Origin of the sequence: Kribbella ginsengisoli, assembly GCF_039537185.1 — a bacterium.
GTDB classification, from domain to species: Bacteria; Actinomycetota; Actinomycetes; order Propionibacteriales; family Kribbellaceae; genus Kribbella; species Kribbella koreensis.
The window spans coordinates 688648-1150020 of the sequence record NZ_BAABAA010000001.1 but is presented as its reverse complement, the minus strand read 5'-3'; the positions used below and the strand labels follow the sequence as shown (position 1 = coordinate 1150020).

414 protein-coding genes, 1 tRNA gene, 1 pseudogene and 2 riboswitches (2 of these 418 cut by a window edge) are annotated in these 461373 nt (G+C 68.2%); of the genes and pseudogenes, 259 read left to right on the top strand and 157 right to left on the bottom strand.

The features are described from left to right. Both ABD768_RS05040 and pyk read left to right on the top strand, forming a co-directional pair. A protein-coding gene (locus tag ABD768_RS05040) for a metallophosphoesterase family protein (RefSeq protein ID WP_344837796.1) crosses the window boundary here: on the top strand, positions 1 to 1184 show its 3' portion. It extends 367 nt beyond the left edge of the window; only the last 1184 of its 1551 coding nucleotides appear in the window; its start codon lies off the left edge, out of view; its stop codon occupies positions 1182 to 1184. 74 nt (positions 1185 to 1258) lie between these two features. Beyond that, complete coding sequence (pyk, locus tag ABD768_RS05035; protein ID WP_343977770.1) at positions 1259 to 2701, top strand: pyruvate kinase; 1443 nt, start codon at positions 1259 to 1261, stop codon at positions 2699 to 2701. 187 nt (positions 2702 to 2888) lie between these two features. Here pyk and ABD768_RS05030 read toward each other — a convergent pair whose 3' ends face one another. Together ABD768_RS05030 and ABD768_RS05025 are read right to left on the bottom strand one after the other, a co-directional pair. After that, on the bottom strand, positions 2889 to 3638 hold the full coding sequence (locus ABD768_RS05030) for a transposase (protein ID WP_344837793.1): 750 nt from the start codon (positions 3636 to 3638) through the stop codon (positions 2889 to 2891). Between the two features lie 80 nt (positions 3639 to 3718). Then, positions 3719 to 3791: transfer RNA gene (locus ABD768_RS05025), tRNA-Leu, on the bottom strand. A gap of 163 nt (positions 3792 to 3954) precedes the next feature. Between ABD768_RS05025 and ABD768_RS05020 the strand changes: the two genes are divergently transcribed. The 6 genes from ABD768_RS05020 (at position 3955) to ABD768_RS04995 (ending at position 10239) form a co-directional block, all read left to right on the top strand. Beyond that, the gene (locus tag ABD768_RS05020) at positions 3955 to 4536 is read left to right on the top strand and encodes an ANTAR domain-containing response regulator (RefSeq protein WP_425552182.1); all 582 of its coding nucleotides are present in this window, start codon (positions 3955 to 3957) and stop codon (positions 4534 to 4536) included. A gap of 192 nt (positions 4537 to 4728) precedes the next feature. Continuing rightward, positions 4729 to 5970, top strand: coding sequence for a branched-chain amino acid ABC transporter substrate-binding protein (locus ABD768_RS05015; RefSeq protein ID WP_344837789.1), 1242 nt, complete (start codon positions 4729 to 4731; stop codon positions 5968 to 5970). 84 nt (positions 5971 to 6054) lie between these two features. Then, entirely contained in the window at positions 6055 to 6987 is a 933-nt protein-coding gene (locus ABD768_RS05010; protein ID WP_343977781.1) for a branched-chain amino acid ABC transporter permease, read from the top strand. Further along, positions 6984 to 8678 (top strand): branched-chain amino acid ABC transporter permease, encoded by a 1695-nt coding sequence (locus tag ABD768_RS05005; protein WP_344837786.1) that lies wholly within the window; start codon positions 6984 to 6986, stop codon positions 8676 to 8678. The genes ABD768_RS05010 and ABD768_RS05005 overlap by 4 nt, the downstream gene beginning before the upstream one ends. After that, positions 8675 to 9526 carry an ABC transporter ATP-binding protein gene (locus tag ABD768_RS05000; protein ID WP_344837784.1) on the top strand — a complete coding sequence of 284 codons (852 nt, stop codon included), beginning with the start codon at positions 8675 to 8677 and terminating at the stop codon, positions 9524 to 9526. Before ABD768_RS05005 ends, ABD768_RS05000 begins: the two co-directional genes overlap by 4 nt. Continuing rightward, positions 9523 to 10239: an ABC transporter ATP-binding protein gene (locus ABD768_RS04995; protein WP_343977790.1), complete on the top strand. Its 717-nt coding sequence runs from the start codon at positions 9523 to 9525 to the stop codon at positions 10237 to 10239. Before ABD768_RS05000 ends, ABD768_RS04995 begins: the two co-directional genes overlap by 4 nt. 100 nt (positions 10240 to 10339) lie before the next feature. Here ABD768_RS04995 and ABD768_RS04990 read toward each other — a convergent pair whose 3' ends face one another. Continuing rightward, positions 10340 to 11080: a DUF554 domain-containing protein gene (locus ABD768_RS04990; RefSeq protein ID WP_343977793.1), complete on the bottom strand. Its 741-nt coding sequence runs from the start codon at positions 11078 to 11080 to the stop codon at positions 10340 to 10342. 129 nt (positions 11081 to 11209) lie between these two features. On the opposite strand from ABD768_RS04990, the gene ABD768_RS04985 reads away from it, so the two are divergent. Beyond that, positions 11210 to 11857 carry a GNAT family N-acetyltransferase gene (locus tag ABD768_RS04985; protein WP_343977796.1) on the top strand — a complete coding sequence of 216 codons (648 nt, stop codon included), beginning with the start codon at positions 11210 to 11212 and terminating at the stop codon, positions 11855 to 11857. On the opposite strand, the gene ABD768_RS04980 is transcribed toward ABD768_RS04985, so the two are convergent. Further along, positions 11820 to 12245 carry a hotdog fold thioesterase gene (locus tag ABD768_RS04980; RefSeq protein WP_343977799.1) on the bottom strand — a complete coding sequence of 142 codons (426 nt, stop codon included), beginning with the start codon at positions 12243 to 12245 and terminating at the stop codon, positions 11820 to 11822. The two genes, ABD768_RS04985 and ABD768_RS04980, sit on opposite strands and share 38 nt — an antisense overlap. Before the next feature lie 96 nt (positions 12246 to 12341). On the opposite strand from ABD768_RS04980, the gene polA reads away from it, so the two are divergent. Both polA and ABD768_RS04970 read left to right on the top strand, forming a co-directional pair. Further along, positions 12342 to 15053: a DNA polymerase I gene (polA, locus tag ABD768_RS04975; RefSeq protein WP_344838656.1), complete on the top strand. Its 2712-nt coding sequence runs from the start codon at positions 12342 to 12344 to the stop codon at positions 15051 to 15053. A 3-nt stretch (positions 15054 to 15056) separates the two neighbouring features. Then, complete coding sequence (locus ABD768_RS04970) at positions 15057 to 15908, top strand: hypothetical protein (RefSeq protein ID WP_344837781.1); 852 nt, start codon at positions 15057 to 15059, stop codon at positions 15906 to 15908. Here ABD768_RS04970 and ABD768_RS04965 read toward each other — a convergent pair. Continuing rightward, entirely contained in the window at positions 15905 to 16384 is a 480-nt protein-coding gene (locus ABD768_RS04965) for an NUDIX hydrolase (protein ID WP_344837779.1), read from the bottom strand. The two genes, ABD768_RS04970 and ABD768_RS04965, sit on opposite strands and share 4 nt — an antisense overlap. Before the next feature lie 155 nt (positions 16385 to 16539). Between ABD768_RS04965 and ABD768_RS04960 the strand changes: the two genes are divergently transcribed. From ABD768_RS04960 to ABD768_RS04950, 3 genes are read left to right on the top strand one after another with little or no spacing between them, the layout of a single operon-like run. Then, on the top strand, positions 16540 to 18300 hold the full coding sequence (locus tag ABD768_RS04960; protein WP_344837777.1) for an extracellular solute-binding protein: 1761 nt from the start codon (positions 16540 to 16542) through the stop codon (positions 18298 to 18300). A 5-nt stretch (positions 18301 to 18305) separates the two neighbouring features. After that, positions 18306 to 19217 carry a carbohydrate ABC transporter permease gene (locus ABD768_RS04955; RefSeq protein ID WP_344837774.1) on the top strand — a complete coding sequence of 304 codons (912 nt, stop codon included), beginning with the start codon at positions 18306 to 18308 and terminating at the stop codon, positions 19215 to 19217. 5 nt (positions 19218 to 19222) lie between these two features. After that, positions 19223 to 20194 carry an ABC transporter permease gene (locus ABD768_RS04950; RefSeq protein ID WP_344837773.1) on the top strand — a complete coding sequence of 324 codons (972 nt, stop codon included), beginning with the start codon at positions 19223 to 19225 and terminating at the stop codon, positions 20192 to 20194. 3 nt (positions 20195 to 20197) lie between these two features. On the opposite strand, the gene ABD768_RS04945 is transcribed toward ABD768_RS04950, so the two are convergent. Further along, entirely contained in the window at positions 20198 to 21460 is a 1263-nt protein-coding gene (locus ABD768_RS04945) for a lipopolysaccharide biosynthesis protein (RefSeq protein WP_344837772.1), read from the bottom strand. Positions 21461 to 21597: 137 nt separating this feature from the next. Here ABD768_RS04945 and ABD768_RS04940 point away from each other — a divergent pair, with 137 nt between their 5' ends. From ABD768_RS04940 to ABD768_RS04925, 4 genes are all read left to right on the top strand, one after another. Beyond that, entirely contained in the window at positions 21598 to 25980 is a 4383-nt protein-coding gene (locus ABD768_RS04940; protein ID WP_344837771.1) for a fibronectin type III domain-containing protein, read from the top strand. Continuing rightward, on the top strand, positions 25974 to 29360 hold the full coding sequence (locus ABD768_RS04935; protein ID WP_344837770.1) for a GH92 family glycosyl hydrolase: 3387 nt from the start codon (positions 25974 to 25976) through the stop codon (positions 29358 to 29360). Before ABD768_RS04940 ends, ABD768_RS04935 begins: the two co-directional genes overlap by 7 nt. A 144-nt stretch (positions 29361 to 29504) precedes the next feature. After that, positions 29505 to 30110 carry a hypothetical protein gene (locus ABD768_RS04930; RefSeq protein WP_343977823.1) on the top strand — a complete coding sequence of 202 codons (606 nt, stop codon included), beginning with the start codon at positions 29505 to 29507 and terminating at the stop codon, positions 30108 to 30110. After that, positions 30107 to 33271: a hypothetical protein gene (locus ABD768_RS04925; RefSeq protein ID WP_344837769.1), complete on the top strand. Its 3165-nt coding sequence runs from the start codon at positions 30107 to 30109 to the stop codon at positions 33269 to 33271. Before ABD768_RS04930 ends, ABD768_RS04925 begins: the two co-directional genes overlap by 4 nt. Here ABD768_RS04925 and ABD768_RS04920 read toward each other — a convergent pair. The 3 genes from ABD768_RS04920 to ABD768_RS04910 all read right to left on the bottom strand — a co-directional run bounded on the left by ABD768_RS04920 (position 33268) and on the right by ABD768_RS04910 (position 35305). Continuing rightward, positions 33268 to 34065: a class I SAM-dependent methyltransferase gene (locus tag ABD768_RS04920; protein ID WP_344837768.1), complete on the bottom strand. Its 798-nt coding sequence runs from the start codon at positions 34063 to 34065 to the stop codon at positions 33268 to 33270. The genes ABD768_RS04925 and ABD768_RS04920 overlap by 4 nt on opposite strands. A 137-nt stretch (positions 34066 to 34202) precedes the next feature. Beyond that, entirely contained in the window at positions 34203 to 34739 is a 537-nt protein-coding gene (locus ABD768_RS04915; protein WP_344837767.1) for an SRPBCC family protein, read from the bottom strand. Further along, complete coding sequence (locus ABD768_RS04910; protein ID WP_344837766.1) at positions 34736 to 35305, bottom strand: TetR/AcrR family transcriptional regulator; 570 nt, start codon at positions 35303 to 35305, stop codon at positions 34736 to 34738. Before ABD768_RS04910 ends, ABD768_RS04915 begins: the two co-directional genes overlap by 4 nt. A 141-nt stretch (positions 35306 to 35446) precedes the next feature. On the opposite strand from ABD768_RS04910, the gene ABD768_RS04905 reads away from it, so the two are divergent. The 3 genes from ABD768_RS04905 to rpsA all read left to right on the top strand — a co-directional run bounded on the left by ABD768_RS04905 (position 35447) and on the right by rpsA (position 39061). After that, positions 35447 to 36355 (top strand): SGNH/GDSL hydrolase family protein, encoded by a 909-nt coding sequence (locus tag ABD768_RS04905; protein ID WP_344837765.1) that lies wholly within the window; start codon positions 35447 to 35449, stop codon positions 36353 to 36355. A gap of 97 nt (positions 36356 to 36452) precedes the next feature. Next, complete coding sequence (locus ABD768_RS04900) at positions 36453 to 37358, top strand: phosphotransferase family protein (protein ID WP_344837764.1); 906 nt, start codon at positions 36453 to 36455, stop codon at positions 37356 to 37358. Between the two features lie 209 nt (positions 37359 to 37567). After that, on the top strand, positions 37568 to 39061 hold the full coding sequence (gene rpsA, locus ABD768_RS04895) for a 30S ribosomal protein S1 (RefSeq protein ID WP_343977844.1): 1494 nt from the start codon (positions 37568 to 37570) through the stop codon (positions 39059 to 39061). Positions 39062 to 39194: 133 nt separating this feature from the next. Here rpsA and ABD768_RS04890 read toward each other — a convergent pair whose 3' ends face one another. After that, positions 39195 to 45350, bottom strand: coding sequence for an RHS repeat domain-containing protein (locus ABD768_RS04890; RefSeq protein WP_344837763.1), 6156 nt, complete (start codon positions 45348 to 45350; stop codon positions 39195 to 39197). 189 nt (positions 45351 to 45539) lie between these two features. Here ABD768_RS04890 and ABD768_RS04885 point away from each other — a divergent pair, with 189 nt between their 5' ends. The 7 genes from ABD768_RS04885 to uvrB all read left to right on the top strand — a co-directional run bounded on the left by ABD768_RS04885 (position 45540) and on the right by uvrB (position 55763). Then, positions 45540 to 48905, top strand: coding sequence for an RICIN domain-containing protein (locus tag ABD768_RS04885; protein ID WP_344837762.1), 3366 nt, complete (start codon positions 45540 to 45542; stop codon positions 48903 to 48905). 21 nt (positions 48906 to 48926) lie between these two features. After that, positions 48927 to 49541 carry a dephospho-CoA kinase gene (gene coaE, locus ABD768_RS04880; protein ID WP_344837761.1) on the top strand — a complete coding sequence of 205 codons (615 nt, stop codon included), beginning with the start codon at positions 48927 to 48929 and terminating at the stop codon, positions 49539 to 49541. Between the two features lie 81 nt (positions 49542 to 49622). Then, positions 49623 to 50834: a PrsW family glutamic-type intramembrane protease gene (locus ABD768_RS04875; protein WP_344837760.1), complete on the top strand. Its 1212-nt coding sequence runs from the start codon at positions 49623 to 49625 to the stop codon at positions 50832 to 50834. Beyond that, complete coding sequence (locus ABD768_RS04870; RefSeq protein WP_344837759.1) at positions 50831 to 51892, top strand: hypothetical protein; 1062 nt, start codon at positions 50831 to 50833, stop codon at positions 51890 to 51892. The genes ABD768_RS04875 and ABD768_RS04870 overlap by 4 nt, the downstream gene beginning before the upstream one ends. After that, positions 51889 to 52815 (top strand): hypothetical protein, encoded by a 927-nt coding sequence (locus ABD768_RS04865; RefSeq protein WP_344837758.1) that lies wholly within the window; start codon positions 51889 to 51891, stop codon positions 52813 to 52815. Before ABD768_RS04870 ends, ABD768_RS04865 begins: the two co-directional genes overlap by 4 nt. A gap of 11 nt (positions 52816 to 52826) precedes the next feature. Then, positions 52827 to 53591, top strand: a complete 765-nt coding sequence (locus tag ABD768_RS04860; RefSeq protein ID WP_343977866.1) for a hypothetical protein — start codon at positions 52827 to 52829, stop codon at positions 53589 to 53591. Between the two features lie 66 nt (positions 53592 to 53657). Then, on the top strand, positions 53658 to 55763 hold the full coding sequence (gene uvrB / locus ABD768_RS04855) for an excinuclease ABC subunit UvrB (RefSeq protein WP_344837757.1): 2106 nt from the start codon (positions 53658 to 53660) through the stop codon (positions 55761 to 55763). A 1-nt stretch (position 55764) separates the two neighbouring features. Here the strand turns inward: uvrB and ABD768_RS04850 are convergent, their stop codons facing one another. After that, positions 55765 to 56673, bottom strand: a complete 909-nt coding sequence (locus tag ABD768_RS04850; RefSeq protein ID WP_344837756.1) for a nitrilase-related carbon-nitrogen hydrolase — start codon at positions 56671 to 56673, stop codon at positions 55765 to 55767. Positions 56674 to 56737: 64 nt separating this feature from the next. Here ABD768_RS04850 and ABD768_RS04845 point away from each other — a divergent pair, with 64 nt between their 5' ends. The 3 genes from ABD768_RS04845 (at position 56738) to ABD768_RS04835 (ending at position 59152) form a co-directional block, all read left to right on the top strand. Continuing rightward, entirely contained in the window at positions 56738 to 57475 is a 738-nt protein-coding gene (locus tag ABD768_RS04845; RefSeq protein WP_344837755.1) for an SDR family NAD(P)-dependent oxidoreductase, read from the top strand. Positions 57476 to 57485: 10 nt separating this feature from the next. Continuing rightward, a complete protein-coding gene (locus tag ABD768_RS04840; RefSeq protein WP_344837754.1) occupies positions 57486 to 57839 on the top strand; it encodes an MmcQ/YjbR family DNA-binding protein in 354 nt (117 codons plus the stop codon). A gap of 197 nt (positions 57840 to 58036) precedes the next feature. Beyond that, positions 58037 to 59152: a TerC family protein gene (locus ABD768_RS04835; protein ID WP_344837753.1), complete on the top strand. Its 1116-nt coding sequence runs from the start codon at positions 58037 to 58039 to the stop codon at positions 59150 to 59152. A gap of 133 nt (positions 59153 to 59285) precedes the next feature. On the opposite strand, the gene ABD768_RS04830 is transcribed toward ABD768_RS04835, so the two are convergent. The 3 genes from ABD768_RS04830 to ABD768_RS04820 are packed head-to-tail and all read right to left on the bottom strand — an operon-like array spanning position 59286 to position 62025. Next, positions 59286 to 60125 carry a C40 family peptidase gene (locus ABD768_RS04830; RefSeq protein WP_344837752.1) on the bottom strand — a complete coding sequence of 280 codons (840 nt, stop codon included), beginning with the start codon at positions 60123 to 60125 and terminating at the stop codon, positions 59286 to 59288. 23 nt (positions 60126 to 60148) lie between these two features. After that, complete coding sequence (locus ABD768_RS04825) at positions 60149 to 61216, bottom strand: mandelate racemase/muconate lactonizing enzyme family protein (protein ID WP_344837751.1); 1068 nt, start codon at positions 61214 to 61216, stop codon at positions 60149 to 60151. Next, positions 61213 to 62025, bottom strand: a complete 813-nt coding sequence (locus ABD768_RS04820; protein WP_344837750.1) for a serine hydrolase — start codon at positions 62023 to 62025, stop codon at positions 61213 to 61215. Before ABD768_RS04820 ends, ABD768_RS04825 begins: the two co-directional genes overlap by 4 nt. A gap of 217 nt (positions 62026 to 62242) precedes the next feature. On the opposite strand from ABD768_RS04820, the gene ABD768_RS04815 reads away from it, so the two are divergent. From ABD768_RS04815 to ABD768_RS04805, 3 genes are read left to right on the top strand one after another with little or no spacing between them, the layout of a single operon-like run. Further along, positions 62243 to 63223, top strand: coding sequence for a cobalamin biosynthesis protein (locus ABD768_RS04815; protein ID WP_344837749.1), 981 nt, complete (start codon positions 62243 to 62245; stop codon positions 63221 to 63223). After that, complete coding sequence (locus ABD768_RS04810) at positions 63214 to 63894, top strand: phosphoglycerate mutase family protein (RefSeq protein ID WP_343977895.1); 681 nt, start codon at positions 63214 to 63216, stop codon at positions 63892 to 63894. The genes ABD768_RS04815 and ABD768_RS04810 overlap by 10 nt, the downstream gene beginning before the upstream one ends. Continuing rightward, the gene (locus ABD768_RS04805) at positions 63885 to 64841 is read left to right on the top strand and encodes a DUF3500 domain-containing protein (protein ID WP_344837748.1); all 957 of its coding nucleotides are present in this window, start codon (positions 63885 to 63887) and stop codon (positions 64839 to 64841) included. Before ABD768_RS04810 ends, ABD768_RS04805 begins: the two co-directional genes overlap by 10 nt. Here the strand turns inward: ABD768_RS04805 and ABD768_RS04800 are convergent. Continuing rightward, positions 64838 to 65608 (bottom strand): class I SAM-dependent DNA methyltransferase, encoded by a 771-nt coding sequence (locus tag ABD768_RS04800; RefSeq protein ID WP_344837747.1) that lies wholly within the window; start codon positions 65606 to 65608, stop codon positions 64838 to 64840. The two genes, ABD768_RS04805 and ABD768_RS04800, sit on opposite strands and share 4 nt — an antisense overlap. 76 nt (positions 65609 to 65684) lie before the next feature. Between ABD768_RS04800 and ABD768_RS04795 the strand changes: the two genes are divergently transcribed. The 3 genes from ABD768_RS04795 (at position 65685) to ABD768_RS04785 (ending at position 67513) form a co-directional block, all read left to right on the top strand. After that, complete coding sequence (locus tag ABD768_RS04795; RefSeq protein ID WP_344837745.1) at positions 65685 to 66305, top strand: dihydrofolate reductase family protein; 621 nt, start codon at positions 65685 to 65687, stop codon at positions 66303 to 66305. Between the two features lie 66 nt (positions 66306 to 66371). Next, complete coding sequence (locus tag ABD768_RS04790; protein ID WP_344837743.1) at positions 66372 to 66917, top strand: RNA polymerase sigma factor; 546 nt, start codon at positions 66372 to 66374, stop codon at positions 66915 to 66917. Then, positions 66914 to 67513 (top strand): hypothetical protein, encoded by a 600-nt coding sequence (locus ABD768_RS04785; RefSeq protein ID WP_344837741.1) that lies wholly within the window; start codon positions 66914 to 66916, stop codon positions 67511 to 67513. The genes ABD768_RS04790 and ABD768_RS04785 overlap by 4 nt, the downstream gene beginning before the upstream one ends. A gap of 3 nt (positions 67514 to 67516) precedes the next feature. On the opposite strand, the gene ABD768_RS04780 is transcribed toward ABD768_RS04785, so the two are convergent. Continuing rightward, entirely contained in the window at positions 67517 to 69469 is a 1953-nt protein-coding gene (locus ABD768_RS04780; protein WP_344837739.1) for an AAA family ATPase, read from the bottom strand. Between the two features lie 99 nt (positions 69470 to 69568). On the opposite strand from ABD768_RS04780, the gene ABD768_RS04775 reads away from it, so the two are divergent. The 3 genes from ABD768_RS04775 to ABD768_RS04765 all read left to right on the top strand — a co-directional run bounded on the left by ABD768_RS04775 (position 69569) and on the right by ABD768_RS04765 (position 73247). Further along, on the top strand, positions 69569 to 69895 hold the full coding sequence (locus tag ABD768_RS04775) for an ArsR/SmtB family transcription factor (RefSeq protein WP_344837738.1): 327 nt from the start codon (positions 69569 to 69571) through the stop codon (positions 69893 to 69895). Beyond that, positions 69892 to 70710: a VOC family protein gene (locus ABD768_RS04770; RefSeq protein ID WP_344837736.1), complete on the top strand. Its 819-nt coding sequence runs from the start codon at positions 69892 to 69894 to the stop codon at positions 70708 to 70710. Before ABD768_RS04775 ends, ABD768_RS04770 begins: the two co-directional genes overlap by 4 nt. Before the next feature lie 74 nt (positions 70711 to 70784). Then, positions 70785 to 73247: an excinuclease ABC subunit UvrA gene (locus ABD768_RS04765; protein ID WP_344837734.1), complete on the top strand. Its 2463-nt coding sequence runs from the start codon at positions 70785 to 70787 to the stop codon at positions 73245 to 73247. A gap of 53 nt (positions 73248 to 73300) precedes the next feature. On the opposite strand, the gene ABD768_RS04760 is transcribed toward ABD768_RS04765, so the two are convergent. Next, positions 73301 to 73864, bottom strand: coding sequence for a C2 domain-containing protein (locus ABD768_RS04760; protein ID WP_344837732.1), 564 nt, complete (start codon positions 73862 to 73864; stop codon positions 73301 to 73303). Between the two features lie 41 nt (positions 73865 to 73905). Beyond that, positions 73906 to 74562, bottom strand: a complete 657-nt coding sequence (locus ABD768_RS04755; RefSeq protein ID WP_344837730.1) for a maleylpyruvate isomerase N-terminal domain-containing protein — start codon at positions 74560 to 74562, stop codon at positions 73906 to 73908. Between the two features lie 162 nt (positions 74563 to 74724). Further along, a riboswitch (cobalamin riboswitch) is annotated at positions 74725 to 74852 on the top strand. A 37-nt stretch (positions 74853 to 74889) separates the two neighbouring features. Between ABD768_RS04755 and cobN the strand changes: the two genes are divergently transcribed. The 10 genes from cobN to ABD768_RS04705 all read left to right on the top strand — a co-directional run bounded on the left by cobN (position 74890) and on the right by ABD768_RS04705 (position 89034). Further along, entirely contained in the window at positions 74890 to 78609 is a 3720-nt protein-coding gene (gene cobN, locus ABD768_RS04750) for a cobaltochelatase subunit CobN (RefSeq protein WP_344837728.1), read from the top strand. A gap of 12 nt (positions 78610 to 78621) precedes the next feature. Beyond that, positions 78622 to 79374 (top strand): 5'/3'-nucleotidase SurE, encoded by a 753-nt coding sequence (surE, locus tag ABD768_RS04745; protein WP_343977935.1) that lies wholly within the window; start codon positions 78622 to 78624, stop codon positions 79372 to 79374. A 220-nt stretch (positions 79375 to 79594) separates the two neighbouring features. Beyond that, positions 79595 to 81805 carry a magnesium chelatase subunit D family protein gene (locus ABD768_RS04740; protein ID WP_344837726.1) on the top strand — a complete coding sequence of 737 codons (2211 nt, stop codon included), beginning with the start codon at positions 79595 to 79597 and terminating at the stop codon, positions 81803 to 81805. Next, on the top strand, positions 81805 to 82419 hold the full coding sequence (gene cobO / locus ABD768_RS04735) for a cob(I)yrinic acid a,c-diamide adenosyltransferase (RefSeq protein ID WP_344837724.1): 615 nt from the start codon (positions 81805 to 81807) through the stop codon (positions 82417 to 82419). The genes ABD768_RS04740 and cobO overlap by 1 nt, the downstream gene beginning before the upstream one ends. A gap of 106 nt (positions 82420 to 82525) precedes the next feature. After that, complete coding sequence (locus tag ABD768_RS04730; RefSeq protein WP_344837722.1) at positions 82526 to 83881, top strand: cobyrinic acid a,c-diamide synthase CobB; 1356 nt, start codon at positions 82526 to 82528, stop codon at positions 83879 to 83881. Then, positions 83878 to 85401 carry a 5,6-dimethylbenzimidazole synthase gene (bluB, locus tag ABD768_RS04725; RefSeq protein ID WP_344837720.1) on the top strand — a complete coding sequence of 508 codons (1524 nt, stop codon included), beginning with the start codon at positions 83878 to 83880 and terminating at the stop codon, positions 85399 to 85401. The genes ABD768_RS04730 and bluB overlap by 4 nt, the downstream gene beginning before the upstream one ends. Next, the gene (locus ABD768_RS04720) at positions 85398 to 86012 is read left to right on the top strand and encodes an LURP-one-related family protein (protein WP_344837718.1); all 615 of its coding nucleotides are present in this window, start codon (positions 85398 to 85400) and stop codon (positions 86010 to 86012) included. The genes bluB and ABD768_RS04720 overlap by 4 nt, the downstream gene beginning before the upstream one ends. A 127-nt stretch (positions 86013 to 86139) precedes the next feature. Then, positions 86140 to 87246, top strand: a complete 1107-nt coding sequence (locus ABD768_RS04715) for a LolA family protein (RefSeq protein ID WP_344837715.1) — start codon at positions 86140 to 86142, stop codon at positions 87244 to 87246. A gap of 2 nt (positions 87247 to 87248) precedes the next feature. After that, entirely contained in the window at positions 87249 to 88178 is a 930-nt protein-coding gene (locus ABD768_RS04710) for an ABC transporter ATP-binding protein (RefSeq protein ID WP_344837712.1), read from the top strand. Beyond that, positions 88165 to 89034, top strand: coding sequence for an ABC transporter permease (locus ABD768_RS04705; protein WP_344837709.1), 870 nt, complete (start codon positions 88165 to 88167; stop codon positions 89032 to 89034). Before ABD768_RS04710 ends, ABD768_RS04705 begins: the two co-directional genes overlap by 14 nt. Here ABD768_RS04705 and ABD768_RS04700 read toward each other — a convergent pair. Continuing rightward, on the bottom strand, positions 89024 to 89707 hold the full coding sequence (locus ABD768_RS04700) for an alpha/beta fold hydrolase (protein ID WP_344837706.1): 684 nt from the start codon (positions 89705 to 89707) through the stop codon (positions 89024 to 89026). The genes ABD768_RS04705 and ABD768_RS04700 overlap by 11 nt on opposite strands. A gap of 118 nt (positions 89708 to 89825) precedes the next feature. On the opposite strand from ABD768_RS04700, the gene ABD768_RS04695 reads away from it, so the two are divergent. Then, on the top strand, positions 89826 to 90656 hold the full coding sequence (locus tag ABD768_RS04695) for a putative RNA methyltransferase (RefSeq protein ID WP_344837703.1): 831 nt from the start codon (positions 89826 to 89828) through the stop codon (positions 90654 to 90656). A 46-nt stretch (positions 90657 to 90702) separates the two neighbouring features. On the opposite strand, the gene ABD768_RS04690 is transcribed toward ABD768_RS04695, so the two are convergent. Continuing rightward, a complete protein-coding gene (locus ABD768_RS04690; RefSeq protein WP_344837701.1) occupies positions 90703 to 91365 on the bottom strand; it encodes an FMN-dependent NADH-azoreductase in 663 nt (220 codons plus the stop codon). 125 nt (positions 91366 to 91490) lie between these two features. Here ABD768_RS04690 and ABD768_RS04685 point away from each other — a divergent pair, with 125 nt between their 5' ends. Beyond that, positions 91491 to 92018 (top strand): MarR family winged helix-turn-helix transcriptional regulator, encoded by a 528-nt coding sequence (locus tag ABD768_RS04685; RefSeq protein ID WP_343977970.1) that lies wholly within the window; start codon positions 91491 to 91493, stop codon positions 92016 to 92018. Here the strand turns inward: ABD768_RS04685 and ABD768_RS04680 are convergent, their stop codons facing one another. Both ABD768_RS04680 and ABD768_RS04675 read right to left on the bottom strand, forming a co-directional pair. Beyond that, positions 92019 to 92669 carry a response regulator transcription factor gene (locus ABD768_RS04680; RefSeq protein ID WP_344837698.1) on the bottom strand — a complete coding sequence of 217 codons (651 nt, stop codon included), beginning with the start codon at positions 92667 to 92669 and terminating at the stop codon, positions 92019 to 92021. A gap of 3 nt (positions 92670 to 92672) precedes the next feature. Then, on the bottom strand, positions 92673 to 93929 hold the full coding sequence (locus ABD768_RS04675) for a sensor histidine kinase (RefSeq protein ID WP_344837696.1): 1257 nt from the start codon (positions 93927 to 93929) through the stop codon (positions 92673 to 92675). Positions 93930 to 94324: 395 nt separating this feature from the next. On the opposite strand from ABD768_RS04675, the gene ABD768_RS04670 reads away from it, so the two are divergent. From ABD768_RS04670 to ABD768_RS04605, 14 genes are all read left to right on the top strand, one after another. Beyond that, entirely contained in the window at positions 94325 to 95374 is a 1050-nt protein-coding gene (locus ABD768_RS04670; RefSeq protein WP_343977979.1) for an ABC transporter substrate-binding protein, read from the top strand. A gap of 1 nt (position 95375) precedes the next feature. After that, the gene (locus ABD768_RS04665) at positions 95376 to 96173 is read left to right on the top strand and encodes an ABC transporter ATP-binding protein (RefSeq protein ID WP_343977982.1); all 798 of its coding nucleotides are present in this window, start codon (positions 95376 to 95378) and stop codon (positions 96171 to 96173) included. Continuing rightward, positions 96170 to 96949, top strand: coding sequence for an ABC transporter permease (locus ABD768_RS04660; protein ID WP_344837692.1), 780 nt, complete (start codon positions 96170 to 96172; stop codon positions 96947 to 96949). The genes ABD768_RS04665 and ABD768_RS04660 overlap by 4 nt, the downstream gene beginning before the upstream one ends. Next, on the top strand, positions 96946 to 98034 hold the full coding sequence (locus tag ABD768_RS04655; RefSeq protein ID WP_344837689.1) for an Ldh family oxidoreductase: 1089 nt from the start codon (positions 96946 to 96948) through the stop codon (positions 98032 to 98034). The genes ABD768_RS04660 and ABD768_RS04655 overlap by 4 nt, the downstream gene beginning before the upstream one ends. Next, positions 98034 to 98429: a RidA family protein gene (locus ABD768_RS04650; protein ID WP_343977990.1), complete on the top strand. Its 396-nt coding sequence runs from the start codon at positions 98034 to 98036 to the stop codon at positions 98427 to 98429. Before ABD768_RS04655 ends, ABD768_RS04650 begins: the two co-directional genes overlap by 1 nt. A 58-nt stretch (positions 98430 to 98487) precedes the next feature. Next, the gene (locus ABD768_RS04645; RefSeq protein ID WP_344837685.1) at positions 98488 to 99360 is read left to right on the top strand and encodes a fumarylacetoacetate hydrolase family protein; all 873 of its coding nucleotides are present in this window, start codon (positions 98488 to 98490) and stop codon (positions 99358 to 99360) included. Next, complete coding sequence (locus ABD768_RS04640; RefSeq protein ID WP_343977995.1) at positions 99357 to 100064, top strand: GntR family transcriptional regulator; 708 nt, start codon at positions 99357 to 99359, stop codon at positions 100062 to 100064. Before ABD768_RS04645 ends, ABD768_RS04640 begins: the two co-directional genes overlap by 4 nt. Next, positions 100061 to 100792: an SDR family NAD(P)-dependent oxidoreductase gene (locus ABD768_RS04635; protein ID WP_344837682.1), complete on the top strand. Its 732-nt coding sequence runs from the start codon at positions 100061 to 100063 to the stop codon at positions 100790 to 100792. Before ABD768_RS04640 ends, ABD768_RS04635 begins: the two co-directional genes overlap by 4 nt. A 3-nt stretch (positions 100793 to 100795) precedes the next feature. Beyond that, the gene (locus tag ABD768_RS04630) at positions 100796 to 102376 is read left to right on the top strand and encodes an FAD-dependent monooxygenase (protein WP_344837679.1); all 1581 of its coding nucleotides are present in this window, start codon (positions 100796 to 100798) and stop codon (positions 102374 to 102376) included. Continuing rightward, positions 102376 to 102768 (top strand): cupin domain-containing protein, encoded by a 393-nt coding sequence (locus ABD768_RS04625; protein WP_343978003.1) that lies wholly within the window; start codon positions 102376 to 102378, stop codon positions 102766 to 102768. Before ABD768_RS04630 ends, ABD768_RS04625 begins: the two co-directional genes overlap by 1 nt. Before the next feature lies 1 nt (position 102769). Beyond that, positions 102770 to 103678, top strand: a complete 909-nt coding sequence (locus ABD768_RS04620) for an amidohydrolase family protein (RefSeq protein ID WP_344837675.1) — start codon at positions 102770 to 102772, stop codon at positions 103676 to 103678. 79 nt (positions 103679 to 103757) lie between these two features. Beyond that, positions 103758 to 104720, top strand: a complete 963-nt coding sequence (locus ABD768_RS04615) for a quinone oxidoreductase family protein (RefSeq protein ID WP_344837673.1) — start codon at positions 103758 to 103760, stop codon at positions 104718 to 104720. A gap of 67 nt (positions 104721 to 104787) precedes the next feature. Then, complete coding sequence (locus tag ABD768_RS04610) at positions 104788 to 105480, top strand: GntR family transcriptional regulator (protein WP_343978012.1); 693 nt, start codon at positions 104788 to 104790, stop codon at positions 105478 to 105480. Positions 105481 to 105558: 78 nt separating this feature from the next. After that, positions 105559 to 105945, top strand: a complete 387-nt coding sequence (locus ABD768_RS04605) for a DUF1761 domain-containing protein (RefSeq protein WP_344837671.1) — start codon at positions 105559 to 105561, stop codon at positions 105943 to 105945. On the opposite strand, the gene ABD768_RS04600 is transcribed toward ABD768_RS04605, so the two are convergent. Beyond that, complete coding sequence (locus ABD768_RS04600) at positions 105946 to 106407, bottom strand: PPOX class F420-dependent oxidoreductase (RefSeq protein ID WP_343978018.1); 462 nt, start codon at positions 106405 to 106407, stop codon at positions 105946 to 105948. A 44-nt stretch (positions 106408 to 106451) separates the two neighbouring features. Between ABD768_RS04600 and ABD768_RS04595 the strand changes: the two genes are divergently transcribed. Continuing rightward, the gene (locus ABD768_RS04595) at positions 106452 to 107252 is read left to right on the top strand and encodes a hypothetical protein (protein ID WP_344837669.1); all 801 of its coding nucleotides are present in this window, start codon (positions 106452 to 106454) and stop codon (positions 107250 to 107252) included. Further along, positions 107252 to 108832 carry a DNA polymerase Y family protein gene (locus tag ABD768_RS04590; RefSeq protein ID WP_344837666.1) on the top strand — a complete coding sequence of 527 codons (1581 nt, stop codon included), beginning with the start codon at positions 107252 to 107254 and terminating at the stop codon, positions 108830 to 108832. The genes ABD768_RS04595 and ABD768_RS04590 overlap by 1 nt, the downstream gene beginning before the upstream one ends. A gap of 213 nt (positions 108833 to 109045) precedes the next feature. Here the strand turns inward: ABD768_RS04590 and ABD768_RS04585 are convergent, their stop codons facing one another. Continuing rightward, on the bottom strand, positions 109046 to 109636 hold the full coding sequence (locus ABD768_RS04585) for a TetR/AcrR family transcriptional regulator (RefSeq protein WP_344837663.1): 591 nt from the start codon (positions 109634 to 109636) through the stop codon (positions 109046 to 109048). 97 nt (positions 109637 to 109733) lie between these two features. Between ABD768_RS04585 and ABD768_RS04580 the strand changes: the two genes are divergently transcribed. From ABD768_RS04580 to ABD768_RS04535, 10 genes are all read left to right on the top strand, one after another. Beyond that, on the top strand, positions 109734 to 110759 hold the full coding sequence (locus ABD768_RS04580) for an aldo/keto reductase (protein WP_344838653.1): 1026 nt from the start codon (positions 109734 to 109736) through the stop codon (positions 110757 to 110759). Then, positions 110756 to 111619 (top strand): LLM class flavin-dependent oxidoreductase, encoded by an 864-nt coding sequence (locus ABD768_RS04575; RefSeq protein ID WP_344837661.1) that lies wholly within the window; start codon positions 110756 to 110758, stop codon positions 111617 to 111619. Before ABD768_RS04580 ends, ABD768_RS04575 begins: the two co-directional genes overlap by 4 nt. A gap of 62 nt (positions 111620 to 111681) precedes the next feature. Continuing rightward, entirely contained in the window at positions 111682 to 112521 is an 840-nt protein-coding gene (locus ABD768_RS04570) for an SMP-30/gluconolactonase/LRE family protein (protein ID WP_344837659.1), read from the top strand. Positions 112522 to 112578: 57 nt separating this feature from the next. Continuing rightward, positions 112579 to 116013, top strand: coding sequence for an error-prone DNA polymerase (locus ABD768_RS04565; RefSeq protein ID WP_344837657.1), 3435 nt, complete (start codon positions 112579 to 112581; stop codon positions 116011 to 116013). Between the two features lie 53 nt (positions 116014 to 116066). Beyond that, a complete protein-coding gene (locus ABD768_RS04560; RefSeq protein WP_343978039.1) occupies positions 116067 to 116573 on the top strand; it encodes a MarR family winged helix-turn-helix transcriptional regulator in 507 nt (168 codons plus the stop codon). Positions 116574 to 116587: 14 nt separating this feature from the next. Next, entirely contained in the window at positions 116588 to 117433 is an 846-nt protein-coding gene (locus tag ABD768_RS04555; RefSeq protein ID WP_343978042.1) for a helix-turn-helix transcriptional regulator, read from the top strand. Between the two features lie 252 nt (positions 117434 to 117685). Beyond that, positions 117686 to 118627: an NADP-dependent oxidoreductase gene (locus tag ABD768_RS04550; protein WP_343978045.1), complete on the top strand. Its 942-nt coding sequence runs from the start codon at positions 117686 to 117688 to the stop codon at positions 118625 to 118627. A gap of 140 nt (positions 118628 to 118767) precedes the next feature. Next, on the top strand, positions 118768 to 119358 hold the full coding sequence (locus ABD768_RS04545; protein ID WP_344837653.1) for a dihydrofolate reductase family protein: 591 nt from the start codon (positions 118768 to 118770) through the stop codon (positions 119356 to 119358). 10 nt (positions 119359 to 119368) lie between these two features. Next, entirely contained in the window at positions 119369 to 119956 is a 588-nt protein-coding gene (locus ABD768_RS04540; protein WP_344837651.1) for an acyltransferase, read from the top strand. 31 nt (positions 119957 to 119987) lie between these two features. After that, on the top strand, positions 119988 to 120764 hold the full coding sequence (locus tag ABD768_RS04535; RefSeq protein ID WP_344837648.1) for a RibD family protein: 777 nt from the start codon (positions 119988 to 119990) through the stop codon (positions 120762 to 120764). Here the strand turns inward: ABD768_RS04535 and ABD768_RS04530 are convergent. Next, positions 120746 to 121654 carry an alpha/beta hydrolase gene (locus ABD768_RS04530; RefSeq protein WP_344837645.1) on the bottom strand — a complete coding sequence of 303 codons (909 nt, stop codon included), beginning with the start codon at positions 121652 to 121654 and terminating at the stop codon, positions 120746 to 120748. The two genes, ABD768_RS04535 and ABD768_RS04530, sit on opposite strands and share 19 nt — an antisense overlap. 105 nt (positions 121655 to 121759) lie before the next feature. On the opposite strand from ABD768_RS04530, the gene ABD768_RS04525 reads away from it, so the two are divergent. Then, entirely contained in the window at positions 121760 to 122638 is an 879-nt protein-coding gene (locus ABD768_RS04525; RefSeq protein WP_344837642.1) for a helix-turn-helix domain-containing protein, read from the top strand. Here the strand turns inward: ABD768_RS04525 and ABD768_RS04520 are convergent. Next, positions 122616 to 123554: an aminoglycoside phosphotransferase family protein gene (locus ABD768_RS04520; protein WP_344837639.1), complete on the bottom strand. Its 939-nt coding sequence runs from the start codon at positions 123552 to 123554 to the stop codon at positions 122616 to 122618. The two genes, ABD768_RS04525 and ABD768_RS04520, sit on opposite strands and share 23 nt — an antisense overlap. A 57-nt stretch (positions 123555 to 123611) precedes the next feature. Between ABD768_RS04520 and ABD768_RS04515 the strand changes: the two genes are divergently transcribed. After that, a complete protein-coding gene (locus ABD768_RS04515; RefSeq protein WP_344837636.1) occupies positions 123612 to 123977 on the top strand; it encodes a VOC family protein in 366 nt (121 codons plus the stop codon). A 60-nt stretch (positions 123978 to 124037) separates the two neighbouring features. Here ABD768_RS04515 and ABD768_RS04510 read toward each other — a convergent pair whose 3' ends face one another. Together ABD768_RS04510 and ABD768_RS04505 are read right to left on the bottom strand one after the other, a co-directional pair. Beyond that, positions 124038 to 125234 carry an RNA polymerase sigma factor gene (locus ABD768_RS04510; protein WP_344837633.1) on the bottom strand — a complete coding sequence of 399 codons (1197 nt, stop codon included), beginning with the start codon at positions 125232 to 125234 and terminating at the stop codon, positions 124038 to 124040. Beyond that, on the bottom strand, positions 125234 to 125602 hold the full coding sequence (locus tag ABD768_RS04505) for a YciI family protein (RefSeq protein WP_344837630.1): 369 nt from the start codon (positions 125600 to 125602) through the stop codon (positions 125234 to 125236). The genes ABD768_RS04510 and ABD768_RS04505 overlap by 1 nt, the downstream gene beginning before the upstream one ends. Before the next feature lie 228 nt (positions 125603 to 125830). Between ABD768_RS04505 and clsA the strand changes: the two genes are divergently transcribed. The 19 genes from clsA (at position 125831) to ABD768_RS04410 (ending at position 145648) form a co-directional block, all read left to right on the top strand. Further along, positions 125831 to 126427, top strand: coding sequence for a cardiolipin synthase ClsA (gene clsA, locus ABD768_RS04500; protein ID WP_343978074.1), 597 nt, complete (start codon positions 125831 to 125833; stop codon positions 126425 to 126427). Between the two features lie 10 nt (positions 126428 to 126437). After that, positions 126438 to 127286 carry a DUF881 domain-containing protein gene (locus ABD768_RS04495; protein WP_344837627.1) on the top strand — a complete coding sequence of 283 codons (849 nt, stop codon included), beginning with the start codon at positions 126438 to 126440 and terminating at the stop codon, positions 127284 to 127286. After that, positions 127283 to 127615, top strand: coding sequence for a small basic family protein (locus ABD768_RS04490; RefSeq protein ID WP_020389931.1), 333 nt, complete (start codon positions 127283 to 127285; stop codon positions 127613 to 127615). The genes ABD768_RS04495 and ABD768_RS04490 overlap by 4 nt, the downstream gene beginning before the upstream one ends. Before the next feature lies 1 nt (position 127616). Next, positions 127617 to 128432, top strand: coding sequence for a DUF881 domain-containing protein (locus tag ABD768_RS04485; protein WP_343978080.1), 816 nt, complete (start codon positions 127617 to 127619; stop codon positions 128430 to 128432). A gap of 37 nt (positions 128433 to 128469) precedes the next feature. After that, positions 128470 to 128850, top strand: a complete 381-nt coding sequence (gcvH, locus tag ABD768_RS04480) for a glycine cleavage system protein GcvH (protein ID WP_343978083.1) — start codon at positions 128470 to 128472, stop codon at positions 128848 to 128850. 137 nt (positions 128851 to 128987) lie between these two features. Further along, positions 128988 to 129509 carry a zinc-ribbon and FHA domain-containing protein gene (locus ABD768_RS04475; protein ID WP_343978087.1) on the top strand — a complete coding sequence of 174 codons (522 nt, stop codon included), beginning with the start codon at positions 128988 to 128990 and terminating at the stop codon, positions 129507 to 129509. Positions 129510 to 129549: 40 nt separating this feature from the next. Next, positions 129550 to 130191, top strand: a complete 642-nt coding sequence (gene ftsR, locus ABD768_RS04470; protein WP_425552187.1) for a transcriptional regulator FtsR — start codon at positions 129550 to 129552, stop codon at positions 130189 to 130191. Between the two features lie 46 nt (positions 130192 to 130237). Continuing rightward, a complete protein-coding gene (locus ABD768_RS04465; protein ID WP_164596575.1) occupies positions 130238 to 130729 on the top strand; it encodes a bifunctional nuclease domain-containing protein in 492 nt (163 codons plus the stop codon). Positions 130730 to 130907: 178 nt separating this feature from the next. Next, positions 130908 to 131501 (top strand): MerR family transcriptional regulator, encoded by a 594-nt coding sequence (locus ABD768_RS04460; RefSeq protein WP_425552196.1) that lies wholly within the window; start codon positions 130908 to 130910, stop codon positions 131499 to 131501. Positions 131502 to 131522: 21 nt separating this feature from the next. Next, positions 131523 to 131620, top strand: a riboswitch (glycine riboswitch). Between the two features lie 73 nt (positions 131621 to 131693). Continuing rightward, complete coding sequence (gene gcvP / locus ABD768_RS04455) at positions 131694 to 134543, top strand: aminomethyl-transferring glycine dehydrogenase (protein WP_344837623.1); 2850 nt, start codon at positions 131694 to 131696, stop codon at positions 134541 to 134543. A 17-nt stretch (positions 134544 to 134560) separates the two neighbouring features. Continuing rightward, positions 134561 to 135862 (top strand): serine hydrolase domain-containing protein, encoded by a 1302-nt coding sequence (locus ABD768_RS04450; RefSeq protein WP_343978098.1) that lies wholly within the window; start codon positions 134561 to 134563, stop codon positions 135860 to 135862. A 213-nt stretch (positions 135863 to 136075) separates the two neighbouring features. Next, a complete protein-coding gene (locus tag ABD768_RS04445; protein WP_344837620.1) occupies positions 136076 to 137566 on the top strand; it encodes a pyridoxal phosphate-dependent decarboxylase family protein in 1491 nt (496 codons plus the stop codon). After that, on the top strand, positions 137563 to 139221 hold the full coding sequence (locus ABD768_RS04440; RefSeq protein ID WP_344837618.1) for an IucA/IucC family protein: 1659 nt from the start codon (positions 137563 to 137565) through the stop codon (positions 139219 to 139221). Before ABD768_RS04445 ends, ABD768_RS04440 begins: the two co-directional genes overlap by 4 nt. Further along, positions 139211 to 139756, top strand: a complete 546-nt coding sequence (locus tag ABD768_RS04435; protein WP_344837615.1) for a GNAT family N-acetyltransferase — start codon at positions 139211 to 139213, stop codon at positions 139754 to 139756. The genes ABD768_RS04440 and ABD768_RS04435 overlap by 11 nt, the downstream gene beginning before the upstream one ends. 1 nt (position 139757) lies before the next feature. After that, positions 139758 to 141050 carry a lysine N(6)-hydroxylase/L-ornithine N(5)-oxygenase family protein gene (locus ABD768_RS04430; RefSeq protein ID WP_344837612.1) on the top strand — a complete coding sequence of 431 codons (1293 nt, stop codon included), beginning with the start codon at positions 139758 to 139760 and terminating at the stop codon, positions 141048 to 141050. Continuing rightward, positions 141047 to 142765 carry an IucA/IucC family protein gene (locus tag ABD768_RS04425; protein ID WP_344837609.1) on the top strand — a complete coding sequence of 573 codons (1719 nt, stop codon included), beginning with the start codon at positions 141047 to 141049 and terminating at the stop codon, positions 142763 to 142765. The genes ABD768_RS04430 and ABD768_RS04425 overlap by 4 nt, the downstream gene beginning before the upstream one ends. Positions 142766 to 142850: 85 nt before the next feature. After that, positions 142851 to 143396 (top strand): hypothetical protein, encoded by a 546-nt coding sequence (locus ABD768_RS04420; RefSeq protein ID WP_344837606.1) that lies wholly within the window; start codon positions 142851 to 142853, stop codon positions 143394 to 143396. Between the two features lie 506 nt (positions 143397 to 143902). Continuing rightward, a complete protein-coding gene (locus ABD768_RS04415; protein WP_344837603.1) occupies positions 143903 to 144556 on the top strand; it encodes a hypothetical protein in 654 nt (217 codons plus the stop codon). Positions 144557 to 144874: 318 nt separating this feature from the next. Next, complete coding sequence (locus ABD768_RS04410) at positions 144875 to 145648, top strand: Mom family adenine methylcarbamoylation protein (protein ID WP_344837601.1); 774 nt, start codon at positions 144875 to 144877, stop codon at positions 145646 to 145648. Between the two features lie 6 nt (positions 145649 to 145654). Here the strand turns inward: ABD768_RS04410 and ABD768_RS04405 are convergent, their stop codons facing one another. From ABD768_RS04405 to ABD768_RS04390, 4 genes are all read right to left on the bottom strand, one after another. Further along, positions 145655 to 147145 (bottom strand): PfkB family carbohydrate kinase, encoded by a 1491-nt coding sequence (locus ABD768_RS04405; protein WP_344837598.1) that lies wholly within the window; start codon positions 147143 to 147145, stop codon positions 145655 to 145657. A gap of 180 nt (positions 147146 to 147325) precedes the next feature. After that, positions 147326 to 147481 (bottom strand): hypothetical protein, encoded by a 156-nt coding sequence (locus ABD768_RS04400; RefSeq protein WP_344837595.1) that lies wholly within the window; start codon positions 147479 to 147481, stop codon positions 147326 to 147328. 280 nt (positions 147482 to 147761) lie between these two features. Next, positions 147762 to 149258: a PfkB family carbohydrate kinase gene (locus ABD768_RS04395; protein ID WP_344837592.1), complete on the bottom strand. Its 1497-nt coding sequence runs from the start codon at positions 149256 to 149258 to the stop codon at positions 147762 to 147764. A 67-nt stretch (positions 149259 to 149325) separates the two neighbouring features. Beyond that, positions 149326 to 151173, bottom strand: coding sequence for an SCO7613 C-terminal domain-containing membrane protein (locus ABD768_RS04390; protein ID WP_344837589.1), 1848 nt, complete (start codon positions 151171 to 151173; stop codon positions 149326 to 149328). A gap of 398 nt (positions 151174 to 151571) precedes the next feature. Here ABD768_RS04390 and ABD768_RS04385 point away from each other — a divergent pair, with 398 nt between their 5' ends. Beyond that, positions 151572 to 152246 carry a class I SAM-dependent methyltransferase gene (locus ABD768_RS04385; protein ID WP_344837587.1) on the top strand — a complete coding sequence of 225 codons (675 nt, stop codon included), beginning with the start codon at positions 151572 to 151574 and terminating at the stop codon, positions 152244 to 152246. Positions 152247 to 152365: 119 nt separating this feature from the next. Beyond that, the gene (locus ABD768_RS04380; RefSeq protein WP_344837584.1) at positions 152366 to 152800 is read left to right on the top strand and encodes a DUF805 domain-containing protein; all 435 of its coding nucleotides are present in this window, start codon (positions 152366 to 152368) and stop codon (positions 152798 to 152800) included. Positions 152801 to 152854: 54 nt separating this feature from the next. Here the strand turns inward: ABD768_RS04380 and ABD768_RS04375 are convergent, their stop codons facing one another. Beyond that, a complete protein-coding gene (locus tag ABD768_RS04375; protein WP_343978139.1) occupies positions 152855 to 154264 on the bottom strand; it encodes a metallopeptidase TldD-related protein in 1410 nt (469 codons plus the stop codon). Then, on the bottom strand, positions 154261 to 155778 hold the full coding sequence (locus ABD768_RS04370) for a TldD/PmbA family protein (RefSeq protein WP_344837581.1): 1518 nt from the start codon (positions 155776 to 155778) through the stop codon (positions 154261 to 154263). The genes ABD768_RS04375 and ABD768_RS04370 overlap by 4 nt, the downstream gene beginning before the upstream one ends. 72 nt (positions 155779 to 155850) lie before the next feature. Between ABD768_RS04370 and hrpB the strand changes: the two genes are divergently transcribed. The 9 genes from hrpB (at position 155851) to ABD768_RS04325 (ending at position 166221) form a co-directional block, all read left to right on the top strand. Next, positions 155851 to 158436 (top strand): ATP-dependent helicase HrpB, encoded by a 2586-nt coding sequence (gene hrpB, locus ABD768_RS04365; RefSeq protein ID WP_344837578.1) that lies wholly within the window; start codon positions 155851 to 155853, stop codon positions 158434 to 158436. Positions 158437 to 158486: 50 nt separating this feature from the next. Then, the gene (locus tag ABD768_RS04360; protein WP_344837575.1) at positions 158487 to 159044 is read left to right on the top strand and encodes an RNA polymerase sigma factor; all 558 of its coding nucleotides are present in this window, start codon (positions 158487 to 158489) and stop codon (positions 159042 to 159044) included. Beyond that, the gene (locus ABD768_RS04355) at positions 159041 to 159730 is read left to right on the top strand and encodes a hypothetical protein (protein WP_344837572.1); all 690 of its coding nucleotides are present in this window, start codon (positions 159041 to 159043) and stop codon (positions 159728 to 159730) included. The genes ABD768_RS04360 and ABD768_RS04355 overlap by 4 nt, the downstream gene beginning before the upstream one ends. Positions 159731 to 159788: 58 nt before the next feature. Then, positions 159789 to 160454, top strand: coding sequence for a hypothetical protein (locus tag ABD768_RS04350; protein WP_344837570.1), 666 nt, complete (start codon positions 159789 to 159791; stop codon positions 160452 to 160454). Positions 160455 to 160604: 150 nt separating this feature from the next. Continuing rightward, positions 160605 to 161534, top strand: a complete 930-nt coding sequence (locus ABD768_RS04345; protein ID WP_344837568.1) for an ABC transporter permease — start codon at positions 160605 to 160607, stop codon at positions 161532 to 161534. Beyond that, positions 161534 to 162532: an ABC transporter permease gene (locus tag ABD768_RS04340; protein ID WP_344837565.1), complete on the top strand. Its 999-nt coding sequence runs from the start codon at positions 161534 to 161536 to the stop codon at positions 162530 to 162532. Before ABD768_RS04345 ends, ABD768_RS04340 begins: the two co-directional genes overlap by 1 nt. Next, positions 162525 to 163526, top strand: a complete 1002-nt coding sequence (locus ABD768_RS04335) for an ABC transporter ATP-binding protein (RefSeq protein ID WP_344837562.1) — start codon at positions 162525 to 162527, stop codon at positions 163524 to 163526. Before ABD768_RS04340 ends, ABD768_RS04335 begins: the two co-directional genes overlap by 8 nt. Next, a complete protein-coding gene (locus ABD768_RS04330; RefSeq protein WP_343978238.1) occupies positions 163523 to 164548 on the top strand; it encodes an ABC transporter ATP-binding protein in 1026 nt (341 codons plus the stop codon). The genes ABD768_RS04335 and ABD768_RS04330 overlap by 4 nt, the downstream gene beginning before the upstream one ends. Continuing rightward, positions 164545 to 166221, top strand: coding sequence for an ABC transporter substrate-binding protein (locus tag ABD768_RS04325; protein ID WP_343978241.1), 1677 nt, complete (start codon positions 164545 to 164547; stop codon positions 166219 to 166221). The genes ABD768_RS04330 and ABD768_RS04325 overlap by 4 nt, the downstream gene beginning before the upstream one ends. A gap of 4 nt (positions 166222 to 166225) precedes the next feature. Here the strand turns inward: ABD768_RS04325 and ABD768_RS04320 are convergent, their stop codons facing one another. Beyond that, positions 166226 to 166723, bottom strand: a complete 498-nt coding sequence (locus ABD768_RS04320) for a phosphatase domain-containing protein (protein WP_344837558.1) — start codon at positions 166721 to 166723, stop codon at positions 166226 to 166228. Then, a complete protein-coding gene (locus ABD768_RS04315) occupies positions 166716 to 167273 on the bottom strand; it encodes a GNAT family N-acetyltransferase (RefSeq protein WP_343978247.1) in 558 nt (185 codons plus the stop codon). The genes ABD768_RS04320 and ABD768_RS04315 overlap by 8 nt, the downstream gene beginning before the upstream one ends. Before the next feature lie 126 nt (positions 167274 to 167399). Here ABD768_RS04315 and ABD768_RS04310 point away from each other — a divergent pair, with 126 nt between their 5' ends. From ABD768_RS04310 to ABD768_RS04285, 6 genes are read left to right on the top strand one after another with little or no spacing between them, the layout of a single operon-like run. Further along, positions 167400 to 168530, top strand: coding sequence for a metallophosphoesterase family protein (locus ABD768_RS04310; RefSeq protein WP_344837555.1), 1131 nt, complete (start codon positions 167400 to 167402; stop codon positions 168528 to 168530). Then, the gene (locus tag ABD768_RS04305; RefSeq protein WP_344837552.1) at positions 168527 to 171298 is read left to right on the top strand and encodes an AAA family ATPase; all 2772 of its coding nucleotides are present in this window, start codon (positions 168527 to 168529) and stop codon (positions 171296 to 171298) included. The genes ABD768_RS04310 and ABD768_RS04305 overlap by 4 nt, the downstream gene beginning before the upstream one ends. A gap of 29 nt (positions 171299 to 171327) precedes the next feature. Next, positions 171328 to 171651 carry a hypothetical protein gene (locus ABD768_RS04300; RefSeq protein ID WP_344837549.1) on the top strand — a complete coding sequence of 108 codons (324 nt, stop codon included), beginning with the start codon at positions 171328 to 171330 and terminating at the stop codon, positions 171649 to 171651. A gap of 4 nt (positions 171652 to 171655) precedes the next feature. Continuing rightward, positions 171656 to 173482 carry an SMODS domain-containing nucleotidyltransferase gene (locus ABD768_RS04295; protein ID WP_344837546.1) on the top strand — a complete coding sequence of 609 codons (1827 nt, stop codon included), beginning with the start codon at positions 171656 to 171658 and terminating at the stop codon, positions 173480 to 173482. Positions 173483 to 173529: 47 nt separating this feature from the next. Then, complete coding sequence (locus ABD768_RS04290) at positions 173530 to 173937, top strand: MerR family transcriptional regulator (RefSeq protein WP_343978262.1); 408 nt, start codon at positions 173530 to 173532, stop codon at positions 173935 to 173937. 14 nt (positions 173938 to 173951) lie between these two features. Beyond that, positions 173952 to 174950 (top strand): aldo/keto reductase, encoded by a 999-nt coding sequence (locus tag ABD768_RS04285; RefSeq protein ID WP_344837543.1) that lies wholly within the window; start codon positions 173952 to 173954, stop codon positions 174948 to 174950. 7 nt (positions 174951 to 174957) lie between these two features. Here the strand turns inward: ABD768_RS04285 and ABD768_RS04280 are convergent, their stop codons facing one another. The 4 genes from ABD768_RS04280 to ABD768_RS04265 form a co-directional block, all read right to left on the bottom strand. Further along, positions 174958 to 175692 (bottom strand): anti-sigma factor, encoded by a 735-nt coding sequence (locus ABD768_RS04280; RefSeq protein ID WP_344837540.1) that lies wholly within the window; start codon positions 175690 to 175692, stop codon positions 174958 to 174960. A gap of 5 nt (positions 175693 to 175697) precedes the next feature. Further along, positions 175698 to 176294 (bottom strand): sigma-70 family RNA polymerase sigma factor, encoded by a 597-nt coding sequence (locus ABD768_RS04275; protein WP_344837537.1) that lies wholly within the window; start codon positions 176292 to 176294, stop codon positions 175698 to 175700. 67 nt (positions 176295 to 176361) lie between these two features. Further along, positions 176362 to 177189, bottom strand: coding sequence for a formate dehydrogenase accessory sulfurtransferase FdhD (gene fdhD, locus ABD768_RS04270; RefSeq protein ID WP_344837534.1), 828 nt, complete (start codon positions 177187 to 177189; stop codon positions 176362 to 176364). 18 nt (positions 177190 to 177207) lie between these two features. Next, entirely contained in the window at positions 177208 to 178305 is a 1098-nt protein-coding gene (locus ABD768_RS04265; protein ID WP_344837531.1) for a phosphotransferase, read from the bottom strand. Between the two features lie 66 nt (positions 178306 to 178371). On the opposite strand from ABD768_RS04265, the gene ABD768_RS04260 reads away from it, so the two are divergent. After that, a complete protein-coding gene (locus ABD768_RS04260) occupies positions 178372 to 178986 on the top strand; it encodes a trimeric intracellular cation channel family protein (RefSeq protein ID WP_343978283.1) in 615 nt (204 codons plus the stop codon). Here the strand turns inward: ABD768_RS04260 and ABD768_RS04255 are convergent. Then, on the bottom strand, positions 178969 to 179685 hold the full coding sequence (locus ABD768_RS04255) for a MerR family transcriptional regulator (RefSeq protein ID WP_344837527.1): 717 nt from the start codon (positions 179683 to 179685) through the stop codon (positions 178969 to 178971). The two genes, ABD768_RS04260 and ABD768_RS04255, sit on opposite strands and share 18 nt — an antisense overlap. Positions 179686 to 179725: 40 nt before the next feature. Continuing rightward, a complete protein-coding gene (locus ABD768_RS04250) occupies positions 179726 to 180901 on the bottom strand; it encodes an MFS transporter (RefSeq protein ID WP_344837525.1) in 1176 nt (391 codons plus the stop codon). 101 nt (positions 180902 to 181002) lie between these two features. Between ABD768_RS04250 and ABD768_RS04245 the strand changes: the two genes are divergently transcribed. The 4 genes from ABD768_RS04245 to ABD768_RS04230 all read left to right on the top strand — a co-directional run bounded on the left by ABD768_RS04245 (position 181003) and on the right by ABD768_RS04230 (position 184450). After that, entirely contained in the window at positions 181003 to 182127 is a 1125-nt protein-coding gene (locus tag ABD768_RS04245) for a ferrochelatase (RefSeq protein ID WP_344837522.1), read from the top strand. Continuing rightward, positions 182124 to 182924, top strand: a complete 801-nt coding sequence (locus tag ABD768_RS04240; protein WP_343978294.1) for an inositol monophosphatase family protein — start codon at positions 182124 to 182126, stop codon at positions 182922 to 182924. Before ABD768_RS04245 ends, ABD768_RS04240 begins: the two co-directional genes overlap by 4 nt. 278 nt (positions 182925 to 183202) lie before the next feature. Next, on the top strand, positions 183203 to 183502 hold the full coding sequence (locus ABD768_RS04235) for a DUF4193 domain-containing protein (RefSeq protein WP_012921380.1): 300 nt from the start codon (positions 183203 to 183205) through the stop codon (positions 183500 to 183502). A 144-nt stretch (positions 183503 to 183646) separates the two neighbouring features. Further along, a complete protein-coding gene (locus ABD768_RS04230) occupies positions 183647 to 184450 on the top strand; it encodes a DUF427 domain-containing protein (RefSeq protein WP_344837519.1) in 804 nt (267 codons plus the stop codon). Here the strand turns inward: ABD768_RS04230 and ABD768_RS04225 are convergent. Together ABD768_RS04225 and ABD768_RS04220 are read right to left on the bottom strand one after the other, a co-directional pair. After that, positions 184426 to 184707: a DUF4235 domain-containing protein gene (locus tag ABD768_RS04225; RefSeq protein ID WP_343978300.1), complete on the bottom strand. Its 282-nt coding sequence runs from the start codon at positions 184705 to 184707 to the stop codon at positions 184426 to 184428. The two genes, ABD768_RS04230 and ABD768_RS04225, sit on opposite strands and share 25 nt — an antisense overlap. Positions 184708 to 184730: 23 nt before the next feature. Further along, on the bottom strand, positions 184731 to 185186 hold the full coding sequence (locus ABD768_RS04220) for a DUF3093 domain-containing protein (RefSeq protein WP_344837516.1): 456 nt from the start codon (positions 185184 to 185186) through the stop codon (positions 184731 to 184733). Positions 185187 to 185238: 52 nt separating this feature from the next. Between ABD768_RS04220 and dut the strand changes: the two genes are divergently transcribed. The 4 genes from dut (at position 185239) to ABD768_RS04200 (ending at position 187735) form a co-directional block, all read left to right on the top strand. After that, complete coding sequence (gene dut, locus ABD768_RS04215) at positions 185239 to 185691, top strand: dUTP diphosphatase (protein WP_343978306.1); 453 nt, start codon at positions 185239 to 185241, stop codon at positions 185689 to 185691. Between the two features lie 108 nt (positions 185692 to 185799). Continuing rightward, positions 185800 to 186486 (top strand): DUF3710 domain-containing protein, encoded by a 687-nt coding sequence (locus tag ABD768_RS04210; RefSeq protein WP_343978309.1) that lies wholly within the window; start codon positions 185800 to 185802, stop codon positions 186484 to 186486. Between the two features lie 54 nt (positions 186487 to 186540). After that, positions 186541 to 186930: an OB-fold nucleic acid binding domain-containing protein gene (locus ABD768_RS04205; protein ID WP_343978312.1), complete on the top strand. Its 390-nt coding sequence runs from the start codon at positions 186541 to 186543 to the stop codon at positions 186928 to 186930. After that, the gene (locus ABD768_RS04200; RefSeq protein ID WP_344837511.1) at positions 186923 to 187735 is read left to right on the top strand and encodes a DUF3159 domain-containing protein; all 813 of its coding nucleotides are present in this window, start codon (positions 186923 to 186925) and stop codon (positions 187733 to 187735) included. The genes ABD768_RS04205 and ABD768_RS04200 overlap by 8 nt, the downstream gene beginning before the upstream one ends. 42 nt (positions 187736 to 187777) lie before the next feature. Here the strand turns inward: ABD768_RS04200 and dapA are convergent, their stop codons facing one another. Beyond that, the gene (gene dapA / locus ABD768_RS04195) at positions 187778 to 188686 is read right to left on the bottom strand and encodes a 4-hydroxy-tetrahydrodipicolinate synthase (protein WP_344837508.1); all 909 of its coding nucleotides are present in this window, start codon (positions 188684 to 188686) and stop codon (positions 187778 to 187780) included. Between the two features lie 74 nt (positions 188687 to 188760). Here dapA and ABD768_RS04190 point away from each other — a divergent pair, with 74 nt between their 5' ends. From ABD768_RS04190 to ABD768_RS04180, 3 genes are all read left to right on the top strand, one after another. Beyond that, the gene (locus ABD768_RS04190) at positions 188761 to 189723 is read left to right on the top strand and encodes a LysR family transcriptional regulator (protein WP_344837505.1); all 963 of its coding nucleotides are present in this window, start codon (positions 188761 to 188763) and stop codon (positions 189721 to 189723) included. 47 nt (positions 189724 to 189770) lie between these two features. Next, the gene (locus ABD768_RS04185; protein WP_344837502.1) at positions 189771 to 191036 is read left to right on the top strand and encodes a hypothetical protein; all 1266 of its coding nucleotides are present in this window, start codon (positions 189771 to 189773) and stop codon (positions 191034 to 191036) included. A gap of 94 nt (positions 191037 to 191130) precedes the next feature. Beyond that, complete coding sequence (locus tag ABD768_RS04180; protein ID WP_344837499.1) at positions 191131 to 194775, top strand: S8 family peptidase; 3645 nt, start codon at positions 191131 to 191133, stop codon at positions 194773 to 194775. A 43-nt stretch (positions 194776 to 194818) separates the two neighbouring features. On the opposite strand, the gene ABD768_RS04175 is transcribed toward ABD768_RS04180, so the two are convergent. Further along, positions 194819 to 197578, bottom strand: a complete 2760-nt coding sequence (locus ABD768_RS04175) for a family 78 glycoside hydrolase catalytic domain (RefSeq protein ID WP_344837496.1) — start codon at positions 197576 to 197578, stop codon at positions 194819 to 194821. A gap of 245 nt (positions 197579 to 197823) precedes the next feature. Between ABD768_RS04175 and ABD768_RS04170 the strand changes: the two genes are divergently transcribed. Then, positions 197824 to 199173 carry a ferredoxin reductase family protein gene (locus ABD768_RS04170; RefSeq protein ID WP_344837494.1) on the top strand — a complete coding sequence of 450 codons (1350 nt, stop codon included), beginning with the start codon at positions 197824 to 197826 and terminating at the stop codon, positions 199171 to 199173. 3 nt (positions 199174 to 199176) lie between these two features. On the opposite strand, the gene ABD768_RS04165 is transcribed toward ABD768_RS04170, so the two are convergent. Together ABD768_RS04165 and ABD768_RS04160 are read right to left on the bottom strand one after the other, a co-directional pair. Beyond that, on the bottom strand, positions 199177 to 199845 hold the full coding sequence (locus ABD768_RS04165; RefSeq protein WP_328323076.1) for a potassium channel family protein: 669 nt from the start codon (positions 199843 to 199845) through the stop codon (positions 199177 to 199179). Beyond that, a complete protein-coding gene (locus ABD768_RS04160) occupies positions 199845 to 200507 on the bottom strand; it encodes a potassium channel family protein (protein ID WP_343978357.1) in 663 nt (220 codons plus the stop codon). Before ABD768_RS04160 ends, ABD768_RS04165 begins: the two co-directional genes overlap by 1 nt. A gap of 96 nt (positions 200508 to 200603) precedes the next feature. Here ABD768_RS04160 and ABD768_RS04155 point away from each other — a divergent pair, with 96 nt between their 5' ends. The 7 genes from ABD768_RS04155 (at position 200604) to ABD768_RS04125 (ending at position 214308) form a co-directional block, all read left to right on the top strand. Continuing rightward, positions 200604 to 202631 (top strand): APC family permease, encoded by a 2028-nt coding sequence (locus tag ABD768_RS04155; RefSeq protein WP_343978360.1) that lies wholly within the window; start codon positions 200604 to 200606, stop codon positions 202629 to 202631. Further along, on the top strand, positions 202628 to 203797 hold the full coding sequence (locus ABD768_RS04150) for a class I SAM-dependent RNA methyltransferase (RefSeq protein ID WP_343978363.1): 1170 nt from the start codon (positions 202628 to 202630) through the stop codon (positions 203795 to 203797). Before ABD768_RS04155 ends, ABD768_RS04150 begins: the two co-directional genes overlap by 4 nt. Positions 203798 to 203861: 64 nt before the next feature. Next, the gene (locus ABD768_RS04145; protein WP_344837490.1) at positions 203862 to 209081 is read left to right on the top strand and encodes a hypothetical protein; all 5220 of its coding nucleotides are present in this window, start codon (positions 203862 to 203864) and stop codon (positions 209079 to 209081) included. 9 nt (positions 209082 to 209090) lie between these two features. After that, positions 209091 to 210023 carry an LLM class F420-dependent oxidoreductase gene (locus ABD768_RS04140; protein WP_344837488.1) on the top strand — a complete coding sequence of 311 codons (933 nt, stop codon included), beginning with the start codon at positions 209091 to 209093 and terminating at the stop codon, positions 210021 to 210023. 156 nt (positions 210024 to 210179) lie between these two features. Then, positions 210180 to 212966 (top strand): aconitate hydratase AcnA, encoded by a 2787-nt coding sequence (acnA, locus tag ABD768_RS04135; protein ID WP_344837485.1) that lies wholly within the window; start codon positions 210180 to 210182, stop codon positions 212964 to 212966. A gap of 150 nt (positions 212967 to 213116) precedes the next feature. Beyond that, complete coding sequence (locus tag ABD768_RS04130) at positions 213117 to 213707, top strand: DUF3558 domain-containing protein (protein ID WP_344837482.1); 591 nt, start codon at positions 213117 to 213119, stop codon at positions 213705 to 213707. A 46-nt stretch (positions 213708 to 213753) separates the two neighbouring features. Beyond that, positions 213754 to 214308 carry a HEAT repeat domain-containing protein gene (locus tag ABD768_RS04125; protein ID WP_344837478.1) on the top strand — a complete coding sequence of 185 codons (555 nt, stop codon included), beginning with the start codon at positions 213754 to 213756 and terminating at the stop codon, positions 214306 to 214308. Positions 214309 to 214321: 13 nt separating this feature from the next. On the opposite strand, the gene ABD768_RS04120 is transcribed toward ABD768_RS04125, so the two are convergent. Next, a complete protein-coding gene (locus ABD768_RS04120; RefSeq protein WP_344837475.1) occupies positions 214322 to 214732 on the bottom strand; it encodes an HIT family protein in 411 nt (136 codons plus the stop codon). Continuing rightward, complete coding sequence (locus tag ABD768_RS04115; protein WP_344837472.1) at positions 214732 to 216633, bottom strand: Na+/H+ antiporter; 1902 nt, start codon at positions 216631 to 216633, stop codon at positions 214732 to 214734. The genes ABD768_RS04120 and ABD768_RS04115 overlap by 1 nt, the downstream gene beginning before the upstream one ends. 129 nt (positions 216634 to 216762) lie before the next feature. Between ABD768_RS04115 and ABD768_RS04110 the strand changes: the two genes are divergently transcribed. After that, a complete protein-coding gene (locus ABD768_RS04110; RefSeq protein ID WP_344837470.1) occupies positions 216763 to 218274 on the top strand; it encodes a CocE/NonD family hydrolase in 1512 nt (503 codons plus the stop codon). Positions 218275 to 218278: 4 nt separating this feature from the next. Here ABD768_RS04110 and ABD768_RS04105 read toward each other — a convergent pair whose 3' ends face one another. Continuing rightward, positions 218279 to 219805: a hypothetical protein gene (locus ABD768_RS04105; protein WP_344837467.1), complete on the bottom strand. Its 1527-nt coding sequence runs from the start codon at positions 219803 to 219805 to the stop codon at positions 218279 to 218281. Between the two features lie 67 nt (positions 219806 to 219872). Continuing rightward, on the bottom strand, positions 219873 to 220367 hold the full coding sequence (locus tag ABD768_RS04100) for a DUF402 domain-containing protein (RefSeq protein WP_343978388.1): 495 nt from the start codon (positions 220365 to 220367) through the stop codon (positions 219873 to 219875). Positions 220368 to 220434: 67 nt separating this feature from the next. Between ABD768_RS04100 and rfbB the strand changes: the two genes are divergently transcribed. From rfbB to ABD768_RS04085, 3 genes are all read left to right on the top strand, one after another. Beyond that, the gene (rfbB, locus tag ABD768_RS04095) at positions 220435 to 221430 is read left to right on the top strand and encodes a dTDP-glucose 4,6-dehydratase (RefSeq protein WP_344837464.1); all 996 of its coding nucleotides are present in this window, start codon (positions 220435 to 220437) and stop codon (positions 221428 to 221430) included. 141 nt (positions 221431 to 221571) lie between these two features. Then, positions 221572 to 223344: a laminin G domain-containing protein gene (locus tag ABD768_RS04090; protein ID WP_344837461.1), complete on the top strand. Its 1773-nt coding sequence runs from the start codon at positions 221572 to 221574 to the stop codon at positions 223342 to 223344. 43 nt (positions 223345 to 223387) lie between these two features. Beyond that, complete coding sequence (locus ABD768_RS04085) at positions 223388 to 224020, top strand: hypothetical protein (RefSeq protein WP_344837458.1); 633 nt, start codon at positions 223388 to 223390, stop codon at positions 224018 to 224020. Here the strand turns inward: ABD768_RS04085 and ABD768_RS04080 are convergent. Beyond that, the gene (locus tag ABD768_RS04080) at positions 224004 to 224522 is read right to left on the bottom strand and encodes a DUF402 domain-containing protein (RefSeq protein ID WP_344837455.1); all 519 of its coding nucleotides are present in this window, start codon (positions 224520 to 224522) and stop codon (positions 224004 to 224006) included. The two genes, ABD768_RS04085 and ABD768_RS04080, sit on opposite strands and share 17 nt — an antisense overlap. A 157-nt stretch (positions 224523 to 224679) precedes the next feature. Between ABD768_RS04080 and dxs the strand changes: the two genes are divergently transcribed. The 5 genes from dxs (at position 224680) to ABD768_RS04055 (ending at position 232358) form a co-directional block, all read left to right on the top strand. Then, positions 224680 to 226572, top strand: a complete 1893-nt coding sequence (gene dxs, locus ABD768_RS04075) for a 1-deoxy-D-xylulose-5-phosphate synthase (protein WP_344837452.1) — start codon at positions 224680 to 224682, stop codon at positions 226570 to 226572. 58 nt (positions 226573 to 226630) lie between these two features. Then, entirely contained in the window at positions 226631 to 227908 is a 1278-nt protein-coding gene (locus tag ABD768_RS04070) for a hypothetical protein (protein ID WP_344837450.1), read from the top strand. Between the two features lie 100 nt (positions 227909 to 228008). After that, the gene (locus ABD768_RS04065; RefSeq protein WP_344837448.1) at positions 228009 to 229391 is read left to right on the top strand and encodes a hypothetical protein; all 1383 of its coding nucleotides are present in this window, start codon (positions 228009 to 228011) and stop codon (positions 229389 to 229391) included. Positions 229392 to 229464: 73 nt separating this feature from the next. Then, positions 229465 to 230943: an amino acid permease gene (locus ABD768_RS04060; protein ID WP_343978412.1), complete on the top strand. Its 1479-nt coding sequence runs from the start codon at positions 229465 to 229467 to the stop codon at positions 230941 to 230943. A 116-nt stretch (positions 230944 to 231059) separates the two neighbouring features. After that, on the top strand, positions 231060 to 232358 hold the full coding sequence (locus ABD768_RS04055; RefSeq protein WP_343978415.1) for a hypothetical protein: 1299 nt from the start codon (positions 231060 to 231062) through the stop codon (positions 232356 to 232358). Here the strand turns inward: ABD768_RS04055 and ABD768_RS04050 are convergent. From ABD768_RS04050 to ABD768_RS04035, 4 genes are all read right to left on the bottom strand, one after another. Then, positions 232355 to 232822 carry a vitamin K epoxide reductase family protein gene (locus ABD768_RS04050; protein ID WP_343978418.1) on the bottom strand — a complete coding sequence of 156 codons (468 nt, stop codon included), beginning with the start codon at positions 232820 to 232822 and terminating at the stop codon, positions 232355 to 232357. The genes ABD768_RS04055 and ABD768_RS04050 overlap by 4 nt on opposite strands. 4 nt (positions 232823 to 232826) lie before the next feature. Beyond that, positions 232827 to 233720, bottom strand: a complete 894-nt coding sequence (locus tag ABD768_RS04045) for a DUF929 family protein (RefSeq protein ID WP_344837444.1) — start codon at positions 233718 to 233720, stop codon at positions 232827 to 232829. A gap of 178 nt (positions 233721 to 233898) precedes the next feature. Further along, the gene (locus ABD768_RS04040) at positions 233899 to 236013 is read right to left on the bottom strand and encodes a 3-hydroxyacyl-CoA dehydrogenase NAD-binding domain-containing protein (protein WP_344837441.1); all 2115 of its coding nucleotides are present in this window, start codon (positions 236011 to 236013) and stop codon (positions 233899 to 233901) included. Further along, positions 236010 to 237215: a thiolase family protein gene (locus ABD768_RS04035; protein ID WP_343978426.1), complete on the bottom strand. Its 1206-nt coding sequence runs from the start codon at positions 237213 to 237215 to the stop codon at positions 236010 to 236012. Before ABD768_RS04035 ends, ABD768_RS04040 begins: the two co-directional genes overlap by 4 nt. Before the next feature lie 246 nt (positions 237216 to 237461). Here ABD768_RS04035 and ABD768_RS04030 point away from each other — a divergent pair, with 246 nt between their 5' ends. From ABD768_RS04030 to ABD768_RS04015, 4 genes are read left to right on the top strand one after another with little or no spacing between them, the layout of a single operon-like run. After that, entirely contained in the window at positions 237462 to 238052 is a 591-nt protein-coding gene (locus tag ABD768_RS04030) for a hypothetical protein (protein ID WP_344837439.1), read from the top strand. A 10-nt stretch (positions 238053 to 238062) separates the two neighbouring features. Next, complete coding sequence (locus ABD768_RS04025) at positions 238063 to 238743, top strand: dienelactone hydrolase family protein (protein WP_343978432.1); 681 nt, start codon at positions 238063 to 238065, stop codon at positions 238741 to 238743. An 8-nt stretch (positions 238744 to 238751) separates the two neighbouring features. Continuing rightward, positions 238752 to 239240 (top strand): glutathione peroxidase, encoded by a 489-nt coding sequence (locus tag ABD768_RS04020; protein WP_344837437.1) that lies wholly within the window; start codon positions 238752 to 238754, stop codon positions 239238 to 239240. A 52-nt stretch (positions 239241 to 239292) separates the two neighbouring features. After that, positions 239293 to 240039: a DUF5995 family protein gene (locus ABD768_RS04015; RefSeq protein WP_343978437.1), complete on the top strand. Its 747-nt coding sequence runs from the start codon at positions 239293 to 239295 to the stop codon at positions 240037 to 240039. Here the strand turns inward: ABD768_RS04015 and ABD768_RS04010 are convergent. Beyond that, positions 239969 to 240811, bottom strand: a complete 843-nt coding sequence (locus ABD768_RS04010; protein WP_344837433.1) for a hypothetical protein — start codon at positions 240809 to 240811, stop codon at positions 239969 to 239971. The genes ABD768_RS04015 and ABD768_RS04010 overlap by 71 nt on opposite strands. A 100-nt stretch (positions 240812 to 240911) precedes the next feature. Between ABD768_RS04010 and ABD768_RS04005 the strand changes: the two genes are divergently transcribed. Beyond that, entirely contained in the window at positions 240912 to 242330 is a 1419-nt protein-coding gene (locus ABD768_RS04005) for an FAD-dependent monooxygenase (RefSeq protein WP_344837430.1), read from the top strand. Here ABD768_RS04005 and ABD768_RS04000 read toward each other — a convergent pair. Beyond that, positions 242327 to 243730, bottom strand: coding sequence for an MFS transporter (locus ABD768_RS04000; RefSeq protein ID WP_344837427.1), 1404 nt, complete (start codon positions 243728 to 243730; stop codon positions 242327 to 242329). The genes ABD768_RS04005 and ABD768_RS04000 overlap by 4 nt on opposite strands. A gap of 68 nt (positions 243731 to 243798) precedes the next feature. Between ABD768_RS04000 and ABD768_RS03995 the strand changes: the two genes are divergently transcribed. Beyond that, the gene (locus ABD768_RS03995; protein ID WP_344837424.1) at positions 243799 to 244383 is read left to right on the top strand and encodes a helix-turn-helix domain-containing protein; all 585 of its coding nucleotides are present in this window, start codon (positions 243799 to 243801) and stop codon (positions 244381 to 244383) included. Here the strand turns inward: ABD768_RS03995 and ABD768_RS03990 are convergent. Beyond that, entirely contained in the window at positions 244373 to 245653 is a 1281-nt protein-coding gene (locus tag ABD768_RS03990; protein ID WP_344837421.1) for an HRDC domain-containing protein, read from the bottom strand. The genes ABD768_RS03995 and ABD768_RS03990 overlap by 11 nt on opposite strands. Beyond that, complete coding sequence (locus ABD768_RS03985) at positions 245650 to 246252, bottom strand: DUF3000 domain-containing protein (protein WP_328323152.1); 603 nt, start codon at positions 246250 to 246252, stop codon at positions 245650 to 245652. Before ABD768_RS03985 ends, ABD768_RS03990 begins: the two co-directional genes overlap by 4 nt. Before the next feature lie 83 nt (positions 246253 to 246335). Here ABD768_RS03985 and hemE point away from each other — a divergent pair, with 83 nt between their 5' ends. Genes hemE through hemG form a run of 3 tightly spaced genes read left to right on the top strand, consistent with a single transcriptional unit; the run spans position 246336 to position 249414 of the window. After that, positions 246336 to 247421 (top strand): uroporphyrinogen decarboxylase, encoded by a 1086-nt coding sequence (gene hemE / locus ABD768_RS03980; RefSeq protein WP_344837418.1) that lies wholly within the window; start codon positions 246336 to 246338, stop codon positions 247419 to 247421. Continuing rightward, positions 247414 to 247983 carry a GNAT family N-acetyltransferase gene (locus ABD768_RS03975; protein ID WP_344837416.1) on the top strand — a complete coding sequence of 190 codons (570 nt, stop codon included), beginning with the start codon at positions 247414 to 247416 and terminating at the stop codon, positions 247981 to 247983. Before hemE ends, ABD768_RS03975 begins: the two co-directional genes overlap by 8 nt. Positions 247984 to 247995: 12 nt before the next feature. Further along, entirely contained in the window at positions 247996 to 249414 is a 1419-nt protein-coding gene (gene hemG, locus ABD768_RS03970; protein ID WP_344837413.1) for a protoporphyrinogen oxidase, read from the top strand. Here hemG and ABD768_RS03965 read toward each other — a convergent pair. After that, complete coding sequence (locus tag ABD768_RS03965) at positions 249347 to 249985, bottom strand: DUF4328 domain-containing protein (RefSeq protein ID WP_344837411.1); 639 nt, start codon at positions 249983 to 249985, stop codon at positions 249347 to 249349. The two genes, hemG and ABD768_RS03965, sit on opposite strands and share 68 nt — an antisense overlap. Positions 249986 to 250073: 88 nt before the next feature. On the opposite strand from ABD768_RS03965, the gene hemQ reads away from it, so the two are divergent. The 3 genes from hemQ to ABD768_RS03950 are packed head-to-tail and all read left to right on the top strand — an operon-like array spanning position 250074 to position 251919. After that, entirely contained in the window at positions 250074 to 250775 is a 702-nt protein-coding gene (hemQ, locus tag ABD768_RS03960) for a hydrogen peroxide-dependent heme synthase (protein ID WP_343978470.1), read from the top strand. Between the two features lie 2 nt (positions 250776 to 250777). Further along, entirely contained in the window at positions 250778 to 251155 is a 378-nt protein-coding gene (locus ABD768_RS03955) for a VOC family protein (RefSeq protein WP_343979486.1), read from the top strand. Then, positions 251155 to 251919 carry a phosphotransferase enzyme family protein gene (locus tag ABD768_RS03950; protein WP_344837408.1) on the top strand — a complete coding sequence of 255 codons (765 nt, stop codon included), beginning with the start codon at positions 251155 to 251157 and terminating at the stop codon, positions 251917 to 251919. Before ABD768_RS03955 ends, ABD768_RS03950 begins: the two co-directional genes overlap by 1 nt. Here ABD768_RS03950 and msrB read toward each other — a convergent pair whose 3' ends face one another. Beyond that, complete coding sequence (gene msrB, locus ABD768_RS03945; RefSeq protein WP_343978476.1) at positions 251920 to 252339, bottom strand: peptide-methionine (R)-S-oxide reductase MsrB; 420 nt, start codon at positions 252337 to 252339, stop codon at positions 251920 to 251922. Between the two features lie 115 nt (positions 252340 to 252454). Beyond that, positions 252455 to 254047, bottom strand: coding sequence for a M4 family metallopeptidase (locus tag ABD768_RS03940; protein WP_344837405.1), 1593 nt, complete (start codon positions 254045 to 254047; stop codon positions 252455 to 252457). Between the two features lie 160 nt (positions 254048 to 254207). Between ABD768_RS03940 and ligD the strand changes: the two genes are divergently transcribed. Next, entirely contained in the window at positions 254208 to 255275 is a 1068-nt protein-coding gene (ligD, locus tag ABD768_RS03935; protein ID WP_343978481.1) for a non-homologous end-joining DNA ligase, read from the top strand. A 31-nt stretch (positions 255276 to 255306) separates the two neighbouring features. Here the strand turns inward: ligD and ABD768_RS03930 are convergent, their stop codons facing one another. Then, on the bottom strand, positions 255307 to 256062 hold the full coding sequence (locus tag ABD768_RS03930) for an SDR family oxidoreductase (protein ID WP_344837402.1): 756 nt from the start codon (positions 256060 to 256062) through the stop codon (positions 255307 to 255309). 182 nt (positions 256063 to 256244) lie between these two features. After that, positions 256245 to 257063 (bottom strand): SURF1 family cytochrome oxidase biogenesis protein, encoded by an 819-nt coding sequence (locus ABD768_RS03925; protein ID WP_344837399.1) that lies wholly within the window; start codon positions 257061 to 257063, stop codon positions 256245 to 256247. Between the two features lie 69 nt (positions 257064 to 257132). Between ABD768_RS03925 and moaA the strand changes: the two genes are divergently transcribed. Further along, a complete protein-coding gene (gene moaA, locus ABD768_RS03920) occupies positions 257133 to 258149 on the top strand; it encodes a GTP 3',8-cyclase MoaA (RefSeq protein ID WP_344837397.1) in 1017 nt (338 codons plus the stop codon). Positions 258150 to 258197: 48 nt separating this feature from the next. On the opposite strand, the gene ABD768_RS03915 is transcribed toward moaA, so the two are convergent. Both ABD768_RS03915 and ABD768_RS03910 read right to left on the bottom strand, forming a co-directional pair. After that, positions 258198 to 258410, bottom strand: a complete 213-nt coding sequence (locus tag ABD768_RS03915; protein WP_343978492.1) for a hypothetical protein — start codon at positions 258408 to 258410, stop codon at positions 258198 to 258200. A 208-nt stretch (positions 258411 to 258618) separates the two neighbouring features. Beyond that, on the bottom strand, positions 258619 to 258936 hold the full coding sequence (locus ABD768_RS03910; protein WP_343978495.1) for a DUF3099 domain-containing protein: 318 nt from the start codon (positions 258934 to 258936) through the stop codon (positions 258619 to 258621). A 73-nt stretch (positions 258937 to 259009) separates the two neighbouring features. Between ABD768_RS03910 and ABD768_RS03905 the strand changes: the two genes are divergently transcribed. The 6 genes from ABD768_RS03905 (at position 259010) to ABD768_RS03880 (ending at position 263856) form a co-directional block, all read left to right on the top strand. Beyond that, positions 259010 to 259222: a dodecin gene (locus ABD768_RS03905; protein ID WP_343978498.1), complete on the top strand. Its 213-nt coding sequence runs from the start codon at positions 259010 to 259012 to the stop codon at positions 259220 to 259222. A gap of 131 nt (positions 259223 to 259353) precedes the next feature. Beyond that, on the top strand, positions 259354 to 260058 hold the full coding sequence (gene fabG, locus ABD768_RS03900; RefSeq protein ID WP_344837393.1) for a 3-oxoacyl-[acyl-carrier-protein] reductase: 705 nt from the start codon (positions 259354 to 259356) through the stop codon (positions 260056 to 260058). Positions 260059 to 260085: 27 nt separating this feature from the next. Continuing rightward, complete coding sequence (fabI, locus tag ABD768_RS03895; RefSeq protein WP_343978504.1) at positions 260086 to 260862, top strand: enoyl-ACP reductase FabI; 777 nt, start codon at positions 260086 to 260088, stop codon at positions 260860 to 260862. A gap of 2 nt (positions 260863 to 260864) precedes the next feature. After that, a complete protein-coding gene (locus tag ABD768_RS03890) occupies positions 260865 to 262550 on the top strand; it encodes a Mur ligase family protein (protein ID WP_343978507.1) in 1686 nt (561 codons plus the stop codon). Between the two features lie 41 nt (positions 262551 to 262591). Further along, positions 262592 to 263434 carry a hypothetical protein gene (locus tag ABD768_RS03885; RefSeq protein WP_344837390.1) on the top strand — a complete coding sequence of 281 codons (843 nt, stop codon included), beginning with the start codon at positions 262592 to 262594 and terminating at the stop codon, positions 263432 to 263434. Positions 263435 to 263511: 77 nt separating this feature from the next. Then, positions 263512 to 263856 carry a hypothetical protein gene (locus ABD768_RS03880; RefSeq protein WP_343978513.1) on the top strand — a complete coding sequence of 115 codons (345 nt, stop codon included), beginning with the start codon at positions 263512 to 263514 and terminating at the stop codon, positions 263854 to 263856. A gap of 258 nt (positions 263857 to 264114) precedes the next feature. Here the strand turns inward: ABD768_RS03880 and ABD768_RS03875 are convergent, their stop codons facing one another. The 4 genes from ABD768_RS03875 to ABD768_RS03860 all read right to left on the bottom strand — a co-directional run bounded on the left by ABD768_RS03875 (position 264115) and on the right by ABD768_RS03860 (position 269881). Next, positions 264115 to 265314, bottom strand: a complete 1200-nt coding sequence (locus ABD768_RS03875) for a Dyp-type peroxidase (protein WP_344837387.1) — start codon at positions 265312 to 265314, stop codon at positions 264115 to 264117. After that, on the bottom strand, positions 265311 to 265844 hold the full coding sequence (locus tag ABD768_RS03870; RefSeq protein ID WP_344837384.1) for a copper chaperone PCu(A)C: 534 nt from the start codon (positions 265842 to 265844) through the stop codon (positions 265311 to 265313). Before ABD768_RS03870 ends, ABD768_RS03875 begins: the two co-directional genes overlap by 4 nt. A 78-nt stretch (positions 265845 to 265922) precedes the next feature. After that, on the bottom strand, positions 265923 to 268733 hold the full coding sequence (cphA, locus tag ABD768_RS03865) for a cyanophycin synthetase (protein ID WP_344837382.1): 2811 nt from the start codon (positions 268731 to 268733) through the stop codon (positions 265923 to 265925). Next, entirely contained in the window at positions 268730 to 269881 is a 1152-nt protein-coding gene (locus ABD768_RS03860; protein WP_344837379.1) for a cyanophycinase, read from the bottom strand. Before ABD768_RS03860 ends, cphA begins: the two co-directional genes overlap by 4 nt. Before the next feature lie 132 nt (positions 269882 to 270013). Here ABD768_RS03860 and ABD768_RS03855 point away from each other — a divergent pair, with 132 nt between their 5' ends. Next, positions 270014 to 270784 carry a hypothetical protein gene (locus tag ABD768_RS03855; RefSeq protein ID WP_344837376.1) on the top strand — a complete coding sequence of 257 codons (771 nt, stop codon included), beginning with the start codon at positions 270014 to 270016 and terminating at the stop codon, positions 270782 to 270784. A gap of 45 nt (positions 270785 to 270829) precedes the next feature. Here ABD768_RS03855 and ABD768_RS03850 read toward each other — a convergent pair whose 3' ends face one another. The 5 genes from ABD768_RS03850 to ABD768_RS03830 form a co-directional block, all read right to left on the bottom strand. Further along, positions 270830 to 271774, bottom strand: coding sequence for a DUF1996 domain-containing protein (locus tag ABD768_RS03850; protein WP_343978533.1), 945 nt, complete (start codon positions 271772 to 271774; stop codon positions 270830 to 270832). Position 271775: 1 nt separating this feature from the next. Continuing rightward, positions 271776 to 273176, bottom strand: coding sequence for a glycoside hydrolase family 16 protein (locus tag ABD768_RS03845; RefSeq protein WP_344837373.1), 1401 nt, complete (start codon positions 273174 to 273176; stop codon positions 271776 to 271778). A 129-nt stretch (positions 273177 to 273305) separates the two neighbouring features. Beyond that, positions 273306 to 274163, bottom strand: a complete 858-nt coding sequence (locus ABD768_RS03840) for a GNAT family N-acetyltransferase (protein ID WP_343978539.1) — start codon at positions 274161 to 274163, stop codon at positions 273306 to 273308. A gap of 63 nt (positions 274164 to 274226) precedes the next feature. Then, entirely contained in the window at positions 274227 to 275450 is a 1224-nt protein-coding gene (gene serB, locus ABD768_RS03835) for a phosphoserine phosphatase SerB (protein ID WP_344837370.1), read from the bottom strand. Positions 275451 to 275478: 28 nt separating this feature from the next. Continuing rightward, positions 275479 to 276222 (bottom strand): hypothetical protein, encoded by a 744-nt coding sequence (locus tag ABD768_RS03830; protein ID WP_343978545.1) that lies wholly within the window; start codon positions 276220 to 276222, stop codon positions 275479 to 275481. An 80-nt stretch (positions 276223 to 276302) separates the two neighbouring features. Between ABD768_RS03830 and ABD768_RS03825 the strand changes: the two genes are divergently transcribed. The 4 genes from ABD768_RS03825 (at position 276303) to ABD768_RS03810 (ending at position 280568) form a co-directional block, all read left to right on the top strand. Next, positions 276303 to 277085, top strand: coding sequence for an ABC transporter ATP-binding protein (locus tag ABD768_RS03825; RefSeq protein WP_343978548.1), 783 nt, complete (start codon positions 276303 to 276305; stop codon positions 277083 to 277085). Positions 277086 to 277159: 74 nt separating this feature from the next. Next, complete coding sequence (locus ABD768_RS03820) at positions 277160 to 277690, top strand: NfeD family protein (RefSeq protein WP_343978551.1); 531 nt, start codon at positions 277160 to 277162, stop codon at positions 277688 to 277690. Between the two features lie 831 nt (positions 277691 to 278521). After that, on the top strand, positions 278522 to 279685 hold the full coding sequence (locus ABD768_RS03815; RefSeq protein WP_343978553.1) for an SPFH domain-containing protein: 1164 nt from the start codon (positions 278522 to 278524) through the stop codon (positions 279683 to 279685). 136 nt (positions 279686 to 279821) lie between these two features. Next, positions 279822 to 280568, top strand: coding sequence for a sulfite exporter TauE/SafE family protein (locus ABD768_RS03810; protein WP_344837365.1), 747 nt, complete (start codon positions 279822 to 279824; stop codon positions 280566 to 280568). Positions 280569 to 280727: 159 nt separating this feature from the next. Here ABD768_RS03810 and ABD768_RS03805 read toward each other — a convergent pair whose 3' ends face one another. Beyond that, positions 280728 to 281381, bottom strand: coding sequence for a TetR/AcrR family transcriptional regulator (locus ABD768_RS03805; protein ID WP_343978558.1), 654 nt, complete (start codon positions 281379 to 281381; stop codon positions 280728 to 280730). 85 nt (positions 281382 to 281466) lie between these two features. Here ABD768_RS03805 and ABD768_RS03800 point away from each other — a divergent pair, with 85 nt between their 5' ends. Both ABD768_RS03800 and ABD768_RS03795 read left to right on the top strand, forming a co-directional pair. Further along, on the top strand, positions 281467 to 282420 hold the full coding sequence (locus ABD768_RS03800) for a quinone oxidoreductase family protein (RefSeq protein ID WP_343978561.1): 954 nt from the start codon (positions 281467 to 281469) through the stop codon (positions 282418 to 282420). Positions 282421 to 282439: 19 nt separating this feature from the next. Beyond that, positions 282440 to 282871, top strand: coding sequence for an organic hydroperoxide resistance protein (locus ABD768_RS03795; protein WP_344837362.1), 432 nt, complete (start codon positions 282440 to 282442; stop codon positions 282869 to 282871). Positions 282872 to 282906: 35 nt separating this feature from the next. Here the strand turns inward: ABD768_RS03795 and ABD768_RS03790 are convergent, their stop codons facing one another. From ABD768_RS03790 to ABD768_RS03780, 3 genes are all read right to left on the bottom strand, one after another. Next, positions 282907 to 283731: a helix-turn-helix domain-containing protein gene (locus ABD768_RS03790; protein WP_343979492.1), complete on the bottom strand. Its 825-nt coding sequence runs from the start codon at positions 283729 to 283731 to the stop codon at positions 282907 to 282909. Positions 283732 to 283796: 65 nt separating this feature from the next. Then, positions 283797 to 284330: a YbaK/EbsC family protein gene (locus tag ABD768_RS03785; RefSeq protein WP_344837359.1), complete on the bottom strand. Its 534-nt coding sequence runs from the start codon at positions 284328 to 284330 to the stop codon at positions 283797 to 283799. Further along, positions 284327 to 284620 (bottom strand): GNAT family N-acetyltransferase, encoded by a 294-nt coding sequence (locus tag ABD768_RS03780; RefSeq protein ID WP_343978570.1) that lies wholly within the window; start codon positions 284618 to 284620, stop codon positions 284327 to 284329. The genes ABD768_RS03785 and ABD768_RS03780 overlap by 4 nt, the downstream gene beginning before the upstream one ends. Positions 284621 to 284738: 118 nt before the next feature. On the opposite strand from ABD768_RS03780, the gene ABD768_RS03775 reads away from it, so the two are divergent. Genes ABD768_RS03775 through ABD768_RS03765 form a run of 3 tightly spaced genes read left to right on the top strand, consistent with a single transcriptional unit; the run spans position 284739 to position 288415 of the window. Next, a complete protein-coding gene (locus ABD768_RS03775; protein ID WP_343978573.1) occupies positions 284739 to 286331 on the top strand; it encodes an MFS transporter in 1593 nt (530 codons plus the stop codon). Positions 286332 to 286363: 32 nt separating this feature from the next. Beyond that, positions 286364 to 287836 carry a cobyric acid synthase gene (locus ABD768_RS03770; protein ID WP_344837354.1) on the top strand — a complete coding sequence of 491 codons (1473 nt, stop codon included), beginning with the start codon at positions 286364 to 286366 and terminating at the stop codon, positions 287834 to 287836. 15 nt (positions 287837 to 287851) lie between these two features. Further along, a complete protein-coding gene (locus ABD768_RS03765; RefSeq protein WP_344837352.1) occupies positions 287852 to 288415 on the top strand; it encodes a DinB family protein in 564 nt (187 codons plus the stop codon). 7 nt (positions 288416 to 288422) lie between these two features. On the opposite strand, the gene ABD768_RS03760 is transcribed toward ABD768_RS03765, so the two are convergent. Next, the gene (locus tag ABD768_RS03760; protein ID WP_344837349.1) at positions 288423 to 289109 is read right to left on the bottom strand and encodes an SDR family NAD(P)-dependent oxidoreductase; all 687 of its coding nucleotides are present in this window, start codon (positions 289107 to 289109) and stop codon (positions 288423 to 288425) included. A gap of 15 nt (positions 289110 to 289124) precedes the next feature. Further along, the gene (locus ABD768_RS03755) at positions 289125 to 290009 is read right to left on the bottom strand and encodes an NAD(P)H-binding protein (RefSeq protein WP_344837346.1); all 885 of its coding nucleotides are present in this window, start codon (positions 290007 to 290009) and stop codon (positions 289125 to 289127) included. A gap of 69 nt (positions 290010 to 290078) precedes the next feature. Here ABD768_RS03755 and ABD768_RS03750 point away from each other — a divergent pair, with 69 nt between their 5' ends. The 10 genes from ABD768_RS03750 (at position 290079) to ABD768_RS03705 (ending at position 298035) form a co-directional block, all read left to right on the top strand. Next, complete coding sequence (locus tag ABD768_RS03750) at positions 290079 to 290885, top strand: LysR family transcriptional regulator (RefSeq protein WP_343978588.1); 807 nt, start codon at positions 290079 to 290081, stop codon at positions 290883 to 290885. A gap of 22 nt (positions 290886 to 290907) precedes the next feature. Then, entirely contained in the window at positions 290908 to 291816 is a 909-nt protein-coding gene (locus ABD768_RS03745; RefSeq protein ID WP_343978591.1) for an RNA polymerase sigma-70 factor, read from the top strand. A gap of 20 nt (positions 291817 to 291836) precedes the next feature. After that, complete coding sequence (locus tag ABD768_RS03740; protein ID WP_344837343.1) at positions 291837 to 292592, top strand: SDR family oxidoreductase; 756 nt, start codon at positions 291837 to 291839, stop codon at positions 292590 to 292592. Beyond that, positions 292589 to 292990: a hypothetical protein gene (locus tag ABD768_RS03735; RefSeq protein ID WP_344837341.1), complete on the top strand. Its 402-nt coding sequence runs from the start codon at positions 292589 to 292591 to the stop codon at positions 292988 to 292990. The genes ABD768_RS03740 and ABD768_RS03735 overlap by 4 nt, the downstream gene beginning before the upstream one ends. Positions 292991 to 293029: 39 nt before the next feature. After that, positions 293030 to 294154 (top strand): CaiB/BaiF CoA transferase family protein, encoded by a 1125-nt coding sequence (locus ABD768_RS03730; protein WP_344837339.1) that lies wholly within the window; start codon positions 293030 to 293032, stop codon positions 294152 to 294154. 49 nt (positions 294155 to 294203) lie between these two features. Next, a complete protein-coding gene (locus ABD768_RS03725) occupies positions 294204 to 295346 on the top strand; it encodes an acyl-CoA dehydrogenase family protein (RefSeq protein ID WP_344837337.1) in 1143 nt (380 codons plus the stop codon). 531 nt (positions 295347 to 295877) lie between these two features. Continuing rightward, positions 295878 to 296474, top strand: a complete 597-nt coding sequence (locus tag ABD768_RS03720) for a molybdopterin-dependent oxidoreductase (RefSeq protein WP_343978606.1) — start codon at positions 295878 to 295880, stop codon at positions 296472 to 296474. Next, entirely contained in the window at positions 296444 to 297199 is a 756-nt protein-coding gene (locus ABD768_RS03715) for a ferredoxin reductase (protein WP_344837333.1), read from the top strand. Before ABD768_RS03720 ends, ABD768_RS03715 begins: the two co-directional genes overlap by 31 nt. Next, a complete protein-coding gene (locus ABD768_RS03710) occupies positions 297196 to 297471 on the top strand; it encodes a DUF6510 family protein (protein ID WP_344837330.1) in 276 nt (91 codons plus the stop codon). Before ABD768_RS03715 ends, ABD768_RS03710 begins: the two co-directional genes overlap by 4 nt. 96 nt (positions 297472 to 297567) lie before the next feature. Continuing rightward, positions 297568 to 298035: a DUF6985 domain-containing protein gene (locus ABD768_RS03705; RefSeq protein WP_344837327.1), complete on the top strand. Its 468-nt coding sequence runs from the start codon at positions 297568 to 297570 to the stop codon at positions 298033 to 298035. A 56-nt stretch (positions 298036 to 298091) separates the two neighbouring features. On the opposite strand, the gene ABD768_RS03700 is transcribed toward ABD768_RS03705, so the two are convergent. Beyond that, on the bottom strand, positions 298092 to 299225 hold the full coding sequence (locus ABD768_RS03700) for an alpha/beta hydrolase (RefSeq protein ID WP_344837324.1): 1134 nt from the start codon (positions 299223 to 299225) through the stop codon (positions 298092 to 298094). Positions 299226 to 299281: 56 nt separating this feature from the next. Continuing rightward, positions 299282 to 300034 (bottom strand): MerR family transcriptional regulator, encoded by a 753-nt coding sequence (locus ABD768_RS03695; protein ID WP_343978621.1) that lies wholly within the window; start codon positions 300032 to 300034, stop codon positions 299282 to 299284. A gap of 85 nt (positions 300035 to 300119) precedes the next feature. Between ABD768_RS03695 and ABD768_RS03690 the strand changes: the two genes are divergently transcribed. The 5 genes from ABD768_RS03690 (at position 300120) to ABD768_RS03670 (ending at position 306837) form a co-directional block, all read left to right on the top strand. Beyond that, complete coding sequence (locus tag ABD768_RS03690) at positions 300120 to 301340, top strand: acetyl-CoA C-acetyltransferase (RefSeq protein WP_343978624.1); 1221 nt, start codon at positions 300120 to 300122, stop codon at positions 301338 to 301340. Beyond that, a complete protein-coding gene (locus ABD768_RS03685; RefSeq protein WP_344837321.1) occupies positions 301337 to 303481 on the top strand; it encodes a 3-hydroxyacyl-CoA dehydrogenase NAD-binding domain-containing protein in 2145 nt (714 codons plus the stop codon). The genes ABD768_RS03690 and ABD768_RS03685 overlap by 4 nt, the downstream gene beginning before the upstream one ends. Before the next feature lie 289 nt (positions 303482 to 303770). Further along, the gene (locus tag ABD768_RS03680) at positions 303771 to 305054 is read left to right on the top strand and encodes an ABC transporter substrate-binding protein (RefSeq protein WP_343978630.1); all 1284 of its coding nucleotides are present in this window, start codon (positions 303771 to 303773) and stop codon (positions 305052 to 305054) included. Then, a complete protein-coding gene (locus ABD768_RS03675; RefSeq protein ID WP_344837319.1) occupies positions 305051 to 305953 on the top strand; it encodes a carbohydrate ABC transporter permease in 903 nt (300 codons plus the stop codon). Before ABD768_RS03680 ends, ABD768_RS03675 begins: the two co-directional genes overlap by 4 nt. Then, positions 305953 to 306837: a carbohydrate ABC transporter permease gene (locus ABD768_RS03670; protein WP_344837317.1), complete on the top strand. Its 885-nt coding sequence runs from the start codon at positions 305953 to 305955 to the stop codon at positions 306835 to 306837. The genes ABD768_RS03675 and ABD768_RS03670 overlap by 1 nt, the downstream gene beginning before the upstream one ends. 600 nt (positions 306838 to 307437) lie before the next feature. Here the strand turns inward: ABD768_RS03670 and ABD768_RS03665 are convergent. Both ABD768_RS03665 and ABD768_RS03660 read right to left on the bottom strand, forming a co-directional pair. After that, positions 307438 to 308427 (bottom strand): small ribosomal subunit Rsm22 family protein, encoded by a 990-nt coding sequence (locus ABD768_RS03665; RefSeq protein ID WP_344837314.1) that lies wholly within the window; start codon positions 308425 to 308427, stop codon positions 307438 to 307440. After that, positions 308420 to 308953, bottom strand: coding sequence for a YbhB/YbcL family Raf kinase inhibitor-like protein (locus tag ABD768_RS03660; RefSeq protein ID WP_344837311.1), 534 nt, complete (start codon positions 308951 to 308953; stop codon positions 308420 to 308422). The genes ABD768_RS03665 and ABD768_RS03660 overlap by 8 nt, the downstream gene beginning before the upstream one ends. A gap of 123 nt (positions 308954 to 309076) precedes the next feature. Here ABD768_RS03660 and cobT point away from each other — a divergent pair, with 123 nt between their 5' ends. The 4 genes from cobT to ABD768_RS03640 are packed head-to-tail and all read left to right on the top strand — an operon-like array spanning position 309077 to position 312723. Next, entirely contained in the window at positions 309077 to 310174 is a 1098-nt protein-coding gene (gene cobT, locus ABD768_RS03655) for a nicotinate-nucleotide--dimethylbenzimidazole phosphoribosyltransferase (RefSeq protein ID WP_343978645.1), read from the top strand. Continuing rightward, positions 310171 to 311376 carry a uroporphyrinogen-III C-methyltransferase gene (gene cobA / locus ABD768_RS03650; protein WP_344837308.1) on the top strand — a complete coding sequence of 402 codons (1206 nt, stop codon included), beginning with the start codon at positions 310171 to 310173 and terminating at the stop codon, positions 311374 to 311376. The genes cobT and cobA overlap by 4 nt, the downstream gene beginning before the upstream one ends. Next, positions 311373 to 312176, top strand: a complete 804-nt coding sequence (locus ABD768_RS03645; RefSeq protein ID WP_344837306.1) for a TrmH family RNA methyltransferase — start codon at positions 311373 to 311375, stop codon at positions 312174 to 312176. The genes cobA and ABD768_RS03645 overlap by 4 nt, the downstream gene beginning before the upstream one ends. A 16-nt stretch (positions 312177 to 312192) precedes the next feature. Further along, entirely contained in the window at positions 312193 to 312723 is a 531-nt protein-coding gene (locus ABD768_RS03640; RefSeq protein ID WP_343978654.1) for a GNAT family N-acetyltransferase, read from the top strand. Here ABD768_RS03640 and ABD768_RS03635 read toward each other — a convergent pair. Both ABD768_RS03635 and ABD768_RS03630 read right to left on the bottom strand, forming a co-directional pair. Beyond that, complete coding sequence (locus tag ABD768_RS03635; RefSeq protein WP_344837303.1) at positions 312689 to 313825, bottom strand: sensor histidine kinase; 1137 nt, start codon at positions 313823 to 313825, stop codon at positions 312689 to 312691. The genes ABD768_RS03640 and ABD768_RS03635 overlap by 35 nt on opposite strands. Further along, on the bottom strand, positions 313818 to 314504 hold the full coding sequence (locus ABD768_RS03630) for a response regulator transcription factor (RefSeq protein ID WP_343978660.1): 687 nt from the start codon (positions 314502 to 314504) through the stop codon (positions 313818 to 313820). Before ABD768_RS03630 ends, ABD768_RS03635 begins: the two co-directional genes overlap by 8 nt. Before the next feature lie 87 nt (positions 314505 to 314591). Between ABD768_RS03630 and ABD768_RS03625 the strand changes: the two genes are divergently transcribed. The 4 genes from ABD768_RS03625 to vanX are packed head-to-tail and all read left to right on the top strand — an operon-like array spanning position 314592 to position 317806. Beyond that, positions 314592 to 315209 carry a M15 family metallopeptidase gene (locus ABD768_RS03625; protein WP_344837301.1) on the top strand — a complete coding sequence of 206 codons (618 nt, stop codon included), beginning with the start codon at positions 314592 to 314594 and terminating at the stop codon, positions 315207 to 315209. Beyond that, a complete protein-coding gene (locus ABD768_RS03620) occupies positions 315206 to 316171 on the top strand; it encodes a D-isomer specific 2-hydroxyacid dehydrogenase family protein (RefSeq protein WP_344837298.1) in 966 nt (321 codons plus the stop codon). Before ABD768_RS03625 ends, ABD768_RS03620 begins: the two co-directional genes overlap by 4 nt. Continuing rightward, a complete protein-coding gene (gene vanA / locus ABD768_RS03615) occupies positions 316164 to 317201 on the top strand; it encodes a D-alanine--(R)-lactate ligase (protein WP_344837296.1) in 1038 nt (345 codons plus the stop codon). The genes ABD768_RS03620 and vanA overlap by 8 nt, the downstream gene beginning before the upstream one ends. Further along, positions 317198 to 317806: a D-Ala-D-Ala dipeptidase VanX gene (gene vanX / locus ABD768_RS03610; RefSeq protein WP_344837293.1), complete on the top strand. Its 609-nt coding sequence runs from the start codon at positions 317198 to 317200 to the stop codon at positions 317804 to 317806. The genes vanA and vanX overlap by 4 nt, the downstream gene beginning before the upstream one ends. An 8-nt stretch (positions 317807 to 317814) precedes the next feature. Here the strand turns inward: vanX and ABD768_RS03605 are convergent, their stop codons facing one another. Then, complete coding sequence (locus tag ABD768_RS03605) at positions 317815 to 318273, bottom strand: YybH family protein (RefSeq protein WP_344837290.1); 459 nt, start codon at positions 318271 to 318273, stop codon at positions 317815 to 317817. 52 nt (positions 318274 to 318325) lie between these two features. Between ABD768_RS03605 and ABD768_RS03600 the strand changes: the two genes are divergently transcribed. The 5 genes from ABD768_RS03600 to ABD768_RS03580 all read left to right on the top strand — a co-directional run bounded on the left by ABD768_RS03600 (position 318326) and on the right by ABD768_RS03580 (position 323525). After that, positions 318326 to 318880, top strand: coding sequence for a maleylpyruvate isomerase N-terminal domain-containing protein (locus ABD768_RS03600; RefSeq protein ID WP_344837288.1), 555 nt, complete (start codon positions 318326 to 318328; stop codon positions 318878 to 318880). A 122-nt stretch (positions 318881 to 319002) separates the two neighbouring features. Next, complete coding sequence (locus tag ABD768_RS03595; protein ID WP_344837286.1) at positions 319003 to 320436, top strand: aldehyde dehydrogenase family protein; 1434 nt, start codon at positions 319003 to 319005, stop codon at positions 320434 to 320436. An 11-nt stretch (positions 320437 to 320447) separates the two neighbouring features. Further along, on the top strand, positions 320448 to 321767 hold the full coding sequence (locus tag ABD768_RS03590) for an ABC transporter substrate-binding protein (RefSeq protein WP_343978684.1): 1320 nt from the start codon (positions 320448 to 320450) through the stop codon (positions 321765 to 321767). Between the two features lies 1 nt (position 321768). Beyond that, positions 321769 to 322686, top strand: coding sequence for a carbohydrate ABC transporter permease (locus ABD768_RS03585; protein WP_344837282.1), 918 nt, complete (start codon positions 321769 to 321771; stop codon positions 322684 to 322686). Beyond that, a complete protein-coding gene (locus tag ABD768_RS03580; protein ID WP_343978689.1) occupies positions 322683 to 323525 on the top strand; it encodes a carbohydrate ABC transporter permease in 843 nt (280 codons plus the stop codon). Before ABD768_RS03585 ends, ABD768_RS03580 begins: the two co-directional genes overlap by 4 nt. Here ABD768_RS03580 and ABD768_RS03575 read toward each other — a convergent pair. Continuing rightward, positions 323503 to 324267, bottom strand: a complete 765-nt coding sequence (locus ABD768_RS03575; protein WP_344837280.1) for a helix-turn-helix domain-containing protein — start codon at positions 324265 to 324267, stop codon at positions 323503 to 323505. The two genes, ABD768_RS03580 and ABD768_RS03575, sit on opposite strands and share 23 nt — an antisense overlap. Positions 324268 to 324336: 69 nt before the next feature. On the opposite strand from ABD768_RS03575, the gene ABD768_RS03570 reads away from it, so the two are divergent. Then, positions 324337 to 324717: a nuclear transport factor 2 family protein gene (locus tag ABD768_RS03570; protein ID WP_344837278.1), complete on the top strand. Its 381-nt coding sequence runs from the start codon at positions 324337 to 324339 to the stop codon at positions 324715 to 324717. Positions 324718 to 325083: 366 nt separating this feature from the next. Here ABD768_RS03570 and ABD768_RS03565 read toward each other — a convergent pair whose 3' ends face one another. The 5 genes from ABD768_RS03565 to ABD768_RS03545 form a co-directional block, all read right to left on the bottom strand. Next, the gene (locus tag ABD768_RS03565) at positions 325084 to 326130 is read right to left on the bottom strand and encodes a LacI family DNA-binding transcriptional regulator (RefSeq protein WP_344837276.1); all 1047 of its coding nucleotides are present in this window, start codon (positions 326128 to 326130) and stop codon (positions 325084 to 325086) included. A gap of 23 nt (positions 326131 to 326153) precedes the next feature. Then, positions 326154 to 327260, bottom strand: a complete 1107-nt coding sequence (locus tag ABD768_RS03560) for an amidase family protein (RefSeq protein ID WP_344837274.1) — start codon at positions 327258 to 327260, stop codon at positions 326154 to 326156. 50 nt (positions 327261 to 327310) lie between these two features. Continuing rightward, entirely contained in the window at positions 327311 to 327922 is a 612-nt protein-coding gene (gene def / locus ABD768_RS03555; protein WP_343978702.1) for a peptide deformylase, read from the bottom strand. An 86-nt stretch (positions 327923 to 328008) separates the two neighbouring features. Then, positions 328009 to 328818, bottom strand: coding sequence for an LLM class F420-dependent oxidoreductase (locus ABD768_RS03550; RefSeq protein WP_343978706.1), 810 nt, complete (start codon positions 328816 to 328818; stop codon positions 328009 to 328011). A gap of 61 nt (positions 328819 to 328879) precedes the next feature. After that, positions 328880 to 329257 carry a hypothetical protein gene (locus tag ABD768_RS03545; protein ID WP_344837271.1) on the bottom strand — a complete coding sequence of 126 codons (378 nt, stop codon included), beginning with the start codon at positions 329255 to 329257 and terminating at the stop codon, positions 328880 to 328882. 81 nt (positions 329258 to 329338) lie between these two features. Here ABD768_RS03545 and ABD768_RS03540 point away from each other — a divergent pair, with 81 nt between their 5' ends. After that, a complete protein-coding gene (locus ABD768_RS03540; protein ID WP_343978712.1) occupies positions 329339 to 329842 on the top strand; it encodes a DinB family protein in 504 nt (167 codons plus the stop codon). A gap of 40 nt (positions 329843 to 329882) precedes the next feature. Here the strand turns inward: ABD768_RS03540 and ABD768_RS03535 are convergent, their stop codons facing one another. Further along, positions 329883 to 330281: a hypothetical protein gene (locus ABD768_RS03535; RefSeq protein WP_344837268.1), complete on the bottom strand. Its 399-nt coding sequence runs from the start codon at positions 330279 to 330281 to the stop codon at positions 329883 to 329885. 122 nt (positions 330282 to 330403) lie between these two features. Here ABD768_RS03535 and ABD768_RS03530 point away from each other — a divergent pair, with 122 nt between their 5' ends. Further along, positions 330404 to 331399 carry an SMP-30/gluconolactonase/LRE family protein gene (locus tag ABD768_RS03530; RefSeq protein WP_344837265.1) on the top strand — a complete coding sequence of 332 codons (996 nt, stop codon included), beginning with the start codon at positions 330404 to 330406 and terminating at the stop codon, positions 331397 to 331399. 6 nt (positions 331400 to 331405) lie between these two features. On the opposite strand, the gene ABD768_RS03525 is transcribed toward ABD768_RS03530, so the two are convergent. Both ABD768_RS03525 and ABD768_RS03520 read right to left on the bottom strand, forming a co-directional pair. After that, a complete protein-coding gene (locus ABD768_RS03525; RefSeq protein WP_344837262.1) occupies positions 331406 to 332191 on the bottom strand; it encodes a dioxygenase family protein in 786 nt (261 codons plus the stop codon). 70 nt (positions 332192 to 332261) lie between these two features. Beyond that, positions 332262 to 333974: a BCCT family transporter gene (locus tag ABD768_RS03520; protein WP_344837260.1), complete on the bottom strand. Its 1713-nt coding sequence runs from the start codon at positions 333972 to 333974 to the stop codon at positions 332262 to 332264. A gap of 165 nt (positions 333975 to 334139) precedes the next feature. On the opposite strand from ABD768_RS03520, the gene ABD768_RS03515 reads away from it, so the two are divergent. Further along, on the top strand, positions 334140 to 334994 hold the full coding sequence (locus ABD768_RS03515) for an LLM class flavin-dependent oxidoreductase (protein WP_343978726.1): 855 nt from the start codon (positions 334140 to 334142) through the stop codon (positions 334992 to 334994). Here ABD768_RS03515 and ABD768_RS03510 read toward each other — a convergent pair. Further along, a complete protein-coding gene (locus ABD768_RS03510) occupies positions 334975 to 335478 on the bottom strand; it encodes a DUF6328 family protein (RefSeq protein ID WP_344837257.1) in 504 nt (167 codons plus the stop codon). The genes ABD768_RS03515 and ABD768_RS03510 overlap by 20 nt on opposite strands. A gap of 92 nt (positions 335479 to 335570) precedes the next feature. Next, positions 335571 to 335774 carry a cold-shock protein gene (locus ABD768_RS03505; RefSeq protein ID WP_012921273.1) on the bottom strand — a complete coding sequence of 68 codons (204 nt, stop codon included), beginning with the start codon at positions 335772 to 335774 and terminating at the stop codon, positions 335571 to 335573. 448 nt (positions 335775 to 336222) lie between these two features. On the opposite strand from ABD768_RS03505, the gene ABD768_RS03500 reads away from it, so the two are divergent. After that, on the top strand, positions 336223 to 336498 hold the full coding sequence (locus ABD768_RS03500) for a protealysin inhibitor emfourin (protein WP_343978732.1): 276 nt from the start codon (positions 336223 to 336225) through the stop codon (positions 336496 to 336498). A gap of 24 nt (positions 336499 to 336522) precedes the next feature. Here the strand turns inward: ABD768_RS03500 and ABD768_RS03495 are convergent, their stop codons facing one another. Continuing rightward, positions 336523 to 338133 carry a beta-N-acetylhexosaminidase gene (locus tag ABD768_RS03495; RefSeq protein ID WP_344837254.1) on the bottom strand — a complete coding sequence of 537 codons (1611 nt, stop codon included), beginning with the start codon at positions 338131 to 338133 and terminating at the stop codon, positions 336523 to 336525. Between the two features lie 63 nt (positions 338134 to 338196). Continuing rightward, positions 338197 to 338943: a fructosamine kinase family protein gene (locus tag ABD768_RS03490; protein WP_344837252.1), complete on the bottom strand. Its 747-nt coding sequence runs from the start codon at positions 338941 to 338943 to the stop codon at positions 338197 to 338199. Positions 338944 to 339106: 163 nt separating this feature from the next. Between ABD768_RS03490 and ABD768_RS03485 the strand changes: the two genes are divergently transcribed. The 5 genes from ABD768_RS03485 to ABD768_RS03465 all read left to right on the top strand — a co-directional run bounded on the left by ABD768_RS03485 (position 339107) and on the right by ABD768_RS03465 (position 344296). After that, the gene (locus tag ABD768_RS03485) at positions 339107 to 339514 is read left to right on the top strand and encodes a VOC family protein (protein WP_343978740.1); all 408 of its coding nucleotides are present in this window, start codon (positions 339107 to 339109) and stop codon (positions 339512 to 339514) included. 28 nt (positions 339515 to 339542) lie between these two features. After that, positions 339543 to 340421 (top strand): alpha/beta fold hydrolase, encoded by an 879-nt coding sequence (locus ABD768_RS03480; protein WP_344837248.1) that lies wholly within the window; start codon positions 339543 to 339545, stop codon positions 340419 to 340421. 31 nt (positions 340422 to 340452) lie between these two features. Next, positions 340453 to 341076 carry a DJ-1/PfpI family protein gene (locus ABD768_RS03475; protein WP_344837245.1) on the top strand — a complete coding sequence of 208 codons (624 nt, stop codon included), beginning with the start codon at positions 340453 to 340455 and terminating at the stop codon, positions 341074 to 341076. Then, complete coding sequence (locus ABD768_RS03470; RefSeq protein WP_344837243.1) at positions 341076 to 341534, top strand: MarR family winged helix-turn-helix transcriptional regulator; 459 nt, start codon at positions 341076 to 341078, stop codon at positions 341532 to 341534. The genes ABD768_RS03475 and ABD768_RS03470 overlap by 1 nt, the downstream gene beginning before the upstream one ends. A 110-nt stretch (positions 341535 to 341644) precedes the next feature. Next, positions 341645 to 344296, top strand: coding sequence for a discoidin domain-containing protein (locus tag ABD768_RS03465; RefSeq protein WP_344837240.1), 2652 nt, complete (start codon positions 341645 to 341647; stop codon positions 344294 to 344296). 57 nt (positions 344297 to 344353) lie between these two features. Here ABD768_RS03465 and hrpA read toward each other — a convergent pair whose 3' ends face one another. Then, positions 344354 to 348562, bottom strand: a complete 4209-nt coding sequence (gene hrpA / locus ABD768_RS03460) for an ATP-dependent RNA helicase HrpA (RefSeq protein ID WP_344837237.1) — start codon at positions 348560 to 348562, stop codon at positions 344354 to 344356. Between the two features lie 64 nt (positions 348563 to 348626). Next, positions 348627 to 349034 carry a universal stress protein gene (locus ABD768_RS03455; RefSeq protein ID WP_343978758.1) on the bottom strand — a complete coding sequence of 136 codons (408 nt, stop codon included), beginning with the start codon at positions 349032 to 349034 and terminating at the stop codon, positions 348627 to 348629. 145 nt (positions 349035 to 349179) lie between these two features. Between ABD768_RS03455 and ABD768_RS03450 the strand changes: the two genes are divergently transcribed. The 5 genes from ABD768_RS03450 (at position 349180) to ABD768_RS03430 (ending at position 354466) form a co-directional block, all read left to right on the top strand. Beyond that, complete coding sequence (locus ABD768_RS03450) at positions 349180 to 349800, top strand: TetR/AcrR family transcriptional regulator (protein WP_343978761.1); 621 nt, start codon at positions 349180 to 349182, stop codon at positions 349798 to 349800. Positions 349801 to 349923: 123 nt separating this feature from the next. Further along, complete coding sequence (locus ABD768_RS03445; RefSeq protein WP_343978764.1) at positions 349924 to 351138, top strand: cytochrome P450; 1215 nt, start codon at positions 349924 to 349926, stop codon at positions 351136 to 351138. A gap of 13 nt (positions 351139 to 351151) precedes the next feature. Next, positions 351152 to 351346, top strand: a complete 195-nt coding sequence (locus tag ABD768_RS03440) for a ferredoxin (RefSeq protein ID WP_344837235.1) — start codon at positions 351152 to 351154, stop codon at positions 351344 to 351346. A 6-nt stretch (positions 351347 to 351352) separates the two neighbouring features. After that, entirely contained in the window at positions 351353 to 352531 is a 1179-nt protein-coding gene (locus tag ABD768_RS03435) for an NAD(P)/FAD-dependent oxidoreductase (RefSeq protein ID WP_344837233.1), read from the top strand. Between the two features lie 81 nt (positions 352532 to 352612). After that, positions 352613 to 354466 carry an alpha-L-fucosidase gene (locus tag ABD768_RS03430; RefSeq protein WP_344837230.1) on the top strand — a complete coding sequence of 618 codons (1854 nt, stop codon included), beginning with the start codon at positions 352613 to 352615 and terminating at the stop codon, positions 354464 to 354466. Here ABD768_RS03430 and ABD768_RS03425 read toward each other — a convergent pair. From ABD768_RS03425 to ABD768_RS03415, 3 genes are read right to left on the bottom strand one after another with little or no spacing between them, the layout of a single operon-like run. Then, positions 354453 to 356132, bottom strand: coding sequence for an AMP-binding protein (locus ABD768_RS03425; protein WP_344837227.1), 1680 nt, complete (start codon positions 356130 to 356132; stop codon positions 354453 to 354455). The two genes, ABD768_RS03430 and ABD768_RS03425, sit on opposite strands and share 14 nt — an antisense overlap. Before the next feature lie 16 nt (positions 356133 to 356148). Then, a complete protein-coding gene (locus ABD768_RS03420) occupies positions 356149 to 357033 on the bottom strand; it encodes an SDR family NAD(P)-dependent oxidoreductase (RefSeq protein WP_344837225.1) in 885 nt (294 codons plus the stop codon). Positions 357034 to 357042: 9 nt separating this feature from the next. After that, complete coding sequence (locus tag ABD768_RS03415; protein WP_344837223.1) at positions 357043 to 357879, bottom strand: alpha/beta fold hydrolase; 837 nt, start codon at positions 357877 to 357879, stop codon at positions 357043 to 357045. On the opposite strand from ABD768_RS03415, the gene ABD768_RS03410 reads away from it, so the two are divergent. After that, a complete protein-coding gene (locus ABD768_RS03410) occupies positions 357878 to 359005 on the top strand; it encodes a M24 family metallopeptidase (protein WP_344837220.1) in 1128 nt (375 codons plus the stop codon). The two genes, ABD768_RS03415 and ABD768_RS03410, sit on opposite strands and share 2 nt — an antisense overlap. A 1-nt stretch (position 359006) precedes the next feature. Here the strand turns inward: ABD768_RS03410 and ABD768_RS03405 are convergent, their stop codons facing one another. Continuing rightward, positions 359007 to 359984 carry a GlxA family transcriptional regulator gene (locus tag ABD768_RS03405; protein ID WP_344837217.1) on the bottom strand — a complete coding sequence of 326 codons (978 nt, stop codon included), beginning with the start codon at positions 359982 to 359984 and terminating at the stop codon, positions 359007 to 359009. A gap of 70 nt (positions 359985 to 360054) precedes the next feature. On the opposite strand from ABD768_RS03405, the gene ABD768_RS03400 reads away from it, so the two are divergent. From ABD768_RS03400 to ABD768_RS03390, 3 genes are all read left to right on the top strand, one after another. After that, positions 360055 to 361332: an MFS transporter gene (locus tag ABD768_RS03400; protein ID WP_344837214.1), complete on the top strand. Its 1278-nt coding sequence runs from the start codon at positions 360055 to 360057 to the stop codon at positions 361330 to 361332. Positions 361333 to 361383: 51 nt separating this feature from the next. Further along, positions 361384 to 361863 carry a redox-sensitive transcriptional activator SoxR gene (gene soxR / locus ABD768_RS03395; RefSeq protein WP_344837211.1) on the top strand — a complete coding sequence of 160 codons (480 nt, stop codon included), beginning with the start codon at positions 361384 to 361386 and terminating at the stop codon, positions 361861 to 361863. Between the two features lie 289 nt (positions 361864 to 362152). Further along, positions 362153 to 364267, top strand: coding sequence for a RecQ family ATP-dependent DNA helicase (locus ABD768_RS03390; RefSeq protein ID WP_344837209.1), 2115 nt, complete (start codon positions 362153 to 362155; stop codon positions 364265 to 364267). Positions 364268 to 364458: 191 nt separating this feature from the next. Here the strand turns inward: ABD768_RS03390 and ABD768_RS03385 are convergent, their stop codons facing one another. The 8 genes from ABD768_RS03385 to ABD768_RS03350 all read right to left on the bottom strand — a co-directional run bounded on the left by ABD768_RS03385 (position 364459) and on the right by ABD768_RS03350 (position 373936). Then, entirely contained in the window at positions 364459 to 365610 is a 1152-nt protein-coding gene (locus tag ABD768_RS03385; RefSeq protein WP_344837206.1) for a nitric oxide synthase oxygenase, read from the bottom strand. A gap of 100 nt (positions 365611 to 365710) precedes the next feature. Then, positions 365711 to 366229 carry a hypothetical protein gene (locus ABD768_RS03380; RefSeq protein ID WP_343978800.1) on the bottom strand — a complete coding sequence of 173 codons (519 nt, stop codon included), beginning with the start codon at positions 366227 to 366229 and terminating at the stop codon, positions 365711 to 365713. Next, a complete protein-coding gene (locus tag ABD768_RS03375) occupies positions 366177 to 367478 on the bottom strand; it encodes a globin domain-containing protein (protein WP_344837203.1) in 1302 nt (433 codons plus the stop codon). Before ABD768_RS03375 ends, ABD768_RS03380 begins: the two co-directional genes overlap by 53 nt. Before the next feature lie 278 nt (positions 367479 to 367756). Then, positions 367757 to 368932, bottom strand: coding sequence for an MFS transporter (locus ABD768_RS03370; RefSeq protein ID WP_344837200.1), 1176 nt, complete (start codon positions 368930 to 368932; stop codon positions 367757 to 367759). A 41-nt stretch (positions 368933 to 368973) separates the two neighbouring features. Beyond that, positions 368974 to 369435: a class F sortase gene (locus tag ABD768_RS03365; protein WP_344837196.1), complete on the bottom strand. Its 462-nt coding sequence runs from the start codon at positions 369433 to 369435 to the stop codon at positions 368974 to 368976. 232 nt (positions 369436 to 369667) lie between these two features. Next, positions 369668 to 370636 (bottom strand): hypothetical protein, encoded by a 969-nt coding sequence (locus tag ABD768_RS03360; RefSeq protein ID WP_344837193.1) that lies wholly within the window; start codon positions 370634 to 370636, stop codon positions 369668 to 369670. Positions 370637 to 370806: 170 nt separating this feature from the next. Next, a complete protein-coding gene (locus tag ABD768_RS03355; protein ID WP_344837190.1) occupies positions 370807 to 371745 on the bottom strand; it encodes a zinc metalloprotease in 939 nt (312 codons plus the stop codon). Positions 371746 to 371851: 106 nt separating this feature from the next. Then, positions 371852 to 373936 carry a bifunctional polysaccharide deacetylase/glycosyltransferase family 2 protein gene (locus ABD768_RS03350; protein ID WP_344837188.1) on the bottom strand — a complete coding sequence of 695 codons (2085 nt, stop codon included), beginning with the start codon at positions 373934 to 373936 and terminating at the stop codon, positions 371852 to 371854. 111 nt (positions 373937 to 374047) lie between these two features. Here ABD768_RS03350 and ABD768_RS03345 point away from each other — a divergent pair, with 111 nt between their 5' ends. Further along, positions 374048 to 374395 (top strand): hypothetical protein, encoded by a 348-nt coding sequence (locus tag ABD768_RS03345; RefSeq protein ID WP_344837185.1) that lies wholly within the window; start codon positions 374048 to 374050, stop codon positions 374393 to 374395. A gap of 329 nt (positions 374396 to 374724) precedes the next feature. Further along, positions 374725 to 375594 carry a hypothetical protein gene (locus ABD768_RS03340; RefSeq protein ID WP_344837182.1) on the top strand — a complete coding sequence of 290 codons (870 nt, stop codon included), beginning with the start codon at positions 374725 to 374727 and terminating at the stop codon, positions 375592 to 375594. 143 nt (positions 375595 to 375737) lie between these two features. Here the strand turns inward: ABD768_RS03340 and ABD768_RS03335 are convergent, their stop codons facing one another. Next, positions 375738 to 376841, bottom strand: coding sequence for an SMI1/KNR4 family protein (locus tag ABD768_RS03335; protein WP_344837179.1), 1104 nt, complete (start codon positions 376839 to 376841; stop codon positions 375738 to 375740). A 217-nt stretch (positions 376842 to 377058) separates the two neighbouring features. On the opposite strand from ABD768_RS03335, the gene ABD768_RS03330 reads away from it, so the two are divergent. The 9 genes from ABD768_RS03330 (at position 377059) to ABD768_RS03290 (ending at position 392688) form a co-directional block, all read left to right on the top strand. Beyond that, entirely contained in the window at positions 377059 to 377475 is a 417-nt protein-coding gene (locus ABD768_RS03330) for a hypothetical protein (RefSeq protein ID WP_344837176.1), read from the top strand. Continuing rightward, the gene (locus ABD768_RS03325) at positions 377472 to 378131 is read left to right on the top strand and encodes an SMI1/KNR4 family protein (protein ID WP_344837173.1); all 660 of its coding nucleotides are present in this window, start codon (positions 377472 to 377474) and stop codon (positions 378129 to 378131) included. The genes ABD768_RS03330 and ABD768_RS03325 overlap by 4 nt, the downstream gene beginning before the upstream one ends. A 135-nt stretch (positions 378132 to 378266) precedes the next feature. Next, the gene (locus ABD768_RS03320; protein WP_344837170.1) at positions 378267 to 378518 is read left to right on the top strand and encodes a hypothetical protein; all 252 of its coding nucleotides are present in this window, start codon (positions 378267 to 378269) and stop codon (positions 378516 to 378518) included. Between the two features lie 127 nt (positions 378519 to 378645). Then, the gene (locus ABD768_RS03315) at positions 378646 to 378912 is read left to right on the top strand and encodes a hypothetical protein (protein WP_344837167.1); all 267 of its coding nucleotides are present in this window, start codon (positions 378646 to 378648) and stop codon (positions 378910 to 378912) included. A 234-nt stretch (positions 378913 to 379146) separates the two neighbouring features. Further along, the gene (locus tag ABD768_RS03310; protein ID WP_344837164.1) at positions 379147 to 379725 is read left to right on the top strand and encodes a hypothetical protein; all 579 of its coding nucleotides are present in this window, start codon (positions 379147 to 379149) and stop codon (positions 379723 to 379725) included. Positions 379726 to 379847: 122 nt separating this feature from the next. Further along, positions 379848 to 390320, top strand: a complete 10473-nt coding sequence (locus ABD768_RS03305; RefSeq protein WP_344837162.1) for a calcium-binding protein — start codon at positions 379848 to 379850, stop codon at positions 390318 to 390320. Positions 390321 to 390369: 49 nt separating this feature from the next. Next, entirely contained in the window at positions 390370 to 391251 is an 882-nt protein-coding gene (locus ABD768_RS03300; RefSeq protein ID WP_344837159.1) for a GTP-binding protein LepA, read from the top strand. A gap of 45 nt (positions 391252 to 391296) precedes the next feature. Next, entirely contained in the window at positions 391297 to 391734 is a 438-nt protein-coding gene (locus ABD768_RS03295; protein ID WP_344837155.1) for a GNAT family N-acetyltransferase, read from the top strand. 108 nt (positions 391735 to 391842) lie between these two features. Next, entirely contained in the window at positions 391843 to 392688 is an 846-nt protein-coding gene (locus ABD768_RS03290; RefSeq protein ID WP_344837152.1) for an alpha/beta hydrolase, read from the top strand. Here ABD768_RS03290 and ABD768_RS03285 read toward each other — a convergent pair. The 6 genes from ABD768_RS03285 to ABD768_RS03260 form a co-directional block, all read right to left on the bottom strand. Further along, positions 392685 to 395420, bottom strand: a complete 2736-nt coding sequence (locus ABD768_RS03285) for a helix-turn-helix transcriptional regulator (RefSeq protein ID WP_344837149.1) — start codon at positions 395418 to 395420, stop codon at positions 392685 to 392687. The genes ABD768_RS03290 and ABD768_RS03285 overlap by 4 nt on opposite strands. 6 nt (positions 395421 to 395426) lie before the next feature. Further along, a complete protein-coding gene (locus ABD768_RS03280) occupies positions 395427 to 398186 on the bottom strand; it encodes an AAA family ATPase (RefSeq protein WP_344837146.1) in 2760 nt (919 codons plus the stop codon). A 57-nt stretch (positions 398187 to 398243) separates the two neighbouring features. Continuing rightward, entirely contained in the window at positions 398244 to 398870 is a 627-nt protein-coding gene (locus tag ABD768_RS03275; protein ID WP_344837143.1) for a sigma factor, read from the bottom strand. A gap of 140 nt (positions 398871 to 399010) precedes the next feature. Further along, the gene (locus ABD768_RS03270; protein WP_344837140.1) at positions 399011 to 399961 is read right to left on the bottom strand and encodes an alpha/beta hydrolase; all 951 of its coding nucleotides are present in this window, start codon (positions 399959 to 399961) and stop codon (positions 399011 to 399013) included. A gap of 22 nt (positions 399962 to 399983) precedes the next feature. Beyond that, a complete protein-coding gene (locus ABD768_RS03265) occupies positions 399984 to 401714 on the bottom strand; it encodes an L-aspartate oxidase (protein WP_344837137.1) in 1731 nt (576 codons plus the stop codon). Next, positions 401711 to 402274 (bottom strand): GNAT family N-acetyltransferase, encoded by a 564-nt coding sequence (locus ABD768_RS03260; protein WP_344837135.1) that lies wholly within the window; start codon positions 402272 to 402274, stop codon positions 401711 to 401713. Before ABD768_RS03260 ends, ABD768_RS03265 begins: the two co-directional genes overlap by 4 nt. A 187-nt stretch (positions 402275 to 402461) precedes the next feature. On the opposite strand from ABD768_RS03260, the gene ABD768_RS03255 reads away from it, so the two are divergent. Continuing rightward, positions 402462 to 403361, top strand: a complete 900-nt coding sequence (locus ABD768_RS03255) for a universal stress protein (RefSeq protein ID WP_343978874.1) — start codon at positions 402462 to 402464, stop codon at positions 403359 to 403361. 144 nt (positions 403362 to 403505) lie between these two features. Here the strand turns inward: ABD768_RS03255 and ABD768_RS03250 are convergent, their stop codons facing one another. From ABD768_RS03250 to ABD768_RS03240, 3 genes are read right to left on the bottom strand one after another with little or no spacing between them, the layout of a single operon-like run. After that, positions 403506 to 404336, bottom strand: a complete 831-nt coding sequence (locus tag ABD768_RS03250; protein WP_344837131.1) for an FAD/NAD(P)-binding protein — start codon at positions 404334 to 404336, stop codon at positions 403506 to 403508. Then, positions 404320 to 404766 (bottom strand): Crp/Fnr family transcriptional regulator, encoded by a 447-nt coding sequence (locus ABD768_RS03245; protein WP_343978880.1) that lies wholly within the window; start codon positions 404764 to 404766, stop codon positions 404320 to 404322. Before ABD768_RS03245 ends, ABD768_RS03250 begins: the two co-directional genes overlap by 17 nt. Further along, positions 404759 to 405859: a 4Fe-4S dicluster domain-containing protein gene (locus ABD768_RS03240; RefSeq protein WP_344837128.1), complete on the bottom strand. Its 1101-nt coding sequence runs from the start codon at positions 405857 to 405859 to the stop codon at positions 404759 to 404761. The genes ABD768_RS03245 and ABD768_RS03240 overlap by 8 nt, the downstream gene beginning before the upstream one ends. Positions 405860 to 405967: 108 nt before the next feature. Here ABD768_RS03240 and ABD768_RS03235 point away from each other — a divergent pair, with 108 nt between their 5' ends. The 3 genes from ABD768_RS03235 to ABD768_RS03225 are packed head-to-tail and all read left to right on the top strand — an operon-like array spanning position 405968 to position 408476. Next, positions 405968 to 406720 carry an NADH-quinone oxidoreductase subunit B family protein gene (locus ABD768_RS03235; RefSeq protein WP_344837125.1) on the top strand — a complete coding sequence of 251 codons (753 nt, stop codon included), beginning with the start codon at positions 405968 to 405970 and terminating at the stop codon, positions 406718 to 406720. After that, positions 406717 to 408012: a Ni/Fe hydrogenase subunit alpha gene (locus ABD768_RS03230; protein ID WP_344837122.1), complete on the top strand. Its 1296-nt coding sequence runs from the start codon at positions 406717 to 406719 to the stop codon at positions 408010 to 408012. Before ABD768_RS03235 ends, ABD768_RS03230 begins: the two co-directional genes overlap by 4 nt. Next, a complete protein-coding gene (locus tag ABD768_RS03225; RefSeq protein ID WP_344837120.1) occupies positions 408009 to 408476 on the top strand; it encodes a hydrogenase maturation protease in 468 nt (155 codons plus the stop codon). The genes ABD768_RS03230 and ABD768_RS03225 overlap by 4 nt, the downstream gene beginning before the upstream one ends. A gap of 33 nt (positions 408477 to 408509) precedes the next feature. Here ABD768_RS03225 and ABD768_RS03220 read toward each other — a convergent pair whose 3' ends face one another. Together ABD768_RS03220 and ABD768_RS03215 are read right to left on the bottom strand one after the other, a co-directional pair. Next, on the bottom strand, positions 408510 to 408923 hold the full coding sequence (locus ABD768_RS03220; protein WP_344837117.1) for an ester cyclase: 414 nt from the start codon (positions 408921 to 408923) through the stop codon (positions 408510 to 408512). 77 nt (positions 408924 to 409000) lie between these two features. Continuing rightward, entirely contained in the window at positions 409001 to 409357 is a 357-nt protein-coding gene (locus ABD768_RS03215; protein ID WP_343978895.1) for a YciI family protein, read from the bottom strand. Between the two features lie 147 nt (positions 409358 to 409504). Between ABD768_RS03215 and ABD768_RS03210 the strand changes: the two genes are divergently transcribed. Then, positions 409505 to 410599: a DUF3048 domain-containing protein gene (locus ABD768_RS03210; RefSeq protein WP_344837114.1), complete on the top strand. Its 1095-nt coding sequence runs from the start codon at positions 409505 to 409507 to the stop codon at positions 410597 to 410599. Between the two features lie 12 nt (positions 410600 to 410611). Here the strand turns inward: ABD768_RS03210 and ABD768_RS03205 are convergent, their stop codons facing one another. The 5 genes from ABD768_RS03205 to ABD768_RS03185 all read right to left on the bottom strand — a co-directional run bounded on the left by ABD768_RS03205 (position 410612) and on the right by ABD768_RS03185 (position 419044). Then, a complete protein-coding gene (locus tag ABD768_RS03205) occupies positions 410612 to 414541 on the bottom strand; it encodes a bifunctional nitrate reductase/sulfite reductase flavoprotein subunit alpha (protein ID WP_344837110.1) in 3930 nt (1309 codons plus the stop codon). 102 nt (positions 414542 to 414643) lie between these two features. Beyond that, on the bottom strand, positions 414644 to 416773 hold the full coding sequence (locus ABD768_RS03200) for a DEAD/DEAH box helicase (RefSeq protein ID WP_344837107.1): 2130 nt from the start codon (positions 416771 to 416773) through the stop codon (positions 414644 to 414646). A gap of 341 nt (positions 416774 to 417114) precedes the next feature. Continuing rightward, positions 417115 to 417534 carry a VOC family protein gene (locus ABD768_RS03195; protein WP_344837105.1) on the bottom strand — a complete coding sequence of 140 codons (420 nt, stop codon included), beginning with the start codon at positions 417532 to 417534 and terminating at the stop codon, positions 417115 to 417117. A 112-nt stretch (positions 417535 to 417646) separates the two neighbouring features. Then, complete coding sequence (locus ABD768_RS03190) at positions 417647 to 418411, bottom strand: hypothetical protein (protein WP_344837103.1); 765 nt, start codon at positions 418409 to 418411, stop codon at positions 417647 to 417649. 3 nt (positions 418412 to 418414) lie between these two features. Then, complete coding sequence (locus ABD768_RS03185) at positions 418415 to 419044, bottom strand: papain-like cysteine protease family protein (RefSeq protein ID WP_343978912.1); 630 nt, start codon at positions 419042 to 419044, stop codon at positions 418415 to 418417. 194 nt (positions 419045 to 419238) lie between these two features. Between ABD768_RS03185 and ABD768_RS03180 the strand changes: the two genes are divergently transcribed. Both ABD768_RS03180 and ABD768_RS03175 read left to right on the top strand, forming a co-directional pair. Then, positions 419239 to 420132, top strand: coding sequence for a helix-turn-helix transcriptional regulator (locus ABD768_RS03180; RefSeq protein ID WP_344837100.1), 894 nt, complete (start codon positions 419239 to 419241; stop codon positions 420130 to 420132). Positions 420133 to 420217: 85 nt separating this feature from the next. Next, a complete protein-coding gene (locus ABD768_RS03175; protein ID WP_344837096.1) occupies positions 420218 to 420976 on the top strand; it encodes a class I SAM-dependent methyltransferase in 759 nt (252 codons plus the stop codon). Here the strand turns inward: ABD768_RS03175 and ABD768_RS03170 are convergent. From ABD768_RS03170 to ABD768_RS03135, 8 genes are all read right to left on the bottom strand, one after another. Continuing rightward, entirely contained in the window at positions 420939 to 421523 is a 585-nt protein-coding gene (locus ABD768_RS03170; RefSeq protein WP_344837094.1) for a maleylpyruvate isomerase family mycothiol-dependent enzyme, read from the bottom strand. The two genes, ABD768_RS03175 and ABD768_RS03170, sit on opposite strands and share 38 nt — an antisense overlap. A 62-nt stretch (positions 421524 to 421585) precedes the next feature. Then, complete coding sequence (locus tag ABD768_RS03165; RefSeq protein WP_344837092.1) at positions 421586 to 422812, bottom strand: RNA polymerase sigma factor; 1227 nt, start codon at positions 422810 to 422812, stop codon at positions 421586 to 421588. 59 nt (positions 422813 to 422871) lie between these two features. Then, positions 422872 to 423213 carry a YciI family protein gene (locus tag ABD768_RS03160; RefSeq protein ID WP_343978924.1) on the bottom strand — a complete coding sequence of 114 codons (342 nt, stop codon included), beginning with the start codon at positions 423211 to 423213 and terminating at the stop codon, positions 422872 to 422874. Positions 423214 to 423278: 65 nt separating this feature from the next. Beyond that, positions 423279 to 424148 (bottom strand): helix-turn-helix domain-containing protein, encoded by an 870-nt coding sequence (locus tag ABD768_RS03155; RefSeq protein WP_343978927.1) that lies wholly within the window; start codon positions 424146 to 424148, stop codon positions 423279 to 423281. Positions 424149 to 424190: 42 nt separating this feature from the next. Then, a complete protein-coding gene (locus tag ABD768_RS03150; RefSeq protein WP_344837091.1) occupies positions 424191 to 424862 on the bottom strand; it encodes a Type 1 glutamine amidotransferase-like domain-containing protein in 672 nt (223 codons plus the stop codon). A 37-nt stretch (positions 424863 to 424899) separates the two neighbouring features. Then, the gene (locus tag ABD768_RS03145) at positions 424900 to 425646 is read right to left on the bottom strand and encodes a phosphotransferase (RefSeq protein WP_344837089.1); all 747 of its coding nucleotides are present in this window, start codon (positions 425644 to 425646) and stop codon (positions 424900 to 424902) included. Between the two features lie 44 nt (positions 425647 to 425690). Then, a complete protein-coding gene (locus ABD768_RS03140) occupies positions 425691 to 426638 on the bottom strand; it encodes a phosphotransferase enzyme family protein (RefSeq protein WP_344837087.1) in 948 nt (315 codons plus the stop codon). Between the two features lie 19 nt (positions 426639 to 426657). Further along, positions 426658 to 427305, bottom strand: coding sequence for a phosphotransferase (locus ABD768_RS03135; protein WP_344837085.1), 648 nt, complete (start codon positions 427303 to 427305; stop codon positions 426658 to 426660). Between the two features lie 71 nt (positions 427306 to 427376). Here ABD768_RS03135 and ABD768_RS03130 point away from each other — a divergent pair, with 71 nt between their 5' ends. Both ABD768_RS03130 and ABD768_RS03125 read left to right on the top strand, forming a co-directional pair. Then, a complete protein-coding gene (locus ABD768_RS03130) occupies positions 427377 to 427817 on the top strand; it encodes a MarR family transcriptional regulator (RefSeq protein WP_344837082.1) in 441 nt (146 codons plus the stop codon). Further along, a complete protein-coding gene (locus ABD768_RS03125; protein WP_344837080.1) occupies positions 427814 to 429037 on the top strand; it encodes an epoxide hydrolase family protein in 1224 nt (407 codons plus the stop codon). The genes ABD768_RS03130 and ABD768_RS03125 overlap by 4 nt, the downstream gene beginning before the upstream one ends. Positions 429038 to 429489: 452 nt before the next feature. Here the strand turns inward: ABD768_RS03125 and ABD768_RS03120 are convergent, their stop codons facing one another. Further along, positions 429490 to 430173: a class I SAM-dependent methyltransferase gene (locus ABD768_RS03120; RefSeq protein WP_344837077.1), complete on the bottom strand. Its 684-nt coding sequence runs from the start codon at positions 430171 to 430173 to the stop codon at positions 429490 to 429492. Further along, entirely contained in the window at positions 430163 to 431710 is a 1548-nt protein-coding gene (locus ABD768_RS03115) for an ATP-dependent DNA ligase (protein WP_344837074.1), read from the bottom strand. The genes ABD768_RS03120 and ABD768_RS03115 overlap by 11 nt, the downstream gene beginning before the upstream one ends. Before the next feature lie 129 nt (positions 431711 to 431839). Between ABD768_RS03115 and ABD768_RS03110 the strand changes: the two genes are divergently transcribed. Then, the gene (locus tag ABD768_RS03110; RefSeq protein WP_344837072.1) at positions 431840 to 432778 is read left to right on the top strand and encodes a hypothetical protein; all 939 of its coding nucleotides are present in this window, start codon (positions 431840 to 431842) and stop codon (positions 432776 to 432778) included. 6 nt (positions 432779 to 432784) lie between these two features. Continuing rightward, positions 432785 to 433723 carry a hypothetical protein gene (locus tag ABD768_RS03105; protein WP_343978956.1) on the top strand — a complete coding sequence of 313 codons (939 nt, stop codon included), beginning with the start codon at positions 432785 to 432787 and terminating at the stop codon, positions 433721 to 433723. A 3-nt stretch (positions 433724 to 433726) separates the two neighbouring features. On the opposite strand, the gene ABD768_RS03100 is transcribed toward ABD768_RS03105, so the two are convergent. The 3 genes from ABD768_RS03100 to ABD768_RS03090 form a co-directional block, all read right to left on the bottom strand. Next, positions 433727 to 434695: a Dyp-type peroxidase gene (locus ABD768_RS03100; protein ID WP_344837069.1), complete on the bottom strand. Its 969-nt coding sequence runs from the start codon at positions 434693 to 434695 to the stop codon at positions 433727 to 433729. 170 nt (positions 434696 to 434865) lie between these two features. Next, on the bottom strand, positions 434866 to 436272 hold the full coding sequence (locus tag ABD768_RS03095; RefSeq protein ID WP_344837067.1) for a pyridoxal phosphate-dependent decarboxylase family protein: 1407 nt from the start codon (positions 436270 to 436272) through the stop codon (positions 434866 to 434868). After that, positions 436269 to 437588: an MFS transporter gene (locus tag ABD768_RS03090; protein ID WP_344837065.1), complete on the bottom strand. Its 1320-nt coding sequence runs from the start codon at positions 437586 to 437588 to the stop codon at positions 436269 to 436271. Before ABD768_RS03090 ends, ABD768_RS03095 begins: the two co-directional genes overlap by 4 nt. A 56-nt stretch (positions 437589 to 437644) precedes the next feature. On the opposite strand from ABD768_RS03090, the gene ABD768_RS03085 reads away from it, so the two are divergent. Together ABD768_RS03085 and ABD768_RS03080 are read left to right on the top strand one after the other, a co-directional pair. Further along, positions 437645 to 439249: a CPBP family glutamic-type intramembrane protease gene (locus ABD768_RS03085; RefSeq protein ID WP_344837062.1), complete on the top strand. Its 1605-nt coding sequence runs from the start codon at positions 437645 to 437647 to the stop codon at positions 439247 to 439249. 42 nt (positions 439250 to 439291) lie between these two features. Continuing rightward, on the top strand, positions 439292 to 440011 hold the full coding sequence (locus tag ABD768_RS03080) for an HAD family hydrolase (RefSeq protein WP_344837059.1): 720 nt from the start codon (positions 439292 to 439294) through the stop codon (positions 440009 to 440011). Positions 440012 to 440179: 168 nt separating this feature from the next. Here the strand turns inward: ABD768_RS03080 and ABD768_RS03075 are convergent, their stop codons facing one another. The 4 genes from ABD768_RS03075 to ABD768_RS03060 all read right to left on the bottom strand — a co-directional run bounded on the left by ABD768_RS03075 (position 440180) and on the right by ABD768_RS03060 (position 444883). Beyond that, positions 440180 to 441139, bottom strand: coding sequence for a sigma-70 family RNA polymerase sigma factor (locus tag ABD768_RS03075; RefSeq protein ID WP_343978973.1), 960 nt, complete (start codon positions 441137 to 441139; stop codon positions 440180 to 440182). A 365-nt stretch (positions 441140 to 441504) separates the two neighbouring features. After that, entirely contained in the window at positions 441505 to 443577 is a 2073-nt protein-coding gene (locus ABD768_RS03070) for a S9 family peptidase (protein ID WP_344837056.1), read from the bottom strand. Between the two features lie 14 nt (positions 443578 to 443591). Next, positions 443592 to 444395 (bottom strand): exodeoxyribonuclease III, encoded by an 804-nt coding sequence (gene xth, locus ABD768_RS03065; RefSeq protein WP_344837053.1) that lies wholly within the window; start codon positions 444393 to 444395, stop codon positions 443592 to 443594. A gap of 20 nt (positions 444396 to 444415) precedes the next feature. Continuing rightward, positions 444416 to 444883, bottom strand: a complete 468-nt coding sequence (locus ABD768_RS03060; RefSeq protein ID WP_344837050.1) for a DUF2269 family protein — start codon at positions 444881 to 444883, stop codon at positions 444416 to 444418. Between the two features lie 83 nt (positions 444884 to 444966). Between ABD768_RS03060 and ABD768_RS03055 the strand changes: the two genes are divergently transcribed. Next, positions 444967 to 445428 (top strand): MarR family winged helix-turn-helix transcriptional regulator, encoded by a 462-nt coding sequence (locus tag ABD768_RS03055; RefSeq protein WP_344837047.1) that lies wholly within the window; start codon positions 444967 to 444969, stop codon positions 445426 to 445428. A gap of 175 nt (positions 445429 to 445603) precedes the next feature. Here the strand turns inward: ABD768_RS03055 and ABD768_RS03050 are convergent, their stop codons facing one another. Continuing rightward, positions 445604 to 446194 carry a TetR/AcrR family transcriptional regulator gene (locus tag ABD768_RS03050; RefSeq protein WP_344837045.1) on the bottom strand — a complete coding sequence of 197 codons (591 nt, stop codon included), beginning with the start codon at positions 446192 to 446194 and terminating at the stop codon, positions 445604 to 445606. Positions 446195 to 446264: 70 nt separating this feature from the next. Here ABD768_RS03050 and ABD768_RS03045 point away from each other — a divergent pair. The 4 genes and pseudogenes from ABD768_RS03045 to ABD768_RS03030 all read left to right on the top strand — a co-directional run. Then, positions 446265 to 447152: pseudogene (locus ABD768_RS03045) on the top strand (SDR family oxidoreductase); the annotation flags it as partial. After that, entirely contained in the window at positions 447149 to 448303 is a 1155-nt protein-coding gene (locus tag ABD768_RS03040) for a saccharopine dehydrogenase family protein (protein WP_344837042.1), read from the top strand. The pseudogene ABD768_RS03045 and the gene ABD768_RS03040, both read left to right, overlap by 4 nt. 4 nt (positions 448304 to 448307) lie before the next feature. Beyond that, positions 448308 to 449171: an alpha/beta fold hydrolase gene (locus tag ABD768_RS03035; RefSeq protein ID WP_344837039.1), complete on the top strand. Its 864-nt coding sequence runs from the start codon at positions 448308 to 448310 to the stop codon at positions 449169 to 449171. Next, positions 449168 to 449560, top strand: coding sequence for a YccF domain-containing protein (locus ABD768_RS03030; protein ID WP_344837036.1), 393 nt, complete (start codon positions 449168 to 449170; stop codon positions 449558 to 449560). Before ABD768_RS03035 ends, ABD768_RS03030 begins: the two co-directional genes overlap by 4 nt. 3 nt (positions 449561 to 449563) lie before the next feature. On the opposite strand, the gene ABD768_RS03025 is transcribed toward ABD768_RS03030, so the two are convergent. Both ABD768_RS03025 and ABD768_RS03020 read right to left on the bottom strand, forming a co-directional pair. Then, positions 449564 to 450799, bottom strand: coding sequence for an MFS transporter (locus tag ABD768_RS03025; RefSeq protein ID WP_344837033.1), 1236 nt, complete (start codon positions 450797 to 450799; stop codon positions 449564 to 449566). Positions 450800 to 450935: 136 nt separating this feature from the next. Further along, positions 450936 to 451451, bottom strand: a complete 516-nt coding sequence (locus ABD768_RS03020) for a hemerythrin domain-containing protein (RefSeq protein WP_344837030.1) — start codon at positions 451449 to 451451, stop codon at positions 450936 to 450938. Positions 451452 to 451536: 85 nt separating this feature from the next. Between ABD768_RS03020 and ddaH the strand changes: the two genes are divergently transcribed. After that, positions 451537 to 452304: a dimethylargininase gene (ddaH, locus tag ABD768_RS03015; RefSeq protein ID WP_343979006.1), complete on the top strand. Its 768-nt coding sequence runs from the start codon at positions 451537 to 451539 to the stop codon at positions 452302 to 452304. Here ddaH and ABD768_RS03010 read toward each other — a convergent pair. Together ABD768_RS03010 and ABD768_RS03005 are read right to left on the bottom strand one after the other, a co-directional pair. Beyond that, positions 452284 to 453240, bottom strand: coding sequence for a tetratricopeptide repeat protein (locus tag ABD768_RS03010; RefSeq protein WP_343979009.1), 957 nt, complete (start codon positions 453238 to 453240; stop codon positions 452284 to 452286). The two genes, ddaH and ABD768_RS03010, sit on opposite strands and share 21 nt — an antisense overlap. Continuing rightward, on the bottom strand, positions 453233 to 454597 hold the full coding sequence (locus tag ABD768_RS03005; RefSeq protein ID WP_344837026.1) for a DNA polymerase IV: 1365 nt from the start codon (positions 454595 to 454597) through the stop codon (positions 453233 to 453235). The genes ABD768_RS03010 and ABD768_RS03005 overlap by 8 nt, the downstream gene beginning before the upstream one ends. A gap of 60 nt (positions 454598 to 454657) precedes the next feature. Here ABD768_RS03005 and ABD768_RS03000 point away from each other — a divergent pair, with 60 nt between their 5' ends. The 7 genes from ABD768_RS03000 (at position 454658) to ABD768_RS02970 (ending at position 461001) form a co-directional block, all read left to right on the top strand. After that, positions 454658 to 455446: an MBL fold metallo-hydrolase gene (locus ABD768_RS03000; RefSeq protein ID WP_344837024.1), complete on the top strand. Its 789-nt coding sequence runs from the start codon at positions 454658 to 454660 to the stop codon at positions 455444 to 455446. A gap of 106 nt (positions 455447 to 455552) precedes the next feature. Beyond that, positions 455553 to 457031, top strand: coding sequence for a glutamate-cysteine ligase family protein (locus tag ABD768_RS02995; RefSeq protein ID WP_343979018.1), 1479 nt, complete (start codon positions 455553 to 455555; stop codon positions 457029 to 457031). A 401-nt stretch (positions 457032 to 457432) separates the two neighbouring features. Then, entirely contained in the window at positions 457433 to 457846 is a 414-nt protein-coding gene (locus ABD768_RS02990) for a universal stress protein (protein WP_343979021.1), read from the top strand. A 1-nt stretch (position 457847) separates the two neighbouring features. Further along, positions 457848 to 458465 (top strand): HhH-GPD-type base excision DNA repair protein, encoded by a 618-nt coding sequence (locus ABD768_RS02985; RefSeq protein ID WP_343979024.1) that lies wholly within the window; start codon positions 457848 to 457850, stop codon positions 458463 to 458465. 221 nt (positions 458466 to 458686) lie between these two features. Further along, positions 458687 to 459985 carry an RNA polymerase sigma factor gene (locus tag ABD768_RS02980; RefSeq protein ID WP_343979027.1) on the top strand — a complete coding sequence of 433 codons (1299 nt, stop codon included), beginning with the start codon at positions 458687 to 458689 and terminating at the stop codon, positions 459983 to 459985. A gap of 20 nt (positions 459986 to 460005) precedes the next feature. Then, positions 460006 to 460275 (top strand): DUF6412 domain-containing protein, encoded by a 270-nt coding sequence (locus ABD768_RS02975; protein WP_343979030.1) that lies wholly within the window; start codon positions 460006 to 460008, stop codon positions 460273 to 460275. A gap of 48 nt (positions 460276 to 460323) precedes the next feature. Continuing rightward, the gene (locus ABD768_RS02970) at positions 460324 to 461001 is read left to right on the top strand and encodes a YidC/Oxa1 family membrane protein insertase (protein WP_344837020.1); all 678 of its coding nucleotides are present in this window, start codon (positions 460324 to 460326) and stop codon (positions 460999 to 461001) included. A 9-nt stretch (positions 461002 to 461010) separates the two neighbouring features. Here the strand turns inward: ABD768_RS02970 and ABD768_RS02965 are convergent, their stop codons facing one another. Then, positions 461011 to 461373: the end of a YncE family protein gene (locus ABD768_RS02965; RefSeq protein WP_344837018.1), read on the bottom strand. Its footprint extends 873 nt past the window's final position; 363 of the gene's 1236 nt are visible here — the last part of the coding sequence; its start codon lies beyond the right edge, outside the window — the gene reads right to left on this strand; it ends in the stop codon at positions 461011 to 461013.

Here is a 461373-nt window from a genome sequence, read left to right as displayed (position 1 = left end):
TGGCCGTCGACAACGCGGTCGCCGGCGCCGGCTCAGGCCTGCTGGTGGCCGTCGTCGTCGCCACCACCTGGGCGATGGTCGGCCCCCGCCGACGGCGGGAGCTCTGGGCGGCCTTGCACAACTCCGAGCGCCGGGTGCAGCACCGCGCGATCGTCGTACTGGTCGCCATGCTGACCACGATCGCGTCGATCTTCGGCCCGGCCGCGATGCGCACCCCCGAGGCGGCGCCGACCACCTGGCAACCACTCTCCAAGCTGCTCCCCGAGCTGTCCTTCGACGATCGGCTGAAGAACGTGGAGGTCGCCTCGGGCTTCTCCACCACCGGCGGGGTCGGGGTGATCCGTACGGCGGTCGAGACGTACGAGCGGTCGACCGAGTTCTACGGTCAGCTCCGCGATCGCGTCAGCCGGGTCGGCGGCCGGATCCACCAGCCGGCCGAGGGGGAGACGGTCGCGCTACTCGTGTCGGACCGGCACGACAACATCGGGATGGACCCGTTCGCGGCCGAGGTCGCCAAGGTCGCCGGGGCGAAGGTACTGATCGACGCAGGGGACGACTCGTCCTCGGGGCAGGCGTGGGAGGTGTTCAGCATCAACTCGCTCGCTCAGCACTTCAAGGATCTCAAGGTGGTCGCGGTCGCGGGCAACCACGACGCCGGCGGGCACATCGAGGACGCGATGCGGAAGAACAAGTTCACCGTGCTCGACAGCAAGCCGGTCGAGGTCGAGGGGATCCGGTTCCTCGGTGACAGCGACCCGACCAAGACCGGTCTCGGCAGCGCGGACACGCCTGGCGACGAAACGACGGTGGAGCAGTCGAAGCGCCTTGCCGACGTCGCCTGTGAGCAGCCCGAGGACAAGCGGATCTCGACCTTCGTCGTCCACGATCCGGCGTCCTTCCAGGACACGGCCAATCGTGGCTGTGCGTCGCTGCTGCTGTCCGGTCACCTGCATCGCCAGGTGGGGCCGGACACCAAGATCCTCGGCGGCAAAGCGGTCACCACCTTCACCAACGGGACGACCGGCGGAGCGGCGTACGCGTTCGCCCTCGGGTACACCCTGCGGCGTCCGGGCGAGGTCACTCTGATCACTTATGTGAAGGGTCAGCCGACCGGTCTGCAGACCGTCACGGCCGAGCTGACGGGGGAGATCACGGTCGGCACGTACAAGCCGCTGGCCAACTGACACAAGTTGTTAACCGCCCAGTAACGGGGGCGGACCAGCGGCGCAGTGGTCTTGTAGGAGTAGGGTTTTGTGACGTGCGTCGCGCAAAGATCGTTTGTACGCTCGGCCCGGCTACGGCCGCCCCTGAGCGCATCCTGGAACTCGTCCAAGCAGGCATGGACGTCGCAAGGCTGAACCTGAGCCACGGCGCCCACGCCGAGCATGAGCGCATCTATCACCGGATTCGCGCTGCAGCGGAGGAGACCGGCAAAAACGTCGGCATCCTCGTCGACCTGCAGGGCCCGAAGATCCGGCTGGCGGAGTTCGCCGAAGGCAAGGTCACCTTGACCTACGGCGAGCGCTTCACCATCACCACCCGGGAGGTCCCCGGGGACGTGACCATCTGCGGTACGACGTACGACGGGCTGCCCGGTGACGTCAATCCGGGTGATCAGCTGCTCATCGACGACGGCCGCATCGCACTGGTCGCCGAGGAGGTGACCGAGACCGACGTGATCTGCCGGGTGGTCGTGGGCGGACCGGTGTCGAACCACAAGGGCATCAACCTGCCCGGTGTCACGGTGAGCGTGCCGGCCATGTCCGAGAAGGACGCGGAGGACCTGCGCTGGGCCCTGCACCTGCCGGCCGACATGATCGCGCTGTCGTTCGTCCAGCGCGCGGCCGACATCCAGATCGTGCACAAGATCATGGAAGAAGAGGGTCTGCGGATCCCCGTCATCGCCAAGATCGAGAAGCCGCAGGCGGTCGCCAACCTGGACGAGATCATCGAGGCCTTCGACGGCTTCATGGTCGCCCGCGGTGACCTCGGCGTGGAACTCCCGCTGGAGGAGGTCCCGCTGGTCCAGAAGCTGATCATCGACCAGGCCCGGCTGAACGCGAAGCCGGTGATCGTCGCCACCCAGATGCTGGAGTCGATGATCTCGGCCCCGCGCCCGACCCGGGCCGAGGCGTCCGACGTCGCCAACGCGGTGCTCGACGGCGCCGACGCGGTGATGCTGTCCGGCGAGACCAGCGTCGGCCGGTTCCCGATCGAGACGGTCAAGACGATGGCCCGCATCGTCGCGTCGACCGAACAGCACGGCCTCGGCCGCGTCGCCGAGATCGACTGGGAACCCCGCACCAAGGGCGGCGTCATCGCCAAGGCGGCTGCTGACGTCGCCGAGCGGATGGAGGCCAAGTACCTGGTCGCCTTCACCCAAAGCGGCGACACGGCGCTTCGCCTGGCCCGCTACCGCACCGAGATCCCGGTCCTGGCCTTCACGCCGGTTCCGTCGGTCAGCGCCTGGCTCTCCGTCGTCTGGGGCATCGAAACCCACATCGTCCCCACCGTCCAGCACACCGACGACATGGTCCGCCAGGTAGACCAACGCCTCCTCGAACTGGGCAAACTCCAAAAGGGCGACCTGGTCGTCATCGTCGCCGGCTCCCCACCCTCGATCCCCGGCTCCACCAACGCCCTCCGAGTCCACCGCATGGGCGACGCCATAGGCGGCGCCGCCCCCGCCTACCGCGACTGACCTCGAACCAGAGCCGGGCAAGAACAAAGAACAAAGAAATACATGAGTAGTGATTGAGGCGGGCGGTCAAGTGGCCGTCCGCTTCAGTTTGCCTACCTTGGGGTGCGGGCCAGCAGATCTACGGGTTCGGCTGCGAGAGCGACGGGCCCGAGAGTCCGCCTGCGCGGCCAGCGATCCGGTCAAGTGCTCAGGACTTTGGACCGACGTGCTGGTCGAGCGAAGGGACGGCCTGGCGTTTGGCCACTGATAGCGCATTGGGGCGAGGCATTCGCCAAGGAATAGCCAATAGGTCGAGGGCCCATTGGCAGAGCGCCATGATGTCGGAAGATTCATTGGAGAACTGGTAGCGCGGGTATTCGTAGCGTTTGAGTTCGCCGGCTACGCGACGGGTCGCCCAGTTCGCCACGCGGCAGCCGTCGGAGTGGAAGAGGCCTCTGAGGAACCCTCCAGGCTCTTCGGTGACCAGATCACGCTGCCACTCAGCCAGTTTGATTTGGCGGAGGTGCTTGGGTCCAGGCCCGTGCTGGGGGAAGAGGCACGGCCAGTGCTTCCAGTAGGAGACGACCGAGATGTAGCCGACTGCTTGGGTGCGATGGACCGGGCGGGATGGGTGGACGGCTCGGATGGATGCCTCGGCCTCGTGGATCAGGCGAGGGTATTTGTTGTCGCAGGCAACTCTGAGGGCATACACCTGCTTCTTCCCGGCAGACAGGCAGCCGTCGCCGAGGTAGAGGCCCAGGAGATGCGCGTATGGTCCGGCCGGCGGCTTCCCGTTGGTGCAGAGCGGGCAGTCGACCGGGTCACTCTCCGAGCCCACCCGGTCCCGCCAGTCACGGAGAGTAGCGCGACTCACTCCGAGCCGCCTACTCACGGAGCTCAGGCTCTCGCCTGAGGCCACGGCGTCTCGCGCCAGCTCTCTTGTCCACCGGTCGTACATGAGCCCAGCGTGCCAGCGGCCACCGACACATCCGGGACAGACAAAAGCCTCGAACCCAAGGGGATTCGAGGCTGATCCGGTGCCCTGGGTGGGATTCGAACCCACACTGTACGCAGTTTGAGTGCGCTCTCTCTGCCGTTGGAGTACCAGGGCTTTGCGCCCAAGATCCTAACCCACGGAGCAGGTTGCGACACGGCAGGGGCACGCGGTCGAGCAAGACCTATCTTCCTTGTTTTGGTGACCTGCTGGCAAATCGATTCGCCCGAACTGCGGTTGCGCCCGGGCGGCGCGAGAGGGGATCGATAGGGTGGTCCTTGTGAATGCTAAGCGGGTGGTGATTGCGGAGGATGAGGCGCTGATCCGGATGGATCTAGCGGAGATGCTCGAGGAGGAGGGGTATGACGTCGTCGGGCAGGCGGGGGATGGGGAGGAGGCCATTCGGCTGGCGACCGAGCATCGGCCTGATCTGGTGATCTTGGATGTGAAGATGCCCAAGCTCGACGGGCTCAGCGCGGCGGAGAAGATCGCGGGGGAGCGGATCGCTCCGGTGCTGATGCTGACGGCGTTCTCGCAGCGGGAGTTGGTGGAGCGGGCGCGGGACGCCGGCGCAATGGCGTACCTGGTGAAGCCGTTCTCCAAGGCGGATCTGTTGCCGGCCATCGAGATCGCCGCCTCCCGATACGTCGAACTGGCCGAGCTCGAGCGTGAGGTGGCGGATCTGGCCGAGCGGCTGGAGACCCGCAAGCTGGTCGACCGGGCCAAGTCGGTGCTGCAGACCAAGTTCGGGCTGACCGAGCCGGACTCGTTCCGCTGGATCCAGAAAACCGCCATGGATAAAAGAGTTTCGATGCGTCAGGTCGCCGAGTTGGTCGTTGACGAGGCGGGCAGTGACGACTGAGTCACTCTCCGCTCATCGGAAAGCGCCCTGCAGACGGCATTAACAGTCGTCACTGATGCTCATGCTGCTTACCGCTGTAACGACCTCACAACACACGCTCCGTGACGTTCGCTTGTGACGCTTCCGGAGGTCTAACCTGCGGGTGCTCGCGGCAATCGCGGGAGTCCGAGGGTTTGCTCGGACTATCCAGACATGGGAGGAACAGTGCAGCAGCGTTCCGTAGTACGGGTCGGCGCGACGCTGATCGTGGCGTCGTTGGCCCTGACTGCCTGCGGTTCACGCAGCAAGGACGACAACGCCGGGGGCGGCGGCAGTGCGACCAAGACCGCCAAGATCGGCGTCATCGCACCTCTGTCAGGCGACCTGTCGGCGCTGGGTCTGGGTATCCAGCACTCGGTCGAGCTGGCCGTCAAGCAGGCCAACGACTCCAACGCGATCCCGGGCTGGAAGCTCGAGGTCGACGCGAAGGACGACGAGGCCAAGCCGGACCCGGGTAAGAACGCCGCCACGTCGCTGGCCGGCGACAAGGACGTCATCGGCGTCGTCGGCACGCTGAACACCAGCGTCAGCCAGCAGGTCCAGCCGGTCCTGTCGACCGCCAAGATCGTCCAGGTCTCGCCGGCCAACACCGGCCCGGGCCTGACCCAGGGCGTCGACTGGCAGAAGGACCCGAAGCGTCCGTACGCCTCGTACTTCCGCACCTGCACCACGGACGCGGTCCAGGGCCCGTTCGCGGCCCGGTACCTGTACGAGACGGCCAAGATCACCAAGGTCGCCACGGTGCACGACAAGAAGGCGTACGGCCAGGGTCTGGTCGGCACCTTCACCGAGGAGTTCAAGAAGCTGGGCGGTACGGTCGTCGAGGCCGAGACCATCAACCCGGACGACTCGAACTACCAGGCCGTCGTGACCGCGATCAAGCCGAGCGCGCCGCAGGCGATCTACTACGGTGGCGAGTACCCGGCCGCCGGACCACTGTCGCAGCAGATGAAGGCCGCCGGCCTGAACGTCCCGCTGATGGGCGGCGACGGCATCTTCGACCCGAAGTACATCACCCTGGCGGGCAAGACCTCCAACGGTGACCTGGCCACCTCGGTCGGCGCGCCGGTCGAGGCGCTGGACCCGGCGAAGAAGTTCGTCGCCGACTACGCCGAGCAGAAGTACCCGGAGCCCTACGCGGCCTACGGCGGTTACTCCTACGACGCGGCCAACGCGATCATCAACGCGCTGAAGGTCTCGCTGAAGGACGCCAAGGACGTCGAGTCGGCCCGTCAGGCGACCATCGACGCGATGAGCAAGGTCAGCTTCGACGGCGTCACCGGCAAGGTCGCGTTCGACCAGTACGGCGACACCACGTCCAAGGTCCTGACCGTCTACAAGGTGGATGCCGGCAAGTGGGCCACCGTGGAGACCAAGGACTTCGAGAGCAAGTAGTCGACCCATGCCCCGGGGGTGGGACGCCACACGTCGTCCCACCCCCGTGGCATGCCGCAAACTCAAGCCAGTTGGGAGGTCGACGTGGACCTGTTCTTTCAGCAGCTCGTGAACGGGCTGACCCTTGGATCGCTGTACGCCCTGATCGCGGTCGGGTACACCGTCGTCTACGGCATCGTTCAGCTCATCAACTTCGCCCACGGCGAGGTCTTCATGATCGGTGCGTTCGGCGCACTGACGACGTACCTGTTGTTCTTCGACGGTCAGACCGGCGTGTGGATCCTGCCGATCATGATCATCGGCGCCATGATCGCCTCGGTCGGCACCGCGGTGCTGATGGAGCGGATCGCGTACCGTCCCCTGCGGAACGCGCCCCGCCTGGCACCCCTGATCACGGCGATCGGCATCTCGGTCTTCCTGCAGGAGTTCATCCGGCTCTTCTACGAGAAGATCCCGGACTTCCCGAGCGCCAAGCAGCGGATCCCGTTCCCGCAGCTCGACCTGGTCAGCGGTACGGCCGTCGAGGTCGGCAGCGTGACGATCCAGCGGTCGGCGATCTTCACCGTCGCGGCGCTCATCATCTGTTCGGTACTTCTCTGGTACTTCATCACGCGGACCCGCCTGGGCCGCGGCATGCAGGCCGTCTCGCAGGACCCGGACACCGCCCGGCTGATGGGTATCAACGTCGACCGGATCATCGTCGTGGCGTTCGCGCTCGGCGCCGTCCTGGCCGCCGTCGCCGGTGTGTCGCAGGGACTGCAGAACAACAACATCGACTTCCGGATGGGCTTCCTGGCCGGTCTGAAGGCGTTCACCGCCGCGGTGCTGGGCGGTATCGGCAACATCCAGGGCGCCGTGGTCGGTGGCCTGGTGCTCGGCGTGGTCGAGGCGATGGCGACCCAGTTCGGCCTCGGCGGCAGTACCTGGAAGGACGTCTGGGCGTTCGTGATCCTGATCCTGGTGCTGGTCTTCCGGCCGCAGGGCCTGCTCGGAGCGAGGGTGGTGGATCGCGCATGAGAATTCCCAACCTGCCCGAGAGCTTCACGTCCAAGCACGCCGCCAAGGGCTGGCCGCTCGGCCTGGCCGGGGTGGCGCTGATCATCATCGGCTCCTTCCTGTCCTGGAGCTACGACGACCAGATCCTCGGCGACCTGTCGCTGAACTTCTACCCCGGCGGCCTGCAGATCCTGGCCATCATCGGCGCGGTCATCGGCCTGTTGCTGCTGCTCACCGCCAAGGGACCGCTCGAGTCCCGCATCGGGCCGTGGCTCGACGCGGCGCTCGGCCTGCGCGCCCTCGGTCTGTGGATGCTGATCTACATGGTGCTGGTGCTCGTTGCCATCACCACCGATTCCGACGGCCTGATCAACGTCAACCCGGGTGGCTGGGTGTCCTTCGTGGGCGCGCTGCTGCTGTTCCTGGGCGCGCGGGTCGTTCCGTTGCGCGAGCACCGTGACCTGGCCGCGGCCAGGGCGCCGGGCTGGGCCGAGGTACTCGCGATCGCCGTCGTGATGGCGGGTGTCCTGTTCGGCGCGGCCTACGCGCTGGGCCGCGACGACGCCTGGTCGTTCGTGCTGTTCCTGGTCTTCGCCGCCGGCGTCATCGCGATGATGGTGCGGACCGGCATCCTGACCTGGTTCGGCCACGTCGCCCAGCGGCAGAAGAAGATCCTCACCCTGTCGGCCTTCCTGGTCGCGTTCCTGTTCCCGTTCACCCAGAACGGGTCGGACGCGAACATGTCGATCGCCACCCAGGTGCTGGTGTTCGCCGCCACCGCCATGGGTCTGAACATCGTGGTCGGCCTGGCCGGCCTGCTCGACCTCGGGTACATCGCCTTCCTCGGTTCCGGCGCCTACGTCGCGGCGACGATGTCGCAGTCGGCGTTCGCCACCATCGGCTGGAAGCCGCCGTTCCTGGTGGTCGTCCTGCTCGGTGCGAGCGTGGCGGCGGTGCTGGGCCTGATCATCGGTTCGCCGACGCTGCGGGTCTCGGGTGACTACCTGGCGATCGTGACGCTGGGCTTCGGTGAGATCTTCCGGTTCTCGATGTTCAACCTGGACGGCAACAACGGCCCGAACCTGACCAACGGCCCGAACGGTGTCCCCGGCATCCCGGACCTGGAGATCGGCAGCTTCAACTTCGGCGCGACGCACACCATCGCCGGGATCGATCTGGGCAGGTTCTCGAACTACTACTTCCTGCTGCTGATCCTGATCGGCGGCGTCATCCTGGTCTTCGCCCGGCTCAACGACAGCCGGATCGGCCGCGGCTGGGTGGCCATCCGCGAGGACGAGAAGGCCGCCGAGGCGATGGGTGTCAACGTCTTCGGCCTGAAGCTGCTGGCGTTCTCGGTCGGCGCCTTCCTGGCCGGCCTGGCCGGCACCATCAAGGCCCACCAGGACGGTGCGGTCAGCCCGGACCAGTACGTCTTCCTCGAGTCGGCGTTCCTGCTCGCGGCGATCGTCCTGGGCGGTATGGGTACCATCGCCGGTGTGTTGCTGGGAGCAACGATCCTGAAGCTGCTGCCGGAGAAGCTGCGGTTCTTCTCGGAGTACCGGCTGCTGCTGTTCGGTCTGCTGCTGGTGCTGATGATGCGGTTCCGTCCGGAGGGGCTGGTCGCGAGCAGACGGCGGCAGCTGGAGTTCCACGAAGAGGACGAGGAACTCGCGGTGGCGATCGAGCACGAGCTGGTCGAGGAGGCGAAATGACCGTCACGGAGGAAGTGAGCAACGCCGTACCGGCCAGTCCGCAGGTGGTCCTGGAGGCCTCCGGCGTGACCATGCGGTTCGGTGGTCTGCTGGCGGTCAACGACGTCAACCTGACCGTCCGCGAGGGCGAGATCGTCGGTCTGATCGGCCCGAACGGGGCCGGCAAGACGACCTTCTTCAACTGCCTGACCGGGCTCTACAAGCCGACCAGCGGCCAGGTCCGGTTCGCCGGCAAGCCGTTGGCGCCCAAGCCGACCGCGGTGGTCAAGGCCGGGATGGCCCGCACGTTCCAGAACATCCGGCTGTTCGCGAACATGACCGCGCTGGAGAACGTGATGGTCGGGCGCTACTGCCGGACCAGCGCGGGCGCGCTCACCGCGGTACTGCGGGGGCCGAAGTTCCGTCGCGAGGAGCGCGCCACCCGGGCCCGTGCCCAGGAGCTGCTCGAGTTCGTCGGCCTCGGCAAGTCGGCCGAGCACCTGGCCCGCAACATGCCGTACGGCGACCAGCGCCGGCTCGAGATCGCCCGCGCGCTGGCCACCGACCCGAAGCTCATCCTGCTGGACGAGCCGACGGCCGGTATGAACCCGCAGGAGACCCGGCAGGCCAGCGACCTGATCTTCAAGATCCGGGACTCGGGCCTGTCCGTGGTCGTCATCGAGCACGACATGCGCTTCATCTTCAACCTGTGCGACCGGGTGCTGTGTCTGGTCCGCGGCGAGGCGCTGGTCGAGGGAACCCCGGGTGAGGTGCAGTCCGACCCGCGGGTGATCGAGGCCTACATCGGCACCGGTGAGGACGACGACGAGGACGACACGCCCGTGACCGGTGAGGAGGGCAAAGCATGACCGCGATGCTCGAGGTCAAGGACCTGGAAGTCTCCTACGGCAAGATCGTCGCCGTGAAGGGGATCAGCTTCTCGGTCGAGCAGGGCCAGGTCGTCTCGCTGATCGGCACCAACGGCGCCGGCAAGACGACGACGCTGCGGACCATCTCCGGCCTGCTCCGGCCCAGTGGTGGCGAGATCACCTTCATGGGCCAGCGGATCGACAAGGTGCCGGCCCACGACATCGTCACGATGGGGCTGGCGCACTCACCCGAGGGCCGGCGGATCTTCCCCCGGCTGTCGGTGGAGGAGAACCTGCTGCTCGGCGCGTTCGCGCGCAACGACCACGGTGCGATCCGCAAGGACCTGGACGCGGCGTACGAGTTGTTCCCGATCCTGGGGGAGCGGCGCAAGCAGCCGGCCGGTACGTTCTCGGGCGGTGAGCAGCAGATGCTCGCGATGGGCCGCGCGATGATGAGCAAGCCCAAGCTGCTGATGCTGGACGAGCCGTCGATGGGGCTGTCGCCGATCATGATGAAGCGGATCATGTCGACGGTCACCGAGCTGCAGCGGCAGGGTACGACGATCCTGCTGGTCGAGCAGAACGCCCAGGCGGCGCTCAAGCGGGCCGACTACGGCTACGTGCTCGAGGTCGGCCAGATCGTGCTGTCCGGCTCCGGCCGCGAGCTGCTCGTCAACGACGACGTCCGCAAGGCGTACCTCGGCGAGGACTAGCACCCGGCAGTACTGGTTGCCTTGAACACCCAATGGGGACCTTGAACAGGTAATAACTTGTTCAAGGTCCCCGTTTGGTGTCTGAGGCAACAACTGATGGTCAGTTGCGGATGACAACGAGGAGCTGGACCAGCAGCGGCGCGACGATCAACGCCGGCAGCAGGTCCGCGACGGCGATCTGCTTGATCTTGAGCAGCCGTAGAGCCACACCGACCAGCAGCAGGCCGCCAGTGGCGCCCAGAGCGGTCACGTGGGCATCGGGAAGGATGTCGCCCAGTACTGCGCCGACGGCCGTCATCAGCCCCTGGATGACCAGTACGACGACCGCCGACGCCGCCACACCCCACCCCAGCGACGCGGCGAAGGCGATCGAGGCGAAGCCGTCCAGCACCGACTTGAGCAACAGCTGATCGGCGCCTCGCCCCAGCCCGTCGGACAGCGCGCCCAGGAACGTCAACGGCCCGACACAGAACACCATCGACGCCGACACGAAGCCTTCGACGAAAGTGCTTTCGCTGTCACCCCGGCTGAACCGGTGCTGCATCCAGGCGCCGAATCCCTCCAGCCGCTGCTCGATCCGCAGCAGCGAGCCGGTGATGCCGCCGATCAGCATCGCGCCGAGCACGATCAGTACCGGAGCGCTGTCTCCGACGGCATCGCTCAGCACGTCGTCGCCCACGGTCAGTGCCGAACTGATCGCGATCAGCAGCGTGACCAGGCCGAGGGCGTCGGTGACCAGATCGCGGGTCCGGTGCTGCAGCCGGTGACCGATCAGGACGCCGAGGACCGAGCCGACGAGCACTGCCGCGACGTTCACGACAGTACCGATTCCGATGAACAAACCTGGTCTCCCGTTTCGCTTCGCGTCAGCTTTGCATCGGACCCCCGAAGCCCTACTGTTGCGCGGGGGATGAGCGTATCCGCTCATATCTGTTCACCTCGGGGGTGGATCAGAATCTAGGAGGGCCACGTGGCACCAGCCATCGAGGTGCGCGACGCCCGTCCGGACGACGCCGGCGCTTTGGTGACCCTGTGGAGCGAGATGGCGGTCGGAGCCGGGCATCAGGCCCGCTTGCTGACCGCGCCGTCCGTGGAGTCCGCGCAGGCGTCCGTGGCCAAGCACGCCGACGACCCGTCGGGCCGGCTGGTGGTCGGCGAGATCGACGGCGAGCTGGGCGGGATGGCGTACCTGCGCCAGACCCCGATCAGCCCGCTGCACGACGAGGTCACCGTGACGGTCGAGTACTTACACGTCAGCGATCACGCCCGGCGGCACGGCCTGGGCAAGGCGCTGATCGCCGAGGCGGCCGCGTGGGCCGAGCACGAGAACTGCCCGCATCTCGCCGTCGTCGCGCCGCCGGTCGCCCGCGAGGCGAACAGGTTCCTTGCCCGGCTGGGGTTGGGCCAGGCCGGCGTACTGCGGTTCGCGAGCACGCATACCGTACGGCGCCGTCTCGCGGCCGAGCATGCGCCCAACCTGCTGGCCCTGTTGTCGTCGCGACGTTCCGTGATGGCCCGCCGCGCGCAGCTGGCCCGCTCGCCGCTGGCCGAAGACCATGACGACGAGCAGTACGACGAGTTCACGCTCCCGGCGGCGCCTGAATCAGCTGGCACGTGATCCGCGCGGTGCAGACCCGCTTGTCCCGCTCGTCGGTGATGACGACCTCGTACGACGTCGTGGTGCGACCCAGGTAGACCGGCGTGGCCACGCCCGTGACGACACCCTCGCGGACCGCGCGGTGATGCGTCGCGTTGATGTCGACACCGACAGCGACCTTGCCGTACGTCGCGGCGTGCAGCGCGGAGCCGATCGAGCCCAGGCTCTCGGCGAGCACGCAGGACGCGCCGCCGTGCAGCAGTCCGTACGGCTGGACGTTGCCCTTCACCGGCATCGTGGCGACCACCCGCTCAGGCGCCGCCTCGGTGATCTCGATGCCCATCAGTGCGAGCAGCGTGCCCTCGGTGGACATTCCCGGCACCTCGACGGCGGTCTTGTCATCACTCATGACAGAAGGCTACGTGAGCCCCCGCGTGCGCGTGCCAGAACTGTCGGCGGTACCCACTAGAGTCTTTACGTGGCTCCTGAAACAGACTCCTCGACGATGACCAAGGACCCGGGCACGGTGGCGGACGGCTCCACCGGACGACCGCGGATCCTGCTGCTGGACGGGCACTCGCTCGCGTACCGGGCGTTCTACGCGCTGCCGGTGGAGAACTTCTCCACCACCACAGGTCAGCACACCAACGCGGTGTACGGGTTCACCTCGATGCTGATCAACATGCTGCGCGACGAGCAGCCGACGCACATCTGTGTCGCGTTCGACGTGTCCCGCAAGACCTTCCGCTCCGAGCAGTACACGGAGTACAAGGCCGGCCGGTCGAAGTCCCCGGACGAGTTCAAGGGGCAGGTTTCGCTGGTCAAGGAGGTGCTGGAGGCGCTCCGGATCCCGACCACCGAGATCGACGGCTGGGAGGCCGACGACATCATCGCCACCTTGGCGACGCAGGCCGACGAGCAGGGTTTCGAGGTGCTGATCAGCTCCGGCGACCGCGACTCGTTCCAGCTGATCAACGAGAACATCACCGTGCTCTACCCGAAGCGTGGCGTCTCCGAGATCGCCCGGATGGACCCGGCCGCGGTCGAGGCGAAGTACGGGATCCCGCCGCGGATGTATCCGGATCTGGCCGCGCTGGTGGGGGAGAAGAGCGACAACCTGCCCGGTGTGCCCGGGGTCGGCGACAAGACGGCGGCGAAGTGGCTGAACCAGTTCGGCTCGCTGAACGACGTGATCGACCGGGTGAACGAGATCAAGGGCAAGGCCGGTGAGTCGCTGCGCGAGCACCTGTCCGACGTGATCCGCAACCGGCAGATCAACGAGCTGGTCCGCGATCTGACGCTGGACGTGTCCGTCGACGACCTGGTCCGGCACCCGTGGGACCGGGACAAGGTGCACACGCTCTTCGACAGCCTCGAGTTCCGGGTACTGCGTGAGCGGCTGGTCGCCGAGCACGAGCAGGTCGAGGAGACGATCGAGGAGGGCTTCGACCTCGAGGGCACGCAGCTCAAGCCCGGTGAGGTCGGCGCCTGGATCAAGGAGCACGTGTCGACCGGCGCGCGGACCGGTGTCGCGGTGCAAGGCAGCTGGGGGCGCGGTACCGGTGAGATCACCGGCCTGGCGCTGGCGACCTCGACGGGTGCGGCGGCCTGGTTCGACCCGGCCTACCTGACCCCGGACGATGACGCGGCCTGGCAGGCGTGGCTGGCCGACCCGAATCAGCCGAAGGCTTTGCACGATGCGAAGGGCCCCCTGCTGGGGTTCCTTGAGCGAGGTTGGACCCTCGGCGGGCTGACCTCGGACACCCAGCTGAGCGCGTACCTGGTCCGGCCGGACCAACGGTCGTACGACCTGGCCGACCTGACCGTGCGGTACCTCAAGCGTGAGCTGCGCACCGAGGAGGCCGAGAACGGTCAGCTCAGCTTCGACGACGTCGAGGGCGGCCCGGCCGCGGACGCGACGATGCTGCGCGCCCGCGCGATCGCCGACCTGGCCGACACGCTCGACGCCGAGCTGGACAAGCAGGCCGGTACGACGCTGCTCGCCGATGTCGAGTTGCCGCTGATCGACGTCATCGCCGGGATGGAGCGGGACGGCATCGCGGTCGACCGGCCGTATCTGGAGGAGCTCGAGGCGCGGTTCGCCACCGGAGTGCGGGAGGCGGCGACCGCGGCGTACGAGGTGATCGGCAAGGAGATCAATCTCGGGTCGCCGAAGCAGCTGCAGGTGGTGCTGTTCGACGAGCTGCAGATGCCGAAGACCAAGCGGACCAAGACCGGCTACACGACCGACGCGGACTCGCTGCAGTCGCTGTTCGAGAAGACCGAGCACCCGTTCCTGGCCTACCTGCTGGCGCACCGGGACGCGACCCGGCTGCGGCAGACGGTCGAGGGGCTGCTGAAGACGATCAGCCCGGTGGACGCGCGGATCCACACCACGTTCAACCAGACGATCGCGGCGACCGGGCGGCTCAGCTCGACCGACCCGAACCTGCAGAACATCCCGATCCGGACCGAGGAAGGCCGCCGGATCCGTGAGGCGTTCGTGGTCGGCGAGGGCTACGAGGCGTTGATGTCGGCCGACTACAGCCAGATCGAGATGCGGATCATGGCGCACGTGTCGGAGGACCAGGGCCTGATCGACGCGTTCAACTCCGGGATGGACTTCCACTCGGTGACCGCGTCGCGGGTGTTCTCGGTCGAGCCGGCCGCGGTGACGCAGGAGCAGCGGGCCAAGATCAAGGCGATGAACTACGGCCTCGCCTACGGGCTGTCGGCGTACGGGCTGAGCCAGCAGCTGAAGATCGGCGTGGACGAGGCGAAGGGGTTGATGGACGAGTACTTCGAGGGCTTCGGCGGCGTCCGCGACTACCTGCGCAGCATCGTGCTCGAGGCCGGCAAGAGCGGCTACACCGAGACCATCCTCGGCCGTCGCCGCTACCTGCCCGACCTGACCAGCGACAACCGCCAGCGCCGCGAGATGGCCGAGCGGATGGCGCTGAACGCCCCGATCCAGGGCTCGGCCGCCGACGTCATCAAGATGGCGATGCTCAAGGTCGACGCCTCCCTGAAGTCGGCCGGCCTCAAGTCCCGGATGCTCCTCCAGGTCCACGACGAACTCGTCTTCGAGATCGCCCCCGGCGAGCGCGAAACCCTCGAAGAACTGGTCCGCCGAGACATGGGCGCCGCCGTCGAAATGACCGTCCCCCTGGACGTCTCAGTAGGCGTAGGCCGCACCTGGCACGAGGCAGCCCACTAAGTCATGCCCCAAGAGCCGATCCGGCCGTTCCGCTGGGACCTGGTCCGGCCGGACCAGCTCGGCTCGTTGCTCGACGACGTGCCGGAGGTCAACGTCGACTACCTCGACGAGCTGATCGCCTGCACAGCCAAGGTGCTCGCCCGCTGTAGCGACGGCGATCTGTACTTCGTCGGCCGCTCGGTAGACAGCTTGTTCGACCTACTGAGCGGCGCCTTGGCTGGTACTTCCTGGCAGGACCGGCTGCATCCCTTGCCGTTGTCGCTGCCCGGGAGATACGGCGAGGACCTGAGTTCTGCCGAGAAGGCTCAGCTACAAACGAATCTGACCGCAGCGGGCCTTGCTCCGGCGGACCTGATGCGCGGCCGGCCGACGGTGTTCGTCGACCTGGTGAACGACGGGCTCACCTTCGAGAACCTCTACGAGTTGCTGCGTGAGTGGATCGACGATGAGCGCGCGCAGTGGGACGTGATCCGGCGGCAGCTGCGCTTCGTCGGAATCACCCGGCGTGGCAAGACAAGTCCGAACAGGTGGCGCTGGCAGCAAAAGGCCCGCTGGACGGCGGAGCTGCCCGCGTCGTCGATCCGGAACGTGTCGCTGGACAGCGTGGTGTGGAGCTACTTCGGCGACTATCAGGCGAAGACCGCAGCATCGTTTCGGCATACCAGGTGGAGCGATCCCAGCGTCGGCGAACCGCGGCGGGACAAGAAGACGCGGTACGCGCTGGCGGAGGCGGCTCTCCTGGTCGAGCGGGGAAGGTCGGCTGAGGTTCGGCGTCGGCTGGCGGCCGGGTTGAATCGGGAGCCGACTACGGGAGAGCGCTGGTCGCGGGAGCTCCAACTGGAGTTGCGGCGTTAGCCAGGGCGGCCGGTGTAGCGGGGGACGGGGTCTGGGGTGCGGGCGGTGGTGATGTATTTCAGTTCGCGGTCTTGGAGTGGTGGGAGGTCGTCGAGGGGGAACCAGGCGACCTCCAGCGACTCGTCGTCGTTGACTCGCGCCTCGCCGCGGATCAGGCGGCAGTGGAAGCAGAGGTCGAGGAACTGGACCTGGTCGCCGTTGGGGTAGGCGCCTGGCGGCAGGGTGTCGATGCTGATCAGGCGGACGATCTCGGCCTCGACGGCTGTCTCCTCGTGGATCTCGCGTAGCAACGCCGGCGCCGGCTGCTCGCCCGGCTCGAGGATCCCGGCGGGTAGCGACCAGCGGCCGGTGTCGGCGCGGCGTACCAGCAGGACGCGCTCGGCGTCGTCCAGCACCACGCCGGTGATCCCGGTCAGCCAGAGCAGATCATGGCCGACCTTCGCGCGCAGGTCGAGGATGAACTTCGGGGTCGTCATGGCTCATACCCTAGGCGCATCGGCCGATACTTTCTGTGGAAAATTAATCACCTCAGGTGACCATCCTCTTCCCTGGTTAAACGTTACGTGGCACCCTGCCTGATCAAGGATCCGAGATCCTATCGGATATCTCATCATCTGCATCAGGAGGCGGGATGCCAGAAGATCAGACCGGAGACGGAGTACTGCGAAGGGCCTTCGTAGCGGGAGCACTGGGAATCACCGCCGCGCTCGGCAGTAGTGGACTACTGACCGGATGCGGCTCGGGTGATCAGTCGGTGGGTGCCAGTCCCGACAGCCTCGAGGCGCCGCCGACGCCACTGGGCGCCAAGAAGACCGGGATCAACTACCCACCCGGGTACGTCGGACCGGTGGCGCGCGAGCAGCGCGCGATCGTCACCGAGCCGGTTACCTTCACCGTGGTCGTCCCGCAGAACCTGACGGTCGGCGACTGGTCCAAGAACGAGTTCACCCGGTGGATGGAACAGAAGACCGGCATCAGGATCCAGTTCCGTCAGGTGGCCGGCAAGGGTGACGACCCGGAGACGATGACGAAGGTCAACGCGATGATGGCGGCCGGCGACATCCCCGACGCCTTCCTCGGCATCACCTTCACCCGCTCCCAGCTCTACCTGTACGGCGCGCAGAACCTCTTCGTCGATCTCGACCCGTATCTGGCCAAGTACGCGCCCAATCTCCAGCAAGCGATGAAGGACTACCCCGAGGCGCGCAAGCTGATGGTTGCCCCGGACAAGGGCATCTACAGCTTCCCCGACATCAACGACTGCTACCACTGCCGTGCATCCAACGGCCGGACCTTCCTCAACGCCGACTGGATCCGCAAGGTCGGCCTGGCGATCCCGACGACCACCGACGAGTTCCGCGAGGTGCTGACCGCGTTCAAGAAGGCCGATCTCGGCGGTCGCGGCAAGACGGTCCCGTTCGCCGGCTTCAAGGACGCGCCGCTGGACAGCTACTTCATGAACGCCTTCCTCTACAACCCCGGCGACCCCTGGCTGGTGGTCGACGATGGCAAGGTCGCGGCCAACTACGTCAAGGACGAATGGCGCGAGGCGCTCAAGTACCTGCGCGGCCTGTACGCCGACGGCCTGCTGAACAAGGACATCTTCACCGCCGACCAGGATCAGATGAACCGGTACGGCAACAACCCCGGCGGGCCCGTGATCGGTGGAGCCCGCGCGTACTACTGGGGCTCGTTCATGACCATCGACCAGACCGACCCGAACGCGCGCTGGCATCAGTACGAGACCATCCCACCACTGAAGGGCCCGGACGGCACCCGGTACGCCGCCTGGAACTACCTCAAAGTCGGCCTCGAGGTCTCCACTCTCGTCATCACCCGCAAGTGCCGCCGCCCCGACCTCCTGGTCCGCTGGGCCGACTTCCAGATGGATCTCGAGGCCGTACTGCGCTCGTACGCCGGCCCGGACTTCCGCTGGTCGGTCAAGGGCGACAAGGGCATCAACGGCAAGCAGTCGATCTACGGCTTCGACGCGACCTGGAACTCCGACGCGACCAAGGGCAAGACCTGGGACCAGTACGGCGTGATGTACCGCTCTGGCGACTTCCGGCTGGCCGAACGGGTGAATCCGCAGAAGGCGACCTTCGAGTCACCGCTCTACACGCAGACCCGGGACGAGCTGTTCCCATACAAGCAGCCGATGGAGATGCAGTTCCCGCCGGTCACCCTGGAAGCCGACCAGGCCGCGCAGGACGCCGAGATCGGCCTCAATCTCAAGGGCGAGGTGACCACCTCCCTGGCCAAGTTCGTCACGGGCAAGCTCGATCCGCATGACGACGGGCAGTGGCGCGACTACACCGATCGCATCGCAAAGATCGGGCTGCGGCCCTATCTCGAGATCCAGCAGGCCGCCTACGAGACCTACCAGGGGTGACGGCGATGGCTACGGCAACCGAGGCGCCCGCTCCGGTGCAAGAGACCCGGTCCGATCGGATCGTACTGATCTGCAACTACACCGCCCTCGGGCTGTTCACGCTGGCCGTGCTCTATCCGCTGGTCTATGTGGTCAGCGCCTCGCTCAGCGATCCGAAGAACGTCGTCTCCGGCAAGGTCTGGCTGTGGCCGGTCGGTTTCAGCATCGAGTCGTTCAAGGCCGTCTTCGACTACGACTCGATCGTCAGCGGCTTCGGCAACTCCGTCGTCTACGCGGCCGGCGGCGCGCTGCTCGCGACCGTGCTGACCCTTTTCGCGGCGTACCCGCTGTCCCGCAAAGGGCTGCCCGGCAAGGGCATCATCATGGCGCTGTTCGTCTTCACGATGATGTTCAACGGCGGCCTGATCCCGACGTACCTGGTGGTGGACCGGATCGGCCTGCTGAACACCCGCTGGGCGATCATCCTGCCGGCCGCGCTGGCGGTCTGGAACATGATCATCACCCGCACCTATTTCCAGTCGACGATCCCCGAGGAGCTGGTCGAGGCCGCGAAGGTCGACGGCTGCACCGACTTCGGCTTCTTCTGGCGGATCGTGCTGCCGCTGAGCAAACCGATCATCGCGGTGAACCTGCTCTTCTACGCCGTCGCGCAGTGGAACTCCTGGTTCAACGCGCTGATCTACCTGACCAACGAGCATCTGTTCCCGCTCCAGCTGGTGCTGCGCCAGATCCTGATCCAGAACAACTTCGACCCGTCCCAGGTCCGCGACACCGCCGAGCTGATCCGGATGAAGGAGTTGCAGGAGCAGCTGAAGTTCTCGCTGATCGTGATCGCCACCATTCCGCCACTGCTGATCTACCCCTTCGTGCAGAAGCACTTCGTCAAGGGGGCCATGGTCGGCTCGTTGAAGGGCTGACGCCGATGGCCACCGAAACCCTGGTACGACGTACCGCTCCGGCCACGCGCGCCGGCGCCAAGAACGGCCTTGGCCTGGTTGCGCGGATGCGGCGCAACTGGCAGCTCTACGCGATGCTCGCGGTACCGCTGATCTGGCTGGCGATCTTCGCCTACTGGCCGATGTACGGCGCGATCATCGCCTTCAAGGACTACAACGTGGTCGACGGCATCCTCGGCAGCCGCTGGGTCGGCCTCAAGCACTTCGAGCGGTTCGCCGAGTCGTACCAGTTCTGGCGGCTGATCAAGAACACGCTGATCCTGCACCTGTACGAGCTGGTGGCGACGTTCTGGCTGCCGATCCTGCTCGCGCTCGGCCTCAACATGGCGCGGCGCCGGTGGTACCGGCGCTCGGTGCAGCTGATCACCTACGCGCCGCACTTCATCTCGACCGTCGTCGTGGTCGGCCTGATCGTGGTGATCGTCGACCCGAACAGCGGCGTGCTGAATCATGTTCTCGGCCAGTTCGGGATCGGGCCGATCGACGTGCTGAGCAATCCGGACTACTTCAGGCACCTGTACGTCTGGTCCGGCGCCTGGCAGACGATGGGGTTCTCGGCGATCATCTACCTGGCCGCGCTGACCAGCGTCTCGCCGGAGCTGCACGAGGCGGCGATCGTCGACGGCGCGTCCAGGCTGCGCCGGGTCTGGCACATCGACCTGCCGGCGATCCGGCCGGTGGCCGTCATCCTGCTGATCCTGAACATCGGCTCGATCATGTCGGTCGGGTTCGAGAAGGTGCTGCTGTTGCAGAACACGCTGAACCTGCAGACGTCGGAGGTCATCGACACCTACGTCTACAAGCTCGGCTTCGCGTCCCAGGTGCCGCAGTTCAGTTATGCCGCGGCGATCGGGCTGTTCCGGTCGGTGATCGGTCTGGTACTGCTGGTGCTGGCGAACACGCTGGCGCGGAAGTTCGCCAAGTCCAGTCTCTGGTGAGTACTACGCCTTGTCGGCCGTCTGGCGGTGGAGTCCGGTCGCCAGCACGGCCGACAGGGCGATGGCGCAGGCGGCCGTCATCGCGGCCAGGACCTTGATGGCGGTGAAGCCGGTGGCGAGGTCCGTGCCGATGACGATCAGGGCGGCGACCGCCAGCACGGCCAGGCCGATCCAGATCACCAGGGCGGCACGCTTCTCCTGCTGGGCGATCGCGGCGTACACGACCAGCTGCAGGACGGCGTACGCGGAACCGGCGAGTGCGAAGATCCAGGCGAAATCGCCCAGTACCGGGTACTTGTCCTTGCCTCCGGCAACCGTCACCACCAGATCCGGCAGCAGCAACGCACCGAGGACACAGCACACGCCGAGCGCCGCGACCGCCTGGATCGCGCGCCGCAGCCGCAGCGTGTCGCCGGGGGAGCTGGCCAGCGAGGGGAAGACGATCACGATCACGAACTGGGGCAGGAAAAGGCACGCCTTGGCGACGATCACGCCGGCCGCGTAGTACCCGCTGTGCTGGCCGTCCATCAGGCCCCGGGCGAGCAAGGCGTCCGCATTCGCGATGGCGAAGAACGCCAGCAGCGCGTGGGTGCCGTGGATCGTCTCCCGCAACACTTCCTTGACCTGCTCCGGTGTACCACCCTTGGACCCGCGAAGCAGGAAAGACCCCACCAACGGCGGTACCGCCGCACCCACCGCGACACCGATCATCGCCGCGGTCACACTCGGGTGAATCACCAACGCCCCGGCCCCGAAGGCGAACCGCCCAACGCCGACAGCCGTGTACATCGCCGCCAACTCGGTCCACCGCTCGCTGCCCTGCAGCACTCCGAGCTGCGACCCCATCAGCGTCAGCCCGCCAAGCGTCGGCGCCAACAGGATCACCGCAAGCACCGAGTCGATGTGCAGCAGCCAAATCAACAGCGGGCTGGCCAACAGGCACACCACAGTCAACCCAAGCGCCGACCGCCGCCCCGCCCGCAGCAACGAATCTGCCAGCGCCTCCCGCCCCGCCCCCGTATGCGTAGCGATCCGCCGCGCTCCCGACGCCTGCAACCCCAGCGGCACGACGTTCCCGATCAGCAACAACCCCAGCAACGCCACCACAGCACTGAACTGCTCCGGCACGAGCCGATGCACCGCGAACAACGTGAACCCGTAAGCCGCCACATTCATGACAGCCATCCCGACCGCCACCACGGTCGCACTCCGCAAAAACCCCAACTTCGGCTCGACCGGCTGCTCGGGAGTCGTCTCTGAGGTCATACCCCAACGCTAGTGCCACCCCCACCCACCAGCCCACATCGCCCTCACTGTCAAGCCCTCACACGTTGCAGCAACTCCCGCTTGTGGGCGGTTCCCGCCGACTTCTAGCCTTCGAGCACACTTGAAGGGGTGGGGCAATGACGACTGCGATTTTCCCCCGGGGCAGGCGAATTCCGGCCTTGCTGATTTCCATCGCGCTGATCGTTGCGGGGCTGGTGATCGCCCAGCCGTCCGCCCGGGCAGCCACTCCGGTCGGACAGCGGACCGCCGCTCAGCTCAACGCGGCCTTCACCGACTACGGCGACACCTCCGGTCAATGGAGCGGAGCCGACGCGACGGCTTCTGTCCTGCTGCCGGACGGCCGGGTCGCCTGGCTGTTCTCGGACACCTACATCGGCCCGGTCAACGCGGACAAGAGCCGGCCGGCGAACACCCCGATGATCAACAACTCGATGGTGATCCAGTCCGGCGACAGCATGCAGTCGATCTTCCGCGGTACGCCGGCAGCGCCCTCCGCGCTGATGCCCCCGAACGCCGACGGCGACTTCTTCTGGGTCGGCGACGGCGTGGTCTCGGGCGGCAAGCTCCTGGTCGCCTACAACCGCTTCGCCCGCTCCGGCCAGGGCGCACTCGACATGGATCTGCAGGGCACGAGTCTGGCGACCTTCAACGCCTCGACCTTCGCCCTCGAATCGGCCGTCGCGCTCCCCGTCGGCGACAAGGTCGCCTGGGGTGTCGAGATGGTTCAGGACGGTGGCTACACCTACGTCTACGGCTCGGAATACGTGTCGGACACTCTGATGCGCTTCGCCCATGTTGCACGGACGAACTCCGACCTGTCGGCTCCCTGGCAGTACTGGAACGGTTCCGCCTGGGTAGCCGACGAGGCGGCCTCCGCGCGGATCCTCAGCGGGGTGGGGACCACCTTCGGCGTCCAGAAGACGCCGACCGGCTGGGTGCTGCTGACCCAGCAGGCCCACGGGATCTTCCGCGACGACTTCGTGGCCTACCCGGCGACGAGTCCGGTCGGACCGTTCGCAGAGCCGGTCGTCATTCACAAGGCACCCGAGCCGGGACAGGGCAACGACCAGATCGTGTACGACGTCCACGTGCACACCGATCTGACCTCACCGGGACGGCTGCTCTGGTCGTACAACGTCAACAGCCTGTCCGCGACGGGCAACACCACGGACGCCCACATCTACCGACCGAGATTCGTCGACACCAACTGGCCGGTGCCGGTCCCGGACCCGTCGACCGTGCCCGCTCAGGTAACCGGGCAGGCGGTGACCCAGACGATCGCCGGGGAGGCGGAACTGAGCTGGAACGCCGTACCCGGAGCCACGAGGTACTGGGTCTATCAGAAGAACGTGACGGACGGTCAGACCACCTTCGCCCGCGAGCCCGACCCGGTGACCGAGACGACCGCAGACATCTCGTTCGTGAAGCACGCGAAGACGTACCAGTTCGCCGTCACGGCGGCCAACGACAACGGCGAGGGGCCCCGCTCGGCGACGGCCTCCATCACGATGAACATCGTGCCTCCGGTGGCCCCCGTGGGGGTGACCGCCGTACCGGACGGCACTGGTGCCGTCCGCGTCTCCTGGGAGGGCGTCCCCCAGGTCTGGAACTACGAGGTGTTCTACCGCAGCGTCGACCAACCGGACTCGACCTTCGTCTCGGCGACAACGGTCGGCGCCGGCGAGCGATCCCTGGTGGTGAAGAGTCTCCAGATCGGCGAGCAGCACGAGTTCTACGTCATCGCGCGTGGTGCCGGCGGCGACTCGCCGCACTCCACCGTGATCACCGCGACTCCGGTGGGAATCCCGCCGGCCGCACCGGCAGACCTCACCGCCGTCCCAGCCGCTGATGGAACCATCGCGCTGTCCTGGACCGCGTCGACCACGCCAGGCGTCTGGTACTGGGTCTATCAGCGCGACGTCACCGCGGAGGAGACCGATTTCGTCCGGCTGTCGCTGCCGATCTCGTCCGGTACGTCGATGACGGCAGCCTATCTGGCCGACGGGCACAGCTACGAGTTCGCGGTAACGGCCTACAACGACGGTGGGGAGTCGGCCAAGGTCGCCGCTACCGCCGCGCGATCGAGTTACCCCAAGCTGGCCGCACCGGCGAACCTGGCCGCGACCGCCGGCGACGGTGAGGTGAAGCTGGCCTGGCGGAGCCTTGGCGACGACATCTGGTACTGGGTCTACCAGCGTGACGTGACCGACGGCGAGACCACCTTCACCAAGCTGCCGCTGCCGATCGCGGCCGGAACCGGGATGACCGCGGGATACCTGTCGAACGGGCACACCTATGAGTTCAAGGTGTCCGGGATCGGGCCGAACGGAGAAGGCGCACTGTCCGCGGCTGTTCAGGCGACGCCGAAGTTCCCGACACCGGCGCCCGTGACCAGCCTGGTCGCCGCCGCGCAGACGGACGGAACCATCAAGGTCACCTGGGGCGATGTGCCCAGCACCTACTTCTGGGTCTACCAGCGGGACGTGACGGCAGGAGAGTCCTTCGTCAAGCTCGAGTACCCGACGGACAAGGGTGCCTTCACCGCGGCCTACCTCAAGCACGGACATGTCTACGAGTTCAAGGTCCAGCCCAATGCAAACGGCATCGACGGGCCGATCAGTGGTGTCGTGCGGGCGACCTCGCACTACAACCCGCCACCGGCCCCGACGGGTCTGGTGGCCCGGGCGATGGGGGACGCGACCATCCGGCTGGACTGGAACGGAGTCGCGAACGTCAGCTTCTGGGTCTACCAGCGTGACGTGACGGCAGGCCAGACCACCTTCACCAAGCTCGGGCTGCCAAGCCTGGACAAGACTGCTGAGCTCGGGCTGATGAAGGCGGGACACAAGTACGAGTTCAAGGTCGCGGCCGAGAACCAGGGCGGGCTGGGCGCGTTGTCCGCGGTCGCGTCGGCGACGTCGTACGGCGGTCTGCCGGTCGCTCCCAAGAACCTGACAGCAGTCGCTCAGGACGGCCAGGTGAAGCTGTCCTGGACCGGCAGCACGACCAGCGGTGTCCAGTACATCGTCTATCAGCGCAACATGACCTCTGGCGACGCCTGGGAGCGACTGCCGCTGCCAGTCACCGGTACGTCGATGACAGCCGGACTCCTGCAGAACGGGCAGACGTACGCCTTCAGGGTCTCCGCACAGAACGGGATCGGCGAGAGCGGCGGCACCAACATCGTCGAGTCCCGCCCGATGCCTCCGTTCCCGACCGCGCCGACCAGCCTGACGGCGACACCGGGCAATGGTTTCGTCAACCTCAGCTGGTCGGCAGGCACACCGGCGAGCATCTTGTACTGGGTGGAGATGCGCCCGGCCGGTGGGAACTGGAGCCGCCTTCCACTCCCGATCAGCGCCCGCACGTTGAAGGTGACGTTCCTGCGGAACGCGGTCACGTACGAGTTCCGCGTCCGTTCCAACAACCTGTCCGGTACCTCGGCGCCGTCCCCGGTCGACACCGCCCGCCCAATGCCACCGGCCCCGACCGCACCGGCCTCCATCACCGCGTCAGCCGCGGACCGCAAGGTCACCATCGACTGGTCGGACGGCACCCCGACAGGTGTCTACTACTGGATCGAGTACCGCGTCGCAGGCAAGGGCTGGATCCGGCTGCCGCTCCCGGTCGCCGGCCAAACCAAGTGGACGATCCTGCCGCTGGCCAACAACACGCGGTACGAATTCCGGGTCCGCTCGGCCAACGAAGCCGGTGTGTCGGCTCCTTCTCCGGTAGCCGTCGCAACGCCGATCCCGCCGGTTCCGACGGCACCGATCATCTTCACTCCGTCCGAGCACGAGGCCGGTATCACGGTGGGCTGGTTCGACACGACCGTCGACCTGGAGTACTACCAGGTCTGGCAACGCAACCGGTTGACGGGGGCCGTCTATCTCGACGGTGCTCTGAAGGACCCGGTGGCGTCTGTCTACTCGGAGGACATCGCGGCCTTCGAGTTCAAGGTCCGCAGCTCCAACTCGCGGGGCTGGGGCCCTTGGTCGGCGACGGTGACCGGGGTGCCGAAGGTCCGGTGGTACAGCTACGCCACCGGCCGGTCGGGAAACGGTGCCCCGAACCTGGCGGCAAAACTCGCCACCAGGGGCAAGACATGTAAGAACAGCAACGAGATGGTCATCTGCTTCAACATCGATCTGAGCGCGGGTCAGAAGCGTCCGCTGACGCTGGGGGACTATCTGGGCTATCCCGGGAGCGAGAGTGACTTCAACTTCCAGATCAGATGCGAGGCGCTCAGGACCGCGGGCCTGGCGGATGCTCGGGGCACCGCCGTCGCGCAGGCTCAGGGGCGGCGGCTCCTGAAACACGAATACATTCACACCACTCAGTGGGCGAAATACGGAATCGGGTTCGGCGCCCTCTACGAAGCCGCTGGACTGGCGGCCTGGAAACAAGGACTGCCGAACCCGTTCGAGTCGCAAGCGAACTTGTACTGGGGTGGCTATGTGCCGGACGTCCCAGGCCTTCCCGGTACGAACGTATGTTAGGGACTCTGAGCCGGACGATCAGCGGCACCGTCAGTGGGCTTCTGCTGTTGGGGTTGCTGCCGGTCACCACCGCCGTTGCTGCCTCGACCGCGTTGGTGACTGATCCGGCGGCGTTGGTCAATCCGATGGTGGGGACTGCTCAGAAGGCTGGGCAGGAAGGGAATGCGGGGAATACGTTTCCGGGGCCGGCGGTGCCGTTCGGGATGGTGCAGTGGGGGCCGGATACTTCGCCTCGGTGGCCGGGTGGGGATTATGACTATGCGGCTACCGCGTTGGCTGGGTTCGGGGTCACCCGGATGAGTGGGGCTGGGTGTGGGGCCTATGGGGATCTGCCGTTTCTGCCGGTGACGGGGACGGTTCCGGCGGACAAGAACAAAGCCACGGTGGGGTTCAGCCACGCCAAGGAAGTTGCGCGGGCGGGGTATTACGCCAATACGTTGGCCAACAGCGTGAAGGTGGAGTTGACGGCTGGGCTGCGGGCGGGGCTTGGGCGGTTCACGTTTCCGGCGGGGACGGCGGCGACGTTGTTGCTCAAGACCGCAGGCGGAGCGGCGGCGTCCGAGGGTGCGGTGACGGCGGTCAGTACGACCGAGGTGACTGGGTGGACCGGCGCCGGGGCCTTTTGTATCCGGGGCAATCACTACCGGCTGTACTACGCGGTGAAGTTCGACAAGGCCTTCACGGCTTCGGCCAAGTGGGGAGCGCCGCCGCTTTACACCGGTGACGGTGGGATCGCGTTGACGTTCCCGGCGGGGACGGTGGTGAAGGCGAAGGTCGGGATTTCGTTTGTCAGTGTGGCCAACGCGCAGGGAAACCGGGATTCCCTGGCCAGTTGGGATCCGGCGGTGGTCGAGCAGGCCGCCAAGACGTCGTGGAACAGTTTGCTGACCGGGATCCAGATCGGTGGCGGGACGCTGGATTCGCAGAAGACTTTCTACACGGCGCTTTACCACTCGTTGCTGCATCCCAATGTGTTCAGCGATTCGAACGGGCAGTACCTCGGTTTCGACAAGGCGGTCCATACGGTGCCCGCGGGGCAGTCGGCGGTTTATGCCAACTTCTCCGGCTGGGACACCTATCGATCACAGATCCAGTTGAGCGCCTTGGTGGCGCCCGCGCAGACCTCGGACATGATCCGGTCGATGCTGCTGGCCTATGACCAGTCGGGCAGGCTGCCGAAGTGGCCGGTGGCGAACAGCGAGACGTACATGATGGTCGGCGATCCGGCGCTGCCGATCATCGCGTCGGCTTACGCGTTCGGAGCCCGCAACTTCGATGCCGCGAAGGCACAGGCGGCGATGGTCGACGAGGCGACCGGGCGGTCGGACATCCGGCCGGGCAACGGCTACCTCGACACGCACGGCTATCTGCCGACCGACGGCGGGTTCGGCTGTTGCGACCACACGGGCACGGTGTCGACCTCGCTCGAGTACAACATCGCCGACTTCGCGTTGTCCGCGTTCGCCGGGGCGCGCGGCGACACCGCCGTACGGGCGAAGTTTCTCGATCGGGCGCAGGGGTGGCAGTACCTGCTCAACCCGGCGAGTGGGTTCGTGCAGCCGCGCCGGGGGAGCGGGGCGTGGAAGGAGAACTTCAGTCCGACGGACTTCTCGTTCGACGACTGGGCCGAAGGCAACTCGTGGAAGTACACGCCGATGGTGCCGTTCAACGCGGCCGGGCTGATCGCGGCCAAGGGCGGGCCGGGCGCGATGAACCAGTACCTCGACACGCACTTCCAGCAGCTCAACCAGATCGCCGGCGAGTACGCCTGGATGGGGAACGAGCCGAGCTTCGGTACGCCGTGGCTGTACTCCTACACCGGGCGGCCCGACAAGACCCAGGAGGTGGTCCGCCGGGTCCAGACCGAACTGTTCGCCAACAAGCCGGACGGCCTGGCGGGCAACGACGATCTCGGGTCGCTGTCGTCCTGGTACGTCTGGTCCGCGATCGGCCTCTATCCGGCTACTCCAGGCACGGCCGACCTCGTCCTCGGCAGCCCCTTGTTCCCCGAGACGGTCGTCCGTCTGCAGGGCGGCAAAACGCTCACGATCAACGCGCCGGCGGCCTCTGTCGGTACGCCGTACGTCCAGAGCATGACCGTCGACGGCGCAGCCTGGAACAAAGCCTTCCTGCCGGCCGGCACGCTCACCACCGGTGCGACGATGAGCGTCGTCCTCGGCAGCCAGGCTGGAACGGGCTGGGCGACGACGCCGGACGCGGCGCCACCGTCGTACTCGTCGGACGCCGTTTCCGTTGCCGACAACAACGGAACGAGCCACGACAGCGACCCTGGGGAAGCCAATTACGACAACTTCGGCTCGGGTTATGCCGTCGCGGCCCTGCAGACTCTCGGCGTGATTCCCGGCAGCAAATTCGTAGCTGGCGGCATCGACTATGTCTGGCCGAACATCCGGGCCGGCCGGCCGGACAACGTGGTCGCGGCAGGTCAGACGCTGACCGTCTCGAGTCCGCCGGGCGCCAACCGGATCGGCTTCCTCGGCAGCGCGGAGGGCGCGATGGACGGAGCAGCCGGTACTGCGACCGTCCGGTACGCCGACGGCACCAGCGCGGCCGTCCAACTCGGTTTCAGCGACTGGACCCTGGCGGGCGGCACTGTGCAGAAGCGGGCCGACAACGTCGTCGCGGCGGACATGCCGTACCGCAACAACTACTGGGCCGGCGGTCCGGAGCAAGTACGGACCTACCTGTACTCCGCCTCCTTCCCGATCGACGCCGCCAAGACCGTCGTCGGCGTGACGCTGCCGACCGCGCCGGCGTCGGGCCGGTTGCATGTCTTCGACGTCGGCTTCTCCGGTCATCGCGCCAACGCGGGGATCAGCGACGACACCCAACTCGGCTCGGCCGACTTCGACAACGCGGCGGCGAGCTACTCCCGGCAGGCGCTCACCGCGGCCGGGCTGGCGCCTGGTGCTGATGTCGTCAGCGGCGGCATCCACTACCGCTGGCCGTCGACGGCGGCGGGAGATCGGGACAACTTCGTCGCCGAAGGCCAGTCGATTCCGGTCACCGCTCCGGCGGGCGCGACGAAGCTGGGAGTGCTCGGGGCGTCGTCCGGCTGGCCGACGGGTGTTTCCGGGACGGCCACGATCGTCTACACCGATGGGACGCGGCAATCCGTAGTACTGGGCTTCACGGACTGGACCCGGGGTGGTGGCACCGAGGCGGTCGGGCACGGCAACACCGTCGTCGCGCAGATGACGTACCGGAACTGGATGCCTTCAGGGAAACAGCAGATCGCCACCTATGTCTTTGCAAAGACGCTGCCGCTACTGGCCGGAAAAAGCCTTCAAACACTTGAACTTCCGCCTCCCAGCGGTGGTTTCGGACACATTCACGTGTTCTCGGTGGCCGCTGGCTGACTCGGTATCTCCCCGGTATTGAAACTTGCAGTTACCGCCTGGTAGGAACGTCCATCAGCTTCGTACTGAACGGTAGTTCAAGTACGTGAAATTTGGATCTTCCGGATGGGGTCCCCGGAGTCCGACAGTGAGGTGGAGGACTCAATGCAGCGCAGTACCTTGCTCGGCGGAGCCCTGCTGGCAGTGGTCGCGGGTCTGTTGTGCCTGATCGGGGAAGCCCTCGGTCTGGACACGCAGCACGTGGCACTGGTCGGCGGGGCCCTGGGGGGAGTGGTCGGGCTGGTCCAGGAGCGCACGCCGGCGATGCGGGCGGCCGGCTTCCTGATCGGGCTCGTGGTCGCCTGGCTCGGATTCGCCATCCGGGCGCTTTATCTGCCCGACTCGGCGTCGGGCCGGGCCGTGGCAGCGGCTCTGGTCGTCGTCGTGTGTGTCCTGTTCACGGCCGGTTCCGCCAACCGGCTGCCGTTGTGGACGCTGTTGATCGGCGCGGCCGCGATGGTCGCGGTGTACGAGGAGAGCTACACCGCGGACAGCCCGGCGTTCCTGGCTCAGTCGCCGTCGGCCGCGACCGGCGTACTGCTGGCCGCCGGGATCGGGTTCCTGGCGACCTCGATCCAGGGGCCGTTGCGGGCGCCGTCGAACCAGCGGACCGAGGATCCGCCGGCCGGCGACGCTCCCACGGCCGAAGAAGAAGCCCTGGTACCCGCTTCCACTCACGAGTTTTCCGCCACCGAAGGAGATCGCGCGTGAGCGCCCGACGTATCACCCGGGGACTGGCTGTCGCCGTCGCCGTCCCGACCGCCCTCGTCCTGTCGACGTCGCAGGCGCTGGCGACGACGACCGCGCTGACCGCCGACCCGGTCAAGGTCACCAACACCGAGACCGTGCAGGCCCGGCTCGACCCGAGCGGCAAGGTCGAAGGCGCCCGGATCTACGAGCAGCTCGACTTCGCCGGCAAGGGCAAGGTGAAGCTGTCCAACCCGGTCTCGACCGATGGCCTGCGGAACCTGGACGGCTTCGGCGGCCCGTCGGTCAAGGACGGCAAGATGAACGTCGACCTGACCGTCGACGGCGAGCAGCGGATGCGGACGGTCAGCGACTTCGACAAGAAGAAGCTGCCGATCAAGGTCGCCGTCACGTACACGCTGAACGGCAAGAAGCTCAAGAAGCCGGGCGACGCGGTCGGCAAGGACGGCCGGCTCGAGGCGCACTACGTCGTCGAGAACACCTCGGCCGAGCCCCGCGAGGTGACCATCACCGACGGGTACGGCAAGAAGATCACCGAGCAGTCCGACGTGGTCATCCCGATGGTCGGCCAGCTCACGACGGTGCTGCCGCCGGAGTTCACCGACGTCTCGTCGAACGAGGCGAACCGGGCCGGTGACGGCAAGGGCGGTACGAAGCTGAGCTTCACCGTCACGCTGTTCCCGCCGGTGGGCGCCGCGACGGCAGAGTTCGGCTGGGCGGCCGAGGTCAAGGACGCGGTCGTCCCCGAGGCCGAGCTGACCGCGCTGCCGGTCAGCCCGCTGGACAGCCCGACCTTCAAGGCCGCCGTCAGCGGGTACGAGAGCGGCGCCGAGAAGGGCTCCGACCTGGTCGAGGGCGGTACGACACTCGACACGAACCTGATCCGCCTCCGCGACGGAGCCGAGAAGCTCCTCGGCGGCCTGCTGCAGCTGAACGCCGGCGCCAAGACCCTCAACGAGGGCCTGGCCAACGAGGCCGCCCCCGGCGCCAGCAAGCTCTCGGACGGCGCCGCGCAACTGGCCGGCGGCCTCGGTGAGCTCGACACCGGCGCCTCGCTGCTCCGCACCAAGACCGGCGAAGCGGCCGACGGCGCCAGCAAGATCAACGACGGCGCAGGCAAGCTCAACAAGGGCGCCAAGGACCTGAGCGCGGGTGCCAACAAGCTCAAGGCCGGAACGGGTGAGCTGGAAGGCGGCCTCAACAAGCTCAAGGCCGGTACCACCGACCTCAACGCAGGCGCAGGCAAGCTGAAGGCGGGCACCGGTGACCTCAAAGCCGGTGCAGGCAAGCTGAAGGCCGGCACCACCGACCTGAAGGCAGGCGCCGGCAAGCTCAAGGCCGGAACGGGCGACCTGAAGGCGGGCGCTGGCAAGCTCAAGGCCGGTACCGGCGATCTGAAGACAGGTGCTGGCAAGCTCAAGGCCGGTACCGGCGACCTCAAGGCCGGTACGGGCAAGCTCGCAAGCGGCCTCGACGAGGCAACCGGCAAGGCGCCAACGCTCATCGAGGGACTGAACCAGGTCGCCGGTGGATTGCAGGTCGTCGAGGACGGCCTGGTCACCATGTACGGCGGTATCGGACAGCTGCCGGCCCAGGCGCAAGGTCTGCACACGGGAATCCAGCAACTCCGCGCCGGGATCGGCTCCGTCGGCGCCGACGGAACTCTGCTCGGCGGGCTGGAGAACTTGAAGAAGCAGCTTGCTGCTGCCGGCCCGGGCATCGACAGGATGCGCGGTGGTGTGAACTGCGCCACCGAGATTCTCACCGGGGTCAGCAAAGGGAAGAAGGACGCGTACGACGAACTCTGCTACGGCCCCGCCGCCGCGATCCTGAACGGCCCGGCCGGCAAAGACAACGAGGCTCCGGAGTCGAACGCGATCAAGAAACTGATTCTGGATTCGCTGATCGCGCGACTCGGGACGACCGGCCAGGAGCGGCCGGACCTCGGTCAGCCGCTGCCGGACTCGGCTACTTTGCAGCAGGCGCTCGACTATCTGAAGGGCCGGCTGACTGAGAAGGCAGTGCCTGGGATCGAGCAGCTGCAATGCGGGCTGGACAACAGCTTGACCGGTTGCTCTGCCGCGAAGCCTGGCTTGCTACAGGGGCTTCAGGCCGTGGACGCCGGTGTCACGCAACTTGTGTCCACGGTGGTCGCCAACATTCAGGGCGGAATCGGTCAGGCGACTGACACCCCTGCGAACAAGACTCTGCGGGGTGGCGTGAACGGGCTGCAGGCTGGTGTTGGGCAGATTCAGGAGGGTGGCAAGACCCTGCTGGCGGGCCTGAACCTGCTGTCGGATGGCGCTGACCAGCTCGACCTCGGTGCGGGTGTGCTCGATACCGGCGCCGGAACCCTCAAGTCTGGTGCTGAGCAGCTCGATACCGGCGCCGGTGCGCTGAAGTCCGGTGCTGACCAGCTCGATACCGGGGCTGGTGCGTTGAAGAAGGGCGCTGGGGATCTGGATGCGGGTGCCGGTGCGTTGAAGAAGGGCGCTGGTGACCTCGACACCGGTGCGGGCACTCTCAAGGCCGGTGTTGGCAAGCTCGACAGCGGTGCGGGTCAGCTCAAGGTCGGTGCGGGCGCGCTTGACAACGGCGCTTGGAAGCTGGCTGGTGGCGCTGGGCAACTGAAGGCTGGGGTCGGGGTGCTGGTCGACGGGACCGGGCAGCTCGACAGCGGGCTTGGCAAGTTGGCTGATGGCACCGGGAAGTTGGCCGACGGGGTCGGCAAGGCCAAGGACGGGTCCGATCAGGTGGCGCAGGGGTCCAAGGATCTGTCGGCCGGGATCGGGAAGGCCGCTGACGGGTCGGGCAAGCTGGCCGACGGGCTGGAGACCGCGTCGCAGGGCGGGAAGGCGATTCCGGACGGGGCCAGCCGGCTGTCGAAGGAAGGCGCGAAGGAGCTGACCAAGAACGGTGCGGCCACCGCGCTCGACTTCGGGCGGCGGTACGGGGTGCTGTCGGCATCGGCCGACCGGGCGAAGACCGAGTCGATGCCGTATGGCGCACCCGAAGGTGCGGTCGGCGCGACGGCGTACTCGCTGAAGCTCGCCGGCGACAGTGGTGAGGGCGGCCGTAGCTGGGTGCGGTTGCTTCTCGGGCTGGGCGTGTTCGGTGTGGCGATCGGCGCGACCGGGTTGCTGCGGCGGCGGTTCAGCAACTAAAGCTGGGGCTTGTGGGCGGACCAGATCGCGGTACCGGGTACCAACCGGCCGCGGTCTGGTCCCCAGCCGCCCCAGACGTTGTGGTTGCCGGCGGGCCACTCGGGTTCGAGTAGGTCGTCGATGACGAAGCCGGCGGTGGTGAGGGCGCGGATCCAGTCGCCGGTGGTGCGGTGGTGCTCTGCGTAGATGGGGGTGCCGTCGGAGTCGACTTCGACGTACGGGGTGCGATCGAAGTACGACTGGGTGATCCGCAGCCCGGCCGGCGTCGGGTCGTCCGGCATGCTCCACCTGATCGGATGCGTCACCGAAAACACCAGCAAACCACCAGGCTTGAGGATCCGGGCGATCTCACCCAGCGCCGCCTCCGCATCGGCAACGAACGGCAACGCCCCGAAGGCCGAGCAAGCGACGTCAAAACCGTTGTCCTTAAAGGGAATCGCAACAGCATCAGCTGCAACAGTCCGTACTACGCTCCCCGTACGCCGATCCAGCTCCCGCCCGACCCGAAGCTGCTCCACCGAGATGTCAAAGGCAACGACATTCGCGCCCTGCCCCACGAGCCACCGCGAGCACTGCGCAGCGCCACACCCAACCTCGAGCACCCGCTTCCCCTGCACCGGCCCAAGCAGCTGTGCCGCAGCCTCATCCACTCCCTCGGGCGACCAGATGAACCTGTCGTCCCCCAGAAACTCCCCGTGCTCCGCCAGATACTCCTCAGCCGCCGAGTCCCAGTAGGTCCGACTAGCTTTGGACGTCTCCGCCCCACTCAACTCCACCCGCCGCGGTTCGACCACCTGCGCAGCCTATCGGTGGGCCGGAGTGTCCCTACGGACAGGACATAGTGCCCGAACCGCGGCCGTCCGCCGCCTCGGTGAGCGTGGCACCCGGCCGAATAGTCGACTATGTCCTGTCGTTCGGGACAGGTTGCGGGTCAGTTCGTGGCGCGGGCGGCGAGGGCTCGGTTCATGGCTTCGAACTGGGGCTTGATGGTTTTGTTCAGCATGCCGACGGTGAAGGGGACGGCGATGCCGTTGAACTTCTCTTCCTGGATCAGCCGGGAGCGGCCGTCGGGGAGGGCTTCGATGCGGAAGGAGTGTTCGCCGTCGAAGATGCCGCCCGGGGGGATCTTGCCGATCCAGCGGAGTTCTTTGCCGGGGTCGACGGCCAGTAGTTCGGGGGTGAAGGTGGTTTCGTCGCCGTTGGTGTCCTTGAGGATGTTGGTGATCTTCGCGCCGGTCTTCAGGTCGCCGGTCGAGGAGATGATGAAGGGGTTCCAGTCGGGGTAGGCGGCGCGGTCGGCCAGGACCTTCCAGACCTCGTCGGGGGTTGCGTCGATCTCGATCTCGGTGTGAAGCACTGTCGTGTGGGCTATGGCGTAGATGCAGTAGCCGGCCAGCAGGGCGACGACGGCGCCCAAGGCGGTCAGTACGCGACGGCGTAGAGGTGACTTGGTGGTGGCGGTGGTCATTGCGGCTCCTCGGGGCCTAGGACGCTGCGGACGAGCGTCGTTGCGTAGTCGGGGGTCAGTGGCTCGCCGGTGACGAGCAGGCGGTAGTACAGGGGGCCGACCAACTGGTCGACCAGGACTACGGGGGAGACGTGGTCCAGTACGAGGCCGGCTTCCTGAGCCTTGGCGACCACGGCCGTGACGGCTCGGTGGCGCTCGGCCCAGAGGGCGCGGACGCTCTCGCCCACGCGTGGTTCGCGGGCGGCTGCGGCGGCCAGGTCGGCAATCAGGCTCGTCGGGGTTGCGGCGAGGTTGGCGGCGATCGCGGTGACGAGCTCGGTCAGGTCGCCGCGTGGGTCGTTGGTCGGTTCGAACGGGACTTCCTCGCGCAGGTTGGTGATCAGCGCGACCACCAGCTCGGCCTTCGATGCCCAGCGCCGGTACAGCGTCGTCTTCGCGACCCCGGCCCGCTCGGCGACCCGGTCGATCGACAAAGCGTCGTACCCGCCCTGGCGGATCTCCGCCGCCGCGGCTGCGAGCACCCTGCCCTCGACCCCGGTGTCGCGCGGTCTGCCTCGTCCGGCCATCCCGCCTCCTTTTACGATACTGCAGTAGCGTAATTGAAGAACGGAAAGTTGTCAGCCCCCAGCCCTTGCCGAAAAGGTGAGTTTTCTTCAAGCTGACTCGTACTGTTACCGACCAGTCACTTAACGTTGAAGGCGGGCAGCATGCAGAAGAGATCAGTACGTGCTCGGATGGTCGCGGTACTCGCCGCGACCGGGTTGCTGGTGGCGAGCCCGCTCACGGCGGCCACAGCTCAAGCGGTTGAGGCGCCGCCGCTCGTGTACGTCGCGATGGGTGATTCCTACGCCGCCGGCTCCCTGGTGTTGCCGGCGAAGGAGGTCTTCACCTGTGCACGATCGGCGGTCAACTACGCCTCGTTGATCGCCAATCAGGTCCATCCCGCGACATTCCGCGACGTCACCTGTGGCGGTGCTACCACCACGCATTTCGCGCAGCCACAGCCGGGGATCATCACCGGGACCGCAGCGCCGCAGTACGACGCCCTGAGCGCCGACACCACGCTCGTCACGGTCGGGATCGGCGGTAACGACATCGGCCTCGTCGGGCTCGCGGTCTCCTGCGTGAACCTGCTGCCGCAGCCGGTCGGGACGTCCTGCAAGGCGACCAACACCGCTGGTGGGGTCGACAAGCTCGCGCAGAAGATCGACGCGTTCGCACCGACGTACGGGACGGTGATCGAGCAGATCCGGCAGCGGGCGCCGCACGCGAAGATCCTGATGGTCGGCTATCCGACGGGGATCAAGAAGGGCGGCTGCTGGCCGGTCGTCCCGGTCTGGGCGTCGGACGCGGACTACCTGCAGTCGGCCCTGACGCGGCTGAACGTCCGGATGGCGGAGCAGGCGCAGGCGCACGGTGCGACGTACGTCGATCTGGCGACACCGAGCATCGGGCACGACATGTGCAAGGGTCTCGCGACCAGGTGGATCGAGGGACTGATCCCGAACGTGGTGACGAACGGACTCGTCCCGCTGCACCCGAACGCGGCCGGCCTGCGGAATGCGGTGCCGACCGTACTTGCGGCGGCCGGACTTGCAGCACCCACCAAGGCGTAGCAGGCCGCTGGTGCCGCGCTCAGCCCGCCGGTGAGGACGCTCTCGCCGGCGGGTTGGTGTGTGGTGGGTGTCCGTGGCGTGCGGCAGGATGCGCGGCATGGACGACTTCGGGGCGATCGCAGCCAGTGCAGTGCCGCTGACCGGCGGGTACGGCGGGGAGACCTTCGCCGTCAGCGCCGGCGGTGAGGATGCCGTGTTGAAGCTGTACGGCAAGCGTCCGGCGCGGGCGGCGGTCGATGTCTCGCTGATGCGGCTCGTGCGCGGACTGCTACCGGTGCCCCGGGTGCTGGACGCCATGCCTGAGCCCGCGGGTGACGGCGCTCCTCCTTATGTCTTGTACGAGCGGCTGCCCGGCGTGAATCTCGAGACCTATCTCGCGACGGCCGGCGACGCGGAGCGGCGGAAGGTGGGGGAGCAGCTCGGTGAGCTCCTCGTCCGGCTGAGCGGGATGCCGTTCCTGAGCTTCGGCGACTTCGTCGGGCGGGAGCTGGCGATCGAGCCGTTCGGGGTCGGCGACCTGGAGGAGTTCCTCCAGGCACACGCCCAGGCGATCGGGCTGACGCGTGAACAGGTCGACCGCTTCGCCGACGTGATCTACGAGGTGGAGGAGCTGGCCGAAACCGGGGTGGACCGGTTCTGCCTGGTGCACAGCGACTTCAACCCGAAGAACCTGCTGGTCGATCCGGCGACCGCGCGGCTCACGGGGCTGATCGACTGGGAGTTCGCGCATGCGGGGTCCGTGTACGCCGACCTGGGCAACCTGCTGCGGTTCGAGACCGACCCGGTGCTCTCGGGGGCGGTGCTGAGCGTCGTACGGGCTGGTTTCGACCTCGGGGACAGGCTGGTCGACCAGGCCCGGGCGGCGGATCTCTGGGCGCTGATCGACCTCGCGGCCCGGCCGGCGGCGAACCCCGTGGCGGCCGCGGCGAACGCCCTGCTCACCCGGATCTGCGACACGGGCGACCTCGCGGGCGGCCGTCCGGACCCGGACGTCGTACATTGAGACGAGTGGCACGTCGAGAGACCTCGGCGGGCGGCCGGTCGTCACCGGGTGCCCCGGGTTGCCGTGCCCTCCGTCATACACGTATTCTGTGAGATGCGCTATGGGCCCGCGCGACCTCAGACGGAGCAGGCTCGTGCTCGCAGCAAGATGCGATCCAACGGCCATTGCGCACCCGTACGACACCATCAGCCCACGGAGCAACTCACCACATGACGGCCAGCATCGAGGCACCTCTCGACCCCGCAGTACGCACCACCCCGCAGGTAGCGGTCAATGACATCGGGTCGGAGGAAGACTTCCTCGCGGCGATCGATCTGACCATCAAGTACTTCAACGACGGCGACATCGTTGAGGGGACCATCGTCAAGGTCGACCGGGACGAGGTTCTCCTCGACATCGGTTACAAGACCGAGGGCGTCATCCCGTCGCGCGAGCTGTCGATCAAGCACGACGTCGACCCGAACGAGGTCGTCAACGTCGGCGACCACGTCGAGGCCCTGGTTCTCCAGAAGGAGGACAAAGAAGGCCGCCTGATCCTTTCGAAGAAGCGCGCCCAGTACGAGAAGGCCTGGGGCACGATCGAGAAGATCAAGGAAGAGGACGGCGTCGTCACCGGTACCGTCATCGAGGTCGTCAAGGGTGGACTCATCCTGGACATCGGCCTGCGCGGCTTCCTGCCCGCCTCGCTCGTCGAGATGCGTCGAGTCCGCGACCTCCAGCCGTACGTCGGCCAGGAGATCGAGGCCAAGATCATCGAGCTCGACAAGAACCGCAACAACGTGGTTCTGTCGCGTCGCGCCTGGCTGGAGCAGACGCAGTCCGAGGTGCGGATGAACTTCCTCACCCAGCTGCAGAAGGGCCAGATCCGCAAGGGTGTCGTCTCCTCGATCGTCAACTTCGGTGCGTTCGTGGACCTCGGCGGCGTCGACGGTCTGGTGCACGTCTCGGAGCTGTCCTGGAAGCACATCGACCACCCGACCGAGGTGGTCGAGGTCGGCCAGGAGGTCACCGTCGAGGTGCTGGACGTCGACATGGACCGCGAGCGCGTCTCGCTGTCGCTGAAGGCGACCCAGGAAGACCCGTGGCAGCAGTTCGCCCGGACCCACCAGATGGGCCAGATCGTGCCCGGCAAGGTCACCAAGCTGGTTCCGTTCGGTGCGTTCGTCCGCGTGGAGGAGGGCATCGAGGGTCTGGTGCACATCTCCGAGCTGGCCGAGCGTCACGTCGAGATCCCGGAGCAGGTCGTTCAGGTGAACGACGATGTGATGGTCAAGATCATCGACATCGACCTCGAGCGTCGCCGGATCTCGCTGTCGCTGAAGCAGGCCAACGAGGGTGTCGACCCCGTCTCCGACGACTTCGACCCCACGCTGTACGGCATGGCGGCGACGTACGACGACCAGGGCAACTACGTCTACCCCGACGGCTTCGACCCGGAGACGGGCGAATGGCTCGAGGGCTTCGACGCTCAGCGCGAGGAGTGGGAGCGGCAGTACGCCGAGGCCCACACGCGCTGGGAGGCCCACAAGAAGCAGATCGAGGACGCCAAGACCGCGGACGTCGAGGCCGGCGAGGCCTCCACGTACTCCTCGGCCACCGGCGGCGGCAGCGCTGCTCCGAAGGACGACGCACCCGCCGAGGGCGCGCTCGCTTCCGACGAGGCGCTCCAGGCTCTCCGCGAGAAGCTGACCGGCCAGGGCTGACAGTAACCCTGCAACACCCGCAAGACCCGAGACCCCCACACCCCCGTACTGGGTGTGGGGGTCTCGCCCGTTCCGGTCACAAAACTGCGCCCCCGACCAATCGGCCGGGGGCGCAGTACCTCAACTCAGGTCGTCAGCAAGTACCGGCGCCCATGGCATAGGCACAGCCGGGGTCGCGGGTCTTCCTCACGACCGTGTCCCGGTCGTGAGCGGCAGTCGCCTGCCAGACATCGCCGATCGCGGCCGAGGTGCCCGCGACTATGGCCACACAGCCGGGTGCGGCAAGCCCGGCCGTGGAGGTGATGAGCGCCCCGCACCCCAGACCGCCGAGGAAGCCGAGCACACCGGACACGATGGCCTTCCCGATGGAATCCCCGACGGCGTTCCCGTAATTCTCATCAGCCTTCTTCTGCGCCTCGGCGTCGTTCTTGACCTTCTCGGCGACCACCTTGGCCTCTTCCAGGCGTTGGATGTTGGCTTTGATCTTGGCCAGTGTGTCGCCGATGATCTGCCACATCCCGGATACGCCCGTGGCGGCGGTGTCGTAGCCGTTGACCTCGGCCAGGGTGTTGTTGACGGTCTTCTGTTCGGCCGAGTCGTCCGGGACCCAGACGTCGATCGCGCGGATCTCCTCGAGCACCTCCTTGATGGTCCGCTGAATGTTGACGATGATCTTCTCCTGCCGGGTTCGCTCCTCCTCGAACTGGATCTTCAGTTCCTTGAGCTTGGCCACGTCGCCGCGGAGCGTCGCGAGGAAGTAGTCGAAGACGTACTTGATGATCGTGACCAGAACCGTGTAGTGGACCTCACGGAGCTTGGTCACCTGCTCCTCGACGGTCTTCCACTTCTGGACGAAGACCTTCTGCCACTTCTTCACGGTTTTCCGGCCGCCGGAGTCGTTGAAGGTGACCGGGCTGTTGTTCGCGTAGGCGTAACCGTTGAGCTGTTGCGGGTCGGTGAAGTCCGCGACCGGGTCGACCGAGATGAAGCGGCCGGTGCTCTGGTCGTACTCGCGTGCCCCGAGGTGCACCAGACCGGTTGACGCGTCGTCGGTACCGCCGGCGAAGCCGCGATCACCTTGCCAGCCGGTCGGCGCCGCACCGCGCAGTTCGCCGTACGGTGTGCGGCGGCGCTTCTGCACCGCTTGGCTGACCGCGTCGATCTGGATGTTGCTGGTGTTGTGGAGCTCCGAGGCCACCCACGACAACTTGCTGCCGACGCGGACGGCGACGGATCGGCCGCCCTGGCTGTAGTACCGGGTGCCCAGTTTGCTGCCGTCCGGCATCAGCAGCAGCTCGGTCTGGCCGATCGTCAGCGTGGTTCCGGTGGGTGTCCTGCGGATCAGCCGGTCGCCGTTGGCGTCGTAGACATACGACGTCTTGCCGGCCTTCGTGGTCACCGACTCCAGCCGGCCCTCGGCATCCCAGGTGAACGATTCGCCCACCCCGGACACGTCCCGAGTGACCTGGTTGCCTTCGGCGTCATAGCCGTAGGCGGTGGTCTTGCCGTTGGTGGTGACCGCGCTCAGCGCGTGCGGTCGCACCCCGTTGACCGGATAGGTATAGGCGCTGGTCGTGCTCCCGGCCGCTGTCGTCCGGGTCTCGGTCTTGCGGTTGCCGGTCTTGTCGAAGGTCCAGCTGTGCCAGTACGGCGCCGGGCCGCCGAGCGTGTCCTTGGTGGGTGTCGCGGCACAGTCGCCGCTCCCGGGTGTCCAGGCCGACGTCATCCGCTGGAACTGGTCGTACCCGAAGCACTGCGTGTCGGGCGTCTCGCCGGTCGGGGTGTCGGTGATCTTGAGGACGTTGCCCGACGCGTCGTACTTGTAGTTGAGGTCGCCGATCTTGGCGGTCGCCGTCTTCGTGACCGCCCGGGTCAACGCCTGGGTCCGGGGGTCGTACTCGAATCCCTGCTGAACCCAGTTGCCGTCCTTGCTCGAGCTCAGCAACGTGGTGTGACCGACGCTGTTGAACTGCGTGCCGGTGAGGTAGGTGTCCGCGCCGGTCAGCGTGATCGGCAGGTTCTGCTGGTTGTAGCCGACCTTGATGGTCTCGGCGGGCAGGCCGCCGATGGCCGGCAGTTCGGTGCCGTCCACCTGCCCGTCGAGGCGGTACGTCGTCTTGATCGGATAGGTGCCTGCCAGCGCGCCCTCGGAGGCCGGGATCGTCAGTTCGGTCCCGGTCGGCTTGCCGGTCACGTCGTACCCGGTGATCTTGGTTTCGTAGGGCTGCCCGTCGACGTAGCGGATCGCGCTGCTGAGCGCACCTGCCTGAACGGTGTCGTACTTCCACTCCGCCTGCAGCACCGGCGACCCGCCGGGTTTGGTCGCGTACTCCGCGGTCTGCCGGCCGGCGCCGTCATAGCTGAACGAGACCGTGATGCCGTTCGAGCCCTTCTGCGACACGAGCTGGTCGAGATCGTCGTACGTGAAGACGGTGGTGCCCTTGTCCGGATCCACGGTCTTGGTCCTGCGGCCACGGACGTCGTAGTCGAAGGACCAGACGTTGCCGGCCGGGTCGGTCACCTTGGCGAGCTGACCGGCCGGGTGGTACTCGTAGGCGGTCTTGTCGAACGCGCCGGTGGCCTTCGTACCGGCGTACTGGCGCAGCTCGGTCACCTGCCCCTTGGCGTTGGTGATCTTGGTGGTCGCCTGACTGCCGGTGGGTGGTTCGACGGTCTGCCGGCCCGCCGCGCTGCTGTGCGACGTCCGCCACTGCTCGGCCTGCTTGGAGACGAAGATCTCCTCTTTCACCTGGTCGGTGTTGCCGAACTCCGCGACCTGCTGAGTGGACAGCTGGGCCTCGTCCGCGACGAACACCTTGTCGTCGATCGGGTTGCGGTTGAAGTACGGCCCGTTCTCCTTGATCTGGAAGCCACGGGAGTCGTAGACGTACTCCGTGATCACCCGGCCGACACCGTCGGCCGACGGACGCTGGACCTCGCGCTTGCGGTTGAGGCCGTCGCTGAGTTCCACCGTCACGTTCTGCCGGCCGTCACCGTTGAGCGTCTTGGAGGTGACCATGCCGGCGCCGTCGCTGCGGACGGTGTAGTCGTACTCCGCGTTCGGAGTCGCCCGGCCGTCCTGACCGGGCAGCCAGATCTTCTCGGTCCGGCCGAGCGGGTCGAGCTCGGTCTTCGACCGCAGACCGGCCGCGTTCTTGATCGCGGTCTCGGTGCCGAAGGCGGGTTCGAACTCGGTCTCGATGGTCTGCCCGTTCGGCTGCGTCACCGTGGTCTGTTCGACCGGTGCCGCTCCGGCCGGCGAGTAGGCGACGACCGTGTCCTTGTCGGCGGCGTTGGTCGTCTTGGTGACTCGCCCGATCGGGTCGTAGTCGACCTTCTCGACCACCTGGTACGTCGGTTTGCCGGTGCTGTCGAACCCGCTGAGGCGTTCGGACTTGGTGCGATCGCCCAGGTCGCGGACCCCGCCGGGGGTGCTGCTGCCGTCGTAGTACATCCGCTCGTCGGCGAGCACCTGAGCGTTGGTCCAGGCCTTGTTGCAGGCTACGGCCACCACCTGGCGGCGGGAGACGATCTCCGCGATGCCGCTGCCGTCGTTCTTGGTGTACTCGTAGCGGGTGCAGGTGTCGTCGGCGGTCGTGGTGGTGTCGCCGAGGGAACTCGTCTCCTTGACGGAGCCGTCCGCGTTGTAGGTGTTCTCACCGGCGATCGTCCGGCGGCCGGTGTCGGTGGCCTGATCCTGGTGAAGTCCCTTCTCCGCCACCCGGAACGAGCTGGTGGTGCCCCACGGGCGCTCCCGGGTAGCGGTCGGCGCGGAGACCCACGAATCGCGGATCACCCGGTCGACGACCTTGGTTCCGTCGTACTTGGTCTGCTCACGGAGCTGACCGGACAGCGGTTCGAGGTCCTCGGCCTTGGCGCCGGTGGAGTCGGTCACCTTGACGTCCTTGACGGTCCCGTCCTGGTTCTCGTCGCCGTCCATGCCGCGGTAGAAGACCTTCTCGGTGACGCTCTGCGGGCCTCCGGCCAGGCCCTTGGTGACCCGGACCTTCTCGTAGCCGCGCCATTGGGACCAGGTTTTGGCCTCGATCTGGACCAGGCCGTCTTCGTCGTCGTGGTGCCAGGCGGGTGGGCTCAGGTACTCGACCGTGGTGACCTGGGGGTCGAGGCCGGTGGTCAGGTCGGATTCGGTGACCTGGTTGACGACGTATTTGCCGAACCAGTCTTCGCGTTCCTGTTGACCCTGGGGGGTCCATTTCACCGGGTAGCAGCGTTTGGTGTTGTTGTCGCGGGCCGGGAGATTTTCGGGGACGCTGCAGTCGGGGTCGAGGTAGTTGACGGCCAGTTCGCCGCCGTTGCCGTATTTGACGGCTTTGACCCGGGGCCAGTCCAAGGGGGAGAGGCCGGTGCCGGCTACCCGGTTGTTCTTCATGATCGAGGCGAAGGTGACCGACGGGGTGGACAGGGTTCCGTCGACCAGGCCGGTGTTGGTGATGCCGTTCAGCCACAGGCCGGCGCGGTCGTCGGTGCCCTTGAGGTAGGTGTGTTGCAGGGTCCACTTGCTGACCGGCTTGTACTCCGTGCCGTCGGCGACCTCGGTGGTGACCGAGGCGAGTCGTCGCGCGGTCCAGAAGGTCGGGTTGTAGTGGTCCTTGCAGTCGGTGTCGCTGTAGCAGGCGAGGTCGAGCGGGGTGTCGGGGTAGTCGGCCTCCTCGCAGGCGCCGATGCAGCGGTCCTCGGTCTGGAAGGTGACCCGGCCGACGGCCGGCTGGTCGAAGACCTCGCCGTCGCGCTGGCCGTACTCGATCCGGCTGAGGTGGCCGGCCCGGACGTACTCGCTGACCGCGGTGGCCGTCATCGCGCGGGCGTACCGCTCGGTCTCGACGTCGTAGAACAGGCTCATCGTGTTGCCGTGCGCATCGACCACGTAGTCAAGGTTCCAGCGGTACGCCTGGTCGCAGTGCGAGTCGGCGAAGGCGTTCGCCCGGCAGGGCTCGCCGGGGTGGTTGCCGAACACCGGGACGGTCCAGGCCGAGTGGGTGTCCTGCTCGTCACTGGTTGCTCCGGGCAACTTGTTCAGGCCGAAGTAGAACTTCGTCCCGTCCTTGCCGGTGACCACCCAGTATTCGCCGTCGTTCCCGGCGTTCTCACCGGCGCCGCCGGCATCGCCGTTGTCGGCGCCGAACAGCCGCTCGATCACCAGCCCGCTGTCGGCCTTGGAGTGCCACTTGTTCGGTTCGTCGTCGTCCGGGATCAGCTCGCCACCCGAGCCGTTGAGGCTGAAGGTGGCGTTGTCGGTGGCCCAGCACAGGTCGCCGGTGGGCTTGGTGCCGTTGTTGCTGTCCTTCTGCTCGGACTTCGCGCCGCAGGAGGCGTACTTGCGCTCGATCGAGCCGCCGACCGCGAGGTCGAAGCCGGCTCCGACCCAGGACGCCTGGGAGTTCGAGGTGGTGGTCCGGCCGTCGACACCGCCGGAGCTGTAGCCGAGGCCCAGTTCGGGCTTGGGGCCGCCGAGGCTCGGCGGGACCTTCATCGGGTACGACCAGTTGAAGTCACCCGACGACCCGCCGACCTCCCAGGTCGCGGTCGGGCTGAGTGGAGTGGCGCCGGCATCGCCCTTCTCACCGGAACTGCCGGCTGCCACGGCGAACAGGCCCTCGGACTTGCCCGCCGCAGGAACATCAGCGGCGAGTTCGCCGAGGCCGTTGTTCACGGTCGGCACCGGTACGCCGGCGCACTCGGCCTTCTCCGGAGTGGTCAGCGCACACTCGGGCAGCTTGAGCAACCGGAGACGGCTACCCCAATCGCCGCCGAAGGTGTACTTGAAGGCCGAGTAGTCGACCCGGACCGACACCGGGCCGGCTTTGGCCACACCGTCGGCCCGTGAGACCCGCAGCACGAGCGAGTTCTGCTTGCGGCCGATCAGGTCGACCTGGACGCTCTTGGGCGTCGCGGCGGTGGCGGTCGCCTCGTTCTTGGTGCCGACCGCACGGTTGGCCGCAGTGGCCGGGCCGACCCGGATCGGCAGCGTTCCCGCCTTCGCGGCGGTCACGGTCGTCGCCACGGCCTTGGCGGCAGGGAGATCGACCTTGGCGGTACCGGCCGACGGCCACACCGCGGCGGGGGTCTTGGTGAAGGCGAAGTTGTCGTCGAGGTCCGGCGTACCGGGTCTCGGTTTGGCGTTCTGGCCGCCGACCGACACGTCCTTGACCGGATTCCATTTGTCCGGTTTGGGTGGCGGAGCGGTCATTGACGCGGCGGCCTGCTGGCCGCTCACGATCAGGCTGGCGGCGACCAGGACAACGGTGGCTATTCGCCGGCGGTGGGACATGAAACCTCCTGTGGGCAAAGGGGGACAGCGCATCTCAACCTCGCCCGGCCAGGCCGGTCAATGGATTTCGAAATAGTTGGAAACGACGACGGCGGCCATTTCTAGATTCGTCGAAAAGCGCGCTTTCCCAGGATTTCCGTGGCAGCTTGATCCGGCGACCGCCCCGACTCCGGAATGATGGTGAGTGCTGTGCCCCGACCTGGAATCCGCCTGCTGGCGGGAGCATTGCTGCTGGCCCTGACGGTGCCGACGACGGCCTTCGGGTCACCCGCCGTCGAGCCGGCCGTGAAGGCCGTCGAGGCGCCGGCCCCACTCGCCAAGGCGACCAAGAAACGGATCGAGCTCACCGCCCGTTCCGGCCGTGCGAGCAAGGCCGCGGCCGGCTCCTGGGGTGGCAGCCAATACCGCTGGACCCATGTGAACAAGAAGTTCCCCGACGACTCGTACTGGAACCAGGACCGCGACGAGGGCGCCAAGGTCGGCTACGCCTACGACCAGTCCGGCAACGTGTACCGCTCGTTCTTCCAGTTCGACACCGCGCCGATCAACGGCGCCCGGGTGATCTCGTCGTCGTTCAGCATCGTGCTCGACCACAGCCCGACCGGTACACCGACCAACGTCGACCTCTTCGAGACCTACCCGATCGACCCCGACGAGGACCTCACCTGGAACTCGACGACCGACTCCCACTGGCAGGGCGAGCTGGCCACGGCCGCCGGGCACGCCTGGACCGGGCATGAGGAGGACATGGAGATGGCGTTCGGCTCCGACGCGCTGACCCAGGTCGTCCAGTGGTCGGCCGAGAGCCGGACCGGGTTCGTCACCCTGGGCCTGCGGGCGCCGGATGAGACCGGCACCACCAGGGAGTCGAGGGAGCAGTGGAAGAAGTTCCGTCCCGAGACGGCCAAGCTCATCGTCGAGTACAACAACCTGCCGAGGCCGCCGATCAAGCTGAACCTGACCCGGCCCCGGCCCTGCGGCACGGCCGCGGCGCCGACCCTGATCAGCACCGCCCGGCCCACCTTCGCCGCCGTCGCCAGCGACCCGGACGGCGACAACATCAAGACCAGGCTGTTGATCCGCCGGGCCACCGACAACAAGATCCAGTACCAGCAGGAGTCGGCCTTCACCACATCCGGAGCGGCGTTCTCCTGGCCGCAGGTCCCCGACGGGAAGCTGGTCGACGGCGCGACGTACGCCGTGTCCGCACGCAGCGACGACGGCGTGGCCGACGACGGGGCCGACTTCGGCGACGAGAGCCCGAAATGCTTCTTCAAGGTCGACCTGGTGAAGCCGGGTACCCCGACGGTCGCGTCGACCGACTTCCCCGACGGCGCTCCCGGCGTACCGGCCCGGACGGTCGGCCGGATGACCTTGCGGCCGGCCGCGGGTGATACGGATGTCGTCGAGTACCTGTACGGGTTCCAGGCCGACCGGATCGACCAGCGGATCAAGGCCGGTCCGGACGGTACGGCGACGTTGCCGGTGACCGTGTGGCCCGACGACTCCGGGATACCGACCGCCAGGCTGTTCGTGCTGGCCGTCGACAAGGCGGGCAACACGAGCCCCGATCCGACCGGCTGGGACCTCACCGCGCGCCCGAATCCCAGTCCGCAGACGTACGTCCGGGGTGACGTCAACGGCGACGGGCGGGCCGACGTCGACGCCGTCATCGACCAGGGGTTCGGCCGGACGGCGATCTGGAACGTGACTGCCAAGGCCGGCGGGTTCGAGACGGGCGCGATGGCCTTCGACTCCGGCGAGAACGGTGGCTTCCCGTTGTACCGGACCAGGCCGGCCCAGGGCGACTTCGACGGGGACGGCCGGGCCGACACCGCCTTCTTCCGGGAGGAGGCCGGTCGCCGGATGGCGCTCTACAGTCTCAAGTCCGACGGCAACACGTACGCGCCCGGCTCGCTGCCGGATTGGCGTGGACCAGCGAACGGGTGGGTGCTGAGTACGGCCCGGGTGGTCGCAGGCAACGTCAACGGCGACAAGCGGAGCGACATCGTCGTACAGGTCAACAATGGCGACGGGACGTGGCGGGCCGAGGTCTACCAGGGTGGTGACCTTGCTCACCCGGCCTCCTGGCTGGCCGCTGCGAAGGGGCAGTGGGCGCAGAGCACACCGGTCCTGGCTGATGTCGACGGGGACGGGCGGGCCGATCTGGTCGACATGAAGAACGCGGGCGGCTGCCGGACGGTCGTCGAGTACTACCGCTCGACCGGTACCACCTTCGCCCCCACCCCGGTTCCGCTCTTCGACAGCGGCGCCGGCAAGTACTGCTGGGAGCGCAACCACCCGGTCGTCGGTGATGTCGACGGCGACGGCAAGGACGACATCGTGTCGCTGTACGAGAACACGCCGGGGCAGCCCGACACGACGCTGAAGGTGTTCCGCTCGACCGGTACCGCGCTGACCCTGGGCGACTGGTGGCACGATGCTGCGACGTTCGACCCGGCCAAGGTGGTGCTGAGCGTCGGCGACTTCACCGGCGACCATCTGGACGACGTCGGCCTGGTGGCCGCGCTGGCCGACGGCGGCCGCGAGGTGTCCACGCTCACCTCGACCGGTACGTCGTTCAAGGCACCGGTGAGCGGGTGGAAGGAGCCGAGGGTGGGGGCCACGGCCGGTCCTACCTTCGACATCGAGCATCGGACGTACGAGCTGGTCGCCCGGCACAGCGGCCGCTGCCTGGAGGTGGCCGGTGGGACCCAGGACGACGGGGGAGCGATCACGCAGCAGGCCTGCGCGGGCGAGCTGCATCAGCGGTTCCGGCTCGAGCAGGTTGCCGGTACGGAGCAGTTCGAGGCGCACACCGTGCACGCGGAGGGTCACCTCGACAATGTCGTACCGCGCTGCCTGGACGTCGACGAGGCCAGCGACGACGATGACGTCCCGCTCCAGCAATGGGCCTGCGTCGGCACGGCGAACCAGCAGATGACGATCGAGTACGTCGAGGGCAGCGGGTACGACACCGTCGTACGGCTGAAGTTCGCGCAGAGCGGGAAGTGCGCGGCGGTCCGGGGGGCGAAGCTCGGCAACGGGGTGCCGGTCGTGCAGATGCCGTGTGCCGCGGCGGCCAGCCAGCAGTGGATCCTGCGGGCGGCGGTGAACGACGACCAGCTCGACGGGACCTTCCGGGTCAGGGCGGTTCGCGGTGGCAAGGTCTTCGACGTCGAGGACTGCGACCTGTCCGAGGGAGCCGACCTACGGACCTGGGACGAGGAGGACGGCAGTGAGTGCCAGCAGTGGCAGGTCAAGCCGCTGGGCGACGACGTCTACCAGCTCGTCGCGCCGTCCACCGGTCAGCTGGTACAGATCGAAGGCTGCTCGGGGCTGCCCGGGACCAGCATCGAGGTGATGAAGGCCGGCGCCTCCAGTTGCCAGCGCTGGCGGATCGAACCGGCGTACGACGGCAGCTGGAGCATCCAGGAGGCCAGAACCGGGCTGTCCATCGATGTGCTCGGCTGCAGCGAGGACGCCGGGGCGCGGCTGAACATCTCGCCGTACTGGAACGGCCCCTGCCAACGGTTCGACCTGGAGGGCGTCTAGGGCGTCCTCTAGGGTGCAGGTGTGCTGAGGATCGGGTTGACCGGGGGTATCGGGTCCGGGAAGAGCTCCGTGTCGTCGAGGCTGGCGGCACGGGGCGCGGTGGTGATCGACTCGGATGTGCTGGCGCGGGAGGTGGTTGCCCGGGGCACTGATGGGTTGGCCGAAGTGGTTGCGGCGTTCGGGGATGTGCTGACCGCCGAGGGGGAGCTGGATCGGCCGGCGGTGGGGCGGATTGTCTTCGGGGATGAGGTCGCCCGGCGGAAGCTGGAGGCGATCATTCATCCGCGGGTACGGGCGCGGGCGGCCGAGATCGAGAGCGCGGCGCCGGGGGATGCGGTGGTGGTGCACGACATTCCCTTGCTGGTGGAGACGGGGCAGGGTGGCAATTTCGATCTGGTGCTCGTGGTCGACGTACCGCAGGAGGTGCAGGTCGAGCGGCTGACCCGGGATCGCGGGATGACTGACGCGGAAGCGAAGGCGCGGATCGCCAGTCAGGCGACGCGGGAGCAGCGGCTGGCGGTGGCGGATCTGGTCGTCGAAAACTCGGGCAGCCTCGATGAGCTGGACGCACGAATCGAGGAGCTCTGGCCGGGACTGCTGAGCCGAGCAGGACACGGTCCGGCCACGAAAGGGTGACCCTTGGGACGGAAATGATGATTCCGGGCCGAGCTGTTGGAGAATCTTCCCGGTCCGGAAGTCCAAGGTAGGGAGGGTGGCGTGGAGTGTCCGCGCTGTAGCTCTGACGTTCCCGAGGTATCGCATTTCTGTCACCACTGTGGCAACGATCTGCAGACCGGGGACGCCGAGCGCAAGAAGGCCTATGCGGCCAGACCGGACGAGCCGGTGGCTTCGTTCAAGCTGGTCTCGACGATCATGCCGCAGGGCGCGGGCCGCCAGCCGTACACCTATCGGGTCGCGCTGGGCATCGCACTGCTGCTGACCGTGCTGACGGCGGCGCTGGGCGCGCTGCCGGTCGCGATCATGATCGCCGCCTTCGCCATCCCGATCGTCTACATCCTCTACATCTACGACGTGAACCTGTGGGAGGACGAGCCGGTCCCGGTGGTCGCGGCCGCGTTCGTGCTCACCGGCGTACTGGCCGCGGTGTTCACCTGGTTGTGGTCCGACAGGATCGGTCTGTCGACCGACCTGATCGGCGGGAACTCGGCGAGTCCGTCCGGGAGCGACCTGCTGATCCTGGTGCTGCTGGTCCCGGTCGTCTCGGAGCTGATCCGGCAGATCGGCCCGCTGTACCTGGCCTCGCGGCCGCGCTACGACGACCTGATGGACGGCTTCACCTTCGGCGTCGTGGCCGGTGTCGGCTTTGCTTGCTTCGAGACGCTGGTACTCCACTGGGGCTGGATCAGTGGTGGCTTCGCCGGCCCGGGAAGCAGCGCTGGTACCTGGATCTCCGTCGTGCTGCTGCAGGGGTTCGTGAAGCCGCTGATCTATGGGTCGGCGACCGGACTCGCGGTGGCGGAGTTCTCCGGGCTGGGGGAGAAGTACGACGGGTTCACACCGCGCTGGGTGGTCGGTCTGATCCAGGCGATGGTGGTGAACGCGCTGTTCCAGGGTGGTGTCTACCTGCTCGGCTTCGTCGGCGGGCACGGCTCGACGGTCGGCGCCGTGCTCGGCGTGCTGTGGGGGCTGGTACTGCTCGGGGCGCTGATCATTCGGGTCCGTACGGTGCTGCACAAGGGTCTGCTGGAGGCGGCGTTGGAGTCGGCCGCTCGCGGTGGTTCGAACCACGCGTCGGGTGAGCTGGCGTTCTGCTCGCGGTGTGAGATGCCGCTGCTGCCGCACTCGGACTTCTGTTCTGCTTGCGGCAACTCGGTCCGGTCCGTGCCGAAGTCCGAGCGCGGTGTGGCGGTGCAGGGGAGCGCGCCGGCTGTCGGCTTCGACGGGACGACTGGGGAGACGCAGGCATGAGCAACCAGCAACCGCCGTACGGAGGCCAGCCGGGGCAGCAGCCACCACAGGGGCCACCACCGGGGTACGGGCGGCCGCCCCAGGGTCCGCCGCCTGGGTACGGCCAGCCGCCGTACCAGGGTCAGCCGCCGCAGGGCCGCCCGCCGCAAGGTCCGCCTCCGCAAGGTCGCCCGCCGCAAGGGCCGCCGCCGGGGTATGGGCAACCGGCGCAGCCGCCGTACCAGGGCCAGCCCCAGCAGGGGCGGCCGCCGCAGGGGCCGCCGCCTGGCTATGGGCAGCCGCCGTACCAGGGTCAGCCGCCGCAATACCAGGGTCAACAGCCGCAGTACCAGGGGCAGCAGCCGGGTTACTACCCCGGTCAGCAGCAGTACCCGGGGCAGCCGGGTGGGCAGTACAGCGGTGGTGGCGGCAAGGGGCCGAACAAGATCCTGCTGCTCGCCGGTGGAGGTCTGGCCGCGGTAGCCGTCATCGGTGTCGTGCTGGCGTTCGTGTTCGGTGGTAACGACGACAAGAAGATCGACGCGTCGCCGAGCGTCCCCACCGCCACCCAGCCGACCCCTGAACCGAGCACCGAGCCGAGCACCGAGCCCAGTACGCCCGCCGACGACACGGGCATCGACGTGGCCGAGGGCGTCCGGGTGACCCCCGCGCCCGGCTACAAGCGCGAATCGCTCGCGAAGTACACCGGCGTCTACCTGCTCAACAAGGGCGAGGCGTACTTCATGGTGAACGCCTTCAAGCCGAACCCGGGTGAGACCCCGGCGTCGGCGCTGGCGAAGCTGTTCACGGTCGAGACGAAGGACCTGGACCAGGTCAAGAAGAACAAGCCGTTCGAGAGCTCGCCCACCGCCGGCAACGTCAAGTACCTGGCGTCGCAGAGCTACACCGCGGTGTCGACGAGCCAGAGCGGCACGCTGAAGGTGGTCGGCCTGGTCGGCGTCATCCAGCGCCAGGACGGCGTGCTGACGATCATTCAGGTGTACGGCCGCGAGGACAAGAAGGACGCCGTCCAGAAGGCCGTCACCGCGATGCTGGATTCGGTGATCAAGAGCCAGTGAACAACAAGCGCGACAAAGGCCAGCCACCCCGCAACCCGTGGGTGCGGAAGACCGACGCCGAGGAGGACGAGGAGTCCACCACCCCGGAGCCGGACCTACCGCCGTCCCCGTGGTCACTGGAGGTCCCCGCACGCCCACCGTCCCCGTGGGACACGCCAGACGCCGGTACTGCGGGCTCTGCGCCGTCCACGTGGGATGCGGCGAGCACTACTCCGCCGGCGACGGGCGGCACCGGAGTACAGGGTGCTAGTCAGACTGATGCGCCGTGGGGTGACAAGGTTGGCCCGCCGTCGCTGCGTCGGCCTGAGCCGGTGAAGAAGGGGTTCAAGCTGCCGCCGGTGGCGATCCCCATCGCGGCGGGGCTCGCTGTCGTAGTACTGGTCGCCGTTGCGCTTGTCCTGCTGACCGGGGGAGACGACAAGGGCGCTGACCCGGCCCCGGTCCCGACGGTCACGCCGTCGCCGTCGTACACGCCGCCGGCGAACGCGCTGCCGGTGCAGTTCGGCGTCTCGATCGTGCCGGCGCCTGGCTGGAACGTGGTCGCCAAGGAGACGAACGGCAAGCAGGTCGCCATCTACGGGCCGGACGGTGCGCCCCGGGCGTTCCTGTGGGTCCGGCAGAAGCAGAACGTCACCGCCAACGCGTTCGTGGTCGGCATCGTCGAGGGCGAGACCAAGGACAAGATCGCCAAGCTCGACAACGTACGGAACCTGCAGTGCCCCAAGGACGTCTTGGTGGAGTGCGTAGCGCTGTCCTACACCATCACCCCGACGCCGGGGGCGTCGATCAAGGGCGACGTGGAGGTGTACCGGCGCAAGGACGGCGTGGTCACCGCGCTGGACTACCAGGCAGGGGCCGACTTCGTCGCGACCGCCGATCCAGCGGTGAAGGCGATGAAGCAGTCGGTGCTCGACAGTCTTTGAGTGAGGGGAACATGAGCCAGCAGCAGTACCGAACCCCGCCGCCTCCGCCCGTCCAGGGCGGATGGGGTCCGGGCCCGATCCCGCCGCAGTTCCGGCCGGCCAAGTCGTCGAAGACGCAGTGGATCGTGATGGGTTGCGCCGTGTTCGCGGTGTTGCTGATCGCGATCGGCGTGGTGCTGATGGTGACCGGCAAGGACGACTCCGGTACGCCGGTGGCCGGGGTGACTCCGGAGCCGGTGGGCACCCTGTTCACGCCTTCGCCGACGGCGCCGCCGAAGACCAAGGGGCCGTTCGACGTCGGCGTCGAGGTCGGCAAGGGCGTCTGGTTCACGCCGGCCAAGGGGTGGCTGCAGGGGCCGGACAAGACGGTCGGCGGGCAGTACTGGATCCTGCAGGAGAACCGGCAGGGCGGGAAGCGCCGTGGGTTCATCGACGGGTATTTCTGGGTCCGGCAGACACAGTTGTACGACGCCAAGGGGTTCGCCGAGCACCTGGTCGACATCGAGTCAAACGGGTACAAGAACGTCAAGATCGGTAAGGGGACAGCGCTGGAGTGTGCGGTGCCGGCGCTGAAGTCCTGCTACACGATCACGTATACCGCTGATGTGCCGACCAAGAGCGGGAAGTTGCTGCCGTTCAAGGGGTTCATGACGGCGTACGAGGACCAGTTCGGGCAGGTCACGGCGACGGACGTAGGGCTGGAGACCAGCGTCTACGACCGGCGGGCGAAGGACCTGGCGGCGATGAACGAATCGGTGGTCAAGAGCTACAACTAGGCCCTGGGCGGTCCGCTGTCGGCGGAATTTCGGAAACTGTCGGCGGTGGGTCGTACGGTGGGTGGCATGAGACAGGTCACCGATCTCCAGCGTATGGTCGCGCCCCTCAAGGTCGTGTCCGACTTCGAGCCGGCCGGCGACCAGCCGGCCGCGATCGCCGAGCTCGAGCGCCGGATCAACGCGGGCGAGCAGGATGTGGTGCTGCTGGGCGCCACGGGTACGGGTAAGACGGCCACGATGGCGTGGCTGGCGGAGAAGATCCAGCGGCCGATGCTGATCCTGCAGCCGAACAAGACGCTGGCCGCCCAGTTCGCGACCGAGCTGCGGCACTTCTTCCCGGAGAACGCGGTCGAGTACTTCGTCTCGTACTACGACTACTACCAGCCGGAGGCGTACGTCCCGCAGACGGACACCTACATCGAGAAGGACTCCTCGATCAACGAGGAGGTCGAGCGGCTGCGGCACTCGGCGACCTGGTCGCTGCTGACCCGGCGCGACGTGGTCGTGGTGGCGACCGTCTCCTGCATCTACGGTCTGGGCTCGGCCGACGAGTACCTGAACCGGATGATCCACGTGAAGGTCGGCGACGAGATGGACCGTGACGGTCTGCTCCGCAAGCTGGTCGGCGTGCAGTACGCGCGCAACGACCTGGCCGGCACCCGTGGCACCTTCCGGGTCCGCGGCGACACGCTCGAGGTCTTCCCGGTCTACCAGGAGCTGGCGGTCCGGGTGGAGTTCTTCGGCGACGAGATCGAGCGGGTGATGACGCTGCACCCGTTGACCGGCGAGATCCTCAGCGAGGAGAACGAGCTCTACATCGGCGCCGCGACGCACTACGTGACCGCGCCCGAGAAGATGGAGCGCGCGATCACCAGCATCGAGGCCGAGCTCGAGGAGCGGCTGGCCGAGCTGGAGCGGGGCGGGCAACTGCTGGAGGCGCAGCGGCTGCGGATGCGCACGACGTACGACATCGAGATGATGCGCCAGATCGGCACCTGCTCGGGCATCGAGAACTACTCGCGGCACACGGACGGGCGGGAGCCGGGGACGGCGCCGCACTGTCTGCTGGACTACTTCCCCGAGGACTTCCTGCTGGTGATCGACGAGTCGCACGTCACCGTGCCGCAGATCGGCGGGATGTACGAGGGCGACATGTCGCGGAAGCGGACGCTGGTCGAGCACGGCTTCCGGCTGCCGTCGGCGATGGACAACCGGCCGCTGCGCTGGGAGGAGTTCCTGGAGCGGATCGGCCAGACGGTGTACCTGTCGGCGACCCCTGGGCAGTACGAGCAGGACAAGTCGGACGGGCACGTCGAGCAGATCATCCGGCCGACGGGTCTGATCGACCCCGAGGTGATCGTGAAGCCGACCAAGGGCCAGATCGACGACCTGATCCACGAGATCCGGATCCGCACCGAGCGCAACGAGCGCGTCTTGGTCACCACGCTGACCAAGAAGATGTCCGAGGACCTGACCGATTACCTGCTGGAGATGGGGATCCGGACCAGATACCTCCACAGCGAGGTCGACACCCTGCGCCGCGTCGAGCTCCTCCGCGAGCTGCGGATGGGCGAGTACGACGTACTGGTCGGCATCAACCTGCTGCGTGAAGGCCTCGACCTACCGGAGGTCTCGCTGGTCGCCATCCTCGACGCGGACAAGGAAGGCTTCCTGCGCTCGGGCCGGTCGCTGATCCAGACGATCGGCCGTGCGGCGCGAAACGTCTCCGGCGCGGTCTTCATGTACGCCGACAAGATCACCCCGTCGATGGAGCAGGCGATCGACGAGACCAACCGACGGCGCGCGATCCAGGTCGCGTACAACACCGAGCACGGTGTCGACCCGCAACCGCTGCGCAAGAAGATCGCCGACATCACCGACATGCTCGCCCGCGAGGACGCCGACACCGCCGAACTCCTCGGCAACGGCCGCACCCAGTCCCGCGGCAAGGCCCCGGTCCCCGGCGGCGGCAAGCTCAAGGCCGGCGAAAAGGCCCGCGAACTGGCCGGCGGCCTGCCTTCGTCCGACCTGGCCGACCTCATCCAGCAACTCACCGACCAGATGCACAACGCCGCCGCCGAACTCCAGTTCGAGGTAGCCGCGCGCTACCGAGACGAAATCTCCGAGCTGAAGAAGGAACTCCGCCAAATGCTCAACGCCGGCGCCAAGTAGGTCAGCGGGGCGTCTCGTCGACGGTGAGGGTGAAGATGTCGGGGCGGGAGTAGTGGCCGACCGGGTCGAAGTCGAGGAAGGAGCGGTCTCGGTCGGAGAGGTCGAGGGTTGCCAGGAGGACGGTTTCTCCTGAGCGGGCGGGGGCGGCCAGGATCTCGCCGAGCGGCGAGATGATGGTGCTGCCGCCGTTGATGAGGATGGTGTCGGGGGAGTCGCCCTGGATTGGGTGGACGTCCTCGGGGAGGTCGGCGCGGGTCAGGTACTGGTTGGCGCTGATGACGAAGCAGCGGCCTTCCAAGGCGATGTGGCGCATCGTCGACTGCCACTGGTCGCGGTCGTCGACGGTGGGGGCGCACCAGATGTCGATGCCTTTGGCGTACATGGACTGGCGGAACAGCGGCAGGTAGTTCTCCCAGCAGATGGCGGCGCCCAGTACTGCGTACTCCGTCTGGACCGCGGGCATCGTCGAGCCGTCGCCCTGGCCCCAGAGGTAGCGTTCGGCGGCGGTCGGTAGGAGTTTGCGGTGCTTGGCCACCAGGCCGTCGGTGGCGGTGAAGAAGAGCGCGGTGCAGTAGAGGGTGCCGCCGGCGCGTTCGATCACGCCGACGACGACGTCGACGCCCAGTTGGGTGGACAGTTCCGCCAGGCGGGCGGTTTCGGGGCCCGGTACGGCGATCGCGGCCTCGCGGTAGCGGCGGAAGAGGTCGCGTCCCTCGGGAGACCGCGATCCGACCGTCACCCCGAAGTCGACGCCCTTCGGATAGCCGCCGATGAACGCCTCCGGCAGTACCACCAGGCGAGCGCCACCCGAGGCGGCCTCGCGGATGAAGTGCTCGGCTTTCGCCAAGGTGGCAGGGGTATCGAAGAGGACAGATCCGGCCTGAACAGCAGCTACGACGACTGATGCCATGCCCCGGAGCGTACGCCGTCGGCGAGTCGGTACGACGTCCTTGCGGCGGCCCTACGCTCGATCAATGAGCACTCAGGAGCTGGCCGGCCAGCGGGCCCTCGTCACCGGAGCGACGTCGGGAATCGGCCGGGCCATCGCGCGCAGCCTGGCGGCAGAAGGAGCGGAGGTCATCGTCACCGGGCGACGGGCCGAACTCGGCGCCGAGACAGTCTCGTTGATCGAGAGCGAAGGCGGCCGGGCGACCTTCGTACCGGCTGATCTGGGTGAGCTGGCCGACCTCGAGCGGTTGACCGGCGAGGCCGGCGACATCGGGATCCTGATCAACAATGCCGGCTTCTACCCGATGGTTCCGACCGTGGCGCTGACGCCCGCGGAGTACCAGCGGATGTACGACGTGAACCTGCGCAGTGCGTACTTTCTGACCGCCACCCTCGCTCCACGCATGAGCATGGGCAGCGCGATCGTCAACGTCTCGTCGACCGGCGCTCAAGTCGGGATGACGGTCGCCGCGGGCTACAGCGGTACCAAGGCGGCGCTGGAGTCGATGACCAGGTCGTGGGCCGTCGAGTTCGGGCCGGCCGGGGTCCGGGTGAACGCGGTCTGCGCTGGCATGATCCGGACGGACAAGCTGCTGGAGATGCTGCCGGAGGAAGGAATGCAGCAAGCGAGCGCACCCTGGCCGCTCGGCCGACCCGGTACGCCGGAGGAGATCGCCGAGGTCGCGCTGTTCCTCGCCTCACCGCGCGCCAGCTTTGTCACCGGCGCCGTCGTAGTAGCTGACGGCGGCCAGATCATCTCCTAGCCTGCAGGTTATGAGACTGACCGGAGCGGACTTGCTGGAGCACTGCCTGGCGAAACCGGGCGCCTGGCAGGACGAGCCGTGGGAAGGGGACGTCGTCGCCAAGGTCGGGGACAAGATCTTCGCGTTCCTCGGGTCGGGCAGCGCGGTGGGCGTGAAGTGCGGCAACAACCGGGAGGAAGCCGACGAGTTGGTCGACACCTATCCGGAGGACGTCAGCAAGTCGGCGTACATCGGACGCTCGGGGTGGAACACCGTACGGCTTGCCGGGTCGGTGCCCGATGACGAGATCCTCGAGCTGATCGACGCGTCGTACGAGACGATCGTCGGCAAGCTGCCGAAATCCAAGCGGCCGCCTGTTCGATAGGTGGGTTCGATTTGGAAACTTGGACATCGATCGGTCAGAATAGAGGTGTTGAAGGGGAGTATTCCTTTCGCGGCGGTATCGTCATCACGGTCAAGGGTTCGTCCCCACGCCCGGTGCCGCCGGCCAGGCCCGACTGATCGAGCCAGGCGGAAGAGACCTTCGGAGTCCGATTCTCGTCTGAGCTCCGGAGGTTTCCTGTGCACGTTGCCGACTACGTCTGGTACATCACCGTCGGGGTGCTGCTCGCCCTGCTGGCCTTCGATGTCTTCATCATCGGCCGCCGCCCGCACGAACCGAGTACCAAGGAATCGGCGCGGGCGATCGTCTTCTACGTCTCGCTCGCCGTCGTCTTCGGGCTCGGCGTCTGGGTCTTCTCCGGCGGCGAGTACGCCGGGGAGTTCTTCGCCGGCTGGCTCACGGAGTACAGCCTGAGCGTCGACAACCTGTTCATCTTCCTGATCATCATGGCCAGGTTCCAGGTGCCCAGGAAGTACCAGCAGACGGCGCTGCTCGTCGGCATCATCCTGGCGCTGTTCTTCCGCGGCATCTTCATCGCGGTCGGCGCGGCGGCGATCAACGAGTTCTCCTGGGTGTTCTACCTGTTCGGCGCGTTCCTCGTGTACACGGCGATCCACCTGGCCAAGCAGGGTGAGAACGACGACGAGGACTACAAGGAGAACGCGGTCATCCGGTTCGCCAAGAAGCGGCTGAACGCGACCGACGAGTACAACGGCGTCAAGCTGACGGTGAAGCAGAACGGCAAGCGCCTCGTCACCCCGATGGCGATCGTGATCATCGCACTCGGTACGACGGACCTGCTGTTCGCGCTCGACTCGATCCCGGCGATCTACGGGCTGACGCAGGAGCCGTTCCTGGTCTTCACCGCCAACGTGTTCGCGCTGATGGGTCTGCGGCAGCTGTACTTCCTGCTCGGCGATCTGCTGCGGCGGCTGGTGTACCTGTCGCTCGGGCTCTCCGTCGTGCTCGCCTTCATCGGCGTGAAGCTGGTGCTGCACGCGATGCACGAGAACGAGCTGCCGTTCATCAACGGCGGCCACCACATCGAGTGGGCGCCGGAGATCCCGATCTGGGTCTCCCTCGGCTTCATCATCGTCACCCTCGGCATCACCACCCTGCTGAGCCTCCACAAGTCCCGCAACATGGCGCCGGAGCCGGCGGTGGATGCACCGGCGGAGTCCGAGGCGGCGACGTCGGCGGCTGCTCAGGCGGGCGGCGGCGAGCTGGACGAGGCCACCCGCGCTGAGCTCGAGGGTCTGCAAGCGCCCGAACAGTCAGACACCAAGAAGTCCTAGCCAACCACCGGCACCGAGCACCATCTCGGGGGTTATCCCCTGAGATGGTGGGTTGCCTAGCCGGAATCTGACGGGGCAACCCACCATCTGAGGGGTTAACCCCTCAGATGGGCCGGGTGGGGGGCGGGCTGGGTTAGAGGCGGGCGGTGGCTACTAGGGTTTGGCGGCGTTCGGGGAGTAGGGGTTCGTTTTCCAGGCGTTTGCCGGTTTCTGAGGCGTGGAGCATGCCGGCGGGGGAGACGAAACCTACGTGGTGGACCTTTTGGTCGGGGCGGCCGAAGAAGTAGAGGTCGCCAGGGCCGGCCTCGTCGGTGGGGATGTGTTCCAGGGCGTCGCACTGGTCGTGGGCGTCTCGGGGGATTCGCTGGCCCAGGACCCGGCTGACGGCGTGGACCAGGCCGGAGCAGTCGAGGCCGTAGGTGGAGGTGCCGCCCCAGAGGTACTCCAGGCCCAGGAAGAGGGAGCCCAGGCGGATGCGGTCCTCTGGTGATGCGGGGGAGTCCACCGGCCGCAGTGCGGAGTCCGCGAGCCAGCCGGAGCCGCCGTCGGGTAGTGCAACGCGGGTGAAGCCATCCGTGTGGTCTACCGACGCGAGGACCGTCGCAAAGGACAGGTCGGCCAGGTGGCCGTCGCCTGGCTCGGCGAACAGTTGGGCTGTCGGCACTGTGACGGCGACTGGGGCAGTGGCAGCGCCCGGGAGTTCGCCGAGATGGCTCGACGGCACCCAGCCCGGGTATCCGAGGTCGTCGGCCGACGACGGCTGCCACGGCGCGATGATCTCGGACCAGCCGTCGCGCTCGGACCGTACGAGTACCGGCTCGGCGAACAGCAGCTGGGTGAGCGTCCGGCCGTGCAGGCCGAGACGGGTCTCGGTGTCCATGGCCTTCGCCCAGGCGGCGACGTCAGGCTGGGCGGCGATCGCGGGCGCGTCGACGTCCCGTGGTGCGTCCGGTGAAGTCCAAACGGTACTCACCGGAACCTTGGCAGAAACTAACTTCATAGCGTCAAGCCTGTCACGCCCAGTCCAGCCGCCGTCGGCAGGTGGATCACCGAGCCCGCATACCGCACCCCGCCGACCACGGGCGACTCCCTCAACCACCAGGCTGCGTCGAGATCATTGACTGCTGTCGTCGGGTACGCCGCCACCAGCGCGGCAGCCGCCCCGATCCCCACGTGACTCTCCATCATCGACCCCACAATCGCCCCGAGCCCGTGCTCCCGAGCCAGCTCGAGCAGCGTCCGGGCGGTCGCCAGCCCACCACATTTGGCGAGCTTCACATTGACCAGATCAGCCGCGCCGTGCCGGATCACCGCGACCAGATCCCGTACTCCGTACACCGACTCGTCAGCCAGAATCGGCGTACTCACCCGATCCGTGATCCACGCCATCCCCTCCAGATCGGCCGCGACCACCGGCTGCTCGACCAGCTCGATATCGCACCCCGCATCCTCCAGAGCGCGAATCGCGTTCACCGCATCCCGCCGGCTCCACCCCTGATTCGCATCCAGCCGCAGCCGCGGTTCCGGCCCGATCGCCTCCCGCACCCGCCGCACCCGATGGAAGTCAGCCGACGCGTCACCGGTCCCGACCTTCACCTTCAGTACGCCGAACCCGTCAGCGACCCGATCGACCGCCGATGCCGCCAACGACTCCGGATCCCCGACGGACAACGTCACGTCCGTCGAAACCGACGAAACGGTCGACCCGAGGAACCCGTGCAAGGTCTGCCCCCGCCGACGCGCGACGAGATCATGCAACGCGACATCCACCGCCGCCTTGGCCCCGAAGTTGCCCTGCACGGCCGCTTGGATCCGCCGCAACGCCTCGGTGAAATCGTCCGGCTCCAGCCCGTCGAGCGCGGCCGCGATCGGGCCTTCGACGCAGGCCTGCGCGCCGGCCAGCGATTCGCCGGTCACCTTCCAGACCTGAGGCGCCTCGCCCCAGCCGCTCAGCTCGCCGTCCGTCAGCTCGACGAGCAGGGAGTCGGCGCTGGTCGCAGTACGGAGGGCTGTGATGAAAGGGGTATGGAGTGGTGCGGAGACCAGATGCGTGGTGAGCTTCACCGGATCGCCTCCAGATCGTGTCGATGGGTCCAGGCCTCGAAAGCGATCCCGGCGATCAGCTGCTGCGCCTCGGGATCGGGCAACTCGGAGGTCGTACAGACGACCAGGACGAACGGCGGGGCGTCAGCAGGCCGGACGATGCCGCCGTCGTGCCGGATCCGGCGGTCCCAGCCATTCTTGTGCTCCACGCGAGTCCCTGAGGGCAGCAGCGCCGGAATCTCACCGTTCCAGGTATTACCCGCGAGCAAGTCACGCACGTACGAGCCCGCTGTCGTCGTGTCATTGCCCACAGCAACCAGCACCGCGGCGAGATCGGCCGGGCTCATCAGATTGCTGATCCCCGCCGCCTGCGCCCCCGCGTCGTCGATGCCACGCCGGATCACACTGGCACCCGACCCATACTCGGCCAGCACGGCGTTGGCCGCGTCCACACCGGTCTGCTCCAGCACAAGATCGGTCGCGAGGTTGCTCGACCGAGTGATCATCTCCGTCGCCAGCCACCCGAGAGACACCTCCTCGCCGACATGCGTCCAGGTCGCCGGCGCCTCGTCCTCGGCCGGATTGACCCCGAACCGTCCGCCCGCCGCCGACGCGAAATCGTTGTGCACCGTCACCGCCTGATCGAGCGCCAGCTCACCCGCCTCGACGAGCCGCATCATCGCGATCGCGACCGGCAGTTTCATCGTGCTGGCCGCATAGTGCGTGCGCTCCGCGTGATGCCGCAGCACCGCTTTCCCGTCGAGCCGCCCCAGCCAGACACCGAACTCACCCCGTCCGTCGACCCCACGGAGTTGGTCTGCAATTCCCATGTTCGTCACCCTTCCACACCGCGACCGTCCTTGAACTTGCCGGGCCTGGCAGACTTCCGGGAGTGTCCAGAGCGCAAGTGGCCTGTGTCGGTTGTTCATGCACATCTCCGGCGCCCAGGCACGCACCTCGCGGCACTGGCGAAGCATCCACGATGCTCCGCATCGAGGACGCTCCTCCAGCACCGCGATGCACGCACCTGAACACCGGAGCTGAAGCATGAACAACCGACACAGGTCACTGGGTCTCGTCCTCGGCTTCGCCGCCGATCGCTGGCTGGGCGACCCACGCCGCTACCACCCGGTGGCCGGCTTCGGCCAGGTCGCCGGCCGGCTCGAGAGCAGGCTGTACTCCGATTCGAAAGCAGCCGGTACTACGTACGCCGCCCTCCTCATCACCACGGCCGCGACCGTAGGCGTGGCTGCCGAGAAGCTGACAGCCGGCCGCCCGATCACGCGCACCCTGCTCACCGCCGCCGCGACCTGGGCCGTCCTGGGCGGCCGAAGCCTCGAGCGCGAGGCCGAAATCATGGCCGGCTACCTCGACGCCAAGGAGCTCGAAACAGCCCGCGACCGACTCAGCTACCTCTGCAGCCGCGACGCCACCGACCTCGAAGCCGACGAACTCGCCCGCGCCACGGTCGAGTCAGTGGCCGAGAACACCTCCGACGCCACCGTTGCCCCGCTCGTCTGGGGCGGCCTCCTCGGGATCCCCGGCCTGATCGGCTACCGCGCGATCAACACGCTGGACGCCATGGTCGGCTACAAGTCGCCCCGCTACCGCAACTTCGGCTGGGCGTCGGCGCGACTCGATGACGCCGTCAACCTGCTGCCGGCGCGCGTGTGCGCAGTACTGACCGGCGTGGTCTCGGGCCGGCCCGGCAAGGCGTGGCGGATCTGGCGGCGGGACGCACCCGGACATCCGAGTCCGAATGCGGGCCCGGTCGAGGCGTCCTTCGCGGGCGCGCTCGGCGTGAGACTGGGTGGGGTCAACACGTACGGTTCCGCGGTCGAGGATCGGGGCACGCTCGGCGACGGGTTGCCGCCAACGGTCGGCGATATCCGACGTACGGCAACGCTGGCCCGGCGCGTCGCTTACGCGGCGGCGGCGCTGGCGACGATCGTGGCGTTGCGCCCGGATCGCCGTGGCCGGCGATCGGGTACCGATAGCCAACCGGGAGGGGAGCGGGCATGCATCTGACCCAGCGGCCGATGCGGATCGCGCTGATCCGGCACGGCGAGTCCGAGGCGAATCTCGACAAGCAGGTCTACGAGACGGTGCCCGACCACGCGGTCCCGCTCACCGCGCACGGGCACGAGCAGGCGGCCGCGGCAGGCAAGCAGTTGCGCGAACTCTTCGAGGGCGAGCCGGTACGGGTCTACGTCTCGCCGTACCTGCGGACGCTGCAGACGCTCGACTCGCTCGGGCTGGACGATCTGATCGGGCTCGCCCGGGAGGAGCCGCGGCTGCGCGAACAGGACTGGGCGAACTTCCAGGACACCGAGGACATCGTCCGCCAGGAGGCGCTGCGTGACTCGTACGGGCACTTCTTCTACCGGTTCACGCACGGCGAGTCCGGCTCGGACGTGTACGACAGGGTGTCGAGCTTCCTCGAGACCATGCACCGCGATTTCGAGACGCCCGACTCGCCGCGGAACGTGCTGCTGGTGTCGCACGGGCTGACGATGCGGCTGTTCTGCATGCGCTGGTTCCACTGGTCGGTGAAGTTCTTCGAGACTCTGCGCAACCCGGGCAACGCAGAGACCCGAGTGCTGCTGCGGCAGCCGGACTTCCGGTACAAGCTGGACCGGCCGTTCGAACAATGGACCCAGCACACTCCAACAGAACGGGAGCGATCGGCATGGTTGTAGAACAGTCTCGCGACGCGGCCGTCGAGCTGCTGGCCGCCTTGAGCCCGGAGCTGCGGGAGAAGGCGACGGCCCCCTTCGACACGCCTGACCATCGGGTGTGGACGTACCTGCCCGGCGACCGTCCCGGCGTGACGCTCGGGGAGTTGTCGGCCGAGCAGCGCAGACTGACGATGCGCTTGCTGGAGATCGCGTTGAGCGAGCGCGGGCTGGCGGATGCGCGATCGGTGATGCTCACCGAGGCGATCCGGCGCGGGCTGCCGCAGGCCGAGCCGGGCTCGTCGGTGGATGTCGGGTCCGAGCAGCGGTACTTCCTGCGGGTGCTCGGCGATCCTTCGGGTATGGACCCGTGGGCCTGGCGGCTCAACGGGCATCACATCGCGTTGCATGTGACGTTCGTGTCGGGTGCGATCGGGTTCACGCCGCAGTTCTTCGGCTCCGAGCCGGCGACGGTGCTGTCCGGGCCGCACGAGGGGCTGCGGACGCTGGCGGCCGAGCAGGATCTCGGGTTCTCGTTCCTGGATTCGCTGGAGGCCGGGCAGCGGGAGCTGGCGATCGTCTCGGACACGGCGCCGTCCGACATCCTGACGCGGTACGATCCGGTGGCCGACTCTCACGTGCTGCTCAAAGGGCTCCCGTACGGCGAGCTGACGCCGGAGCAGCGGCAGCTCTTCAGCCTGCTACTCGGCCAATACATCGGCCGTGCCGCCGGCCCGATCGGGTTGCAGACCTGGCAGGACATCACCGAGCAGGGGATCGAGAAGCTGACCTTCGCCTGGGCGGGGGCCACGAGGCCGGGCGGCGGCCATTACTACTCGATCGCGGGGCCGACGTTCCTGGCGGAGTACGACAACACCCAGGACGACGCCAACCACATCCACTCGGTATGGCGGGATCTGCGCAACGACTGGGGTACGGATCTACTCGCCGCGCACTACGCGGGGTACTAGACCGGCTTACGCCAGACGGAGACGTGGCTTTCGCTGTCGGCGGTGAACGGGGCTCGGTGCCAGTCGGCGTACCGGGCCTCGGATTCGAGTCCGGCCAGCTGGGCCATCAGGTCGCACTCGGCGGGCCAGATGTAGCGGAAGTTTCCGGCGGAGTACAGGGTCGTACCGTCGGGCTGGGTGAAGTAGTGGTGCGACGAGCACGCCTGGGTCGCGAGGTCGTACGTGTCGAAGGTCAGGTGGCCGTCGGTGAGGCGCATCGGTACGGCGTTCTGGCCGGGCGGCATCCGGCGGATGGGCGGCACCCAGAGCTCGATGACGAAGCGGCCGCCGGGCTTGAGGTGGCGGGCCGCGTTGCGGAAGCACTCGACCTGCTCGGCCTGGGTCCGGACGTTCGAGATGGTGTTGAAGACGAGGTACACCAGGTCGAACTCGCCCTCGACCCTCGTCGTCGCCATGTCGCCGATCACGACGGGGAGCCCGGGATCCTTGGCGCGCAGCTGGGCCGCCATCGGCTCGGACAACTCGATCCCGGTCACGGCGACGCCACGGGCCGCGAGCGGGATGCCAACTCGCCCGGTCCCGATCGCAAACTCCAGAGCCGAGCCTTCATCGGCCAAGGCTGCCAGGAAGTCCAGAGTCGGCCCGATCACCTCCGGCGCGAACATCTCGGCGGACGACGCGTCGTACCGCGTCGCAATGTCCTCGTCCCACACTTCGCTGCTGCTCATCGCTTGGCAGCCTGCCGGGTCGGCGCCGATGCTGTCCATCGAGTTTTCCATGTCAAAGCCGGCCGGCCGGCTCCGACTCCTGCGTGAAAGCAGCCAACTGACCGGGAGACAGCTCATGGCGAAGGTACGTGTTCACAACTTCACGATCACCCAGGACGGCTACGCGGCCGGACCGAACCAGCGGCTGGACGCGCCGTTCGGGGACGGGATGGACGGACTGCACGAGTGGATGGAGGCGGCGATGGAGAACCGCGCGTCCGGCCTCGACACCGAGCGGGCGCGGCGGTGGGAGGAGAACACCGGCGCCACGATCATGGGCCGCAACATGTTCAGCCCGCAGCGCGGCCCGTGGGAGGACGAGTCGTGGAAGGGCTGGTGGGGCCCCAATCCGCCGTACCACCACGCCACCTTCGTGCACACCCATCACCTCCGCCCCGACCTCCCGATGGAGGGCGGCACCACGTTCTACTTCACCGACGAGCCGCCCGCGAAGGTCCTCGCCCGAGCCTTCGAGGCAGCCAACGGTCAGGACGTGATCATCGGAGGTGGCGCCACCACGGTCCAGCAGTACCTCCGGGCCGGCCTGATCGACGAGCTGAACCTGGTCGTCGCCCCCATCCTGGCCGGCGCCGGCATCCGCCTCTTCGACAACCTGGAGGGCGCGCTCACGCAGTACCGGGTAGCAGAACAGATCAGCTCACCCGCCGCCACCCACGTACAACTGGTCCGCCGGTAGAAAGAATCCGGGGCTTGCCGGACAGGGGTGGGTGTGACTTCTACGGTCGGGCGAGAGGATGTGCGGGTGCGCGAGGCTCGCTTTGAGGTGTTGGTAGGTGTGGTGGGCGCGCCTGTGCATCGGTATCTGGTGCGGCGGGCCGCTGCCGACGCCGTCGATGACGTGCTGGCCGAGACGATGTTGGTGCTGTGGCGGCGGCTGGATGACGTACCGGGGCTTGGCGACGGTACTGCGGTCGATCCGGATGAGGTGCTGCCGTGGTGCTACGGCGTCGCGCGTGGGTGTTTGGCCAACGCGCGTCGGGCGGAGGGGCGGCGGCTGCGGTTGGTGGAGCGGTTGGCCCGTACTGCGGAAGTGTTGCCGACGGCAAGCGTCGATCACACCGAATTGCATGAGGCGTTGCGGACTCTGAACGAGTTGGATCGCGAAGTCGTGCAGCTGTGGGCCTGGGAGGGGCTGGCGCCGCGCGGGATCGCCGAGGTGACCGGGCTGACCGCCAACGCCGTCAGCATTCGGTTGCATCGGGCAAAGAAAAAGCTCTCCGTGCTCCTCGGGCGAAAGAACGCGGTCGGCGCCGGACAGGAGAAGGGTAAAGGAGGGAGCGAGCTGTGAACGACGACGAACTGCTGGCCCGGCTGAGGTCTGCCGATCCGGCGAAGCACGCTCCCGAGCCGAACCTAGATCGCCTCCTGGAGACCACCATGTCCACAGACACCGAAACCCGGCCCACCCGTGGCACCTACCGCCGCCGCTGGCTGCCCGCAGTCGCCGCCGGCGTACTGCTCGCCGCCGGGGGAATCGGGTGGGCCGTCGCAGGCAACTCCGGCAACTCGGACGCCCCGCCTGCTGCCGTAGCCCCGGTCAAAGCCCCAGTCAAACTGACGATCGGCGCCGCCCCCAACGCCAAGTGCCGCGCGGTCGAGGTGGCAGACCTTCAAGGAATGCAGACCGCCTTCCAGGGCACCGCGACCGCGATCAAAGGCGAGCAGGTCACCCTGCACGTCGACCACTGGTACAAGGGTGGCGACGCCACCACGGTCGAGGTCCAGTCCGACGCGGACGCCGTCCTCACCCTGCTCGGCGTCGACTTCAAGGTCGGTGGCACCTACCTCGTCACCGCCACCGACGGCCATGTCAGCCTCTGCGGCGAGAGCGGCGAATCGAACCCGGAGCTCCTCAGCCTCTACAAGCAAGCCTTCGGAGGCTGACCGTCAGGTGCCCGGCCGCTGCAACAGATAGTCCTCGGCGCGCATCGAAGTAGCCGGCCTGACGTCCTCGGGAAGCAGTTCCCGTAGGTCGCGCTCGGTCAGCGTCTCGGGATCGCGCAGGGACAGCCGGGTCGCCTGGGTGGAGATTGCTTCCTCGAGCATGTTCCGGATGAACCGGCCGTTGCCGAAGTTGTGCCCACGCGGAGCGGCGGGGATGTACTTGCGAACCACAGCCAGGACCTCCTGGCTGTGGATCATCCCCTTCTGCTTCGCCTGCAGCTCGAAGATGGCGACCAGCTGATCGGTGTCGTACTCCGCGAACGACAGCAGCTTCGGGAACCGCGACGCCAGACCGGGGTTGGAGTCCAGGAAGCGCTGCATCTCGCGGTGGTACCCGGCGACGATCACGACGCACTCGTCGCGGTAGTCCTCCATCATCTTCAGCAGCGTGGCGACGGCCTCCATCCCGAAGTCACCGGGGTTGTTGTCCGGTACCAGGGTGTAGGCCTCGTCGACGAACAACAGCCCACCGAGCGCCTCACGGAACTTCGCCGCTGTCATCGGGGCGGTGGTACCGACCCCGGAGCCGACCAGGTCCGATCGGTCGACCTCGACCACGTGGCCTTTCTCCAGTACGCCGAGCTCTTTGTAGATCTTGGCGAGCAACCGGGCGATCGTCGTCTTGGCCGTACCGGGCTTGCCGACGAACACCATGTGCCGGGCCCGATCCTGCGTCGGCAGCCCGAGCTCCTTGCGTCGCTGGTTGGTCTTGATCTCGGCGACCATCCGCCGCACGGAGTCCTTGATCGACTCCAGCCCGATCAAGGCTTCCAACTCAGCCAGCGCACCAGTCTGCTCGAGCTCCGGTACTTCGAGAGCCACCGGCGCAGCGGCAACCTGCTCCACCGGCGCCGCCTTCACGACCGGCGCGCGCCGACCGTCGAGGTGCTCGAAGAACGCACCGAGGTCGGGCACTTCCGGCTCCGGCCAGGGCCCGTTCTCCAGTACGCCCGACAGGTGGACCGACACCCGCGTAGCCGCCGCCACCCACGACCGTGCCGCCGCCCGCTGGTCCTGCGCGACCGCCCTGCCCAGCCAATCGACATTGCGCCCCAGCCAAGCGTCGGCGTCGAATCCACCCCGCAACTCGGCCAGAGCGCCCTCGACATCCCACCCCTCAGCGCCTAGAACTTGCCCGACCTCCGCAGGCTGCCCGGCGAGCCCGGCCGCCCGGATCAACCGCGCCAGCACCTGCGCGAACTCCGGCGCCTCATCGTCCGCAACGACAGCCGACAACTTCGCATGCGCATCCCGCAACGAGTCCAGCGAGTACCTCAGCGCCGCCTCGGAGCCGCCAAGCTCGGGCAGTACTTCGCGCTCCGCCTCGCTGAGCACCGTCGTCCGCCAGAACTGCGCGATCGTCTCGTAGTCGGCCGCGACATGCATCCGGGTCGCCTCGCGGTCACCCAGCACTCGATCGAACCCAGCAGTCAACGCCTGCGCACGGGCCGCCATCGGCGGGGCATCGACGAACAGGCTCACCACGTCACGCGACAGCTGCAATGCTTGCCGACGGCCCTCTTCGTCGAAGCCCCGCGCGCCCGACAAGACGAGCAGCGGCCAGTCGGTCGCGGCGACCCGGACCAGATGCCCGGCGCCCAACCGGGCCGGCGGGCGGTGGAAGTCCCGGGTCACGGCTGCGCTGACGTCGGCGTATTCGCCGCGGAGTACCGGGATCCAGCCGGTCAGCAGCGGAGCGATCTGATGCGCGAACCAGACTGCCGCGGGCGTTCCCGCCACGAACTCGGGAAAGGCTCCCGGCCGCAGAGCCTTCGGATCCTCGGCCCAGGCGCGAAGCTGCCCTCGAACCCCCGCCAGCCAACCATCCGGTACTTCCCAGGCCTGCTCAGCGGTGAGTACGTCGAGCACGCGCGCTCTCCGGGTGTGCTGCTCCACGAACGTCCTTTCCGAGCCGACCATCGGGCCCGCCCACTTTAGTGCGTCAGGGTGCTTCACGTCTTGCGAATAGTTAACGCCAGCTGTAACTATTAATCCATGGAAGACGAAGTTGACCGCTTCTTCGAGGTGCTCGCCGATCCGACGCGGCGGCAGGTCGTTCGGTTGCTGGGGGAGGGGCCGCGGCGGGCCGGGGAGCTTGCGGTGGCGGCGGGCGCGTCGGCGCCGGCGATGAGCCGGCACCTGCGGATCCTGCTGGCCGCCCGGGTGATCGACGACGAGCGGGTGCCGGATGACGCGCGCCTGCGGGTCTTCCGGCTGCGGCAGGAGCCGATGGTCGCGGTGCAGGCGTGGCTCGATCAGGTCCAGGCGCATTGGCAGGAGCAGTTGGGAGCCTTCAAGAAACACATCGAGGAGAGTTCATGACCAAGCCGTCCGCATCCGCATCCGTCGAGGTCGCCACCGACCCGGCGACCGCCTTCCGGGTCTTCACCGCCGAGATCGATCTGTGGTGGGTCCGCGGCCCGATCAACTTCTTCGACGCCACCCGAGCCATCGGCATGCAGATCGAGCCAGGCCTCGGCGGCCGGATCCTGGAGATCTACCGGTACGCCGACGCCGCCGCCGGCGAGGATGTCCTCGAACTCGGCCAGATCACCGCCTGGGAACCCGGCACCTTCTTCGCCTACCGCAGCTCCGTCGACGACACCGAAACCGAAATCCGCTTCGAGCCGTCCAACGGCGGCACCCGGGTCAGCGTCGAACAATCCCTTGTCCAGGGCGGCGACAAGGCCTTCTACTTCTGGCCGAACGTCATCCCCTGGTTCGCCGATCGGATCGCTTCAGCTGCTGCTACGCAGGGACCGGCTGAGCTCGACCGCCTGGGGATCGCCCTGTACTACGAGGATCCCGCCGCAGCTGCCGATTGGCTGGCGAGGGTCTTCGGGCTGGAGTCCTCGCTGCGACTGTCCGCCGACGGCAACCATCCGTCGTGGAACGAGCTGCGCGTCGGTGGCTCGGCCATCATGCTCCTCGCCTCGAAGGAGCGGGTGGGTCCTCATCCGGTCGACCATGCGGTCTGGGTCTATGTCGATGACCTCGACGCGCACTTCGCCCGGAGTACCGCTGAGGGCGCGGCCATCGTTTCGGCGATCGAGCAGCACGGCTACCGGTCGTACGAGGTTGCGGATCTGGAAGGACATCACTGGCGATTCGCTCAAGCGAGTCCGGCGATGGGGTGAAGGGTCAGGCTTGTCGGGTGTGGGCGGCTCGGGAGATCAGCTGAATCTGACGATCGGCAACCTACGATGACCGTATGCATTGGGGCGAGCAGGTCGCAGTACGAGGTGCCCGTGTCCACAACCTGAAGAGCGTCGACATCGACGTGCCGCTTCGGCAGCTCGTCGCCCTCACTGGCGTGTCCGGGTCCGGCAAGTCGTCGCTCGCGCTGGGCGTGCTCTACGCGGAGGGCTCACGCCGATACCTCGAGGCCTTGTCGTCCTACACGCGCCGGCGTCTCTCGCAGGCTGCGCGCGCGGACGTCGACGCCGTTGACGGAGTACCGGCCGCGATCGCGCTGCATCAGCGTCCCGCAGTACCGGGTGTTCGCAGTACGTTCGGTACGTCGACGGAGCTGCTCAACTCGCTTCGGCTGATGTACTCGCGATTGGGGGTGCACCTGTGTCCCAACGGTCATCGCGTGCAGCCGACGCTCGAGATCGCGTCGACCGCGCATCTCACCTGTCCTGAGTGCGGCGAGCGTTTCGAAGTACCGGGTGCTGAGTCGTTCGCATTCAACAGCGATGGCGCATGCGAGACCTGCGCGGGCACGGGGGAGACGCGGCAGATCGATCAGGAGGCGCTCGTACCGGACGAGTCCCTGTCGATCGCGGACGGAGCCGTGGCGGCTTGGGCTTCGTTCGGGGCCGGGCTGTTGCCTCAGGTGGTCGCGCAGCTCGGCGTACGGGTGGATGTGCCGTTCCGGGAGCTGACTCCGGCCGAACGTGAGCTCGTCCTGAACGGTGAGGAGACCAAGCGGACGGTCGTTGTCACGAGCAAGAAGGGCAACGCCTTCGAGCTCAATGCGGCCTACCGCAACGCCAACCGGGTGATCGAGGACGCGCTCGCCAACGCCCAGAGCGAGAAGTCGCTCACCCGCCTCGACCGCTTCGTCCACATCGCCGAGTGCCCGTCCTGCGGCGGCTCCCGGCTCAACGAGCGCGCGCGATCGGTACCTCTGAACGGCGTCACCCTCGACGAGATCTCCACCTGGAGCCTCGACCGTACGACGACCTTCGTCCGCTCGCTGCCGGCCGCCGCGCCCGCCGAGCTCACCCGGATGGCCGCGCAGATCGTGGACGCGTTCATCCCGACCGCGGAGCACCTACTAGGCCTCGGACTCGGCTACCTGTCCCTCGGCCGCGCCTCGCGCACGCTCTCGACCGGTGAGCTGCAGCGAGTACAGCTCAGCCGCACCCTGCGAAGCAGCGCGACCGGCCTGCTGTACGTCCTCGACGAACCGTCCATCGGGTTGCATCCGAGCAACATCGACGCCCTGATGGCGGTCGCCCGCCGCCTGGTCGAGACCGGCAACTCCGTGGTCCTCGTCGACCACGACGTCCGCGTACTCCGGCACGCCGACTGGCTGATCGAGATCGGCCCCGGAGCCGGCGCGCACGGCGGCGAGATTGTTGCCACCGGCACCGTCGAGGACCTGTCGAAGTCGTCCGCGTCGGTGATCGGCGGCTTCCTCAGCGGTGAAGAGCCGGCCGTCGTCCGTCCACGGGTAGCGGTTGACGACGTCTTCGAACACGGCCGGATCCACCTTGAGACAGCTCCCCGCTTCACCCTGAAGGCGCTCGAAGCGTCGTTCCCCCTGCTCCGGCTCACGGCGGTCACCGGCGTCTCCGGGTCAGGCAAAACCACCCTCGTACTGGACAGCCTCGCCCCGGCGCTGCTCGGCCAGGCACCCAAGCATGTACGTCACCTGGACGCCGGCGGCATCGACCGTACCGTCATCGTCGACGCCGTTCCGATCGGGCGCAACGTGCGCTCCACCGTGGCGACGTACAGCGGCGTCCTCGACGATCTCCGCCGAGCCTTCGCCGGTACTCCGGAAGCGGTGTCGCGCGGACTCAAGGCCGCGGACTTTTCGTACAACACCGGCAGTCTGCGCTGCCCGCAATGCGACGGCACCGGCCAGATCTCGCTGGACGTCCAGTTCCTCCCCGACGTCGACATTCCTTGCCCGGTGTGCGAAGGCCGCCGCTACAACCCCGACTGCGACACCATCACCCTCGACGGCCTGACCATGGCCGGTGCTCTGGCCTTGACGGTCGAACAGGCCCGCTCGAAGTTCACCGGCCTGCGCAAGATGCAAGCGCGCCTCCGCACCCTCGACGAGGTCGGCCTCGGCTACCTCATCCTCGGCGAGGCAACTCCGGCTCTGTCCGGCGGCGAAGCCCAGCGCCTCAAACTCATCGCCGACCTGGAGAAGCCCCAACAAGGCACCCTCTTCATCTTCGACGAACCCAGCGTCGGCCTGCACCCCGCTGACATCCGCGTCCTTCTCACGGTCTTCGACCGCCTGATCACCGCCGGCGCCACGGTCATCGTGATCGAACACGACCTCGACATGATCGCCAACGCCGACCACGTCATCGACCTAGGCCCCGGCGGCGGCACCGACGGCGGCCGCATAGTCGCCGCCACCACCCCCACCCTCCTCACCCAAGTCCCAGAAAGCCTCACCGGCCAGTACCTCCGCGACGTCCTCTAGCCCGCCGGCAGGCCGGGACAATCTTCTCCGGCATCGTGCCCCGGAGCGACAAGCTAGCGGTCGCGACGACCGGTACGTACGCGAATTTTGGGACCGTGCTGTGATGCCTCCGCCTGAAGCGATTCCGGCCAAGGGAAATCGAGCGGGTCGGAGCTCGCCTGCCAGCGGTGGCTCAGTTCGCGGAGGGTCTCGGTGGTGCGGTCGAGGTCGACATCGGCGTACGGGCACGGATCGGCTCGGGTGACGCCCCACATCTCGCGGACCTCAGCGTACGGCGTGGACTGGTCCTTCTCGACCGCCATGTGAAAGACGCTCGAAAGCGCCTCGCTCATGCCGATGCTGTTCGGTGCTTTGAGGATGCGCGCGCTGCGGACCTTCGCGTCGTGACGCTTCTTGCCGGCCGTCTGCTCCATGCTGTCGAAGACCGCACCGGCTGCGATACAGCCGAAGATGCCGTCGGGCATGCGCAGCTCGCGTTCGGTGACCGCATGCGCGAGATCGTGCGGCACGCGGTGCTTGCGCGAGTACGAGAACAGATTGAACTCCGCCCCGTCCGCACGCCGGATCAACGTAAGGCTCTCACCACCACGCGGGTCATGCAGAAAGGTCAGTCGCATTGCCCCAGAGTGTCCGCCCTGTCGGCCCACGCGCCACTGGTTTAACCAAGCACGAGGGGCAACTTCTTGGTGAGCTCACCGAGTTGCGTCTTCTCCAAGTCGGACGGATCACGGCGCCCGGTGCTGATCAACAGCACGTCCTTGTCGGACCAGCTCGCAGGAAACCCAGCGCCGGCGATCTGCTCGATCATGTCCCGGCTCTCGGCGAGGCCTTCGATCGATGGTCCTGGCGCTTGCGGTAGGTGAGCGACCAGATCGAGGTGGTGCAGCGTCCACTCCAGCACGTACGCCGAGAGGTAGTCGCTCACCGTCAGCACCATGTCCTGCGTGCTGACCCGCGTCCTCGGATCAGCCAACTCGGCCGCCCGCCCGGCCGCGGCACCCACATCATCGAGATGAAACTTGAGCAACCCCGGATCCCCGTACGCCGCCGCCAACCGAACGATCAACGCATCCAGCGGATCCTCACCAGCAGCCGCCGCCTCAGCCACCGCCCAATAACTCACCGAGTCATGCGTCGCCTCGGCCTCGCTAGGCGTCACCAGCGTGATCAACACATCCTGCGCATCGATCACCAGATGACAAACCAGATCCCGCACCAACCACCCCGCACACCCTGACGCCTCGCCGAAGTCGGCATCACCCAGCCCAGCAACCGCCGCCCGCAACGCACCCCAAGACTCCGAGAAGAGATCCACCCCAGCAAGCTAATGCGCCACCGGTCCAAGCCGCACACAAGAGCAGGCAGTAGTCCCCACACCGCCGACGTCCTGCGATCGATGCGCAGGCGTGGGTGGGAGTGTCGAGGCGTGTGAGCGACGGTGGAGCAGGCGGAGCTCGACCGTGGGGGAGTAGTTGCCGACGTGGTCGACTAGAGTCGTGCTGTCATCGACGGCTGTGCAGGAACCCGGTGTGAGTCCGGGGCGGTCCCGCCACTGTGACCGGGGGTTTCCCGGGAGTCAGGAACTGCTGCTGTCGTACCTGCCACCTGGGGCGTGGACACCCCGAGGAAGGACCGGTCGCGCGTGCCCGCGAACCTTTTGCTGCTCTCCACTGCCGACACCGACTTGCTGGCCGCTTCGCAGGCTCAGGCCGGATGGAAGGTCGCCAACCCGGCGCGGGTCGAGCTCGATGACGTTGCCACCCTGCTTGACGGCGTCGAGGTCGTCGTGGTCCGCCTGCTGGGCGGTCGCCGCGCCTGGGAGGAGGGTCTCGACGCCGTCATCTCCTCGAACATCCCCACCGTCGTGCTCAGTGGAGAGGCAGCGCCCGACGCCGAGCTGATGTCGATGTCGACCGTCCCCGCGGGCGCGGTCACCGAGGCGCTCGCGTACCTCCGTGAGGGCGGCTCCGAGAACCTCCAGAACCTGGCGGGCTTCCTCAGAGACACCATCCTGCTCACCGGCGACGCATTCGACCCGCCCAAAACCCTCCCGACCTACGGCATCCGCGCCGGCCGCACCTTCACCAAGGACCACCGCCCAGTAGTCGGCATCGTCTACTACCGCGCCCACGAGATCTCCGGCAACACAGCCTTCGTCGACGCCCTCGCGACCGCGATCGAGCAGGCCGGCGCCCAGCCCCTTCCCCTGTACTGCGGAACGCTGCGCGGCCTGGACCCCACCCACGCGGACAACGCCGACCTCTTCGCCCTCCTCAAGCAATGCGATGTCCTCGTCACCACCCTCCTCGCGGCCGGCGGCACCGTTGCCTCCAACGCAACGGCCGGCGGCGACGACTCCTGGGACGCAGGCGCCCTCGCCTCCCTCGACATCCCGCTCCTCCAAGGCCTCGCCCTCACCTCGACCCGCGAGCAGTGGCTCGAGAGCGACGCCGCGATCAGCCCGCTCGACGCTGCCACCCAGGTCGCGATCCCCGAGTTCGACGGACGCCTGATCACCATCCCGTTCTCCTTCAAGGCGTACGACGCCGAGGGCATCGCCAGCTATGCCCCCGACGAGGAGCGCTGCGCCAGGCTTGCCGGCATCGCAGTCGCCCAGGCCAAGCTTCGGCACGTCGAGCCGAAGGACAAGAAGCTGGCGCTCGTACTGTCCTCATACCCGACCAAGCACGCCCGGATCGGCAACGCCGTCGGCCTCGACACCCCGGCCTCGGCGGTCGTCATCCTCGGCCAGCTCAAGGACGCCGGCTACGACCTCGGCCCCGACCTCAATCTCGACGAGCTCCAGGGCGCGGACGGCGCCGACGGACTCATCCACCGGCTCATCGCGGCCGGCGGTCACGACGTCGACTGGCTCACCGACGAGCAGCTGTCCAGTGCGGTCGCGAAGATCCCGCTCTCGACGTACCAGCACTGGTTCGGCAAGACCCCCGAAACGTTGCAGCAAGCAATGATCGAGGCGTGGGGGGAGGCCCCGGGTTCCCTGTACGTCGACCAGTCCGGCCCCGAGCCCGCGATCGCCCTCGCGGCCCTCCAGTTCGGCAACGTCGTGCTGATGATCCAGCCGCCCCGCGGTTTCGGCGAGAACCCGGTCGCGATCTACCACGACCCCGACATGGCCCCGTCGCACCACTACCTGGCGGCCTATCGCTGGCTCGAAGCGCCAACCGAAGAAGGCGGTTTCGGCGCCCACGCGGTGGTCCACCTCGGCAAGCACGGCACGCTCGAATGGCTTCCTGGCAAGGGCATCGGTATGGCGGCCGACTGCGCGCCCGACGCCGTACTGGGCAACCTCCCGCTCGTCTACCCGTTCATCGTCAACGACCCCGGCGAGGGTACGCAGGCCAAGCGTCGCGGGCATGCCGTGATCGTCGACCACCTGGTACCACCGATGGCGCGCGCCGAGACGTACGGCGACATGGCCAAGCTGGAGTACCTGCTCGACGAGTACGCCACGGTGTCGGCCCTCGACCCCGACAAGGTCCCGACCCTGCGCGCGCAGATCTGGACGCTGATCCAGGCCGCTCAGCTGCACCACGATCTGCACACCTCGGAGAAGCCGGAGGACGAGGAGTTCGACGAGTTCGTCCTGCACCTCGACGGCTACCTCTGCGAGATCAAGGACGTCCAGATCCGCGACGGGCTGCACATCCTCGGCGGCGGGCCGGACGGCGAGGCACGGGTCAACCTCGTTCTCGCCGTACTGCGTGCGCAGCAGATGTGGGGTGGCGTCTCGGGCGCCGTACCGGGGTTGCGGGCTGCTCTCGGCCAGACCTTCGGCGTCGACGAGGCAGCGATGCTGGAGAACCCGGGCGTCGCCGTACCGGAGCTGGCGGACCTGGCGACGCTGGCGGATCTTCCTGCCGTGAGCGGTGCCGACGGTGTGGACCTGCTGGAGGCAGTTGCACGCAAGCTGGTTGTCGGCATGGAGACGCTGGCGTGGGATGCGGGCAAGGTGCCGGTCGTCATCGAGGAGGTACTCGGTCGCTCCTCGACTCAGGTCGAGAAGTCGCTGCAGTTCGCCGCGGACGAGGTCGTGCCGAGGTTGGCCCGCACCGGCGACGAGCTGACGAACGTACTCCGCGCGCTGGACGGCCGTTTCGTCGAAGCCGGCCCGTCGGGGTCGCCGACGCGCGGTCTGGTGAACGTCCTGCCGACCGGCCGCAACTTCTACGCCGTCGACCCCAAGGCGATCCCGAGCCGCAACGCCTGGGACGTCGGCGTCGCGCTGGCCGATTCGTTGCTCGCGAGGCACAAGGCCGAGACGGGGGAGTGGCCGCGATCGGTCGGCCTGACCGTCTGGGGCACGTCCGCGATGCGCACCCAGGGTGACGACCTGGCCGAGGTGCTGTGGCTGCTCGGGTGTCGCCCGGTCTGGGACGAGGCCTCGCGCCGGGTCACCGGCTTCGAGGTCGTCTCGCTGGAGGAGCTCGGCCGCCCGCGCGTCGACGTGACGATCCGGATCTCGGGCTTCTTCCGGGACGCGTTCCCGCATGTCGTCTCACTGCTCGACGAGGCCGTCCGCACCGTGGCGGCGCTCGATGAGGATGCCGAGAGCAACTATCTCAGAGCGCACGTCGACGCTGATGTAGCCGCGGGCAATGACATGAGGTCGTCGACGGCGCGCGTCTTCGGGTCCAAGCCGGGCTCGTACGGTGCCGGCTTGCTGCCGCTCGTCGATGCGCGCAACTGGCGTACCGACGCCGAGCTGGCCGAGGTCTACGCGGTCTGGGGTGGGTACGCGTACGGCAAGGATCTCGACGGCGCGGAGGCCCGGCCGTCGATGGAGCGTGCCTATGCGCGGATCCAGGTCGCGGCCAAGAACGCGGACACCCGTGAGCACGACATCATGGATTCGGACGACTACTTCCAGTACCACGGTGGCATGGTCGCGATGGTGCGCCACCTGACCGGGTCGAACCCGAAGGCGTACATCGGCGACTCCGCGGTACCGGCCCAGGTGAAGACCCGGACGCTGGAGGAGGAGACCAAGCGCGTCTTCCGGGCGCGGGTGGTGAACCCGCGCTGGATGGCGGCGATGCAGCGGCACGGGTACAAGGGCGCCTTCGAGATGGCGGCGACGGTGGACTACCTGTTCGGGTACGACGCCACCGCCGGTGTGGTGGACGACTGGATGTACGAGACGCTCACCACGGAGTACGTCGCGAACCCGGAGATCGCCGAGTTCTTCCGCAAGTCCAACCCCTGGGCGCGGCACGGGATCGCGGAGCGGTTGCTCGAGGCGGCTCAGCGCGGGCTGTGGTCCGAGCCGAGCGAGGAAGCACTGGAAACGCTGCGCACGGCGGTTCTTGAGACAGAAGGTGACATCGAGGATCGCGGCTGATTGGGTGGTCGCATGCCCGAACAGCTGAGAGTCCTGGTCACCAACGATGACGGCTATGAGTCCCTGGGCATCCAGGCGCTCGCTGCGGCCATGGAGGGCCTGGGCCACGCGGTCCAGGTGGTGGCGCCGTGGGACGACCAGAGCGGCGTCGGGAGTTCGCGGGCCGGGATGATCGGCAAGGCGATCTCGTCGAAGGTCGGCGAGAACGGGTTCATCGGGATCGACGGGACGCCGGCACTGGCAGTGACGCTGGCTCGGCTCGGCGCCTTCGGGCCGTCGCCGGACGTGGTTGTGTCCGGGATCAACAACGGGCACAACATCGGACCGATTCTGCACTCCGGGACGGTCGCGGCCGCGCTGACCGCCTCCAGTCAGGGGTTGTCGGGGCTCGCGATCAGCATCGACTCGGAGCAGCCGTCGTACGTCGAAACGGCGGCGGCCGTGGCTGCGGAAGCGCTCTCCTGGTTGCTGGAGCAGCCGCAGGGGACGGTCATCAACGTCAACGTTCCCGATGTACCGATCGCGGAGCTCAAGGGTGCTCGCTGGGCGCGCCTGGTCCCGTACGAGCGCTCCCGGCTGGTGCTCGAGAAGGCGCCGACGGGTGAGCCGATCGTCGGTCTGGTACTGCGTGAGCCCCCGACGGAGACCGACACCGACGAGGCGCTCCTGCTCGCCGGCTACATCACCGTCACGCCCATCACCGGGGTCGGCGAGCTCCCCGGCGACTCCGCCGCGACCTATCTCACGGCGGCCTTCGCTCAGTAGCGCTCCGGCCGGTGTGGAATGATCGCCGGGACGGTTGTGGAGGAACACCGGTGACGGCCCTGTCGGGCTGAATTCCGGGGCGGTCCCGCCACTGTGACCGGGCTGCTGCCCGGAAGCCAGAACATCTGCCACCGTCCGTCAGGGAGCGCTCTCCGCGTGCCCCGGCGTACCAGTGCCAAGGCGGGCGTGGACACCCGCAGGACGAAGGGACCTCTCGCCCATGCGCTCAGCTCCGACCGGACCGACCCGATCGAACGGCGGCCATCGGCTGACTGCCGGCTTCCCGTTCACCGCGGTCGTCGGGATGTCCGACCTCCAGCTCGCGCTGATCCTGGCGGCGGTCTCGCCGGCGATCGGCGGCGTGCTGATCCGGGGTGAGAAGGGCACAGCGAAGTCCACCGCAGTCCGCGCTCTCACGGAGATTCTCCCCGCCGTAGACGTCATCGAAGGCTGCCGCTTCTCCTGCGACCCCACCAACCCCGACCCCACCTGCCCCGACGCCCCGCACACGGCACCCGCGGCTATCTCGCGGCCTGCGCGCCTGGTGGAGCTACCGGTGGGCGCGACCGAGGACCGGGTGCTTGGGTCTTTGCACTTGGAGCGGGCGCTCTCCGAGGGCGTGACCGTCTACGAGCCGGGTCTGTTGGCGGCGGCTCATCGTGGGTTGCTGTACGTGGATGAGGTCAACCTGCTGCACGACCACCTGGTCGACGTACTGCTCGATGCGGCCGCGATGGGACGCGCGACGGTCGAGCGTGACGGCGTCTCGATCACCCACCCGGCGCGCTTCGTCCTGGTCGGCACGATGAACCCCGAGGAGGGCGAACTCCGCCCACAACTCCTCGACCGCTTCGGCCTCACGGTCGACGTCGTCGCCAGCCGCGACCCCGCGGTACGGGTCGAGGTGATGCGCGCGCGGCTCGCGTACGAGGCCGACCCGACCGCCTTCATCACCCGGTACTCCGGTGCGCAAGCCGAACTCTCCGAGCGCATAGTCAAAGCCCAGTCCCGCCTGGCCGACGTCATCCTCACCGACGCCGCGCTCCGCCAGATCGCCGAGATCTGTGCCTCCTTCGACGTCGACGGAATGCGCGCCGACCTGGTCACCGCCCGTACTGCGGTAGCCCACGCCGCCTGGTCCGGCCGCACCGTCGTCGAGGTCGAAGACGTCCGCGCCGCCGCCAAGCTGGCCCTCCCACACCGCAAACGCCGCAACCCCTTCGACGCCCCCGGCCTCGACGACGGCCAACTAGAACAAGCCATCCAAAACAGCACCCCACCGGACCCGGACCCCGACGGAGGTCCGGACGGGGGCAACCCCACCGACCCCGACAGCACCCCGCCGACCGACTCGGACGACACCTCGCCGACTGATACCGACCGCGCGCCGAACACCGACACCGAGGTCGACCGCCCCGACGCGACCCGGCCGCCGAAGGACTCCTCCGACCCGGACAACACAGGCGACACCCCGGCGAGCGCTCTCTCCGGCCCCGCCCCGACGGGGCAGGTCGCCGCCAGCTCCGAGCCGTACAAGGCCCGCCTCCTGAGCGTGCAATCAGCAGGCGCAGGCGTAGCCGGCCGCCGCTCCAGAGCCCTCACCGAGGTCGGCCGAGTAGTAGGCGACCGCCCCCGCATCGGCCGCGAATCCGGCCGCCCCCACCTCCTCGCAACAATCCGCGCCGCCGCCCCCCACCAACACACCCGCGGCCGCACCCTCCCCGGCAAGCCGGGCCCAGCCGACGCCGCTCAGGGCAGCCCCGGCACCCCCGTCCCCGGCACCCCTGTCCCGGGTGGCCCAGGTCCGGCACGTGCGCGCCGCGGGCTCGCCGTTCGCGCCTCCGACGTGCGTCTCTCCGTGCGTGAGGGGCGTGAGGGGAATCTGGTGTTGTTCTGTGTCGATGCTTCTGGGTCGATGGGGACGAGGAAGCGGATGGGTGAGGTGAAGACTGCGATCGTCTCGCTTCTGCTTGATGCCTACCAGCGGCGGGACACCGTCGGGCTGGTCACCTTCGCTGGAGCGGAAGCGACAGTTGCCCTCCCGCCGACGGGCAGCGTCGAGACCGCTGTACGGCGGCTTGAGTCCTTGCCGACCGGCGGTCGCACCCCACTGGCCGAGGGCTTGCTGAAGGCTTCGGACGTACTGCGAATCGCCGCGATCCGCGATCCCCGCAGGCGTCCCCTGCTCGTGCTGGTGACCGACGGCCGCGCAACCTCCGGCGACAAGGCGTTCGCCAAGGCGAAGCAAGCGGCCGGGTGGCTGGCGCAGCAGGGGATCGCGGCGGTGGTGGTCGACTGTGAGCCGCGTCGCGGAGTACGGCTCGGGCTGGCGGGGGAGCTGGCCGCCGATCTCGGCGCGGAGTACCTGGATCTGGGAGAAGTCGCCGCGGGCAATCTTGTTCGCGCGGTCACCGATCGGAGCGCCGCCTGATGCCGCAGGGACAGCCGAACGTCGTACCGCAGGACGGCCTGACCACCCGGCAGCGCCGGAACCGGCCGTTGCTGATGGTGCACACCGGTGAGATGAAGGGCAAGTCGACCGCCGCGTTCGGGATGGCGCTGCGCGGCTGGAACCAGGGCTGGAACATCGGCGTCTTCCAGTTCGTCAAGAGCGCGAAGTGGAAGGTCGGCGAAGAGAGCGCGTTCCGGGCCTTGGGAAAGTTGCATGAGGCAACGGGCGAGGGTGGCCCGGTCGAGTGGCACAAGATGGGCGAAGGGTGGAGCTGGTCCCGCAAGGCCGGCACCGAGGAAGACCACGCCGCCGACGCCCTGGAAGGCTGGCGAGAGATCCAGCGCCGGCTGGCCGCCGAGACGCACGACCTGTACGTCCTCGACGAGTTCACCTACCCGATGAAGTGGGGCTGGATCGACGTCGACGAGGTGGTGGACACCCTGACCAACCGGCCCGGCCACCAATACGTCGTCATCACCGGCCGCAACGCCCACCAGAACCTCCTCGACGCAGCCGACCTGGTCACCGAAATGACCAAGGTGAAGCACCCCATGGACGCCGGCCAAAAAGGCCAGAGGGGCATCGAGTGGTGAGCCCCGCAAGAAGGCACGACCCCCACCTGCCCACCCTCGGGCGGCTGCCTCGGCGCGACAACGCAGTTGATTTTGCTGCCGCAAGGCGGCGAACAGGTGTAGGCGGATGATCCCGCGGGTGGTGATCGCGGCGCCGTCGTCCAGCGCCGGCAAGACGACAGTCGCGGTCGGGTTGATGGCTGCGTTGCGGCGTGCGGGACATACCGTGGCTGGGTTCAAGGTGGGGCCGGACTACATCGATCCGGGGTTTCATGCGGTGGCTACCGGGCGGCCGGGGCGGAATCTGGATCCGATGTTGTCGGGGGAGGAGCGGGTCGCGCCGCTCTTCAAGCACGGCGCCAAGGGTGCGGACCTCGCCGTGATCGAAGGCGTGATGGGCCTGTACGACGGTGCGCTCGGCACCGAGGGGTATTCGTCGACCGCGCATGTGTCGAAGCTGCTGCAGGCACCTGTCGTGCTCGTGGTGGATGCCTCGGCGGCGGGACGCAGTGTGGGCGCGGTCGTGCAAGGGTTTGTTGCCTACGACACCGGCGTGCGCATCGTCGGGGTGATCCTCAACAAGGTTGGCTCTGACCGGCATGAGGCCGAAGTACGAGCAGGTGTCGCGCCAACCGGCGTACCGGTCCTCGGGGTACTGCGTCGCGATACGCGCCTGACCGTCCCCAGCCGCCACCTCGGGCTCATTCCCGCCGACGAGCAACGCGAGCAAGCCGCCGCGGCCGTCGACGCCGCTGCCGAATTGGTGAAGCAAGGCGTCGACCTCGAAGCCTTCGTCGCCGCCGCGCGCGCAGCCGCTCCACTCGACGCGACAGCCTGGGACCCTGCGGCAGAGGTGACCCCAGCCGAAGAAGGTCGCCCGGTGATCGCGATGGCCGGCGGCCCGGTCTTCTCCTTCCGCTACACCGAAACCGCCGAGCTCCTCACCGCGGCCGGCGCCGACGTCGTCACCTTCGACCCGCTCCACGAATCGTTGCCGGAAGCAACTTCAGCGCTCTATCTCGGCGGTGGCTTCCCCGAACTCCACGCGGAAGCGCTCTCCGGCAACCTCGTCCTCCGCGACCAGGTCGCCGCGGAGATCGCCGCCGGCCTCCCCGTCGTCGCCGAGTGCGCCGGACTCCTGTACCTGTGCCGCGAACTCGACGGCCACCAACTCACCGGCGTCCTGCCCGCCAAGGGCCAGATGACGAGCCGGCTCACCCTCGGCTACCGCACCGCCATCGCGGCCTCGACGACTGCGATCTTCGACGAAGGTCGTCGCGTCCACGGGCATGAATTCCACCGCACCACCGTGGAGTTCGACGGAGACAACCCGGCCGCGTGGTATCTGCCCGGCGGTCAGCGGGAAGGGTTCGGCCGAGCCCAGATCCACGCGTCCTACCTTCACCTGCACTGGACTGCGACCCCTGATGTCCCAGCCCGGTTCGTAGCGGCTGCCCGAGTCCACGCGGGGCTGGAGAAGTGACCCTCGTCCTAGGGATCGGCTTACGCTCCGGTACGTCGTACCGCGAGCTCCGAGATCTCGTCGACTCAGCGCTGGCCGCTCTACCGCTGGCAACCGTGAGCCAAGTGGTCACTGTCGACGGCAAGGAGACAGAGCCCGGCCTACAGCGACTGGTGGCCTCGCTGGGCGCCACGCTGTTCACCGCGACCAAGCTGGAACTCTCCCAGCAGCCCGTACCGACTCCCAGCGACCAGGTCGCTCGTCTAGCCGGTACTACGAGCGTCGCCGAAGCAGCCGTGGTCATCAGCGGCGCTGAGTTGCTACTGCCGAAGCAGTCGTCGCCGCGAGCAACTGTGGCCGTCGGCAGGCTCCCGGAGACGGCGGGCGGTGCAGCGGGCACGGCCGATGAGGTGACGGCGTCGGAGGTCGCGGACTCGGGGGTGGCGGCTGGGCCGGCGGGTGAGGTGCCGGTGTCGGAGGCTGCGGCTGCGGCGGGGTATGTGGTTGGGGAGCGGGATGTGGTGCATCGGGTGTTGGCGGAGCGGCGGGATGTGCGGCGGGGGTTTTTGGGGCGGGCTATTGATGATGATGTGCTGACCAGGGTGCTGGAGTCGGCGCATCGGGCGCCTAGCGTCGGGCTTAGTCAGCCGTGGGACTTCCTGCTGATCAAGGACATCGCTACCCGGCGGAAGATCCACGACCTCGCCACTGCACAGCGAGACGCCTTCGCGGCTTCACTGCCCGCCGATCGACGCAGCTCCTTCGACGGGCTGAAGATCGAGGCGATCCTGGACACGCCGCTGAACATCGCCGTCACCTGCGACCCAGGGCGAGGCGGTAGACACGTGCTGGGCCGGCATGCCGACCCACGCACCACCTGGTTCTCCGCAGCCATCGCAATCCAGAACCTGTGGCTCGCAGCGCGTGCCGAAGGACTAGGGGTCGGCTGGGTGTCGTTCTTCGAGCCCGGCGAGGTCGCAGCGGTGCTGGACCTGCCTTCACACGTAGAGCTTGTCGGCTACCTCTGCGTCGGCCACGTAGAGGAGTTCGCTGCAGCTCCGGAGCTGGTACGGAGTGGCTGGGCTGCCAGGCGGCCGCTGTCATGGGCCGTGCACCAGGAGTCATGGGGTCAGCGGGGCCTGCCGGGCATAGAGCCCAGTGCGGTGATCGCCGGCGATGCAGCGGCGGCGACTGGCGTAGTACGGGCTGTAGGTGCTCAGGTGGTTCGCCTGATCGTGGCTGACGTCGCGGCTGCTGAGTATCTGGAGCAGGCGGATGCGCTCGTAGTACAGGTAGGTACTGCGAAGCCAGCGGCCGACTACGGAGTGCTGTGGCGTCCTGCGCGGACAGTGGACGAGGCTGTCGAGCTAGGCGTGGAGGTAGCGCGGGATCTCGTGCTGCAAGGGGTTGGAGAGCTCCAGGTGGAGCTGGTGTCGGACTCAGCGGAGGCAGCCGGGCTGGTGCGCGGTGTACGACTCGGGGCGCTGGCCTGTGGAGTGGTCATCGGTGAGCCTGCCGAGGTGAAAGACTCCTCCGCATGACCGTCCCACCTCAAGGCCCTGCGCCTATGTACGTTCCCGCCTTCTCGATGAAGCAGCGGATCACCCTGATGGCGAACAGGTACGAACTGCTCACCACCAACCCCGATGGCACCGACGGGCCGCTGCTGGCGTTCGCGCAGCAGAAGCGGATGGCGTTCAGGGAGCAGGTGACCTTCTACGCCGATGACACGAAAGCCCAGGCGGTCTTCTCCTTCAAGGCCCGCAAGCGCATCGACCTCGGTTCCGGGTACGACGTGTTCGACGCGAACGGGCAGCCGATCGGCTGGTTCAAGAAGGAGTTCGGCAAGAGCCTGCTGCGGTCGAGCTGGCAGCTGACCTGCCCCGGGCTGGAGTCCGACGGCACCGAGCGGAACCCGACGATCGCGATCGTCCGGCGGATCTGGGAGTTCGTGCCGTTCGTCGGCGAGATCCCGCTGCCGTTCATCTTCCACTTCGACTTCTTGGACCGGGCGAGCGGCGAGCCGGTGCTCTCGGTCGAGCGCAAGATCTCGGTCCGCGACCGGTACCGGGTGACTGTCCAGGACTCCCGGCTCGACTTCCGGGTCGCCGCCGCGATGACGGTGGCGTTGGACGCGCTGCAGAGCCGCTGATCTGTACGACGCCGGTAGTACGTTCTGCTCGTGGACGTACTACCGGCGTAGTCACTTGCTCACTCTTTTGGGTGAACGGACCCTGAGCGGCTTGGTTCGGCGGGTGCGCGGTGCGAGTCTTGTAGACATGGGTGCAGCGAAGCGCAGTCGACGGTGGTTGGTGCCGGTCACGGCAGTCGCAGTGGTCGCAGGGGTGGGGGCGTTCGGGCCGATGGTCGCGGACGCGTCTCCGGACCTGCCGGGGATCACCGCGCAGGAGCTGCTCGCCCGCGTCCAGACGGCCAAGGTCGACGGCCTGTCGGGCACGGTGAAGTCGTCGACCGATCTTGGTCTGCCGGCGCTGCCCGGGATGGACGGCCAAGCCACCCAGTTCCTCGACCTGCTGACCGGTGACCACACCGCGCGGGTCGCGTTCGCCGGGCCCGACAAGGCGCGCGTCTCGGTGCTCGACGACATGGCCGAGCGGGTGCTGACCACGGACGGCAAGACCGCGTGGGCCTATGACTCCGCCAAGCGCGAGGCGACCAAGATCGCGCTGCCCGCGCACGCGGCCAAGCCGGAGGTGGCGCCGGAGAAGCAGGCGTACGACCCGCAGGCCGTCGCGCAGAAGTTCCTCGCCGCGATCGACCCGACCACCAAGGTCGAGGTCAGCGGCACGGAGAAGGTGGCCGGCCGCGATGCGTACAAGCTGCGTCTCGTGCCGAAGACCGACCAGACGACGGTCGGCTCGGTGACGCTGGCCGTCGACTCGAAGACCTGGGTACCGCTGCAGGTGACCGTGATGCCGCGGACCGGCAAGGACCCGGCCGTGCAGCTCGGCTTCTCGGCCGTGTCCTTCGACGTACCGGCGGCCAGCACCTTCGCGTTCACGCCGCCGAAGGGTGTGAAGGTGACGGAGGAGAAGGTGCCGTCGAAGGCACCCGGCAAGCAGACCCCGCCGATCCTGCCGAAGCCTGGCACGCCGAAGCAGCCGTCGGTGCCGTCCGCGGACCGGCCGACCGTGATCGGCGAAGGCTGGAACGCCGTCGTCGAGCTCCGCGGCAAGGCGCAGACCGGCAACCCGGCACTCGACCAGCTGCTGGCCAAGGCGCCGACCGTGCAGGGCACGTGGGGCAGCGGCAAGATCCTCACCACCAAGATGGTCAACGCCCTGATCACCACCGACGGCCGGATCTTCACCGGCCTGGTCACCCCAGAAACCCTGCAATCCGCCGCCGCCAAGGCTCCGCGCTAACCGTGGATCCCATTGTCACCGCGGGGCTGACCAAGCGGTTCCGCAGTGGGCAGGTGGCGGTGGACGGGATCGATCTGGTTGTTCCGGCCGGAAGCGTGTTCGGGTTTCTCGGGCCGAACGGGTCGGGCAAGACGACGACCATCCGGATGCTGCTCGGGTTGATCGCGCCGACGTCCGGATCGGTCGAACTGCTTGGGGAGCCGATGCCGAAGGCACAGCTCTCCGTGTTGCCACGGGTAGGAGCGCTGGTTGAGGGGCCGGCCTTCTACCCGTTCTGGACCGGGCTGGCGAACCTGCTCCGGTTCGACGCCGCCGACCGCACCGCCGACCCACGGACGCGCAAGCTCCGCGCGGGTCAGGCGCTGGAGCGCGTTGGCCTGTCGAATGCGGCCGGTAAGAAGGTTCGTGCCTACTCACTCGGGATGCGTCAGCGCCTCGCGATCGCCGTCGCTCTGATGCAGCGTCGCGACCTCCTGGTGCTGGACGAGCCGACCAACGGCCTCGACCCGCAGGGCACCCGCGAGGTTCGCACGCTGATCCGTGAACTGGCCGGCGACGGTACGACGATCTTCACCTCGACCCACCTGCTGGCCGAGGTCGAGCAGGTCTGCACGCACGCGGCCGTGATGAGCCGCGGGCGGATCGTTCGCCAGTCGACGATGGCGGAGCTGCGTTCGGAGCTGCGCCCGCGGCTGGTGGTCCGGACGCCGGACCTCGAGCAGGCGATGAAGACGCTGGCCGGCCTCGGCGTCACCGACGTACGGCGGCTGGAAGAGACCGTCGACGGTGACGCGGGCGAGCTTCCGGTCGACAAGCTCGCTGCCGCGCTGGTGGCTGCTGACGTGCGGATTCATGGGTTCGGTCTGGAGCATCCCAGCCTCGAGGACGCCTTCGTCGCGCTGACCGGGGAGGGTTTCGATGTCGCTGAGTGAGACCGCGGATCGCCGCGACCTGGGGAACGTGCGACGGCCTACCGCTGGGCGGCACACCATCGCGCTCTTCGCCTCTGAGCTGCATCTGGTTTTCGGGCGGGCCCGGACCTGGGTGACGCTGGCGGTGCTCGCCGGCGTACCGGTGCTGGTCGGGGTCGCGATCAAGCTGTCCGGGTCCGACGGCGGCGAGGGATTCATCGGTCAGGTCGCGGGCAACGGGTTCTTCCTGGTGGTCGCGAGTCTCGGGTTGTCGCTGCCGTTCTTCCTGCCTACTGCCGTGACGGTCGTGGCCGGGGAGTCGCTGGCGGGCGAGGCGAGTCTCGGCACGCTGCGCAACATGCTGACGGCGCCGGCCGGGCGGTCGCGACTGCTCGCGGCGAAGCTGGTCGCGCTGGTGGTGTTCTGCCTGGCCGCGACGATGACGATCTTCTTGGCCGGGCTGATCGCGGGTGTGGTGCTGTTCCCGATCGGCGATGTCGTCTTGCTGTCGGGGACGACGGTCTCGCTGGCCGATGGACTCCTGCGGGCGTTCGGGATCGCGATCCTGGTCGCGTTGTCGTTGCTCGGGCTGGCCGGGGTCGGGTTGTTCGTGTCGTCGCTGACGTCGACCCCACTCGCGGCGATGGCGGCGACGTTCGGCGCGTTCATCGTGTTCGGCATCCTCGGGGCGATTCCGCAGATCTCCGAGATCCACCCCTGGCTGTTGATGTACGGCTGGCCGTCGTTCGCCGACCTGCTCCGGGATCCGCCGTACTGGGATGCGATCATCCGCAATCTCCTCCTCCAGGCCGCGTACCTGTTCGTCTTCTACACCGCAGCCTGGGCCCGCCTGACCACCCGGGACATCAACAGCTAGCCAGCCAGGTAGCTGCCTGGGTGGTGATGATCTGGGCTAGTTCGGTGGGGGCTTCGTGGGCGATCAGGTGTCCGGCGGTGGGGACTTGGGTGACTGTGGCCGCGGGGTTGGTGGTGCGGAAGCTGTTTACCTCGGCGTCGGTGAGGGGTGAGGTTGGCCCGGCTCGGACAAGGTGGATGGGGAGCTTGAGCATTGCGGCTGTCGCCAGGAGGTCGGGAGTGTGGTTGAAGATGTCTTCGACCAGGGCGTCGTGGGTGCGGAGGTCGCGGTCGGCCAGCCAGGCGCGGACGCGGGCTGGGTCGGGGTTGGGGACTACGTCGATGAGGATCAGGCCGGCCAGGGCTTGAGCGGTGGGTAGGGCGGCGAGGGCTGCGATAGCTGCCAGTCCGCCGAGTGAGGCTCCGACTGCGACGACCGGGGGTGGCTCGCTGTGGATCATCGCGGCCACGTCCGCAGCGATCGGCGCGAGCTTCGTCGCAGCTCCCGAGCTGTCGCCGTGACCTCGGAGGTCGTAGGCCACGGTTCGTAGCGAGCAGTGGTTCAGGAATGCGGTGACGGGGGTCCATACGGCGCGGGTTTCGCCTCCGGCGTGGAGTAGGAGAACGGTGGGGCCGGTGCCGGTTGCGGTGCCTCGTAGGGCGGCGTCGGGGCGGGTGAGGGTGAGTTCGGTCATGGACGGGCTCCTTGCCTTGAGGTATCAAGGTAGGCTGATTGCCTTGAGGGGTCAAGGTAGGACGCGTCAACTCCGGCTCGCCCTCGGGGTCGGGCCGGCTCCTCGGTAGTCTCCGGGGGTGCGTGCTGAGTTGGTTTCCGTGTTGCGTTGTCCGGTGTGTGGTGACGGGCTGGCGCTGAGTGGGCGCACGGCGAGCTGTCCGCGCAAGCATGCGTTCGACCTGGCCAAGCAGGGCTATCTCAACCTGTTGCCCTCGGCGTCCAGCGGAATCGACGGCGATTCGGCGGAGATGGTCGAGGCTCGGGAGCGATTTCTTGCCGAGGGCTTCTACGCGCCGATCCGGCAGGCGCTGATTGCGGCCGCGGGGGAGGGCGACGGGCTGGTTGTCGAGGTCGGCGCCGGCACCGGCTATTACCTCGCGGGTGTGGTTGCGGCCGGGGCCGAACGGTCAGGGATGGCGCTGGATGTTTCCCGGTACGCCGCCAAGCGCGCGGCGCGGGTGGACTCGGAGCGGATCGGGTCCGTGGTGTGTGATGCGTGGCGGGAATTGCCCGTGCGGGACGGCGCCGCGCAGGTTGTGCTGAATGTGTTTGCGCCGCGGAACGCGACCGAGATGGCGCGGGTGCTGGCGCCGGGTGGACGGCTGCTTGTGGTTACTCCGAATCAAGGGCATCTCAAGGAGCTGATCGAGGTGCTGGGGATGGTTCGGGTCGACGACGAGAAGGAGCGGCGGCTCAGTGACTCGCTGGGCGGCGTGTTCGCACGGACCAGCGGCGAGGTCGTCGAGGCCGCGATGCGGCTCGACCATGAGGCGGTCGAGCAGTTGGTCGCGATGACGCCGAGTGCGCGGCATACGGAGAAGGCCGCGTTGGCGGAGCGGATCGCAGTACTGGCTGATCCGGTCGAGGTGACGCTGTCGGTCACTCTGTCCACCTGGAAGACCGTCTGATCTAGTGCCGGCTCGAGCACGGCACTGGAGGCAGACGGCTTGTGTGCTAGGCCGCGGCGAGTTCCTTGGCGACGGCGGCGGCGTGCTCCTTGGCGGTGATGTGTGCCTCTTCCTCGGCGATCTTCGAGGCCGGGATCAGCTCAGCCATCGCCGGGGTGACCGACGCCAGGGTGAGCTCGGCGACGGCCTTGCGGACGTTCATCCCGAAGACGTCGCCGAAGATGCGCTCCAGGTACGGCGTGGCGTGGTCCCAGCCGTCGCGCGGGGTGCCGGGGCCGTAGCCGCCGCCACGAGCCAGAGTGAAGATGACGGGCTTGCCCCGGAGCGGGCCGTCGCCGGCCGCGAGTTCTTGCTCGGAGACCAGCACGTCGATCCAGGTCTTCACGTGCTGGGAGATCCCATAGTTGTAGAGCGGTACCGCGAGCAGTACCGCGTCGGCGTTCTTGATCTCGGCGATGAGGTCATCGGCCAGTGCCAGCGCCTCGGTGGAGTCCGCGCGGTCGGCGTCGGGGGCCGCGTCGAAGCCCATCTTGGCGCTGATCACAGCCGGCCAGACGTTGGCGGGAATGGGGTGCTGACCGAGGTCACGCCGGACCACGACGCCGTCCGGGTGCTCCGCGCGCCAGGCGGCCTCGGCGCTGTCGGCCAGCGCTCGGCTGACGGATCCGTCGACCCGGATGCTGGCGTCGACGCGAAGGAGGGTGGTCATGTCGTTCCTTTCGACAAACTGCTGGGGGCTGCTCGATGTGAGCTGCCTTCAAGATAGTCTTAGTCACAGAACATATTCAAGTTAGATCGTATTCCTCGTGGCGTAGACCACGTAGGATGGGAGGCATGAGCAGTTCGTCGCCTGAGGTGGGCACCCGGGCAGTCCGCGGGACTCCGGTCGAGGAGGACCTCGGCTGGGCGCTGGGCGTCGTCTTCCGGCGGTACGCCAAGGCGGCCGCGGACGCGCTGACCGACATCCCGGGCGGTCCGCGGGGCTATCAAGTGCTCGCGACCACGATCCGGGAAGAGCCGAAGCGCCAGCTCGATCTGGCCGCCCACCTGGGCGTCGATCGCACGGTGATGACCTATCTCCTGGACGACCTGGAGAAGGCCGGTCTGGTGCAGCGGCAGCCCGACCCGACCGACCGCCGGGCCCGGCTGATCGCGCCGACCGAGCAGGGCAAGGAAGTGCTCTGCGATCTCGAGCGCCGGCTCCAGGCCCGTGAGGACCAGGTCATGAGCGGCCTCGACGACGGCGAGCGGATGGTCTTCCGGATGCTGCTCCAGCGGATCGCGCTCCAGGCCAACCAGATCGACCCGCTGCACAACGCCTGTTCACTGGCCGAAGAGACCGTCGACCCGGCCGACACGTAACTAACGCAGTGGGACGAAGCCCGATTCGTACGCCTGGATGACGGCCTGCGTCCGGTCCCGGGCGCCCAGCTTGGACAGCAGGTTGGCGACGTGCGTCTTGATCGTCTGCACGCCGAGGATGAGCTCGCTCGCGATCTCCGCGTTCGACAGCCCGCGCGCCATCAGCCGCAGTACCTCCTGCTCGCGCTCGGTCAGCTGGAACTCCTCCAGCCCGGTCGACTGCTGCTCGGTCACATGCGCGAGTGCCAGCGCCCGGATCGCCTCGGGGAACAGCAGCGACTCGCTGCCCGCGACCGTACGGATCGCCGCGATGATGTCGTCCGGGGGAGTGCGCTTGAGCAGGAACCCGGACGCGCCGGCCCGCAGTGCGTCGTACACGTAGTCGTCGTTCTCGAAGGTGGTCACGACCAGCACCCGCGGCGCCGGATCGAGGCCGTCCAGCAGCAGCCGGGTCGCCTGGATGCCGTCGACGGCGGGCATCCGGACGTCCATCAGCACGACGTCAGGCCGGGTACGCCGGACTACCGAAAGCACCTCCGCGCCATCACCGGCCTCGCCGACGACCCGCAGATCGGACTCCGCGTCGATGATGGCGCGCAACCCGCTCCGGATCAGCGGCTCGTCGTCCACTACGACCACAGAGATCTCCACCAGTTACCCCTTCGTTGTGACGGCGACGGGCAGGGTCACCGCGAGCCGCCAGCGATCCGCGACCAGACCGGCTTCGACGGTGCCGCGCAGTACGGCGACCCTTTCACGGATACCGGCCAATCCCCGGCCACCGCCCGAGTTGTCAGCAGCACCAGCGGCCACCGGGTTGGTCAGCTCGAGCAACAGCCCCGACTTGTCCAGGTTGATCAACAGGTCGACGCTCACCTCACCCGCCGGATGCCCCGCGTGCCGGATCGCGTTGGTGAGCCCTTCCTGAACGATCCGGTACGCCTCCCGCGAGACCGCCGCCGGCAACTGCTCAAGATCTCCGGTACGCCGTACGCCGACCGTGATCCCGCCCGCCCGAGTCGCTTCGACCAGCCGGGTGAGGTTCCCGAGCGTCGCCTGAGGGGCCGTCGCAGAACCCGGCCGGCGATCGTCGCGGAGCAACCCGAGCACGTGATCGAGATCGGCGAGGGCGGCCCGGGCCGACGTCTCCATCGCGGCCAGCGCCGTCTCGGCGAAGGCAGGATCGGTCGCCAGCACCCTTCGCGCGGCAGCCGCCTGGATGGTGACCAGGCTGAGCGCATGGCCGACGCTGTCGTGCAGCTCGCGGGCCAATCGGTTGCGCTCGGCAAGGGTCGCCGTCCGGCGCTCGAGCAACTCGATCCGCTCGGCAGGCGTCGGCCCGAGCAGCCGGGGTGCGGCGTACGCGAGCAGGGCGCCGATCCCGGCGGACAACAGGATCAGCCCGATCACCGCCACGATCGTTGCCAACGGCATCCAGAGGTCGGTCCACCCGCCGGTGATCCGGTAGTGCACGCCGGGTATCAGCTCGCGCCGGCCGGGGGAGCGGAAGGGGGCCGCGATCAGGACGGCGCCGAGGCCGAAGACGATCGTGGAGAGCACGCCGACGAAACCGCCGGCGGCCAGGTGGAGGCAGAACCAGGTCGTCGTCCGGCGTCGCTGCGGCCAGGTCCGGGACGGGCCGAGCGGCCGTTCCTCGAAGCGGACGCCGAGCAGGGACTCGACCGCGATGCCTTCCACCTCGCGCACGGCGGGCAAGGTGCCCAGCACCAGCGGCGGGAGGGCGGCGATCAGGACGATGAAGATCGCCGACAGCGCTCCGGGCAGCTCCAGGCCGTCGAGCAGTGAGGCGAGGCCGCTGTCGACCAGGATGAAGGCGAGCACCAGGGCGGCGCCGAGCAGCAGGTAGACCCATCGCAGATAGGTCGACCCCCGGACCAGCACGTTCGCCACCCCGTCATCCTCCCAGTCCGGCGGTCCGGCCACCTCCCTCCGCCGAGGGATACGTTTGCAGGTCCGGGTCGGTTCCCGGTGTGCGAGAGCGTTTGCATGATCGACGTCACAGTCCGGCCGGGTTTACACAAATTTGTCCTGCGGCGACCCGGTTGGGACTCGATCGACGTCGCGATCTGCTGTCGGTGCGGGTACGGTCTGTGGTCGGGGCGGGGTGCTGGTCCGGTGACGGAGCGGCATGGGGAATCGGCTCCTGGACGGGCGGCAGTCGGATTCTGAGGGGATCCGGACAGTGTTGGCTAGGCCACGTAAAGACACTGTGAAGTCCCCGAGGGCCGATTGACCACCCTTCCATATTTGATGTTTGATCAAATATCGGAGAGGAGAAGTCCAGCATGAGGTTCAGACGTTCGGCCGTCGCCCTGGTCGCAGTGCTTGCACTGGCTACCGGGATGAGCGCGTGCAACGACGACAGCAAGACCGGCACGAACGGGGAAGCGAAACTGGAGAAGGTCAGCTACCTGACCTCTTTCGGCACCTTTGGCCGCGAGGCCTATGCCTATGTCGCCCTGGAGAAGGGCTACTTCAAGGATGCCGGCTTCGACGTGACGATCACGCCGGGCAAGGGCACCGTCGACGTGATGAAGATCGTGGCCGGCGGCCAGGCCGACTACGGCATCGGCGACTTCACCGCGCTGATGATCACGCTGGCCAAGCAGAAGCTTCCGGTCACCACGGTCGGGATGATCCAGCAGCGCTCGATGGCGGCGATCGTCGGCCTCGAGGGCGGTCAGATCAAGGACCGCGACCCGAAGTCGCTGATGAAGGCCAACGGCGAGAAGACCCGGATCCTGGACCAGCCCGGTTCGACCAACCAGGTCACCTTCCCGCTGTACGCCCAGCAGGCCGGGGTGGACACGTCGAAGGTCGAGTTCGTCCCGTCGCCGCCGCCGGCGCTGGCCGGGCTGCTCGCCGCCAACAAGGGCGACGGCATCGGCCAGTTCGTGGTCGGCGTCCCGCTGGTCGAGGCGGCCGACAAGGAGAAGCACCGCAAGGCCGTCGTACTGCCGTACGGCGACAAGGTGAAGGACCTCTACGGCAACGCCATCATCGCCCGCGACGACCTGGTCAAGGACCACCCGGCGCAGGTGCAGAAGTTCACCGCGGCGCTGCTCAAGGGCATGGACGACGCGCTGGCCGATCCGGCCGCGGCGGCCAAGATCCTCAAGAAGTACGTTCCGGACACCAATGAAGAGGTGGCCACCAAGGAACTCCAGCTGATGAAGCCCTACGTGAAGCCGGACGGCTACACCGGGGTGGCCGGTGGCGTCGAGACCGACCGGGTCGAGCGCGTCATCGCCGACCTGGTGAAGTACAACGTCATCGCCGCGGGATCGATCAAGCCGGCCGACGTGGTCGACACCGACCTGACTCCCAAGGGCTGACATGATCCGGCTGGACGGTGTGGGGCAGGTCTTCGAGGGCCGCGGCGGACAGGTCCGCGCGCTCGAGGAGATCGACCTGCACGTCCAGGAGAACGAGTTCGTCACGGTGATCGGCCGGTCCGGGTGTGGCAAGTCCACCCTGCTCCGGCTGATCGCCGGACTGCTGCCGCCGACGTCCGGCGGGGTCGAGGTGGCCGGTGCGGCCGTCACCGGCCCGCGCCGGGACGTCTCCTTCATGTTCCAGCGACCGGCGCTGCTGCCGTGGCGGTCGGTCGTCTCGAACGTGATGCTGCCGGTGGAGATCTCCGGCGGCGACTCCGAGCGCAGCAAGGCGCAGTACCGCGACCGGGCGCAGGAGTTGCTCGAACTGGTCGGGCTGAAGGGCTTCGAGAACCGGCTCCCGCACGAGCTGTCCGGCGGCATGCAGCAGCGGGTCTCGCTGTGCCGGTCGCTGATCCGCAGCCCCAAGGTGATGCTGATGGACGAGCCGTTCTCGGCGCTCGACGCGCTGACCCGGACCGAGCTGTCGGCGGAGCTGCAGCGGATCCAGATGGAGCTCGCGACCACCATCGTCTTCGTCACCCACTCGATCGAGGAAGCCGTCGTGCTGGCCGACCGGGTGGTCGTGCTGACGCCCCGGCCGGGCCGGCTGCGCGAGATCGTCGAGATCGACATCCCGCGTCCTCGCACGCTGGGGCACAACGCGCACCTGGCCGAGGTGGCCCAGATCAGCGCGCAGCTGCACAGCCTGCTGTCCGAGCAGGAGCGCCCCGTCGACCTGCCCGAGGCACGGCGATGACGAACCGCTCCTGGCTCACACATTCCCGTACCGCCGCAGTCCTGCTGCCCGTCGTCGGGCTGATCCTCGCGCTGGCTCTGTGGTGGGTCGCCACCATCGTCTTCTCGGTCGACTCGTACCTGCTGCCGAACCCGGGCGAGGTGGTGAGCGCCTTCCTGGACCAGCCTGGCTACCTGCTCGGGCACACCTGGACTTCACTGGTGGAGACGGTCGAAGGCTTCCTGCTGTCGATCGTGGTGGGTGTACCGGTCGCGCTGCTGATCGTGCGCTCGGTAGTGGTGGAGCGGCTGCTCTATCCGCTGCTGCTGGCCGTCAACGCGATCCCGAAGATCGCCATCGCGCCACTGCTGGTCGTGTGGTTCGGTTTCGGGCAGTGGCCGAAGGTGCTGCTGGTCCTGCTGGTCTGCTTCTTCCCGATCGTGATCTCGACCGCCACCGGGATGAAGTCGACGCCGGCCGACCTGGTCGAGCTGCTCAAGTCGCTGAACGCCAGCAAGACGCAGGAGTTCTTCAAGCTCCGGCTGCGGTACGCGCTGCCGCAGATCTTCACCGGGCTGAAGGTCGCGATCTCGCTGGCCGTGATCGGGTCGGTGATCGCCGAGTTCGTCGGCGCCACCTCCGGCCTGGGGTACGTGATCACCAGCTCCGGCGCCAACGCCGACACCGCGCTGGCCTTCGCCGCCATGACGATGCTGAGCATCCTGGCCATCATCTTGTTCTACGCACTGGTACTGCTGGAACACCTGCTGCTCCCGTGGGCACGGGAGACCAGGTGACCACCCAGGCCTCTGACGCCGACCGCCGGGTTCTCGTCCGGCCGGCCTGGCTCGAGGCGACCGTCTCCGCCGTCTTCACCGCGCTCGGCTTCGAGCCGACCGACGCGACCCGGATCGCCGTCGCGCTGGTCGAGGCGGACCTGCGCGGCGTCAGCTCGCACGGCGTGATGCTCGTCCCGATGTACGTCGAACGCCTGAACGCCGGTGGGGTGACCCGGGAACACGAGCTCGACATCCTGCACGACGCCGGCGCGGCCCTGGTCGCGGATGCGCGCGGCGGGATGGGGCAACTGTCCAGCCCGCAGGCGATGGGCCACGCGATCGAGCGGGCCGGCCGGTACGGGATCGGGCTGGTCTCGGTCCGCAACGCGCACCACTTCGGCGCGGCCAGCCGGTGGGCGATGCAGGCTGCGCAGGCGGGCTGCCTGGGGATCGCGATGTCGAACACGACGCCGCTGATGCCGGCACCCGGTGGGGCCGAGCGGATCGTCGGGAACAACCCGTTGGCGATCGCGGTACCGACGGAGGCCGGCCCGGAGATCGTGCTGGACATGGCGTTGTCGGCCGTTGCTCTGGGCAAGATTCGGCTGGCTGCTTCGGCAGGGCGGCCGATCCCGGACAGTTGGGCCACGGACCAGTCCGGCGTACCGACGACGGACGCTGAGGACGCGGTGCTGGGGATGCTGCTGCCGGCCGCCGGGCACAAGGGGTTCGGGCTGGCGTTGATGATCGACGTGCTGACCGGAGTGCTGAGCGGTGGCGGTTGGGGTGACCAGGTGCGGCCGCTGTACCGCGAGCCGGACCGGCCCAACGACTGTGCGCATCTGTTCCTCGCGATCGACCCGGAGTTGCTGGGTGGGATCGATGGCTTCCGGCAGCGCTCGTCGGCGCTGGCGGCCAAAGTACGCGGTAGCGCGACGGCTCCCGGGGTGGACCGGCTTTTCCTGCCGGGGGAGATCGAGGCCGATCGGGCCGCGAAGCAGCGGCGCAACGGCGTACTGATCGAGAGGTCGGGACTGGACGGACTGCTGCAGGCCGCGCGTGCGGTCGGCGCCGTCGTCCCGACGGGAGGGGTGCTGAGCTGATGGCGAAGACACAACTGACCAGCGCGGCGCTGCGGAGCCCGAACGGGGTGTTCTCGCAGGCGACCACGATCGAGGCGACCGGCCGGCTGGTGTTCGTCTCCGGGATGACCGCCCGGACGCCGGACGGCACGATCGTCGGTGTCGGCGATGTCCGGGAACAGACCCGGCAGGTCTGCGAGAACGTGCGCGCCGCGGTCGTCGAGGCCGGCGGCACGCTGGACGACGTCTGCCGGGTGGACGTGTACGTCCGCAACATGGAGGACTTCGCGAAGATCCACGAGATCCGCGCGCAGTACTTCCAGGAGCCGCTGCCCGCCTCGACGATGGTCGAGGTCAGCAAGCTGGCCCACCCTGACTACCTGATCGAGATCTCCGCGATCGCGGTGATCCCATGAGTGGCAACACGCAGCCGGGGAGGGGTGATTCAAGTGCGCGGCGTCGAGTGGACCTGAGATGCGGTTCGTGACGATCGAACACGCGGGGCGTGAGTGGCCCGGCGTACTGGACGGCGAGGATGTCGTCCTGCTGCAGGCTTCGGACCTGGTCTCGGTGATCGAGGCCGGGACGGCCGGAGTGGTTGCCGCGCGCAACGAGCTGGCCACCGGCGAACGGTTGCCGTTGGCATCGGTGTCGTTGCGCGCGCCGTTGCGGCGGTTCCGCCGCGACGTGTTGTGCACCGGCTGGAACTACTGGGACCACTTCGAGGAGAGCAAGGGCAAGCGCGACGGCCAGGACGTCGACCGGCCCGAGCACCCGACCTTCTTCACCAAGGGTCCGGACGTGGTGACCGGCCCGTACGACGAGATCGCGTACGACCCGGCGATCTCGGCCAAGTGGGACTACGAGGCGGAGCTGGCGCTGGTGATCGGCAAGGCCGGGCGCAGCATCCCGGTCGCCGACGCGCTGGACCACGTCTGGGGCTACACGCTGGCCAACGACGTGTCGCAGCGCGACCTGCAGCGTCAGCACGGTGGCCAGTGGCTCAAGGGCAAGAGCATCGACCAGACCATGCCGCTCGGCCCGTGGATCGTGACCGCCGACGAGCTCGGCGACCCGCAGGACGTGCACCTGCAGTGCCTGCTCAACGGTGAGGTCATGCAGGACGCCTCGACCAAACAGATGGCGTACGACGTGGCGACGCTGATCAGTGAGCTGTCGTTCGGGATGACCCTGCGTCCGGGCGACCTGCTGCTGACGGGCACTCCCGCCGGTATCGGCAATGCCCGCGAGCCACAGGTGTTCCTGGCCGAGGGCGACGAGGTAGTGACCCGCGCGGACAAGATCGGCGAGCTGCGCAACACACTGGTCTACCGGGAACTCGCATGAGCAGCCGGTTGGAGCTACTGCCCGGTGGCGGCCGCGGTGGTCGCCGTACGTTGGCAGAGACGGCCGCTGCCGAGCTGCACCAGCTCATCCTGTCCGGCGAGCTCCCTAGCGGTACTCCGCTCCGCCTGGTCGAGCTGGCCAACCGTCTGGACATGAGCCAGATGCCTGTCCGCGAAGGCCTTCGCCGGCTGGAGGCGCTCGGCCTGGTCGACATCATCCCGCACAAGGGCGCCTGGGTCCGGGAGCTGTCGCTGGAGGACCTGCACGACACCCATGAGACCAGGCTCGCGCTGGAGAGTCTCGCAGTACGGGCTGCTGCTGAGCACTTCGGCGACGAGGACGCAGAGAAGGCCCGCGTCGCATTGGCCGAACTGCTGCAGCTCTCGCGGTCCGAGGACTCGATCGGCGCTCGGCAGGCCCATGCCGACTTCCACTTCGCTCTGTACCGGGCCGGTGGGTCGCAGTGGCTTGCACGGGCTATCGAGCCGGTGTGGCAGAACAGCGAGCGCTACCGGTTCGGGAGTCGGCAGACGGCGTTCCAGATCGAGCGGAACCGGCAGGAGCACCAGGCGATCCTGGACGCGTGTATCGCCCGGGACGCAGACGCTGCGGAGCAGGCCCTGCGCAACCACCTCGCTGGTGCGGTACAGCGGATCACCGAGACGATGACCTCCAAGCAGTCACAGCGCGAGGGGACGTCATGAAGGTGAGCTTCGACGCGACCGGCTCGGTCGTCATCATCACTGGTGGAGCACAGGGCATCGGTGCGGCTCTGGCTGCTGCGGTGGTTGGCTGCGGCGGTACTGCCGTGGTCTTCGACCTGGTCGCGGGTGGCCTGTCCGGGGTCGAGTACGTCGAGGTGGACGTGGCGGACCGGGGCGCTGTGCTCGAGGCAGTGGATGGGGTGATCGAGCGGCACGGGCGGATCGACGGGCTGGTCGCTGGGGCCGCTGTGCAGCCACGTGCTGCTGTGCTGGACATGGCGTCGGAGCAGTGGACCAGGACGCTCCAGGTGAACCTCGATGGTGTCGTCTGGGTCTGCCAGGCAGTAGTGCCGCACATGGTCTCGGCGCGCAGCGGGTCGGTGGTCGTGTTCACGTCGGGGATGGCAGCGACCGGGTTCCCGGGCGCGGCGGCGTACGCGTCGAGCAAGGCGGCGCTGGGGGCCTTCGCCCGGACGCTGGCGGCCGAGGTGGCCGAGCACCGGGTCCGGGTGAACGTGATCGCCCCGGGGGTGATCGACACCGAGCAGTTCCGCTCTGCCAACATCGGTGCCGACTTGGAGCACTGGCGTGACACGACTGGGATCGGCGATGCCGAGGATGTGGTCGGCCCGTTGCTGTTCCTGTTGTCCGACGCGGCCGCGATGACCGGATCGCAGCTGACCCGTGAACGGGTCTTCGCCCGGCTAGAGACCTTCAAGGAGAGCTAGACAGTGTCCGCAGACCAGCAGCTCCCCGTCGCCGTCGTCGGCGCCGGGCCGATCGGCCTCACGACGGCCCTCGGCCTGGCCCACTACGGCGTGCCGTTCGTGCTGCTCGAGGAGGACGCGGTGCTCTCCTCGGACACCAAGGCCGGTACGACGCTGACCCGGACGCTGGAGATCTGGGATCGGTACGGCGCCGTCGAGGGCATCCTGGCCGCCGCGCTGCGGATCGACGAGATCGGCGACATCGACCGGGCCACCAACACTCCGCGGGCCTCGGTGCAGCTGGCCGAGCTGGTCAACGACACCCAGTTCCCGTTCGTGATCAACCTGCCGCAGCAGACGATGGAGCCGATCCTGGAGGCCGCTCTCACCGGTGGCCCGGTCCTGAAGCAGCATCGGCTGGAGTCTTTCGAGGTGCTCGACGACCGGGTGGTCCTGACGGTCGATACGCCTGATGGTGTGCGGCAGATCGAGGCCTCGCACCTGCTGGCCTGTGACGGCGGCCGGAGCAAGGTGCGCGACGCGCTGGGCGCGACGGTGACGGGGGAGACCCTGCCCGAGCGGTACATGCTGATCGACGTCGTGGTCGACCTGGACGTCTCGAACGCCCGCGACTACCCGTACCTCGCCTACTTCTCGGACCGGTCCGAGTGGATGGTGCTGATCCGGCAGCCCAACTGCTGGCGCTTCCTCTTCCCGCTGGCCGAAGGTGCGGAGCAGCCGGGCGAGGAGGACATGCTGGTCAAGGTGAAGCAGTTCATCGGCGAGGTGGACCGGATCGAGCTGCTCGGCTCGGTCGTCTACAACGTGCACCACCGAGTGGCCGACCACTGGTCCGCGGAGCGCAAGGTGTTCCTGATGGGCGATGCGGCCCACCTGATCACCCCGATGTGGGCGCTGGGACTCAACACCGGAGCACTTGACGCGTCCAACCTCCCCTGGCGGCTTGCCTGGGTACTCCGCGGCTGGGCTTCGCCGGAGTTGCTGGACGGCTATGAGCAGGAGCAGCGGCCGGTGGCAATCAACGGGTCGGGCGAGATGGCCGAGGCGGCTCGCAAGTACATGTCCCACCAACGGGGTGCGGTGACCGCGGCCGGGAGTGACTGGGCGACGGCCTACACCCGCACGCTGCTCGGAGTACGGCTGGATGTGGCTGGGGAAGGCGACTGGTCGATGGTGATGACCAGTGCTGAGCCACCTGCCGTCCGGGCCGGCGACAGGGCGCCCGATCTGGCGCTGCAGGGTCCTGCTGGGCGGCAGACGATCCATGGGTTGTGTCGCGAGTCCTTTGTCGCGCTGTACTTCACCGACGTGCGGCGTCGGCCTTCTGTGCCTTTGAACGACTCTCCGGCTCTGAAGCACTATGCAGTGTCGCGGTGGGATGCGCCGCTGGACTCTGGGCTCCGGGACCGCTCATTGTTCGACCCGGGCAGCATCGCGACCAGCCGCTACGGCGTACCGGCTGAGACGGTCGTGCTGGTGCGGCCGGATGGGCATATCGCTGCAGTGGCTCCCATGGGCGAGGGTGTTGCCGAGGAGCTCTACACCGGGATCACCGGTCGGCCTGTGCCGCGGGAGGGGCTCTGATGAGCTCCTTCGACGAGCAGTTGAGCGAGGTGCTGCTGCAGACGGACGACCTGGAGTGGGTCGAGAAGTCGCTGGCTGGACTGTCGCACAAGATGCTGTGGCGGGATGAGGAGACCGAGGCCTCGATCGCGCTGGTGCGCTTCGAGAAGGGGGCCGGGATCCCGGAGGCGCATCAGCACGCGTCGAACCAGTTCATGTTCTGCCTGTCCGGCCGGTACGTGTACCTGCCGACGGGGACGACGCTGACCAAGGGCAGCTTCTACTGGAACCCGAAGGGCGTAGTACACGGGCCGACGATGGCAGAGGAGACCTCTGTCCTGCTCGAGGTGTACGACGGGCCGCACTACCCGGTGCGGCCATCCTTCTACGACAACGACGAGGATGCGCGCTGACATGACGGGCTGGGACGTCCATACCCACCTGATACCGCCGACTGTGCTGTCGGCGGCTGGTCAGCGTGCTTTCGGGCTGGGGATCGAGGACGGCTTCCTGCTGGTCGACGGTGAGCGGCTGCCGTTGAAGCGGCTCGCAGATCCGGCGGCCCTGCTGCACTGGATCGACGAGCAGGAACTGGACGGCGCTATCGTCTCTGTACCGCCTGCGCTCTTCCGCTACGACCAGGGCGTCGAGTGGGCTGCACTGGTCAACCAGGGGCTCCGCGAGCTGGCTACGCCGCAGTTGCGCGTGCTGGGGCATTTGCCCCTTCATGACGTTGATGCAGGTGACGTTGCTGCTGAGTTGGCCAGTGAGGGGGTCTTCAGCGGCTTCGCCATCGGTACTGCGGGCTACGCCGGGCTGGACCCGGTCTGGGAGGTGCTCCACTCGCTGGAGGCCTTCACCTTGATTCACCCGAGCCATAGCCACGACGAGCGGCTCGGCAGGTACTACCTGTCGAACCTGCTGGGGAACCCTTATGAAACAGGGCTTGCCGCGGCTGAACTGGTGTTCGGGGATGTCGTCGGTCGTTACCCCGGGATCAGGTTCTGCCTGTGCCATGGGGGCGGTGTCACGGCGGCCTTGGCCGGCCGGTGGCAGCGCGGGATCGACACGGAACGACCAGGGATCGAACCACTCTCGCTGCCGGTGGCCGAGGCGCTGCAGCGGTTCTACGTGGACGACTTGGTGCACGACGACGCAGTACGGGCGTTGCTGGGGGCGACCTTCGGGGCAGAGCGGGTGCTGGCCGGCAGTGACTGGCCGTTCCCGATGGGCGATCAGGTGGACCGAGGCCGGGCGGCAGCTCGATCAACGGTGTGCGAACAGCTCACCCGGCCGTTGAAGAAGGGGGCCGTTTCAGCGTGAGAAGGCCTTTTCGGCAGGACCGAGATGTGATCAGATATCAAATCCAGGTGGGGACAATGCGGACGAGTGGGGTGGCGGCATGAGTGCACGGAAGGCCTACGTGCTGCGCTGCTACGGCCCCGGCCAGCAGCTGAAGGTGGAAGAGGTGGAGCTGATCGCCGGGGAGGGCGAGACGCTGGTGGAGATGCAGTACGCGTCTGTCACCCAGCTCGACCGGACAGTGCTCGCGGGCAAGCTGGCACAGCAACAGGAGCCGCCGTTCGTGCCAGGGTCCGAGGGCACCGGGGTAGTGGTCAGTTCGGCCGTCTACCCGCCAGGTACCCCGGTAGTGATCCGTGGTGGGGGAGTTGGCGTTGCCCGGCCGGGCACGTGGGGGCAGCTGGCCGTAGTACCGGATGCATCGGTGCATCTGTTGCCTAGTGGGTTGGACGCGGCTGCAGCTGTGTCGATGCTGGGTGCTGCGTTGACCGCGCATACCGCAGTACGGCGGGTCGGTCAGATCGTGGAGAACGAGACGGTCGTCGTCACCGGGATCACTGGGCTGGTCGGCCGGCTGTGCGCCGCCGTGGCCCGGGCGGCCGGGGCGATGAAGGTGATCGGCCTGGCGCGCAGCGACGAATCGGTCGAGCACCTGAACGGGCTGGTCGACCAGATCGTGCGTGTCGACGAACTGGGCCAGGTCGGCCGTGAACTGCCCTGGTGCAACGCGGCGATCGACACTGTCGGCGGACCGGTCACCAGTGGGGTGATGAGCCACATCACCCCGGGCGGACGGCTGGTAGCGCTCGGGTACACGGCAGGGGAGTTCGCCACTCTCGACCTGCACCAGCTGATCGGCCGGGACCTGCGGGTGCTGCCGGTGAACATGCAGCGGACGACGATCGAGCCCGGCACGGTCACCCAGGTACTGACCGACATCGCGCCCTCGCAGGTCCGGCCGCAGCTCGAGATCGTGGCCGGGCCGCTCGCCGAGGATGCCCTGGATCTACTGGCCAGCGGACCGGCGGATAGGCGCGTACTGCTCGATCTTGGGCGCTTCTGATGCACAGTTCAGCTACGGTTACCTCCCAGATGCGCGTGCAGTGATGGAGAGAGGCAGCCCACACCAGATGACCCGACGACTCGAGCTCACGCCCGGGGGACCGAGCGGCCGGCGCACACTCGCGGAGGAAGCCGCCGCGGAGTTGCACGAGCTGATCCTGTCCGGTGAGCTCCCGAGCGGTACCGCGCTGCGGCTGGAGGAGCTGGCCAAGCGGCTCGACATGAGCCAGATGCCGATCCGCGAGGGGTTGCGCCGGATGCAGGCGCTCGGGCTGGTCGAGATCGTTCCGCACAAGGGCGCCTGGGTCCGTGAGCTGTCCATGGAGGACCTGCGCGACACCCACGAGACCCGGATCTCGCTGGAGACGCTCGCTGTCCGGGCCGCGGCGACGCGGTTCAGTGAAGCGGACGCGGCGATCGCCCGGGCGGCGCTGGCCGAGCACGTGCGGCTGTCGAAGGTCGGCGACATCATCGCTTCGCGGCAGGCGCACACGGAGTTCCACTTCGCGATCTACCGGGCCGGTGGGTCGCGCTGGTTGCCACGGGCGATCGAGCCGGTGTGGCAGAACAGCGAGCGGTACCGGTTCGGCTCGCGGCAGACGAAGGCGCGGATCGAGCAGACCCGGCGGGAGCACCAGGCGATCCTGGACGCCTGCCTCGCGCATGATGAGCCCGGTGCCGAGGCAGCTCTGCGCCAGCACCTGGAAGGCGCCATGCAACGCATCACCGAGACGATGGCTCGCCGCTACAACAAGGCCTGACTGTGCGCGGGGATGTCGAAAGCCGGGCCGTGGTTTCTACCTAGGGGTGTAAGCGCCCTCTGGACAGGAGTCACCGAGATGAAGCTCGTCCTTGCAGTTGCCGTCTCCGCTGTTGCCGTGTTCGTCGTGAGCAGTGTCTGGTACGTCGCCTTCGCCAAGGCCCGGAGCGCCCTGCTGAATGCGCCCTCCGCCGACGAGAAGCCGTCGCCGGGGAAGGTTGTCCTGGAGCTGGGCCGGAGTGCGCTGGTGGCGGCCGTGATCGCCGGGCTGGCCGCGCACCTGGAGCTGACCGGGGTGGGGCCGGCGCTGCTCCTGGGGCTGGTGCTCTTCGCAGGCTTCCCCTTCGTCCTGCTGACCGGCTCGGTCATCTGGGACGGGGTGAATCCGAAGCTGGCAGCCATTCACGGCGGTGACTGGCTGCTCAAGCTCCTGGTGATCAGCCTGATCGTCGGCTTGTTCCGGTGACTAGGCCAGGTGGGCTGGGAAGCCTCCGGTGGCTACTGGGCCCCAGCGCTCAGGGGTGACGCGGATGAGGCACTTGCCCTGTTTGCGCATCGCCTCGCGGTACTCGTCCCAGTCGGGGTGCTCGCCGGAGATGGAGCGGTAGTAGTCGACCAGGGGCTCCACTGCGTCCGGTAGGTCGATCACCTCGCCGGTACCGTCGATCTGCACCCAGGGGCCGTCCCATTCGTCGGACAGCACCAGCACGCTGGTCTGCGCGTCACGCTTCACGTTGTTGCTCTTGGCCCGCCCCGGGTACGACGAGATGACGATCCGCCCTTCCGCGTCGACCCCACCCGACACCGGCGAGGCCTGCGGCGTACCGTCCGCGCGGCGGGTGATCAGCAACATGTGATGACGCGGCCGCACGAACTCCAGCAACGCGTCGGTGTCCACCTGGGTATTGGTAGCAATCGATCTCGGCATACCCCCTACCCTCTCACTTCCTGCAATTGACAGGAGTCGAACAGGTGTTCGAGCATGGGGGTGTGACGGGGACTTCTGCTACTGAGCTGCCTGCGCGGGTGACCGCGCTGGATCAGGCGCGCACGCTGCTGGCCCGGGCCAAGGAGCAGAAGGCTGCGCGGTCGGCTCCGGCCGTGGTGGCGCCGCGGACGACCGAGACCCGTGTCCAGCAGGCGCTGGACACGGCCACCGTCGACCGGGCGCTGCCTACTCTGCCGGCCATCGCCGACCTTTTGCCGGGCGCGGTGCTCCGAGGCGGCTCGGTGTACTCGGTGCGCGGGTCGACGGCGCTCGTGATGGCGATGATGGCCGGGCCGTCCGCCGAGGGCGCCTGGTGTGGAGTGGTCGGGATGCCGTCGTTCGGCGCGGAGGCGGCCCGTGGTCTCGGGGTCGATCTCGATCGGCTGGTACTTGTCCCCGACCCGGAGCGTGACTGGCTGAGCGTGGTGGCGGCGCTGGTCGACGCCCTGACCGTGGTCGTGGTCCGCCCGCCGGGGGAGGTGACCTCGGGGGAGGCGTCCCGGCTGTCGGCACGGCTGCGTACCCGTGGGGCGATGCTCATCGCGGTCGGCTCCTGGCCGGGCAGCGAGGCCCGCCTGGAGGTCCAGGGCAACACGTGGACCGGTCTCGGCGAAGGCGAGGGCTACCTGACCGGCCGTCAGGCGACCATCGCGGTCACCGGGCGAGGCGCCGCCGTCCGTCCACAGCTGCATCACCTCTGGCTGCCGGCCTCGGACGGCAGCATCCGCCGGATCGAATCGGCGCGTCCGTTGGAAGACCCCGCGCGTTGGGAGGCGGTGGGCTGATGACTCGGACGATGGTGGTGTGGGTGCCGGACTGGCCGGTGACGGCGGCTGCTTCGGCTGCTGGGTGTTCGCCGGAGGCGGCGGTCGCGGTGCTCGCGAAGGGGCGGGTGCTGGCCAGTTCGGCGACTGCGCGGGCCGAGGGGGTGCGCCGCGGGTTGCGTGCCCGGGATGCGCAGTCGCGGTGCCCGGAGCTGGTGGTGCTGAAGTACGACCCGGTGATCGACGCCCGCGCTTTCGATCCGGTGATCGGCTGCCTGGAGGCGCTCACCCCGGGCATCCAGGTGATCCGGCCGGGGATGTGCGCGTTGAAGGCGCGTGGGCCGAGCCGGTTCTACGGGAGTGAGTCGGCGGCCGCGGAGAAGCTGCTCGACCGGCTGGAGACGTTCGACGTACCGGGTGGGCGGGTCGGGATCGCCGATGGCGCATTTGCTGCCGAGCAAGCCGCGCGGGGGAGTTCGGCGCGGACGCGGGTGCTGGTGATCCCGGAGGGCGGGTCGGCGGAGTTCCTCGCGCCGCTTACGGTCGACACCCTCGAGCGGCCGGCGCTCACCGACCTGCTCCGGCGGCTCGGGCTCCGGTCACTCGGCGCCTTCGCGCGGTTGCCCGCGACCGAGGTGCTGACCAGGTTCGGACCGGACGGCGCGTTCGCGCATCGGCTCGCCCGTGGCGACGACGACCGCCCGGTGGTCGCCCGGCAGGTGCCGCTCGAGCTGACCCGCAAACTCGACTTCGAGCCGCCGGTGGATCGGGTGGACCAGGTGGCGTTCGCGGTGCGGACGGTCGCCGACGAACTGATCGAGAAGCTGACCAGGCTCGGCCTGGTCTGCACCACCTTGCGGGTCGAGGTCGGGACCGAGTCGGGCCGGGTGCACGAGCGGGAGTGGCTGCATCCTCGCTGGTTCAGTCCTGCCGACCTCGTCGACCGGGTCCGCTGGCAGCTGCAGGGCAGTGGGACGGCGACCAGCGAGCTGACCTCGGCGGTGGTGCGGATCCGGTTGATCCCGGAGCAGGTCGACCCGGTCGGCGCGCATGTCGACGGACTCTGGGGAGGCGGTCCCGACGAGCGGATCCACCGGGCGCTGTCCCGGGTGCAGAGCATGCTCGGCCATGGTGGAGTCGTCTCGGTGGTGGTCGGTGGCGGCCGCGGCTTCCTGGAGCGGCAGACCTTGATTCCATGGGGTGATCGCCCGGTGCCCGCCAACCCACCGGAGCACCCATGGCCCGGCGCGATCACCGGCACCGGGAGTCGTTGGCCGACGCCGGCGCCCAGCTCGATCTACCCGAAGCCGAAGCCGGCCCTGGTGCTCTCGGCGGATGGGCGGCAGGTCTCGGTGAGCGCCCGCGGCGTGCTGTCCGGCGCTCCGGCGGCCTTCCGCTTCGCGCCTGCCCCACAGGTTGCCGATAGCAACAAACTCCATCCGATCACCGCGTGGGCCGGGCCGTGGCCGGTGGATGAGCGCTGGTGGGACTCCGACGGCGAGAACCGGTTGGCCCGCTTCCAGTTGGTGGGCGCTGATGGGCGGGCCTGGCTCTTCGCAGTACGGAACAACCAATGGTGGACAGAAGCGAGCTATGACTGACCAGTGCTGTCGATGCTCCGGCAAGCGGGAGCTGTTCTGCGGGCGACGTCAACTGCTCACCGGTCGGCAGCGACAACGGCTACCTGTGCAACGTCACCTGTGGTGTGCGCGCAGACATCTGCTTGCTGCCGAGCGTCAACGTCAGCACCTGGCTGCCCAGCATCATTTGCAGTGCGCCAGGCGCCATCTGCTGGCGGCTGCCGCGCAGGTGGACTAGCCGGCGCGGAGGCCGGCGACGAGGAGGTCGACCATGCGGCGGGCGTCATAGCGCGCGTCCCCGTAGTCGGCGCCGCTGCAGAGGTTGCCGACGGCAAACATCAGCTCGAAGCCGCCGATGCCGGGGCGGATCTCACCGGCTGCCCCGGCGGCCTCCAGCAGTTGTCCGCAGACGGGGACAAGCCGGTCGATGAAGCTGCCGTGCAGTGACTGGTAGGCGGAGTCGCCGGACTGCATCGCCTTCGCGAGACCGTGCTTGGTGACCAGGAAGTCGACGAAGAGGTCGATCCAGGCGGCCAGCGCGGCGTACGGCGTACTGGAACTTGCCAGGAGTGCCGGGCCGGCCTGGACGCAGGCCTCGACCTGGTGCTGGTAGACGGCGACGATCAGGTCGGCCCGGGTCGGGAAGTGCCGGTAGATCGTCCCGACGCCGACCCCGGCCTTGGCCGCGATGTCGCGCACGGGCACGTCGACGCCGGACGTGACGAAGGCCGCCGCGGCCGCGTCCAGCAGCGTCTTCTCGTTGCGCCGGGCGTCGGCCCGTTTCCGCGGCGCGGGCGACGTCGATCCGTCCTCGAGGTCGGCCACTGAGCCACTCCCACTTGATAAGCGGAACATCGTTCCGTATGTTTGCTATCGGAACCTCGTTCCGCTTCCACTGTGAATGATGCCAGAAGGGACCGTCATGCACTACCGCACCTTGGGCCGTACCGGAGTACAGGTCAGCACGCTCGCGCTCGGCGCGATGAACTTCGGCCAGATCGGCCGCACCACCCAGGACGAGGCGACCGCCATCGTCGACGCGGCTCTCGAAGCCGGGATCAACCTGATCGACACGGCCGACATGTACGGCCAGGGGGAGTCGGAGGAGATGGTCGGCAGGGCGATCGCCGGCCGCCGCGACGACCTGGTCCTGGCCACCAAGGCGACCATGCCGATGGGGGACGAGCGCAACCATCGGGGCAGCTCGCGCCGTTGGCTGGTCACCGAGCTCGACAACAGCCTGCGTCGCCTCGGCGTCGATCACGTCGATCTGTACCAGATCCACCGCTGGGATCCGACGACCAGCGACGAGGAGACTTTGTCGGCGCTGACGGACCTGCAGCGGGCCGGGAAGATCCGGTACTTCGGTAGCTCGACCTTTCCGGCGTACCGGATCGTGCAGGCCGAGTGGGCCGCGCGGGAGAACCACCTGAGCCGCTATGTCACCGAGCAGCCGAGCTACTCGATCCTGCAGCGGGGGATCGAGACGCATGTCCTGCCGGTGACCGAGCAGTACGGGCTCGGTGTGCTCGCGTGGAGCCCGCTGGCGTCGGGCTGGCTGTCGGGTGCGGTCCGTGCGGGCCAGGAGATCACCACGAGCCGGGCGACCGTCGTGCCGGCGCGGTTCGATCTGAGCATCCCGGCCAACCAGGCCCGGCTCGACGCGGTGGAGCGGCTGGCGAAGGTCGCCGACGCTGCCGGGCTGACGATGATCCAGCTCGCGCTCGGGTTCGTGACCGTGCATCCGGCCGTCACCAGCGCGCTGATCGGCCCGCGCACGCTGGCGCACCTGGAGTCGCAGTTGGCCGCCGCGGACACCGTGCTGTCCAGCGATGTGCTCGACGCCATCGACGAGATCGTTGCTCCTGGCACCGACCTTGCGCCGGACGAGAAGTTCGACGCGCCGCCCTCGCTGCTCGACCCGTCGCTGCGGCGGCGAGTCGCATGACCGCCAGTTTCGGGATCCTGACCGCTCCGCAACAGGTCTCGTACGACGATCTGCTGCGGGTCTGGCGGGAGGCCGACGCGATCCCGGCGATCGAGCACGCGTGGCTGTTCGATCACCTGATGCCGATCGGCGGTGACCCGGCCGGACCGATCTTCGAAGGCTGGACGCTGCTCTCGGCGCTGGCCGCGCAGACTCAACGGCTGCGGCTCGGGCTGCTGGTGACGAGCAATCGGTTCCGGCCGCCGGCGATGCTGGCCAAGATCGCTACGACTGTGGACATCGTGTCGGGCGGGCGGCTCGACTTCGGGATCGGCGCTGGGTCTCGGCCCAGTCTGCCGGCGGCTCGGCGGGAGTACGACGCGCATGGGTTGCCGTACCTCGATGCGGCTGAGGCGGTGGAGAGTCTGGGTGAAGCGTGCGCGATCATCCGGCGGCTGTGGACCTCGGCCGAGCCGTTCGACTTCCGGGGCAAGCGGCATGAGTTGGTTGGCGCGTTCAGCAATCCGAAGCCGGTCCAGCGGCCGCATCCGCCGATTCTGATCGGTGGACGGTCGCTGGGGACGTTGCGGGTGGTGGCGGAGCACGCGGACATCTGGAATCACACCGGCGAGGATCTGGACGACGCGGCCAGTCGGAGTGCCCTGCTGGATCGGTACTGCGTCGAGATCGGCCGGGATCCGTCGTCGATCACGCGCTCGATCCATGTGCCGGTCTCCTATGACGATCCGGCCGGCACGCGCGAGGTGATCGCCAGGGCCGGCGCCATCGGCTTCCAGCACTTCATCCTCAGCTTGCCGGCGCCCTATCCCGTCGGGGTCGCCAAGTGGATCGCAGAGGAACTCATCGGCCCGTCGATCTAGGTCCTGTCGATCTGGAGGTCCGCCACTCGTGTAGGGAGTGAAACCGAGTGAGAGGTGGCGTGATGTCCGAACCGAGGATCTTGCTGACCGGGCTGGGGATTCCCGAATCGCCCCGCTGGCACGACGGCCGGTTGTGGTTCTGCAACTGGATCGACCAGCAGGTGGTGGCCGTCGATCCGGACGGTGAGGCGGAGTACTTCGCCGTACCGGTCGAGCAGCTGATGGGATGGTCCATCGACTGGCTGCCCGATGGCAGGTTGTTGATGACCGGCGACAAGTTGCGGCTCCAGGAGCCGGATGGGTCGGTGGTCGTGCTTGCCGAGCAGGGCGGCAACGAGCTGGTCGTGGGTGGGCGGGGCAACGTCTATCTCAATGGCGCGGACTTCGACTTCGCCGGTGGTGAAGCGCCGAAGCCCGGCTATATCAAGCTCCTCACGCCGGACGGCCGGCTCCGCGAGGTCGCTGGTGACATCCAGTTCCCGAACGGGATGGTGATCACTCCGGACGGCAAGACGCTCGTCATCTCGGAGTCGTTCGCGGGGCGGCTCACCGCTTTCGACATCGACGCGGACGGGGGACTGTCGAACCGGCGGGTCTTCGCCGAAGGGCTCGGGCCGGACGGCATCTGCCTCGACGCGGAGGGGGCGATCTGGGTCTCGACCGGTGGCTCGTCGGTCGTCCGGGTGGTCGAGGGTGGTGAGGTGCTGGAGCGGATCGAATTGGCGTCGGAGCGCGCTCCCTTTGCGCTGGCGCTCGGTGGTCCGGACGGGCGGACTTTGTTCGTCATGACTGCCGAGTGGCGCCCGGACGACAGCATCGGGGACAACCTCGGGCGGTTGACCGGCGGGCCTCGTACCGGTGAGGTTCTGGCCTTCCAGGTCGCCGTGCCCGGGGCGATTTGACTCTTTCGAACAAGTGTTCGAACATCGGAGTATGACGTCAGGTAGCGGAGTTCTCTGATGGGGTGGGACAACCCGCCGATTCCGTGGTCGGAGTTGGAGCGGAAGTTGTCCGGCCGGTCGCGGCCGCCCGCGCCCGCGGACGAGCTGCTGGACGCCGACGGGGGAGACGGCCCGGCCTGGTCGCGCCACCGGCCGCCGTACGATCCGGATCCGGCGGACAAACCACGCCGCCCGGAGGGACCGGTGGTGCCGTATGCCGAGCTGCACTGCCACTCGTACTACAGCTTTCTCGACGGCGCGTCCTCGCCGGAGCAACTGGTCGAGGAGTCGGTCCGGCTCGGGCTGAACGCGCTCGCGCTGACCGACCACGACGGCTTCTACGGCGTCGTCCGGATGGCCGAGGCAGCGGAGGAGTACGACGATCTCCAGACGGTGTTCGGCGCCGAGCTGTCCCTCGACCTGACCAAACCGCAGAACGGGATGGCCGATCCCGAGGGCAGTCACCTGCTGGTGCTGGCCGAGCGCCAGGAGGGGTATCACCGGCTGGCCGGCGCGATCACCGAGGCGCAGTTGCGCGGCCAGGAGAAGGGTCGTCCCGTCTACGACCTGGAGGAGCTTGCGGCGATCGGTGAGGATCACTGGCTGATCCCCACCGGTTGCCGCAAGGGCCTGGTCCGCCGGGCGCTCGAGCTGGGTGGCCAGGCCGACGGACCGGCCGCCGCGGCCCGCGAGCTCGACCGGCTGACCGCGTTGTTCGGCAAGGACCGGGTGGTGGTCGAGCTGATCGACCATCAGTTGCCGACCGACAGCACGCGTAACGCAGTACTGGCCCGGCTCGCGGCCGACGCGGGGCTGGCGGTGATCGCCACCAACAACGTGCACTACGCCCAGCCCCGGCGGCACAGGCTCGCCGCTGCGGTCGCCGCCGTCCGGGCCCGGCGCAGCCTCGACGCGATGGACGGCTGGCTGCCACCCGCCGGCACGGCCCACCTGCGCTCGGGCGAGGAGATGCTCGCCCGCTTCCATCGGTACGACGGGGCTGTCGCGCGGACCGTCGAGCTGGCGAACCAGCTGGAGTTCAGCCTGCGGGCGGCCAAGCCGAGCCTGCCGCGCCAGGAGGTGCCTCAGGGGTACGACGAGATGGGCTGGCTGGAGAAGCTCTGCGAGGACGGGGTTCGCAAGCGGTACGCGGACAAGCCGAAGTACCGGGACGAAGCGGTGGCCAGGGTCAAGCGTGAGCTGAAGGTGATCAGGAGTCTCAAGTTCCCGGGGTACTTCCTGATCGTGCGCGACATCGTGATGTTCGCCAAGCGGAAGGGGATCCTCTGCCAGGGCCGGGGATCGGCGGCGAACTCGGTGGTCTGCTACGCGCTGGAGATCACCGCGGTCGACCCGGTGCAGTACGACCTGCCCTTCGAGCGGTTCCTGTCCGCGGCCCGCGACGAGGAGCCCGACATCGACGTCGACTTCGACTCCGACCGGCGCGAGGAGGTGATCCAGTACGTCTACGGCAAGTACGGCCGGCGCAACGCGGCCCAGGTGGCAAACGTGATCACCTACCGGCCGAAGCTCGCGGTGCGGGACATGGCCAAGGCGCTCGGGTTCAGCACCGGGCAGCAGGACGCGTGGTCCAAGCAGGTGGACGCGTGGGGTGCTGTGCGGAGCAGCGTCGACCACGACATCCCGGCACCGGTGGTGGCGCTGGCCGAGGACCTGCTGAAGTTCCCGCGGCACCTCGGCATCCACTCCGGTGGCATGGTGCTGACCGACATCCCGGTCGGGCACGTGGTGCCGGTCGAGCACGCCCGGATGGAGAACCGGACCGTGCTGCAGTGGGACAAGGACGACTGCGCCTGGATGGGGCTGGTGAAGTTCGACCTGCTCGGGCTCGGCATGCTGGCGGCACTGCAGTACGCGATGGACCTGATCCGCAAACATCTCGGCGAAGACTGGAATCTGGACACGATCCCGAAGGAGGAGCGGGGCGTCTACGACCAGCTCTGCAAGGCGGACTCGGTCGGGGTCTTCCAGGTGGAGAGCCGGGCCCAGATGAGCACGCTGCCCCGGTTGCGGCCGCGCAGCTTCTACGACCTGGCGATCGAGGTGGCGCTGATCCGGCCCGGTCCGATCCAGGGTGGCGCGGTGCATCCGTTCATCCGGCGCAAGCTGGGGGAGGAGACGATCACCTATCTGCATCCCGCGCTGGAGCCGGTGCTGAAACGGACCCTGGGCGTGCCGTTGTTCCAGGAGCAGTTGATGCAGATCGCGATGACGGTCGGCGGCTGCAGCGGCGAGGACGCCGACCTGCTCCGCCGCGCGATGGGTTCCAAACGCGGCGTGGAGAAGATCTCGTCGCTGAAGACCAAGCTGTACGACGGGATGGCGGCGAACGGCATCACCGGCGACACCGCCGACGAGATCTACGAGAAGATCGAGGCCTTCGCGAACTTCGGGTTCGCCGAATCCCACTCGATCAGCTTCGCACTGCTCGTCTACGCCAGCACCTGGTTGCGGCTGCACTACCCGGCGGCCTTCCTCGCCGCGCTGCTCCGGGCGCAGCCGATGGGCTTCTACTCGCCGCAGTCCCTGGTGGCTGACGCTCGGCGCCATGGTGTGGAGGTGCTCCGCCCTGACCTGTTCACCTCCGGTGTCCACGCCACCCTCGAGTCGACGGCTGATGAGGTGGTTGCCACCGGCAATGAGTCGTGTCTGCTGAAGGAGCAGCCGCCGATCGGGGAGTTCGATCCGAAGGTGCCGTTCGACTCGGACCTGCACCGGCGCGACGGGCAGCTCGTGGTGCGGCTCGGGCTGGCCGGGGTCAAGTCGGTCGGAGTGCCGTCGGCGACCGTGATCGTGGAGGAGCGTGAGAAGAACGGGCCGTACGCCGACATGGCGGACCTTGTTCGGCGGACTGGGCTCACCGGAGTACAGGTGGAGGCGCTGGCGACGGCGGGGGCGTTCGACTCGTTCGGGTTGTCGCGGCGGCAGGCGTTGTGGAATGCGGGACGTGCTGCCGAGGAGCGGCCCGGGCATCTGTCCGGTGTGAGCAGCTCCGGTCCGCCACCGATGCTGCCCGGGATGACCGGGGTGGAGACGACGATGGCCGACCTGTGGGCCACTGGCATCTCACCCGACGACCACCCGATCCGGCACGTCCGCGCCGCCCTCGACGAGCGCGGCATCCTCCGCGCGAACCAGCTCTCGACAGCCGAGGACGGCAGCCGTGTCTACGTCGGCGGCGTAGTCACCCACCGCCAACGCCCGGCCACCGCCGCCGGCGTCACCTTCCTCAACCTGGAAGACGAAACCGGCATGATCAACATCGTCTGCTCCAACGGCGTCTGGAACCGCTACCGCCGCGTCGCCCGCGAGTCCAGCGCCATGATCATCCGCGGCCGCCTCGAACGCTCCCAAGGCGTCACCAACCTGGTAGCCGACAAACTCGAACGCCTCCCCCTGGCCGCCAAAACCACCTCCCGGGACTTCCGGTGAAGCGAACGCTTTCCTGTGGATAACTTCGAATTCAAAGCATGTACTATCGCGGGATGAGGGACGCGGCGCCAGGCCTGAGCGCGGAGCAGCTTGGTGCGTACTTCGCTCTGGTGGAGGTCAGTAGCCTTCTTCAGTACGCGGTGGACGAGCACCTGCGCATCGACGGTGACCTCAGCTATGTGCAGTTTCAGGTCCTCGCCCGACTCGTCGACGCGCCCGGGGGCAAGCTGCGGATGACCGATCTGGCCGACGGTGTCGTGTACAGCCGTAGCGGGCTGACCTATCAGGCGGGCTTGTTGGACAAGCGTGGCCTGATCACCCGTTCGCCGTCCCCGGACGACGAGCGCAGTGTCATGGTGGCGGTCACGGACGTCGGCCGTGACCTGGTCGCCCAGGTACTCCCGGGGCACGTCGACCGGGTCCGGCACCTGTTGTTCGAACCCTTGACCAGCGACGACGTCACCGCCCTCAACACCGTGCTGGGCCGGGTCCGCGACCATATGCGAGCCGCTCCGCCCCGCTCCGCCAAGCCTCGCGCGCGGCGCAACCAGACCGGCTGAGGCGGGCGAGAGCGATGGACCGCGCGTTGCTGGCGGACTTTCTCCGGGCTCGCCGGGAAGCACTGCAGCCGGAGGAGGTGGGACTGCCGCGGGGCGCCCGGCGTCGTACCGGTGGGCTGCGGCGCGAGGAGGTCGCGGTGCTGGCCGGCATGTCGGCCGACTACTACAGCCGGCTTGAGCAGAAGCGCGGCCCGATGCCGTCCGAGCAGATACTGGCCGCCGTGGCCCAGGCGTTGCGGCTCAGCCCGAGCGAGCGGGAGCACCTGTTCGCCCTCGGCGGGCACGCGGCGCCGCGGCGCACCCTGCCGGACGACCGGGTCAGTCTGGCCATCAGGACCATCGCGGAGCAACTCTCGGACACACCCGCGATCGTGTTCTCCCGGTTCGGTGAGGCATTGCTGCAGACCCCGGGGGCGGTGGCGCTGTTCGGTGACTACACCCGCTTCGAAGGCATGGCGCGCTACCTGGTCTATCGCTGGTTCACCGACCCGGCCCAGCGTGCCATCTATCCACCCGAGGACCATGACGTACGCTCCCGGGTCTTCACCGTGGATTTGCGGGCGGCGTACACGACCGATCCGGCGGGCACCGCCGGAGAGATCGTCGACGCGCTACTGGCGGTCAGCCCCGAGTTCGCCGAGGTCTGGCGGCGGCACGAGGTGGACGTCACCCATCACCACGAGCTCAAACGCTACCGGCACCCGGAACTGGGCGAGTTGGAGTTGTACAGCCGGCGGCTGGTGGATCCCGACGAGGACCAGGATCTGCTGGTCTTCATGGCCGAACCGGGCTCACCGAGTGAGGCCAAGCTCCGGCGGCTGATCACCGTGGCCGGGGGACGAGGCGTGAGCCAAGCCTGAACCCCTTATCCATGCTCTGTCATACCGTGGATAACGAGGACATTCACCCGCCTCCCGTTCTGCGCCACGCTTGAGTGGTCGAACCGGGAAGGCTCCGGCCGCCGCGAGTAACGAGGACAGTTCTGCCGACCGGCAGTGACCCCGGCTGAGCCGGCTGTCCCGCACACCACACTTGCTTCGAATTCGAAGCTTGCTATTGTTCAGAAGTGCTTCGAAATCGAAGCACACCGAATCAGAAAGATGAGGCCCGTCATGAAGGCAGTGCGTTTCCACGAGTACGGCACCCCAGAGGTCTTGCGCTACGAAGACGTGGACCAACCGGCCCCCGGCGCCGGCGAGATCCGGATCCGGGTGGCGGCGACGTCGTTCAACCCGGTCGAGGGCAACATCCGCGCCGGGGTCATGCAGGGCCCCATCCCGATCCGGCTGCCGCACACCCCCGGCCTCGACATCGCGGGCACGGTCGACGCGCTCGGCGAGGACGTGACCGGCTTCGACATCGGTGACCGGGTGATCGGCGCCCTGCCGTTGACCAGCACCGGCGCAGCCGCGGAGTACGCCATCGCCCCGGCCCGGCTTCTGGCGGCGGCCCCCACAAGTGTCCCGCTGGTGGACGCCGCCGGACTACCGCTGGTCGGGCTCACCGCATGGCAGGCGCTGTTCGACCACGCGAAGCTGACCACTGGCCAGCGAGTGCTGATCAACGGCGCGGGCGGCGTCGTCGGCGGCTACGCGGTCCAGCTGGCCAAGAACGCCGGCGCGTACGTGATCGCCACCACCGGCCCGGGCAGCGCCGAGCAGGCCAAGACGGCCGGCGCCGACGAGATCCACGGCTCGGGGATCCCGGAGCTGTCCGAGCCGGTCGACGTCGTGCTCAACTTCGCCCCGATCGCCCCGGAGCAGATGGCCGCCCAGGCCGGCGTGATCCGGGACGGCGGTGTGCTGGTCAACACCACCGTGTGGATGCCCGCTGCGTCCGACGAGGCCCGCGGCGTACGGGGAATCAACCTTTTCTTCCGTCCCGACGCCGAACAGCTCGCCCAGCTGGTGACCCTGCTTGACGCCGGCAAGCTGCACCTGGGTGCAACCCGGCGGGTCCCGCTGGCCGGACTGGCGCAGGTGCACGCCGAAGCCGCCACCGCCCCGATCAACGGGAAGATCGTCTTCGTCGCCCCCAGCGCCACCCTCGACTAGGGGAGGACTCGGTCCCCACGCCGCATGCTCGCCCCAGCTGAACCGGCACGACGCGACCGAGCGCTCCGACCGGTACGGAGTACCGAAGAAGGAGTCGCCGCCCTGTTGCGTGCCGGCGGGCCGGAAGCCAGGTTGGGGTGATGGCGATCATCAGGCTCTACATGACCATCTCCCTGGACGGGTTCGTCACCGGGCCGGACGACGGGGAGGAGGCTCCGATGGGGGTCGGTGGGTTCCGGCTCTTCAACTGGCTCGACCTTCGCGATGCGCCAGGGCCGAGCGGTCAGCAGTTCGCGGAGATGATGGCCACCCGGGCGGTCATCTCCGGACGCCGGACCTTCGAGCTGGCTGGACGCTGGGCCGGCGATCACCATGACGGCGTGCCGATCTTCGTCCTCACCCATCAGGTTCCGGCGGACCCACCGCCGGGATCGGCCCGGTACGTCACCGACGTTCGCGAGTGTGCCGCGCAAGCCCGTCGAGCAGCCGGAAACCATGACGTGATGGTGCATGGAGCCGGGGCGGCGCAAGCGCTCCTGCGAGCGGGGGAGCTCGACGAACTGGAGCTCCATGTCGTGCCGGTCCTGCTCGGCCAGGGGCGGCGGCTGTTCGACAACCTGCCCGCGGAGATCGTCGAGCTCGACCTGCTCCGCACCCTGACCACCCCGGAGACCACGCCGTCACACCAGCAGGTGATGCACCTCCGCTACCGGGTCCGGCACGCGACGTAACCTGCCGGGTGTGGACGAACTTGCTGCGCAGGCGAAGCTTTGGGGGCAGAAGTGGTGGTGGTATCAGCGGAATTCGTTGCCTTGGAATCGGGCGCGGATTCACTGGGAGCTGATGCGGCGTGGGGCGTTCGCGCGGTGGCCGTTGCATGGGGAGGTGCTGGAGGGGTTCCGGGAGGGGCGGCTCGAGGTGGGGGCGCAGACGATGTTCGAGCCGAATGTATGGATCACGATGGGCGAGCAGGGGCGGGTGCGGATCGGGGAGGGAACGTTCCTGAACATCGCGGTGATGGTGGCCGCGTATGAGCTGGTGGAGATCGGGTCGCATTGCATGCTGGCCAACGGGTGTTTCGTGACGGATGCCAATCACCGGTTCGATGATCCCGATCGGCCGGTGCCCTGGCAGGGGTTCGATTCCAAGGGGCCGACGCGGATCGGCGACAACGTCTGGCTCGGCGCGAACGTGGTCGTCACCAGCGGAGTGACGATCGGCGATCGCTGCGTCATCGGCGCCAACAGCGTCGTCACCGAGGACATCCCGGCGTACTCGATCGCGGCCGGGGTCCCGGCGAAGGTGCTGCGCACAATCACCTACGACTGAAATGTCGGTGGCGGGCGGTAGTACTGGGTGAATGGAACAGCTCGATCGCCCTAGGGTCGTGGTCTCGGTGACGATGTCGGTCGACGGGCGGATCACGCTCAGCCGCAGCCGGTTGCTCATGGATGCCGATGCCTCGAAGGTCTGGCAATCACTGGCGCCGGCCAGCGCGCAGGTGCTCGACAAGGCGCGCTCAGTGCAGCTCGACAGTCTGTACCAACCTGAGGCGATCCTGGAGGGTAGCGGGTCGTTGGTGGCGGACTCTGCCGGCCCACTGACCGGGCTGCCGACCGAGTTCGACTACCCAGCCGACCTGCTCTACAGCGACTTCCTGCCTGAGGAGGTGGTCGAGCGGCCGGGGCACGCGAAGTGGTTCACGGTCGTCGACAGTCGCGGGCGGGTTACCTGGGAGGACGAGGACCATGGGGAGTGGGATGTCCTGGTGCTCGTCGCGCGGGCGACGCCGGCGGCGTATCTCGCGCATCTCCGCACGCGGCGGATCTGCTACCTGGTCGCCGGTGACGAGCGTGTTGAGCTTGCGGCGGCGTTGGGTCGCATGCGGGATCTTCTGGGCGTTGGCTGTGTCTTGTCCACGGCTGGTGGTGGGCTCAATGGAGCTCTGCTTCGGGCAGGTTTGGTCGATGAGATCCAGCTGCTGGTGCTTCCGGCGGTGATCGGCGGGCTCGGTACGCCGACGGTGTTCGACGGTCCCGAGCTCGGCGATCATGAGCTGCCGACTCGATTGGAGCTGCTGTCCAGTCATACCGAAGCAGACGGCATGCTCTGGCTCCGCTACAAGGTGGTTCGGTAGAAGTCGGCCAGCTTCGCGACTGCGGGAGTCACGTACTCGTCCTTGTCGTAGAGATCCACGTGGCTGGCGCCGTCGAGCCAGAACAGTTCCTTGGGGTGGCTTGCCTGTTCGAAGGCCTGGGTGGTCATCCAGGAGGTGACGGCCTCCCGCCCGGCGATCATCAGCAGGGGGCGTGGGCCGAGCCGGCTGATGAAGCGGAAAGCGTCGAACTGGGCGATGCGGTCGACGCTGTTCCAGGTCAGGGTCTTGGCCGAGCGCGGGTGCTGCGCCCGGTCGGTGCAGTAGTACTGCCAGCCTTCGAAGACGTGCTGTCCGCCTGCTCGCGCCTGTTCCTCGCTGGCCGGGAAGAGCGCGAACTCCCCGACGCCTTCGCCGCGCGCTTCCGCAGTACGGGCCGTGGCCGCGGCGTCGAGCATGCCCTGGATGATCGCCGGGTCTTGCCGGCCGTCGGCGCCTTCGCGGAACTGGAGGCTGATGTCGGCGGCGCTGACCGTCGCGATCGCCTTCAGCCGATGATCGGTCGCGGCCGCCGGGATGACATAACCGCCCGAGGCGCAGATGCCGAGGGCGCCGATGCGGTCGGGGTCGACCTCGTCGCGGACGCTGAGGAACGAGACGGCGGCCTTGACGTCCTCGACGCGGTGAGCGGGATCCTCCAGGCCGCGGGGGAGTCCTTCGCTCTCGCCCTGGTACGCGGCGTCGAAGGCGAGGGTGATGAAGCCGGCGCGGGCGAGGCGTTCGGCGTACAGGCCGGCGGCTTGTTCCTTCACGCCGGTGCCGGGGTGGCCGACGACGACGGCGGGGAGGCGATCGGTGGTTTCGGAGTCGGGGAGGTAGAGGTGGCCGGCGAGGTTCAGGCCGGCGCTGTCGAAGGTGACGGTTGTTCTCATGGGTCCACCGTGCTGCGGGCTCGAGCCGGGGAGTAGAGACGGGTTTCTGCCTGGGAAGGAACTTGTCCCCCCAGAAAGCTGCTACCAGGTTGGAGAATGGTTGCCATGAGCAGCGAGCACGGTACGCCGGCAGCCGAGCTGGGCGAATTCCTGAAGGCGCGACGGGCTGAGCTGAGCCCGGCCGCTGTTGGGCTGCCCGAGACTGGTTCGGCTCGTCGGGTGCCCGGGTTGCGTCGGGAGGAGGTGGCGCAGCTGGCGGTGATGAGCGTCGACTACTACACGCGGCTCGAGCAAGGACGGCTGCAGGCGTCGGCGTCGATCCTTGCTGTGTTGGCTCGGGCGTTGCGGCTGGACGAGGATCAGCAGGCGTACATGTACCGGCTGGCTGGGAAGAGTCCGGCCAAGCGGCGTCGGCAGCGTGCGCAACGGGTGACGCCATCGATGCGACGGCTGCTCGACCAACTGAGGGAAGCGCCGGCGATGGTGCTCGGCCGTCGGCTGGACATCCTCGCCTGGAACGATGGAGCTACTGCCCTCTATACGGACTTTTCCCGGTATGACGATGCCGAGCGCAACTACGTGCGGCTGCTCTTCGTCGATCCGGTGATGCGGGAACTGCATGCCGATTGGGAGAGCGCGGCCCGTACCGCTGCCGCCACCCTGCGGATGGAGGCGGCCCGGTACCCCGACGACCCGAAGCTCGCGTCCCTAGTCGGCGAACTGTCCGTCCGCGACGCCGACTTCCGTACTTGGTGGGCGACCCACCAGGTGACGAGCACCGGCAACGCCACCAAGCACTACCGCCACGCCCTGGTCGGCGAGCTCTTCCTCGACTGCGATACCTGGGTCAGCCCCGAAGACCCCGACCAACGAATCCTCATCCTCACCGCCGCCCCCAACACCCCCTCCCACGACGCCCTGCAAATCCTCACCTCCTGGACCGCCACCACCCACCCTGCTTCTACGCGGGGCGAGGTGGAGTGAGGTGGTTTACGAGGGTGGTTACCAGGGCTAGGAGGTTGGTGAGGGCGGTACCGGTGCGGCCTCGGCGGTAGCCGTGGTGGTGGCCCCAGAAGGTGGTTTGGACTGCGTGGAGGTGGGCCCAGCGGCCTACTCGTTCTCGGTCCAGGTGGGCTGCTTCGGCGAAGATGTCGAGGCTGCGGTGGAGGCCCTTGGCGGGGTCGGGGGTGGTGAGGATGGTCAGGGCGCGGGTTTTGAGCAGGGTGCCGGCGTCGGAGGCGGGGTCTCCGGCGTAGCCTTTGGGGTCTACGGCCAGCCAGGGTTCGCGGTCGGCGCGGAGGATGTTTCTGCCGTGGAAGTCGCCGTGGATGATCAGGTTCGGTTGCGTGCGGGCGAGTTCGTCGATGGTCGCTCTGGCGGCGTCGAGCGCGCGGGACGAGAGTCCATGCGGCAACGTACGGGCGTCCTTCTCCAGGTCTTCCGCCCAGGAGTCTGCTTGGTCCTGCAACCGGGGTAGGGCGGCGGGTGCGTCGATGGCCAGCAAGTGGTTGAGGCGGCCGGCGACTTCGGCGATCTCGTCTTCGTCGGTCAGTGAGGCGAGGGTCGTCGAGTGGGCTCGCTCGAGGAGCATCGCGAAGTGATCGTCGTCCCGCTCGTGCAGTACGACGGCCCCGCGGCCGGCCCAGGCTGCGAAGGCGTCAGGTTCGTACCGGTTGCCGGGATGAGGGAAGGACACCTTCAGTACTGCGACGCCCGCATCGCGTCGTCGGACGGGAACGATGATCCCCACGCCGCCGAACATCACAGCCCCATCCGGCTCGCAGTTCCAGCGATCCAGCAGCTCAGCCACCAGCGACGGGAGCGCGTCGAGCCACGGAGTACAGGCTTCACCTTCGCGGGCGACTGTGGTGCTGACGAACTCGGCCGGCACGACGATCATCCGGCTCAAGCTACCTCGCTGACGGAGCACTAAGTTCGGAGAATGCACAGGAGCCGAGTGTCTACTTTTCTGATCGACGTACCGAAGGAGCAGGCGGCGGAGGCGTCGACGTTCTGGGCGGCGGCCCTGAACGCCACCCCGGAGAGCGAGCCGGGCGAGCCGCAGTACACGGATCTGAAGGGAGCGTTGCCGGGGTTCGTACTGGCTGTCCAGGCAGTCGATGACGAGCCTCGGTACCACCTCGACATCGAGACCGACGACGTCGCCGCCGAGGTTGCGCGGTTGGCGGGGCTGGGGGCGGTCGAGGTGGCGAGTTGGCAGGGGTGTCACACGATGCGGGTGCCGGGTGGGCAGCTGCTCTGTGTCATTCCGATGCACAGCGCACCGGAGGAGTTCGCGGAGCGTGCGACGACCTGGTCGTAGGTGATCAGTTTTCTGGTCACAGCGGGCTTGTGTTCAGAAAACTGATCACGCGGTGAGGGTTCAGAGCGAGTCGGCGCGGGCGAGTAGGTACTGCTGCTCGGGAGCGCTGAGGGTCTGGCGGGCGGCGAGGCGGTATGCGGCCTGGGCGGCGGTGGTGTCGCCGGAGAGTTCGAGTAGATGGGCCCGGACGGCTTCTACTCGGTGGTGGTCTTTCAGGGCCGGGTCGTCGGCGGTGGCTGCTAGGCGTTCCAGTCCGTACTCCGGGCCGTGCACCATCGCGAGGGCGACGATGCGGTTGAGGCTGACCATGGGGCCGGGGGACAGGGTTTCCAGGAGTTCGTAGAGGACGAGGATCTGGCGCCAGTCGGTGTCTTCGGCCCGGGGTGCTTCGTCGTGGACGGCGGCGATCGCGGCCTGGAGTTGGTAGGGGCCGATGGGGGCGGTGCGTAGCGTGGCCGAGATCAGTTCGGTGCCTTCAGCAACAAAGTCGTCAAGCCACAGGGAGCGGTCCTGGTCGGGCAGCGGGATCAGCGCGCCGTCCGGTGCGGTGCGGGCCGGACGGCGGGCGTCGGTCAGGAGCATGAGAGCCAACAGGCCGGCAACCTCGCCCTCGGAGGGGAGTCGGGCCTGCAGTTGACGGGTCAGCCGGATGGCCTCGGTGCTCAGCTCGACTCGGTGCAGAGATTCGCCGGAGCTTGCGGTGTAGCCCTCGTTGAAGATCAGATACAGCACGGCCAGTACTGCGGTTAGCCGCTCCGGCAACTCGTCGGCAGGAGGTAGCCGGAACTCCGCGCCCTCCTTCTTGATCGTCGCCTTCGCCCGGCTGATCCGCTGGCCGATCGTCGACTCCGGGACGAGGAACGCGCGGGCGATCTCGCCCGTGGTGAGCCCGCCGACCGCCCGCAACGTCAGCGCGATCTGCGACGGGGGAGTGAGCGACGGATGACAGCAGAGGAACAGCAGCGTCAAGGAGTCGTCGACATCAAGCGGCGCGGGTTCGGAGGATTCCAGCCCCGCGACAGTCTCCTCGCGCCGGAGCCGGGCGGCCTCGCTGCGCAGCATCTCGATCCGGCGGCGCGACGCGACGGTGATCAGCCAACTCCGCGGATTCGACGGCACCCCGTCGACCGGCCACTGCTGCGACGCGGCCAGCAGCGCCTCCTGGACGGCGTCCTCGCAGGTGTCGAACCCGCCGTACCGGCGGACCAGCGGACCCACGATCTGTGGGGCGAGCTCGCGGAGCAGCTGGTCGATCATCAGCTGAAGGAGCTCAGGTCCCGGATCGGCCGTACCTCGACGATGCTGAACGGTGCCTCGGGGATCTGCGGCACGATCTCCAGCGCCCGCTCCATCGACGGGCAGTCGAGCAGGTAGAACCCGGCCAGCTGCTCCTTCACCTCCGCGAACGGCCCGTCGGTCGTCATCGGCCGGCCGTTGCGGAAGACCACCTGCTTGGTCGCCTCCGGGTCACCCAGCGAATGCGAGACGACCAGCTCGCCGCTGGCCGCGAGGGCGTCGTTGAGCGCGGTGTACCCGGTCATCGACTCGGCCTTCTGCTCGTCGGACAGCCCGTCCCACACCTGTCGCGACTCGGGATTGCCATAGATCAGTACCAGAAACTTCACCGTCCCAGCCTAGAGCCGGACCGGGCCGAGCTACGGGCTGATCTCGATCAGGTCACCTTCGGGTCACCGCGCCGCGGCCTGCGTAGCCATGCGGTTGTGAATACGTTCACCTAATCAAGGAACACCGGTGTGGCCGGGGCAGAACCCGGTACCGGGCCCAAGTACAGTAACGACCGGGACAGGGGCGCCGTTGGCGGTCGCCCGATTCGCAAGCAGGGGGAGGATCGCGTGCCGGACCTGGAAGTGTCCGATCGGGTGCTGACGATCCCGAACGCACTGAGCTTCATCCGGTTGCTGGGCGTACCACTCTTTCTCTGGCTGATCCTCGGGCCGGAGGAAGACGGCTGGGCCCTGCTGGTGCTGGCGATCTCGGGCTTCACCGACTGGGCCGACGGCCAGATCGCGCGCCGGATGAACCAGACGACGCGGCTCGGCCAGATGCTCGACCCGGTCGCCGACCGGCTCTACATCTTCGCCACCGTGCTCGGTCTCGCGCTGCGCGACATCATCCCGTGGTGGCTGGCGATCGCACTGCCGTTGCGGGACCTGTTGCTCACCTTCGCTCTGCCGGCGCTGCACCGCCGGGGCGTCAACGCACTGCCGGTGCATTTCCTCGGCAAGTCCGCGACCTTCTGTCTGCTGTACGCGTTCCCGTTGCTGCTGCTCGGTGACGGCGACAGCACGCTCAACCTGCTGGCCCGCGTCTTCGGCTGGGCCTTCGCGATCTGGGGCACCGCTCTGTACTACTGGGCCGGCGCCCTGTACTTCGCACAGCTGCGCCATCTGATGCAGACCGTGAAGCCGATCAGCAAGCAGGCGGGCTAAGGGCGATCCCGTGACCCAATCTCCACCCGGCCAGGCTCCACCCGGGCAGCGACGCGTCGACGCGTCCATGTCGTTGCTGAACAACCTGATGGCCCACCCGCTGGACGAGGGCTACGCCGTCGCGGCGAGAGCCCGTCCGTCGCAGGGTGGCAAGGCCAACAAGTCGCGGCACCGGATCATCCTGGTGATCGCACTGCTCTTCCTGGGCTTCCTGCTCGCCGTCGCCGCGTCGCAGAACTACCGCAGCGCGCCCGAGGCGGAGAAGCAGCGCAAGGAGCTGATCACCCGGATCAACACCGCCGACGGCCGGCTGACCGACCTGCGCGGCGAGCAGATCAAGCTCGCCGACGAGGTCCGTGGGCTGCAGGCCGGTGGACTGAGCAACACCAGCGAAGGCGCGGCGCTGCAGCAGAAGCTGAACGACCTCGAGCTGCAGGTCGGGGCCGTCGCGGTGACCGGTCCGGGCCTGAAGGCCGTCGTCGACGACGCCAAGGACTCCGACGACAAGCAGGGCCGGCTGCTCGACGTCGACCTGCAGCAGTTCGTCAACGGGCTGTGGACGGCCGGCGCGGAGGCGATCTCGGTGAACGGTCACCGGCTGACCACGCTGACCGCGATCCGCGGTGCGGGCAGCGCGATCACCGTCGACTACAGTTCGCTGACCCCGCCGTACACGGTGCTGGCGATCGGGGACACCGCGACCATGCCGGCCCGGTTCGCGCAGAGCTCGGGCGGCCAGTGGGTGCAGTACCTGGTCAGCAATTTCCATGTCCGGATGACGATCACGACGGAGGATTCCTTGCTGGTGCCAGCCGATGCCACCATCGCGCTGCGGTACGCGAAGGTGGGTGGGAGATGATCGCCGTCCTCGGCCTGGTGATCGGCGTCGTCGTCGGTCTGCTGGTCGCTCCCGACGTACCCGAGTGGGCCCAGCCCTATCTGCCGATCGCGGTGGTCGCCGCGCTGGACGCGGTCTTCGGCGCCCTGCGGGCGTTCCTGGACGGCATCTTCGACGACAAGGTGTTCGTCGTCTCGTTCGTCTCGAACGTGCTGATCGCGGCCCTGATCGTCTACCTGGGCGACCAGCTCGGGGTCGGCTCGCAGCTGTCCACCGGCGTCGTGGTCGTGCTCGGGATCCGGATCTTCACCAACATGGCCGCGATCCGGCGCCACGTCTTCAGGGCCTGAGATGAGTACCGACGCCCCGTTCCCGCCGCCGGACAAGCCGGAGCCGGCCGAGCCGACGCCGATGCCCAAGCCGAAACCGAAGACGCCGAACCTGGCGCTGCGGCGGCTGCGGACCGGATTCAAGCCGTCCCGCGGGCAGGCGATCGTGGCCGTGGTGCTGGCGCTGGTGGCCTGTATGGCGGTCGTGCAGGTCCGGGTGAACCGGGCCGACGACGGCTACCAGAACGCCCGCCGCGAGGACCTGATCGCGATCCTCGACGGCCTCGGCCAGAACACCCGCCGGCTGGAGACCGAGATCACCGAGCTGGAGGCGCGCAAGAACACGCTGACCTCCAGCGCGGACAAGGCGCAGACCGCCCGCGAGCAGGCCGAGCAGCAGGTGCGCGTGCTCGGCATCCTGGCCGGGACGCTGCCCGCCGTCGGCCCCGGGGTCCGGATCACGCTGAACGACCCGGACGCCAAGATGCAGTCGAGCAACCTGCTGGACGCGATCGAGGAGCTCCGCGACGCGGGCGCCGAGGCGATCCAGATCAACGGGCAGGTCCGGGTGGTGGCCAGCACCGATCTGGTCGACGACCCGCCCGGGGTGAAGATCGACGGCGAGAAGGTGCAGTCGCCGTACGTGATCGAGGCGATCGGCGATGCCCACAACCTGGCCGAGGCGGCCAACTTCCCCGGCGGCCTGGTCAGCGAGGTCGAGGGTCCCCAGGTCGGCGGCACCGCCGAGGTGAGCGAGCTGCCGAGCGTGTCGATCACCGTCTTGCACGCGCCGGACGAGCATCGTTACGCTCGCCCGGCACCGAGCCCGACGAAGTAACTCCCTGCAGTTTCCATTGAAAGAAAGAGGGACCGAGGTGTATCCCGAAGATCTGAAGTACACGGCCGAGCACGAGTGGGTCAAGGCCGGCGACGGCCCGGTGCGGGTCGGTATCACCGACTTCGCCCAGGACGCGCTCGGCGACATCGTGTACGTACAGCTGCCCGAGGTCGGCACCGCCGTCCGGGCCGGCGACTCCTGCGGCGAGCTGGAGTCCACCAAGAGCGTCAGCGACCTGTTCGCGCCCCTCAACGGCACCGTGCGCGCCGTCAACGAGGCGCTGGCCGACCAGCCCGACCTGGTCAACACCGACCCGTACGGCGAGGGCTGGCTGCTCGACATCGAGGTCGACGACGACGAGGAGATCGAGGCGTTGATGGACGCCGACACGTACAAGGGACAGCTCGACCAGAGCTGAACTACGGACGCAGGGCAGTAGCTGGTAAGTTCTGTCGGACCTCAACCGCCGGTCGAGGGTTGGGGTCCTAGTCCACACTGTCATCACGGGGTCAACGAGAACGTCGCCGGACCGCCGGCGATCGGGAGGATCACAGCATGCCGTTCTGCAACCAGTGCGGGCACGAGAACTCCGAGGGCAGCAAGTTCTGCTCGCAGTGCGGAACGATGCTCCCTGGCGCGGACCGTCCGGTGACCGCCCCCGGGGTGACCGACACCGCGATGCTCGCACCGATCAGCGTCGAGCCGGAGACCGAGCGTTTCGATCTCGGCGAGAGCCTGTCCGCCGAGGACGAGGCCGCGGTCGGCGCGCTGCCCCAGGGATCGGCGCTGCTGATCGTCCAGCGCGGCCCGAACGCGGGCAGCCGGTTCCTGCTCGACGTCGACGTGGTCACCGCCGGCCGGCACCCCGACAGCGACATCTTCCTCGACGACGTGACCGTGTCCCGCCGGCACGCGGAGTTCCGGCGCGACCCGCAGGGCGTCAAGGTCCGCGACGTCGGCAGCCTGAACGGCACCTACGTGAACCGCGACCGGATCGACGAGCTGCAGCTGTCGAACGGCGACGAGGTGCAGATCGGCAAGTACCGGCTGGTCTACTACGCCAGTGGCCAAGCCTGAGTCTGGAGACTCCGCACTAGGGGGCAGCAGCATCGGTGAGGTGCTGCAGCTCCTGCAGGCCGAGTTCGCCGACGTCACCATCTCCAAGATCCGCTTCCTCGAGGCGGAGGGGCTGGTGACGCCGGCCAGGACCGCTTCGGGGTACCGCAAGTTCAGTACCGCCGACATCGAGCGGCTTCGCTATGTGCTGACCGCGCAGCGCGACCAGTACCTGCCGCTGAAGGTGATCAAGGACCACCTCGACGCGATGGATCGCGGGCTGCGGCCGCCTGCTCCTGGTGGCCGGCCGGCGGCGCCGCAGACGTTGCCCCAGCCTGCCGGGCTGCCCGATGCCGAGGACTTCTCGACGTACGGGACCGAGCTGAAGCTGACCCGGGACGAGCTGCGCGAGGCGGCCGGGATCACGGCCGAGTTGCTCGAGCAGCTGGAGAGTCACAACCTCGTCGTGGCCCGGGGCAACCACTACGACGGCGACGCGATCCTGATCGCCAAGGCGGCCGCCGAGTTCGCGCAGTACGGGATCGAGCCGCGGCATCTGCGGCCGTTCCGGGCCGCCGCCGACCGTGAGGTCGGGCTGATCGAGCAGGTCGTACAGCCCCGGCGCGACGACAAGACGCTGGAACTGGCCGCCCTCGCGGTGCGGTTGCACGCGGCACTCGTCCGGTCACGGCTCACCCGCTGACCCCGGCGGGGCAGCCCCGGCCTGGCCCGCAGAGTAGGCTGAAGGAGTGCGCGAAGTCGACGTGGTCGGAGTCCGGGTTGAGATGCCCTCGAGTCAGCCGATCGTGCTGCTCCGGGAGGTCGGCGGAGAGCGGTACCTGCCGATCTGGATCGGCGCGGCCGAAGCGAGCGCCATCGCTTTCGCCCAGCAGGGGATGGAGCCTCCCCGGCCGCTGACCCACGACCTGTTCGCGGAGACCATCCGGGTGCTCGGGCACACGCTGAGCCAGGTCCGGATCGTGAACCTGACCGACGGCGTGTTCGAGGCGATCCTGGTCTTCGACGACAAGACCGAGATCTCCGCCCGCCCGTCGGACTCGATCGCGCTCGCGCTGCGGACCGGTACGCCGGTGTTCTGCACCGAGGAGATCCTGGCCGAGGCCGGCATCCCGGTTCCGGACAGTGAGAACGAGGACGACGAGGTGGTCGAGGAGGAGGAGGTCGAGCGCTTCCGTGAGTTCCTCGATCACGTCACACCGGAAGACTTCGACAAGAGCTGACAGGTAACGATTCGTATTGGATCCGCGACACGCATCCGGCTCGGGGCGGTTGTCGTTGACCCGGCCTGAGCGGCGGCTTACCTTGAAGGAGTCGTGGGGTGTTGTAACTCCACGGATGTGATCCGTTCCAGTCGGTACCCAGGGAGGCTCAGGCGTGACACGCACCGGCGACACAGATCTGACGGCGCAGTCGACGTCCGAAGCACACGCCGAGGCGGCCGTCACCGCCGGCGTCCAGGGTCTGCTCTTCGAGGACGACCTGAAGCCGATGCCCGACGACGTCGGTTTCCGCGGCCCGACGGCCTGCGCCGCGGCCGGTATCACCTACCGCCAGCTGGACTACTGGGCCCGCACCGGACTGGTCTCACCGTCCGTCCGCCCGGCCACCGGTTCCGGCACCCAGCGGCTCTACGGCTTCCGCGACGTCTTGTTGCTCAAAGTGATCAAGCGGCTGCTCGACGCGGGCATCTCGCTGCAGCAGATCCGCAGCGCCATCGCCCACCTGAGCAAGCGCGGCATCGACGACCTGACTCAGATCACGCTGATGAGCGACGGCGCCTCGGTCTACATGTGCACCTCGCCCGACGAGGTCATCGACCTGCTGGCCGGCGGCCAGGGCGTCTTCGGGATCGCCCTCGGCGGCGTCTGGCGCGAGGTCGAGGGATCGCTGTCGGAGCTGCCGACCGAGCGGCTCGACGCGCACGGTGAGACCGGCGACGACCACGCCAACGACGAGCTGGCTGCCCGCCGCCGTGCCCGGATGACGGGCTGAGGTACCCTCGTTCTCAGCCGTACACAACACTCGGGAGAGTCTCGACCTGCTGTCTGGTCGGGCGCCGAAGGGGCAATTCCTCCCCGGAACCTCTCAGGCCCATGGACCGAGTGTCTTAGGCGACTCTGAAGCGCGCGCCGCGTGACAGAGGGGGAGGCCACCGGCAATTGTCAGCAACGGAGCCTCCACACAATGACTGAATCCCCTGTTCAGGTGTCAGCGGTGTTCGCCGACCGTCACATCGGCCCGCGGTCCGGCGAGATCGCCAAGATGGTCGAGACCCTCGGGTACGCCGATGTCGACGCGCTCGTCGACGCCGCGGTGCCCGCCTCGATCCGCTCGACCGAGCCGCTCCGGCTGCCCGAGCCGGCCTCCGAGGTCGACGCGCTGACCGAACTGCGCCAGCTCGCCGCCCGCAACAACGTCGCCACCTCGATGATCGGCCAGGGGTACTACGGCACGTTCACCCCGTCGGTGATCGTCCGCCGCCTGGTCGAGAACCCGGCCTGGTACACCGCCTACACGCCGTACCAGCCGGAGATCTCCCAGGGCCGCCTCGAGGCGCTGCTGAACTTCCAGACCGTCGTCTCCGACCTGACCGGCCTGCCGACCGCGAACGCGTCCCTGCTCGACGAGGGCACTGCCGCCGCCGAGGCGATGACGCTGGCGCACCGGTCGAACCGCAAGAGCAAGAGCAACCGGTTCCTGGTCGATGCCGACTGTTTCGCGCAGACGATCGCTGTCGTGCAGACGCGGGCCGAGGCGCTCGACATCGAGGTCGTCGTCGCGGACACGACTGACGGGCTGCCAGAGGGCGACTTCTTCGGCTTCCTGGTGCAGTACCCGGGCTCGGGCGGGGTCGTTCGCGACCTGAAGCCGCTGATCGCGGCGGCACACGAGCGGGAGACGCTCGTCGCGGTCGCATCGGACCTGCTCGCCCTGACGCTGCTCGAGGCGCCGGGTGAGGCGGGGGCTGACATCGTCATCGGGTCGTCGCAGCGCTTCGGGGTGCCGCTGTTCTACGGTGGGCCGCAGGCTGGGTTCATGTCGGTGCGCGCCGGGCTGGAGCGGTCGCTGCCGGGTCGGTTGGTCGGGGTGTCGGTTGATGCGGATGGCGCGCCGGCGTACCGGTTGGCTTTGCAGACGCGGGAGCAGCACATCCGGCGTGAGAAGGCGACCTCGAACATCTGTACCGCGCAGGTGCTGCTCGCTGTCGTCGCGTCGATGTACGCCGTCTATCACGGTCCGGAGGGGCTGAAGGCGATCGCTGAGCGGGTCCACCGCCACGCGGACAGCCTCGCCGCCTCGCTGAAGGCCGGAGGCGTCGAGGTCGTACACGACCAGTTCTTCGACACCGTCCTGGCCCGGGTGCCCGGTCGTGCGGCGGATGTTGTCGACACGGCTCGGCAGAACGGCATCTGGCTGCGTGAGGTCGACGCGGACCACGTCGGCATCTCCTGTGACGAGAAGACCGACGCGACGGCGCTGGTCGGGGTCTGCCGTTCCTTCGGCGTGACGTACGACGCGGCGCTCGGCGGTGACGCCCTGGCCGAGACGGTCACGCGGACCTCGGAGTACCTGACGCACCCGGTCTTCAACACGCACCGGTCGGAGACGGCGATGCTGCGCTACCTGCGCAAGCTGTCGGACTACGACTACGCGCTCGACCGCGGCATGATCCCGCTCGGCTCCTGCACGATGAAGCTGAACGCGACCACCGAGATGGAAGCCGTCACCTGGCCCGAGTTCGCCGACATGCACCCGCTGGCGCCGATCGAGGACGCCGCCGGCTACGTGAAGCTGATCGGCCAGCTGGAGCGCTGGCTGGCCGAGGTGACCGGCTACGCGAAGGTCTCGATCCAGCCGAACGCCGGCTCGCAGGGTGAGCTCGCGGGGCTGCTCGCGATCCGCGGCTACCACCGGGCCCAGGGCAACGAAGATCGCAACGTCTGCCTGATCCCGGCGAGCGCGCACGGTACCAACGCCGCCTCCGCGGTGATGGCCGGGATGAAGGTTGTTGTTGTCAAGGGCAACGATGACGGCACGATCGATCTGGCCGATCTGCGCGCCAAGGCTGACGAGCACGCGGAGAAGCTGGCCGCGATCATGATCACCTACCCGTCCACGCACGGCGTGTACGAGGAGAGCGTGACCGAGGTCTGCCAGATCGTCCACGACCACGGCGGCCAGGTGTACGTCGACGGCGCGAACCTGAACGCGCTGCTCGGGCTGGCCAGGCCGGGCGAGTTCGGGGGCGATGTCAGCCACCTGAACCTGCACAAGACGTTCTGCATCCCGCACGGTGGCGGTGGCCCGGGTGTCGGTCCGGTCGCGGTCGCCGCGCACTTGGCGCCGTACCTGCCGAACCACCCGTTGCTCGACCAGGCCGGCCCGGAGTCGGGTGTCGGTCCGATCAGCGCGGCGCCGTTCGGCTCGGCCGGTGTGCTGGCGATCTCCTGGGCGTACATCCGGATGATGGGCGCCGAGGGGCTGACGTCGGCGACCAAGGCCGCCGTACTGACCGCCAACTACGTCGCCAAGCGGCTCGAGGACGCCTTCCCGGTGCTGTACACGGGGGAGAACGGGCTGGTCGCGCACGAGTGCATCCTGGATCTGCGGCCGATGACCAAGGAGACCGGTATCACCGTCGACGACGTCGCGAAGCGGCTGGTCGACTACGGCTTCCACGCGCCGACGATGTCGTTCCCGGTCGCCGGGACGTTGATGGTGGAGCCGACCGAGTCCGAGGACCTGGGTGAACTGGACCGGTTCTGCGACGCGATGATCGCGATCCGGCACGAGATCGACCGGGTCGCGGCAGGGGAGTGGCCGGCCGGTGACAACCCGCTGGTGAACGCGCCGCACACCGCGTCGTCGGTGATCAACGACAAATGGGAGCACGCCTACACCCGCGAGGAGGCCGCCTTCCCGCAGTCGGTCGACCGCACCACGAAGTACTGGCCCCCGGTTCGCCGGATCGACGGAGCCTACGGCGACCGCAACCTGATCTGCTCCTGCCCGTCACCGGAGGCCTTCGAGTAACAGGCATACTTGGGTGAGTGACTGACGTTCGTGCTGACACCGCGGCGGCCTTGTACGCCGAGATCGCCGCGGCCCAGAGTGAGACCAAGCTGCCGACCATCACAGCCGGTGTGCTGAAGGACGGCGCGTTGGCGTGGACCGGTTCCCGCGGGCAGATCGTGGACGGTGAAGGGCTGGCGCCGGGCCCGGACGTGCAGTACCGGATCGGGTCGATCACCAAGACGATGACCGCGATCCTGGTGCTGCAGTGTCGCGACGACGGGCTGCTGTCGCTGAATGATGCCGTGGGCAAGCATCTGCCCGGAGTGGCGTTCGGCGACCTGACCATCCGGCAGTTGCTCGCCCACTCGGGCGGGATGAACGCCGAGCCCGAAGGCCCTTGGTGGGAACGCAATCCGGGCGTTTCGTTCGAGGCGCTGACGGCGGCGATGGACGAGTCGCAGGCGGCCGGCCGGCCCGATCGGCGGCATCACTACTCCAACCTCGGCTATGCGTTGCTGGGCGAGGTCGTCGCGCGGTTGCGGGGTGCCGCGTGGATGGAGTTGGTGGCGGCGCGGATCCTCGACCCGCTGGAGATGCGGCGTACGACGTACTTCCCGGTCACCCCCGCCGCCAAGGGGTACTCGGTGCATCCGTTCAGCGGGCGGCTCGACCTGGAGCCGGCGTACGACTCCGGTGCGATGGCGCCGGCCGGACAGCTGTGGAGCACGATCGAGGACCTGGCGAAGTACGCCGCGTTCTGGATCGACCCCGGCTACGAGGTGCTCAGCCGCGACACCGTCGACGAGATGGCCGCTCCGACGGCGGCCGATCCACGCGAGGCGCTGACCGCGTCGTACGGGCTGGGCCTGCGGCTGCATGCCGACGACCCGTACCTCTTCGTCGGCCACACCGGCTCGATGCCGGGCTTCATGGCCGGACTGTTCGTCGACCGCGCGCGGCGGATCGGGGCCGTGACGCTGGGCAATTCGACGTACGGGCGGGTTGCTTCGGTGCCGCTCGACCTGATGCGCATCCTCGCGTCGTACGAGCCGCCGCTGCCGATCGAGTGGGTCCCCGAACCCGAACTCGCGCAAGGCTCCGAACTCCTCGGCCACTGGTACTGGGGCAACACCCAGCTGACGATGTCCGTCGCCGGCGGCATCCTCCAGCTCACCACCGGCTACCCGTGCCGTTTCTCACCCATCGGCCCGGATCTCTACCAAGGCCGCGACGGCTACTTCGCCGGCGAACGCCTCCGGGTGATCCGCGACGGCGACCGGATCACTCACCTCGACCTCGCCACCTTCACCCTGACCCGCACGCCGTACGGCAACTGACGGGCGGCCGGCGCGACTTCCGGGCTGACCCGTACCTCATCCGGCCGCTGGCTCGTTCACCATCAGCCGCCTGTGTCTACCACGACACGGGCGGCTGTCGCTGTGTTTCATCACGCAGGTCACCCCGGTTGACACGCACAGCTTCGAGGTTAGTAGGTTAGGGCCACCTAAGTAAGGGCTGCCTTACTCGACAACTTTCCCAGGAGAAGCTGGATGTCGTCCCTCGACGCTCCCCATAGTCCCTTCGATCGCGATCAGCGGGTGGTGGAGCTGCATCGCTGGCCCTTGGCAACGACCGTTCGGGACAGTAAACGGGGGCCGCTGCCGGCCGGTACTCCGGCTGCTGTGCAGCAGCGGACGGCGGACACATTGGGTGCTCCGCGGGTGCCGTCGACAGGGGTCGGCGAGTCCGCCGCGCTGGACCTGATCGCCGGTCTGCTCGATCGGGACGGCATCGATCTCAGTCACCCGCATGCGGCCGCGCATCTGCAGCCGCCGGTGCTGCAGGTCGCCGTCGACGCGGATGCGCTGGCGTCCGCGAGCAATGCATCGATGGACACCTACGACTCCGGTCCGGTGACGCTGGAGATCGAGCGCTGGGTGGTCCGGGCGCTCGCGACGATGGCCGGGTTCGGGCCGTCCGCCGATGGTGTGCTGACGCCTGGTGGGTCGATCTCCAATCTGCTCGCGGTGCTGATCGCCCGGGACAATGCGGCTGCGGCGCGCGGTATCGACGTACGGCGAAACGGCCTGGGTGGCTTGGCGAAGCCGGTCGTGTTCTGCTCGGAGCTCGCTCACTTCTCCGTCCAGCGGGCGTGCGCGGCGCTCGGTCTGGGGGAGGACGCGGCCATCACGATCCCGGCCGACGGTGACTTCCGGATGCGTACGGACATCCTGGCCGACGAGTTGGGCAAGCCCGGTCGCACGCCGATCGCGGTGGTCGCCACGGCCGGTACGACGGACTACGGGTCCATCGACCCGATCGGGGAGATCGCCGCGCTGGCCAGACAGCACGGGGCCTGGGTTCACGTCGACGCGGCGTACGGGTTCGGCGCGCTGTTCTCGGACCGGCTCGCGCCGCTGCTGGCTGAGTTGCCGGCTGCCGACTCGGTGACGCTGGACCTGCACAAGATCGGCTGGCAGCCGGCGGCGACCAGTATGTTGCTCGTCGCCGACCGGGAGCGGTTCGCGTCGCTCGGCCGCTCGGTGGAGTACCTGAACCCGGCCGACGACATCGACTCCGGGCTGGACGGGCTGCTCGGCCGGAGCCTGCAGACCACCCGCCGGCCGGACGCGGTGAAAGTCGCCACCACTCTGACGGCATACGGCCGGACCGGACTGGGCAGAATGCTCGACACCTGTCACGAGCTCGCGCATGCCGCCGCGGCCCGGGTCGTTGCCGACAGCAACCTCGAGTTGCTGGCGCCGGTGACCCTGACCACGGTGCTGTTCCGGGTCGCCGGGCAGGGGCTGGCGGCGGCCGAGCTGGACGCTGTCCAGGGTGAGGTCCGGCGCCGGTTGCTGACGTCGGGACGGGTGCTGATCGGCCGGACCAGGGTCCCGGCCCGTGGCGGCCGCCCGGCGGCGGTCGCGTTGAAGTTGACGCTGCTGAACCCGAATGCCACCGCGACGGACATCGAGGAACTGCTCGACCAGGTCGTGGCCACCGGTCACGACGTCCTGCCTCGCGAAGGAGCAGCGTGATCTCACCCAGCACAGTGGCGGTCGAAGCTCATCTCAACGCGATCCTGCGGTGCTACACGCGGGAGACCTCTGTACCGGTCTCGGTCGGCCCACTGTCGCTGGTGGTCGGCTCTTCGACAGTGACGGCGACAGTGCTGCACGCGTCGAGGACTGGGCTGCACAGCTTTGCCGAGGTACGGGTCGACGGCGCGGTGGTGAGCCCGGAGCAGTTGGTGCGGCTGCTGTCGGTCGATGCCGACCCGGCCGAGGTCGACGACCTCGCGGCCCGTACTGCGGAGTCCGTCCGCAACGTGACGGTCTTCGTGGCCGACAGCGATGAGCGTGGCCCGGGGCGCTTCCTCGAGGCTGAGCAGGCCCTGCTGTTCGGCCACCTGAACCATCCGGCTCCGAAGAGTCGAGACGGGTTGAGCGGTGCCGAGCTGGCGGCGTACTCGCCGGAGCTGGGCGGCCGCTTCGCGGTGCACTGGTTCGCAGTGGACGCCGAGCTGGTGTCCTCGGACCAGGTGGCTGGCGCGCCATCACTGCAGGGACTGGACGCCTTGCAGCTGATGGCCGCGCTGGCCGGCATCACGCCACCGTCTGGCCGGGTGCTGGTTCCTGCCCATCCGTGGCAGGCCGCTGACGTCTTGAAGCGGCCACGGGTCGCTTCGCTGATCGCTGACGGGCGGGTGGAGCCGCTGGGGCCGCTGGGTGCGCAGTGGTACCCGACCTCGAGTCTGCGCACGGTCTACCACCCAGACCTGCCCGTGATGCTCAAGCTGTCGCTCGGACTGCGCATCACCAACTCGCGCCGTGAGTCGACGCCGACGGAGCTCCGCCGAGGTCTGGAGATCAACCGGCTTCTCGACGCTGCTTACAACGCCGGTACTGCGACAGCGCACCCCCGGTTCTCCATAGTCAGGGACCCGGCGTGGGTCGCGCTCGACGAGGGTGGGCCGCTGTTGACGGGGTTGGACGTCGCTGTGCGCGAAGTACCGGCTGGTGTTGACAGCTACGCGTGTCTGGCGGGGCTGGTGGCGCCGCGGCCGGGGCAGCTCAGTCGCCTAGGCGCTGCTGTCGCAGGGCATGGCGATGGTGGAGCAGAGGCGTGGGTGGCGTCGTACGTGGACGAAGTACTGGTCCCGATGCTCCACCTGTACGCCGAGACGGGGATCGGGCTGGAGGCGCATCAGCAGAACACACTGGTCCGGCTGGATGACGCAGGGCGGGTTGCTGGTGGGGCTTATCGCGACAACCAGGGCTACTACCTCGCGTCGTCGTACCTGCGGGGACTGCTGGACGTGACCGGGTTGAGTGACTCCACGCTGGCAGTGGTCGATGACGCGATCGTTGATGACCGGTTGACGTACTACCTGCTGCACAACCAGGCGCTCGCGGTGGTGGGCTCGCTGGCGGTGGATGGGCTCGCTGATGAGGATGCGTTGCTTGAGGTCGTCCGCGACCGGTTGTCCGAGGCACTGCCTTTCCTGAAAGCTGCTGGGCCTGACGGGGCTCGGCTGGCGCAGCGTTGGCTGTCGGCTGAGCAGTTGCCTTGCAAGGCGAACATGATGACCCGGCTGCGCGGTATCGACGAGGTAGTCGCTCCGCTGGACGCGCAGTCGGTCTATCTGGACATACCGAATCCCCTGCGATTGGGTGCGCGCAGTGAGGTGTGACGTCGCGCCGCTGCTCCACCTGGACAGTGGCTTCGACCTGCGGCCCGCCGCGTCTTCGGATGCCCCGACCATCGCCTGGTGGATGGCGCAGCCGCACATCCAGAAGTGGTGGGAGCAGGACTGGTCGGTCGAGCGGTGGGCGCAGGCGATCGAGGAACAGCTCGCCGGCGAGCACTCGATCCCTTGCCTCACTGCTGTCGACGGCGAGGACTTCGCGTACGCCGAGTTGTACCGGGTCCGGCACGACCGGCTGGCGGAGTACTACGCCTGGCAGGAGCACGACTGGGGCATCCATGTGGCGATCGGCGACGCCGAGCGGCTCGGCCGGGGACTTGGGCGCCGGCTGTTGCGGGCGCTGGCCGAGGCCCTGCTCCGGGCCGACCCGCTGAGCCAGCGCGTGGTCGCCGAACCAGATGTCACGAATCTTCCTTCCATCCGCGCATTCGAGGCAGCTGGTTTCGTCATCCACGCGGAGCTGGAGCTACCCGAGAAGAAAGCACTACTGATGGTCCACACCCGGACCGTGGAGGCCTGAGATGAGTACCGAGCCGTACGACGTGATCGCGATCGGGTGTGGCCCGTTCAATCTGGGGCTGGCCGCGCTGGCCAGTGGCGTGGACGAGGTGAGGCTGGCAGTACTGGACAGCCGGCCCGACTTCACCTGGCACCGGGGGCTGATGTTCGGCGATGCGATGCTGCAGGTGTCGTTCATGGCCGACCTGGTCAGCCTGGTGGAGCCGGCGCATCCGCTGTCGTTCCTGTCGTACCTGCGGGACAACGACCGGCTCTACCAGTTCTACGTGCGGGAGAAGTTCCACCCGACGCGGCGGGAGTACGAGGCCTACCTGCGCTGGTGTGCGGCGCAGCTGGACTCGCTGCACTTCGGGCACCATGTGTCGGAGGTGGTGTTCGACGGCGATGCCTTCGTGCTGACAGTGGAGCGCGCTGGGACGGTAGAGGTGTTCAAGGCTCGGCACCTGGTGGTGGGGGTTGGCACTGAGCCCGCAGTACCGGCTGCGCTTGCTGATTTGCCCGCGGAGCGGTTCCTGCACTCGTCCGACTACCTGTTCCGCCGGGACGACCTCCTGCGGGCTGGGCGCGTGACAGTGGTGGGATCCGGCCAGTCGGGTGCCGAGTGTGCGCTGGACTTGCTGCGGGCCAACGCAGAGGGTGGACCGGGTGTGGCCTGGCTGACCCGCACAGCGGCGTACACGCCTCTGGACTACTCCAAGCTGGTCCTGGAGATGACTACGCCGTCGTACGTGGACTACTTCCATGAGCTGGCGGAGTCGACGCGTGATCGGCTGGTCAAGGATCAGTGGCGGCACTACAAGGGCATCTCCTCGGACACCTTGGAGGAGATCCACGACGTGCTCTACCAGCGCGATCTCAATGCTTCGGCGGTAGCGCCTGTGGAGTTGCAGGTGGGCGTGGCCGTGGAGTCGGCGGTTGCTCGCGCCGACGGCATCGAGCTGACCATGCGGCACGCTGACAGCGGGCGTACCTTCCAGCACGTGACGGACGCAGTAGTGGCCGCTACTGGCTACCGCAACCGTCCGCTGCCGTTCTTCACTGCGCTGGACCCGCTAGTGCACAGGGATGCTGCTGGGCGGTGGGTGGTGAACAGGGATCACAGCATCAGCACGGATGACCCGCTGACCGGTCGGCTGTTCGTTGCGAACGCGGACCTGCACAGCCACGGGGTAGCGGCGCCGGACCTGGGCATCGGCGCCATCCGCAACGCCACCATCCTCAACAGTGTCGCCGGAAGGGAGATCTTCCGGCTGCCCAAGTCCACTGCGTTCACGACCTTCGCCATCCCGGGATGACCTGGTCTGGGAGCTCGTCCTCGTTACTGGCCAAGTTGATCTCGCAGCTCTGCACAGAGGATCTGCTGCAGCCTGATGGTGATCGCTTATCGTTCGGTGCGGCTACGTACACGTTTGTTGCGACACGTGGTGGGTTCGGCAGCTACCAGGTGGTCCCCGGGTCGGTACGCCGTACAGCGGCCGGCATCCTCGGCAACGACGAGAGTGAGGAGGCCACTGACCCAGTGCAGTTCCTGGTGGATGCGGCGGAGGCTCTCGGGCTCTCCGGGTCCACAGTGGCTGGGTATGTGGCCGAACTGTCCAGCACGTTGGCTGCCGACGTACGGATGGCCTCTACGGCCGTACCCAACGCATCGCTGGTCGGCCTGTCGCACACAGCTCTCGAGGGACACCTGACCGGCCATCCGCTGCTGGTGGCCAACAAGGGCCGGCTGGGCTTCTCAGCCGCCGACAGCCTCCGCTACACCCCAGAGGCCCGTACTCCGCTCCGCCTGGTCTGGCTGGCCGTCCGGCGTGGCCTGGCCGAATTCCGGGGGACTCCCGAGCTGTGCGAGCATGCAGTGGTCGGCAGGGAATTGAGCCCGGACGCTCTGGAGGCCTTCGGGGGGCGGCTGGTCGACCCGGACTCTTACGTGTGGCTCCCGTGCCATCCGTGGCAACTCGATCACGTAGTGGCGACCCAGTGGGCACGAGAGCTGGCCACCGGGGAGATCGTCGTCCTGGGGGAGGGGCCCGACGACTACCTCCCGACCCAGTCCATCCGGACGATGGCCAACCTCTCCCAACCTGAGCGCTACCAGGTCAAGCTGCCGCTGAAGATCCTCAACACCTCCGTCTACCGGGGCATACCCGCCCACTGCTCACTGGCCGCTCCCATGGTCACCCAGTGGCTCCGCGGGCTCTGGTCTCGCGACGAGGTCTTCAACCGCCTCGGCACCGTACTGCTCGGCGAAGTCGCGTCGGTCACCGTCCACCATCCGCAGCTCTCCACCGGCGTCCCCTACCAGTGGACCGAAACCCTCGGCTGCATCTGGCGTGACCCGCTGACCATCGCCCCCGGCGAGACGGCTTGGCCGCTGGCCGCAGTACTGCACCGGGATGTCAGCGGCGAACCGTTGATAGCAACCCTGATCGGCTCCAGCGATCCCACCGCGTGGCTGGCCGAGCTCATCTCCACCCTCATCCGCCCACTGCTCCACCTGATGCACCACTACGGCATCACCGTGAACCCCCACGGCGAGAACCTCTCCATCATCTGCGGCCCCGACGGTGTCCCGGCCCGCCTGGTCATCAAAGACCTCATCGACGACGTCAACATCTCCACGGAGCCGATCCCCGCCCGCGGCCCCGAACCTGACTCCCACGACCGCGTCCTGCCCCGCAAGCCTTGGCACATCCTCCGCCAGTACCTGGTCGACGCCCTCTTCCTAGGCGTCCTCAACCCTCTGGCAGACATGAACCTCATTGCCTCGGATCAACTTTGGGGCATCCTTCGAGGTGAGATCGAGGAGTATGCCCGGGCGCATCCGCAGTATCAGGACCGCCTCGAAGCCACGGCCCTACTAGGCGAGACCTTCGCCCGGTACCCCTTGAATGGCTACCGGCTGACCCTCGGCTACACCGACCTCGACACCCGCCCCCCGATCCCGGTTACGGGGCGGATGCCGAACCCGATGCACGGACTGGAGGGCATCAAACCGGCGCGAGGGTGGTAACTGGCGATCCAGCGCCTCGTTGGATATTTTGTGGCGTGCGCCACACTCGTGCGCCAGTCCAACACCCCACAGAAGGTCCTGAACAGTGTCGTTCACCGGCAGCCTCAGCCGCCCTGTCACGTCCACCACCCCGTCGCTCCACAGCCGCTCGTACCCCCGCTGGACCGACGACCTCCAAGGCCTCCGAAAACGCCTCCAGGACGCCTGGTCCGACGCCACCATCCACGAGTCCTTCAGAAGTCCCGCCGGCGTCCAGGTCATGCCCTCCCACGGCCAATGCGCAGTAACCTCCGCCTGGCTGATAGAAACCCTCGCCGCCGCCCACGTCCGAAACCTCACCTACTGCACCGGCGACCTCTACTCGATGGACGCCCCCGGCCAACTCGACCTGGAACACCACGCCTGGGTAGAAGTCACCTACGCCGACGACCGCCTGGTAGTAGACCTCACCAGCGACCAATCAACCCTCCTACGCCCCCAGCCAGTCACCTACGCCTGGCACGACGACCTACAAACCCTCCACCGAATCGACTACCGCACCCACCACCGCCTAACCCCCCTCCAACTCCAATACGACCCAATCCACACCCGCCTCGCAGCCCTGAAACAAGCCCTGCAATCCGAGCGCTGACCAGTGCTCGCGCCAGTGCACCAGGACATAGAGGCGAAACCTTGGGCCGCCACCCCTCAACGACAGCCGTCTAGACCTCGGCTACCCAAAATGCAGGGGGTTCTCGGCGCTCGTCTGACTGCTGCCTGGCGAACAGCTCTGGCCGGCCACTATCGCCTCACATCTGGGCTATTCGAATTGCTTATGCGCCCTTGCAGCCTGGCGGTAGGGCCACCAGGATGCGGCAATGCAACTGCTCGTTGCGGGCGGTCTGTGATGGGTCTTCGCCGGTATCGCAGACGCGCACTGCTACTTGGGCCACTCCTCAACGCCGCGACGGTGACGAACCATGACTGCGCACCGAACGTAACCCCCCTGGCGCATAGCGCTACCGCTTGTGCAGTAGATTGGCGCGTCGGCACCGCGCCGACCGGCTGCTGGGGGTCAATCGCGTGACACCTGTCGACACGGCAATAGGGCAGTCGACAATGCCGGCCAAAATACGCGCAGAAGGTAATGATCGGTCCGTGCAGGCAACAGATGCCCCCGATGGCTCATCCATCATTGATGCTTCCACCAATGAAACTCACCCCAGAGCCTGGGGCCTGAATCGGTTCATCCGCGATCTCGACAGGCATCGGCAAGTCCTGGTGCTGGGTTGGTCTGATAAGACGATCTACCCGGCCTACCTAGGCAAGGCTGGAAGTTGGCCCGCGTCTCACGGCCAATGCGGCGTGAGTTCGGTCTGGCTTCTCAAGAGATTGGGCTGGTTCAATCGCACCCGAGCCTGGTACTGCTGCGGCGATGTCCGGCTCAAAGGGAATGCCGTCGTCGATCATTGCTGGATCGAGGTCGGCCGGCCCTCGTCGTCGAGGCGGCTTCTGATCGACATAACGGTTGACCAGTTCGAGCTGATAGACAAGGCGGTGCTATGTCATCGTGTCAGGGACCTGGCAAGTCAAGAGATCGTGTACGAGGCGATGAATCGTAGGCGGCTGAGCGCACTGACCCGAAACGATGAGATCTGGAATCGCCTCGAGGCTCTGAATGAAACGATTGCTTCCCGGTCTCCAGCCAGACCCGACCTGACTGGCGTCTTCGCCAAGATTCGGATCCCGCTGGCAAGGTTTGCTCGGTCTGATTCCGGTGTTGTCCACTCTGCGGATGAACTGGTGGGCTAGCCGCCGGGGATACTGTCCTCCTCCGATCGCACGGTCTGTTGGCCTACGAGGGTAGACTGAAGTTGAGATAATTTGCTCTTCGGTAACTCCGACCAGCGACAGTGTCGATTGCGGTATCGGACGGACAGGCAGGCGCTCTGCGTGATTGGGAATCCCCCCGGGCCGGCGGTCGATTCGCGGCCTGCGGAGCGCAGTGTGCGTCCGCGCCGAGGTGTTGTACTTGACGATTGCCGTGATCACGGTTCTGAGTTCGTCCGGCTGGTGCGAGTTGCTGCCGGTCGGCGAGCGGTCGGGCCGCGGGCGCTGGCTGTCCGGACCTTGTTGCATCTGCCGCGCGTCGCCAGGCTCGATGGTCAGTTGACCTGGGCCCAGGTGCGAGCTGAGATCGCCACCCAGCTGCAAGAGTTGGTGGACGATCAGGCGAAGGTCGAGCGGCTGATGCCGGAGGGTCGCTTCGAGCTGCAGGATCTGCGGTTCGTCGCGGACTACAACCGCGACAACGCGGAGGAGATCTTCACTCACCTCCACTATCTGCGCAGCGCCCGTCCCGGAGCGATCAACTACGCCCTGGTCGATCCCCTCTACGGCCGGCCGGTCAGCCTCTGCAGCGTGTCGCCGCTGGAGTGGCGTCGTGTCGGGCGGCATATCGCCAGTCGGTTCGAGATAGCGATGGATACCGTCTGGGATATCTCCCGGGTCTATTCGTTCGACGTGGCGCCGGCCAATGCGATCTCTTATCTGCTGGCCAGGGTCCGGAGTGATATCCGGCGCAGAAGACCTGACCTGCAACTGCTGACCACTGCGGTCGATCCCAATCTCGGATTCACCGGAGCCAGCTATCTTGCGGCGAACTGGAATCGATGGATGACGATCAGGCCGCGGCCGTATCTGTATTATCGCGGGAGATATGTCAGTCCGCGTCAGTTGCGGACTGAATTCGCCACGACGAACGTGGCTGAATTACGGTCGATGCACGGCGGGGATTTCGGGCTGAGCAGGACCCAGTTGCTCGATTCGATGATCTTCTGTTGCCGGCTCAAAGGCGAGACGGAGGTCGTTCCCGCAGGTCTGCAGCACCGGCTGCACCGCTGACTCGTCTCAGTTGCCCGGTTGTGGCCTGAGAGTGAAGCGGGAGCGGCTGAGGAGGGATTCGACTCGGCGGCGGTCGGGCATCGAGTTGGAGAGGGGGAAGTCGGCGGTGGCGCAGGCCATTGCGGCTGTTGCCCACATGGCTTGCTGTTCGGTGAAGATGCCGTCGTTGTCGATCAGCTGGGCGGCGAGGGCCGCGCAGAAGGCGTCGCGGGCGGCGGACGACTCCTTGTAGATCGAGGGGAAGCTGGGGACGCTGAAGGTCTGGAGGTCGGTGTCCGAGTAGATCGTGCAACCGCCGTTCCCGGGGATGCAGAGGGTTTCGACGCCGTAGGCGAGCAGGTGGCGCGCCACCGGATCCGGGTCGAATCTTTCCTGGCCGGGTGGTGAATAGCGACCGAGTTCCCAGGCGTGGGCCACCATGTAGTCGATATGGGCCAGCGAATGCCGGGAGATGTCGTCCTCCGGATAGGGCTGCCCCGGAGTGACGATGACCAGTGGACGATCGTGGTCGGCGGTGTGGACCAGTTCAAGGGTCCGTTGCACTGTTTCCCGGGGAATCTCGAACGTCACCAGGACCGCGTCGCAGTCGGTCAGCTCCTGGGAGAGCCGCTCCACATCGCGAATCTCGAGTCTGATCTCCGTCGAATTTCGCCAGTTCACCGCGATGCTGTCGCCGAGCTCCATTTCGATGACGCCGGTGAACGGCGTTCGCGCCTGGCGGGCGATCTTCAGCAACGAGGTGTTGACGCCTTCGTCGTGCAGATAATGGATGATCTCCTGGCCGAAACGGTCGTCGGCCACGGCGGCGATCAGGGAGACCTCCAGGCCCAGGCGAGCGGCTGCCACGGCCTGCGACACGCCTTTGCCACCGGGTGAGAGATCGAATCCGTAGGCCTCGCTCGAGGTCTCGCTCTGGGGGAGCGACTTGGTGCGGAAGGTCGCGTCCATGACCGCGCCGCCGACGACGATCACGCGTCCTTTCGGCTCGGGGTTGGCTGCCGCGTCATCGGAGGGCGACACGACGGCATTGCGGGATCCAACCGAGTTTACTTCGCGGCGGATCAACTGCCGTGCCAGTTCCCGGAGTACTTCGCTCTCCGTCGTGCCGCGCAGAGCACGGTCGCTGGGGGCTTCACTGGCGGGCAGGCCCAACGAGTCGTGCAGTCGCGCCCAGTTGGCCAGCAGCGTACTTCTGCGGACGCCTAGCGAGCCGGCGTGAAGAGCCTGAACGATGCGGTCGTCGACACCGTGGGCGAGGTAATGCCCCGAGAACAACCCCAGCGCGAGGATCGCGTCAGCGACGATCCGATGAGTGCCGTCGATGGTCTCGAGAACGCACTGAGAAACCACGCCGTGGGCGGCTTCGGACAGGTCGACCTTGCGGACGTTGGCGTAACGCTGGACGGAGTGCAGATGGAGCAGAGGCGCGAAGGCCTGGCCGCGTTCGTCCTGCAGCCGAGCGGGCGTCAGTCCGTCGCGCCCTCGCAGCTTTTCCAATACGTGGGTCAGAACCAGTGCACTCGGAGGCTGCCAATCGTGACGGTGAATGGCCATCGGATCCGCTTCCAGGCTGGTGGCGCTGACAGGTATTGCGATGAACATTACAACTGGTATCAGGAATTTGCGACACTGGGATCTGCGGGGGTTCGCGCCATATCCGGAACGAACCCCCGTGCGTTAACTCTGCAATACCTCGGCGATGTTGAGGAGCATGTAGCAGGTGCCTGTCATCGCTAGGACAAGGAGGATCTGTAGGACCGTCCGCCAGTGCTGGACCACCAAGGTGGCCGTCAGCATCATCAGTACCAACACCAGTGCGTCTTTGAGAGGCATTATGATCCCTCGTTTCCGTGCGTGGTGGGTCTTGGTGTGGTTGGCGGGATGCGGGGCCCTGAGCATTTCCGTCATCTGTTGCCGCACTACCAGTTGGCCTTATCGCAATTGCGGAATCAATCGTCACTATTGGTGCTGCCGGCGGCTTCGAACCGCCAGTCGGCGCGTTGAAGGCGAGGCAAAACGGGGTTGCCGCCCGCCAAGGCCTGCCAATCGGGGGACCTTGGCTGCCAATTGGCAGATCGGCCATGGTCGTGACCCAACGGATACTTTTGTCGGCCTAGCTGGGCAGGGTGCGCAGACGTTGTTCGATCTCGTTGCGGTTGGGGAGGGAGGTGGGTTTGGCGAAGGCTTCGGCTGCGGTGGCCATGGCGGCGGTGGCCCATCTGGCGATGGTGGGGGTGAGGGTTCGGTTGTGGTCGAGGAGTTGGGCTGTGAGGGCTGCGCAGAAGGCGTCCCGGGCTGCTGAGGACTCCTTGTAGAGCGAGGAGAGGGTGGGGAGGCGGAGGGTGCCTGGCATGGATTCGCTGTGGGAGTAGATGGAGCCGCCGCCGTTGCCCAGGAAGCAGAGGGTTTCGACGCCTCGGGAGAGGAGGATTTTGCCGACTCGGTCGGGGTCGTAGCGGGTCATGTCGGCTGGCTCGTACTTCTCGAGCTCCCAGGCGTGGGCCACCATGTAGTCGATCGAGTGGAGGGCGGGGCGGGAAAGTTCCTCTTCGAGGTAGGGCTGGCCAGGGGTGACGATGGTCAATGGTCTGGAGTCCGGGTCGGCGTGGGCCAAAGCGAGCGCTTGCTGGAGGGTTTCGCGGGGGATCTCGAACGTGAGCAGGAGTGCGTCGCAGTTGGTCAGGTGCTCTTTGAGGTTGTCGATGTCCGGTACGTCGAGGCTGATCTCGGCTTCGTTGCGCCAGATCAGGGCGATGCTGTCACCTTGACCTTGTTCGAAGACGCCGGTGAACGGGGTACGCGCGTTGGTCACTCGCTTGATCAGCGAGACGTCGACCTTTTCGGTCTCGAGGTGGGCGACAATCTGATCGCCGAACTGGTCGTCCGCGATCGCTGCGATCAAGGCGACGTCGAGGCCGAGACGGGCCGCGGCCACTGCCTGGGTGAGACCCTTGCCGCCTGGAGTCAGGGAGAAGTCATGAGCCCGGCCTGACGTTTCGTGTCCGGGGATTCGCCTGGTGCGGAAGATGGCGTCCATCACCGCACCTCCGACCACCAGCACTCGTCGTGACCGCCGTTCCTGGGTAGAGGGACTGTCGGCCGCCTCCTCTGCAGAGGTAGTGAGGTGATAGGCGAGCTGGCTGAGTACTCGTCGTTCGACTGTTTCGCGGAGGGTGCGGTCTGACGGGGGGAGGCCGGCGGGTTCGTTCAAGGCTGTGTGTAATCGTTGCCATTCGCGCAGGAGCGCGGCACGGCGGCGACCTAGGGTGTCGGATTCGAGGTCTCGGATGGCTCGCTCGGGGACGTCGGCTGCGCGGTACACGTCGGAGTACAGGCAGAGAGCAAGTGTGGCGTCTGCAACGATGCGGTGAGTGGCGGTCGGGAGGTTGCCGACATACCGCCTGAAGACTTCGAGGGCGGCTTCTGGTAGCTCCAAGTGGTGGGTGGCGGCGAACTGACCAACGACCGGAAGGTTGAGAACCGGCGCCGAGTTGCGACGGTCTCGTTGGAGCCGTGCAAGAGCCAGCCCGTCATGCATCCTGAGCTTCAGGAGTGTGTGCGTGAGGACCTGGCTCTCGGGCGTTTCCGGCAGGTCAGCTGGGTTCGCCATACGCCTCCTGTGCCCACGACCGTCAGGACTCTCCAGTATGCGCACGTTCTTTGGTCGATGGAACGGTTCAGCGCAGGGCGGATAGCCAGCGGGCGGCTTGTTTGGCGTTTTGTAGGCGGCGTTCGTAGGTGGCGCCGACTGTGAGGAGGATCAGGCCGGCGGTGGCTAGCGTGATCCAGCGGGGGATCAGGGGGGCTACCTGGAGGAATTGCCAGAGGGCGATTTTGAGGAGGACGGTGGCGCCGATGATGAAGGGGGCCTGGAGGGAGTAGCGGGTGCCGATGAGGATGATCGTTACGGCGGCGGCTACTACGAGAGTGGTGCGGAGGTAATCGTTGTTGCTGTTGGCAACTAGGGCTGAGGGGACCAGGCCTAGCAGGAGGCCGGGGCCCAGGTAGATCCAGCTGGGTTGGGTGCGGTAGGCGTAGATGCCGATGGCGAGGAATACCGCGGCTGGGGGGACGGTGAACCATTCGAGGGTGGTGGCGCCGGATCCCAGGATGAAAGCGGTGTTGGCGAAGGTTAGTAGGGCGCCGGCGATTAGTAGGGCCTGGCGGCGGGCTGGGCGGGTGCCGTAGGCAACTAAGGGGGCGGCGGCGATGGTGAGGACGATGCCGGTGATGGTGGGGCTGGTGTCGATCAGGGCGATGAACTCTGCGATGGCGACTGCGCAGGTTGCGGGCCAGAGCAGTGAGCGCTCCAATTGAGAGCTTTGGTGGGGGACGAGGCAGGCGGTGGCGATTGAGATTGCGCCTGTTACGGCTAGGAGGATTGCTCCGGTCCAGAGGGTGAAGAGGCCGTCGTAGGTGGTCAGGACGATCGCTAGTTGGGTGGCGAAGCTGGCGGTGATCGCGGCGGGTGCGGGTTGCAGGCGGTTGCGCCATGTGGCGACGAGAGTCAGTGCTGCGACGGTTGTGGAGATGAGGCCGAGTTGCACGAGGTCGTCGAGGGCGGCGCAGACGAAGAAGTTGACTGCGGCAACAACCGCTGCCGCGGCCCAGAGCATGGTGACCCGTACGCCGGTCCGCGTGGGCATCAGGAGGGCTGCTAGGGCGAGAGCTGCGGCCAGGGCGGTGTCGAGCCAGCGGCCGGTGGTGGGGAGCTGGGGAAGGCACGTGGCTAGGGCGAACGCGGCAGCCGCAGTACAGGCTGATTCGCCGAGGGCTGGTGGAAGGGCTCGAGGGAGCGGGACCTTGCTGAGTAGGACGATGCCCACCAAGGCGGACAGGCAGATGACGGCGGTTGTGGCGAGGACTGGGGAGAGAGCGGTCGCGGAGCCGTCGACGAAGTCGTTGAGGTCTGGGTGGGATTGGAGTGAGTGGTGGGCGACCAGGCTGATGAGGATGCGGACAGAGCCGGTGATCATCAGGCCCCAGAAGACGACGGCGGAGCAGATCGCGCCGGTGACGCGGACGATCTTGGTCCCCTTCGACGTCCAGTACAGAGTGATCGCGACCTGGATGAGCAGGCCGAGCAGGAAGGGTGCCAGTGCGACGCGGTCGGCCAGCAGGAAGGGCAGCGGGAGTTGGCCGATGATGACGGCGGCGACACCGTACGTGATCGCGCTGGGTGCGATGCGTGACATCAAGAGGTTGGTCACGGCAACTACCGCTGCGGCCAGGCCGAAGTAGGTGAGGCCGTCCATGGTGTCGGGGCCGATCAGGCCGAGCGCGCGGGCGCCGTACAGGTCGACGGTGAGCAGGCCGCTGCCGAGGATGGCGAGCGCTTCGGCGGTACCGGCGAGTTTGTGGCGGGCGGCCGGGACGGAAGCTGTCAAGGAGATGGCGGCGAGAGTGGCGATGATCGAGGCCTGGACCGAGACGGCGAGGCTGTCCCAGGTCACGGCGAGGAAGGTGACGCCGGCGGCGAGCAGGAGGAGTACGCCGAGGCTGAGCAGCGTTGCCTGCGGGCTCAATCGCCTGCGCGGGCGAGGTGCCCGGCGCGGCTTCGGCAGTGGTGGCGGCGGGGGTGGCGGGAGCAGAGGGCCTTGCTGACCTGGGAGTTTGTGGACAGGCGCCGGGACTGCCGGCGGTGGCGGAGGTACTGGCCGGGCGGTGGAGATCGGGGGATAGGCGCTTGGCTGTACTACCGGCGGTGGCGTGGCCACCCGGACGTCCAGGCGGAGCTGGGTGTGGCAGACGGGGCACTGGATGTCAGTGGCGTGGGTGTTCATCTGGCGTCCTCCTCGATCGTTCACCTCACTATCGCCAGGGGGAACGCGTGGGCGCTTGAGTACGTCTACTCACTTCGTCGCGTAGGGTGCTGGGGTCTGCTGGTTCGGAAAAGACTGGCGAGGCGAACACGGGGAGCAAGATGAAGACTGGGTATGTGGAGCTCGCGAGGGCTCAGCAAGAGCGATGGCAGGCAGCGTACGAGCAGCATCCGAGCCTTCATGGCGCGGGGGCCTCGGCGGCGGCGCGGTGGACGGCGAAGTTGTTCGGTGCCGCGGGCATCGATGACGTGCTGGAGCTGGGCGCCGGGCAGGGGCGGGACGCGTTCTACCTTGCCAGGCAGGGATTCAGCGTGCATGCCACCGACTTCAGCGAGTCGGCGCTGCACCGGCTGCGGCTGGACGCGCAGCGGGAAGGGCTGGACGACCGGGTCACGGCGGCGTTGCACGACGTCCGCGATCCGCTGCCACCGGCCGACGCGACGGTCGGCGCGGTGTACGCGAATGTCCTGCTGAACATGGCTTTCTCGCGCACCGAACTCCGCACCCTGGTCAACGAGATCCGCCGGGTACTACGCCCTGGCGGGCTTTTCGTTTACACCGTGTGGTCGACCGATGACAGCCGTTTCGGCAAGTGCGCCGAGATCGGCGACGGACTGTATGCAAAAGACGGGTTCGCCGGCCGGTTCTTCGACCTCGACCTGGTGCACGAACTGGCCGACCGCTGGGAGCTCGGCGGCGCCGATCCGTACGAGGAGAACGGCCGCCGGCTGTGGCGGGTCACCCAGGCGAAACCGGCTCCGTTGATCTCAAGTTGACTCGAACTACGGCGTGCCGTGTTGCGATCTGGTCACCGAAGCGAAACCTTGCATTGACGAACCTAGTGGGTACCGACAGGCTCGGTCCGCGTTCACATTCGACCATCGGAGAAACACCCATGCAGTGGTACACAGATGTCATCAAGAAGTACGTCGAGTTCAGCGGCCGGGCACGCCGCAAGGAATACTGGATGTTCGTGCTGTTCAACGTGATCATCTCGATCGTGATCAGCCTCATCGACCGCATCATCGGCACCACCTACGGTTCCGCGAACCAAGGTGTGCTGAGCACCGTCTACTCCTTGGCCGTGCTGCTGCCCTCGCTGGCCGTTGCTGTCCGCCGGTTGCACGACACCGGCCGGAGCGGCTGGTGGATCCTGATCAACCTCGTTCCCTGTGTCGGCTGGATCGTCTTCCTGGTCTTCGCCATCCAGGAGGGCAACGCGGGCGACAACGCGTACGGTCCGGACCCGAAGGCCGCCGAGCGCTTCGGTGGACCGGGTGGCGGCGGCGAGCCGGGTTACCCGGGCTACCCGCCGGCCCCGCAGGCCTGATCAAGACAGAGGCCCGGCATCCCGTAGTACGGGTGCCGGGCCTCTGGCGTTCGGTCAGGACGCCTGGCTGACGCTGGACATGTTGAAGTCGGGGACCAGCAGCGGCGGGGTCGCCGTACGGGAGAAGTCGTCGCCCCACTCGCGGGAGAAGGTCGGTACGGTCGCACCGGCCGCCGTGAAGCGGGCGAGCACGTCGACCGGGCTCTCGTTGAAGCGGAAGTTGTTCACGGCACCGGTCACCTCGCCGTTCTCCACCAGGTAGACGCCGTCGCGGGTCAGGCCGGTGAGCAGCAGCGTCTGCTGGTCGACCGGGCGGATGTACCACAGCGACGTGACCAGCAGGCCGCGTTCGAGTCCGGCAACGAGGTCTTCGGTACTACCGGAGGCGCCGTCGACGGAGAGCACGTAGTTCTCGATCGCCGGGGTGACCGCGGGTGCACCCGTGAGGTCCGCGGTGAAGCGGCTCTGCATCAGGTTCTCGAGCTTGCCGCCGCGGATCCAATCGGTTGGGCCGAGAGCCAGTCCGTTGTCGAAGACGCTCGATGAGCCGCCTGACGCCCGGGCGACTGCGAACGGCAACGTCTCGAGCCCGGCCAGCTGAGGGTCCGAGTGCAGGGCGACGGGCTGCGGGAACAGCGTCTCGCCGAGCCGGGTGCCGCCGGAGGGCTTGGAGAAGACGCTGCGGCCTTCGTAGGCGTCGCGGCCGTCGAGCTCCCAGAAGAGAAAGGTCGTCAGGTCGGCGACCGCTGCGGGCGGAAGGACGGTCGGGTGCCGGCCGGCCTCGACGGAGACGGTACGGGTCGCCCAGCCGAGCCGGCGGGTGAGTTCGACGTCGATCGCGAGCGCGTCGATGTCGCGGAAGTCGCGGGTGGCTGCGCCGGCCCAGGCGGACTGGCTCAGGTCGCCTGACTTGCCTGTGGCCGAGACGAATCCCCGGGGGAGGCTCTGTCGCAACCGGAGTCCGGTGGACGAACCGACGTACAGGGTGACTACCTCGTGGTCGGCGAAGCCGTAGAGCCAGCGGCTCTCCTTGGTGGCCCGGGCGAGGGTCTCGCCGAGTGCTGGTGCGAAGTCGGCGTACACGTTGACGGAGGTCTCGTCGGGCTCCTCGCCCCAGCCCTCGCCGACAGTGCCCTCTACTAGCGGTCTGGCGTCTTCGGCCGGGCTGGACTCGCGTGCAGCGGCGACAGCGGCTGAGACGAGGTCCTGCAGGCTCACGTCGGTAACAGACGAGCGCCCGACTACCCCGGCCGCAGTGCCCTCGCCTGCGCCGACAGTGGCGATCACGGTGACCCGGGAGCCGCGCATGACGCCGTTGGTGGTCAGCGTGTTGTTGGCCCAGCGCAGGTTGGCACTGGAGGTTTCAGAGACCAGTACTACGCAACCCGATGCCCCTGCGGCTGCGGCGAGGTGCAGGCCGCGCTCGATGGTGTCCTGCGGGCTGAGCTGAATCGGGGACGTCACCGGCCGGCCTCCTGCGTGGTGTTGAGAATGCGGACGTCGCGGAACAAGGCGGACGGGCAGCCGTGGGTGACCGCGCCGGACTGCGAGGGCTGGGCCTTGCCGCAGTTGAGGGCGCCGCCGAGCACATACGTCTCGGGGCCGCCCACTGCCTCCATGGAGCCCCAGAACTCGGTCGTGGTGGCCTGGTAGGCGACATCGCGCAGCTGGCCGTCCAGCTTGCCGTCGGTGATCTTGAAGAACCGCTGACCGGTGAACTGGAAGTTGTACCGCTGCATGTCGATCGACCAGGACTTGTCGCCGACGATGTAGATGCCGTTCTTGACCCTGCTGATCAGCTCCTCGGTCGAGGGGCCGTCCACAGCGGGCTGCAGGGACACGTTGGCCATCCGCTGGATGGGGATGTGCCCGGAGGAGTCGGCGTACGCGCAGCCGTTGGAGCGGTCGGTGCCCAGTACGTCCTCGTTGACCTTCGCCATCCGGCGGTCGACCTGGTACCCGACCAGGACCCCGTCCTTGACCAGGTCCCACTGCTGGCCGGCCACGCCCTCGTCGTCGTACCCGACGGTGGACAGGCCGTTCACCTGGGTACGGTCGCCGGTGACCTGCATGACGGGGGAGCCGTACTTCAGGCTGCCCAGCTTGTCGAGGGTGGCGAAGCTCGTACCGGCGTAGTTGGCCTCGTAGCCGAGTGCGCGGTCCAGCTCGGTCGCATGGCCGATCGACTCGTGGATGGTGAGCCACAGGTTGGTCGGGTCGATCACTAGGTCGTAGGTGCCGGCCTCGACGCTCGGGGCGCTCATCTTGTCGGCCAGCCAGCCGGGGAGCTGGGCGAGCTCCTCATCCCAGTTCCAGCCGGTACCGGTCATGTACTCCCAGCCGCGGCCGGCAGGTGGTGCGCAGCTGGCCATGGTGTCGAACCGGCCGGTCTCAGCGTCCACTGCCGTCGCCCGTACCTTCGGGCCGATCCGGACGCGCTGCTGCGTGGTGGAGGTGCCTTCGGAGTTCGCGTAGAACTTGCACTCGTTGACGGAGGAGACGTGCGCGGTCACGTGGGTGACGGCGTCGTGCTGGAGCAGTCGGTTGCTCCAGTCAACGAGCAGGGCGACCTTCTCGGCCCGCGGAAGGCTCAACGGGTCGATCTCGTACGCCGAGGTCCAGGTGACGTCGTCGTAGATCGGCTCGTCGGCCAGCTCGATCGGCTCGGAGTTGATCGGGCGGGAGATCTGCGCCAGGTGAACGGCCTGCTCGGCGACCCGGACGGCCTCGTCGATCGTCAGCGCGACGCCGGCGGCGAAACCCCAGGTCCCGTCGTGGATCACCCGCACGGCGAGGCCGAGATCCTCGTCGTCGCGAGCGCTCTCGAGGACTCCGTCCCGCACGTTGATCGACTCGGACCGGATCCGCTCCAACCGGAACTCGGCAAAGGTGGCCCCCAGATCCTTGGCCCGCTGCAACGCGGCATCGGCCAGTTCGTGTCGGGGGAGGGTCAGGAAGGAAGCATCGACTTCAGGCACGAGTTCGACCTTAACGCCCCGCCGGTGCGCTCGGCCGTCGGTGGGCGCAGGCGGTCGGCTAGCGTCGGCGGTGTGCTGCTGCCTGATCCGTCGGTGCCTGGGGCCGACCTGCCTGTCCGTACGGTGCTGCCTGCGACTGTCGAGGCGGTACGCCGGCATGGTACTGCGGTGTTGGTGGCGCCGCCCGGATCGGGGAAGACGTCGTTGCTGCCGCTGGCGCTCGCCGATGCGCTGGACGGTGTGGTGGTTGTCGCCGAGCCTCGGAGGATGGCGACGCGGGCTGCCGCCAGCCGGTTGGCGATGCTGGTGGGTGAGCCGCTTGGGCGCCGAGTCGGGTATGCGATGCGTGGTGAGCGTAGTGGTGGTCGCGACCTGAGGGTGGAGGTGGTGACGACCGGGCTGCTGGTACGGCGGTTGCAGCAGAATCCGGACCTGCCTGGGGTTGCCGCGATCGTCATCGACGAGTGCCATGAGCGGCATCTTGATGCGGATCTGCTGCTGGCGTTGTGCGTCGATGTCCGGACGAATCTGCGCGAGGAGCTGGCGATCGTCGCGACGTCGGCGACGGCGGAGACGGTGCGGCTGAGCGGCGTACTGGGTGATGGCCTGGGTGGCGCGGCGTCGGTGGTTACTGCTTCGGCGGTGATGTTCGGGGTGGAGGTGGAGTGGGTGCCGCCTCCGGTGGCGGTGCCGGTTCTGCCTGGCGGGCGGGTGGATCCGCGGTTGCTGGATCACGTTGCGGCGGTGGTACGGCGGGCGTTGGGTGAGAACGAGGGGGACATCCTCGTGTTCGTGCCGGGGGAGGCCGAGATCAACGGGGTGGTGCGCCGGTTGGGTGATCAGAACGTGTTGCCGTTGTTCGGGCGGCAGTCTCGGGCTGAGCAGGAGAGGGCGTTGACGCCGGGGGCTGGGCGGCGGGTGGTGGTTACCACGTCGGTGGCGGAGAGTTCGCTGACGGTGCCGGGGATTCGGGTTGTTGTCGATTCGGGGCTGGCTCGGGAGCCGCGGACGGATCAGTCGCGTGGGTTGGGGGCGTTGGTGACTTGCCGGGTCTCGAAGTCGTCGGCGGATCAGCGGGCGGGGCGGGCCGGGCGGGAGGCGCCTGGGCGGGTCTATCGGTGTTGGTCGGCGACCGATCACTCGCATCTCGATGATCATCCCGCGCCGGAGATCGCCACTGCTGATCTGGCCGGGTTTGCTTTGGATCTTGCGGCTTGGGGTGCGCCGGGTGGCGCTGGTCTGAGGTTGCTGGAGGCGCCGCCGGTGGTGGCGATGAATGCGGCGACCGAGCTGTTGCGGCGGCTGGATGCGATCGATGAGAACGGACGGATCACTTCGCGCGGGCGGCAGATGGCGGCGATCGGCGCGCATCCGCGGTTGGCTCGCGCGTTGCTGGACGGTACGTCGCGGGTCGGCGCCGAACGGGCTCGCGAGATCGTCGCGATGCTCTCCGACGATTCCGCCCGCGACTTCACCGACGACCTCCCCGCCCGCTGGCGCTCCCTCCGCCAAGGCACCGACCGAGCTGCCACCTCGCGCTGGCGAGAAGAGGTGAAACGACTGAGCCGCGGCACAGAATCCGCGGGGAGTGCTGCCGAAGTCGGGTCCCGACCGGCTGGTGGCATTGCGGCCGGACCAGCCGGGCGGTCGGCGGCAGGCCGGGCGATCGGCGGGCCTTCGGCGGTACGTGATGACCTGGCGGCCGGGATCGTGGTGGGGCTGGCTTATCCGGATCGGATTGCTCGGGCTCGGGAGGCGGATTCGGCGTCCTACCAGATGTCGGGTGGTACCGGGGCGGCGCTGGATCCTCAATCGCCGTTGCGGAGTACTCGGTGGTTGGCGATCGCCGTGGCGGATCGGGCGCCGGGCAAGGCGGATGCGCGGATTCGGCTGGCGGCGCCTCTTGATGAGGGGACGGCTCGGGAGGTCGCGGGGGAGCTGGTTTCTTCCAGTGAGGTGATTCGGTGGGAGGACGGGCGGGTGGTGACGCGGCGGGTGGAGACGCTGGGGGCGATTGTGCTCAGCGACGTGCCGTTGGCGAAGCCGGATCCGTTGCTGGTGCAGGCGGCTGTTCGCGATGGGCTGAGGAAGAGCGGGCTCGGCGTACTGCGGTGGTCCGAGGCGGCGGTTTCGTTGCGGGAGCGGCTGGCGTTCTGTCATGCGCATCTTGGCGAACCGTGGCCGGCGGTTGATGATGCGGCGTTGCTGGCGAACCTTGACGACTGGCTTGAGCTGTCGTCGGTGCGGGGCGCAAAGGATCTTGCCCAGCTCGATGTGGCGTCGGGGCTCAAGAGGCTGCTGCCCTGGCCGGCTGCGACCCGCTTCGGAGAGCTTGCGCCGGAGCGGATCCAGGTGCCGTCGGGGTCCCAGGTGCGGCTCGCGTACGACGGCGTCGAGCCGCCGGTGCTCGCCGTCAAACTGCAAGAGGTCTTCGGCTGGACGACAACCCCGGTTGTCGCGGACGGCCGCGTCCCCGTAGTTCTGCATCTGCTCTCACCCGCCAGACGCCCGGTCGCGATCACCAGCGACCTCGCGTCCTTCTGGGTCCAGGGCTACCCCCAGGTCCGCGCCGACCTCCGAGCCCGCTACCCCCGCCACCCCTGGCCAGAAGACCCCCTGACGGCACCCCCAACCAAACGAGTCAAACCCCGCCAGTAGGAACTGGAACCAATGGCCCGGCGGAGGTGTAGTGAGGGCGTAGGTAGTTGATGGGAGGCGGGATCAGCGGGTCGGGTGAGGCGGAGATTCTGGCTCGGGTGCGTGGTGGGGAGACTGCCGCGTACGGCGAGTTGGTGGTGATGCATGCGTCGGTGGCGAAGCGGACGGCGGTGTTTCTGGGGGCTGGGTCGGAGGCGGACGATGTCGTGCAGGAGTCGTTCGTCAAGGCGTTCCGGGCGCTGGGGAGCTTTCGGGAGGACGCCGCGTTCCGGCCCTGGTTGCTGAGGATCGTTGCCAACGAGACGCGCAATCTGCAGCGGTCGCGCGGGCGTAGGGCTAGGCGCGAGGAGTTGGCGGTGCTGCCGGACGCGGTGCTCGATCCGGCGGACCAGGCGGCCTCGGCTGAGCGCAGTGCTGAATTGTTGGCGGCAGTACGGGGTCTGCCTGAGCAGTACCGGCTAGTGGTGACGTGCCGGTACCTGCTGGAGCTGGATGAGCAGGAGACGGCCACCGTGCTGGGTTGGCCGCGCGGGACCGTGAAGTCTCGGCTGCATCGGGCTCTGGGGCGACTACGGACGCAACTACCTGACAGGGAGGTGCAGCGATGACGTCATTGGAAGAGGAGCTCCGTGCGCTCGGCCGTAGCGCCGCAGTGCCTCCCGTTGCGGACGGGCTGGCCGCCAAGGTGCTTGAGCGAATCGCAGAGCCACCTGTACGCCGTACCTTCGGCGAGGCCGTCCGGAGTCGCTGGCGTTCCCTGCTGGCTCTACTGGCCGTGTTGCTGGCCGGTGCGCTGGTGACGCCGCCAGTGCGCGCCGCAGTGGCCGAGTGGCTCAACATCGGGGGAGTGGAGGCGGTACAGGTCCCCAGCGGTCCGACGAGTGCCCCTCAACCTCCTGCGGCCACCGGGCAGTTGACGGTGGCTGAGGCTGCCAGGGCTGCTGGATTCGCACCGGTGGTTCCCAAAGCATTGGGGACGCCGGCGTATGTCCAGGCGTCTGCTGGGTTTGTGGCGATGAGCTGGACGACCAGGAGCGGAGTAGTGCGGCTGGAGCAGTTCCTCGCCGAGCCGTCGCCCATGTACCTCAAGAAGTTCTACATGGGGCCGGATTACGTGCAGGAGATCGACGGCTTCTGGTTCAGTACGCCGCACGAACTCGTCCTGCAGAAGAAGACCGGTGTCGAGCAGACAGTGCGGGTGGCTGGGCCGACACTGGTCTGGGTGCGGGACGGCGTGACGTTCCGCCTCGAGGGTGTGCCGGAGAAGGACCGCGCGGTCGAGCTGGCCCGGTGATGTGGGAACCAGCCGACAGGTAGCGGTGTATCAAGGGCAGTCGACTGAGGAGACCGCCATGAAGCACTGGGTACGCCGTACCGTCCTACTGCTCGTCCTGGGTGTCGCAGGTGCGGGCACCCTCCCGGCGCACGCGGGTGGCCCGACCAGCGTGCTGCTGAGCTCACCCGACAACGGCAAAGTCGTTGCCACCGGCTACGAGGACAAGACCTACTCCGAATTGCAGATGCTGCTCGACGCCGAGCCCAAAGGCGCCGACGACGGGGTGGAGCACTCCAGCGGCACCTTCGTCCGCGCGACCTGGCTGATCCACGACATGACGCCCTGGCGGCTCGACATCATCTACCCCGACGCGCCGGGCGGCCCCTGGATCGCCACCACCCAATCGGACCTCAGCACCGGCAAACTCCCCGACAAGCAGGTCTGGCACCGCGCCACCGACGACGTGAAACTCGTCAAGCTCCTGGTCGGCCTGGGCCTCCTCCACGGCAAAGGTCACAACGAGGCAGTCGGCGGCCCGACCCTCCTTCCCGCTGCGCCGCAAACCCCGGCCGAGGTCGCCGCAGTAGACGACACCCCCACCACCACGGTCCTCAAAACAGAACAGAAACCGCTCCTCGGCTGGCGCTGGACCATCCCCGGCTTCCTGGCCGGCGCGGCCGCCATGTACCTCCTCATCCGCCTCCTCCCACGCCGCAACTGGCAACTGATCGACGAGGAGTAGCACCCCCGTAACGCAGCGATCGGCGAGGCTTAACGAAACCCTTGTGCGTGGACTGACATTCTCATCATTCAAGATGTGGTGTGGATGGTGGGAGACTCTGGCCTACCGTCATTCGGCTTGGGGTTAAGTCCATCGTTGTCAGGAGTGCTAGTGAGTTCCTCGGTCGCTGCGGCCGTCTCACCGACCCGTCAGGCATTGCGTCGCGTGCGACGGGATCGGAGTGCACGGTTGGGGGCGTGGCTGGTGCTCGTCCTGGTGCTGGTCGCCGCCGTCGCGCCCTTGCTGGTGAAGCTGGCCGGCCAGGACGCCTACACGTACAACATCGGGCTGCTCGATCCCGCCCGAGGCAACGCCCCACGCGGCGCCGCCGGTGGACTGAGTGCCGACCACTGGTTCGGCGTCGAACCACTGACCGGCCGAGACCTGTTCTCGATCGTCGTCCTCGGTTTGCGGACTTCGCTGTTCATCGCCGTCGTGGTCACCATCGTCACCACGGTGCTCGGCACCCTGGTCGGCATCAGCGCCGCGTACTTCGGTGGCTGGTACGACGCCATCGTGTCGCGGCTGCTCGACTTCCTGTTCGGATTCCCGAGCCTGGTCTTCATGATCGCGCTGGGCATCATCGTGCCCAGCTCCTTTCCCAGGTGGCTGCTGCTGATCCTGGTACTGAGCGTCTTCGGCTGGGCCGGTCTCGCCCGGCTGATCCGCGGCCAGGCCAAGTCACTGGTCACCCGGGAGTTCGTCGAGGCGGCCCGCTCGGTCGGGAGTACCGGCTGGCATGTGATCACCCGCGAACTCCTGCCGAACCTGCTTGGCCCGGTCCTCGTCGTCGCGACGATGGCGGTGCCGGGGGTGATCGGCGGTGAGGCCGCCTTGTCGTTCCTCGGCGTGGGAGTAGCACCACCGACACCGAGCCTCGGCAGATCGATCTCGGACTCGATCGTCTGGGTCTACACCGGTGCCGATCCGTGGTTCCTGGCATTCCCCGGCGCGATGCTCTTCATCGCCGTGCTCGGCTTCACGCTGCTCGGTGACGGTGTCCGCGATGCCTTCGACGTACGGCTGCGGAGGGCGATCTGATGCCCGACATCGTCTGGTTCCTCATCCGCCGGCTGTTCGCGACCCTCCTGGTACTGCTCGCCCTCAGCCTGGCCGTCTACCTCATCTTCTACGCGCTGCCGGCCGACCCGGCCCGGCTCGCTTGTGGCAAGCCTTGTACCCCGGACCTGCTGGCCCGGGCACGGCACTTCATGCAACTGGACCAGAGCGTCGTCCAGCAGTACCTCCACTTCCTGCAAGGCATCGTGACCGGCCGGACCTTTGGTGAAGGCAGCGCTGCCGTGCACTGCGACGCACCCTGCTTCGGCTACTCGTTCCCGCTGGCCCGTCCGGTCACGACCCTGATCCTCGACCGGCTGCCGATCACCGCCTCGATCGCCATCGGCGCAGCGGTCCTCTGGCTCCCGTTCGGGGTGTCGCTGGGGATCGGTGCGGCGCTCAGGCGAGGCAAGCTGTTCGACCGGCTCGCCGTCGGCTTCGCGCTGATCGGCATCGCGTCGCCGTCGTTCCTGGTCGGCCTGCTGGCGATCCTGGTCTTCGGGTTCTGGCTGAACATGGTGCCGGTCAACGGCTACGTGCCCTTCACCGAGAACCCGGTCGACTGGGCCTGGCACCTGGTGACTCCGTGGCTGGTGCTGGCCGGACTCCAGGCCGCGTCGTACATCAGGCTGTCCCGCTCGCAGATGCTCGAAGAGATGAATCTCGACCACGTGACCACCGCCCGGGCCAAGGGCGCGGGCGAACGAAGGGTGGTGTTCGTGCACGGGATCCGTGGGGTGCTGGTGCCGATCGTGACGATCTTCGGGCTGGATCTCGGTGGTCTGCTCGGCGGCGCGATCCTGACCGAGAAGGTGTTCAGCATGCAAGGGCTGGGGGAGTTGCTGATCAGTGGCGTCGGCCAGCTCGATGTCGCGGTGGTGGTCGGCGTGACACTGTTCTCGGCCTTCCTGGTGATCCTGGCCAATCTGGTGGTCGACATCCTGCACGGCGTACTGGACCCGAGGGTGACCCGTGGCTGAGAACCCTGTACTCGAGGTCCACGATCTGCACGTGACATTCCAGACCGAAGGCGGTCCGGTGCCGGCGGTAGCCGGCATCGACTTCGCGGTCGCACCCGGCAAGACGTTGGCAATCGTCGGCGAGTCCGGCTCGGGCAAGAGCGTCTCGTCGGCGGCCGTGATGGGTCTGCTGCCCGGCAATGCCGACCTCAAGGGCGAGGTGCTGCTCGACGGCCGGGAGCTGATCGGGTTGCCCGCCGAGGACCTCCGCCGGATTCGCGGCAACGACATCGCGCTCGTGTTCCAGGACGCGCTCTCCGCGCTCAACCCGTACTACTCCGTCGGCTGGCAGGTCGCCGAGGCGTACCGGCTGCATCACGACACCTCCAAGAAGGAAGCGTTCCAGCGGGCCGTGCGGATGCTGGACCTGGTCGGCATCCCAGCGGCGGCGCAGCGGGCCAAGGACTACCCGCACGAGTTCTCCGGTGGGATGCGGCAGCGCGTCGTGATCGCGATGGCCCTGGTGAACGACCCGAAGGTGCTGATCGCCGACGAGCCGACGACCGCCCTCGACGTCACCGTGCAGGCCCAGATCATGCGGCTGCTCGAGGACGTCCAAGCAGAGTTCGGTACTGCGCTGGTGCTCATCTCGCACGACCTGGGAGTAGTCGCCGAGGTCGCGGACGACGTACTCGTCATGTACGCCGGACGCGCGGCCGAGCGTGGTTCGGTCAAGGACCTCTTCTACCGGGCGGCCCACCCCTACAGTCTTGGCCTGCTGGGTGCGATGCCGCGCGTCGACGTACCGCCGCGCCATCGGCTGACCACCATCCCCGGCAGCCCGCCGTCGCCGGGGTCGATCAAGACCGGCTGCCCGTTCCAGCCGCGCTGCGCGTATGCGGCGCAGGTGGGGGAGCGGTGCATCACCGAGCGTCCCGAGCTCACCCCGAGGCCGGGCGAGGGCTATCACGAGGCCGCCTGCCATCTCGGCCGCCGACCGGAGGTCGCACCATGACCGAGCCCACCCCGCAGGACGAACTTCTGCGCCTCGACAAGGTGAAGAAGTACTTCGCGCTCGGTACCGCGCCCTGGCAGAGGTCGCAGTCGGTGAAGGCCGTCGACGGCGTCGACCTGGTCGTGCGCCGCGGTGAAACCGTCGGCCTGGTGGGCGAATCGGGCTCGGGCAAGTCCACGCTGGCACGGCTGTCGACCCGGCTCCTCGACCCGACGGCGGGCCGGGTGTCGGTCGCCGGTCAGGACGTCACCAGGTTGCGTGGTCGCAGGCTCCGTCCGGTCCGGCGGAAGATCCAGATGGTCTTCCAGGACCCGCAGGCCTCGCTCAATCCGCGACAATCCGTCGGCACTATCCTCACCACTCCGTTCAAGGCCCAGGGCATCCGCCCGACCCGCGCCCAGCTGGTCGAGCTGCTCAGCCAGGTCGGCCTGTCCGAGGAGCATCTCGAGCGCTACCCGCACGAGTTCTCGGGTGGTCAGCGGCAGCGGATCGGGATCGCGAGAGCCCTTGCGGTGAAGCCCGATCTGCTGATCTGCGACGAGCCGGTCTCCGCCCTCGACGTCTCGGTCCAGGCGCAGGTGCTCAACCTGCTGGCCGATCTGCGCGACGAGCTCGGCTTGTCGTACGTCTTGGTCGCACACGACCTGGCAGTCGTCCGCCAGGTGGCCGACCGGCTCGCGGTGATGTATCTGGGAACCATCGTCGAGGAGGGGCCGGCGTCCGAGGTGTACTCGTCGCCGGCTCACCCCTATACGCGGGCGTTGCTGTCCGCAGTACCGGTACCTGACCCCGGCGCCGTCCGGGATCGGATCGTGTTGACCGGTGATGTCCCGACGCCCATCGACCCGCCGTCCGGGTGCCCGTTCCGGACCCGGTGTTACAAGGCCGAGGACGTCTGTGCGACGACCCGGCCGGTGCTGCAACCAGTTGCCGGCGGCGATCACCGGGTCGCCTGCTACTTCCCGGAACCGCCGGCCCCTCTTGAACTCTCGAACCCCCCATTGTCTGAGAGGACACCATGAAACGCACTACCCGAGCGATCGCAGTCGCTGCCGTCCTGGCGTTGGCTGCTACCGCCTGCAACGCAAATGACAAGACTGCCGCTCCGAGTGGTGGCAGCGCCGCTGCCGAGCCAGGTGGCACCATCCACCTGCTCAGCACCAGCAAGGACATCCACCTGGATCCGGCCAAGAGCCAGAACCTCGGGATCAGCACCGTGCACCTGATCGTGCGCGGCCTCACCTCCTGGAAGACCTCTCCGGACAAGGCCACCGAGGTGGTGCCGGACCTGGCCACCGACATCGGCAAGTCCAGCGACGGCGGCAAGACGTGGACGTACAAGCTCAAGTCCGGCCTGAAGTACGAGGACGGATCGCCGATCGTCGCCGCCGACATCAAGTACGGCGTCGAGCGCTCCTTCGCGCCGGAACTGTCCGGCGGTCTCGGGTACCACAAGTCGCTGCTGGTGGGCGGTGACAAGTACACCGGTCCGTACAAGAACCAGGAACTCGCCTCGATCGAGACGCCGGACGACACCACCATCGTCTTCAAGCTGAACAAGCCGTTCGGCGACTGGCCGTGGATCGTCAGCATGCCGGCCTTCGGGCCGGTGCCGAAGAAGGCCGACACGGATCCGTCGCACTACGACGACAAGCCGGTTGCCAGCGGCCCCTACCGGGTCAAGACGAACGACACCGGCTCGAAGCTGGTCCTCGATCGCAACCCGAACTGGGACAAGGCGACCGACGAGGCGCGGACCGGGCTGCCGGACTCGATCGTCTTCGACATGGGCCTGCAGCCCGACGTGGTGAACCAGCGGCTGATCGCGGACGCCGGCGACGACAAGTTCGCGGCCGCCACCGGCACCGTGATCCCGCCCGCGCTGATCCCCAGTGTCACCGGCAACCCGGCGGTCAAGGCCCGGGTGGCGAAGTCTCCGTCCGGAGCGCTGCAGTACCTGGCGATGAACAACAAGCGCCCGGGGCTGTCCAACCCCGAGGTCCGCAAGGCGATCCAGTACGCCGTCGACAAGCAGGCGGTCCAGGTCGCCCAGGGCGGCCCGGACTTCGGTGGCGAGATCGCGACCACGCTGATCACGCCCGGCATCGACGGCTACAGCAAGTACGACCTGTACCCGGCCTCGCCGCAGGGTGACCCGGACAAGGCGAAGTCGATGCTCGCCGCCGCCGGGGTGAGCAACCTCAACCTCGTGCTCGCCGCCACCAACACTCCGGTCGGACTCAGCGTGGCACAGGCGATCCAGCAGGGCCTGAAGAGGGCCGGGATCACCGTCACCATCAAGCCCTACGAGTCGGACCCGCTGTTCGATCTCACCACCGGTCCCAAGGGTGACTACGACCTGACGGTGTCGAGCTGGCTGCCGGACTTCCCGAGTGCGCTCGGCAACATCCAGCCGCTGTTCGGGTCGTCCGAGATCGGCAACGGCGGCTACAACCAGTCGCGCTACTCCAACCCGGCGGTGGACGCCGCGATCCAGGCGGCCACTGCCGAGCAGGACCGGACCAAGGCCGCCGCGGCCTGGGGCGCCCTGGACAAGCAGATCATGGCCGACGCGCCGCTGGTGCCGCTGATCTATGCACGGACCGCCTTCTTGCACGGCTCCAAGGTGCAGAACTTCTACCTGCCCTCGTACCCGCCGTACCCGAACGTCCTGACCCTCGGTCTGAGCAAGTAGTACCTCAGGTGCGTCCTTCGGTTTCCTGAGCTTCGAAGAGGGTCGGCTGGGTCTCGGCATCGAGTCCCCAGTCGGCCCTCATCACCGGGTAGCCGGCCTTCTCGGCGGCGGCGCAGACCTTGACGTCGTCATCGACCAGTACTGCGACCCGCCGTTCCTGCGCGAGCGTCCGGAGCCGGGCCAGCTTCATCATGGAAGACGGGCGGCGGTCGTTGTTGCCGCGCATCAGCAGCTTGCCCTCGGGGAAGCCGTTGTCCTCGAACCACTTGACCGTGTCGCGCCTGAGCCGCTCGGGGCGGCCGGTCAGGTAGACGATCTCGTGGTCCGCGGCCAGCGTGGTCGCGACCGCGAGCCCTTCGTCCAGCACGGCGTCGTCCTTGGCGTGGGCGAAGAACGAGTCCCAGTCCTTCGGCTTCTTCGCCAGGTACTTGATCCGCTGACTGGTGTCGGACAGCGTCGCGTCGATGTCCAGTACGGCGTACGGGCGTTGGTCGTCAGGCACGTCCCCCAGCTTCCCAGGTACTGCGATCGAGCGCGTACTCGACCTCGCCGTACTCCGTCCCCGGCAGCGGCTCGTCGAAGTCGACGTGGAAGACCCGGACGAACCGGAGCCCCGACTTCGCCATCACCCGCCGGGACCTGGTGTTGACCGCCATCGTGTCCGCGACCACCCGGGTCATCCCCAACGCGGTGAACGCCTGGTCGATCAGCGCGCGGGTGCCCTCGGTCGCATACCCCTGACCCCAGGCCGCCCGGTTCAGCCGGTACCCGACGTCCACCGTCCCCGCCTCGCCGGTCGGCTGCAACCCGAACCACCCGACGAACCGCCCACTCGACTTCTCGTGCGCGGCGAAGGTGCCCAGCCCCGGGTGCGTCTCGTATCGCGCGAGGATCTCGGGCAGCACCTTCCGCTCGATCTCGTCCCGCGGCGTCGGCTCGCCGGTCAGGTACCGCATCACCTCGGGGTCGGCGTCCAGTTCGACCAGCAACTCGACGTCCCCGGCCGTGAAACGGCGCAGTACCAGCCGCCCGGTCTCGAGATAGGTGTCCATGGAGTGATCCTCGCGACCCCGATCCGGCGCTTCAACTCGATTTGGTGTTCGAATGGCGGGCACTCGGCCGGTTGTGGGTGTGTTGATTGGGTGCAGGTGAGCACGCCGGGTTAGCGTTCTCGCGCGATGAACGACTCGATCACCTTTCTGCACAGCTCGGACTGGCAGCTGGGCATGATGCGCCGGTTCCTGGGGCCGGACGGTCAGGCTCGGTGGGCCCAGGCGCGGCTGGACGCCGTCATGCGGATCGGGGACGTCGCCAACGACACCGGCGCGGCCTTCGTGGTCGTCACCGGGGACGTGTTCGAGCACAACCAGGTCGAGCGGCAGACGATCTTGCGCGCTTGTGAAGCGCTGAAGCGGATCGAAGTACCGGTGGTGTTGCTGCCGGGCAACCACGATGCGCTGGAGCCGGGGTCGCTCTGGTCGTCGGCGCAGTGGTTGGGGCATGCGCCGGATCATGTGGTCGTCGTGACGGACAGTCGGCCGCTTGAGATCGTGCCTGGGGTCGAGATCGTCGGGGCGCCCTGGCGTTCGCGGCGGCCGGTCTCCGATCCGGCGGCTCCTGGGTACGCCGAGCTGAAGCCTGCGCCGGCCGGTACGACGCGGATTCTGCTCGCGCATGGGCAACTGACCAGCCTGAGCGGCGGCATGTCCGACGTACCGACGATCGATCAGGCTGCCCTCGAGGCCGCTGTCGCCGATGGGCGGCTGCACTATGTCGGGCTGGGTGACCGGCACTCGACGACCGAGGTGACCGAGCGGATCTGGTTCTCCGGGACGCAGGAGGTCACCGCGCCGGAGGAGACCCATCCGGGCAATGTCTTGAAGGTGACGGTCAGCACCGCGGAGATCGAGGTCGAGCCGATTCGCGTCGGGGCCTGGCACATGGTCGAGCACCACGCGGAGCTGTACGACGAGGAGTCGCTGATCGCGCTGGAGGACTTCTTCGCCGAGCTGCCCGAGAAGGAGCGGACCTATGTCCGGCTCGCCGCCGACGGGTCGTTGCCGTTGCCGCTGCTGAGCCGGCTGGACGCGATGGTCGACGCGCAGGGCGAGGTCTTCGCCAGCGTCGAGCGGTGGGCGAAGTTCTGGACCGTTCGTCCGGCACCCGACGCCGCGGATCTGGATGCGTTGCAGCTGAGCGGTCCGGCGCGGGCGGCGATGGAGGAGTTGCGGCAGGCGCTGGCCGGTGGCGACGAGAGTGCCGGCGCGGCGCTCACCTTGATGCACAGACTGGCGCGGGACGCGGGATGAGGCTGCATCGACTGACGCTGCGGAACTTCCGTGGCGTCAGGGACCGTACCGTCGACCTGCCTGGCATCGGTACCACCGTGATCGTCGGCGACAACGAGGTCGGCAAGTCGAGCCTGGTCGAGGCGTTCGCGCTGGTCTTCGACTTCCCCGACGACTCCAAGTCGACCCGGATCCGCGACATCCAGCCGGTCGGCCAGGACGTGGCGCCGGAGGTGACGGTCGAGCTGACGCTGGGCGGGCGCGAACTCACGTACACGAAACGCTGGCTGAAGAACCGCTCCACCGAGCTGTCCGTCGTCGAGCCCGACGGCCGCCGGCAGACCTTCACCGGACGCGAGGCGCACAACGAGGCCGAGCGGCTGTTCGCCGAGAACGTCGATCCGGTGCTGTGGCAGACGTTGATGGTCGGCCAAGGCCAGTCGCTGGTACTTCCGACGCCCGCCGATGCCGAGCCACTGATCACCGCGGTCACCGCAGAATCCGGTACGCCGGTCGACGGCGCCTCGATGCCGTTGGTGACAGCGGTCGAGCACGAGTACCTGCGCTACTGGACCCGCGGCGGTCGCCCGACCGGCGACTTCGCCAAGTCGGCGCAGCACGTCGCGGCGGCCGAGCTCGCCGCCGAGCAGGCGTTGAAGGCGATGGACGAGGTGCTCGCCGACATCCGTCGCGCCGAGCGGCTCGCACTCGACCTGGCCGACCTTTCGGGCCGGCTCGACACGCATCTGGTGTCGGTCGAGGAGCTGCGCGAGAAGAAGAAGGCGACCGACGAGATCCTGCTCCGGCGGGACTCGATCAGGAGTCGCGCCGAGACCGCTCGCGCGCGGCTGGAGAACCACACCCGCACGCGGCTCGAGCGCGAGCGGCTGCTGGCCGATGTCGAGCGATTCACCAAGGCCGACGAGGAGCTGGCCGAGCGGTGGAAGCACGCTGACCAGACTGCTCGCAAGGCAGCCGAGACCGTGCATGCCGCCGAGGCCGCGCTCGCCGAGGTGGTCGAGCTCAAGGACGAGCGGCGGGGCGAGGTCCAGGATGTGGAGCGGCTCGTCTCGTCCTTGATGGACCGGGCCGAGCTTGATCGGTTGCTGGGGCAGCAGGCTGAGCTGGTCGACGTACGGGCCCGGATCGCTGCTGCTGGGGCTGTGCTCGATGCGATCTCGGTCGACGATGCGTTGGTCAACGCGCTGGAGGATGCGCGGGCGAAGGTTGTCGAGGCGCGGGCGGCGCTGGCGGCCGGAGTGCCGGAGGTGTCGGTACGACGGCTTGGTGGCGAGGCCGTTGAGTTGTCGGGGACCGGGCTGGATGCCGGGACGGCGAAGGTGCCTTCGTCTTTGGACGAAGACGGCGTTGTCGAGTTGCTGGTGTCGGGCGAGTTGGTGGTCGGCGTACCGGGTGCTGTCGAGGTCCGGGTTCGCGCGGGTGGTGAGGCGGCGACGCTGCGAGCCGCGGTGGATGAGGCTGTCCGGCGTGAGAAGGATCTGCTGAAGAAGGCACGGGTCAAGGACCTGGCCGCCGCGCGGGAGTTGCTGCGCAAGGGGGATCTGGCGTCGGCGGAGTTGCAGGAGGCACGGCGTACCGAGCGGTCGTTGACGTCGGGCGGGGACCCGGCCGAGCGAATCGCGTTGCTGACCTCGCGGCTCGGATTCGTCGAGGGCGAGCCGGTGGAGGAGCCGGCGCCGAAGCAGGTCGCCGATGTGAGCGTGCCCGGGCAGATGTCGCTGTTCGAGCAGTTCGAGCCGGACGAGAACGCCTTTGATTTCGAGGATCTGGAGATCCCGGAGCCGATGGACGTCGGCGAGCTGGCGGTCGCGCAACGGCGGTTGGAGAACGCGCGGAGCGGGCTGGCCGAGGCGGAGTCGCTGCTGGCGGACGCGGAGTACGCGGCGGCGCAGGCACGGAAGGCGGCCGACGAGGATCGGTCGGAGGCGCAGCAGGCGCGGGCGAGGGCCGAGTTGGCGGGGGAGCGGTTGGCTGCTGCGCTCGAGTCGCTTGAGGCTGCTCGGGGGTTGCTGGCCGACGGTGACGTCGAGGGCGCTGAGGTTGAGGCGACGAGTGAAGTCGAGGCGGTGCTCGAGGAGCTGACCGCAGTACAGGAGCAGGTCGACGCGGCCGGGGCCGATCGGGTCGCTGGTGAGTTGGCCGATGCGCTCGCGGTCGCGACGCGGCTGCAGGGTGAGCGGGACGTACTGCGTGATTCGCTGCGGACCACCGAGGGCCGGCTGGAGCAATCCGGGCGGGACGGCTTGGCGTCCCGGCGCGACATGGCGGAGCTCGATCTGGCCGCTCTGCGGACCGAGCACGAGAGCCTGAAGCGTCGCGCGGATGCGGCCCGCCGGGTCTACGAGACGCTTGGCCGGCATCGCGCGGAGGCGCAGACGAAGTACTCGGAGCCTCTGCAGACCCGGATCGAGGCGCTCGGACGGAGTGTCTACGGACCGTCGTTCCGCGTCTGGCTGGACGATGACCTGGCTGTCGCCGAGCGCGAGCTGGACGGCGCCCGACTGCGAGTCGAGGCGTTGTCGACGGGCGCCCAGGAGCAGCTCGCGATCATCACCCGGCTGGCGATCAGCCACCTGGTCAGCACCGGCGAAGGCAGCGTCCCGATCATCTTCGACGACGCCCTCGGCTGGTCCGACAAGGCACGGTTGCGCGACATGGGCGCGCTGCTCGGGCGGGCCGGCGACCACGGGCAGGTCATCATCCTCACCTGCATGCCGGATCGGTACGAGTACGTCCCGCGCGCGACGTACATCAAACTCGAGTCCTGACGGCCCGCTGACGTTGTAACGTGCCGCGCATGAGTTTGCCGGTCGTGCGTGCTTACACCGCTCGGTTCTCCGGTGCGTTGACCGCTGTGTCGCTTGATCGGTTGCGCGAGGTCGCCGGGCTGCAGGCTCGTGGGCGGCTCGATGACGACCGGTCGGAAGAGTTCGGCGTACGCCGGCTGCGCGACACCCCCGGTACGCCGGTAGTGCTGCGGCTGTACCGAGAGGACGAGCGATGGTCGTTCGTCCTCACGTACCAAGGGGATCCACCGGCAGCCGGTGAGGTGGCGGCGGTGCGCGATCGCGTGCGGGCGGCGGTTGCCGCGGCGGGCGTAGTACTGGATCACGAGATCTGAGCCGGTGTATCCCGTCGATCCGGCCAACGGCTATCAGGTGCGGGCGCGGGACCTCGAGTTCCTCGGCTACTCACGTGAGCAACTCGAGTGGTGGCACGGCCGGACGGCTCCGAACGGGCTGACGCCTTTGCAGTTCCGCGAGTTCAGGTCGAGTCTGCTCGATGCGCTGCGGACGGACGGCGTACCGGTCGAGTCGGTCGAGGTGTATCTCAAGGGGTCGAGCGTCAGCTTCTTCGCCAACAAGCGGAAGGCGTTGCCGACGCCGGCGGAGCTGGCGGATCAGCCGGTGGCCAGGGCGCGGCTGGAGCAGTGGTTGGGTGATGATGCCGATCGGCCGCGGTCGAGGTTGTTCGACGCGATGCACCGGCTCGGGCTGGAGCCGCCGAGCGATGTCGATCTGGTGATCAGTTCCGACGAGATGGTCCGGCGGGCGCGGGAGCGGTACGAGGCCGATCCGGCGCATGGACCTGACGACTACCTGCATCCGAAGTACAGGTTCGTCCACAAGTCGTTGATGAACGAGGCGTTCCCGAGCATCGCCGACTGGACGGATCGGTGGCAGGCGATGCTCGGGCGGGAGGTGACACCGGCCGTCTTCGGGTTGCGCGATGAGCAGCTCGAACCGCCGGACATCGACCAGGCGGTGCGCTGGAAGATCGTAGGTCCGGAGGCTTTGAACACGGTAGGGAGTGGGCCGATGCGTGAGGCCGGCTACGAGGACAGGCTGCGGATCACGCCGCCGGAGCTGCCCGTGCCGGGCGAGAATCCCCGGCTGCGTGGCAATCAGCAGCGGGGGATCGATCGGGCGCTGCTGCGGTTTCTCGACTCCGAGGTCAGTCTGTCGGCGGATGCCTATCGGGTGCTGGGGGAGCGGGTGGCCGACGTACACCGGGCATTTGTTGAGGACTCGCGCTTCGGTGAGAACGAGAACCGGCTGCTCGGGCAGGGGAGTTGTTTCTACGGTACGGCGATCCAGCCGGTCGCCGGGCGCGGACTCGACGTCGACGTACTGCTCGAGCTTCCGTATCGCGCCGACTGGAATCCGCAGCGGTATCTGGTCGAGGCCGAGCGGGCGCTGAACGAGAGCCGGACCTGCGCGGGGTCGGCGCAGCGGCAGAGCCGGAACGTGCGGATCGACTTCCCGGGCGAGGTGCACGTGGACATCGTACCGATGGTGCAGCTGCCGTCGGGGGAGCGGGCGATCGTGAACTTCGACGAGGACGCCTTCCAGCCGGTCGATCCGGTCGGGATCGCGGAGTGGATCGACCAGCAGGACTCACGCGCGGGTGGAAGTCTGCGGCCGGCGGTGCGGCTGCTGAAGTATGCGAACGCTGTCGATGGGGAGTTGCCGCTGGCGCCGATCGCGTTGACCATCCAGTTGGGCGAGCAGATCAAGCGGTCCGGGTTGGCGCAGGCTGGACTGACTGAGGACCTGCGTCAGCTGACCGAGGGGTTGTGCGAGGCGACGGCGGATCCATCGCGCAAGCCGCGGATCGATGACCCGAGCCGGCCGGATGTGAACTTCGATCATCGGTGGAAGCCGGCGGACTATCAGCGGTTCCGGGTCGGGATCCGGGAGTACAACGAGCGACTGGCGAACGCGCTGCGGACGGATCCGGAGGGTACGCGGGCGGACGTGTGGGTGCCTGTGTTCGGGAAGGACTTCGCGAAGTACCTGAACAAGCCTGCTGTGGACAGCGAACTGCAGTTGTCCGCGGCGAGGGCTTTCGGTGGGAGCGCGCCGGCGGCACGGGCCGTGGATCCTGGTGCACAGGCTGCGAGGTGGCGGCCGGCCGGCGCGCCTGGTGCGGGTGAGCGTGGACGGGAATGAACGCCGGGGGTTGACCTGGAGTGCACTCCAGGTAGTTGGGTGGCTGCATGACCTCGATCCAGGTGCCGGAGAGCGGAGTGACCATCGGCGAGGCGGCCCGGCTGACCGGGTTGTCCATCGACACGTTGCGGTACTACGACCGCGAGGGTCTGCTCGGGGAGTTGCCGCGTGACGGTGGTGGGCGGCGACGATTCGATCAGCTCAGCATCGGGTTGCTGGATGTGCTGATCCGGTTGCGACGGACGGGGATGCCGATCGAGCAGGTGCGGCGGTTCACGCGGCACGTGCGCGAGGGCGACCGCGATCGGGCCGGCCGGCTGGCGTTGCTGCGTGAGCACCGGATCAAGGTGTTCGCCGATCTGCGGCAACTGGAGGCCGACCTCGAGGTCATCGACTGGAAGATCGCGGCCTACCAGGCCGCCGAGGACGGCATCGACCCGCCGCCTCGCGACTGAACTCGAGGAAGCTGATGACTGAGTCAATGAGTAGGCAGCTCGGCGGGCGTGGTACGAGCGCGCTGGGAGTTGGATGCTGGGCGATCGGTGGGCCGTGGGTGGCGTCCGGCCGGCCCGCGGGATGGGGGGAAGTGGATGACGAGGTCAGCATCCGGATGATCCACACGGCGATCGAGGCCGGGATCCGGTTGCTGGACACGGCTGATGTGTACGGCGCCGGGCACAGCGAGATGGTGGTCGGCGAGGCGCTGCGACGGTTGCCCGCGAGCGTGCGCGACGAGGTGATCGTGGCAACCAAGTTCGGCAACACCTTCGACGAGACGACTCGGGTGGCCGAGGGCCAGGACGTCACGCCGGCCGCGATCCGCGCCGCCACCGAGGGAAGCCTGCGCCGCCTCGGCGTCGAGGCACTCGACCTGACCCAGATGCACGGTGGTGCCGGCACCGCCGCCGAGGCCGAGGCCGTCGTGGCCAGCCTCGAAGAACTCGTTGCCGAGGGCAAACTAAAAGCCTTCGGCACCAGCGTCGACGAACCCGAGGTGATCGCGACGTTCGGCAAGTCGTCCGCGATCAGCGCCCAGTCCCAACTGAACGTCTTCGGCCACAACCCTGAGGTGCTGGCAACGGCCCACGAGTACGACCTGGCGGTACTGGCCCGAACCCCACTGGCCATGGGCCTGCTGACCGGCAAGTACAACCTCGCCAACCGCCCCGCCGAGACGGATGTCCGCCGAGACACCCCCTGGTGGACCTATTTCGACGACGACGCCATGTCCGACTGGCTCCGCCGCCTGGATTCCGTCCGAGAAATCCTCACCACCGACGGCCGCACCCTCACCCAGGGCGCCCTCGCCTACCTCTGGGCCTTGGACCCGATCATCATCCCCTTGCCCGGCGCCCGAACCCCAGAACAAGTCACCGAACACGCAGCCGCCATCAACTTCGGCCCGCTGCCCGAGTCAGCACGCCAGGAGATCGACGAGCTACTCGCCGATTCCCCGGAGCGCCGCTGAGCTCCGGTCAGGTCATCGGGATGACGCTGGCTGTGGTGAGGGTTGGTTCGGTGGCGCCGGGTTTGTTCTCGATGGTCAGGCCGAAGGCGATTTTGTCGGCTACGCCGCCGCGGATGACCTGGGGGCCGTCGGAGGTGGTTACGCCGACCGAGTGCATCACCTGGGACTTGTCGCTCAGCCAGAGTTGGTAGGTCTTGTTGCTGGGGAGTTTGGGCAGGTTGTTGAGGAGGACGATGGCGGTGTCCTTGCTGGGGGACATCACGACGGCCGCCTGGCCGCCGTCCTTCAGGTTGCCGCGGACGGTCTTGGCGTCGGGCTCGGCCAGCAGGGCGGCCAGTTGCTGGTTCTGCTGGTGTTCGCGGGAGCTGTCGCGGTACTGGTCGACGGCGATGCCGCCGGCGCCGGCGACGAGGAGGCCGGCCGCGGCCAGGCTGAAGAGGGAGCGGCGGTTGAAGGACTTCCGGCGTACCGGCGCGGGGAGCTCGACCTGTACTTCGGGGCGCACCAGCGGCGGTAGTTGCCGGGTGCCCGCGATCTCGGCGAGGACCCGGGCCTTCAGTGCGGGCGGTGGCTGGGTGGCGACCGCCGTACCGAGCTTGTTGGCCGCTTCACGGAGCTCCGCGACCTCCGCGCTGCAGGACTGGCAATCGGCGAGGTGCTCCTCGAAGTTGATCCGCTCGTCCTCGGGCAGTGCGTTCAATACGTAGGGACCGGTCAGCGCGTGCACTTCCGGTGTCGTCATGGCCCTCACCTCCCCGTCACACCCAGGCAGTCGCGCAGCCGGATCAGGCCGTCGCGCATGCGTGCTTTGATCGTCGCTAGCTTGGCGTCGAGCAACTCCGCCACTTCCCGGTACGAGTATCCGCCGTAGTAGGCCAGCGTCACCGATTCCCGCTGCAGCTCGGTCAGTGAGGACAGACAGTGCCGGACCTGCTCGACCTCGAGGTTCGTGGTCACGGCTTCCGCGACCTCGTCGTACTCCGTGGTCGAACTCGCCGCCGCGACCGCCTGCTCCCGGTCGGTCGACGACTGCTCCGAGCGGACCCGGTCGATCGCCCGGCGGTGCGCCATCGTCAGGACCCATGAGGTGAGCGATCCGCGATCGGCGTCGTACCGGGTCGCCGTGCGCCAGATCTCCACCATCACCTCCTGGGTCACCTCCTCGGACTGGGCCGGGTTGCGCAGGACGCGCCGGACCAGGCCGTAGACGCGGGGCGCCATCTGGTCGTACAGCTCGGCGAACGCGTCGGTGTCGCCGCGCGCCACCCGGGCCATCAGGTCGGCCGGGCTACCGGTCGCCGGGTTCACCACCCGCGGCCACGGTAAAGCGGTCTCCTCGCTCACAAGGCGTTTCCTCCGACTCGATCCAGCTGGTCGGGAGTACTTCGGAGCAGAGTGGTCATCGGATGGGTCAGCGCAGGACCCGGTCGGGTGAGCTGTAGATCACACAGCGCTCGCCCCGGGCGAAGCCGACGAGGGTGACGCCGAACCGTCGCGCGAGATCGACGGCGAGGCTGGACGGCGCTCCGACGGCGACCATCATGCCGATGCCCGCGGCGACCGTCTTCTGGACCAACTCGTAGCCCATCCGGCCGCTGACTACGAGGACTAGGTCCTTGCGGCTGCGCTGGTTGAGCACGGTCCAGCCGACCACCTTGTCGACGGCATTGTGGCGGCCGACGTCCTCCCGGACCACTACCTTCTGGCCGTCGGGGGTGAAGAGGCCAGCTGCGTGCAGGCCTCCGGTACGGCCGAAGGTGGGCTGCGCGTCGCGGAGGAGGTCGGGCAGGCGGAGTACTACGTCCAGCGGGACCTCTACCGGGTCGACTGGGTCGTACTGACGCTCGGCGAGCTCGTCGAGGCTCTGCTGGCCACAGACGCCACAGGCGGCCGAGGTGACGCCGTACCGCTGGGGTGGTTCGCGGTCAGGCGGGCCGTCGAAGGCGACGGTGACGGTGTTGAACTGCTGCTCGCGGGTGAGCTTCACGTCGGTGCAGTAGGCGACCGTGCTGATCGCGTCCGGTCGTACGGCGAAGCCCTCGCCGAGGCAGAAGCCGGCGGCGAGCTCGAAGTCGGAGCCGGGGGTGCGCATGGTGATGACGAGCGGCTCGGGCGGGCGACCGGGCCACTCGAGGCGGAGCTCGAGCGGTTCCTCGGTGACCACCACGTCCTCGCGGCGGGACGTCTTGGTGCCGTCCTGCACCTCGACCTTGTACCGGGTCGTGGGTCCTTTGCTCATGTATACAATCTAGGCGCTCTACCCCCAGTTGCGCCTGATGGCGAGCCAATCGAAGTAGGCCCAGGCGTAGAGACGCTGGTGGCGGCGGATCTCCGGGGTGCAGCCGAGTGGGGGCGGAGCGTCGAGCCGGTTGATGAAGTAGACGGCGAGGACGGCGGCGAAACAGTCGAGGTGCTCGGGTGGTACGTCTGCTGTCAGCGGGCTGGTTTTGACGGCGGCGAGGGTGTCGATGCCGTGGCGGTGGGCGAGCGGAAGCAGCCCGACCCAGTCGAACCAGGCGGGGCCGAGCGACAGCCAGTTCCAGTCGACGGTCCAGCAGATGTTGCTTGCGTCGATCAGAAGGTTGTCCGGCCGGATGTCGGTGTGGATCGCTGACGTGGGTGCCAGCGCCGTCGGATAAAGCTCAACCAGCTCCTGAAGCTCTCGGAGCCGATCAGGCAGCCACGGCTGGAACCCTTCAGGCATCGGCTCCTTCCCAGCCAGAATCTCGGCCGGCCGGTACCGCGGAAAGCTGGGCCCCTCGATCTCAGCACTGAAAGGCTCGAGATCGTCGAACGGACTGGGTGTTAGAGCATCCGCCATCTGCTCAAGCGTAGAAGTCACCGTCGCGAAGTCCTCCGGAGTCCAGGGCATGCCTGGCATCCGAGCGTCGACCCGCTCCGACGCAACCGCGAACCATCGGGCTTCGCCTTCGGTCGCGGGGGTGGGGGAGGAAGCGGTCGCGCCGCTGATGGTGGTGCTGGGCTTGCCGCCGGTGGCGGCGCCTGGCGGGCTGCCTGCGGCAGCGGCCGTACGGGGTGCGGTTGCGTGGGCTGTTGCGAGGATGCGGGGGACTCGGATGGATGCCGGTAGGCGGGGGACCAGTTCTGCTTCGCGTTGGTAGGCCTTGTACGGGTGTTGGCTGTCGTCTGCGGCTTTGATGAAGAGTTGGCGGCCGTCTGCGAGGGTGACGGGGGCTGCGAAGCCGCCGGTGAAGCCGGAGCCTACCGAGGGGGCGGCCTCGAGGATTTCGGTGCCTAGGGCAACTTCCAGGGCATCGCGGAGGGACGCCGGGAGAGCGCTCCATGAAGGGCGGGCCGAGGTGGCTGTGTAGTCGACTTCGGGGGGTCCGCTCATGCATGCAGGGTAGGGGGTCGGCGTGGCGGGTGCCGCTGGTTTTCGGGGCGCGGCTACGGTGCGGGGGTGAGTGGATGGGCTTTGCATGTGCTCGATCTGGTGGGGATCTTCGTGTTCGGGATCACCGGAGCGCTGGTCGGAGTACGCAAGAAGCTGGACGTGTTCGGGATCCAGGTGCTGGCGCTGGTGACCGGGCTCGGAGGTGGGTTCATCCGCGATGTGCTGATCGGCGCGACTCCGCCGGCCGCGCTGGTCGACTGGCGGTATCTGGTGGTGCCGGTGGCGGCTGGGCTGATCACCTTCTTCCTGCATCCGGGGATCGGGCGGGTCGAGCGGCTGGTCAACATCTTCGATGCGGCCGGGCTTGCGTTGTTCTGCGTCACGGGCGCTCGCAAGGCGCTGGAGTACGGACTGCCGCCGCTGTCGGCCGCGCTCGTCGGCACGATCTCCGGTATCGGCGGCGGCGTCATCCGCGATCTGCTCTCCGGCCGCGTCCCCGTCGTACTGCGCAGCGAGATCTACGCCACCCCCGCCTTCCTCGGCGCCGGCATCGTGGTCGTCGTCAACGCCCTCCACTACGACGCGCCCTGGACCACCCTCGCAGCGGCCGTCGTCTGCTTCCTGATCCGCTTCATCGCCATCCGCCGAGGCTGGAACGCCCCGCTACCCCGTATGACGTAGAGCAGCCCATCCGTTGACCACGGCAAGCAGTTCCAGGTACCGGTCCCAGCGCGGATCCACAGGTCGCTGCAACTGCGCGAACCGCTCACGCAGCGTCCCCGGCCGCACGACGACGACCGCATAGTCGGCCGCCATCAGCCGGACGCTGGAACGGAAGGACTCCTGCTGGGCGAGCTCGGCAAGCTCGACCCAGGCTTCCAGCTGCTCCGCAGACGGATGGTCCGGTAGCTCAGCGGTGAGCGTCTGCCGGATGCCCGCGAACACCGGGTCCGATCCGAAGACGCTCATCAGGAAGTCGTCGACCAGTTGCGATCGTTCGGTTTCGGAGAGTCGGGCCAGTCGGTGCATGAGATTCAGCTCCTCAGGAGTCGAGCCACGCTCGGCCACCGCCGTGAGGATCGCGCGCCGCAACCGCAGCGTCCGGATCTGGACCGCGAGCGCCTCCGCATGGGCTGCGGCCACGTCGGAGAGCGCGAGCTCCTGATCCAGCACCTGGCGGATCGTGCCGAGATCGAGCCCGAGCTCCCGCAAGGACCGGACCAGTTCGAGTCGGGCGACGGCGGCGAGGTCGTAGCGGCGGTAACCGGCCGGGCTGCGGTCGGTCGGTGGAACGAGCCCGCGGTCGGAGTAGTACCGGACCGCCTTGACCGTGAGTCCGGTCCGCCGGGCCAGTTCACCGATCGGGAAGAGTTCGTCCATACCGGCCACCCTCCTGTCTCCCCTCGGGGGAGAGTCAACCTCAGTTGTGGGCGAAGCGGGTCTTCGGGCGGGCGAAGGTGACCGAGACGCTCGCGATCAGGGCACACGTGATGCCGACGCTGACCGGGACCCAGTACGCCGTCGAGGCGCCCCACACGTCGACCGCGTGTCCGGCGGCCGCGTTGCCCGGGGCGACACCGAGCAGCAGCCCGGTGACGGTCCAGGTGATCGCCTCGGTGAGCCGCTGGGGCGGTACCCACTCCTCGACACACGCGGTGACCGCGACCATCGTCGGCGCGATCGTCAGACCGGCCCCGAACAGCACCACGCCCAGCACGAGGATGTTGCCGACGAAGGGCAGCGGCGCGAGCGTGATGGCCAAAGCGATGGTGCCGAGCAGCAGCCGTCGCTCCACCGGCGCCTTCCAGTGCACCGATCCGTACCAGAGGCCCGCCAGCAGCGACCCGAGCGCCCACACGGCCAGTACGACGCCGGACATGCCCGGCTTGCCCTCGGAGGCGGTGAACGCGACAGTGACGACCTCAGCGCTTCCCAGCGTGGCGCCCAGGCCGAGCCCGATGATGCTGAGCAGGAGGAGGGAGAGCCAGGGGAGCGGTGCCTTCTCGGTACCGTTCGCGCTGCCGCGTCCTGGCGGGTCGGAGGCGCGCAGTGAGGCCAGCCAGATGCCACCACCCAGGCCGAGGAGTCCGGCTGCCGCCAGTCCGGCGTACGGGCTGATCTGGGTGGCGAGGGCCGTGACGAGGACCGGACCGACGATGAAGACGACCTCGTCGCCGACGGCCTCGAGCGCGAACGCGGTCTGCAGGGCGCGCCCCCGGCCGAGCAGATGGGTCCAGCGGGCCCGGACGAACGAGCCGACCTGCGGACGGGTGCCCCCGGCAACGAACGAGATGACGTACAGCACCCAGGACGGCGCGTCGGCACGGACCGCGACGAGCAGACCGCCGAGCGCGATCGTGCACAGCGTCGTACCGACCAGGAGCAGCGACCGCTGGCCCCAGCGGTCGACCAGCCGGCCCTGGATCGGTCCGGTGAGCGCTCCCGCGATCACCCCGGCGGCCGAGACCGCGCCGGCCAGCCCGTAGGAGCCGCTCTCCCGGGCGATCAGGATGACGATGCCGAGGCCGAGCATCGAGATCGGCATCCGGCCGATGATCGCGGCAACGAAGAAGGCACGGGCGCCAGGGCGGCGCATGAGGTGTACGTAGGGCTTCAGCATAGGAAATCGAGTTCACCCTAACTCGCGCCGAGGGGACCACACGCATCCATTTCCGGTGCGCCTGGGATCATCGGGGTATGCCCGTCGAGCCGACGCCAGATCCAGTCTTTGACCCCACCCCGTACGACGCCGTCCTGCTGCTGTCCTTCGGTGGTCCCGAGAAGCCCGCGGACGTGCTGCCCTTCCTGCAGAACGTCACCCGCGGCCGCGGCATCCCGGACGAGCGGCTGGTGGAGGTGGGTGAGCACTACTACTCGTTCGGCGGCCGCAGCCCGATCAACGACCAGAACCGTGAGCTGCTGAGCGCGCTGCGTGAGTCCTTCGACGAGGTGGGCCTTGACCTGCCGCTGTACTGGGGCAACCGCAACTGGGAGCCGTACCTGACCGACACGTTGCGCCAGATGACGGCCGACGGCGTACGCCGGGCTGTGGTGATCGTCACCAGCGCCTACCCCTCGTACTCCGGCTGCCGGCAGTACCGGGAGAACCTGGCCGATGCGACCGCTGCGGTCGAGGGTGCGCCGCGGATCGACAAGCTGCGGCACTATGCCAACCACCCCGGCTTCGTCGGCTCCTTCGTCGAGTCGACCGCCGAGGCGCTGAGCAAGCTGCCCGAGGGCTCCGCGATCGCGTATGTGACGCACTCCATCCCGAACAAGATGAACGAGACCAGTGGCCCCGACGGCAACGGATACGTGAGCTGGCACCAGGACGTGGCCGCCGAGATCACGGCGGAGCTGCAGCGGCGTACAGGGGTCGAGCGCCGGACCGACCTGGTCTACTGCTCGCGCTCTGGGCCGCCGCAGGTGCCGTGGCTGGAGCCGGACGTCAACGACCACCTGGAGGCCCTTGCGGCCGACGGGGTGCCCGGTGTCGCCGTAGTACCGATCGGGTTCGTCAGTGACCACATGGAGGTCATCTACGACCTCGACACCGAGGCACTGGCGACTGCGGAGAAGCTGCGGCTGCCGATGGCTCGCGCCGCGACCCCTGGTACCGACCCGCGGTTCGTGACGATGCTGCGCGACCTGGTCCTCGAGCGGGCCGCCGCCGAGCGTGGCGAGCAGCCTGCCCGCCCCTGCCTCGGCAAGCTCGGCCCCGGCTGGGATGACTGCCGCCCCGACTGCTGTCCCGCCCTCCGCCGCCCCGGAGCGCCCACCTCAAATGAACCCGCCGCACCGGCAGCTAAGGAATCCATATGAGCTCCGAGAACCCCCAGGACCTGTTGAAGCTGGCGGTCGAGGTCGCCGCCGAGGCAGCCCAGCTGATCGTCGAGCGCCGCCGGGGCACGATCACCGTGGCCGACACGAAGAGCACCGCGACGGACATCGTCACGGCTGTCGACCGGGAGTCGGAGGAGCTGATCCGGGCCCGGGTGCTGGCGGCCCGGCCGGACGACTCGTTCCTCGGCGAGGAGGGTGACGACGTCAACGGCTCCAGTGGCGTCCGGTGGGTCGTCGACCCGATCGACGGCACGGTCAACTACCTGTACGACATTCCGACGTACGCGGTGTCGATCGCGGTCGAGGTGGACGGGCAGACGGTGGCCGGCGTGGTCGTGGACGCGCCCAAGGGGGAGATGTTCACCGCGACGCTCGGCGGTGGAGCGTTCCTCGACGGGCAGCCGATCCAGGTCTCGGACTGCCCGGATCTGAGTAAGGCGCTGGTCGGCACCGGCTTCGGGTACGACCCGGACCGCCGCCTGGTGCAGGCCGAAGTTGTGCAATCTCTCATCGCCAAGGTCCGCGACATCCGCCGGATCGGGGTCGGCGCGATCGACCTGTGTTACGTAGCGTGCGGCCGGCTCGACGCTGTGTACGAGCGGGGGCTCAACCCGTGGGACTACGGTGCGGGCGCACTGATCGCGTCGGAGGCCGGGGCGACCGTCGGCGGGATCGGCGGAGCCCCGGTTTCGCCCGAGATGTCGATCGCCGCGACCCCCGCCGTGTTCAGCGCGCTGCACGATGCGCTCGCTGCCGCCAACCCGCTCAGATCGTAAAACTGCTCATTAGTGCGCGCTAGTACGCAATAATGAGCATTCGACTGTTCGGTCCTGTCTCAATCTGCGACACGCGGGCCAGAAGGTGGACCCCGACGCGCGCGAAGGCCCGTTGATAGGGCACAATCCCTGCCTCGGGGGCGGTACTGACACCGCTGCCAGCCTGTCTGTCAAGGGTTTCGGGGGACGAGAGCTTCCATCGCGGAATTTCTCGGCCGCTTTACCCGTTCCAGGGCTCAGCAGGCAACACCACGGGTACGAAGAGGGCAGGGAACACCATGGCGACTGATTACGACGCCCCGCGCAAGACGGACGAGGACTCCAGCGAAGAGTCGATCGAGGAACTGAAGACTCGCCGTCACGACAAGAACTCCGGCAAGGTCGACGAGGACGAGGCGGAAGCTGCGGAAAGCTTCGAGCTGCCCGGCGCGGACCTGAGCCACGAAGAGCTGGCGGTGCGGGTGCTCCCGCGCCAGGCCGACGAGTTCACCTGTTCGAGCTGCTTCCTGGTTCACCACCGCAGCCAGCTCGCGAACAGCAAGAACGGACAGCTGATCTGCCGCGACTGCGCTGCCTGAACCACAGCATCGTCGCCCTGCTCGGCTGAGTCCGTACCGACTCACGGGACCGTCCCCTTCCGGGGGGACGGTCCCGTTGTCATGTCCTGCAATAGGTAGCTCTCACCGATGTGCAGGCGGCCGAGCGGCTCCTAGCCTGGCCGTATGAGCAAGCAGATGCGGGACCTTTGGGCGGAGGGGCTGGGGCAGCTACGCCACGAACCGACCGAGATGCGGGTGCGGATCCGGCACGACGGTCACGAGCTGGTGGACACGGCCAGGGCGCTCCTGGTCTGGGAACCGCGCCGGGTGGTCCCCTCGTACGCCGTACCGGCCACCGAGCTGCACGCCACGCTGAAGCCGTCGGACGCGCCGGTGATGCCGGTACCGGACGGCATCCTCCATCCCGGCATCCCCTTCGCGGCGCACTCGTGCCCGGGGGAGATGATGGACGTCGACGGACTGGCGGGCGCGGGGTTCCGGCCGGCGGACACCGACCTGGCCGAATACGTCGTACTGGACTTCAGGGCCTTCGACGAGTGGTACGAGGAGGACGAGCGGCTGGTGGGGCATCCGCGGGAGCCGTATCACCGGGTGGCGGCCCGGCAGAGCTCGCGGACAGTCCGGGTCGAGCGGGACGGGCAGGTGCTCGCCGAGAGCAGTAGGCCGACACTGGTGTTCGAAACGAGTCTGCCGACGCGGTTCTACCTACCGCGGGAAGACTTCGTCATCGACCTGGTGGAGAGCGACCGGGTGACTACCTGCGCCTACAAGGGCAGGGCTACCTACTACGGCAGTGACAGCCTCCTGTGGAGCTACCTGGAGCCGCTGAAGGAGGCTAGGGAGCTCGCCGGGCTGGTGTCGTTCTACGACGACGTACTGGACGTCTACGTCGACGGGAAGCTTCGCGACCGCCCGCGCGGTCCCGTCGCGGAGTCGCTGCGTCAGGAGTTCGGCTTGTCCTCGTAGCCGGGAGGCAGGCTGCCGGTGGACTTCAGCCAGTACTTGGCCGCGCGGTCTTCGGCGAACCGCTTGGCGGCCGCGGCGGACGCGCCACTGGCCACGGCCCAGGTGATGATCTCGATGTAGCCGGCCTGGTTGCCCTTGGGCGGCTTGCCGCCGGACCCGATCTTCCAGGCCGTCGTCACCGCCTTGTTGGCGACCAGCGACACCACGATGGTGAACGCCATCAGCACAAGCTTCCAGCCGATCTTCGCTCCGACCACGACTACCTCCTAGGTCCCGTTGTTCAGGATCTTGCCACGCTGTCGGCTGTGAGCGCCGCTGCCAGCCGATCAGGGTGTCGCGTGCCGATCAGCCAGTACGGCGCCGGGTCCTGCGGGTCAGTGATCTCGACCCGTACCGCGCCAGGCAGGTAGCTGCGCAGGACGAGGAAGGCAGCGGGGTCGCAGTCGCGGCCGAACGCGTTGCGGGCATCCTCACCGGACAGGGGCTCGACCTTGCCGAGGTACTCCCGCTCGATGGCGGCACGGCCGGCCCGGAGCTTCTCGGAGTCGACGGCGACCACAGCACCGCCGTACCGGGTGAACAGGGTGAGCAGGAGGACAGCGGCGATCCCGCCGACCGCTGCGCCCGCTATGACGCCGGCAGGGACAGCAGTGATGACGTACAGGGTGATCACTGCGGCAGTGGCGATGACCCACCAGCTCACTGGCACGCTCAGCCGTTCCCGGTATTGCTCCACGACACCAGCCTGGCACGCCCGGTGTCCGGTGCCGTCGGTAGGGTCCTCTCCCATGACTGAGGTACTGATCCAGCGGCTAGACGAGGACCTGCCGGTACCGGCGTACGCGCACCCTGGAGACGCGGGTGCCGACCTCGTGGCAGCCAGTGACATCACGTTGAAGCCAGGGGAGCGGGGACTGGTCGGTACCGGGATCGCGATCGCGCTCCAGGACGGGTACGCCGCGTTCGTGCACCCGCGCTCCGGACTGGCCGCGAAACACGGGGTGTCGATCGTCAACGCGCCGGGCACCGTGGACGCGGGTTACCGTGGCGAGATCAAGGTGTGCCTGATCAATCTGGACCCGGCCGCCGAGATCACCCTGAAGCGCGGCGACCGGATCGCGCAGCTGATCATCCAGCGGGTCGAGCGGGCCCGGTTCGTCGAGGTGACGAAGCTGCCCGGGTCGGATCGCGGCGAGGGTGGCCACGGCTCGACGGGTGGCTTCGGTGGTGTGACACGCTGATCAGGTGCACGCGATTGACCTGCGGCATGCGCGAGACTACGGCGGGCCTTGGCTGAGTCATGGCCGCCAGCGGATTTAGATGATGACTATGGAAGTAGGGCTAGAGCAGTGATCTTCCGTCGCAAGGGCAAGAACGACGACGAGCCGGCCACCTCTGGCGGTTTCTTTGGCGACGACGATGAAACAGTCGAGGCCGACGACGCCGAAGAGGCCGCGCCGGTCGGTCGCAGCGCCGGCCCGTTCGACTCGACCGAGGTGGATGCCGAGTCGCTCGAGGCCGAGGACCGGATCGACCTGGGGGCGCTGGTCGTCACCGGGCTGCCGGGCATGGAGCTGCGGCTGCAGGTCGACGAGGCCAGCGGTGATGTCCAGGCGGTGCTGCTGGTGCTGGAGGACTCGGCGCTGGAGCTGCGCGCGTTCGCGGCGCCCAAGACGAGTGGCATCTGGTCCGAAGTGCGGCGTGAGATCGCTTCCGAGGCGACCCGGATGGGTGGCACGGCGTCCGAGACCGAGGGACCGTTCGGGACCGAGCTCGTGCTCGTCGTACCGGTCGAGGACCCCGAAGGGCAGATCTTCAGCCAGACCTCGCGCGTCATCGGTGTGGACGGTCCGCGCTGGCTGCTGCGGGCCACCGTGCTGGGCCGCGCCGCCGTCGAGCCGGACGCCGCGCCGCCGATGGAGCAGTCGCTGCGCAACGTGGTCGTCGTCCGTGGTCCGGAGCCGATGGCGCCGCGTGAGTCGCTGGCTCTGCGGCTGCCCGCGGGTGCCCAGGCAGCGACCGAGGAAGAGGCCTGACCGACATGTCCGGATACCGGCCGAGCACGCTCACGAACGGCTTACACTGGGCTCATGGGTAGTGAGAAACCCGGGGGGCTGTGGAAGCGCGCCTTCAAGGGACTGGCCGGCGACCGGGACGAGCAGGACGCCGAAGTACTGAAGGACTACGCGTCGGGTTGTGGCGCGCGGTCGATCACCGGATGCCATGACCGGGAGATGGTGACGCTGTACGGCACGCTGCGCACGATCACGTTCAGCCCGCGCGGCGGCGTACCGGCGCTCGAGGGTGAGCTGTACGACGGCACCGGCACGGTCAAGCTGGTCTGGCTGGGCCGGCGCAAGATCGCCGGCATCCACCCGGGATCGGAGCTGACCGCGTCCGGGCGGATCGGTGTCGTGGACGGGGACCGGGTGATGTTCAACCCGAAGTACGAGCTCCGTCCCGCGGCCGCGCATGGCTGAGCCGCACGGAACGCAGCGTGACCAGCTCGACGAGGACCTGAACGAGAAGCTCGTCGAGATTCTGAAGCCCGAGTTCGAGGCGGCCGGGGCAGTACCGCCGGCCGAGGAAGTACCGGCCGTGGAAGGGTCACCGGCCAAGCCCGAGGCGACCACCGACAAGGACTTCTTCCAGGCGCTCGGCGGCTGGGGAGCCCTGCTCGACGTCGGTCTGCCGTGGATCGCGTTCATGATCGTGTACGCCGCGTCCGACCACGACCTCAAGCTGGCCCTGATCGTGGCGGTCGCCTGCGGTGGCGCGGTCGCGCTGCTCCGGCTGCTGCGCAAGCAGCCGCTGCGCAACGTCATCGGCGGCTTCATCGGCGTCGCGTTCTCCGCGTGGGTCGCGAACCGCAGTGGCAAGGCCGAGAACGTCTACCTCCCCGGCATGATCCTCAGCGGCGGCTACCTCCTCATCTACGGCCTCTCGATCGTCGTCCGCTGGCCGCTGTTCGGCGCCCTCTACGGCGTGATCACCCAGACCGGCGGCGAGTGGCGCAAAGACCCCGACATGTACCGGGGCTTCAACCGCGCGACGCTGGTCTTCGCGGGTCTGTTCGCCGGCCGTCTGGCCATCCAGATTCCGCTGTATCTGACCCACCAGCTGAACGCCCTGGGGATCGCCAAGATCGGCCTCGGCCTCCCGTGTTACGCACTCGCGCTGTGGCTTGCGTACTCCGTCCTGCGAGGCTCCCTCCCGGCCGACAAGTGGGACGAAACCCGGGACCACGTCACGGGCCTGCTCCGCGGCGGCGGCGCCAAGAAGTAGGACCGTACTGGCCGGGCTGCTCAGACCCGGCCAGTGCGCGGTCTATTGCGGCGTACCGGCGGCGAACAGCGCATTCGCAGTAGCAGCCAGAGTTCTCAGCTCCGAAGCCGACAGCTGACCTTCGATCAGGGGGAGGCGGACTGTCGCGTGCGGGATCACGCCTAGCTCGGCTAGGGCTGCCTTGGTGTTGGGGGCGCCTTGGGAGGTGGCTGTGAGGGCCGTGGTGGTGGGGATTTGGGAGCGGTGGAGGGCTTGGGCGGTGGGGAGGTCGCTGGTGCGGATGGCGTCGAGGAGGGCGGCGTTTGGGCCGGCGGTGAGGTTGGCGGTGACGCTGACCAGGCCGGTGGCGCCGGCGGCCAGGTAGGGGAGGTTGAGGTCGTCGATGCCGCAGTAGTAGGCCAGGGAGGTGGTGGCCATCAGGGTCATTGCTTCGGGGAGGTCGCCCTTGGCGTCCTTGATGGCGTGGATGTGGGGGTGGGTGGCCAGCTCGGCGATGGTGGTGGGGGAGAGCGCCAGGCCGGTGCGGTGGGGGACGTCGTAGAGCATGACCGGGAGGGTGGTGGCGTCGGCTACTGCCCGGCAATGGGCTAGTAGGCCGGCTTGGGTTGGCTTCGAGTAGTACGGGGTGACCAGTAGGAGGCCATCGGCGCCGGCTGCTTCAGCTGCGTGGGCGCGGTGGGTGGTGGTGGCGGTGTCGTAGGTGCCGATGCCGGCGATGACCTTGGCGCGGCCGTTCGCCTGGGTTGCGACGGCTTGGATGAGTTGGGTGGTTTCGGCGTCGGTGAGGGTGGGGGCTTCGCCGGTGGTGCCGGCGACTACGAGGCCGTCGGCGCCGGTGGTGAGGAGGTGGTCGACGAGGCTGGTGAGGCCGGGGAGGCTGATCGAGCCGTCGGGGTTCATCGGGGTCACCATGGCGACGAGGTTGGTGCCGAAGAGGTCTGCTGCGGTCATGGGTTTGATCGTTGTCGACGATGATTGATGCGGTCTAGCGATGCTTTTTCACCGGTATTGCTTACTGTGGCTTCATGATCGAGGTTGGTGCGTTGAGAGCGCTGCGCGCGGTTGCCGGGCTGGGGACGTTGGCTCGGGCGGCGGAGGAGCTGGGGTTCACGGCTTCGGCGGTGTCGCAGCAGCTCAAGCGGTTGGAGCGGCAGGTCGGCGTACCGGTGATCGCTCCGGCCGGGCGTGGAGTGGTGCTCACGCCCGCTGGGCAGGCGATCGTCGACTCGGCGCCCGAGGTGTTCCAGGCGTTGGAGCGGTGCGCGGAGGCGGCTCAGTCGGTGTCGGAGGGGACACCGCGCGGCGTACTGCGGGTGGTCGCGTTCTCGACCGCTATCCGCGGGCTGCTCGCACCAACCTTGCGGGCCCTCGCCACGACCGCTCCGGAGCTCCAGGTCCACCTCACCGAGCAGGACCCAGACCAAGCACTCCGGAGCGTCGAGGCTGGTGCGGCTGACCTAGCCCTCGTCCACGACGCCGACGGCCTCCCGCCGCCACTCCCACCCTCCCTCACCCACCGCCACATCCACACCGACGTCGGCGACCTCGTCATGAGCAGAACCCACCCCCTGGCCCAGTACTCCGGCCACGCGCTGGCGATGCGAGCCGAGTCGTCCTCCGCCATCCCCGCCAGCCAGCTGCGACCGCTGACGGCCGGCGACCTCGCTGGGCAGGCCTGGGTGACCAGTCCGCCCGGGACTGTCTGCCACCAGTGGTTTCGGCGATTGTTCGCTGATGTGCCGGAGGAGCCGGACGTGCGGCATCTGGTCGACGACTTCGCCACCCAGCTCGCATTGGTCGAGGCGGGTGACGTGATCGCACTCATCCCGCGGCTGGCCCGTCCACCCCTGGCCGACGGACTAGTGGCGCGACCACTTCAGCGCCGGCCGACTCGCGAAGTACGGGCTGCTTGGCGGCGGAGTGCCGATGCGAGCCCGGCGATTCAAGCGATGCTGACGGAACTGAGCCGGGGGCGACCCGCGTCATAGGGAACAATTCGAGCCCCGCGGACAAGCCGCGAACCAAGGGGGAGTGCGTGAGCCCGACTATCTGGATCGTCCTGGCAGTAGCCGGTATCGGCGTCGCCATCGGTCTCTACGCGATCATCCGCCGCCAGCGCTACGTGCGATCGCTCCGCGAGCGCGGCTGGACCTTCAACGGCAGCCCGACCTGGGACGCCGTGGCCCAGCTCGCGAATCCGCCGTTCGGACTGGGGTTCGTGCGCAAGCCCGACGACCAGATCACCGGCTCGACGGGCGCCGGCCGGCCGTTCCAGGTGATCGAGTACGGCTCCGAGCACTGGAAGGGCTGGGTCGGGATGGTCACCCTGTCCCGGCGCCTGCCCGAGCTGTGGATCATCGGCGGCCAAACGCAACTCCGGTACGGCGTCACCGCGACGAGCGTCCCGGCACCGCAGCAACTCGGTCCGGGGTGGAAGGTCGGCGCTCTCGACCAGGCGTTCGGCGCAGCCGTGATGACTCCACAGCTCTGCGAGCGGCTGACCGTGATGGCCGCGAAGCAGCCCGGGCTGAACCTCAGCATCGACGGGGACCAACTCGTCGTACTGGATCCGCCGCGCAAGGACCCTGCTGTCCTCGCCGAGTGGCTTGACCAGCTCGCCGCGATCGCCGACGCGGTCGACGCAACGCCGTTGGACCAATGGATCCAGCCGGCCAGGCCGTCGCGGTTGACCTTCTACCAGCACCCCGAGTGGTACTGGGTCGGCGTCGACGACAGCCTGCTCGAGACCACTCGCGTGACCAGGTCCGGCCACAGCCACAGCACGTCCGACGTGATCCGCGGCCGCGACGGCAACGGCCCGCCGTTCGTCGCGTTCACGCACGAGTGGAAGACGACCCGCACCGAGTCCTACACCGACAGCGAAGGCCGCAGCCAGACCCGGCAGGTGACCGAGAACCACAGCGAGGCGGTCCTCGGCTTCCAGCTCCCGGTCCGGATGCCCGCGCTGTCGGTCGGCCGGAAGGGGTTCGGTCGCGGGATCAGCTTCGAGAGCGGCGCCTTCAACGAGAAGTTCAAGGTCACCGCGGACGACACCAAGTTCGCCTACGACGTGATCCACCCGCGCCAGATGGAGTACCTGATAGCCGGCCCGCCGGCGCCGTTCGAGGTCGACGGCGACTGGGTCTGGTTCAGCCCCGGCGAGCACAGCCACGAGGTGATCGAGCACTCGTCGGCGTTCCTGATCGGCTTCCTGACCCGCGTCCCACGCTTCGTCTGGCGCAACCTCGGCCTGCCCGACACCCCGTACCCGGCATTACTTTCCGGGGTGTCGCAAACGTGACACGGCTGATTGTGGCCAGCTGAATCGGTTAACCAGGGCGGAACTCCAGGCCTACGATCTGGCGACTCATTCGTAGACCCCCTGTGAGGCATTCGTGACTCCACGTCCTGGCCGCGGTCGAAGACTCTCGGTCCTGGCGGTGGCGCTGCTGGCAGCCGCCGCATCAGTGACCGGCGGGTACGCCGCTGCTGCACCACCCATCGCTCCATCCGGCTCGTACGCCGCCGAGGCCGGCCACGCTGAACAGTCCGTCACCTTGATCACTGGGGATCTGGTCAAGGTCAGCGTCGGCGCCGACGGCAAGAAGAGCTATCTCGTCACCGGCCCGGACGGCCGGCTCGTCGACAACGACGTCCGGGTCGACGGGAAGGACACCTACGTCTACCCGCGCTCCGCCGCGCGCTTCCTCGCGGCGAAGCTGCTCGACGAGGACCTGTTCAACGTCACCAAACTGCTGGCCGACGGGTACGACGACGGCCTGCCGTTGATCGTCACGTACACCGACGCCGCCGCGAAGGCCCGCACGCAGGCTGTCCCGGCAGGCGCGCGCAAGCAGAGCACGCTCAGCAGCATCCAGGGCGCCGCGCTCACGGTCGACCGCACCGGCGACTTCTGGCGGTCGCTGACTGGCGGCTCTGGCTCGAAGGGCCGGGCGGCGTTCGGGGCCGGCATCAAGAAGGTGTGGCTGGACGGCAAGTTGAAGGCCGACCTGGCCGACAGTACGGCGCAGATCGGCGCGCCCGAGGTCTGGCGCGGCGGCAACATCGGCGAGGGCGTCGATGTCGCAGTACTGGACACCGGCGTCGACCTGCAGCACCCCGACCTCGATGACCGGGTGACCGCGTCGACCAGCTTCGTGCCCGGCCTCGATGTCACCGACCGGCACGGCCACGGCACCCATGTCGCCTCCACGATCGCCGGCACTGGCGATGCGTCGGGCGGGGTCGAGCGCGGCGTCGCGCCGGGGGCCCGGCTGCACATCGGGAAGGTGCTCGACAACGAGGGCAGCGGCCAGGAGTCCTGGATCATCGCCGGGATGGAGTGGGCCGCGCGCGATCAGCACGCCAAGGTCGTCAGCATGAGCCTCGGCGGCGGGCCGACCGACGGTACCGATCCGATCAGCCAGTCGCTCAACGAGTTGTCTGCCGAGACCGGCGCGCTCTTCACTGTTGCCGCAGGCAACGCTGGTCCGGGGTACTACACCGCCAGCGCGCCGGGCATCGCGGAGGCTGCGCTGACCGTCGGCGCCGTCGACGGCGCCGACCAGCTCGCCGACTTCTCGAGCTGGGGTCCGCGCGTCGGTGACGGCGGGCTCAAGCCTGACATCACCGCGCCGGGCGTCGACATCCTCGCCGCGCGGTCGCAGTACTCGCCGGAAGGCAGCGGCTCGTACCAGCTGATGAGCGGTACTTCGATGGCGACGCCGCACGTCGCGGGCGCGGTCGCGCTGCTAGCCGCGCAGCATCCGGACTGGACCGGCCAGCAACTCAAGGCCGCGATCGTCAGTACTGCGAAGCCGACCCCTGCCTACAACCCCTACCAGGGTGGCAACGGGCGGCTGGACATCGCTGCCACGAGCAAGGCGACCGTCTTCGCGACCTCGAGCGCGTACTCCGGCCACTTCGCCTGGCCGGTCGAGCCGGGCAAGGTTGTCGACAACGTGGTGACCTACACCAACACCGGTGACGCACCGGTCACCCTCGACCTCAGCACCAAGGTCGCGGACGCACCGGCCGGCCTGTTCGCGCTGTCGAGCCCGACGGTGACTGTGCCCGCGCATGGGACGGCCACTGTCACGCTGACCGCCAAGGTCGACGTCGCGCCGGTTGACCGGCAACTGTCCGGCCAGCTGATCGCCAAGAAGTCCGACGGCACGCAGCTGGGCACGATGATCGGTATCGGCCGTGAAGGCGAGCGGTACGACCTGACTCTCGACGCCAAGGACCGCAGCGGTCGTCCGCTGGCCGGCGACGCCATCCTGATCGGTGGCACGAGCTATGGGCAGTTCGTCGTCGAGGAGGGCGGTACGACGATCAGCCTGCCGCCTGGCGACTACACCACCTGGCTCACCACCGATGTCGAGGGTACGCACGGGCCGTCGTCGCGCGGACTCGCAGTACTGACTCTGCTCGACATCCACCTCGACAAGGACCGCACGGTGACCTACGACGCCCGCAAGGCGAAGCAGCTCACGGTGGCGGCTCCGCAGGCGACGACGCTCGGCGAAGTACGGGTGAACAACTACCGCGACTTCGGGCGCGACGTCTTCTCGGTGGGATCGTCGCGGTGGCCGGACGGGAGCTACGACAGCGTCTGGGAACTGCCGACGGGCAAGGCGAAGAGCGGGACCTTCACGACCGGCGCGCGGTGGCGGTTGGAGCAGCCTGCGCTGACGATGAGCTCGTCGAAGCAGACGTTCGACGACCTGCGGGTACGCCGGGGTGATACGCCGCTGGCGAAGGGGAAGCACCAGCTCGACGCGGTGCTCGCCGATGCGAAGGACCAGCGTGGCAAGGCAGTCGTCGTACGAAACGACGGATCGCTGGAGGAACAGGCCGCAGCTGCCGCAGCGGCCGGCGCGAAGCTACTCGTCGTGGTCAGCGACGGGGTGGGCAGGCCGGCGCCTTGGACCGACTCGATCTACTGGGTGCAGCCGGTGCCGCTGACAGTCGTGACGCTGACCCATGACGAGGGCGAGGCACTGATCGGCGACGTCGAGAAGGGTCGGGGAAGTCTCACGGTGAACTCCAACCCGATGCAGGAGTACACGTACGACTTGTCGAAGTACTGGGATCACTTGCCCGCCGATCCGTCGTTCCGGGCGCGGACGGGCGATCTGGCCCGGCTCAACGTCTCGTACCGGAACTTCCGCCAGGGCACTGGGATCGAGAACCGGTTCGACATCTGGAACGTCGACTGGGAGTCGGCGATGAACACGACCGGGATGCCGCTCGTCGCCGAGCGCGCGGACTACGTGATGGCCGGCGAGCCCTACCAGGCGCAGGCGCAGATCATCCGCGAGGTGCAGCAGGCCGAGCCGGAGTGGACGTCGTACGCCGCCGGTAGCCGGACCGATGTGCAGTGGTTCGGACCGATCCAGCGGCCGCGGTTGAGCAAGGGGCTGTCGCCGGTCCGGCTGCAGGACGGTCTCGCGATGGTCGCGCCGGGCTGGAGCGACGGCGGCGGAAACCACACCGGTACCGCGTTCGGCAACTTCGACCTCACCCAGAAGCTGAGCCTGTACCAGGGGTCGACCCTGGTTGGTGAGGTCGACCGCGATCAGCTGACGGTGAGTGGCCTCAAGCCGGAGTCGCAGCCGTATCGGATGGTCGTCGACAACACGCGGGGGACCTACCCGAGCCCGTACTCGACGGCGACTCGGACGGAGTGGACGTTCGACTCCGCTTCGACCGCGGATGCTGCGCCGGTGTCGTTGATCCAGCTCGACTATGCGATCGACACGGATGTCGACGGCAAGGCCGGGCGCCATGACGACCTGACCATCTCGCCGAAGTGGTCGGTCAGCTCGACGGCCGCGGGGCTGCGTCAGCCTTCGCTCGACATCTCTTATGACGATGGCAAGACGTGGCAGCCGGCGGCGCTCCGTAGTACTGCTCAGGGCTGGACGACGCGGCTCGATGCGCCGCGGAGTGGCTTTGTCAGCCTGCGGGCGCATGCGGAGGACGGCAAGGGTGCCGCGGTCGATCAGACCATCACCCGGGCCTTCGGCCTGAAGTAGATGAAGCCGCTGCCGGGCGGAGTAGCAGCTCCGCCCGGCAGCATCACTTCTTGGTGCTGAAGGTCCAGTGGCCGGCGCCGACGGTGTTGGTGATGCCGCCGAGAACGACGGTCGCCGTGACGCCGGCCGGGATCGTGACGGCCAACCGGATCCCGTCGGCGGTCTGCGTCCAGCGCGAGGCGATCCTTCCGCTGACCGTCTCGAGCGAGGCCGAGACGGTCCCGAGTTGCGGCGGGATCTGCGGGGCGATGGTGACGGTCCGGTACCCGGGGGAGGAGGGCTTGATGCCGGCGAACTCGGTGTAGAGCGACGCATTGATCCCCGCGAACATCGCGTGGTCGTGCGTCTCCATCCCCGAGCTGTACAGCCATTGCTCCCACGAGGTCGTCGCCCCGTGCGCGATCTCGAAACCGAAGCTCGGATAGGTCCGCTGATTCAGGATCGTCATCGCCACGTCGATGCGCCCGATCTTCGCCAGCGCGTCGACCAGATACCGGGTGCCGAAGATGCCCGTGTCGAGATGACCTTTGTCCTTGCTGAGGATCGTCGCGACCAGTTGCTCCCCGACGGCCTTCACATTCGCAGCCGGTACCATCCCGAACGCCAGCGGCAGCACGCTCGTCGTCTGCCGACCGCTCCCGTACGTCGTACCGTCCGCGCTGAGGAAGTGGTCGTTGAACGCCTGCCGGATGCTGTCGGCCAGCTCGGTGTAGTGGCTGACCTCCGTCGCCGTGCCGACCACCTGTGCGGCCTTCGCCACATCGACGGCCTGCTGGTACGACAAGGCCGTGTTGACCAGCGAGACCTCGCTGAAGCAGTCGCCGGCTGACGGACTGCCCATGCCGTCGTTGGCCTCCGGCCCGTGGTCGGGCGGACACCAGTCGCCGAAGCCCTGATCCGCCGGCCAGATATGGCTGGGAACGTCGGTGGCGTTCCTGTCCACGAACGCCTTCATCTTCGGGTAGGTCTCCGCGAGGGTCGCACGATCGCCGTACTGCTCGTAGAGCGTCCAGGCCAGGCTGATCTGGCCGCCGGCCATGTCCGGGTACTGCGCTTTGGCCGCGTCACTCGGCAATGCCGTGCCTGGCGGCAGATCACGCAGGTACTTGGCGTAGAAGCTGTTCATCCCGAACTCGCGCACCGCCGCGTCGCGATACGCCTGCACGTCCATCGTCGGTGGGGTCCGCTCGTCGCGTACCGGGGTGTCGGTGGGCAGGCTCATCGAGTTGTTGAGGATGCTCCAGCGGTTGTTACGCCAGATCTGGTTGAGCAACTCGTTGTCGGAGTCGAACGAACCCGTCGACTCGACATCGGCGTGGACGACCCGGCCCTGGAGGGTGTCCAGCGTCGGCCGGCCCGGGTAGCCGGTCAGCTCGACGTACCGGAAGCCGTGGTAGGTGAAGCGAGGCTCGTACGTCTCAGGGCCTTGCCCGCTGAGGATGTAGGTGTCGGTCGCGGCCGCATTCCGGTTGGTGAAGGTGTCGAGCAGGCCGTCCTTGCCGAGCTCCTCGGCGGTCCGCAGCTTGATCGTGGTGCCCCTCGGACCTTGCATGGATGACAGCCGCGGCCAGCCGGCGATGTTCTGGCCGAGGTCGTAGATGTAGACGCCGGGCTTCGGCTGGGTGAGCCTGGCCGGCCGCAGTGTCTGCACCACGCGGATGGCCGGCATGGTGTTGGGGGAGAGGTTCGGGCTGGGAGCGGCGACGGCCTTGGTCGGCAGCCAGCGCGAGTCGTCGAAGCCCGGCTTGTCCCAGCCTGGTTGGTTCAGGCGGGCGTCGTACTTCTCGCCGCCGTAGATGTCGTTGCCGACGATCGCGCCGGTCGACCATTTCCAGCTGGGGTCGGAGGTGATCGCCTGATGGGTGCCGTCGGTATAGGTGACGTCGATCAGCACGATCGCCTGCTTCGGCCCGAGCCAACGGAAACCGTACGGGTTGTAGTTCGCGCCATAGCCGTTCCCGAGCCAGACTCCGACCGCGTTGGCGCCACGTCGCAGCGCGGCCGTCACGTCGTACGAGTCGTAGAGGTTTCTCTCGCCGTACTGCGAACTGGCGGGCGTCAGAACGTGGTCGCCGACCTTGTTGCCGTTGAGATGGAGCTCGTAGAAACCGAGCCCGTAGACATCGGCGCGAGCGCTGGCGATCGGCTTGCCGAGCGCGAACTCGCGGCGCAGCATCGGCGCATCCGGCTCGCGCTGGATCAGCGTGGGATCACCGGTCGGCTCCAGTTGCCCGCCGGGCTCCGTGTCGTAGCTGTCCCGGTAGAGCTCGTCGCCGGCCAGGCTGTGGATCGCGAGGTTGTCGTACGCCGCGCGCTCCTGGACCCCGTCACTCGTCGAGGACCGGAAGCCCACCGTGCCTTTGCTGAGCGCGGTGTCGGTGAGTTGGCTGACCTGGGTGCCGTCGATCCAGGTCGTGATGGTGGCCCCCTCGGCCCGGACCCTCAGGTGGTGTCGAGCACTGAGGTCGAACGGACCGAGATCGATCTCGGCGAGCGTGCTGAACCGGCCGTCGACCTTGGCATGCGGCCGCAACAGCACCTTGCCCGGAGTAAGGGCCGCGTTGATCTGCCATAGGTAGAAATTGCCGGTGTCCTTCGCCCGGAAGACAACGCTCGCGGCCGCCGCCTCGATGGTGAAATCGACGTCGAGAACAAAGTCGTCCCAGGTTTTGCTGTCGGCTGTGTCAGGGCTGATCCATTGAGCGCCTTGCCAATCCGCTGCTGCTGCCTCAGCCATCGGCACCGGGCTCGCCGCGACCAGTGCTGCCGCCAGCGCCACTGCGATCCATCGCCGAACCCTCATGGTTCTCCCGCCCCAGCCGAATGAAACGATTCATGGTGGGAAGACCGTAGACCGTCGCGGCCCTGATGTGAAATCGCTCGCGCGTCGATGGCCGGATCAGGCCAGTGGGAGTCGCCGGGGGCGAATCGGCGATCAGGAATCGGATTGTTAAACCCGTCGCAAGACTGCAAGCGGCCGATCTTGCAGCGTCGCCGCCGGGCGTAAGTTCCCTGTCACCGCCCCCACGGAAGCGATGGGAATCAGGAATGATCCATCGAAGAACTGTCACCACGCACGTCCACGGACCGGCCGCGCGAGCCGGCTGGTTCCTGCTCTATCTCGAGGCACTTCTGGTGCCGCTCGTCCTCACCTGGCTGTCGCTCGGCCCGAAGGATCTGCCGGCCGGCGAGGCGGTCGCGCTGAGCCTCGGACTGGTCGCCTTCTCGGCCCTGGTGGTCGCGGTGATCCTGCCGGCCAGGGTCTCACCGCTGATCGCCGCGTTCGGGATCGAGACGATCCTCAGGATCCATCGCTCGATCGCCCGGGCCGCAACGATCCTGGTGCTGCTGCATCTGGTCGCGGTGCTGATCGAGGACCCACGGGGGTTCTCGATCTTCGACCTGGCGCACACGACCTGGGCCGCGCGCGCCGCGACCTGCTCGACGGCGGCCCTGCTGCTGATGGTCGTGCTCGCCCTCACCAGGGCGCGCCGCCAGCCACGGTACGAAGGCTGGCGGCTCGTCCACAACGCGCTGGCGTGGATCGTGCTGGTGACCGCGTGGCTGCATGTCTGGTGGCTGCGGCACCTGATGTCGATGCCGTTGCTGGCCGCCTGGTTCTTCGGGACCGGGCTGCTGGTGCTGGGCCTGACGGTACGCCGCTGGCTGTGGTTGCCCTTGCGTGCAAGGCGGCGCTCATACCTGCTGGAGGAGGTACGGCGGGAGCCCGGCGACGGCGTCACGCTGACGATCCGGGCGGATCGGCATCACGGCGTACCGTTCAACGCGGGCCAGTTCGCCTGGCTGAAGTTCGGCTCGACCGCCTTCGTCTTCGAGGAGCATCCGTTCAGCATCTCCTCGACGGCGGTCCGCCCGTACCGCAAGCAGTTCACGATCAAGGCGCTCGGCGACTTCACCGAGCTGCTCAGCGCGCTGCGCCCCGGCCGGCGGGTGTTCCTGGACGGCCCGTACGGCGGGTTCACGATCGAGGGGTACGACGGTTCGGCCGGCTTCATGATGATCGCGGCCGGTGTCGGCATCACCCCGATGCTGAGCATGTTGCGCACACTGGCCGACCGGCGCGACCGCCGGCGCCATTGGCTGATCGTCGCGGCCCGGACGGCGGAGGAGATGATGCTCCGGCCGGAGATCGAGGACGTCCGGCGGCGGCTCAACCTCAAGGTGGTCGAGGTGCTCAGCAAGCCGGGCCCGGACTGGACCGGCGAGGTCGGCCGGATCGGCGGCGAACTACTGACCCGCCATCTGCCCCGCAACCCAGCCCACCTCAACTACTTCCTCTGCGGCCCGTCCCCGATGGTCCACTCGGTCAGCCACGAGCTGGCCGCCCGTGGCATACCCCTCCGCCGCATCCACACCGAACGCTTCGGTGCGGCCTGACAACTACTTGCGGTGGTGGGGGGAGAGCATGTCCTCGAGCTGTTCCTCGGTCTCGTCGGCCGCGACGAAGAGGAGCTCGTCGTTGAGTTCGAGGGTGCCTTCCGGGTCCGGGCGCAGTACGCGGCCTTCGCGGATGATCGTCACCAGGGCGGTGTCGACCGGCCAGTCGATGTCGCCGACCCGCAGACCGATCATCGGGGAGTCCTCGGGCAGCGTCAGCTCGACCAGGTTCGCGTCGCCCTGACGGAAGGTGAACAGGCGTACCAGGTCACCGACCGAGACCGCTTCCTCGACCAGCGCCGACATGATCCGCGGCGTCGACACCGAGACGTCGACGCCCCAGGCCTCGTTGAACATCCACTCGTTGCGCGGGTGGTTGACCCGGGCAACGGTCCGCGGTACGCCGAACTCGGTCTTGGCCAGCAGCGACACGACCAGATTGGTCTTGTCGTCGCCGGTGCTCGCGATCGCCACCTGGCACCGCTGCAGCGCGGCCTCCTCCAGCGAGGACAGCTCGCAGGCGTCCGCGAGCAGCCACTCGGCCCGCGGCACGGACTCGGCCTTGATCGCCCGCGGGTCCTTGTCGATCAGCAGGACCTCGTGGCCGTTCTCCAGCAGCTCTGCCGCGATCGATCGTCCGACGTTGCCCGCGCCGGCGATGGCTACCCGCATCACAGCTCCTCAGGCTTGGTACCTAGTTGGGACTCGATGGCGGCGGCGTCCTTCTCCAGCATGACCACGTGCACCAGGTCGCCTTCCTGGATCACCGTGTCGGCCTTGGGCATGAAGCCCTCGCCGAGCCGGGTCAGGAACGCGACCTTCGCGCCGGTGGCCTTCTCGATGTCGGACGCGAGCCGGCCGACCCAGCCCGGGCTCACGTAGACCTCGGCCAGCCGGACGGTGCCGGACGGGTCGCGCCACTCGGGCTCCGAACCGCTCGGCAGCAACCGCCGGATCATCTGATCGACGGTCCACTTCACCGTGCCGACGGTGGGGATGCCCAGGCGCTGGTAGACCTCGGCCCGGCCGGGGTCGTAGATCCGGGCGACGACGTTGCCGACGCCGAAGTTCTCCCGGGCGACGCGCGCGGCCAGGATGTTGGAGTTGTCGCCGTTGGAGACCGCCGCGAACGCCTCGGCGTCCTCGATCCCGGCCTCGGTCAGCACCTCCCGGTCGAAGCCCATCCCGGTGACGGTCCGGCCGGAGAAGTTGGGGCTCAGCCGGCGGAAGGCGTCGGCGGACTGGTCGATGATGGCGACCGTATGACCGCGCTTCTCCAGCGTCCGGGCGAGCGTCGACCCGACGCGGCCGCAGCCCATGATGACGACGTGCACTCCGTGATCACTCCTTGCCCCACCTGGGGCCGCTGGCATCGGTCTCGGCAGGGATAGACGCTACACCGGACCGGTGCTGCCTCTAACATCACCGGTGTGACTCCCGCTCTAGGCGACATCGGCAAACGCATCCTCATCGGACGCAAGCTGCGCAGCGCGCAGCTCGGCGAGACGCTGCTCCCGAAGAAGATCGCGCTCCCCGTGTTCGCCAGTGACGCTCTGTCATCGGTCGCGTACGCGCCGGACGAGATCTTCCTGACCCTGTCCGTGGCCGGTCTGGCGGCCTACTCGTTCTCCTGGAAGATCGGCCTGCTGGTCGTCTTCGTGATGCTCGTCGTGGTCGCGTCGTACCGGCAGAACGTGCACGCCTACCCGTCCGGCGGTGGCGACTACGAGGTCGCGACGGTCAACGTCGGGCCGACCGCGGGGCTGACGGTGGCCAGCGCGCTGATGGTCGACTACGTGCTGACGGTGGCGGTGTCGATCTCGTCGGGTGTGCAGAACGCGAAGTCCGCGCTGCCGTTCCTGGCCGGCCACGAAACTCCGCTGGCCGTGACGCTGGTGCTGATCCTGACGGCGCTGAACCTGCGGGGAGTGCGCGAATCGGGCGCGCTGTTCGCGATCCCGACGTACATCTTCATGGCCTCGATCATCGGGATGGCGATCTGGGGCTTCATCCGGCTCAGCGCGGGTGACCTGCCGCTGGCCGACAGCGCCAAGTTCGACATCGCGCCCGAGGCGGGGCACGAGATCTTCGGTGGGCTGGCCGGCGCGTTCCTGCTGGCCCGGGCGTTCTCCTCAGGCTGTGCGGCGCTGACCGGGGTGGAGGCGATCAGCAACGGCGTACCGGCGTTCCGCAAGCCGAAGAGCAAGAACGCGGCGACCACGCTGCTGCTGCTCGGCACGATCGCCGTGACGATGCTGATGAGCATCTTGTTCCTGGCCAGCAAGATCAAGCTCCGCTACGCCGAGGACCCGGCGACCCAGCTGCTCCAGAACGGCCAGCCGGTCGGCGACAGCTACACCCAGAAGACGGTGATCGGCCAGATCGGCGACTCGGTCTTCTCCAACTTCTCGCCCGGTTTCTACCTGGTGATCGGCGCGACCATGCTGATCCTGGTGCTGGCCGCGAACACCGCGTTCAACGGCTTCCCGGTGCTGGCCTCGATCCTGGCCAAGGACGGGTACCTGCCCAAGCAGCTGCACACCCGCGGCGACCGGCTTGCCTACAGCAACGGCATCATCTTGCTGGCGCTGTGCGCGGTCGGCCTGATCATCGCCTTCAACGCCGAGGTGACCAAGCTGATCCAGCTCTACATCGTCGGGGTGTTCGTCTCCTTCACGCTCAGCCAGTTCGGCATGATCCGGCACTGGACCAGGCATCTGAAGACCGAGACGAACGGCGCCAAGCGGGCGCAGATGATGCGCTCGCGGGTGATCAACGCGATCGGCCTGACGATGACCGGGCTGGTCCTGGTGATCGTGCTGCTGACCAAGTTCACCCACGGCGCCTACATCGCGATCATCGCGATGGCCGTGCTGTTCCTGCTGATGAAGGGCATCCGCCGGCACTACGACACGGTCGGCCGCGAGATGGCCGTCGACGCCGACGACTCGCTGATGCTGCCGGCCCGGGTGCACTCGATCGTGCTCGTCTCCAAGCTGCACAAGCCGACCCTGCGGGCACTGGCCTTCGCCAAGGCGGCCCGGCCGTACATGCTCGAGGCAGTGACGGTCGATGTCGACCGGGACGAGTCGGAGCAGTTGCAGGCCGAGTGGGACGCGCGGGACATCCCGGTACCGCTCAAGCGGCTCGCGTCGCCGTACCGGGAGATCACTCGCCCCATCGTGCAGTACGTTCGGGATATCCGGCGGCAGTCGCCGCGGGACGTGGTCATGGTCTACATCCCCGAGTACGTGGTCGGGCACTGGTGGGAGCACATCCTGCACAACCAGAGCGCACTGCGGCTCAAGGGACGGCTCTTGTTCACACCTGGTGTGATGGTTACGTCCGTTCCGTACCAGCTGATCTCGTCCCAGGCGGCTGAGGAGCGGCAGGACCGTGAGGAACGCGTAGCCGGCCAAGTACGGCGCGGCGCGCGCAAGAGTTCAGGAGACCGGTGACGGAAGACCAGATCGTCGGGACGCTGCTGGAGCTGGAAGTGGGGCCAGTAGCTCACGGCGGGCACTGTGTCGCGCGCTACGAGGGCCAGGTGGTCTTCGTGCGGCACGCGCTACCAGGTGAGCTGGTGCACGCCCGTGTGACCGAGCAGACGACCAAATACCTCCGTGCGGACGCAGTACAGGTGCTGACGCCCTCACCGCAGCGGATCGAACCGCCCTGCCCGTACGCCGGGCCCGGCCGGTGCGGCGGCTGCGACTTCCAGCACGCCAACATCGTCGAGCAGCGGCGGCTGAAGGCGACCGTGGTGTCGGACACGCTGCGGCGGATCGGCGGGATCGAGCGCGCGATCGTGATGGAGTCGCCCGGTGACGACGGGCTCGGGTGGCGGACCCGGATGCGGTACGCCGTGGTCGACGGCCGGCCTGGGATGCGTGCGCACCGGTCGCATGACCTGGTGATGATCGACAAGTGTCTGATCGCGCACCCCGGTACGCCCGACGTACTGCATGAGCAGTGGCCGGATGCCTCGTCGGTGAAGGCAGTGGTGTCGTCTGAGGGCAAGACGGCGGTACTGACCGACGACAACTCCGGTGGACGGGTAGTGGAGGTCGTGCGGAACCGCCGCTTCCGGGTGGAGGCCAATGGGTTCTGGCAGGCGCACCCGGCTGCTCCCGAGACATTGGTGGACGCAGTACTGGCTGGGCTGGAGCCGCGGTCGGGTGAGACGGCACTGGATCTGTACTCCGGGGTTGGGCTGTTTGCTGCATTCCTGGCTGAGGCGGGGTGCGCAGTACTGGCTGTGGAGGGCAGCAAGGACGCGGTGAAGAACGCGCGACGGAACCTGCATGACCTGCCGGCGGTGACGCTCGAGGCCGGGGATGTGGCCAAGGTGCTGAACAACGCGGCCGGGCAAGGGCTGGAGGCTGTTGACCTGGTCGTGCTCGACCCACCGCGGACTGGCGCCGGCAAGGACGTCGTACGGCGAATCGCGGCACTGTCGCCACGGCGGATCGCCTACGTAGCGTGTGACCCGGCGGCGCTGGCGCGGGACCTCAAGACGTTCGGGGGACTGGGGTACGGGGTGAGCTCGCTGCGGGCGTTCGACTTGTTCGGGATGACGCATCACATAGAGTGCGTGGCTGTGCTCGAACCGCGACCTGCTTAGGGTGGCTTTCTCGGGTACCGTTCTGGCTTGAATCGCTGGATCTGGCACTTGAGCAGGAGAACCGATGCCGCTCGTCGACCTGGACGACCCGGAGGAGTTGCGCGCCCGCTGGAGCGCCCTCGCCGCGGTCGCCCATGCCACCGGCTACGACCGGCGCTGGTACGCGGACGAGCACGGCTGGTACCACCAGGACGAGACCGGCAGCGACCTGCGGATGGTGCGGCTCGACGGTGGGCGGGCGGTGCTGTTCGGGTTCCACACGCAGCACACGCAGACGGCTGAGGCCGACCTGCTCGCCGGTGCGCCGCCCTGGATCGGGCAGCCCGAGGTCAAGCGCCGGATGGCCGCGGGGGAGCTCGGGTTCGTCTACGGCAGCTTCAACGGGACATGGGCGCGGGCGTCGTACCCGGGCGACCCGTGGCAGCCGCTGGACGACGGCTTCCTGCCGATCGGGGAGTGGATCACCTCGGACGAGGAGGCCGCCCGCGAGATGATCGAGTGGGCGGCTGAGTGGGCCGACTACCTGGGCGGGCTCGACGAGCTGCTGCCGGTCGGCGTCCAGCTGATCCGCACTGCGGCGACCACTGGCATCACCCCCGAGTCCCTCCTCAACCTCTTCGACCGCCTCGGCATCGGCCCGCAATCGCCCCAGCACCCCGACCTGCGTGCTGCCTTGGCCGCTGCAGGGGCGTTCAGCGGTACCGCCGTCAGCTCCCCAGCACCTGCCGACGCCTCGCCGCGCGCCACGCCGGCACCAGGCCAGCCAGCCGGCGTATCCCCGCAGGGCGGGGCCACCCCCCAGGCGACCTATCAGCCCGCCCCTTCCGACCAGTACTCGACGCAGGCCGGGCAGCGCGACGCGTATCCGGCTGTGGAGGCACTGGTTGACGAAGCGGACGACGAGGAGTCGGTCGCGGTTCCGCCGGGCATCAGCCCGTTCACCGGCCAGCCGATCGGCGACGACGCCAACCTGATCATCGGCGGCAACGACCCCTACATCTCCGAGCCACCGGTTGCCTCCGAGCCGCCCTTCACCCCGGAACCGCCGCTCAACCCCGAGCCCCCGTTCCGCCCGGACTCGCCCTTCGCGCCGGACCCACCGCCGTACACCCCCGAGCCCCCGTTCACCCCGGAGCCCGACCCGGACCCGCCGTACCAGCCGGAAGACGCCGCCCACCACGACGACTACGGCGTCGTCGCCAAGAAGCCCCGCCTCTTCCGCCGCCGCAAACACGAAGACCCCGCAACCCCACCGGCCACCACACCCCAGCGCAGCACGCCGCACGCGCCGGCGGCCGGTGAGCCATACCGGTCACCCGTGCCGTACACCTCACCAACCGACGGCCCGCGCACGCCGGCAGCAGGCGACCAGTACGGGCGCTCCACCGGCGACCAGCCCGCGCAGGCCGACGCGGGCACTCCAGCGATGGCCCAACTCCCGTCATCCGAGCCCCGAGTCGGCGGCCCGCTCAATGAGGGCGAGGACTTCTACGCAAGCCTCTTCGCCGACGCGCCGGCCGCCGCTACCTACGTACCGGACGTAATCCGCGACACCCCTGCCGGTGACGAGCCCTGGTCTGCCGACGACGCCACCAACGAGATCGCAGCCATCTCCGACGAAACCGGCGAAGTCCCGCCGGTCCCCGGCATCTCCGCCGCCGACGACACCGGCGTGATCCCCCCGGTCCCCGCCCCCGAAGACGAGCTCCCCACTGCGCAGAGCCCCTTCGCTCCGCCCGCGTCGGTCGGCCACCCGGGCTCACCTGCTGCGCCCTCACCCACCCCCGAAGCCACACCTCCGCCTGCGCAGAGCCCCTTCGCTCCGCCCGCGTCGGTCGGCCACCCGGGCCCATCCACGGCGCCCTCATCCACCGAAGCTGCCCCTCTGGCTGCGCAGAGCCCCTTCGCTCCGCCCGCGTCGGTCGGCCACCCGGGCTCACCTGCTGCGCCCTCACCCACCCCCGAAGCCGCATCTCCGGCCGCCCGGAGCCCGTTCGCCACCTACCCAGACTTCGTCGGCGGGGCCGGGGACACCGACGCTTGGCCTGGCGCGGCAGCTGAGCCGACGGCGGACAATAGGTCGGCGCAGGACGCCCAGCCGACTGCTGGTCCCGGCGCGCTGGAAGCGCGGTCGACCACCGACACCGGACGGCTCACGGACGCCGGGTCGGCTCCGAGCGCGGGCACCGGTCGCGCCGAGAGTGCATCGGACGCCGATCAGGACGGGCTGATTGCCGTCGACGCGGATACCTCAGACGGGCGCTTCGGTGCAGGGCCTGGTGGAGATGCGCAGCTGGGCTCCGGTGGGGGCTCGTCGCTGCATTCGGTCGAGGGCTTTGGCGACGGCGATGCCGCCCGGACGGCAGCCGTCGGCGGGATGACGAATGGCACGCGGTCGGCGGATGGGGTCGGCGTCGGGCTGCCGGGCGAGGGGCCGGAGCGGCTCGATGCGGGTGGCCCGGGGAGCGGGCTGGGTGAGGCTACGGAAGCCCTCGAGGATCGTACGGAACTGCTGGAGGCCAGCCCCGAGCCTGTACCGGAGGCCGCGGCCGGCGACGAGCGCATGGCGTCGGTGGGCGGGTCCGAGGCCGGATCCGTGCCGGAGCACGAACTGGCCCTGGGGCGGGGGCTGGCCGGATCCGCGCCGGAGGACGAGCTAGCGCCAGAGCGGGAGTTGGCGCCGGAGCGCGAGGTAGCCCCGGGGCGGGAGCTGGCCGGATCCGCGCTGGAGCGTGAGCTAGCGCCGGAGCGCGAGCTAGCGCCGGAGCGGCAGCGGGAGCTAGCCCCAGAGCGGGAGCTAGCGCCGGAGCGGGAACTAGCGTCGGAGCGGAAGTTCCCGCCGGAGCGCGAACTAGCGTCGGAGCGACGGCGGGAGTTGGCGTCGGAGCGGGAGTTGGCGCCGGGGCAAGAGGTAGGGCGGGAGCCCGGACCAGCGGTGGAGTCGGAGCTGGTGCCGTCGGCGGAGCTGGAGTCGGAGCCGGAGTCAGGTGGGTCGGCGGAGGCCGAGCCGGAGGCGGAGTATGTGCCGGAGGGCCGGGCTGAGCCGGCGAAACCGGAGTGGATCGGTGGCGCCTGGATCAATGGCGTGTGGGTGGAGGACGTCGCCGCGTACCTCGCGGCTCAGCACGCCGCTGGTCCGGCCAAACCTTCGGTAGAAGAGCTGCCCACGGAGGACTTCAGCCAACTCCCGCCGCTTGACGACTCTCCGACCGAGGAACACGTCCTCGGACCCACACCCCACGAGCAAGCCTCGGACGACCCCCCGACCGAGGAGCAGGCGCTCGGGCTGGATCGTCTCGACCAGGGTCCGGCAGCTTTTGTGCCGGAGGGTCGGCCGGCCGAGGAGCGGGTGGTCGGGGTCGCCGGCCTCGACCGGGGGCCGGCAGGTTCGGCGCTGGACGAGCCGCCGACCGAGGAGCAGGTGCTCGGGCTGGATCGTCTCGACCAGGGTCCGGCAGCTTTCGTGCCGGAGGGTCCGACGGCTGAGGAGCGGGTGGTCGGGGTCTCCGGTCTCGACCAGGGGCCGGCAGATTCCGCGCTTGACGAGCCGCCGACCGAGGAGCGGTTGCTGGATCTCGCGCAGTTCGAGGCCGCCGGGGAGCCGGCGGGGGAGCAGGTCCAAGGGGTCGATCCGTTCGCGCGGGCGGGTGACGAGGCGCCGGGTGACCAGTCGGCGGCTGAGGAGTCGGCGGCTGACGGGGCGGCTGAAGAGGCGTCGGACTACGACGAGCGGTTCGAGCTGGCGGCTGGCGGCGGGTCGGGGGTCGGGCTCTCGGAGCGTGCCGATGAGGTTCGGGGCGTCGAGGAGCCGGTGACCGAGGAACACCTTCAAGCGGTCAACCCGTTCGAGCAGGCCGCCGAGCGAGTCTTCGGAGTCGCGGCCAGGGGGTCTGGCGATGCGGCGGCTGAGGAGGGGCTGGCGGGAGTACAGGCTGAGCCGGAGGAGCCCGGGGACGGACTGACGGGCGGGGATCAGCTGGTCGGGGAACCTCAGGGTGAGGTTGAGGGTGATGCTCCTACGGCCGAGATTCCGGTGGTGGTCGAGCGAGATCCTGAGGATGAGTACTACGCGGACCAGCGGTCACCGTTCGCGCCGGAAGCGCGGGACATCCCGCCGGGCGGGTTCAGCAGTCTCGAGCCGCTCGGCGACTTCGAATACCGGCTGGGCGAGAACTTCCACGACGAGATCCTCGGCGAGGCCGACTGGACCGCCGACCAACTGGGCGAACCGCAGCAGGCAGGCGACAGGGCTCAAGAGCCGCTGCAGCAGGCTGCGCACGAGACAGACGACCCACGCCAGCAGCCGCAAACCCTGGGCGAGCCGCATGAGCTGAGCGAGCCGCATGAACTGAGCGGGGCGCAAACGCCGGGCGAGCAGGATGAGCTGGGCGAGGCGCACCAGCTAGGCGAGGCGCACGAGCTGGGGGAGCTGCAAGGGCTGGGTGAGGCGCATGAACTCAGCGAGGCGCAAAGGCTGGGCGGCGACGCGCCAGGGCAGGACGAGGCAGCGCAGGGCGAGGCAGCGCAGGGCGAGGCGCCGGAGCAGGAGGGCGTGCTCGAGGTTGGTGCGGAGGCCGCGGCGCGGCAGTCGGAAGAGCAGGAGCCGGCGGATGACGATGATGTTACCGCTCAGTTCGAGGCGATCAGGGACGAGTACGAGCCGCAGCCCGAAGACATGGCTGCAGCTGCGGTCGAGGGCGACGCGCAGCCAGAGCGCCCGGAGAAGCTGGTGGTACCGGACGAAGGCCGTCCTGTCGCGATCCCAGGGGTTGGGGTCGTTGGCGGGGAAGGGCCGCGGGTCGAGACACCGGCTGGTTCGATCGAGGAAGCCATGCGGGCCGAGGTCGAGCGTCCTCGGCCGCGACCCAAGGAGTCGGACGCGTTCCGGGCGTTGCGAGAGTGGTGCCGGGCGCGGACGAAGGTTGTACCGTCCGGCTTCACCATCCAGGTGCAGGTGCTCGACCCGGCGGCGCCCAGTTACCGGTTCGATCTGGAGCCGCCGGAGGTGGACGACCCGGAATACGGGGCTCAGAGGCTCACCGAGCTGCTGGGCGACCTGTGGCTCGCGGAGTCGCAAAGTGAGCAGGGTGGCTGGCTGTTCGCGCGGATGGACGCGGCCGGCCGGACGCTACGGATCGACCGTTGGTACGACAGCGTGCCCGACTGGTGGGACAACCCGGTCGAGCCGCGGCTCGACGTGGACGGTCTGGTGCGGCGGCTCAACGGGCGTGGCGCCGACTGGCAACCGTCGTACTTGGAGAAGCTGTACACCAGCGCGAGATAGCGTTGCGGCATGTTGCTCAGGATCTTCACCGAACCCCAGCAAGGTGCCTCGTACGACGACCTGCTGGCGGTCGCCCGCAAGACGGAGGAGTGCGGTTTCGACGCCTTCTTCCGCTCGGACCACTACGTCGCGTTCGGCGACCGCGACGGCCTCCCCGGCTCGACGGATGCCTGGATCACGCTCGCCGGACTCGCCCGCGAGACCAGCCGGATCAAGCTCGGTACGTTGGTCAGCCCGGTCACCTTCCGCCACCCCGGCCCGCTGGCGATCTCCGTCGCCCAGGTCGACCAGATGAGCGGCGGCCGCGTCGAGCTCGGTCTCGGCGCCGGCTGGTTCGAGGAGGAGCACCAGGCCTACGGACTCGACTTCTCTGACACCCTCGGTCGCTTCGACCTGCTGACCGAGCAGCTCGAGATCATCACCGGCCTGTGGGACACACCGGTAGGGGAGAAGTACAACTTCGATGGCGAGCACTACCAGCTCGTCAACTCGCCCGCGCTCCCAAAGCCGGTCCAGCAGCCGCACCCGCCCGTCATCATCGGCGGCGCCGGCAAGAAGCGCACGCCGGCGCTGGCCGCGAAGTACGCCGACGAGTTCAATGCCGGCTTCCGCTCCGTCGACGAGATCAAGACGATCTTCGGCCGGGTCCGGGCAGCCTGCGACGAGGCCGGCCGCGATCCCAAGACCCTCACCCTGTCGACCGCGCACTGCGTCGTCGTCGGCAAGGATGACGCGGACGTGAAGCGCCGCGCCGCCGCCGTGGGCCGCAACCCCGACAACCCGCAGCCGGACTCGATCATGGGCACCCCCGCGCAGGTCATCGACCAGCTCGGCCACCTGGCGGCCGCCGGATCCCAGCGCCAGTACGTCCAGTTCCTGGACCTGACCGACCTCGACCAGCTGGAGCTGATCGCTGCCGAGGTCCTCCCCAAGGTGTCCTGATCCGGAGGCCAGAAGCAGCGGAAGTGGCTCGATGTCGTGTATCTTGATGTCGAGAGAGTTTGTACGGCGAGGTTAGGGGAGCCTGACCTCGCGGCCGGGCCGGTGGCTCGGCAGGATGGGTTCAGCGGATACAGGACCGGATAGAGGAGCAGGTTGATGGCCAGCGTCGACAGCTTCGGTGCCAAGGGTGCACTCGAGGTCAACGGAACGTCGTACGAGATCTTCAGGTTGGCGGGTATCGAGGGCGCTGAGACGCTGCCGTACTCGCTCAAGGTGCTGCTCGAGAACCTGCTGCGCACCGAGGACGGCGCGAACATCACCGCCGAGCACATCACCAAGCTCGGCAACTGGGACGCGAGCGCGGCGCCCGACACCGAGATCCAGTTCACCCCGGCCCGGGTGATCATGCAGGACTTCACCGGCGTGCCGTGTGTCGTCGACCTGGCCACCATGCGCGAGGCGGTCGCCGAGCTCGGTGGCGACCCGACCAAGATCAACCCGCTGGCGCCGGCCGAGCTCGTCATCGACCACTCCGTCATCATCGACGTCTTCGGCCGGCAGGACGCCTTCGAGCGCAACGTCGAGCTGGAGTACGGCCGCAACAAGGAGCGGTACCAGTTCCTGCGCTGGGGCCAGACCGCGTTCGACGAGTTCAAGGTGGTCCCCCCGGGCACCGGCATCGTGCACCAGGTGAACATCGAGCACCTGGCCCGGACCGTGATGGTCCGCAACGGCCAGGCGTACCCGGACAGCTGTGTCGGCACCGACAGCCACACCACGATGGTCAACGGCCTGGGCGTGCTCGGCTGGGGCGTCGGCGGTATCGAGGCCGAGGCCGCGATGCTCGGCCAGCCGGTCAGCATGCTGATCCCGAAGGTGGTCGGCTTCAAGCTCACCGGTTCGGTGCCGGCCGGCGCGACCGCGACCGACGTGGTGCTGACGATCACCCAGATGCTGCGCAAGCACGGTGTGGTCAGCAAGTTCGTCGAGTTCTACGGCGACGGCGTCGCGGCGGTGCCGCTGGCCAACCGCGCCACGATCGGCAACATGAGCCCGGAGTTCGGCTCGACCTGCGCGATCTTCCCGATCGACGACGTCACCCTGGAGTACCTGCGGCTGACCGGCCGCGGCGACGACGAGGTCGCCCTCGTCGAGGCCTACGCCAAGGAGCAGGGCCTGTGGCACAACCCGGCGATCGAGCCCCGCTTCTCGGAGTACCTGGAACTGGATCTGTCGACCGTCGTGCCGTCGATCGCCGGCCCGAAGCGGCCGCAGGACCGGGTCTCGCTGAGCGAGGCCAAGGAAGGCTTCCGCGGCGCGCTGGCCGACTACGCCAGCCACGAGGACGGCGCCGAGGTCGACCCGTCCGAGCTGGGCAGCTTCCCGGCCAGTGACGCGCCGAACGGCCACGGCCACACCGACGACGACCCGCACGTGCCGCACGGTGCGGGCGACGCGGGCCGCCCGGTGAAGAAGACCAAGATCAGCCTGAACGGCCAGGAGGTCGAGCTCGACCACGGCCACGTCGTGATCGCCAGCATCACCTCTTGTACGAACACGTCGAACCCGTCCGTCATGCTGGCCGCCGCGCTGCTGGCCAAGAACGCGGTCGACAAGGGCCTGACCAGCAAGCCGTGGGTCAAGACGTCGCTCGCCCCGGGGTCGAAGGTCGTCACCGACTACTACGACAAGGCCGGCGTCACGCCGTACCTGGAGAAGCTCGGCTTCCACCTGGTCGGCTACGGCTGCACCACCTGCATCGGCAACTCGGGCCCGCTGCCCGAGGAGGTCTCGGCCGGTGTGCAGGAAGCCGACCTCGCGGTCGTGTCGGTACTGTCCGGCAACCGCAACTTCGAGGGCCGGATCAACCCGGACGTGAAGATGAACTACCTGGCCTCGCCGCCGCTGGTGATCGCCTACGCGCTGGCCGGCACGATGGACTTCGACTTCGAGACCGACGCGCTCGGCCAGGACACCGACGGCAACGACGTGTTCCTGAAGGACATCTGGCCGGCGGCCGACGAGGTCGAGAAGGTGATCGCCTCCTCGATCAACAAGGAGATGTTCACCAAGGACTACGCAGACGTGTTCGCCGGTGACGAGCGCTGGCAGTCGCTGCCGACGCCCGAGGGCAAGACCTTCGCCTGGGACGCCGAGTCGACCTACGTGCGCAAGCCTCCGTACTTCGACGGGATGGCCAAGGAGCCGTCGCCGGTCACCGACATCACCGGCGCGCGGGTGCTCGCCAAGCTCGGCGACTCGGTCACCACCGACCACATCTCCCCGGCCGGCTCGATCAAAGCCGACGGCCCGGCCGGCAAGTACCTGGCCGAGCACGGCGTCGACCGCAAGGACTACAACTCGTACGGTTCCCGCCGCGGCAACCACGAGGTGATGATCCGGGGCACGTTCGCCAACATCCGGCTGCGCAACCAGATCGCGCCCGGCACCGAGGGCGGCTTCACCCGCGACTTCACCAAGCCGGACGCGCCCGTCACCTCGATCTACGAGGCGTCGGAGTCGTACCTGGCCGCCGGTACGCCGCTGGTCATCCTGGCCGGCAAGGAGTACGGCTCGGGTTCGTCGCGCGACTGGGCCGCGAAGGGCACGGCACTGCTCGGCGCGAAGGCCGTCATCACCGAGTCCTTCGAGCGCATCCACCGGTCGAACCTGATCGGCATGGGCGTCCTGCCGCTGCAGTACCCCGAGGGTGAGAACGCGGAGACCCTCGGCCTGACCGGCGAGGAGACCTTCGACATCACCGGGGTCACCGCGCTCAACGACGGCGGCATCCCGCGCACGGTGCACGTCAAGGTCACCGGCACGGACGGTTCGGTCAAGGAGTTCGACGCCGTGGTCCGGATCGACACCCCCGGCGAGGCCGACTACTACCGCAACGGCGGCATCCTGCAGTACGTGCTGCGCTCGCTGATCGCGAACTGAGTCAGAAGCCGGTACGGCGTACCGCGGGCTGTCGTCCGTGGTGCGCCGTACCGGTCTGTTCACGGCACAGGTTGCTCTTGGTAACAAAGTCCTGGTTAGCTAACGGTGCCTCGGCCGGGCGGGTCGGGGTTCCAGATCCGGGGGGATACGTTGCGTTACCCAGCGATTCTGCTCGCCGTGGTGCTGCTGGTCGCGGGCTGCGCGGCCGAGGAGCCGACCACCTACGGCCCGACCACCGCCGGACCGACCATCCGGCCGAAGACTTCCGCGCCGGTGGACGAGTCGACGCTGCCTCCGATCGTGGAGGAGTCGACCGCGCCGCCGAAGCCGCTGTGCGAGATCTTCAGTACGGCCGAGATCACCAAGACACTCGGCCTCGCCGTCCGCAAGGCCGTCACCAGCAAGAACGGGCCGTACATCACCTGCACCTGGAACACGGTGAAGCCGGTGGAGGGTCCCGGCGTCGTCACGATCACCCGCGGTGATGGCTCGCTGTACGGCGCCTTCACGCAGAAGATGATCGCCGACGCGAAGGCGAAGAAGGCCCGCGGCAAGAAGCTGCTCGAAGGCGTCGGCGACCAGGGCTTCGCGATCGGCGCGTCGGTCAGCGGCATCCCGATCTGGTACGCCGCGGTCGAACACGCCGGCGTCCTGACCGGGGTGCAGATCTCCGGGGCGGGCAGCAACTCGAGCGTCGGCACGATCAAGGCATTCATGATCGAGGTGCTGGCGCGCGGCTGAGCTGTGGTGCTCAAAACTGTCGGCGGGGTCCGATTTACTGAATGGCATGGAACGGGAGCATCCGCGTGAGGTGATCGCCGCCGCCTGCGCGCAGTACGGCCAGGACGTGGTGATCGACTGGTGCGTCGCGTTCCTCACCGGCGAGATCTCGGGCGAGGACGCCTACGGCCCGGACCTGCCGAAGCTGGTGGCGATCACCGGCTCGGCGAACCCGGGCGGCTGGTCCCAACCGGTCGATCCGGTGAACTACTACTGGATCCGGGTCTGGGCAGCGCGAGCCCTGCTCTACGTCTGGCGCGACGACGCCGTCGAGGCGCTGGCCGCGGTCGCCGACGACCCAGCCTGGCGAGTCCGCGAACACGTCGCCCGGATCACGGCCCAACGCGAGCTCGGCCAGCTCGTCGACGCACTGCTGCCGATGCTCGATCACGAGCTACCGCGCGTCCGGGCGGCCGCAGTACGGGCCGTTGGCGCGGCGGGGGAGTACGAACACGCCAGTGCCGTCGAGGGTTTGCGCGATGATCCGGACAACGCGGTCCGGGTCGCGGTCGAGCGAGCGCTGGAGAGACTGGAGCGCCGGCTCGACCGCGAACTGGGCTGAACTCGGACGGATCCTAGAGTGCGCCGCGCAACTTCTCGGCGTACTGCGCTGCTTCGGCGTCGTCGGTGTACTTGGTGCGGGGCCAGAAGAAGCCGCGGAGGCCGTCGCCCTTGGTGCGGGGGACTACGTGGACGTGGAGGTGGGGGACCGACTGGGACACGACGTTGTTGGCGGCAACGAAGGAGCCCTGGGCGTCGTACGCCGTACGGACCGCAGCCGCGACTGAACGGGCAGCGCTGAAGAGCGGGACCATCAGGTCGTCGGGCAACTCGACCAGGGTGGCGATGTGCTCGCGGGGGACCAGCAGGGTGTGGCCTTTGAAGACCGGCCTGATGTCAAGGAAGCCGAGCACCTCTGGGGTGTCGTAGACGATGTGGGCCGGGGTCGAGCCGGCGATGATCGAGCAGAAGAGACAGTCCGCCATCAGCCCAGCTTCTCGTCTACGAAGCACCAGCGCCAAGTCTCGCCCGGTTCGAAGCTGCGCATCACCGGGTGCGTGGTCTCGTCGAAGTGCTTGCTCGCGTGGCGGGCGGGCGACGAGTCGCAGCAGCCGACGTGACCGCAGCCCAGGCACAGCCGCAGGTGGACCCAGGTGCCGCCGTCGCGCAGGCACTCCTCGCAGCCGTCGGGCGTGTTCGGGGTGAGTACGCAGGGCGCGCTGGCCAGGTGCTCGCACTCGGCGACGGGCGACGGGGGAGCGCTGAGGTTCTCCGACGTACCGCCGACGTCGTCGGCCTCGGCGCGGTCCAGGATCGACTCCTCGATGTCGAGCGCGATCTGCGCGCGCTGCAGCACCTCGTCGGCGACCAGGCCGTCGTCGCGGACCTTGAGGATGTGCGCCCGCTCGGTCTCCAGCATCGCCATCCGCAGCCGTCGATACGCCTCGCTCGGCGTCTCGAGATCGGTCTCCGGCCGGCCGAGCCGTTCCCACGCGGCGAGCGCGCGGGATTCGCCCCGTTGCCTCAGCAGGCTGACGACCTCCGGCGGGTCGCTCGCAGTGACGAGCTGGTCGAGGGTCTCCTCCGCAGCACGGTGAGCGCCCTGCAGTACTGCGGCCTCCTGCAGCGCGTCCTCGGCCGGGTCGGGGCCGGGCAGGCGCAACCGGCGTACGAGCCAGGGGAGCGTCGACCCTTGGAGCAGCAGCGTCCCGGCGGTGACGACGAGGGCCATGAAGACCAGTACTTCGCGATGCGGGGTGTCCTCGGGAAGCACGAAGACGGCCGCCAGCGTCACCACACCGCGCATGCCGGCCCAGGAGACGACCACGAGCGCCTGGACGGAGACCGGCCCGGGCCGGGAGCGGCCGAGGATGCGCCGGGACAGATAGGTGACCGGGAAGAGCCAGATCGGGCGGAGCAGGACGGTCGCCGCGAAGACGCCGAAGGTGGCCGTCGCGATGGTCCAGGCCGAGAGCGGGCTGCGGGAGAGGTCGTCGAGGATCCACCGGGTCTGCAGGCCGATCAGCAGGAACACCGTGTTCTCGAGCAGGAACTGGAAGGTGCGCCAGTTGGTCCGCTCGGAGATCCGCGACGCCGCCGACTGGATGATCGGCGCCTTGTGGCCGAGCAGCAGGCCGGTCACGACGACAGCCAGCACGCCGGACGCATGCACGTAGTGGTTCTCGGCGGCGACATACGCGATGAACGGCGCGGTCAGGCTGAGCGTGGTGTCGAGTACCGGATCGGTGAAGCGCTTGCGGACCTTGGCGAGCACGAAGGCGCACACCAGGCCGATCGCGACGCCGCCACCGGCCGCGCGGAGGAAGTCGAGTCCGACGTGCAGGAAGGTCGGCGTGATCAGGGCAGCGGCGATCGCGGTCCGCAGGCAGACCAGGGCGGTCGCGTCGTTCAGCAGGCTCTCGCCCTCGAGGATCGTGACGACCCGGCGGGGGAGGCCGACCTTCTTCGCGATCGCGGTGGCCGCGACGGCGTCGGGCGGCGCGACGACGGCGCCGATCGCGAAGGCGGCCCACAGCGGCAGCGGGTCGTCGCTGACCATCGACGGGCCGAGCAGCCAGTACGCGACCAGGCCGACACCGAGGGTCGTGAACGCGACGAGTCCGACGGACAGCAGTCCGATCGAGCGACGGTGCTGGGAGAAGTCGACCAGGCTGGTCTTGATCGCCGCGGAGTACAGCAGCGGCGGCAGGAAGCCGACCAGGACGACCTCATGGGACAGCTCGACCCGCGGCACGAACGGCAGGTACGAGGCCGCGATCCCGATGACTACGAGCAAGAGGGGAGCCGAGATCCCGATCCGCCGGGCGAGAGCGGCACCGGCCGCGACCACGGCGACGAGAGCAACGATCTCGATCGCGATATCCACGCGCACAGTGTCGCAGGCCACGCGGACTGCTGTTGCATGGTTCGCCCACAGCGGAGATCACGAACTGTCCGAGCGGCCTGCCATCATCTAGCGTGTGCGCATCGGCACACTCTGATCACTGGGGGTCACATGTCCCGCCGCCTGCTCCGCAGCGTCAGTTTCCGTACGGCCGTCAGCCTCGCGCTTATCGGGTCGGTGGTCATCGCCGCACCGGCCCACGCGGCCGGACCGGTGACGACCAACGGATGCGTCGCGAGCGTGCCTGAGCCTGGTACGACGACGCCGGTGCGGATCTGCTACTCGCTCTTCCAACCTGTCGGGGCGTCGGCGGCGCACACCGTGCCGCTCATCTTCCACAGTCATGGGTGGGGCGGGAGCCGGACCAAGGACGCGGCTGCTTTCAAGTCGTGGCTGGACGCTGGGTACGGCGTACTGAGCTTCGACCAGCGCAGTTTCGGGGAGTCGACCGGGGTCGCGCACGTGATGAACCCGGAGCTCGAGGGGCGTGACGTGGTGAAGCTGGTCGATCTCGTCGCCGGGCTGGACTGGGTGACGAAGCAACGGCCCGGTGATCCGCTGATCGGGGCGATCGGTGGGTCGTACGGGGGCGGCTATCAGTTTGCGGGGGTCTTTGCCGAGGTGCGTGACAAGGGCCGGACTCGCTTCGACGCGCTGGCGCCTGAGATCACTTGGTGGGATCTCAAGGAGAGCCTGGCGCCGTCGGAGGCGGCCCGGACGATGTGGCTGTCCTTGCTCTATGCGGGTGGCGGCACGCATCTGCCGCCGGCGGTGCAGGCCGGGTTCGTCGCGCTGATCACGACGGGGCAATGGCCGGTCGGCCAGGCGGGCCGGGACCTGGATGCGTTCTTCCGGAAGAACGGGCCGTCCTGGCAGGTCGCGCACGGGCGCAAGCTCGACATCCCGGTGATCATCGGGCAAGGGCTGTCGGACAACCTGTTCAACCTCAACCAGGGGCTGAAGAACTTCGACCAGGCGCTGACCCCGCGGGCTCGGTCGAAGTCGATCTTCGTGGGCTACAACGCGGGTCACACGCTGCCGAGCATCGTGCCGCCGGGGTTCGTGACGCCCGGGGATCCTTGCTCGATCGCTTTGGGGAGCCCGACGTTCGCGGCGCTGGAGCAACGGTTCATGGCGTTGCAGTTGAAGCACGAGTCCACTGGGTTGAGCGGCTTCGGTAGCTATCACCTGGCGACCGCGGATGGCCGTTGCCTTACGCAACGACAACTCGGCGTCAATTCGCAGTACCGGTTGGGGGCTGTCAAGGCGTTGACGACTGCTGTGGCTCAAGGGCCGATCACGGTGGCGGGCGTGCCACAGCTGAGGGCCCGGGTGAGCAGTCTGCTGCCGAACGCGGCCGCCTTCTTCGCGCTCAGCGTCGGCACGACTCCGCTGGACGCGAAGATCGTGCAGAACAACACGATGCCGCTGCGCGAGAAGCGTCCCGTCCACGGCGCCCGGCGCACGGTCGACCTACCGGGGATCGCGGTCGACGTACCGGCCGGCAAGACGCTCTTCCTGACCGTCTCGCCGGTGGCTGACATGTTCGCCGGACAGAACGGTCAGGTGCCGAGTTCGCTGAGGCTCGACGACGTGTCGCTGCGCCTGCATCGAGTCCGCTGACCGGCTACTTCAGCTGGTAGGCGCGGATCAGCGTCTGGTCGACGGCGGCTCCCGTGGTCCCGGTGAGCTGTGCCCGCAGGGAGACGTAGGCGCCTTTCGGAGTGCCGAACACGGCGACGAAGGTGCCGTTCTTCCGCCGGATCACGGCCGCCTGACGCCAGGTCTTGCCGTCGTCACCGGAGTACTGCAGCTTGGCTGCCTTGGGCGCCGGTACCCCGTCCCGCGAGTCGGCCTGGAAGGGCAGCACGGTCAGCGGCGTACGTCGTACCAGGTTGGCGGCATCGATCGACGGGCGGAAGCGGACGGTCTGCAGGGGCAGGTCCGTCACTGCGACGACAGACTGTGAGGGGAAGGTCCAAACCGCCGAGCCGCGCACGGACAGCTGCGACCAGCTCGGCCGGGAGTACTCGGCTTCGAGGCGGTAGCTGGTGGATTTGCTGGGCAGACCAGTAGCAGTGAGCCTCAGGTCGGCCGATGACTTCACCAGGCGGCCATCGGCGTACAGCCGCATCGCGTCGGTATCGAGGGGAGAGTAGCCGGGGTGGCCGTCCTGATCGCTGTGGGACATCAGATCGAACATCATCTGGTTGTGCTGCCGCTCAGCCCGGCCGAGGAAGCGCCACGTGGGATAGAAGGGGGCCGCGTTCCAGCGGCGGCCGGCGGCAGGGAGTTCGTCATAGCCGAAGACATCGGTACTGCGTGAGCCGCCGAGTTCGGCGAGCTCCACGTCCCACCGAACCGGATCCAGGTAGTGCGTCACGGTGCCCGAGTGGCGAAAAGGAAACTCCGCGACCGCTCCGGGAATCTCGCCTGCCGAGGCGGACATCAGCTTCACCAACGGCCGGTCGGAGGTTCTCGTGTGCTGTGAGACGACCTTCGTCAGGCCGGACTCGCGGACGACCCGTTGATAGCCAGCCGGAAAGCCCGAGATCCGCTGCGAGAGGTCGTAGCTGAAGGGGGTGTCGGCGAAGTCGCCCTTCGGCCCGGGGACGGCCCAGTGTGAGCTGATATGGGATACGAGGCTCATCCCGGTGGGGATCGGGCCGACCTGTGCGGTGAACAACCGATGCCCGGGCTCGGCGTGCGCCGTGTCTGCCACCCCGGCGTCGCCGAGCCGCGCTATGTAGTCGACGTGGATGGCGTCCATCACCCGCGCCGACTTCCGCGGGACCGTGGTGCTCACCGGCTTCGCCTGCCGGGCATCCACGACGATGACCTTCTGACCGTTCACCTGCAGTCCAGGCTGGAGGATGCGGTAGCTGTCGCCGTTGGCCGCCGGCACACTGCTGTCGAGGAGATAGCCGCCCTGGGGCACCCGGACCCGGGCATGGCCGTTCGTGACCGTGATGGTGCCCGGGTCCTCGCCCGATTCGGTGAGCGGAGACAACAGCAGCTCGGCATTGCGCGCGAGCCGGCCGTCCGGGCCGATCACCGTGAAGGACAGTTGGTACTTCGCCGGCTCCTGCGCCGTCGCCGGCACACCTCCGGTGCTCACCAGTACTACGGCCAGACCGGCCGCAATTCGTCGCATCGCCACTTTGACCCCCAGATCGTTTCCCTGGTTGACGCCGGGGGAGGGCGCATTGTTCGCCGCGCTGCTAGCGCACTTTGTCCAGGTAGGTCTTGAAGACGGTGAGGAAGGGTTCTTCGGAGGCGACCGCCGTGACCAGCCGGTCGGCGGTGGCCTGGGCCTGGGCGATCACGTCCGGCGGGTAGTTGTACTTCACCTGGTGCTCGGCGAACTCGTCCTCGTCGTCGATGTAGATCGAGCCGTCGCGCTTGCGGATGACGTCCAGGTCGAGGTCGATCATCGTGAAGACGTCGTCGCCGAACTCGACCGGTGTCGTCACGTCGCAGTAGATCTCGGTCGAGCGCGGCTCGTCGTTGAAGATGGCGGTGAACCAGAGGTCCCGCGGGAACAGCTGGACGTGCGCTTGGTCGTGGTGCACCTCCGGCTCGTCGCCGCGCTGGGACACCGAGCTCGGCGGGGCGCCGAGCCAGACGCCGTACCGGTCCTCGCCCAGGTACTGCATCCACTGATGCCAGTGAAGTTTCTCGTCGAACTTGCGATAGACCACCCGGACGTTCCGCATGGCGTCACCGTACCGGTGCACGCGGTCACCCCGCCGCCGGATTTCCGCGCTGGCTATCCTGAGCCGCATGCAGCGGATGCTCGTCACGGGTGGGGCAGGATTCATCGGCTCGAACTTCGTCCTCGACACGCTGCGGCGCTTCCCCGACCTCGCGATCACCGTGCTCGATCTGCTGACGTACGCCGGCAGCCAGCGCAACCTCGACCAGGTCTCCGACCGGATCACCTTCGTCCACGGCGACATCTGCGACGCCGACCTGGTCGACGGGCTGGTCCGCGACACCGACGTACTGGTGCATTTCGCCGCCGAGTCCCACGTCGACAACTCGCTGAACGACCCGTCGCCGTTCATCCGGACCAACATCCTCGGCACCTTCACCCTGCTCGAGGCGGTCCGCCGCCACGACAAGCGGCTGCATCACATCTCCACCGACGAGGTGTTCGGCGACCTCCCGCTGGACTCCGTGGAGCAGTTCACCGAGCAGACGGCGTACGACCCCTCGAGCCCGTACTCCGCGAGCAAGGCGAGCTCCGACATGCTCGTCCGCGCCTGGGTCCGCTCGTACGGCGTCGCCGCCACCCTCTCCAACTGCGCGAACAACTACGGCCCGTACCAGCACGTCGAGAAGCTGATCCCGCGCCAGATCACCAACGTCCTGCTCGGCGACCGGCCGAAGCTCTACGGCGCCGGCGACAACGTCCGCGAATGGACCCACGTCGACGACCACAACGAGGCCGTCCACCGCATCATCGCGAACGGCACCATCGGCGAGACCTACCTGATCGGCTCCGGCGACGAGCGCAGCAACAAACAGATCATCGAACAGATCCTCACCCTGATGGACCACCCCGCCGACGCCTACGACCACGTCCCCGACCGCCCCGGCCACGACCTCCGCTACTCCAACGACACCACCAAACTCCGCACCGAACTCGGCTGGCACCCCACCTACGACTTCACCACCGGCCTCACCGCCACCATCACCTGGTACCGCGAAAACCCCACCTGGTGGAAACCCGCCAAATCCCAGACCGAAGCCAAGTACAAACTCCTCGGCCGCTGACCCCGCCGTTGCAGGTTGCTGCAACTTTCCACGGTTCGGTAGACGCTCGCCTCTGTAGCCCTCAGGCTGTTGCGGCCGCCCGGCTGCTGGAGCCCGGTGTGTCATGGGGAGGGCTCAATGGGCTGGTGGGGTGTACGAGGCGTGCGCGGACTGGGTGTGGTCGCGGCGCTGGGTCTCGCGATCGCAGGGTTGACCGGGCTGTCGGCCGCGGCTGAGGATCCGCCTGTCCCGCCGGCCGCACCGCAGATCACCTTGAGCTACAACGGCGTCGAGATCGCCAATTGCTTCAACCAGACGGTCTGCCCGAAGACGGCCGTCGCCGGTGAGCCGGTGACCGTCACGATCACCGCCACCTCGCCGAACGTGGTCAGGCACCGGGTCCGGTTCAACTCCACGGTCGAGGACCTCGACGGCGCGAACCTGACGCTGTCCCTGATCCCGCCCAGTGCGGGCTGGAACACCCTCGACGTGCAGAGCATCAACGAGATCGGCCAGTTCGGTACCTCGGCGAACTTCCTGTTCAACGCCGGACCGCGGCCGGGACCGATCGGCTCGTGGTCCTTCGACGACGGCTCCGGGACGACGGCCGCCGACTCCGCCACTCCGGCGCATCCGCTCACGGTCGTCAACGGCGGAGCCTTCGACGGCAAGGGCCGGATCGCCGGATCGCTCGCGCTGGACGGGACCGACGACTATGCCGAGGCGACCGAGCCGGTGGTCGACACCTCGAAGAGCTTGACGATCTCGGCCTGGGCCAGGCCGACCAAGGCCGGCCAGACCGGCGTGATCGCGGCCGTTGCCGGCACCAACAGCAGCGCCTTCGGCCTGTACTACGACGCGTCCGCCAAGCGATGGGCCTTCGCCCGCAGCTCCGCAGACGTCAAGAACCCGACCTTGTACCGTGCCTTGTCGACGGAAGCACCGGTCAACGGCGCGTGGACCCACCTGATCGGCAGCTACGACGCCGCGACGGGATCGCTCGAGCTGTTGGTCAACGGTCGGCTGCAGCAGACGGCATCCTCACCGACGGCCGTGGCCTGGCACGCCGCCGGCCCGTTGACCGTCGGGCGGGCCAAGTACGCCGGCGCTTTCACCGGCCAGTTCGCGGGCTCCATCGACCAGCTCCAGATCTGGCAGCGCCTGCTCGTCGCCGACGAACTCCCGAATCTGGTGGAGCCCCGGACGGGCCCGAGCGGGAACGACCGGATTGCTGCCGGTACGGCGGCGTACTGGCCGCTCGACAACGCTCTTCAGGGTTCGGGCAACGCCTGGCGGACCCCGGAGCTGGTGCGTGGCGCAGACCTCACCGTCGCGGGCTTCGGTGCCGGCAGCAACCAGTCCGGCGCCTTCGTCAACGATGCCGAACGCGGACGGGTGCTGCAGCTGACCGGCCGGTCCCGCGAAGCCGTCAGCCTGGACCGCCCGGTCGTCGACGCGAGCGGCAGTTTCACCCTCGCGGTCTGGGTCAAGGTCGGCGATCCGGCCAAGCCGATGGTGGTCGCGCGACAGGGAACCACCGGCAAGGACAGCTGGCGGCTGGAGTACCGCCCGGTCGACCAGTTCAGCAGCCAGTGGGTGTTCGCCCGGGGCGACACGGCATCGACCACCGAGACGCTCGCGATCGGGACCGTCGACCGCGAGGAAGTCGGCGGCTGGCATCTGATCAGCGCCACCTATGACGCCCGGGCGGGTGGCTCCTCCGCCAGCATCGGGTTGGCCCTGGACATCCGCACGATCGGGCAGACCTCGTACCAGGCGAGCCCGCCGAGAGCCGGCAGCACGGTGGTCGGCGCGGGCCGTACCAGCGGCAAGTCCTTCGCCGGCAGCGTGGACGATCTCCGGCTGTACGCCGGTGTCGCATCGCAAACGAGGCTCTGCGAAGACTACCCAGGTCTCGACAACTGCGGCTCCTGACCTTTCTATGGTCCGATGAGAGTTCGATTGATGGTGGGGCGCGATGGCAACGTGTGAGCGCGTGCTGTCGCTGGTGGATGCGGCGCAGGGGTGGCAGCGGGAGATCGCCGACCTGCAAACACGCGCGGAGAAGCTGGAGACTGGACTCGTTGCCAGTCTCCGGCTGAGAGTGCACTTTCGTAGCCCGGACCACTGCATCGGCGTACGAGTCAAAGGTCTGGAGGGCTCCACGCTGTCGGTTGAGGTTTCGTTGCCAGCCGGCATCGTGCACGAGCGCGAGAAGTTCCTGCTGAGCCACTTGCAGGACGCCGTGGACGCCGCCGACACCTACGCCCAGGCCCGTGGCCGCGCCGACGATCTGTGGGCCGTCTGGCAGATCTTCATCCGGCTCTGCTCGAACGACACCCCGTACCAACGCTGGATGGACGCCTACAGCCTGGCTCACCACCGGCCGACGTCCCTGCCCACCCTCGGCTGCCCCAACTGCGGCGCCCACAATCTGCGCCTCGAATTCGAGGTCAAGGATCCCTGTGCCGCGTACGGCACCGCCTACTTCTGGTGCAACACCTGCCTGACCGGCCCGATGCCGACCCCGGCCCCCCTCCCACCCCAAGCCTCCACAACCCCCTGGGGAACCCTCAACCCACCGAACTACTCGATCATCCCGGACAGTTGAGCGCGATCGCGCGGAGCTTTTCCAGATAGGTCTGGTAGACCGTCGTGAAGGGCTCGGTGGTGGCGATGTTGGCTACTACCCAGGCGCAGGTTGCCTGGGCGGTGGCGATGATTTGGGGTGGGTAGTTGTAGAGCTTCTGGTGGTGGAGGAACTCGTCTTCGTCCATGACTTTGATGGTGCCGTCGCGGAGGAGGCGGATGTCGAGGTCCAGGTCGACCGTGGTGACCGAGTCGACGCCGAAGACGGGTGGGGTGGTGATGTCGCAGTAGATCCGGGTGGGGTGCGGGGTGTCGTTGAAGAGGGCGCTCCACCATTGGCCTCTTGGGTAGAGGCGGACCCGGTGGTGGTCGATGGTTACCCACGTGCCGTCGGCGCGCTGGCCGCGGGAGCCGGGGAGGGAGCCTACCCAGAGGCCGTGTTCGTCCTCGCCGAGGTTGATGGACTCCAGGAGGCGGTGGGGCGTGCCGTCGTACTTGCAGAAGAGCGTCCTCACCATCTCCATAGGTGTGACTTTAGGTGAGGGTGGCATCACAAGCGAGCAAGCGGGGTCGGTGAGCCTGGGGGAGTGTGAGAAACGCAGCTGACGGCCTGCTGAGTTCGGAATCGTCGCTGTCCGTGCATAGACTCAAGCGTTCGAGGACAACCTGCGGAGGAGCTCGATGCGCGTTCTGGAGACCGTCGATGGCCCGGCGGACCTCAAACGGATGACCGACTCGCAACTGCGTGAGCTGGCCGCGGAGATCCGTGACGTTCTGGTCGAGACGGTGTCCCGGACGGGTGGGCATCTCGGGCCCAACCTGGGCATGGTCGAGATCACCCTGGCGATGCACCGGGTGTTCGAGTCGCCCCGGGACCGGCTGATCTACGACACCGGGCACCAGACGTACGTCCACAAGCTGCTCACCGGCCGGGCGGCCAAGTTCGACACGCTCCGTCAGGAGGGTGGCCTGTCCGGCTACCCGAGCCAGGCCGAGTCCGAGCACGACGTGGTGGAGAACAGCCACGCCTCGACCAGCCTCTCGTACGCCGACGGGCTGGCGAAGGCCTATCGGCTCAGAAAAGAAGACCGCCACGTCGTCGCGCTGATCGGTGACGGCGGGCTGACCGGCGGGATGGCCTGGGAGGCGCTCAACAACATCGCCGCGGCCAAGGACCTCAAACTCGTCATCATCGTCAACGACAACGGCCGTTCCTACAGCCCGACCGTCGGCGGCCTCGCGACGCACCTGACCAGCCTGCGCACCAACCCGCGGTACGAGAAGATCCTCGACCTGGTCAAGAAGAACCTCGGCCGCACGCCGTACGTCGGCCCGCCGATGTACGAGGTGCTGCACGGCGTCAAGAAGGGCCTGAAGGACATGCTCGCCCCGCAGGGCATGTTCGAGGACCTCGGCCTGAAGTACGTCGGCCCGGTCGACGGCCACGACCGGCAGGCGATGGAGGACGCGCTCACCAAGGCCAAGGCGTTCGGCGGCCCGGTGATCGTGCACGCGGTCACCCAGAAGGGCTTCGGGTACGCCGCTGCCGAGCAGGACGAGGAAGACAACTTCCACCAGGTCCGGCCGAAGAGCAAGCCGCGCGGCTGGACCGACGTGTTCGCCGACGAGATCATCGAGATCGGCCACCGCCGCCCGGATGTCGTCGCGATCACCGCCGCGATGCTGCACCCGACCGGCCTGGCGCCGTTCGCCGAGCAGTTCCCCGACCGCATCTTCGACGTCGGTATCGCCGAGCAGCACGCGGTGACGAGTGCGGCCGGCCTCGCGATGGGCGGACTGCACCCGGTCGTCGGCCTCTACGCGACGTTCCTCAACCGCGCCTTCGACCAGCTGCTGCTCGACGTCGCCCTGCACAAGTGCGGTGTCACCTTCGTGCTCGACCGGGCCGGCGTGACCGGTGACGACGGCGCGAGCCACAACGGCATGTGGGACATGTCGATCCTCCAGGTCGTCCCCGGCCTGCGGCTGGCCGCGCCCCGCGACGGTACCCGGCTGCGTGAGCTGCTCAACGAGGCGATCGAGGTCGACGACGCCCCGACGGTACTTCGCTACGCCAAGGGCGAGGTGTTCCCCGACATCGAGGCCATCGACCGCGTCGGCGGCAGCGACGTCCTGGTCCGTACCGGCACCGACGTCCTCATCATCGGCATCGGCTCGATGGCCGCGACGGCCGTGGACGTGTCGACCAGGCTGCAACAGCAGGGCTTCGGCGTCACCGTGGTCGACCCGCGCTGGGTGAAGCCCGTCGACCCCGCGCTGGTCGAGCTGGCCGGCAAGCACAAGTTCGTCGTCGTGATCGAGGACAACGGCCGGGCCGGCGGCTGTGGCGCCGCGATCTCGCAGGCCCTGCGCGACGCGGGTGTGACCACCCCGGTGCGCGACTTCGGCATCCCGCAGGAGTTCCTCGAGCACGCCAAGCGAGACAAGATCCTGCAGGAGATCGGTTTGACCGGCCAGGGGCTGGCCCGGGACGTGATAGAGCTGATCGCCAGGCAAGGGGACGCGATCACCAGTGAGTCAGACACCGCGAGCGGCAGGCCGGGCGGGGCCTGACGGGGGACCGGCGAGGGGGCGCCACTCCGCGGCTCCCCGGCAGCGCCGGCTCTGGCCGTTGCTGCTCTCGCTGGTTCTCGTCGCCGGAGCCGTCGCCGGTGGGCTCGCCCTGCACAAGTCCAGCGCCGACTCCGACCAGGCCATCGCCTCGCCGAAGACGTCCGGACCGCCGGAGATCGACGAGACGGCCCGCGCGGCCGGAGTGAACAAGGTGCTGCTCCGCCGCGCCCAGGCGGTCCAGCGCAACAACGAGCAGGAGTTCCTGCAAGACGTCGACCCGGCCAACAAGACGCTGCGCCAACGGCAGACGCTGCTCTTCGAGAACCTGCGGCAGTTCGGGTTCGCGACCCTGCAGTACGAGCAGCTCCAGGAGCAGTTCGACCAGCGGCTCGTGGACAAGTACGGCCCGTCGACCTACCTGGTCGGTGTCGTGATGAGGTACCAGATCAAGGGCATCGACCCGCAGCCGGTGCGGACGATGCTCGGCTACACCTTCACCCAGAAGTCCGACGGCAGCTGGCTACTGGTGTCCGACAGCGACATGGACCACCTGCTTCCGCGCGGATCGCACCAGGAGGCCTGGGACCTCGGCCAGATCCTGGTGAAGCGCGCGCCGCGGGTGCTGATCGTGGTCGAGCACAACCAGACCAAGCTCGCGAACAACCTCGCGGCGAAAGCGGTCAGCGCGGTACAGGCCGTCAGCAAGGCCTGGCCGGGTGGCTGGACAGGCTCGGGCGTGGTGATCGCGCTGGACGACAAGATCGTCCGCGGCGCCGACTACACCGTGCCGAAGAACGCCGAGGACGCGCTCGCGATGGCGACCTGGGTGTACCGGACGCTGCCCGGCGAGGTGACGGCGATGGGGGAGCGGGCCGACTCGTACGTGGTGATCAACCCGCGCAACCGCGACAAGGTCGACGCCCGGACGCTGGCCCACGAGTTCACGCACGTGGCGACGGCGCCGTACGGGGCGTACGCGCCGCGCTGGCTGGTGGAGGGCGCGGCGACGTACGTCGAGTTCCTGCCGATGGCCGGCGAGGAGAACCTGGCGCTGGACAAGTACCGCAAGGAGGTCCAGACGAAGTACCTGGCCAAGGCGAAGGGGCTGCCCGCGGACAACGTGTTCTTCAAGGACTCGGACAGCTCGTACCCGATGTCGTGGCTCGCGGTCGACTACCTGTTCCGTCATTTCGGCGGCGTCGAGGTGGGCACGCTCTACCAGGAGATGGCCTCGCTCGGCAGCACCCAGGCCGAGCGCAACCGGATCATGCTGGAGCACCTCAACCTCACCGAGGGCCGCCTCTTTCTCGCTCTGAAAAAAGAGGCGGGCATTTAGGGGCAGTCTGTATACCCGGCGTGTCGGTGGTGGAAACTGTAGGAGCGAGTAGGGTAGCCGGGCTGTAGCAGGACGGGCGGACCGGAGGAATCGACCCGACGTGAGTTCGACAACACCTAGCGCCGCACCGTCCGGCGCTCAGGTTCCGCCCCACGGGCCCCGCCGCTGGCTGGGCCTGCTCATTGCCGTGGCCGTGGTCTCCGCCGGCGTCGTCTACGCGGTCGAGGACCGCGAGCAGGATGCCCGGGCCAGGCCCGGCGCGGCCCTCACCAAGCCGCCGACGACCCAGCCGAACAACGGCACCAAGCCGCCGTCCAAGACCGCCGCGGCCGTCGCTGCCCGCCGGCTGGCCGTCGACACGATCCTGCTCCGCCGCGCCAAGGCCGTCCGGACCGTCAACGAGAAGATGTTCCTCCAGGACGTCGACCCGGCGAACAAGAAGCTGCGGCAAGAGCAGAAGGTGCTGTTCGCGAACCTGGTCGAGCTCGGCCTCGACGAGATCGGCTACAGCCAGGCCGAGGAGCGGTTCGACCAGAAGGCGGTCCGCGCGCACGGCGCTTCGACGTACCTGGTCCGGGTGCTGATGAGGTACCAGATCCACGAGGTCGATCTGGTGCCGGTGACGACCGAGCTCGGCTACACGTTCGTGCATCGCGGCGGCCGCTGGATCATGGCCGACGACAACGACCTCGACGACGAGCTCGGCCCGGGCGCGCACCAGGAGGCCTGGGACCTCGGCCGCTTCGAGGTCCATCGCGGCCCGCGTGTGCTCGTGCTGGTCGACAAGGGCGACACCCAGCGCGGCCGCTCGATCGTCACCGAGGCCACCGAGGCGCTCGGCGAGGTCACCGCGTACTGGCCGCGCAAGTGGCATGGCTCCGTGCTGATCGCGGCGCTGGACGACTCCGATGTCCGCGACGCGCGCTTCAACGACGAGGACGTGGAGTCGGCCGCGAGCGCCGGCTCGACCTTCTCGTCGCTGCCCGGCCAGGACACCGCCGACGGTACGGTCGCCGGCGCGTACATCGTGGTCAATCCCAAGGAACGCGACCGCGTCGACGAGATCCTGCTGTCCCACGAGATCACTCACGTCGCGACCGCCGATCTCGGTAGCTACGAACCGTTGTGGCTGGCCGAAGGCGCGGCGGAGTACGTGTCCTGGCGGGGGATCGAGGCGATCAGCGGACCCGGCGAGGTCGGCAAATGGGAGCAGGAGGTCATCGACGACGCCCTGCCGCTGCTCAGCGCGCTGCCGACCGACCAGGGCTTCTACAACAACAACGCCGACGTGTACGGCGTGAGCTGGCTGGCCGTCCGCTTCCTGGTGAAACGCCTCGGACTGGCGGCTGTCGAGGACCTGTACGAGGATCTGGCCAGGCACGGCACCGATCAGGCGGCACGGGACCGGATCCTGCTGACTCGCACCGGATTCACCGAGGCGACACTGTGGATCTACCTTAAGGACTACGAGCCTCAACGCTGAGTGGCGGTTTGACCTCAACCCGTCAGGTTGGCAGGGTTCGGAGGGTTCCGTCCGAGTTTGAGGAGGCGTACAGATGAGTCTGTTGCGAACCAAGACGATCGAGCAGTCGATCGCGGACACCGACGAGCCGGAGTACCAGCTCAAGAAACGCCTCACCGCCCTCGACCTGACCGTCTTCGGCATCGGCGTCATCATCGGCGCCGGCATCTTCACCCTGACCGGCCGCGCCGCCAAGGCCTACGCGGGTCCGGGCATCGCGCTGTCGTTCGTGTTCGCGGCGATCTGCTGCGCGCTGGCGGCGCTGTGTTACGCGGAGTTCTCCTCGACCGTGCCGGTCTCCGGTTCGGCGTACACGTTCTCGTACTTCTCGCTGGGCGAGATCTTTGCCTGGATCATCGGCTGGGACCTGCTGCTCGAGCTGATGCTCGGGGCAAGCGTCGTCTCCCAGGGCTGGTCCACCTACGCGAAGCTCTTCCTCGACGAGATAGGACTGGGCTGGCCCGACTCGATCGGGCCCGATGCCAACGTCAACGTCCTGGCGATGCTGCTGGTGATCGTGCTGACCATCCTGGCCACGGTCGGCATCAAGGAGTCGCTGCGGGTCAACCTCGCGCTGGTCGCGGTCAAGCTGTTCGTCGTGCTGTTCGTGATCATCGCCGGGCTGTTCTACATCAAGAGCTCGAACCTGACCCCGTTCATCCCGCCGAGCGTGCCGGCCGCCAACGACGACGCCTCCATCACCACTCCGCTGATCCAGTGGATCTTCGGGGCGCCGTCGACGTTCGGCGTGATGGGCCTGGTGTCCGGCGCCTCGCTGGTGTTCTTCGCGTTCATCGGCTTCGACGTGGTCGCGACGACCGCGGAAGAGGCGAAGAACCCGCAGCGCGACCTGCCCCGCGGCATCCTCGGGTCGCTCGCGATCTGCACGGTGCTCTACGTGCTGGTCTGCATCGTCATCACCGGCATGGTCAAGTACACCGACATCAGTGGTGAAGCGGCATTGGCTGAGGCCTTCCGGTCGGTCGGCAAGCCCGGCTTCGCGACGCTGATCTCGGCCGGCGCGGTCGCCGGTCTGACCACCGTCGTGCTCACCTTGATGATCGGCGCCGCGCGTGTCGTCTTCGCGATGAGCCGCGACCACCTGGTGCCGGCCACGCTGGGCAAGACGCACCCGAAGTTCGGTACGCCGTACCGCCTCACCATCGGTATCGGCGTGGTGGTCGCGATCGTGGCCGGTGTGACTCCGATCGGCAAGCTCGAGGAAATGGTGAACATCGGCACCTTGGCCGCGTTCACCCTGGTCTCCATCGCGGTGCCGCTGCTGCGCCGGAGCCGGCCCGACATCCCGCGCTCGTTCCGGGTGCCGGGCAACCCGGTGGTGCCGATCCTGGCGGCGCTGATCTGCATCTACCTGATGCTCAACCTGTCGCTGGAGACCTGGATCCGGTTCCTGGTCTGGATGGTGCTGGGCTTCGCCGTCTACGCGGTCTACGGCTATCGCAAGAGCCGTGTCGGCGAGACGGAGCGCACTGGCGAGAGCACCAGGGCGTAGTCGTCCACCTCACGAAGAGGCCGTGTCCGCCAGGGCGCGGCCTCTTCGCAACCCCGGAGTAGGGATTTGGGGAGTAATATCCGTCCGGCCGGATCGGGGCGGGCGAGGAGCGCGAGATGACGATGAAGCGGGGACGCCTCTTCGCGGGCGCCACCGCGCTGGTCCTGGCGAGTGCCGTCGGCGTCGTCGTGGTGACCAAGCCGGACGTCGGCAGGTCTCCTGGCGGTACTGCGGCCGCCGCGGAGGCCACCGCCAAAACCGGCTCGTCGAAGTCCCGGAAGGCCGCTGTGGATGCGGTCCTGGCCAAGCGTGCGACCGCAGTCCTCAAGGACGACGAGAAGGCTTTCATCGCGTCCGTCGATCCCAAGCAGCCGAAGCTCGTCGCCGAGCAGCGGGTGCTGTTCGGCAATCTGCGGCAGTTCGACTTCACCAATCTGCGGTACTTCGTCGCCGACGAGAAACCGGCGCCGAAGATGGTCGCGAAGTACGGCAAGACGGCCTTCACCACCCGCGTGATGATGCGCTACGAGCTGACCGGGCTCGACCCGAAGCCGGTCCAGACCGACCTCGGCTACACCTTCGTACTCCGCTCCGGCCACTGGATCCTGGTCGCGGACGACGCGATCGAGGAGTCGCTGAGCGAGGACGGCCATCGCCAGCCGTGGGACTTCCAGCCGGTCAAGGTGGTCCACCGCGGCACGGTCACCGTCGTGGTGGACAAGAAGGAAATCCCGATGGGCAAGAAGATCGCCGGCATCGCGCAGGACGCCGTCGCCGCCGTCCGCAAGCACTGGCCGCGGCCCTGGAACGGCAAGGTGATGGTGATCGCGATGCCCGAGCCCCGGGTGATGTCGATGCACTGGACGACCGGCAACGGAGCGGGCTGGACGATCGCGGCGAAGGCCGTCACCCTGTACGACGGTGAGCCGCTGAGCGTGAAGGCCGTCGCGCCGGTGGGCAGCAGGATCGTGATCAACCCGGCCGTCCGCAAGGACCTCGAAGAGGACCTGCTCGTGCACGAGATGACGCATGTCGCCACGGTGCCGATCGGCCTCGGTACGCCGACATGGCTGGTCGAGGGCGTCGCGGAGTACGTTCGTTGCCGGTCGATCGAGGACGACCCGCGCTGGACCGTCGATCCGTATCGCTCGATCGTGAAGACGAAGTACCTGCCGTCGATGAAGGTGCTGCCGGGGGAGAAGGAGTTCGACGCCAGCGGCGACCGGTCGTACGGGCAGTCCTGGTGGGCGACGGAGTACCTGGTCTCCACCGAGGGCGTGAAGGGCATGGCGGCGCTCTACACGGACCTCGCCCAGCACGGTGTCAGCCCGGCCGCCGACGCCGCGATCATCAAGAAGCACACGGGCAAGACAACGGCCGAGCTGGTCACCGCAGTGAAGAAGTTCCGGGGTTAGTCCTCGAGAGGTGGCAGAGCCTGACGGATGACGACCAGCCCGAACAGGACGATGGTCAGGCCGTGGACGACCGTGCACCACAGGCAGATGGCGTCGATCTGGAACAGCTCGGCCCAGATCAGGTAGCAGACGAAGACCACTCCGACGACGACCGCCGCCAGCCGGAGCCGGCTCGGCCACGGGGACGCCGTGCGCCACAGTGGTGGCAACGACAGCGCCGTCATCCCGACGAAGAACAGCAGGCCGAGCAGGGCGACCGGGATGCCGAACAGCTTGGAGTACTGGCTGCTGGTCACCTTCAGGCAGTTCACGACGCCGGTGTCAGGGCAGGCGAGCGTCGTACCGGCGGTGTAGTGCTCGTAGGTCAGGTACGCCGCGACCGCGACCCCTGCGACGGACAGCACCAAGGTCGTCCAGGGGAGCCAGCCGATCGACTTTTGCTGCGTCGCGACACCGGAGCTCACCGGATCAGCTCTTCCCGAGCTTGCCGGCCGCTGCCTTGACCGCGTCGGTCGAGCAGACCGCGGCGGGCTGGTTGTCGGTGAGGGCGCAGATGGCCGCGGTGTAGACGTTGGCCGAGCCGTCGATCGCCTTGGCGATCGGGCTGTTCGCGTCCTTCAGCGCGTCGGCGATCTCGGTCTGGGTCTTGCCGGCCAGGATCTCCGGCGAGTACGTCGCGCCGGAGCCGACGAACTTGCCGCCGAGGTCGACGAACGGGATCGAGCCGCCGCTCTTCACGTACGGCGGCTGGTTGAACGTCGCGAACGTCTTCTGGTCCTCGGCGGTCGGCGTGTCCAGCGGCGCGTACTGGCCGTTGACCTGCTCGTTGGTCGTCGTCTCGACGCCGGTGAAGGACAGGTACTGGCTGGTGTAGGTCGAGCCGTGGAAGGACAGCGTCGCCGTGTTCGGGAAGACGTCGGCCGAGGCCGAGTGGGTCGTCCCGAGGTTGCTGAAGGTGCCGAAGCGGGACAGCGCGACCGTGACGGGCCAGCGCTCGGCGGCGCAGTACGGGCAGAACTCGGCGCCGATGTAGAGCACCTTCGGCTTGCCGTTGGCGGTCAGCGGCGGGGCGGTGATGGCCGCGGGGGAGGCGTTCACGGCATCGCTGCCGACCGCGGCGAAGGTCGCGGGCGGGATGTTGGCGAGCGTGGAGATGAGGCTCGAATCCGCCGTACCGGAGGGGCCGGCCGCCTCGTCCTTCTTGCCGCCGCCGGCGAGGCGGACGGCGACGAGTCCGCCGATCACCACGATCACCACCACGACGGCGCTGATCGCGATCAGCAGCTTCCGGCGGCGCTCGGCCCGCGCCTGCTCGGCGGCCAGTGAGGCCGCCCGCTCGCGAGCCTGAGACTTCTGTTCCACGCGCTTGCTCATTTTCTCCCCAGCTCTGGTTCAGTCCATGAAGGACAACTGATGACACTGGGTGGAAGTTCCGCGACGCATGTTGCAAAAAGAAGAAAAAGCAGAAGTCGTGGGGAAAAGATGCTGGGGGCCGGACCGGGCTTCCGGCACCGGACCGACCCCCAGCAGACCGAAGGCGTTACGCGAGGCTCGCGAGCCCCTTGGGCAGGAATCGCTTGCCGTTGGTCTTCTCGGCGATGCCGCTACGGTCCAGGTACGGCGTGATCCCACCGAGGTGGAACGGCCAGCCCGCACCGAGCAGCAGGCACAGGTCGATGTCCTGCGCCTGCGCCACCACGCCCTCGTCGAGCATGATCTGGATCTCCTCGGCCAGCGCGGACAGCACCCGGCTGCGCAGTTCCTCGGCGGTCGACGGCTTGTCGCCGACGGTCACCAGGGCCTCGACCTCGGGGTCGACCGACGGCTTGCCCTCGGCGCTCCAGACGTAGAACGAACTCTTGCCTGCAGCAACTACCTTGGCGAGGTTCGCCGACACCGCGAAGCGATCCGGGTACGCCCGGTTCATCGTCTCGGCGACGTGCAGCGCGACCGGAAGCCCGACCAGCTGCAGCAGCACGAACGGCGGCATCGGCAGACCGAGCGCCGACAGCGCCTTGTCCGCCTCGGGAATCGGCGTACCTTCGTCGACCGCCGCGCTGACCTCGCCGAGGAAGCGGGTCAGCAGCCGGTTGACCACGAAGGCCGGCGCGTCCTTGACCAGCACGCAGGACTTCTTCAGCGTCTTGCCGACGGCGAAGGCAGTCGCCAGCGAGGCGTCGTCGGTCTGGTCCGCGCGGATGATCTCCAGCAGCGGCAGCACCGCGACCGGGTTGAAGAAGTGGAACCCGACGACCCGCTCCGGGTGCTCCAGGTCGGCCGCCATCTCGGTGATGGACAGCGAGCTGGTGTTGGTCGCGAGGATCGCGTCCGGCCGGACGATCTTCTCCAGGTCGGCGAAGATCGTCTTCTTCAGCTGCAGTTCCTCGAAGACGGCCTCGATCACGAAGTCGGCGTCGGCGAAGACCGAGCGGTCGACCGAGCCGGTGACGAGTGCCTTGAGCTGGTTGGCCTTGTCCGGCCGGATCCGGCCCTTGCCGAGCAGCTTGTCGATCTCACCGTGCACATAGCCGACACCGCGGTCGACGCGCTCCTGGTCGAGGTCCGTGAGCACCACCGGCACCTCGAGCCGGCGGACGAACAGCAGTGCCAGCTGGCCGGCCATCAGACCGGCGCCGACGACGCCGACCTTGGTGACCTTGCGGGCCAGCGACTTGTCCGGCGCGCCCGCGGGCCGCTTGGCGCGCTTGTTGACCAGGTCGAAGGCGTAGAGGCCGCTGCGCAGCTCCTCGCTCATGATCAGGTCGGCGAGCGCCTCGTCCTCGGCCGCGAAGCCACGGTCGCGGTCGTTGTCCTTGGCCGCCGCGATCAGGTCCAGCGCCCGGTACGGCGCCGGCGCCGCGCCGCTCACCTTGAGGTCGGCGAACGCCTTACCGCGGGCAACCGCCGCGTCCCAGGCCTCGCCCCGGTCGATCTCGGGCCGCTCGACGACGATCTCGCCGGTCAGCACCTTGCTCGCCCAGATCAGCGACTGCTCGAGGAAGTCGGCCGAGTCCAGCAGCACGTCGCCGATCCCGAACTTGACCGCCTCGGGACCGCTGAGCATCTTGTTCTGGTTCAGGGCGTTCTCGACGACGACCTTGACGGCCTTGTCCGCGCCGATCAGGTTCGGCAGCAAGAAGTTGCCGCCCCAGCCCGGCAGCAGCCCGAGGAAGACCTCGGGCGTCGAGATCATCCCGGCCGCGACCGAGATGGTCCGGTACTGCGCGTGCAGCGCCACCTCGAGGCCGCCACCAAGAGCGACCCCGTTGACGAACGCGAAGGACGGCTTGCCACCGTCGAGCAGCTTGCGCATCACCCCGTGGCCGATCTTGCCCAGGTTGAGCGCCTGCTCGCGCCCGGCCAGCTTCGGTACGCCGCTGAGGTCCGCGCCCGCCGCCAGGATGAACGGCTTGCCGGTGACGGCGATCGCGACGATGTCCTCGCGGGCCAGCGCGGCGTCGATCGCCTTGTTCAGCTCGGCCAGACCCTTGGGGCCGAAGGTGTTCGGCTTGGTGTGGTCCTGGCCGTTGTCGAGGGTGATCAGGGCCAGCGTGCCGGCCTTGTTCGGCAGTTCGACGTCGCGGCTCGGCGCGAGCGTGACCAGCTCGTCGTTCTCGATCGCGACGGCCTCGTCGATGAGGTCCTGCAAGCTCATGCCTTGTTCCCCTCGAAGTTCGGGTTCTCCCAGATGACGGTTCCGCCCATGCCGAGGCCGACGCACATCGTGGTCAGGCCGTACCGGACCTCGGGCCGCAGCTCGAACTGCTTGGCCAGCTGGGTCATCAGCCGGATGCCGGACGAGGCCAGCGGGTGGCCGTAGGCGATCGCGCCGCCGTACGGGTTGACCCGCGGGTCGTCGTCGGCGATGCCGTAGTGCTCGAGGAACGCCAGCGCCTGGACGGCGAACGCCTCGTTCACCTCGAAGGCCTGGATGTCGTCGATGGTCAGGCCGGCCAGCTTGAGCGCCTTGTCGGTGGCCGGGATCGGGCCGAAGCCCATCACCTCGGGCTCGACGCCGACGAAGCCGTACGAGACCAGCTTCATCTTGGGCTTCAGGCCGAGCTCCTCGGCGGCCTCGGCCGAGGTGAGCAGGGCGGCGGTGGCGCCGTCGTTGATACCGGCCGCGTTGCCCGCGGTGACCCGGCCGTGCGGGCGGAACGGGGTCTTGAGCTTGGCCAGGTCCTCCAGCGTGGTGCCCGGGCGCATCGGCTCGTCGGCGGTCGCCAGACCCCAGCCGTGCTCGGCCGAGCGGATCGCGATCGGGACCAGGTCCGGCTGGATCAGGTCGTTCGCGTACGCCTTGGCGGCGCGCTCCTGGGACTGGACGGCGAAGGCGTCGGCCCGGGCCTTGGTGATGCTCGGGTACCGGTCGTGCAGGTTCTCCGCGGTGGAGCCCATCACCAGCGCGCTGGTGTCGACGAGCTTCTCGGAGATGATCCGCGGGTTCGGGTCGACGCCCTCGCCCATCGGGTGCCGGCCCATGTGCTCGACACCGCCGGCGATCACCACGTCCTGGGCACCGAAGGCGATCCCGGACGCGAGCGTGGTCACGGCCGTCATGGCGCCCGCGCACATCCGGTCGATGGCGTAGCCCGGCGTGGTGTTCGGCAGACCCGCCAGCAGGGCCGCGGTCCGGCCGATGGTCAGGCCCTGGTCACCGAGCTGGGTGGTGGCCGCGATGGCGACCTCCTCCACCCGCTCCGGCGGCAGCGACGGGTTGCGCCGGAGAATTTCCCGGATGCACTTGATCACCAGATCGTCGGCGCGCGTCTCGGCGTACAGGCCGGTGGCCTTGCCGTTTCCGAACGGGGTGCGAACGCCGTCGACGAAGACGACATCGCGGATCTCACGGGGCACGAGGCCCTCCTCTGGGTTCCAGGAGTGGGAGCAGGACCAAGGCTACCCGTCGGTAACACTCCACCCCAACCCGCCACGCCTGTGCCGCTGCTCACAAGCCGATGTCGGTAACCCGTGGCATCCACGGGATTTCGGGCGCATTCTGGGACGAGGAGCGTCTCAGGAGCCGCAATGAACAATTCCGAGCTTGCTGTCCCGGTTCTGTCGCGGGGCAAACACCGAAACCCTCGCAAGGGTGCCTGCTTCATGGAGTTCGCCTCGTATCTCGCGGGCGAGCCCTGGTCGGATCATCCGGCCTGTACCCATCCACTGCTGGCCGGAGTGGCCCGCGACGTCAATGACTGCACGACGGACGCAGGACGGGCCCGGTTGGCGCCGATGATCCCCTCGGTGATCGGGCTGGTCCCGGAGGACCCGCACGTCGTACCGATGGTGACGGCGGTCTGCATCGAGCATGCGTTGCCGGTGGTGTCGCAGGAGCGGCAGTACATCCTGGCAGTCGCCCTGCTCGTGGGGGAGCGCCACCTGGCTGGGCTGGACGGCCGTCCGCTGGACAGCTTGCGACCTGAGGCTCAGGAGGCGCTGGACGGCGTACCGGCGGCTACCAAGTGGGCCAAGACCTTCACTGCGCGACCACACCGCGGTACTCCGGACTTCGCGCGCCGGACGGCTCCACGGGCTGTGTCGTGTGCTGTGGAGGGCATCTCGCAGGCCTGTGTCTCCAACCCGGATGAGCGGCTCTACGAGCTCCTGCGGGCGGCTATAGCGGAGTCCCAGCGCTGGATGCCTGCACCAGCCGAGCAGGTGTCGCGACGGGAGTCTGTCGACGCGAAGTAGGCTCCAAGGTGTGACCTTGGAGATTGATACCGGCACGGGGTTGATGCCGGCACACGTGTGGGAACCTGCCAACGGATCCGGGCCCGGCATCCTGCTGCTGCAAGAGATCTTCGGGGTCTCCGACTACATCAGGCAGCGGGCCTTCGATCTGTCCGCCCTCGGGTACTACGTGATCGCACCGGAGATCTACTGGCGCCTGGACGGCGCCGAGCTGGACGAGTCGGCGCCGGACGTCCTGGACCAGGCGGTCGGCCTGATGCAGCGCGTCGACTGGCCGACCGCGGTGTCGGACTCGGTCGCCGCGCTCGACTACCTGCGTAGCCGCGAGCAGGGTGTTGGCATCGTGGGCTTCTGCTTCGGCGGGGGACTGGCCTTCAATGTGGCCGCTGTGTCGTCTCCCGACGTACTGGTGAGCTACTACGGCTCCGCGCTGCCCAACTTGCTGGAGCTGGCTCCCTCCGTCGACGCGGTCAGCCTTCATCACTTCGGGGACGCCGACGACTACCTGAAGAGCGACGTCGTCGACAAGATCATCGCGGCCGTCGACGGTCCCCGCACCGAGATCCATCGCTATCCCGGGGCCGGGCACGCCTTCGACAACCCGATGCCCGCCTTCCACCACGCCGGGGCCTCAGCCCTCGCGTGGAGCCGGACCGAAGAATTCCTTTCCCGCAATCTGCCGACCTCCTAAGGATTTTGATGAGCCTGTACGACATTCCGCTGCAGACCCTTTCCGGCGCCGAGACCTCGCTGGCCGAGTACAAGGGCAAGGCGGTGCTCCTCGTGAACGTCGCCTCCAAGTGCGGTCTCACCCCGCAGTACGAAGGCCTGGAGAACCTGCAGAAGCGCTACGCGAGCCGCGGCTTCACCGTGCTCGGCGTGCCCTGCAACCAGTTCGGCGGCCAGGAGCCCGGCACGGCCGAGGAGATCGAGACGTTCTGCTCGACCACGTACGGCGTGACGTTCCCGATGCTCGACAAGCTCGAGGTCAACGGCGACGGCCGGCACACCCTGTACTCCGAACTGACCCTGACCCCCGACGCGGACGGTGCTGCAGGCGACGTCCAGTGGAACTTCGAGAAGTTCCTCGTCACCCCCGAAGGCACCGTCGCGGCCCGCTTCCGCCCGCAGACCCTGCCGGAGTCGGACGAGGTCGTCACCGCGATCGAGGCCCAGCTCCCGGCGTAGCGCATTCAGTATGTTCTCGCCGGGAAAGCTCGGCGAGAACATACTGAATGTCATGGAGCAATCGGGGGACATCGCGGCGGTTGTCGCCGCTCTGCAGGAGCGGCTCGACAGCCTCACGCCCGCCGAGGAGTCGCGCCGTGAGTTCCTCGCGACCTACCAGCGGACGACGAGCGCGGTGGCCCGCGCTGTCGATCGTGGAGCCTTCGAGGATCCCGCTTGGGTCGAGGTCTGGGACGTCGACTTCGCCGGCCTCTACCTGAAGGCGTTCGACGCCGACCGGGCCGGTGAGAGTGTCCCGCGCCCGTGGCGGTTGGCATTCGACGCACCCGCGACCCTGCCGCCGCTGGCGCACGTACTGCTCGGCGTCAACGCCCACATCAACTACGACCTGCCGCAGTCGCTGCTCGCCGTGATCTCCGCCGAGGAATTCGACGACGCCGCCTTACTCGACCGCCGACGCCGCGACCACGAACGAATCGACGGTGTGCTGGCCGACCGGGTAGCCGCCGAGGACGCCGAACTCGCAACCCGCTCAGCGCGCACCCTCCTCGACCGCGCCCTCCGCCCCCTCAACCAACGAGCCTCCAAACGCTTCCTCCGCGAATCCCGCCGCAAGGTCTGGCACAACACCGTCGAGCTCCACCAAGCTCGGGTGATCTCCGCGGAGGCGTATGCCATCCGGCTCGCAGAACTCGAATTACTGAGCGCGGCCAAGATCGCCGACCTGCTCACACCCGGCCAGGTCCTGCTGCGACTAGCGGTCGCCGGCTTCGGCGTCCTCCTACCACCGCCGAGGTGATGAAAAGGAGGGAGAAGCCGGTCAGCAGGGGCCAGGCGAGTGGCTTGCCGGCATCGAGTTGATCGTGGGCGACGACGGCGGCGAGCAGCATCGGGGTGACCATGACCAGTTCGACTTCGAGCATTCGGTGGAGGGTCGACCAGCGGGGGTCGTGCCAGATACCCAGTCCTGCGCCGCCCAGGCAGAGGACGGCAGCGAGGGTTCGGGCTGAGAGTGGGGTGAGAGGCCAGGGCCAGAGGTCGATGAAGGTCGTTGGTGTGATGAACATGGCGGCGCCTTGGACGAGGGCCAGAGTGCCGATGGCGGCCACGGCCGCGCGCAACGACGGTGGTAGCAGGTCGTCGGGGGTGCGGGCGGGGGCGGCGTACCGGCGGTTGAGGAGCCAGGCGGTCAGGACGAGGACGGGGGCGGCGAAGTACAGGGCGGTCCAGATCCAGAAGGCTGGGTTGTCGTGGGTGAACTTGTTCCAGTGCAGGACGGTCGCCAGCCCGAGGAGGGTGGCGAAGGCGGTGACCGAGAGCATGCCGGGGGCAAGGACATGCCAGTGGCGTTCGAGGGCTGCCCGGACGAAGAAGTAGGCGCCGCCGAGGTACGCCGATGCCAGGACCATCGCGGTCATCGTCGGGCGGAGCGGCCAGGCCCAGAGGTGGGCGGTGTGGTGCGGGAACAGGTACAGGATCACGAATCCCGCGATCAGAAACGGCACGATGGCGAGCGACAGGATGCGGGTGTAGGGCAATACCCGGTCGTCGGGCGCAGGTTTTGTGGTCATCGGAAATCCCCCTCCTTCTGACGATTGACCTGGCGGGCGTGGCAGTCAAGGGAGCGGGCGGTTACGGGGATCTAACCTGAGTACGAGAGGGAGGTGGGCCGTGGCGAGGTCGCGTGAGGGGCGCGTGATTGTTGTCGGAGGCAGCATTGCCGGGCTGCTCGCCGCCCGAGCCCTTGCTGAGCACGCTGCTTCGGTGGTCGTGCTGGAGCGCGAGCGGCTCCCGGGTGCCGTCGCACCTCGTGGCCACGTCCCGCAGGGCCGGCACCTGCATCTGCTGCTCGCGGCCGGCCTGGACCGGCTCTGCGACTGGTTCCCGGACATCGAGGATGAGCTGGTCACCCAAGGCGCGGTACGAGTCGACGGCCGCAATGCTTGGGTGTACCAGGGTGGGGCCTACCGAGCCCGCGGCGACTGGGGTCGGCCAGTCCTCTGCATGACCCGACCCCTGCTGGAGCAGGTGATCCGGGCACGAGTCGCCGCCCTGCCCGGGGTGGCGATCGAAGACGGCGCCCTGGTCGAGCGGCTGACCGTTGTGGACCGCAGGGCGGCTCCGGCTGGAGCGGGCGAGGCAATCCGCGGTGGTGCCGGGGAGTGGCGGGTGAGTGGGGTTGTGGTCGGAGGTGCGGAGCGGGCGGCTGAGCTGGTGGTCGATTGCTCGGGCCGGAATTCGCGGATCGTCCATGACCTGGCGAGCTCCGGGCGGCTTGAGGTGCCGGTTACGCGGGTGGGCATCGATATCGGGTACGCGTCCTTCCTCATGCGTCGTTCGACGGGGGACTTCGAGGGGGACTTCATTGCGTGTGTGGACAATCCGGGGTCGTTTCGGGGTGGATCCGTACTGCCGGTTGAGGGGGAGCGGTGGCAGGTGACGTTGGCGGGGGTGCATGGGGATGTGCCGCCTGGGGACGAGGACGGGGTGCGTGCGTTCGCGGAGTCGTTGCCCAGTCCGGTGGTTGGGCAGCTGATCGGGCGGTGCGAGTGGGTGTCGGAGGTTGCGACGTACCGGTTTCCGTCGAGTCAGCGGCGGCACTTCGAGAAGGCGCAGTTGCTGCACGGGCTGGTCACGCTGGGGGATGCGGCGAGTAGCTTCGATCCGATCTACGGGCAGGGGATGTCGTCGGCGGCGCTCCAGGCTGCTGCGCTGGAGGAGGTGGCGCGGGGTGTTGGGGTGCTCTCGCCGGAGTTGCCGCGACGGTTCCATCGCAAGGCGGCCCGGGTGATCGAAGCACCCTGGCGCATCGCCGTCGGTGGGGACTTCGGCCATCCGGAGACAGTGGGGGACAGGCCGGCCGGTACTGCCCAGCTGAACGGCTACATCGCGCAGGTGGTCCGTGCGGCCCACGTATCGGTGCCGGTGGCACGCGCCTTCAATCGCGTACTCCAGTTGGCCGACCCACCCACCGCACTGCTGCACCCGGCTGTGGTGGCGCGGGTCCTGAGCACCTCGCGTCGCTCCCCAGCGGCCACCGGTGCGGCCGTCCAGCACCCACGCGTAGGTGCCGGGCCCGGCGCCGACTAGCTGACGGCGGCAGATTCGAGTGGCCGGATGGCGCGCGGCCGGGCGATTGCGAGGGTGAGGGCGGCGACTATGAGGGCTGCTGCGACTGCGAAGGTTAAGTGCAGGTTGGTGGCGGCGAAGAGGGCGCCCATCACGGCGGTACCGGTGATCAGGCCGAGGTTGCGGGACAAGTTGAGCAGACCGGACACGACGCCGCGCTGGTCGGGCGGGAGATCGGTCAGTACGGCGGTGTTGTTGGCCGTCTGGAAGGTCGCGTAGCCGCTGGTCATCACGACGATCGGCACCAGATAGCCGACGATCCCCAGCCTCGCCGGCATCGCGGCCAGCGCACCGGCGCCTACTGCGATCGCAACCAATCCCGCGACGGTCATCCGCCGTACGCCGAACCGGTCAGCAACCCGCCCAGCCGGTACGCCGGTGAGCGCCGCAACAAGCGGTCCCACGGACAGCACAAGCCCGACCACGGCCGCCCTGAGCCCCAACGTCCTGGCGAGGTAGAACGGCCCGACGACCAGCGTGGCCATCATCACCGTGGAGACGAGAGCGCTCATGGCCAGACTGGTGCTGAGCGTGCGGTCGTGGAAGGCGGCAGGCCGGACAAGTGGTGAGGCGGCTCGGGTCTCGATCCGGACGAAGGTGGCCAAGCCGGCAACCGCCACGACTAGCAACCCCACGACGCCGGCGCTCCGTCCGAACCCCAGAGCGCCGCCGATGTCGCCTCCGACCGTCATCGCCAACGCATACGCGGCAAGCGTTCCGGCAAGCGCCGCAGTGCCCGCGTTGTCGAACCGCCGCGCCGGCATCGCAGGCCTGCTGTGGTCGGCCGGCAGGTGCTTGATGGTCAGGGTGAAGGTGAGGAGTCCGAGTGGGAGGTTGATCAGGAAGATCGTGCGCCAGCCGAAGGCGCCGATCAGTACGCCGCCGAGGGACGGGCCGAGCGCCGTACCGATCGCGGAGGTTGTGCCCAGCAGGCCCATCGCACTGGCGGTTCGTGCCTTGGGGACGATGTCGCCTACGAAGGCCATCGTGAGCGCCATCATGACGGCGGCGCCGAGGCCCTGGGCAGCTCTGGCGGTGATCAGGAGCCAGAGTGCGGGGGCGAGGCCGGCCACGAGCGAGGCGGCGGTGAAGACGGAGATGCCGAGTAGCAGGAGGCGGCGGCGCCCGGTGAGGTCGCCTAGGCGGCCTACGGTGACGATCAGGGTGGTGCTGGCGAGGAGGAAGGCCAGGACGATCCACTGAACCTGCTGGAACGTGGCCTCGAAGGAGTCGGCCAGGGTCGGCAGGGCGACGTTGGCGATGCTGACGCCGAGGGACGACAGCAACATGGTCAAGGACAGGCCGGTCAGGGCCCATGGGGTCGAGGCGCGGGTTGCCGGCTCGGCGGTGGTCGGGGTCATGTCCGCACAGTGCGGCGCAGGTGGCAGGAGCGGCAATTCTTGTTGCTGTTTCTGGGACACTGCAGCACATGGAAGGACAACCGGCGTACCAGGCGGTGCTCGACGAGGTGGGGGATCGGCTGCGGCGGTTGCGGGCGCAGCGCGGGATCACGCTGGCGGTACTAGCGGAAACGACCGGTATCTCGAAGAGCACGTTGTCGCGGCTGGAGTCCGGGCAACGCCGGCCGAGCCTGGAGTTGCTGTTGCCGCTCGCGACGGCGTACCGGGTGCCGTTGGACGAACTGGTCGGGGCTCCGGAGGTCGGTGATCCGCGAGTGCAGCTGAGGCCGCACAAGTCGGCGAGTGGGGAGACGTTCGTGCCGTTGTCCCGGGCGCCGGGGCCGCTGCAGGCGTACAAGCTGATCGTGCCGGACCGCGGCAATGAGCCGAACCTCCGCAGCCATGAGGGCTATGAGTGGCTCTACGTCCTGCAGGGACGGCTGCGGTTGGTGCTGGGCGAGCATGACGTGGTGCTCGGCGCCGGCGAGGTGGCGGAGTTCGACACGAAGGTCCCGCACTGGTTCGGCAGCGCGGACGGAAGACCGGTCGAGGTGCTCAGCCTGTTCGGTCGGCAGGGTGAGCGCATGCATGTCCGCGCGAAGACTAAGAACTAGGTTCTTCGAGCGTTTCGTTCGGAGTCGCCTCGGTGGCGAGGGCATCGGTGAGGACCTCGGCGGTGAGGCCGATCTGCCAGTCGCGGGCGTTGTGCTCGCGCAGGAACGTCGACACCGCGGTCAGGTCCGCGTCGGCCGGGGGAGTCCAGGCCAGTCGCCGGATCGTGTCCGGGGAGAGCAGGTTCTCGGTCGGGAGCCGGTGGGCTTCGGCGATCTCGCTGACGGCCGAGCGCGCCGCCGACAGCCGAGCAGCCGCATCCGGGTCGCGATCAGCCCAGGCGCGAGCCGGTGGCGGTCCGTCGTACCGGGGGCCCTGCTTGGGAAGTTCACTGTCCGGCAGGCGGCGGGCGTGGTCGATCGCCTCCCACCAGGTGCGCATGTGGCGATGTGCGCCGCGCCCCTTGAAGGCAGTCAGTTTCTGCAACGTGTCGCGGTCGACCGGCATCGCGGCCGCGGCCTCGACGATCGCCGCGTCCGGAAGGATGCGCCCGGGTGAGATGTCAGCAGACTCCGCGATCTGATCGCGTGCCTCCCACAACGCCCGTACCACCGCCAGACTCCGGCGATTGCGCACCCGATGCATCCCCGACGTCCGTCGCCACGGATCCGGCTTCGGCTCACGCGGCGGCGCACTCAGGATCGCGGTGAACTCCTGCTGTGCCCACTCCCACTTGCCCTCGCGGCGCAGCTCGGCCTCAATGGCATCGCGCAACTCGATCAGCATCTCGACGTCGAGCTGGGCGTAGATCAGCCACGGCCCGGGCAGCGGACGCGTCGACCAGTCGGCCGCCGAGTGCTCCTTGCGCATCTTGTAGCCGAGTACTTCGCTGACGAGCGACGCCAGCCCGACCTTGGGATAACCGAGAAGCCGCCCGGCCAGTTCGGTGTCGAAGACCGTCTGCGGAACCATGCCGACCTCGGCCAGGCAGGCCAGGTCCTGGTTCGCGGCGTGGATGATCCACTCGGCGTCGACGATCGCGTCGCCGAGCGAGGACAGGTCGCCGAACGGGATCGGGTCGACCAGCGCCGAGCCGGAACCCTCCCGGCGGAGCTGGACCAGGTATGCGCGGTGCGAGTACCGGTAGCCCGAGGCGCGCTCGGCGTCGACGGCCACCGGGCCGGTGCCGGAGCGGAAGGCTTCGACGACCTCGGCCAGGGCCGGGTCGGTGTCGATGACGTCGGACAGTCCGTCGCGCAGCTCGAGCAGTGGCTGGTCTTCGGCCGGGTCATCCGGGACAGGCGGCTGCTGCTGGGTCTCGGCCGGGCTCATCGGCCCCGCTGACCGCGCCGGGTCGGCATCGCGACCACCCCCGGCGGTACCGGCGGGAGTCCCGCCGCTGTACAGAGCACCTCGCCCCAGGCCTCGGCATGATGACTCACGTCGACCATCCCGTCCGGCCCTGGGACAGGACTCCAGGACGCACGGATCTCGATCTCAGCCGTCGCGTCGTCATCGGCCATCCCGCCGAAACTCTCGGATACCACCCTGGTGACGGTACCGCTCGGGGCCAGGTACTCCGCGCCCCGGTCGGCCAGTGCCTCCATCAGCCAGGTCCAGCCCACGCCACCGAGCAGTGCGTCCGTCACCATCTCCGGTTCGACGGCGGCACGCACATACGCGACACAGCGGAAGGTCGACTGCCAGGCGTCGTTCCCCGCGGGGTCGTAGAGGACGACCAGCCGGCCGGTGGCGACATCGTCACCGTCGACCGTCACGTCGGCACTGACCGCCGCCGCGTGCGGAGCGATCCGCTGCGGGGCGGGCATTTCCTCGACGAACACCTCGGGCCGGAACCGTGCCTCACGCAACTGAGTGAGGGCCTCGGCGAACTCCGCGGGTGGCGCGTCGACCTGCTTGCGGGCACCCATGCTTCGCAGCCTACGACTGATTACTCACCGACGCCGGTGACGACGCGCCGGTGACAGGTTCCGGGCATGGGATCATCGGTCCTGTGCCCGTGACGCAACCTGCTCAATCACCCACCGCTACCGATGCCTTACCGGAGTCCGCCTTCCTGCGAGCGGCCCGGGGCGAACCGGTCCCGCACACGCCTGTCTGGTTCATGCGCCAGGCGGGTCGCTCGCTGCCGGAGTACAAGGCGATCCGCGAAGGCACGACGATGCTCGAGTCGTGTATGCGGCCCGACCTCGTCGTGGAGATAACGCTGCAGCCGGTACGCCGTTACGGCGTCGACGCGGCGATCTTCTACTCCGACATCGTGCTGCCGCTGAAATCGACCGGCTTCGGCGTCGAGATCAAGCCCGGGGTGGGCCCGGTGGTCGCGGACCCGATCCGTGATCTCGCCGGTCTGGACGCGGTACGCCCGGTCACCGAGGCCGACGTTCCGTACATCATCGAGTCGGTGCAGGGGCTGGTGTCGCAGCTCGGCGGGACCCCGTTGATCGGGTTCGCCGGGGCGCCGTTCACGGTCGCGTCGTACCTGGTCGAGGGCGGGCCGAGCAAGGACCACGCGAAGACGAAGGCGCTGATGCACGGCGACCCGTCGCTGTGGCACGCCTTGGCGGACCGGCTGGCGGATGTGGCGATCGCGTATCTGTCGGTGCAGATCGAGGCCGGTGCGTCGGCGATCCAGCTGTTCGACTCGTGGGCCGGTGGGTTGTCGGCGCGTGACTATGCGGAGTTCGTGCAGCCGCATTCGGCGAAGGTGTTCGCGGCGCTGGAGCAGTACGGCGTACCGCGGCTGCACTTCGGGGTGAACACGGGCGAGCTGCTCGGCCTGATGAGCGAGGCCGGCGCGGACGTGGTCGGCGTCGACTGGCGAGTGCCGCTCGACGAGGCCGTACGCCGGATCGTCGCGGCCGGCGGATCGCCGAAGCCGGTCCAGGGCAACCTCGACCCCGCCCTGCTGATCGCCGGCTGGAACGCCATCGAGCCCGAGATCGACCGGATCCTGGCCGAAGGCAAGTCCGCCCCCGGCCACATCTTCAACCTCGGCCACGGCGTCCCCCCGACCACCGACCCCGACGTCCTCCACCGAGTGGTCAAGGCGGTCCACGAAAAGTCGGCTCGTGCCTGACGGCGCGGACCCCGCGACTTCTAGCCGCGGAGCGGCTGCGCCGTGGCAACCGGCGGGCTCCAGGGGGTTGCCGCAGGGCGTCCGCCTTGTTCGGCTGGCCGCGGGGCACGCGGATGCTTTGCGTGCGTTCGAGGTGGAGAACCGCGGGTACTTCTCGGCTCATATCTCTGACCGTGGGGACGCGTTCTTCGCTGAGTTCGACGAGCGGCTGGCTGAGTTGCTGGTCGATCAGGACGCGGGGGAGCTGCATTTCCACGTGCTGGTGGAGGACGACGGGCAGATAGTCGGTCGGGTGAATCTGGTTGATGTCGCCGACGGGTCTGCCGAGCTCGGTTATCGGATCGCCGAGCGGTGGACCGGGCGTGGGCTGGCGACCGCCGCCGTGCGCGAGCTGTGTGAGCTGGCGGCAGGCGAGTACGGCCTGAAGGAACTTCGCGCGGGGACCAATCTGACCAACGTGGGATCGCAGAAGGTGCTGGAACGTACCGGCTTCGTGCGGGTCGGGGAGCGGGAGTACGGAGGCCGGCCGGGGATCGAGTACGTGCTGGCTTTGGGCGTCTGATCTGATGGGGTCGTGGAGCGCTCGGTAGTTGTCGTCGGTGGCGGGATCAGCGGGCTGGCTGCGGCTCATGCTTTGGCCAGCGGGGCCAACCCGCCTCGAATTACCGTCCTCGAGTCCTCACCGCGGCTGGGTGGGAAGTTGGCGGGGGCTTCGCTGGAAGGCATCCCGGTGGATCTAGGTGCCGAGTCCGTACTCGCGCGCCGTCCCGAAGCCGTCGACCTGATCCAGGCCGTCGGGCTCGGTGACGACCTGGTGCATCCGGCAACGACCTCGGCCGGGCTCTGGATCGGCGACCGCATCCGCGCGATCCCGCCGACCGTGATGGGCGTGCCGACGGACCCGAAGTCGACCGTCGACGTCCTGGGCGAGGACGCAGCTGCGGCCGTCGCACACGAGCCCGAGCTCGCAGCGCCCGCGTTGACAGAGGACGTGGCGATCGGCCGGTTTGTCGCCGAGCGCATGGGCTCAGCCGTGACGGACCGCCTCGTCGACCCGCTGCTGGGTGGCGTGTACGCCGGTCGTGCCGAGGAGATCTCGCTGGCGGCCGCGGTACCTGAGCTCTACGCCAAGCTGAAGACGGCCCCGAGCTTGCTGGCGGCAACCTCCGAGCTGCGCGAGATCGGCCAGCGCCGCAACACGGCCGGAGCACCTGTCTTCGCAGGCATCAAGGGCGGCATCAACCGGCTGATCACCGCCCTGGAGACGGACCTGCTAGCCCGTGGCGTCCAGATCCAGCGCAGTACGACCGTACGCCGGATCCGCCAGACCGCCGACGGCTACGAACTCGAGACCGGCCCAGTACCCGCCCCGACCTTCCTCCAGGCCGATGCGATCGTCATCGCCGTCCCTGCAGCCCCAGCGGCCCGAATGCTCGCCGACGCGGTCCCGCAAGCAGCTACTGAGCTCGCGGCCATCCAGTACGCGAGCATGGCGATCGTGACGCTCGCGGTGCGCAAGGCGGACTGGCCGTCGACCGCAACCGGCTCCGGCTTCCTGGTGCCGTCCGTGGAGGGCCGCACGATCAAGGCGTCGACCTACTCGCACGCCAAGTGGCAGTGGTCCGCCGACGCCGGGGGAGACCTCGCAGTACTCCGCTGCTCGGTCGGGCGGCTCGGTGAGGAGTACGTGCTCCAGCGCTCGGATGAGGAGCTCACTGCTCTGGCAGCGGCGGATCTACGAGCCGCTGTGGGCCTGCAGACGCCGGTGGTCGGGTCGCTGGTGACCAGGTGGGGCGGCGGCCTTCCGCAGTACGCCGTCGGCCACCTGGACCGCGTTGACCGGGTTGAGGCGGCCGTTGCCGGTCAACCTGGGTTGGCTGTGTGCGGAGCGGCGTACCGGGGTGTTGGGATCGCTGCCTGCGTCGCTAGTGCTGGTAAGGCGGCAAGCCAGGTGCAAGCTCATCTGCAGGCGTCGACGCCTGCAGGTCGGTGACCAGCCGGATCACCCGGACGGCGTAGACCGCGCAGACGACGTTCAGCACTGCGGTCACAGTCGGGTGCACTGCACCCCAGAGGAAGTCACTGGCAGTCGCATCTTCGTCCGGGCCGACCGGAAACAGATCAACGAGGGTGTAGGCGATCCAGGTGCCCCACCAGACGTTGACGACGTTGCTGCCGGCCGGCAGCTTCTCAGGTACGCCTGGTTCGACCTGCCGCGTGCTGCCGGCGATGACGTCGCTGACGACCTGCAGCGGATACCAGAGGAAGACGATGGGGACGATCCAGCTCGCGATCACCCAGCCTCGATCATGACGATGCGGGAACCACGGGTTGATCGCCTCCGCAGCCGTCCGGGCACGCCACAGCCAGACGACGAAGACGACGGCCGCCGACAGGGCCGGGACCAGGAACAGCACGTCCACCCAGTCGACCGCCGCGGGGTCCCAACTGGCCAGATCGTCCTTGTACACCGCGTAGTCGCGCCACGCCATGGCAGCGACGAACACGTAGGCGAGGGCCGTGATCCAGATCAGGATCGAGGCCGCTCTGGGTAGACCGCGCATGGTGATTCCCCCTGATGGTGACTGTTGTCACGAAGAGTAGGGCCAACCCGGGGCACGGTCGGGCAGATCCATTGGCGACAATGGCTGGGTGACCGAGACGAAGCCGAAGGCGCGCGAGCTGAACAATGTCATCCGCTACACCATGTGGTCGGTGTTCAAGGTGGAGACGCCGCTCGGCGAGGCGGACCGCGAGGAGCTCGTGGTGGAGCTCAACGAACTGCTCGGCAAGCTCGGCGCCGACCAGGACGTGGTGATCCGCGGCTGGTACGACGTGGAGGGCTTCCGTGCCGATGCCGACTTCATGGTCTGGTGGCACGCCCCGACCTCCGACGCGCTGCAGGACGCCTACCACGCGCTGCGTCGCTCGCGGCTCGGCCGGCACCTGGCACCGGTCTGGTCGCAGTTCGCGCTGCACCGGCCGGCGGAGTTCAACAAGAGCCACATCCCGGCGTTCCTGGCCGACGAGGAGGCGCGGGCCTACATCTGCGTCTACCCGTTCGTGCGGTCCTACGAGTGGTACCTGCTGCCCGACGAGGAGCGCCGGTTCATGCTCGCGGAGCACGGCAAGATGGCCCGCGGCTACCCCGACGTACGGGCGAACACGGTCGCGTCCTTCGCACTCGGCGACTACGAGTGGATGCTCGCCTTCGAGGCCGACGAGCTGCACCGGATGGTCGACCTGATGCGCGACCTGCGCGCGTCGACGGCCCGGCGGCACGTGCGCGAGGAGGTCCCCTTCTACACCGGCAAGCGGACCGGGCTGAGTGAACTGATCGCGAACCTGGCGTGACGATGGAACGCAAGGCCTTCCCGGTCCTGTACGTCACCGACGTCCGCCGGTCGCTGGAGTTCTATGCCCTGCTCGGCTACGAGTCCCGCTACCAGTTCCCCCTCGAAGGCGACCCCCACTACGTCGGCCTCGAACGCGGCGACTCCTCGCTGGGAATCGCCGACTCCAACTGGCCCGAAGCCCAACTGGGCATCACCGTCGGCACGGCCCCCCGCTTCGAACTCTTCGTCTACGTGGACGACGTCGCAGCCACCGTCGAATCCTTCCGAGCGGCCGGCTACCCGATCCTCCAGGAGCCGGCCACCATGCCCTGGGGCGAACGCCAGGCCTACGTCTCAGACCCCGACAACAACCCAGTAGCCCTCGCCACCCCGATCTGATGGACGAGGTCCTCCCCGGCGGCCGCTTCTCCAAGCCGGTACGCCGCGCCGACACGATCCACCGCCGCCGCAGCACCGCGAACACCCACGCCCTGCTCCAACACCTCGAGCAGGCCGGTTTCGAGCTGTCGCCACGTTTCCTCGAAGCCGACGAAGACACCGAGACGCTCTCGTACCTGCCCGGCACAGCGGGCCACCCGCCGCTCAGCGACGACCTCCGCTCGGACGAAGCGCTGGTCAACGTAGCCCGCGCAATCCGCCGGCTGCACGACGCGACTGCGGGCTTCGAGCCGGTCGACCCGACGGCCTGGAACGACCTGGAGGTGGCCGCACCACTGGCGATCGACTGCATCGGTCATCACGACCTGGCGCCCTGGAACCTGCTCTTCGAGGGCGGCCAGGTGGTCGGCATCATCGACTGGGACACGATCCGCCCGTCGAACCGGGTCTGGGATCTCTCGTACGCCGCATACCAGTTCGTACCGTTCCATCCGCCGGCCTGGCTGGAGCCGTTCGGGTGGCGCGCCGAACCCGATCGGGCCCGGCGGTTGCGGCTGTTCTGCGACTCCTACGCGCTGGGCGTGGAACCGTCGGCGGTGCTGGATCTGATCGTCATCCGACTGCTGTCGCACGCGGCGAACATCGAGCAGCAGGTCAGAGCCGGGAACCCGGCGTTCGACGTCCACCGGGACGAAGATCACGCCGGGGGCTACCGCGCGGCCGTCTCGTACATCCTGACGAACCGCGCGGCTCTGCTGGGCTGACTACTCCGCGGGGGTCAGGGACAGGCTGACGGAGTTGATGCAGTAGCGGAGGTCGGTGGGGGTGCCGTAGCCCTCGCCTTCGAAGACGTGGCCGAGGTGGGAGCCGCAGTTGGCGCAGCGTACCTCTACCCGCTTCATGCCGAGGTCGTGGTCCTCGATGTACTCGACCCGGTCCTCGGCGAGCGGGGCGAAGAAGGACGGCCAGCCGCAGTGCGAGTCGAACTTGGTCTCGCTGCGGAAGAGCTCGGCGTCGCAGGCACGGCACTTGTAGACGCCGATGGTCTTGGTGTCGGTGTACTCGCCGGTGAACGGGCGCTCGGTACCGGCCTTGCGGAGGACCTGGAACTCCGCCGGGGACAGCTTCGCGCGCCACTCCTCGTCGGACTTCTGTACTGCGTACTGCCTGGTGCTCTCTGTCATGTCCCCATTATCGGCGGCCGGTCAACCAAAACCCCGCGGCGTCCGCCTACGTAAGCGTCCCGCAATCGCCGGGCCCTGTCCGCCCCAGTGGGACAGGGCCCGGCGATCACAAGACTCAGTTGACGCTGACCGCCGACCAGGCGGTCGCCACGGCGGCCCGCTCGGCGCTGGCGGCGCCGTACAGGTCGGTGGCCGCGTTGAGCGTCGCGACCCGCGCCTGGGCGTACGTCGTACCGGTGGTGAAGTACGTCGTCAGCGCCCGGTACCAGATCTTGGCGGCCTTGGCCTGCGTGATCCCGCCGAAGGTCGTCCCGTTGCAGCTGGTCGAGTTGTGCGGCAGACCGCCGATGGTCTTCGCGCCGGTGCCCTCGGACAGCAGGTAGAAGAAGTGGTTGGCGACGCCGGACGAGTAGTGCACGTCGAGGTTGCCGACCCCGGACGACCAGCAGTCGGCCGAGTTGCCGTCCTTGCTCGGCTTGTCCATGAACCGCAGGGCCGGCCGGTCCTTCATGATCTCTTCGCCGATGTAGTAGTCGCCCGGGTCGTTCGCGTTGTTGGAGTAGAACTCCACCGAGGTCCCGAAGATGTCGCTGGTCGCCTCGTTCAGGCCGCCGGACTCACCGGAGTAGGTCAGGTTGGAGGTCGCCGAGGTGACGCCGTGGGACATCTCGTGGCCGGCCACGTCGATCGAGACGAGCGGGCCCGCGACGACGTTGTCGCCGTCGCCGTACGTCATCTTCTTGCCGTCCCAGAAGGCGTTCACGTAGTTCGTGCCGTAGTGGACGCGGCTCGGGACGCCCTTGCCGTCGTTGAAGATGCCGTTCCGATTGTGGATGTTCTTGTAGTAGTCGAACGTGGTCGCCGCGCCGTAGTGCGCGTCCACCGCGGCCGAGGCCCGGTCGGTGTTCAGGCCGGTACCCCAGTGGTTGTCCGCGTCGAGGAACTTGACCGCCGTCGGGCAGCCGAGACCGAACAGCTGGCACAGGATCGAGTCGGTCTTGTTCTGCGCGTCGAGGGTCGTCCCGCCGCCGCGCACCGGGTCGGTCAGGTTGAACCCGCCGCTGACGGCCGTGGTGTCGATCGGCACGGTTCCGGAGTACAGGCTCTTGCCGTCGCCGGTGACCGTCTCGATGTGCTGCTCGCTGACGAGCTTGGCGCCGGTCAGGGCGTCGATCGTCGTGGTCACGTTGCTCGGGGTGCCGTCGGCCTGGGTGCCGCCGCTGGTGACCAGGTAGGCGAGCCGTGGCGCACCCTTGCGGGCTTCGATGACCAGGGACGGCTTGCCCTCGGCCTTGAGACCGCCGGTGACGCCCTTGGCGAGGGCGGTGGCGATGCTGACCTTGGGCGTGCGGCTGACGTCGGCCGACTGGGTGAGGGTCTGGCTGACGCTCTTGAGAGCGCCGTCCTTGGCCTGGTGCATGACCACGTCGCCACCGAGCACCGGCAGACCACCGATCGTCCGGTCCATCCGGACGTGGCTGGTGCCGTCGGCGTCCAGGATGACGTCCTTCACGAGGAAGGCGTCGGCGCCGGTGGCTCTGAGCGTGCCGAGATTCTCTGAGATCGCAGCCTTGGCCCGGGCGACCGCTGCGGCGGGGGTGGTGCCCGGGTCTGCCTTCGGTGCGCCGGTGGCCGTGGTGGCGCCGAGCCCTAGGGCGGTTGCGGTCGCCACTGCGGTAGCAGCGGCGAGCAGGGCGGATTTCTTCATCCTCGTGCTCCTTCAAGAGTGTCCCGGGGGCCTCACGCCCCAGGAACGAGGTGCGGGTACGTTACCGCCCGGTCACCTAGGGTGGCCAGGGGTTGAGAAAACTTCCCTTTTCCGTGGGGGTGACGGCATTTGGTCCCCGGCGGCCGGTAGCGTCACCGGCATGGCGGCGACCAAGGCAATCGAGCTCGAGATCGAGGGACGGACCGTCCGGGTTAGCAATCCGGACAAGCCGTACTTCGCGGACCGCGGGCTCACCAAGCTGGACATCGTGAACTACTTCGTCGCGGTCGGCGACGGCATCCTGGGCGCGCTCCGGGACCGGCCGACCACCCTGGAGCGCTGGCCGGGCGGCTGGTTCGAGGGCGCGAAGCTGTCCACCCGGATGGACAACAAGGGCGACGCGTTCTACCAGAAGCGGGTCGCCAAGGGCGCGCCCGACTGGGTCGAGACGGCGACGATCAAGTTCCCCAGCGGCCGGCCCGCCGACGAGGTCTGCCCGACCGAGCTGGCCGTGGTCGCCTGGGCGGTCAACCTCGGCACCCTGACCTTCCACCCCTGGCCGGTCCGCCGCCCCGAGCTCGACTCGCCGGACCAGCTCCGGATCGACCTCGACCCTCAGCCGGGCACGGACTTCAAGAGCGCGGCAGTGGTAGCTCCGGTACTCCGTGAGCTGCTGGCCGAGCACGGCCTGGAGGGCTACCCGAAGACGTCGGGTGGTCGCGGCCTGCACGTGTACGTCCCGATCGAACCGCGCTGGGACTTCGTCCAGGCCCGCCGTGCCGTCATCGCGGTCGGCCGCGAGCTGTCCCGCCGGATGCCGGACCAGGTCACGGTGAACTGGTGGAAGGAGGAGCGTGGCGAACGCGTCTTCATCGACTACAACCAGATGGCCCGCGACCGCACGATCGCCTCGGCGTACTCCGTCCGTCCCAACGCCCGGGCCCGCGTCTCGGCTCCGCTGCGCTGGGAGGAAGTCTCTGAGGTGGTGCCGGACGACTTCGACGTACTGACGATGCCGGCCCGCTTCGCGGAGGTCGGTGATCTGCATGCGGCGGTCGGCGAGAAGGCGTTCTCGCTGGAGTCGCTGCTGGAGCTGTCCGCCAAGCACGAACGCGACTTCGGCGAGGGCGACATGCCGTACCCGCCCGAGTATCCGAAGATGCCGGGCGAGCCCAAGCGGGTGCAGCCGTCCAAGGACCGCGACCGGCCCAAGGACGTCGAGGAGTAGAGCTCCGAACGAGCGGAAGTGGTCGTAGAGCTCAGATGGCGCGGAGGGCGCCGCCGTCGATCGGGATGATGGCGCCGGTCAGGTAGGACGCGGCGGGGGAGAGCACGAACGCCGCCACCCGGCCGAACTCGTCCGGCTCGCCGTAGCGGCGCAGCGGGATCGCCTTCTCCGCGGCGCGCCGGGCGGCGAGGGGATCGGCGGCCTTGCCGTCCAGCTCCTTCAGCCGGTCGGTCGCGATCCGGCCGGGCATCAGCCCGTTGACCCGGACGCCGTTCGGCCCGAGCTCGTCGGCGAGCGTCTTGGCGATCATCGCGAGGCCCGGGCGCAGTCCGTTGGAGATCGCCAGTCCCGAGATCGGCGACTTCACCGATGAGGAGAGCACGAAGGCGATCGACGTACCGTCCGTGCCGGCCCGGGCAACCGAGCGAGCGATCCGGAGACCGCCCAGGAAGACGCTGTCGAAGGCTGCGCGCCAGTCGTCCTCCTCGGTGTCCATCGCCGTACCAGGCCGAGGCCCGCCGACGCTGATCAGGGCGCCGTGCAGGGCACCCCACTTGGCGACAGCGGTCGCGGCCAGCCGCTCGGCGCTCTCCGGGTCGGCGTTGTCGACCGGGATGCCGACCACGTTCTCGCCGAGCTCGGCCGCCGCGCGGGAGATCGACTCCTCGTTGCGGCTGGAGATGACCAGCCGGGCGCCTTCCGCGGCGAGGGCCTTCGCGGTGGCGAAGCCCAGTCCACCGCTGGCGCCGGTGACGATGTAGATGCGATCTTCGAGTCCTAGGTCCACGGCTCCATCCTGCCTGACGCCGCCTGATCTCGCCGCCGCGCGCGCCGCGCGAGATGGCAACGATCTCAGTCCATGGACTGCCGTCTCACCGCAAGGTCGTTGCCGCCAGCGTCGGAGCCGCGATCACCGTGTGCACAGGGCCCGACACGCCGGTGGTAGCCGCAGGCAACAGGAAGTGGGTACTACGAACCGCCCGCACCTCGCTGCGTCCCGGCGCCCGTCGTTGCAGAAGGCAACGATTCCGCCGGCGCCCCGGACTCACCGTCAGTACTGGCATTGTCACCCGTCACGTCGCGCCGGGAGAAGTAGACCAGCCCGCCGATCGCCAGCAGGGCGAAGAAGAACCACTGCAACGCGTAGAAGAAGTGCGGTCCGTCGTCGATCTCCGGCCCCGGGAATCCGCCGAAAGCCGGGTCCGCGGCCGGCACCTGCTGCTCCACGGTCAGGTACCCGTCGTAAAGGGTCAGTCCGAGGACTGGTGCGAAGTCGGGTCCGTTGATCAGCCGGGCCGTCCCGTTGTCCGGCGTACCGCCGCTGGTGTGCCCGCCGCGCTCACTGCGCCGGAGCCGGCCAGTAACGGTCACCTCGCCCGAGGGCGCCGCCGGGATGCTGCTGGGTGCCAGCTCGCCGCCCTGCTTGGGCAAGAAACCCCGGTCGACCAGTACGGCGCTCCCGTCGCTCAGGAGCAGCGGCGTCACGATCTCGAACCCCGGCCGGTCGTTGATGTTCCGGTACCGCATCACGACCTGCTTGCTGGCGTCGTACCGGCCGGTGACGACCGCTGTACGCCAGTCGTGCTGCTCACCGACCACGCGCTGCGGCCCGACGATCTCGGCCAGCGGCGCCGCCGGTGCGGCCAGATTCGTCCGGGTGACCTCGTTGCGCGCCTTGCGGGCGTCCAACCGGTGCAGCTGCCATCGGCCGAGCTCCACACACACCCCGGACAGGAGGAGGATCACCAGCGCAGTGGCGATCCACCGGACATTCATCAGACGACGCACAGCTCGAACTTAAGCCATCCACCGAAACGCCCGGCCGTCGGCTGCTGGCTGCGACGTAAGCTGGCCCGGATGACAGCGCCCAGCACGACCCAGACAGGCCTCGCCGACAACTTTGGCCGGGTCGCCACAGACTTGCGCGTGTCCCTCACGGACCGCTGCAATCTGCGCTGTACCTACTGCATGCCCGAAGAGGGCCTGGACTGGCTCGCCAAGCCGGAGCTGCTGACCGATGACGAGATCGTCCGGCTGATCGAGATCGCCGTCACCCGCCTCGGCGTCGACGAGATCCGTTTCACCGGCGGCGAACCGCTGCTGCGTCGCGGCGTGGTCGACATCGTCACCCGTACGGCGAAACTGCAGCCCCGCCCACAGCTGTCGATCACCACGAACGGCATCGGCCTGGCCCGCCAGGCGACGGCGTTACGCGAGGCCGGACTGGATCGCGTGAATGTGAGCCTCGACACGGTCCGGCCGGACACCTTCCAGCAGATGACCCGGCGCGACCGGCTGAAGGACGTACTGGCAGGCCTTGCGGCGGCCCACGAGGCCGGCCTGACGCCGGTGAAGGTCAACGCCGTCCTCATGCGCGGCGTGAACGACGACCAGGCGCCGGAGTTGCTGCAGTTCTGCCTCGACCACGGCTACGAGCTGCGGTTCATCGAGCAGATGCCGCTGGACGCCCAGCACGGCTGGAGCCGGGACCAGATGGTGACCGCGGACGAGATCCTCGCACTCCTCGGCGAGCGGTTCGCGTTGTCGCCGACCGACGCGGCGGCGCGGGGGAGTGCTCCGGCCGAGTCCTTCACCGTCGGCGGGTACGAGACCACCGTCGGCATCATCGCGAGCGTCACGCGTCCGTTCTGCGGTGACTGCGACCGGGTCCGGCTGACCGCCGACGGCCAGGTCCGCGACTGCCTCTTCGCCCGGACCGAATCGGATCTCCGGACGGCGCTGCGCGACGGCGCCGACGACGACGAACTGGCCGATCGCTGGCGCCGGGCGATGCGCGGCAAACTGCCCGGTCATGGCATCAACGACCCGAGCTTTCTGCAGCCGGTCCGGCCGATGTCCGCGATCGGCGGCTGACCTTTCTGAACCGGAAATTTACTTTTTCCGGTGTAACGCACTCCGGCGTCAAGCTTTCGGCGCCGGGAAAGCCTCCACCTCGCGCAGGAAAGAACGCGCGCCGAGGAAGTCGGACAGGCTCTGCTTGTGCTCGTCACAGGCCAGCCAGGTCTTGCGCCGGTCGGGGGTGTGGATCTTCGGGTTGTTCCACAACAACGCCCAGGTCGCGGGGTTGCCGCATCCCCTTGCAGAGCAGGTGGACGGTAGAGCTTCGTCGGTCACAGCGGGGTCTCCCAGGGGTCTTTCAGGTCGGTACAGGCAATTGTTCCTGACCACTCAATAATCAATAGCCTGGGCAAAATGAAGCGACGTCGGACAGCCACGGGGGGAGCCGTCCGACGCCGCATCAAGACCCTGAATTCCAACCGTGAACTTCAGAGCACGCAGATTCTGACACGGATCCGTCATGAGAATCCAGTCCCGACGCAGATCACTTTTCGGTGTCGTGATCCTGACCCAGTTGTGGCCGGGCCGGCGGCACGTAGACCTCGGCTCCGGAGACCTCTTTCGTCCGCCGCGCATTGGCCAGTACAACGGCCACCGACGGCAGGAAAACCGCCCCGACGAGCAGGATCCACCGCCACGGCGAGGGGGTGATCACGGCGGCGACGAAACACACCACCCGCAACGACATCATCCAGGCGTACCGGAAGATGCGGCTCTCCAGGTCCTCGGACCGGCCGGGCTGGGCACTCGTCACCGAGATGACGGTCGCGTCGTCGCGACCCCGCTTACTGCGCAATGACATCTATTCTCCTCACCAACACCCAACGGTACGCCGGTGCAGAAGTTCCGGCGTACCCAGGCGAAGGGGAACAGTCATGACCGACCGCACCTACCGCGTGACCGAGCTCGTCGGCACCTCCAAGGAGGGCGTCGACGCGGCGATCACCAACGCGATCACCCGGGCCGGCGAGACGCTGCGGCACCTGGACTGGTTCGAGGTGACCCAGATCCGCGGCCACATCGTCGACAACGCGATCGACCACTACCAGGTCGGGCTGAAGGTCGGCTTCCGGCTCGAGGACAGCTGAGTACTGCGCGGGCGAGAGCGGTACTGCGAACCGCCGGGGCCGCCCGGTTCGCAGTACCGGTGGGGGCGGGAGATACCGTTCGTCCGGCAGCGCCGTACAGCGGCTGAATCACTTCTGTGAGGAGATGGAACGTGGCGAGATCGGTACTGGTCACCGGGGGCAACCGGGGCATCGGCCTGGCCATCGCGACCGCCTTCAAGGAGGCGGGCGACCAGGTCGCCGTCACCTACCGCAGCGGTGAGCCGCCGGAGGGCTTCCTCGGGGTCAAGTGCGACATCACCGACGCCGAGCAGGTCGAGGCGGCGTTCGACACGATCGCGGCCGAGCACGGCCCGGTCGAGGTGCTGATCGCGAACGCCGGCATCACCCGCGACACGCTGCTGCTGCGGATGTCCGAGGACGACTGGGACTCGGTCATCGCGACCAACCTGACCGGCTCGTTCCGGGTCGCCAAGCGCGCGGCCAAGGGCATGCTGCGGCTGCGCCGGGGCCGGATCGTCTTCATCTCCTCGGTGGTCGGCATGCTCGGCTCGGCCGGCCAGGTCAACTACGCCGCCAGCAAGTCCGGCCTGATCGGGATGGCGCGCTCGATGGCGCGCGAGCTCGGCAGCCGCGGCATCACCACGAACGTGGTCGCGCCCGGTTTCGTCGAGACCGACATGACGGCGGTCCTGCCGGAGGAGACCCAGAAGCTGTACCTGAGCCAGATCCCGCTCGGCCGCTTCGGCGACGTGTCGGAGATCGCCAAGGCCGTCCGCTGGATCGCGTCCGAGGAAGCCGGCTACATCACCGGCGCGGTGATCCCGGTCGACGGCGGCATCGGCATGGGCAACTAACTACTTCTTCTTCTTTTGAGAAAGGGCATGCCGGTGGGCATCCTCGACGGCAAGCGGATCCTGGTCGCGGGCGTCACGCTCGACTCCTCGATCGGCTTCGCGACCGCCAAGGTGGCGCAGGAACAAGGCGCCACGGTGCTGATCTCGAACTTCGGCCGGGCGCTGAACATCACCAAACGGATCGCCGGCCGGCTGCCGGTCACGCCGCCGGTGATCGAGCTGGACGTCACCGACGAAGAGCACCTCGCCGCGCTGCCGGACGCGGTCCGCGAGCATGTCGACGGCCTGGACGGCGTCGTGCACTCGATTGCCTACGGCAACCCGGAGACGATCCTCGGCGGCAAGTTCCTCGAGGGGCCGTGGGACGACGTGTCGCGCGCGGTGCACGTCTCGGCGTACAGCCTGAAGTCGCTTGCGGTGACGTGTGCGCCGCTGATGAGCCGGGGGAGCAGCATCGTCGGGCTGACCTTCGACGCGTCCGTTGCTTGGCCGGGCTATGACTGGATGGGTGTCGCCAAGGCGGCGCTGGAGTCGACCTCGCGTTACCTCGCGCGGGACCTCGGCGCGCAGGGGATCCGCTGCAACCTGGTCTCCGCCGGCCCGCTGAAGACGCTGGCCGCGAAGGCGATCCCGGGCTTCGAGAAGTTCGAAGGCCCGTGGCTGGACCAGGCCCCGCTGGGCTGGGACCCGTCCGACCTCGAACCGACCGGCAAGACGATCGTCGCGCTGCTCAGTGACTTCTTCCCCTCCACCACCGGCGAGATCATCCACGTCGACGGCGGCTTTCACGCGATGGGTGCCTAGCTGTGTCCACCTCTTTGGTAGAGCTCCGTGTTCTGGACGGCGCGAACCTGTACTTCAGCCGGGCGGCGATCAAGCTCACGCTCGACCTGACGACCCTGATCGACGCGCCGGCTCCGGCGGCGAAGGCGTATGCGCAGGCCCTCGGGCTCGGCGCGACCCGGCCCGGGCGGATCGGGTCGGGGTTCCGGCAGCGGTTCGCTGTGCGCGTGGTCGGGCACATCGTCCGGCGGATCGCGCGCGAGGCGGGGATCGGGCGGATCGGCGTACGGGTCAGGTCCGAGACCGATGTGCATCGGCTCGTGGTCGCTTTTCCGTGGGCGCACGAGGGTCGTGCCCGGGCGCTCGGGCAGGCGATCGTCGAGGTGGTCGATGCCTTCGGTACGGAGGAGCTGCCCGAGCTGGTCGCGTCCGTCGGCGATCGGGTCCGCAACGAACCGGCCGGCGACGCGCCGCCGACGCTGCGGCCGAAGATCCCCGTCGTCGCTGTCACCGGCACGAACGGCAAGACGACCACGTCGCGGATGATCGCGCACATCGGTCGCGCGGCCGGGCTGCACGTCGGCTGGTCGAGCACTGACGGCGTGTACTTCGACGGCGAGCTGGTCAAGTACGGCGACTTCTCCGGTCCGAGCGGGGCCGGTCAGGTGCTGTCGCAGCCGGGCGTCCAGCTGGCCGTCACCGAGACCGCGCGCGGCGGCATCCTGCGACGCGGTGTCGGCGTGGCGTACAACGACGTCTCCGTCGTCACCAACGTCACCGCCGACCATCTTGGCCTGGGCGGGATCGACACCGTCGACCAGCTCGCCGAGGTGAAGGCCGTGATCACCAAGATCACCCGGCCGCGTGGCTGGTGTGTGGTGAACGGCGACGACCCGCGGACGTTCGCGATGCGGCTCGACTCGCCGGCCAAATGCTGGGTGTTCTCGCGCGATCCCGACTCGCCGTCGATCCGCAGCGTGCTCGACGAGGGCGGCCGGGCGACGACGGTGCTCGACGGGTTCATCACCGTGCTGGACCAGTCCAGCGACGCCGAGCCGCTGCTGAAGGTCGTCGACGTACCGATGACGCTGTCCGGGCTGTCGCACTACAACGTCGAGAACGCATTGGCTGCGGCCTCGGCAGCACTTGGTCTCGGACTGCCCCGCGCCGCGGTGATCGAGGGCCTGAGCACCTTCTCGCCGGCCGAGAACAACCCGGGCCGGATGAACATGTACTCCGTCCGCGACTTCACCGTCGTGATCGACCTCGCCCACAACGAGGCCGGTCTCGAAGCGCTGCTGGAGATCATGAACGGCGTCCGTCAGCCGGGTGGGCGACTGCTGCTCGCCCTCGGCTCACCGGGCGACCGGGCCGACGACATGGTCAGCGCGATGGGCGCGATCGGCGCTCGTGGCGCTGATCGGGTGGTGATCGGGCACAAGGGCGACTACCTGCGTGGCCGACCGCCCGAGGAACTCGATGCGGTCTTCCGGGAAGGGGCCGGTTCGGTCGGTGTCGACGACGTACCGTCCTTCCCGACCGAGCTCGAGGCGGCGCAGGCACTCGTCCGGGAAGCAAAGGCCGGTGACGTGGTCGCGGTGATGTCTCTGCAGGATCGGGCGAGTCTTGACGCCTGGTTGCGGTCCGAGGGAGCTACCGTCGATAACCCGGAGACCTTGAAGGCGAAGGTCGAACGAGCACAGCACTGATCCCCGGGACTCCACCGCCCGGGGCGGATCGGGGTTTCTCCATGCGCTACTTGTGGTCGATACCGGCGGCGGTGGTCGCCTGGTTCGTGGCCGGCTTCGCACCGACGTACCTGAAGGGGCTGCCGGCCGGCTCGACCACGTTCGTCGATCCCCGGGTGGATCTGCTCGTGCTGGGTGGATTCACCGGGGGAGTGCTGGCCGGGCTGATCGTCGCGCGGGTGCGGATCGCGACGCCGCTGGTCCTGGTCGTTGCCGGGGGCGCCTGGTGGCTGAGCGGGTATGACCTGTCCGGCAAGGGATTGCTGGCGCTGTTGCTGGTGGCAAGTGTCGCGGGTGCGTTCTTCGGTGCCCTGGGCATCCGGAGTACGGTGCTGGCGGCCTTTGCGTTGTCGGTGCCGGTCGCCTGGTACGCGTTGCGGCCGGCCGGTGAGCTGCAGGACTGGCGCTGGCTCTGGCAGCTCAACGGACTGCTCGTCGCGATGGGCCTGACGATCGTCTTGTACGTCGCGTGCTGGCGGCGCGGTTGGCGGTCGGCGGTGTACTGGGTGCCGCTGATCGCGTTCTACCTGGCGTCGTTCGCGATCGTCGCGGGGCTCCAGGCGGTCTCGGCGGCAAAGGGCAAGTCGACGGACGAGATCGCCAACGCCGGTACCGACGCGTTCTTCGACGCCTTCGAGCCGGTACTTCGGGAGTACTGGCCGTGGCTGACGCTGGCCGTGCTGCTCGCGATCCCGATGGTCGCCCTCAAGGTCCGGGCCCTGCCACCCCCGCCGCCTCCGCCGGTGGTGGACGACGGCCGCACCAACGACGCGGTCCTGTCCGACGACCTCGACTGGATCGACCGCGAGGAACCGAAGCGCCGCCTGCTCCCGGCACGCCGGTAGAAACCGCTTTGGTGAATCCTCAACTATAGGCTTTCCAGGGTCAGGGAAACCGCCTTCCCAACCCTGGAGGACTCCTCGTGAAACTTCGTCTCGCCCTCGGAGCCACCGCAACCGCGGCCGTCGTCGCGGTCGGTGTGGTGCCGGCTTCGGCGTACCAGGACCAGTCGACGTCGACCGCCTGCACGCCAGGCGTCGCCTGCTTCTACGAAACCACCAGCTTCACCGGCAACAGCGTCCTCTATCCGACCCCGAGCAACTCCTGCACGGTGCTGCCCTTCGTCCCCGGCGCCCTGTTCAACTGGAGCACCAAGGACATCTACCTCTACCGCACCACCAACTGCACGGGCCCGGCTTCCGTCGAGCCCGCGAACAACTTCCACAGCTACCCGAGCACCAAGTTCCTGAGCTTCCGCGCCAGCTGACCCCCAGTCGCCGACCACCTTCGGTTGCTCCCCGCACCGGCCGAACCCCCCGGCTGCCCCCACCCACTGCGCCCGCCCCCCGGCCCCATCTGGGGGGGTAACCCCTCCAATGGTGGGGTGCCCCCCCAGGACCAGGGGTGGCAACCCACCATCTGAGGGGTTAACCCCTCAGATGGGGCCGGGAGGGGCTAGGGGTGCTGGGGTGGCTGGGGGTGCTGGGGTGGTTGGGGCGTGGGTGGAGCTTGGCGGTCGCTGTGGTTAGTTCAGGATGTCTTGGCCGAGCCAGCCGCCTTCGTGGAATCCCGGTGGGATTGCGAAGGCGGCTGAGCCGATGGTGGTGGTCCATTCGTTCAGGGCGTCTGCGGCGTCCAAGCGGGTCAGCAGGGGGATGAACTGGCTGACCAGGTTGGCTTGGTAGCTGAGGAAGATGAGGCCGGTCTCGCGGGTGGCGCCGGTGTCCTGGACGTAGTTGAGGCCTTTGCGGAAGATGCGGCGGCCGTCGTTCTCCGAGTGGTGGGAGAGCCGGGCGTGTGCGTTCTTGGCGATCACCAGGCGGTTGTCGCCGTCGCGGGCTTCGAGGTCGAGCTCGTCGTGTTCGGCGGTGCCGGTCAGGGGTGCGCCGTTCGAGAGTTTGCGGCCGACGGCTCGTTCCTGTTCGGAGCGGGTGAGTTCGTCCCAGGTTTCGAGGTTGAGTTTGATCCGGCGGACGACCAGGGTCGTGCTGCCGTCGTCGTTCCAGACGGTGCTGTTGAAGTCCGGCGTACCGGGTGCTGGGTTGCCGGTGCCGTCGACCTGGTTGAAGAGGTTGCGGCCGGTGATCGGCTTGCCGTCGGGGCCGGTGCTGTTCCAGAAGCCGGTCTGGCGCCAGAGCGGTTTGGCGAAGGGCGCTGCGTCCGCCACCAAACGGCCGATGGCGTGCACGACTGAGACCGCGTCGTCCGCGCCGACCAGCACAAGTAGGTCGCCGCCCGTCCAGGTGGGTTGCAGGCGATCGTGGGACATCGGCGGTACGTCGATGAACCCGCGCGGGGCGCGATCGGTCAGACCGGTCAGGGTGAAGACCCTGGGACCGAAGCCGACCGTCGCGGTGAGGGCCACGCCGGGGATGGCCAGCTCGGGTGCTGTGTCACCAGGAGCAGGTCGCCCGGCGGTGAGAGCGACGATGTCGCTGGTCCAGAGGCGCATCAACCGGCCGAGTGCGGCCTTGTCGGTGCCGCCGAGCAGCTTGAATGCGACCAGCTCCGCATGGCGAGGCGAGGTCGCCGCAATGGCCGGCTGATGATCGCCGTACGGGCCGACGTTGCCGCGGGTGCCGCCGTCAGCGGCGGAGTCCCCGGCGGTCGATGAGCGGGTGGCGGAGTCGTTGCCTAGGGCAATGGCGCCACCTGTGACTGCTGCTCCTGCGGCGGCAGCGCCGGCGTACCCGAAGAGCTGCCGCCGGGACGGGCGTCCGGTCAAGGTGTCGTGCTGGGCGTCGTCGACGGGTGGTAGTGCTCTTCCTCCTCGGTGAACGCCTTCACCGGCACAGTCAGGTCGTGCGTCGTGCCATCGGAGAACTTCAAGGTGATCGGTACTTCGTCACCGGGCTTCAATGCCTGCTTGAGCCCCATCAACATCACGTGGTCCCCGCTCGGCGCGAGGTGCGCATGCGACCCGGCGGGCACCTTGATGCCACCGGCCTTCTCCTGCATCACCATCTTGCCGTCCTGCATCGCCATCTCGTGGATCTGCACCATCCCGGCGACCGGAGACGTTGCCGAGGTCAACGAGACGTCGGTCGTGCCTGGATTCGTCAGCGACATGAACGCCGCCGTCATCGAGGTGTCCTTCGACCCGACCGTCGCCCGCACCCACGCGTCCTCGACCAGTACGCCGGGAGTGGTCACCGCCGCCTTGGTCACCGGAGCATCCTTCGACGAGGACCCGCAGGAGGACAGCAGAAAGGGGAGGGCGACAGCCAGACCGGCCATCAGCAGCTTCGTCTTCACGGACAGGCCAACGATGCTTCCGGCAACCAAGTTCCCAGCAGAGCGGGGACACACCGTGTGTCCCCGCTCACGCTCTGGTCACTCCTCTGACTCGTCAGCTTCCGACTCGTCCGGCTTCACGAAGTCGGGGTCGCCGCCCTCGTCGCCGGAGCGAGCGCCGGCCTGCGCGAGGTGCGACACCGACTCGAGGTGCGACAGCACCTGCTGGTGCTGGTCGACGCAGAGCACGACCAGGTCGCCACGGTTCGACCGGGACAGAGCGTGCTGTACGGCGGTCAGCTCCTCGAGCACCGTCTCGACCTGGCGGCAGCGGGCGCCGTTCTCCATCGCCGTCCGCACGCCCTCGGTGACCAGCTCGGCCGTGCTGCCGGCCTGGCGACCGCGCAGCCGGACGTCCTCGCGGACGATCACCACATCGAAGTGCTGCGCGGCGACCTCACCCAGCTCACGCATGTCGTCGTCGCGCCGGTCGCCGGCGGTCGCGATCACGCCGATCCGCGACGGCCGGCCCAGCTCGGACGAGGCGTTCAGGCTCTCGCCGAGCTTGTCGACGAAGTCGCCGAGCATCCGCATCGCGGGCGCGTTGTGGCAGTAGTCGACGATGACGGTCCGGCCGTCGACGTCGATCTCGTTCAGCCGCCCGGGCGACAGGTAGTACGAGGTGTTGAACGTGCGCAGGCCCTGCCGGATGTCGTGCAGGGGAGCGCCCGCGGCGAAGGCAGCGGCCGCAGCGGCCATCGCGTTCTGCACGTTCATCATCGCCCGGCCGCCGAACGTTGCCGGCAGCAAGTGGGTCCAGGCCAGCTGCATCGAACGCCGGCCGTGCTTCATGATGATCATGTCGCCGAGGTCCGAGCGCTCGAGCACGACCGCGCGGCCACCGCGCCGGCAGTGGCCCTCGATGTACTCGCGCACCTCGCTGCCCGACTCGGCGATGCTGAACCAGACGACCTCGCCCGAGCACTTCCGCCGCATCTTGCGGACCAGCGGATCATCGGCGTTCAGTACTGCGAACCCGTTGCGCGGCACCGCCTCGACCAGCACGGCCTTCACATCGGCCAGCTGCTCCAGCGTGTCCACCCCACGCATGCCGAGATGGTCCGGCTGGATGTTCAGCACCACGGCGACGTCGTTGCGCTGGTAGCCCAGCCCCTCGCGCAGGATCCCGCCGCGTGCGACCTCGAAGACGGCGAAGTCGACGCGCGGGTTCTGCAGCACCATCCGGGCGGACTTCGGCCCGGACGCGTCGGACCGGATCACCAGCCGCTCGTCGATCACGATGCCGTCGGTCGAGGTCATCCCGACCTTGCGGCCCATCCCCTTGAAGACATGGCTGATCATCCGCGAGGTGGTGGTCTTGCCGTTCGTACCGGTCACCGCGACGATCGGGATCCGGCTGGTCGCGCCCGGCGGGAACAGCATGTCGACGACCGGCTTCGCGATGTACTGCGGATCGCCGATCGTCGGGTTGGTGTGCATCCGGAACCCGGGCGCCGCGTTCACCTCGCAGATCGCGCCGCCGGTCTCGCGGACCGGCTGGGTGATGTCCGGGCAGATGAAGTCGATACCGGCGATGTCGAGCCCGATCATCCGGGCCGCTTCTTCGGCGATCTCGACGTTCTCCGGGTGCGCCTCGAAGGTCCGGTCGATGGAGATCCCGCCGGTCGACATGTTGCCGGTGAGCGTCAGCTTCACCATCGTCTCTTCGGGCGGTACGTCGTCCATCTCGAAGCCCTGCGACTTCACCAGCTCACGTGCGGCGGTGTTCACCGTGATCCGGGTCAGGATCTTCTCGTGCCCGACACCGCGACGCGGGTCGGCGTTGGTGATGTCGACCAGCTCGGCGACCGTGTGGACGCCATCGCCGACGACATGCGCGGGTACCCGCTCGGCGATGGCCTCCATCCGCCCGTTGATGATCAGGCAGCGGTAGTCCTTGCCGGTGACGAAGCTCTCGACGATCACCGAGCCGCGTCGCGACTGCTCGGCCGCGATCGGGAAGGCCTCCCGGACCGCGTCCGCGTCCTGCAGGTTCAGGCAGACGCCACGGCCGTGATTGCCGTCGAGCGGCTTGCAGACGACGGGGTAGCCGATCTTGTTCGCGGCCGAGACGGCGTCGTCCACGTCACGGACGGAGACGGAGCGCGGTACCGGCAGGCCGGCCGAGGCGAGCAGCTTGGTGGTGAGGTCCTTGTCGCTGGCCACGTCGACCGCGATCGAGCCGGTCTCGGACGTCATGGTCGCCCGGATGCGCTTCGCGTGCACGCCTTGACCGAGCTGCACGAGGCTGAACTTGTTGAGCCGGATCCACGGGATGTCGCGGGACACAGCCTCGTCCACGATCGCCTGCGTCGAGGGGCCGAACGCGCTGCGCTCGGCGATCCTGATGAACTTCTCCAGCTCGGTGGTGAAGTCGAAGTCCTCGGTCGGCTGCACGAGGTAGTTGACGAAGCGGACCGCGAGTTCGCCCGCGGCCAGTCCGACGCCCTCATCGGCGTACGAGTAGATGATGTTGTACCGGCCGGGCACGCCCTTGACCTGGCGGGTCTTGCCGCGCCGCATGTCGTGGCCGGCCTCCTGCTGCAGCTGCAGCGAGACGTGTTCGGCGATGTGGCCGAGCCAGGTGCCCTCGTGCAGCCGCTCGATGAAACCGCCGCGGCGGCCGCGCGAGCAGTGGTGCTGGTCCAGCCGGGGGAGGTACTCGAGCAGGCGCTCGGTGAAGCCGTCGATCGTGTTCGACGGGAAGTTCTCCAGCGAGCCCAGGTCGACGACGAGATGGATGGCCGGGTCGTAGCTCCAGATGTTCGGGCCGCGGTAGACCCGCGTCTCGATGATCTTCAGGTCCGGGCTCGGCGTCCCTTGGGTCTGGTCAGGGGCGGTGTCGGTCATGCTGTCCCACTGTCTGCTCGCGGGTCGGTGTCTGGTCGGCTGAGTTCGGCGCCCGCGCTCAGAGGCTCGGTCGCCTCCGGTCTGGACTGGGCCGCCGCCGACGACCGGGACTTCTTCGACGCCGCCGCCTTCTGGGAGACCGCTGTCTTCTTGGCGGCGTCTGCCTTCTCGCCGGGGGTGGCCTTCGCGGTACGCCGGCCCGCCCGGCGCTTGCGCTCGGCGTAGTACGCGGGGGAGACGCCCTCGGCGGCGATCTCCTTGGCGAGCTTGCGCAGATCGGCCTCGGCGGCCTCGATCGACGCGATCTCCTCGGCCGGCGGCTGCGGACCGAACGACAGCAGCACGCGCGCCTTGAGGTCGAAGGTCGAGGTCGCGGGCAGCACGTGCAGGACGACGCCCGACGCGAGGATCGCCTCGGACCGGCTCGCGTAGTGCGCGTTGGAGGTGATCCGGCTGCCGTCGAAGATCGTCACGGCACCTCGCCCGACTACCTCCAGGTGAGAGCCCCGTACTACGGCCGCCGTGTCCTCATCGACCCCGATGCCGAGCAACCCGGGGGATTGCGCGACGAGCGAGAGCAGGCGGCCGTACCGGTTCCGTTGGGCGAAGTGCTGGTCGACGATGGCGCCCTGGACGAGGCCCAGCCCGCCGGCCAGCTGGCTCATCCGCTGCCTCGGGGTGGCGCCTGAGCGGCCGAAAGCGATCATGTGCTCGGCGAGGATGCTGGCGCCGGCCGACGTGCCGCCGACTGCTGCTCCGCGCGCGTGGGCCTCGGTGACGGCGTGGCCGAACGCGGTACCAGTGACGACACCGCTCAGCTTGAGCTGGTTGCCCCCGGTCATGAAGATGCCGGTCGCCTGGTTGAGCGGCTCGATGAAGGCGGGGTCGTCGGCGTCCTCGCGGTTCTCCGGCCGGACGCCGACCACGCTGGCAGCACCGAGCGCGGCGAACAGGGCGGAGTACACGTCGATCACGTCCGGACCGAGGGCGGAGGCGGTCGGAACGACCACGATCCGCGCCTTCGGCCCACCGGCCGCCTCGACGAACTCCTGCAGGACCAGCCGCTTCTTCAGCTTGTCCTCGGCCCCACCGATGGCGAACAAGGCCCCAGGCCCGCTCGTCGTCACCCCACCCTGCTGTTCAGACATAGCCGAAGAATAAGCGCTGCACCCCGATCAGCCCGCTTCGGTCGCGGCGCGCGCCGTCTGGGGTGGGAGACGGTGGTTGCAACTAGCTGCAGGTTGGGCACGGAGGGTAGTTGGTTGTGGCATCCTTCGTCGGTGAAGAGAATCCTGCTGCCGCTGGTTGTTGCCGCGGCAATGATGTCGACGGCCGCGTGCGGCGGTTCCGACGACCCGAAGCCGGCCGGCAAGGCCGACAAGCCTGCTGCGGCCCTGAGCCAGGCGGACTTCGCCACCAAGGTCCCCGCGGCCCTGCAGGAGAAGAGCACCTTCCACGCGGTCGCGACGACGACCGACGAGGACGGCCCGGTCGTCACGACGTCAGATCTGAAGGTGACTGCTGCCGGTACGGACCTCGCAGCCACCACCGACCAGGGCCTGACCGTCCTCAGGATCGGCGGCAAGTTCTACGGCAAGGGCGAAGGCTTGTCCGAGAACAACGCCAAGCCGTGGAAGGTCTGGGACCCGGCCGCCGGCGCGAAAGACCCGATGGCCGTGCTCACCGGCGTACAACTCCAGATCCAGTCCGCCGCAGCCCTGACCCACCAGCTCCTGGCCGGCGCCGCCTACGCGACAAAATTCACCTCCACCGAGGCGCCGGCAGCCGACGGCGCCTCGATGACGGAGTACACAATCACCATCGACGCCCCCAAAGCAGCCGCAGCCAAAGCCCTGGGCGACTACTTGACCCCCGCCGTAGTAACCGCCCAAAAGATCAACGAAGTAACAGCCCTCGTCCTGGTCGACCAAAACAACCTCCCCCACAAACTCGACTTCACCTTCGGCACAGCCAAGGAGTCGGTCCAGTTCACCAAGTTCGGCGACCCACTCACCATCACCGCCCCGCCGGCGGCTCAGATCGACGGGTAGTGAGGAGATGGTGCCGGGGTGGGACGGGCCCGGCACCATCTGGTTCTACTGCTGGACGGGGTTGCCGTCGGTGCCGCAGATGTAGCCGGCCTTGATGCAGTTGGTGATGCGGCGTTGGAGTTCGGCCGGGTCCCAGGCGTTCATGAAGTCGCCGTGGAAGGTGTAGCCGGGGGCGGTTGTGACGAGTTGGCCGTTGCGGGTTCCGGCTAGCGTGAGGCCTCCGCCGTTGACGGGGTAGGTGATCAGGAACTCGAGGCGGGGGACCACGACCGGGTGGGTTGCCGGGCAGGTGGGGCCGGTGGGGAAGGCCATGTGGTCCTTGTGGTTGGGGGAGTCGAGGCGGACGCCGTCCCAGCAGGTGGGGAAGTCGAGGTAGTTCTCGAGCTTCGAGCCGGGTGGGCAGATCAGGAAGTCGCGGCTGGACTGGCTCTGGCCGACGCAGGACCAGCGGGCGGCCGGGTTCTGGTCGGGGCTGGTTGCGGCGGCGTTGCCGATCACGTACCGAAGGCCTTGTGGATAAGCGGTTGCGTGCGTCCGGTCGGTGATTCCCTGGTAGTAGATGGTCACCCGTTCGGGTGCGACCGGCACTCCGTTCTGATAGAGGGTGGGCGTCCAGTACGCCGACTTGTCGGCGACCGGATTGCAGTTGGTGCCGCCGAGCCGCAGCGACTGCAGTGTCGAGTCGGCGTTCGTCGACGTGTTGCCGAAGAACTCGTGGATGTGCGATGCGCCGGTCTGGCCGGGGAACACGATCGGGTCGTTGCCGGCCCGATGACTGCTCCGGCATTCGGCCCGGAACTCCGACCCCGGCACCGGTGCCAGCTGCAACTTCTCCATCGCAGCTGCCTCGGCAGCGGTCGGAGCTTCGCCATGATGCATCTTCGAGTGATCGACCGGCTGCGGAGTCGCCTGCGCCTGCTGATGAACCAGTACCGCGGCCGCTGCCGCGATCAGCACGACCCCACCGGCGAGAACCTTCGTCGCCCGCATCTCAGTGCCCGAAGGTGAACCAGTTGACGTTGACGAAGTCGGCCGGCTGGCCGCTCGTGAAGGTCAGATAGACGTTGTGTACGCCGGTGACCGCGCTGATGTTGGCCGGGACACTGCGCCAACTCTGCCAGCCACCCGTGTTGGCCACCGCGAAGCTCCCGATCGGCGCATTGCTCCGGCTGTCGAGTCGAACCTCGACGAGACCGCTCACTCCACCGGCGGCCCCCGACGCCACCCGCCCGACGAACTGACGAGCCGCGGAGCTCCCGAAGTCGACGCTGGGGTAGAGCGCCCAGTCGCCGTTCCCGATCTGCATCAGGTTCTGCCCGCCACCGGAGTCCGTGGTCGTCTCGACGCCCACACCGCCTTGCTGGCTGAACGATTCGGCCTGGATGGTGCTGTACGCGCTACCGCCCCCACCAGGTGGGGTGGTCGGGGGAGTCGTCGGATCGCCACCGCCACCACGGGTGGACACGGCGACGTAGTCGATCACCATCGGCCGATCGGGGACGGTCTCGGCGCGAGGCGTCGGCGCGGCGAGCGCATCCGGGAAGGCGCCGCCGATGGCGACATTGAGCAGGATGAAGTACCCGGCATGTGAGGTCATGTTGGCCCAGGTGTCGGCCGGCAACTGCCCTTGGCTGACGGAGTGGAACTGCTGCCCGTCCACGTACCAGCGGAACTGGTTCGGCGAGATGCTGGTGTCCCACTCGAACCGGTACGTGTGGAAGCCGGCCTGGCAGGTGCTGCCGGGGCAGGCGCGGTTGCTGGCGATGCCGGTCGTCTCGTTGCAGGGGCCGCCGGGGTTCACGCCGCAGTGCAGCACGCCCCAGACAGAGTTGAGCCCGTTGACGTTCTCCATGATGTCGAACTCGCCGATGCCCGGCCAGTTCCAGTAGTTGCCCCGGTACGGCGAACCGAGCGCCCAGAACGCGGGCCAGTACCCGAGCGCCGCGTTGCCCGTGACGTTGGGCATCTGGATCCGCGCCTCCATCGCGACCACGCCACCCGACGGCGGCTTGAAGTTGCTGCGCTGGGTCTCGATCCGGGCCGACGTCCAGTTGCCGGCGCCGTCGCGGCGAGGCGTGATCCGGAGGTTGCCGGCGCCGTCGAGGGAGAGGTTGTTCGTACTGTTCGTGTAGTTCTGGATCTCCCCGGTACCCCAGTTGCCCGGGCCGCCCGGATAGGCGTGACCGGTGTCGATGATCCAGTTGGCACTCGACGGCAAGGTGCCGCTGTTGCCGTTGAAATCGTCACTCCACACCGTCGTCCACCCCGCGGGCGGCGGCGGAACACTGGCCTGCGCCGCGACCGTCAACGCGGTCACGACCAGGACGGGAGCGAGCAGAGCACTGAGGACGGCTCGGAGGCGGGTGGATGGTTTGCTGGGGCGGGAACGCATGGTTGACCTCCACGGTCAGGCGCCGTCACCAGGTGGCGCCAGGGCGGGTGCGTACGCATATGAGAGCGCTCTCATAGCGCCGTGTCAACGCCTCGTCACCGCTATCGCGCGAGGGACCGTTCCCCGCGCTCAGAGCTTGCGGCTGAATACCGTCGTACTGTGCTGGACGGTCATCCCGAGCCGCTCGTACATGGCCAGCGCGCCGGTGCCCGAGTGGGTCCACAGCACCAGGTCGGGCCGGCCATGGCGATAGAAGTCGAGGGAGGCCCGCGCGATCAGGGCTCGGGCGATGCCCTTGCCGCGCTGGTCGGCGCGGACGGCCAGGTGTTCGACGTATCCGGCCCCGGAATCGGGGAGCGCCAGGCAGATCGCGGCACCGACGAGTTCGTTGCCGGCGAAGGCGACGGGGGAGAGCCCGGGCGCGAAGGTCGTCCGCTCGATGGTCATCCGGGCCCACTCGTCGAAGCCCCAGCGACGCGATTGCCAGTCGTCGAAGGCGTCCTGGATCACCTGGTACGCCGCCTGCGCGTCCTCGCCGGAGAAGGGCCGGATGGTGATCCCGGCGGGCAGCTCCGGCTGCGGCGGCTCCTCGTCGACGGGCTTGGTGAGCTTCCAGTTGGTCGCGATCACGTCGTACCCGCGCGCTCGCAAGAGCGTAGTACCGGCGTGGTCCTCGTCGTCGACCGTCTGAGCGACCCGGTCGGTACCCGACTCGACAGCCCGGCGCTCGACCCATTCGACCAGACCGTTCCCCAGACCCAGCCCGCGATACTTCGCTCCGACGTCGACCTGAGACCGGCGACCCCGGACCCATGCCCAGGCTGCGACGTCGCCGGCCGGATCAAGAACCATCAGGCTGTCGACGGAGGCGTCGAGGCCGGGTCGCTCGAGCGACGCCTCCACCTCGTCGACCGCCACGCCGGACATCTCGGCGATCGGCGCGGCATCGGCTGTCGTGGCGGGGCGGCAGGTGAATCCGACTGGCATGACTGGGGGAGTAGGCACGAGAGACGATCCTCGACCCAGCTGCGCCGGGGCGGCAACTGGGTTTCAGGCGTCGGTATCGGCGTCCGCGTCGGCGGCTTCTACTTCTTCGCGGCTGATGCCGAGGAGGTAGAGGATCGTGTCGAGGTAAGGGACGCTCACGTGGGTGTCGGCGGCGGCCCGGACGACCGGCTTGGCGTTGAAGGCGATGCCCAGGCCGGCGGCGGCGAGCATGTCGAGATCGTTGGCGCCGTCGCCGATGGCGACTGTCTGGGACAGCGGGGTGCCGGAGGTTTCGGCGAAGCGGCGCAGCGCGGTGGCCTTGCCGGCCCGGTCGACGATGTCGCCGATCACCTTGCCGGTGAGTTTGCCGTCGACGATCTCCAGCTCGTTCGCGCTGGCGAAGTCGATGCCGAGGTCGGCGGCGAGCTTGTCGGTGATCTGGCTGAAGCCGCCGCTGACGATCGCGAACTGGTACCCGAGCCGCTTCAGCGTCCGGACCAGCGTGCGCGCGCCCGGCGCCAGCACGATCGCCTCGTACACCTCGTCGAGCGCCGACGACGGCAGCCCTTCGAGCGTCGCGACCCGGCTGCGCAGCGAGTCGGCGAAGTCCAGCTCACCGCGCATCGCCTGCTCGGTGACCGCCGCGACCTCTTCGAGCCGGCCGGCGTGCGAGGCGAGCATCTCGATCACCTCGCCCTGGATCAGGGTGGAGTCGACGTCCATCACGATCAGCCGCTTGGCCCGCCGGTACAGCCCACCAGGTTGTACTGCGACGTCCAGTCCCTGCCGTACACCTTCGAGGGCGAGCACCGTCCGCAGCGAGTCCGGATCGGCACCCGAGACGGCGATCTCCATCGCGGTCACCGGATAGCGCGCCATCCGGCTGATCCGGTCGATGTTGGCGCCGGTGTCGGCGATCCGGCCGGCGATCGCGGCGAAGCCCTGCGCGGTCAGCGGGCTGCCGATCACCGTCACCTGGGTCCGGCCCTTGCGCCGCGGCTCGTTGTCGCCGAAGCCCTTCTTCAGGCTGATGTCGACCTCGAGGTTCTCGGCGAGCGCCTTGAGCTCCTTCTTGAGTTCCTTGTGGTCGCGCGGCGCCGACAACAGCACACCGAGCACCAACCGGCCCCGGAGTACCACCTGCTCGGCGTCGATCACGTCGAGCCCGCGCAACGCGAGCATCGACAGTACTGCGGAAGTCAGGCCCGGCCGGTCGGTACCGGTCAAAGTGACCAGCAGCGTGGGGCGGTCTGCTATCGACGTCTCGTGCTCAGCCTGTCCTGTCATCTCAAGGCCCCAGGCTACCGATGAATTGTTAACGGGAGGTTGGCGGTCCACATGCCGCAACAAGCGCCCGCCTGGCAGCGGCGGCCAGATCGGTGAGTGCACGGCGACGAGCATCCGCCTCCGCGCCGGTGATGGCCGCGCCGTCGTCTTCAAGAGCGGCGTCCGCGATGGCGAGACAGCGGCGAGCGGTGGCTGCTGTCTTGACCGCGCGAGCTTCGTAGCCGGGGGCAAGGTCGTCGCCCTTGCCCGACCCGATCCGCCGGATGTCGATCAGCGCGTCGGCGACTTCGGGCTTCCACTTGGCGACGTCGAGCTTGGCGAGCGACTCGGCCGCCTCGATCAGCGCGGCCCGCAACCCACGGTCGGCCTCACCGAAGTCGGCCGGCAGCGGACTGGTCGCCGGCAAGACGGTCCACTGCACCGCTGGGCCGACGTACGAAGGTACGAGCCCGATCTCTGCTCCAGTCAGTACTACGGCCTCGCCCGTCTCCAACGCAGCCTCGTTGAAGGTCGGCGGCCCGGCCAGTCCGATCGGGTCACCCGGGATAGGCAGCGCGAGATGCGCCTGGGTCGCGCCGGCCGCGCGCAACAGGTTGAGGGCCACCGGCAACGTGGCCGGCTCGGGGTGCGCGGCGAGGCCGGACACGTGGTGCCCGACGTCCTCACCGAGGATCTGGTGCGCGGCGGTGTCCGGATCGCAGGCGCCGGTCAGCATGGCGTTGGTCCAGACGGTGAAACGCACCGAGGCGGCAGTGGTCAGCACACCTCCCATTGTCCCATCCGGGCGACCACGGTCTGACTCGGGCAGGCCCGTCGCGAGTCGCGCGGGCCCACCCCGTAAGTTTTGGTCCTATGACTGCAGTAGCGGAGCTGGCCGGTGTCTCGATCGTGCGCGGTGGCGCGGTTCTGTTGGACGCCGTCGACTGGTCCATCGAGGAGACCGATCGGTGGGTCGTGATCGGCCCGAACGGGGCCGGCAAGACGACGATGCTGCAGATCCTCGCGGCTCAGATGCACCCGACGACCGGTGTGGTCGGGCTGCTCGGCGAGGTGCTCGGCGCGGTCGACGTGTTCGAGCTGCGGCCGCGGATCGGGCTGACCAGCGCCGCGCTCGCCGATCGGCTGCCGAAGTCGGAGCGGGTGTCCGACGTGGTGGTCTCGGCGTCGTACGCCGTACTCGGCCGCTGGCGTGAGGAGTACGACGAGCTGGACCACCAGCGGGCCAAGGAGTTGCTGACCGAGCTCGGCATCGGCCACCTGAGCGACCGCACCTTCGGGACGCTGTCCGAGGGGGAGCGCAAGCGGGTCCAGATCGCCCGCGCGCTGATGACCGATCCCGAGCTGATGCTGCTGGACGAGCCGGCGGCCGGGCTGGACCTTACGGGTCGCGAACAGTTGGTACGGTCCCTCAGCTCGATCGCGACCGCCGAAGGCGCTCCGGCGATGGTCCTCGTCACGCACCACGTCGAGGAGATCCCGCCGGGCTTCACGCATGCGTTGTTGCTGAAGCAAGGCCGGGTGATCTCGGCCGGACCGATCGACCAGGCCCTGACGGCCGAGACTTTGAGTGACACCTTCGACCTCGCCCTCAGCCTGGACCACCGCGACGGCCGGTACTTCGCCCGCGCACTCTGAATCCAGAAGCTGTTTCTCCGCGTCACACTGCAGATGGACCTGCCTGAGGTCCCGAACGCGGATAGAGTTGGCAGATGATGGATTGGCTGCGGGACAACGTCTGGGCGGCGTGGCTCGGGATCGCCGTCGTGCTCGGTCTGGCGGAGCTGGCTTCGCTCGACTTCACCTTGCTGATGCTCGCCGCGGGGGCGATCACCGCGGCCGGCGTAGGCGCCTTGTTCCCGCACCTGCTCTGGTTGCAGATCGTCGTCGGCCTGGTGACGGCCGCCGCGATGCTGGGCGCCATCCGCCCGCTCCTGGTCCGCAAGATGCACCACACCGGCGAGCTGAAGACCGGCTCCGCCCACGTGATCGGCCGCAGCGGCGTCGTCGTCAAGGAGATCCACCCCGACGGCGGCGGCTCGATCAAACTCAACGGCGAACTGTGGACCGCCCGCCCCTACGACGACGTCTCCACCATCCAGCCCGGCACCCGCGTCGAGGTGATGTCCATCGACGGCGCCACCGCCGTCGTCTACCCGATCGGCCAGCCCATCGACCACACCCTCCCCGAGCTCCGCGGCCCGGAGAAGACCGAACCCAAGGACTCCGAACCACCCCGCTGAGCGGCGGCCACGCAGGGACGGCTGTGGTTGCGGGGTTCTGTCGGTGAGGGGCTGTGGCCTCGGGGTGCTGTGGCTGAGGGACCGTGGTGCGCGGTCGCCGCTGCGGGAGTGTGCTGGTGAAGGACGCAGCTACACGGATCCCGCGGAGGGGTATGAGCCAGAGGGTCACCTTGACAAAGCCGATCGGGTCGCGGGGTGACGACTGCAAGGCGGGGCGGGTCGCGGGGTGACGACTGCAAGGCGGGGCGGGGCGCGGGTGATGGCAAAGTCGGCCGGTTCGCGTGGTGATGACGGGAAGTTGCCGGGTAGGCGGTTGGGGAGGGAAATCCCTTTGGGACAAGGGGTTTAGGGAGGGTATTGCCCCCGAATCGGCGCAATTTCCTCCCCGGTCTCCAGAAAATCCTCCCCAACCCCCGGCCGGCCTGGCGAGACAGGCGCCTCGGCGGGGACGGTGCTGTTGCGCCGCGACGAACCGCCCAAGTTCAGCCGAAATGGGCCCATCCCGGCGTCGGCCGGCGGGTTGTTCGGCGGCTGGCGCGCTGTGGAGAGTCAGTCGCCGAAGAAACAGTGTTCGCTGGCGGGTTTTCGTGCGGCTGGCCTGATGCTTCACGTCAGCGGCCCGATAAGCTGCTAGGGCCAGGCGAATCGGGGCCCTGGCAGGGTAGCCGCCACATGCCGACCAATGCCGTGGTGTGGCGCGGTTGCGCGGCGCCGGGCTCGAAGTACTGTCGGTTTCATGGGCAGGTCCGATCGTGAGGGAACCGTTGCACACGGTGGCCCGTCGATAGGAAAGACTGTTCGTCCTGAGGGTTCTTCGAGTGGGAGGGTCACGTGACCGCGTTCCTCATAGTGCTGGCATTGGTCGCCTTACTGGTGGTCGTCACACTGATCAAATCTGTCCGGGTCGTGCAGCAGCAGACCGTGGGCATCGTGGAACGGTTCGGGAAGTTCAAGGTCGGCTTGCAGCCGGGCCTGAACCTGCTGACCCCGTTCGTCGACAAGGTCCGCTACACGATCGACATGCGTGAGCAGGTGGTCGCGTTCCCGCCGCAGGGCGTCATCACCGAGGACAACCTGATGGTGTCGATCGACTCCGTCATCTACTTCCAGGTCAACGACCCGGTCCGGGCGACCTACGAGATCTCCAACTACATCCAGGCCATCGAGCAGCTGACGATGACCACGCTGCGAAACATCATCGGTGGAATGGACCTCGAGCAGACGCTGACGTCGCGCGAGGAGATCAACGAGAAGCTCCGGTACGTCCTGGACGAGGCGACCGGCAAGTGGGGCATCCGGGTCAACCGGGTCGAGCTCCGCTCGATCGACCCGCCGCCGTCGATCCAGGACTCGATGGAGAAGCAGATGCGCGCGGACCGCGACAAGCGCGCCGCGATCCTGACCGCCGAAGGTATGCGCCAGTCGGCCGTCCTGTCGGCCGAGGGCCAGAAGCAGTCCGCGATCCTGACCGCGCAGGGCGACCGGGAGTCCCGGATCCTGCGCGCCCAGGCCGAGCGGGAGGCCCGGATCCTGAAGGCGCAGGGTGAGGCGCAGGCCATCACCACCGTCTTCAACGCGATCCACGCCGGCAAGCCCGACCAGGGCCTGCTCGCCTACCAGTACCTGCAGATGCTGCCGTCGATCGCGCAGGGCGACTCGAACAAGCTCTGGATCATCCCGAGCGAGATCGGCAAGGCGATGGAAGGCCTCGGCAGCGCCGTCGGCCAGATCGCCGGCATCACCCAGAAGGCCGAGGGTCCGTTCCCGGAGCCCGACCTGGGCGACTCGCAGGCGGTGTCGGTCGACAGCGGTCTCGGGTCGGCGGCCACGCCGGACGCGGCCGTCGTCGAGGCCGACAACGCGGTCCAGGAAGCCATCGCGGCCGCGCAGAACGCAGCCGTCGGCAACCGCGCGGCCCAGCAGGCACCCCCGGCAGTCACCTCGGCACCCGAGCAGACCTCCCCGGTCCAGGACGGTCCGCCGCTCGAGCGGTAGGACTCAGTACTACGCAACGTCACACGGCCCCGGCTCGCAGGATGAGCCGGGGCCGTGTGACGTTGGCGGCAAAAACCTGTTCAGCGAGCGGACTGATGATCGGAAATCGCTATCAGGTGCGTAGAGTCTTGCGACGATGACATGGTTCGAGGCGCTGTTCGTCCTGGTGGCGGGTATGGGCGCGGGCACGATCAACGCGGTGGTGGGGTCCGGCACGTTGCTGACCTTCCCCACGTTGCTTGCTGTCGGCATCCCCCCGGTCCTGGCGAACGTCAGCAACAACATCGGCCTGTCACCCGGTACGGCGGCCGGCGCGATCGGCTACCGGCGTGAACTCGAAGGCCAGCGCGGCCGGCTCCTCCGCCTGATCCCCGCCTCGCTCCTCGGCGGCATCGTCGGCGCCGTCCTGCTGCTGAAACTCCCCGGCTCGGCCTTCAAAGCCGTCGTTCCCGGCCTGATCCTGCTCGGCTGCGTCCTGGTCGCCCTGCAACCGTGGCTGTCCAAGCGGATCAGCCTCCCCACCCACACCCACCGTGGCGCCTGGTGGGTGATCCCCGCTGTCTTCCTCACCGGCATCTACGGCGGGTACTTCGGCGCGGCCCAGGGCGTCCTCCTGATGGCGATCCTCGGCATCGGCATGGACGCGAACCTGCAACGGATGAACGGCCTGAAGAACGTGCTCGCCACGGTCGTCAACGGCATCGCCGCGATCCTGTTCATCATCGTCGCGGACGTCGACTGGCTCGCGGCCGCGCTGATCGCGGTCGGCTCCACCATCGGTGGTTTCGTCGGCGCCCGCTACGGCCGCAAGCTGCCGCCGACCGGCCTGCGCGTGCTCATCGTCGTGATCGGCATCGTCGCCATCGTCACGATGGTCTTCTGACCTGAGCGTCCTGAGCCGGAAGTTCGCGCACATCTCCGGCGCCCAGGCACGCACCTCGCGGCACTGGCGAAGCATCCACGATGCTCCGCATCGAGGACGCTCCTCCAGCACCGCGATGCACGCACCTGACCACCGGAGCTGTATGCGCGAACTTCCGGCTCAGGACGCTAGCCCGGCCAGCAACAGATCCAGCCCGTAGTCGAACTGCTCGTCGCCACCCGACGTCCGGGCGAGCTCCGGCGCGAGCTCGACGACGGTGGGGAACTCGTGGGCCGACAGCGACTCCATCGACGTCCGCAACCGGCGCCACGCATCCGGGTCGAGGCGCTCGGAGGCCATCTGGATCTCCCAGGTCGTTGCGCCGAGCACATAGGTGAACAGGGTCGTGTGCGTCCGGGCGGCGGCTTCGGGTTCGAGGCCGGCGGCCCGGAGTACGCCGAGCAGGCCTTCGGCCACCCGGGCGGTCTCCTTGCCGCTCAACGGGCGGCTCGCGAGTAGTTGCGCAAGGCAAGGGTGCTGCAGCATCAGGGCGCGCAGGCCGCGGCAGACGAAGCGGACCTGGTCGAGCCAGGGGAGGTCCTGCGGCACATCGGGCACCAGGGCCATCAGGTGGTCGCGGATCGCGTCGTACAGATCGTCCTTGTTACGGAAGTAGGTGTAGAGCGCCATCGGGCCGACACCCAACTCACCGGCCACGCCGCGCAGGCTGAAGGCGTGAAGACCCTTGGCCTCCATCAGGTCGAGCGCGGTCCGCACGATCAGCTCGGGGCTGAGCGTGTTCCGCGGCGTCCTGGCTCTGCTGCTGGCTGGCATCTGGCTGTCTCCCGGATCACAGTGCGGTTCTATAACGTACGGTGTATAGTACAGCGTAGAGGAAGCAACCGGAAGGAGCGCTACAGTGCGAGCGGTACAGATCAGCGAGTTCGGTGGACCAGAGGTTCTCGAGGTCGTGGACATCGCGGAGCCGGTGCCGGGTGACGGTCAGATCCTGATCACCGTGGACCGCGCGGGCGTGAACTACGCCGACACCCACCAGGTGGAGAACAGCTACCTGTCCAAGGCGAAGCTGCCGCTGACGCCGGGTGGCGAGGTCGTCGGTCACACCGAGGACGGCCGCCGGGTCGTCGCGCTGGTCGGCTCCGGCGGTTATGCGGAGAAGGCGGTCGGCTACGCGCAGGCCGCGTTCGACGTACCGGAAGGCGTCAGTGACGCCGATGCACTGGCGCTGATCGTGCAGGGCACGAGCGCTTGGCACCTGTTGAAGACTTCGACCCACATGCAGCCAGGGGAGTCCGTACTGATCCACGCCGGCGCTGGTGGAGTCGGCTCGCTGGCCATCCAGCTCGCCAAGCTGTGGGGCGCCGGACGCGTCATCGCTACCGCCTCCACCGAGGAGAAGCGCAAGCAGATCCTCGAGCTCGGTGCGGACGCCGCGATCGACGGTGAGCCCGAGGGCCTGAAGGACCGGATCATCGAGGCCAACGACGGCAAGCCCGTCGACATCGTGCTGGAGATGGTCGGCGGACCGACTCTCAACGAGTCCTTCGACGCGCTGGCGACCTTCGGCCGGCTCGTCACCTTTGGTGCGGCGTCGCGTCAGATGGCCGAGCCGATCGCGCCGGCCCGCTTGATGAAGGGCTCGAAGACCATCGCCGGCTTCTGGCTGGCCGACTGCTTCAAGACCCCGGCGCTGCTGGGCGACCCGCTCACCGAGCTGTTCGGGCTGGTCCAGGACGGCAAGCTGCGCTCGATCCTCGGCGGCGACTACGCCCTGTCCGAGATCGTCACCGCCCACGAAGACATGCGGGCCCGCCGGACCGTCGGCAAGCTCGTGCTCGACCCCACTCGCTGAAAACCAGGAGCTAGAAACCATGACCATTGCAGTAGAGAAGGTTCTGTACACCGCCCGCGCGACCGCAGAGGGTGGCCGGCAGGGTCACACCGCGAGCGACGACGGCAAGCTGGACGTCACCCTCGCGCCGCCGAAGGAGATGGGCGGCAGCGGTGACGGCACCAACCCGGAGCAGCTCTTCGCGGCCGGTTACGCGTCCTGCTTCCACAGCGCGATGAAGACGGTCGCCCGTAAGACCAAGCAGAACGTCGACGACTCGACCGTCACCGCGGCCGTCGGTATCGGCCCGATCAACGGCGGCGCCGGCTACGGCTTCGAGGTCGAGCTCGTCGTCTCCCTGCCGAACCTGGAGCGCGCCGAGGCCGAGGCGCTCGTCGCCCAGGCCCACCAGGTCTGCCCGTACTCCAACGCGACCCGCGGCAACATCAAGGTCGACCTCAGCGTCGCCTGAACCACCAACCAGTCACCGGCCGGTGCCGCCCAGGTTCAGCTCATCCGCTCGAGGGCTTCCGCGAGCAGGGCAGGGGTGGCACTGACCGGCGCCGCCGCGATCGTGAGTGCCTCCATGATCGCGGCGTACTCGTCCAGGTCCTCGAGCTTGTCGAGGTAGAGCGCGCTGGCCGCGTGCTCGATGTAGACGACGTCCGGCAGATCGCCCTCGGGGAACCGCAGGATGCTGAACGCGCCACCGGCGTCGGGATAGCCGACGCTGCTGAACGGCATGATCTGCAGGGTGATGTTCGGCTTCTGCGAGGCCTCGATCAGGTACTGGATCTGCTCGCGCATCGTGTCCCGCCCACCGACCGGCCGGTGCAGCGCCGCCTCGTCGAGCACGACCCACAAGCGGACCGGATCGGGCCGGGTGAGGATCTGCTGCCGGGTCACCCGCAGCGCCACCCGCTGGTTGATCTCCTCGGACGGCAGGTACGCCTTGCCGAGCTGGACGACGGCCCGGGCGTAGTCCTCGGTCTGCAGCAGCCCAGGTACGAAGAGCAGCTCGTACGTCCGGATCAGCTTGGCCGCGACCTCGAGCCCGACGTAGTTGCCGAACCAGCTCGGCATCACGTCGCCGTACCGCGACCACCAGCCGGGGTTGTTCGCGGCGCGGGCCAGCTCCATCAGCCGCTCGCGTTCCTGCGCGTCCTTCATCTCGTACAGGTCGAGCAGGTCGTTCACGTCGCGTTCTTTGAACCCGACCCGGCCGAGTTCCATCCGGCTGACCTTGGACTCCGAGGCGCGGATCTGCCAGCCCGCGTCGGCGCGGCTGATCCCCGCGGCCTCGCGCATCCGGCGCAGATGACCGCCGAGCATGATGCGGAGCGCGGTCGGCCCACCTTCACCACCCGCCACCGTCACCCCAGCATGCTAGCCGGAGTTCAGGCGGGAGTCGCGAGTTCGAGCACCGTGGCGCTCGGGAGCTTGGCCAGGTCCGCGCCGTCGACGAGCAGCTTCGAGCCACGGATCCCGCTGCCGATCACGACCAGCCCGGCCTGAGCCACTGCCTCGTCAACGAGCACCGGCCAAGCAGCCGGTACGCCGATCGGCGTGATGCCGCCGTACTCCATCCCGGTCGAGCCGACCGCGTCGTCCTGCGCCGCGAACGAGATCTTCCGGACGCCGAGGTGTTTGCGCACGATGCCGTTGACATCGGCCCGGCGGGTGGCCAGCACCATGACCGCGGCATAGGTCGACTCGCCGGCCCGCTTGCCGTGCACGATCACGCAGTTCGCCGACGCGGCCATCGGTACGTCGTACTCCGCGCAGAACGCGGCCGTGTCGGCCAGTGTCGGGTCGATCGCCACCGCCCACGCGGGCAGGTCACCGAGAGCAGCCCGCACGGGCTCGGCCAGCAACTCCGGTACTTCGGAGGCCGCCCGCCACTCCAGCTTGCCGAGAACGGGCGCGCTCACTCGGCGTCCACCAGGTCGGCGTACTCGGTGTGCTTCTTCAGGAAGTCCTGGTAGTACGGGCATGCCGGGCGGACCCGCAGCCCCGCGGCGCGGGCGTCGTCGAGCGACTTGGTCGCGATCTTGCCGGCTACTCCACGGCCCTGGTACTCGGGCAGCGTCTCCGCATGCCGGAAGGCGATCACCGAGCCGAACCGCTTGTAGTCGACGAACCCCATCAGGTTGCCGTCGGCATCGCGCGCCTCGTACCGGCTCGCGTCGGTGGCGTCCGTGATCGCGATCTCGTTCTCCATGCCAGCCACTGTATCCAGCCTCCCGAAGCTTGTGCCGTGCTGGTGGGTTTGGAGGGTGTGACTGCGGGGGTACGGGCTCTGACGGACTGTTCTGTGACGCCGGCCGGGAGGAGTGCGAATGAGCAGCGAGCATGCCTTGGACGAGGGCAAGGCGATACCGAGTCTGGTACCCGCCCGGATGGACCGATTGCCGTGGACCCGGTTCCACTGGATGATCGTCGTCGGTCTCGGCGTCTCCTGGATTCTGGACGGCCTGGAGATCCAGCTGGTCTCCCTGGTCGGCAACACCCTGAAAGAAGGTGCGACCCTCGGGCTCAGCACCAAAGAGGTCGGTCTGCTGGCCTCCATCTACCTCGCTGGTGAAGTGGTAGGTGCGCTCTTCTTCGGGCGGATGACCGACAAGTTCGGCCGCAAGAGCCTGTTCATCATCACCCTGGTGGTCTATCTGGTCGCCTCCGGCGCCGCGGGTCTGACCTGGGACTTCTGGTCGCTCGCGCTGTGCCGGTTCGTGGCCGGGATGGGCATCGGCGGTGAGTACGCCGCGATCAACTCGGCGATCGACGAGCTGATCCCGTCGAAGTACCGGGGCCGCGTCGACATCGGCGTCAACGGAACGTACTGGGCGGGTGCGCTGATCGGCTCCGCGGTCGGCCTGGTCTTCCTGGACAAGGACATCATCCCGGTCGAGTGGGGCTGGCGGCTGTGCTTCCTGGTCGGTCCGGTGATGGGCCTGATGATCATCTACCTGCGACGGCACATTCCGGAGAGCCCGCGCTGGCTGATGACGCACGGCCGGGTCGAGGAGGCCGAGCGGACCGTCGACTCGATCGAGGAGACGGTACGGCGGCAAGGCGGCGAGCTGCGCGCGGTGACCGACGACGAGGCGATCAACGTCGTCGACTACCCGCCGGTGACGTATCGCGAGATCGCCCGGATCATGTTGCGGGACTACCGGAGCAGATCGTTCCTCGGCTTCTCGATGATGGTCACCCAGGCCTTCCTCTACAACGCGATCTTCTTCACCTACGCACTGGTGCTGAAGTCGTACTTCGGGTTGTCCGACTCCGGCGTCGCCCTGTACTTCTTCCCGTTCGCGATCGGGAACCTGGCGGGTCCGTTGCTGCTCGGCCACTGGTTCGACACCATCGGCCGCCGCAAGATGATCCTGGCGACGTACTCGATCTCGGCCATCGTGCTGTTCGTCACCGCGCTGCTGTTCAACGCGGGTTCGCTGAACGCGGCCGGGCTGACCGCGCTGTGGTGCGTGGTGTTCTTCTTCGCCTCGGCGGGCGCGTCGTCGGCGTACCTGACGGTGAGCGAGATCTTCCCGATCGAGCTGCGTGGGCAGGCGATCTCGTTCTTCTTCGCGATCTCGCAGCTGACCGGTGGCGTGATCGCACCGTTCCTGTTCGCGTCGCTGATCGGTGAGGGCGACAACCCGCCGCGCGGGCCGCTGACGGTGGGCTACATCATCGGCGCGGCCGTCATGCTGATCGGTGGCCTGATCGCCTGGTTCTTCGGGGTCAACGCGGAAGGGCAGTCGCTGGAGAACATCGCCAAGCCACTGTCGGCCCGTGAGGCCGCGGGCGCGACGCGGTTCCAGGGGACGGCGCCGCGGTTGCCCAGTACGGATGCGCAGGGGCGGCGGATCACTCCGGTGGTACCGGAGTCCCAGCAACCGCCACCGCCTGACGACGTACAGGATCGTTAGTCGCGTAGTGCCGGCTACTAGGATCGACCCTCGTGGGTTCCCTTCTAGTAGCCGGTACTACGTCCGACGCGGGCAAGACGACCGTGGTGACCGGGCTCTGCCGTTGGTTGGCGCGCCAGGGGGTCCGTGTTGCGCCGTACAAGGCTCAGAACATGTCGAACAACTCCATGGTCTGCGCAGACGGTGCCGAGATCGGCCGTGCCCAGTGGATCCAGGCAGTGGCTGCCGGTGCCGAGCCCGAAGCGGCCATGAACCCAGTGCTGCTCAAGCCCGGCAGTGATCGGCGCAGCCACGTAGTACTGATGGGGGAGCCGTGGGGCGAGTTGACCGCTCGTGGGTTCCTCACGGAGCGGGCTGAGCTGGCAAAGGCAGCATTCGCGGCATATGACGACCTGGCCTCGCGCTACGACGTAGTGATCAGTGAGGGTGCCGGCAGCCCCACCGAGATCAACCTGCGCCAATCCGACTACGTCAACATGGGCCTCGCGCAACACACGAAGGCACCGGTAGTGGTTGTCGGCGACATCGACCGGGGCGGGGTGTTCGCATCGATGTTCGGCACCGTCGCGTTGCTCGACGCGGCCGACCAGCGACTGATCAGCGGCTTCGTGGTCAACAAGTTCCGCGGCGATGTGAGTCTGCTGCAGCCCGGGATCGACATGCTGAGCTCGGTGACCGGTCGGCCGACGTACGGCGTACTGCCCTGGCTCCCCGGTCTTTGGCTCGACTCCGAGGACGCGCTCGACGTTCCGGCCAGGCGGCTCTCCCAGGACTCGTCCGTGCTGACCATCGCCGTGGTGCGATTCCCGCGGATCAGCAACTTCACCGACCTCGACGCACTCGCTGTCGAACCGACCACGAGCGTCTTCTTCACCGCAAGCCCTGCGGAGGTCCGCGACGCCGACCTGGTCGTACTGCCCGGCTCGCGCGCAACCACCTCGGACCTGGCCTGGCTCCGCGAGACCGGCCTGGCCGACGCCGTCGCCTCGCGAGTGGCCGACGGCCGCCCGGTGCTGGGGATCTGCGGCGGCTACCAACTCCTCGGCGGCGAGATCTCGGACCCTCAGGGCGTCGAAGGTGGCGGCAACCACACCGGCCTCGGATTGTTGCCAGTAGCAACCACCTTCGCCGTCGAGAAGGTGCTCGCCCGTCCCGCGCCCACGGCCTACGAGATCCACCACGGCGTTGTCACCGTGACGGGCTCGGCGTCGGAGTTCCCCGGGGGCTGCCGATCGGGAGTCGTCTGGGGGACCATCTGGCACGGCCTGCTCGACGACGACACCGCCCGCCACGCCTTCCTGACCGAGATCGCCGCACTGACCGGCAAGCCCGCTCCCGACGGCTCCGTCTCGTTCGCCGCCCAGCGCGAAGCCCGCCTCGATCTGCTGGCCGACGCCATCGACGAGCACCTCGACACCGCAGCCCTGCTGGCCCTGATCGAATCCGGCACTCCCGCGGACCTCGAGTTCGTACCGCCGGGTGCTCCAAAACTGTCGGCGCCCTGATCTAGCGTCCTTCTCGTGGACCTCAAGAACGAGCTGCATCAGAAACTCCAGACCACCCGCGCCGTCCTGCTGGCCAAGCTGGAAGGCATCGGTGAGTACGACCGGCGCCGCCCGCTCGTCCCGTCCGGCACGAACCTGCTCGGCCTGGTGAAACACCTGGCCGGCCTGGAGTACACGTACCTGGGCGAAGCCCTCGGCCGCACCCCACCGGAGAAGCTGGCCTGGGTGGAGGACGGCACGATCTGGGACGGCGCCGACATGTGGGCGCTCCCGTCGGAGTCCAGCGACGATCTGATCGGCCTGTACCAACGCGCCTGCGCCTTCGCCGACGAGACGATCACCTCGCTCGGCCTCGACGCACCCGCCTCCGTCGCCCACTGGCCGGAGGGTGGCCGCGAGACCACCCTCGGCGTGCTGCTGATCCGGATGGTCGACGAGACCGCCCACCACGCGGGCCACGCCGACATCATCCGCGAACTCATCGACGGCACCGGCGGCCCCGACGCCGACATGCTCGACGAGGCCGGCTGGTCCGCCTACTTCGCCGAACTTCAACAGGCAGCCGAGACCTTCAAGTAGCGGGCATCTACCAGGGGACGGTCTCGCCTTGGTAGTCGAGGAACTGCAGGCCGGGCTTGCCGGACTGCGCGTTGATAGTGGCCGCGACGCCGGGGATGCTCTCCTCGATGGTGAGGAGGGCGCCGGGTCCGCCGAGGTCGGTCTTGACCCAGCCGGGGTTCATGAGCAGCAGGGTGTGGGCGGCATCGGCGTACCGGGCGGCGTAGCAGCGCATCAGCTGGTTGAGCGCCGATTTGCTGGCCCGGTAGGCGTCCTGGCCGCCGATCGTGTTCGAGGTGATGCTGCCTTGGCGCGATGACATGACGCCGATGGTTCCGGTTGGGGCGACGAGTGAGCGCAGGGACTCGATCACGCGCAACGGGCTGAGGGCGTTGGTCACCAGGACCTCGGTGAACATCTCCGTCGGTACGTCGGCGATCGGGAGGTTGCCTCGGGTGACGCCGGCGTTGACGAAGAGCAGGTCGAGTTCACGATCCGCGAGCCGGTCGCGTAGGGCAGCGGTCTGCTCGGGTGAGGTGATGTCGAGCGACTCGACGACGAGCCGGCCGTCGGAGGAGTCGGCCAACTCGTGCAGCTTGGTTCGTTCGGCGCCGCGGACGGTACCGATCACGTCCCAGCCCAGGCGCAGGTATTCGGCCGCCAGGGCGAGCCCGAGGGTGCGGGACGCGCCGACGATGAGGGCGGTTCTACTCACAGGTTCTCCAGAAGATCAGGCGTTGACGGCAGGCTTGAGCACGAGCTCGCACCACTGCCGGAAGGTGGTCGGCGTCGAGTTCTCCACGGTGCGGGCGACGCCGTCGTCCAGGCCGTTCTCCTTGGCGCGCATCATGTCGACCATGCCGCCGACGAAGGCGTCGCCGAGGCCGAAGCCGGTCAGCCGGGCGCCCAGGGTCTCGAGGGTCTCGCGCTCGTACCGGATCGGCCGGCCGAGTACGTCGGACATGATCCGGGCCATGTCGGCCGCGGAGATGTCCTCGGGCCCGAGCACCGGCACGCTGTCCACGCCGGTCCACGACCGGTCGAGCAGGAGGCGGGCCGCGACGGCAGCGATGTCCCCGGTGGAGGCGGACGGAGCCAGCCGGTCCGGAGCCACGGTGTCGGTGAAGACGCCGTGGTCCCGGATCGAGCTGACCTGACGCAACAGGTTGTCCATGAAGGACGGGTTGGCGAGTGCGCGGTACGCGACGCCGGTACCGCCGATGAGGTCGTCCATGGCCAGCGATGCCGTGACGAGTCCCGCGCTGCCGGCGACCGGCGTACCGCGACCGAGGGCGGAGACGCCGACGACGTGAGTGACGCCGGAGCTGGTGAACGCGTCCGCCGCGGCCCGGGTGAATCCGGAGAACGCCGCCTCCAGGCTGACCGCCTGACTGTTCGGCGGGACGATCCAGAAGACCGCGTCGGCGTCGGCGAAGGCCTTGCCGACGACCTCGGGATCGCCGTGCGATCCGGTCACGATGTCGACGCGGCCGCGGACTGCGTCGGGGAGTTTGGCGGGGTCGCGCACGATGACGCGCAGTTCCTCGTCGTGGCTGAGCAGGGTGGTCAGCAGCTGGCTGCCGATATCGCCGGTAGGCGTTGTGATGACGATCATGGGAACAACTCTGCGTGACCGTGAGCGAGGGGTCCAATACCTCTCCGTAACTATTGATACGGTTGAGGTATGGATCTGGACCTCCGCAAACTCCGGTACTTCGCGGCTGTCGCCGAGCATCAGCACTTCGGCCGGGCGGCCGAGGAGCTGTACATCGCCCAGCCCGTGCTCAGCCGGCAGATCCGCTCGCTGGAACGCGAACTCGGCTGCGACCTGTTCGTCCGGACGACCCGCAGCGTGCAGCTGACGCCGGCGGGGGAGGCGTTGCGGCAAGAGGCGCGCGGGGTGTTCGCGACCGTCGACTCCGCGGTGCGGCGGGTGCACGAGATCGATCGCGGGGTGCAGCGGATCGTGGTCGGCTTCGCGTCCGGACTGCATGTGTCCGAGGTGGTGCTCGCGTTCACGGCGAAGTACCCGGAGATCGAGGTCGACGTGCTCGGCCTGAACTGGTGGGAGCAGGACGCGCCGCTTCGGGACGGCCGGGCCGATGTCGGCTACCTGCGCGGCTCGTTCGACCGGACCGGGATGCACGTCGTCCCGATCGGCTTCGAGCACAGGGTCGCCTGCCTGCCGATCACCCATCGGCTGGCGGAGCGCGAGTCGCTGGTGCTGGCCGATCTCGACGGTGAGTCGGTGATGAACGCGCTGCCGCGCCGGATGGCCTCGCTGGAGGAGAAGTTCGAGGCGATCGCGTCCGGTCAGGGCATCGCGCTGGTGCCGGACACCGTGGCCAGGCTGTATCCGCGCTCCGACCTGGTCTACCTGCCGATCCTGGACAACGAGCCGGACGAGACCTGCCTGGTCGTCGCGACGAGTCGCCGTACCGACCGGGTGCTCGACTTCCTCGACCTGGCGACCACGGCTCTGCGGGCCTGAGGCCGCCTGCGAAGATGATCGGGTGGAGCAGCTGGAGGTCTTTCAGGAGCATCGCGGGCGGATGTTCGGGATCGCCTACCGGATGCTCGGCTCGGCGACCGAGGCCGACGAGGTCCTGCAGGACGCCTGGCTGCGCTGGCAGTCGGTCGACCACGAGACCGTCAAGGAGCCGGCCGCCTTTCTCGCGAAGACCGTCACGAACCTCTGCCTCAACCAGCTCACCTCGGCGCGGGCGCGGCGCGAGACGTACGTCGGCGAGTGGCTGCCCGAGCCCGTCCTGACCGGTGCCAGGCTCGATGACCTCGGCCCGCTCGACGAGGTCGCTCAGCGCGAGTCCGTTTCCTTTGCGCTGCTGACCGTGCTGGAGAAGCTCACTCCCGCGGAGCGGGCGGCATACGTGCTCCGCGAAGCCTTCGCCTACTCCCATCGCGAGGTCGCCGACCTGATCGGTACGACGGAAGCCAACGCCCGCCAACTGCATTCACGAGCGCGCAAGCGGGTCGCCGCCGACCAGGAACCGCAGGAGGTCGACACGGGCAAGTGGCGGGTGTTCGTCGAACGCTTCCTCGCGGCCGCCCAGCTCGGCGACATCGCCGGGCTCGAATCGCTGCTCGCCGCGGACGTGGTGTCGCGGGCCGACAGCGGCGGCAAGGCCAGGGCGGCTCGCCAGCCGGTCGTCGGTCGCTCGAACGTCGCGCGGTACCTGACCGGCGTACTGGAGAAGTTCGGGGCCGGGTTCACCACGCACTTCGCGCAGGCGAACGGAGAACCGGTGTTGCTCGTCGCCGACTCCGGAGCCGTCGCCGCGATCGTCTTCCTGACGATCGAGAACGGCGAACTGGCGAACCTCGACTTCGTGATGAATCCGGACAAGCTCGGCCATGTCGGGGAGCAGTTGTCACGAATCGGCGGGGTGCCCGGTCTGGGCTGATGACCGAAAGGACATCACCCATGCGAACCATCCTCGTCACCGGTGGCACCGGCACCCTGGGCCGCCCGGCGACCGCGAAGCTGCGCGCGGCCGGCCACGACGTCCGCGTCCTGAGCCGCCGGCGCGGTCCGGGCCTGACCACCGGCGATCTCACCACAGGCACCGGACTCCAAGAGGCGTTCAACGGCGTCGGCACCGTGCTCCACCTCGCCACCAGCCAAGGACGCGCTGACGTCGCGCAGGCGCAGAACCTGGTCGAGGCGCTGCGCCCGTCCGGCGTCGAGCACCTGATCGTCATCTCGATCGTCGGCGTCGACCGGATCCCGCTGCCGTACTACCGGTACAAGCTGGAGATGGAGCGCCTGGTCGAGCAGTCGGCGATCCCGTACTCGCTGCTGCGAGCCACCCAGTTCCACGACCTCGTCGACAGGGTGTTCAGCGCTCAGCGGTTCCTCCCGTTCCTGCTCGCACCGTCGATGCGACTCCAGCCGATCGCGGTCGAGGACGTCGCCACCCGCCTCGCCGAGCTGGCCGCCGCCCAACCGGCCGGTAGAGTCGCTGACATTGGGGGCCCGGAGCAACATTCCGTCCGCGACCTGGCGGCCTTCTGGAAGCAAGCAGCCGGGTCCCGTCGGCCGATAGTCCCGATCCGCCTGCCGGGCAAGGCGTTCCGGGCCTTCGCTGACGGCTTGGCGATGACCGGCGATACGAGGTACGGGCAGAAGACGTTCGCCGACTATCTCACCGACCGGTTCAAGGCCGGGGCGAAGGGATGAGCCGCGTGCTGCGGGCCGGGCTGGTCGTCCTTGCGCTGATTCAACTGGTGGTCGGGGGCTGGACCTTGTTCTTCCCGGCAAGCTTCTACAACGACGTGCCGACGGTCGACTGGACGCCGCCGTACAGCGAGCACCTCTTCCGCGACTTCGGCAGCACGACCATCGGGATCGGCATCGTGGTCGCGGCCGCCGCGATCTGGCTCGAGCGCCGGCTGGTACTCGTCGCGCTGATCGCCTATCTCTCGTACTCCGTCACGCACCTGGCCTTCCACGCCGACCACCTGAACGCGGACTCGCCGGGGTGGTCGGCGGTACTGCTCGCCTTCACGATCTTGTCGGTCCTGCTCCCGCTCGCGTTGGTCCCGGCCGCGCTGAGGAGGCCGCGCGTCGCAGGATGACTTGACCACTGTGACAGTACTACTGTCACAATGACTCGCATGGGTCCACTGAGCGGGGTGAAGGTCGTCGAGCTGGCCGGGATCGGGCCGGCGCCGTTCGCCTGCATGATGTTGGCCGAGCTCGGGGCGGAGGTGCTGCGGATCGAGCGACCGGGCGGCGGGCTCGCGATGGGGCCGCCCGAGTTCGAGTTGCTCAACCGTGGTCGGCGGAGTGTCGCGCTCGACCTGAAGAACCCGGCGGCGATCGAGACGGTGCTGCAGTTGGTTGCGCGTGCCGACGTACTGGTCGAAGGCTTCCGGCCTGGTGTGGCGGAGCGTCTTGGGCTAGGCCCGGACGCGTGCCACGAGGTCAACCCCAAGTTGGTCTACGGCCGGATGACCGGCTGGGGTCAGGACGGTCCGCTGGCTCAGTCGGCCGGGCACGACATCGACTATCTCGCTCTGTCCGGCGCGCTGTCCCTCATCGGCCGGGCGGGCGGCCCGCCGCAGGTCCCGGTGAACCTGCTCGGCGACTTCGCCGGCGGCTCGCTGTACCTCGTCATCGGCATCCTCGCTGCGGTGGTCGAGGCGCGGGGAAGCGGTCGCGGTCAGGTCGTCGACGCGGCGATCCTCGACGGCGCTGCACACCTCACCACGATCGTGCACGGCGCCTTGGCTGCCGGCAACTGGCAGTTGCAGCGCGGGACGAACCTGCTCGACACTGGAGCGCCGTTCTACGACGTGTACGAGACATCGGACGGCGAGTTCATGGCGGTCGGCGCGATCGAGCCGCAGTTCTACGACGAGCTGGTCCGCCTGCTCGGGGTACAAGCCCCAGATCGATACGACCAGGCGAACTGGCCGGAGCTCCACAAACTCCTCACCGAGACCTTCGCCCAGCGCACCCAGGCCGAGTGGACCGAGCTGTTCGACGGTACCGACGCCTGCGTCTCGCCGGTACTACGGCCGGCCGGCGACCACCCACACCTACTTGCCCGAGGCACCTTCGTCGACAACGAGGGCGTCCGGCAGCCCGCCCCCGCGCCACGCTTCTCCCGCACCCCGACCCAACTCGGCCGGCCTCCGGCGCGCCCTGGCCAGCACACCCGCGAGGCGTTGGCCGACTGGGGAGTGACCGACGTCGACTCCCTGCTCGACTCCGGCGCTGCCGTCCAAGCCGACTGACAACAGCAGCCGGCGCCCGTAGTACCGGATCACTTACAGGAGACCGCCCGTGGAACGTCACCTCTTCGATGCCGATCACGATGCCTTCCGCGAGACCGCGCGGGCGTTCTGCGAGAAGGAGATCACCCCGCACCACGACGGCTGGGAAGAGGCCGGCATCGTCCCGCGCGAGCTCTGGGCGGCGGCCGGCGACGCGGGCCTGCTCGGCTTCATGATGCCGGAGGAGTACGGCGGCGGTGGAGCACGCGACTTCCGCTTCAACACCGTGGTGATCGAAGAGGTGACCAAGGCGCGGGCGAGCGGCCCCGGCTTCACCATCCACGCCGACCTCGTCTCGTCGTACCTGCTGGACTACGCGACCGAGGAGCAGAAGGCGCGCTGGCTGCCCAAATTCTGCTCCGGCGAGCTGATCACGGCGATCGCGATGACCGAGCCGGGCGCCGGTAGCGACCTGCAAGGCATCACCACGACCGCCAAGCGTGATGGCGACGACTACATCCTCGACGGCCAGAAGACCTTCATCTCCAACGGCATCCTCGCCGACCTCGTCCTGGTCGTGGCCAAGACCGATCCGGCGGCCGGCTACCAGGGGATCTCGCTGCTCGTCGTCGAGCGGGGCATGCCCGGCTTCGAGCGCGGCCGCAACCTGGAGAAGATCGGCCTGAAGGCCCAGGACACCGCCGAACTCTTCTTCGACAACGTCCGCGTCCCGGCCACCAACCTGCTCGGCGAGGAGGGCAAGGGCTTCATCTACCTGATGGAGAAGCTGCCCCAGGAGCGCCTCACCATCGCCGTGGTCGCGGCCGCCGCCTGCGAGAGCATCCTCGAAACGACCCTCGCCTACGTGAAGGACCGCAAAGCCTTCGGGCGCCCGATCGGCTCCTTCCAGAACTCCCGTTTCGTGCTGGCCGAGCTGGCCACCGAAACCCAGATCGCCAGGGTCTTCGTCGACCGCTGCATCGAAGAGCTCAACGCCGGCACCCTGACGGTCTCCGACGCCGCGATGGCCAAGTGGTGGACGACCGAACTCCAGAAGAAGGTCGTCGACAAGTGCCTGCAACTCCACGGCGGCTACGGCTTCATGACCGAGTACCCCATCGCCAAGGCCTACCTCGACACCCGCATCCAGACCATCTACGGCGGCACCACCGAAATCATGAAGGAAATCATCGGCCGCACCATGGGCATCTGACGTTCGCGTGGGGTCGGGGCGGGTTTTATCCCTCAGCAGGGGTATTTGGCTCCCCGACCTCCAGAAAGATCCTCCCCAACTCCAGTCGAGGCGACGGCCGGCCCCGGATTTGGTTGCTGGGGGCAACGGATGGACCGCCATGCCTACCCAACCCACCAGGGCAACCGCTTACCCCGGCGCGTCGGGGCGGTCTGCGGGAGTTGTGCGTGCCCGGCGATCCGCGCGGTGACGGACCGGCGAAACTGGGCTCGTCCGGGCTGATCGGGGTCGGCTGGCGGGTGCTTGTGCCGCTGGCGTGATGCTTGACGTCGGCGGTCTGAAAACCTGCCAGCAGCCAGGCCGACGGGCTGCCCGGCCAGGCGAGCGAGGGGCCGGTCCGGTGGTGACCCACCCAACGGGGCTGGCCCCGGGCCTCAACATGGGTCGGTCGGGCGTTGGCGCTGACCCTGACGATTGTTGCCGTACTCCGGGACTCCGGGGGTGATTCGTGATTGACTGCCCGGAGTGGTTTCAGCTTGAAGGAGGTCACCGATGAGCACTGTGTCGCCGGGCTTCACCGGCCGACGGCGGGGTGGCAACGATCTGCCGCCGGGGCAGTACCTGACGCATGAGTTTCCGGTGCTGTCGGCGGGGCCGACGCCGCACATCCAGCCGGAGCACTGGGAGTTCACCGTCGCCAACGAGGCGGGTGAGCTGACCAAGTGGGACTGGAAGTCGTTCACCTCGCTGCCGAGCGAGACGATCACCAAGGATCTGCACTGCGTGACCAGGTGGTCCAAGCTGGGCACCGAGTGGCGGGGCGTCTCGCTCGACCTGCTCCTGGCCGACGTGGAGACCGCCGCTGACTTCGTGATGGTGCACAGCTACGGCGGGTACACGACCAACCTGCCGCTCGAGGACCTGCTCGACGGCCAGGCCTGGGTCGCCTACGAGTACGACGGTGAGCCGCTGCACCCCGAGCACGGCGGCCCGGCCCGGCTGCTGGTGCCGCACCTGTACCTGTGGAAGAGCGCCAAATGGGTGCGCGGCCTGATCCTGTCCGACACCGAGGATCTGGGCTTCTGGGAGACCGCCGGTTATCACGAGTACGGAGACCCATGGAAAGAACAGCGATACGCCGGCGACTGACCTGGCAGGTCGGCACCGTCACCGAGGTCCGGGAAGAGACGGCGACGGCCCGCACCATCGTGGTGGACGTACCGGACTGGCCGGGGCATCTGGCCGGGCAGCACCTGGACGTCCGGCTCACCGCGGAGGACGGCTACCGCGCCTCCCGGTCGTACTCGATCGCCTCGGCGTGGACCGGTACGACGATCGAGCTGACCGTCGAGCAGGTGCCCGACGGTGAGGTCTCGCCGTACCTGGTCGACGTGCTCAAGGTCGGCGACCCGCTCGAGGTCCGCGGCCCGGTCGGTGGGTGGTTCGTCTGGAAGCCCGAGCAAGAGGGCCCGATCCAGCTCATCGGCGGCGGCTCGGGCGTAGTACCGCTGATGGCGATGCTGCGCGCCCACGCGGCCGAAGAGAGCACCCGACCAGCGAGACTCCTGTACTCCGTACGCCGACCCGCGTCGGTCATCTACGTGCACGATCTGAAGGAGGTGGCGATGTCCGAGGACGTCGACATCACCTTCGCCTACACCCGCGAAGCGCCGCCGGGGGAGACCCGCCCGCCGGCCCGCGTCGACGCGGAACTGCTCAAGTCGGTCGCCTTCCCACCCGAAGAGCAACCGACCGTCTATGTCTGCGGTCCCACCCCGTTCGTCGAGGCGGTGGCCGACCTGCTCGTCGAGGCCGGCCACGACCCGGCCCGGGTGAGAACCGAACGCTTCGGACCGACAGGAGGACCGCGATGACCGCGGACGTTCCGACCTACCTCGATGGCAACGCCGCAGCAGGAACGCTGCGCGAACTCTTCGCCGTCGACATCACCGCCGCCATCGGCCAGTGCGCCGGCTGCGGCCGTACCGGCGTCTTCGCCGAGACCCACGTCTTCATGGACGCCCCAGGCCTGGTCGCCCGCTGCTCCGGGTGCGACGACGTCCTACTCCGGGTAGTCGCCACCCCCACCGACACGTACCTCGACCTCCGAGGCCTCACCTACCTCCGCTTCTCGAACCAGACCTGACCCCGGACCGGCCGCAGGGCCGGATTGCAGCAAGTGACATTGCACGCAGACCGAATCGGCGCGGTTGTGGGCTTTTTTGCTTCTAGCATCCGGCGCATGGAGATTCCTGGGCTTGGGCCGGTCGTGGAAGATGAGGCCTTCGAGGGGTACCGGAGCAAAGCCGTTCCGGTCGCGGTGCTCGGTGGGGTGGGGTGCGAGTTCCTCGTGCAGGGGTACGAGGAGCCGGACGACCATGAGGATTTCCAGCTCGCGATCGGCAGATTCCTCGCCCTCGGGCCGGAGGCGCTCACCGACGCGCGGCAGGCGATCTACGGGTACTACCTCAAGGTGCGCGGCGAGCTCGGCGACGAGTTGGAGGTCCGGATCGACGGGCCGGAGGACGTGCTCGAGTACGTCGAGCTGGGGAACGAGCCCGAGGTGTTCCGCAACGACGACGGGGACGGGCGGGTCTACGTGTCGCTGGAGTGCGAGTGCGACTGGGAGCCCGAGCACGGCCTGCAACTCGTCTTCCGCGACGGCGCCGTCCTCACCAAAGCGGGCCGGTACGACGGTGAGGTCGACTGAAACAGCACCGACCGGTCCGGTCCACCCGGGCATGGGCGGACCGGACCGGCGGCGTATCACGGGAGGTCTACGTGGACGTCGATCGTCGAGAAGGCCCCCAAGGGTTTGATGCTTCCGTTGAGGATTGAGTTGCTGCGGGTGTCACCCAAGAGATAGCGACGGAAGAAGGCGGACAGGTACGTCGTCGACACCAGCCGCTGCTGCGTCTCGGTCAACTGCTTGTCGGAGCGCTGGTGGTCGTCATCGGCCAGGCAGTGACCCGGCGACGGCCGGGGCGGATCCAGTTCGGCGTCGTCGTACGCGCCGACCTGACCACTCGAAGGCGACCACTGGGTGTTGTAGAAGTCGTGGTTCGCGCCGTGCACGTAGTACTCGTAGTACGGCGCCTTGTTGTGCGCGCCGAGATAGGCGAGATGCCCGTCGACGGCACGGTCGCAGCTCCCGACGAACGACGCGACGGGGATGTCGGTGATCCGGTAGTTGTCGTACTCCGCGTTGTCCGGGTTGTCGTCCGGCGCATACGGCTCGGCGGCAGCGAGCGGTACGACCGCCTTGATCCGCACGCCGGCCGGCCAGTTCTTCTGGTTCACGTCAGCCGCCTCGAGCAAGGTCCCGCGCCCACCCCGGGAGTGACCCATCAGCCCGACGTCGGCCAGGTCGGCATGCCCGCGGAAGTCGATCGCCTTGCCGTGATCCTTGAGCTTGCCGGCCAGCGGACCTGTCCCACGAGCGGACAGCTGCTGCCACATCGCCAGGTGCTGGTTGATCAGCGACGCGCGGGCCGCGTCCTGCTCCTCGCCCATCAGATCGATCGTGCTGTTCGCGTCGATCGAGATCACGATCATGCCCTGCGTCGCGAGCGCCTGGCCGAGGTAGTCGTAGCCGCTGTAGCTGGGGATCTCCGGAGTACCGGCCGGGCAAGGCCAGGCGGACAGCTTCTCGTAGTCCTGGTCCTCCCACGCCTGCTTGTCCGCGCAGGTGATCCAGAGACCGTGCGACATCAGCACGACCGGATACTTGTGACCGTCGAGGTCCTTCGGATAGTGCACGACGGCGGTCAGATCACGGCCGGCGCTGTACGTGGCCGAGCCGACCGGATGGAGTGTGGAAGCTTGGGCGGTGGTTGCCGTCGGCACCAATGTCGCGCCCGACAGGGCGAGCGTGGCGACGACGGTCAGCAGTCTCCTCATACAGCTCGCACGCGCATCCCTGACAACCGGTTGTCAGCCGGAATGTCAGGGTCTTGTCAGCGTCGCGGAGGCTTGGCCCGGGAGCGGCGGATCGTGTCGCGCTGCGTCTCGCCGACGGCCCGCTCGTACGCGATCACCAGGCCCTGGATGGTGACCGGCTTGAACCGCTCGACCAGCTGCTGGATGTGCTCCGGCGGGCCGCCCGAGTCGCGGTAGTGCGGCCAGACCTTGGTCCGGAACACCTCGGTCAGCTCCTCGGCCAGCGCCCGCCCGTGCTCGCTGAAGATCCGCCCGACATCGAGCACCGCGTCGACCGGCAGATCCAGTTCGAGCAGCTCCACGCCGAGGCTGAGGTGCGCCGTCGCGACCTGGAAGACGTCCTCGTCCGGGGTCGGTTCGACCACGCCGAGCGCGATCAGCATCTCGATCTCGTCGTCGGTCAGTTCACGACCGGTACGCCGTACCAGCGCCGCCCGGTCGAGCGTCTCGGGCAGGTCCCGCATCCACGGGGTGAGCAGCGTCCGGTGCAGCGCGATGTCCTGCGGGGTCGCGTCGGCCGGGATCCGATCCAGGTAGCCCTCGATCGCCGACAGGTTGAACCCGTGCGCCTGCAGCTCGCGGACCAGGTCGAGCCGGGCGATGTGCTCGGGACCGTAGTACCCGACGCGTCCCCGGCGTACCGGCGGTGGAATCAGGCCGCGGCCCGCGTAGAAGCGCAACGTGCGCACGGTCATCCCGACCCGGGCGGACAGCTCGTCGACCGTGAGGGTCGCATCGTCCGCGGTTGCTTGTGGCCTCGCATCTGGCATGGCCGAGATCATAACGACCCCCTCTTGACGACCATGACACCAGAACTGTCACAATCAGCGGGACGACTCGACCGACGGGATCCCCATGAGCACTGAAGCGTTTCTCTACGATGCGATCCGGACACCGCGCGGCAAGGGCAAGGCGGCCGGCGCGCTGCACGAGGTGAAGCCGATCCAGCTGATCACCGGCCTGCTCGAGGAGCTGCGGGTCCGGCACCCCGGCTTCGACGAGGAGGCGATCGACGACGTCGTGCTCGGTGTCGTCACCCCGATCGGCGACCAGGGCATGGACATCGCCCGTACTGCGGTCCTCGCGGCGGGCTACCCGGAGACGACCGGCGGCGTACAGCTCAACCGCTTCTGCGCCTCCGGCCTCGAAGCCGTCAACCAGGCCGCGCAGCGGATCCGCTCCGGCTGGGAGGACTTCATCCTGGCCGGTGGCGTCGAGTCGATGTCGCGGGTGCCGATGGCCTCCGACGGCGGCGCCTGGGCGATGGACCCGGAGACCGCGATGCAGACGAACTTCATCCCGCAGGGCATCAGCGCCGACCTGATCGCCACCATGGACGGCTTCTCCCGCACCGACGTCGACGCGTACGCAGCGGAGTCGCACGCCCGGGCCGCCAAGGCCTGGGCCAACGGCTACTTCGCCCGCTCGATCGTTGCGGTGACGGATCGCAACGGCCTGCAGATCCTCGACCACGACCAGTTGGTACGACCTGGTACGACGGTCGAGACGCTGGCCGGTCTGCCTGTGTCCTTCGCGGCCATCGGCGAGCACGGTGGCTTCGACTCGGTCGCGCTGGAGAAGTACGTGACCGTCGAGCGGATCGAGCACGTGCACCACGCCGGCAACTCGTCCGGCATCGTCGACGGCGCCGCCCTGGTTGCCATCGGCAACGAGAAGGCCGGTGAGGCGCTCGGTCAGGCGCCCCGCGGCCGGGTGGTCGCGGCGGCGGTGAGCGGCACCGACCCGACGATCATGCTGACCGGCCCCGCGCCCGCCGCCCGCAAGGCGCTGGCGAAGGCCGGGCTCGAGGTCTCCGACATCGACCTGTTCGAGATGAACGAGGCCTTCGCGGCGGCCGTCCTGCACTTCATGAACGACCTCGGCGTCCCGCACGAGAAGGTGAACGTCAACGGCGGCGCGATCGCGCTCGGCCACCCGCTCGGCGCCACCGGCGCGATGCAGATCGGCACCCTGCTGGACGAGCTGGAGCGGCGCGAGCTCCGCTACGGTCTGGCCACCCTGTGCGTCGGCGGCGGCATGGGCGTCGCCACCATCATCGAGAGGCTGGCGGCATGATCGACTGGAAGAACACCGACGGCGTCGTCACCTTGACGATGGACGACCCGGCCGCCTCGGCGAACACGATGAACGAGACCTACCTCGCCGCGATGGCCTCGACGGTCGAGCGCCTGCAGGCCGAGAAGGACACGCTGAAGGGCGTGGTGATCACCAGCGCCAAGTCCACCTTCTTCGCCGGTGGCAACCTGCAGATGCTGTCCCAGATCCAGCCCGAGAACGCGGCCGAGGTTTTCGCGACGCTCGAGGAGGTCAAGCGTCAGCTGCGGGTGCTGGAGACGCTCGGCGTACCGGTCGTCGCCGCGATCAACGGCGCGGCGCTCGGCGGCGGGCTGGAGATCGCGCTCGCCTGCCACCACCGGATCGTTGCCGACGACAACCGGATCGAGATCGGCGTCCCCGAGGTGACGCTCGGCCTGCTGCCCGGCGGTGGTGGCGTCACCCGCACGGTCCGGATGCTCGGCCTGCAGGACGCGCTGATGAAGGTACTTCTCCAAGGCCAGCGGATGAAGCCCGCGCACGCCAAGTCGGTCGGCATCGTCGACGAGGTCGTCCCCGCCGACGAGTTGCTGGCCTCGGCGTACCGGTTCATCGATTCCTATGACGGCGACGCGAAACAGCCGTGGGATCGCGACGGCTACAAGATCCCGGGCGGTACGCCGTCCTCGCCCAAGCTGGCCGCGTTCCTCCCGGCCTTCCCGGCGAATCTGCGCAAGCAGCTCAAAGGCGCGCCGTACCCGGCTCCGCGGGCCATCATGAGCGCGGCGGTCGAGGGCAGCCAGGTCGACTTCGCGACGGCCAGCAGGATCGAGTCCCGGTACTTCGTCTCGCTGGCGACGGGTCAGATCGCGAAGAACATGATCAACGCGTTCTTCTTCGAGCTCCAGGCGATCAACGCCGGGGCGTCGCGGCCGGATGGCGTACCGGCGTACAAGGCCCGCAAGGTCGGGGTGCTCGGCGCGGGCATGATGGGCGCGGGCATCGCGTACGTGTGCGCCAAGGTGGGCATCGAGGTCGTGCTCAAGGACGTCTCGCTCGAGGCGGCGGAGAAGGGCAAGCAGTACTCCGAGAAGCTGCTCGCCAAGCAGGTGCAGAAGGGGCGGAGTACGCCGCAGAAGGCGGAGGCGTTCCTGAGCCTGATCACGCCGACCGCGGACCCGAACGACCTGGCCGGGTGCGACCTGGTGATCGAGGCGGTGTTCGAGAGCGAGGAGCTGAAGCAGAAGGTCTTCGCCGAGATCGCCGGCGTGGTCGAGCCGGACGCGCTGCTGTGCTCGAACACCTCGACGCTGCCGATCACCTCGCTGGCCGAGGGCATCGACCGGCCGGACGACTTCGTCGGCATGCACTTCTTCTCGCCGGTCGACCGGATGCCGCTGGTCGAGCTGATCGTGGGGGAGAAGACCTCGGATCGCACGCTCGCCAAGGCGTACGACGTGGTCCGGCAGATCAAGAAGACGCCGATCGTGGTCAACGACAGCCGCGGCTTCTTCACCTCGCGGGTCTTCGGCACACTGGTGATGGAGGGTGCCGCGATGGTTGCCGAGGGCGTGAATCCGGTGACGATCGAGCGGGCGGCGACCCAGATGGGCTTCCCGGCACCGCCGCTGGCGATGATCGACGAGGTGACGCTGACGCTGCCGATGAAGATCCGCGACGCGGCCCGGGCGGCCGGTGGCAGCGCGGGTGCCTTCGACGATCACCCGGGCATGGCGGTCGCCGAGCGGCTGGTGACGGAGTTCGATCGCAAGGGCAAGGCGGCGGGGGCCGGCTTCTACGACTACCCGGCGGACGGGCCGAAGCACCTGTGGCCCGGGCTGTGGGAGCACTTCGTCCGCGAGGACGTCGCCGTACCGCTGATCGATCTGCAGGAGCGGATGGCCTTCGCGATGTCGCTCGAGACGGTGAAGTGCGTCGAGGAAGGCGTCCTCCGGTCGACGGCCGACGCCAACATCGGCTCGATCTTCGGCATCGGCTTCCCGCCGCTGCACGGTGGGGCGCTGCAGTACATCAACGCGTACGCCGGCGGTCTGGCCGGCTTCGTCGCCCGCTCGCAGGAGCTCGCGCAGAGTTACGGCGCGCGGTTCGAGCCGCCCGCGTTACTGGTGAAGAAGGCCGAATTGGGAGAGAAATTCGACTGAATTCAACTAATTCGATCACGGAGCGCGGTACCGGCATTGTCCGGTACCGCGCTCTTTTGTGTGATGGTGTGTGATCGGCTGGGCGCAGACTGTTGACAATCGTGTCCGGATTGCAGGATCTTTTACAACGATTAACCTCAGCGTTACATCGAAGACACTCGGAGTCGTGCCCGAACTGTCACCGGCCAGGGCTGTTGCGATGTTTGACTTAGTTGTAACGTGTGCGAAACCAGAGATGCTTTACGTAGTTAAGTAACTCTGATCCGCTAGCCCCTGGAGGTGGACACGTATGCCTGCTCGTATCCCGAACGCCGGTCTGTCCCGGCGCGACCTGCTCAAGCGGACCGGCGGCCTCGCGGCCCTCGCCGCCTTCACCGCCGCTTGTGGAGGCAACACCGGTAGACCGTCCAGCAGTGGGGGAGGCGGCGGCAGCAAGGTCACGCTGTCGCAGTGGTACCACCAGTACGGCGAGGCCGGTACGAAGGAAGCCGCACTGAAGTACGCGAAGGCCTACACCGACTCCAACGTCGCGGTGACCTGGGTGCCCGGTGACTACGGCGCCAAGCTCGCGTCGGGCCTGCTGTCCAGCAACGGCCCGGACGTCTTCGAGAGCCAGCTGAACGTCGCGATGGTGAAGAGCGGCCAGGTGGTGCCACTGGACGACATCCTCGGCGACGCCAAGGCCGACTTCAACCCGAACGACCTGAAGACGAACACGGTCGACGGCAAGCTCTACGGCATCAAGATGATCGACGACCCGCAGGTCTTCTACTACCGCAAGTCGATGTTCTCCAAGGCCGGGATCAAGCCGCCGGAGACGATCGACGACCTGATCGCGGCGGCCAAGACGCTCACCACCGACAAGGTGAAGGGCATCTTCATCGGCAACGACGGCGGCAACATCTGCGGCGGCCCGGCGTTGTGGTCGTCCGGCGGCCAGTACCTGACCGACGACAACAAGCCGGACTTCAACAATGCCCGGGCGGCGCAGGCGTTCAGCAAGCTGCACCAGTTCTTCGCCGACAAGTCCGTGCTGCTCGGCGCCCCGGCCGACTGGTGGGACCCGGGCGCGTTCGTGCAGGGCCTGGCCGCGATCCAGTGGACCGGCCTGTGGGCGATGCCGGCCATCCAGAAGGCGCTCGGCGACGACTTCGGCGTCTTCGCCTATCCCAAGCTCGATGCCCAGGGCAAGCAGGCGCTGCCGTCCGGCGGCTGGACCCAGTTCGTCTCCGCGAAGAGCGCCAACATCGACGCAGCGAAGAAGTTCGTGAAGTGGCTGTGGGTGGACAACGCCGAGGACCAGGAGGACTGGAACCTCAACTACGGCTTCCACATCCCACCGCGGAAGAGCCTGGCCGCCAAGGCGACCAAGCTGCAGACCGGCGCCGCCGCCGAGGTGGTCAAGCTCAACCAGGACTTCGGCGTCGTCGACCGCCCGGCCTGGACGCCGAAGATGGCCACCGGCTTCACCGACCTGCTGAACAACGTGATCCGCAAGGGCGCCGACCCGACGGGTGAGCTGGCCAAGCTGGACAAGACCGTGAACACCGAGCTGGCGAGGCTCTTCGGGTGAGCAGAGGGGCGGCCACCCGCAACAACACGCTGTGGTTCTGGCTCTTCACCGGTCCGTTCGTGCTCGGCCTGCTGATCTTCAGCTACCTGCCGATCCTGTGGAGCCTGGTGCTGAGCTTCTTCTCGGCGCAGAACACGGTCACCCCGACCGACTTCGTCGGGCTGCAGAACTACGTCGACATGCTGACCGACCGCAACTTCATCAGCGCACTCGGCACGTTCACGATCTTCGCGGTCTTCATCGTGCCGCTGACCTTCGTGCTGTCGCTCGCGCTGGCCCTGCTGGTCAACCAGGTCAAGGTGGCCAAGGCGTTCTTCCGTTCGGTCTTCTTCCTGCCGACGGCCTGTTCGTACGTGGTGGCCTCGCTGATCTGGAAGCTGTCGATCTTCAACGGCGTCCGGTTCGGCCTGGCCAACACGGTGCTGGGCTGGTTCGGCCTCGACCAGATCGCCTGGCTGTCGACGGTCGACCCGCCCTGGTACTGGCTGCCGATCGTGACCGTGCGGCTGTGGCTGCAGCTCGGCTTCTACATGATCCTGTTCATCGCCGGCCTGCAGCGGATCAACCCGGCGCTGTACGAAGCGGCGTACGTCGACGGCGCGAAGCCCGGCTGGCAGGTGTTCCGCTTCATCACCTGGCCGCAGCTGCGGGCGACCTCGGTCGCGGTGCTGCTGCTGAACCTGATCGCGGCCTACCAGGCCTTCGACGAGTTCTACAACCTGATCGGCGCCGACGCGAACTTCGCCCGGCCGCCGCTGGTCTACCTCTACAAGGTCTCGCTCGGCAACATCCAGGACCTCGGCCACGGCAGCGCCGGCGCCCTCATCCTGGCGGTGGTGATCATGTTGCTCACCCTGCTGCAGAGCAAGATCTTCGGCTTCGGAAAGGCGAACGACTGATGGCGGCGATCGAGCGGACCACCGGTACGCCGCAACCGATCGGCTACATCCGCAGCCCGCTGGGCGTGGTCGGGTCGGTCCTGCGCTGGGTCGCGCTCATCCTCGCGACCCTGCTCTTCCTGATCCCGTTCTACCTGGTACTACGGAACGCCCTGTCCACCGAGGCCGACATCACCGGCGTCGACTGGAAGTTCTTCCCCACCGATCTCCAGTGGGGCAACATCAAGGAACTGTTCGACGACGAGAACGTCCCGATGGCCCGGGCGCTCTACAACTCCGCGGTGATCGGCATCCTGGGCACCGGCGGACAGTTGCTGCTGGCATCGATGGCGGGGTACGGGCTGGCCCGGATCCCGTACAAGCACGCCGACAAGGTGTTCTACGCGGTGATGGCGACGCTGATGATCCCGGCCGCGGTGAGCTTCATCCCGAGCTTCATCGTGGTGTCCTCATTGGGCTGGGTCAGCACGCTGCGCGGCATGATCATCCCGACGCTGTTCAGCGGGTTCGCCGCCTTCCTGTTCCGGCAGTACTTCCTCGGCTTCCCCAAGGAACTCGAGGAGGCGGCACGGGTCGACGGAGCGGGGTACTTCACCACGTTCTGGCGGATCGTGGTGCCCAACTCGCTGCCGTTCTTCGCGGCGATCGCGGCGATCACGTTCATCGGCAACTGGAACTCGTTCATCTGGCCGCTGGTGATCGGCCAGGACGAGAAATCCTGGACCGTCCAGGTGGCGATGTCGACCTTCATCACCGCGCAGACGGTCAACATCCACCAGCTCTTCATGGCGGCCGCGGTGTCGATCGTGCCGCTGGTGCTGATCTTCGCGTTCCTGCAGCGCTACCTGATCCAGGGCGTCACCCAGTCCGGCATCAAGGACTGACCAAACAGCCTCCGCTCCGGCGGCGGTGGTGACGTCCACCCGGTAGACGTCGGTGGTCGTGGTGGCGGGAGTCCCTGACCGGCTCCCGCCACAGCACCCTCCGACTCCCCGGCCCGAACCGTCCTATTCCACCCGACTGGGGAGGGGAATGCCCCCGGATCGGGCGGTTACCCTCCCCAGCAACCGGGAGAATCCTCCCCAAGTCCCGATTGTCGCGGCGGTTCGACGCCGGCTGCAACGCTCGGTGGTGGTGCCCGGCGGCGACTGGATGATGGCCGACTTGCCCTCAAGCCTGCCGGACGAACCCGAGGGCGAGGTGGGCGGTGCTGAGCCGCTGGCGCCGGGGCGGTCCGCCACGCACGCACAACTCCCGCCAGGCGGCCGACACGCCGGCGGGAAGCGTTTGCTCACCGTCTTGGGTATGCACGCGGACCCGCTCGTTGCCTCCAGCAACCACACCGCCAGACACCCCGGGCCGGCCAGTACGCCGGTTCCGCCTGCGGATGGGGCCCGGAGGCAAAGGCGCCCGCCGGAGTATTGCGCCTCGAGCCAACGCACCCACCGACGGATCGTCCCATGAGGCAACGCGGCTTGGTGGCGCTAACTTGTGGAGATAGGAGGCCAGGGGTCGCCCCACTCGGTGTCTCTTGCCGAGCGGTAGAGCGGGCCCTGGCGTTTCGAGACGATGGTGTCCTCCAAGCTGCCTTCGTTGGTGCAGAGCCGGAGCGACACCAATCCCTTGCGCTGCTGTGGATGCCGGAGCACGCGGTTCTCGGCCGGCTCGGGGATCGCCGGGGTGCTGATGACGTACGCGAACTTCTCGTCCTCGAAGCTCAGCTCGGCACCCTTGGTCTGCCGGTGCGCCGCGCTGCGGTTGACCCGGCTGGCGAAGTGGCACCAGTCGCGGCCGCGGGGGATCGGACAGTCGAGGCTGTGCGGGCACGGCGCGACGATGCTGTGCCCAGCCGCGATCAGCTGGTCCCGGGCCGTCACGATCCGCTCGTAGCCGGTGGGTGTGCCCGGCTCGATGATGGCGACGAGACCGCGCTGTGCGGCCAACTGGCCGACCAGCTTCTCCTGCTGCGTGGCCGACAGTTCGCTGAGGACGTACGAGACCGTGACCACGTCGGCCGCGGCGAGCGTGCCGAGATCGTCGATCCGGCCCGCCTGCCAGGCCGCGTCACGGATCGCCGCGGACTCGGCGCCCTTGGCGAGCTGCTTGCCGAGCGCGATCGCCTCGGTGACCTGCTCGACCACGGTCACGGTCTTCAGCGACGGCCAGACCGCGGACGCGGCCCAGATCGCAGCGCCGGTACCCCCGCCCAGATCCAGCTGGCTCGACGGCTCGAACCCGGGCCGGGACGCCGCTGCCTGCTCGAGTGCCGCGCGGACCGCCCCGAACGTCGCGGGCATCCGGTACGCCGAATAGGTGACGACGTCCGTGGACGACTTCAGGATTGGCGCGGTGGCGGCCACCTCTTCGCGGTACCGGGTGCTGAGCCGCTTGAACGAAGTACTCAGTGCCGCACCGGACGCGCCGCTAGCCGCCGCGTCCAGTGCGTCGCGAAGGTCGCGGGGAAGGTCAGCCACCTGAAATCTGGTACGTCGGCGTGATGATGGCGCGGGCCAGGGTGTGGAAGACCAGGTTGAAAGCGACGAAGGCCGGGCTCGCGTCACCGTCGATGTCGAGTCCTTCGACGTCGAGCGCGTGCACCACGAAGTAGTACCGGTGGGCGGGGTCACCAGGCGGCGGGGCCGCGCCACCGAAGTCCTTCGAGCCGAAGTCGTTGCGGACGTGGAACGCGCCGTTCTCCAGCCGCTCCGTGGTGCCGGCGCCGGCCGGGAGCTCCGTCACGTCGGCGGGCAGGCCGGCCAGGACCCAGTGCCAGAAGCCGGACGGGGTCGGCGCGTCGGGGTCGAAGCAGCTGACCACGAAGCCCCTGGTCTCGGCGGGGAAGCCCTCCCAGCTGAGCTGAGGCGACTTGTTGCCCCCGGCGTAGGCCTGGTCGTCGCCCAGCGGCTCGCCGTCGCTGACGTCGGTGCTGGTGACCGTGAACGATCCGACCTCGGGAAGCAGCTTGTACGGGTCCGGTGCGACGGGTCGATCGAGCGACATCTGGTGATCCTCCTGGGATCTCGCGAAATGTGGTGAATCCGACATTACTGGCTCAACTTATGCTCACTCCCACCCCACCACCCCGCTCGGGTCAGCCGCCCTGGCAGGGGCCGGGGTTCAGAGATGCGAAGATCGGAACTGGTCGCGTCCGGGCGGCCGTCGCGAGTGGAGGGATCAGCGGTGGAGGAGTACCTGGCCAGGATCGGTCCGGCCGACGAGGCCGCGATGCGGGCGGCGACGGAGCGTCAGCTGAGGCTGACGAAACCGGCCGGTTCCCTTGGCGTGCTGGAGGAGCTGTCGGTCCGGGTCGCCGGGATGACCGGTGTGTGCCCGCCCGCGGTGCCGACGGCCGCCGTCGTGACGGTTTTCGCCGCTGACCACGGCGTTCATGCGCAGGGAGTCTCGCCTTGGCCGCAGGAGGTCACCGCGGCGATGCTGGCGAACTTCGCGGGTGGTGGTGCCGCGGTGAACGCGTTCGCGGCCAACAACCGGGTCGACGTGCGGGTGGTGGACGTCGGGGTTGCCTCTGATGTCGACGAGCTGGACATCGTGCACGCGAAGGTGCGGGCCGGGACGCGGGACCTCTCGGTCGGGAAGGCGCTCACGGCGGACGAGGTGCAGGCCGCGGTGGCGGTCGGCTTCGAGTTGGCTTGTCAGCTGGTGCTGGACGGGTATCAATGCCTGCTGACCGGCGACATGGGGATCGCGAACACGACGGCGTCGGCCGCGTTGATCGCGACCTTCAGCGGTGGGACGGCGGATGAGGTGACGGGCCGCGGGACGGGGATCGACGACGCGACGCTGGCGCACAAGACCGAGATTGTCAGGGCTGCGCTGGCGCTTCACGAAGTACCGGCTTCGGAGCCGCTCGGTGCGCTGGCGGCGTACGGCGGGCTGGAGCACGCTGCGCTGGCTGGGTACATCCTCGGGGCGGCCGCGAACAAGGTGCCGGTGATTCTGGATGGGGTGATCGCGGGGGCTGCGGCGCTGGTTGCTCAGGCGCTTGAGCCGGCGGTGATCGATTACTGCATCGCTGGGCATCGGTCGGCCGAGCCGGGGCACGCGGTGGCGTTGAAGACGCTGGGGCTGCAGCCGCTGGTGGATCTGGATCTGCGGCTGGGGGAGGGGACGGGCGCGGTGCTGGCCTATCCGATCGTCACGTGTGCAGTGCGGGCGCTCGCGGAGATGGCGACCTTCGAGGATGCGGGGATCGAGGCGTGACGGCGCCGTACCTGTCCGGGCTGGTGCTCACCGGCCGCCGGGTGGTGGTCGTGGGCGGCGGTGGTGTCGCGCAGAGGCGGCTGCCGCGGTTGCTCGAGACGGGTGCGCAGATCGACGTCATCTCGCCGGTGATCACGCCGACGATCGAGGGGTTGCTGACGAATCCGGATCTCCGGTGGGTCGAGCGTGGCTACGCTTCCGGGGATCTCGAAGGTGCTTGGTACGTCGTGGTGGCGACCGATGATGCCTCGGTCAACGATCAGGTGTCGGCCGAGGCGGAGGCGCGGCGGATCTTCTGCGTGCGGTCGGACGACCGGTCGCGTGCGACTGCGTGGACGCCGGCTTCCGGGCAGCACGATCAGGTGACCATCGGCGTACTGGGTGGTGGCGATCACCGGCGGTCGGCGGCGGTACGGGACGCGATTCTGGAGTCCTTGCGGGTCGGCGCGTTGGGCGCGCGGGACTCGCTGGCCAAGAAGCCCGGCGTGTATCTCGTCGGTGGGGGTCCTGGGGATCCTGACCTGATCACTGTGCGCGGACGGCGGTTGCTGGCCGAGGCGGATGTGGTCGTCGCGGACCGGCTGGCGCCGCAGCCGTTGCTGGAGGAGCTGCATCCTGACGTCGAGCTGATCGACGCGGCCAAGCTGCCGCGCGGACGGTCGGCGGCGCAGGAGGAGATCAATCGCCTGCTGGTCGATCGCGGCTTGCAGGGCAAGGTCGTCGTACGGCTCAAGGGCGGCGATCCTTATGTCTTCGGCCGCGGCTTCGAGGAAGCACTGGCCTGCGCCGAGGCAGGCGTGCCATGGACAGTCGTACCAGGCATCACCAGCTCAATCGCGGTCCCGGCCGCGGCGGGGATCCCGGTCACGCACCGCGGGGTGACCCACGAGTTCACAGTCGTCTCCGGGCACATCCCACCCGGCCACCCAGACTCCCTGATCAACTGGGAAGCCCTCGCGTCGTTGAACGGCACGCTCGTGCTGTTGATGGCCGTGGAGAACCTCCCGGTGATCGCGTCAACGCTCATCGCCAATGGCAAAGACCCGGCAACGCCGGCCGCGGCGATCGCCGACGGAACGCTGCCCGGTCAACTGCAGGTCAAGTCAGACCTAGCTGGTATTGCCGAAGCAATGTCTGCTGGTGGCGTAGGTGCGCCCGCCATCGTCATCATCGGTCAGGTCGTGGAGATCGCGGGTTCATGAGTCCGCTGGTTTCGGTCGAGGAGGCTGGGGACGCGCGGCTGGGGGATTATGTCCAGCTGCGGGAGGTGAATCTGCGGCGGATGCTCGAGGAAGAGCATGGGCTGTTCATTGCCGAGGGCGACAAAGTGATTCGCCGGGCGGCCGACGCCGGTTATGAGCCACGCTCTTTCCTGCTCGCCCCGCGGTGGTTGGACTCGCTGGCAGACGTACTGGAGAAGTGGCCTGAGGCACCCGTCTACGTGGTGACCGAGGAGCTGGCTGAGCAGGTCACCGGCTTTCATGTCCACCGCGGTGCGCTGGCGTCGTACCGGCGTCAGCCTGCGCCCGAGTTGGACACCCTGCTCACCGGCCGCCGGATCGCGATCTTCGACGACATCGTCGATCACACCAACGTCGGCGCCGGCTTCCGCGCGGCCGCCGCTATGGGCGTCGACGCGGTCCTGATCACCCCCACCTGCGCGGACCCGCTGTACCGCCGTTCGATCAAGGTCTCGATGGGGACCGTCTTCCAGATCCCATGGACCCGCCTGACCAGCTGGCCCGACCCGCTCGACCTTCTGAAGGACCACGGATTCGTCAGCGCCGCGCTGGCCCTGACCGACGACTCGATCACCCTCGACGAGCTGACCGCCCGCCAGGACGAAAAGCTCGCCCTGATCTTCGGCACCGAAGGCCACGGCCTCAAGCCGCACGTGCTCGAACGGGCAGACCTGACGGTGAAGATCCCGATGGCCGGCGGCGTCGACTCCCTCAACGTGGCATCCTCGGCAGCAGTGGCCTTCTACGCCACCAGACCCTGACCAGCGGGAGGCCGGAGTGCTCACTACGGAACGCCTGCTCCTGCGGCCCTTTCGCGACGAGGATCTGCCGGCCTGGGCTGAGTTGAACACTGACCCCGAGGTGATGCGGTACCTCGGCGGTAAGCCGTTGAGCCGGGCCGAGACCGACGAGATCGCTCGTGCGGTCAACGCACGGTACGAGGCTGAAGGTACCGGCTTTCTCGCCATCGAGCGGCGGTCGGACGGGGCGTTCCTCGGGGCGGGTGGGTTGACGCGCGAGGCGTGGCATCCGGACGATCTGGAGCTCGGGTGGCGGCTGGCGCGGGAGTACTGGGGACATGGGTATGCCACTGAGGCGGCTGCGGCATGGCTTGCCTACGCCTTCACCGAGCTTGATCTGCCGCGGGTGCTGGCCTCCACCGAGACCGCCAACACCAAGAGCATTTCCGTGATGGAACGCATCGGCATGCGCTTCGATCACGAAGCCCGGCTGGAGGAGGACGGCGAGACGTTCGACGCCGTGATCTACTCCATCACTCGGCAGGCTTGGCGGGCAGCTCGACCGTGACGCGGAGGCCGCCGTCGGGGCGGGGCGTGAGGGTGAGGGTTCCGTCGTGGGCTTCGGTGATGCTTTTGACGATCGCCAGGCCCAGGCCGACGCCGGAGTGGTCGGTGCGGACGCGTTCGCTGCCGCGCTGAAACGGCTCGGTCAGCGTGGCGGCCTGCTGCGGAGTGAGCTTCTCGCCGGTGTTCTCGACGACGAGTTGCACGCTCTGGGGGCGGACTCTGGTGGTGATCCACACAGTGCCCCGGGCAGGCAGGTTGTGGACGATCGCGTTGTGCAGGAGGTTCGTGACCAGCTGGACGAGCAGGGTGCGTGAGCCCAGCGTCGGTGCGATGTCGCCGGCGGTCTCGATCGTCAGGCCGCGTTCTTCGGCGAGGGGGAGCAGGGTCTCCGCGGCCTCCTCGGCCGCCAGCGAGAGATCGACGGGCTCACGGGTGAACGACCGCTGGTTGGCACGGCTCAGCACGAGCAGTGCCTCGGTGAGCTCGATCGCCCGGGTGTTGATGGAGTGCAGGTGTTCGACGAGTTTGCCGTTGTCGCGGTCCGGGTCGTTGCGGGCCACGTCGAGCAGTGTCTGGGTGATCGCCAGCGGGGTGCGCAGTTCGTGCGAGGCGTTGGCCGCGAATCTCTGCTGCTCGGCGTCGTGGGCCTCCAGCCGGGCGAGCATGGTGTCGAAGGAATCGGCGAGTTCGCGGAACTCGTCGCCGCGGCCTTCCAGCCGGATCCGGTGCGAGAGCGACCCCGTCGTGGCCAGCCGGGTGGCCTGAGTGATCCGGGTCAGCGGCGCCAGCATGCTGCCGGCCAGGATCCAACCTCCTAGCAGGCCGAAGGCCAGCAGGAACACCAACATGAGCGCTACCTTCGGCGCGAAGGCCGCCAGCAGGTCGGAGCGGTCCGGGATGACCATCGGGCCGGGCGGCGAGGGTGTCCCGCGTACGTGAGGTGTGCCGGTTGTCGTCGGCAACGGGTTGGCGATCACATCGGGCACATAGCGGAGCAGGAACACCCAGACGACCGCGAGCAGCAGCGCACCGGCGATCATCAGGAATCCCGCGTAGCTGAGGGTGAGCTTGAGCCGGACACTCCACCCGGGCTCCCTAGCCACGGCTCTGTCCCGTACCGGACGGTTCTTCGATGCGGTAGCCGGCGCCGGGGACGGTCGCGATGATCCACGGTTCGCCGAGCCGCTTACGAAGTACGGAGACTGTGATGCGAGCGGCGTTGGTGAAGGGGTCCGCGTTCTCGTCCCAGGCCTTGGCCAGCAGCTCCTCGGCGCTGACGATGCCACCCTCGGCGGCGACCAGTACTTCAAGCACGGCGAACTGCTTGCGGGTGAGCGCGACGTACTTGCCGTCGCGGTAGACCTCGCGCCGGAACGGATCGAGCCGCAGACCGGCGATCTCGCGCACCGGCGGCCGGTTGTGGGCGCGTCGGCGGTCGAGGGCCCTGAGGCGGAGGACGAGCTCGCGCAGGTCGAACGGCTTGGTGAGGTAGTCGTCGGCGCCCAGCTCGAACCCGGAGGCCTTGTCGTCGAGCCGGTCGGCGGCGGTGAGCATCAGGATCGGCATACCGCTGCCGGAGGCAACGATCTGCCTGGCGATCTCGTCGCCGGACGGGCCGGGAATGTCGCGGTCCAGCACGGCGATGTCGTACTCGTTGATGCTCAGCAGTTCCAGCGCGGTGTCGCCGTCACCGGCGATGTCGGCCGCGATCGCCTCCAGGCGCAGGCCGTCGCGGATGGCTTCGGCCATCACGGGTTCGTCCTCGACGATCAGCACACGCACACCCTCGATGCTACGACCCGGCGGTTATCGCCGGCATATCGAAATCCCCAAACCGGTCGGCAACACGCGATTGCCTTGGCTGGTGCTATGTCTGCCATCAAACCGGCGCCCACAGCGGGCCGTCGTACCAAACTGACCGTCCGGGTGGCGTTCGTGCTCGCCAACGCGGCGCTTGCCGTCGTGTTCATCCAGCAGGCGGTGGCGCCGTCTTTGTTGTCGAGCGCATCGTCCAGTGACGCCCGCCATCGCGCGCTCGGCGAGGAGAACGGGTACGTCCCCGAGGGGGTGACGATCTTCGACGCGGGGGTTCCTGCCGTCGCGAACCTCGACCCGGCTCTGCTCAATGCCTTGCGGAGGGCTGGGACGGCGGCTCGGGAGGACGGGGTCGAGTTCGTGGTCAACAGTGGGTGGCGCTCGGCGGCGTACCAGGAAGAACTGCTCAGCGAGGCCGTCGCCGAGTACGGATCGAAGGAGGAGGCTGCTCGCTGGGTCGCTACGCCTGACAAGTCGCCGCATGTGTCGGGGCATGCGATCGACCTCGGGCGCGACGCGGCTGGGTGGTTGTCCAAGCACGGGGGCGCCTATGGGTTGTGCCAGATCTATGCCAATGAGGCCTGGCATTACGAACTCCGCCCGGACGCTGTCGATCACGGTTGCCCGGTGCCGTACGCCGACCCGACCCACGATCCGCGGGGTCAGCTATGACCATCGGAATCACTGTTTACGGCTGTGAGCCGGACGAGGAGTTGCTGTACCGGGAACTGGCGCCGCATTTCGGCGTACTGCCGACCATCACCGCGGCAGCGGTCTCCGAAGCGAATTCCGATCTCGCCGTCGGTAATCGCTGCGTCAGCGTCGGCCACAAGACCCGCATCACGAATGCCACGCTGCTCGACCTCAGTAGGGCCGGCGTCGAGTACATCTCGACGAGGAGTATCGGCTACAACCATCTGGACCTGGAATTCGCGGCGCGGCTCGGAATCTCCGTCGAGAACGTCAGCTATTCGCCGGACAGCGTGGCCGACTACACGCTGCTGCTGATGCTGATGTCTCTGCGCAATGCGCGGGCCATGATCCGGCGTACGGAAGCGCAGGACTACCGGTTGGACGAGGTCCGCGGGCGGGAACTGCACGATCTGGTGATCGGGGTCGTCGGCACCGGTCGCATCGGCGCAGCTGTCGTGAACAGGCTGCGCGGCTTCGGGTGCCGGATCCTGGCGTACGACAGCGAGCCCAGGACGTCCGCCGATTACGTCTCGCTGGACGAATTGCTGCGGCTGAGCGACATCGTCACTCTTCATACCCCGCTCACCGCGGAGACGCATCATCTGCTGAATCGGCAACGGTTGAAGAAGCTGCGACCGAGTGCCCTCGTCGTCAACACCGGCCGTGGTGCGCTCATCGACACCGAGGCTTTGATCGCGGCGCTGGAAGGCGGCCGGCTCGGTGGAGCGGCGCTGGATGTCGTCGAAGGGGAAGAGGGAATCTTCTACGCCGACCACCGCGGCAAAGAAATCTCGGGCGGGCCTTTGCGGCGGTTGCAGAAGTTGCCGAACGTGCTGATCAGCCCGCATACCGCCTATTACACGGATCGCGCCCTGCGCGACACGGTCGAAAACTCGCTCGCCAATTGTCTCAAGTTCGAAAGCAGGAGTCAGTATGCCTAGGTTGAAGGTCGGCGTCGTCTTCGGTGGGGTCTCCGAGGAACGCCACATCTCGGTCAAGTCCGCGCAGGAGATCGCGAAACACCTCGATCCCTCGAAGTACGAACCCTCTTTCGTCGGCATCACCCAGAGCGGCGCGTGGATGCTGTGCGACGGGCCTGGTCCGGACTGGGAGGCGGGCCGGTGTCAGCCGGCCGTCCTGGCTCCGGACAGCACCGTGCGTGGGTTGCTGGTGCTGGACGAAGGGAAGTACGACACGGTCGAACTGGATCTGGTGCTGCCCGTTCTGCACGGCAGGTTCGGCGAGGACGGCGCGATCCAGGGGTTGCTGGAGCTGTCCGGGATTCCCTATGTGGGGTGCGACATCCAGAGCTCGGCGCTGTGCCTGGACAAGTCTCTGGCCTACACCGTCGCCGGGGACGCGGGTATCGCCACCCCGAACTTCTGGACGGTGACGGGGGAGCAGGTCATCGATGCCGGCCGGCTCAGCTATCCGGTCTTCGTGAAGCCGGCCCGGTCGGGGTCGTCGTTCGGGGTCAGCAAGGTCTCTGACGCCTCGGAGCTGGCCGACGCTGTGGCGGTCGCCCGGGAGTACGACTCGAAGGTGCTGATCGAGGAGGCTGTCGCCGGGCACGAGGTCGGCTGCGCGATCCTGGGGACCGATCCGGATCTGGTGGTGGGGGAGGTGGACCGGATCGCGTTGTCCCACGGCTTCTTCCGGATCCATCAGGAGAGCACGCCGGAGCTGGGTTCGGACAACTCGACGCCGATCGTTCCTGCTGACATCTCGGCGGAGTCGCGTTCGCTGGTACGCGAGACCGCGAAGGCCGTCTATCGGGCGCTCGGCTGCAGCGGGCTGGCACGGGTCGACCTGTTCTTGAAGGCCGACGGGCAGGTGGTGCTGAACGAGGTCAACACGTTCCCGGGCATGACGTCGTACAGCCGCTATCCGCGGATGATGGCGGCCGCGGGGCTGCCGATGGCCGAGGTGATCGACCGGCTGGTGACCTCGGCGTTGGAGGAGGCGCGGTGAAGGCCGATTTCGTCTTCGTGGACGAGTTCGCGTCCGGGATCCGCTGGGACGCCAAGTACGCCACCTGGGACAACTTCACCGGCAGACCGGTCGACGGCTATCTGGCCAACAGGATCGTCGGTACCAGGGCTTTGTGCGCGGCGTTGACCGAGGCCCGAGAGAAGGCCGAGCCCCGCGGCTTCGGCCTCCTGCTCTGGGACGGCTACCGCCCACAACGCGCCGTCGACCGCTTCCTGCAGTGGTCGAAACAGCCCGAGGACGGTCGTACGAAGCCACGCCACTACCCGAACATCAGCAGAGCCGACATGTTCGCCAAGGGCTATGTCTCCACCAAGTCGGGCCACAGCCGAGGCAGCACCGTTGATCTGACCCTCTACCACCTGGCCACCGGCGAACTGGCTGCGATGGGCGGCGGCCACGACCTGATGGACTCGATCTCCCATCACGACGCCGACGGCGTCACCCCCACCGAAGCAAGCAATCGCCAGGCGCTGCGCTCGATCATGACCGCCTGTGGCTTCACGCCGTATGCCTCCGAGTGGTGGCACTACACGCTCGAAGATGAGCCGTTTCCGGACACGTACTTCGACTTTCCGATCGCCTGACCAAGACCTCAGGGCTCGAGATCGGTCACGCCCCGGCCGCTCCGGATGTCGAACGGGACCGATGCCTGGTCGTGCACGACCAGCCATCGGCCGTCGACCTTGCGGAAGCAGAAGGTGGCTCGGACCCACATGCCGTCCGTCGCCGTACCGTCGGGCAGCGTCCCGCTCACCCGGCCGAAGCAGTGCCCGAAGGCGATCTCGGTGTCGACGGCGAGCCGCAGGTCGCGCACCTCGTAGGCCGGATCGGCGAGGAAGGTGAACACCTTCGCCCAGTTCGCGAGTTTCGCCTCCACCCCGACGTGCTGCAGCGGCGGCTCCACGTCGAACGACACCACGTCCGTCGCGTACACCTGCCGCAGTACGTCGAGGTCCCTGGTCCGGATCCCGTCGACGATCTGGTCGACCTGCCGCCGGATGGCACTCTCGTCCAGTTCCCGCTGCGCTGACTTCTCTTCGATGCTGTTCATACCGCTCCGACGAAGCAGCTCGGTGGATCGTGAGGTCGCTAACCTCGTCCCCGTGAACCTGATCGCGACCGCCGGCGCCGAACTCCTCCGGATCGTCTCCGCCGCGCCGCCCGGCGCGTGGAGCAACATCACTCCGGCTGACCTCACGGTCCGCGAAGTCGCCGACCATGTGGCCGCAGGCAACATCTTCGCCATCCGCCTGCTCGCCGGCGCCTCAGCAGCCGACTCCGTCGCCGGTCTGGACTCGGACCAGCTGGGCGACGACCCGATCGCAGCCCTCACCACCTCCTGCGAGGCCCAGCAGCACGCCTTCGCCACCGCGGACCAGACGATCCCGCTCCACCACCCCAGCGGCGACATCACCTACGACACCTTCGTCCGCTTCCGGGCCGGCGACCTGGTCGTCCATGCCTGGGACATCGCGATCGGCGCCGGTCTCGACCCGACGCTGGACTCGGCCGTCGTCACGGCCCTCTGGACGATCGTCGAACCCCACGTCGACTCCATGCGCGCCATGGGCGCCTACGGCCCCGGCGCCAGCGGGACCCTCCCGCCCGACGCCTCCGCGCAGTCCCTCCTCCTCGACGCCTTCGGCCGCCGCCCCTGAGTAGCTGCCCGCGCCGGCCCGACGGTTGCGGGCGGTAGTCGTACAGACTCTTGACCCGGAGCTGGGAATGCGCAATCCTGCGGGAAAGCGCATTCCTGAGTGGGTTGAGTGGAGGTACGCCGATGAGGTCGGTTCCTGCGAGTGGGTTGCGGGATTACGAGGCGCAGGTGTGGATCGACGGGTGGTGTGAGCCGCCGGCGTCGGACTGGGTGCCGGTGCTCGACAAAGCGGCGGGCAAGCCGTTCGCGCGGTACGGGAGTGCGTCGGCCGAGCAGGTGGACCGGGCGGTCCGGAGCGCCCGGCGGGCACAGGCCGAGTGGGCCGAGGTGGACGCGAACACCAAGAGCGAGATTCTGCGGGCGTTCGCGCGGGAGCTGGAGAACCGGCATGACGAGCTGATCACACTGATCATCCGGGAGACCGGCGGTACGACGGAGAAGGCGGAGGAGGAGCTCGGGCAGTCGATCAACCAGCTGCTCAATTCGGCCACCCAGCTGACCGAGAACGCCGGTGCCATCCTGCCGCCGTACAAGAGCGGCAAGATCTCGCTCTCCCGGGCGGTGCCGCTGGGCGTGATCGGGCTGATCGTGCCCTGGAACTACCCGATGAGCCTGGCGATGCGCGCGCTCGCGCCGGGGCTCGCCTACGGCAACGCAGTCGTGCTCAAACCCGCCGAGCTCACCCCGATCGCAGGCGGCCAGATCCTTGCGGAGGCGGCCAAAGCGGCCGGCGTACCGGCAGGTGTCTTCAATGTCGTACCAGGCGACGGTCCAACCACTGGGAAGACGTTGTCTGAGCACCCCGACCTCGATCTGATCCACTTCACTGGCTCGTTCGAGGTCGGCCAGCAAATCTCGAGCTTCGCGGGCAAGAACTTCCGCGCCGCCGCGACCGAGCTGGGCGGCGACAACGCGTTCGTCGTACTGGACGACGCCGACCTCGACCAAGCCGTCAGCTGCGCGCTCTGGTCCTCGCTCTGGTACCAGGGGCAGACCTGTATCACCGCCGGCCGGCACATCGTGATGCGCTCGGTCGCCGACGAGTTCACCGAGGCCGTCGTCGAACGGGTCGGCAAGCTCCGGGTCGGCGACCCGCTGCGCGATGACGTCGACCTCGGCCCGATCATCACCGGGACGCAGCTCAAGCGCTTCCACGAAGGACTCGTCCAGCCGTCGCTCACAGCAGGCGCCAAGCTGGCGACCGGTGGCACGTACGACGGGTTGTTCTACCAGCCCGCCGTACTGACCGGGGTGACCCCGCAGATGCCGGTGTTCACCGAGGAGATCTTCGGCCCGGTGATGCCGATCACCGTCGTCGACAGCGAGGCCGAGGCGCTCGACCTCGTCAACCGTCATCGCACGCTGATGAACTCGGTCTTCACCAAGGACCCGATGCGCGGGCTGGCGTTCGCGGAGAAGGTCAAGAGCAACGAAGTACACGTGAACGACGGGTATGCCCGGCACGGCGGCGAAGGCCAGCTGGCCGGCTACACCCACCGCCAGTGGATCGGCATCCAGACCACCCCCACCGAATACCCCGGCTGGGCGTCGAAATGAGGAAACCCCTGATGAACCTCCGTAGAAGCGCCGCCCTCGGTGCGGTCCTCGTGCTGGCGCTGGCCGCCTGCTCGGGCAACGACGACAAGGCAAGTCCAAGTGGTGCGGGCAGCAGTGCCGCCAAGGGCGAGAAGGTGACGCTCACCTACGTCAACTGGGACGGCGGCATGGACAAGGTCGTCGACGAGTGGAACAAGCTCAACCCGGACATCCAGGTCAAGCTGAGCAAGCCCTCGGGCACCGGTTACACCTTGTACAACAAGCTCATCACCAACAACAAGGCCGGTACCAACCCCGACATCACCGAGGTCGAGTACCAGGCGTTGCCGGCCCTGATCGCGAACCAGGTGGTCGTCCCGATCGACGACTACGTGAAGGGGCTGGACGCGAAGTACGACAAGGCGTCGCTGTCCCAGGTGCAGTTCGAGGGCAAGACGTACGGCGTACCGCAGAACGTCTGCCCGATGGTGTTCTTCTACCGCAAGGACGTGTTCGACAAGCTCGGCCTGAAGGCGCCGGCCACCTGGGCGGAGTACGCGACCGTCGCCGCGGCGATCCACAAGGCGGATCCGAAGAAGTTCATCGGCAACTTCACCGCCGCCGACCCGGGCTGGTTCGCCGGGCTCGCACAGCAGGCCGGGGCCAACTGGTGGAAGGCCGACGGCGACACGTGGAGCGTGGCGATCAACGATGCCGCGAGCAAGAAGGTCGCGGACTACTGGGACGACCTGATCAAGAAGGGCCTGGTGAGCCCGCAGCCGAACTGGTCGGCGCAGTGGAACACCGACATGAACAACGGCACCATCGTCGGCTGGGTCGGCGCGCAGTGGGGACCGAACCAGCTGCCGTCGATCGCGAAGGACACCGCCGGCAAGTGGGCCGCGGCGCCGCTGCCGGCCTGGACCGCCGGTGACACCGCGGTCGGCATCTGGGGCGGCGAGACCGAAGCCGTGACGGCGAACTCCAAGCACCCGGCCGAGGCCGCGAAGTTCGTCGAGTGGATGAACTCGTCCGACGCCGGTATGGACTCGCTGATCAAGAACGTGCAGGCCTTCCCGGCCTCGCCGCAGGGCCAGCAGCTGCCCGCGCTGAAGACGCCGCCGCCGTTCATGTCGACGCAGCCGGACTACAACACGCTGATGGCGACCGCGGCCAAGGGCGTGCGCACGTTCGACATCTGGGGCCCGAACGCGAACGTCACGTTCGACTCGTACTCCAACGCGTTCGGCGCCGCGCTGCAGAAGAAGACCTCGCTGTCCGCGGCACTCGACACGATGCAAGAGGCAACGGTCAGCGACATGAAGAAGCTCGGCTTCCAGGTAGCCGGCTGAGATGAGCGGTCCTCGTACCGCCACGGCCGCGAGCAAGCCTCGCGGCCGTGGCGGGCTGCTGCCCGTCGCGCTGGTCACCCCGGCCGTCGTGCTGTTGCTGCTGTTCACGGTCGCTCCGGCGATCTACGCGATCTTCCTCAGCTTCCGCCGGATGAAGGTGGGCAAGGGCCTGCTCGGCGGTGGCAAACCGACGGAAGTATGGACGGGGCTGTCCAACTACACGGCAACGCTGAGCGACAGCGAGTTCTGGGCGAGTCTCGGCCGGATGCTGCTGATCGCGGCGTTCGGCGTACCGCTGACGGTGATCCTGTCGACGCTGTTCGCGTTGTGCCTCGACGCGAAGCGGGCCAGGCTGGTCGGGTTCGCGCGGTTGGCGATCTTCCTTCCGTACGCCGTACCGGGTGTGGTCGCGTCGCTGTTGTGGGGCTTCATGTACCTGCCCGCGACCTCGCCGATCGGTGGTGACGTGGTCGACTACTTCGGCACCAAGGGGATCTTCTTCAGCGTGGCCAATGTGGCCGTCTGGGGTGTGGTCGGCTTCAACATGGTGATCCTCTACACCGCCGTACGGAGTCTGCCGAAGGAGCTGTTCGAGGCGGCCGAGCTGGACGGCGCGACGGAGTTCCAGATCGCCGTCCGGGTGAAGCTGCCGATGATCGCGCCGGCCGTGGCGATGGTCGCGCTGTTCTCGGTGATCGGCTCGCTGCAGCTGTTCAACGAGCCGACGACGCTCAAGCCGCTGGCCAACGCGATCTCGTCGACCTGGGTCCCCCTGATGCGCGTCTACACCGATGCCTTCGTCAACAACAGCATCTACGAAGGCGCCGCCACGTCGTTCGTGCTGATCGCCATGACGGTCGCCGCGACCGTCCTCGTCTCGGCGGTCGGCCGCCGGATCGCCCGGAGGTCCACCAGATGACCCGGCAACGCACCCGCTGGATCCCGACCCTGATCCTGCTGATCGGCGCCCTGTACTGCGTCTTGCCGGTGCTGTGGATCGTCATCGCGTCGACCAAGACCAACGACGAGCTGTTCTCGACGGCACCGTTCCTGCCCGCCTTCAACGGTGGGTTCTGGAGCAACCTGGACGCGCTGTTCAGCTACAACCACGGCATCTTCGGGCGCTGGGTGCTGAACTCGGTGATCTACGCGATCGGCGGCGGACTGTTGTCGACGGCAATCGCCGGGGCGGCGGGCTACGCGTTGGGCAAGTATCGCTTCGCTGGTAGCACCGTGTTGTTCAGGGCGATCGTTGCGGCGGTTCTACTGCCGCAGATCCTGCTGGCGGTTCCGCAGTTCTTGCTGCTGGCCAAGGTCGGGATGACCAACAACTACGCGTCGGTGCTGCTGCCGCAGCTGGTGAGTCCGTTCGCGATCTATCTGTGCAAGATCTACTCGGAGGCCTCGGTGCCGGACGAGATCATGGAGGCGGCGCGGATCGACGGCGGTAGTGAGTGGCGCATCTTCCGGTCGGTGGGGGCGCCGTTGATGATGCCGGCCCTGGTGACCGTCTTCCTGCTGCAGTTCATCGGCATCTGGAACAACTTCCTGCTGCCGTTCGTGATGATCAACAACGATCACCTGTACCCGCTGACGCTCGGGCTCTACGGGCTGATGATCATCACAGGTGGCCAGGCGGCGCAGTACTCGATCGTCATCGCCGGTGTGCTGGTGTCGATCATCCCGCTGGGCGTCCTGTTCCTCAGCCTCCAGCGGTACTGGAAGATCGACCTGATCAGCGGGGGAGTGAAGCTGTGAAGTAGGCGGCGGTCTCGTCGTCGGCCGGGTAGTAGGACTCGACGGCGAGTTCGTCGAGGGTGAGGTCGAGTGGGGTGCCGAAGGTCGTGATCGTGGAGAACATCCGCAGCTCGACGCCGTCGACGCGGATGATCATCGGGATCAGGACCTCGGCCTCCACCGGCTCGCCGGTCTCGCCTGGCGCCAGGAGTTCTTGGTAGAGGGCGGTTAGTTCGGGGTCGGGGGCGGCGGCGAGTTGGCGTCGTACTCGGGAGCGGAAGACGGTTCGTACGTCGTCGCGGTTGACGACCAGGGCGGCCAGGCCGCGGGGGTCGAGTCCGAGGCGGAGCAGGTTCATCGGAGGCTCGCGCAGTTCTGGTGCTACGCCGGTGAGGAACGGATCGACAGCCCGGTTGGTCATCACGATGTCCCAGTGCCGGTCGAAGGCGAGAGCTGGGTAGGGCTCATGGGCATGCAGGACGCGCTCTACGGCTGCGCGCGCCGCTGACAGCGCAGTTGAGTCGAGGGGGCTTTCGGCGTACCGGGGTGCGAACCCGGCCGCGAGCAGCAGCACGTTCCGCTCCCGCAGCGGTACGTCGAGCTGCTCGGCGAGCCGCAGCACCATCTCGGCGCTGGGTTGCGACTTCCCCGTCTCCACCAGGCTCACATGCCGCGCCGACACATCAGCCGCGATCGCCAGATCCAGCTGACTCAACAACCTCCGACGCCGCCACCCCCGCAGAAGCTCCCCAACCGTTGCCATGGTCATCGACCCTACCCATGAAATGGGAGTTCATCGACAACCGGTACCGGCCCCGGAACACTGCTGAACATGACTACACAGAACAAGCAACTGGTCCAGCGGGCCTTGGCCGAACTCATCGGCGAAGGTGGTGTCGCCGCCGTAGAACCCTTGCTCAGCGACGATTTCCGTCACCACCGTCCCGACGGTCTGATCCGCGACAAGACAGAGTGGCTCAACGACGTAGGCAACGCCCTGGACCCTTTGAAGGACATGAAAGTCGACATCCTCCACATCCTCTCCGACGCCGACCACGTAGTCCTCCACACCCACCGTCACCTCCCCGACGACGGCCCGTCCATCGCAGTGGTCGACATCATCCGCTTGGCTGACAACCGAATCACCGAAGCCTGGGAACTACTCGAGCCTCTGGCCGAAGCCGACGCCCACCTCACCTGGTGGGACCGCTGACGATGTCCGGCTGTGCACAACCTCCGCCGGCGCGGGCATTTGTACACTTCGCCGCGCGACAGCACCGTCGCTAGGGTGCCTGTCTCACCGCGACGGAGCGCGCCACCCGGACCGCCGCGCACGCACAACCCTCGTGGAACGCCCCGACGCGCCGGGGGGAAGCGGTTGCCGGGGGAGTTGTGCGTGCATGGCGGACCGGCCGTTGCTGCCAGCAACCAATTCCGGCGTCGCCGGCCAGGTCGATGGGGGTTGGGGAGGATTTTCCTGGAGAACGGGGAGGCAAACGAGCCGGTTCGGGGGTACAAGCCTCCCCAGTTCCCCTCGGTTGTGCGCCGACGGGACCGGGCGGAGGTCCAGCAGGGAAGGTCAGATGGGCGGGGTGCTGGCGCGGATGACGGGGTAGGCGGGGACTGTGCGGCGGGTCAGGTCGGGGTCGGTGGTGGTGGCTCGGTAGACGGCCTCCTGCGCGACCGCGTTCAGGGCTACGTGGACGGTGGTCAGTTTGGGGACTACGTCGCGGAGGGTGGTGATGTCGTCGAAGCCGGCTACGCCGATGTCTTCGGGGATGCGGAGGCCGCGTTCGCGGAGGCCGGCCAGGGCGCCCAGGGCCATGTCGTCGGTGACGGCGAAGACGAGTTGGAGGTCGCTGACTTCGGCGTCGGTGAGGCTGAGGACGAAGTCTCGGGCGCCGGCCCAGCTGAAGCCGGGGTGGTGCACGCGGGTGGCCGCGTCGGCGACGCCTGACTCGACCAGGCCGGTGACGAAACCCTCGACGCGGCGGCGCATGGACAGCAGGGGAGTCCCGCTGCCGAGGACCAGGCAGCGTTGGTAGCCGAGGCCGGCCAGTTCGCGGGCCAGCTGCCGGGAGCCTTCGTGGTTGTCGAAGTCGACGGTCTCGAAGGGGAGGTCCGAGCGGCTGATGAGTACGACGCGGCCGCCGGTCTCCTCGTAGCGGTGCAACTCGTCGACGAGTTGCTGCTCCGACGGCGGGTCGACGTACCCGGTGCCGGCCAGGATGATGGCGCGCGGTTGCTGGCCGCGGAGCTCGCGGACGAGGTCGAGCTCGCGGTCGGCCTGCCGCTCGGTGACGGCGATCGACACGTGCAGCCCGATCGCCTCGGCCTGCTTCATGATCTCGGCCGCCATCGCGGAGAAGTACGGGTCGGAGATCAGGCTGATCACCAGCGCGATCGTCCGCGACGTACCGCGTGCCATCGCCTGCGCCGGCAGATTGGGCGTGTAGCCGAGCTCGCGCGCCGCCTCCAGCACCCGCTCGCGATAGCTCTCGGCGACCTTGCGCGAACTCCCGTTCAGCACCCGGGAAGCAGTCGGCTGGGAGACCCCGGCGGCCCGCGCGACATCGTCGAGCGTGACGGGGCGCCTGACCCCCGAGTCACCCAGCATCCCGTTCATCCCGGCAGTTTATCGGCGAAGCCTCAGCCCGGTGGCGAAATCGGCGTCATCAGCCGCGCCGCGACGGACAACGCCAGGTCGTCCCGCCCCGGTGGAGCAACGACCTGAGCTCCGACGGGCAGCCCGTCGACAAGCCCGACCGGCACGCTCACCGCCGGATGACCGGTGACGTTGAACCCCCAGCAGAGGTCGCCGACGACGATGTTCTGCTCGTGCTGGTCATACCCATGGGCGACGGTCGGAGTCGTGGGGGTGATGAGGACGTCGACCTCGGTGAAGAGGTCCGCGAGGGCTGTGGTGTTGTGAGTTCGCACCCGTACGGCGTCCCGCACGGCAGCCGGTTCGACGGCTAGGCCTGCGTCGAGATCCCGGAGGGTGAGCCAAGCCGAGTCGACGGGAACCCAGTCGAGGCGAGCGTCTCGGACGGCGATCCCCGGTACGTCGAGGCTCCCACGGACCAGCGCATCGACCGAGGGATCGCAAACGAGCGGACTCAGCGCCGATCGATAGGCGACTCGGAAAGGGCCGGCCGCGAGCGCGGGCGTCGGCCAATGCGGCAGTGCCCACGGATCCAGCCGATCGGGCCCGCTCACCAAGCTGGTGGCCAGTGCAACGTCCTCCACCGAAGTCGCCATGAACCCGCCGATGGTCAGTCCACCCAGCGCCCGCCCATCCGCCCGGGGCACTCGACCGGCCGACCCCTTCAACCCCACCACTCCACAAAACGAGGCTGGGATTCGTAGCGAGCCCGCGCTGTCTCCGCCGGTCGCCAGGGGGACGACGCCAGCGGCCACCGCTGCCGCGGCACCTGCGGACGATCCGCCCGGCGAGCGTGAAAGATCCCAAGGGTTCCGCGTGTACTCCGACCCGTTCCACCCGAACGTCTGTGACACCGCATCCGCCCGGGCCCGCGTCGACGTACCAAGCGGGATCGCCCCGGCCGCGATCAGCCGCGTGACGATCGGCGACGCAGCCGGCGTACGGGCCTTGATCAGAACCGGTACGCCGGCCAACGGCAACCCAAGGTCCACCCGCTCGGCCAGCGACAAAGCACCGTCAGCATCGAGCGAGTCGATGAAGTGCAGCACCGGATCCCACCGCGCAACCCCGTCCAGCGCCTCCGCGACCACCTCGACGGCGGTACGCCGCCCAGAACGCAGCGAGGCGACGAGCTCCGCGATCAGGCGTTGAGCCCCTCGTCGCTGTGGTCGTGCTCGTCCTGGTTGAGCATCGGCGATACCGGCCAGTCGTCCGGGTAATCCGCCGCGAACTCCTCGGCCTCGGCGAACAACCGCTTCTTGTACTTCCGCGACAGCCGATCCCCGAACACCATGCCCTGCGTGTGGTCGGTCTCGTGCTGCAGGCACCGCGCCAGCAGACCGTCACCCTCGTAGCTGACGGGCTCACCGTTCTCGTCCACACCGGTCACCCGGGCGAAGTCCGGCCGGGCGCACTTGGTGAAAGCACCGGGCAGCGACAGACATCCTTCGTCGCCCTCGTCGAGCTGCCGGTCCTTGCCCTCGGGCAGCTCGAGCACCGGGTTGCAGACGACGCCCGACTGGTAGACGCCGTTCTTGTCCGGGCAGTTGAAGACGAACACCTGCAGGTCCACGCCCACCTGGTTCGCGGCCAGCCCGACACCCTCGGCGGCGTTCATCGTCGCGACCATGTCTGCGACGAGCGTGTGCAGTTCCTCGCCGAACTCGGTGACCGGCTGGTTCACGTGGTGCATGACGTCCGTGCCCCAGCGGGTCATGGGGCGCACGGAGCCGTCAGTAGGCAGCGTAGACATGCCTGAAATCCTAGCGAATCCGCGCGCCACGCCGACGCGCGCGTCCGTAGTACCAGGCTCCGGTACTACGGACGCGCACCGACGACTCAGGCCTGGTTGACCTCGTCGCGCCACGCGACCCAGTCGCGGAGCAGACCCAGGTCGTACTTGGGCCCGGACGTGCTGACCGTGAACAACCGGGTGCCCACGTCGAGCATCGCCTTGCCGAGCTCCTCGGGCGACTTGTCGCCGACCGCCGTCGAGCGCTCGATCTCGCCCGGGTCGCGGCCGATGGCGGCGCAGTGCGCGTCGAGCACCTCGTGCTTGTGCGCGATCGTCTCGGCGTCGCCGAAGCCGTGCCAGATGGTCGCGTGCTTGGCGACCAGCTTGAGCGTCTTCTTCTCGCCACCGCCGCCGATCAGGACCGGGATGTCCCGGGTCGGCGCCGGGTTGAGCTTGGCCCAGCGCTGCTCGATCCGCGGCAGCGACTCGGCCAGCGCGTCCAGCCGGCCGCCCGCCGTACCGAACTCGTAGCCGTACTCGTCGTAGTCGCGCTCGAACCAGCCCGAGCCGATACCGAGGATCAGCCGGCCGTTGCTGATGTGGTCGACGGTGCGGGCCATGTCGGCGAGCAGGTCGGCGTTGCGGTAGGTGTTGCAGGTGACCAGGCAGCCGATCTCGATCCGCTCGGTCGCCTCGGCCCAGGCGCCGAGCATCGTCCACGCCTCGAAGTGCAGGCCGTCCGGCTCACCGGACAGCGGGTAGAAGTGGTCCCAGTTGAAGGCGATGTCGACGCCGATCTCCTCGGCGGCCGCGACGGTCCGCCGGATGTCGGCGTACTCCGCGTGCTGAGGCTGAACCTGGACGCCGATCCGGACCGGATACTTGCTGTAAGGATGGGGGGCTTCAGTACTCATGCCGGCCAGCCTACGCCGTATCGGAGGATCCTCCGGATGAAGCCCGCCATCTGAGCCGGTGCTACTGCGGCCAGCCGCCGACGGTGTTGCTGGGCTTGGGGGTCGCCACGATCTTGCGGCAGGCCGCCTCGGACTGCTCCTGGAGCCAGGTCGGCGGCAGCTCGCCCTTGGCCATGATCACCCGGGCGTTCTTCTGGATCTTCCGGAGCGCGTCGTACTTGTCCGCGGTCAGCCCCATGTGCTGGTAGTCGCCCTCCTGCCCGGGCGCGCCGCGCAGGTTCTCGGTACCCCAGTAGACGAGCTGGTCGACGCAACTGCTCAGCGGGTCCTTGGTCGGCTTCACCGTGGGAGCCGCTTTGGGCTTCTCGTCCCCACAGGCAGCAGATCCGGCGAGCACGGCGACAGCCAGTACTACGGTCACACCCAGTCGGCGCCTCATCCCGCCAGTCTGGAACATCGTCGAGTCATCCGGCATCAGTCGTCAGGTGGATTGTCCCCGGGAGGCGATAGGTTGCCGGACATGGACCTCAACGGCAGACCTGACCCGCCGACGGAGGCCGGCGAGAAGGAGACCCTCGTCGGCTTCCTCGATTTCCAGCGGGCCACCCTGCGCTGGAAATGCGAGGGCCTCACGCCCGAGCAACTCGGTACGCCGTCCATCGACCCGTCCTCGATGACCCTGCACGGCCTGATCCGCCACCTCACCGAGAACGAGCTCGGCTGGTTCGTCGGCACCTTCACCGACGAGCCCGTCGTCTACCCGTACGCGACCCCCGAACGCCCCGAGGGCGACTGGATCGGCCTTGACCCGAGGCACTACGCCGCCGACCTCTACCGCTACGACCAAGCCGTCGAGCGAGCCAGAGCCGTCATCGCGGACCTCGACCCGGACGCCGTCGGCGAGGACGAAGGCCGCCGCTTCTCCCTGCGCTGGGTCCTGGTCCACATGATCGAGGAATACGCCCGCCACAACGGCCACGCCGACCTCCTCCGAGAACGCCTCGACGGCTCCACCGGCGAATGACCAGTCGGTGTCGGCGTCGGCCGGCACCGCTCATCCTGAATCAGCAGAAGTTGACGCCCGGGAAAGGGTCCTGCGGGGTCCAGACGTCCACTGCCGGGACGTATCCCCAGGCGCCGGCGTCGTCGCCGTAGGTCCGGTACCAGATGCTGTTGCCGCCCCCATGCGCCTGGCCGATCGTGTAGCACTGGAAGTAGCTGAAGCCCGACCGCAACGTGTCGACGATCTCGACCGGGTTGCCGCTCGGGGTGTCGTAGCGCGGGCTCTTGTAGATCGCCGCGTTGACCCGGTTCCCGCAGTACAGGTTGCCGCTGCTCGCGTGGCACGTCGCCGCAACAGCGGTGGAGGTCGTCGGAACGGCTGAGGCCGACATAGCGGCGCCTGCTGACATGACCGCCACAGCGCCGAAGGCTGCCAGCACGCTCGTCTTTCGGAATGCCACAGTTCTCTCCCCTCATCCAGCGCCGGGGTCTCCAGCGCCGCGGCCAGTATGGGCAGCCGGGAGGGGCGCAACGGGGACAGTTAGAGGAGCCTCGAAGGGGTTGACGGGCTAAGGTCTTCGCCATGAGTCCCAAGTCGAGCATCGCCCCGGTTCGGTGGACGCCGCCTGCTGTGCCGCCGGCGAGGGAGCCGCGGCGGATCGAAGTACGGGCAGTGGCGGTGCCGGGGGAAGGTCCTGAAGACGCGTTGATCGATGCCGAGGGCAACGTGTTGACGGGGCTGCTCGACGGGCGGATCCTGCGGGTGAGTCCGGACGGCGCGACGATCGAGGTGCTGGCGGACACCGGCGGGCGGCCGCTCGGGCTGGAGTGGCTGCCGAACGGCAAGGTGCTCGTCTGCGACGCGAATCGTGGGCTGCTGACGCTCGACCAGGACGGCCGGATCGAGACGCTGCTCGCAGAGATCGACGGCCGGCCGATGAAGTTCTGCAACAACGCGGACGTACTGCCCGACGGCACCATCTACTTCACCGACTCGTCGACGCGGTTCGGTGTCGACGAGTGGATGGCCGACCTGCTCGAGCACTCCAGTACGGGCAGCCTCTACCGGCTCACCCCCGACGGTGAGCTGACCCGGCTGGCCACGGACCGCCCGTTCCCCAACGGCGTCGCGCTCAGCGGTGACCGCCAGACGCTGTTCTTCGTCGAGACCGCCAGCTACGGACTCTTCAAGGTCGACCTCACCACCGAGGGCGCCGAGCCCGAGCTGGTCGCGATGATCCCCGGCCTGCCCGACAACATCTCGCGCGGCTCGGACGGCCTGATCTGGGTCGCGATCGGCTCACCCCGCAACGCATTGCTGGACCTGCTGCTCCCCAAACAACCGGTACTCCGCAAAGTGGTCTGGGCCCTGCCCGACGCGCTCAAACCGAAGGCCGCCGACATCATCGAGATCCAGGCCTACGACGATGACGGCAACCTGGTGCACGACCTGCGCGGCAAGCACCCCGACTTCCGGATGCCCACCGGCGTCCGCGAGCGCGACGGGCAGGTGTGGCTAAGCAGCATCGGCACCACCCACCTCGCCACCTTCCCGACTCCTACACGACCGGGCCAATAGCTGCGGTCAGCCGATCTGCCAGGACCGCTTGGACAGCCCGTACCAGAACCCGTCCACCACGGTCTCCGCAGTACCGAGTGAATCCTCGGACGCGCCGAGCGAAACGAACAGCGGCGCGAAATGCTCCGTCCGAGGATGCGCGATCCCAGCAGCCGGCGCCTTGTGCAGAAAGTCGATCAACGAGTCGACGTCCTGCTTCGCCAACGCCCGCTTGGCCCAGTCGTCGAACTCGATCGACCAGCTCGGCGCGACGCCGTCGGGTGCTCCGCTGAGGTTGATCGCGCTCAGGTTGTGGGTGGTGAACCCGCTGCCGACGATCAGCACGCCCTGATCGCGCAACGGCGCCAGCTTGCGGCCGATGTCGAACAGCTGCTTCGGATCGAGCGTCGGCATCGACACCTGCAGGACGGGGATGTCGGCGTCCGGATACATCTCCTTCAACGGCACATAAGCGCCATGGTCGAGCCCGCGATTCGGGTCGTCGTACACGGGAGTGGCGGGGGAGTGCAGGAGCTTCCGCACCTGATTGGCCAGCTCGGGCGCGCCAGGAGCGGCGTACTGCACCTGGTAGTACCGCTCCGGAAAGCCCCAGAAGTCGTAGAGCAGCGGCACGGTCTCGGTCGCCGCCAGCGTGAGCGGCGCGGCCTCCCAGTGCGCCGACACGATCAGGATCGCGGTCGGCTTGGCGAGGCCGGCAGAGACGGCGGCGAGTTCCGCCGTCCACTGCCGGTCGTCCGCCAGCGGGGGAGCGCCGTGGCTGAGGTAGAGCACCGGCTGCTGAGTGTCACTCATCGGAGAGTCCTTCCTGAGGGTCGTACCTCCTCCAATGTAGTTGAACACTCAATCTATTCCCAGGGGGTGGCTACTCCTTCTTGTCCGAGTCGCCGGTGACGACCAGGGAGAAGTCGTCTCCGTGGGTGGAGACGCCCTCGATCACCGCGGCCTCGACCGCCTCGGTGCCGATCGCCTTGCGCAGCATCAGCGGGTCGGTGCGGAGATCCTTCGCGAGGGCGATCGCGAGCCCGACCATCACCAGGGCGAAGGGGAGGGCTGCGACGATCGTGAGGTTCTGCAGGCCCTGGAGTGCCTTCGCGCCGCCGCCTCCGACGAGCAGCATCACCGCCGCGACCGCGCCGGTGAGGACGCCCCAGAAGACGACCACCGACTTGCGTGGTTCGATCGCGCCACGCTGGGACAGCGTGCCCATCACGATCGACGCCGCGTCCGCGCCGGAGACGAAGAAGATCGCCACCAGCACGACGACCAGGATCGTCGTCACCGACGCCAGCGGATAGTGGTCGAGCAGTCCGAAGAGCTGCCCCTCGGTCGTCGACTGGCCGGCGATGTCCACGCCGTGCCGCTGGGTGTCGATCGCTGCGCCACCGAAGATGCAGAACCAGACCAGGCTGACCAGCGACGGAACCAGCAGTACGCCGGTGACGAACTGCCGGATCGTCCGGCCGCGGCTGATCCGCGCGATGAACATCCCGACGAATGGGGTCCACGAGATCCACCAGGCCCAGTAGAAGACCGTCCAGCTGGACAACCAGGTCGCCATCGAGTCGCCGCCGCTGGCCTCGGTACGGGCCGCCATGTCGGCCAGATCGCGCAGGTAGTTGCCGATCGCGGTCGGCACCAGGTTGAGGATCAGCACGGTCGGCCCGACGACGAAGACGAACGCGGCCAGTACGACGGCCAGCACCATGTTGATGTTCGACAGCCATTGGATGCCCTTGGCAACACCCGACACCGCCGACGCCACGAAGGCCGCGGTCAGCACGGCGATCACGCCGACCAGTACCGCGTTCCCGGTCTTGTCGAGCCAGCCGAGGATCCGTACGCCCGATCCGATCTGGAGCGCGCCGAGCCCGAGCGACGCCGCCGAGCCGAACAGCGTCGCGAAGATCGCCAGGCCGTCGATCACCTTGCCGATCGGCCCCTCGGTCCGCTTGCCGAGCAGCGGCGCGAACGCCGAGCTGATCAGCTGCGAACGGCCGCGCCGAAAGGTGCCATAGGCAATCGCCAGCCCGACGACCGCGTAGATCGCCCACGGATGCAGGGTCCAGTGGAACAGTGTCGTCGCCATCGCCGTCTGCAGGGCCGCGTCACTGCCGCCTTCGACCGTGCCCGGCGGCGGCGCCATGAAGTGCGACAACGGCTCGCTCACGCCGTAGAACATCAGCCCGATGCCCATCCCGGCGCTGAACATCATCGCGACCCAGGACACCGTCTTGAACTCGGGCTGCTCGTCGTCGGTGCCGAGCGGGATGTTCCCGTACCGGCCGGCCGCTATCCACAAGACGAAGACGACGAAACCGGAGGCCAGCAACACGAACAGCCAGCCGGTGTTGGTCTCCACCCAGGTCAGCGCTGAGGTGGAGGCCGTACCGAGGCTGGACGCGCTGACGAAACCCCAGGCCACGAAGGCCAAGGCGATCACGGCGGTGACGCCGAACACGATCCGGTCGAGCCCGGAACCGGTACTTCGGCTGCCGGGCGGGGGTGGCGCCGCAAGAGCAGGGTGCTCGCTCGCGTGGTTCTGGTCTGCTTTCCGGCTGTCGATATCGATCGCCACAGCTGAATCACGCCTCGCTTCGGCGCGCCTCCGTTTCCGGTTCGCTAGGGGGACTGCCTTTCGACCATTCCGAAGATTGTGGCGAAACGCAACTATCGTGGCCTCGGCCACACCGGCGGTCCTGCTCAGCAGGCGCCGCGGGAGGCAGGAGTTAGGGTGCGGATCATGCGATTCGGAATCACCATCCTGCCGGAGTACCGCTGGTCCGTGGCCGGGCCGAAATGGCGCCGGGCCGAGGAGCTGGGCTTCGATCACGCCTGGACCTACGACCACCTGACCTGGGGCGGTCTGCAGGACTCGCCCTGGTACGGCACGACCCCGACGCTGACCGCCGCGGCGCTGGCGACCTCGACGATCAAGCTCGGTACCTTCGTCACCTCGCCGAACTTCCGCCACCCGCTGGCGCTGACCCGCGAGCTGCTCGCCCTGGACGACATCTCGAACGGTCGCTTCCTCTGCGGCATCGGCTCGGGCGGCGGGATCGACTCGACCATCCTCGGGGGCGACGAGCTGACCCCGCGGCAGAAGGTGGACCGGCTGGCCGAGTTCGTCGAACTGCTCGACAAGCTGCTGACCACCGACAAGGTCGACTTCGTGGGCGAGTACTTCGAGACGCGCAACGGCCGCACGTTGCCCGGCTGTATCCAGCAACCCCGGATCCCGTTCGTGATGGCCGCGAACGGCCCGCGCTCACTGCGCCTCGCCGCCCAGTACGGCGCCGGCTGGGTGACCACCGGCGGCAAGGCCGACGATTACGAGAGCTGGTTCGGCACGGTCCGCGATCTCAGCCACCGGCTGGACGATGTACTGGAGGGCCGGCCCTTCGACCGTTACCTCTCCCTCGACTCCAAGCGCTACGCCCTGTCCAGCCCGGCCGCCTTCGAAGACGCCACCGCCCGCGCCGCCGCCCTCGGCTTCACCGACGTCATCACCCACTGGCCCCGAGCCGAGGGCATCTACGCCGGTAGCGAGGACGTCCTGGAGCAAATTGCGGCCGAGGTCATTCCTCGCCTGCGCTAGCGCGGCGGACCCAGGCCGGCAGGACGTACCAGAAGGCGAGGAACCAGGCGACGACGACGGCCACGATGATGATGGCTGTCGTCCGGTTGAGGACGACGTCGAGGACGAGTAGCAGGCCGCCGCTGATCGCGACGATCAGGATGACCAGGCCCGTGGTGGTCATCCGGCCGGCGATCGGGATCATCTTGTCGCGGATCCCGCGCCGGAAGACGATCCGGGCGAACGAGACGGGCGCGAGGAAGAGCCCGGTCGCGAGCGCCGAGGCGATCAGGGTGACCGCGTAGACGTCGTGGGTGAACGCGTCGGCGTCCTGGAAGACCGGCGTGAACGCGATGCCGAGCAGGAACGCGAAGAGGATCTGCGTGCCCGTCTGGGCCAGCCGGAGCTCCTGGAGCAGCTCTATCCACTGCCGGTCCAGGCGTTCGCCCGCGTCCTCCTCCAGCCGCTGGTAGCGGGCGGTGCGAGGCTGCGGTTCGTCGGTCATGCGGTAGATGGTGCCGCAGACTGAAGAGAGCCGCACACCGGATGGTGTACGGCTCTCTCGTTACTCAGTTCTTAGAAGGACTGATCCGGGGATCAGATCGGGCGGATGTTCTCCGCCTGCAGGCCCTTCTGGCCCTGGGTGATCTCGAACTCGACGCGCTGGTTCTCGTCCAGCGAGCGGAAGCCCGAGGTCTGGATGGCCGAGTAGTGCGCGAACACGTCCGCGCCACCGTCATCCGGGGTGATGAAGCCGAAGCCCTTGTCAGCGTTGAACCACTTGACAGTACCGACAGCCATTGTTGTCTATCTCCTTGATGGCTTGTAACAAGACGCGATCCACACCTCATGAACCGCGTGTCGCCGAAAGGCCCCAGACGACGAAACCGGCCGTACAGCACAGCAAAAGTCAGTGGGAGTCCAAAACTGCAACGCGATAACTGTAGCCGATCCAGAGGCTCGTGTGGGGGGTGATCGGGAACACGTGTCGCGGAAAGTTGCCGCCCGCCACGGAGCGTGAAACACCTCACCCGGTGCTCCGGCCCCGCCGGAGCCCGGTGTGAAGACAACGAAACCCCCGCCGACCTGCTGATTCACGCCTGACCGGCCACCCCAGAGCGGGTCTTGCGCCAGACAAGGTTGGACAAAGCAGCCTGTACGCCCGGTGATCGGTGCCCATGCGTGTTGGTTACGCCCGGCGTGTCGTACGGCTATGGACATCCGACACCAAGCGAGAAATGGTGGGCGGGTGATCCTCAAAGTGGTACGCAGCGGTGGATTCGCCGGCCTCACGGCGAGCGGTGAGCTGGATACCTCGGCCCAACCGGACAGCGAGCGTCTGGAGCAGGTCGCACGCGGCCTGGACGGGGCACAGCTCGGCTCTGGCCGCCCGCAGCCCGACAGGTACGTCTACCGCCTGCAGGTCCACACGACTGCCGACGCAGAGCCCACAGAGCTCCTGGTGGCCGAGCAGGACCTGGACGCAGACACCGCCTGGCTCCTGGACCGTGTGCTGCAGTCCTAGGGCCAGGCGGTGCGTAGTTGATGACTAGCGCCAGTTGATCTCAGGCGCGCGGTAGAAGTTGACGCTCAGCGCGTCCCACCGTGATGCCTGGCCGCCCAGACGGTCCTTGTACGCCGTCCAGTCGAGCGCCGAAGCCTGCGACCAGCCCAGCTCGGCGATGCCCGGCAGACGCGGGAAGGCCATGTACTCGAGCTTGTCGACGTCATCCAGCGTCTCGGTCCACAGCGGGGCCTCGACACCGGCTACGGCGTTCTCGGGCAGGTTCGGGACCAGCGTGGACGGGTTCCAGTCGTAGGCCGTCTTCACGTCGACCAGACCGGCCCAGTCCTGCCCGTACGGCGTGCTGTCGTCGTACTTCATGTCCAGGTAAGCCCGGTTGGCCGGGGACATGACGACCTTGGCGCCCTGAGCCGCAGCCTTGCGAGCCAGCTCCTGCGAGCCGGCGTCGTCGGTACCCCAGTACTGCGCGATGCTGCCGGCAGGCAGGACCGTGTCGCCGATCTCCTGCCAGCCCATCACCCGCTTGTGCTGCTTGGTGACGGCGGCCGCCGCCTTCGGTACGAACGTCTGGTAGTCCGAGTGCGGCGTCGAGTGGGCCTCGTCGCCACCCAGGTGGATGATGTCGCCCGGCGTCTGCTGTGCCACCTCACGGAACACATCGCCGAGGAAGTCGTAGGTGAGCTGCTTGGCGACGCACAGGGAGCTGAAGCCGACATCGGTGCCCGTGTAGAGCGGCGGAGCGATGCCGTCGCAGTTCAACTGCGCGTAGGACGCCAGTGCCGCGTTGGTGTGACCAGGGGTGTCGATCTCGGGGATGACCTGCAGGTAGTGGTCGGAGGCATACCGGACGATCTCTGCGAAGTCGGCCTTGCTGTACGAACCACCCGGCGTCCCGTTGACCTCCAGGCTGCCGCCGTACGTCGTGAGCCGCGGCCAGGAGTCGACCTGGATCCGCCAGCCCTGGTCGTCCGCGAGGTGCAGGTGGAGCTTGTTGAGCTTGTAGAGCGAGGCGAGGTCGATGTAGCGCTTGACCTCGGCCACTGAGAAGAAGTGCCGCGAAACGTCGAGCATGGCGCCGCGGTACCCGTAGCGGGGGGAGTCGGCGATCGCAGTACCGGCCAGGTTCCAGGGACCTGCTTGGCGGGTCCTGGCGTCGGCCTTGGCGGGCAGTAGCTGCCGGAGGGTGGTGACACCTCGGTACAGGCCCTCAGGGGTCGCAGCGGTGATGCTGACGCCCTTGCGGTCGACGCGGAGCTGGTACCCCTCGGGTCCGAGGCTGGACGGGCCGTTGGTGGAGAGCTTGATGTCGGTGACGCCGGCGACGACCGGTACGACGGGCAGCGGGTAGCCCGTAGTACGCCGGAGCTGGGAGGTGAGCTGCTCAGCGACCTTCTGGGCCGCACGGCGCTCCTTGGAGCTGGTGGCGACACCGACGACGCTCCACGGCTTCAGGGAGTAGTCCTGGCCGGCCAGCGCCTGCTGCGAAGTCGGCTTGGGGATCAGCGCGGGCGCGGGGGCTGCCGCCGGCTGAGCGGTGGCAGGCGTGGTGATGGCGATCAGGGGAGTCGCTAGCAGAGCGGCCGAGACGAGGCCGACCAGCGAGACCCGACGACGAGGGCGGGCGAGTCGTGTCATGACCGGAAGTGTTCGTCTGCTCACAGCCGGAGTCAAGATCTTTCAGCAAACTCCCTCCATTACTCACCCGTACCGCGCTGCGACACCCACCGCCCGTCCGACATACGACCCGCCGAACAACACCACATGCACCAGCAGCGGGTGAAGCTGGTGAAGCCCGACCCGGCCCTCCCAGCCGTCCGCGAGTGGCAACACCTCGTCGTACGCGGCCAGCACCCGGTCCAGGTGGGGCAGGCCGAACAGGCTGAGCATGGCAAGGTCGGTCTCCCGGTGGCCGCCATGCGCCGCCGGGTCGATCAGGTGGGCGCCGTCAACGGTCCAGAGCACGTTGCCCGACCAGAGGTCGCCATGGAGCCTGCTGGGCGGCTCCGGTGCGTCATCCGCGAGCCTGCCGCACACCCGGTCGAACAGCTGCCGGGCGCTGTCGTCGAAGACGCCGGCGTCATAGGCCTCCCGCACATACGGCTCAAGCCGGTACTTCGCGTAGAACGCGGCCCAGGACTCGATCGGCTGCCGCGGGTGGGGGAGCCGGGCGTTGCCGATGTAGCCGTCGTCCGTCCACCCCGCCGGCGGCTGCCCGAAGTACTCGGCCCCCGCGGCATGCGTGATCGCCAGCCGGCGCCCGAACTGCTCCGCTGCCTCCGGTGTCGGGCGAGCGAGGGTCAGGCGTGGCAGGACGATTCGGGTCGGGGAGACGTCCAGTGGCTGGACGGCCGGCACGCCGCCTGGGACGGCGAGCCAGCGCAGGCCGGCCGCTTCGACCTCGAAGAAGCCGGCCGGGGCGTCCTGGCGTTCCTTGACGAATTGCACGAAACGCACTCTTTCAGGCGCGGGAATTCATGACTGCTCAACAAGGCGTGTCGAAAGATGCGAAATGTCGGTCCGACCTGTCATTGTTTGCGGCCGGGCCTTCTTCGAGCAGGAGCGGGCCTGGCCTTAAGAGGACTTTCCTGATCAGGAAGCTGGAGGACAGATGACTCAGGTGGCAGAGCAGCCGGGCACCAGTGCCGGGCGGCTCGGCTCGGTGGTGCTGGACTGCCCGGACCCGCTCGAGCTTGCCCGGTTCTACTCGACGCTCTTCGGTCTGGAGATCGACGAGCACGGCGACGACGACTGGCGGAGCCTGACCGGCCCCGGGTCGACGCTCGGCTTCCGGCGCTCGGAGGACTACGTACCGGCCACCTGGCCGGGCACGGATGCACAGCAACTTCACCTCGACCTGGTCGTCGAGGACCTGGCCAGCGGCCACGCCACGGTCGTCGCCCTCGGCGCCGAACCACTCGACCCGGTCGACGCACCCCCGGCGGAGAACCACCGCGGCTGGCGCATCTACGCCGACCCGGCCGGTCACCCGTTCCGGATCTGCCTGGACAGCGTCTAGCAGACAGCTCGTTGGGTATCGGGGTGAGATGTTCGAAGGATTCGACAACTTCGAGATCAACACCTCCGGTACTACGATCCGCGGCCGCACCGGTGGCACTGGGCCACCGGTGTTGCTGCTGCACGGAATCCCCGAAACACACCTGATGTGGCACCGGGTCGCCCCCGCGCTGGCCGGGCACTTCACCGTCGTGGCGACCGATCTGCGTGGATTCGGCGACAGCGGCAAACCATCGAGCGACGCCGACCACACGCCGTACAGCATGCGGTCGCTGGCGGGGGATCAAGTCGAGGTGATGGCCGCGCTCGGACACGAGTCCTTCGCCGTGGTCGGCCATGACCGTGGGGCGAGGTGTGCCTACCGGATGGCGCTCGATCATCCGCGGGTGGTGGACAAGCTCGCCGTGCTCGATGTCGTGCCCACGGGTGACGCGTTCGACCGGGCCGACAAGCGGTTCAGCCTCGGCTACTGGGTCTGGTCGTTCCTGGCTGCCCCCGCCCCGGTGCCCGAGACGCTGATCGCGGCAGCGCCCGACGTACTGGTGAACCACATGCTCGACGAGTGGTCACAGGCGTCGGCCGCGTTCCCGCCGGAGGTGCGAGCGGAGTACATCGCGAAGTTCCGTGATCCGGAAACAGTGCACGCGATCTGCGAGGAGTACCGGGCGGCGGCGACGCTCGACCACGAGCACGATGCGGCCGACCGACGGCAGGGGAGCCGGATCGGGTGTCCGGTACTGGCGTTGTGGGATCCGAACGGCACGGTCGGCACGTGGTACGAGCCGCTCGAGCTCTGGCGCGAATGGGCTGATGACGTGAGCGGCGGGCCCGTGGATGCCGGGCACTTCATGGCCGAGGAGGCGCCGGAGGAGGTCGCGGACCGGTTACTGGAGTTCCTCAACCATTGACAACATCTTGTCAAAATGACAAGATGTTGTCATGTCTACGAATGAGAAGCTCACCGTGCATCTGGCCGTCTACGACACCCTCGCCGACTGGGAGGTCGGGTTCGTCACTGCCCACATCAACAACGGCCTGTGGCATCAGGTGCCCGGTCGCTTCACGATGCAGACGGTCAGCGCCGGCCTCGAGCCGATCGCCACGATGGGTGGGATGCGAGTGCTGCCCGACTCGGCCATCGCAGACCTCAAGCCGGAGAACAGCGCGATGCTGATCCTGCCGGGCAACGACATCTGGCCGACCGAGGCGTACGCGCCGTACGTCGAGAAGGCGCGCGAGTTCCTCGACGCGGGTGTCCCGGTGGCGGCGATCTGCGGAGCGACGGGTGCTCTCGCGATGGCGGGTCTGCTGGATGATCGCGAGCACACGAGCAACGCGGCTGCCTTCCTGGACGGACTTGGCTACAAGGGCGGCGAGCTCTACAAGGAGGAGGCGGCCGTGACCGATCGCGACCTGATCACCGCGGGAGCCAACGCGCCGGTCGAGTTCGCGCGGGCGATCTTCGCGCGGCTGGAGGTCTACAAGCAGCCGGTGCTCGACTCCTTGTACAAGCTGTACGGCGACCAGGACCCGGCCGGCTTCTACGAGCTGATGTCCGCCTGATGACGAGCCAGCAGCGCCAGCAGGAACTGCTCAGCGCGGCCGCGTTGACGACGTTCAAGCTGAATGGTCAGTTTCTCGAGCTGGCCGAGCACCTCGCTCGGCCGGCCGGGCTGACCGCGACGTACTGGCAGGTGCTCGGGGCCGTGATCGGAGAGCCGCTGACGGTGTCCGCGATCGCCCGCGAGATGGGCATCACCCGCCAGGCCGTCCAGCGGACCGCGGACCTGCTGGCTGAACGCGGGCTGGTCAACTACCAGGACAACCCCGCCCATCGCCGGGCCAAGCTGGTGGCCATCACTCCGGAGGGCCGGGCGGCGAACCAGTCGATCGGCCCGCATCATGCGCACCACGCCAAAGAGTTGTCGGACGTTGCCGGCGCCGATCAGCTGGCCGACGCGGTCGCGGCGCTGAGGAAGTTGTCGGAGGCGCTGGACGCGCTCGATCTGTCCGATCGATAAGTTCCGGAACCAGTCTGGGGGAACGTTCCCTTGACAGTCGTACCCGCACGCCCCAATCTCTGAGAGAGCGCTCTCTCCGCCCCTGTCCGCCTCTCTCGATTGGTGCCTCCATGCACAGTTCCAGACCGGCCGGAGCGCGCTCTCCGGCCCTGCTCCGGCGTTGGCTGATCCTGGTTTCAGCCGCGTTCCTGATCACCACGGCCCTTGTGATCGCTCCGGGCGGCAGAGCTCAGGCTGCCGCCACGCTGCTGTCCCAAGGCAAACCGGTCACCAGCTCCAGTACAGAGAACGGCGGTACGCCGGCAGCGGCGGCCGTCGACGGCAACACCGCCACCCGCTGGTCCAGCGCGGCGTCCGACCCGCAATGGATCCAGGTGGACCTCGGGTCGACCTCGGCCATCAGCCAGGTCGTCCTCAACTGGGAGGCGGCGTACGGGAAGTCCTTCCAGGTCCAGGTGTCCGACAACGCGGGCGGACCGTGGAACTCGATCTACACGACGACCACCGGCACCGGTGGCAACCAGACCCTCAACGTGACCGGCAGCGGCCGGTACGTCCGGATGAACGGCACCCAGCGCGGTACCGGCTATGACTACTCGCTCTGGGAGTTCCAGGTGTACGGCGGTACCGACGGCGGCCCAACCGCTTGCGGCACGGCCAACGCCGCCCAGGGCAAGACCGCTACCGCCTCGAGCGTCGAGAACGGCGGTACTCCGGCCTCGGCCGCCGTCGACGGCAACCCGGGCACCCGCTGGTCCAGCGCGGCATCCGACCCCCAGTGGATCCAGGTTGACCTGGGCTCGACCCAGTCGGTCTGCCAGGTTGGTCTGAGCTGGGAGGCGGCGTACGGGAAGTCCTTCCAGGTCCAGGTGTCCGACAACGCGGGTGGTCCCTGGAACTCGATCTACACGACGACCACCGGCACCGGTGGCAACCAGACCCTCGACGTGACCGGCAGCGGCCGGTACCTGCGGGTCAACGGCACTCAGCGCGGTACCGGCTACGGCTACTCGCTCTGGGAGCTCGTCGTCCACACCACCGATGGAGGCACCGGCCCGGTGATCCCGCCGACCGACCCGACCAACCCCGACTTCGGCCCGAACGTCGACGTCTTCACCCCGTCGACCCCGCAGGCGCAGCTGCAGGCGCGGCTCGACCAGGTGGCGGCGCAGCAGCACACCAACCAGTTCGGCGATCAGCGCAACGCGCTGCTGTTCAAGCCGGGCACCTACACCGCGGACGTCAACCTCGGCTTCAACACCCAGGTGGCCGGTCTCGGCCTCTCGCCGGACGACGTCAACCTCAACGGCCACGTCCGGGTCGAGGCCGACTGGCTGCAGCAGGGCGACAACCCGAACAACAAGCAGAACGCCACCCAGAACTTCTGGCGCTCCGCGGAGAACCTGGCCGTCACCCCGCCGGCCGGTCAGATCGAGCGCTGGGCGGTCGCGCAGGCGGCGCCGTACCGGCGGATGCACCTGAAGGGCGCGCCGGAGATCCAGCTCTGGAGCGGTGGCGACGGCTGGGCCAGCGGTGGCCTGTTCGCCGACACCAAGATCGACAACCGGGTCGTCTCCGGCTCGCAGCAGCAGTGGGTGTCGCGGAACTCGGAGTTCGGCAGCTGGGCCGGCTCGGTCTGGAACATGGTGTTCGTCGGTACCACCGGCGCACCGCCGCAGAACTTCCCGAACCCGTCCCACACGGTCGTCGGCACCACGCCGGTGATCCGCGAAAAGCCCTTCCTGTACGTCGACAACGCCGGCAGCTACAGCGTCTTCGTACCGGCGCTGCGGCAGAACTCGTCCGGCACCAGCTGGTCGCACGGCCCGGCCGCGGGCTCGTCGATCTCGCTGAGCCAGTTCCTGGTCGCCAAGCCGTCGACTCCGATCGCGACCATCAACGCGGCCCTCGACCAGGGCAAGCACCTGCTGTTCACGCCCGGCATCTACCACCTGACCGACACCATCCGGGTGACCAAGCCGAACACCGTCGTCCTCGGCATCGGGATGGCGACCCTCACGCCCGACAACGGCAAGGCCGCGATCACCGTCGCGGACGTCGACGGCGTCAAGCTCGGCGGCCTGCTGATCGACGCCGGACCGGTGAACTCGCCGGTCCTGGTCGAGATCGGCCCGGCCGGCTCCAACGCCGACCACTCGGCGAACCCGACCTCCTTGCACGACGTGTTCGTCCGCATCGGCGGGGGCGCGCACCTCGGCAAGGCGACGGTCAGCCTGCAGGTCAACAGCAACAACGTGATCGGTGACCACATGTGGCTGTGGCGTGCCGACCACGGCGATCAGGTCGGCTGGAACGTCAACACGGCGGCCAACGGACTGGTTGTCAACGGCGCCAACGTGACGATGTACGGGCTGTTCGTCGAGCACTACCAGCAGTACGAGGTGCTCTGGAACGGGAACGGTGGCAAGACGTACTTCTTCCAGAACGAGTTCCCGTACGACCCGCCGGACCAGGCGTCGTGGACCAGCGGTGGCGGGACCCGGGGCTGGGCGGCGTACAAGGTCGCCAACAACGTGACCAGCCATGAGGCCTGGGGAGTCGGCAGCTACTCCTTCTTCCAGGTCAACCCGGCGCTCGTCGTCGATCGTTCCTTCGAAGTACCCGACACTCCAGGCGTGAAGTTCCACGACCTGGTCTCGGTCTCGCTCGGCGGCGTCGGCACGATCGCCAACGTCATCAACAACACCGGCGGGACCGCTAATGCGGCGACCCAGCAACGATATGTGGTGAGCTACCCGTAGCAACACGTTGCGTCCGGAGAGCGCTGGCGGGCTCTCCGGACGCGACGCACCAACTGCTCAGGCGGTGGTCAGCGCCTTGCGGATTCGCTTGTCGGAGACCGGGTACGGCGTACCGAGGGTCTGGGCGAAGAGGCTGATCCGGAGTTCTTCGAGCATCCAGCGGACCTCGAGGAGTTCCGGGCTCGGGTACTTGCCGGTCGGGATCGCCCTGAGCCGTTTCTGGTACTCGTCGGTGAGGGTCTGTACTACGGCCATCCCGGACCGGTCGCGCATCGCGTTGGCGCCGATCTTGTCGAGCCGCTGCTCGATCCCGCGCAGGTAGCGGGCCAGGTCGGGCAGTCGTCTGGCGCCGGCCTCGGTGATGAAGCCGCGATGGATCAGGCCTTCGAGCTGACCTCGTACGTCGGACAGCGCCGCCAGCAGGGCCGGTGACGACGAGCGGGAGATCTGCTTGTCGACCGTCCGGGCGTGGCCGAGCACCTGCTCGACCTGCTGCAGGATCGTCAGCACGGTGTCGGCCAGATCCGAGCGGACCGCGTCGCGGAGGAACGAGAACGCCGTCAGATTCCAGACCGGACCACCGGCCGCCGCCATCAGCTGATCGACGGCCGCCGAGATCGCGTCGTCGAGCAGCTCGCCGACGTTGCGGTGCGGACCGGCCATCAGCGTCATCTTCTGCTGGTTGGTCAGGTTCCGCTGGACCACGTCGATCACCGACGGCATCGTGAGCAGCAGCAACCGGCGGGTGCCGTTCCACATCGCGGCAGCCTGGTCGCGCTCGGTCTCCTGCAACCGGATGGCGACGCTCTTGCCTTCGTCAACCAGTGCGGGATAGCCGGCCACGGTCAGCCCGTTGCGGTGCTCGGAGAAGCTGCGCGGCAGATCGCCGAAGGTCCAGTCGGTCAGCCCCGACTTCTCCAGCCCGCTGACGGCCTTGGACGCGACCTGCGAGATCGCCGCCTTGGTCTTCGGCTTCAGCCGTTCCTTCAGCGCCGCGAGATCCTTGCCCTCGGCCACTGTCTTGCCGTTGTCGTCGACCACCCGGAACGTCATCCGCAGGTGCTCCGGCACCCGCGACCAGTCCCAGTCCTCGGTGTCGATCTGTACGTCGCGCAGCGACCGCAGTTCGCGCGCCATCGCGTCGACCAGTGGGCCTGACGCGGGGTCGAGCATGGGAAGGATCTGGCGGGCGTGATCCGGCGCCGGCACGATGTTGCGCCGGATTGCCTTGGGCAACGACTTGATCAGGGTGGTGACGAGTTCCTCGCGGAAGCCCGGCACACTCCATTCGAAGCCGTCGGCGGTGACCTGGTTGAGCACGAGGAGCGGGATGTGCACCGTGACGCCGTCGGCGTCCGTACCGGGCTCGAAGGCGTAGGTGAGGTCGAAGGTCATCCCGTTCTGCGTCCAGGTGAGCGGGAACTCCTCCTCCTTGACCTCTGCCCCTTCGCGCACCACCAGCGACCGCTCGAAGTCGAGCAGGTCGTGATCGCGCTGCCGCGCCGTCTTCCACCAGGTGTCGAAGTGCCGCCCGGTGACGACGTCCGCGCCGATTCGCTCGTCGTAGAAGGCGAACAGCGTCTCGTCGTCGACCAGCAGGTCGCGCCGCCGGGTGCGCTCCTCCAGCTCCTCGACTTCCTCGATCAGCTTGCGGTTCTCGTGGAAGAACTTGTGGTGGGTGTCCCAGTCGCCCTCGACCAGCGCATGCCGGATGAACAGCTCCCGCGACACCTCCCGGTCGACCGCGCCGTAGTTGATCTTGCGGTGGGCAACGATCGGTACGCCGTACAGGGTGACCTTCTCGTACGCCATCACCGCGCCGGCTTTGCGTTCCCAGTGCGGTTCGGAGTACGAGCGTTTGACCAGGTGCTGGGCGAGGTCCTCGGCCCACTCGGGCTCGATCTTCGCGTTCACCCGGGCCCAGAGCCGAGACGTCTCGACCAGCTCGGCGGCCATCACGAACTGCGGTGGCTTCTTGAACAGGCCAGAGCCCGGGAAGATCGCGAACTTGGCGCCGCGGGCACCGATGTACTGGTGCTGGCTGGCCGGATCCTTGAGGCCGAGGTGGGAGAGCAGGCCGGACATCAACGAGATGTGCACGGCCTGGGGGTCGGCGGCCTCGCCGGAGTTGAGGGTGACGCCGATCTGCGCGGCGACCTGACGGAGCTGGGCGAAGATGTCCTGCCACTCACGGACCCGCAGATAGTTGAGGTACTCGCTGCGGCACATCCGGCGGAACTGGTTGCCGGACAGGTCCTTCTGCTGCTTCTTGAGGTAGTTCCAGAGGTTCAGGAAGCCGAGGAAGTCGGACGTGGGGTCGCGGAAGCGGGCGTGGGACTGGGTCGCCTGTGCTTCGGCGTCGGTCGGACGCTCGCGCGGGTCCTGGATCGAGAGCGCGGAGGCGATGACCATCACCTCGCGGACGCAGCCGTGCTTGTCGGCCTCGACGATCATCCGGGCCAGCCGCGGGTCGAGCGGGATCTGCGCCAGTTGCCGGCCGACCGGGGTCAGCCTGCGGGTGCGGTCGGACGCCTTGGCCGAGTCGATCGCACCCAGCTCGGTGAGGAGCTGCAGGCCGTCGGTGATGCTGCGGCGGTCGGGCTCGTCGATGAAGGGGAAGGCGGCGATGTCGCCGAGGCCGATCGAGGTCATCTGGAGGATGACGGAGGCGAGGTTGGTGCGGAGGATCTCGGGGTCGGTGAATTCGGGACGAGCCTCGAAGTGCTCCTCGGAGTACAGGCGGATGCAGATACCGTCGCTGGTCCGGCCGCAGCGGCCCTTGCGCTGGTTGGCGCTGGCCTGCGAGACGGGCTCGATCGGGAGGTGCTGCACCTTCGTACGGTGCGAGTAGCGGCTGATCCGGGCGGTACCGGGGTCGATCACGTACTTGATGCCGGGGACGGTCAGCGACGTCTCGGCGACGTTGGTGGCGAGTACGATCCGGCGGCTCGAGCCGTGCGACGAGAAGACGCGATGCTGCTCGGCGTTGGAGAGGCGGGCGTAGAGGGGGAGGACCTCGACTCCACCGCCGGGCCGGCCGCGCTGAGCGGCGTACTTTTCGTTCAGAGCGTCGGCGGTGTCACGGATCTCGCGCTCGCCGCTGAGGAAGACGAGGATGTCGCCGGAGGCCTCGTGTTCGAGCTCGTCGACGGCGTCCAGGATCGCCTGGGTCTGGTCCCGGTCGATCGTGGTGGGGTCGTCGGGGTCGTTGATCGGGCGGTACCGGGTCTCGACCGGGTAGGTGCGGCCGGAGACCTCGACGATCGGCGCGGGCTGGCCGTTGGCGTCGGCGAAGTGCTCGGCGAAGCGTTCGGGGTCGATCGTGGCCGAGGTGATGATGACCTTGAGGTCGGGGCGGCGGGGGAGGAGCTGGCGGAGGTACCCGAGGATGAAGTCGATGTTCAGGCTGCGCTCGTGCGCCTCGTCGATGATGAGCGTGTCGTACCGGCTCAGGTCGCGGTCGCGTTGCAGCTCGGCGAGCAGGATGCCGTCGGTCATCAGCTTGACCAGGGAGCGGTCACTGACCTTGTCGGTGAACCGGACGGCGTACCCGATGGTGTCGCCGAGCTCGGTGTCGAGCTCCTCGGCGATCCGCTCGGCGACCGTGCGGGCGGCCAGCCGGCGGGGTTGGGTGTGCCCGATCATCCCGCGGATGCCACGGCCGAGCTCGAGACAGATCTTCGGGATCTGGGTCGTCTTGCCCGACCCGGTCTCACCCGCGATCACCACCACCTGGTGGTCCTTGATGGCCGTCGCGATCTCGTCCTTGAGCTGACTGACCGGCAGCTCTTCGGGATAACCGATCTCCGGTACTGCGAGCCGCCGCTGCTCGACGCGTTGCTCAGCCTGCTCGATCCGGGCCGTGATGTCGGAGAGCGCGTTCTCCCGCTTGCCCTCCTCCCGCACCCCCCGCAACCGCTCGAGCCGCCGCCCCAGCTGCTCGCGATCGGAAACGCTCAGCCCCTCGAGCCGCCCCGCCAACTCCGCAATCCCGCTGCTCGCCCCACCACCGCCGGCCGCCCCACCACCGCTGGCCGCCCCACGACCGGTCGGCCCACCGGTCGCGCCAGCACCGGTCGCGCCACCACCGGTCGCGCTATCTACGGTCGCGTCGCCGCCCGGGCGTGCGCTTCCCGTAGTACCGGCTGCGTCGGCAGCACCCGATGGCTTCTTACGCCGACGGCGGGGACGGGGACGTCGACCGGGTTCCTGGACGGGACCGGTAGCTGGGGTAGGACTCTGCGATTCGGTCCGGGCATCAGGCATGTCACCAACCAGTTTAGGCGCCCGGACCTAGCTGCTCACGTGGTTTACCCCGGAGACCGCTTTCTCAGTCGTCGCGGGAGGTGGGGACCTTGACTGCCAGGACGGGGACGGGGGATTCGAGGAGGACTCGTTGGGCGGTGCTGCCGAGGATGAGTTTGCCGACGGGGCTGCGGCGGCGGAGGCCCAGGACGATGAGGGTGACGTCGTTCTGCTCGGCGGCGCGGATGAGCTCGTGGGCGACGTCGCCGGTGCCGACCGCTTGCTGGATCGTCACCTCGACGCCGCGCTCCCGCAGGCGGGCCTCGGCCGCGTCCAGCTCGGCCTGGTTCGCGTAGCGGGAGTCGACGTAGGCGTCGCCGCGGCTCGTGTTGAGCAGCAGGACGGCGGCTCCGCGCAGCTCGGCTTCGGCGGCGGCGGCCTCGAGCGCGGCCTCGCCTTCGGGCGTCGGTACGTAGCCCACCAGAATCTTCACGAGGCCCACTCTCTCATCACCACTGGTTGCTCCCGACATCAGTCGTCCTCGCCGAAGAGCGTTCCGCAACCTGTACCGGCGCCCCACCGCGTACATTGCCTTCAGGTTCACCGAATCAGGACCATCACTGAGGGACAATGACCAGATGCCGGACGACGAGACCATCACCGAACAGCGGGTGCGCAACCGCTGGGGCGAGGGCGACCGGCTCCGGATCGAGATCCTCGAAGGCGCCGGCCGGCTGCTGTCCGAGCTGGGTGGCGAGGACGGCCTGACCATCCGCGGAGTTGCGCGGGCCGTCGGGATCGCACCGGCCAGCATCTATCAGCACTTCGCCGATCGGGCCGCGCTGATCGACGGTCTGGTGGACTACGAGTTCGACCTGTTGATCAAGGCGATGGCCGCGGCCGACGAGAGTCTCGACCCCGCGGACGTGATGGGCCGGGTCCGCGCCCAGGTGCACGCCCACCGGGACTTCGCCGACGAGAAGCCGGGGCACTACCGGCTGCTGTTCGGCAAGGCTGCGCGCAGTGCGGTCAGTGGTGAGCGCCCGGTCAGCGTCCCGCTGACCAAGGTTTTCACCAGCTTCATCACGGCCTTCGACCGCTGCGCCGAGGCCGGTCACCCGCTCCGGGTCCCGAGCAGCCGGGCGGCGTCGCTGGTCTTCGTCAGCGTCTACGGCCGGGCGGCGCTGCTGGACGGCGTACAGCTCAATCACCCGGCCGAGGACTTCCTCGACGACCTGGTCTCGCTCATCTTCGTCTGACCCGCTCAACAGCTACCGCTCACGAATTGTGATCTGACTCTCACTGTCTGGTGTCGTCGTGCTGAGTTACCTAACGTTTGTTCAGTAAGAAAACAATCGTTCGGTAACTCTGGGGAGTCGACGATGACCGAGATCGTGGAAGACGTACCGACCTATCCGATGGCGCGCGGCAAGTGCCCGTTCGATCCGCCGCCGGAGCTGGATCGGCTGCAGGCTGAGGAACCGCTGTCTCGGGTGAAGCTGTGGGACGGCAGTACGCCGTGGATGGTGACCCGGTACGACCACAGCCGGCAGGTGCTGGCCGATCCGCGGATCAGCTCCGACCCGCGCAACGACGGGTTCCCGTTCAGCACCGAGGCGCAGGCGGTGAACCGGGGTCAGTTCAACGCGTTCATCGTCCGCGACGACCCCGAGCACGCCGCCAAGCGCCGGCTGGTGACGGCGGACTTCATGATCAAGCGGGTGGAGGCGATGCGGCCGCGGATCCAGGCGATCACCGACGGCCTGATCGACGACATCCTGGCCGGGCCGAAGCCGGTCGACCTGGTCGAGACGCTGGCTTTGCCGCTGCCGTCGCTGGTGATCTGCGAGTTGCTCGGCGTCCCGTACGAGGATCGCGGGCTCTTCCACCGGCTCGGCAAGACGCTGCTCCGGCGGGAGAACACCGCTGCCGAATCGAAGGCGGCGAGCGACGAACTGCGGGCGTACCTCCGGGATCTGGTGAACCGGAAGAACGAGGGGCCTGCCGACGATCTCTTGAGCCGGCTGATCGTCGAGCAGATGCGACCGGGTGACATGAGCGTCGAGGACATCGTCGACATGGGCCTGCTGCTCCTGATTGCCGGGCACGAGACGACCGCGAACATGATCGCCCTCGGTACGGTCGCGCTGCTCGAGAACCCCGACCAGCTCACCGACCTCCGCGACACCGACGACCCGAAGCTGGTCGCCAACGCGGTCGAGGAGTTGCTGCGCTACCTGACCATCGTCCACAACGGCCGCCGGCGCGTGGCGCTGGAGGACCTCGAGGTCGGCGGCCAGTTGATCCGCAAGGGTGAAGGCGTCATCGTCGCGACCGAGATCGCGAACCGCGACGAGGAGGCCTTCCCCGATCCCGGCAAGCTCGACATCCACCGCTCGGCCCGGCATCACGTCGCCTTCGGGTACGGGATACATCAATGCCTTGGGCAACCACTTGCGCGGGTCGAGCTGCAGGTCGTCTACAGCACGCTCTACAAGCGGATTCCGACGCTGGCACTGGCCGTTCCGGTCGACGAGTTGCCGTTCAAGCACGACATGGCCATCTACGGCGTCCACGCGCTTCCGGTCACCTGGTGAGAGGGGTACTGCGATGAAGGTTGTTCTCGATCAAGACAAGTGCATCGGCTCGGGGCAGTGCGTGCTGTCGTCGCCGGACGTGTTCGACCAGCGTGATGACGACGGCATCGCCGTACTGCTGGAGGAGCAGCCGGGCGCCGACGCTGAGGAAGGTACGCGGGAGGCTGCGCGGATCTGCCCGGCGCTCGCGATCACGGTGGCGGAGTAGTCGCGCGTGCTCTCACAGATAGTCGTCGTCGGTGCATCCGCCGCGGGTCTGACCGCGGCGGAGGCGCTGCGGCGCGAGGGCTATGCGGGTGAGCTGACCATCGTGGGGGAGGAGGCGCGATCGCCGTACGACCGGCCGCCGCTGTCGAAGCAGATCCTCCGCGGCGTCTGGGACGAGGAGCGGATCGTACTGCGTTCCGACGACCTGCTCGCCGACCTCGACGCCACCTGGATCCTTGGTACCGCAGCTGTTGCGCTCGACCCGTTGGCGCGCAAACTCACCCTCGCCGACGGCCGGATCCTCGGCTACGACGGCCTGGTCATCGCCACCGGCGCGACGCCCCGGCGACTCCCGTTCGGCCACGACCTGGCCGGCGTCCACCTCCTCCGCACCCTCGACGACACCCTCGCCCTCCGCGACGGTCTTCGAGCCGCACGGTCGGTGGCGATAGTCGGCGCCGGCTTCCTCGGTGCTGAGGTGGCAGCGGTCGCCCGGGAGCTGGCGTTGTCGGTGACGATGATCGATCCGTTGCCGGCTCCGATGATCAGGCAGTTCGGTCCCGAGATGGGGGGCTTGCTGACGCAGTTGCATGAATCGCAGGGAGTGGATGTTCGCTGTGGTGCGGGCGTCACCGCACTGGCCGGTGAGGACGATCGAGTTGCAGGCGTCGAGCTGTCCGATGGCTCGACGGTTGGTGCTGATCTGGTGCTTGTGGCGGTCGGCGCGACGCCCGCGACGGAGTGGCTCGTGGGTAGCGGGCTGGTCGTCGGCGACGGGATCGAATGTGATCAGTACTGCTTTGCGGCGCCGGGTGTGGTTGCGGCTGGGGATGTTGCGTCTTGGGAGCATCCGGGGATCGGCCGGCGGCGGCTGGAGCATCGGATGAATGCGACCGAGCAGGCCACCGCGGCCGCGAAGAACCTGCTGGGGCAGGGGATCGCGTTCGAACCGGTTCCGTACTTCTGGACCGACCAGTACGACGTGAAGATTCAGGTGTACGGCCGCTCGGGTGAGGACCTCGACTTCCGGATCGTCGCCGGTGATCCGGTGGAGGGCCGGTTCGCCGCTGTGTATGGCGACGGCGACCGAGTGGTGGGAGCGCTTGCCTGGAATCTCCCGCGCCAGGCGCGCCTGCTGCGTCAGCACGTCGTCGAAGGAACGGACTGGAGTTCCGCAACATCATAGATCCGATAGGATCTAGTATTTTCATAATTTATTGTCTACGCTCCCGTTCGTCATCGCCCCGACGAACGGCAGGAGATCGCTGTGTCCACAGCAGGTCGAACCCGTAGGCGCCGGATCCTCACCGGCATCCTGATCACCGCACTGGCCTCCGCGGCACTCACCGTCCCCACCACCACGCAGGCCTCGGCGATCGTCGCCGGGGACGACCTCGCGCTGGGCCGAACGGCGACCCAGAGTTCGGAGTACGAGATCGGCGCGCCCGCCGCCCGCGCCGTCGACGGCAACACCGACGGCGGATTCTGGAACGGATCGTTGTCGCACACTGCCGAGCAGGACCAGCCCTGGTGGCAGGTCGATCTGGAGAGCAAGCAGAAGCTCGGCAGTGTCACGATCTACAACCGCACGGACTGTTGCCTCGCCCGTCTCGCCGACTTCTACGTGCTCGTCTCGAACCAGCCGTTCACCTCCGGCTCGCTGGCCGACGTGCGCAACCAGGCCGGGGTCTCGGCGTACCACGTCGATCGCGTCGCCGGGAAGGTCGAGCTGCCGATCGGTCGCGACGGCCGGTACGTCCGCATCCAGCTCAACGGCCACAACGCACTCGCCCTGGCCGAGGTCGAGGTCCGCAAGGCCGCGCCGGCCCCCGTTTCGCCGTACCGGAACGTCGCATTGGCAGCCAGTACTACGCAGTCGAGCGTCCTCGACGGTGGCGTGCCGACCCGTGCCCAGGACGGCAGCACCGATGGGAACTGGAGCAGCAAGTCGCTCAGCCATACGGCCTCGGAGCTCAATCCCTGGTGGCAGGCCGATCTCGGAGCGAGCAAGAAGCTGACGTCGGTCGTCGTATGGAACCGGACCGACTGCTGCCAGGACCGGCTGGAGGACTTCTACGTCATCACCTCCGACAAGCCGTTCAGCTCGACGGACCTGAAGAAGACGCTCAAGCAGCCGGGCGTCCACTCGTACCGGGTGAGGGACATCGGGCGCTCGGCGTCGATCGGCAACGGGAACACCGCTCGTTACGTCCGGGTGCAGTCGGCGCTGACCGGCTATCTCACGCTGGCCGAGGTGCAGATCTTCAGCAACGAGGTGCTGGTCCCTGCGGATGTTGCCAAGCACGTTCGCGAGAACCAATTCGGCATGTTCATCCACTACGGGCTCGGAACGTACACGAATGAGCAGTGGGCGACGCCGAACACCTCGCCGAGCGTCTTCGACCCGGCGACGGTCGACACCGATCAGTGGGCCGCGGCTGCCAAGAGCGCCGGGATGAAGTACGGCGTGCTCACGACGAAGCACCATGACGGGTTCGCGCTGTGGGACACCGCGTCGAACAGCTATGACGTTGCCTCAAGCCCCTATCGGGACGATGTCGTGCGCAAGTACGCCGACTCGTTCCGCAAGGCCGGGTTGAATGTGGGGCTGTACTACTCGATCTGGGATCGGAGCAATGGGGAGACCACGGAGCTGGTGATCAACCAGTTGCGCGAGCTGCTCACGCAGTACGGGTTCGTCAATCAGCTGTGGTTCGACGCGTGGACCTTCGCGCCGGGGTACGGGAAGATTCCGTACGAGCAGGTGGCCGCGTTCGTGCACAACGTCTCGCCCGGCACGGTGATCGTGAACAACGACAAGAATGACACGGTCGCGACGTCGGACCTGCTGGAGTACGAGGACGGGCGGCCGCCGGCCGGGCTGACCGATCCGGTGCAGATGTCGGACATGATCAGCACCAGCAACTGGGACTGGTTCCACACCGATCAGTCGGTCGAGCCGCGGTCGACGGCGGACATCGTGGCCGAGGAGACGTACGAGCGCGACCACGGCTACCAGTACCTGCTGAACGTCGGGCCGAGCCAGGACGGGCGGATGGACAAGGTCTACACGGACCGGCTCGCTGAGGTCGGCGCTGCTCTGGGTGTCAGCTCTCGCTGAGCTTGTCGCGGAGGATCTTCCCCGTCGCGTTGCGGGGGAGGTCCTCCACCAGCACGATCCTGCGAGGCGTCTTGTAGCGGGCGAGGTTGGCGCGGACGTGCTGGATCAGGTCGTCCTCGGTGACCTCACCGGCCGGTACTACGTACGCCACCAGGCGCTGCCCGAACTCGTCGTCCGGTACGCCGACCACCACCGCCTCGACGACACCGGGGTGACTCATCAGGCAGTCCTCGACCTCGACCGGGTACACGTTCTCGCCGCCCGACACGATCATGTCGTCCTCGCGGCCGTCGACGAACAACCGTCCGGCGCTGTCGAGGTGACCGAGATCGCCGGTACTTATCCGGCCCTCGACGACCGTCTTGCTGCTGCCGTCCTCGTACCCGCCGAACACGAGCCCGCCGCCCGCGAAGATGCGCCCGGTGACGCCGGTCTTCGTTGGCTGATCGTGGTCGTCGAGAATCCTGACGGAGCTGCCGAGGCAGGGCCGCCCGACTGTGCCGGGTGCTGCCAGGAGGTCGGCCGAGGTGGCGATGGTCGCGATCCCGATCTCGCTGGACCCGTAGGCGTCGCAGAGGATCGGCCCGAACTGCGCGATGAACCGCTCGGCCAGCGCCGGACCCAACGCGGCGGCGCCCGAGATGACGGCCCTGAGTGACCGAAGATCACGCTCGGCGATCGCGGCCGGACCGACGTCGAGCATCCGTTGCAGCATCACCGGCACTGCGACGATGCTGCCGGCCCGGTGCTTGTCGACGGACGCGAGCACCGCGGCAGCCTCGTACCGGCGAGCGAGGATGAGCGGCGATCCGAGGAACAGCGCGAGCATGGAGTTGAGCAACCCCAGCCCGTGGAACAACGGCGGACAGATCACCATCGGCTCACCCGCCCGCAACCCGATCCGATTGAGCGCGCTAGCAGTCAGGCCGGCCAGGCCCAAAGCAGTAGGCGCGCGCGGCGCCGCCTTCGGAGCCCCCGTGGTCCCCGACGTGAGGATGGTGATGTGCCCAGGGGTGCTCGGTGCCGGCGCCTCCGGCGCTTCGCTCAAGGCAAGGTCATCGAGCGTCGCAGATGACGGGCGTGGGCTCTCCGCTGCAGCCGGCCGGCCGGTGGCATCCGCCTGCCAGGCGATGACTGTGGGGAGGTCTCCGGCGGCTGCTGTGAATTCCTCGTCGTGGATGAGGAGGTCGGGGTGGTGGTATGCGAGGACGGACTTGAGTTGTGGGGGTGCGAATTCGGTGTTGACGAAGAGGACGTCGGCGCCGAGGCGGGAGGCGGCGAGGGTTGCTTCGAGGAAGCCGCGGTGGTTGCGGCAGAGCACGGCGACCTTGCTGCCGGCAACAATTCCGTACTGCGCTCGCAGCGCGGCCGCCTGTCGTGAGCAGCGTCGATCGAGCTCGCGGTAGGTGATCGTGCCCCGCTCGTCGATCACCGCCGGCTTGTCGGGGAAGCGGATGGCCGCGATCGCACCCAGTGCCGCCATCGACTGACCCCACTGCCGCAGCGCGCGCTCGATCGCCACAAGCTGCGCCGGCCGCGCCGACCGCCAGACTCCGGACCGCACCAGCGCGACGGGCACCCCGCTGAGCTCACCAGCAGCACGCACCAGCCAGTCCGGCGGCCGCATCGGCCCGATCGGCCGCGGCCTCAGCCGCCGCGGCGTCATCGGCCCGCTTCCGACATCATCGGTCTTCTTTGCGGGGGCGGTTGGAGAGGCGGTAGTACTGCTCGAACAAGCGGTCGGTCGGCACCCGGAAGAGATTGCCCAAGGCATCGGCCGGGCGGACCAGCGGCGGGGTGATGTTGTGGGGCTTGCCGGCGACTGCCGCGCAGACTTGATCGGCGGCCTGCTCCGGGCTCAACCCGGGCAGACTGTTCAGCAACGGTGTCGGCGAACTCATCCGGGTGTGCACCAACCCCATATAGACAGTCGACGTCGTCACCCCATCGTCGCGCACCTCCTGCGACACACACCGCAACCACATGTCGAACGCGCTCTTCGACGCGAGGTACGCCGACCACCGCGCCATCGGCGGAGTCCGCACCCCCGCAGTCGACACGTTGACGATGTGCCCGGAGCCGCGGTCGCGCATCGACGGCAGCAGTTCGAGGACGAGCTTGGCCGGCCCGAGGTAGTTGACCGCGTTCGTCCGCTCGATGTCGTGGAACCGCTGGTACGAATCCGCGACCGACCGCCGGATCGACTTGCCCGCGTTGCTCACCAGCACGTCGACATGCCCGTGCTCGGCCAGTACCTTCGCGACGACCTCTTCGACCGCCGCCGGGTCGGCCAGGTTCGCCGGGTAGACGAAGGCCTTACCCCCGTCAGCCCGGATCTCCTCGGCCACGACCTCGAGCTGCGCCGCCGTCCGCGCCAGCAACAGCACGGTCGCCCCAGCGCGCGCCAGCCGTTTGGCCGTCGCCTCACCGATCCCGTACGACGAACCCGTCACCAGCGCGACCTTGCCGCGCACCGCAAAGGCCAAGCGGTCGTCGGTGATCCGGGTCCGCCCGTTGGTCAACGCGACAAGCAGAGGCCACCCGAACGGACGCTTCGCAGTCTCCATACCCCGACATTACCCACTAGTAGCCTCTGTGGCGATCCTCTCCAGCCAGTCGTTGACGAATACCCCGAGCAGCGCGGGTTGCTCGATCTGCAGATTGTGACCGGCGCGATCGAGTACGGCGTACGAGGCGCGGGGGTAATGGTCGAGCAGCGGGTACTGGTCCGCATAGCCGGTGATGGAGTCCTGCCGGCCGCAGAGGATCAGCGACGGCCGCGTGTAGATCGGCCCGCTCTCCGGGGCGGTCGTCAGCGCCCAGTTGCGCCGGATCCGCGCCATCGCCCGGAGGTCGGCCGCGTCCAGCCCAGGCTCGACGTCCGCTTGGTATTGCCGCAGGACGTCGGCCGTCTGGAGTACGGAGATCTCGGTGAAGTCCTCGAGTTGCGCCGGGGTCAGTGTCGCGAGCACTGCCGGATCCGACTCCAGTACGACGTGCTCGGGCACGGTCCGCTCAGCATGCTCCAGCGCGATCCCGATCGGGCAGATCAGGCCGAGTCCGAGGATCTGGTCGGGCCGCTCGGCGACCAGCCCGCGCGCCAGATAGCCGCCGTACGACTCGCCGATCAGCACGAAGGGCTCGGCGCCGATCTCGGTGTCGATGAACTCCCGGAGCGCCGCCATGATGCCGTCCGAGCTGTCGACTCCATCGCCGGAGCTCTTGCCCATCCCCGGCAGGTCCGGATAGAGCCGGCGGTAGCCGGGCCGCTCCGCGAAGATCGGCTCGAGACAACCGGTCATCAGCCGGTGGTCAGGAGTCCAGCCGTGCAGCGCGAGCACCGGAGTGCCCTCGCCGTGGGAGACGTGGTGCAGAGCCATCGCCGTGCCTTTCGGAAGTACTGTCGGACGCATGTCTCGCAGATCTTCGCACTCGCCTCAGACAGATTCCGCAGTACTTCGTTCGCGGCTGGAGCGCGCGAGGGAGGCGGCCGCCGGTACCGGGCTGCTGATCGCGCCGGGCTCCGACCTGCGCTACCTCCTCGGCCGCGAAGGCGGCTCGCTCGAACGCCTCACCACGCTCGTCATCCCCGCCGACGGGCGGCCGGCTCTCGTAGTACCGAAGCTGGAAGCACCCGGGTACGACGATGTACCGACCGCCGAGCTCGGCATCGACATCGTCACCTGGGTCGACGGCGACGACCCGTACGCCGTTGCCGTCGACCGGCTCGGCAAGCCCGATCGGGTGGCGGTCAGCGACTTCACTCCGGCGTTGCATGTGCTCGCGATGCGGGCCGCGCTACCCGGCGTCGAGCAGGTGCTGGCCGGACCGATCGTGCGCGAGCTGCGGATGCGCAAGGACGCGGCGGAGGTCGAGGCACTGCGCAAGGCGGGAGCGGCGATCGACCGGGTGCACGCGCGCGTCGGGGAGTGGTTGCGGGCCGGTCGTACCGAGGCGGAGGTCGGCGCGGACATCGCGGCGGCCATCGTCGAGGAAGGGCACGTCGCGGCCGACTTCGTGATCGTGGCGAGCGGTCCTAATGGGGCCAGCCCGCATCACTCGCTGTCGGATCGGGTGATCGAGCCGGGCGATGTTGTGGTGGTGGATATCGGTGGGCCGATTCCGGAGGGGTATTGCTCGGACTCCACCCGGACGTATTCGGTGGGGGAGCCGCGTGAGGCTGATGTCGTTGCGACGTACGAGGTGTTGCGGCTGGCTCAGCAGGCTGCGGTCGACGCGGTGCGGCCGGGGGTGAGTGCGGAGTCGATCGACGCGGCTGCGCGGGAGGTGATCGCGGCGGCGGGGTTCGGTGAGTTCTTTATCCACAGGACGGGACATGGGATCGGGCTCGACGTGCATGAAGAGCCGTACATTGTCAGTGGGAACGAGCTGATTCTCGAACCAGGGATGGCGTTCAGCATCGAGCCGGGCATCTACCAGCCGGGTCGCTGGGGTGCGCGGATCGAGGACATCGTGGTCGTGACGGAGGACGGGGTCGAGTCCGTCAATCAACGTCCGCACCAACTGATGGTTGTCTGATTCAGCTCGCGCGGAAGGTTTTGCGGTAGGCGAGGGGTGGGATGCCGACTTCGTTGCGGAGGTGGTGACGCAGGGAGGCAGCCGTGCCCAGGCCGGCGGCTTCGGCGACGCGTTCGACCGGAAGGCCTGTCGTCTCCAGGAGATGGCAGGCGTGCCGGACGCGTTGCTGGAGTAGCCAGTTGCCGGGGGATTGGCCGGTCTCGGCCTTGAAGCGGCGGCTGAAGGTGCGGACGCTCATCCGGGCGTGATCGGCCATCGCGCCGAGGGTGATCTCGTCGGCGAGTCGCTCGAGCGCCCACGCGCGCGTGGGCGCAGTACCGTCGGTGCCTTCGTCCGGTACGACGCGGTCGATGAACTGTGATTGGCCGCCGTCTCGCCAGGGGGCGACAACGCAGTGCCTGGCCGCCCGGTTGGCGACCTCGCTGCCGAAGTCGCGACGGATCAGATGCAGGCAGAGATCGACACCGGCCGCGAGCCCGGCCGAGGTGACGATGTCGCCGTCGTCGATGAAGAGCAGGTCCTCGTCGAGCAGCACCTTCGGGTAGAGGCTGCGGAACAAGTCGGCGCGCTGCCAGTGCGTCGTCGCGGGCCTGCCGTCGAGTAGACCGGCTGCCGCGAGTACGAAGGCGCCGGTGCAGATGGAGGCGATCCTCGCGTCGGGCCGGACAGTGGCCAGTGCCGCGGCCAGGTCGTCGGGCAGGGTCCCTTCGTTGCGCGGCTGCGGGATGTACGTGCCGGCGACGATCACGGTGTCGGCCTCGGCGAGGATCTCGGCCCCGAAGTCGGGAAGGATGGTGAACCCGAGGGCTGCCCGGACCGGCTTGCCCGCTTCCAGCCCGCAGATCTTCACGTCGTACAGCCGGGTGCCGTCGGCGGTGGTCGCCTCACCGAGCACGGTCGGCGGAATGGTGAGGTCGAAGCCGACGACCGGCTCCAGGGCCAGTACCGCGACCCGGTGTGGCGTGAGCTGAGTAGCCATGGCCACATCTTGACACATGGTGGCGGTCTGGCCACTGGTTCGCGGCGAATTCCTGCCTCAGACTCGCCTGGTGACAGAGATTCTGGAGAAGAAGGCGGTCCGGCGGCGCTTGCACCGCGCCTGGCCCGTCGCTGCGGTCGGCTTCATCACCCTGATCGGCGCAGCCGGTTTCCGGTCCGTACCGAGCGTGCTGCTGGACCCGTTGCACGAGGAGTTCGGCTGGTCGCACGCGACCATCTCGGCGGCCGTGTCGATCAACCTGCTTCTGTACGGCCTGATCTCGCCGTTCGCCGCGGCGCTGATGGATCGGCTCGGACTGCGCAAGGTGGTCAGTGGTGCCTTGGTGCTGATCGCGCTCGGTAGTGGGCTGACGATCTTCATGAACTCGTCGTGGCAGCTGCTGCTCTGCTGGGGGCTGCTGGTCGGGGTCGGTACCGGGTCGATGTCCATGACCTTCGTCGCGACGATCACCGGGCGCTGGTTCGTCGAGCGCCGTGGACTGGTGACCGGCATCCTGACGGCGGCCGGCGCGACTGGGCAGCTGGTCTTTCTTCCCCTGATCGCTCACCTCGCCGGTGCCTACGGGTGGCGGGTGCCCGCGTTGGTCGCGGCCGGGGCGGCGCTTGCCGTAGTACCGCTGGTGTTGCTGTTCCTGCGGGACTACCCGAGTGATGTCGGGCTGCGGGCGTACGGGGCTCCGGAGGGGAGCGCTGCGGGGCAGCGGGTCGAGACGACCGGCAACAGCGGCGTACGGGCGTTGACTGCGCTCTGGAAGGCTATGCATCGGCCTGCGTTCTGGTTGCTGGCTGGTGGGTTCGCCATCTGTGGTGCGTCGACCAATGGTCTGGTTGGTACGCACTTCGTGACTGCTGCGCATGACCATGGGATGCCTGCGACCACTGCCGCTTCGCTGCTCGCCCTGGTCGGGATCTTCGATGTGGGCGGCACCATCGTGTCTGGTTGGCTGACTGACCGGTGGGACCCGCGGTACCTGCTGATCGCGTACTACTCGCTGCGTGGGCTATCGCTGTTGGTACTGCCGTCCCTGCTCGGGCCGACGGCGCAGCCGAGTGTCTGGGTGTTCATCATCTTCTACGGGCTGGACTGGGTGGCGACTGTGCCGCCGACGGTCGCGCTGTGCCGGGAGTGGTTCGGGGTGGACGGGCCGATCGTGTTCGGCTGGGTCTTCGCCTCGCACCAGATCGGTGCTGCGATCGCGGCTACCGGTGCGGGCGCGATCCGGGATGCGCAGGGGAGCTACAACCTGGCCTGGTACCTGGCCGGTGGACTGTGTGCGGCGGCGGCGTTGATGTCGGCGAGTATCGGACGCCGGATCGCCGTGGCCTGAGTCGCTCGGTTAGCCTCGACATTAGTTGAGGTTGACCGGGGAGGCGACGCGGTGGAGATCGAACCGGGCGAGATGACGGTCGGGCAGTTGGCGGAGCGCAGCGGGGTGGCGATCTCCGCGCTGCATTTCTACGAACGGCAGAACCTGATCATCAGCCGGCGGACGACGGGGAACCAGCGCCGGTACAAGCGCGACACCCTGCGCCGGGTGGCGATGATCCGGATCGCGCAACGGGTCGGCATTCCGCTCGCCGAGGTGGCCGCGATCCTCGCACTGCTGCCGGACAACCGGACGCCGACCCGGCAGGACTGGGAACGCATCTCCGAGTGCTGGCAGGTCGAGCTCGACCGCCGGATCGTTCACCTGGAACAACTCCGCGACGACTTCAAGGACTGCGTCGGCTGCGGCTGCCTCTCCCTCGACCGCTGCGCCCTCGCCAACCCGTACGACACCCTGGCAACCAAAGGCCCCGGCCCCCAACGCCTCATAGACCCAGCCGGAGCCCCCAGCCACCCAGCCACCTGTCACTAACCCACCCCACCGCCCCACCCGCCCCACCTGCCCCACCGCCCCACCTGCCCCACCCCGTCCCCCCGCCCGACATCGACGCCGCTCTACCCGCCCCCCGACGCTTTCATCTGAGGGGTTAACCCCTCAGATGGTGGGTTGCCCCCCGAGATTCTGGGGTGGCAACCCACCATCTGAGGGGTTAACCCCTGAGATGTGGCGTGGGGGGAGAGGGCGGCGGCTTGGGTGGGTTGTCCACAGGTTGTGAGTGCGGCCGAGCGGGCTGGGGGTGGTGGCGTCTAGGGTCGTCGGCATGGGTGACATCAAGCTGTCGGATGATCGGGCGGCGACCGCTGCGGGGCTGATCCGCGCGATCGCCGGAGACGGCGCGAGTCTTCGGGCTGACCAGGAGACCGCGGTCGCGGCGTTGTGCGAGCCGAATGCGCGGGTGCTCGTCGTCCAAGCGACAGGCTGGGGCAAGTCGGCTGTCTACTGGGCAGCGACGGCGATCCGCCGGTCGGAGGGCGCCGGGCCGACCTTGGTCGTCTCACCCTTGCTGTCGTTGATGCGCGATCAGGTGGGCGCGGCCGGCCGGGCGGGCTTACGGGCGGCGACGCTGAACTCGTCGAACGTGGACGACTGGTCGGGGATCGAGAGCGACCTGCGTTCGGGTGCGATCGATGTACTCCTGGTATCACCGGAGCGGCTGGCCAATCCGGGCTTCGGCCGGCGCGTGCTCGACGCGTTGGCTGGGCAGATCGGCCTGCTGGTGATCGACGAGGCGCATGCGGTCTCGGACTGGGGACATGACTTCCGGCCCGACTATCGGCGCGTCTCCGACGTGCTGCAGAAGCTGAACCCGACCACGCCGGTGCTGGCGACGACGGCGACGGCGAACGCCCGGGTGACCGATGACGTGGCGCACCAGCTAGGTGCATCGACACTGGTACTCCGTGGTCCGCTGGCTCGGTCGAGCCTTCAGCTGTCCGTCGTGGACGCGTTGTCGCCACTGGATCGGTTCGCCTGGGTGGTCGACCATCTGCCGAAGCTGCCCGGGTCGGGCATCGTCTACACGTTGACGGTCGCGGACGCGCAGCGGTTGGCGGCGGCCATCCAGGAGATCCATGGAGCGGCTGTTCCCGTTGCGGCGTACACGGGGCAGCTCGAAGCGGGGGAGCGGGAGCGGCTCGAGGATGCCTTGCGGGGCAACGAGTTGAAGGCGTTGGTCGCGACGTCGGCCCTCGGGATGGGCTACGACAAGCCTGACCTCGGCTTCGTGGTGCATGTGGGGTCGCCGCCGTCACCGGTTTCTTACTACCAGCAGGTCGGACGCGCTGGGCGTGGCATCGACCACGCAGTCGTCGCCTTGCTGCCGTCCGACGCAGATGCAGGCGTGTGGGACTACTTCGCGACCGCGACGATCCCGGTACCGGAGCAGGTCAACCGGTTGCTGCGCGGGCTGGAGGCGTACGGACCGGACCAACCGGCGACGGTGCCTTCGCTCGAGGCGGAGACCGGGCTGCGGCGCGGGCGCGTCGAGTTGATGCTGAAGCAGCTGGCGGTCGACGGCGCGGTCGAGCGGGTGGAGCGCGGCTGGGTGCGGACCTCCACCGACTGGACCTTCGACGCCGCCCACTACGACGGCATCGTCTCGGTACGCCGCCGCGAGGCCGACATCATGCGCGCCTACACCCGCGGCGAACGTTGCCTCATGCAACTACTGCAGGAGTCGCTGGATGACCCGTCCGCCGAGCGCTGCGGACGCTGCTCCGTCTGCCTCGGTCTGTTGCCCGACCCGTTGAGCGCGGCACCCGAGCCGGAGACCGTCGAGGCGATCACCCGGATGTTGCGGGGTGAGACCCATGTACTCGAGCCACGCAAGATGTGGCCGGGCGGTGCGTTCGGCGCGAAGGGCAAGATCCCACCCGCACTATCGGCCGAGCCCGGCCGAAGCATCGTCTACGCCGACGCGCCGGAGTGGCGTGAGGTCATCCGCTCGGTCTTCAGCTCAACACCGGACAGAGCTTCGCTGGACGCCCTCAAGGCAGGCTGCGTCGCGGCCCTCTCCCGCTGGCGCGACGCCTGGTCCCGCCGGCCAGAGGTAGTCGTCACGCTCCCCGCGGCAGGTCATCGCCAACTGGTCACCGACGTCGCCGACCACCTCGCCGAGATCGGCCGCCTCGAGCGCGCCGAACTCACCGTCGACAACTCCGCCTACACCGACGATCTCTCCTCCGCCGAAGAAGCCAAGGTCTGGCGAGACGGCCTCTCGGTAGACGCCACCACGGCCCAGTCGATCACCGACCGCTCGGTGTTGCTGGTGGTCGACGCCTCATCCTCCCAATGGCCGATCACCGTCGCCGCCGCCAAACTCCGCGAGGCCGGCGCCGCGGCGGTCCTTCCCCTCCTCATCCACCGAAGGCCGTAGAGGAGAGGACCACCGAGCGCCGCAGCCCGTAGAGCAGAGGGCGAGCCTCCCGTGGCCAGGCGAGGGCGAGCGGCCCGTGGCCACGGGAGGACGAACGGCCCGTGAGCCAGGGGAGGGCGGCCCGTGAGGGGGGCCGCCCGTGAGCCAGGGGGCGGGCGGCCCGTGGCCAGGGGAGGGCGGGCGCCGTGGCCCTAGAGGAATGCGGGGGGAGTGCCTTGGAGTCCTCGGCTGGTGGTGTCTGGGTCGGCGGTGAAGGTGGGGCCTTGGGATTCGGTCGTGTAGTAGCGGTGGAAGACGGGGGTTTGGGAGCCGGAGAGGGGTGGGACTATCCAGGTCCAGTCGGCGGGGCAGTTGCGGCCGGCTCGTTCTTCGCGTTCCAGGTGGAGGAGGAATCTGCGGGACTCGGTGTGGTGGTCGGTGATGCTGACTCCCTTCGCGCTGAAGGAGTGCAGGACGGCGCGGTTGAGCTCGATCAGGGCGCGGTCTCGCCAGAGCGTTGTCTCGGACGAGGTGTCCAGGCCCATCCGCTCGGCGACCTCGGGGACCAGGGCATAGCGATCGGTGTCGCCCAGGTTGCGGGCGCCGATCTCGGTGCCCATGTACCAGCCGTTGAAGGGGGCAGCGGGGTAGGAGACGCCGCCGATGTCGAGGCGGTTGTTGCTGATCACCGGGACCGCGTGCCAGCGCAGACCGAGGTCGGCGAACCAGGGGAGCTCGGGGTGTTCGAGGTGGACCTCGTTGATCGCCTCGTCGGGCAGCTGGAACAATCGCGGGCCCTCCTCGAAGGTCTCCACCACGAGGGGCAGCACGTCGAAGGCACCGGGGATGGCGGGTGGCTGCCACCCGCGGCGGATGAGTTCGCTGGTGAAGGCTCGGTAGCGGGGGTCGCCGAGGGACTGACCGTCCGGCTGTTCGTAGCCGGCGTACCGGATGAGTTGCTCGTTCCAGATCCTGGGGGCGGATCTGGTCGGCGTCTCGGGAGCGAACACGCTGATCATCGGCCGGATCTTGCCGCCGTTGTGTGCCTCGCGCAGATGGTCGAAGCAGTGTTCGGCGACCTCACCCGCGCCGGAGACGGTCCGCAGATCGCGCACCTGCAGGCTGTGCCAGTACAGCCGGCCGATGCAGCGCGCGTTGTTGCGCCACGCGACGCGCGCGCCGAAGGTCAGCTCCTCGGTGGTGTGCCAGTACGTCCCGGTGCGATCGATCTCGCGTCCCACCGCCGCCATCCGCGGTCCGATCGAGCCGGCCTGCGGATTCTCGGCGTAGAACAGCGTGAGGAATTCCTCGGCCGCGGCCCGGACCAGCTCGGCCTCGGCATGGCCGATACGACGTTCGTGCACGGGCCCACCGCCCACCATGCGGTCGACCCGTGCCCGAACCCGCCCGGGCCCTGGTGACGCACGCCGGCCAGTCGGGGAGGTCCTGCGCCACGCGGTCATATCAGGCCGGTCCCAGACCGCTACCGAACTCGGGCGGCCAGCCCTTGGTGCGGTCAGCCAATGTCTGACCTGGTTCCGCCGGTGGCACCGGGCGGATCTGGTCCACCTCGGTGGCGAAGGAGTCCACGATCTCCTGCATGTGCGCGTGCGCCGTCCGGGCGTACGAACGGACCTGCTCGCCGGCCGTGTCCATCGCCGCCGCGACGATCTTGCGCTCCTCGGCACGCGCCTGGCCGATCCGCTCGCGGGCGTCCCGGCTGACGTCCTGGACCATCTCCTCGACCACCAGCTGGGCCTGGCTGAACATCTGGATGACCTGTTCGTTCACCTTGTCGCCGGCCTGCTCGTGCTGCTCCAGCTCGGCCTTCATCCGCTGCAACTCTGCTTTCCCGCGCTGCAGCTCGGCCTGGAGGCGTTCGTTCTTGGCCTTGGCCTCGCGCAGCTCGAGTTCGGTGGCCTGCACCTGGTCAGCGAGCAGGTCGAGGTAGCCGTAGACCTTGCCCGCGTCGAGGCCGCGCATCCGCCGCTGGAACGTCTCTTCCCGGATGGAGCGCGGTGTCTGATGTGGAGAGCGGTGTCGGCGGTTGGTGATCGTCACTTGCTGTCTCCTGACCTGAGAGCGCCGGGCCGGCGGCTTGTTCGCCCGCGGCTGCGTAGTAGAAGTGCTCGTACTTGATGTGCTCGGGACGCATACCGGCCGCGGCCAGCTGCTCCAGGGTGTGCGCGACCATCTGCGGTCCGCCGCACACCATCGCCGTACGACCGGTCAGCGACTGCCTGGCCGCGACCGTGCCGACCTTCCCGCGCGTTCCGGGGTAGGACGGGTCGTCGGAGACGACCTCCGTGTACTCGAACCACGGCCGCTTCTCGGCCAGCTCCCTCAGCCGCGGCCGGTCGTAGAGATGCCAGGGCATCCGTACGCCGTGCAGCAGATGGACAGTTGGTCCAATATGAAATCGTTGCCACTCCAGGTCGATCTGCTCCAGGACTGCCAGCAAAGGAGCCAACCCGGTTCCTCCGGCCGCGAGCAGCAAGTCCCTCGGGTCGCCTTCTCGCCGGGTCAGCCGCTCACCGACCGGCGCGCCCAGCTTCACGACATCGCCGACCTTCAGGGACCGGACGACCGTCGGACTCACCTGGCCGCCGTCGATCTGCTGTACCTGCAGGTCGATCGAGCCGTCCTGACGCGGAGCGTTGGCCGGGCTGAAGTATCGCCACTGCCGTGGGCGCTGCGGGATCTCCATCGACAGCGATTGGCCGGGCAGGAACGGGAAAGCACGCCTGGGGCGGACCGTCAGCAGGGTCAGGTCCATCGTCCGCCGCTCGGCGGAGATCACGTCGGCGTCCCACCAGTCGGGCGTGGTCTCCGAGGAGGTCTCGGCCGCCTCGACCATGATCCGCGCGACCAGCTGGTAGGCCGCCGTCCAGTGTGCGGCGAGCTCCTCGTCCCACTCCGACCCCAGGAAATGCATCAGAGTGGCGCACAACGAGGCGCCGACGGCGTTGTAGTGCTCCGCGACGACGGCGTACTTGCGGTGGTCCCGGCCCAGATGTTGCAGGAAAGGCGCGTCCTTCTCCAACTTGTCGGCGTGGCTGACGATCCGGCCGAGGGCGCCGACGAACTTGTCCCGTTGATTCGCCATCGAGAGCGGGAACATCGACCGGACCTCGGGGTGGGCCACGAAAAGGTGCGAGTAGAAGTACAGCGGAACCTGTTCGCCGTGTTCGGTGACGAGGTCCCAGCTGCGCTGCAGGGCGTAGGCATCCATAGGGATTCGTTATCCGGCTCGGAAAGGCAGCTCCTCGACAGATCCGGACCACCCATCGCTGGGCATTCTGTACAACCGTTCGTCGTCGGTGGCGCATGCCGACTGTGCTGACAAGGGTTCCCTCCCAATCCAGTCCCCGAGTCCTGCGAATCTTCAGACCTCTCTCGACTACCCCCGCCTCAACCCACTGAAACTGGCCAAACGGACCTATTCGTCTCGAAATTTTCCAGCAATCGCTTACCTGTCTGGACCACAGCCCTTAAAGTTGCCAGAGGCAATCAATTTGGTTCGCGATTCGCCTGCCCACCTCTTGATCTCGTAGCGCAGAAGTAGTAGGCCGGGCCGGCCGCGAGGAGAACGGCCAGTACCGCGTAGCCGTAGGTGAGACTGGCCGCGGTGGCTACTCCGGCGACCAGCAACGGTCCGCCCGCGTCGCCGAGTTCGCGGCCCAGCTCGGCCGTTCCCATGGTCTGGCCCAGGCGTGCCGGAGAGGTGGATGACGCCAGCGCGGAGAAGCCGAGCGGCGTGATGAGGCCGGTGCCGACGCCTATCAGTACTGCCGCAAGCAGTACGCCGAGAAGGCCGGGCAGCGTCGCGCATCCCATCCCTGCGGCAGCGACCAGCAATCCGATCCCGAGGCCGCCCCGCGCGGTGATGCGCCCAGCATCCAGGGCCCGACCCGCACGTGGCTGAACCAGCGCAGCAGTCGCCGCCAGGACCGACACTGCCGCACCGGTGGCGACCGTACCGAGCCCAGCCGCCGCGCCGGTAACCGGTAGGAACCCGACCCCGACGGACAAGGCCGCAGTCGCGCCGGCCAGGGCAGCGGTCGGGCGGAGGAACACTGGATCAGTCAGGCGCCGAGCCAGATCGAGCACCGTCTGCCGAGTCCGGGGCAGCGGCGGCGTCATCGGGACGGCCAGCAACGCCCACAGGGCCACCGATATCGCGAGCACGGTCATCACCACGAACAGCAAGCGGAACCCACCCAGCCACACCAACGCGCCGCCGAGCAGCGGCCCGAGGGTGTAGCCGATGCTCTTGTAGAAGCCGTAGCTGCCGAACGCCCGGCCGTGCTTGGCCGCTGGGTTGAGCCGGGCCACCAACGAAGAGGCAGCCGGCGAGAACGCCGACGCGGCCGCACCTTGCCCGAGTCGCGCGACCCAGAGCCAGCCGGGGCTGTCGGCGACCGCGTACAGTCCGGACGCGATCGCGAAGCCGACCAAACCGCCCAGCAGTACCGGGCGGGCGCCGATCCGGTCGGCGATGGTGCCGAAGACCGGCTTGAGTACCACTTCCGCGCCGTCGTACAAGGCCAGCAGGACCCCGAGCGTCAGCAGCGACTTCACCGCATCCGCAGAGAACCCACCCAGGTTCGCCGCCACAGCATGCGCACCGAAAGCGGTCGTGAAGCCGGCGGCGTACAAGGGCCACATCCGCCGGTCGGTCGCCACGCCGTCAAAGCTAGCAGGACAGCGGATTCCGCCCCGTCTGGTCAGGTGACTCGCTGCGCGACGACCACCGAGTTGCTGAGGTAGACCTTGCCGTTCCAGTCTTCGCAGGTGACCAGGACCAGGCGGCCCGGAACGGTCTGGTCGAAGATGTGCGCCGCGTTCTTCGCGAGGGTTTGTTTCCGGTACGTCGTGACGGTGGTGACTCGGTAGCCGAGCTGTCCTCGGGAGGTGGCCACTGCGACGTCGTCGCCTGGCCGGAGTAGCGCCAGGTTGTCGAACGCGCCGCCGCCGGTGTGCACGGTGTGGCCGGTGATGATGGCTGACCCGACGCGGGCTCCGGGTTGAGCTCCGCCGGTCCACCAACCGAGCTTCTGTGGGTTGGAGGGCGGGATCAGTGCGCCTTGCTCGGTAGAGATGCCGACGACTGGCGCTGTGACCTGCAACCGGGGGATGGACAGCTCCAGGGGTCTGCCTGGCCTTGCCGCCGGTATGCGGGGCGGCACTGTCGTCTTGGCCCGGCCCGGCGGCGCCGCAGTGTGCGGGGTGGATCGGTGCGGAATTGCTGACGCCGGTCGGTGGGGAATGGCTGGTGTCGCTACGTCGGGCGGGACAGCGCCTGCTCGGTCGTCGACTTGCAGGTAGGCGCCGGTCAGGGCCAGGGCGATCCCGGCGAGAGCGAGCGACCCACCCCACCGAAGTGGGTCGGGTCGTCCGCGTCACCGGGCGTTGGTCACGTCAGCTACTGTGCCTGCCCCGGCGCCGGAGCACGAGTGCGGCGCCTATTGCCAGCATCAGACCACCGGCCGCGAGCAGCCCTCCGCCGAGTGCGTTGAGCGGTCTGCCGTCTGAGCTGTTGTCGCCTGTACTACCGGCGAGACCCGCGTCGACCGCTGTCGGCACACCGGTCGTCGGCGCCGTGGTGGTCGGTGCGACCGGCGCGCTGGTCGTGGACGTCGCCGGAGAGCTCGGTACGTCGGTGGGCAGCGTGACCGGCGGGGTCGTCGGAGGTGTGGTGGGCGGGGTGGTCGGCGGCGTGGTGGGAGGTGTGGTGGGCGGACTGGTCGGAGGAGTGGTCGGCGGGGTGGTGGGAGGCGTGGTGGGCGGAGTGGTCGGCGGCGTTGTGGGCGGCGTGGTCGGGGGAGTGGTCGGCGGAGTGGTCGGCGGGGTGGTGGGAGGCGTGGTGGGCGGCGTGGTGGGCGGCGTACAACCCTCGACCCAGAAGACCTTGTGCTTGGTGTCCGCACCGATCGAACCCTGGGCGTGCACGGTGATCTTCACGTGGTAGCCCTGCTGTGGATGCGGTGGGCCGCTGAACGAGAGGGTGTAGGTCTCCTTCGCGTCCAGATCGTTGCCGCCGCCGGCCGGATCGCCGCCGATGAAGGGCGTCAGGTCACCGGACTCCACCTGCAGGCCACCGTTCGCGGTCGGTGCCTGGTCCTGGAAGAGCACGGTCGCGCTCAGGTTCCCCTGGTCGTAGTTGTAGAACTCGACCACGAAGGTGCAGCCCTGGTGCGGGTTGTTGTCCGGCGGCCCGCTCTGGATGTCGGTGCCCTCGATCTTGATCGTGCCGTTGTTCCCGGGCGGATCGGCCTGCGGGGCCGCGGCAACAGCTCCCGAGTCGACGGGGGCGATCGCAGGTGCGGCCAGCGCGGTCGCACCTGACAACAGCGACAACGCTCCGGCCGTGGCGACGATCGTGCCCATGCGGGAGTGACTACCTGTCTGTGCCATCACGGCCTCGATTCAGGAAGGGATCTCCACTGCAGTATGCGCTTTTCGTTGCCTTGGTCAACTAGCAACGCATGTGGAAAGTCCTTGCCAAATGCAACAGCCGCCCCGGTACGGACCCGGGGCGGCTGTCGTGGGCCGGTGTGTCAGGCGCGGTACGCCGTCCACATGGTGCTGATCCGGGTGCTCTGCCCCGGGGTGAACTGGTTGTAGCAGGAGTCGTACGAGTAGTCCATGTAGTTGTGGATCGGGTCGAGGCCCGGCAGCGAGCAGGAGTCGCGGCCTTCCGGGCAACCGTTGGTCGAGCTGCTCTGTGCGGGCGTGTCCGAGACCTCGTCGTTCGTGCTCGTGCAACCGCCCTGGAAGGTGTGGTAGAGCCCGAACCAGTGGCCGGCCTCGTGGGTCGCGGTCTCGCCGAGGTTGTAGTTGGTGGCCGAACCGCCGGGCAGCGACGTGTACTGCACGCGGATACCGTCGATACCGGGGTTCTGCGCGTAGTCCCACGGGAAGGTCGCGATGCCGAGGTAGGAGAAGTCGACCAGCCAGATGTTGAGCGCGTTCTTGCCGCCCTTGCGGGTCTGCTTGCGGTACGTGGAGCTCTGCTTGTCCTTGTGCCAGTTGTTGTTGTTGTACCGGAAGGTACCGGCCAGCGTGAAGGTGAAGCCGGTGTTGGCCGCCGCGGACGACTCCTGACCGCCGAACGTCTTGTTGAGCACAGCGATCTGCTGGGAGATCTGCGTGTCGGTGACGTCACCGTTGCCGGCGGCATCGCGCATCACGTTGACGTAGACCGGGACGGTCGCAGCTGCCAGCGCACCCTGGGGTACGGCGACGCCACGCGCGGCCTTGGCCTTCAGCAACTGAGCCGTCCGGGCCTCGACCGCCTTCTGCTCGGCGACGGTCATGTCGCGGGTGTCAGCGCCCCGGCCGCCCTTGGCGGCCGAGCCGGCCGGCGGTACGAAGCAGTCGGCCTTCTGCTCGGCTGGTGCCTTGGCGGTCGCCTGACCGCCGACCGGGCTGAAGACGAGCGCGGCGCCGGCCAGGGTGACGGCGAGTACGCGGAGACGGGGAGTGAAAGATCGCATCGGGAGCGCCTCTCCGGATCGGGCCGCTTGGGCGGGCGGCCGGTTGCCGGAATGATGCGGGCCTTATTCCTGATTCGGAAGCGATAACGCGGAAAAATCGGGAAACTCAGGGAAATCCTTCGGTGGACGGAGCCGTGGGCGGGACGCCCAGGCTGCCGTACCGCTCCATCCGTTGCCAGCGCAGCCGGGAGCCGGCAAGCGCGGTGAAGACCGACTGGATGACGACCAGGTACATGAGCTGGCGGTACACGAACTGCTGCAGCGGAAGGCTCCACAGCGGCCCGGCCTTCTCGCCGTCGAGCCGGAAGGCGTACAGGCCCATGCCGAGCTGCAGAGCCAGGAAACCGGTCCAGACCAGACCGACTCGCAACGGGTTCAGGAAAACCAGCCCATAGATCGCGAACACGTCCACGGCTGGCGCGAGCAGCGGTAGCAGAACCTGGAAGAGCATCAGGTAGGTCAGCCCGCGCCGGCCGAGTTTGCCGGCCTGGCCGCGCTGGATCCAGGCGCCGCGATGCTTCCACATCGCCTGGAGCGTGCCGTAGCACCAGCGGTAGCGCTGCCGCCAGAGCGCGCCGAGGCTGGCCGGCGCCTCGGTCCACGCGCGGGCGCGCTCCTCGTACACGACCCGCCAGCCGTCCCGGCACAGCGCCATCGTCAGGTCGGTGTCCTCCGCGAGCGTGACGTCGCTCAGACCGCCGATCCGCTCGAGCGCGCCACGCCTGAACCCGCCGACCGCACCGGGCACGGTCGGCATGCACTCGGCCAGATCGAACAGCCTGCGGTCCAGGTTGAAGCCGACGACGTACTCGATGTGCTGCCAGCGCCCCAGCAACCCGCCACGGTTGCCGACCTTCGCGTTGCCGGACACGGCTCCGACCGCCGGGTCGGCGAACGGCTGCACCAGCATGCGGACCGCATCGGGCTCGAAGACGGTGTCCCCGTCGACCATCACGACCAACTCGTGCGACGACGCCTGCAGCCCGGTGTTGAGGGCAGCCGGCTTGCCCGCGTTCGCCTGCCGGATCACCCGTACGCCGGGAATCGCCAGCGACTCGACCAGGTCGGCGGTGCCATCGGTCGAACCGTCGTCGACGACGATCACCTCGACCGGATGGTCCGAGGCGACCAGCGACCTGACCGATGCCTCGATCCCCGCGGACTCGTTGTACGCCGGCACGATGACCGAGACGGGTTCGGTGACCGGGTCGCCCCACGACCAGTACCGCTCGCGGGCATGGCGCCGGGCCGCGACCACGGTGGCCACGGCGCGCAACACGCTCAGCGCGCCGGCGGCGTACAGGAGCCAGGTGAGTACGGTCAGGATGCCGTCGCTCAGCCGCATCGCACCGATCAGGGCCATGCCGCGGCCGTGCTCGATCGCGCTCGCGGGGTGGACCGGCTGCGCCATGCCGACGGCGTCGCTGACGGTGGCGAACCGGTAGCCGCGGGCCTTCAGGACCGGGATCAGCTTCTGCAGCGCGGCCACCGTCTGGCTCCGGTCACCACCTGCGTCGTGCATCAGCAGAATCTGGCCGCTGGTGCCCTTGGGCATCGAGTTCGCGATGACCTGGGTCGTGCCGGGGCGGCGCCAGTCCTCACTGTCCTGAGTGGTCAGGACGGTCAGATAGCCCGCGTCCCGGGCGCGCTTGATCGACGCCCAGTCGGCATCGGTCAGCGCGTCGGGTTCGGACGAGTACGGCGGTCGCAGCAGCGGCGTACTGACGCCTGTCGCGCCGGCCAGGATCAGCTGGCTCTGGCGGAGCTCGAGCCCCTGCCGCCAGGCCGGCGCCGAGCTCAGATTCGTGTGGGTGAAGGTGTGGATGCCGATTTGGTGGCCTTCGGCAACTATTCGGCGGGTGAGTTCGGGGTGGGCGGCGACCTCGGTGCCGACGACGAAGAAGGTGGCCTTGACCTTCTGGGCCCGGAGCAGGTCGAGCACCTGGGGTGTCCAGGCCGGATCGGGTCCGTCGTCGAAGGTGATCGCGATCGTCCGCGCCTTCGGCCGGACGGCCCGGGGCGCACCCGTGCCGGCGTCGATGACCGGACCGCCGTCGGCGATCGCGGCCGGCACGCCATCGTGTGGGCCGGTCGCTGTCACCGATCCGTCGGGCGCGCTGCCGAACAGGTGGTGGGTGTAGCCGTTCAGCAGCAGTGCGCCGGACAGGCCGACCAGCAGGACGGTCAGCATCACCCAATGTGTCCGGAGCGGTACCTGGCGAGCGCGACGAGCCCGGGTCACGGCTTGCCGGGTGTCTTCGTTCGCCCGGGTGGAACGCTCGGCTTACCGTGGCCGGAGTTCTTGCCGGGGGTAGTCGTCGGAGTGCTGCTCGGTACGACGGTTGGCGTGGACGTCGTCGGTGTGGATGTCGGCGCGGAGGGGGTCGACGCCGGAGGGGTTGGTGTCGGAGGAGTCGATGTCGGAGTGCCCGACCCCTGGGAGCTGGGCGCCGACGTCTCCGCGACCACCGGGCGGAGGGAGCTGTCCGGAGTACGGACCGACTCGCTGGGCTCCGGGGTTTCCGCCGCCCGCTCCGGCGCCTTCGTCACCCGCGGCGCCGGCTGGTGCTTGACGGCCTCGGGCAGGGGGATCAACGGCGTGTCCACCTGTGGCCCACCGAGCATGCTGCTCACCAGCAGCAAGACATAGCCGCCTGCCGGGACGGCAAGGATCGCCCCGAGTCGGCGGACGGTGCGATGACGCTGCCCGGACGAATCGACGAAAACCGGCTTCCGGGCGGGGAAAGACTTCACAAGCGCGGGATCCTACTCGCCCGCCGCCCCCCTTGGCACCGCCAGGAAATCCATGTCTGCCTGGGTTACCGCCTCGCTACTCTGCGTCGGCCAATGGCCGTTGGCCCGGGCCTCGTCCACCTGCGATCGGGAAATCCGCGGAAAGGTGACAGCCCGGCAGGTTGGTGGCGTTCTGCACCGGAGCGTCCTGGCCGTCGATGGCTGGCGCGTCGTAGTATCGCGGCGGTGGACGTGCCGCTGACCTGCCGGTCGCTTCCGGGATGCCTGGAGCAGGACTTTCCCGCGTATCAGGCGGCGATCTGGGCCGTACGAGTCCGGAACCATCCCGTTGTGGTGACCGCGGACATGGTGGTTGCCGAGGTGTTCGTGGACGAGATCTTCCTGACCGGTGTGAGCACGGGAGACCGGGAGATGCTCGGTCGGTGGTTCGGAGTCGTCGAGCGGGCGCTCGGCGGTCCGGACGAGATGCTGCAGAAATTCTTCGTCGACCATGTCGTGCCAGTGGTGCTGAACACCGATCGGCGGGCGCGGTGGACGCAAGAGTTGGCGGGGACGTTGTTGCGAGCTCGGCTGGATGCGGTGGTCGGTGTGCCGTGGCGGCGGCAGGTTGGTGGCTTCGGCCCGGAGTACGAAGAGACGTTGGGGGTGCCGCTCATTGTGAGCGGATATGTCTACCGCGACGAGATTCTGCTGCACTCGGCCCGGCAGCGGCGGGATCGGACCGCGGTTCCGATGACTCGGCCTTTTGCCAGGTTGCCTGCCCGCAGCGATGCGTATCGGGTCGGGGCCACGGTGGCGGAGATGCTGACGATCTTGCCGCGGACGCTGGACGAGGATCCTCGGCATGCAGTGGACGAGTTCTTGTCGTACGCCGGGATCGCCGAATGGGCGCCGTTCTACGCGGAGTCGCTGACGGTGAATCTGCAGGGCGGCGCGGATACGTACGCGCTGTCGATCTGGCCGATGCACAAAGACCGGGGTGGCACACACCAGGGTGAGTCGTCGTCCGTTCCGGACTGGCGTGACGCGGCCGACCTCGGAACAGCAGTCCTGACGGCCTTCCGGACCGCGACCGTGAACGGCCGGACGCTTTAGCCTGCGCTGACGTCAGCAGATCGCCGTCTGTTCTGATCGAGTGGTTCCCGGCAGCAGAGGAGCAGGTTCGCACGCTGAGGCGTCGCGTAGAGCGCTGGGACGGATTCCGGTCGCGGGAGCGATAGGAACGCTGGGTATGGTCGTCACCAGTGTGATTTGTCGCTGCCTGGCTCGAATCGGATGTGGTCCAACGGATCAACCTCGTCGTCTTGGCCGGGAAAACCGGCGGTGTCGAGGTGGCCGCGGAGCCAGGCGAGCAGTGTGTCGACGAGAGTGTGCTGCAACGGTGGGCCTTGTTCGGCGTGGCGTGGATAGACGATCAGTGGCCACTCGTCGGGCGATCCTTGGGTGAGCCAGCCCAGTACGTCGCCCTCGACCGAGTTGGCGAACGGCAGGAATCCGCCGGGCTCCGGCCAGACCGCAAGTGGCTGGAATTCCGGATACTCCGCCCGCAGATCGGCGTACCCGCCAAGTATCTCTTCGGCGTGGTGCGCGAACCCACGACCGTTGGTGCGCAGCGGCGTGACGAAGTTGAGCCACTCCGACCAGCAGCCGGCCCCGTAGGTGTCCATCAGTTCGATGTAGTCGGTGGGGAGCCGGGTGCCTAGCTCCTCGAAGAGCTGGTCCCAGCTGCCGTCTCCCAGGTACGGCTTGGCCGGTGGTGGGACGAGTAGCTGGAGCGTGGCCAGGCCAGTGCCTTGCTTGAGCGCGGTGAGCCGGGCCTTCTTCGGGACGGGCGTACGACGCGGCGGGGTCCAGGGGCCGGCATCGACCAGATACGAGGTGCGCTGCGCTGTGGGTGGTAGCGGGCCGAGTTGCTGGTTGCTGGGCAGGGGGACGCCGGTGCTTACTACGGCGGCGATCAGTTCTGAGAGTGGCATGTGGTAGTTGTGCCAGGGGTTGAGGCCGTTGTTGACGGCGTCGCTGTCCATGACGACCACCGGCCATTGGTCGGGGTCGGTGGATGCTGCTGTGTCCCAGAGCAGGTAGCTGGCCGAACGGGTCATTCCCCAGGCGAGTAGTCCACCTCGTTTCGGGTGGAACGGCGGCGGTGTGTGTGGCGGAGCGTCCTTCGACCGTGCCCGGCACAGCTTGTGGGTTTCCTTCAGCCAGTCTCCGTAGTCGAAGCGGCCAGGCTTGGCACAGGGCGTCTGAAGCCAAAGCCATTCACCGATGAGCAGCGGCCCGTACTCGGTAGCCAGGGCCTTGTAGTCAGCAGGCAGGCGAAGACCCAGCCAGGACTCCACCGCATCCCAGTCAATCTGTATCGGTAGGGGCGCAGGATCCGACTGCACGAACGGCGCGTCCATGAGATCGCATGATTCCACGAAAGGCTCTACTTCGCCCGGCGGCAGGTCTCAGCACAAGTAGGCGACGGAGCCGGCGCCGAAGCTCTTGGCTACACCCCACACGTCACATGACATCGTCGATCAACTTGCCTCTTGACTGTGTACGGTGACATGAATGGCTGGCTTGATGAGAGTGGGCGGCGGGGGCTGGTCGGCGTCGTCTTGGTTGTTTCGGTGGGTGCTGACCAGGCTCGCGGACGACGCTGGACTGGACCGGCGACTCGAGTCGGCGCTGAGGGAGATCGTCGACGAGAATCTCGGGTGGTTCTCGCTGGAGGAACTGGGTCCGATCGATCGCTCGATGGTCCGATCCTGGCTTGCGGATCGCTTGGTCGCGGACGCGGTTGACCGTCTCCCGGTCGAACTGGCGGAGCGCGAGGCGGTTCTCGGCCATCTCGCGGAACTGGCTGAACTGGCGGGGGATCTTCGCGGAGGCGGGAGGGACGTCGTGCAAGGTGTTCGTCTCGGCGCTGAGGTGAGGAATGGGACGAATCCTCGCTGGCGATCCGGGCTGGCTGGGTGTGATTCATGAACCTGGATGGGTTCTTTGCGTCGTACCGGCCTTGGCTGCAAGGGGTAGCGCCCAGCTTGGCTGGTGCGTTGCGGGGGCCGGCGGCTGATGCGGAGCTTGGACGGTACGAAGAAGCTGTTGGGGTGGAGTTGCCTGGTGAATTGAGGGAGCTCTGGAAGGTTCATGATGGCGAATCCGGTGCAGAGCCCAGTGGAGGGACGATCGGTGGGCTGCTGTTCCTTGGTGTGGAGAGGTCGTTGAAGCAGTGGATGATGTGGTCGTCACTCCGAGCGGAGACGGGCGACGCGGAGATGCGGGAGTTGAGTTCTTGCTCCGAATCGTTTCCGCCGGGGGCCGTTCAGTTGGAGTATTCGGTCGCTGGGTGGCTGTCGGTTCTGAAGGTGAGCATGGACGCGAACTACATCGGGCTGGACCTGGCGCCGGGACCGGGTGGTGTCCGGGGGCAGGTGATCAACTTCGGGCGGGACGAGGATCGGAAGGTGGTGATCGCGCGGTCGATGACCGACCTGCTGGGATTCATCGCGTCGGAGGCGGACAGGGGCGAGTTCGTGGTCTCGTCGGTCCAGCCTGGCGGTCAGCCGATCCTGGCCCACCGGCGCGGCCACCTCATTTCCGTCCTCTGCGAACTCGCCGAGTCCCGCGGCCCACTGGGGTGAACGCATGAGCATTTCTCGGCGCGACGGTCCGGGTGGGGCGCGGCCGACGTGACCATCGAGGCTGACGGGACAGACCTCTCCCCGGCCAGGCGATCAGGACGGTGCTGTGGCGATAGAGATCGAGGCGTTCGCTCGATGAATGATGATGAGTTGGTCGCGCTGCTGAGAGCCTCTGGCCGGGATACCTCGCCGAGTGGGCTCGCGGAGATCCTGGCGGATCACTTGGACGGGGGTCTGACACAGAGTGCCGTGGTGTTCTACTTCAAGCGTGCGTTCCCCGGTACGCCGTTGCGGGTGCTGCTGGAGGCGGGGGCGTGGCGCAGGCTGTCGGATGGGGAGCTGTCGACGGAGGAGTTCGACGGGATGCTCGCACGGTGGTTTCGGTGAGACTTTGGTCGATAGGCCATGGCGAGCTCCTCGCCGACGGCGGTAGCTAGCCGTGCGGGAGTTCCGGCAGGATGATGGGCGGCTGCCCACAGGCGGGGTGTTGAGTGACGTCGCTGTCGTGGGAGCCGTGGCTGCGCTTGTGCTCGGATTCCTCTTGCCGTTGGAGAAGTACTCCGGGATGGAGTCTCCTGAGCTCGCGCGGGTCGTCGATCCGGACGCATTGCTGGTTGCGACGTTGCTATCGGTGGCCGCCATGGTTCTGGCGGCTGTAGCGATCCGGCTGTCACCAAGGGGCCGTCTTTTTCCTGGCGTGGTGTTTATTCTGTCTTTGCTGCTGTGCGGGCGGTTGTCCTCTGTCTATCTCCTCACCCCGGAGTTGATTTGGCATCAATGAGTGCGGAGGATCTGCCGGGTTATCTGGTGGAGGTACTGCCGGAGACGGCCGAGGCTGTTGAGGGGGTTCGGCTGGAGTATCGGGATGAGCCGGCGGTTCGGGTGTACGGGTATGTGTCGTCGGGGTTTTGGTGGCCGGTGTTCGAGCCTGCGTTGGAGGAGGGGAGCGATCCGGGGCTCATCTGCCGGTGTTTCGAGGTGTCGGAGGCGATGCGCACCTGTCCTGAGCAGGGACGTGCGGGACGCTGCGGCGATCCGGGTTACGTCGTACCTGTACACGCCTCGCTGGTGGTCGTGGGTCTGCCGGTACGCCGGTCCCGTCACGCGCGCCGATCTGCGCGCAAACGGGTGCGAGCCGGTCGTGCCACGGCTCGCGGAGTACTCCGGCTACCTGGCGGACCGCTTCCCGGAGTACCGGCAAGCGATCGACGACACCGTGGGGTCCGAACCAGTCGACCGGCGTGTGGCCAACGTGCTGACGCGGGATGTTCTGAGCGCGGTGTTGAGGAGTGCTGTCGAGTCCGCGGACGACCAGCTGCTCTGGAGTTGGTACCGAACGGCCGAGGAACTGCTGGCGAGCCCGGATGAAGACCTGAGGGACGCAGTACTGCACGAACCACCGGGCGCTGCCTGGGAGCCGGCGACTCACACCGCCGTGAGCCGGCAGAGGGCTGGCTCGTTGCTGGCGAGAGCGATTGATGAGTACTACAGGGATGGGACCTGGCGATCCGACACGGACTGGAGGGCGGCGTGGTTCCCGAAAGGGCGGGGGGCGGAGGTTGTCAGGCGTGCGATCTGGGTGAACGGTTGTTGAAGTTCGGCTGAGGTATTGCGTGGTTACTGTGGGTGGCTTACTTTTCGAGGCAGTGACCGGGGGGTCGCCCATCGCGCGACCGTGGGGGGAGCGCGGGCCCTGGGTCGCGGGGGTGGACTCTGATGGGTCTGTTGCGTCTTGCGTCGTCGAAGCTGATCTCAGTTGCCGTGGCCATCAGTTTGCTGGTCGCGATGCTGGTCTACACCGCTCAACCGGCCCGAGCGGCCGACGACGGTGTCGATGACCTGCTGAAGATGCTGGGGGTCGGTGGGTCGCCGGACAGTTTGGCGGCATGGACTTCCGGTCTCGGCGCTGTCGACAAGCTGAAGGAACCGCTACCGCTGGTCGGTGCGAGCCCAGGCGGTTTGCTCGGACTCAACGACCTGTTCGGCAAGGCGATCACGGACGAGTTGCAGTCGGCAACGGACTTCGGCGATCTGTCGGTGGACAAGGACATCACCATCGACGGCGGCCGGACCGGCCACCTCAAAACCGACGTGAGCGACCTCGGCAACGGCAAGAAGCTGGACATCGTCGCCACCGTCGACAAGACCGCCACCGGTCAGGACCTGCGACTCAGCAGCGCCTCGCCGAAGGTCGAGCTCGCGGTCTCCGACGGGGTGACGGTGGCCCTGAAGTCGCGGCTCGCGCTCAGTCTGGTGTGGACCGGCACGGGCGACGACAAGGTCTATCTGGTCAGGTCCACCGCCACGCCGCGGCTCGACGTCGATGCCCACGCCGGGATCGAGAACGCCACGGCCAAGGCCGCGATCGGTATCCTCGGCGTCTCCCTGACCGGCTCCTCACTCGATGTCGACGCACACTTCGTCGGCACGGTCAGCGACCCGGACAACGACGGCAAACTGTTCTTCAGCGGCAACGGCGAGCTGGCCCAGGCCGGCTCGCTCGACGGGCTGGTCACGGTCGGTCTCGACCCCGAGGGATCGCAGCCGATCGATGCCACCGACGCCGGCTCGCGCGGATCGGTGCACGCGACCTTCCAGCTCGGCGCGGCCGCGGCCGGCATCCCGGCGGCGCTACCCAGCGACATCAGCGCGACCGTTCAGGTCGACTGGAACGACATCGGGACCGGTACGCCGGTAGTCACGGCCCCCGACTTGGCGAGCACCGTCGGCCGCTTCCAGAACATGAGCCTGCAGGACCTGGCCGAGGGGCTGGCCCAAGTCGTCGCCACCCTCACCGCGATCCAGAAGGCGAAGTTCGACCCGGACCAGGGTGGGCCACTGCCCAGCACCGGCGACCTCGACCTGCCGTTCATGAAGGGCACGCTCGCCGACGCGATCCAGATCAACGCCGTGCTGAAGGACTTCCTGGCCAAGAACACCGTGCCCGGCCCGACCGACCCGAACTACGCGGGCGAGGATCCGGCCCAGGCGGGCAAGCCGACCTTCACCTCGCTGCAGGACCTGCTGAAGAAGCTCGACGACGCATCCGACATCTCACTGAGCAATCTGGTCTGGGACGCCACCACCAGCAAGCTCGCCCTGACCGTCGGGATGACCAAGACCGCCCCGGTCAGCCCGGTCGAGCTCGACCCGGTGAGCATCGAGGCCTCCGGCAAGACCGCGGCGTACGGTGCGAAGACGCTGACCGTGGCGGGGGCCGGCTGGCAACCGAACCAGTGGCTCGGCCGTCGGGTCGTGGCCGGTACGAGCGCCGGCGAGGTGGCGAGCAACGACGCGAGCACCATCACCCTGAAGGCGGACTGGGCCGGCGGCCAGCCGCCCGTCAACTCGCCGTACGTCATCGCGGGCGCGGAGCCGCACGTCGGCGCGGTGACGTTGGCCAACCGGATCGACTCCGGTGGGCACGGCATCGTCAACGCCAACGCGGACCAGACGTTCGCCAAGGTGACGCCGTCGTTCACCGCCTCGGTCACCTTGGTGCTCGACCTGCAGGATTCCAAGACCGGTGCCGCGTGCAACGGATTCCTCGGCTCCACCCAGGCGTGCCCGTTCACGCAGCACAACGGCCCGCTCGACATCGTCGTACCGGCCCTGCCGCTCAACACCGACCGGGTGATGATCCGGACCGGCGGCTCGCTGTTCTCCGCCGACTTCCCGATCGACACCGCCGTCGACCTGACCGCAAACGCGGGCTTCTTCAAGGTCCACCTCACCGGCCAGCTGAAGGTCTGCAACTCCTCTCTGGGCGACACCTGCCCAGCCGGTACGCCGTCCGGCCACATGCTGTCCGTCGCGTTGAAGCAACAGGGCGACGCCCAGCACGACCTGCGCCTGTCCGAGTTGTTCAAGCAACTCGTGGACAGCCCGCAGAACCTGCTCGACATCGACGCGAACGTCCGCGCGTACGGCGATCTGACGGTGGCCGTCCCGGACGCCGAACAGTTCCTCCCGGCCGGTGCGACCACGAAGCTCACCGCGAAGTGGGGCGACCTCACCGACCCCACCTCGGTCGACCTCGACACCTCCGACCTGGCTGAGATCTTCCAGCTGGACTTCGACGCCGACGACCCGAAGGCGCTGTTCACCGCGCTGATCAAGACCCTGCAGACGCTGTCGAAGCAGCTCGCCGACTCCAACCCATCGGCCGGCGGTGGTGTCTTCGACAAGGACATCCCAGGCCTCGGCAAGTCGTTGCGCGACCTGCTCGTGAGCGACGAGTCGAACGCGGGCACCGGCGTCAGCTACGGCACGAACACCGTCGTCGACAACACCCGGGCCGGTGGCAACCTGTTCACCAGCACGCTGGTCGGCCGCTCGATCGTGGTCGGTACCCAGGTCGGGATCATCCAGGCCGTTTCGCCGGACGGGAAGACGCTGACCCTGACCAAGGCGTGGGAGTCGGCACCAGCCGCCGGTACGCCGTACATGATGCGCTCGGCCCTCGACGACGTCACCGATCAGTTGCTCGCGAACACCCCGGACAACATCCAGGACGCCGTCGCCTTGCTGAACAAGGGTCTCGGCACCGACAGCGTGAAGTTCCGCTACCTGGACAAGGACGGCAAGCCGAACCTGGTGCTCGACGTCGACTGGAAGCGTGGCTACCGTGCTGCCTCTCCGATCAAGCTTGCCCTGGGCAACCTCAATGGCGGTGACCAGACCTTCGCCGGTGCGCAGGCGACCGGCCTGGCCCAGGTCCAGGTCGACGGCCGGGTCAAGGTCGGCCTGGTCATCCCGCTCGCGCCCGGTGCGGGTCCGGCGGACGGTACGGCGCTCAAGGTGCTGGAGGACTCCTCGATCAGCGTCGGCGCCAAGGCCGAGCTGACGAACGGTACCGTGCAAGGCGTCGTCGGTCCGCTGTCGATCTCCCTGGGAAACCCGACCGCAGGCGCGCCGGCGAGCGAGAAGGCGCAGGCCAAGGCGGACCTGAGCATCGCGCTGGCCAAGTCCGGCGCGACCGCCGACACCCCGGTGTCGTTCAGCGACTTCATCGGCGCGGTCGGAGTGAACTTCAACGCCACCAACGGCACCGTCAGTTGTGGCGAGACGCTGGACACACCGCTGATGGTCTGCGGCAGCCTGCCGATCTTCCTCAACAACTCCGGCGCGGACAACGGCTGGGTACCGATCGGCCAGATCGCGCTGCGCGTCCCCGACTCGACGAACCCGGCCGACCTGGTCGATCTCGACGACAACCTGCCGGCTCCTGACGGGGCCAAGAAGGAACTCGAGCTGCCGGCCGATCTCGGCCAGCGGCTGGCCGACGCCCTGCTGGACTTCAAGAACTTCGGCGACGGCCTGGAGGGCTATCTCGCCGCCGTCGAGCAGGCGTTCCGGACGGCGAGTTTCCAGGGCAAGCTGCCGCTGGTCGGCGAGGACCTGCAACAGGGCGCCGACTTCATCGGGGACCTGCGGACGAAGCTGCGCAGTTCGATCTGGAACGAGCTGCCCGGTGGTGGCCGGCCGGCGAACTCCAAGGAGTTCAAGGACTTCATCAACACCAAGCTCGCGGCGGCGCTGGCCGAGGTACAGATCGCCGCGACCGAGGTGAGCGTCGACTTCGACTGCACGGCGACGCTGGCGAAGGCGGCCGCTCCGACCGTCGCGGAGAACCCGGCCGACACGGGCACGGCGACGTACGAGTACAAGGTGGTCGCGTACCAAGGCTCTGGCGACGGTACGGCGGGCGACACCGTTCCCAGTGATCCGGGCCAGACGGCCAAGGGCGCTGCCACTCTCGACGGCACCCATTACAACCACGTCACCTGGGCGTCGGTGGCGAACGCGACGGGGTACAAGATCCTTCGCAAGGCACCCGGCGACAGTGCGTTCAAGCTGGTCAAGAAGGCCGGCAACGCGCTGGCCTACGACGACAAGGGTGCGGACACGACAGCCGACTACACCGCGGCGACGACCGAGCCTGACCTCGAGGTCTGCGGCATCAACGACATCGGTGGCGTCTTCCTCGAGTTCACCGCCCAGCGCGGCAAGGTCAGCCCGGCCAAGGGTTGCGAGAGCACCGGCGCTGCGAAGCCGTGCTTCCACACCTCGCTGCCCCTCGACATCGGCATCCCGGGTCTGGCGCTGCGGCAGGGCAAGGACGGCACCGACGGCATCACCGTGGACGCCGGTTTCGCGCTGCACTTCAAGCTCGGGCTGACCAAGGCCGACGGGTTCTTCATCAATACTCACGACGGCTGGGGCCCGGACAACAAGGCGCTGCCGGAGTTGCAGGTCGGCCTCGCCTTCGATCTGCCGGACACGATGGTGGCCGAGCTGGCCTTCATCAAGATCAACGTGGACAAGGCCACCGGCACCGGCCACGACGCGACCAAGTCGCTGTTCGCCGGCGCGTTCCAGATCGACCTGAAGGCGCCGGGGGAGGCGAGCTGCTTCAAGGGCGACGAGGCCGCCTGTACGCCGGACGAGAACGCGAAGATCAAGTTCACCGACCTGGGCAAGGGCGGCGAACTGTTCGGCGTCTCGCTGGCCGGTGGCTTCACGATCGACTGGATCGTCGAGGCGCAGGTGGACTCCGCCTTCCCGGGGGTCCGGGCGAACTTCCAGCTGACCTGGGCCTTCGACAACAAGGCGCCACAGGACTCCGGTGCGCCGTACATCGCCTTCAAGGACGTCGGTATCAGCGCCGGCAGCTTCTTCGAGGGCCTGCTCGGCGACGTGGTCAAGGAGATGAAGCGGGTCACCGGACCCCTGCAGCCGGTGATGGACACGCTCTACGCGCCGATCCCGGTACTGTCCGACCTGAGCCGGATGGCCGGTGGCGGCGACGTCACGTTGATGACGCTGGCCAAGTCGTTCAGCACGATCGCCGGCGGGCCGAAGCTCGACTTCGTCGACACGATCAAGTCGGTGATCGAGTTCATCAACCGGCTGCCCAGCTGCTCGGCGGCCGATCCACACGACTGCTATGTCCCGCTCGGCGACTTCGAGATCGCCGGTGACAAGGCACTCGACACCAGCAATTCGCCGACCACGGCGGACAAGATGTACAAGACCGTCAACCCCAAGTCCGGCACCGAGGTGAAGAGCAACCTCAACGCCAAGAACGACAACCCGAACGCGGCCGGCAAACCGGTCTTCGGCGGGACCGGGCTGGCGGCCGACAAGGGTGACGCGGAGAAGTCCGGCATCACCTTCCCGATCCTCGAGCAGCCGGCCAAGGCGTTCAACCTGCTGATGGGCGGCGACGTCACCCTGGTCGAGTTCGACTCCGGCCCGCTGACCCTCGGCTTCAGCTGGCGGCAGGCCTTCGGGCCGGTGTACGCGCCGCCGCCGGTCTTCGTGACGCTCGCCGGCTCGGCCAGCGTCAGCCTGCGGATCGTGGCGGGCCTGGACACGTACGGGATCCGCAAGGCGGTCGAGGCGGCGCAGAACGGCGCACCGATCGATGCCGTCGACGTGATGGACGGGCTGTTCTTCAAGACCGTCGACGATGCCGGTACGCCGATCCCGGTGGTCCAGTTGACCGGTGAGATCGCGGCCGGCGCCGCGGTCAGCGCGGTGATCATCACGGTCGGCATCGAGGGCGGCCTGCGGCTGACCATCGGCTTCTACTGGAACGACCCGAACGACGACGGCAAGTTCCGGGTCAGCGAGTTCCTGCATGCGGCGCTGAACAACCCGCTGTGCCTGTTCACGGTGAGCGGCCGGCTGTCGCTGTTCCTGCGGGTCTACATCACCATCGGGGTGAGCATCTTCTCGGTCTCGTTCAGCTTCACGCTGGCCGATGTGACGCTGCTCGACTTCTCCGTGAAACCCGACTGTGAACCGCCACCGCCGAAACTCGGCGGCACGGTCGGCGACACCGTGGTGGTGTACGCAGGTCAGTTCGGCAAGAACGCCCAGCGCGGCGCGCCCTGGGGCAACGAGGCCGCGGCGGTGGAGAAGGACACCGTCAAGGTGATCTCGCTGCACTACGCCCAGAAGCCCACCGACGCGACCGGCGCCAACGGCGACTTCGACGGCTTCGCGGTGGAGATGCTCGGCGAACGGCGCGAGTACCTCGATCCGAACCTCAAGCGGGTCGTCGTCGACGGCGAGGGCTACGCCAAGCCGATGAACATCACCTTCATCGGCGACGGCAAGAAGACCACCGACGACAACGCCGGCAAGACCCCGGCCGTGTACGACAAGGACGCCGTGGTGATCGGCGGCAACGCTGATGACGTGATCACCACCGGCCGCGGACTCTCGTACGTCGATGGCCGCGGCGGCAACGACGTCATCGTCACCGGTGACACCGGCGGCGCGACGTCCAAGGCGACGGTCGCGGGCGGATCCGGGAACGACACCATCACGGTCGGCAACGGTGACGACGTGGTCGGCGGCGACTCCTCGCTGGGGACCGCGCGCAAGAATCGTCAGGTGACCCACAACGCCCAGGACGGCGGCGGTACGTCGGACCTGAGCTCGGTCTTCAATTGGGAGTCGATCGCCGACCCGGCGACGCAGCCCGAGGTCGCGCCGGCGGGCGACGACACGATCGGGCTCGGACTCGGTACCAACAAGGCTGTGGGCAACGGCGGGAACGACAAGATCGGGGTCGCGGCCGACCAGCCCGACGGCTCCAAGAAGGCCGGCATCAACACGATCGTGGGTGGCCAGGGCAACGACCGGATCACCGGCGGCTCGAACGGCGACCACATCTTCACGGCCACCGAGACCGAGTTCGGGGTCGACGAGGACGGCCCGGTCGACCTGACGGGCGCCGACCCGGCGACGAACACGGTCGACACCGGCACCGGTAGCGACAAGGTCTGGGGCAGCCAGGGCTTCGACAACATCACCAGCCACTCGCAGGGTGACCAGACCGCCAAGCTGATCGGCGGCGGCCGGCGCGACAGCCTGCTGGGCGGCTTCGGTACGGACGAGGTGTACGGCGGTCCCGGTGACGACTACGTCATCGCCGAGCCGGCCGAGGTCAGTGGGACGGACGGACCGAACGACGGGTACGGACTCACCAGATCGGTGACCAAGCTGCCGCTGCCCGCGGGCGCGCCGTCGAACGCCAAGACCCTGGTCGGTGGCCTCGGCAACGACCACCTGATCGGCGGCGACGGACCGGCGAAGATGTTCGGCGACAAGCGCATCGACGCCGAGCTCTGCAAGCCCGGTACGCCGGTGACCTCCGACCCCGTGGACGAAAGCACCAGCGCGGGCACCGGTGACGGCAACGACCGCATCCTCGGCGGCGCCGGCATCGACACCGTCTCCGCGGGTGGTGCCGACGACTTGGCCGAACTTGCCGGGGGCAACGACCTGGCCTGCGGTCAACAGGGCAAAGACACCCTGCGTGGTGGCGGCGACGCCGACCAGCTCTGGGGTGGTACCGAGACGGACGTCCTGTACGGCGACGCCGGGCTGGATCAGGCCTTCGGTAACGCCGGTGACGATGTCGCGTACGGCGGTACGGACGCCGACGTGATCGAGGGCAACAACGGCGAGGACTGGGCGACCGGTGGAGCCGGCGACGACCTCGTCTACGGCGGTACCCGGGCCGCGGGCCGGACAGACAACGGTGACGACGACCTGTACGGCGACACCGGCAACGACCGGCTGATCGGCGACAACGGCACCGTCGACGACCCGGCCAACCCGGCCGATCCGCCGGCCGTCCCGGTCGACCTCGACGGGGCGACTCCGGCGGCCGGAACCGGCGACCGGATCTTCGGCGGCGACGGCGACGACACGGCGTACGGCGGTCTTGGTTCTGACCAGGTGAACGGCAACGGCGACAACGACCATCTGGAAGGCAACAACGCCGCGGACGTTGTCCATGGCAACGATGGTGAGGATGCGATCGCCGGTGGCTCGTTCGAGCAGGCTACTGCTGGTGTGGGCCGGCCGGACACTGGTGACGTGCTGTTCGGCGACGCCGGTCCGGACTTGATCGCCGGTGACAACGCGGTCCTCGGACTGACGACGGATCCGGCGGCGACCACGCCGGTGACGAGGCAGCGCGGATTCGCTTCCGGTCATACGGTCTCGCTGCTCGACCTCGGGCTGACGCCGGTCGCGAACACGTCCGGCAACGACCAGATGTCCGGTGGCGACGGGCAGGACGTGCTCTACGGCCAGGGCGGTGAGGACCGGGCCAAGGGCGACGGTGACGACGACTATGTCGAGGGTGGTCAGGCGAGCGACTGGGTCGAGGGCGATGCCGCGGACGACGACCTCGTCGGTGGTAGCTCGACCCAGCTGACGGCGGGCGTGGGTCAGCTGGACACTGCCGACGCGATCTTCGGCGGGCCTGGCGACGACGTCGTCACCGGTGACAATGGTCAGGTCCAGCGGCCAGGAGCTGGGCAGACACCGACCCGGGCGACGGTTCGGCAGGGCACGAAGGTCGCCGGTACGCCGATGGCCGCCCGGATCGTCGACCTGTACGACCTGGGCGCCGACAAACTCGTCCCCGGACCGGCTGACCGGTTCGGCGTCGACCGGCTCTCCGGCGGCGAAGGGGTCGACACGATCTGGGGTCAGGACGGTGGCGACTTCATCTCCGGTGGCGCCCACGCCGACTACGTCGAGGGCAACGGCGGTGCAGACGTGGTGCGCGGCGATCTCTCGCTCGCGGGTGATTCGCCCTTCACAACCGTTGCCCCGTTGGCCGATCCCGGTTGGCCGGGGACGCCCAGCGCGGCCGCTCTGCTCGAGGGCGCGAGTGCTCCCGACGGACAGGACGACCTGATCGGTGGAAGTTCGGCGAAGGGCTTCCGCGACACCGGCGACACGATCGAGGCGGACGGCGCCGATGACGTCGTACTGGGTGACAACGGGTCGTTGATGCGGACGATCACCGGCCAGACCGAGCGGGTCTACGCCGATCGCTACCCGAACGGGACTCCGCCCGCCGGGGCCACGGTGGCCCGGACCCACGACCCGGATCTCGGTGACCCGAGCACGCGGTTCTGTACGGAGGTACAGGCAACGTGTGAGGCGGCCGGTGCCTTCGGCAACGACACCCTGTACGGCGAGGCCGGCAACGACGGGATCTGGGGCCAGGACGGGAACGACACCATCCTCGGCGGTACGGACGACGACGATCTCTACGGTGAACTCGGCGACGACACCGTGAACGGTGAGGCCGGCGAGGATGCGATCCTGGGTGACCGTGGTGGTGTGGTGAACCAGTACCTGGACACCGGCGACCTGCCGGCACAGTTCAGCATCTCCACGAACTCGCCACCGGCCGAGACCTACATCGGCTTCCGGCGCGGCCTGTACGACCGGCGGGCTGATTTGGAGCACGACGTCGATGGTGACCAGTGGATCGGTGCCGCGACAGCTGCCGAGATGCCGCACGACGGCATCACCGAGGGCGGCCGGGACCGGCTGCTGGGTGGACCGGGCGCGGACAACATCCATGCGGGCTTCGGCGACGACCTGGCCAATGGTCAGAGCGGCGGCGACCAGGTCTTCGGCGACGACGGCGAGGACGTGCTGTGGGGCGGCAAGGGCTGTGACCCGGTCCTCGACGCGGCCACGCCGGACTGTCTGGTCGGTGGGGTCTTCAAGGCGGAGTCGCGGGGGACGAACGACCGGTTCGTCGACCACACCTTCGGAGGCGTGGGCGAGTCGGATCCGGCCAAGCAGGATGTGCTCGGGTCGGACATCCTCGACTTCAACCCGCGCGGTACGTACCCGGGCAACTGCGCGCCGGGTGCCTGGCCGGTCACCACGGCCGGCGTCACCGTCGACCCGTGCGAGTGGTTCCAGCTGACCGGCAAGGCCGACGACACGGCCGCGCCCGAGACGCTGACCAACAACCAGCACCACCAGGGCACGGACTGGATCTACGGCGGCTGGGACCGTGACGTCATGCAGGCCGACCGGGCGGAGAACGGGCCCAACCCGGGCGACCGGCTGATCGACTGGAACGGTGCATACAACCTGTTCAGCCATTGCAACGCGGCGTACGGAGGGTTCAACGACGTCCGGCAGCACTCGCCGGCGATGCAGAACTTCCTCCAGTCGCTCGCCTGGGGATCGGGCGCCGGCCGGGCCGCCACGGACGCGACCACCTCCGGTACCTCGGCGTACCGGGAACTGGCCCTGACCTACAACCAGGACCACGGCCACGGCACCGGTAGCGCCTACCCAGGCACCCCCGGCCACTTCGACGACCCGGTGGCCTGCAACGACTAGCCGGGATGGGTGATGTCACAGGCCGGGCAGTGGTTCGGTCTTAGGAGGTATGAGCCAGGTACAGATTCGGCCGGGGCCCAGACGCGCCACTCGCGATGGGCTCCGGCAGTTTGTCGAGACGTTCGCGGCGGACCATCCGCCGTTGTCGCCCGGGGCGGCGGATCTTACGATCCTCGATCCTGAGCGGGTTCGCCGGAAGTACGGCGGGGTCTTCAACTACCTGACGAGGGTCGAGCTCGAGGTCGAGCGGAACGTGCTGGAGTTGCGGGCGCTGATGCCCGATGCGACGGAGACGGATCGGTTCTTCTACGAGGACGTGTGGTCGCCGCAGGAGTTGCAGCACGGCATTCTTCTCGACGCGGTCCAGCAGGGTTTCGGGATGACGCCGGCCCCGGCCGACCTCACGAACGTACGACCGGGGATCCGGGTGATCGGGGTGCTCTCGCATCTGCCCGGCATGCTCGGGGTCATCAGACTTCTGTACTACCTGACAGGCGCGGCCACCGAACGCTCGGCGGTCATCGCGTACTCCCGCCTGCTCGACGGTCTCGGCGCCATGGGGGAGCGCGCGATCGCCGAGACCGTCATCGCACCGATCAGACGCCAAGAACCCGGCCACTTCGCCTTCTACCGCATGTCGGCCGAGACTCTCCTGGGCGAGGAGGGCCTCAGCCCCTGGCAACTCCACCTCACCCGGATCCTCCGCCGGCACTCCTTCGACCTGGTCGGCGTCAACAACCGCCACCAACGCGCGGCCTTCGGCGACGTCGCCCGAGCGCTCGGGTTCGACCGCGACCTGGACGGGATCGCGCGCCAGGTGAGCCTGGTGGAACGCGAACTCCTCTGGGCCCGGCACCAGGGAATGCAAGTCCCTGCCTACATCCTCAGCGCCCTCGAAGAAGCCATCGCCCTCAGCATCGCCCGGCACTGAAAACGGAGATGCTGTGACAACATCCCACGGTCTTGACTGGAGGGCATGCTGATCCGAGAGGCGCGCACCTGCGATGCCGCCACCGTCAACGACCTGCTCCACCAGCTCGGCTACCCGCAGGAGGGCACTGAGGAAACGGCGGCCCGAATCCGGAGCTGGGCTGATGATCCCGCGAGTGCGGCCTACGTCGCTGAAGACGACGGCGAGGTGGCCGGCCTGATCGCGGTTCACGTCTGCCCGTTCTTCGAGCGCACCGGATCGTGGGCGCGCATCGTGGCCCTTGTCGTCTTCGAGCGGGTTCGTGGTTGTGGCGTCGGCGGTGAGTTGGTCGGCGCGGCGGAGGCGTTTGCCGTGGGGCATGGGTGTGTGCGGATGGAGGTCACAAGTTCGGATCGCCGGGAAGACGCCCATGCGTTCTACCGGAGTCGCGGGTACGTCGACCAGGCCGGGCGGTCGTCGCGGTTCCTGCGGGGTTTGGAGTAGGTGTCACAGGGTGGGGTGGTTCGCGGTCTTAGGAGTGAGTCGGCCGGGAGGTGGCCGCCTTCGGCTCCTGGTTGGTGGAGTCGTCCTTCGCACGGAATAGGACAGATGATGACCAGTTCCCTCGAACAGGTAACCGGGCGGGTCCGGCGGCGGATCTCGACCGCGGCGGTGCTGGTTGCCGCGCTTGCGTTGGCGAGTTTGACCCCGTCGTTGAGTGCAGATGCCCAGGGCAGTCGTGCGCCGAAGCCGACGATCGTGCTGGTGCACGGGGCGTGGGCGGATGCGTCGAGCTGGCAGCGTGTCATCGAGCAGCTGCTCGACGACGGATACCCGGTCCGCGCCATCCCGAACCCGTTGCGCTCGCTCGCGGGCGACGCCGCGTCGGTGCGGGCCTTCGTACAGACGATCCCGGGTCCCGTTGTCCTCGTCGGGCACTCCTACGGCGGCGCCGTGGTGACGAACGCGGCCACCGGACTGCCGAACGTCAAGGCGCTCGTCTACGTCAACGCGTTCGCCCTGGACGAAGGCGAGACCGCGCTGCAGATGGCCGGGCCGGACTCCGCGCTCTCGGTGCCCGATCCGACGACAGTGTTCGACTTCGTACCGGCCGGTCCGCCCACGCCGACCACTGACCTGTTCCTCAAGAGGTCGACCGTCTTCACGTCGTTCGCCACCGGCCTGGACAACGACGAGAAGGCCATGGTCTACGCGACCCAGCGACCGGGAGCGTTCGGCGGCCTGGCCGACCAGTCCGCCACCCCGGCCTGGCGCACCATCCCGTCCTGGTACCTGATCGGCACCGGCGACAAGATCATCCCGCCGACGGTCCAGCGCACGATGGCCAAGCGGGCCGGCTCCGACGTCACCGAGTTCGACGAGGGTCACCTCGGCCTGATCTCCGACGCCAAGACCACCACCCGGGTGATCGAGAAGGCGGCCCGGTCCGTCCACTAGGCAGGCGTCGAGAGGGTACTGCGAAGCTGCCGCCGCGAACTGATGCCGAGCTTCGAGAACACCTTGCGCAGATGCCAGTCGACCGTATGCGGGCTGACGAACAACCGGGCACCGATCTCGGCGTTCGTCAGCCCGTCGCCGGCCAGCCTGGCGATCTGCTCCTCCTGCGGGGTGAGCGACTCGTACGAGGCCTGTGTCCGTCGACGGACGGTCGCACCCGTCGCCAGCAGTTCCCGGCGAGCGCGTTCGGCGAAACCCGCCGCGCCGAACCCGCTCAACAGCTCGTGGGCGGCACCCAGCTCTGCCCGGGCGTCCGTCCGCCGGTTCTCCCGCCGCAGCCATTCGCCGTAACACAACCGGGCTCGCGCGAAGTCCATCCGCATCTCCGTGCGACCGAGCCGCTCGATCGCCTCGCGGTACAGATCGTCGGCCTGTTCGCTGACCAGCGCCCGCACATAAGCCGCCGTACCGAGCGCCCAGTCGGTCCCCGTCGCCTCGGCCATCTCGCCGAGCTTCCGTACGGCGTCGAGCGCATCGCCCGGCCGTCCGAGTCGTGCCGACGCCTCGACGAACTCCGGTACCGCCTTGACGGACAGGCCGAGGCCGTCCGGGTCCGCGCTCGCGCGTCTGGCCGCCGGTTGCGCTTCGTCGTACCGGCCGAGGCCGTTGTAGAGCACCGCCGCCGCCCACAGGGTGTCCTGCTCGACCTTCGGCTGCCCGCGGGTGCGGACTGTCTGGTTGAGCGTGTCCATCGCACGCTGAGTGGCTGCCTCCCGTCCCCTGAACGGTTCGACGAACAGTGAACCGTATGGCCCCAGGAACCCCGCGCCGGTCGCCTCCCCAACGGCCACCACCTGTGCGGCAAGGGACTCGGCGGCGTCGAGCTCGCCCGCGAAGGCCCGGTTGGGCACCTGGAGCAGGAGTGCGAGCGGTAGTACGGACAGCGCCCCGGTTTCGCGGGCCAGCTCGGCGAGTGAAGTGGTCAGCACGGTCCAGCCGGTCGAGTCCCAGGTGTCTCCCGCCATCCGGGCGGCCAGCGGTAGCCAGCCGAGGGCTTCCTCAGCCGGGACTTCACCGGCGCGGAAAGCCGCAAGCGCCTCCTGCAGCATCGGTACGCCGGCCGAATACCCCTGCGTCGCCGCCGTCGCCACACCATCCAGGAGAAGCTCCCCGGGCGCCGGCACGGCAGGTCTCGGCGCGGCCAGCACTGCCGCAGCGACCGCGACGGTGTCACGGCCAGTCAGCCCGTCGGCGTTGATGCCCGCGTGCAGCGCATCGCGATAGGTCGCACGGGCAAGTCCCGCGTCGAGCTGCTCAAGCCGTTTGGCTGCGTCGAGCAGCAACGGAAGACCCGCGCTGCTACTCGTGGAGATGGACCTGATCTCCCCGCGCAGGAGCGTCACCTTCGCCGCGCCGAGCTCGTCAAGCGGCCCCAGCTCCGCCGCGTCCGCCAACTCGAGCGCCGCGCTGAACGCACCTGCCTGGTACTTCGCAAGTGCCGCCGCCAGCGTCCTGGCTGCCCGGCGTACGGGTTCTGGAGTCAGCCCTGCGGCCCTCTCCAGGAATGCGGCCGCAGCCGCGACTCCGCCGCGAGCCCGTGCCCGGTCCGCCGACTGCTCCAGCTCAGCCGCCACCGACTCGTCAGGCCCCGACGCCGCCCGCGCCAGATGCCACGCCCGGCGATCCGGATCGACCCGCGCATCCGTCGCGTCGGCCAGCGCCTGGTGGACCTCGCGCCGATCTTCCGTCTCCGCGGCGCGATACGCCGCCGAACGCACCAACGGATGCCGGAAGCGCAGCCGGCCGTCGAGGGCGATCAAGCCCGAGGCCTCGGCCTGCGATACGGCGGCGTCCACGGAGATCCCGAGGCGCTCGGCCGCACGCCGTACCAGCGGGAGGTCACCGAACGGCTCGGCGGCCGCGATGAAGAGTAGGCGTTGCGTCTCCGCCGGAAGCGCTTGCACCCGGCGGAGGAAGCCGTGCTCGAGCTGGCTCGACAAGGGCCGCGCATCGGGAAGTACGAAGCCACCCGCCAGCTCCGCGTTGCTCAGCTCATGGGGCAACTCCAGTAGCGCCAGCGGGTTGCCGCGGGTCTCAGCCACGATGCGGTCCCGCACGCGCTCGTCGAGAGGGCCGGCGACGGCCGACTCCAGCAGCGCCCGGGAATCGCTCTCGGTCAGCCCCGTGAGGTGGAGCTCGGGCAGGCCACCGAAGGTCTCGTCCGGACTGGGCTCCCGGACGGCGAAGACGAGCAGGATCGATTCGGCGAGCAACCGCCGAGCGACGAAGCCGAGGGTCTGCGCCGACACCTGGTCGAGCCACTGCGCGTCGTCGACCACGCAGACCACCGGCTGATTGCCGGCGGCGTTCGCCAACAGGCTGAGAGCGGCCAGCCCGACGAGGAAGCGATCGGGTGCTTCGCCGCCACGCAGCCCGAACGCCGCGGAGAGCGCACCGCGTTGCGGTCCGGGGAGGCGATCGAGACCGCCGAGCAGGGGAGCGCAGAGTTGGTGCAGTCCGGCGTACGAGAGCTCGATCTCGGCCTGTACTCCGGTGACTCTGACGATGTGGCACCCGGTCGATCGCCCCACCAGGTATTTCAGTAGTTCGGTCTTGCCGATCCCGGCCTCTCCACGCAGCACCAGGACCGCGCTGCGCCCGCCGCGGGCGTCCGCCAGGAGATCGTCGAGAGTCTGGCGCTCGGCCAGCCGCCCGAACAGTTCCTCACGCATGACGGCTCATCCGGCGGTCACCGGACTGATGGCGTCGATCAAGGCCGGGTCGAGCTGCTTGCGTGAGGTGACGGCGAGCTTGCTGAACACCTTGCGGAGATGCCAGTCCACGGTGTGCGGGCTGAGGAACAGCCGGCCGCCGATCTCGTGATTGGTGAGACCGTCCGCGGCGAGCCGGGCGATCTGCGCTTCCTTCGCGGTGAGCAACTCGCCGGAGTGGGCAACCTGTCGCCGGGTCGTCTCGCCGATGGCAGCCAGTTCCTGGCGGGCCCGATCGGCGAAGGCCCTGGCACCCATCCGGCTCAGGCTGTCGTGCGCGAGCCGAAGCTGGATCCGTGCATCGTGTCGCCGGTTCTCGCGCCGCAGCCATTCGCCGTACAGCAGCTGCGCCCGGGCGAGGTGGACGACCATTCTGGTGCGTCCGAGACGCTCGATCGCTTCGCGGTGCAGGGCGTCGGCATCATTGCCCTCGGCAACCAGCGCGGCAGAGCGTGCCCAGATGCCCAGGCCCCAGTCCGTACCGGCCGCGCGGGCACGTTCCTCGAGCTGACTCAGGGCGTCCGCCGCGCCGGTGTCGCTCCGTGTGGCGGCCTCGACGGCTTCGGCGAGCGACCAGGCGAAGAAGCCCAGGTCCTCCTGCTCACAGGCTTTGCGGGCCGCATCGAGGGCCGCCTCGTAGCGACCGAGGCCGTTGTAGAGCACGGCGGTCGCGTGCCGGGCGAGCCCGAGAGCGCGGCCCTCACCCCGCGCCACCGCGTCCTGCACGGCGGCATCGATCAGCCTGGCGGCCGCGCGTTCCTCGCCGCGCCACGCGGCGAGCATCAGGCGGCCGTCCCGCAACGGCGTGGTGCCGGTCGCCGAAGCGAGGGCGTCCGATTCGGTGAGCAGCATGGCCGCGGCGCCGAACTCGCCCGCATGCAGATGGACGACGGCGCGATAGGTCAGCGCGCCGGGAAGCACGCCGAGCGCGCCTTGGCCGCGGGCCAGTTCGACGCCGCGGTCGGTCAGCTCGTGCCAGGCCTCGTCGTCCCAGAGTTCCGGAGCGACCGGGCAACCTCGCCACAGCCACTGCACGACCTTGTCCTCGCCGCGCTCGGCGGCCTGCCGGAACGCCTGGAGTGCCCTCCTCAGCGAAGGTACGGCGACCGTGTAGCCGTCCGTGAACCGGGACGCGACCCCGTCCAGGAGCAGATCCATGGCCCCGGCCGGCCGGGGCGTGGGGTGAGCCGCCCGAGCGGCCTCGGCAGCCTTCTGGACGTTGCGGTGGCTCCCGAGCCGGCCCGCGAAGACCGCGGCGCCGAGCGCTTCGAGGTACGCCTCACGCGCCGTCGGATCGTGGAGGGCATCGAGCCGGTTCGCCGCGTCGAGCAGCAGTGCACCGGCCTCCCTGCCGCGTCGGTGGGCGAAGCTGATCTGGGCCCGCAGCCGGGCGAGGCGTGCGCGGTGGAGGTCGTCGACCGGGCCGATCTCCGCGGCGGAGAGGAGGTCGTACGCCGCGTCCGGCTCACCGGCCTCGAACTTGGCGCCGGCGGCAGCCAGTGCCCGCTCGGCCCGGCGTCCCGGATCGGGTGTCAGCTCCGTGGCTCGCTGGAGGAAGGCCGCCGCGGTCCCGACGCCGCCACGGGCCTGGGCCCGAGCCGCCGCGCTCTCCAGTTCGGCGGCCACCTCCTCGTCGAGGCCCACGGTCGCGTAGGCCCGATGCCAGGCCCGGCGATCCGGATCGAGACTCGCGTCGGTGGCACCGGCGAGGGCGCTGTGCACGGCGCGCAGATCCGCCGCCGAGCCCGCCCGGTACACGGCCGAACGGATGAGGGGATGCCGGAACCGGACCCGGGAGCCGATGTCGATCAAGCCGGCCGTCTGGGCATCGGCGGCAGCCTCGGCGCCGATCCCGAGCCGCTCGGCGGCACGCCACAGGAGGGCAGGATCGCCGACCGGCTCGGCGGCGGCGATCAACAGCAGCAGGCAGGCGTCGGCGGGCAGCGCGTCGAAGCGCAGCAGGAAGCCCTGCTCGAGCTTGCCGGCCAGTCCGTCAGGTCCGGTCCGGCCGAAACCGGAGGTCAGCCGGCCGGCCGGCAGGCTGCGGGGGAGCTCGATCAAGGCCAGCGGGTTGCCGCGCGTCTCGGCGACGAACCGGTCCCTGACGCGTTCGTCCAGGACCCTTGTGACAGTGGTGTCCAGTAGCGCGCGGGCATCGTCATAGCCGAGTCCGGTCACGAGGAGTTCGGGCAGACCGGTCAGCTCGTTCGCGTCACCGTGCTCGCGGATCGCGAAGACGAGGGCGACCCGCTCGGCGAGCAGGCGGCGGGCGACGAAGGCGAGGGTCTGCGCGGACATCCGGTCGAGCCATTGGGCGTCGTCGATCAGGCAGATCAGCGGCGCGTCCTCGGCGACGTCGGCCAGCAGGTTCAGCATCGCCAGCCCGACCTGGAACCGATCCGGTGGTGTCCCGGTGGTCAGACCGAACGCTGTGCTCAGGGCCTCGTGCCGTGGATCGGACAGTCGGTCCGGCAGCCGCGTACAGAGTTGGTGCAGGCCTCCGAAGGCAAGCTCCATCTCGGACTCGACGCCCGCTGCTCGCGCGATCCGGCAGGATGGCGCGTTCGCCTCGAGGTAGTCCAGCAGGGCGGTCTTGCCGATGCCGGCTTCGCCGCGGAGTACCAGGGCAGCGCTGTGCCCGGCCCCCAGATCGGCTACCAGCCGATCGAGAGCCTCACACTCACGCCGCCGGCCTTCCAGCTGAAGGCTCTGGTCCCGGATCCTCATCGCCACCGTCCAACCCAAGAGCCTAATCATGGTCCGCGCCCGCGGCAACGAAATGGCTCAAGCAGCGAGATCCGCGGCCAGCAACTCTTCGAGGTCGTCGAGGTCGCCGGCCCGGGCCGCGTTGAGAAACCCCTGCAGGAAGCGCTCCTGGGCGGCGGTGCTCACGGTCGTACGCCGGCCCGCGCCGATCCGCTGACGGGACCGGCAGACCAGTTGCCTGGTGTTGGCCGCGCCGAGGTGGAGGAACTCCGAGAGCTCCGGGTAGGGGTAGTCGAAGGCCTCCCGCAGGACGAAGGCTGCGCGCTCCCGCGGGGTCAGGCACTCCAGGATGATCAGCACGGCTTGCCCGAGCGCGTCGCGATGTTCGGCGCTCGTCGCGGGGTCATTGCCGGGGTCGGCCTGCTCGGAGGCCAGGGAGGGCCTCGGGGACTCACGGCGGCGCCGGGCGGACTGGGTGACGTTGATAGCGAGCCGGGTGGTCATCGTCGCCAGCAGCGCCTGCGGGTCGAGGACCGCCGTACGGTCCGTGTGCTGCCAGCGGAGCCAGGTCTCCTGGACGATGTCCTCGGCCTCGTTCGTACCGGGGAGATAGCGGTGCGCGATCGCCAGCAGCCGGGGCCGGACCCGGACGAAGATCGCGACGGCCTCGTCGTCCCAGCTCTGTTCCGTCCTGTCGAGGTTCATGGTCCCGGCCTCCCGGTCGCTTCGGCTGCTCCTGCTTTCACAGTGCGATGCCGACCGCGTGGACCGCGTCCCGGGAAGCACGTGGTGAACGCGTGGTTGCGGTCCACCACGTACCGCCCGGACTACGTGGTCGGGACGGCTCAGTCGGTGCCGAGCGCCTTGCGGAGCACGTGGATCGCCTGCTCGACCGCACCTGTGGTGGCGGCCGTGTCACGGAGCGGGTTGACCATCATGAAGTCGTGGAGGATGCCGTTGTAGCGCAGCGAGGTGGTGCGTACGCCGGCCTCGGTGAGCCGGCGCGCGTAGGCCTCGCCCTCGTCCCGGAGTACGTCGTTCTCGTCGACGATCACGAACGCCTCGGGCAGGCCGGCGAGCTGGTCGAGGCCGGCCCGCAGCGGCGAGGCGGTGATCTCGGTGCGCTTGGTGACGTCGGGTAGGTAGCAGTCCCAGAACCACGCCATCCCCTTCGCGGTCAGGAACGGCCCGTCGGCGAACTCGCGGTAACTGTCGGTGTCCTGACCGGCATCGGTCACCGGGTAGTACATCGATTGGTGGACGAAGGTGACGTCCCCACGATCCTTGGCGAGCAGCGTCAAGGCGGCCGTCATGTTGCCGCCGACCGAATCACCGGCCACCGCCAGCCGGGTTGCGTCGAGGCCCTCGTCCGAACCGTTCTTGGTGATCCACTGCGCCGTCGCGTAGCCCTGCTCGATGGCAACCGGGTACTGCGCCTCCGGCGACCGGTCGTACTCCACGAACACGACCGCCGCCCGCGCCCCGACCGCCAGCTCCCGCACGAACCGGTCATGCGTGCCCGCGTTGCCCAGCACCCAGCCGCCGCCGTGCATGTACAGCACGGCCGGCAGCATCCCGGCCGCATCGACCGGCTTCACGATCCGGACCTTTACGTCGCCGGCCTCCGCCGGGACGGTGATCCACTTCTCGGCGACGTCGAGCTTGGCGATCGGCGCCGCCTGGACATCGTCGAGAACCTTGCGCGCGCCGTCCGGCCCGAGCTCGTACAGGAACGGCGGCTTCGCCGTCGCATCCGCGAACTCCTGCGCCGCGGCCTCGAGAAAGTGCTTCTTCATGGTGGTTTCCGTCCTTTCGGTGTCACTCGACCAACTTGCCGTCGCTGGAGACGTGGCGCATGAGCGCGCTGAACTCGTCGGGGATCGGGGGGATGTCTTCGGGCTCGACCTTGCCGGGGCCGGACCAGACGAGGTTGACCCGGAGGGACTCGTCGAGGCCGGGGTAGTCCGAGCGGTTGTGGCAGCCGCGGGTTTCGCGGCGTACCAGGGCCGCGTCGAGGGTTGCCCGGGCGGCGAGGGCGGAGGCTTTGAGGTCGAAGGCGTGGGCGAGGTCCTGGAAGCCGGCGATGTCGGGGTGGACGCCCAGGTGGGTCATCCGCTCCTCGATCTCGGTCAGCTCGGCCAGTCCGGCCTGGAGGCCGGCCTCGTCTCGTACTACGCCCGCTCGCGACGTCATGGTGTCGCGCAGCGCTCGTTGGAGGGCGCGGACGTTCTCCTGGCCGGTGTCTGCCAGCAGCGCATCGACTTCTGCCCGTGCCTCGGCGACGGCCTCCGCGGAGCGTTGCTGGGACTGCCGGCTGATCGAGTACTTCGCTGCCTCCTCGCCGACGATCCGGCCGAAGACCAGTAACTCGATCAGGGAGTTGCCGCCGAGCCGGTTCGCGCCGTGCAAGCCGCTGGCCGCTTCGCCGATCGCATAGAGGCCGTCGACGCCGGTGCCGTGGTCCTCGGGCCGGACCCACACGCCGCCCATCGAGTAGTGCGCGGTCGGGGCGATCTCGATCGGCTGCTTGGTGACGTCGAGCATCTGGAGTTCGAGCAGTGTCTGGTAGACGCGGGGGAGCCGGCGCATGATCGTCTCGCGGGGGAGATGTGACACGTCGAGCCAGACGCCGCCGTTCGGCGTACCGCGACCTTCCTTGATCTCCGTGTACGCCGCCAGCGCGACCCGGTCCCGCGTCGACAGCTCCATCCGCTCGGGGTCGTAGCGCGTCATGAACCGTTCACCGAGCGCGTTCCGCAGCTGCCCGCCCTCGCCGCGGGCGGCCTCGGAGACGAGCGTGCCGGCCGCGTTCTCGGGCTCGATCAGCCCGGACGGGTGGAACTGGACCAGCTCGGGGTCACGGATCCGGCCGCCGGCCAGCAGGGCGAGGCGGAACGAGTCGCCGGTGTTCTCGTCGCGGCGCGACGACGTACGGCGCCAGATCCGGGTATGACCGCCGGCCGCCAGAATCACCGCGTCGGCGTGGATGACATAGCGGCGACCGGTCGTCAGGTCGAATCCGTAAGCCCCGAAGACGGTGTTGTCGCGGACCAGGATGCGGGTCACGTACACGGTGTCGAGGATCGGTACGCCGAGCTGGACGGCCCGGTTGATCAGCGTCCGCTGGATCTCCAGGCCGGTGTAGTCGCCGGCGAACGCGGTCCGCCGGTACGTGTGCGCGCCGAAGAACCGCTGCGAGATCCGCCCGTCGGCCTCGCGGGCGAACGGCATGCCGTAGCTCTCCAGATCGGCGATCCCGCGGGCCGCGTTCTCGGCGACGATCCGGACCGTGACCGGGTTCGCCAGCAGGTAGCTCTCCTGCAGGGTGTCGGCAGCGTGCTGTTGCCAGGTGTCGTCCGGGTCCATCGTGGCCAGCGCCGCGTTGATCCCACCGGCCGCGAGCGAGGTGTGCGCGTCGGCGCGTGGACGCTTGCCCAGGGCAAGTACTTCGACACCTTGCTCGGCCAGCTCGATCGCCGCCCGCAGTCCGCCGCCGCCGGTGCCGATCACCAGGACGGAGGTGGCGATCTGCTGTTCGTCGGTGCTCATCGATTCTCCTGTTCGGTCACTTCGGTGTCGTAGTCGAAGTACGTGAGGTCTTGGTGCCGTACGCGGTACAGCTCGAGTCGCCGGTGGTGGTAGTCGTCGGTCTCGCCGAGCCACTCCATCCCGATCCGCTGGGCCGTCGCCGCGGCGCGGGTGTTGTCCGGTCCGATCAGCGCGAAGACCTCGTCGACACCGCCGCGGTGCATCGCCCACCGGGTCAGCGCGTTGCCGGCCTCGGTGGCGTAGCCGTGTCCCCAGCTCCGGCGGCCGAGGTGCCACGCGATCTCGAGGTCCTTCCACGGCGCCAGGTGGACGAGGGCCGCGCCGCCGACGATCTGCCCGGTGTCGCGCCTTTCGACGGCCCAGTGACTGGCCGGTACGACGTCCTCGGTCTGCCAGCGGCGCAGGACGTCCCGCATCGTCTGAACATCCGGAACCCAGGCCATCGCGGGGGTGAGCCAACGAGTCACCTCCTCGTCGCCGTAGATGCCCAGCGCATCGTCGGCGTCGGTGTCACGCCATGGCCTGAGCAGTAGTCGTTCGGTCTCGAGGGTCGGGTTCATCTCACGCTCCGCGGCTGAGGACCGGCAGATCACGGTCGGCACCGGCTATGACCGGGTACGCCGCCGCGCTGTGACACGACATCCCGCAAGGGCTGACGTCGACCGGGTGATCCCGGGACTTTGGTCCCTTCCGCCGGGCCGGAGGCCGCGTTGTGCTGGAAGTGGAGACAGGTAGGAGCTGATCGACGTGACAGACAAAATCATCGTCGGAGTCGACGCTGCCTGGCGTCGCTCCGGAGCACTGGACTGGGCGGTTCACGAGGCTGTGCGGCGTCGTGTGCCGCTTCGGGCGGTACACGTGGCGGACGAGCGGACGCGGCACGCCTATGCGGCGCCGGTCAGGATCGAGGGGCAGGTCATCATTCCGGCCGTGATCCCCGAGGCCGACAACCGGCTGGCCGACGAGGTCGAGGAGTACCTCGTGGCCGCCGACCGGTCACTGGACCTGGCCGCAGACGTCGTGGTCGGTGCGCCGGACAAGCGGCTGGCCGAGCTCAGCACGGACGCTGGACTGACCGTGGTGGGCCGTCGAGGGGTCGGCGGATTCGCCCGGCTGCTGATCGGTTCGACCTCGGAGTACGTCGCCAATCACGGTGACGGACCGATTGTCGTCGTACCGGAGGGCTGGAAGCGCGTGCAGCACGTCCATGCCCCGGTCATCGTGGGTCTGGACGGCTACGAGGACGACGGCGTGGCGCTGGAGTTCGCCTGCGAGATGGCGGTTCGCGATGCCGCGCCGCTGTGGATGGTGCTCGCGTGGGACGTTCCCACCCCGTACAGCTGGAACGCCGCGACGGCCGGAGCGGTGCGGGAGGACTGGAAGCGGCTCGCGCGCGAGCGGCTGGACACGGTCGCGGAGCAGTGGCAGCACAAGTACCCCGACCTGAAGGTGGTACGCAGACTCGTGCAGGCGCACGCCGCGGCGGCGCTGCTCGAGACCGCGGAGTCGGCCGGTGCCCAGTTGATCGTGATCGGCGGCCGCCGTCACCGGCTGCCCGGGCTGATGCTCGGCTCGGTGGCACGCGGCGTTCTGCACCACGCGACGGTCCCGGTCGCGGTCGTCCACGACAGCAGGCCGGAGAGCTGACCCACCGCCGGACGGACAGGTCCACGACATCATCGTGGACCTGTCCGTCCGGTTCAGCGCCGCGGGCGGGAGGTGATCGGTCCCCTCACCGGACCTAGCAGCCGCAGCGAACCGTCGGCCGCTAGGTGCCAGGCTGCGGAGAGCTCACAGTTCGGGGATCGCCAGCAGGGGTTCGGCGATGGCGTAGTCGACGACCGGGCCGTCGCGGCAGACGAGCAGCGGGCCGAGCTGACAGTGTCCGCACAAGGCGATGCCGCATTTCATCGAGCGTTCGAGTGAGACGTGGATCCGCTCGGCCGGAATCTGCGCGCGGAGCAGGATGCGAGCGCTGAACCGCATCATCGGCTCCGGGCCGCAGAGGTAGGCGACCGTCCGGTCCGCGGTCAGCCGCAGCCGGGACAGCGGCTCGGTGACGAACCCGACGGCGCCGTGCCAACCGCTGGACGGGCTGTCCACGGTGAGCTCGACTTCAAGGTCCTCGCGTGCTGTCCAACGATCCAGCTCGGAGCGGTACAGGAACTCTTGCGGTGTACGCGCGCCGGCCACCAGCACGACCTTTCGGTACGTCGACCGCCGGGCCAGCGCGGCCAGCAGCAGCGGACGCAGTGGGGCCAGGCCGATGCCGCCGGCCACCAGGACGAGGTCGTCCCCCTCGGCGCCGGCGAGCGTCCAGGTCGTACCGAACGGACCGCGGACTCCGAGTACGGTTCCCGGCCGGGCATCGAACAAGGCCCGGCTGACCGCACCGACGGATCGGATGGTGTGGACCAAAGTGCCGTCTTCACCGATACCGCTGACAGAGATCGGTACCTCCCCGATGCCGAAGGCGTAGAGCATGGCGAACTGGCCCGGCGCGAACCGCGGCAGGGGCTGCTCCATCGGCTCCAGCCGGACAGTGGCCGAGTCGCGGGTCTCGATGGTCCGGTCGATCACCCGGTACCGGACCGGCAGCATCGGTTCAGTCACGAGCGCCATTGCCGTAAAGATCCAGTAGCCGTGCCCGGGTGGACTGTAGCCGGTCGAGCGCGATCGCCAGCAGCTGCTTGGTGAGCGCATAGCCGAGCCGGGGATCCTGTTCGGCCAGCGCTCTCATTCGTTCCGCGTCGAACGAGGTGGCCTCGACAGTGCCGACCGCCAAGGCGCCGAAGTGCCAGCGGTACGGCGGTACAAGCCACGACCAGCCGAGGAGATCGCCAGGACCCAGAGTCTGGATGACCACCAGGCCGCGGCCGGGCACTGCCGTGTCGAGTGCGACCCGGCCATGCCGGATCAGCCAGCAGTGCCCGGCCTCCCCACCCTCATCGAAAAGTCTGTCGCCGTCCTCGTACGAGACGTCGTCGGCGATGCTGAGCAATGCCTCCAGTTCGCTAGCGTCCAGCTCGCCGAACACCTCCGGATCAGCCATGGGCGGCTTCACCAGCGAGCCTGCCCACCTCTTCGGTGAGGTCGATTCCGACCGGGCACCAAGCGATGCAGCGACCACAGCCGACGCAGCCGGAGGCGCCGAACTGGTCGTGCCAGGTGCCCAGCTTGTGAGTGAGCCAGTGCCGGTAGCGGCTCTCGCCCGAGCTGCGGACGCTGCCGCCATGGACGGACGAGAAGTCGAGCTCGAAACATGATGACCAGCGCTGCCAGCGTTCGGCATGATCACCGGTGAGATCGGTGACGTCCTCGGTGGTCGTGCAGAAACAGGTAGGACAGACCATGGTGCAGTTGCCGCACGTCAGGCAGCGATCCGCGACATCCTCCCAGTGCTGGGACTCGCGGCTGCCGGCCAGCAGGGCGCGCAGGTCCACCTCCGGCATCGCACGGCCCATCCGATCCGCCGCGGCCTCGACCGCCGCGTAAGCGCCGCCGGCCTCGTCCTCGGTGGCGTCACGATGACCGAGCCGCCCGAGCATGCTGCGACCGGCTTCGGTGCCGGCATCGGCCAGGAACCGGTGGCCGTCGGTGGGAGTCAGCTCGGTCAGTGTCAGATCCGCTCCCGGCCCGGCCGCCGGTCCGGTGCCCATCGAGGCACAGAAGCAGACCTCGCCGGGTTCGGTGCAGTTCACCGCGACGACGAACAACGATTGGTGCCGGGCCTCGAAGTTCCCGTCCGGGTGGCTGCCGCCGGTGAGGACGTCGCGAAGCTTCGTGATGGCCGCCAGGTCGCACCCGCGTACTCCGAGGAACGCATAGCGCGGACGCTCCTCGTCAGCAGCCTCGTACGAGCCGTCCGCGGTGGCCGACCACAGCTTGCGGCGCGCGGGGTGCAGGAACGTCTTCCAGGACTGGGGCCCGGCTGAATGACCGAACATGGCGTCGTCGTCGCGCCGCCGCAACCGGTAGTGGCCCGGACCGGTCTCGACGCCCCAGCCGGCCGGCAGCTGGGCGGCGCCGGTCGGCTCGGCGAGCACGATGGCGCTGCCGGACACCGTCGGTCCGATGACCTGGTATCCGTCACTGATCAGTAGGCCGACCAATTCGTCGAGGCCGTCGATGATCGCCTGGCTCATGAGCGCGATGATGCCAACGTCCGCCCGGGCGGCCCCAGGGCCGAAGGTCCTGGCGGCAGTGGACCCCGGTCCCTGGCGGCACCCCGCTCCGGGCTGGTGTCCTCGCTCATGATGGACACTCCGACGCTCGCGATCTTCAAGCTCGCCTCGTGTGACGGTTGCCAGCTCACCGTGCTGGACTGCGAGGACGAGCTGCTCACGCTGGCCGGACAGGTGCGGATCGCCCACTTCCTGGAGGCGTCGAGCACCGTGCTCCCCGGACCGTACGACGTGGCGCTGGTCGAGGGCTCGATCACCACCGCGGCCGACGCGGAGCGGATCCGCCGGATCCGTGCCGAGTCGAGGGTGCTGGTCGCGATCGGGGCCTGTGCCACCGCCGGCGGGATCCAGGCGTTGCGGAACTTCGGGGACGTCGCCGAGTTCGCCTCGGTCGTCTACGCGCGGCCGGACTACATCGAGACGCTGGCGACCTCGACGCCGGTCGCGGACCATGTGCGGGTCGACTTCGAACTCCGCGGCTGCCCGATCGATCGCCGGCAGTTGCTGGAGGTACTGACCGCCTTCCTGGCCGGGCGCAAGCCGGATCTGCCGGACACGTCGGTCTGCACCGAGTGCAAGCGGCGAGGCCTGACCTGCGTCATGGTCGCGGACGGTACGCCGTGCCTCGGGCCGGTCACCCATGCCGGCTGCGGGGCGCTGTGCCCGGCGTACCGGCGCGGCTGCTTCGGGTGTTTCGGGCCGATGACCAAGCCGAACGTGGCGGCCCTGGTCCCGCGTCTGCGGGAGACCGGGATGACCGAAGCCGATGTCGACCGGGTGTTCCTCACGTTCAACGCGGCGAGCGGCGGCTGGTCGTCATGAGTCACCGGGCCCGGCAGTTGCAGGTCAGTTCGCTGGCCCGCGTGGAGGGGGAGGGAGCGCTCCACATCAAGGTGCGGGACGGGGAGGTCGAGCGGGCGGAGCTGCGGATCTACGAGCCGCCGCGGTTCTTCGAGGCACTGCTGCGCGGGCGGCGCTACACCGAGCCACCCGACATCACGGCGCGGATCTGCGGCATCTGCCCGGTCGCGTATCAGACCAGCGCTTGCACGGCGATCGAGGACGCCTGCGGAGTACGGATCGGCGGCCCGATCGGCGACCTGCGCCGCTTGCTGTACTGCGGTGAATGGATCTCCAGCCACACGCTGCACATCTACCTGCTGCACGCGCCGGACTTCCTCGGGTATCCGGACGCGGTCGCCCTGGCGACCGCCCACCGCGACCTCGTCGAGCGCGGGCTGGCGTTGAAGAAGGCGGGCAACGCCATCCTGGAACTGGTCGGCGGCCGGGCGATCCATCCCGTCAACGTCCGCGTCGGCGGCTTCTACTCGGCCCCGGGCCGCGATCAGCTCGACCGGCTCGCCGCCCAGCTCCGACCTGCTCTCGACGCGGCGATCGCCACCGTGCGCTGGGTGGCCGGATTCGACTTCCCGCAGCTCGAGCTGGACCACGAGTTCCTGGCCGTCCACCACCCGGCCCGGTACGCGATCGAGGGTGGTACGACGCTGCGCCGCAGCGCGGGCCCCGCGTTCAGCGTCGATGCCTTCGGCAACCATGTGGTCGAGGAGCAGGTCAAGCACTCGACCGCGCTGCACGCCCGGCTCGACGGGCGTCCGTACCTCACCGGACCACTGGCCCGCTACACCTTGAACCACGAACACCTGTCGCCGTTGGCCCGCGAGCTGGCTGCCGAGGCGGGCCTCGACGACGAGTGCCGGAATCCCTTCCGGAGCATCGTCGTCCGCGCTGTCGAGACCGTCTACGCGGTCGAGGAGGCGCTGCGACTGATCGACGAGTACGAGCCGCCGGAACCGCCACACGAGGTCGTACCGGCGAGGGACGGTGTCGGGCACGGTGTCAGCGAAGCGCCGCGGGGGTTGCTTTATCACCGGTACGGCATCGGTGCCGACGGCCTGGTGCGGTCGGCGACGATCGTCCCGCCGACCTCGCAGAACCAGGCCGCGATCGAGGACGACCTCCGGCGGCTGGTCGCGGCCAACCTCGACCTCGCGGACGAGCCGCTGACCGGCTTGTGCGAGCGGGCGATCCGCAACTACGACCCCTGCATCTCCTGCTCGACACACTTCCTGGAACTGACGATGGAGCGGCAGTGACGAGGGCGGTGGTGATCGGTGTCGGAAACGAGTACCGCCGCGATGACGGTATCGGGCCGGCCCTGATCGCTGCGCTCGAGGACCGCTGGCTGCCCGGTGTGTCGCTGATCAGGTCCGACGGCGAACCGGTCAGGCTGATCGAGGATTGGGCCGGCGCATCGCTCGCGGTGGTCGTCGACGCCGTACTGTGCGAACCGTCGTCACCTGGCGAGATCCACCAGACCGAGGTCTGCCTCCAGCAACCCGATGGCGCCAAGGCACCCGGCACCCACTCCGCAGGCTCTCACAGCCTCGGTATCCCCGACGCTTTACGCCTCGCAAGAGCGCTGGACCGACTGCCCCACCGCCTGATCGTCTACGCGGTCGAAGCAGCCGACACCTCACTCGGCACCGAGTTGTCCGCCCCGGTCGCCGCCGCACTCCCCAGACTCACCGAGGCGGTGGTGCAGGTCCTGCGCAAGTAGGAGCGCTGGACCTCGCCAGGCAAGGTCTAGCCGTCAGGTGGGGAAGGCGCCGAGCTGGTGGAGCATGCCCAGATCGTCACGGACCGCCCAGTGCTCGCTGATCCGATGGTCGGTGATGCGGAACATGTGAGCCAGTTCGACCGCGACCGGGCCCTGTGGGGTTGCATGGCCGCGGAACTCGGTCCCTTGCCAGGTGGCGGTGCGGGTGCCGTACAGGACCACGAGGTCTCCCTCCGCGATCACATGCAGCTCGCTCCACCGCTGGTCGGGTTGCATGCGCAGCGAGAAGGCGATCACGTCCTTCACGCCCTGGACACCCTGACGCCGCGCCGGCGCCGCGTGGTTGACGAAGTCGGCGGAGCAGATCTCGTCGAACACGTCGGGGTTGCCGGCCAGGCCCTCTTCCATGAAACGACGGACCAGGGCCTTGTTCTCTTCGATGCTCATCGACCGGTGCTCCCCGCGTGCTGGACTCTGTTCGGCCCATCGTGCCCACTACACGTTTCACGAGCGTTGCACGGCGATCAGTCGGCGGTGGCCTCGGCGACCGACCTAGGCGACGGTACGTCGCTGAAGTGGAGGTTGCCGGCGGGCATCATCCAGGTCATCACCTCGACGGCGAGGCGGCCGGCCTGGACGGCGGGATCGGCTTCGGCGTGCCGGCGGGCGGTCTCCTGGTCGACGGACCAGATGGAGAAGCCGCGGTAGCGCTCGTCGTCCTGATCGGTCAGCGGACCGCGAGCGAGCACCAGGCCACGGTCGCGGAGGCCGGCGCCGTGGGCCAGGTGCCGGTTCTGGAGGTCGGCGGCTTCCTCGTCCGTCATCACAGGTGCGTCGGCGCGCAGCGTCAACAGGATGACGGTGTAGCGGTCGAACTGCATGGATTGACGGTACCGCCGACGGGACACCAACCGGTGGACAGGCGCTGGTCAGCAGGGCCGAAAGTCTGGTCCTTCCTGGTCCGTTGGGCGACCTCGAAGTGGCTTTGGGCCGTGCCCTGCCAGAGCGCGGGCCAGGATCCTCGGAGCATGAACCGTATTCGCCGCAGCATGGATCGGCTCCTGAGCCGTCGAGGGCGCCTGGTCGCTGCCGCCGTACTGGTGGTTGCGCTGGTCGCTGCGATCGGCGCCTCCACCTGGTGGGGTGACGACGAGTCAGGATCACCGTCCTCGTCCCCGGCACCGACACCGTCAGCACCGGCCGGGGACGGTCCGGTCGGTATGGCGGGCCGTGCGCCACTCACCGGCGTCCTGACCGCGGAGGCACTGAACCGGCCGGCGGTCACGGTGAAGATCTCGAACACGCCCGATGCGCACCCGCAGCGTGGACTGGGCGACGCCGACCTGGTCTTCGTCGAACCGATCACCGGGGGCACCACCCGGCTCGCCGCGATCTTCCATTCCAGGCTGCCGGCTCAGGCCGGACCGGTGCGGTCACTGCGGCCGATGGACGCGGCGCTGATCGGCCCGACTCACGGCATCATCGCGGACACGATGGCCGACCGCTGGGTCCTCGACTACGTCGATCGCGCCGCGGACCTGGACGACCTGGGCACCCTGCGAGTGCCGGCCGGCACCTATCGGCTCGACGACACGAGACGCGCGCCCAACCACGTGTTCGCCCGTCCCGCGAAGTTGCTGCAACTGAGCGATCGCAAGACGGCGCCCGCACCGTACTTCAGCTACGCGGCCGCCCCGGGCCGGTCGACCGCGCAGCGCAGCGGCAAGCAGGTGTCCTCGGTGACGGTCGGGTACGGCGGGTCCGCGACCGCCACCTGGACCTACAACCGGGCGTCGGGCCGGTGGGTCCGGGCGGAGAGCTGGTCGCCGCATCTGATCGAGAACGGCGGCCAGGTGGCGGCGGACAACGTCGTAGTACTGACCGCCGAGCGGGACACCGGTTTCGCCAGGGCCAAGCCAACGATGACGATTCTCGATGTCTTCGACTCCGCCGGGACGCTGACGGTCTTCACCGGCGACAAGGTGGTGGCCGGACGTTGGCGCAAGGGTGCCGTGAACGAGCCGTTCCAGTTCACCACCACCGACGGGAAGCCGCTGCTGCTGACGCCGGGCTCGACGTGGATCGAATGTGCCCTCACGACCATGCCTGTCCGGACCCGCTGAGATCGCACCTGGTCAGTAGATGTCGCGGACGTAGCGCTTGCTGGTGGCCAGGGTTTTCACGTAGGTGTCGGCCTCGTCGGGGGTGAGGTGGCCGTGGTGGGTGATGATGTCGCGGAGGCTCTGGTCGACGTCCTTGGCCATCCGGGTCGCGTCGCCGCAGACATAGACGTGGGCACCGTTCTGCAGCCACGACCAGAGCTTGGCGCCGTGTTCGCGCATCCGGTCCTGGACGTAGATCTTGTTGCGCTGGTCCCGCGAGAACGCGACATCGATCGACGTCAGTACGCCGTCGCGCTGCAACGCGGTCAACTCGTCCTGGTAGTAGAAGTCGGTCGCCTCATGCTGCTCGCCGAAGAACAGCCAGTTGGGCGCACGGTCGCCCCGAGCCCGCCGCTCGTCCAGGAACCCGAGGAACGGCGCGACGCCGGTACCGGGCCCGATCATCACCATCGGTACGCCGGGATCCGCCGGCGGCTGGAAATGCGGCGCCGGCTGGACGGTCACCGCGACGGGATGATCCAGCGGAGCGTCGGCGAGATAGGTCGAGCACACGCCCTTGCGACCGACGCCCAGCGGACCGGCGTACCGGATGACGGACACGGTCAGGCTGATCCGATCCGGGCTGGTCAACGGGCTCGAGGAGATGGAGTACTGCCGGGGCTTGAGCTTCGGCAACAGGTCGGCCAATCCCTGCGCGGTGACCGTGAGGTTGTACGAGGCAACGAGATCGGCTGCCTGCCGGCCCCACAGCCACTTGGCGAGCTCGCCCTTGTTGTCCGCCCGGAGCAGCGTCTTGAGCTCGACGTCGCCGGTCTGCTCGGCGACGAAACGCAGCAGGTCCGGCGTGATCCGGGTGATGTCGAGATGATCGCGCAGCGCCGTGGCAACCGGTACTGCGGTACCGCTGAGCTCCACCTCCGTCGCGGGGTCGATCCCGGTGGTCGTCAGCCATTCCTTGACCAGGTCGGGGCAGTTGCGCGGCATCACGCTGAGCGAATCGCCGACCTGGTACGTCAGCCCGGTCCCCGTCGTGTCGAAGGTGAACTGGCGGACCTCCTTGCCGGCGCCCGGCCGACTGAGCAGCCGGTTCCCCACGAGGCGAGCGAGTTGGGCGGGCTTGCGACGCGACGCGGTCGCCGCGACCGGGGCCGGCTTCAGCTCGTCGACGAGCTGTTCGAGCCAGGCGCTGCCGGAGTCGTCGCCCTCGCAATCGACCCTCGGCAAGAGCTGTACCGCACCCAGCTCGGCGAGACGCGTGTCGAGGCGTCGGCCGTGGCCGCAGAAGTTGTCGTAGCTGGAGTCGCCGAACGCGAGTACGGCGTACCGGATGCCGGCGAGCGCGCCCGGGGGAGCGCTCTCCAACGAGTCCCAGAACGTGGTGCCGTTGTCCGGCGCGTCGCCGTCGCCGAAGGTGCTCGTGATGAGGACGAGGTCGGCCTCGCGGGGGAGCGCGTCGAGGGAGAGGTCAGCCATGCAATGCGCTGTGGGCGCTAGCCCGGCGGCGACGAGTCTCGGGGTGGTGGTGTCGACGGCGAACTCTTCTGCGGTACCGGTCTGCGAGGCCCACAGGACGTACAACGGCCGACCGGTTGGGACGGGCGCGGGAACGGCTGGGAGACGTGAGAACATCCCAGCGAGTACGCCGTTGACCCACAGCGCGCGATCGGCGGCGAACGGTGCGCCGGCGGGCAACACCGGGATCGCCCCGTCGAGTGGCCGCGCTCCGACACCTTGCAGAAACCCTGCCAGATAACGCTTCTCGTCGTCGGTCAGCTCGGGTCGCGTGGCCGGCAGCCCGAAGACGCCGGAGGGTTCCGGCTGCTTGCTCACCACGGTCACCGTGACTGCGCAGACCTTGAACTCGGGCTGGAACGACAGCGGGTCGACCGCATCGTTGGTGACCGCGTTGATCGCCAGATACTCCCCGTACAGATCGTTCCAGTGAAACGGAGCGAAGAGATCGCCTTCCCGGACCCGGTCCGTGATCACCGCCGGCATCACCGCCCGCCCGCGCCGGGACGCGATCTCCAATTCGTCGCCCTCGGCAACCATCAACCGGGCGGCGTCCGCCGGATGGATCTCGACGAAGGGCCCCGGTGCGAGTTTGTTGAGCTTGGCAACGGTTCCGGTCTTGGTGAGCGTGTGCCACTGATGCTGGACCCGGCCGGTGTTCAGCAGGAACGGATAGTCGTCATCCGGCATCTCCGCTGCCGGCACATGCGGCCGCGGATAGAAGATCGCCCGCCCGCTGGCGGTAGCAAACCGAAGCCGGGCACCAGAGACGTAGCGGATCGGGTTGCGTGAAGGTCCGTCCGGAGCCGCCGGCCACTGCACTGGATCGGTTCGGAGCCGCGAGTAGCTGACACCGCGCAGGTCGTACCCGGTCTGCGGGTTCCAGCACTGCCGGATCTCCTCGAACACCTCCTCCGCATCGGCATAGGTGAAGGCGTCCGAATACCCCATCGCACAAGCGATCCGCGCGATCAGCTCCCAGTCCGGCAGAGCCTCGCCCGGCGGCGGCACGGCGGCCGGTACGAGCGTGAGGTTCCGCTCGGAGTTGATCATGATGCCTTCGGACTCCGCCCACATCGTCGCGGGCAGCACCACATCGGCGTACGCGTTCGTCTCGGTGTCGGTGAAGACGTCCTGGGTGATGACGAGCTCGGCCGCCTCCAGCCCGGCCAGTACCGTCTTGCGGTTGGAGACCGACGCGACCGGGTTCGTGCAGATGATCCAGCAGGCCTTGATCTTGCCCTCGGCGAGTTGTTCGAACATGTCCACCGTGCCGCGCCCGACCTCGGTCCGCAGCGTGTCCGGCGGCAGCTGCCATAGATCCTCGATGAACGCGCGGTCCTCCGGTACGAGCACCGAGCGCTGCCCGGGGAGACCTGGTCCCATGTAGCCCATCTCGCGCCCGCCCATCGCGTTAGGCTGCCCGGTGAGAGAGAACGGTCCGCTGCCAGGGCGGCAGATCGCGCCGGTGGCGAGGTGCAGGTTGATGAGCGCGTTGGTATTCCAGGTTCCGTGCGTGCTCTGGTTGAGGCCCATCGTCCAGCAGCTCATCCAGTTGCCCGAGGCGCCGATCCACTCGGCCGCCTGCCGCAGCGACTCCTCCGGCAGACCGGTGATCCCGGCGACGACCGCAGGCGGGTAGTCGGCGAGGAACGCCGGCATGTCCTCCCAGCCTTCGGTGGACTCGGAGATGAACTGCTCGTCGACGTACCCGCCCTCGACCAGCAGATGGAGCAGGCCGTTGAGCAGGGCGAGGTCCGTACCGGGTTTGATCTGCAGGAACAGGTCAGCCTTGTCGGCGGTCGTCGTGCGCCGCGGATCGACCACGATCAGCTTGGCTCCGGCCCTGACGCGGTCCATCATCCGCAGGTACAGGATCGGGTGGCAGTCGGCCATGTTCGCGCCGATCACGAAGAACACGTCGGCGTGATCGAAGTCCTCGTATGACCCGGGAGGACCGTCCGAGCCGAGCGACAGCTTGTAGCCGGTGCCCGCGCTGGCCATGCAGAGCCGCGAGTTCGACTCGATCTGGTTGGTCCGGATGAACCCCTTGGCGAGCTTGTTCGCCAGGTACTGCGCCTCGAGCGTCATCTGCCCTGAGACATACAGCGCGACCGCATCCGGCCCGTGCTCGTCGATGATCGCCCGCAACCGCTGCCCGGTCTCGGCGATCACCTCGTCAACGGGTCGCGCAACCGGCTCCGCGCCACGCTCCGACCGGACCAGTGCCTTGTCCAGCCGCCCAGGAGCCGAGAACAGCTCCCCGCTGGTCGCACCCTTCGTACACAACCGCCCCGCATTCGCCGGGTGAGCCTTGTCACCCGAAGCCTTGACCACGGGCCTGCCGCCGTCGGGGCTCGGCGCGATGTCCAGCAGCACGCCGCAGCCGACGCCGCAGTACGTGCACACGGTACGCACCTGTTCGCCCACCCGGCCGAACCTATGACGACGCGGTTACACACCCGTGACGTCAACAGACCTCCGGCGTTACGAACACCTCCCACCCCTCCGGCGGACCGGAGAGGTGGTTCGTCAGGACTCCAGGGCGTTCGTCAGGAGGGTGACCAGGGCCTCGAGCTGGAGGTCGGCCGAGGAGGTGACCTCTTCGTCGGAGCCGTCGAGGGCCCGGGCGGCGAGGCCGGCCTTGGCGTCGATCAGGTCGGCGATCCGGGTGTCGATGGTCTGGGCGGCGATGATCCGCCAGGCCGTGACGGGCTCCTCCTGACCGATCCGGTGGACCCGGTCGATCGCTTGGGTCTGCTCCGCGTTGGTCCAGGACAGCTCGGCGAGGACGACGTTGGACGAGACCTGGAGGTTCAGGCCGACGCCCGCGGTCAGCAGCGAGCAGACCGCGATCTCGACCTCGGGGTCGTTCACGAAGGCGTCGATGTTGGCCTGGCGCTTCTTCGGGGTCTGGTCGCCGCGGATCGAGGCGTACCGGATGCCGCGCTCGGCGAACAGCGCCTCGGCGGTGTCCATCACCTCGATGTGCCGGGCGAAGAAGACGACCTTGCCGACGTTGTGCGCGAGCTGCGCCGCGTAGTCGGCGGCCAGTCCGGCCTTGGCCTCGCCGATCCGGCGGACCAGGCTGAAGATGTTGTCACCGTTCTTCGCCTTCGCCTGCTCGGTCCGCTCCCAGCCGGCCACCGCGCGGACCAGGTCGTGGTCGATGCCCTCGACCGTGACACCGGACGTCCGGGTCTGGAGAGCGGTCTCGTACCGCGCGACCAGGCGCTCGGCGAGCTCACGCTCCGCCGCCCGGATCGATCGGCCGGCGGCACCGTCGAGCTCGACCGGCAGATCAGCGATCCGGCGGGCCGGGATGTCGGCCGCGACGTCGACCTTGCGGCGACGGACGATGCCCATGTCGATCACGCACGACCGGGCGGCCGCGTAGAAGCCGGGGTCGGCCGGGGTCAGGTCGGTGTCGTCGAGCTTGGCCATCAGCTCGGCCTTCGGCGCCTTGTCGTCGATCCAGCCCAGGTACTGCCAGATGGCGCGGAAGTCGTCGATGTCGTTGATCAGCGGCGTACCGGTCAGTGCCATCAGCAGCGGGCGGACGGTCCGGGACTGGATCCGCTCGGCCAGCTGCAGCACGTTGCGGGAGCGCTGGGACTTCTTGTTCTTGATGAAGTGCGCCTCGTCGACCACCATGCCGCGCATGCCGAGATCGCCGAGCCAGCCGACGTGCCGGTCCAGCACCTCGTAGTTGACGATCACGATGTCGGCGAACCCGTCGATCGTGTCGCCGTCGCCCTGGATCACGGTCGCGACCCGCTTCGGCGTCCAGATCCCCGCCTCGCGGGCCCAGTTCGTCTTCACGACGCTCGGTACTACGACCAGCAACGGGTAAGCATTCGCCGCCTGAGCAGCGAGCAGCGCCTGGGCCGTCTTGCCCAGACCGGGCTCATCGGCGAGCAGGAAGGTGCGATGACCCCCTGCCGCGGCGGCCACGAGTTGTGCCTGGTGAGGCATCAATTCCTGGCCACCCGGGAGATGTAATGAAGTCGGCTCGGGCAACGCCTTGCTCGCGGACGCGGCGGCGTACTCGAACGACTTGAGCAGTGGGTTGATCAGCTCCCAGCCGGACAGCCGTCGCGTCTGAGGCTTCGGGATGGCGGCGGCCGCGCTGAAGTCGGGCGCGAGGAAGGGGTTGGCGAGCTGGCGGGAGACGACCGACTGCGGCACCACCTGACGTGGCGGGGGAGCGGCGGCTGTCTGCGGCTCGATGACCGTCGGCTCGACCGGCTCCGGCGGCTCTTCGCCGGCCGCGAGCATCATCTCGCGCTTGAGCGTGGCGGCGGCCTCGGAGATGACCGCGTCCTCGGCCAGCAGCGCGAGCAGCGACGGCTCGAGCGCGGCGCTCTTGGCGAGGATGGTCGCGAGACCGTCGAGGCGGCGCAACTGGGTCGCGCGGTAGGCCTCGGTCGCCTTCGCGTCGCCGTTCACCCGGGCCCGCTCCTCGCGCACCAGCAGCGCCACGACCTGGAACTTCGTCCGGACGGACGGCTGGACATTCGATCGCTCGACGGCCGCCTCGATCTCACGGACGGCGCGGGCGAGCACCGGGATCAGGCCCTCGGCATCGCGGGCAGGACGCCGTCGGCGGGGGGCAGCAGCAGTACGCCGAGCGCCGGGCTGGCGCTGGCCTCGTCGGGCCAAACGATTCCTCCTCTGAACTGCCTCGGCGTGTTCGCCGTGGCGGTACGTCGCACCGCACGCCCTCGCAGGACGGATCCGACGTCGCGGTCAGCGGTCCGGGCCGGCTGATCGCCGAGGCGGCCCGGGTGCACCGCTGCTTTGACCTTCCCCACCCGATCGCCCTGTGTCTGAGCGGTCGAGCTGTCGGATTCCGGCGGAGCTGGCCACCGAGTGGTACCGGCCGTCGATGGTCGGTCCCAGTCAGCGAACGCAGCTGTCACGAGGTGATCGGCGGAGCTAGAAGCGTCGCCGACGTTCGGTGCTGACCACCAGCTTAGCGGCAGACAGGTCGCCTGGATATTTCAGGAGGCAGAAGTCTCGATCAATTCGAGCAGATTGCCCTCGGGATCGCGCACGTAGGCGTACCGCATCCCGGCCGTGACGCCGGCCGCGGGCGAGGAGACGACCTCGGCGCCGTGCTCTGCGATCAGCCGCTCGAAGGCCGCGTCGAGGTCGGCCACCTGGAGAGCGAGATGGGTGAAGGTCTGGCTCGCCGTCGCGGCGAACGGGTCGGCGTGGACGACGGGCTCGGACCCCGACCGCTCGGTGAACTCGACCCGCAGCCCGGCCCCATCACTCAGTACTGCCGTCCGCACCCCCGCCTCCGGCAGCTCCAGCCGTTCCTCCACTGTCGTCAGCCCGAGGGCATCCCGGTACCACGCCTCCTGCTTGCTCAGGTCGGCAACCGAGATGCTGAGGTGGTGGAACCGGAAGGCGGTCATCGTGATGCTCCTGAGGTTAGTGGTATTAACCTCAGGTTAGTGGCACTAACCATGGCGAGCAACTCGCTTGTGTCCGGGGTCAGGGAGTCCCGGACACAAGCGAGTTGGGCTACTAGGCGGTGCGTCGGCGGCGGGTGATCAGGGTGACCGCGCCGAGGGCGAGCGCAACCGCGGTGCCGGCGGCGAGGATCAGCCAGGCGCCGGGGGTGTCCTCCTGGGTTGTCGACGCTGCCACGTCGTACCCGCCGGCGGTGCCGTTCTTGGCGTAGGTGCTGCCGGCCTGCTTGTCCTCGTACCGGTCGCTGACCTGCTGCCGGTACGCCGACAGCGCGATCGGCGCGCTACCGATCGCCTTGGTGGCCTCCGGGTTGAGCGCTCGCAGGGTGCTGCCGGTGACGGCGTACCAGGCGCCGAGCTGCGGCTCGGTGAGCAGCTTGGCGCCTCGGGCGGCAGCGGCCATCGTCGCCTCGGTGTTGCCGGTGGCAACGTTCACCGGGTGCCAGGCGCCGGCCTGGTCGGGGGCGGTGAAGACGGTGAGCTTGTCGGTGCCCTTGGTGGCCGGCGTCGCGACGTACCAGAGCGTGCCGACGTCACCGGCACCGGTGCGGACGAAGTCGGCGCTCAACGCGTAGACCGGGATGACGTCCTGCTGGATGGCCAGCTTCGCGGTGGACTTGGCGGCGGCCGAGCCGGGACGTTGGGCGGCTTTGCCCAGGAGCTTGGTCGCTTCGGCCGAGTGGGCGGCGGTGGCGGCCGCCGCGAGGTCGGGGCCGGTGGTGGGCGAGGCCGTGGCGGCGGTCGCGGTGGCGGCGAAGGCGAGGAGGGTGCCGACGAGGCCGGCCGCTGTCCGTAGTACGAGCTTCTTGACAGGCATCATGGCTCAGGCTCCGATCCGGTAGAGCGAGTGCGTCCACTGGAACTGGGAGTTGTTCAGGTACCAGTTGTAGGTGGAGTAGTTGTAGCGGGGATCGCTGCCCCACGGGTTGTAGTACTCGATCGAGGAGTCGGACGAGTCGTAGCCGATGATGTCCATCATGTGGCCGCCGCCGGACTTCCAGCCGATCCGGGTCATCACCGGGCGGTTGGCGTTGATCTCGGTCTGGATCGTGGCGAAGCTCAGGGTGCCGCTGATGTAGCTGCCCTGGCTGATCCCGATCGTGCGGAACGCGCGCTGGTCGTTGGCCAGCGTGGCCTGGTCGTTCGGGCAGGTGCCGTTCTGGTTGTAGCCGAAGGCCATGTTGCAGAACTGGTTCTGCGAGTAGTTGCTGCCGTAGTACGCCGCGATGCTGTTGCCGGTGGCGGCCCAGCACCAGTTCGACTTCTGCTGGGCCTGGCCGGTGACGTTCAGGTACCGGCTGGCGAGCACCTTCGAGGCGGCCGGGGCTGTGGTGACCGCGGGGACGGCCGGAGCGGCGGCGGACGCGGCGGGGGCGAGCGGCAAGAGTGCCGCCAGACCGACGATCGTTGCCGCGAGCCACGACCTCGGACGGGGTGTGCTGACCCTCCTCATAGGGGGCCTCCTTCACTGGGGCGGTGAGGGCACTCATCGTGATCACCCGATCACGTCCGGACAAGCTCCAACTCGCGCGTCCGGCGACGGTGTGAACGGCAGACACGAGGTGAACAGCAGTGGAGCGGGAACTGCTCGGCGCCGTTGTGAACGTTTACACTGACGCCGACCCGGCCTCGGCGAGGGAGCGGACGATGACGGAAGCGCGGACCCACGTCCCCGACGTCGGCCCGGAGGCGCCGTTCGCCGATGCGCTCCGGGCGGCGATCGCGAACCGCGGGCTGGCCCTCAACCGGATCCAGGCCAGGCTCGCCGATCGCGGATTGCACGTCGGAGTCGCGACCCTCAGCACCTGGCAGAGCGGCAGCCGCCATCCGCGGCCCGGTTCGCTTGCCGTCGTCACCGCACTCGAGGAGCTGCTCGACCTCCCGGCAGGCTGGCTCGCTGTCCGAGTGCCCGCCGCCGAGGCGCCCACCCGCCCGTACGCCGTGGTCGCGAACGGGTCGACCCTGATCCGGCTGCTGGACGAAGTACGCCGGGATGCCCACGGCCGGCTGCGCAGTCTCACCGTCGTCGAGGAGATCGAGATGGGCGCGGACCGGAGCATGATCACCAAGCGGGTGATCCAGGCGCTGGTCGCGGTCAAGGACGTGGATCGGCTGATCGTCGTACACCAGGGCGAACCAGGCTGCGACGCTCGCGACATCGTGCCGAGCGGGCTGGCCGGGTGCCGTACCGGCCGGGTGGCACGCGATCCGGAGGACGGCGCCGTGCTCGGCGAGTTGCTGCTGGATCGGACGCTGCTTGTCGGGGACACGGCGGTCGTGCACTACGAGATCGCGGATCAGAACGGGATCCCGTCGACGCAGTACTTCCGGTTCCATGAGTGGGCCGGCACGCATCACGTGCTGGAGATCCAGTTCCATCGGTCGGCGATGCCGGTGCGGGTCAGCGAGTTCCGCCGCCATCACTCGGGCGGTCCCGACGTGCTGCGCCGGGAGTTGATGATGGCGCCTGACGGCCGGGTGCACGTCGTCGTACCGGCCGCCGACCGGGGTGTGGTCGGGATCGACTGGGAGTGGGACTAGCGGCGTGCCCTTCCTCGGGGGAAGCACACGCTGCTGACTGGCAGTGCCTGATGCTTTCTTGACCTCGGAATGGGAGGCTTGGCCGGTGTCCGATTCGGCGATGGAAGGCGAGTTCGACGACGTCGCGAGCTGGACCGCGGACGCGGTGAAGCAGCTTGGCCCGGAGCACGCGATCCCGGCCGGCTGTCGCGGCAGCGCCAGCCCAGCGGCACTCGCCTGGCTGGCCGAGGCCTGCGAACTGAGAGCAGGCACCCGGCTGCTCGACCTCGGCGCGGGCGTCGGCGGTCCGGCCGCCTGGGCCCACCGCCGGTACGCCGTCCAGCCGATCCTCATCGATCCGATGCCTGGCGCAACGTCCGCGTCGGCCCGCCTCTTCGGCCTGCCGGTGGTGACGGCCGACGGACTCGCGATCCCCTTGCAGAGCGGCAGTGTCGACGCTGCCTGGGCGCTCGGGGTGCTCTGCACGGTGACCGACAAGGTTGCCCTGCTCAAGGAGTTGCGCCGGGTGATCGCGCCTGGCGGGTCGCTCGGGTTGCTCGTGTTGGTGGCGCTGGCTGAGTCGCTGGACCCCATGCCTGAGGGGAACTCCTTCCCGCGTCAGGTGGAGTTGGATGCCGTGCTCGACGAGGCAGGTTTCGACGTACGGGAGCAGACCGCCGAGCCTGACGAGACTCCACTGTCATGGACCGAACGGGCTGACCGGGTGGAGGAGTTGGTTCGTTCGGCCCATGGTCAGGACCGCGTCTATCGGGAGGCTCAGGAGCAGAGTCGGCGGATCGGCGTACTGCTGGAGAGTGGGCAGGTGGCTACCCGGTTGGTGCATGCTGTCGGCCGCAGACCTTGAGGAGGAGGTCTTGGGCCGGGGCTTCGAGTGGCGTGCCGGTGCCATAGGTCCAGTCGAGATCGGTGGCCTTCAGCTGAATGCCGGTGAGGTCGACGCCGAAGTACTTGAGGTGTTTGGGGGAGAGGCCGGACACGACGATACGCATGCGGTCGAGGGGGACCCGGCGGTTGATGCCCAGGGCGACGGTGATGTCGAGGCCGTGGATGACGTCGTGGGAGAGTGCTCCTTCGAAGCCGCCGCCTGGTGGCTTCCAGGGGTGGTCGACGTTGGCTGCCAGGCAGTCGGCGAGTTCGGTGGGGCTGAGTTCGGCGGCGTCGCGGCGCGCCAGGCGGTCGGACATCGGGTTGAACTTGCCGCCTGACTTGGCCAGCTCGAGCAGGAAGCGGGACGTCGAGTAGCGGTAGGGCATCGTCAGGTGGGCGACGACCTCGCGGGTCCGCCAGCCTTCGCAAAGACTGGGGGCGTCCCATTGCTCGGTGGTCAGCTCCTTCAGGAGGGTGGCCAGCTCGTGCCGTTCCGCGGCGATCAGTTGCCTGATGTCGGTCATTCTCGCGTCCTCTCGTTCGTCGGTCACCTCACCGACGAACAGGACAGGCCCGGACGGACGCGTCAGAGAGCGGTTTCTTCGATTCTTCTGCGCAGGAAGGACCGCTCGGCGCTGGTGGTCGCCTTGGCGAGGGCGTCGCGGTAGGCGGTGGCGGCCTCGTCCAGGCGGCCGGCGCGGCGGAGTAGATCGGCGCGGGTGGCCTGGAGCAGGTGGTAGTCCGACAGGGTGCCTGAGGCAACCAACTCGTCAACGAGGAGCAGCCCGGCTTCCGGGCCTTCGGCCATGCCGATCGCGACCGCCTGGTTGAGTCGGACCACCGGCGTGGGGGCGAATCTGGTCAGCTGCGCGTACAGGCCGGCGATCTGCGGCCAGTCGGTGTCGTGGGCGGCCGGCGCGGTCGCGTGGCAGGCGGCGATGGCGGCTTGGATCTGGTACGGACCGGGCTCGCGTCGCCGGAGCGCGCGCTCCAGGATCTCGGTGCCCAGGGCAATCAGGTCGGCGTCCCAGCGGCTGCGGTCCTGTTCCTCCAAGGGGATCAGTTGGCCGGTGTCGTCTTGGCGGCTGGTCTTCCGGGCATCGTGGAGCAGCATGAGGGCGAGCATCCCGCTGACTTCGGGCTCGTCGGGCATCAGGTGGGCAAGCACTTGGGTCAGGCGGATTGCTTCGGCGGTGAGATTCCGGCGTACCAGATCTGCGCCGGCGGTGGCGGCGTAGCCCTCGTTGAAGAGCAGGTAGAGGACGGCGAGCACCGCGGGCGTGCGTTCTGGCAGCAAGTGCCCAGGTGGCACGCGGTACGGGATCGCGGCGTTCCTGATCTTCTGTTTGGCCCGGCCGATCCGCTTCTGCATGGTCTGTTCGGGCACGAGGAACGCTCTGGCGATCTCCGCGGTGCTGAGGCCCGCGAGCGTTCGCAGGGTGAGTGCGACGCGCGCTTCCAGCGCAAGCGCCGGGTGGCAGCAGGTGAACATCAGCCGCAGCCGGTCGTCCGGCACGGCGTCATCCTCGGAAGGCTCCGGTACTACGTCCTGCGCCATCGCAGCCACCTCTCGCAACTTGGCAGCACCCACCGCCTCACGCCGCAGCCTGTCGATGGCGCGATTGCGGGCTGTCGTGGTGAGCCAGGCGCCCGGCTTGGTCGGTACGCCGTCGCGCGGCCACCGCTCCAAGGCGGCGGCGAACGCGTCCTGCGCACACTCCTCGGCAAGATCCCAGTCCCCGGTGACCCGGATCAGCGTCGCAACAACCTGCCCCCACTCGTCGCGAAACGCCCGCCCGACAACCCCCTCCACCCCGTCGCCCGGCTCACCGTTTCCGGGCGTGCCACCGCCGGGTTTCGGGTGCGGGTGGGTCACTGAGCGGTGGGGGTCGGTCCGTCGATGACCGGGCGGATCTCGATCGTGCCGTAGCCGGCCGCCGGGTGCTTGGCGGCGATCTCGATGGCTTCGTCGAGGTCGGCGCACTCGATCAGGACGAAGCCGCCGACGACTTCCTTGGTCTCGGCGAACGGGCCGTCGGTCAGCAGCACCTCGGCGTTGCGGACCCGCACGGTGGTTGCGTCGGTGGCGGGGGCGAGTCCGGCGCCGCCGCGCACGACGCCGCGTTGCTCCATCTCCTCGGACCAGCCACCACAGCCGTCGTTGGCGTGCTCGGCGGCGGTTTCGTCGCCGGCGATCATCAGTAGGTACTTCACACGATCCTCCTCATACCCGACCGACGAACGGCAACGGCCCAGACGGACAACCCGATGCCAGAAATCTAACCGAGTTCGGCGAGGATCGCCGTGATCTGCTGCTCTGCCTCCTGCGGCGGGGGAGCGGAGATGGTGAGGCTGTCGAGGACCTGGGTGTAGGCGTCCAGGTCGTCGCGCTTGTCGAGATAGAGCGCGCTGGTCAGGTGCTCCAGATAGACGACGTCGGGCAGATCCGCCTGGGGGAACCGCAGCACACTGAACGCACCGGCGGTCGCCGCGTGCCCGGGGCTGCCGAGTGGGATGACCTGTACCGTGACGTTCGGCCGGTGGACGGCCTCGATCAGCGCGGCCAGCTGCTCGCGGAGTACGCGGGTCCCGCCGATCGGCCGGCGGAGTACTGATTCCTCGATCACCGCCCACAGGCGCAGCGGCGGGTCCCGGTCGAGCACTGCTTGGCGGGTCTTACGCAGGGCGACGACGCGGTCGAGCTCCTCCGCCGATCGCTCGGTCCCTGAGGTGAGTGCCGCGACCGCTCGCGTGTACTCCGGGGTCTGCAGCAGGCCCGGCACGAACTGCACCTCGTACGTCCGGATGAGGTCCGCGGCTGCCTCGAGCCCTAGATAGGCGTCGAACCAGTCCGGGGTGACGTCGTGGTACCGGTGCCACCAGCCGCGGCTGTTCGCATCGCGGGCGAGCTGGACCAACCGCTCCCGCTCGTCGGGCTCGCTCACGGAGTACAGGGTGAGCAGGTCTTCGATGTCGCGGACCTTGAACCCGACCCGACCGAGCTCCATCCGGCTGATCTTCGACTCCGACGACCGGATCGCCCAGCCGGCCTCCGGCCGGGTCACTCCGGCACGCTCGCGCAACCGCCGCAGATGCGCTCCCAGCATGATTCGCAACGCGGTGGGCCCCGCCTCACTCCGCCCAGCCATACCTCCACTCTACCTCATTATCGAACATATGTTCGGACCGGTTCAGTGGAGGGCCTTCCAGTGACCTTCGGAGATGACCTCGACGGTGCCGCCGGTCACTTTGATGGCAGTCTGATCGTCGATGGCGTACGCCGGACCCTCGATGCGGGCTGCCCAGCTCTCCGCCTCGGCCAGGGTGTTTCCCGGCATCTGCTCATGATCCAGGTGGGGGAAGATCGAGAAGTCGACGAGCCCGAGCGTGCGGTCGTCCGGCGCGGCAGGCCACTTGACGAAGTCGTCACCGATGCGCGGTGTCATCACCATGCTGCCGGCGCTCAGTCCCACCCAGACCGTGTCGGGTAGCGACGGGATGACGTCCGCCAGCCCTGACTGCCGGATCCAGTGGTACAGATACGTCGCTTCACCGCCGTCCGCCAGCAGTACGTCGGCTTCCCGTACCCACGGCACCCACCGCTCCTCGCCGATGCTGGGCAGCGCGGTGAGTTCCAGGACGCCCAGAGACGCCCAGCCCAGGCTGGTCATCGTGTGCCAGGGAGGCACTCCGGAGACGAAGTTCCGCACTGAGACAGGTCCCAACATCGGGCTGGGGTGGCCCCACTGCGCGGTCGGGATGCAGAGCGCCCGGGACTCGGAGATCGGTTTGCCCAGCAGTTCGACCAGCGCAGCGCGGATGCTGTCGTTGGTGACGCCTCCGGATGTGAGTAGAAGCTTCACGACACCTCCAGAGTCGAGTGGGACTGAATCGTAGGCGCTAGTGCTTCATCCGGGCTCTGAGTACGTCGAACTCGCAGCCCGGCGTGTTCGGGTCGAAGCCGTGCTCGATCAGCCAGTGCGAAGCCAGCAGGCTTCGAAGCGACCACCACGCGCGGATCGCATCGAGGTCGACATCGGTGCCGTAGCCGGCCAGAACCTGGTCGAGGCGCTCCTCGTGACCGAGCGTCAAGGTGGCCAGGTCGAACATGGCATCACCCTGGCTCGCCTCCGACCAGTCGATGATGCCGGTGACCTGGTCTTCGGCGGTGAAGATGTGGGTGATCTGGAGGTCCCCGTGCGTGAACCTGGGCGTCCACGGCCGGAACGCGGCCTGGGCGATCTCGCGGTTGCGGGTGACCAGATCGGCGGGCAGGAAGCCGTTCGTGATGAGCCACTCGCATTCGGTGTCGAGGTCCGCTGCGATCTCGTCGGGGTTCTTCTTGCTGGGCCAGGGCGGCAGCGGCGCTTCGTGCAACGTGCGGATGGCGGCGCCCGCCGCCGCCCAGGCGGCCGGCGACGCGGTCGACGGCTTGCCGAGAACACCGAGTGCCTTGCCGGGGACGGCGGCGATCGCGAGCACGGGTGGCTTCCGCCACAGGATCTCCGGCGTCGGTACCGGTGCCAGCGCTATCGCCTCTACCTCGACCTCGATGTTCGCCTGATTGCCGTCGACCTTCAAGAAGACGTCTCCGACCCGCAGAGTCGCCCGCTCGCTGTGCGCGACAACAACCTCGACCTCATCCACGCCGGCCATTCTCGCGGACACCCCCGGCAACCGCACCGGAGTTTCTACAGGGCGTCCGCCCACCCGGCCGGGTCGTCTCCGCCTGGGATGGCGGTGATGGCGCGCCACAGCGTCAGGGATTCGAGCCATCGGAGTTCGAGCTCGCTGAGCGGCCGGACCGATTCGTATCCCTGGAGGAAGATCTCACGGACACTCACGGGCGTCGGCTGCCATTTGGTGAAGTGGGTGCCGAGTACCACGAACGAGTTGGCCAGGTCGCGGACGCAGTAGTCCCAGGCAACCTCGTCGAAGTCGATGACCGCGACAACCTCCGACTCGGCCATCAAGATGTTGGAGGCCCGATAGTCGTTGTGGATCAGCTGACGCTCGGCGTCGATGGGCGGCAGCGACGCTACTTGTTCGCGCAGTCTCGCCGATCCGGCCGGTGCCAGCCCGCGGTCCTCGTGTTCCAGCCAGCTCTCGATCCGCGTGCGCAGATCCACGTCCTGATCTGACCCGCGCAGCGAACTGTCCTCGTACTTGGCCAAGGCGCCGTGCAGGTCGGCCAGACAAGCACCTGCCCGGTGGACCGCAGATCCGTCGCTGGTCTCCAGCAGCTCGCCGATGACCTGCGGTTGCACGGTCATCGACAGTGGCAATGCTCCCGAATGAACAATCACTCGGCATTGCCCATCGACAGCCGGAATCGGCGCCGCCACGGGCACGCCATGCTCGTGCAGCGCCCGCAGCAGCTCCGCAATCGCGGTGAACTTCGCGAACTTCTCCTGCGCCCGGGACCACTTCACCACCAACGCACCTTGGTCCGTACCGACCCAAGCGATCGCGTTCTGGTCACTGATCAGGATCCGCTCGCACGCCTCGACCTCGAGCGCCCAGCGCTCAGCCAGCACCTTGGTCAGCCAGGTGACCGCATCGCCGAAGCTCTCCAGCCCGAACCTCTCCCGCAAGGCCTCCCGCGGCTCGGCCGATTCCCACAGCATCGAAAGCCCCATCGGAAACATCTGCCGAAGCTTAGTACTCGCCCGTGACACCGAGCCTGGTGTAGTACGCGAGCTGCGGATCATCAGGATCCCCGCCGGCCAGTACGACGAACTCCCGCGCCGCCGCCGTCCCGCCGTACTGCGGATTGAGCGGCCCGGCCAAACTCCTGTGCATCAACGCATAGTCGACGTACGGCTCACCCAGCCCAAGCCGGCTCAGATCGAGCAACCCGCTGAAGCGCAACGTCACCGGATCGACGAACACATTCGGCGCGGTGAAGTCGCCATGCGTCACGGCGCCTCGCGATCCCGGATACGGCGACTCGAACGGGCACTCGGCCAGCGCATGCAGCCGGCTGATCCCATCCGCAATCGCAGCCAGTACGGCGGGACGCTCGGCGGCCGGCCAACGCTGCGAGGCATCTCGGCCGGCAAGCTCCGTGCTGAGCATCCATTCGCCTTCGACGCCCTCGCCCCGGTCGACGATTCGCGGACACGGGATGTCAGTCGTGCTGAGCCAGCCGAGTCGGTCGGCCTCGGCCGCGACTCCCGGACCCGCCTTGTAGTACAGGGTTTCGCTGCCGCGCTCCATCCGCACCACCGTCGCGTCGGAGTGGCCGAGCTCGATCGGGTCGGCGCTGGTTGCGCCGAAGCGAGTCATCAAGGTCTGGAGGTCCACTCGCCGAAGGGTACGGGCGGGGCGGGAAAATAGATGAGATGTTTATCTAAGTTTCTTATATAGTCAGCTGCGTGGCCCAGGAACTGAGCATCAGTGAGCTGGTCGAGGTGATGGGGGAGTTCACCCGGATGAACATCCGGTTGCCTGCCATCCAGCGGCTGAGCTTTACGACCTTGTCCGTGTTGCACACGCTGGCGACCGTTGGGCCTCAGCGGCTCAGTGAGTTGACCGCCAGCGAGCAGGTGACGCAGCCGGCGATCACGCAGATCGTGACCAAGCTGGAGCGGGAAGGGCTGGTCGAGCGGCGGGCTGATCCGTCGGACGGGCGGGCTGTGCTCGTCCACATCACCGGGGCGGGGGCGGCCGTCGTACGCGGACGACAAGAGGAGCGGATGGTGCGATTGACCGAGCTTGCCGAGCGGCTCACGCCGGCCGAACGATCCAGGATCCAGGCGGCGCTCCCCGCGCTGACCCGCCTGGTCGAACTCCATCGAGCGTCGGGTGACGAATGAACGACTTTCCCTTGGAAACAACGCAGATCCACGTCTCGGACGAAGTACTCGACGACCTCCGCCAGCGACTGGCGCTGACCCGTTGGCCGCAGGAGGCCGGCAACGAGGACTGGTACTACGGGGTGCGCCGCGACTACCTGCAGGAGCTGGTCGAGTACTGGCGGACCGAGTATGACTGGCGGAAGGCTGAGGCGGCGATCAACGCCTATGAGCATTACCGCGTCGAGGTCGACGGCGTACCGGTGCATTTCCTGCGCAAGCCCGGCGTCGGACCGAACCCGATCCCGTTGATCCTCACGCACGGCTGGCCGTGGACCTTCTGGCACTGGGTCAAGGTGGTCGATCCGCTGGCCGACCCGGCGTCGTTCGGCGGCGATCCGGCCGACGCGTTCGACGTGATCGTGCCGTCGTTCCCCGGCTTCGGGTTCTCGACGCCGCTGCCGGACAACCCGGACATGAACTACTGGAAGGTCGCCGATCTCTGGCACGAGCTGATGACGAAGACGCTCGGCTACTCGAAGTACGCCGCGGCCGGCTGCGATGTCGGCGCGATGGTGACCGGGCAGCTAGGTCACAAGTACGCCGACGAGCTCTACGCGATCCATATCGGCTCCGGCCAGAAGCTCACCCTCTTCAATGGAGACCGTGGCTGGGACCTCAGCGGCGGTCACCCGATCCCCGAAGGTCTGCCGCCCGCGGTCCATGCGCGCATCGTCGAGTTGGAGAAGCGCTTCGCCACTCATCTCGCCGTGCACGTCCTCGACCCGAGCACCCTCTCGTACGGTCTGTCCGACTCGCCCGCGGGCATGCTCGCGTGGATCCTGCAGCGCTGGCGGAGCTGGAGCGACAACGGTGGCGACCTGGAGACGGTCTTCTCCAAGGACGACCTGCTCACCCACGCGATGATCTTCTGGGTCAACAACGCGATCGGTACGTCGATCCGCACCTACTCCAACAACAACCGCTACCCGTGGACGCCCTCGCACGACCGTCACCCCACGATCGAGGCCCCCACCGGTATCACCTTCGTCGCCCACGAAAACCCGCCCGGCGTCACCACCGACCGCCGAGTCCAGCACTTCCTCGACAGCGACCGGGCCCCTTGGTACAACCACGTCAACCTGAACGCCCACCCCACCGGCGGCCACTTCATCCCCTGGGAAATCCCCACCGAATGGACCACCGACCTCCGCAACACCTTCCGCCCGTACCGCCCCTGAGAAACCTCCGGCCAACGGATCCTGGTGTGATTCTCAGCCAACTTTGTGCTCGACGTCAGTAGATCCTGCGGCCGCGGATACTCAGACGGAGCATTAGGTGCCTCAGGCAACCGGGTGCGGGGGTCGGAGAGCCTTGAGCGGTAACAAGCGCACCCGGCGACGAATAGCTGCCCGGTAGCCCGGTAGCCCGGTAGCCGGGCTTCGGGCGGGATCGCGGACGGCGGCGCATACCTAACTCGGCGGGCAATCGCTTACCCTCGGCGCGCCGGGGCGGCCGGCGAGAGTTGTGTATGCGTGGCGATCCGGCCGGTGCCCTCGGCCGCGGCGCGACAGCAGTTTCGGCACCAAAACCTGCCACTGGCCGGGCGGGTGACGCGATCTACAGTCCCTTGCACCGGGTGGGTGCCCCGGCAACCACAGGGCCCTCGGCATCATGCAGTCGCCGTGCTCCGTCAGTCGCGGAGGTATTCGGCTCGCCAGCGGTGGAGGGTTGGGTCGTTGGGGCTGGGGGTGCGTTCCAGCTGGATCAGTTTGAGGTCGGGGGTGGTGAAGGCGTGGATGGCGGCGCGGGTCAGTGGCCAGGGTGGGCCGTCGACCGAGGAGTCGGGGGTGTTGTCGTCGCGGGCGGCGGCGATGACGACGAGAGTGCCGCCGGGGCGGACGAAGTCGGCTACGTGGGCTGTCGCCTCGGGTTGGAGAGGGATTGGTAGCGCTTGGACGGTGTAGATCTCCACGACCAGGTCGAAGGCGCGGTGCCACTCGGCGGGTGGGTTGAGGAGGTCGGCTACCTGGTACGTCGCCTTCGAGTCCGGGTGGTTGCGCTCGGCCGTCTCGACAGCGCTGGGGGAGATGTCGAAGGCGGTGGTGTCATAGCCCTGGTCGGCGACCAGCTCTGCGTCCCAGCCAGTACCTGCGCCAACGACCAGTGCCCGTTGGCCGGCGCCGTGCGGCTCGGCCGTCGCGACCCAGTCCAGCAGCAACGGGTGCGCGGCGCCGCGATCCCAGGGCAAGACGGCCGCGCCTTCCGACGCAGCGGAGTACAAGCGCTCGAACCAACCGGTCGGGTCGTCCTGCTCCAGTGCTTCGTGGGCCAGCCGGCGGGATGCGAGGTCGGGGTCGACGGGTTCACTCGTCATCGGTGGGTCCTTCGCTGGGTTGGTGGATCGCGCGGACAGCCTGCACAGTGTCCACCTGGTCCGGGGTCTTGTCCTCGCGATACCGCAGCACCCGCGCGAACCGCAAGGCCATCCCACCCGGATACCGCGTCGAGGTCTGGACGCCGTCGAACGCGATCTCCACCACGACCTCCGGCCGCAGATAGACCGTGTAGTCGTCGCGCCGCTCCTCGATCTGCTGGAACTTCTCCGTCTGCCAGCGCAGCAGCTCGTCGGTCAGCCCCTTGAACGTCTTGCCCAGCATGACGAACTCGCCGGTCTCCTCGTCCCGCGCGCCCAGATGCAGGTTCGACAACCACCCGGTACGCCGGCCGTGCCCCCACTCCGCCGCGAGCACGATCAGGTCGAGCGTGTGCGTCTGCTTCACCTTGACCCAGCCGGACCCACGCCGGCCGGCCTCGTACGGCACCGACAGCGACTTCACCATCACGCCTTCGTGCCCACGCTTCACCGCGTCGGTGAAGAACGCCTCACCGGCCTCGGCATCGGCTGTCACGAACCGCGGGATCCGCCGCTCCTCGGGCACCACCTTGCTCAGCCACTCGTGCCGCTCGGTCGAGTCGAGCCCGAGCAGGTCGTGCCCGTCGAGGTGCAGGATGTCGAAGAAGTACGGCGTGAGCGGAACCGTCTCGGGCCCGGTGGCCGCGCGCGTCGCCGTCCGGGAACCGGTCACCTGGAAGGCTTCCGGCCGACCGTCCGCCCGCAGCGCGATCAGCTCGCCGTCGAGCACGATCTTGTCGGCCTTGAGGTCGAGCACCGCGCCGACCACCTCGGGCACCCGGTCGGTGATGTCGTCGAGCGTGCGGGTGTAGACCACGACGTCCGATCCGTCCCGGTGCACCTGGATCCGGATCCCGTCCAGCTTCCACTCGATCGCGGCCGGCGAGCCCGTCTTCGCGAGCGCCTCCGCGATGCTCGTCGCCGACTGCGCGAGCATCGGTTGCACCCCGCGCCCGACCTCCAGCCCGAACTGATCGAGCCCGGCCTCGCCCTCGGTCAGCACAGCGACCGCAACCGGCGCCGCCGCACCACGCAACATCGTGGCCGCCCGGATCTTCTCTAGCGGGATCCCGGTCGCCTTGCCGACGGCATCCGCCATCACGCCGTCCAGTGCGCCCTGGCGCAGCTCACCGCTGACCAGCAGCCGCAGGAACCGTTGCTCCTCCGCGGTCGCTCGCCCGAACAACGCGGCGACCGCTTCCCGCCGCCGCGCCTGCGACCCCGCCCCGGCGAACTCGGACAGCTCGGCGAACGCCTGGTCGACCTCCTCGATCGTGAGCGTCGGCCCCGCGGCCGGCTCCGGCGCGTCGGCGAGCGTCCGCCAGCCCACGCCCGTGCGCCGCTGCCGCAGCTCGCCGGACAGATACGTCACGACGATCTCCGTCTCCACCGCCTCGGTCGCGGTGGTCAGCAACGTCGCGATCAGGTCGGCCTTCGCCCGGCGCGACCTGGTCTGACTCAGCGAGGTCGAGGTGGCGACCACATCTGCGAGCAACATGGCTCCAGTCTCACCCACGGCACCGACAATTTCCGGCCGCAACTTTCGCCGTGCCGTCCGCATCTAGCTCCTCGTACAGGGTTGACTACGTAGCCCAGGTCTAGACCGGTTCAGGTAAGGGGAGCGACCATGATCCGTAGCGAGCAGAGGCGACTTCGGGGCGTCTCAGCTGTTGTCGGGCTGACGCTGCTGACGGCGGGCCTGGGTACGACGAGCGCGGCGGGAGCGGCCACGGAGGGGTCGGCCACTCCCGCGGCCGCTTGCAGCCTGAGCCTGGGCTCGGGCGGTGCGCTCGGCGAGCACAATCGCCAGGAGATCCGGGCAACGGTCCCGCCGTCGGTCACGCCGACGTGGACCACCGAGCACGTCTACACGGCGGGCGGGCCGTGGATGAGCAGCCGGTTCCAGTACGAGCCGGGCCCGGCGTCCGGCGGCCATGCCGACGGCTGGGTGGCCGTGGGCGACGGGATGTACCGGAGTCAGTACGACACCGACCAGAACCAGCAGCTCGTCGGGCGGCCGGTCTACCGCAGGATCGGCGGCGGGTGGGGCATGTTCCGTGCGTTCGAGGAATCGCAGTACGTCGACGACTCCTTCGACCGCACCAACGAGTACGCACTGCGCAACGACGGCACGCTGTTCCGCTGGACCGTCGACGCGAAGGGCGCTTGGCACAAAACCGGGACGGCGGCCGGCTTCTCGGCCGTCAAGGCGATGGCGCTGATCAGCAAGACCCGTACGTACGACACCTTCCTCGCGAACACCCACGGCGGGGCGCTGTACACGATCCACCTCCCGACGAAGCTGCCGATGAAGCCGGTCGTGAAGGTGGTCCGTAGGTCGACCTGGCAGGGTTTCGACACGCTCCTCGCCCAGGGCTGCGGCAAGGGCGTCCTGCTGGTCGGCATCAACCGGGACAGCCAAGTGGCCTACCTCTACGCCGTCGGCCACGCCAATGGCACGGCCACCCCGATCCAGAACCGCGGCAAGCTGCCGGGCACCTTCAATCCGTCCACGTATTTCCGCTGGGGCTACGTCTCCGACCTCGATCAGTTCAATGGGGAGTGATCAGCAATGAAGACAGGTTTCCTGCTGGCAGCCGTGCTTCTCACGGTTCCGGGCGTCGGCGTCGCGCACGCCGCGACGACCTCGCCGAGCGCCACCGGGCCCAAGGTGACCACGCAGGCCTGCAGTGTTCTGTCTGGTGCGTTGACGGCTGATGGCTCGGTCAAAGTGCGGGATCTCACCGCGACGACGCCGCCCACGACCACGCTCGACCGGACCGAGACGCCTGAGCTGTTCGGCCCGGGGCAGGTACGGCTCACCAGCTCGGTGGCCTATGACGCCGACTACGAGAACGGCTCGTCGCGGTACGGGTGGATGGTGCTGGGCGACGCTATGTACTCGGTGCGCTGGTTCGTCCTCGACGGGACCTACGACGTCGAGCCGGGTAGCTTCAAGACCACCAAGGTCGGTGGCGGTTGGGGTGCCTTCACCGCCGTCGAGACCTCCCGGTTCGACGACAACCGCGGGCACGCCAGGACTACGGAGTACGGGTTGCGGGGTGACGGCAACCTCTACCGGTGGACGATCGATGTCTACGGCAAGTGGCACAGCGCGGGCTTCGCGCCTGGCTTCGCGTCGGTCAAGGCGATCACGCTGATCAGCCAGACGCCGACGTACGACACCTTCCTGGCCAACACCCGAAGCGGCGGGCTGTACACGATCCACATCCCGACCACGCTGCCGATGAAGCCGGTGGTGAAGAACCTCCGAGCCTCGACCTGGCAGGGCTTCGAGTCCTTCCAGGCACAGCGATGCGGCCAGTACGGCGTACTGCTGCTCGCCATCGACAAGGACAGCGGCGCCGGATATCTGTACGCCGTTGGGCATGCGACCGGCGCATCGACGGTGATCCAGAACCGCGGCAAGGTGCCGACGACCTTCAAGGACCCGATCCTGTTCAGTTGGGCGGCTCCGGCCGGCTACGACATCCCGCCCTTCGGCGAATAGCTGTCAGGGCGCCGGCGGGAGATCGTCGAGGAAGCCGGCGGTCGGGGTGAAGAAGAGGGTGCCGGTGACGGCGGTGGAGAAGTCGAGGATGCGGTCGTAGTTGCCCTCGGGCTCGCCGAGGAACATCCGGCGCAGCATCAGCTCGGTGACGCCGGGGTCCTTGGCGTAGCCGATGAAGTAGGTGCCGAACTCCTGGGTGCCGATCGTGCCGAACGGCATGTTGTCGCGCAGGATCTGCTGCTCGTTGCCGTCCTCGTCCTCGATCACGTTCAGCGCGATGTGCGAGTTCGTCGGCTTCTTGTCGTCGTGCAGCTCGATGTCCTCGAGCTTGGTCCGGCCGATCACCAGCTCCTGCTGCTCGACGGTCAGCGCGTTCCACGCCTTCATGTCGTGCAGGTACTTCTGGACGATCACGTAGCTGCCGCCGGCGAAGTCCGGGTCCTCGTCGCCGATCAGGACCGCCTCGTCGGCCTCGGTGCCGGTCGGGTTCTCGGTGCCGTCGACGAAGCCGAGCAGGTCGCGCATCTCGAAGTACTTGAAGCCGTGTACCTCGTCGACGACCGTCGCCGCGCCGTCGAGCTCCTTCATGATCTGCTGGGCCAGCTCGAAACACATGTCCAGCTGGGCGGCGCGGATGTGGAAGAGCAGGTCGCCGGGCGTCGACACGGCCTTGTGCCTGGCACCCTCGAGCGCGATGAACGGATGCAGCTCGGCGGGGCGCGGACCGCTGAAAAGACGGTCGAAGGCGTCCGAGCCGATGCTGGTGACGCAGGACAGGCTGCCGGCCGGCACGCGGAAGCCGACCGCGCGGGTGAGTCCGGTGACGCGCTCCAGCAGATCACGCGCCTGCTCCTCGCCGCCCGGATCGATCCGGACCACGAGGAAGATCGCCGACCCGGTGAGCGGCGTCAGCACGGACTGCGGCAGAGCACGGGTCGACGCGGTCGGACCAGGCGTCGGATCGGTCACCATCGAGCACATCCTCCAAACAAAGTCATCGGACGGCAGCCAGCATGCAACAAGCACTCCGGTCGGCGCTCAGGTGGGTCACATCCGTCGGCCGGGCAGGCGGGTCAGGCACCCGCCGAGCGTGGTCAGCCAGGGCGCGTCAGGCGGGCAGGTCAGGCACTCGCCGAGCGTGGTCAGCTGGGGCGCATCAGGCGGTCGAGAAAGGCGATCAGGAGCGCCTCGCGCAGGCGTGGGGGAGCGACGTCGAGGAGCGCGTTCACCGGCGCCATCCGGTCAGGGAGCGTCTCGCCCGATCCCAGCCCGGCGATCTCGAGCAACCCGTCGAAGGCCGCGTCATCCAGCAGCGCGGGGTCGATCGCTTTGGCTGCCTCGGCCAGCTCGGGCGCGACCTGCACGGGACCGGCTGCCTGCGCCTGCGCGACGGCCGCTTGCAGCGCGGCGATCAGCTCATCGAGCCTCGGCGCGGTCGCGGCACTCATCGAGAGATGCAGCGACGCCGGTTGCCCGCGGAAGCTGAGCTGCGGCTGCACGAACCACCCGCGCGCGACCATCTCGTCAGCGATCGTGAACACATCAGCCCGTTCATCGCTCCTCAGCGCGACCAGCGTCGTCTCCGGGCGAGCGAGCACACTCAGCCCGTCGATCGCCTCGGCCGCGTCGGCCAGTCGGAGCGTCGCGTCATACGAAGTACGGGCCAGTCGTTGGTACCCCTCGTCGCCGATGTGCTGGACGACGGCCCACGCGGCGGCCAGGGGAGCGCCGGACTTGGTCGACTGCATCGTCGAGTTGAGCATCGTGTAGCCCGGCCAGTCCGCGTGCGCGAAATACTGCGGCCGCCGCAGCCCGGCCGTCCGGTGCAGCAGGATCGACGCACCCTTCGGCGTGTACGCGTACTTGTGCAGATCAACCGAAATGCTCGTCACCCCCGGTACTACGAAGTCGAACGGCGCGACCTCGACCCCACCGGCCCGCAGATACGGCAACACCCAACCACCGATACACGCATCCACATGGAACCGAATTCCCCGCGCACTGGCCACCGCGGCCAGCTCAGGAATCGGATCGACGACCCCATGCGCATAAGACGGCGCACTCGCCACCACGAGCACCGTCGTGTCGTCGCAAGCCGCGGCCATCGCGTCCGGGTCCGCCTTGTACGTCGCCTCATCGACCTCGACCACCACCGCGCGGACCCCGAAGTAGTGAGCCGCCTTGTGGAACGCGGCATGCGCGGTCGACGGCAACACCATGCTCGGTTGCGCGATCCCAGGTGCCGCATCGCGTGCGGTCTGGACGGCGAGCAGGATCGACTCGGTGCCACCTGATGTGACGGTCCCGACTGCTTCACCGCCTTGCAGCAGTCGAGCGGCCCAGGCGACGAGGTCGTTCTCCAGTGTGCGGAGGCTGGGGAAGACGGTCGGGTCGAGGCCGTTCGTCGCGCCGTACAGGGCGAGCGCTTGGCGGCCGAGCTCGTCGGCCTCGGCCAGACCGGAGTCATAGACGTATGCGAGCGTGCTGCCGCCGTGCGTCGGCAGGTCGCCTTGCTGCAAGGCGCGCAGGCGGGCGAGTACGTCGGTCATCGGGCCTCCAGGACTTCTTCTGCGGTCAGCCGATAGCGCTTCAGGGCAAAGAAGCTGACGGCGATGAGCAAAGCAGGGACCACCGACATTCCGATCACGATCGCCGTCAGGGCCGACCCGGGCTGGATCGCGTCGCGGTTGGTCGAGGAGACGTAGCCGCCGGCGGCCAGCACCAAGGCGTACAGACCTGGACCGAGGGCGAGGCCGAGTGTCTCGCCCGCTGTCCAGATGCCGGTGAAGACGCCGGCTCGACGGACGCCGCTTCGCGCCGCGTCGACTGCGGCCACGTCGGGGAGCATGGCGAGCGGGAACACCTGTACGCCGGTGAAGCCGACTCCGACGATCGCGGTGGCGAGGTAGACGCACCAGGTGGGGACGTGCTGGGCGGGGATGACTGCGATGGCGCCCAGGCCGAGGACGGCCGACGCGAGGAGGAAGCCGGTCTTCTTGCCGAATTTGTTGCCGATGGCAAGCCAGAGCGGGCTGACGAGCAGCGCCGGGCCGACGACGCAGACGAAGGCGATGGTGGCGGCGCCGGGGTTTCGCAGGACGTACCGGGCCAGGTAGTCGATGCCGGCGAGCATCGAGCCGATCGCGAGCGCCTGCAGGACGAGAGTGATGAGCAGCCAGCGGAAGTTGGCTGCTTGCGCGACGACGCGGAGTTGCTCGCGCAGGGTGCCGGTGGTCTCGCGGACGGCGCCTGTTGGGGCGCTGCGCGTTCCGTAGTACGCGCCGAAGGTGCCGATGGCGAGGAGGAGCGCGACGGTGAGGCCCATCGCGCGGTAGCCGTCGCGGCCGCCGATCGCGTCGCGGATGGCGGGGGCGCTGCCACCGCTGATCAGGATGGCGATGGTCAGCACGGCGACGCGCCAGCTCATCATCCGGGTGCGCTCGGTGTAGTCGTCGGTGATCTCGGCGGGCATCGCGATGTACGGCACCTGGAAGAACGCGTACGCCGTCGCGCAGCCGACGAACGCGAGCAGCACCCAGGCGGCGTCGAACACCTTCGAACCCAGATCCGGTACCGCGAACAGCAACGCGAAACAGGCCGCCAGCGACAGGCCGCCCCTGAGCAGAAACGGCCGACGGGGCCCGCGCGGCGACTGATGCCGATCGGAGATCCGCCCCGCCACCGGATTGAGCACCACATCAAGCGCCTTGGGCAACAACACGATCGCCCCCGCGACCACCGCCGCGATCCCCAACGTGTCCGTCAGATAAGGCAACAGCAGCAACCCCGGTACCCTCCCGAAGGACCCGGTGGCCACCGACCCCAACGCATACCCCACCCGAACCCGCACCCCCACAACACCCATGCCCCGAAGCATGCCAGCCCCCACCCGCCATTGCCCCAATCTCATAGAGTCTCCCCATGGATCCCCACCAGGACCCGCCCCCCGCGGACACGCCCTCGCCCACCACTCCCGAGCCCGCAGCCGCGGCAGACCCGCGGGAGCTCCCAGATCCCGAGGCGACAGCTGACCAGGCTGGTCCGCAAGAGCCGCCGGCTGGTGGCTGGCAGCCGCCGAGGCAGCGGTCGGCAGAGAATGGTGGCCAGCAGCAGCCGACTGGTGGTTGGCAGATGCCGGGGGAGCGGCCGCAGGACTCCGCGGGGTGGCAGGCGCCGGGGCAGCCGCCGGTGCAGCCGGGTGGGTGGCAGCCGCCGGTTGGGTGGTCGCCGCAGCAGCCGCCGCCGTATGGCGCGCCGCCGCAGGCCCAGCAGGCCCAATACCCGGGCGCACAGCAGTACCCGGGGGCGGCGCAGTATCCGGGGGCGGCGGGTGGGTATCCGGGGCCGGCGCAGTATGGGCCGGCCCCGGGGAGTCAGCCTTATCCGGGGGCTCCGCCTTACGGCGCACCGGGGGTGGGGCCATACGGGCCGGGACCTGGCTATCCGCCGCCTGGGCAGCCGCAGCCGTACGGGCAGCCGGGGTACCCGCCGTACGGGCAGCAGGGGTATCAGCCGTATCCGCCGCAGCCGTACGGGCACCCGCAGTTCGGGGTCAAGGAGCCTCGGGTGGTGCCGGCTCCGGTGGGGACGCCGTTTCACCGGATGGCGCGGACTCCGGCGCACCGATGGTGGCGGCCGGTTGTCGGGTCGATCGTGCTCGGGCTGCTGGCGATGTTCACGACCATCTTCATCATCGTCGTCTGGGACATCATCTCGCCCAACGACGTGACCGACGACGACTCAGGCGTCTTCTTCAACAACCCCACCGAGGACATCGCCTCCAACCTGGTCCTGCTCGGCGTCCTCACCCCACTGGTCCTGCTCACCGTCCGCTGGATCCAGCGCCGCCCAGCCTTCAGCGTCGCGTCCGTCCTGCAGAAGATCCGCTGGCGCTGGCTCGCGTTGTGCTGCCTGCCCGGCCTTGCCTACCTGGTCCTCAACATCGCCCTCGGCAACGCCTTCGACGCCCTCTTCCCGAACGCCGACGCCGGCACGGACACCGGCGACGACGGCTCCTGGGTCGGCTGGGCCCACTTCGTAGTACCGGCGCTGGTGATCCTGGTCCTCGTACCGTTCCAGTCGGCCGCCGAGGAGTTCGTGTTCCGCGGCTGGCTGGTCCAGGCGGTCGGCGCCTACGGCCCGGACAACACCGACGGCAGGCCGTTCGTCCGGCAGCTCAAGCGACTCTTCCGTTCCCCGTGGCCGGCGCTCGTCGTGAGCAGCGTCGCGTTCGTCTTCGGGCATGGGTACACCGGCTGGGCGATGGCCGACATCTTCCTGTTCGCGATGACCGTCGGCTGGCTGACGATCAGAACCGGCGGACTCGAGACCGGCATCGCGCTGCACTCGATCAACAACATCATCGCGTTCATGATCCCCGCGGCACTCGGCCAGCTGTCCGACTGGTCCGACCAGGGCGGCGCGCACTGGTCGGTCTTCGTCCTCGATCTCCCCTGCATCGCCCTGTACGCCGCCGGCGTCCTCTGGCTCGCCAAGCGCAACAACATCGCCCAGGTCAGCCGATAAACCGGGCGCGTTCTGTCGGCCCCCTCTGGCAAGGTGTCCGCCGTGACGAACCCACACCCTGAACCGCTCGAAGCCGTCCTGTTCGACTGGGGCGGCACCCTCGCCACCTGGCACGACATCGACCTGTACGACCTATGGCGCTCAGTCGCCACCCTGATCGACGAGCCCCGCGCCGACGAGCTGGCCACCCGCCTGCTCGACGCGGAGAACTCGATCTGGCGCCGATCCCGCGACGAGCACCTCAGCAGCACGCTCGAGGAGGTCTGCCTGCTGGCCGACGTGGCGATGACGCCGTCGGCCCTGGCGGAGTACGAACGGCGCTGGCAACCGCACACCGAGCTGGCGCCGGACGCCCTCGACACCCTGCGCGCGCTCCGCGACCGCGGCCTCCGGATCGGCGTGCTGTCCAACACGATCTGGTCGCGGCAACGCCACGAGGACATCTTCGCCCGCGACGGCGTGCTCGAACTGCTCGACGGCGCCGTCTACACCAGCGAGATCCCGTACTCGAAGCCGCACCCGGAGGCCTTCCACGCCGCCCTGCGCGCCGTGAAGGTGGACGCGCCGGCCAGCGCCCTGTACGTCGGTGACCGGCTGTTCGACGACGTCTGGGGCGCGCAGAACGTCGGCATGCGCGCCGCCCACATCCCGCACAGCGCGATCCCCACAGAGCAGATCGGCCACACCGAAGGCGTCCCCGACGCCACCATCCAGAACCTCGCCGACCTCATCCCACTCGTCGACACCTGGAACGCCCGCTAGCCGGAAGGCCATAGGCGCCGGCCGAGCCGACCATGCCGGCGGACGCCCCACAGCCGCAACTGCGGGCGCCGTCAGCCGGTGCAGCCGCCGGGGACTCGGGGGAGACGTGAAGAACCCCCGGGCCGCGGTGGTGGGCTCGGGGGTTCTGGGGGGAGTTGGTGGCGCGGGTCAGGCGGCCAGTGTCGGGTCTGCCAGCAGGCGCAGGCGCCCGAGGGCCTCGCGCTCGATCTGGCGGACGCGCTCGGCGGAGATGCCGTGCACCGCGCCGATGTCGGCGAGCTTGGCCTGGCGGCCGTCGTGCAGTCCGTAGCGGCGACGGATCACGTCCGCCGACCGTGGGTCGAGCTGGTCGACCAGGCTGAACAGTCCGGACCGGTCCGAGGCGTCCGCGACCAGCTGGTCCGGCCCCGGCGCGGTCTCGGCCGCGATCAGGTCGCCCAGCGAGGTCTCGCCCTCGTCGTCGATCGGGTTGTCCAGGCTGATGTGGTCCCGGCCGATCCGGATCAGGTCGGTCACCCGCTCCGGGTCCAGGTCCAGCTCTTCGGCGATCTCGGCGATCTCCGGCTCACGCCCGAGCTTGCGCTCCAGCGTCCGCCGGGCCGACCCGATCTGGTTCAGCTGCTCCACCACGTGCACCGGCAGCCGGACCACTCGGGCCTGCTGCGCGATACCGCGGGTGATGGCCTGCCGCACCCACCAGGTCGCGTACGTCGAGAACTTGAATCCCTTGCGGTAGTCGAACTTCTCCACCGCGCGGATCAGGCCCGTGTTGCCTTCCTGGACCAGGTCCAGGAGCGGCATCTGGGACCGTCCGTAGCGGCGGGCGATCGAGACCACCAAGCGGAGGTTCGCGGTCACGAACCGCTGCTGTGCGCGCTGGCCCTCTTCGGCCAGCCACTCGAGCTCTTCCTCCGTCGCATATTTGGGCGCTCCGCCCTTCTTGCGTCCAACCCGCCCCTCGGCCAGCAGTTGCTCCGCGAGGAGACCTGCCTCAACCGTTTCAGCGAGCTCGACTTCTTCTTCCGCGGTCAGCAAAGGAGTGCGAGCGATCTCTTCCAGGTAGAGACCGACGCTGTCCTTACCGTCGATACCGTCGTCCGTGGACCGGACACGAGCCATGCGAGCCACCGAAACTCCCTTCGTCGTTACATGGAGAGCAACGCTCGAGTGAGGTTCAAGATTCCACGATGAGTGTGTAAACAGCCTGAACGTTCCCTGAGATTTCCCGGCACCCTCACCGCACCGAAACCGCCCCCTGCTGCACGCTCAGTGCCCAGGTTCTGCGCACCGCACACGCGGTGTGCGCACAATCGGCTTGATTCGTGGGGTTTCCGGCCCGAAAAGGCACCTGAAACAATTCTCAGGTTTCTCCTCGAACGGCCCCGAATGCCTGCTGAATCAATCATTCGGGGCCGATGAATGTGTCACAGGACACACGCATCAGTCGCTCTCACGGATTAGAACGCTGGAGAGGCCGGCGGCCTTCCCGGAGCTCAGGCCAGGCCGAGGGTGTCCAGCTCCCAGGCGAGGGTGAAGGCGACCTCGCGCCAGGCGTCGTACCGGCCGCTGCGGCCGCCGTGGCCGGCGTCCATCTCCGTCTTCAGCAGCACGTCGACGTTGCCGCTCGCGGTCGCGCGCAGCTTGGCCACCCACTTGGCCGGCTCGACGAAGAAGACGCGGGTGTCGTTCAGGCTGGTGATCGCGAGGATCCGCGGGTACTGCTGGGCCGTCACGTTCTCGTACGGCGCGTACGACTTCATGTACTTGTAGACCTCGGGGTCCTCGAGCGGGTTGCCCCACTCCTCCCACTCGATCACGGTCAGCGGCAGCGACGGGTCGAGGATCGTGGTCAGCGCGTCCACGAACGGCACCTCGGCCACGATGCCGCCGAAGGCCTGCGGCGCCAGGTTGGCGATCGCGCCCATCAGCAGCCCGCCGGCCGACCCGCCCTGCGCGACGATCCGCTCAGGCTTGGTCCAGCCGTCCTTGACGAGGTGCTCGGCCGCCGCGATGAAGTCGGTGAACGTGTTGCGCTTGGTGAGCATCTTGCCGTCGTCGTACCAGTGCCGCCCGAGCTCGCCACCACCGCGCACGTGCGCGATCGCGAACACCACGCCCCGGTCCAGCAGCGACAGCCGCGGGATCGAGAACCACGGGTCCATCGAGCTCTCGTACGACCCGTAGCCGTAGAGCACGATCGGCGCGTTCCCGTCCTTGCCCACGTCCTTGCGCGCCACCAGCGAGATCGGCACCCGAGTGCCATCCGGGGCGGTCGCCCATTCCCGGTACTGCGTATAGGCGCTGAGGTCGACCCCGCCGAGCACCGGCTGCTGCTTGAGCAGTCGCCGCTCACCCGTCGCCACGTCCACGTCGAACGTCGACCCAGGCGTCACCAGCGACGTGTAGCCGAACCGGTACCGCGTGTCCTGCCACTCGTCATTGCGGCCCGGCGACACCGTGTAGATCGGCTCGTCGAAGGTCAGTGCCTCCGGAGCGCCGAACGAGCCGCCCTCGCGCCGCATGATCGCCAGCTCGGTGAGCGCGTCGCGACGGCGGTACAGGATGACGTGATCGGCGAACGCGTCGACACCGAGCAGCCGGCTCGACTCGTCGCCCTCGATCAGCGTCGTCCAGTCGCCGGGGGAGTCGAGCGGAGCCGTGGCCAGCGAGAAGTTGGAGGCGTCGGCGTTGTGCACGATCAGCAGCTGGTCGCCGGCGTGCTCGACGTCGTACTCGACGCCTTCCCGCCGCGGTGCCACGACAACCGGCGTACCGGTCGGGTCGGACGCGTCGAGCAGCCAGGCCTCGCTGGTCAGCTTGCTGCCGAGGGAGATCATGATGGCCTGCTCGTTGCGGGTGAGGTCGACGCCGACCCAGAACCGCTCGTCCGGCTCCTCCATCACCAGCACGTCGTCGGACGCGCCGAGGGTGTGCCGCCAGACCTGGTGCGGGCGCCACGCGTCGTCGACCTTCGTGTAGAAGATCGTCGAGCCGTCGGTCGACCACGCGGAGCCGTAGTGCACGCCGGGCAGCTCGTCGGGCAGCAGTTGGCCGCTGTCGAGGTCCTTGATCCGCATCGTGAAGCGCTCGTCGCCGGTCAGGTCGACCGAGTACGCGAGCAGCCGGCCGTCGGGGGAGACGTCGACCGTGCCGAGCGAGAAGAACTCCGAGTCGCCGGCCAGCTCGTTGCCGTCCAGCAGCACCTCTTCGCCGGCGATCTCGCCGTCGGTCGCGGGCGGCTCGTCGCCGGTCGCCTTGACCCGGCAGCTCAGCGCGTACTGCTTGCCCTCGATCGTGCGGGCGTAGTACCAGAAGCCGCCGTTGCGGGCCGGGACGCTCAGGTCGGTCTGCAGGGTGCGGTCCGAGATCTCCGAGAAGATTGCCTCACGCAACGATTCCAGGTGCTCGGTGCGGGCCTCGGTGTAGCTGTTCTCGGCCCGCAGGTAGTCCAGCACCTCGTCGTTCGTCTTGTCCCGCAACCACTCGTAGTCGTCGACGAAAACGTCTCCGTGGTGGGTGCGTTCGATCGGCTTACGGGCGGCTACTGGCGGCTTCAACTCGGACATGTCCGGAGACTAACTCAGATCTGGTAGCAGGCGACGACCGGTGCGTGGTCGCTCCAGCGTTCGGCGTACGTCGGTGCCCGATGGGTCACACAAGAGGTGGCACTGCCGGCCAGCTCGGGGGAGGCGATCTGGTAGTCGATCCGCCAGCCGGCGTCGTTGTCGAAGGCTTTTCCACGCCACGACCACCAGGAGTACGGCCCGGGTCCCTCGCCGCCGAACCGCCGGCCGAGGTCGACCCAGCCGGCCTCGAACAAACGATCCAGCCAGGCGCGCTCCTCGGGCAGGAAGCCGCTCTTCTTGCGGTTCGCCTTCCACGCCTTCAGGTCGACCTCACGGTGCGCGATGTTGAGGTCGCCGCAGACGAGCACGTGCCGCCCGTCGGCGCGGAGTACCGACAACCGCTCGGTGAAGGCATCGAGGAAGGCGTACTTCTCCGCTTGCCGCGGCGGTGTCTCGAACTCGCCCGTGAACACATAGGTGCTGATCGCCGTCAGCGTCGACCCGTCGTCGAGCACGACGTCCGCCTCGACCCAGCGCCCGCTCCCGCTGAACCGCTCCGGCCCGATCTCGGCGTTCTCCTGCTTGATCGGCCGCCGGCTCGCGACGGCCACTCCGGCCCGGCCCTTGTGCCCTTCCAGCGCCGGCTCCGCATGCGCGATCTGCCAGTCGGCGCCGAGGTGATCCCGCAGTACCTCATCCGTCGCCCGGACTTCCTGCAGCAGCAACAGATCCGGATCGGTCTCCTCGAGCCACCCCGCCATCCCTCGCCGGTACGCCGCCCTGATCCCGTTCACGTTCACCGTCGCAACCTTCAGCACCCCGGCACCTTAGCTGCTCGTCACACCCCGGTCGTCGAGCCGGGCCGGACGATCATCAGCACGGTGACGGTCGCCCACAGCAGTCCGAACATCCCCGTCGTCATCGACAGCCTGCGAGCCCGCGGCAGTACAGCGGTCCGGGTAGCGCCATCCTGATCCGCCGCGGCGATCACCTCGGCCTGAACCGGCAGCACCGCGACCACGAGAACCCCGGCCGCGACGGCGGTCAACGCCATCGAGATGACCAGCCAGACCTCACCGAGTACGCCGAGCCCGGCGCCGACGGCGATCCCGAAGACCGGCACGGCGATCCCTCCGATCGCATAGACGGTGCTGATCCGGTGCAGAGTCCGCAGTACCGCTGTCTGCGGCTGGTCGGCTGCCAGCTCACGGCGGGCGATCGGCGGGAACATGCTGGCGGCGACCGTCACCGGGCCGATGAAGAGGATGGCGGCGAGCACGTGCACGCTGAGCAGGAACTTGTTCATCGCTCTCCCTGAGGACGTGAGTTTCAGTCAGACTGTAACTCAACCGTCAGTCCGGCTGAAACCGGTCCTGCGATGATGGCCGGGTGACAGACGCGTCAGAGGGGCCACCGGCCGGTGCCGCCACGAGTCCGGCGTGGCTGCTGATGATGCTCGGGCGTCAGCTCCGCGAGCAGGCAGAGGCCGAACTCCGCGAGCAGGGACTCTCGATGCGGTACTTCTCGGCCCTCGGCCATCTCGCCCACCAGCCCGGCCTCTCCTACAGCGAGCTGGCCCGTCGCGACGGCATCACCACCCAGAGCATGCAGGCCACACTGCGCCGGTTGCAGGACCTCGGCGCCGTCGAGCTCCTCACCGAGCCCGGTCGCGGCCGAACTGCCGACCTCCAGGTCACCGAGGCTGGTCAAGTGCTCCTCGAGAAGGGCCGCGCCGTACTGCGAGCCGCCGACCGCCGCCTGCTCGATGCCATCGGCAACGAAGGCGCCGGGCAGCTGGCCGGCCTGCTCCTGCAGGCACTGACCGGCCTGAAGCCCGGCGTGTCGCAGTAGCCGCAGCCGCCGCCAACGACGGGATCCCGTGGTTGTGGGCTGGTCGCGGTGGGTTGGGGCGGATTTTGCCCCTGAGCGGGGGTATTTTCCTCCCCGGCTGCTGGAGAATCCTCCCCAAGCCCCGAGTTGGTGGTGGCCCACTCGTCGTGGCGCGCCGACCTCGAATCGACGGCCCTTACTCGCTGGTCGTACCCAGGATCGCGTCGAGGGAGCGATCGCAAAGACTCTCCAGTTCGCCGGGTGAGACCGTCGGGTTGTCGATCCACCTCAACAGGGTCGACTCGACGTAGCCCTGCCAGCCGTGGCAGGCGAGTTCGACCGACGGGGTGATCTCGATCCCGCGCTCGGCGACCGCGTTGATCACCCATTGGCTGAAGACCTGGCGGAGCTCGGAGTGCAGGGCCCGTACGGCGGGGTCGCCGGCCGCTGACATGAGAAGGGTCGCGCGGTAGAGCTGGGGCGCCTCGAGGACGGCCCGGACGAAGGCCCGGATGCCGCTGCGGAGTTGCTCGGCGGGCGGCAGGGAGAGGTCGGGAGCCGTCCGGAGCATCACCTCGGCGGCGGCCGCCTCGATCACGGCGTACTGGAACTTCTTCTTCGAGCCGAAGTAGTGGAACAGCAGCGCGGGGGAGACGCCCGCCTCGGCCGCGACGAGCTCGACGCTCAGTTCGCGGTGCGGGTCGGCCTCGAGGACCCGGCGCGCTGCGTCGAGGATCTGGGTGCGGCGCTCGGCGGGCTGCAGCCGGGCGGACGAGGTGTGGCTCACAGGCGCCAGTGTATTGAGTAATAGGTCAATAAGCACTTACTGTTGAGTATCCACTCAACAGTCGGAGGTCACGATGGCTGGCAAGGTCGTACTCATCACCGGCGCGTCCCGCGGGATCGGAGCGGCCGTCGCGCGCCGGCTGGCGGGCGAGGGCGACACGCTCGCGCTGGTCGGCCTGGAGCCTGACGAGCTGAAGAAGGTCGCCGAGGACTGCGGCCCCGACGCCGGCTGGTGGGAGGCCGACGTCACCGACACCGACTCTCTGCGGACCGCGGTGGAGGCGATCGCCGAGCGCTACGGCCGGATCGACGTGGTCGTGGCCAACGCTGGCATCGCGGCGCCGGGCTTCACCAGGAGCATGGACCCGGCCGTCTGGGAGCGCGTTCTCGACGTCGACCTGTACGGAGTCTGGCGGACCGTACAGCTGACGCTGCCGCACCTCCTGGAGAGCAAGGGCTACCTGCTGCTCGTCTCGTCCCTCGCCGCCGTCGTCCGCATCCCCGGTCTCGCGTCGTACAACGTCGCCAAGGCGGGGGTCGAGGCGATGGGCGACAGCCTCCGCCCCGAACTGAAGCACCTGGGCGTCGCCGTGGGCGTGGCGCACATGACCTTCGTCGACACGGACATGGTTCGCGGTGTCGATGAGCACCCCGTGTTCGGCAAGGTGCGCACCGGCATCCCACTGGTCGGCAAGACGTACCCGCTGGAGTTCGCGGTCGACAAGTTCACCCAGGGCATCAGGAAGCGCTCCCGCACTGTCCATGTCCCCGGTTGGATCGGCGCGCTCAAGGTGTTCCGCTGGCTGACGCCGCATGTGATCGAGGCCGGCGCCCGCTTCAGTGTCCCGAAGGCCGATCGCGCGGCACTGGCCGACATCGAGGCCCGTGGCGCCGCAGCCTCCTCCCGCGCTTCGGGCGCCGGCGGCAAGGCCGACTCCGAGAAGGCCGCCAACCGATGACCCGCCCGTACGACGTAGTCGTCTTCGGCGCGACCGGCTTCACTGGCGAGCTCACCGCCCAGTACCTGGCCAAGAACGCCCCGGCCGAGTTGAAATGGGCGCTGGCCGGCCGCAATCGCGCGAAGCTGGAGGCTGTCCGGTCCAAGCTCGGCGCCGACGTCGACCTGCTCATCGCCGACGTCGAGGACGCTGCCTCATTGAAGGCTGTCGCGGAGGCCGCCCGGATCGTCGTCACCACGGTCGGCCCCTACGTCCGGTACGGCGAACCGCTGGTGGCCGCCTGTGCCGAGGCGGGCACCGACTACCTGGACCTCACCGGCGAATCCGAGTTCGTCGACCGGATGTATGTCGCCTACAACGCGAAGGCGGTCGAGACCGGCGCACGGATCGTCCACTGCTGCGGCTTCGACTCGATCCCGTACGACCTGGGCGTCCAGTACACCGTCGAGCAGTTGCCGAAGAACGTCCCGATCAAGGTCGACGGCCTGATCCGGGCCGGCGGCAAGCCGTCGGGTGGCACCCTGCACACCGCGATCACCGCCTTCTCCCGCGGCAAGCAGAACCTCGACGCGCACCGCGCCCGGCGTCGGACCCAGCCGCGTCCCACGGGCCGGTCGGTCAAGGTCGTGACCGGCAGGATCCACCGCAGCCAAGGGTTCTGGGCCGTCCCGCTGCCGACCGTCGACCCGCAGATCGTGGCGAACTCGGCCGTGCTGCTCGACGAGTACGGACCCGACTTCCGCTACTCCCACTTCGCGGCCGTGAAGCAGTTGCCGATGGTCGCCGGTGGCATCGCCGGTATCGGCCTGCTCGCCGTCGCCGCGCAGATCCCGCCCGCTCGCAAGGCGATCCTGAGCCGGATCAAGACCGGCGAGGGGCCGAGCGAGGAACGCCGCGCGAAGTCCTGGTTCAAGGCTCGCTTCATCGGCGAAGGCGGCGGCAAGCGCGTCGTCACCGAGGTCTCCGGTGGCGACCCCGGCTACGGCGAGACGGCCAAGATGCTGGGTGAATGCGCGCTCTCGCTGGCCCTCGACTCACTCCCCGAGACGTCCGGTCAGGTGACGACGGCTTCGGCGATGGGCCCGGCGCTCCGTCGGCGATTGGTTGCTGCAGGCATCAAGTTCGAGGTCCTCGGCGTCGAGGACTACTGAGCCCATGCGGTACGTGACGAGCGCCGACGGCACCCGGATCGCCGTCTACGAGTACGGCGAACCGACGGCTCCGGTGCTGATCGCGGTCCACGGCTACCCGGACAACGCGACGCTCTGGGAGCCGGTCGCGCTCAGGCTGGCCGAGCACTTCCGGGTGATCACCTACGACGTGCGCGGGGCGGGGGAGTCGGACCAACCGCGGCAGCGGGCGGCGTACCGGTTGGAGCGGCTCGAAGAGGATTTCACGGCGGTGCTGGATACGGTCTCGCCGGAGCAGCCGGTGCAGTTGCTCGCACATGACTGGGGATCGATCCAGTCGTGGCACTTCGTCACAAGTGAGCGGTTGCTGGGACGGATCGACTCGTTCGTGTCGATCTCCGGGCCGTCGCTGGATCACGTGGGCTACTTCCTGCGGAGCCGCTGGCGGTCGTGGGAGGGGCTGAAGCAGCTCATGCACTCCTGGTACGTCTTCTACTTCCAGCTTCCGTGGCTGCCGGAGCGTGGCTGGCGGAAGGGGTGGGCGCATCGCGTGTTCGGCCGGCTCGAGCGCAGCGCCGGCGGGACGGCTTCTGCCGAGGGAGAGCGCTCACTGGGGGACTACGTCAACGGGCTGAACCTGTATCGGGCGAACGTGCTCCAGCGGCTGGCGCGGCCGCGGGAGCGGCGTACCGGCGTACCGGTGCTGGCTGTGTCGCCGGACGGGGATGCCTTCGTGACGACGCCGCTGCAGACCGACGTGGCGCGCTGGGCCCCGAACCTCAGCGTGCAGGTGGTCAGGGGTGGCCACTGGATGCCCCGGAATGATCCCGGACTGGTGGCCCGATTGACCCTCGAGCACACCCGGCGGGTGGCAGGCTGGAGGGCATGAGAACGATTCTGAACCTGATCTGGCTGGTGCTGGCCGGTTTCTGGCTGGCCGTCGGCTATGTCGTCGCCGGGCTGATCTGCTGCATCCTGATCGTCACGATCCCGTTCGGCATCGCGTCGTTCCGGATCGCCGGGTACGCGCTCTGGCCGTTCGGCCGGACCGTCGTCGACAAGCGCAGCGCGGGCGCCGGCTCGGTCCTCGGCAACATCATCTGGGTCATCGTCGCCGGCTGGTGGCTGGCGCTGGGCCACCTGGCCAGCGGCATCGCGCTCTGCCTGACGATCATCGGTATCCCGCTCGGCCTGGCCAACTTCAAGCTGATCCCGATCTCGCTGCTCCCGCTCGGCAAGGAGATCGTCCCCTCGGACCAGCCCTTCGCCAGTCGATGAGGCTCAGTCCGGAAGGCGGGCGTGACGGAAGCGGCTGAGGTTCAGCCAGAGGGCTTGGACGACCATGATGGCGACTCCTGTCCAGAGAGCCAGGTGGATGCCGTAGTGGTCGGCGAGGATGCCGCCCAGTGGGGCTCCGATGACGATCATCGCGCGGTTGAGGGAGCGGGTGGTGGCGTTCATCCGGCCGAGCAGGCCGGACGGGGTGATGGACTGGCGGTAGGCCATCTCGATCGGGCCATCGAGGCCGAGTGAGATGCCGAACAGCAGTTGGCCGGCGCAGAGCAGGGCGATGCCGCCGAGGGAGTCGCCGGCCAGCGGGACGGTGAGGTAGGCGAGCGGGCTGAGCCAGCGGCACACGATGATGCCGGGTCCGACACCGAAGCGGCGTCCGTACCAACTGGAGGCGCCGGCCCCGAGCACCGAGCCGATCCCGGTGAAGCCCAGAGTGATACCGAGTACTACAGCACCGTGGTCGAAGCCGAGGACGTAGGCCAGGTAGACCGTGGTGAGCAGGCCCTGGCCGATGAACCACAGGTGCGAGGTCAAGGTGACCGGGCCGAAGGCGGGGTTGCGGTAGACCCAGTTCAGTCCTTCGCGGATCTCCCGGCGTAGGTGCCGGGGCTGGTCCTTGCCTAGGGCAACCTCTGGCTCGAGGGGCCGGACGGTGCTGAGCAGGACGGCCGAGACGAGGTACGAGATCGCGTCCAGCAGGATCGCGAGCGGCGCGCCGATGATGCCGATGATCACGCCGGCCAGCGGCGTACCGGCGCTCTGGGCGACGGCCGCGCTCTGCTCCAGCCGGGCGTAGGCCGCGGTCAGCAGTGGCTTCGGCACGAGTACGGGCGGGAACGACTGATGCGCCGCGTCGTACACGATCGAGAGCGACCCGAAGGCCAGCGTGACGCAAACCAGCAGGGGATAGGTCAGCGCGTCGAGGGCGGCCGCGAGCGGAAGGATGCCGAGTACGGCAGCCCGGGCGAAGTCGGAGCCGATGAGCAGCGGCCGGCGGCGATGCCGGTCGACATACACGCCGACAAGCAGCCCGAGCAGTGGGTAGGGCAGCCAGGCAGCGGCGCGCAGGATGCCCAGCTCGGTCGTACTGACGTGCAGGGTGAGCTTCGCGATGATCGGCACGGCCAGCGCAGTGAAGGCCGACCCTGCCATCGACACCGCGTCGGCGGTCCAGAAGCGCACATACCCGGGATGCTCGAGCAACGGATACCGGCGACGCCCCATCCCGCAGACCCTATGGGACGATCCCGCCGCCTTGGGCACGGGCCAGTCGCACTGACGCCGATTCTGGCGACTGGCCCGTGCTCAAGGCCGGCAGGCTCCACCGCGGCACCCCGCCGAGCCGGCGGTGGGCGCCGGGCTAGCTCTTGGCCTTCTCGACCAGCTTGCGGACGTTCTCGATCGAGCCGCAACCGCTGTCGATCAACCGGGCGCGTTCGGCGGCGAACGCCTCGCCGAGCTTGGCCCGGTCGTCCGCATCGACATCCGTCCTGGCCGGGTTGAGAACGTCCCGCTCCTCCTCGTCGAGGTGGTGCGACAGCGCCTCGGAGAGCTCGTGCGTCTTGTCGCCGAACTCCTCGCTCGCCGTGTCCTCGACCTCCATCAGCGCGAGCAGCGCTTCGTTGCCCTCGTCATGTTCGTGCTCGGAGTGCTCGACCTCTTCGGCGTCGATCGCGTCCTTCTTGCGCAGCGACGGATAGACCTTCGACTCCTCGGCCTCGGCATGCGCGATCAGCACGGTCGCCAGATCCGCCAGCACCGCTGCCCGATCAGCCTCTACGTCGCGCAGCTCGCGCAAGGCCTCCTCGAACCAGCGATGGTCGGCGAGGATGATCTCGACCACATCGCCGCCGGTCTGCTGCAGGATCTTCGGCATGCTCACATCCTCCAAGTCCAAGCTGGTGTGGGACCCCGGTACCCGCATCTGCCGCGTTCATGCGCGGCCGGGTTAGCCTGCTCGGATGGTCACCGTTCGTGCACTCGTCCGCCGCCCGAGCCCACGCCTCGCCGAGGGCCTGCTCACCCACCTCGAGCGCGTCCCCGTCGACTTCGAGCTCGCCCGACGCCAGTGGCAGCAGTACGTCGACGCGCTGACGGCCGCCGGCTGGAGCACCGTCGAGGTGCCGCCGGCCGACGACTGCCCGGACGGTGTGTTCGTCGAGGACACGATGGTTGTCTACGGCAACCTCGCCGTGATCGCCCGGGCCGGCGCCGACGAGCGCCGTCCGGAAGCAGCCGAGGCCGAGCGTGCCGTGGCCGCGCAGGGTTACGAGATCGCACACGTCGCCGACCCCGGCACCTTCGATGGCGGCGACATCCTCAAGGTGGGATCCACCGTGTACGTCGGGCTGGGCGGCCGCACCAACCAGGCCGGCATCGACCAGCTGCGTCAGCACCTGGAGCCGCTCGGTGCGGAGGTGGTCGCAGTACCGGTCCAGAAGGTCCTCCACCTGAAGTCGGCGGTGACTGCGCTGCCCGACGGCACGGTGATCGGCTACGAACCGCTGACCGACAATCCAGCCGCCTTTCCGGAGTTCCTCGCCGTACCCGAGGAAGGCGGCGCCCATGTCGTCCTGCTGGGGGAGGACCGGCTCCTGATGGCAGCCTCCGCCCCCAAGACCGCCGAACTGTTCCGCGAGCGCGGCTACACCCCGGTCGTCGTCGACATCAGCGAGTTCGAGAAGCTCGAAGGCTGCGTGACCTGCCTGTCAGTCCGCCTTCGGAGCTAGCGTCCTGCGATGCCGCGCGGCGGCTGACAGCTCGCGATCCTTCCGCTTGCCGCGGAGGTCGGCCGCCTCACACGCCTCCAGCAGGAAGGACCGGTAGGTCTCGGTGTCGGGGTGACTGTTGCCGAGGCCTTCGATGCTGTCGGCAAGCGTCATCTCCAGCACCTGGACCGCGGCGCCGAGCTGGTCGGCGAACATCGTCGCCCGGCCGAGCGCCGCGCGGGTCCGCAGTACCTTCGGGTTCTGCCGGCCGAGCGTCTGCTCGTCCTGCTCGACCAGTTCGCTGAGCAGCTTCATCTCGGCTCTCGGCCCGCCGACCATCAGCTGGGCGCCGGTCTCGCCCTCGACGGCGATCCGGGTCAGCTTGTGGTCGGCGCCGAAGACGCGGTTCAGCTGCGGCGTGATCAGCTCGAACCAGCCGATCGCCGAGGCGTAGTCGCCGGTCGCGAGCAGTGCCTGCGCAACCCGGAGCCGGACCTGGAGCGTCGCCGGATCATCGGCCCGCAGCACCTTCTCGCAGGCCGCCAGCGAGGTCTCGTACAACGGCAAGGCCCCGGCCGAGTCACGAGCGGCCCAGTGCGCCTCGGCCTGCTCGTAGGTCGCGTCGACCAGCTCGGGGTGATCCTTGAACTCCGACGGCGGCGGCTCCTCGGAGTACGCCGGGACGGCCGCCGGCCGGTCGAGCAACCGCCGGCCGACGAAGCTGCGGCCGCCGGTCCTGATGATCCGGAACCGGCCACGGAACGCGACCGGGATCAGCAGGAAGGTCGAGTAGAGCGTCCGCACCGACGAACCACAGTCCGGGCAGACGTCCCGATGGCCGTAGAAGCGACTGCCCATGCCACTGAGCCGGGTCGCCGCATCCGGCGCTCGCCAGGCTGTCGACGACGCGGTGCAGGCTCGGCAGAACGGGTACACCCCGCCGCGGACGTCAGTCATTCGGCCCATCTTGGCCGGTTTCGCCCGGTTTGTCGTCCTCGCCGCCTGAAAGGGCACGTTTGGTGAGCTCCGGATCGGTCACCGCGAAGGTCCGGACCGGCCCGGCCGGCGTCAGCGCGGTCTCGAACCGGACCGTCACGAGCCCCCGCCCGGAACCCCAGACCCAGCCCTCCCCGTGCTCCGTGTGCACGACGTCCTGCCCCGGGTAGTACCCGGCCGACCTCCGGTCCCGCGGCCGGTCGGGCAACTCGATCACCTCGACCGGTATCTCCGCCGCGTGCTCGCTCTCCGTGAACAGGTCGTCCTGGATCCAGTCCGCGAGCGAGGACACCCCGACACCGAGCAACCGGATCCCGCCGGAGATGTCGCTGTCCTCGAGCAACCGCCGGGCCATCCGGCCGATCACCCGCGGATCGTCGGTCGGCCCGGCCAGCGTCGACGAGCGGGTGTGCGTGGTGAAGTCGTGCATCCGCGTCTTCACCGTCACGGTCCGGCCGGACAGCTGCGCCTTCTGCAGCCGCTGGGAGACCTGTTGCGCCATCCGGTCGCCGATCGCCGCCAGCAACGCCCGGTCGATGATGTCGGTCTCGAAGGTGTCCTCGACGCTGACCGACTTGGTCTCCCGATCGCTCACCACCGGCCGGTCGTCGGACGCCGTCGCCAACCGGTGCAGGCTCGATCCGTGCGCCGAGCCGACCTGCCGGATCAGCTCGTCCTGGTCGAGCTGCTGCAGATCGCCGACCGTCCGGACCCCGGCCATGCTGAGCCGCTGCGCGGTCGCCGGTCCCACACCCGGGATCACCGTCACCTGCATCGGTGCGAGGAACTCCGCCTCGGTGCCGGCCGGCACGACGACGACTCCGTCGGGCTTGTCGAGATCACTCGCGATCTTCGCGATCAGCTTGGACGTGCCGGCCCCGACCGACGCCGTCAGGCCGCCGCTGGCCTCCTTGATCGCCGCCTTGAGATCGTTCGCGATCGCCTCGACGTCGTCGACCGTCAGGTTGCTCAGTCCGGCCGCCGCCAGATCGACGAACGCCTCGTCCAGCGACAGCGGCTCGACCAGCGGTGACAACGCGCGCATCTGGGCCATCACCGCCTTGCTCACTTCCCGGTAGACCTCGAAGCGCGGTCCCAGGTACGCCGCGTGCGGGCAGCGCGAGCGCGCCTCCGCGGTCGACATCGCCGACCGTACGCCGTACTTGCGGGCCTCGTACGACGCCGTCGAGACGACTCCGCGCAGGCCGATGCCACCCACGACGACGGCTTTGCCGCGCAGGGAGGGCTTGTCCCGCTGCTCGACCGCTGCGAAGAACGCATCCAGGTCGACGTGCAGGACGGACGGATCGGTACGCACGGAGCCCAGTCTCCCCGGCGGCACCGACAATTCGGCCCACCGCCCTGGCACGATCGGTCCATGACCACCTTCCCCGCCTGGGACGACGGCACCACGACGACCACGCCCGATCACCAGATCCACTGGTACGACGACCGGACGGCGATCATCCGGCAAGCCCTGCACACCAACTTCGAGGGCCCGTTCATCTACCTGCTGCTCGGCTCCGAGCGGGCCCTGCTGCTCGACACCGGCACCGGCCACATCGACCTGCGCGGGATCGTCGACGGGCTGCTGGCCGGACGGGACCTGGAGCTGGTCGTCGCCCACACGCACGGACACGGCGATCACGTCGGCGGCGACGACCAGTTCGACACCGTCGTCGGCAAGTCGGCCGAAGCGGTCGCGGAGTACTTCGGGATCACCGCCTGGCCGGAGCAGATCGTGGAGTTCGACCTCGGCGATCGGGTGCTGGACATCATCGCGATCCCCGGCCACCACCCCTCGCACGTCGCGTACTACGACCGCTCGACCCGGCTGCTGCTCACCGGTGACTCCTTGTACGCGGGCCGGCTGTACGTCTTCGACTGGCCCGCGTTCCGGGCCAGCGTCGCCCGGCTGCACGGGTTCGTTGCCGCGGGCAATCCGGTCGACCTGGTGCTCGGCACCCACATCGAGATGACGCGGGAGCCCGGCGTCGACTTCGGTCTCGGGTCGGACGTCCACCCCGGCGAGCACGTGCTCGAGCTGGATCCCGCGGTGCTGACCGAGCTGGCCGAGGTGATGGCGGCGGCGGGGGAGACGCCGCACCGGATCGTCCGCGACCACTTCATCGTGTTTCCGCTCTCGCCGGCCGGGGAACCGCTCTGAGCAGCCGCACCGGCGTTCCAGCCGGTGAACAGCGACGCCGTAAGCGGCCCCGATCAAGCGCGCTTCGGGCAGACTGAGGCAAGGGAACCTGACAGGGGAGGCGCTGATGGGCGAGGAAGTCGACCGGGTCGAGTTCACCCGGGCGGATCGGACCGCGTTCCGCAACCAGGTCCATCGCAACCTGGACGCGTTCGCGCGGATGCTGCGCGAGTCGAGGTTCGAGGCCGAGCGGCCGATGACCGGGATCGAGATCGAGCTGAACCTGGTCGACGAGAACTGCGACCCGGCGTTCAAGAACACCGAGGTGCTGAGCGCGATCGAGGACGACGCGTTCCAGACCGAGCTGGGCCAGTTCAACATCGAGATCAACGTGCCGCCGGGCAAGATCGACGGCTCCGGCCTGATCCGGATGGAGGAGTCCATCCGCGACAGCCTGAACGCGGCCGAGGAGAAGGCGCAGCGGACCGGCTCGTCGATGGTCGTGGTCGGGATCCTGCCGACCCTGCTGACCGAGCACATCCACCGTGAGGCGCTCAGCACCAACCCGCGGTACGCGCTGCTGAACGACCAGATCTTCCAGGCCCGCGGCGAGGACGTGCAGATCGCCATCGACGGGATCGAGCGGCTGCAGGTCACCGCCGACAGCATCGTGCCCGAGGCGGCCTGTACGTCGACGCAGTTCCATCTGCAGGTCACGCCCGAGGCGTTCCCGCGGTACTGGAACGCGGCCCAGGCGATCTCCGGCGTGCAACTCGCGATCGGTGCCAACTCACCCTTCCTGTTCGGCAAGGAGCTGAACCGGGAGACCCGGATCGCCTTGTTCGAACAGGCCGCCGACACCCGCACGCACGAGCTGAAGACCCAGGGCGTCCGGCCGCGGGTCTGGTTCGGCGAACGCTGGATCACCTCGATCTTCGACCTGTTCGAGGAGAACTCGCGCTACTACCCGGCCCTGCTGCCGGTCACCTCCGACGAGGATCCGATCGCCGTGCTGGATCGCGGCGACACGCCAGCTCTTTCGGAGCTTCGGCTGCACAACGGGACGATCTACCGCTGGAACCGCCCGGTGTACGACGTCGTCCGGGAGAAGCCGCACCTGCGGGTGGAGAACCGGGTGCTGCCGGCCGGCCCGACGGTCGTGGACACGATGGCCAACGGGGCCTTCTACTTCGGCCTGGTCCGGGCCCTGGCCGACGACGAGCGGCCGATCTGGTCGCAGATGTCGTTCAGCGCCGCGGAGGAGAACTTCCACGAGGCGGCCCGGCAGGGCATCGACGCCGAGGTGTTCTGGCCAGGAGTCGGTACGGCGCGGGCGACCGAGCTGGTCCTGCGGCGGCTGTTGCCGTTGGCATCGCGCGGGCTGGACTCGTGGGGTGTCGACTCCGCCGTCCGGGACCGGCTGCTGGGCATCATCGAGCAGCGGTGCCTGACCAATCGCAACGGAGCCTCCTGGCAGGCGGACGAGTTCCACCGTCTGTATACAAAGGGCTCTCATGGTCGCAAGGACGCTTTGCGGGGCATGTTGCGGCGGTACCGCGACCACATGCACGAGAACCTGCCGGTTCACGAATGGCCGATCGACTGAGCGGGTTAACCGCGTAAGTCAGCGCAAGACAACGAAGGACACAGGCGGAACCGGGGTCAGCCCGGCGGAACCAAGGACGCCCTTGCCCAAGGCAACGGCGTACCGGCCGCTGCCCGGCGGAGAAAAAGGGGGCTGGCGCGCCGGGTCGCAACCCTGCAAAGGTGTGCGCCACGAAGGTTAGACCGGGACAGGGCGGGTATGGAGACGTGAACCGTTGGGGGACGGTGTCCGGCAGCTGAGCATCGATCCGGCCACGGCCGTATTGCGGGCGCAACTGCGAATGCGTCACGGTCGCGACACAGATCGTGCATTTCCACAGATGCCGGAGCGGGTTCAGGGCAGTATCGTTCGGAACGGGTCGACCGTTTCAGGTGATGGACACCCGGAGGTGAGGCAAGTCGATGACGACCATCGTCGTGGGTTATGTGCCGAAGGCCGAAGGGCGCGCGGCGCTCCGGCGGGCGGCAGAGGAGGCGAAGCTGCGCGACGCCAAGCTGGTGGTGGTGAACTCGCACCGGGGTGGCCGCAGCTTCGACAGCGACGAGGCCGCGGCGAGTGACGCCGCGTTGACGGAGGTACGAGAGCAACTCGACCCGACCGGCGTGCCCTACGAGGTGCGGCAGCTGGTGCGTGGACTGGATCCGGCGGAGGACCTGGTGGCCGTCGCCGAGCAGGTGCACGCGGAGTTCATCGTGATCGGCCTGCGGCGCCGGTCACCGGTCGGCAAGCTCATCCTCGGCAGCAATGCCCAGCGCGTGCTGCTCGATGCTCCGTGTCCGGTGCTGGCCGTCAAGGCCGAGGAAGGGGAGGACTGAGGTGACTTCGACACGCAGCAAGAAGCTGTGCCTCGCACAGCAGCCCGACGCCGACGAGATGCTGAGCAGAGACGCGTTCGCGCTGCTGGTCGGCATGTTGCTCGACCAGCAGATCCCGATGGAGCGGGCCTTCGCCGGTCCGGTTGCGATCGCGCAACGAATGGACGGCCCGTTCGATCCGTCCACGGTGGCCGCCTACGACCCGGACGGTTTCGTCGAGGTGGTGGCGGGTCCGCCGGCCGTGCACCGGTTCCCGACCGCGATGGCGGCCCGGATCCAGACGCTGGCCAAGCATCTGGACGAGGAGTACGGCGGTAACGCCTCGGCGGTCTGGGCCGATGTGAAGAGTGGCGACGACCTGCTGGCCAGGCTGTCGGCTCTTCCGGGCTTCGGCGCGCAGAAGGCGAAGATCTTCGTCGCTTTGCTCGGCAAGCAGTTGAAGGTCCGGCCGCGCGGCTGGCGCGAGGCGTCCGAACCGTACGGCGAGGACGGTGCGTACAAGTCGGTCGCGGACGTGATCGACGTGGCCTCGCTGGTCAAGGTGCGGCAGTTCAAGCAGGAGCAGCAGGTGGAGAAGCGGGTCGTCGCGAGGCCGCTGCGGCAGACCAGGAACAGTTGAACACTGGACTTTGTGTACTACCGGTACCAGTACGGAGAGTGGACTGGTACCGGTTGGGCGCGCCGTTGAGGGGGTCGTGGGAGGTCCGGACTTGGTGGCCGGATTACAATGAAGTGTTGCTGCCGCCCGATGAGCGCGGGGCCACCGACTCGCAGTGCCCGCACCACCGTTTTTGCTGTATCAGAACCCTGCAGACTGAATCGTCAGACGAGAGGTAATTCGTGTCGTCCAGCTCGTCCGAGAATCTCCCCGACGAGTCCACTCGGGCGGTGGCCGCCACCGCCCGCAGTACGACTCAACGGACCACGGCCAGTGTGAAGAAGACTGCCGCTCCCGCCAAGAAGGCTGCTGTGTCCCCCAAGGAGGACGGTATTCCCGCGAAGAAGGCCGCCGCGAAGAAGGCGCCGGCGAAGAAGGCCGTGTCCGAGGCGGGTCTCGCGATCGACCCGAAGACCGGTAAGCCGCGCGCGCTGGACGAGGTCGACGAGTCCGACTTCTCCGCCGACGCCGTCAAGCCGCTGGAGAAGGAGCTCACCGAGGACCAGGGCTTCATCGTCTCCGAGGCCGACGAGACCGACGAGCCCGAGCAGCAGGTGATGGTCGCCGGCGCCACGGCCGACCCGGTCAAGGACTACCTGAAGCAGATCGGCAAGGTCCCGCTGCTGAACGCCGAGCAGGAGGTCGAGCTCGCCAAGCGGATCGAGGCCGGCCTGTTCGCCGAGGAGCAGATCGGCGACGCCGAGACCAAGCTCAAGGAGAAGGTCAAGGACGAGTACGAGTGGATCTCGGAGGACGGCCGGCGGGCCAAGAACCACCTCCTCGAGGCCAACCTGCGACTCGTCGTCTCGCTGGCCAAGCGCTACACCGGCCGCGGCATGCTGTTCCTGGACCTGATCCAGGAGGGCAACCTCGGTCTGATCCGCGCGGTCGAGAAGTTCGACTACACCAAGGGCTACAAGTTCTCCACCTACGCGACCTGGTGGATCCGGCAGGCGATCACCCGCGCGATGGCCGACCAGGCCCGGACGATCCGTATTCCGGTGCACATGGTCGAGGTCATCAACAAGCTGGCCCGCGTCCAGCGCCAGATGCTGCAGGACCTGGGCCGCGAGCCCACTCCGGAAGAGCTCGCCAAGGAGCTCGACATGACCCCGGAGAAGGTCATCGAGGTGCAGAAGTACGGTCGTGAGCCGATCTCGCTGCACACCCCGCTGGGTGAGGACGGCGACTCGGAGTTCGGCGACCTGATCGAGGACTCCGAGGCGATCGTGCCGGCCGAGGCCGTCTCGTTCACCCTGCTCCAGGAGCAGCTGCACGCGGTCCTGGACACGCTGTCCGAGCGTGAGGCCGGCGTCGTCTCGATGCGCTTCGGCCTGACCGATGGCCAGCCGAAGACGCTGGACGAGATCGGCAAGGTCTACGGCGTCACCCGCGAGCGGATCCGGCAGATCGAGTCGAAGACGATGTCGAAGCTGCGGCACCCGTCGCGCTCCCAGGTGCTCCGCGACTACCTGGACTGATCGCCTGGCATCATGGACAAATGATCGAGAGGGCACTGGCCGGCATCTGGATGCTGGTCATGCCCGTCCTCGGTCAGGACTCCGGCTTACTGGCCGTCGCCGTGTTCACGGCGGCGGCCGTTTTGCTTGCTGTCGTCCAGCTGTCCGGTACTGCGTCGCAACGCCCGCTCTCGTCGCCGTTGCCCGCGCGTGCCAGCGCCACCCGCGCCAACTCACGCCGTACCGCGTACCTCCTGCTCCGCGACCCTGACGCCGCCGGGAGGGCACGCCCACGAGCACCGGGAAGGTAGCCGAGTTCTTCTCGCTACCCATCCCTTTCTCACTCGTGGAGTCCTGCTGTGCCTTCCTTCCTGGAGGCACCGGTCGCCGGTGCCTATCACTTGCTCACGTCCCTCGTCGACGCCATCCAGCCCCTCGTGGGCGGCTACGCGGCCGTGCTCGCGATCGTCGTCTGCACGCTCGCCGTACGGTCGTTGCTGATCCCACTCAGCCTGCGCGCGCATCGAGGCATGCGCGCCCGCGCCGTCCTGATGCCTGAACTCAAGAAGCTGACCGACAAACACCGCGGCAACCCCGAACGCCTTCAGCGCGAAATCGCAAAACTCCAGGCGGATTCCGGTACCACCGTCTTCGCGGGCTTCCTCCCGACGCTGGCGCAGTTGCCGTTCTTCTGGCTGATGTACACGCTGTTCTCCCGCGCTGTCGTCGGCGGCGAGTCCAACCAACTCATCAGCGGCAACCTCTTCGGCGCCCAGCTCGGCCTGCACTGGCCGGTCGTCACCGGTACGCCGGCCTTCCTCGTGCTGGCCGTCTTGCTGGCGATCGTCGCCTGGTTCTCCGCCCGCCTGGCACTGCGCCAGCTCGACGAGACAGCAACGCCACTGTCTCGTCGGCTGGCGCAGCTCCTGCCGTACGGCACGATCCTCACTGTCGCGTTCGTGCCGCTCGCGGCCGGCATCTACCTGCTGACGACAACCACCTGGACCGTCCTCGAACGCACGATCCTGCAACGTTAGTGTCCTGAGTCAGCCGGTCGGTCCGGTCCAGGTGGTCGGGACCTTGCCGATCCGGACCCGCTGGGGATGATCGCCGACCACGATCGAGGCGATCTTCTGGCCGGTGGCGAAGCTGATCGAGGTGACTCGGTCCGAGCCACTCTCGGATACGACACAGGCGGTTCCATCACCGGTCACCGTCGCCCAGTACGGCTTGGACACCGTGACCAATGGGCCCTCCTGCAGCGTCGAGCGGTCGACGACGGTGGCGTAGTCGTCCATCGTCCCTGCCACGCAGAGCTTCTGGCCGTCCGGGCTCATCGACAGTCCGTGGTGGCGGGAGTCGTTCACCCACTTGGTCCGGTCCTCGGTGGTGGCGGGGTTCTTCGGCAG

Bases quoted from the DNA above. Each gene is read 5' to 3' on its own strand.
- ABD768_RS05030 (WP_344837793.1), bottom strand. From the start codon at position 3,638: ATGTACGACCGGTGGACAAGAGAGCTGGCGCGAGACGCCGTGGCCTCA.
- ABD768_RS05015 (WP_344837789.1), top strand. From the start codon at position 4,729: ATGGGAGGAACAGTGCAGCAGCGTTCCGTAGTACGGGTCGGCGCGACG.
- ABD768_RS05005 (WP_344837786.1), top strand. From the start codon at position 6,984: ATGAGAATTCCCAACCTGCCCGAGAGCTTCACGTCCAAGCACGCCGCC.
- ABD768_RS05000 (WP_344837784.1), top strand. From the start codon at position 8,675: ATGACCGTCACGGAGGAAGTGAGCAACGCCGTACCGGCCAGTCCGCAG.
- ABD768_RS04995 (WP_343977790.1), top strand. From the start codon at position 9,523: ATGACCGCGATGCTCGAGGTCAAGGACCTGGAAGTCTCCTACGGCAAG.
- ABD768_RS04980 (WP_343977799.1), bottom strand. From the start codon at position 12,245: ATGAGTGATGACAAGACCGCCGTCGAGGTGCCGGGAATGTCCACCGAG.
- polA (WP_344838656.1), top strand. From the start codon at position 12,342: ATGACCAAGGACCCGGGCACGGTGGCGGACGGCTCCACCGGACGACCG.
- ABD768_RS04970 (WP_344837781.1), top strand. From the start codon at position 15,057: ATGCCCCAAGAGCCGATCCGGCCGTTCCGCTGGGACCTGGTCCGGCCG.
- ABD768_RS04965 (WP_344837779.1), bottom strand. From the start codon at position 16,384: ATGACGACCCCGAAGTTCATCCTCGACCTGCGCGCGAAGGTCGGCCAT.
- ABD768_RS04960 (WP_344837777.1), top strand. From the start codon at position 16,540: ATGCCAGAAGATCAGACCGGAGACGGAGTACTGCGAAGGGCCTTCGTA.
- ABD768_RS04955 (WP_344837774.1), top strand. From the start codon at position 18,306: ATGGCTACGGCAACCGAGGCGCCCGCTCCGGTGCAAGAGACCCGGTCC.
- ABD768_RS04950 (WP_344837773.1), top strand. From the start codon at position 19,223: ATGGCCACCGAAACCCTGGTACGACGTACCGCTCCGGCCACGCGCGCC.
- ABD768_RS04945 (WP_344837772.1), bottom strand. From the start codon at position 21,460: ATGACCTCAGAGACGACTCCCGAGCAGCCGGTCGAGCCGAAGTTGGGG.
- ABD768_RS04940 (WP_344837771.1), top strand. From the start codon at position 21,598: ATGACGACTGCGATTTTCCCCCGGGGCAGGCGAATTCCGGCCTTGCTG.
- ABD768_RS04935 (WP_344837770.1), top strand. From the start codon at position 25,974: ATGTTAGGGACTCTGAGCCGGACGATCAGCGGCACCGTCAGTGGGCTT.
- ABD768_RS04930 (WP_343977823.1), top strand. From the start codon at position 29,505: ATGCAGCGCAGTACCTTGCTCGGCGGAGCCCTGCTGGCAGTGGTCGCG.
- ABD768_RS04915 (WP_344837767.1), bottom strand. From the start codon at position 34,739: ATGACCACCGCCACCACCAAGTCACCTCTACGCCGTCGCGTACTGACC.
- ABD768_RS04910 (WP_344837766.1), bottom strand. From the start codon at position 35,305: ATGGCCGGACGAGGCAGACCGCGCGACACCGGGGTCGAGGGCAGGGTG.
- ABD768_RS04905 (WP_344837765.1), top strand. From the start codon at position 35,447: ATGCAGAAGAGATCAGTACGTGCTCGGATGGTCGCGGTACTCGCCGCG.
- ABD768_RS04900 (WP_344837764.1), top strand. From the start codon at position 36,453: ATGGACGACTTCGGGGCGATCGCAGCCAGTGCAGTGCCGCTGACCGGC.
- rpsA (WP_343977844.1), top strand. From the start codon at position 37,568: ATGACGGCCAGCATCGAGGCACCTCTCGACCCCGCAGTACGCACCACC.
- ABD768_RS04890 (WP_344837763.1), bottom strand. From the start codon at position 45,350: ATGTCCCACCGCCGGCGAATAGCCACCGTTGTCCTGGTCGCCGCCAGC.
- ABD768_RS04870 (WP_344837759.1), top strand. From the start codon at position 50,831: ATGAGCAACCAGCAACCGCCGTACGGAGGCCAGCCGGGGCAGCAGCCA.
- ABD768_RS04860 (WP_343977866.1), top strand. From the start codon at position 52,827: ATGAGCCAGCAGCAGTACCGAACCCCGCCGCCTCCGCCCGTCCAGGGC.
- uvrB (WP_344837757.1), top strand. From the start codon at position 53,658: ATGAGACAGGTCACCGATCTCCAGCGTATGGTCGCGCCCCTCAAGGTC.
- ABD768_RS04850 (WP_344837756.1), bottom strand. From the start codon at position 56,673: ATGGCATCAGTCGTCGTAGCTGCTGTTCAGGCCGGATCTGTCCTCTTC.
- ABD768_RS04845 (WP_344837755.1), top strand. From the start codon at position 56,738: ATGAGCACTCAGGAGCTGGCCGGCCAGCGGGCCCTCGTCACCGGAGCG.
- ABD768_RS04840 (WP_344837754.1), top strand. From the start codon at position 57,486: ATGAGACTGACCGGAGCGGACTTGCTGGAGCACTGCCTGGCGAAACCG.
- ABD768_RS04820 (WP_344837750.1), bottom strand. From the start codon at position 62,025: ATGGGAATTGCAGACCAACTCCGTGGGGTCGACGGACGGGGTGAGTTC.
- ABD768_RS04815 (WP_344837749.1), top strand. From the start codon at position 62,243: ATGAACAACCGACACAGGTCACTGGGTCTCGTCCTCGGCTTCGCCGCC.
- ABD768_RS04810 (WP_343977895.1), top strand. From the start codon at position 63,214: ATGCATCTGACCCAGCGGCCGATGCGGATCGCGCTGATCCGGCACGGC.
- ABD768_RS04805 (WP_344837748.1), top strand. From the start codon at position 63,885: ATGGTTGTAGAACAGTCTCGCGACGCGGCCGTCGAGCTGCTGGCCGCC.
- ABD768_RS04800 (WP_344837747.1), bottom strand. From the start codon at position 65,608: ATGGACAGCATCGGCGCCGACCCGGCAGGCTGCCAAGCGATGAGCAGC.
- ABD768_RS04795 (WP_344837745.1), top strand. From the start codon at position 65,685: ATGGCGAAGGTACGTGTTCACAACTTCACGATCACCCAGGACGGCTAC.
- ABD768_RS04775 (WP_344837738.1), top strand. From the start codon at position 69,569: ATGGAAGACGAAGTTGACCGCTTCTTCGAGGTGCTCGCCGATCCGACG.
- ABD768_RS04770 (WP_344837736.1), top strand. From the start codon at position 69,892: ATGACCAAGCCGTCCGCATCCGCATCCGTCGAGGTCGCCACCGACCCG.
- ABD768_RS04765 (WP_344837734.1), top strand. From the start codon at position 70,785: ATGCATTGGGGCGAGCAGGTCGCAGTACGAGGTGCCCGTGTCCACAAC.
- ABD768_RS04760 (WP_344837732.1), bottom strand. From the start codon at position 73,864: ATGCGACTGACCTTTCTGCATGACCCGCGTGGTGGTGAGAGCCTTACG.
- surE (WP_343977935.1), top strand. From the start codon at position 78,622: ATGCCCGAACAGCTGAGAGTCCTGGTCACCAACGATGACGGCTATGAG.
- ABD768_RS04740 (WP_344837726.1), top strand. From the start codon at position 79,595: ATGCGCTCAGCTCCGACCGGACCGACCCGATCGAACGGCGGCCATCGG.
- cobO (WP_344837724.1), top strand. From the start codon at position 81,805: ATGCCGCAGGGACAGCCGAACGTCGTACCGCAGGACGGCCTGACCACC.
- ABD768_RS04730 (WP_344837722.1), top strand. From the start codon at position 82,526: ATGATCCCGCGGGTGGTGATCGCGGCGCCGTCGTCCAGCGCCGGCAAG.
- ABD768_RS04720 (WP_344837718.1), top strand. From the start codon at position 85,398: ATGACCGTCCCACCTCAAGGCCCTGCGCCTATGTACGTTCCCGCCTTC.
- ABD768_RS04715 (WP_344837715.1), top strand. From the start codon at position 86,140: ATGGGTGCAGCGAAGCGCAGTCGACGGTGGTTGGTGCCGGTCACGGCA.
- ABD768_RS04705 (WP_344837709.1), top strand. From the start codon at position 88,165: ATGTCGCTGAGTGAGACCGCGGATCGCCGCGACCTGGGGAACGTGCGA.
- ABD768_RS04700 (WP_344837706.1), bottom strand. From the start codon at position 89,707: ATGACCGAACTCACCCTCACCCGCCCCGACGCCGCCCTACGAGGCACC.
- ABD768_RS04690 (WP_344837701.1), bottom strand. From the start codon at position 91,365: ATGACCACCCTCCTTCGCGTCGACGCCAGCATCCGGGTCGACGGATCC.
- ABD768_RS04685 (WP_343977970.1), top strand. From the start codon at position 91,491: ATGAGCAGTTCGTCGCCTGAGGTGGGCACCCGGGCAGTCCGCGGGACT.
- ABD768_RS04670 (WP_343977979.1), top strand. From the start codon at position 94,325: ATGAGGTTCAGACGTTCGGCCGTCGCCCTGGTCGCAGTGCTTGCACTG.
- ABD768_RS04665 (WP_343977982.1), top strand. From the start codon at position 95,376: ATGATCCGGCTGGACGGTGTGGGGCAGGTCTTCGAGGGCCGCGGCGGA.
- ABD768_RS04660 (WP_344837692.1), top strand. From the start codon at position 96,170: ATGACGAACCGCTCCTGGCTCACACATTCCCGTACCGCCGCAGTCCTG.
- ABD768_RS04650 (WP_343977990.1), top strand. From the start codon at position 98,034: ATGGCGAAGACACAACTGACCAGCGCGGCGCTGCGGAGCCCGAACGGG.
- ABD768_RS04645 (WP_344837685.1), top strand. From the start codon at position 98,488: ATGCGGTTCGTGACGATCGAACACGCGGGGCGTGAGTGGCCCGGCGTA.
- ABD768_RS04640 (WP_343977995.1), top strand. From the start codon at position 99,357: ATGAGCAGCCGGTTGGAGCTACTGCCCGGTGGCGGCCGCGGTGGTCGC.
- ABD768_RS04635 (WP_344837682.1), top strand. From the start codon at position 100,061: ATGAAGGTGAGCTTCGACGCGACCGGCTCGGTCGTCATCATCACTGGT.
- ABD768_RS04625 (WP_343978003.1), top strand. From the start codon at position 102,376: ATGAGCTCCTTCGACGAGCAGTTGAGCGAGGTGCTGCTGCAGACGGAC.
- ABD768_RS04620 (WP_344837675.1), top strand. From the start codon at position 102,770: ATGACGGGCTGGGACGTCCATACCCACCTGATACCGCCGACTGTGCTG.
- ABD768_RS04615 (WP_344837673.1), top strand. From the start codon at position 103,758: ATGAGTGCACGGAAGGCCTACGTGCTGCGCTGCTACGGCCCCGGCCAG.
- ABD768_RS04610 (WP_343978012.1), top strand. From the start codon at position 104,788: ATGACCCGACGACTCGAGCTCACGCCCGGGGGACCGAGCGGCCGGCGC.
- ABD768_RS04605 (WP_344837671.1), top strand. From the start codon at position 105,559: ATGAAGCTCGTCCTTGCAGTTGCCGTCTCCGCTGTTGCCGTGTTCGTC.
- ABD768_RS04600 (WP_343978018.1), bottom strand. From the start codon at position 106,407: ATGCCGAGATCGATTGCTACCAATACCCAGGTGGACACCGACGCGTTG.
- ABD768_RS04590 (WP_344837666.1), top strand. From the start codon at position 107,252: ATGACTCGGACGATGGTGGTGTGGGTGCCGGACTGGCCGGTGACGGCG.
- ABD768_RS04580 (WP_344838653.1), top strand. From the start codon at position 109,734: ATGCACTACCGCACCTTGGGCCGTACCGGAGTACAGGTCAGCACGCTC.
- ABD768_RS04575 (WP_344837661.1), top strand. From the start codon at position 110,756: ATGACCGCCAGTTTCGGGATCCTGACCGCTCCGCAACAGGTCTCGTAC.
- ABD768_RS04570 (WP_344837659.1), top strand. From the start codon at position 111,682: ATGTCCGAACCGAGGATCTTGCTGACCGGGCTGGGGATTCCCGAATCG.
- ABD768_RS04565 (WP_344837657.1), top strand. From the start codon at position 112,579: ATGGGGTGGGACAACCCGCCGATTCCGTGGTCGGAGTTGGAGCGGAAG.
- ABD768_RS04560 (WP_343978039.1), top strand. From the start codon at position 116,067: ATGAGGGACGCGGCGCCAGGCCTGAGCGCGGAGCAGCTTGGTGCGTAC.
- ABD768_RS04555 (WP_343978042.1), top strand. From the start codon at position 116,588: ATGGACCGCGCGTTGCTGGCGGACTTTCTCCGGGCTCGCCGGGAAGCA.
- ABD768_RS04550 (WP_343978045.1), top strand. From the start codon at position 117,686: ATGAAGGCAGTGCGTTTCCACGAGTACGGCACCCCAGAGGTCTTGCGC.
- ABD768_RS04545 (WP_344837653.1), top strand. From the start codon at position 118,768: ATGGCGATCATCAGGCTCTACATGACCATCTCCCTGGACGGGTTCGTC.
- ABD768_RS04535 (WP_344837648.1), top strand. From the start codon at position 119,988: ATGGAACAGCTCGATCGCCCTAGGGTCGTGGTCTCGGTGACGATGTCG.
- ABD768_RS04530 (WP_344837645.1), bottom strand. From the start codon at position 121,654: ATGAGAACAACCGTCACCTTCGACAGCGCCGGCCTGAACCTCGCCGGC.
- ABD768_RS04525 (WP_344837642.1), top strand. From the start codon at position 121,760: ATGAGCAGCGAGCACGGTACGCCGGCAGCCGAGCTGGGCGAATTCCTG.
- ABD768_RS04520 (WP_344837639.1), bottom strand. From the start codon at position 123,554: ATGATCGTCGTGCCGGCCGAGTTCGTCAGCACCACAGTCGCCCGCGAA.
- ABD768_RS04510 (WP_344837633.1), bottom strand. From the start codon at position 125,234: ATGATCGACCAGCTGCTCCGCGAGCTCGCCCCACAGATCGTGGGTCCG.
- ABD768_RS04490 (WP_020389931.1), top strand. From the start codon at position 127,283: ATGATCGCCGTCCTCGGCCTGGTGATCGGCGTCGTCGTCGGTCTGCTG.
- ABD768_RS04485 (WP_343978080.1), top strand. From the start codon at position 127,617: ATGAGTACCGACGCCCCGTTCCCGCCGCCGGACAAGCCGGAGCCGGCC.
- ABD768_RS04475 (WP_343978087.1), top strand. From the start codon at position 128,988: ATGCCGTTCTGCAACCAGTGCGGGCACGAGAACTCCGAGGGCAGCAAG.
- gcvP (WP_344837623.1), top strand. From the start codon at position 131,694: ATGACTGAATCCCCTGTTCAGGTGTCAGCGGTGTTCGCCGACCGTCAC.
- ABD768_RS04445 (WP_344837620.1), top strand. From the start codon at position 136,076: ATGTCGTCCCTCGACGCTCCCCATAGTCCCTTCGATCGCGATCAGCGG.
- ABD768_RS04430 (WP_344837612.1), top strand. From the start codon at position 139,758: ATGAGTACCGAGCCGTACGACGTGATCGCGATCGGGTGTGGCCCGTTC.
- ABD768_RS04425 (WP_344837609.1), top strand. From the start codon at position 141,047: ATGACCTGGTCTGGGAGCTCGTCCTCGTTACTGGCCAAGTTGATCTCG.
- ABD768_RS04400 (WP_344837595.1), bottom strand. From the start codon at position 147,481: ATGCCTCTCAAAGACGCACTGGTGTTGGTACTGATGATGCTGACGGCC.
- ABD768_RS04395 (WP_344837592.1), bottom strand. From the start codon at position 149,258: ATGGCGAACCCAGCTGACCTGCCGGAAACGCCCGAGAGCCAGGTCCTC.
- ABD768_RS04385 (WP_344837587.1), top strand. From the start codon at position 151,572: ATGAAGACTGGGTATGTGGAGCTCGCGAGGGCTCAGCAAGAGCGATGG.
- ABD768_RS04380 (WP_344837584.1), top strand. From the start codon at position 152,366: ATGCAGTGGTACACAGATGTCATCAAGAAGTACGTCGAGTTCAGCGGC.
- ABD768_RS04360 (WP_344837575.1), top strand. From the start codon at position 158,487: ATGGGAGGCGGGATCAGCGGGTCGGGTGAGGCGGAGATTCTGGCTCGG.
- ABD768_RS04355 (WP_344837572.1), top strand. From the start codon at position 159,041: ATGACGTCATTGGAAGAGGAGCTCCGTGCGCTCGGCCGTAGCGCCGCA.
- ABD768_RS04350 (WP_344837570.1), top strand. From the start codon at position 159,789: ATGAAGCACTGGGTACGCCGTACCGTCCTACTGCTCGTCCTGGGTGTC.
- ABD768_RS04340 (WP_344837565.1), top strand. From the start codon at position 161,534: ATGCCCGACATCGTCTGGTTCCTCATCCGCCGGCTGTTCGCGACCCTC.
- ABD768_RS04330 (WP_343978238.1), top strand. From the start codon at position 163,523: ATGACCGAGCCCACCCCGCAGGACGAACTTCTGCGCCTCGACAAGGTG.
- ABD768_RS04325 (WP_343978241.1), top strand. From the start codon at position 164,545: ATGAAACGCACTACCCGAGCGATCGCAGTCGCTGCCGTCCTGGCGTTG.
- ABD768_RS04315 (WP_343978247.1), bottom strand. From the start codon at position 167,273: ATGGACACCTATCTCGAGACCGGGCGGCTGGTACTGCGCCGTTTCACG.
- ABD768_RS04310 (WP_344837555.1), top strand. From the start codon at position 167,400: ATGAACGACTCGATCACCTTTCTGCACAGCTCGGACTGGCAGCTGGGC.
- ABD768_RS04305 (WP_344837552.1), top strand. From the start codon at position 168,527: ATGAGGCTGCATCGACTGACGCTGCGGAACTTCCGTGGCGTCAGGGAC.
- ABD768_RS04300 (WP_344837549.1), top strand. From the start codon at position 171,328: ATGAGTTTGCCGGTCGTGCGTGCTTACACCGCTCGGTTCTCCGGTGCG.
- ABD768_RS04290 (WP_343978262.1), top strand. From the start codon at position 173,530: ATGACCTCGATCCAGGTGCCGGAGAGCGGAGTGACCATCGGCGAGGCG.
- ABD768_RS04285 (WP_344837543.1), top strand. From the start codon at position 173,952: ATGACTGAGTCAATGAGTAGGCAGCTCGGCGGGCGTGGTACGAGCGCG.
- ABD768_RS04280 (WP_344837540.1), bottom strand. From the start codon at position 175,692: ATGACGACACCGGAAGTGCACGCGCTGACCGGTCCCTACGTATTGAAC.
- fdhD (WP_344837534.1), bottom strand. From the start codon at position 177,189: ATGAGCAAAGGACCCACGACCCGGTACAAGGTCGAGGTGCAGGACGGC.
- ABD768_RS04265 (WP_344837531.1), bottom strand. From the start codon at position 178,305: ATGAGCGGACCCCCCGAAGTCGACTACACAGCCACCTCGGCCCGCCCT.
- ABD768_RS04255 (WP_344837527.1), bottom strand. From the start codon at position 179,685: ATGGACGAACTCTTCCCGATCGGTGAACTGGCCCGGCGGACCGGACTC.
- ABD768_RS04250 (WP_344837525.1), bottom strand. From the start codon at position 180,901: ATGCGCCGCCCTGGCGCCCGTGCCTTCTTCGTTGCCGCGATCATCGGC.
- ABD768_RS04245 (WP_344837522.1), top strand. From the start codon at position 181,003: ATGCCCGTCGAGCCGACGCCAGATCCAGTCTTTGACCCCACCCCGTAC.
- ABD768_RS04240 (WP_343978294.1), top strand. From the start codon at position 182,124: ATGAGCTCCGAGAACCCCCAGGACCTGTTGAAGCTGGCGGTCGAGGTC.
- ABD768_RS04235 (WP_012921380.1), top strand. From the start codon at position 183,203: ATGGCGACTGATTACGACGCCCCGCGCAAGACGGACGAGGACTCCAGC.
- ABD768_RS04230 (WP_344837519.1), top strand. From the start codon at position 183,647: ATGAGCAAGCAGATGCGGGACCTTTGGGCGGAGGGGCTGGGGCAGCTA.
- dut (WP_343978306.1), top strand. From the start codon at position 185,239: ATGACTGAGGTACTGATCCAGCGGCTAGACGAGGACCTGCCGGTACCG.
- ABD768_RS04205 (WP_343978312.1), top strand. From the start codon at position 186,541: ATGGGTAGTGAGAAACCCGGGGGGCTGTGGAAGCGCGCCTTCAAGGGA.
- ABD768_RS04200 (WP_344837511.1), top strand. From the start codon at position 186,923: ATGGCTGAGCCGCACGGAACGCAGCGTGACCAGCTCGACGAGGACCTG.
- dapA (WP_344837508.1), bottom strand. From the start codon at position 188,686: ATGACCGCAGCAGACCTCTTCGGCACCAACCTCGTCGCCATGGTGACC.
- ABD768_RS04190 (WP_344837505.1), top strand. From the start codon at position 188,761: ATGATCGAGGTTGGTGCGTTGAGAGCGCTGCGCGCGGTTGCCGGGCTG.
- ABD768_RS04175 (WP_344837496.1), bottom strand. From the start codon at position 197,578: ATGAGGGTTCGGCGATGGATCGCAGTGGCGCTGGCGGCAGCACTGGTC.
- ABD768_RS04170 (WP_344837494.1), top strand. From the start codon at position 197,824: ATGATCCATCGAAGAACTGTCACCACGCACGTCCACGGACCGGCCGCG.
- ABD768_RS04165 (WP_328323076.1), bottom strand. From the start codon at position 199,845: ATGCGGGTAGCCATCGCCGGCGCGGGCAACGTCGGACGATCGATCGCG.
- ABD768_RS04145 (WP_344837490.1), top strand. From the start codon at position 203,862: ATGCCGCTCGTCGACCTGGACGACCCGGAGGAGTTGCGCGCCCGCTGG.
- ABD768_RS04140 (WP_344837488.1), top strand. From the start codon at position 209,091: ATGTTGCTCAGGATCTTCACCGAACCCCAGCAAGGTGCCTCGTACGAC.
- acnA (WP_344837485.1), top strand. From the start codon at position 210,180: ATGGCCAGCGTCGACAGCTTCGGTGCCAAGGGTGCACTCGAGGTCAAC.
- ABD768_RS04125 (WP_344837478.1), top strand. From the start codon at position 213,754: ATGGAACGGGAGCATCCGCGTGAGGTGATCGCCGCCGCCTGCGCGCAG.
- ABD768_RS04120 (WP_344837475.1), bottom strand. From the start codon at position 214,732: ATGGCGGACTGTCTCTTCTGCTCGATCATCGCCGGCTCGACCCCGGCC.
- ABD768_RS04110 (WP_344837470.1), top strand. From the start codon at position 216,763: ATGTCCCGCCGCCTGCTCCGCAGCGTCAGTTTCCGTACGGCCGTCAGC.
- ABD768_RS04105 (WP_344837467.1), bottom strand. From the start codon at position 219,805: ATGCGACGAATTGCGGCCGGTCTGGCCGTAGTACTGGTGAGCACCGGA.
- ABD768_RS04100 (WP_343978388.1), bottom strand. From the start codon at position 220,367: ATGCGGAACGTCCGGGTGGTCTATCGCAAGTTCGACGAGAAACTTCAC.
- rfbB (WP_344837464.1), top strand. From the start codon at position 220,435: ATGCAGCGGATGCTCGTCACGGGTGGGGCAGGATTCATCGGCTCGAAC.
- ABD768_RS04085 (WP_344837458.1), top strand. From the start codon at position 223,388: ATGGCAACGTGTGAGCGCGTGCTGTCGCTGGTGGATGCGGCGCAGGGG.
- ABD768_RS04080 (WP_344837455.1), bottom strand. From the start codon at position 224,522: ATGGAGATGGTGAGGACGCTCTTCTGCAAGTACGACGGCACGCCCCAC.
- dxs (WP_344837452.1), top strand. From the start codon at position 224,680: ATGCGCGTTCTGGAGACCGTCGATGGCCCGGCGGACCTCAAACGGATG.
- ABD768_RS04060 (WP_343978412.1), top strand. From the start codon at position 229,465: ATGAGTCTGTTGCGAACCAAGACGATCGAGCAGTCGATCGCGGACACC.
- ABD768_RS04055 (WP_343978415.1), top strand. From the start codon at position 231,060: ATGACGATGAAGCGGGGACGCCTCTTCGCGGGCGCCACCGCGCTGGTC.
- ABD768_RS04040 (WP_344837441.1), bottom strand. From the start codon at position 236,013: ATGAGCTTGCAGGACCTCATCGACGAGGCCGTCGCGATCGAGAACGAC.
- ABD768_RS04030 (WP_344837439.1), top strand. From the start codon at position 237,462: ATGGAGTTCGCCTCGTATCTCGCGGGCGAGCCCTGGTCGGATCATCCG.
- ABD768_RS04020 (WP_344837437.1), top strand. From the start codon at position 238,752: ATGAGCCTGTACGACATTCCGCTGCAGACCCTTTCCGGCGCCGAGACC.
- ABD768_RS04015 (WP_343978437.1), top strand. From the start codon at position 239,293: ATGGAGCAATCGGGGGACATCGCGGCGGTTGTCGCCGCTCTGCAGGAG.
- ABD768_RS04010 (WP_344837433.1), bottom strand. From the start codon at position 240,811: ATGACCACAAAACCTGCGCCCGACGACCGGGTATTGCCCTACACCCGC.
- ABD768_RS04000 (WP_344837427.1), bottom strand. From the start codon at position 243,730: ATGACCCCGACCACCGCCGAGCCGGCAACCCGCGCCTCGACCCCATGG.
- ABD768_RS03995 (WP_344837424.1), top strand. From the start codon at position 243,799: ATGGAAGGACAACCGGCGTACCAGGCGGTGCTCGACGAGGTGGGGGAT.
- ABD768_RS03990 (WP_344837421.1), bottom strand. From the start codon at position 245,653: ATGAGCCCGGCCGAGACCCAGCAGCAGCCGCCTGTCCCGGATGACCCG.
- ABD768_RS03985 (WP_328323152.1), bottom strand. From the start codon at position 246,252: ATGGGTGCCCGCAAGCAGGTCGACGCGCCACCCGCGGAGTTCGCCGAG.
- ABD768_RS03965 (WP_344837411.1), bottom strand. From the start codon at position 249,985: ATGCGCGGTCTACCCAGAGCGGCCTCGATCCTGATCTGGATCACGGCC.
- ABD768_RS03955 (WP_343979486.1), top strand. From the start codon at position 250,778: ATGGAACGCAAGGCCTTCCCGGTCCTGTACGTCACCGACGTCCGCCGG.
- ABD768_RS03950 (WP_344837408.1), top strand. From the start codon at position 251,155: ATGGACGAGGTCCTCCCCGGCGGCCGCTTCTCCAAGCCGGTACGCCGC.
- msrB (WP_343978476.1), bottom strand. From the start codon at position 252,339: ATGACAGAGAGCACCAGGCAGTACGCAGTACAGAAGTCCGACGAGGAG.
- ABD768_RS03940 (WP_344837405.1), bottom strand. From the start codon at position 254,047: ATGAAGAAATCCGCCCTGCTCGCCGCTGCTACCGCAGTGGCGACCGCA.
- ligD (WP_343978481.1), top strand. From the start codon at position 254,208: ATGGCGGCGACCAAGGCAATCGAGCTCGAGATCGAGGGACGGACCGTC.
- moaA (WP_344837397.1), top strand. From the start codon at position 257,133: ATGACAGCGCCCAGCACGACCCAGACAGGCCTCGCCGACAACTTTGGC.
- ABD768_RS03910 (WP_343978495.1), bottom strand. From the start codon at position 258,936: ATGTCATTGCGCAGTAAGCGGGGTCGCGACGACGCGACCGTCATCTCG.
- ABD768_RS03905 (WP_343978498.1), top strand. From the start codon at position 259,010: ATGACCGACCGCACCTACCGCGTGACCGAGCTCGTCGGCACCTCCAAG.
- fabI (WP_343978504.1), top strand. From the start codon at position 260,086: ATGCCGGTGGGCATCCTCGACGGCAAGCGGATCCTGGTCGCGGGCGTC.
- ABD768_RS03885 (WP_344837390.1), top strand. From the start codon at position 262,592: ATGCGCTACTTGTGGTCGATACCGGCGGCGGTGGTCGCCTGGTTCGTG.
- cphA (WP_344837382.1), bottom strand. From the start codon at position 268,733: ATGACCGACACCGCCCCTGACCAGACCCAAGGGACGCCGAGCCCGGAC.
- ABD768_RS03860 (WP_344837379.1), bottom strand. From the start codon at position 269,881: ATGTCTGAACAGCAGGGTGGGGTGACGACGAGCGGGCCTGGGGCCTTG.
- ABD768_RS03850 (WP_343978533.1), bottom strand. From the start codon at position 271,774: ATGCGGGCGACGAAGGTTCTCGCCGGTGGGGTCGTGCTGATCGCGGCA.
- ABD768_RS03845 (WP_344837373.1), bottom strand. From the start codon at position 273,176: ATGCGTTCCCGCCCCAGCAAACCATCCACCCGCCTCCGAGCCGTCCTC.
- ABD768_RS03840 (WP_343978539.1), bottom strand. From the start codon at position 274,163: ATGCCAGTCGGATTCACCTGCCGCCCCGCCACGACAGCCGATGCCGCG.
- serB (WP_344837370.1), bottom strand. From the start codon at position 275,450: ATGACAGGACAGGCTGAGCACGAGACGTCGATAGCAGACCGCCCCACG.
- ABD768_RS03830 (WP_343978545.1), bottom strand. From the start codon at position 276,222: ATGGGAGGTGTGCTGACCACTGCCGCCTCGGTGCGTTTCACCGTCTGG.
- ABD768_RS03825 (WP_343978548.1), top strand. From the start codon at position 276,303: ATGACTGCAGTAGCGGAGCTGGCCGGTGTCTCGATCGTGCGCGGTGGC.
- ABD768_RS03820 (WP_343978551.1), top strand. From the start codon at position 277,160: ATGATGGATTGGCTGCGGGACAACGTCTGGGCGGCGTGGCTCGGGATC.
- ABD768_RS03810 (WP_344837365.1), top strand. From the start codon at position 279,822: ATGACATGGTTCGAGGCGCTGTTCGTCCTGGTGGCGGGTATGGGCGCG.
- ABD768_RS03805 (WP_343978558.1), bottom strand. From the start codon at position 281,381: ATGCCAGCCAGCAGCAGAGCCAGGACGCCGCGGAACACGCTCAGCCCC.
- ABD768_RS03795 (WP_344837362.1), top strand. From the start codon at position 282,440: ATGACCATTGCAGTAGAGAAGGTTCTGTACACCGCCCGCGCGACCGCA.
- ABD768_RS03790 (WP_343979492.1), bottom strand. From the start codon at position 283,731: ATGCTCGGCGGTCATCTGCGCCGGATGCGCGAGGCCGCGGGGATCAGC.
- ABD768_RS03780 (WP_343978570.1), bottom strand. From the start codon at position 284,620: ATGGAGAACGAGATCGCGATCACGGACGCCACCGACGCGAGCCGGTAC.
- ABD768_RS03775 (WP_343978573.1), top strand. From the start codon at position 284,739: ATGAGCAGCGAGCATGCCTTGGACGAGGGCAAGGCGATACCGAGTCTG.
- ABD768_RS03755 (WP_344837346.1), bottom strand. From the start codon at position 290,009: ATGATCGTCATCACAACGCCTACCGGCGATATCGGCAGCCAGCTGCTG.
- ABD768_RS03750 (WP_343978588.1), top strand. From the start codon at position 290,079: ATGGATCTGGACCTCCGCAAACTCCGGTACTTCGCGGCTGTCGCCGAG.
- ABD768_RS03740 (WP_344837343.1), top strand. From the start codon at position 291,837: ATGCGAACCATCCTCGTCACCGGTGGCACCGGCACCCTGGGCCGCCCG.
- ABD768_RS03735 (WP_344837341.1), top strand. From the start codon at position 292,589: ATGAGCCGCGTGCTGCGGGCCGGGCTGGTCGTCCTTGCGCTGATTCAA.
- ABD768_RS03730 (WP_344837339.1), top strand. From the start codon at position 293,030: ATGGGTCCACTGAGCGGGGTGAAGGTCGTCGAGCTGGCCGGGATCGGG.
- ABD768_RS03720 (WP_343978606.1), top strand. From the start codon at position 295,878: ATGAGCACTGTGTCGCCGGGCTTCACCGGCCGACGGCGGGGTGGCAAC.
- ABD768_RS03715 (WP_344837333.1), top strand. From the start codon at position 296,444: ATGGAAAGAACAGCGATACGCCGGCGACTGACCTGGCAGGTCGGCACC.
- ABD768_RS03710 (WP_344837330.1), top strand. From the start codon at position 297,196: ATGACCGCGGACGTTCCGACCTACCTCGATGGCAACGCCGCAGCAGGA.
- ABD768_RS03705 (WP_344837327.1), top strand. From the start codon at position 297,568: ATGGAGATTCCTGGGCTTGGGCCGGTCGTGGAAGATGAGGCCTTCGAG.
- ABD768_RS03700 (WP_344837324.1), bottom strand. From the start codon at position 299,225: ATGAGGAGACTGCTGACCGTCGTCGCCACGCTCGCCCTGTCGGGCGCG.
- ABD768_RS03695 (WP_343978621.1), bottom strand. From the start codon at position 300,034: ATGCCAGATGCGAGGCCACAAGCAACCGCGGACGATGCGACCCTCACG.
- ABD768_RS03690 (WP_343978624.1), top strand. From the start codon at position 300,120: ATGAGCACTGAAGCGTTTCTCTACGATGCGATCCGGACACCGCGCGGC.
- ABD768_RS03685 (WP_344837321.1), top strand. From the start codon at position 301,337: ATGATCGACTGGAAGAACACCGACGGCGTCGTCACCTTGACGATGGAC.
- ABD768_RS03680 (WP_343978630.1), top strand. From the start codon at position 303,771: ATGCCTGCTCGTATCCCGAACGCCGGTCTGTCCCGGCGCGACCTGCTC.
- ABD768_RS03670 (WP_344837317.1), top strand. From the start codon at position 305,953: ATGGCGGCGATCGAGCGGACCACCGGTACGCCGCAACCGATCGGCTAC.
- ABD768_RS03660 (WP_344837311.1), bottom strand. From the start codon at position 308,953: ATGTCGCTCGATCGACCCGTCGCACCGGACCCGTACAAGCTGCTTCCC.
- cobT (WP_343978645.1), top strand. From the start codon at position 309,077: ATGCGAAGATCGGAACTGGTCGCGTCCGGGCGGCCGTCGCGAGTGGAG.
- ABD768_RS03645 (WP_344837306.1), top strand. From the start codon at position 311,373: ATGAGTCCGCTGGTTTCGGTCGAGGAGGCTGGGGACGCGCGGCTGGGG.
- ABD768_RS03625 (WP_344837301.1), top strand. From the start codon at position 314,592: ATGTCTGCCATCAAACCGGCGCCCACAGCGGGCCGTCGTACCAAACTG.
- ABD768_RS03620 (WP_344837298.1), top strand. From the start codon at position 315,206: ATGACCATCGGAATCACTGTTTACGGCTGTGAGCCGGACGAGGAGTTG.
- vanA (WP_344837296.1), top strand. From the start codon at position 316,164: ATGCCTAGGTTGAAGGTCGGCGTCGTCTTCGGTGGGGTCTCCGAGGAA.
- ABD768_RS03605 (WP_344837290.1), bottom strand. From the start codon at position 318,273: ATGAACAGCATCGAAGAGAAGTCAGCGCAGCGGGAACTGGACGAGAGT.
- ABD768_RS03595 (WP_344837286.1), top strand. From the start codon at position 319,003: ATGAGGTCGGTTCCTGCGAGTGGGTTGCGGGATTACGAGGCGCAGGTG.
- ABD768_RS03590 (WP_343978684.1), top strand. From the start codon at position 320,448: ATGAACCTCCGTAGAAGCGCCGCCCTCGGTGCGGTCCTCGTGCTGGCG.
- ABD768_RS03585 (WP_344837282.1), top strand. From the start codon at position 321,769: ATGAGCGGTCCTCGTACCGCCACGGCCGCGAGCAAGCCTCGCGGCCGT.
- ABD768_RS03580 (WP_343978689.1), top strand. From the start codon at position 322,683: ATGACCCGGCAACGCACCCGCTGGATCCCGACCCTGATCCTGCTGATC.
- ABD768_RS03575 (WP_344837280.1), bottom strand. From the start codon at position 324,267: ATGGCAACGGTTGGGGAGCTTCTGCGGGGGTGGCGGCGTCGGAGGTTG.
- ABD768_RS03570 (WP_344837278.1), top strand. From the start codon at position 324,337: ATGACTACACAGAACAAGCAACTGGTCCAGCGGGCCTTGGCCGAACTC.
- ABD768_RS03565 (WP_344837276.1), bottom strand. From the start codon at position 326,130: ATGAACGGGATGCTGGGTGACTCGGGGGTCAGGCGCCCCGTCACGCTC.
- def (WP_343978702.1), bottom strand. From the start codon at position 327,922: ATGTCTACGCTGCCTACTGACGGCTCCGTGCGCCCCATGACCCGCTGG.
- ABD768_RS03550 (WP_343978706.1), bottom strand. From the start codon at position 328,818: ATGAGTACTGAAGCCCCCCATCCTTACAGCAAGTATCCGGTCCGGATC.
- ABD768_RS03545 (WP_344837271.1), bottom strand. From the start codon at position 329,257: ATGAGGCGCCGACTGGGTGTGACCGTAGTACTGGCTGTCGCCGTGCTC.
- ABD768_RS03540 (WP_343978712.1), top strand. From the start codon at position 329,339: ATGGACCTCAACGGCAGACCTGACCCGCCGACGGAGGCCGGCGAGAAG.
- ABD768_RS03530 (WP_344837265.1), top strand. From the start codon at position 330,404: ATGAGTCCCAAGTCGAGCATCGCCCCGGTTCGGTGGACGCCGCCTGCT.
- ABD768_RS03525 (WP_344837262.1), bottom strand. From the start codon at position 332,191: ATGAGTGACACTCAGCAGCCGGTGCTCTACCTCAGCCACGGCGCTCCC.
- ABD768_RS03515 (WP_343978726.1), top strand. From the start codon at position 334,140: ATGCGATTCGGAATCACCATCCTGCCGGAGTACCGCTGGTCCGTGGCC.
- ABD768_RS03510 (WP_344837257.1), bottom strand. From the start codon at position 335,478: ATGACCGACGAACCGCAGCCTCGCACCGCCCGCTACCAGCGGCTGGAG.
- ABD768_RS03505 (WP_012921273.1), bottom strand. From the start codon at position 335,774: ATGGCTGTCGGTACTGTCAAGTGGTTCAACGCTGACAAGGGCTTCGGC.
- ABD768_RS03495 (WP_344837254.1), bottom strand. From the start codon at position 338,133: ATGACACGACTCGCCCGCCCTCGTCGTCGGGTCTCGCTGGTCGGCCTC.
- ABD768_RS03485 (WP_343978740.1), top strand. From the start codon at position 339,107: ATGACTCAGGTGGCAGAGCAGCCGGGCACCAGTGCCGGGCGGCTCGGC.
- ABD768_RS03480 (WP_344837248.1), top strand. From the start codon at position 339,543: ATGTTCGAAGGATTCGACAACTTCGAGATCAACACCTCCGGTACTACG.
- ABD768_RS03475 (WP_344837245.1), top strand. From the start codon at position 340,453: ATGTCTACGAATGAGAAGCTCACCGTGCATCTGGCCGTCTACGACACC.
- ABD768_RS03470 (WP_344837243.1), top strand. From the start codon at position 341,076: ATGACGAGCCAGCAGCGCCAGCAGGAACTGCTCAGCGCGGCCGCGTTG.
- ABD768_RS03465 (WP_344837240.1), top strand. From the start codon at position 341,645: ATGCACAGTTCCAGACCGGCCGGAGCGCGCTCTCCGGCCCTGCTCCGG.
- hrpA (WP_344837237.1), bottom strand. From the start codon at position 348,562: ATGCCTGATGCCCGGACCGAATCGCAGAGTCCTACCCCAGCTACCGGT.
- ABD768_RS03450 (WP_343978761.1), top strand. From the start codon at position 349,180: ATGCCGGACGACGAGACCATCACCGAACAGCGGGTGCGCAACCGCTGG.
- ABD768_RS03445 (WP_343978764.1), top strand. From the start codon at position 349,924: ATGACCGAGATCGTGGAAGACGTACCGACCTATCCGATGGCGCGCGGC.
- ABD768_RS03440 (WP_344837235.1), top strand. From the start codon at position 351,152: ATGAAGGTTGTTCTCGATCAAGACAAGTGCATCGGCTCGGGGCAGTGC.
- ABD768_RS03425 (WP_344837227.1), bottom strand. From the start codon at position 356,132: ATGACGCCGCGGCGGCTGAGGCCGCGGCCGATCGGGCCGATGCGGCCG.
- ABD768_RS03420 (WP_344837225.1), bottom strand. From the start codon at position 357,033: ATGGAGACTGCGAAGCGTCCGTTCGGGTGGCCTCTGCTTGTCGCGTTG.
- ABD768_RS03410 (WP_344837220.1), top strand. From the start codon at position 357,878: ATGTCTCGCAGATCTTCGCACTCGCCTCAGACAGATTCCGCAGTACTT.
- ABD768_RS03415 (WP_344837223.1), bottom strand. From the start codon at position 357,879: ATGCGTCCGACAGTACTTCCGAAAGGCACGGCGATGGCTCTGCACCAC.
- ABD768_RS03405 (WP_344837217.1), bottom strand. From the start codon at position 359,984: ATGGCTACTCAGCTCACGCCACACCGGGTCGCGGTACTGGCCCTGGAG.
- ABD768_RS03390 (WP_344837209.1), top strand. From the start codon at position 362,153: ATGGGTGACATCAAGCTGTCGGATGATCGGGCGGCGACCGCTGCGGGG.
- ABD768_RS03380 (WP_343978800.1), bottom strand. From the start codon at position 366,229: ATGCGCGGCCTCGACGCGGGCAAGGTCTACGGCTACCTCGACCTGCTC.
- ABD768_RS03375 (WP_344837203.1), bottom strand. From the start codon at position 367,478: ATGGATGCCTACGCCCTGCAGCGCAGCTGGGACCTCGTCACCGAACAC.
- ABD768_RS03360 (WP_344837193.1), bottom strand. From the start codon at position 370,636: ATGGGCACGATCGTCGCCACGGCCGGAGCGTTGTCGCTGTTGTCAGGT.
- ABD768_RS03355 (WP_344837190.1), bottom strand. From the start codon at position 371,745: ATGCGATCTTTCACTCCCCGTCTCCGCGTACTCGCCGTCACCCTGGCC.
- ABD768_RS03350 (WP_344837188.1), bottom strand. From the start codon at position 373,936: ATGCTGACCGTCCTGCTGGTCGGCCTGTCCGGCGCACTGCTGCTGAAC.
- ABD768_RS03330 (WP_344837176.1), top strand. From the start codon at position 377,059: ATGGCTGGCTTGATGAGAGTGGGCGGCGGGGGCTGGTCGGCGTCGTCT.
- ABD768_RS03325 (WP_344837173.1), top strand. From the start codon at position 377,472: ATGAACCTGGATGGGTTCTTTGCGTCGTACCGGCCTTGGCTGCAAGGG.
- ABD768_RS03320 (WP_344837170.1), top strand. From the start codon at position 378,267: ATGAATGATGATGAGTTGGTCGCGCTGCTGAGAGCCTCTGGCCGGGAT.
- ABD768_RS03305 (WP_344837162.1), top strand. From the start codon at position 379,848: ATGGGTCTGTTGCGTCTTGCGTCGTCGAAGCTGATCTCAGTTGCCGTG.
- ABD768_RS03300 (WP_344837159.1), top strand. From the start codon at position 390,370: ATGAGCCAGGTACAGATTCGGCCGGGGCCCAGACGCGCCACTCGCGAT.
- ABD768_RS03295 (WP_344837155.1), top strand. From the start codon at position 391,297: ATGCTGATCCGAGAGGCGCGCACCTGCGATGCCGCCACCGTCAACGAC.
- ABD768_RS03290 (WP_344837152.1), top strand. From the start codon at position 391,843: ATGACCAGTTCCCTCGAACAGGTAACCGGGCGGGTCCGGCGGCGGATC.
- ABD768_RS03285 (WP_344837149.1), bottom strand. From the start codon at position 395,420: ATGCGTGAGGAACTGTTCGGGCGGCTGGCCGAGCGCCAGACTCTCGAC.
- ABD768_RS03280 (WP_344837146.1), bottom strand. From the start codon at position 398,186: ATGAGGATCCGGGACCAGAGCCTTCAGCTGGAAGGCCGGCGGCGTGAG.
- ABD768_RS03275 (WP_344837143.1), bottom strand. From the start codon at position 398,870: ATGAACCTCGACAGGACGGAACAGAGCTGGGACGACGAGGCCGTCGCG.
- ABD768_RS03270 (WP_344837140.1), bottom strand. From the start codon at position 399,961: ATGAAGAAGCACTTTCTCGAGGCCGCGGCGCAGGAGTTCGCGGATGCG.
- ABD768_RS03265 (WP_344837137.1), bottom strand. From the start codon at position 401,714: ATGAGCACCGACGAACAGCAGATCGCCACCTCCGTCCTGGTGATCGGC.
- ABD768_RS03260 (WP_344837135.1), bottom strand. From the start codon at position 402,274: ATGAACCCGACCCTCGAGACCGAACGACTACTGCTCAGGCCATGGCGT.
- ABD768_RS03250 (WP_344837131.1), bottom strand. From the start codon at position 404,336: ATGGCGCTCGTGACTGAACCGATGCTGCCGGTCCGGTACCGGGTGATC.
- ABD768_RS03245 (WP_343978880.1), bottom strand. From the start codon at position 404,766: ATGGCTGATCCGGAGGTGTTCGGCGAGCTGGACGCTAGCGAACTGGAG.
- ABD768_RS03240 (WP_344837128.1), bottom strand. From the start codon at position 405,859: ATGAGCCAGGCGATCATCGACGGCCTCGACGAATTGGTCGGCCTACTG.
- ABD768_RS03235 (WP_344837125.1), top strand. From the start codon at position 405,968: ATGATGGACACTCCGACGCTCGCGATCTTCAAGCTCGCCTCGTGTGAC.
- ABD768_RS03230 (WP_344837122.1), top strand. From the start codon at position 406,717: ATGAGTCACCGGGCCCGGCAGTTGCAGGTCAGTTCGCTGGCCCGCGTG.
- ABD768_RS03220 (WP_344837117.1), bottom strand. From the start codon at position 408,923: ATGAGCATCGAAGAGAACAAGGCCCTGGTCCGTCGTTTCATGGAAGAG.
- ABD768_RS03215 (WP_343978895.1), bottom strand. From the start codon at position 409,357: ATGCAGTTCGACCGCTACACCGTCATCCTGTTGACGCTGCGCGCCGAC.
- ABD768_RS03210 (WP_344837114.1), top strand. From the start codon at position 409,505: ATGAACCGTATTCGCCGCAGCATGGATCGGCTCCTGAGCCGTCGAGGG.
- ABD768_RS03195 (WP_344837105.1), bottom strand. From the start codon at position 417,534: ATGACCGCCTTCCGGTTCCACCACCTCAGCATCTCGGTTGCCGACCTG.
- ABD768_RS03190 (WP_344837103.1), bottom strand. From the start codon at position 418,411: ATGATGCCTGTCAAGAAGCTCGTACTACGGACAGCGGCCGGCCTCGTC.
- ABD768_RS03185 (WP_343978912.1), bottom strand. From the start codon at position 419,044: ATGAGGAGGGTCAGCACACCCCGTCCGAGGTCGTGGCTCGCGGCAACG.
- ABD768_RS03180 (WP_344837100.1), top strand. From the start codon at position 419,239: ATGACGGAAGCGCGGACCCACGTCCCCGACGTCGGCCCGGAGGCGCCG.
- ABD768_RS03170 (WP_344837094.1), bottom strand. From the start codon at position 421,523: ATGACCGACATCAGGCAACTGATCGCCGCGGAACGGCACGAGCTGGCC.
- ABD768_RS03155 (WP_343978927.1), bottom strand. From the start codon at position 424,148: ATGGCTGGGCGGAGTGAGGCGGGGCCCACCGCGTTGCGAATCATGCTG.
- ABD768_RS03140 (WP_344837087.1), bottom strand. From the start codon at position 426,638: ATGGGGCTTTCGATGCTGTGGGAATCGGCCGAGCCGCGGGAGGCCTTG.
- ABD768_RS03125 (WP_344837080.1), top strand. From the start codon at position 427,814: ATGAACGACTTTCCCTTGGAAACAACGCAGATCCACGTCTCGGACGAA.
- ABD768_RS03120 (WP_344837077.1), bottom strand. From the start codon at position 430,173: ATGACGAGTGAACCCGTCGACCCCGACCTCGCATCCCGCCGGCTGGCC.
- ABD768_RS03115 (WP_344837074.1), bottom strand. From the start codon at position 431,710: ATGTTGCTCGCAGATGTGGTCGCCACCTCGACCTCGCTGAGTCAGACC.
- ABD768_RS03110 (WP_344837072.1), top strand. From the start codon at position 431,840: ATGATCCGTAGCGAGCAGAGGCGACTTCGGGGCGTCTCAGCTGTTGTC.
- ABD768_RS03105 (WP_343978956.1), top strand. From the start codon at position 432,785: ATGAAGACAGGTTTCCTGCTGGCAGCCGTGCTTCTCACGGTTCCGGGC.
- ABD768_RS03100 (WP_344837069.1), bottom strand. From the start codon at position 434,695: ATGGTGACCGATCCGACGCCTGGTCCGACCGCGTCGACCCGTGCTCTG.
- ABD768_RS03095 (WP_344837067.1), bottom strand. From the start codon at position 436,272: ATGACCGACGTACTCGCCCGCCTGCGCGCCTTGCAGCAAGGCGACCTG.
- ABD768_RS03090 (WP_344837065.1), bottom strand. From the start codon at position 437,588: ATGGGTGTTGTGGGGGTGCGGGTTCGGGTGGGGTATGCGTTGGGGTCG.
- ABD768_RS03085 (WP_344837062.1), top strand. From the start codon at position 437,645: ATGGATCCCCACCAGGACCCGCCCCCCGCGGACACGCCCTCGCCCACC.
- ABD768_RS03070 (WP_344837056.1), bottom strand. From the start codon at position 443,577: ATGTCCGAGTTGAAGCCGCCAGTAGCCGCCCGTAAGCCGATCGAACGC.
- ABD768_RS03060 (WP_344837050.1), bottom strand. From the start codon at position 444,883: ATGAACAAGTTCCTGCTCAGCGTGCACGTGCTCGCCGCCATCCTCTTC.
- ABD768_RS03040 (WP_344837042.1), top strand. From the start codon at position 447,149: ATGACCCGCCCGTACGACGTAGTCGTCTTCGGCGCGACCGGCTTCACT.
- ABD768_RS03035 (WP_344837039.1), top strand. From the start codon at position 448,308: ATGCGGTACGTGACGAGCGCCGACGGCACCCGGATCGCCGTCTACGAG.
- ABD768_RS03030 (WP_344837036.1), top strand. From the start codon at position 449,168: ATGAGAACGATTCTGAACCTGATCTGGCTGGTGCTGGCCGGTTTCTGG.
- ABD768_RS03025 (WP_344837033.1), bottom strand. From the start codon at position 450,799: ATGGGGCGTCGCCGGTATCCGTTGCTCGAGCATCCCGGGTATGTGCGC.
- ABD768_RS03020 (WP_344837030.1), bottom strand. From the start codon at position 451,451: ATGCCGAAGATCCTGCAGCAGACCGGCGGCGATGTGGTCGAGATCATC.
- ddaH (WP_343979006.1), top strand. From the start codon at position 451,537: ATGGTCACCGTTCGTGCACTCGTCCGCCGCCCGAGCCCACGCCTCGCC.
- ABD768_RS03010 (WP_343979009.1), bottom strand. From the start codon at position 453,240: ATGACTGACGTCCGCGGCGGGGTGTACCCGTTCTGCCGAGCCTGCACC.
- ABD768_RS03000 (WP_344837024.1), top strand. From the start codon at position 454,658: ATGACCACCTTCCCCGCCTGGGACGACGGCACCACGACGACCACGCCC.
- ABD768_RS02995 (WP_343979018.1), top strand. From the start codon at position 455,553: ATGGGCGAGGAAGTCGACCGGGTCGAGTTCACCCGGGCGGATCGGACC.
- ABD768_RS02990 (WP_343979021.1), top strand. From the start codon at position 457,433: ATGACGACCATCGTCGTGGGTTATGTGCCGAAGGCCGAAGGGCGCGCG.
- ABD768_RS02975 (WP_343979030.1), top strand. From the start codon at position 460,006: ATGATCGAGAGGGCACTGGCCGGCATCTGGATGCTGGTCATGCCCGTC.